We start from the raw sequence: 362,321 nt of genomic DNA, 5'->3' as shown, positions 1-362,321 counted from the left end.
TATGATTAAATATAATATATATATTTTATTTATAATCTTGCAAGTCGTATAGTGGAATTAAGAAATCCCAAACCCTTATCCGGAAAGGAACATGCTTAATGAAAAATGTGAATTCTTCTTCCTTACTACACACATGGACTCAAGTAGATCAATATCTGAATGATCGATTGATTCCCGCCGATCCACTGCTCGAGCAAGCCTTAAACCACAATGCCGCTGGTGGATTGCCTGCCCATGATGTCACACCAAATCAGGGTAAATTTCTTCAACTTCTGCTTCAGATTCATGGAGCAACGCGAGTCCTCGAAATTGGAACACTGGGCGGTTACAGTACGATCTGGATGGCTCGTGCGTTGCCTGATCAAGGTAGAATCGTAACTCTTGAAGCCGATCCACATCATGCAGAAATTGCTCGTCATAATCTTAGCCATGCAGGGCTTATGGATAAAGTTGACCTACGTGTTGGGGCAGCCCTGACGACTCTCCCGGACATACAAGAAGAGTACCGTGAACCCTTCGATTTCATCTTCATCGATGCTGACAAACCAAGCAATCCCGATTATCTCCGATGGGCTCTACGCTTAGCACGTCCTGGAAGTCTTATCGTTGGCGACAATATTGTACGAGATGGTGAAGTGGCCAATCCAAACAGCACAGATGAGAGAGTCCAAGGTGTACGTACCTTCCTAGATATGGTTGCAAACCATCCTAAACTTGAAGCAACTGCACTCCAAACGGTAGGCAGCAAAGGGTATGATGGATTCATGCTTGCACGTGTTTTGCCATAAACCAAAAAAATAAACAGTGGTCAATTGTTCCGAAATTTCCCCATTCCTGTTAAACTGGTAACACTGCACAGCATCGACTGGGGGAAACCACTTGAGAGTTCTAAGACAGATCGTTTCGGAAATTCGGGGCTGGTCCCGCAATATCCAACTTTTTTTTCTAGCTAGTATTCTATATCAGATCGGTAATGGCATGTTCTCTGTCCTGTATAATTTGTACATTCAAGGTCTTGGCTACAACGACACCATGAATGGTCAGATTGTCAGTATTCAATCGCTAGCAACCGCGATTATGTTCGTGCCTATAGGACTCGGCGGTGATCGTTTCAGTCGCAAACGGTTGCTCATCGTCGGAGCATTGTTCAGCGGAATGTTCCTCATAGGACGCTCGTTCGACTATTCCGCCAGTGGGTTAATCTGGTTTGCCGTGTTCTCTGGACTTTTTGCTGGGGTATTCCAAGTTCTCGCGATCCCTTTCCTGGCTGAAAATGTGAAGAAGAGTCAGCGCTTGAAAATGTTCAGTTACTATTCTTCTCTTGTTCTTGCATCTCAGGTGCTAGGAAGTCTGGGAGGCGGCGTATTTGCTGATCTGCTTCATTCAGCAGGATTCGCGGTGGTCACCGGTTTACAAACGGTGTTAATTATTGGAGGCGTGGCTACGCTAGCCGCATTTATTCCTTTATTATTTATCAACGATAAATCAACTACACCCCAAACAACTCACCCAACGCCTACAACCATTCAATCGAAGGAAAGCGTTGAAGGAGTTATCTCTGAATCCACTGGAGTAGTCCGTGAGTCTAATGTTCAGCTCAAAAAGAAGGATTCCCGACTGATCGGTCAGTTTGTTATCACTCAATTATTGATTGGACTCGGTTCTGGTCTTGTTGTACCTTATTTGAATCTATACTTCACGAATCGTTTTTCTGTTTCTCTCAGCGGGATGAGTCTACTTATCTCCTTAGGTCAGATCATGACCATTGTCTCCATGCTGATTGGGCCTACGCTTGCAGCAAAGGTAGGGAGCGTTCGAGCTGTCGTCATTTTCCAGATCATGTCCTTGCCTTTCCTATTGCTTACGGGATTCACGAATCTGCTGGTGATCGCCTCCATCAGCTTCCTGTTTAGGCAAGCACTAATGAATGCGGCTAATCCGATTCACTCCGCCATTCTGGTTGACAAAATCTCTGATAAGCGACGTGGGATTGCGAATTCATTAATGCAGACGGCCTTCATGATCGGCTGGGCTACCATGGGTCCTGTACAATCTTATCTGGTTACTACCTATGGAACGTACTGGGGTTATGCGATCACGTTCAGTATTACAGGCAGCCTGTATGTTATTTCGTCCCTGATGTATTATGTGATGTTTAGGGAAGCCAAACCTGCTGCACAGGTGACAACGCATTGATAAGCGAGTAAGGTAGAGTGAGATGAGTTGAAGGGTCGAAGATTCCTTGAAGTAAAATAAGCGCCTATTCATCAGGAGTGATCTTACATGAATCAAATTTGCAACTTAAACCTATATACCGGTTCACGTATAGGGCTCGTGCCAACTAATATGAGGAAATGGAACGGATGGGAATGATGCGTAAGCATAGTCCCTCCGTTGTTTTTCGTTTTTTGCTCAGTTTGAGCGTCTCCGTACTGGGAGGTATCGTATTCACTGCGATCCATACGCCAATCCCTTGGCTGCTAGGGCCAATGGTGTTCATGCTTCTTGGTGCACAAGTGCTTAAGCTTCCGTTAATGTGGCCTGCAAACGTACGCGATTACGGAATTCTGATTGTTGGTTATTCGATCGGCCTCACCCTTACAGAGGATGCATTACTAGGAATTATGCACCAGCTTCCCATGATGCTGCTCATGACCTTACTACTCATTGGATTCTGTACATTAACGGCCTATCTCGCTTCGAAGCTTACTCCATTTGACTTTCCGTCTTTGCTTGTTGGGAGTATTCCGGGCGGATTATCCCAGATGGTTTCTTTAGCTGAGGAGATGAAATCCATTAATCTAACCCTGGTTACCTTTTTGCAGGTGACTAGGTTAATCATGATTGTGTTCTGTGTTCCTTTTCTGCTGTTCAGTCCATGGGTCGGTGGAGCTACTGTTGTAGGAACAGACCTTGTGCTGGGAACAAGTGCCTTATGGACAGCGTTATTCCCAGAAATATGGATCTATGCCCCACTATGCGTCATTGGCGCTTGGATCGCACGTAAGCTGCGTTTTCCCACTGCCTTTATGCTTGGGCCAATGATTGTCATGTGTGTGATTCAATTAACCACTTCGATGCATACACCTGCACTGCCCTCTTCTGTACTCAATCTATCGCAGTTGATGATTGGTAGTCATGTCGGTTTGATGCTTCGACCAGAGCAGCTACAGCGCAAGACGCAAACCGTCACTCTTGCTCTACTTAGTAGCGTACTGCTCATTGCTGGCTCTCTGGGGCTAGGTTATATTCTCATGCATGTGTACTCCCTATCAGCCGCTACTTCCCTACTTAGTATGGCTCCAGGAGGCATGGATCAGATGAGTATTATGGCTCATGAGGTAAACGCCAATCTATCGGTCGTCTCAGGATATCAGCTGTTCCGAATTTTATTTATTTTCTTTATCGTCTCTTCTGTTCTGAAGATCGTTCTCACTCGACTATTGAGACAGAAAGAAGGCAATTCAGAAATATGTTCACGGCCATCCAATTAAATGAGAGAATTTATCTCACACAAAGAGTACCCCGGGATCAACCCGAGGTACTCTTCGTGATTCAAGCTTTTCTTATAAGCCAATAATTAATATCGGGATCTGTTATGAGTCATTCAGCTACGAGCTATTGACTATAATGTGTATCCCTTAGTTATGAGCATTCGGATTCGTTTCCTGTTCGAGCCAGCTAAGGATACGAAAAGCTTCTTGATCTGTACTACCGCACATATCGAATGAAGCCTGTAATCCACTACACACATCAGGACGGTCTGGATGTCCAAAAATACTACAACGATTATCTTCCGTAAGTTGTACACAGCGTACCCCTGCCGGCTTGCCACTCTTCATTCCTGGAATCGGTGAAGATATCGAAATGGCGATACAACACGCGGCACAACCTGTTCTGCATTCCAAAATAATGTCTCCTTCATTACGATGTCTTATGGTAACTCACGATTCACCCAGGTCCACATTCGAGCTAATCCCTGGGCTATTCTATGATTCATGGTTCTATTGTGAAAATAACCACCATGGCTGAGCGGATTCCAGCTCTGTACCCAGTTACCTGAGTTAATCTCGATATCTTCCTTCACGGCAACTCCATAGGCCGGATCAATCGGACGTAAGGGATAACCAAGTATATCATCCTTATCATAAAAGTTAACCCATTCCCCTTCTAACCCCGGGAAAAACTGATGAGCTCGTTTCGCTGGAACCTGAATGGGCTGACTAAAATCATGATAACGTAAACTCCACAGCGGCAGTGTCGTTCCGAACGAATAAAAGCTAGTTAAGGTATCTCCCCGCTCCAAAGCTGATGTTACATCTATTATACAAGGTGTTCGACTGGAGGGATATTGAAGATCATAGAAGAAATTACTCGCAATGACTGCACCCAAACTATGAGCCAGCACGCACAGAGGTGTCTCTGGCCCGTTACGGTAAGAGAGTCTGTGCATCGCTTCGCTTAGTGTACGGTGTACAGCATCATAATGGTGTCCCTGCTGTTCAACAGGCTGATAAGCAACAGCATCAGCGAGATAATGGATGACGAATCGGCGCAGTACCTGGTAATTCAATTGAGGCGAAACTACAAGCTGCTGGAATAGTTCTTCTTCCCTCTCTTCGAATACATCAGCCCAAAATACAGGCTCAATATCGAGATACTGCTTGGCTGCTCCCGGCATAACCATGACCTGATCGAATTCATACTGCAATCGTAAAATAAGCTGATCCGCATAGTCTTCTTTTTGCCTACCAAGCCCATGAATGATCATCACCGCAATACGTGCCATGGTTCCCCTCCTCATCCTTGACCAAATACCTATTTCTTCATCTCCTCAAGCTATTCTATAAATTGAAGGTATGCGGGAGTTCACATCTTATTCAATTCTCTCATATTACCTGAACTAAGACGAGTATAAAGGATAATAGAAACATCCGTATCACAAAATGTAACATAACCAAATAAATTGTATTAAACTACATTGTTTATTCTCTATGAGATAAATCCAAATAAAAAGGAAGCTCAATAAATTGAGCTTCCCTTCTAATCGGATCATCAAGTTATCCCTTCAGATATACCTTTAACACGCCGTTACGATTGGATGTAACGTCACCTGTTGTAACTTCAACTCGGTCTACCACATCCTGACCGTCAGGAACGATAATTGGCGTAATTAGTGGATGGCCTGCTGCTTCAATCGTCTGACGATCGAATTCAAGCAAGGTTTGCCCAGCTCGCACATGTTCTCCAGCTTCTACATGCATATTGAAACCTTCACCTTTCAGTGACACGGTATTAATACCGACGTGGATGAGGATCTGAACACCGCTCGCATGCTCCAAGATGACAGCATGTTTGCTCTTAATGACATGGGCAATCTGTGCATCAAAAGGAGCAACGACCTTGTTGCCAGAAGGTTCAATGGCAATCCCTTCACCCATTTGTTTTTCTGCAAAGGCAGGGTCTGGAACCTGATCCAACGATACGGCTTTACCCGTTAACGGAGCCATCACTTCAAGAATATTAATTGAGGCTTGCGCATCGGAAGTCACCGCAGGTGCACCGCTAGAATCTGTGTTTTTGTTTGCCGTAGTGCGGTTATCCTCGGAAGTAGAAGTTGACGTGGATACATGATCTTCTGTCACAGAACCACTGCCCGCCTCACGATCTTGCTTTCTCATTTTGGCTCTTCCGAAAATAACGGTTAACAGGAACGGTACAATCAATACAATAGCCATACCGATGAAGAAGACGCCCCATTTGTTCGGGAAAATGGATAAGAATCCAGGTACGCCCCCTACCCCGATTGAGGTAGCTTGAACATTATTCATTGTAAGCAATACACCGCCAATAGCCGAACCGATCATACCGAAGATAAACGGATAACGATAACGAATATTAACACCAAAGATTGCCGGCTCCGTTACCCCCAAGAAGGCGGATACCGAGGATGTTGCCGCGAGACCGCGCATCTTCTGTTCACGCAGTACAAGCATCATCGCAAGTGCCGCGGAACCTTGTGCGATGTTGGATAGCGCCAGCATCGGCCACAGGAATGTACCGCCCTGGCTACCAATTAATTGTACGTCTACTGCAAGGAAGGTATGGTGCATTCCCGTAATAACTAGCAATGCATATAGTCCACCATAGATTAATCCACCCAGTGCTGCATATGAATCATAGATATAGATCAGACCCGATGTAATGGCATTCGCAATTGCAAATGTAACTGGTCCAATGATTGTAAATGCCAAAAATCCAGTAATAAGTAATGTTACGGGTGCCACTACAAGTAATTTAACGGAATCATGCACTCTTTTGTTAAGGAAGATTTCCATCTTGGCAAGCAGATAAGCTGATACTAGTACCGGCAGAACCTGCCCTTGGTAACCGATCTTCTCAATATGCCAACCAAACAAATTCCACGTAGGTACCGTACCTTCATTCACTGCATCAGCATAGCCATAGGCACTCAGCAGATCAGGATGTACAAGGATTAGCCCGAGCACAATCCCGAGCAGCGGACTGCCGCCGAATCGTTTAACAGCTGCCCAACCAATCAGTGCAGGCAGGAATGTGAAGGCCGTGCTTGCAATCGTGTTAATAATAGAAGCTAAATCCTTCCAAGCCGGATACACATCCACTAACGATTCTTTATCAAAGAATATTCCCGGCCCTGTCAGGATGTTGTTGATCCCGAGCAATAGACCTGCTGTAATGATCGCTGGCAGAATCGGAATGAAAATATCCGAAAGGGTTTTGATGGCGCGTTGAATCGGATTTTGTTTCTTCCCTGCTGCCGCCTTCACATCATCCTTGGAAGAACGGTCACCACCTGTAATCTGGATCATCTCATCATAGACTTTATCTACTAGCCCTGGCCCGATGACGACCTGAAATTGACCCTGGGATGAGAATTGACCTTTAACCAAATCATTCTGGTCCAAAGCTGCCGCATCAACTTTGCTCTCATCAACCAAGGCAAACCGGAGACGTGTAACACAGTGCGTTGCAGCTTCAATATTCTCTTTGCCGCCAACTGCGCGTACTATCTCCTCTACCTGTTTTCTATCTATTGCCATAATGTCACTTCCCACTTAGTTAATGTGTATATACTCATGTTCCAAAAGCCCGGTTTTCCAATAAGAACCGTTGGAACAATGATTACTAATTCTTTTGTGGAACTAGCCACATATAAGATGCATAAGGGCTTAATGATAATTCCTGCTTCAGATCAGGTTCCTGCTCTGTATTGCCGATCAGCAATTCATGGGTTTTGCCGGCAATATGTTCCTTCCAGATCGCATCAGAGAATGTAAAATTCGTACTGAGCTGACTGAAGTTAGATACCACAATCAGCATATCGCTTCCATTCGTGCGTGCATAAGCGAATACTTCTGGATGGGCATCATCAAGACGTTCATACAATCCGTCGATCAATACAGGTACCTGCTTACGAAGAGCAATCAGTTTACGATAGTGATAGTAGACTGAATCCGGATTAGCCAGTTGCTCAGCCACATGAATGGAAGGATATCGCTCATCGACCTTGATCCATGGTGTGCCAGTTGTAAATCCTGCATTCTCACTTGCATCCCATTGCATCGGGGTTCTTGAGTTATCACGTGAGCGCTGCTTCACGATCTCAAAAGCTTCTTCAGCCGTTTTACCTCGTTCCTCCTGTAGCAATCGATACATGTTGGTTGATTCAATATCGCGGAACTCACTTACATCGTTCCATACGGGATTCGGCATCCCAATCTCTTCTCCTTGATACACATATGGCGTTCCCTGCATGCCATGAATCGTGGTTGCCAGCATTTTGGCACTTTCGGCACGATAATCACCATCATCCGCGAAACGGGACAATGCCCGAGGCTGATCATGGTTATTGAGGAACAAGGCGTTCCAGCCTCCACCTGCTTGCATGCCTGTCTGCCAATCACTGAACAATTGCTTCATTGCCTCGAAATCATACGGCATCAGTTCCCATTTCTGACCATTCGGATAGTCCACTTTCAAATGGTGAAAATTGAAGGTCATTGAGAATTCACGCGAATTCGGGTTGGAATATTGAATGCAGTGCTCTAACGTTGTGGAAGACATCTCTCCCACCGTGACCATATTGTAGGGACCGAACACCTCTTCATACATCTCGGTGATGTATTCGTGTACGCGTGGTCCATCGGTGTAAAACTTACGACCATCTCCCGGAGGTACACTGCCGTCATCGTTTGGAAAACGCTGATCCTTGGAGATCAGATTAATGACATCCATCCGGAAGCCGTCTACTCCTTTATCCGCCCAAAATTTAATCATATCGCGCACAGCTTTGCGTACTTGCTCATTCTCCCAATTCAGATCAGCCTGTGTTTTGTCGAACAAGGTTAGGAAGTATTGACCTGTATGCTCATCGTATTGCCATGCCGGCCCACCAAATTTAGACTGCCAATTGTTCGGCACACCGCCATCTGGAGCTGGATCTTTCCAAATATAATAATCCCGGTACGGATTATCTTTGGAAGACCTCGACTGCTGGAACCACTCATGATCCGTGGACGAGTGGTTCACCACGATATCAATCATTAATTTCATATCTCGTGCCTTGAGCCCCTTCAACAATTCGTCGAAGTCCTCCATTGTGCCATAGTCAGGGTTAATCTTGTAATAATCAGCCACATCATAGCCATTGTCATGTTGAGGAGAAACATAGACCGGCTGCAGCCATACGATATCAATGCCCAAATGCTGCAAATAGTCTAGTTTTTCCGTCAGGCCTCGAATATCCCCTGTGCCTGTTCCCGTCGTATCGTTGAAGCTCTTGGGATATACCTGATACACCGTGGACGTTTTCCACCACGATGAGGAAGTTGTGTCGGTTGAACTCATGTTAACGCCTCCAAAATTTTAATACGTATTGGTCTATCTCATCAGTTAACTTCATGTCTATATTACATAAGTAAACATGTATATACAAGTTGAAACTATATCTTTCTTATAAGTTCGTGTTAACGACTTCGAATTTGCTAACCTGAGCGAACTCTGATGAAGCTTGGTGAAAAACCGCTATACATACCCTTTCTACACATTCCCCATAAATGGTTGCTATGTAACATTTATTTTGAAACTAACGTTCGGAAACGCCATGATATCGGTGATTTGTCTAAAGTGAATAACCCACCTCGCCTCAACCTAAAGATATGCATATAGTTCGGTATCATGAACTTACACCCTGAACTCACACTTTAAATCTCAAAAAAAGAAGGTGAGTAACACGTCATCTAACTTAACGTGTTACTCACCTTCTTCATTGCTCGATCCAGAGTGGACGATTGAGAACAACCTCTATAAACTAAAGGAGTCCCCTGGCGCCATCACTCGACCTTCCAATCCTATGGAAGCTAGCTGCTGTACGAACTTTTCGGCATCCTGACGAATCACTGGGAATGTATCATAATGTACAGGGATGGTCAGTTTGGCATTAAACCACGCTGCGGCTTGAAGTGCGTCTTCAGGCCCCATGGTGAAGTGTCCACCAATCGGCAGGAAGGCAACATCAATCTTATGACGATCTCCAATCATTTTCATATCACCGAATAAGCTTGTATCACCCGCATGCAATATCGTTTTGCCACCGATGTTAATGATATATCCTGCAGGCAATCCTGCGTACATAATGCGTTGTTCCTCTTCCAGCACAATTCCTGATGTATGGAAGGCTTGAATCATTTTCGCCTGCGCAAAATCAAGATCCACAGTTCCGCCCATGTTCATACCCAGCGTATCAAGCCCTTTCCATGACATGTATGTAGCCAACTCCACGATAGCAACCACTTTGGCGTTATTCGCCTTCGCAATCGGTTCAGCATCCAAAATATGATCCATATGTGCATGAGTCAACAGCACGACGTCTGTCTTAATGTTCTCGGGTTTAGTAACAGCCAGCTCATTGCCACGTAGAAAAGGATCAATGATCAGCGATTTTTCTTCTGTGCCCAGTTGGACACTGGAATGTCCATGGTAAGTAATCTGCAGCATTTCGGCAGCCTCCTGACAAGTTAATATACAACAGTAATGTAGTTTACTTCACATCCATGATTTCACAACTTACGTTTATAAGTATAGTCCATAGCCAGCATACAAATCAAAATTAGAACAATTTAGAGCATTCGATAAACTCTTGCCTCATAAGGCTGCAATAAAATGGTGCCTTCATCTGTCGAGTAACGTTTGTTCACATTACAGATCATGAGTTTGGCTTGTTCTGCTGCCCATCCTTCGGGCCAATGCATTTCAGGTTCATTTGAACTAAAGTTTAGGATCACTAGCACTTTCTCGTCATCTAAAGTCCGTGTATATGCGTAGATATCGGGGTCATCGGCAAGAAGTAATTCATACGCCCCATAGATCAGCACCTTGTTTTTTTTGCGCAGTGAAATCAATTTCCGATAGTAATGTAAAATGGACTGTGGATCACTTTCAGCAGCAGCGACATTGATCTCTGTAAAGTTATCATTCACCTGAATCCAAGGTTCACCCTTCGTGAATCCAGCATGCTCACTGTCATCCCATTGCATGGGAGTTCGTGCATTGTCCCGACTCTTCAGCCAGATGGCCTCCATGACATCCTGTTTCGATCTTCCCTGACCGATATGATGTCTGTAATAGTTCATCGTTTCAATATCTCGATATTGTTCGATGTCCGGAAAAGCAATATTGGTCATGCCGATCTCTTCGCCTTGATAAATGTATGGTGTACCTTCAAGAGTCAACATCCAGGTCGCCAGCATCTGGGCTGAGCGCACTCTATATTTGCCATCATCTCCAAAACGGGATACCGGCCGAGGCTGATCATGGTTTCCCATGTAGTTCGCATTCCACCCGCGTCCATGCAGGACGGTCTGCCATTGACTCATAATTTCTTTCAACTCGGGTAACTTCCACTCTCGGTAGTTCCACTTCCCGATCCCTGAGGATTGCGCATCTACAAACATGTGCTCGAATTGAAACACCATATTAAGCTCATTACGATCCGTTCCTACATAAGCAAGAGCCTGCTCAGGGCCGAGACCCGATGTTTCACCTACTGTCATCGGTCCATATGGTTTCAGAATCATATCGTTCAGCTTGTTTAAGATGGAATGAACTTGTTGCAGGTTCGAGAATAGCTGATATGCAGGCACAACAGGTAGATTATCGGGATTATGCGCACTGGGCAGACCCTCTGCCTTCGCAATATGAGCAACTGCATCGAAACGGAAGCCATCGACCCCTTTTTCCAACCACCAATGAACCATTTCATACATCTCTTCCGCCATCTGTGGATTATCCCAGTTGAGATCAGGCTGATGTTCAGAATACAAATGTAAATAATACTCATTCGTCTCCGGATCAAGCTTCCACACTGAACCCCCAAAATAAGATTCCCAGTTGTTCGGAAGTTGACCGTGTTTACCGGATCGCCAGATATAATAGTCCCGTTTCGGATTGTCTTTCATTGAACGTGATTCTGCAAACCACGGATGTTCATCCGAAGTATGATTCAGCACGAGATCCATCATGATTTTAAGACCACGCTTATGTGCCTCTTCCAGCAATCGATCAAAGTCTTCCATCGTACCATATTTACGCATAATCGCGTAATAATCGCTAATGTCATAGCCATTATCATGACCCGGTGATTCATAGATCGGACAGATCCAGATTACATCGATTCCAAGATCCGTAAGATAATCGAGCTTATCATAGATTCCTCGCAGATCACCATGACCGTCTCCGTCCGAGTCCATGAAGCTGATCGGATAGATCTGATACACTACACTCTCTTTCCACCAAACGATGTCAGCCACCTCATTTCTCTAATATTCTAATTTATGAAGGTCGTTCAATATCCCGTTAATATGTTTTATCCGAAATGCACTCTTGATAAACACCCGCTACTCAATTACACGCAAAAAGGATCGGGATAGCGTGGCCCTATGGTAGGTATACGCTATCCCGATCCCGCTATTACACCTTGATTTACCTAAACTCTGAACTATGCCTACTATATAGATTGAACTATACATATTTACACTGACCACTCCGATGGCATAATAACCTTTCGATCGCTGTTCAATCTATATAGACGGTTGACGAAGTCTCTCAACATGCACTAAGATCCGCAAGCCTACATATCCGATCCATGCGCCTAATGTATTCAGTATAATGTCATCGACATCAAACGTCCCAACCCGGGTTACTAGCTGCGTTAGTTCTACCGCAAATAAAATTAGGATAACGGTTACTGTAAGCTTCAGGAAGGATCGACATTTGCGAATCAACACGGGAATGCATACGCCTAAGGGAATGAATAATACAATATTGCCAAATAGATTTTTTACCCAAGCTTCTGTGGTGTACTTTTCTCTCTCCAAGAGAAGGGGGCTGATCGTTTCAAAAGGTACCCAGTTATATTGATAGCTTAAGCCTACCGTTCTGCCTTTGAAAAATAATAAATTGCCCATAAACAGCACATAGATCACGGTGATCGCTGCCACAATGATCTTGCACTGTCTGGAGTTAATCCATGAATCTCCACTCATATTCCTGAAGCCCTCCGGCTTTTATTACCGCGGAGCGGTTCTGTTTATTTTAGCGGAATATAGATCTTCATGTCCAACTGCTCAGTGGATGACTTCCATACATCGGTCACCTCAAAGTCTGCTCCTTCCCCTCGCTCGTAATTGGATTGGGGTAACCAGCTACCATAGATCATTTTGCGAATATCCTGACCTGAACCATCAACCCTGAACTCCGCATACACGCCGCCGGGAATTTCAAACTCCACGTACCCTGGCTTCAACAATGGTGTTACACTAGCGCTCTCCTCACCTACGATAAAAGAAAATTGACCATCTTCCTGAAAGTGGCAGGCAATGCCATACGCTAGATCCGGGCGTGAACGGTCTGGTATATCCATGAATTTCTGCTCTGTTCCAAACTGATGATAAAAGCCCGGAATGTCTCCATAATGCTGATTGTCATTCAAATTCGTCTTGTACTCATACCCGATAATGCGAATTGCTTCAAGCGTTACGATGTGCGGTGAGTTCATATAAAATCCCCCTCCAAGCTGATTCCGATAATCGTTGAAATCAATCATCTGCTGGAGCTTCAAAGAATAGGAATTATCCTCCAACTTGCGAAATTTGGCAGGTGTCACGCCCCAGTACGTTGCAAACGCCCGTGTAAATGCTTCCTGTGATTGATACCCCCAGTTCAAGGCGATGTCGAGTATACCTTCGCTCGTATTCCTCACATGTTGAGCCGCCTCACTGAGCCTACGCCTGCGTACATACTCCAACACGGTGTACCCTGTTATAGCCTGAAATAAACGCTGGAAATGAAACGCAGAGAAGCCAGCGCATGCAGCTGTCTGCTTCACATTAAAATCATCTTGTAGATGTTCCTCTAGGTATGTAATCGCAAGTTGGATACGTGTGTAATGATCCATGTTGCACCCTTTCCTTTCTACGCTATGCTGCAGATATGAAATGAACGATTTCTCCATCATTATGACTGAGCTGACACGATTTTTTTTGATTTTCTGTGCGAACATTTCGTTCATGCCTACTCGTCGTTCATGTGTCTGCTCCCTATTGGCAAACATTCGTTCTACTGATAAGGTGTTACTAAAGCGATAATTTCTCATTAGGAGGTAATCATGACTCGCGAATCCCGTCCAACCGTGACCAACGAATTCAAGCTTGCGCTACCCAAGCTCCCACGTCAGCTTGAAGCAGTACCTGTAGAGGTATTACAGCTCCATGATGAGCAGACCATTGAACAAGGATTATACGAGAATGGGTCTTTATCTGGTTGTGAGGCGAATAAAGTTTTGATGGAGAAGGTGCATTTTAAACATGTTGTTTTTGAAGACATGGCTCTGCCCGGTGTAGAAATTACAGACGCGATCTTCGAGCATTGCGATCTATCCAACGCGAACTGGAGTGAGGCCATCATTCACCGAGCGACATTTCTTCATTGTAAAATGGTAGGTCTTGACCTGCTCGGTTCGACCTTACGCAACGTGCGGTTTAGTGAATGCTTGGCCGAATACGCTACCCTCCGTTTTGCTAATCTGAAGCAGGTTGAGATCGAGCTTAGCTCCTTCGCTCATGCAGATTTTTATAGTGCTACCCTTAGCAAAATTCGACTTGAGCAGAACAACATTGATAAAGCTCAATTCTCAAGCACACCGCTGAATGGCATTGATATCAGTACCTGTGAGTTTCACAATCTCGGCGTGACGATGGAGGATCTTCAAGGCTGTATAATCTCTGCTCCGCAGGCGATTTTGTTCACTAAAATTTTCGGACTTGTGGTAAAAGAGGAGTGATGTTTACTATATTATTAGATTACAGTAACCGTACACGAGTTTAACGACGTCAATTTACTACATATGTACACGGATGACAGCCCAAGCTTGAAGGTAGCTCGCAGGCTTCTATACATAAACAAATCCCCTCGATTGACCGAGGGGATTCTCCATTTCATTACCCTTTCCAATATCCAGATACCGGTTCAATGCCCCAGATATCTGTCGCATACTCGCTAATGGTACGATCACTCGAGAATATGCCAGATTGTGCAGTATTCAGCACAGCCTTGCGAGTCCAATCCGGTATATCACGGTATGCCACGTCAATTGCAGTATGTGCCTCAGCATACGCAGCAAAATCACGCAGTACAAAATATTCATCGCCATGGGCAACCAGTGAATCGTAAATATCCCAGAATTCCCCTTCCCGATGGCAAAATGCTCCCGGATGGATCAGTTGCTCAACCACTTCACGGATTCGGTTATCCTGACTGACCAGCTCACCAGGACGATAGGAACCGGAATGAACATAGTTTAACACCTCATCAGCGCGTAGTCCGAAGATAAACATATTATCCTCTCCAACCTGCTCTGCCATCTCGACATTGGCTCCGTCCATCGTTCCGATGGTCAAAGCTCCGTTCATCATGAATTTCATGTTGCCCGTGCCCGATGCTTCCTTACCCGCCGTCGAAATCTGTTCACTGACATCCGCAGCCGGAATAATTTTCTCTGCCAGGGAAACGGAGTAGTTCTCAAGGAAAAATACTTTTAGACGATCATTAACTGCCTTATCCTGATTGATCGTGCTTGCTACATTGTTAATGAGCTTAATGATTTTTTTGGCAAAATAATAACTTGGCGCAGCCTTGGCACCAAAGATGAATGTCCGCGGTACGATGTCGAACGTGGGATCATTCTTGAGCTTATTGTATAAATGCATAACGTGCAGAATGTTCAGCAATTGCCGCTTATACCCGTGCAATCGTTTCACCTGCACATCAAAAATAGAGTCTGGATTCACCGCTGTTCCCGTATGATCCAAAATATAAGACGCAAGCCGTTCCTTATTGCCTCGTTTAATGGCACGGAATTGCTCTTGGAAGGATGCATCTTGCGAAACGGTTGTCAGTTCATTTAACTTACCGGGTTCGGTTATCCAAGCATTCCCGATCGTCTCTGTAATGAGATGAGATAGTTTAGGATTGGCATGCATTAACCAGCGACGATGGGTTATTCCATTGGTTTTGTTATTGAAACGCTCTGGATAGAGTGCATAGAACGGAGCCATCTCACGTTCTTTAAGAATTTCGGTATGCAGCGCCGCTACACCATTGACGCTGTGGCTGCCCACGATAGCGAGATGTGCCATTCTAACTTGATCATGCGCAATAACCGCCAGATGTGTTATACGTTCTTGATCTCCGGGATATCGATCCAGAAGCATGCTGCAGAAGCGCTTGTTAATCTCTTCAATAATCATGTAGATCCGTGGCAACAGCTTGCTAATCATGGATACAGGCCATTTTTCAAGCGCCTCACTGAGTGTGGTATGGTTCGTGTACGAGACCGTGCGGGTCGTGATGTCCCACGCTTCATCCCATCCATACCCTTGATCGTCCATTAAGATGCGCATCAGCTCAGGAATGACGAGTGTTGGATGTGTATCGTTAATATGGAATGCAACCTTATCCGGCAACCGGTCATAGGACAGACCCAGCTTATTAAACGTCCGCAAGGCACTCTGTACTCCAGACGAACACATGAAATACTGTTGCTTCAAACGCAGCAGCTTACCTTCATACTGAGAATCGTCAGGATACAGGAACTCTGAGATCGACTCGACCGAACGACTGTAATCGAGGTATCCGTAATAGTTCGAAGGGGTATCCAGCGAACTTTCGCGCTTCGGCTCAGCACTCCACAGTCGCAACGTATTTACGTGAGGGTGACCATACCCGATGATCGGCACATCGTAGGGAACCGCCACAACGGATTCAGCATCCTTCGTTACGAACTGATAACGTCCATTCTCTTCCTGCGTTTCAACGCGACCCCAGAACTTTACTTCGACTTTCTTGTCTGGACGGCGGACTTCCCACTCATTGCCCTTCTCTAGCCAATTATCTGGCAGCTCAACCTGGTTACCGTTAATGATTTTTTGTTCAAACAGACCATATTTATAACGAATACCACAACCATGACCTGCATAACCGAGGGAAGCTAATGAATCCAGAAAACAGGCTGCGAGCCGTCCTAATCCACCGTTACCGAGTCCAGCATCCGCTTCCTGTTCCTCCACTTCCTCTAACGAGAAACCTAGATCAGCCAGGCTGTCACGGACGAGTTCTAATTCATTGACATTGAGTAAGTTATTACCGAGCAGACGTCCAATCAGGAATTCGAGCGAGAAGTAATAGACCTGTTTATCCTGCCGCTGCTTAAATCCTTGATTCGAGGTCGCCCAATCTTGCCCCGCGTATTCGCGAATCATACTTCCAAGTACGTGATAGACATCTTCCTGCGTTGCTTCTTCAAGCGGTTTGCCCAATTTGCTGACCAGATTCCGTTGAAATATGCTCTTGAACGTTTCTTTGTTGTCAAACAAAAGTAGGTTCCTCCCAGTGAAATCCTGTAGGACGGTGACGGTTCATACACTGAAGTGACTAGCGTTCTGCAAAATAGTCGTTACGGTGACGAATCCTTCTTTCGATCGCTGTTGTCTCCCAAATTTCTTGTTCAACCTATTTAATAGGTTGAACTTTGGAGACAAAGGCGAACGCTACGCTTCTTCAGAATTGATTTCGTCCCCTTCACTTACTGTTGAGCTCTTCTGCAAAATAACTTCTATCCATGAACGTGAATCCATCCTACAGGATTTTTATTTTATATATTTATAGAAACAATTTCATCTCTCATCGAATGAGGATGATGGTAGCTATAGCTAGTTAAATGATGAATTGTGGCGAATAATCCTTTTGATCTCATCTACTCCTGATTAATCAAGGATATCTAAACTGAAATAGATGTATTTATAGATGATATCGGTTATGCCATCCGATTAGATAATAGTGCTTTTTGCCAAAATATACGGGTTTGATGGGTCACCAATCAACGTCTGCCCACCCGTTAGCTTCACATCTTTATCGAGGATAACATTCTCCAGTACAGCTCCCTCACCAATGTAACACTTCTGCATAATAATGGAACCCTTAATTTTGGCACCTTTGGCTACATGCACTCCACGAAACAGAATACTATCCTCGACTTCTCCACCAACAATGCACCCATTCGCTAGTAAGGAATGTTTCACCTCGGCTGTATCGAGATATTTAGCAGGTGCCTCATATTTAATCTTCGTTTGAACAGGCTCTTCTTGGAACAGTTGTTCATATAGTCCTTTGTTCAACAGTTCCAGACTATTCCGATAATAACTTTCGATTGAATTGATCACGGCATGATATCCGTCGTACGCATAAGCAGCAATCTTCAAACCATCTGGATTTTTCTGGATCACATCACGGAAAAAGTGACTCTCGCCGTGATCGATGCAGCGCTGTACTTGGCGCAAGAACAGTTGTTTTTCCATGATAAAAATCTCTGTATATATATTCGGGTGATCGGCACTTTGGTGAATGTCTAACACATTACCGTACCCGTCATGTTCAACTTTGACACAAGCATTATGCTCAGGCAACAATTGATCTACTTTTTTGCAGACCAGCGTAACGTCCGCCCCTGTGCTTTTATGATACCTGTAGACATCCTGTAGATCCGCTTTGGTTACATGACGGGTACCGGCATGAACAACATATTCTCCTGACCCCCGGTGAAAGAAATCTAGGTTATTGTGAAAATGCTGTAAATCGCCCTGTGAGGTATCCGTCGGATCATTCCAATCCGGTGGCAAAATAAACATACCTCCATGTTTACGATCCAGATCCCATGGCTTCCCATCACCCAGATGATCTAAGAGTGAACGATATTTACGCCTTACAAATACACCAATGCTTTCAATGCCTGCATTCATCATGTTAGACAACACAAAATCAATTAGACGGTAACGTCCGGCATAGGGCACCGCAGCTCCGCAGCGAAAGTACGTCAATTCCTTCAATTCTTCAAGCTCATGGTCAAGGTTAATAACTCCGATCAATGGTTTCATCGCATGCACCGTCCTTTACCCTTAGATTAGGCTTTGCTTGTCATTCCCTCGCGGAGCTGACGCTCCAATTCTTCTTGATCGATGAGTACAATATCACTTTCGTCTCCGGGTAAGGGGGCAATGTGTGCACCGTCAGGAATGACGAGTCCTTCCGATATAATAGCGCGATGAATGCGCACATTGTGCCCAATCTTCACTTTTGGCATCACAACAGAGTCAATGACTTCACTGTTCTGACCAACCTCGACGCCATAAAATAACACCGAATGGTTCACCTCACCGTGGACAACTGTGCCTTCACTAATAATGCAATTGCGCACCTTCGCGGTTGGAGAAATATACTGTGCAGGCTGATTCGGATTGCGCGTATAGATACGCCAGTCTGGATCATTCAGATTAAAAGGTGCCTCGTCGTCCAGCAGATCCATATTGGATTCCCACAGACTACGAATCGTACCAACGTCTTTCCAATAGCCTTCAAATGGATACGCATAAAGTGACTTTTCATGTTCAAGCAATAAGGGGATGATGTCTTTGCCAAAATCATAAGAGGTGGATGCCTGTTGTTCGTCCTGGATCAGGAAACGTTTCAATACATCCCACTTGAAGAGATAGATGCCCATAGATGCGAGTGTACTCTTAGGCTGAGAAGGTTTTTCTTCGAATTCATAGATACGGTAGTCATCATGAGTGTTCAGTATTCCGAACCGACTTGCCTCTTCCAGGGATACATCAATGACTGAAATCGTGCAATCCGCGTCCTTTTCCTTATGATACTGAAGCATTTTCTCATAATTCATTTTATAAATATGATCCCCTGATAGAACGAGTACATGCTCAGGGTCAAATTGTTCAATAAAGTTGAGATTCCGATAGATGGCGTCTGCTGTTCCACGATACCAGTTGCTTCCATCCTCACGTTCATGTGGGGGCAGTACATATACACCACCATTTTTGCGATCCAAATCCCAATCGCTGCCGATTCCAATGTAGGAATGCAACACAAGAGGTTCGTATTGGGTTAACACACCAACCGTGTCAATGCCAGAGTTAGAGCAATTACTTAGAGGAAAATCAATGATTCGATACGTACCACCGAAATAGACGGCGGGTTTAGCCAGCGATTTGGTAAGTCCCTTCAACCGTTTGCCTTGGCCTCCGGCTAACAGCATTGCTACAACTTCTTTTTTCGCCATCATTACAGCCTCCTCCACTTGCTTTCATTCTCTCTTTCATTCAGTCGCCCAAGTTCTTATTCTGTGGATGAGTGGACACTGTTGTCATGATCAGGAGCATGCTGTATAAACCTTGTTCATGTGCATTACATATACAAAAGTGGTGAAAACTCACATTGTAATAAGCTGGCATCACTGCCATGTCGGAAATGAAATTAAAATGAAAAATAGAAAGTGAAGAGTCATTTAACTAGTTAAACCGAGGTGTATTATGCAGGGTGGCCATCGATATTGTTGCGTAGAAAATGAGTTTCTTGCCTAAGTAAACATTAAACACAAACAAGAAACACGAAACTTACTGAGTCATCGATCCTAAAAGTGCATGTTCAAAAGGTCGGTTTTCAGTGGACAACCTCTAAAAGCTCAACTACTTCTCTCTCGTGCACATTCACTCCCTCCAACCCACTTTGATGTTACCTAGGAATTGTATTCGCTAAGAAGGAATCAAACTCCTTTTGTTTTTGTAAGGAAATATAATATGGAAAATAAAGTAATTTTATTATAGGATTAAACGACAAATAAGCCGAGAACTTATATTCCCGGCTTGTGTGCACGATTCATTATATAATTTTACGGAACAGCTCCATCACTTCATCTTTGGAAGGTTGATAGGGGTTCCCAGGTGCACAGGCGTCCTTCATCGCATTGTCAGCGAGTAGTTCGATATCCAAGTCGTTAACGCCTAGTTCGGACAGTTTCTCCGGAATACCGACCTCTTTGGAAAGCTGGCGAATTGCTTCAATGACATATTCAGAGCACTGCTCATCACTTTTCTCTTGCACATTCATACCAATCGCTTTGGCGATATGACGGAATTTGCCTGGTACATGCTTTGCATTCATCTCTTCCACATAGGGGAGTAACATCGCGTTACATACACCGTGCGGAAGATCGTATACACCACCTAGTTGATGCGCCATCGCATGAACATATCCTAAACCAGCATTGTTAAAGGCTATTCCGCCTAGAAAACACGCATATGTCATATGTTCTCTTGCTTCTAGATCACTGCCGTCTCTTACAGCTCTCGGCAAATATTCGAAGATCAATTCAACAGCCGCCGCTGCTGTCGCACTTGTAACCGTGAACCCACCTGGTGTGACCATCGCTTCCACGGCATGGGTCAATGCGTCCATCCCTGTTGCCGCAGTCAAGCTAGAAGGTTTACTTAACATCAGTTCTGGATCATTTACTGAAAGGGAAACGAGACTGTTTTTGTCCACCATCACCATTTTCACTTTACGTTCCTCATCTGTAATCACGTAGTTAATAGTCACCTCACTTGACGTACCAGCCGTTGTATTAAACGCAACGAGGGGTACTGACTTATGTTGCGATTGATGAAGCCCTTCATAATCGCGGATATGGCCACCATTCGTAGCTACAATACCAATAGCCTTCGCAGCATCCTGTGGTGAACCACCACCAATCGAAATAATCGCATCACACCCATGTTCTTGATACACTTGAAGCCCATCATGTACGTTCTGACATGTCGGATTAGGCTGAACATCATCATATACGATATAGTCAAGCCCAGATTTTCTTAATATAGACAGCACCTGTTCCGTAACGCCTGAAGCAATTAGCGGACGGTCACTGACGACCAATGCTTTGCGAATCCCCATGTCTTGAATCATTTTACTCGCTTCTTGTATACAGCCTCTCCCCATCAAGTTCACGGGCGGAACATAATAAGCATGTGTTGCCATTTGAACCAGCCTCCTGTTACCCTGATTTGTAACTGACTTCATTGTAACTGAATCCGTTTTCAGATATAGTGAAATTAATCACAATAGAGCTAACAAATGTTACATTTAAAGATGATCTACAATAAAATGATAAAAAGAGCTAACCTCAAAAGGTTAACTCTTTCTTAATTATCGTTTAATGCTCACTCATTACTCCATATCTAATGATCCGTTCAGGTTCTTAACAGCTCTTGAATGGGTGCGTAATACACACGGTATGCCTTCCCCTTCTCAAAGCCCAGCTTTTGAGCGATAGCAATTGAATCTTTACGAAAATCTTCGGTTGTCCAATGAGGTAAATAACCACGTTCAAGACATAACCGTATATAAGAAGTTGCCATAGCTGTAGCCAAACCTTGACCTCGATGCAATGCGTCGTACGTATGAATGCCAATCTCATGATGCTCATCACTCACAAATACAGACAAACAGGTACCTACGACTTGACCATCCAGGATGACACAAGTTCCTAGCCCATATCGGATAAAGTCTTCGACCCTATACCAGAATTTCAAAATCTCTTCTTGGATTACACCGCTCGTGTCCTCTTCCAGCACTGTAGCATCGATCACGCTAACCTGATATTGGGGAGGTATATCCAAACAAGCGTGCTGCTGCAACCAATGATTAAATTTCATCTGATCAAAAGTGAATGGAATTCGATAACCTTTGCCTAATTTGCCTGCAAAAGTCACCTGTAAGGTAGAATCCCAACTGCCTCCATGAGTCGGAAGCAACTCAAGATTCAACATCTCTTCACCAACCCGCAGAGCTTCGGGCAGAAGATCCTCTCTCAATAGCTTTTTCACCTGTGTATGAAATAATGAACCGTCTGGATCACCAATCCAATAAAACATCTCGTGTCTCGCCCAGATCAACACGCCTCCCAGGATATCTGAATGATCGACATATACTCGTCCGGCTTGAAGTCCAGCAAGCACTCCACCCATAACGACATGCCCCTGTCGATCACCTACAAGATCCTGTACACGTTTCAATAAAGTTGAATCTTGAACTAAGTACAGCATGATATAATCCTCGCATTCTGTCTAAGAGTATTCGTAAGCTACAGACATTCGAATCTGTCCTACTAGCTCTACGCTCAGAATGCGATACCGATCAAGTGCGGATTATTCTTCGTACCATTTCACCTCATTTAAGCTACTCTTCGAATTCTCTTAGAGTGCTTTGTCGTCTACGCCATCCAGCCAAGCTTCAATATCTCCAATCACAGAAGAGACACAGCCGTCTTCAAACGGAGAATTAAGTCCCGCAAGCTCGACCAATCCAGTAAAGGACAGGCTTCCTCCGGCTTTGCACAGCGTCAAATAATCTGCCCAAGCAGACTTCATATCCTGATTGCTGCGTTTCCAGAACTGGAATGCGCAGATTTGAGCTAACGTATAGTCAATGTAATAGAACGGTGACGAGAAAATATGACCCTGTTTATGCCAGAATCCGCCCTGTTCCAAATACGCATTATCTTTGTAATTAATATGCGGCAAATACGTCTTCTCAATGTTGCGCCATGCTTGCTTGCGCTCCGCCGGAGTTGCATCAGGATTAGCATAGACAAAGTGTTGGAACTCATCCACAGATACGCCATAGGGAATAAACAGCAGCGCGGAGGACAGATGATCGAACTTGTATTTGTCTGTATCTTCCTTGAAGAACAACTCCATCCACGGCCAAGTGAAGAACTCCATACTCATGGAATGAATTTCCGCAGACTCAAAAGTCGGCCAGTTATATTCAGGCACAGCAAAGTTACGGCTCTCGTATACTTGGAAAGCATGTCCCGCTTCATGCGTCAACACATCAATATCACCCGACGTACCATTGAAGTTGGAGAAAATAAACGGCACTTTATAATCGTTCAGGAACGTACAATATCCACCGCCCTGTTTGCCTTTTTTGCTCTCCAGATCCATTAGTTCGTTGTCCGTCATCATCTGGAAGAACACATCTGTTTCTGGTGATAGTTCGGCATACATCCGTTTCCCGTTCTCTACAATCCAGTCTGGATCACCTTTTGGTGTTGGATTACCCGTTTTGAAACTAAAGCCTTGATCGTAAAAATAGAGTGTATCCACATCAATCCGGCTGCGTTGACGTTCTCTCAGCTTGGTTGCAACAGGTACGATATAATCTCGGACTTGTGCGCGGAAATTCGCTACCATCTCCGCGTTATAATCCGTACGATTCATACGGTCATAACCAAGTTCCACATAGCTTGGATACCCCAGCTTTTTCGCAATCTGTGTACGTACTTTCACCAGTTCATCGTAGATCCGGTCGAATTCTGCTTCATGCTCCGCCATAAACGTATACCGCGCTTCTGAAGCACGTTCCCGCATCGAGCGATCCGTGGACAGCTCAAATGGATGCAGTTGAGGCAGTGTACGCTCTTCTCCTTCAAACGGAATTTTGGCTGAAGCAATCAGCTGATTGTATTCCGTAGACAGTTTGTTTTCCTTTTGAAGATCCTCAATGATCTCCGGGCTGAATGTTTTCAAAGCTTGCTCAGCGAGCTGAAACAGTTGGATTCCCCACTTTTGCTCCAGTTCCGCACGGAACTTGGAATTCACCAGCGCACGGTAAAAATCGGTAATATACTCTTGAACAACAGGCTGACTTTCATCCAGGAACTCATTCTCTGCCTTGTAAAACTCATCATTGGTATCAATGGAGTGACGGATATAGACCAGTTGTGCCTGAGTTTCGAAATCACTGCGCAGGGCATTGATCTTGTCCATAAAATCACTTTGCTCTTCCACTGAAGCCGCCGCTTCGAATCCCTTCAGCAGTTCACCGAAAGAGGTCTTGATGTGTTCCAGATCGGGACGTGTATACGTGTATTCACTAAACTTCATTTATGTACACCCTTTCCTGTTTGGTAGATTCGGGAGATTCCCGTGTTAAACTAAACCTATTATACAAAAGAGCAGCCTAAAAATCCCAACTTTACGAAAAATATTTGTCCATTGGTCAAATTGAAGAACATGTAAGGTCATATATGTTACATAATCATGTCAGGTCTACTTAGATACATACGCAAACGCAAATAAGCCCGCGCCGCATTATCGCGAAGCCAGCTTATGAGCTTGTCTTACTTACATATGCTATTCAATAATTCAGACTAATTTTTGTCTTTGTCCACAACCATATAAAACCAGCCCATTCCGACCATTCCCACGACCATAATTGCAACCAAAATAATAATGTAAGTCATGAATGTAACCCCCCTGCTTCCGAATATTCTACACACTACTACCAGTTTACACGGTGAAACACCATTTGAATTGACCGAACATTGACAAAAATACGAAATCTTTAATTTTAATCAATGGATTTGTATACGGGATGATATGTTATTCATTATTCCACGTTCTAGGCATCTGCATCCCCACCTCATCAAACGATGCTGAACCTTATGTACTGATTTAATGACACCCCTTGCATGCAGATCAAATCATACCATATCACAAAATGCAATCCATGCCCAACGTTTCATCTGTTATACATCCGGTGTATACTATAAATCTATGAAATAGAAATAAGATTTTACATTGAAAGGTTGAACTAGATGTCGATTCGTATGCCTTTACGTTACTTATTTAGTGCTATCTTACTAACATTGATGTTATCCGTGTTAACGGCTTGCGCAGACGGGGAAGCTCATGTAACCGTCAATCTAGATGGATCATCCGAACTAGATCTGAATCTCAGTGTAACCGATGCTGCGCTAGGCAAAATCGGACAGGATAATCTGATGGCACTGCTGGCCGATACGTTGAAGAAGAACAATTTCGAAGCTGAAGTTACCAAGCAAGGAGACACGCAGCAGCTTACTGCCACCACTCACTATGAGAGAAGCAACACAACCGACTTTGATATGTCAAGCTTACCTCAAGGCATTAAGGTCGAGCAATCCAAAACACCAGGTTTGTTCTCGTCAACACTACACCTTACTGCAGAAGCGGATGTCATGGAATCCATGCCCGATGGTAACATCAAAGATCAGATTAACAAGGTACCGAATTTTCTTAAAAACCTATTATTAAAAGATGTTAATTTCGACTTCAAGTTATCTCTCCCAATCAAAGCGAAGGATTCAAACGCAGATGTTGTGGACGATGGGGGTAAAACACTAACGTGGCACATTTCCCCACTCAATCGGAATACACTGGATTTGACTGTACAGATTCCGAACATTCGAAATATTATTATCGCAGTTGTTATTGGCCTTATGTTAATCCTCGCATTGCTGATCTGGTTTTTCTTGCGTCGCAGACGTGTCAGACAGCGCCGAAATGGCTAAAATATATAGCGTAAGGATAATTAATTGTCGGTAATTTGAATCATGACTTGCCAAACGTTGTTAGGGATAGTAGAATACATCCGTACTGTGTGAACGGTTAAACTTATTACGGAAAAGCTAAAGAGGTGACAGCATTACATGAATATCCGGGAATGTCCTTTACCTGGTATTGGAGTTAAGTACCAGTTTGATACAAAAAGCGGCAACCAACTGGTTATTATTGTGCACGAAGATGGACGCCGTGAATTGTTCTCGGTTGACCCAACTGACCAAGAGGAACTTACGCTAATTGCAGAATTGGAAGATGATGAGTGTGTAACCCTCTCTGGGTTAATCGGAGGATGGTCTTAAGTTTTAAGCCCTTCTCGGATGGATAGTTCTCCACTACAAAAACGAAATGCAACCTGCCTCTAGCTTAGGGGCAGGTTGTTTCAATTCATGGGATACTCACTTAGGTTACTTCAAAATTTGATTCAACGTTTTTTTGATGAGCTCGGATAAAGGGAACCCATGTATTCATGACACGACGTATCTCCTGAGAACTGAACGGTTTGCTAATGAAATCCTGCATACCACACTTCAAACATGCTTCACGATCTGTAGCACCCACAAATGCGGTGATGGCAGCAATGACCGGAATTTCCGGATGTGTTTGCCTAATCTTGCAGGTGGCTTCGATGCCATCCATGATCGGCATTTTGATATCCATAAAGATCAGATCATAATGCTCCCGTTCCAGCGCCTTCACAGCTTCTTCACCATTCTCTACAATGTCACATACACCGCCGTGCTTACGCAGCATTTCCTCCATGAGGTGACTGTTCAACTGTTGATCCTCTGCCACTAAGATTTTAATCCCCGCAGCTTGACGTGACTGATCGGTGAGTTCACTCACTTCATTAGATTCCTCTATAAGATCCCCAGATTCGTCATTCCAGCGCTCTAGCGACAGCGTGAAGTAGAACTCTGCTCCCTCGCCAGCATCGCTCTGTACGCCAATCGCACCACCCATTAGCTCCACCAGCTTCCTACTGATCGCGAGCCCCAGACCTGTGCCTCCATACTTGCGATTAATGGAAGGATCCAGCTGAGAGAACGATTGGAATAGTTGATGCTGCTTCTCAAGAGGTATACCGATTCCAGTATCTTTCACTGTAAATGCCAGGGTGAGCCGCTCCTCATTCTCGCATTCTGCTGGATGTACATTCATATGGATCTGGATATTGCCCTTATCCGTGAATTTGACCGCATTGCCAACTAGGTTAATAAGCACTTGGCGGATACGCGTTTCGTCCCCTCTTATACGCTCAGGAACCCGATCCGATATTTCACAGTATAATTCAATATTTTTCTCGGATGCTCGTAGTGCAAACAGCTCCATGACACCCGCAGTCATCTCTCTTAGATCAACCGCTTCACGCGCAAGATCCATTTTACCAGCTTCAATCTTGCTAAAATCCAAAATCTCATTAAGGATATGCAGTAATGATTCCCCGCTATCAATAATGATCTCGGCAAATCCATGTTGTTCCTCATCGAGTTCTGTTTCCTTTAATAAATGTGCCATTCCCATAATACCATTCAGAGGTGTGCGCAGCTCATGACTCATGATCGCAAGGAATTCAGACTTGGCTTTGTCGGCATGCTCAGCTACTTCCTTCGCCCGAATGATCTCATTCACACTTGTCATGTCACGAAAGACCAGTACGGCTCCCCGCGTTTTCCCCTGATCCATAATAGGCTTCAGTTGAAATTCTGCAAGGAAGCTGGAGCCATCTTGTCTCCAGAAAACGGATTCTGACCTTGGCAGGCTACGCCCTTCACGAACAGCCTTCACAATGGGTGTTTCGTTTGTTGGATACGGAATTCCTTCACTTTGCATTTGCAAAATAATCTCCTCAAACGGCATGCCATTTGTAGCACTCGGGCAGAAGTCCATCATCTCTGTTGCAGCCGGATTGGCGAAGATGATATGTCCATCTCGATCCAGTCCAATAACCCCTTCGGACATTGCATTTAGTATGAGGGCACGTTCATAACTTAAATTTTCAATTTCCTCAACGTATCGTTTAGATTCTGTAATATCACTCGTAATTCCAAATACACCAACGACTTGTCCCTCAAGTATAATCGGAACATTAATTACATTCGTTTCAATACGCTGCCCATCTTTGTGAATTAATCCAATCTCGTAGCTCTGAGCTTTCCCCTTCACACTCTCTTCAAAATAGTAACGGGTCTTCTCCAGATCAACTGGATCAATGAGATGTTCAAACGAGCCACCTAACAGCTCCTCTTTGGTATGTCCAGTAAGCTGCTCCTGCCCGGAGTTCGCCTTAAGCAGTTTTCCATCTGGAGCAAGTGACGCTACGCCCAATGGATTGTAGTCGAATAGTGACTGATATTCCTGCTGACGAAGCTCTTCTTGCTGTCTAGCAGTCATATCTCTGGTTACAGCAATCATCTCCTGAAGATTACCCTGCTCATCATACACGTACTGTGTTAACGTATCCGCCCACACTGGCGATCCATCTTTATGCCGGAGACGATAACTGATTCGATCCGGAGCAAGGCCTTGAATCTGACCTGTAACATATGCCTTCACTAAAGGAATATCCTCTGGATATATGACAGATAAGCCGGAGTGACCTACTAATTCCTCCGGTTTATAACCAAGCATGATTTCGCAGGCAGGCGATATATATTTGAAAGTTCGCTCAACATCCGCATCATGGATAGCGATCATATCCAAGGATGATTCTGTGAGCATACGAGAGATTTGGCTGCTCTCCTCCAACTTTTGGCGTTGGATGATCAGACGCTCCTCCGCTTCCTTTTGCTTCGAAATATCGGCTGCTTGCACGAGTAAATATAAAGGCTCATCCGTCATCTCATCTTTGACGATACATGCCCGTACACATGCCCATAGGAGTGTATTGTTCTTGCGTTTCAAGCGGAACTCCGTTTCGTACATCATGGTAACACCATTGGTCATATCGTAAAACTCAGACCGGAAGCTATCCATATCCAGATCAGGCTCATAGATCATATGTATGATTGACTTATCAATTAATTCATCTTCACGATACCCCAACATCTCACAAAAGGCGGGATTGAGCTGGAGCCAACGACCATTCACATGTGAAGCAACAGCAATGCCGATCGGCGCATGAGTATATAATTGTTCGAACAGCAAACGGTTCTGTGTAATTGGATTCGACACCGCTTATCCTCCTTTTCAGTTATCCAACCATTTCGTAATGAAAGCTTACTTCAATACATAACTTCTTCTATAGAGTAGTACCCCAAATCCTATCATTGATAACGATTTTTTTGTACGAAATTTTGGCAAGTATCGACATCTTTTATCTTGTAACCCCATCAAGCCAATAAACTACTAATCCGACCCCTATAGGCTACACCATATTCTCAAACAAACCTAGGCGATTTTATCTAAATATGTTCTGTACATCCCAACGACATGGAGGTATCAATTATGATTATTGTTGCAAATCAACCTCTCCAATTAAGTCCCACAGATTGGACGCCCTTTGAATGGAACTGGCTCCAACAACTCCAAAATAGTTCGACAGTGTATACGTACCAATCCATGGAGCATCTTCGTTTTGAGTGGAAACTGCGTTCGTCTCTTGTCGAAGCAGCAGAGGGACTTAATGCGAGTGGTGTTAGCTTTGCCTCGTTCGAACAATCCAGATGTAATCCCGTTTACTGGAACCGGAATGCCCAAGGTGGTTTTGAGTTAAGACCCAACGTTACCCCCGCAGAGGGAATTCGTGATATTTGGAGAAACGGATCCTTGTACGCTTTTGAATGCGCAACAGCAACTGTCATTGTATTATATGGTGGCGTGCTGGGTAGCATCCGTGAAGATGCTTTTAATTCGTTATTCCGCAACCTGCTTCTCTTCGACTGGCACTATGACAGCGACCTGCGCTTAACAGAGAAGAACGGCAGTAACAGTGCGCTCCCTGGAGATGTACTCTATTTCAAAAATCCGGATGTATCTCCCGAAACGCCAGAGTGGCAAGGAGAGAATACGATTAAACTTCGTGAGGATTGGTATTACGGTCACGGAATCGGTATTGCTCGTGGCGAACAAATCATACGCACCTTGAACCAATTCCGCTTTCCAGGCAGCCGCACTTCCGCCTATCTGATGGATACTGTCATCTACCCTGATTTTTATTATCTGTCACGTTTTGCGAATAGCAATAATGCCAATCCAGGTGCTCCATCGACGCCAGTATTACCTGGACAATTATATGTTCGTGTAGGTGGTAGTCGTTATTTGCGTACCTGATGCTTCACGTGAAGGGTTACACCTTTGGATCCAACTGAACGACGACTTGTTTCCCGCTCACTTGTACCCCCGTCGTTTTGGTGCCGAATTCAGCCAAAGCTTGGCATAGCTGCTCTGCCCATTCCTTACCGGCTGCGCCTTCTTTACTTCCGTGAACCTGAATGACCAGCTTCACGGAATCTCCTTTTTTCAGGATACGCTCTGCTTGTGCTTGTTTCGTATCCCGATCATGATCTTCCATTTGCAAAGTTAGACGGATCTCCTTCACCTTACGTTTATCCGGGGATTTACCTGATTTCTTCTTATCCTGTTGCGCCTCTGCTTTGGCTGCACCAGCCCCAATAAGTTTGCACGGTGGTGGACTGGTCAAGAGAGAAGTACAGACCAGATCCACTTTGTATTGCTTCGCTAAGGCGAGTGCCTCACGCGTGGACATGATTCCCAGATCCTCTCCGTTTATTCCAGTGACATGGACTTCCGATGCTTTGATCTTTTCATTTTTGATCACACTTATGACCTCCTTCATAATAAAAGCCTGTCCTGACCCATGAGAGATCAGAACAGGCTTGATTGATGGATATGATACTCATGTACCAAACATCAGACGGTTATTACAGACTGTTAAATGCTTCTGTCAGAACCGGAACAATCTGTGATTTACGAGATACTACACCCTTCAGAAGAGCCTGACTATCAGCCAACGATACATTGTACGCTTTTTCCACTGCAATCGTAGAAGCGCCGTATGCAAGAGCAACAGAATCGTTGTTGAGGATATCTGTTACAACAAATACGAAGAGGTCAAGACCTTTACTAGAGATGATTGCTTCAATTGCAGCTTGCAATTCAGCTTTTTTCACAAGTACATCGTTAACGTCAACAGCGTTAACTTGTGCAATTTCAACTTTTGCTTGACCCATTACGAATTCTTTGGCATCCAAAGAAATCAATTCAGCAATCGTTTTTTGACTCAGATCAGCACCTGCTTTGAGCATGTCCAATCCGTAGCTGTCTGCATCTACACCAGCAATAGCAGCCAGTTCACGTGCAGCCGCTACATCTTGCTCCGTGCAAGTTGGCGATTTAAACAACAGGGAGTCAGAGATAATAGCAGACAGCATAAGTCCAGCAATTGGTGCGCTGATCTCTACACCGTTCTCTTTGTACATTTTATTTAGAATTGTAGCAGTACAGCCTACAGGCTCTGCACGGAAATACAATGGTTGGCTTGTCTCAAAGTTAGCAATACGGTGGTGGTCAATAACTTCTACCACAGTTACTTCTTCGATATCACTAACACTTTGCTGACGCTCATTGTGGTCAACCAGAATGACTTTGTTTACTTCATTCGCTGCCGTTTTGATCAAACGAGGCGCTTCTACTTTGAAATGATCCAGTGCAAACTGAGTTTCACCATTCACTTCTCCAAGACGAACCGCTTCAACCTCATGACCTAATTTTGCTTTGAGATCCGCATAAGCAATTGCTGAACAGATCGTGTCCGTGTCAGGATTTTTGTGTCCGAAGATTAACGCTTTTTCCATATTGATAGCCCTCCGTCAATTCTGATTTAGAATAATCAATGTCGTTTATAATTCATACCCTTACTGATTATAGCGTTAAAAGGGCTTAATTCCAATCCCCTTACACCGTATTCATTGCAAATGATTCTCAAGACAATCATTCAAGTCCCAATGATATAGATCATTAGTCTCTATTTTGCAGTTGTTGTCGCAACATTAGCGATAAGATGGCTCTCTAGACGCTCACCTTCACACAGAGCCTGAACAAGAGCTCTCCCTGAATCCGGTGTCATTTTGCCATACCAATCCCCTTGTGGGTACACAATCGTCACACATGCATCATCACAGCGTCCGTTGCAACGTGTCCGTGTCGTATGAATAAATTCACTCGCCCCAAGGTTCTTGATCTCATCTCGCACAGCCTGAGTAACTTCCTCCCCCTCGTTGCGCATACAGGTACCACCATTACAGAGTAAAATATGATGTTGCAATTGATCTAAATTATAAATAGCCAAAATGTATTTCATTCCCCTCAGCTTCGTTATCGTATGTATAATGACATGACATAAACTTATAAATTAGCATATGAAACCTAGATAAGCAATGCTCACACGTTAAAGATCCACGTCCTCTGGGTTCTCTGGGTTCTCCGCTTTTTTCACAAAGAACGTCTGTAGGCTGCCATCTTCCCTGATCATAAGCATATTCAATTGAGCACCATAAGCGCATCCACCGTCGATACCAATCTTATCTCCCGTTGAAGCGAACCAAATGCCCATCTCATCGTGCAGATATTTCACAGGCGTATGCCCAAAGACCACCGTTTCCTCAATTGCCGTAGGTCTGGAGTAGAAAGGTTCCCGAATCCACATAAAGTCACTCTCTGGCTGTTTGCGCCAATCCGGTACGTCAGGATTAATCCCAGCATGTACAAACACATAGCCCGGAATTTCATATACCAACGGAAGTTGATCCAGAAACTGAAGATGATGGCTATAGTGGTTGCGCACCCACACTTTGGCTTCATGATAGGCGCCCCAGGCCAATTCACTCTCGTCCCATGTTATGACATGGTCTACATAACTAGCAAGTGTCTGTAACCCACCATTGCGAATCCAGTGGCTATCATATTCCTTGATATCATTGGTCAATGCTTTGACCATCATCGCATCATGATTTCCCTTCAGCGCAATGATAGAATGACGTTCCTTAAGCTTCATGATCTGATCAACGACCTGTCTGCTCTGAGGCCCCCGATCTACATAGTCTCCAAGTAAAATTAATTCATCCTGAACCGAATCATAGCTCACATGGTGAAGTAGGGCATTGAATTCGTCGTAACAGCCATGAATATCACTTATAACACATCTACGAATGTGAATCCTTCCTCTCTTATAGAGGTTGTTACCAAAGCCCGATTGAGATTGTGATGAATATCTGACGATATCTCCGTATCAGGAGATGGAATTCAGCAGAAATAACCGGACTTTGGAAACACATACTTATACTATAACATTCCCGACATAATCGCTTAATCCTTCTTTAAGCCGAAGGCTTCTGCAATCAAGCTGAATGAGCGCAGGCGTGCTTCAAATGAATGAATTGCTGAGGCAATGATCACTTCATCCGCTTCATGACGCTCAGCCATTGCTGTAATTTTCTCTTTCACCTGATCCGGTGTCCCTACGATCGAGAATGAACGACGCTGGCGAATCTGCTCCATTTCCATAGCGGTATAAGGATAATTATGAACCGTTTCTAAGGATGGAAATGAGCTCTGTTCCAGCCCACGGCCTAAGCGTAAGAAGAAAAGTTCATTGCTTCGAGCAAGCTCAGCCGCTTCCTCTTCAGTCTCCGCACAGAACGCAGAGATAGCAATCATAGAATGAGGTCGATCATTAAGGATCGACGGTTTGAAATGTCGACGATAATGCTTCATGGCCTCTTCCCCGCCTGGTGTGCCAAAGAATTGAGCAAACGCATAAGCCGTTCCTTGCGCGGCTGCAATTCTTGCACCTTCGGAGCTAGAGCCAAGCAGCCATACCTCTGGCACTGTCGGCACGGATGGAGCAGCTACTAGAGAGGCAAAGCGATGATCCTCTGACAATTGCTCATGAAAGTAACCACCCAGATCTGCGATCTGTTGCGGAAAAAATTGCACGTTAGAGGATTTCCCCTCATTGAGAGCTCGACTTGCAATCGGCATCCCACCAGGTGCTCTACCAATCCCAAGATCAATACGACCAGGATGTAATGCCTCTAAGAGACGGAAATTCTCTGCAACCTTGTATGCACTATAATGTGGCAGCATTACGCCACCTGATCCTACCCGAATACGTTCGGTATGAGCAGCGACATGCGCAATCATGACTTCAGGACTTGAAAAGGAAAGTGCACCGCCACCATGATGTTCTGACATCCAGAAACGCGAAAAGCCAAGTTCATCAGCTTGCTTCGCAAGAGTAACCGTCTCTTGAAGCGTATCCTGCACCGTACGTCCTTCGTTGATATGTCCATGTTCAAGCACACTTAATTTCATATCTATTCATTCCTCTCACTGTGTCTATATGGGTCTCTAATTAGATCTAAACCAAGTATCGCCAAATTAATTCTTATACCATTGTAACATTAATAATTACAGTTTCAAAATAAAGCTCTTCCTTATCCGTTATTCGGATGAATGAAAGTAACCAAAAACGCCACCCATACGAATACAGGTGACGTTTTGCATGATACCGAACACTGCATATTAGGGTGCCCGTTTAGGCAATAGCTTCACATACTCATCCGACAGCTTCATTAAGCTGAGCACATGCTCATAATCGGCACGATACGGCTCCAGATCAGTGACAGGTTCATACGTTGTAATCGAATATGCCTTCCCATCATCGAAACCTGCACCAGGAACAAACATGATCTCATTATTAACAAATGAGCCTGTCGGCAAATAATAGCGAATGCCAAATGCATTATGATCCATATTAAGCAGATCATGCCCAAAGGCCGTAAACTGCTCTTCTTGCAACGATACGCCCATCAAATTCAGTACCGTTGGCATGATGTCCAACTGACCTCCAGGCTGTTCAACCACTTGCCCTTTAGACTGCTGCGGTGTATGGATGATTAGCGGGATATTAAAACGACTCACATTCCCATCATATGGCACATTCAGATTGTCTTGAATCTGTTTCGTGATTTCATCATTTGCCGGCAGACCGAAGTGATCGCCGTAAATGACTAACGTTGTGTTGTCCCACAGTCCACTAGCCTTTAATTCATTAATCAGTTGTCCAACCGCATAATCGGTATAATTGATAGCTTGCAAATAATCATGCAGCAATGTGTTCGTAATTGTCTCAGGGACAGTAATTCGTGCCCGATCAGCAGGGACTTTGAACGGTGAGTGGCTCGATGCTGTAATAAACTGTGCGTAGAACGGCTCGTTCGCAGCTTGATGTGCAGTCATTTTCTCCACACCGACACGATACAATTCTTCATCAGATGGACCAAAATCATTAAATCGATCATTCTTGAAGCTTGGTTTGTCAAAATACCGATCGAATCCAATCGCAGGGTACATCTTGTTCCGATTCCAGAACGTCACATCATTGCCATGAAACGTCTCCGACTGATATCCGCGCTCACGAAGCAGTTTCGGTAAGCTAGGTAAATCACGGTCACTATATCCGGCAGACATTGGAACTACGCCTGTAGGATAGATTGATGTGTTCGACATAAATTCAGCATCCGATGTATTACCTTGACCAATTTGTTGGAAGAAATGAGGGAAATAATAGCTTTCACTCGCTAATTCGTTCAACACGGGTGTTAACACCTGACCACCCAGTGAAGCGTGAATCGGAAAATTCTGAAAAGATTCTAGTTGTAACACAATCAGATTACTGCCTTTGGCTTCACCAAAATACTTAGCTTTAACTGGAGAACCGTGACTTGTTTTATCTTGATATGGATATTGACTCACTAACTGATTGATCTTCACAATGGTCTCATTAATGTTGCCATTAGCAATGGCTTCGTTTTCTTTGCTCGTCAGAATCGCTGAGGACACCTGGTAGTTAAGAAAACCAAGATTCTCCGCTCGAACCAGCTCATTATCAATCGTTTCACCTTTGACAATAAAGCTACCTGACAGAACGATGCTAAATGCAGCCGTAAGTGCGACTCCGACCTTACCCCAATATCTTCTACGACTTTTTCCAAAGCTTAGCCCACTGTTGCTATAACTTCCTTGACTACGGGAAGTACGTCTAGAGCGTAGGATAAACCAAAGTGGCAGTGCAAGCACGATATCCACAAAAAACATAAAATGCACAGGTCGAATGAGAGGTCCGATACTGCCTCGTACTTGAGCCACCTGACCTAATTCACTTAGTGCTGTGTACGTGGGTACTGAGCTAAAATGCACGTTATATAACGTTGCCGCAAACAGTACGAGCGAGAAAATCAGATTAAAGCCCCCGTACACCATACGTTTCCAGCGCTTAGGTACAATTAAATCAAGCACACAGACCACGGTTAGAGCACCAAGCGTATCGGTGAGCAATCCAATGCCAGAAAGGCCTTGGAAAAAGAAATACCGCAAAAGCGTGAGCTTCAGCAGCAAGAGGATAAATAACACGACAAATAATGTTCGTGATGATATCCGTTCGTATTTAGAATTATACATGGTCGTTTTCAACCCTTATCCGAAATTTTACGTTCTGTTTACAAAACGCATATTTCAGTATAACAGTTTCGCGGTATGTATTCCATGGTGGTTCGGGCGCAAAACTGCGGATAAGGCTGACAATGTCAATAGAATCTGCATTGATGTATACAAACGCAAGCTGTAATGCTCTATTTTGTTACTTATTCTTGCATAGGTTGAACTCTTCTCTGCATAATCCACTTTACCGCATCGTTAAAATCAGTGGCTACATAGTCTGCTTCCATGGTGTCCCATCGAAACCGGTCTTCTTCCAATGCACGCATACCTGCACCCGTCATAACGAGTATGCATAGACACCCTGCAACACGTGCCGCAACCATGTCTGACCAACGGTCGCCAATGACAATACACTGTTCGAGCTTCAGTTGATGATCTTCTGCTGCTTGGATCAACATATCAGGTCTCGGTTTGCGACATTTACACTGTTCATGAGCCGGATGAGGACACACATACGTATGCTCGATCCCGAAGTGCTTCATCTCTTGTTGAAAAGCTTCGACTGTGGAATGTCCTGCTGTTATACCAGGCTGGTTCGTAAAGCCAAATAATTTGAATCCATGCTGTGATAATGTGCTGATTGATTCCGCCACACCATCAAACAATTGCATCTCGCCAGGATATTCAATCTTGTCTGAACCTCCAATTGTGCCATCACGATCTATAAACACCGCTTGTGTTGGAACGTTTCGTATGTTCGGAGTGGTCATGTTACTGTCTCCCCTCTTATGTATAAATGACAAGTACAGCTTAATTCATTCTCCGATAAAAAAGAGATATGCGAACAGCCACATTATAACATGTAGTGTTAAGCATACCCCTCAATCGTTCATATTTGATATTTACGCTGTCGTTGAAATATCATGATTCTGTATGCTCTTGCCCTGCTTCTGTTCTCTAATCGCCGCTTGCGCAGCTGCAATTCGTGCAAACGGAACTTGCTCTGGGGAACAGCTCACATAATCTAATCCTATGCGATGGCAGTAAGCAATCGTATCTGCATTCGCAGCTTGTTCTCCACAGACCCCTGACCTGAGATACGGTTTACGGGCTTTACCCTTAACAACGCTCATTTCCACAAGATTTTTATTTTCTTGAACATCCAACGCTCTGAATGAGAAAAAGTCAGCATGGCGAGCCATTTGAGTTGCGATTGTGCCCGCTCTAGAAATTTCTATAGTTGTACCTACTTTATACAGACAATGCCTTTTTTCCTCGCCCAAAATCTGGTCAGCTATATGATCCACCAGCTCCCTCAATCGCTGCAATTCATTGGAATCGCTTACAGATGGAATCAAAATTTCGGGTCGTACCCATAGTCCCTGACGAATAGTTTTTAAGGCTGCGCGAAAAATCGCTTCAATCTGCATATCGAGCATATCAGCTTCGACATCAAGCAATCGTTCATCCCATGCCGGGTCTAGCAGATTAATCGTTACCGGATAACCATCCATCACTTCAAAAAAATGCTCAAAGTCTGCTTGCAGCATCGGGAGCAAACGTTCTACCCCACGTCTACGTTCGTATTCGTTGTCAGCTGTGATCATCTTCTGGACAAAATGGATTCGGGATGGTGATAACAGCATTGTCTCGATCTGACACTGTCCTATCCCTTCTGCTCCTAACGCTCGTGCGAGGACACCATCCCTTGGATGGTTTACATTGGCAAGCACCAATACAGACCTCACCTCATCAGCCCATTCAAGCAACTGTTGCACGGCCAATGATTGCTGTGAAGGCTGCTCTATGCATTCGATTAATTCCGTCACTTGTGATGGCTCTATTCGCAATAAAGCTTCTTCTTTTGTAATCAAACCTTCACTCACCATATCGACAGCCGTCTTGCATGCTGCTTCTGAACTCATATGCTCTCCATATTCCTCATTCACCATTACCTGTACCAGGACTGGACTGCAATGTGAATGGGAGAAGGCTCCCAGCGCTTCATGGAGTTGAGACTTCACATCTTGAGGAAATGGTGTCCTGCCATGAATTTCAATTATTATTTTGTGTTCGGTGATGATGCGTTCTAATTCAAGTTCGTCCTGTATCTCAGGCTCACTTATGAACTCGCCAAATAATTCATACGGAATTCCATGTACCAAATAACCAAAGTCCTGCAATAAGCTTCGATAACAATGAAGTGCATAACAGCGATCTTGCGTTTGGTCAGCGAGCCCTTCCACCGTCACATCGTTAAGGCCAACATAAAGGAACGACTCCCGTTCATTCGTTGTGGAACGAACTTCACTCGGCATAACGGAAAGTAGAAGCGGTGTCTTAGCATCACCGAAGAGCTTACCCGTGCGCTGTTCCAAATGATGGATCGCAATTTCCACCTCCTGAGCTGCATCAGTTGAAGAATGTCCAAGACGGGTACTGAACTCGCGACAGCATTCCGTTGTTACAGCGAACCCGGCTGGGATTGGCCAGCCAGCATGAAGTAACTCAGAAAGACCGGCTCCTTGACTGCCTATAAGCCCCTTCATCTCTGCCGTACCATCCTCCAACAGAACTACCCGTTTCGTCATTACAGCTCTCCCATCTGCCATGATATGGCTGTGCTTAAAGGCATTTGACCCTTGCGAATCGTCCTTCACTCTAAGATATGTCGCACTCCTGCAATCAAGGACATCTGCTTGAGTATTTTCTATGTAAGAGGTTGTTCAAAAAAGTACGCTTTTGATTACGAAGGATACCTGGCGGGATCTTAGCGTCGAATATAGGACTCAGCCGAGATAAGTGGATGCTTATGAAGGTTTGTATGCTGAAACTAAATAAAGCCGCCATCGGCGACTCCGTCATTCTTGATTTGCGATCTAATTTTTGCGACAAACACTAACAATGGATGAATCCAGCGGGGTAAAAGGCGTTTTATCCCAGTCCGCATATTGATGTTCAATAGTAAAGTTTTGACTCGCCAGCAGATCATGAAGTGTAGCATTGTCTGTAAAGCGACAAGCGATTCGTGAAGTTGTTTGCCTAGAACCCCAATCTCGAATTGTGACCCAATGCATGATCTGGTTGGCTGCATCATACGTTTGGGTTCCAGATACCTTAACTGTAACCCCATCGATATCGACGAATGTTCCCCAGCTCTCTTCCCCTTCATTACTTAGATCACTGCCCTCAGGATTACGTGTTTCAAAAACAAACAGACCACCCGGCTCCAAAAGTTCGTGAACGGTATGTAGTAATGCCTTCTGATCCTCACCGCTCAAAAATGCCTGAAACGCGTTCCCTGTCAAATAGATCATTGCATAACACTGATCGGATTCGAAAGTGCGAGCGTCCGCCTCAATAAACTCCACCGGCAGACCTTCAGCCTTTACACTTGCATATGCCAGCATTGAGGCAGCTATATCTACACCAGTGATATTGATCCCTGCACGAGCCAGATGAATCGTTGTCATGCCCGTACCACAAGCGAGATCTAGCACTTTCCCAGGATTAGATCTTGCCATCTCCAGATAAAAATCGTGTTTGTTCGTCTCACCGCCGAACTCAAGGTCATAATTCATCGGATCTCGGTACTCTTCAAGGTTGTTATGGTTGATCAATAAAGCTCATCCTTCCCCAAAAAAATGATTTACAAAATCAATTATACTGCATTACTATGGTTTACATATCGTAAAGGTTAACACTGTGTAAACAAAGGAGAAATATACGTTCATGGGTACATTGCCAAAATCTGTTCGTTTCCCGCTTTTGATTCTAATGTTAAATCTGTTTATCGCTTTATTAGGGCAGGGTATGCTTATCCCCATATTGCCAGAGTATTTGAAGTTATTTCATGCGGGAGGTACAGTCGCTGGATTTTTGGTAGCTGCCTTTGGGGCGGCTCAATTTTTATTTTCACCGCTTGGTGGACAATGGGCTGATCGCTTTGGTCGCAAAAAATTAATCATTGCCGGCATGTTTCTCTCCGTTGTTTCGGATATCATATTTGCCCTATCCACGTCGTTGCCGCTTCTATACATCGCACGTTTTATTGGTGGAATCAGCTTAGGCTTGATGGTTCCAGCCAACCTCGCATATGTCGCCGATATTACGACCCCAGAGACGCGTGCCAAAGGGATGGGCTATTTCGGTGCAGCCATGAATCTGGGTATGGTTCTCGGACCTGGTCTTGGCGGCTTCATCGCTGAGATGGGCATTCGTATGCCCTATTTCTTCGCGGCTGGTCTGGGGCTTGTCGCAGGTATGCTTACTCTACTTCTGCCAGAGACATTACCTCCGGAGAAAAGAACCCTTCCTCAGACGAAGGAGAAAGGTAATCATCTGGGCAAGCACATCTGGAGCTCATTTCAAGTTCCTTACTTCAAGTATTTGCTTCTGCTTCTCGTGATGACCTTTGGTCTGATGAGTTATGAGACTGTATTCTCTCTTTTTGCAGAGCAAAAATATGGCTTCGACGCTGCAACGATCTCCATTATTATTACCATGGGAGCCATCATTGGTATCGTCGTTCAGATCTGGCTGCTTGATTGGTCAGTGCGAAGAATCGGCGAAATCAAGCTTATTCGACTCTCTCTAATTATGGCGCCGATTGCACTACTACTTATGTTAATTAAGGTCAACTTAGTGTATCTCTTGTTCGCTTCTGCGTTATTTTTTGCTTTTAATGCATTTTTACGGCCGTCAGTCAGTACACTCATTTCCAAAAACGCCGGGGATCGACAAGGATACGCTTCGGGTTTAAATACGACGTATTCCAGTTTAGGTACTGTATTTGGGCCACTTGTTGCAGGACTATTGTTTGACAAAAACTTGAACTTCCCGTATATTTTTGGTGCAATTATGCTTCTTGCTGCACTATCGCTAACGCTCAATGCACGTCGGTCCAAGAAAGGATTACAAACTACTAGTGAATGAAAACTGGCATCAACAGATTAGAAATAAACATCGTGATGACCTGATCGCAGCAGGCAAAGAGCTCTTTTTGAAGCACGGACTGCTTCAGGTGAAGATTAAGGACGTTTGCTCCAAGGCAGAGCTAAGCCGCGTAACCTTTTATAAGCACTTTCAGTCGCTCGATGAGCTGCTTCTCACTATTCAAATGCAATTGGTTGTGAATTTAACGGATCATGTTAGTCTCTCAGGCAGTACAGAGTTAAATGGTCGTGAACAGCTCGAAGCCATGCTTCATGCCTGGATCAGCTTTGCGCGGAACCATCCGGATCATATCCGATTCATTCAACTATTTGACATCAACTATGAGGTGTATGATTTCACTCCTGAATTGAGAGAAACGTATGATCGATTCAATCAGATGGGTAAAGAAAATCACTTTCTGTTAGATGTGCTTAATGCAGGGGTCGCTGACGGCAGCATTAAGCATGCCTCTTCTCTACTTCAGCTTGCTCAGTTTATATTCACGGTGATGATGGGTGCACTTCAGAAGATGGTCACACGGCGTTCAACTGAACTTTCTCCACCGAATGAGCAAATGACGGAGCAATTGGTGGGCATGCTGTTGCGTTACGCTTGTAATGAGGACTAACTTAGAGGACTTACCGAATAAAGATATTTGAGTCTGAAAAGTTTAGTAAACAGACATACGGTTATTTAGGCTATCAGGTAGGTTCTGATAGCCTTTATTTTATTTAATCAAATCACTCTTATCAAGCAGATTGTCCTATCCAAAACTTGATAACAAACACGACTATAGATAGCAGGATCGGTATAATCCAAGCCAACGAACGGATTCCGGCAGTAGCACCAGCCCTCTTCGCTCTTACTCCCGTCTCAGGATGATCAAACCGAGTATATAACCATCTGCAGATCATGAAAGTAATGAATGAGGCAAAACCCGTCAACAGCAGAATGGATAGGCTCGGTCCTTCAGAAGTAGTAATCCCCTCCAGCATATCTCCTCCCTGGATGTATGAGCTAATTACATACGTGGAGTTCGTGATCATATGAACAATAATGCCTGGGATGATGGAGCCTGAGCGAATGACGATGATAGCTGAAACCAGGGCCGCTCCGAATAGTTCAATTAATCGGTAGGGGTTGTCGTGGAACAAAGCGAACAGAAAAGAACTAACCATTGCTGCGAACCACAACCCCCGTTTGCCATAACCGCTCAGCAAAACGCCCCGAAACAACAACTCTTCACAGATCGGAGGAATGATCCCGATGCTTAATAAGAGAATACCTAAGGAAAACAGAGAGTCCGCAATCGGATAATGCGATGTTGCATAAGAAACCCCTAACCATTGAGAGACAACCTCGGTAATCTGGTGGAAAAACAGCAAGATAATCTGACTTAGAGCAAATATCAACAAAGACAGGATGATATTCCGCAAAGAAACTTTATGTAGCCTAAATGCAGTTCGAAGAGATATTTTTCGGTATCGACACCAGATCACAGCTGGTATCACGTTGAGTACGATTTGACCAACTGCTACATATGCGAGAAATAACATTAGATTATCGTGATGTGGACTGCCTTTCGAACTAATCCACGCCGTGAACAAAATGCCCATGACATAGGACACAAAAAAGATCCATCCAGCACTTCTCATCGTCAGTTGGTTCATCACTTCAGTTCGTCCCCTAGTTATCATTCAGATACATCTCTGGTATGACAAATCTTTTCATTGAGCGAGCAGGATCGGCTGTAAATTCGTTCAAACCAAGCACCCGGTATTCTTCTAAAATACGTTCGAATATGAGTGCGATAATGGTACAATCTGCGAGTGCATCATGTCTCTGAATGCCTTCTGTATGCAAGCTATAGTATTGAATCAGGAAATCCGTAGAGATCACTTCCGTTATCTCAGGATGGATGTATGTAAACATAGCTTTGGTATCCAGCACATCATTGTTAAACATCGGCAGTCCATACAGCTCACAATGACGTCTTAAAATCGGCAAATCATATTCATATCCCGCTTGTGTTACAAGCACACGATCTCCGATGAAATCGGTAAAGGCATGAAAGGCTTCTATAAATGAGGGAGCCGTTATCATATCCTCATTGGTAATGCCCGTTAATTGCGCAACGGCTTGCGGAATCGGTTTTTCTGCACGTGATAATGTCGAGAATGTCTCATGTAGTTGGTCACGATTGTTGAATAACATCGCTCCAAATTGCGTCACACTTTCTCGATCAGGTAGAATACCAGTTCCTTCGAGATCAAATATGCAATAGGTTTGCCCCTGTAAAGGTGAAACGTCTATATCTTCGATGGTGTATGTATGATTAAGAAATGTAGTTTTCATTACTATCTCCTCTCTACTTCTAAGTATTAGGGCTCCCATAACCGACTTACGTACATGAGCTTATGATCTTTATTAAACTCCAGCTTATAAATATCTGGCATCGAGGTGCTTCCCCAGAAGCCATAATCATAGGATTCGTCATAATAATTGAAGATCAGGGTCATTACATCCCCATGTGTGCCGATCACAATCTTTTGCCCAGAATGCCGTTCCAAGATGTCTGATATTGCTTGAACTGCACGCTGCTGAGCTTGAATGCTGGATTCACCACCTGGAAAGGCGAATGAGCGATCTTCGTACAGCTTACGCTTAGCTGATTGAAAGTTGGTATGCCGCACATTGGAACTGGATAGCGCACGCTCACGCAAGTCTTCAATGGTTACGATCTCAGCTCCCACTTCGCCTGCCAGCCTTTGAACGGTATCCAGCGCGCGCTTATATGGACTTGAATAAAATAGATTAATACTCTCATGAAGAAGTAAGCATGAGACCGTCTCGGCATCATGCTTACCTTGTTCTGTCAATCCACGTTCACGTTCTAGCCCTTCCACATACTCGGATTCTGCGTGTCTTACAAAATACAACGTCGTCAAGACATCGTTGCTCATGCATGTGTCAATCCCTTCTCTTCTCGATCACGATTAGGCAGGTGCTATCTGGCAGTGAAGTCTCACGCCCTTGTTCATCCATGAATTCAATTCGTCCGCTAAGTGCTTCTGTGTATCCCTGTTGCAGGAAATGCTGCAATGTAATGATCTGCGCTTCATCGCCCAACGCCTCACGAATACATTGCTCGTAGGCAGATGGTGTAAATACGCCAAATTGCTCCTGAATCTCGTGCACATAGGCTTCCTCACCCCAAGTGTATGTGTACAGAAACTCCATCGCATCATTGATCGGAAGCAGCACCTCATCCTCAGACAATGCTTCATACGTTATCTTCCGTCCTTGGAAGTCCTGCGTATATCGTTCCAACCAACGTATCCCGTCAGGCTCAAGAAACCGAATGCGACGCATCTGATCTACAGGTTCGGACATGATGCCATCACGGATAAGGATGCGCCCACCAGGAGATAACACGTTAAACGAGCTTTGAAGAGCAGCAATCACCGTATCCTGATTGAATTTTCGACCATCCTGTTCAATATAGGAATACAATTCATGTAGAATCGATGAGAAAATTACAGTATCCACCGTCCCTGGCTGTACGTATTGATGCAACTGAAGTGCATCCCCTTTCATGACCTGCCAGCGATGACCTTCCAGCTGCTTCTTACGCTCTAACGCTTCAATTACATTTGTTGAGATATCAATTCCAATCGGCTCCAGCTCAGGCTTCTCCTGTTCAATCAAGTCCAGTAATACCCCACCACCTGGGCCGATATCTAACACCCGTTTGCCTACCATATAATCGAGCAGAACTTTTTTGTAGTCACCCGAGCTATTCATATCTGCAAGATACGTCTCTTCATTATGAAATCGATCATAAGCATCACGCCGTAATCCAAACAGATCAAATAACAGCAGCACAGCCTTGTCATACAAGGGTGATTTCTCTGCTTCAATACAGAAGGCAATTAACTTCTCGGCAGCCGGCGAAAATTCAAAATTCACAAATACGGTATCCGGTAATTCAGGATTGTGCTCTACCCGATGAGTCAAATGAGGATATACGATCTCTTGATCTGATTCAATCTGCGCCCATGACCACTGATCCAGATACTTTTCAATCATTCTTTTCTTATACACATTCAGTTTCTTAACGCCTTTGTAGTCGTAATACATGCTGTTCATCAAGGGTTCGAAGCTAATGTGTTGAACTAGCGAAACAGGACGTTCGTCGGTAGGCGTGGTAACATTAGGCGCTAGTGATTGGATCGGGACTCGATGTATGGTCAGCAGCAGAACCTTAATCATCTCCTGCAATGAAAAGTCCTGCAACGCGGACTCTACATACCACAAGGTTCGGTGTTCTAATGGCAATAGTGCCTGTTCTATATCCCACTCAGCTTGTATTGCTTGATAAGCGGAATATACATCCTCACCTCTGCGGATTGAAGCACTTCTCAAACGAGACAACCGCTCCTTCATTGCCCAATCCGGATGATCTGGCTCCGTCACAACCCAGCCTATAATTTCTTGCACTTCGCTACCCACCTGTTGCCACAATTCAGAATTAACGCCAGCAATAATGCATTCGTTCAATGTCATGAGTATGGTATGAAGCTCATTCTCTGACAGCCACCCTTTTGTAATAAACGCATGCAGCGGTGTGTTCTCAGCAAAAGGAATTTCCCCACGGATATACTGACCCACGAGTCCGTGGGTTGCAATTAGCGTTCGAATAATCTCATATCGTGTCGTGTGATGATTGGTGTTGTGACCCTTGCTGTGGTACAGATCGTACAATTGTGCAGAACCGATGTTATGCACGAATAGATTGATACCCGCTCTCTGCCAAGCACGGCGTTGGTTCATCGATCCCGCTTTAGCAATTTCTGACCAAGCCAGCACTTCCTCCACAATTTCACGCACCCAAAACGACACTTCAAGTCGATCCAGCACCTGAAGCGTGCGTTCCACATAATCCAAAACGAGATTCGTTTCTTCAAGCTCCGCTATCGAATGAATACGTTCAAGATTAATGTTCACTTGCTCTGCTTCCACAAGCAGTTTCAGCCAGGGCTGCTGCTCTGCCTCTATGATGTGTTCTGATCTGAATAATTGAATGGCTTCTAATGATTGCAGCATACAACTTTCACCTCGTTATGTAATGTCAATGAATCAGTCTAACAGAATCAGACGATCGTGTATAAAAGTAAGCACTCGCTCGGCCTCTCGTTCCGATAAGTGTTCATCCAGTCGAGCAGCTGCAACAGGTAAGACCCACGCGTCTATGTCCTCCCAACGTAAGCCGGAGATTTGTAAATAATGTTGGATATACCGATCTACCAACGTATTGCGAGATGCCTCGAAACCTAACTTCATCGTAGGGTCGACATCTTCAGGCAATGATCCGCTCATTAATATTACCCAACTCCGAGCGACATCACCCGCTGGATCGCCCGACATCCCTGTCATCCAGTCAATCAACCAAAGTTGATCTTTGGCTTCACTATACATGACATTATCATGGTGAAAGTCCCCATGACAAATCTGCTGGCGCTCAGGCAGGCTCGCTATATACATAATAATTCGTTCTTTATCTTGATCTGACAGGAGTGGAGCACGGTGAATTGAACCTATCAATATCTCTTTCTGTACTGGGAGCGTTCCCTCATGATCAGCTAGAGAATGTAGATCATAATGACAACGTGCCAAACGCGCTGACAGCTCCTCAATTAATTGAGCCTGCTGGATCATAAGCAACAACATTGTACTACCCTCAATCCGCTCGAATACGATGCCGTTACGTCCCTCACTTTCCACAAACGACTCAACTTGAGGTACATTTAATCCCTTTTCACGAACTAACTTTGTAATTCGAAACTCTCTTTGAACCGCATCCAATGGATAACCCATTTTGTACAGCTTCATAATTTGAGTAGGCGAATATTCATATACATCAGCGGTGTTACCTTGACCTAGTAGTCTCATGAGCGTCTCTCCCCAACTAACCGTGTTATGAACCGTTTACATTAAAATGTAAGACTACAGGCTTCAGCTAAGAATATGATTCGTCGCTTTCGTTAAGCTTTATTGCTCAACCTCAAAAATAGAATCAATAATCAAAGGCAAGTTATCTCTGACAGACACGGCTCCAAATACAGAACGAGCATGAACCCCGCGTTCTTCAAATACATCCATCATGAGATCCGAAAAGCCATTCAGCACTTTGTGATGTTCCTGATAAGAAGCAGTAGCGTTAATAAAACCTTGCACTTTGATGACACGTTTGACGCGATCAAGTGAGCCGAGCACGTCCTGAACGACAGCCAAAACCTCAATGCCTGCATTTCGAGCAAAATCATATCCTTGCTCTGTTGTAAAATCTGCTCCCAGCTTGCCGCGTTCTTCCGTGTTTGGCCCTTTGCCTGATACGTACATGATTCCATTCACAATGACTGCGTTTGCATACTTGGCTGCAGGTGCACTGGCTTGTGGCAATACAATACCTAATTGATTCAATCTCGTCTGAATCATTTTCATCTCTCCTATGACATCGTAATGATTGATAAACATCTACTCATTCCTAACTAAGATAAATATTAGCATATTTTTCCTTTCCATCGTACATGATGTTTTACTAAAAGAAAGTCAGGAGGACTACTACATAATATGTAATTTCGCTGTATCTTTAAATTAATATAAATATTATTTCTTACCAATTGGAGTATCCATATTGTAATTCCATTTATTTTCTAATAGGATAGATTGAAGACATGTCTTAGTTGATTGAAATTATTCTGCTTTTATTCGATAGGAGGCGTAATGATGAGTGCACCTTTATTTCGAGATCCCATTTATGACGGTGCTGCCGACCCCGTTGTTGTATGGAATCATGTGGAACAAGCGTGGTGGATGATCTACACCAATCGCAGAGCTACGGCAGGCGGCCCCAAGTTCGCTTGGGTTCACGGTACAGATCTAGGCGTAGCTTCTTCATTGGATGGAGGACAGTCTTGGACATATCGAGGTACCTTAACCGGCCTAGAGCATGAGTGGGGACATAATACGTTCTGGGCACCAGAGATTTTTTGGCATGATGGAATATATCATATGTATGTCAGCTACATCCAAGGCGTACCTCATGATTGGGCAGGTCATTCTCGCCACCTCTTGCATTACACTAGTCCTGATCTGTTGGCCTGGACATTCCATGGCACATTGAAGCTTAGCTCTGATCGTGTCATAGACGCTTGCATCTACCCACTTCCTGATGGACGCTTTCGCATGTGGTACAAAGACGAAGCCAATGGTGCTCATACCTATGCAGCTGACAGCTCTGATCTCTATCACTGGGATGTCATTGGCCCTGTAATAACAGGTTCAGCTCATGAAGGCCCTAATGTGTTTCGATTCCGCGATTCGTATTGGATGATTGTGGACGAGTGGCGCGGACAAGCCGTTTATCGCTCGGATGATCTAGAGCAGTGGGAGTGGAACAATCGGATTCTCTATCAACCCGGAGTTCGAATGGATGATGGTGTAATCGGTCTGCATGCTGATGTGGTTGTTCAGGATAACGAAGCCTATATTTTCTATTTTACTCATCCTGACCGTGTTGAAGGTGTCGACCATGCTAGTGAGCCGGCTCGTCGTTCTTCGATTCAAGCTGCCAGGCTTGATGTCGTTGATGGCAAGCTCATATGCCCAAGAGACGAGGAATTGAACATTCGTTTGAGGCCAGAAAATGAGCTGCGACACAGCCCCGTATAATTAACAACAAAAGCCTAAACGAACCTGACTACAGGCACGTTTAGGCTCTTCCTCTTTTATCCATTATCTCCGATAAGCTTCTTATGTTATGATCAATAACTCTATCCATCTACGAGAATACATATATATAAGGGAATTAACGATGCATAAGATAAGATCATCAAGATATATGATCGTGCTATTGTCTGCACTAAGCCTGATTATCCTGGCAAGCTACGTCTATGATTATCATGAGCTTCGAAACCATATCGAAGGATCTGCGAACCTTTCATATCATAACATCATCCTAACCATGACTGCTTATCATCAAGAGCTTGATCATTACATTCATAGTCATGATTCCACTAACGATACGAACCTCTACCTTCTCGAAAATAATATCAAAAACATCTTCTCTACTTATGGTGTAACGATTAATCTAATTGACGGCATGGATAAAAAGCTGTACCTAGAGCAGCATTCCTTGTTCAAATTGTTTTTACAATTGCTACCACTGAATTATGCGGATTGTTCCTTGCAGGAACTGAGGCATCTTAGTGGGCAAACATCAATCATTATTGGAGAGCTCCAGCGTCTGAAACAAGATACTCCATAATATATCATGCGGTGCAATCTAACTCTCCTCCATTGTAATCAGGGAAGCTAGCCTATGCTTTACGTTCCCATGCCGGATGACGATAAAATTCGATGGTATCGATAAAGTTCACCGTATAATGCTCTTCAACCTCCGCGAGATTCAGCAATTTACGGTCGATCTCCTTCATGCCCATCACGACATCATGTCGAAGGAGATCCATTGCAATTTTGCCAACAAAACCACCATCAAGTTCCTTATACTTTATACGAAATTCTTCATTGTAGATCAGTTCGGGTGTGAAGGATGCCTCTACAAAGGCATTCACAAGTGTAAGTACATTCTGTTCAATCTGCACAGCAATATAATAATTTCCACGGTCATCTCGAATGAGATCTTTGTACATTTCCACGATCATTTCAATCACTCCTTATGTCTGTTATCCAATTGGTTGTTAATGAACATGGGCTAACCTATACTCACCCCTTGCCCCCATCCATTCATATATTAGGTATAAATGGAGAACGGAGGACTACTTATGAACAGGAAACCGCTTCATACGGGTAAAAGCCTTCAGCAACGATTGTCTGAACTTCAAGGAAAGCTCGCAGAGCTTAATGCTCCCCTGTCTGGTCTAGAGCCAGGTCGCATCTCGCGTGTATACACACGACATTTTATTAAAGTCAATCGGCAGTTGTTCATTCCACTTAGTCTTTATTCCATTCGTGTATTTGATATTCCTCCAACTTGTCGAGGTGTTCGTGTAGGAATTCGTACGGTCTTTCCGTCAGGAAATGAATTCAACAATATCCGACTGGTAGGTATAGGCCGAGATTACCTAGAACTACAGGGCAAAGGAAAATTCCCTTCCCGCATCCTGTTTCCCCTGAGCCAAGTGGAGTCCATTTATCGGTCAACAACACACAGAAAAAAATAAATACCACTGGCTGATTGTGAGATCAAAATATCAGAGCAGAGCTGAAGTATAACTTTGAAATTTGGTTCAACTCATGATGTATTGCTTGGCGTTCATAGACCATAAAGAAAGCGGTGAGGAACAGAGCATTCTCTGACCCACCGCCTGTACATACATTATTACAACCTGCACGACTATAATTCGAGCCTAATTAAAGTGAGCGGTGTGGTTATGGACATTTAAATCCCCGTCCACACGTCCTTCGCGTAGCGCCCCTCTTGTTGTAAGCGATCGAGCCATGCATCAGCTTCTGCTGCTGTATGACCACCCACCTCAGCATATGCCTTCTTCAGCGTATCTTCCACATCCGGCGCCATCTTACTACCATCACCGCAAATGTACAAGTGTCCGCCTTGTTCCAACAGAGGTATTAACTGATGAGCGTCATCCCGCATTAAATGCTGTACGTAACACTTCTCTTGTCCATCGACGCGGGAAAAGGCTGTATGCAGCTGAACGAGTTGTTCCTGTTCCGCCTTTTCAAGTTCATTCTTGTACAAATAATCATGCGCTGGATTTCGACATCCAAAGTACAGATGACCCTCACCGACTTGTTGCCCTTGCTGCTTCATAACATGACGTGCTTGAAGGAAACCGCGGAATGGCGCAACTCCTGTACCTGGCCCAACCATGATCACAGGAACCTCCGCACGTTCTGGCAATCTGAATCCTGACTCAGGTGTTCTAACGAACATCACAACCTCTTCACCTGGCTGGAGGTTTGCAAGATAGTTTGAAGCAATGCCTTTATATTCTCCTTGTCCACTCCAAGCTGGCGCACGTACCACACTAACCGTAATACTTGCTTGTTCAGGCTGCACACGTGGTGAACTGGATATGGAATAATATCTGGCTTTCAAGGACGGTAATAGTTCCAAGAATCGTTCAAACGGTAATTCACAAGCTTCATATTTTAACAAATAATCCAGCATTGAAATCCGTTTATTCCGTACTTCTGTCATGTATACGGACTCGTCCAATAGTGCCTCAAGCTCCTTCTTATGAGGAGGACACACCGTATATGCGGCTAACTCTCGCAATTGTGCTCGCGTTGCTGCTTCCTGAAGCTCAACACTGTGGCTCAATAGATCATACAAGTTGACTGGCTGATGCAATGGCAGATGAGCCGCACTCCGACCTGATGCATCTAGAACGAGATGCTCTGTACCTGTGAAGCCGTATCGCTGAAGTACAAGCTCTACGAGCTCTGGAGGATTCTGTGGCAGAATACCCAGATGATCGCCTTCTTCATAAGTGATCCCTTCTGGTAGCTTAATCTCCAGATGGCGTGTACTCCGCTCGCTTCCAGCATCATGGAGCTCCCGATTCTCTAACACCTGAGCAACATGAGCATCATACGTTTCGGCAAGTGGCGTAACAGCGAGACCGCTGACGAACTGCACGGATAACGAGCTACGTTCGCTATTGGAGCTTATGTTGAGCTTCAGACCCATTGTGCGAGCAAGATCAGGCCACAACTGTTCTGTCCAATCACCTACCTGTTTCTCGAAGTCACCACTCGCATCACTTTCGCCAATTGGTGATACACGTTCTGCACCTTTCGAAGATAGTTGCTCATCGATTAAACGAGGGATCCGTTGATATGTGCTCGCCCAGTTATGGTCTCCGCAACCAAGCACAGTGAACTTCACACCTTGGAATTCACCTGCATCAGCATGCTCTATCCAATCAATGAAAGCTTTAGCATTGCTTGGCGGCTGTCCGTTATAGGATGCACTAATGATGACAACGACGCCTTCCTTGGGCAACTTGCCTACTCGATCATCTAGCGCAGCAACCTCACTTCGGAAGCCCTGATATCTAGCATTATCTGCAATCTCGCGTGCAATGCCTTCAGCAGTACCCAGATTAGAGCCATACAGCACAAGCATAGGTGTGTGATGGGCATTAACAGCATCTGGCTCTTTTTTCTTCGCTTGAGTCGTCGTTTCCTCCATAACCACGCCTGGCACAGCCATCACTGGTTGTCCTCCGCGGGCGCGAACACGAATCGTGAAGTTATCAGGCTTAAGTGTCAACGTCTCTTTTACTTTCAATTGATAGTCCGCATGATCGATCAGTTCAAAATGTTTCAAGACCATGCCCAGCACTAACGTAGCTTCTTGCAGCGCAAACTGCTGGCCGATACACGCACGTTGACCATTACCAAATGGTTTGTAGGCATCATGTGGTACCTTACTTGGATCTTCGAAACGTTCTGGTCGGAACTCCTCGACGTCTTCTCCCCACGCTTCCACATCCCGATGAAGCTTCGGAATTAGAACACTCACACTATCTCCTTTTTGTAGCGGATATTGCCCATCTAGAACGGTATCTTCCTTCGCATATAAGGAGAACGCTGGAGCCGTTGGCCACAGTCGCAGCGCTTCGTTCAACACCATACGTACATACTTCAGATTACGAACCTGATTGTACGTTGGAACTGGATCTTTCAATATTTGATCGGCTTCCGCTTGAGCCTTGGCCAGCTTATCCGGATTCTTCATCAGATAGTAGATTGCAAAGGATAACAAACCACTAGTTGTCTCATGACCAGCAATCAGGAACGTAATGATCTGGTACCGAATATTTTCGTCGTCCAGAGTCTCCCCAGTCTCGGGATCTTTGCCGCTGAGCATATGAGACAACAGATCGTCTGCCCCTTCTTGTGGCTGCTCTTTGCGCTCGGCAATGATATGATCCACCAGTGAGAACATGGAGCGTATGTCCTGCTCGAACTGCTTTTTCTTCGTAATCATTAATTTGTCTTGCAGACGTAGACGCTGGAGTGAACTCATGGATTCATCCAGCGCACGCACCATACTTGTAATGAACGGATGAGGCTCTTCCCGGTAAAAGCTATTAAACCGATAATTGAAGCCACACAATCCAATCGTGTCCAGCGTCAAGCGTGTCATATCATCAGGAACATTCACCGTCTCATCCGGATTCAGACGTGACCATTTCTGAACTAACTGCACCGCTAGATCAATCATTTTGTTGTGATACCCTTGCATTGCACGCTGGCTGAAGCTCGGAAGCAATACATTATGAGCCTTTTTCCAATTCGGCTCCTCCGTCCAGCTCGTGAATAAGCCATCTCCTGCAAAAGCACGCACCTTCGCCAGTGGTGCCCACACTCTTTTATCAAATTTGGATTCATCGGTTACCTCGGCTACGAGCTTATGGCCTGAAATATATAGCTCGCTTCGTCCGGGATAATCCATACGGAAGATTGGGCCGTACTCCTCTGCTATTTTGACTAAAGATTGTACCGGCTCATCAAAATTTAATTGCGGCAGATTCCCCAGTGGACCAAAGGTTTTGGGTTGTGGTACTGAAATTGATGACATCATGCTCACTCCTCTTTCCAAGTAATGAGTACTACAAGAAATAATGACTTCCTTAGACAAACCTAACTCACGATTCATACATTAGGTCTAGCCGCATAACTTCATTCTCTGCAAATATTCACATTTAATCCAAATTACCGAAAAACAGCAATCAGACTAACTGACCGAATTGGTATAACGGTCATTTTAGAGTAAAAAAAATGAGTCTCCACTCAGGGTATTTATGAAATGATTCGATAAATGCCCTTTCCTTCTCTCTTTTACCCTAACATTTCCAGCTCTAATCTTCAACAGTCTCAAAGTCATAGGACCATAGGTGCGTGTTCAAAAAGGGTGGTTTTCAGTACCGAGAAGATGGGATGAAGCTAGAAATGGAGAAGCGGAGCGTAGATTAAGCTACATGAGCAACTACATGTTTCCGAAGGAAACAAACTTCGTAAGCATCTACTTATTACTTATTGCGGATGAATTCCATATCGGGTGCTGAGAAGCCGTTAGGCATCACTCGTAATCAAAAGTAGACTTTTTGAACAACCTCTATAGAATAACAAAAACTGCCCTTAGCAGACGATTAGCCGCTTCCAGGCAGTTCCGAAATAACTTTATAAAGCTCGATATACTGGGGTCAATAGCAGTTAGCCCATAATAAGTCCATAGACAATACCCGGTCCGTGTACACCGATGGTCAGATCGTTTTCAATATCCGACGAACGGCTCGGGCCTGAAATAAAATGAATACCCGCGGGAAGATTTTCTCGTCCAACGTCATCAAATCGATTCAGCGTTTCACCTAGTCTTGTGTACAGGCGTTCCACCGGAATAATAATGATTAGAACCGTAGGAAGCAAACTAACCGATCTTCCTTTTTCGGGTGAAGACAGCACGGTAACAGATCCTGTATAAGCTGTCGCATAATCTGCCATAACTACGCCGATATCCGCTTCTGCAGCACGTGCTCGCCAGTTCTCATCCGATTTCGTATTCCAGACAGATATTTGCACATCGGGGAGAGCTTGTTCGAGTCCCAAATCGGTCATCGCTTGCTCATTTTGTCTAATGAGATATTTGGCACCAAGCTCATTCGCTTTTGTTGTAATAAACTGTGAGGCTTCCTCTAAATTCTGAACGCGAGCGATATGCGCTCCCACACTCACAAAGTTTTCAGTAAACGCCTGAATACGCTTCTCCTCATCCCACTCCAGCTCATTCCAGAACGAAGGCGCACCACGGAACGGCTGCGTTGGAGCATATCTCTGTCTGGGTCTTCTTAATTTGGAAGCAATGTCATTCATGAAATGCTCCTGCTGCTCACGAGACTTCTTCTCTAATTGATCCAACCACTGCTGGTGTTCACTACTCATGCTTACCGCCTCCTTCCGTACGTTCACGCAGGATCCGCTCCATGCGATTCTGGACGGATGCATCCATCTTCTTCGGCTCCAGATTCATTTCTTGATCCAGCTTGTTCCATTGTTGCCGGAAGGAACGTTTCGCTAGACTCGGTGCAACCCGGTAACTATTCCATCCTTTTAGCGGGCCGATCTTAAGTGATATACCGTCGTTACGTACAACTGCTTTCTGACCCAACTGTCCGAGACGTAAGGCCGCGCTGAATCGTTTGGAATTGGATACAACCGCGGCGAACCCTTTCATGCCTGCACTTTCAAGCTTGTTGCCATGACCTTCTTCCACCTTGCGTCTACGTAAATACACGAGCATATCATGGAGCGGAATTTTGACTGGGCACGCCTCATAACATGCTCCGCACAAACTTGAAGCACTTGCAATATCATTCCATTCATCAATGTTGCCATTCAATGCTGGTGTCAGCACAGCACCGATTGGCCCACTATATGTTCCCCCATAGGCGTGACCACCGATATGACGGTAGACCGGGCAAGCATTAAGACAAGCACCGCAGCGAATACAGTTCAGCAATTCCTGAAATTCTGGGTCACCGAGTTGAAGGGAACGACCGTTGTCTACTATAATAATGTGCATTTCATCTGGGCCATCCCCATCTTCACTACGACGAGGACCGGTTATACCAGACATATACATCGTAAGCTTCTGACCTGTTGCCGAACGTGGCAATAGCGTAGCCATCACTTCCAGGTCTGTCCACGAAGGGATAATCCGTTCCATTCCCATCAGTGTTATTTGTGTTTTGGGTACCGTGGATACCATCCGAGCATTACCTTCATTTTCGAATAGCACCATGGATCCTGTTTCTGCGATAGCAAAATTACAGCCTGTCATGCCAATCTCAGCTTCAAGGAACTTCTCACGCAGCTTTTTGCGAACAAAGCCAGCAAGCACGGTCGTGTCCGGCTCTAGAATTTCGCCTGCTTCTTTGGACAAGAGATCAGCAATCTGGTATCGGTTCTTATGAATGGCGGGAATAACGATATGAGATGGGGCTTCACCAGCCAATTGGATGATGTACTCACCTAGATCCGTCTCAATCGCCTCGATCCCTGCCGATTCCAAGGCATGATTCAAATGAACTTCTTCTGAGACCATGGACTTTGACTTCACAACAGACGCAGCATCATTATGAACCGCGATATCTAGGGCAATGGCAGCCGCCTGTGCAGAGGATTCTGCAAAATGAATATGAACCCCGTTTGCACGTGCATTATTTACGAACTCATTCAGATAATAATCCAAATAAGCGATTGTATGCAGACGAATCTGACGTCCACGCTCGCGCCATTCATCCCAGTTACCATGCTCCTCGGATGCCGACTTCTTCCCATTACGTAAACGTTCGGTCGTGAACCTTACGGCTTTACGTAAAAAATCATCGTTCAATGCTAGTTCAGCACGTTCCTTTACCGTAACATCCATTACACCTGGCTGGCTCATCCGGTCTGCACCCCCTCATACAGCAATTCGGCCAAGTGCATCACACGCACCGGTTCGTTGCGGTATCGTAGATTGCCTGCGATATTCATTAGACATGCCATATCAAGTCCAACTAATACCTCAGCATCTGTTTCTTTGATATGATCGACTTTCTCTGTAACCATCGCTCCAGAGATATCAGACATTTTGATAGCAAACGTGCCCCCGAACCCGCAGCAATCTTCACTGAACGGGAGCGGAACAAACTCCAATCCTTTTACCGCAGATAACAGAGCCATTGGTTCATCTTTTACCCCGAGCAGACGGCTACCGTGACAGGATGGATGATAAGTTACCTTATGTGGGAAATGTGCTCCGACATCGGTAATCCCTAACACTTGGACAAGGAATTGTGTAAATTCATATGCCTTCGCTTCAAGTCTTTTGGCCTTTTCCAGCCATTCTGGTTCATCGGCAAATAGTTCAGGATAATGATGAATCATATACGTACATGAGCCTGAAGGACACACAACAAAATCACTGTCATCAAACGCTTCCAAAATCGTTTTGGCTGCCACCCGTGTCTCATCCCAATAGCCACTATTATATGAAGGCTGACCACAACACGTTTGTACAGGTGGGAAATGCAATCGAACGCCATGAGCGGCAAGTAATCTAACCATCGCTTCTCCAACACGAGGATAGATGGCATCACTTAGACAGGTAATAAACAAGGAGACTTTCATGATTACGCCCTCCATCTCTTAAACAATCGTTAATTCTATGTTATATCCACTCATCCGATCCATGAGATCGTCTGCTAACGGCTGATCCGTGATGATTGCGTGAACATCGCTAAGCTCAGTTACACGAGCAAAGGCACGGACACCGAACTTGCTTGTGTCTGCAAGTAGAATAACTTGATCCGATATGGCAACCATCTTCTGCTTCAATCTAGCCTGAAGCTCATTGGACTCGCTAATACCTCCGCTCTCCAGATGAACGCCTTTGCAAGACAAGAATAATTTATCAACGTGATATGTCTCCAAGGAACGCTCCGCAAGCGGCCCTACAAAAGACAACGAACGTCCAGCCAACTGTCCTCCTGTGGAGATCACTTCGATTCGATCCTTGCTACTCAGCTCTGTAGCTACTTGAATCGAGTTAGTTAACACCGTAAGCGGGATATCTGGCATATTAGCGGCCATGTAACCTGCCGTTGTACTGGCATCTAGCAGAATGCGATCACCGGGGCGGATCATGGATACCGCCGCCAAGGCAATCCGTTTCTTTTCTTCCGCATGCGTCGTTTCTCTCACCCGATATGGAATCTCTGGTTGATCCTCCTTGATGCTAACCGCCCCGCCATGAGAACGTTTCAACCGTCCGGCTTGCTCTAATCGATCCAGATCGCGACGAATGGTTTCTTCCGTCACACGGCAATGTTCACTCAGTTCGGATACACGCATACTGCCGGTTGCATTAACCAACTCTACAATCCGGTCATACCGCTCTGCTGCTAGCATGTTACACCTCGCTCTCAGCTTGAGCCCGGAATGAATCTGTGATACGTATGAATCTGCAATACGCTTCTTCCCAAGTTGTCCTGTCATGTGGTTCATACGTTGTAATCGGGAATGAATCACGAATGGCTCTGCGAGCTTCCCAAATATCTTTAAAGGCACCACTTGCCATCCACTGCACCGCCATATTTCCGATTGCACTTCCCTCTGCGGGGCCAGCCCATACCGGTTTGCCAATTGAATTCGCTGTCCACTGACATAATAAACGATTCTGAATACCGCCACCCACCATATGCAATCCGTTAAAAGATTGTTTGGAGAGCTGTTCAGTCCATCCCAGAACTCTTCGATATTTCAGTGCAAGACTCTCCAAAATCGAACGAGCAATCGCGCCTTGATCTTGAGGTTGCGCCTGCCCCGTATCCCGGCAATATTTTTGTATGCGTGTCGTCATATCGCCAGCAGCAAGGAACAGATCATCATCCGGGTCAAAAAGACTCGCAAATGGCGTCGAGCGTTCTGCCTTCGCTAACAATTCAGCATAACTGATCGCTTGTCCTTGACGCTCCCACTCACGCATGCACTCCTGTAATATCCAAAGCCCCATAATGTTCTTGAGTAGTCGGAACGTACCTCCTGCCCCGCCTTCATTCGTGAAATTCAACGCCAAGCTCTCTGCGCTAATGGCAGGTTGATCAATCTCAGTGCCCATTAATGACCACGTTCCACAACTAAGGTAAGCAAATGATCGCTCCGTAGCAGGTACTGCTACAACAGCTGAACCTGTATCATGCTCTGCAACCGCAATCACCGGAATGGCGGAGATCCCCAGATCACTACATATACTGTTTCGAACCTGACCTATGTGCGTTCCCGGCATCACGACCTCACCGAATAACTTATCGGATATGCCAATATGCGCCAATAGCTCGCGATCCCATTGACCCTTTGTTGGGTTATATAGCTGAGTTGTTGTTGCGTTCGTAAATTCATTCACAGCTTCCCCTGTCAAAAAGTAACGAAGCAGATCAGGAATCATCAGAAAGCGTTCTGCTTCATTAAGCAACGGCGAATGATGGCGACGAAGTGTAGCTAACTGATATATCGTATTAAAACTAAGAAATTGAATTCCCGTACGCTCGAATATTGCCTCCGGTGTTAATTCTTCTTGCACCCGCTCCATCATGCCGCTAAACTGTGCATCACGGTAATGATACGGATTACCTAACAGTTCGCCATTACTACCTAGCAACCCATAATCCACAGCCCAAGAATCGATAGCCAAGCTCTCCGGCTGCTCTCCCGACTGCTTCACTAGATTCAATCCTGTCAGTAACTCATGATGTAACCGCAGGATATCCCAATGCATCCGCTCTCCGACCTTCACCGGTTCATTCTTGAATCGATGGATTTCGAGCGTCTCAATGCCTCGATCATTCAGATGCCCAAGAAGCGCCCTGCCACTGCTTGCGCCCAAATCATACGCCAGTACACTCACGGCTATATACCCACCTTTCTATATCATTGTATAATGAGGAATTTCTTTATCTGATGACTCTCTGTCAATCGCTGACTTCATTTTTCTGTACTTTGGCATGTATTTTGTTGTTTGTTTATTTTTGTTTTATACTGTTTAGCTTTATTTTACGAGTATATCATTGTTGTAAGCGTTTGAATACCCTGTGTTTCTTTCTTTTTGCTGAATACAAAAAGACTCCTTTCACCTAGAAGGAGCCACCATTCTCTTATTTACGTATAGAAACGTCCAGTACTGATCCCGGACTGCTGCTGTAGATCTCGTTCAAAATGCTTAAATCTACTTCCCTGATAGGTAAGCATTCCCTGATCTCTTTCGACCAAGGCTCCATAATCACTGCCTCCAACCAACAGTTCAATACGTTCTCCGTTATCCAGTTCAAAGGTCACGTAATAATGAGTTGAAGCTCTGCTATTTCCTCCTCCTCTTACCTGCGTCCGTTTCGCCACGATTGTGGAATGTAATGTGAGCAATGCAGCAGCATTGTTGGCAGACCAGGTGCGTAAGTTAGAAATGATCACATAAGCAATAATTCCCGCAATTCCCACAAACACCACACCAAACATGATTGGTATCCATGCGCTCAGCATCTCGAATGAGCCAAATCCTGAAAAGAAACCGCCTTGACTGCCCTCAAATCCTGGTACACCATTCATGTCGCCAAAGACACCGAACCCATCCATAGTTAATGCACCAGAGATGAACATTTACGTTGTAAACTCATTCATCATCGTTCCTTTCGCTAGAAATGAGATGCACCGCCTCCAATTTCAAGGAGACGGTGCATGTAATTAATCTACTTACCTTGTCCGTCCATATACTATATGACTCTAGTTAGGAATACAGACGTTCGAGTTCATCGACCAGACTGCCAACATAAGCTACAGCCGAGCGAATGGGTTCTGGCCCGGACATATCCACACCAGCAAGCTTCATTAATTCCTGCGGATCAAGGCTTCCACCCGACTTAAGTGCTTCGAGCCAGCGATCCACTGCCGGTTGTCCTTCTTCACGTATACGTACAGCGGCGGCAGTGGATGCAGTTAGGCCAGCCGCATAGGTGTATGGATATAATCCCATGTAATAATGAGGTTGTCTCATCCAGGTCAACTTCGCACCTTCGTCAATGACCAGTTCCGGCCCCCAGAACTCGGAGAGAATATCACCTTTGAGCTGGCTCAAGGTTTGGGCTGTAATCGGTTGATCCTTGGTTGCCAGAGCGTAGACACGACGCTGCAGTTCACCTTCTAATAGATGCGTAACAAAGTTATGATAATACGTATTGAGAAGCTGTAAAATAACCCAGCGCCGCATTCTCGGATTATCGGATTTTTGAAGTAGATGGTCTGCGAGCAACATTTCATTCATTGTTGAAGGCGCTTCTATGAAATATAACGAGGGTCTGGTATTGGTCAGACTCTGGTAACGTCCAGCAAGCATGAAATGTCCAGCATGTCCCACTTCATGAGCAAGTGTAAATGCTCCGCGCATGTTATTTGCCCAAGAGATGAGAATATACGAGTGTGCACCGTAGATCGAGGAACAGAACGCTCCGGTCGATTTACCTGCATTATCCGCATAGTCCACCCAGCGATCATTGAATGCCCGCTCTACAATCTCACCATATTCTGGTCCAAGCACAGCAAGTGCTTCTTGAATTAACTTACATGCTTCTTCATAGGTTATCGCTGGACTGAATTCTGGATCAAGAGGAGCCTTCAGATCACAGAACATTAACTTGTCCAAACCGAGTTCTCTTTTCTTAAGCGCAGCAAGTCTTCGCATATGTGGTGCAAGTTCCTTCTGGATAATATCCAGCACGTTATTGTACATTTCTTTGCTCACTTGTTGTGAATTAAGGAGCATGTCCGTCACATCGTCATAACCCCTTAACCGGGACATCACGACCTGTTTTTTCACTTCTGCGGCATAACCTTCAGCGAACGTATTTTTGTAATCGTTCAGTTTGGCACTGAATGCCGCATAGGCTGAGCGACGTAGCTTCGTATCCGAAGACATTTCATAATTATTCTCATAAAAAGACCAAGACAATGGACGTTTGTTGTCTTCCTCATCGAGCGCATCATCAAACTTCATATCTGCTAGTTTACCTCGCAGATAGATCCGGTACGGTGAATCCAATACCTCTCCAAGTGAAGCAAGTACCTTCTCGGTTTCGGGAGATAAGCGATGTTTTTTGTCTTTAATTAATCGATTCAAACTGCGAGCATAATTCCGGAGACCTGGAAGCTCCTCTATATATCGTTCCACTGTACCTTCAGGAAGATCTGTAATCTCAGAATGAACAAAGGACAACGACGATGACAAATGAGAGAGGATGTCCCCTGCTTTCGCAGAATTTTCAATATTTACAGAATTCGTACTGTCTTCAGACTGCTTCAGTCGAGCATACGAAGCGGTCTTTACGATCCGTTCCTGAAGCGCTTCTAAGGCATCGAGACAAGCCAATAACTGTTCTGCACCTTCACCTAAGCGACCTTTGAATGTTTCGACATGTGCAGCCGCTTCAGGGAGAGATCTAAGCTCTGCTTCCCATTCTGCGTCGGTGGCAAATAAATCTTGCAAATTCCAGGTTGTTTCCTCCGCGACTTCAGCGCGTGTACGTATTTTTTCCATCGTTATTGTTCATCCTCCTAACATTTACAATATCTCTCATCCTATCATATTGAGAGCAAGTATACCTGACATCTCCTAAATTGAGACTTTTGATTCAAATTTTGTTCAATTTATAAAAGCAACATCTCGTCTCAGGCTATGTTCAGAACGTTAAAAAAATCGCAGGTTATGGAGTGTGTCCTATACGAATCCTGCGATTGAAGTAATTTCTATACTATTTTCTAACATAAATATATTCGATGTAAGTATTAAGCGATCCCAGATGATATTGCTTACGGAGGCAATTATGCCTTCCAGATGACATTCTCACCATAGTTCTTACCCCAGTTATACATCGCATGTAGTACCGGCATCAGACTCTGTCCATGATCTGTCAGGGTGTACTCCACACGTGGAGGTACCTCAGCGTATACTTTACGCTCAATTAATTGATCTTCCTCTAGTTCACGCAGCTGGTTAGTCAGCATTTTCTGCGTAATATGAGGGATCAGTCGTTTCAACTCACTGAATCGTTTAGTACCTTCCAATCCTAAGTGCCATAGAATGATCAATTTCCATTTGCCGCCAATAACAGCTAGCGTTAGTTCCTTCTCACAATTGATCTCTTTCAGGTTAATCCGTTCCTTGACTTCGGATGCCATTCACCGAGCCCCCTATCTCCAAATCGTATATCGCGAACAACACCTATCATATGCACAATGCACACAAGTAAGCTCGTCGTTTCATACATCATAATAAGTACATTCTGTAAAATGAAGCTTGTTATTAATTCTACTACAGCAGGGGCAAGAAGCAAAGTCAGACGAAAAATTAGACTGCTGGTTCACTTCCATGGAAAAAGACCGGAGCCTTTGCATTCAAAGGTTTCCGGTCTTCCATCGATCTATTTATTGCATTTCATCGAACACGATGACAAATCTACTATTCAAGGTTAGCGTGGCGTCCAAACATGTCTGCTCCGGTCATACTCTTCATTTCCATCAACGTAAGAACCAGTGCATCCATGCCTAGTAACAATCCCTGTTCAAACAAGGAACCCATTGGCTGAATCGTAACTGCCGCTCCAGCAGTGGCGGTATCCTCTTTGGCTGAAGCCGGGATGCGTACTACTGAATCTGCAATTTGTCCAATTGTAGACTCTGGTTTAATGGTAATGAGACCGACAGGTGCTCCAGCTTTGTTAGCCTTTTGAGCCATCGCTGCTAGACTGCCTGTCTCCCCTGATCCTGAGCATAACAGCAGGAAATCCTTCGGACTAATACCCGGTGTAACGGTCTCGCCTACCACATAGACCCGAAGACCCATTTGCATCAATCTCATGGCAAAAGCTTTACCCATCAGACCAGATCTACCTGCACCTGCGACAAAGATCTGTTCAGCGGCCAGAATATGCTCAGCCATCGTCTGCATTTCTGCATCGTCGATCTGGCTCAGTGTACGCTCCAGCTCCTTCAAGATATCTGCTGCGTATTGGTTTGTGCTCATATGCTTAGCCTTGGCGTACAAGACGTTGCATTTCAGATGCAACTGCTGCTTTGTCATCCTGACCTGTAATTCCGCCGCCAACGATTACGAGATCCGGTTGTGCTTTGATTACTTCTGGAAGCGTGTCGAGCTTAATTCCACCCGCTACAGCTGTTTTTGCATTTTTTACAGCACGTTTGATCGTTTGCAGATCTTCAAATGGGCTTTGTCCTGCTGCTTGTTGGTCATAACCTGTGTGTACACAGATGTAGTCAACGCCAAGCGCATCAATTTCACGTGCACGTTTTTCAAGGTCAGGTACGTTAATCATATCTACCAGAACTTGTTTGTTTTGTTTTTTAGCTTCTTCAACAGCACCTTTGATCGTCATGTCGTTGGTTGCACCAAGGACAGTTACCAGATCTGCACCTGCTTCAGCAGCTTTCATAATTTCGTAACCACCTGCGTCCATAATTTTCAGGTCAGCAAGAACTTGCAGGTTAGGGAAAGCTTCTTTCATTGCTTTAACCGCGTGCAATCCTTCGTTAATTACGATTGGTGTACCAATCTCAACGATGTCAATATATTGTTCAACTTCTTTAACAAGTGCGATACCATCAGGGATATTAACGAGATCCAGTGCGAGTTGTAATTTCATAATTTATTTCTCCTTTGTTGTTCAAATATGAGTATGGCGTACTTCCTGTAAAGTGACTCTAAATGTTTAACTTGCACCATTCCATCTGCTTCGATGCATGCAAAGTTTGGTTGTTGCTACTCATTTATTGTAGACCCTGACTATCCATTCTGGAAGTACGCACTTTGAAGTGAGGTAGTTACTTGCACGATACTATTGATAAAGTTACGTTGTTATAAGAACTTCATTTGATATCTCTATTTAATGCTTAGGTCAAAAAAACACAAAAGAGATCACCCCTCTCTTAGAAAGGAAGTGATCTCTTAGACAATCCTTTAATAAGGCAATACGTTTGATCAATAGATCATACAATTACCTATTGCAGGATGAACAGCTTACAGATATACAGGCTTCACACATACCGGCTTGGATACACCTGTGCTGTGTCCTGTGTATTTCAAACGTCCGCTTTCTTGATCTACAGTGAACGTTACAATGTTGTTTGTGTCACGGTTAGCTGCAATCAGCAATTTGCCGTTTGGAGTCAACGCGAAATGACGTGGGTGTTCACCCTCTGCCGATACGTGCTCCACCAGTTTCAGATGTCCAGCATCAGCATCCACAGCATACACAACGATGCTGTCATGACCACGGTTGGAACCATAGACGAAACGTCCATCGTTAGAAACCGTAATCTCAGCTGTTGTATTCTCCTTACCGTCATAACCATCTGGAAGTGTAGACACCGTAGATACTTCTGTCAACGTACCCGCAGCAGCATCATAACGGAAAGAAGTAATTGAAGAATCCACCTCATTGATTACATAAGCGAATTGACCATTTGGATGAAACGCCAAATGACGTGGGCCTGCACCCGCGTGAGTTTTCGTTTCACTGTGCAGTACCAATTCATTCTTGTCTGCATCAATGGAATAGATTGCAATTTTATCTGCACCGAGATCTTGTACCATCATATATTTGCCATCAGGGCTGAAGAATGCGGAGTGTACATGTGGTTTGTCTTGACGTTCAGGGTGTGCGCCTTGACCTTCATGTTTCTTCTCATCCAATAGCTCACCGATTTCGCCGTTATCCGTAACAGCTTGCAGACCAACCAATCCACCGTGGTAACTCGACAGAATCAAGTATCGTCCGGATGGGTCGCGCTGGATATGACAAGGAGGAGCGGAAATGGAGTTTTTGCGGTTCAGCAAGGACAATTTGCCTGTTGCAGGATCGATACTCAGTGCTACCGCTTCAGACATTTTGTTGCCTTCAGCAGAAGTTGCTTCACCAATCGCATACAGCTTGTTGCCTTCTGCATCAACGTTAACAAACGTTGGGTTTTTCACCCCGGAGATGCCGTCTAGCTTCGCCAGACTTCCTGTATCCTCATTCAATTCATATGCATAAATGCCCTCGTTCTCAGCTTCGGCATAAGAGCCAGTCAGTACGATCAAGCGTTTAGATTCACTCATTATAGTTTCCTCCTCTATGTGTATGTAATCTTGTTGCACCTCTTCTATAATAAATCTGTCATATCAAAATAGCAATCCACCCTCTCTCCATACACTGGAGACAAGCCATATTACAGTACCCACATTCCATGGATTATAGCCAATCCATTCATCCTAAGATGCATTTCTGATATGATGAGTGAGGTTTGACATCTAGAAAGGACTGAACAACGTTGCTGCATTCATTTATGTTGACGCTATATCACGTATTTCTCCCGATCTCACTTCCTGTTATTGCAGGTCTTCTACTCAAACGATTCAAGAATTGGGACACAAGGCCACTATCCACCTTTTCCCTCTATATTTTGAGCCCAGCTCTTATCTTTGATACATTGCTTCACGCCGAAATTACATGGACAGACGTTACCAGCACCCTCTGGTTTTCAATTATTAATCTTATCGCACTCTGGCTCCTTGCCGAATTACTGAGCCGTGTCTTTAAGCTTGGGGCAAGCGAAAAAGCGGGACTTACCCTTGTCTCCACGTTTACGAACTGTGTGAATTACGGACTCCCGCTTGTACTGTTAGCCTTTGGCCAGCTTGGACTAGATAAGGCTTCGGTTTATGTGATTGGACAGATGATTATTGTAAATACGGTAGGTATCTTTTTTGCAGCACGATCTGAATTCACAGTCCAAAAGGCTATGTTGTCCGTCTTTCGTATGCCTTCGATCTATGCGGCAACCATCGCTATTTTCCTTCGTACATCCGATCTTCGATTGCCCGAAGCGTTAGATGGAGGCATCTCCCTGATTGCAACAGGATACGCTCCCGTTGTGCTCGCCATCCTTGGAGCCCAAATGCTGCGTCCACGTGGATCAACGGAACCATGGCCTTCGAACGTTCATCGCGCCTTTTGGACAGGTCTTGTTGTGCGCCTAGCCGCAGCACCCATACTGTCCTACTTCATCCTTCGTGCCCTTCAAGTTGAGGGAACATTATTCCGCGTTCTGCTGATCCTGTCATCTATGCCAACAGCAGTAAATGCAGTGATACTCGCAGAACAATTCAATGCCTCGCCTCAGTTTGTGTCGCGCTGCATTCTGTGGACAACCGTCGCTTCCATGGGCATACTGCCTATCATGATTGTGATGGTTTCCTAATTAGTACGGCAGTCGATGGAGATGACGCCGCTTGATGGCGTTTCTCCAATCGGCGTTCATACCGACGCTTTAGCGCCCTTACATAGAAGAACTTCACGACAAAATAAGAAATCAACCCCAGCGTTGCCCCAAAGATTGACATGCCTGCCAAAATATCAAGTCCACCTAACAATAGCTCGCTCAGAGCTGACCAATTCCCACGGAACAATTCCATCCATGCACTTTCATGCACAATCCCATTTCCCATGCTATGTGCCGGCAAGATCCAAGAACCAATCTGCTTCGCAAGCGGCATTAGAATGATAGGTAAGAATGTAAGCTTGCCAACAACATTCCCTACAATTGCGGCTGGTAAAGACCCACCTGATAGCCGAACAATCGGATAGAACACCAGATAAATTAGCGATGCAGTGGAAATAACGATCAGTTCCAATCCAAACCCTATGGCGAACCCCGTCGATACTTTGTGAGCACCACCTGGAGCACGTAACAATTTGAGAAAATTCAGCTTCATGGCACGTCCCAAACGTGCAAATCGGGTAGTCTTATTTTTCTGTATACTCATACTGAACTTCCCTTCATCTTACTCAAAATGACGGCTATTGCCGTCTATTCTTCTGTTGGTCACATCGGGCCAACACTTGCTTTAACAATTACGGGCTCCGTTTCAATGGTTACATTTCCTGCTACAGCTCTTGATATCATACAAGATTCCTCTGCCTTGTGAGCCAGACGCTCTGCCTTCACTTCATCAGACTCGCTGGCATCTGCTTGCAGTACAATTCTAGGTCGATGCACAATACGCTCATACGTAAAAATGTTATTCGTTACATCCACGGTTGCCTCTGATTCCAGAGTCAATTCATGAGGTGTAATATCAGAACGCTCTAACATCGCTGCCAGCGTAATAACGTAACAAGTAGCGGCCGCTCCGAGCAACATTTCATCTGGGTTCGTGCCTGTTCCCGGGCCACCCATCTCCTGTGGAATGGAGATAACGGATTTCAATCCGCCAGCATCAATATGTCCCTCACTGTTGCGTCCACCATTCCATACAGCCTTTAAGTGAAAAGGATGCTTCATTACACATTCATTCCTTTCATACTACGATAGTTATTGTCAACGATTAGACTCGTATTAATTCAATCATTTGTTCTTCTAGCATACTAACCTGCTCTGGATCCAAACCATGATCCGTGATTACTTTCGACACACTATCAATCTGTGCGACCCGAGTAAACGCCTGTACATTGAACTTGCTCGAATCTGCCAGCAAAATGACCTCATCCGCAATACTTATCATCTTTTGCTTCACCAGAGCCTGCAATTCATTCGATTCGCTAATTCCCTTGGTTAGATGCACACCTTTACATGATAAAAACACCTTGTCCACATGATATGCGTCCAAAGAACGCTCAGCCAGCGGCCCTACAAAGGACAGGGACTTTGAGGCTAATTGACCTCCTGTCGCAATCACGCGAATCTGTTCCTTATTGCTAAGCTCTGCCGCCACTTTAATCGAATTCGTAAGAACTGTAAGTGGGATATTCGGTAATCCTGCCGCCATATACCAAGCTGTCGTACTCGCATCGAGGGCAATTCGATCGCCAGACTCGACCAGTTTGACTGCTTCATCTGCGATTCTACGCTTCTCCTCGGCATGGGTTACAGCCCTCTCCGGATATGGAATCTCCGGCTGTCCCTCATCTTTGTATTTAATCGTGACCGCTCCACCGTGTGACCGCCTGAGTCTACCCGCCTGCTCCAGCTTGTCCAGATCTCGCCGTATCGTCTCTTCCGTTACACCGCAGCGCTCACTTAGCTCTGTAACGCGCATGCTCCCTTGTGCGTCCACCCATTCCACTATTTTCTCATACCGTTCCGCAACGAGCATATTCCTTCACTCCAAACCGTTGATTATCCAAGACTTTTCTGTTCATCCATCATACCACAGTGCCCTTCGAAGGAGAATTTCGAAACCATGTCAAAAAAGAGGGAGCCTCTGCTCCCCCTTAATCTTCATGTGTCCTGCATTACTGGACAGAATCAACTATGATCGATTCTAATGAAATCGGTCATTATTTGTCATCAGCCATTGGGAACCATCCCGGTGTATGAATAATAGCATTCCACAAGCCATCTGGAATGACTAGACGCTCCTGATCCGATTTGGTCAGAATGGTCTCAATATCTTCCTCACGACCACTTTCAATCTTCTCTACCCAATCCGGCTCGATAATCAGCTCACGTCCAATGGCAAGCAAAGGTACACCACTCTCGAGCGCTTCAGCTGCTTGATCTGCTGTATGGATTGAACCTACACCGATAACTGGCAATTTACCACCTACACGATCAAGGATAAACTCCATTCTAGAGCGTGTATCTGCTTCACCACGTCTTGGTTTAGACCAGAACTCGTTCAGGGATACGTGCAAATAATCTAAGTTTTTCTCTTTCAATGCATCGATCAGTGCATACGTCTCTTCCATTGTCAGACCCGGTGTTTCCGGTTCCTCTGGTGAGAAACGATAACCAACGATGAATGGTAGTTTGGTATGTTTTGCCACAACCTCTTGAACTTCATCAACCACCGCAAGTGGGAACGTCAGACGTTTTTCAACACTACCGCCCCAGCGGTCTTCACGGCGATTCGAATGTGGCGAGAAGAATTGTTGAATCAGATATCCGTTCGCACCATGAATTTCAACACCGTCGAATCCAGCTTCAATCGCGCGGCGTGTAGCTTCACCAAAATCCTTAATAATTGACGTAATCTCTTCATCGGATAGTTCTCTTGGTAATGGAGAGCCTGGACGCTCACTGGCAACTGCACTTGGAGCTACCACTTGACCTGCTGGAACAGCTTGTTCAGGAGTCAATCGACCTGCGTGGAAGATTTGCAATACGGCTTTGGAGCCTTGTTGTTTGATTGTATCTGCCAGACGTTTCAGTCCAGGAATGAAGCTGTCATCATAAGCTGCAAATTGTGCAGGGAAGCCGATACCGTTTGGTGTAACGTAGGTTACAGCTGTTACAGACATGCCGGCACCGCCGGTACGACGAGCATAATATTCAAGCTCCTCATCGGATACGGTGCCATCGGCGTTGGAAGACATATGTGTCATTGGTGCCAATACAATCCGGTTTTTGAGAGCAATGCCATTGGGTAGAGAGACTTGTTCAAACATTTTGTTGAATTTTGGATTCATTTTGGGTTTCCCTCCTGAATATAAATATCTCTTTTAATAGATATATGAATACGTATTTCTTTTTACTGTAATTATTATAGTTACTATTCGATTGCATTTCAACTTTTCTTTTCTCAGCAGAACGAGCACCCTCTCCATTAAACGGAAATTCAGTCTCTCAAACCCGAAAAAAGGCGGGAAGCATAGGACGTATCTCAAAACTCGCTGAAGCGCATCTTTCACCATATTTTGGCTCCCTGCTTCGTCATTTTCCCTTGACGCGCTCCGGCACGTCTTCAGAAAACTTCCTTGCTTGGAACGAAAATCCGGATAATTCTGCGTCCTTCGGAGTTATCAGGCACACCTTAGAGACTTTCCGCCTTTAATGGGCTCTATATTGGTTGAGTTGATTTAGTAGCTGCGCACATATGCTAGCTTCTGTTCTACCTCTTCTACGCATTCATAACAGTCATGTTCATCATTCGCAACCATTGGTGTCACTGGATACAGATGCATGTCTGAACTATTGTAAGATTTCAAGAGGGGTAGAAGCTGCGTTACACGAGTGTTCGCAGGATCTAGCCATGTATCAATCTCCGTTCCCGACAAGATCGCAGGCATCTTGCTGCCAAACTCCCGGGTAACCATGTTGGCTCCCGTCATTAGCATCGTGCAGGTACGAAGCGGTTGTTTTCGAGTGTCTTTCCAAATCTCATATAATCCGGCAATTCCGAACAAACCACGATCCGGCATAACTACACGAACAGCAAAGCTTTTTTTGCCTTCTTGACGCCAGTAATAGAGACCGTTGCATGGAATAACGCACCGCTTCGTTTCCACCAGTTTGTAATACGAAGGATTATCATGCACAGTCATCAGGTTCGCATTCACCGCATCACGTCCCCAAAATGGAATGAACCCCCAACGAAACTCATCCAATACACGCTCCCCATCCTGATGAAGAATGATTGGCGTATGCTGGGTAGGACTGATATTATAACGGTTTTTGTAATAATACATCACTCGCTGTATTTTGAAATGATCTCTAACCTCATCTAAATCTGCTGCCAACGAAAATCGGTTGCACATGCTCAAGGCACTTCCTTTCCCTCTCTAAGTTGTTTGTATTGTTTGTATTCGGAGGGAAATTATGCATGTATAACTGTACAAAATACTCGTCTTATTTCATACTTCTTCTTGAACTTCTAGCTTACATTGATTGTTAATAATCACGGATTCGGTGTCCCTCAACATGTTTGTGAGCCTGTTATGATTCGACAGTAATCCAGATACTTAGACGAAATAAGCTTAATTTTAATGAAAAAAGGAGAGATTTATCCTTTAAAACAATGACTTGAGACTCATTTCAATAGCTGAATTCCCTGTTACTCTAATAGAGTAAAATAATACATTTATTGGAGGTTTTAAGTATGAAAAGGAAAATTCTTATGAGCATCATGTTGTTCTCAGCCCTCGCGATGTTTGGCAGTACAATCTATGCCGCAACCTTCTTGAATTATGGCTATCCCAGCTCCACTATTCCTATTCGTCCTTATAATTACACCTCTACATGGCAAGCCCCGATGGACGCTTCTATCACCAACTGGAACAACGCAGGTGCCAAAGTGCAGTTCACCAAATCAAACAATTCCCCTAATACCATCACCGCTGGAAACTTCAATAACACTGCTTATGGTGTCAATTATGCTTCTGTATCAGGTAGTCAAGTCGTAAGCTTCCGCATTGAACTCAACGCTTCTACCATATCAGCAGACGCAACCAACTTATCTAACTTCATTCAGAGTGTGTTCGTGCACGAACTAGGTCACTCCGTTTGGCTTGGAGATAACCCCACTACGTCTAGCCCTTCCATCATGTCCTACACCCGTAATCGCAATTCTATGACCAAGCCGCAGACTTTTGATATCAACAATGTTAGATCCAGATACTAACGCCTCGTTCTAATACCTCTCTCTACTAAACCTATTCCAAGGAGGAACGATATCCATGAGAAAAATCCAAATATTAACCCTGTTTGCCTCTTCAATCTTCATTCTGTCCACACTAGGTTGCTCTTCTGTCACGACCCAAACGGCATCAACGCCTCAGGCTCCGATCACTCTAATTGCTTCTGAAGACTTTCCCAACTATTCAAGCATCAACGACCTCTCTGATCGAGCGGATACCATTATTAAGGGTAATGTGATCCAAACGCGTGTAGAAGCATTGAATGATAGGGTACAAGCTTCCGAAGCTGATCAGGAGAATACCCAAGAGGTTACGTTAGATGCTGGAAATGCAGAGCTTGCTTTTGACAAAATCTACACCATTCATACGATTCAAGTTGCCGAATCCTACAAAGGTGCATTCGTAGCAGGGGATACGCTTGAAGTTAAACAACTGGGAGGACAACTGAATAACACTGAGATTATCAATGATGACCACGTCTCACTGATTCCTACGAAGGATTATGTGCTCTTCCTTGAAACCTACGAAGACACACCCGCCAGTCTCCTCAACTCCATTCAAAGTCTGTATGTGATCAAACCGGCGAGCAAATCCAGCCAGTCTACAGAGCAACAAACGACATCTCCAGTGATTGTCAGTGCCAATCCCGAAAATGACCTTACATTAAGTCTCGATCAATTGAACCAAATTCAAAGTGAAGAACAGAGCAAATAACTGCAGGCTTGCAAGCGCTAAGTCCTGCCCAATGTTCTTTTACGGCGGATACTTTCTCTCGCACACACGATAAGTCTTACATATAACAAAAATGTGCTGCACCGGAGAAAACGGAGCAGCACGTTTTTTACATGGAATACGTAAGCTGAATAATTTATATTCATGTGATTATTATTGTGTATTGAGATCAATGATCCATTCAGCCAGATCTTGTGTCTGCTTCAGCAGAGCAATCGGATCACGGAACCAAGACTCTTCCTCAGTCCACAAATACACACGTCCATTCTGAACAGCAGGCAATGAGCCCCACACCGGATCTGCTTGAAGCTCCTCAAGCTGCGCTTTGCTAGTCAAAATGAGATAATCTCCTGCGTATTTAGAGAGCAATTCAATGGAGAATTCATGATATGCACCCTCCATTAACTCGGCAGGTACTACTGCAGGTGCTTGTAGGCCGAGCAACTCATAAATGTTACGTCCTCCACGTCCCGACTGATTACCAAATATAAATACCTGCCGATCATATTCCTGCATGACCGAGAACGTTGTATCGGCTGGTACAACATCATTGACCTTTTGCTTAATTTGAGCAATCTCTTCATCAAAGTTAGCCAGCCATTCCTGGGCTTCTGCCTCTTTGCCAAGCACTTCGCCGAAATAATTCACCTCATCCTTAAGTGCTGGGAAGGTAATCGACGCAATCGAGACAGTTGGTGCAATCTGACTGTATTTTTCATAAGCTGCTTTGTCGGGATTCAATGTGATAATGAGATCTGGCTCCAGTTCCATTAATTGCTCAACGGAGTCTCCAATGACTTCAATACCATCCAAATGGCTCTCTAGATACGGACTATTCATCAGAAATTGCCCTCCACCAACGGGCTTCACACCAAGAGCAAGTACTGTTCCCAAATAATCTATGGCGGCAACTCGCTGCGGATGTGCAGGAATTTCTACATCCCCAAATGCCGTTTTCACGGTTTTCATCTCTACAACAGCAGGCTGTTCGACATCTTCAGCCGCTGCATCAGACAATACGGCGCTCTGCGTGGCTGTGCCACAAGCACTCAATGTGAAGATCAGCACAAGTGACATCAGTGCTGCTTTAAGATTGTTAAACATTTCCGCTTCCTCATCTCCATTAAATTGATAATGATTATCATCATCAACTAAAGGATAACGTCCTAGCTGCCCGCTTACAATGGACTTATTTGCTGCGTTTTTTGTGTTTTTCGAAACCCAATTTGATTGTTTATGATGCTCAATACGAAACTTACCCGGTGTTGTTCCCATTTCCTTCTTGAAAGCTCTGTTGAAGTAAAAGGGATCTGGGTAGCCAACATAGGCAGCAATCTCATTTAAAGTCGCTTCTGTTGAGATAAGTAAGTTCCGCGCTTCGTTCATTCTCATCTGAATGATGTATTCCGTAGGTGTAACCCCTGTCTGTTCTTTGAACTTACGAGATAGATACTGCGGGCTATAATTCAATGACTCTGCCAGCGTATCCAGCGAGAGCTGTTCTCGAAAATGCCTCGAGATATAACGCAAAACCTGTTCAGTCAGTGAAGGAAGCTGTTCGTTGCCTTGTCTCTCTGCCTTCTGCCGGGACACAAGTTGAACCAATTGAAAAAAGTACCCTTTGATTTGCAGTTTGCCCAGGTGATCCTGTTCATTCCAGCAGCGATGAATATGTTGAGAGAGCTCCCGTAGCTCCAGTGGATGTTCCGGTTCCTCTGCCCAGTTCTGCTCAAAAGGATTACTGTTAAGCAGCATCATATGGTACTCTCGCAGCACATTAGATGGTAATGTTGCTTTGTAAAAAATGAAATAAACTTCAATGGCCTCTGTAGCCTCAATCGTCAAGTATCGGCCTTTGCCTCCATGTAATAGTAAAAATCGGTTCGAAGACCACACCTCATGGTTCAACCACAGTTGTCCCCGCCCACTTATAAATATAAACGTACTTGTAGGTAGTACATATCGTCGCATCTGTTCGTTCTTCTGGATCATCGTGAAACGTACATCTAGAACACGTACCTGAACTTGATCCCATAATTGAATATGATCATGCACACTCATGTTGTTTTCCTTTCCCCTATCTTTCTATAGATCACTCTAACCTAGCTACATCACATCCAAATGATAATAATTATCAATGATAACGAATTTGCACCACAAATTGAAGCACAAGTTGAACATTCGTTACTCCTTTGAGGAAGAAATAAATCTGATATAAAGTAAAAAAGACCGTTGCTCCCCCCCGCAAAGGGAGAGTCAACAGCCTTGTAATCATCAGGTCACTTCTTAATTCAGAACATGTGAATTATAACGTAATAAAATCAGCCATCGAACGAACCTGAATGGTACCCGCAGACGATACTGCACTTGAATCTTGTAGTCCGGCTCTTGATGTAAACTTCACCTTAACAGGGATACCTGGAATGAGATCGAAGAAATTATCCGAGAAAACGCCTTCTGCTTCTGTCGAGATCCATACTTGTTTAGCAAGAACATCACTTTCAAGTACGAGATACACTGTATCGTTCTCCTTAACTTCTTTTACCTGAATCTCAGCCTGCTTCAGGCCGATATCCTTCGACGGAGCAAAATAGTGCTCTTGCACAATATCCGCCTGTCCTTCTTGCTTCAGATCAAGTCGTAGTAACGTTGTCGCTGGACTATGCCCTTGTAACCATTCTGCTTGATTGAGCGAAAGCACCTGTTGGCCGGAATTCGGCGCAAGCGTTACCTCATGCTCTTCTTCACGATGCACAGTTCCATCAAATCCGATGAGCCGTAGTTGCAATGTTCCTTCCACAGCCTTTAATTGATCAGAGATTAGGTAGATATCCGTTGTATCTTCCTTGGTACCATCTACTGAAATCAGTACATCACTGAAGCTGCGTTTAGCGTAGTACTGCAATGCTTTCCAACGACCGAGATAGTCCATACCTGCCCATGAAGCTACAGGCCAACAATCATTCATTTGCCAGTAGAGCGTGCCCATACAGTACGGTTTGCGGCGACGATGCGCTTCAATAGCTGTCTTCATCGCTTCTGCTTGAAGAACTTGACTCATGTACAGGAAGGAAGGGAAATCCTTCGGTTCGTGCATGTACATATCCATGTATTGTTTGATCAGACGATTGCCTGCTCCGTTCTTCTGGTGAGCCAGCATCACTTCGGATTCAAGCGCCAGATCCTGTTCCTCGGCATAAGTACGCACTGATTTATATTCAGGGAAGGATTGGAATCCATATTCACTCATGAAGCGGCCAACGTGAACGTTATAGTTCTCAAATGGTTCAACACTATGCCATACGCCCCAGTAATGGATGTCTCCTTCGGATGTAGAAGGATGAGCATGTTGTTTCTCGTCATCTGTTAGAGATACAAGCGGTGAAGATGGCCAATAATCAATACCAGGTGCATAGGCTTCCACTACTTCTGGCAATAGATCATGGAAAACGGCTTTGTAATCTGCCCAGATGCTCTCGCGTTGCTCTGTATTGAAGTCTTTCTTCCAGCCCCAGCCACCATTCTCATTGAAGTGAGCCCACGCTGAATCTATCTCATTGTTACCACACCATAATGCGATACTAGGGTGATTACGCAGACGTTTAACGTTATCTATAGCTTCGTGTCTCACACTATTTAGGAACGCTTCATCTCCAGGGTACATACTGCACGCGAACATGAAGTCCTGCCATACCAACAGACCGTATTCATCACACAAATCGTAGAATACATCCTCTTCGTAGATGCCTCCGCCCCATACTCTTAACATATTCATATTGGACTCCGCAGCGGAGACAATTTCATGGCGATAACGCTCAGCCGTAATTTCGGTAATGAAACTGTCGTTCGGAATATGGTTAGCTCCTTTGGCAAAAACCGCCACGCCGTTCAACTCAAAATAAAAGGACGCTCCAACCTCATCTTTGTCACGAACCAAACGAATTGAACGAATACCCGTCTTAACCGTTGATTCCGCCAATACACGCTCTCCAGCAAGCACCTCTGTCACAAAAGAATACAAATGTGCTTCACCAAGTCCGCGGCTCCACCATAACTTCGGTTGATCCATCGTAACAGGAACTTCTACGGTCTGTAGGCCTGACTTTAACGTTACAGCCTGTTCCCAGACCTGACCATCTGTACTGATCCGAATGACGGTATCACCCGCATGGTCTGCATCAATCTCTACCACAGCGGTTAATGAAGCGACCGACGCGCTCACTTCCTGTTGCTGGATAAATACATCATTAATTCGCACCTCAGACCAGCCTTCCAACCGCGCCTCACGCCAGATGCCACTTGTTACGAACCGTGGACCCCAATCCCATCCATAGTGATATGGAGCCTTCCGGGCAAAAATACTCACCTTTTTGTCTCCGAGTTCGCCTACATCGGATTGATCATTTGCTGCAGGCAGTGCGTATCCAAGCTTCTCAAGCTTAGGCAGGTCTTCTTGAATCGGAGAACGGAAACGAATTCTAAGTACATTATCTTGCGCTTTGACAACCGCTTTCACATCAACGTTCCATACACGAAACATATTGTCAGCAGACAACACATGTTGATCATTCACATACACATCGGCATAGGTGTCTAGTCCATCGAATACAAGCTCCAGATGCTCCTGTGCAAATAACTTCTCTTGAACATCAAATTTCGTTTGGTATTCCCAATCTTTCTTATCAATCCATTGAACCTCTTTCTCATTCGTTCCATAGAACGGATCTGGAATCTTCCCCAGCTTCAGCAAATCCGTATGTACACAGCCCGGTACCTGTGCGGGTAACCATTCTTGATCCTCGCATGCCTTAAACGTCCAGTTCTGAAAAACCTGTGATTGTATCGTACTCATCATGGCCTCCGTTATGAATAAATTTTTTTTGCAAACATTAGAAAAAACATTTTGTTAGGTTTTGTTATTTTAAAATGAATAACTTACAAAACAAAAATAACATGACAACCTCAGAATAGTCAACAGTCGTTTTGTGATTGGTCTACATTAGGTTTATTCAGGCAAACAAAAAAAAGACATTAGGCTGCAACATGCCCATGTCTTTGTGGAAATTCTGGTCATTTATGCTGTGGAGCCTATGCGCTTATTCTACAGCAGTTTCGTCTGATGCATATCACGTACAACTAACTCTGAGTATATTAACTTGCGCTCAAAAGGCTGATCGGGGTGTTCAATTCGCCACAATAAATGATCAACCGCTCTCTTGCCAAGATGCTCTTTATCAATATGGATGGAAGCCATGATCGGCTCCTCAGCCCTTGTATTGTCGAAGCCAGTAACAGAGCATCGTTCTGGGACATCAATCCCTTTATTCTTAAGGGCACGTAGCACGACCACAGCTGTAAAATCATTGGCACAGACAAAGACCTCGGGAAGATCTTCAATCTCCATTTCTTCAATTGCTTTGCGAATATGTTCATTGTTTGGCCCAAGTAGTCCAGGCTGCTGATTGGATTGAATCTGCATCTCTTCCAGCACGGAACGATAGCCAAACCAGCGCTCTCTGAAACTCGCTGCATCAGGCAGCTCGCCGGCAAACTGAAAGTGTCTGTACCCTTTGCCAATCAGCATAAGCACAAGTTCCCTCATACATTTGACATTATCTGTGAACACAGTGTCTGCATGAACCGCCGGTTCCTCATGATCCACCATCACAAGCGGAATTCGCAACCGATAGATTTCCAGTAATACAGAAGTAGAAATTGCACCCACCGTGATAATTCCCCTGATCGCTTCTGGATTCAGTACAGAGAACATCCGATCTGATGAAGGTTCCGTTAGGGTTAATATGTCTAACCCCTTCTCATTCAAGCGCGCTGAAATACCCTCGAAAACGGGTCCCCAGTAGAGGGAAGAGCGATTCTGTGATCGAATATTAGGGAACAGCACCAAAATGGTTCCTGTGTTATCTGCAATATGATCCTGCTCCACTGCCTGTTCTGTCGGATAACGTTTCGGTTCAGCCTTGAAGTAACCTAACTGAGCTGCCGTCTTTATAATCATCTCCCGTGTATACTCACTTACCCCCGGCTTACCTGTTAGAGCACGAGAGACAGCAAACTTCGATACGCCGGCAGCATCGGCGATTTGCTGCATCGTTACCTTTTTAGCCATACGACTCACCCGTTTTCCCTTATTTTCATCCAGTGTAGCACAAAAACTAGGATTCAACAAAACAAGTTATTGTTTTGTTTGGTTGTTATGGCAATTTTTTTCCGAAATATCATATTTGATAATCCATTATTAGATTGAGAATGCAAAACAAAAAAGTGGGGCTCTCTTCATTTGAATGAACAGATTCCCCACTCTCTATATATCACCAAAGATACGATCGACTACACGCCAGGTGCTCCCCGTTCTCCAAGTTCTGTTGGTATACTAGGTTGCTTGCGACGCCAGAACATCATATCAACGGCTTTGATCTCGGTAATTAATACACCAACCAACATCAGTGCTGCCCCTGTGTATCCTTGTAGCGTTAAGGTTTCTCCTTGAAAACTAAAAGCAAACGCAGCAGCAAATAGCGGCTCTAAAGAGAATATTAGACTTGTCCGAGTCGGTGAAGCATGACGCTGCGCTAATGTCTGCAATATATAACCTATACCGCTGCACAACACACCCAACCCTAGAATCGCCGCCCAAGACTCAGGTGAATCCGGCAGTCGAGGACTTTCGAACAAAAAGGTGGCTACGATACCCCATATAGCAGCAACCCCTAATTGCACCGTTCCCAGCGTTAATGGGTCATGCTTCGGTGTGAATTTACCAGCGATCATAATGTATATCGCGTAGATCAATGCTGCAACAATACATAGGATATCTCCGGTATGTAAGCTGAGCTCGTGCTGAAGAGTCAACAATCCCAGCCCAGTAACGGCAACAATGATACTCATCATGAGACGTCGATCTGGCATACGTCTATGGATAGTGGTTGTTAGGATCGGTACAAAAATAACAGCTAAACTAATCAAAAAACCAGCCTGTGATGTCGTTGTTCGTTGTACGCCATATGTAATGAACACAAATGCTGCAAATAATGCTGTTCCCATTACCGCCCCAGCTACAAATGTGCGGACATCCATTCGGAATAACCTACGGTGAAAAATAACGGCGGCGGCAATAAATGCAATTGCAAACCGGAAAGCGACTAAGTTTAATTCCTGCATCGATTCCAGTCCAGATTTCATAAATAAATACGATGATCCCCAAATAACGGTTGCGAGCAACATCTGAATGTCAGCTCTTCTCGCTCCATTAATAGGTTTACTGCTTACTCTACTCATTCTACGTCTACCTTCATTCTGTATGATCTTATCTGCTTATATGTCAGCGCAAATGAATTCGCCTTGGCAAGTATAAACGATCTCTTTGCATTATTAAAATGAATAATTATAATAATATACATGAAATAAATTCATGCAATTTGAAACGAGAGGAATCATGCGCTCATGTCGTTAATTAAATACGAAATTTTCAATACCATCGTGGAATATGGCAGCCTCACCAAAGCTGCAGAAGCACTTAATATCACGCAATCGGCTGTTAGTCATGCGATCGCCAGTCTTGAGAAAGAGTGTGGATTCCCTCTACTGAGCCGAGGACGTTCAGGGGTTCGAATTACACTCGAGGGTGAACGAGTTCTAGGATATACACGCGAGATTCTGCGCTGGACAGAATTAATGAATCAAGAAATTTCTCTGATCCGAGGGGCTGAGGTGGGTACCGTTCGCATTGGAACATTCGCCAGCGTGTCAACGCAATGGCTACCTGGAATTCTTACGCAATTTCGGCTGCGTCATCCCGGAATCGAGATCAAGCTATGGGAGGGTGATTATGCAGAAATCGAGGGTTGGCTTGCCGGTGGGGCGATTGATCTTGGATTTTTGTCCCTTGGTGAAACTACACCATATGAAACGATTCTATTACAAAAAGACAGGATGATGTGCATCCTGCCTCTAGATCACCCCCTGGCTCACAACACATCTGTTAGTTTCGATGTATTACAGGAACAACCTTTCATTTTGCCGAAATGGGGCGGTGACAACGAAATTGAACGTTTAATTCGCATGCATGCCGTGAAACTTAACGTAATCTACGAAGTTGCCGAAGATCAAGCCATCATGGCGATGGTTCGAAATGGGCTAGGAATCAGCCTGTTGCCTGAAATGGTGGTACAGGGTCACACCGATGAGTTCGCTCTTGTCCCCATTACAGGTGAGCCTTATCGTACCATTGGCATCGCCTGTACCTCACTCGGTAATCTCGCACCCGCATCACGTCGATTTATTGAAAACGTACAGGAATGGTTGCCGCAATCCAACTAGGACATGCCCTAGTCCTCGAACAACTGTTTATAATACCGTTCTCGGTAATTAAGAAAGTCACGGGTCAGTTGAAAGTGCTCCGTATCTTCATATGCCACTTCCATAATCCCTTCTTCGCTGAACTCGTATATGCAAGCACCTGGATACGACATTAATATGGGGGAGTGCGTCGCGATGATGAATTGCGACCCACTACTCTCCATCTCATGGATCATCCGTAACAAGACAAGCTGGTTCTGAGGCGATAGAGCAGATTCGGGCTCATCCAGTAAATATAATCCTTTTGTACTCAGACGATTGGTCAGAAATTCAAGAAATCCCTGCCCATGTGATCGTACATTCAAAGACTTCCCTCCGTACGGTGCATACGCGCTCTTGCCAACGTCAGGATCATCTGCGAGTTCATCGATATACTTGGCAAATGTGTCAAAGGTTTCAGCACGAAAATAAAATCCCTGCTTAACTCTCGGCATCCATTGCAGGTTCATAATGGTTGATAATGAGGCATCGTCTTTTTCATTCGTAATAACCAGATCCTTGCCACCAACAATGCTAAAACCACAACTTACGCCGATTGCTTCGAGCAGTGTAGACTTGCCTGAACCATTCTCCCCCACCAAGAAAGTTACATTATGTCTGAATTCCAGTTCATCAAGATTACGTAATGCGGGAATTTGATAGGGAAACAGATCTTGTTGCTCCGGTGGACAATCGTGCCATCGAAGTACGACTTTTTTAAGAAAAGGCATGCGGATACCTCCCGAATTTAAGTATTACTCCCACACGCGATCAAGCTGATCTGCGTAATAACGAATGGCTTTCTGATAATCAACAATATTTGAATCGTTAGACGTATCTACCAATTGGATCAGCAGACGTTGCATTGCTTCGGTATGTTTACCCAGATTATATAAAACCATAGCATAAAACACTTCAAATTCACGCCGTTCAGGGAATAACTGGATCCCTTGAGCCAACCACTTCTCAGCTTGTGTGTACTCCCCTAATGTTCGATACGTGCTCCCCAAACCAAGAATAGCTCCAGCTTGATCTTCCTTGTCTAGTCCAAGCTCTATCGCCTTTTCGTAATATGGAACAGCATCTCGCTCCAATCCTAGATTGTCGTGTGCCCATGCGAGCTGATACCATGCCTGAGCATGAGTCGGCTCCTGATTCGTAATGTTTTTCAATAATACAATCGCCTCTTCGGCTTTTCCCTCTTGTCTTAACGCAATAGACTGCTGTAATTCATTCATCTCTATGCTCCGTTCTCCCATAAACATCCTTTTATGTACATCTTATGATTATATCATATACTAAAAAAGCACCCCAGGGAGGTTGTATAGACAACAAAGGTTGTCCATCTATTCTCCATAGAATGCTTTTAGAGGTTATTTACAGAGACTACTTGCTACGACCAAGTCGTATTAGCCACCATCACGATAAATACCACCATCAGGTAGTTGACCGAGATCAAAAAGTTAATTTTCGCCCATTTCTCTGTATCCTTCGTTTTGATACCACTCAACGTATGAATTAACCAGAGAAGTCCGCCGCCTAGAGCTACGATCAGAAATACCAACCCTACATAGTTGTAGTAGTACAGTAGAAACACCGAGGGTAGCAGCAGCAATACATAAGGAATCATCTGTAGTTTCGTGCGCTTTACCCCTTTGACAACAGGCAGCAAGGGGAATCCAGCCGCGCGATATTCCTCCACCCGCCGAATGCCAAGTGACCAGAAATGGGGCGGCTGCCAGAGAAATAACAGAGCGAAGAGCAACCATGCACCGATATCAATCTGATTCGTAACAGCACAGTATCCAATGACGGGTGGCATTGCACCTGCGATTCCCCCAAGGGATGTACTCCAGGTCGAGCTGCGTTTCAGCCAGATGGTATAGATCGCAATGTAAGCAAACCATCCACCCAGGCCGAGCCATGCCGACAACGGATTAACCATGATATACAATACAATGAACCCTGCGACACCAAGTACAATTCCGTACCAGAGAACAAACGCCGGCTTCAGATGATTGATGTACTCAATCCGCTTCTTCGTCCGTTCCATCTTCTGATCAAGTTCCCGATCCCAATAGTTATTAATAACACAAGCTGAGGCAATGACCAATGTAGATCCAATCACGACCATGAACAAGGATAACCAAGAAATATCCCACTTTGAAGCGACCCAGAAGCCTACGGCTACCGCAAATACATTTAACCGCAGCAATCCTGGTTTTGTTAAAGCAATCATGTCTTTAAGCATGACCATCCCCCTGAAGATATGTAAAAAAACCATTCTTCTAATGATACCTGTACCTACAATGAATTACAATCTTCTTCGATTATTTGTCATAACTGAATCCATTTTATTGCGTATTTATCATTGATTTTGTAACGACTTGGAAGTAGCTGAAGGTATTATAGAATGGTTCCAACCAAAAAAGCATTCCTAACCGCTCTTGTCGAACGGAAGGAATGCTTCAATCTTGTCCTTTACCTTTAAGGAATATACTGTTGAACAATTTTGACCACTTTGCCGTCTTGCACCGTCAGATGATATGGAAATACAGCAAGATCCAAAATATCTTTTTTGTCATACAGTGTTTCGAATGTACTGAGTTCAATTGGCTCATTCCATTGAATATCAGCACCCTGAATCGTTCCATCTCGGTCATACAGTTGCATCAACACCTCAGCATCTGCACTCACTTCAAACTTCTCCTGCTCCTCATTATCATTGACGATATAGTACCCATCCGGAGCACCGTCTAGACCAGAGTTCGGATTGCGTTGTTCAAACACTTTATCTGCTTCTTCACCTTGATACCAGCCAATTTTATCGACCACAAGATACAGCTTGCCGTTCTCCTGCTGTAGGTCGTCTACATAAGCTGTAAACATCTCAGAGTTGTTAGCCTGAACTTGCTTGGCAGCAGCTGGATTAACAGTTGCATTCTCTTCTGCATTAGCAGGTGTTAATACATATGTAGCAATCACAATCATGCCCAGCACCGCAACCGCAATACCCAGCATTCGTAGTTTCCATTGTTTCGCCGCGTTCTTCATAGGCAGCATCTCTCCTTATATGAACGTTACTATTCCTTAACCGTAAGCCTTCCATCTCAAACGCTACATGAGTTAATCGGTTGATTCTAACTTTCTATATCATACGTGAAGTCGATATTGTAAAAGTATCAGCCAGATGAAAAATAGTTACAATGAACGTTACCACTGCTCTCCTTAATTACGATAACGATCGGACTATACTGAGAACGGTAATGAAGTCAGAATAATGAAAGACCTTGGATGTTCTCATCCAAGGTCTCTATTGTTATCGACTATTGTGCACGCTGGGCTAACCGGACGAGCATATGAGCAAGCAAATGACGTTCTTCTTCCTTGCCCACATTCCATAGCTCCTGCAGCAATTTCTCTTCCCGGTTGCGCGGCTCTTCCTTCGCAGCCAGATAATCGGCTACTTTCTCAGCGATTTTGGCCATTTGTTCTTCACCCAGTCCGATGGACTCTCCAACGGCAATACGTTTTCCAAGGTATTCCTTAAAGGCATCAAAGTTTTCTAAAATGTTATCCCTCTGTTCGGAAGGAATTTTGTTGATTGCACCTTCTACTTGTTCTGTAGCGACCTGCCCATCTTTATGAATAACATGGTTGTTTTCAGTCATTCGGAATTCCTCCTTGAGTGTGATTAATATAACTACTTATAATATAAACCTCTGCTCAAAGATTAATCAGCCAGTGCTACATGCTACTTTTTACCATCACTTCGTTTCCACGGAAGATGTGGATCTCCCCACAGCCCATGCCCCACCTACGTATAATGCTGCGCTCAGATAAAATAGTACATCAATCGTGAGCCAATCAATCAGCACGCCTCCCAAAATAACAGCAAAGCCTGAAGCCGCCGATGTCCAAAAATGATAGTTCCCCATAGCCTTTCCACGCTGACCCGGTAAGGTATGATCAGCTAGTAGTGTACGTTCACTCATACGTTGCATGGCATTACACAAGCCCATGACCATCTGTAATATCAATACCCATATATACGACAAGACCCATGGAAAAGCGATCATGGCAACCGCCATGCCTAGTGAACTGACAATAAGCCATTGCTTCGCATGTTGATCTAAACGAGGTGCGAGCCATTGGGAAGCAGCTGCGGAGCTGATCGTAAAAACGGCAAAGGCTAGACCGTATTTCGAGAAGCTATTGCCTAGATTTTTGAGAAAAAGCAAATAATACGGGTAGATCATGCCTGATGCCAAGGTGACGATGCTCTGTGAGCGAACAAGCCATTGAATACTCATTTACGTCCCCCCCCCATACTGCTCCATAAAATAATTCATAAACCGATGCTCAGGATCATATCGTTCTTTGGCCGCAAAAAAAGCCTGCTTATGCTTATAGGCTTGTTCGAATTGTTCTGACGTGGCATAAGCCTCGTAAGGCAAATAATATGTACCGTTGTGCGCAATAGCTGCATCAATGATCCGCTGAAGACCAGATTTGAACGTAGTCTGTTCTTCCTCCGATAATGAAGCGTGAAAAAGACAGACCAGCCCAAACATATCCTGTGTCGCATACGAGAGCATAGCCTCTTCATCCTGTTTCACGTAACGTACCGTTATATTGAGCAAATCTAATTCTTGTTCGGTTACAATCTTCCCCATCTCTTGCACAAAGGCCGGAAATTCATCAATCGGGATAAAATATTCTTGAAGCAGGTCATTACTTCCAGGCTGATGATACTCCATAAATGCGGACGGAGATGCCATTGCATTATTGCGGCTGATCCGCTGACCATCCTGAGACTCAAAATAACGTTGCTGTAATTGCCAGAACCAGTCCTTTGCCCACGGAAATTCTCGGTTTAGATTAAACAGGACTTTGGCTGGTAATACACCCTGCTCTCGCTTGGCAAGATGATTGTAATCATTCAAGTCACCTTCAGAATCTAAAGCGTAATTGATGGCATACATATTCTGAAAATAGCCTTCACTCGGTATCAACGAAATGCGTGCCAGATGCATCCGCATACTCGAATCCCCTAAGATGTCTTTACGGAAATACGCCGGATAATCTTCAACGAGAACCTGATCCGTCGTCAAATGATACAATTCATCATCGGTTAACGTTAACGTGACGTCAAGTATTACACCAAACAAACCATATCCACCTAATGCCAAAGAAAACAGTTCGGCATTATGCGTACGACTGACTTCACGAATCTGCCCCTCTGCTGTTAGCAGCCGAAAGGATTCAACACTCTCCATTAATGTTCCATTACGGAGTTCACGTCCATGTGCATTTACACTAATCGAGCCACCCACCGTAAATATGTTTTGGGACTGCATACTTTTCACAGATAGTCCATAGGGATTAATCGCCCGTTGTACATCCGCCCAGGTAGCTCCCGCCTGTACTGTCATTTTCTTCGCATCAGGCTGAATCTCAAGTACCCGATTATACGATGTCATATCAATTACAATTCCATCCTCGTAGTAAGTATGACCACCCTGACTATGTCGCTGCCCAGCAATCGATACGGTCAGATTATGCCTTTTGGCGTCCTGTAGCAGCTTAATTAGCTGCTCTTCCTCTTGTCCTGGTACAATACGCTCCACCTTTACAGGATGTAGACGACTATAATCAGTAATTAGATAAGGGTCTTGATCACTTCCACTCGTTCTCCAGTAAGACCAAATACATAACATCGCCAGTAATAGGAGTATCACACCTTTTTTGACCACTTACACTCGATCCCTCCGTTTACCACGTTTCAAATGAAACGAATTGGTTAATCGTTTACATATAGATTACAACAATTGCAGATGTTAGGTATACCTTGTACTTCATATCAGAAGGAGGACTAAATGATGAGTGAGTCAAAAAAAGATAAAACGAATAAAAATCTCAAACCCGGTGTAAACACCATCTTACACCCAGACCAAGATAATCCGGGGCCAACGGACATGATTGAGAATGCTGTTGGGGACATTGTAGACAATATAGCTCACCCCAAAAAGAATTCCAAAAAAGAACAAATTGATAAAAAAGATTCATAACACTGGCTACAGAATCAAAAAAGTCCTTCTACCCTATCCAGGGTAAAAGGACTTTTTCTTCTTGATTATTTTGCGATATCGATTACAGATTTTTGAGATATCAATTACAGAAATTTTCACCTGATTAGAACTGGCTTACCTTTGATTCCTTAGCAATACGCTGCAATTCCTTGTGAATCCAGATCGCCGCAATGGCGCCTTCTCCCATCGCTACTGTCGCTTGTTCGGCGTGCAAACCGAGATCCCCTGCAATCCAAACATTCGGAGCTGCTATCATTGTACGTGGGTCAGCTTTCACATGTCTATTGTCAGCAATCTCTGCACCCAATTGCTCTGCTAATTCATAGTGTACCCGGTTGCCTCCAAAAGCGATAAAACCGCGCTCAGATTCAAACATCTGACCATCATCTGTTAGAATTCCTGTAATATAACCCTCTTCTGATTGCTGCACTTCCTGCACAGTGGCTTCCAGATAACGAATTCCCTCTTCCTTCATTCTACGATGAAGCTCAGCCGAGATTTGCTTATGTTCATGATTCACATATAACAGATCATTGGTTCGTTCAATTAATATTAGTGCCATATTCGCACCAGCTTCTCCAGAACCTAATAAGACGGTCTTACGATCTTGTATCTCATAGCCATCACAATCTGGGCACACATACACCGTCTTGCCAAGTGTTGGGTTTAACCCCTGAATGTCCGGTATTCGATCAGAAAGTCCAGTGGCTAGTAGAACGGTGCTCGTTTCGACAGTCATCCCATTATCACTGGTAAGCTGGATACGTTCCCCTTTCCGTTTAGCTTCGATCACACGACCCTTTTGAAATTCAACTCCGGTTCGTTCTGCCTGCGTTCTACCTTTGGCACGTAACTCTTCTCCAGAAACGCCGTCAGGATAACCAAGAATATTGTGATAGGTTCGGCACAGGGTGGATCGTCCTTCTCCCGCATCAATTACAAGCACACGATGTGAGCTATAACGTCCCAGCTGGATAGCCGCCTGAAGCCCTGCAATTCCTCCGCCTACAATAATGGAATCATAATTCTGCATGCTCTCTCTCCTCCAATGCTATCATCTTCTATTTTCTATGTGTAGTTTCATAAAACCCTTATATACATTAAACCAACTACACTAACTCAAACGCCTACCTATAGTTTGTTCCAAAGCAAACAACCCAAACCGTCCGCGAGCAACTCGGTTCATTTGGGTTGAATGTAGATATTCAAAATACATATGACTCAAAGCGATTAGCATTCGAAATGGCATTCCACACATCTGAGGTTTCTCCACCCATATACCAGTACGCTAAACCAGCAATATTCCTTGCAGTGCTCATCCTCACTTTGGCAGTTAAAGAACGGCTATCTTCTGCCCAGATATATCGTGGAATACCGCTACTTGAATAACCAATAACATACTGTGCCAAACTAGCATTCCATTGTCTCACAGAGCCTTGAGCCTTGGCTCGCATGCCTTGCTCCCCAAGCGTAATATCCCATGAACTTGTAGCCGGGTTCCGTGATGACCAATCCCGTGTGTAGAGCGGGAGTGCCAATATTACTTTGGAGCGTACAACGTCAGTAAGCATGGTCTCTAATCCTTGTTCTACCCATGGCAGCGATGCAACCGAACCAGCAATGGGGTCACCATTCCAATGCTCTTCATATCCCATCAGTACCATGTAATCAGATACTGCCCCTAACCTAGCGTAATCAAATGCCGCTGTCCAATCGGTTCCAAGATTAGGGGATACATCCACAGATATAACAGCACCTACAGCATGTAGAGATGTCGCCAGGGATGTGACAAATGAAGTCAACCCCTCTCGGTCAGCAGGCTGTACATTTTCAAAATCCACATTAATGCCATGTAAATCATACTTTTTCACATAAGCAACTACCTGGGATATCACATTGGCTCGATTTGTAGCACTAGATAACATCTGATGGGTTAGTGTCGGATTCGAACGGTTCCCCAGAAGAGGCCACACCTCCCGCCCCGTAGACCTTGCCCATGTTAACAATGTCGAATCGGTATGGTCAGTCACCTGCATACTGCTATTCAGGAAGAACCATCGAGGCACGAGTGTGTTCACTTCCGATTGTTGCACCTGTTGTTTAAATTCTGCTGTCGTTGAATCATATTGCCAACCGAGTTGAATCCCCAATTGATCTGGTGTTTGCAGCTGCTCAGACCATGCTTTATTCTGCAGAATCGCATCAAGCATAACCGCCGCTTCTTCTCTAGTCACCTGATCATGTGGTCGGAAGTATCCATCACTACCTCGCATTAAACCTAATTGATAGACTGCTTGTACATAAGGTTTGGCCCAACTTGATATAAGAGATGCATCTGCATAAGTATAAGGAAGAAGTCCTGTAGAACCTACCTGTTTTTTCAGCATTCTTACGAGTAGTGTTGCTGCTTCCTCTCTCGTAATGTTGGCATTAGGTTGAAATATCCCCTGACCCTTCCCTTCCATAATATTAAGGTTTGTCATCGCAGAGATATTGCCATAATACCAAGCATTTGAACTCGTATCCTGATAGGGATTCAGATTGTTTTTCACTGGTTTCAATCCCAGTACTCTAACCGCAAAAGTGGCAAACTCAGCTCGGGTCACTGCTTTCTTAGGCTCAAAAGTACGGTCGGTGGTACCCGCGGCGATTCCCTTATTTACTAGATTCATAATAGCAACACGAGCATAACTATTACTGATGTCTTGAAATTGCTGTGTAGCGCTCGCAGCTTGAGCTGCATTAGTGTTGTAACTCGTCACCCAGCCAAGTAGAACCACTCCACTCAATACCAGCTTTAATATCCGTTTATAGGTTAATTTCTTTCTTCCATTTATCACATTAAAAAGCCTCGCTTCATTGGAGTACGATCATAGATCATCGTACCAAATTGAAGCGAGGCCGTATGTGGTTAAATGTTGGGAATTGGATTGAAAGCAGCTAAAAGTAATGTAGCTTATTTGTGTACTTTTACACGCTCTTCAATCGGTTGGAATTCCTTCTCACCTGGTGTAGCTGTCGGTTTACCAAATGGCATCTGAGCAATCAGTCTCCAGTTTTCTGGAATGTTCCACTCTTGTTTAACTTTCTCATCAATCAGTGGATTGTAGTGTTGCAGAGAAGCGCCCAATCCTTCTTGTTCCAATGCTGTCCAGATCACCAGTTGCAACATACCATTGGATTGGTTAGCCCAGATTGGGAAGTTATCCGCATAAGCTGCAAAGTTCTGTTGAAGTTGTGCGATTACGTTGTTGTCTTCGAAGAACAGAACCGTACCATAACCGCTACGGAATCCTGCCATTTTCTCAGATGTAGATTTGAATGCTTCTTCGTTACCTACAACCTCACGCAAAATTTCTTCTGTGTGATTCCACAATTTATCATGTTGCTCGCCCAGCAATACCACTGCGCGGGATGTTTGTGAGTTGAATGAAGTTGGCGTGTATTTCACCGCTTCTTCTACGATCTCTTGGATTTTAGCATCCGAGATAGTGGATTCTTTACTGATTCCATAATAAGATCTTCTGTTTTTCAATGCGTCAAAGAAAGTTGTAGACATTACATATTCGCCTCCTAAATTTGTCATTCATCATACCAACATTAGTAACCATAATATAGTAACAAACATTAGTCAATAAACTATTTTATTTTCACTAAATATACAAACTCTGTTATCCCTCATTACAATACAATGCATACTCTCCGAGCTATGACATCCATCAAAACCTTACGATTTCCGATAATCTGCGCGATATTTTTCCTCTGTGGACGAATTGCTCTTCGTCTGATCCTTGCGTTTCTCTTCCTGCTTCTCCATATTCAGATCCTCCATCGGAATCGGATCTACCGTCTGTTCCTCTGCATATTTATCGAACAAACTTTCCTTCTCGGTGGCATACTGCTCTGGATGGTCTCTCGTGTATTTCTGTTTCGATGATGTAGTATCGCCCACTTTGTTGTTTTCCATTCTAAACGCCTCCTTCGAATTGAGATGCTGATCTTCTCTTTATCCTTTCTTTACCTTTTCTGCATGTCTTCTAAACAAAAAGAGTGGCGTATCTGCAGCTTAGTGAGCATCATCATGTATAACAAAAAAGCCGATCAGCATAAGCTGACCGACCATAATATGTCATTGATGTAAACGAGTCCGGTACAGATCCGGGCCACAACCTACACTTTGTTTGAAGATACGACTAAAATGAGACAAGCGCTTGAACCCTGACAGACGGGCAGCTTCGGTTACACTAATGCCGGGTTGAAATTGAAATAATACCTTCGCCTGGTTGATTCGCCGGTCGTACAGATATTTAAAGATCGTACTGCCTGTCGTTTCCTTGAACAACCCCGCCATATAAGGCTTCGATAAATGAAGCTCATTCGCCAGATCATCTAGACTAATATCATGCATATAATGCATGTCTACATATCGAATGATGTGTTGGACATGTCGTTCTTTATCTGAAGAAGGGCGATGCTCCTCCAGATTACCCTGACAGATGCCAGCAATAACATATAAGAGTTCGCATAAGCGAATGTTCAATCGTTCCTGTACGAAGGAGCTTGAATGCAATGAAAGTTGATGAAGCTGCAATAACAATTGTTCAAACTCTGCTCGGACTTCTCCTTTTAGATTAATACGGCAATTCCCTAATTCCTCAAAAGGCTGAAGCACTTCATCCATTCGATCTGGATGTAAATGGCTGCGAACTGCCGAGGGATCGAAGTGCAGCGTCGTTCGTTCATAGCGCTTACCCGCAATGGGGTGGGGTCTGTGGAGCGTCATGCCATGCATTAGAACTAAGTCTCCCGGCGCTAGCACATAGACACGATCTCCAATGATGTATGTGCACTCCCCAGCATGAAAATAATAGATCTCATACTGAGCGTGCGCATGGAATCCATCCGACTTCCCCACGTTAAATAAACTGGTGGAGCGATAACTATATTCAAGCGGGTTCGTAAAATGCATCATTCGTGGCATCAATAATACCTCCTGTTGGAGAGAGGTTTTGGTTCCTTACAGCGAACAGAAGCCATGAACACATATAATGAATACGTTACGTGTCATGGCCTCTATGGAACAGCATGTATTATAAACTAATGCTAACGCACTCTGCCCCTTGTCCAATTACAGAAGTTGCTCAATGCTAGTCTGGATATCAGCTATGGAATCAATCGGCTCAAAACGTTTAACAACACGTCCCTCGCTATCAATCAGAAATTTAGTGAAATTCCATTTGATCGCATCTCCATGTAGCCACTCTGGAGCCTTATCCGAAACCATTAGTTTCAGCAACTTCGCCTGCACATCTGTCTCATCAAAACCTGCAAATGGCCCCGACTTTTTGAGAAAGTCATACAATGGATGAGCCGCTTCACCATTCACGTCCATTTTGGAGAACATCGGGAACTTCACACCATAATTAATCTGACAGAAGGATTCTGCTTCTGCACTACTTCCCGGCTCTTGCTCTGCAAACTGATTGCAAGGAAAACCGATAATTTGTAAGCCCTGATCTTTATACTGATCAAACAGCTTCTGCATATCATCAAACTGATGAGTATACTTACATTTGCTTGCCGTATTTACGATCAACATAGGCTTACCCTCATATTGATAGAGCGGGAATCGTTCCCCACTCGTTTTGGTCACAGTAAAATCATAGATGGTTGGCATGTGTGTGGTGCTCCTCGCGATTGATAGTATATGTATATTGGAATACAGTTTCATTATATATGAAACCCATTCACTTGTGTTGGTTAAATATCGTATAGTACACCGTCAGCCATGGTCTGAAATTCGGTTAACACGTATTTGTATATGATCTGATTAAGTCCTTATCGAGCGGCTTCTATAATGTCCAACTGGATTCCTTGGCTCTGAGGTACCCGATAACAGTAAATTTAACAACCCATCGGGGACAAGTTTCGCTTGTGCATGTGACGTAAGTGATGAGAGTTCATGAATCGATTTCCATACAGCTTTGAACGAAGTAGCCCCTTCTATGCCTTGAATTTCGTTATTATCGTACAAACTTCGTTCAACTAATTCCGCTTCATATATAAAATCAACTTCATGACCTACGTCATCTAAGTATGCAAAAATATTTTCAATAACGAACAGCAACTTTGGCTCTTTGATCTCCGCATCTATTTCTTCCTTTACTTCTCGGATAATTGTATCTTTGCTGTTCTCACCATACTCTACGGTTCCGCCAATGGGTCTATAGAAGGTTTGCTTAACAACTGGATCAACGATTTCCTGAACTAAAATGTTATCCCCTTTACGAATTAGACATAGCGAAACTGTTCTAATCACCATGTCCATTCACCTCAAATGAATAGCTCAAAATGATGTCTCCATTGTCTTCAAACTCACCTGTTTCTTGAAATCCACACCGCTTGTATAAGCGATTAGCTACTGTATTGTGAGGCACATGTGACACTCTAATTTGTCTACAATCCGTTCTATCTTTCAATTGATTAATAAGTTGCTTGATCGCGCTTCTACCATAACCCTGCCCCTGATATTTTTCGTCAATCATCAGCCGCAAAATCCAGTAGTATCCATCTGAATACACTTCATTGTCAAATAGGACAAACCCAACCATAAGATCATCTGCATAGATTCCGTGAGGTATCGAAGTAACCTCTTTTACCGCATGTACAAGTGAATCAGCGTTAGTAGCAACGAGTGATAATTGATCTTCTCGCGGTTTGAGAGCTATACAAGCTAATTCATTTTCTTTTGTAATACGTCGTAATGTGATATTGGGCGAGTCCATAACATTCACCTGTTCCTTTTTTATTAGATTCGTGCGCTACTAAGTACCTGCTGCTTCTCTCTTGGTCAACGTATAATAGAGTAGCTTGTCAACAAGCTCATCATGTTTATAAAAATGCATCTTCTGCAGAAGTCTAATGGATCGAGCATTTTCTTGCTCCACCGTTGCCTCAATGTAATCAACTTTCATATGGTCAAACCCAATTTTCACGACCTCAGTCAGCGCTTCATGCATTAGACCTTGACCCCAATAGGATGCAGACAAATCGAAGCCAATTTCCGCTTTCGAAGGCTGTCCCTGATCCCAACAATGGAACCCACATGTGCCTACAAACTCATGGTTAAGCTTAAGAAACAGACCATATCTACAACCTGAATCTGCGATATGAAATTGGATGATCTCTTCTGCTTCAGTAAGGCTCACACAAGGCTCAATATCCATGAATTGAGTCACCGTTGCATCCGAGAAATGCTGGAACACCGCTTGAACGTCCAACATAGTCAGTTCTCGCAGTACTAATCGATCCGTTTCAATCATTGGAAAAGTGACGATCGTAATCACTCCTTTGCATTTCTCATTCGTATCATCGAAAATTGTACATTCGACTCCAGCACTTTTTGTTTCAAAGGCATCAGTGAAGGCATGACTCTGAACTCGATGTCCTCTTTTAAAATTGCACCGATTAAATCATCCATGCGTTCCACAGCGATTGGTCGAACAGCACATTTCGAAGTGTAATAACCTGCATCTTCGTTTTCTAACTCAAAACGCTCATCCTCGAAAGTATATCTATAGATGTGTCCTTCGCGCACCCGGTCATACCAATCCGATTCAATCGCAATCATACGTTGGGTAGAAGTGATGCCAAATTCCCGAGCTAAAATGAGTTCTTCTGCATCTTCCTTAGTCCATACGCACACTCTCGGACACTCTCTTGGGAAAAAATAATGTGCAGCATGATACGCATCAATTGTCCACACTTTGGCATCCGTCTGATTATAAATCGTTCTTGGTTCAAATAATGTAATATCAGATTCTTCACTAAAATGATAAAGCTTCATATTGATCTCCTTTCGGTCAGATACTCCTCTTGAAGTAGACCATAATATGCGAGATCCTCATACGTATCTCCCTTTGTAACATGTCGCCTTAAGCATCCTTCAAATTTCATGCCCAATTTCTCCATCACTTTACCTGAAGCTGGATTCTTACCTAGGTGACGAGCGTACACACGATTTAACTTTAATTCGTCAAACGCATATGCCATCATGCCTCTGGCCGCTTCTGTACAATAGCCATTATTCATAAATGGAACACCAATCCAATACGCCAGTTCACCGTGATTAAACTTAGTATGGAGCGCTATCGTTATTGCACCAATTAGATATGATTCCTCTTTGTGTACAATAGCTAATGTAACTGATTTTCCTTCAATAAATTGATCATGATGTGTGCGAATCCATTCCTCAGCCATACCATTCTCATACGGATGAGGGATATAGAGTGTCATTTCCGCGATATGAGGATCCCCTGCTAACTGTTGAACGGAATCTGCATCATGCAGCTGGAACGGACGTAATAAGAGTCGCTCAAGTGTCACTGTGGGTAAACCACGCATATCGGAACCTCCTAATCTATCATTTTTGCTTCATCAAATATTGTTCATACAACAACTTATAATGCTTGAAGCTTGCAAAGGTGTTGCTTAAATGATCAATCTGATTCCAAAAATTCTCTTCATTGAAATGAGCTAAATCATCAATTAATGCATCCGCTAAGTTGTGATAAGCATTGCTAATATGGAAAATTTCTTGTGCATGTTGAACTACATTTTCCGTTAATAATTGCTGTACTCCCTCTTTCGGTTCTGGTTGCCCGTCCCATACGATTCCTCCAGAAAGCTGTCTGATGTCCAGCAATGCTTGAAATAAAATACTCTTATATGCCTTTACTTTTAGATCATCCATGTATAACTCCTTCACTGTCTTCTAAGACTCTTTCATTCCGCAGTACCTTATCTAATGCCTCACTATTCGTGACTCTCGTAACTTTATGTCTGTAGAGATTCAACTTCGCTTCAAAAGCAGGCCTATTATGTTCAAAGTTACTTGTCCATGTATACATCATTTTTAGCATGGCTATATCCGGTTTATAATCGCAACGCTCCAGACCCAGGTTTTGTTTAATATACCGAGTCAAAATTCGAATCTTCCGCTTCCATAGAGGAGGATCGAGAAATATAATGGTGTCTGCCATATCCAATAAACAGTTATAAGACTCCCGGTGCACTCCTTCAAAAATCCAATCTCCGCTACGGTCGATATCATAAATAACTTCAACTTGTTCCTCTGGTGTACGCTTGTTTCTTCCCTCTAACGTGTGATGATGAACAATGTTGTCTAATTCATGCCAGGGAATACTAAGTTGATTCGATAACCGTTTCGCCAGAGTTGTTTTACCACTAGCCACAATGCCAATAATGAAGATTTTTCTCATAGCCGATCCCCCAACTTTCAGTCCAGTACAGTCCATTTTCCACCCATACGCCGCACACATATTTTTGGATCTACAAAATCATCACTCTTCATAAAAATCCATTCATTCCACCAAATATCCTTCCTAACACATTAAAATAGATAAAGATACTGGATAAGATTATAGTCAAAGTTAGGATTAAGATTCCTTTCTTTTTGTCCTTTGGAATGAGTAATAGTAATACAGCGATCATGATCAGATAGATTCCCATTAGAAATGGAATTAAGTAGTAGTGTGTGTGAATAGGGAGATAAGCGTAACGCAATTGATATCCCTCGGATAATATAACGGTGATCGAAAAAGAAGCGATGATTGTTGAAAATAAACCATGACCACGTGCATACCACATTAGATAGGCACAAAGCGGAGAGATCACCATGCATATTCCCCAGAATAGCATTTCCCTTGCTGGAAAAAAGTGTAGAATCCATACGGTATAAATATAATACACCGTAAGCATAGAGCCGAAGAATGCAAAGACTTTAACTGCTGCCACGCGAGGAGAATAACTGAACACCGATAACAGCGTTGCTACGAATATCCATATGCCAAGACGTCCACCGATATCGTCAAATATCGGATTAATTCCTGGTGCATCAACAAGCTTGGCTGCTAAACCCATAATAACGCCCAACAGGATTGTATACAGGATAGAAACCACTTTTTTCTTAGTTGTTGCTGGTTGCACCGATCTAATTGGATTCAACAGACTGTTAATGAGTACTTCACCGCCTTCTTCCAACTTATCTTATTTGGTTGTCGCCACTGTTAGTCATGGAAATGCTTGATTACATTAGCCAGTGCGTTGTAGATCCCATTGAAAGTTTCAACCTCTAGATCGTAATGTCCTGTGAATGCAACATCCGTCTCTTCACCTTCATAAACAATGATTCGATGAGCATATCCATCTAGCCATAAAGTTTGGAAAGTCATCTTGGCTGAAACTGCGAGACTGAGATTTACAAACCATTGGCGAATGGACAGGGATTGTTCAAACAATTGATCCACTTGCCATTTCTTTGGTGTAAAATGTACGACAATGTTCTCTCCATCCTCAGGTACGAGTTCTTGAGTACATTCAATTGGACTTAACTGCACTTGATGATTGGCATCGATGTATTTATAGACGAGTTCTTTGCGGAAACGGGGGATTACTCCTTGAGATATACCATATTCCCTTTCCCCATAACCATCTTCCAAATATTTAAGTATGGTAGAGTCTACATCTACCTTCAATCCAAGTTGATTCTGTTCCTGATGCCAATGGCCATGCTGCTCAATATATTGATACAATTGTTCAACATGATCTTTACTCATGACGATTGAATACTTCTTTTCAAACTTGTAATTGTTCTCTACATAAGAGCGGAGCATACCCGGGAGATGCATACTAAACTCATCCATAATGCTGAGGTAGTTCTCTTTTTTCATGTAAAAGAAACCTTCACCCTTAAATGCCAACCATGTTTCACTCCCATTCAGATAGAGAATTCTATGTCCCTCAGATTCCATATCTAAGTAAGCAATTCGAGCATCGAGATATTGACTTAAGGCGATAAACCATTTTTGTACTACCTTCGAATCTTCAAATAATAGACTCATATCCGATGTTGCTGCGGTGAAACTAACGATGAGCTCGTTGCAGTTCGTATCCATCTTCTCAATAGAATAATAGATACAACCTATTTGGGCTTGGTGATCACCATTGAAATAATGCTTAACCTCATCTTGATCATCCTTAGGCTTCCAACCGAACCCACCTTCTACATATTTCAGAACAGAAGAATCTACATCAACACATATGGATAAGCAATCTGTCCCATTAATAACTCCATGTTTACTGACATACTTCAGCAACTCTGCTTGCTGATTTTCTTGAATAACAAGCACATAACGATAGTCGAGTCCCATATTATACGTCGCCTTTCACTTGTTCTGCAGATGTGTTAAACACCATACCTTTACCTTCCCAATACTCTGTTCTCACATCCCCAACACGATAGTCACCATTCGTATATTCATGAATGACTCGTTTCCAGAAGTGCTGTGCAGCGTCATTATTTCCATGCTGAAGAACTTCCCAATTGCCCTTATGCGTATCAAAAACCAATCTAGCAACCTGTTGTCCTAATCCATTTCGACGGTACTTTCGCATAATAAAAAATTCAGCAATGGATCTAGCATTTTCCTGAACTAGATAGCAAAAATCATTGACCAGTACAAAGCCTGCATATTGTCCATCAGCTTTTACAAAGTACGCTTGTCGCTTCTCTTCCGTCCAATAATGATCCAGATAGCTATATCCATAGAAGCCTTGTGCGTTCACATCAGCTCCATTAAATTCACTGAAATCGTATTCATATAATTCGATAAGTTGCCTTAGTATGGACTTCTCATCCTCTGAAACTTTGACGATCTGGGCGTAGTCTTTCATTACTTACCTTCTCTCTACTAAACATTATTTATATTTATCCTGCCATTGTTCTAACCAGTCTCTATAAAATGTTCCCGTGTGCTGCTCAAGCGTTTGGCCATCTATCGTGTATACCCATCCGTCGTTCATCTCACTGTGCGTCAGATAGCTGTACCCACCAATGATCCCCGTGGCTGAACTCATAACATAAACAGTTGTTTGTGGATTATCATAATCACTATTCTCATCTAGCGGATGACCCGACACTATGAACTTACTTGTGCTAATCTTCTCACCAACATACATTAAGGGATCTACATCCTGAACGCTCCAATATTGTACATAAGGCATCTCCACCAGTTGTTTCTTATGTAACGTGTATTCATGAACAATGCCCTCATTATGAACAATCGTATACCCTCGATCAAGGACATATTGTTCAACCATGAGATCGTTCTCAATTTTTTTCGAGGTACTACATCCAATTAATGGTAAAAATAGAACGAGAATAAGCATCCTTTTGTTTATATTCATGGAGTCACCTCTCTTCGTAAAAAGATCAATTCTGGATAACGTTACGGAACCTTAGTAACTAACTTACTCGTTATGGTACCAATACATCGGTCTCTCATCGATTTTCTCAAAGCATAGTTTAGCAGCTAGATGATTAGATTCCACATTATCTGAATGACAGCACCAGTTAGGTGTCAATTGTTTGTGAAGACATTCTTTAATAAACTGAGTACCCATCCAAGTTGCAAGACCTCTTCTCTTGAAGCTTTCTATTGTAATGATATCAATCTCAGCAAATCCCCCTCCAATGTATGGAGATGTGCACACACTGACTAGGTCTTGTTTATATTTAAGAAAATGTCCTACTCCAAAATCACAGAATTGGGCATTGGAACTCCAGGCTAGCTTGTAATATGGATAGAAGTGCTCCCTGTATTCTTTTGAAATCTGTTCATTCAGAGGAATATAGTCGTAGTCTTTATTAAGTGGCATATCTGTATCTGGATATGTATGAAGAAATTTATCCCGATTAAAACTGAAGTAAGATCGTGAAATTCGAATCGAATGATGTATTGTATATTTGCTTATTTCAAATTCCCAAGCATCCGTAAACACACCTAATGCAAAAAATCCGTTGTGATGCACGGAATTGTTCATATAACAAATAACTGCTTGATTGAAAAGGGCATCATCTTCTCTACCAGCCAAACAATAAAAGCCACCTGAACTTGTTATAAAACAAGCTGTCGGATTGTCTAGATGATTCACAAACACCCTGCCCTCTTGGATCAGTTCAATAACCGAGAACGCATACACTGCTTTGTTTCGAATATCCTCCAGCCAGGGTAAAACGAGGGTGAATTGTTCTTTACGAAGTTCGTACATACTTCACCTACTTTCTGACCAACACACTTCATTGGAATTTATATTTTAGCAACTTATTCAATACCTTACGTTCTGCCCGCGTCAGATAAGCAATTAAACAACTCTGGTCTAAACTCATTACGGCAATTCTCTTATCTCGTTCTTCATTGGTAAGCTGATTGAAACGATGAAATATCTCAAGGTCAAGCCAATCATCCTCGAAGTTAAGTTTCCATTCAATCTGTTGGTTATTGTACTCAAATGAAACCATGGCTTCCTCTACATCTGGACGTATTGTATCTTTTACATTGCGAATATCTACTTTCGTCATTTTTTTTAATTTTTCAATTATCCATACATAATCCCCCTGATCCTCAATACACTCCGTATCAAAATACCAGACATGTTCAGAAGCTTCATACCATTTTTCATTCTTATGTATTTCACCACCCAGACAGATAAGTAATAATTGAAATGGATCTTCTTCAAATTCAGTTCGAGAGTGCGCCTCTAACAAGTCGCTTATATTGATTGCTGGATTCAAGCTAATACCTAATACAGATAACTTATCGATTTGATCTTCTAATGATATGGTTCGCTTTCTCCTAAACGAAAACATAGTCGCTCCCTCTCGTTCTCCTAATATCCAGCTCATTCATGATTCAATGTTTACCGTTCATATCTCATTCAATATCTCTTCTAGAGCAAACCAGTTATCACTCACCCACATTAACTCATGGGCAAATCTCCGTAAGGTTCGATGTTCCTCCGACCTAATACTTAACCAGGATGCTTCCTTCCACCACGTCAACTGGATAGATCGAATGAGTTTTGCAACAGTTAACGGACTGCTCTCACGATACCCCACTACAAATGCCTTTGTTGATTCTACATTGATGTTATTCTCTAATATAGCACCTGATAGAATAGCTCTCGAAATATCAAACTCCGGATAAATATAGTGCATTCGATCAAAATCCAAAATGGCAGAAACCTGATTGGAATGGAACAAAATATTATCTACAAATAGATCCCAAAGAACCCAACCCTCTTCACACGATTGAAACGTATTGAGGTTAAATCCATCTATAATTTTCTGCTGTGTCTCTAATGCAGAAATGTACTTATGTGATCCTACAGTATGTGCATCATTCCAGTTCTTCTTCCAAGTCGCTAACGTGGATGCCTTAGACTCTGGTTGCCAATGCAAAGGATAATTGGATGGAGCATTTAAACGGAGCCATTGATGCAGCCTACCTGTAATTTGACCTAAATCATACATTTGATCTACATTTACCTCTCCTGGGTTTACCATATAGCCATCACAATAATTTGTGACCATGAATCGTTCACAAGATGGAGTTCGCTGAATATAACGCCCTTGATCAGAGAAAATCTTAGGACACGGAATTCCGATTTGATGTAATCTATCTTGTAATCCTAATGCCGTTTCAACTGAATGCAACAATTGATCTGAATATCGTACTGCATTATATTGCTTCACAAAGCGTATTCCTGCATCCGTATGTAACTTCCATTTGAGATTGGCGTATCCAAAATGATTAGGTTCGGCACGATACGTAGTCCAGCCATAAACCTATTCAACCTGCGCTATTATCTCGTTTAATATTTCATCCGATGACTTTAGTTCCATGAACACTCCCTTACTTATCAAAGCAAAATTTCAAACGATTCAATCAGTTATTTATATGATTTAGCTTCTATAACAAGCGAAATAAGAGATTGTCTCAGTTCATGACCTAGTGAAGTACTATTTAGAAGATCTTCAATTAAACTATAGTTTATTTTGCAAGCATTATTTTGAAGATAATGTAACAGTAAATCAGCTTTGGATTGTCGCCCCATTAAATAATAAGCTACATACCACACCTCAGGACTTGCCATTTGGATTCCGTCCCATTCTCCCATACGCTCTAACGGTAAATGAAGTATTCCTTTCTCGGCATATAAGGCAAATCCACCAATAAAGTCTATATGATGTGTCTCAATACTCATCCTATATTGACTCGCAAAGGGATAATCCCCACTTTCTAACTCTAAACATTCATAACCATGAAGCACTTTCATTAATTCCTGTTTAGGGCAATTTACCGTGATGTCCCAATCATTAATGGATTCAACCAGGTTCAAATAGTACAATAATCCACTGCCACCAACTGAATACATGATATCGTGCTCTTCCAATCTCTGTATTATCGGAATGAGTTTATCAGGTTGCACTTCCATACCACCTACCAATCTACATATGTCTCAATTCGTCCGTAGTTCCTGACAGTTCTGACCATCGAGCTGCAAGAAATTTCGCATAATTTAACGAGCTGATCCCATATGATCCTAGAGAATGCCCATCGTTTATCTCGACCAGTTTCATATGTCCATACTGATCTATACCAAAATCCATTCCATAAGCAGCAGGTGCATCCACAAAATCTTTAACCGCACGTTGCACCTCACTTACATCTAATGTGGAATCCCATGCACCCTTGTAATGTCTAATATCAAGAATTTGTCCGTATCGGATAAAACAACGCCACTCTGTTTTGAAATCCACAATCTCCGAACACCAAATGGTCGTATCTTCGTTTTCTTCAACAAGTCCTATAAAATCTTTGTATTCTCTCACTACTTTTCCAGCAAACTTTTTCGTTGTATCCTTGGGTTTAATAAATACATTCCAATTCTGAGGATTGGCAAAAATGTCTTGGATGGTTGTGCTCCATATTTTTCGACCATAATACTTGGATAAGGACGGTGGATAATCAATTTCCCCTTTTCTTCTTTCCAACCCTAATAACTCAAGACGTTTTCTAACATTACCAATTCCACCTACAACGATATGTTCTGGATTCTTCTCATCAACTTCTTGGATATCATTGAACTTAACAATCTCCCATCCCAATGAAGCAAAGCCTTCATATGCAATAAATGCATTCACATTGTAGAACATGCCATCCTGATTCACCTGTATATATGCTCTCACCCTTGTCACGTCCTTCATGTTGTTCGTTTTCTTATTTCTTATGGAGCCTTTTTCCAACATGTTCTCTCAAACTAGTAACCGACACATTGGTTAAAATACCTATATGTTTTATATTCTGTATGCCTACTTCATAATTCATCAATTGGATTTGTTTTACGGGAATGCTGACTCCATCATCCTCTGAACTAATCAGGTTATCTCCAACCTTCAGTATCGAACTGTTGTTCAAAATTCTACCCGCAATCACTCCACCTTTACCTTGGGCTTCAAAAACATCTTCAACTTCGATTGTAAACATCATCTGCTCCAATCTTCTGCTCTGACCTGTTTAATCCATCACTCTCTTGTATAGGTCAGCGCTCCACCAGAACCCAGAATGACGAGCTTATTCCCAGAAGGGGAAAAACCACATTTAACCGGGCCATCCAGTCGATTCAAATCTATCATCGTGGCACTCTCTAGATAGTTATAGTTAGGCCGAAATACATTTTCTATAATGACTGATGCTAGAGGCCACCATGGATAGATCACTTCCACACTCCAACCATCATGAGTGACGCGATTCCCATCGCCGGAATCGAATCCAAAAATAGAAATGGATTCGTCATTATATGGGATACGGAATGCTAACTGATCTGGACTCATACTGTCATAGGTGTTGTTGGCATCTCGATCCCTATGGATGGTTAGACCTGTATCAGAATCATTCAAGCTGTAGCCTGAACTACTAATCAGCACAAGATTCTCATCTGAGTTCCAGCCACAAGCTATACAACCTGCCGCAGGGATCACCACTTCATGACGCCAAGGTTCTGGCGGTTTAGCAGGTATCATTTCTTGTGCTTGATGTAACAGATTCAATTGAGAATCACTGCGTTTTTCTTGATTGCTATTAGATGGAAGGTTCATAACTAACTCCTTCATTCAATTCTTTTCATCATTCTAAACTCATTACACCGTGCCAAACGAAATTTTCATATTTGGTGCATACATCAACCAAGAATCTGGATTGAAAACGGAGGAGAAGGCGAGTTCAGCCTCATATTGTCGCTTGGCTTCATCCGAACTTAATCCTCTAGCTATCAAGTTATCGATGTTCTGCTCTGCATCACCAGGGTTCTGACCTATGCCTTCTTCCTTCAGGGAATGATATAATTTATTTTTCTGCGCTACATCCATATTCTGATCCAAGAAGTTAACCTTGTCACTGATTCGACATTCCACATGTTTCAATCCCAATTGACTCATTAAGATAGGCAGCCGCATCCCGATATTGCCATCCTTGCCCGTACGTTTCAGATCCTCCTCGAACAGTTTCTGTAACTCTCCTAATCGAACGACATTGCTTTGTTGCATGTCTTCAACATAATAATTGGCCATGCCACCGATCCAATGAGGTTCAAAACATATCATTTTCCCGTGAGGTAGCACACTTTCCTTCATCTTCTGTAGGATGTCATTCGCATTGTGCATATGAAGTAAAAATGCATGGCTCACTGCTATGTCATATTTTCTTTCCATAACAGCCGTCTCCAGATCACACACATAGAACTGAGTATTATATTGGAGCTTTGAATATACGTGTTGAGCCTCTTTAATCAATGCTTCCCCTTTATCAATCCCCGTGTAGGTTGAGCCCTCAGGCAACAAAGGAAGAAGTTTAAGACCTAAATATCCGAACCCACAACCATAATCGATCATATTCACCGGCTTCGTTATTTTCCAGACAGACTGCACTAGAAATTGTAAATAATCATCGTTATAGTACAGCCCCCGTGTATTTCTGAGGTACTCTATTTGCTTGTCCCAATAATACTCAGTCAGCTCGTGTCAACTCCCTTTGTTATGCTCGGATCAATTAACTACTCGTTATCGCAATCAATTCTTTATTCATCTTTAGGATGGATTGATAATGCTCCTGAACTTCTTGGGACTTGAAGTATGCTGCGCTTTGAATTAAATAATCTGCTAATGCCTCTTTATCACTGCCCGTTTGGTTCTCATAGCTACGACTTCGGATCGATTCGAGTTGACCCGTAATTTCTTCTATAATCCGTACTCCACGATATAATTCATTACTCAGTCCTTCTAGGTCGATATACCGCCCACCAGTGTCCGATACAATCCATTCTTGCTGCACACCTAAGCACTCAAAAAATAATGAAAAATCGACATACATACTGTATATACTATTCTCCCTTAGACTACTAACATCAGTATAATTCGCGTAAGAACTGATCGGCCCGTACAATAACGTTAATTCTCTGTGCATCACACTTAAGTGTTGCAAATCCCTGGACACGATATTGCTAGATCCGCCCCGATCACCAATGTATAACCTGTTGTTAGATATTGCGTAAGCTAAATTTTCGTAAAGCGCTCCCACCCTATATTGTGAGTTAAAATAACTCAAGGCAATTTCGACAGCCGTTTCGTAATTCTCATGTTCTTTAGCTCGGTCATACTGAAATACGTTCAATGTGCCGGATAGTATGAATAGAAGTACAACGATGATGAAGAGTTTACCTTTTCTCATATTTTTCACCTCTATACTAGAACGCTTTAACAACTGCACTTGTCACCTATTTTTTATGAATTCAATTCTTTTTTCATATAATAATGTGTGTAGCCTCCTGCATTTTCAATCTTGCCATACACCTCGTAGCCTTCTTTTTCATAAAAATCCAAGGCTTGAAAGCTTAATGTGTCTACTTTGATGAAATCACATTTTTTCTTCAGAGCAATCTTCTCTACTTCTTGAATCAGTTTCCTCCCATACCTCTGGCCTCTTAGACTAGGCTCGACAAATAAATAATGAATCTCAAGCCAGTTCCAGCACGTCTCACCCAGGAGTCCACCATAAACTTGACCTTCTTCATCTTGAAGAAATAGGTGTATTTCTTGATATCTACCTTTGATCTCATCTGGAAAGTGCTGCATGTTATAATAGAACACATGGTCTCTCACATATTTTTTCATTTCATCATTGTTTACATTTGTTATATGTAACGTCATTGTTGTTCTCCTTTTCTCCCCTAGTGTAATAGACAGTTCGATAATCTTCATTCCCACTGGTTACTCCAGAGTGATTTCATTTTCTATCGTGAGGTAAATATCCTCAGAATGTAGCTTTCCGTCATTATCATTCCATGTGACCCTAAGAAACGTACTCGCATAATTCTGTCGATCCTTCTTCAGCTCATCATACGCATAATCACTAGTTACATAGCCTATATTCTTAAGATTATCATTATTAAGAATTGTAATAGGACCATCGTGAGAGGTGGCTACATGCGAAAGCATCTTACTATAATTACCTTCAGGATCTTTCTCCTGTATATCTAATTTATAGTAGTTGCTATCAGTGATACTTCTTGGGTCACCTTTAAACGTTAAGCTTGCATGACCTCGTTGGATCTGATTTGGTGTGATAATAATTTTATAGTCTGAAACGTCCCACAGATCTCCTGTTCCATTCAATTCATACATTTGTACAGCTTTGTTTGCTGTAGTACTTGAACCATGGTTGGGTTGCTCATTCACCTTATTTAAGTACAGCCAGCCCCAAACGACATTAGACGCAATAATTACACTGAGTAATCCAATGATTGTTCTTTTCATCTTCCACTCCTCGAATGCATTCATTTCTCCTTCCAAGCGCTACTTATCCCCGGATAAATTTTCATTGGTAGCTTTGATGAATTGATCTTCTTGTATTTCTACAGCTATATATTCGGTTGTCTCTACATCCTTGATCTTATATAACTTCGTGCCTACTGGATATTTGTTGGAGAAGCCATCTCTATATGACCCTTCTTTGTCAGAATAATGTTTTACTTGACCTATGTCATGATCGATCTCTTCTCTTGGTAGTGTTTCATTGGTAATGCTATACGTGTGATTGTTCCACACAACAAACGAATACGCCCAGCTAGAAATAGAACCGGTACTATCATCCATTGCTCGGCATCCAGAAATTACGATGATGGCGAGAAAAAGTGCAATACAGATACCCAGCGATCGTTTAATGGATCTCATCATCTTTTTCCCCCTTTCCAATTCGTGATCTATATGCCGTAAAATCCAAGAATGAGCTTGTATTTCTTCTTATCTTTCTTTGCTAACTTCATGCCTTCTCTCGTATCCATGATGAACACGCGTTTACCGAACCATACTCGGATATATATTGATTTTAGTTGGAAAGGCGAATAGATTCCCTTAATTTCCGTTTCTGTTCCATCTTCATGCTCCAACTCAGTTCGAATAAACCATGTATTGCCTACACCAATTTCAATGTATTTCTTCAACCTGGTTCTCCTTTACTTGCTCAGCTCTGTTGGCTAAACCACTTTCTAAGCTGGTTAATATGAGCTTGATGATATCGGCTATGATCAGCCATGTGCCACAATCCCCAACGTATCGTTGCTTGCTTTTCATTTTCATGTCCGAATAGGACAACTCGATCTAGATCATCATCTATTAATTGATCACATGAATCTTTAATCATTTGTAGTACATCTTCATATTGTGAGATCAGTAGATTCCACGGAATTTCGTTCACCATAGGAAGTTTATTGTGTTCATCAATCATAGGGCCGAACTGTTCTATAGACGTCTGCGGAAGTGGTTCACCCTTTATTCGATATACCCAATTCAGATCCACATATAGAATATGCCGAAGTAGCTGTGCAGTACTATTAAACGTACCATTGTATCCCTTATAATCGATCTCTTCTTGTGACATACCCTCGGTGATGCGTTGCAGTCGCTCGCTATTCTCCTTCACAACGGAATATAACACCCCTACCATGGGCGACATATTGTCTTCACCTTTAAGATCATATAACATTCGGTCACCTCTGTTCTTACATTTTAGGAGTAATATACAGGCTCAACTTGATATAAAGTACGTTCTATTATCGGGCAAAGCCCCCCATCGGTTTCATAAAATTTAATGCGGAAATACAAACTTTTCAGAAAGTTCTTTATATTATTTTTCTGCCTGAAGGCAGGAAGAAACTCCGGACTTTTTTCCACCGTACCAAAACGTTGAATCCACTCTTCTAGCTCCACTCGACTAAGGATTCTTCGATTTAAAATTTGAATGATGGGTCTGATCATACGTTCATCTTCCCCATCAGAGTAGACACGATCTGTTATCGTCATCTTTTCATAAATTAGATCAAGCATCGTGGACAGATCCTTCTTGTCCAATTCGGAGCACTGCGCCAAATCATCCAATGCATCCGCTGCATGAGCTATAGCGTGAGCCCAGCCTTTGTCTTCATCGTAACCACGATAGTCTCGCTCTTGTTGTACATTGTAGAACACGTTCTCCTTAATCTGATGGATCTGCTCACTTGAGAGAAACGGTGATTCATTGTGTCTCGCCAACAACAGTGGTATAACGAGAATGGAGAATGATCGAGTGAACACAGAATCTGTGTTCGATTCACCCAGCTTATATAGCAAATGGTTATGATCCAAAATAGTGGATAGTATATGCTCTAACTCGTTTACAGCTAGTATGTTGCCAGGGATCCAATGTGATAACGTTGTATAAATGAGCTCATCTCGTAATTCGGCATCTAATGAACCGATATGGCTGATCATTTCTTGTACCAATAGGAAGGCATCTGGAGGTGCTTCGTAATCATTTTTCTTAATCAAGATTAACTTTTCTTTTAAATTCATTGGCTATACTCCTACTGAAATTGTATTATCGACTCGACTGTTATTTAGAATCTGCTAACTTTAGAAATTCAAATATGTTGAGCTTGTATTCATCCCACTTATATCCTTTGTTCTGTATGATAAGTTTGGGAATATCCCAATGCTGAACGATATTACAAACGAAATCTTGATTTTTCGTCCAAAACTTTCCTGCTTCAACAAAATCATCATCGGAATAGAGCCCGCAACGACCTTGCGTAAACTCAGGTCCACGAACATCGCATATCCATCTCCAATGTTGCTCTACATTATCTTGATATACATAGATAAGTTCAGGGTTAAGAGCGCTAAGTATATTTTGAATCCTCCGGGTCAGATCCATTATTCGATCTTCGCTCATTTGCATGTTGTATGCGAAGCCAATTGTATTTTGAAAAGTGCTGCTCTCCACAATTGTCATCTGATTACGATGAATTGGATTATTGACAAAGTCAGTAAACAGCTGCTCCACTTTTGCAATAAACCATTCTGCCTCTTCTACAATAGAAAATGAAGTGAATTGCCGGTCGTAAATGCGAAGTGGGTGGTGATCATCTAATTCATGGTAGAATACATTGGCGATCTTTTGCTCATTCAATTGTTCATGTATAGCAAGTCCTGTTGTGGATTTACCCGAACCAGGCATCCCATCAATGAGAATCAATCTACTGTTCATTTCATTCCTCCTCATGTCAACGTTTCAAGAGATTACCCTTTCGTAGAGAGCATAATTGTACCTATGATTCAATCGCAGGTATGTACATCGTTTGTACCTCCAACTCGCCTTGAACAAAGCCGAGATTGTAGTACAAAGACTCCGCATCATTACCCTCCATCACATACAATCTCAGTACTGGATAATGATCTTTAATGACCATCAAGGCTCGTTGCAACATACGTGTAGCAATCCCTCTTCCTCGGTAAGCAGGAATGACACCTACACTGTAAACAGCCGCTTGATTATCTTGCAAACAAAGCCGACAATTCGCAATAAGCTGACCCGTTTCTTGATCGTACACAAGGGTAGACGCCTGATTTAATATCTCATTTGTATAATTAGGATCTTCATGAGGGACATAATCTTCAAGCAAGAACTTCTTTCTCCTTACTGCCTCTAGGCTCCCTACAAAGCTATTAAAATCACAATTTGCAATTTCGTCTTCTTTACTAAATTTCTTAGCCCCCTGCTGATGGTCAATAATCTGCGGGCTTTCAATACTAAAATTACGATCCCATACAATGTTGTACTGTTCCGTCGGACGCTGCATCCATCGACATCGGAATTCATCTGGCCAAAATCCAGCTCTAGCGTATAAATCAACCTGATCCGAAAGAATTTCATAGGTTTTAATAGGTTTAGTTCGATCAGACCAACTCATTAATAGTTGTTTAAGAAGACTCAATACTTTAAATGAATCGCGAAATGGGGGAATATAGAATAAATGATACATAACATTAGGCTCTATTCTTACTCCACCTACTCTTGACTCTCCTCTATAGATCCAGTAGGCATTTCGTTGAGAAGAGTTGAAGCCCTCTTCCCTAAAGAAACCGATATAACGCATGTTATAATAAACGGAGCAATACTTGCCCCACTCTTCCGGATCCGCTAATCGAATAGTGTATTCACTTGATAAAGCGTATTCAAGAATATCTATTGACCATCCTGTATATTGCATAAGTCATTCCTCCCTAGCATCCAAGCAAATGAATGAGTAAACTAAATCTTCTTCCACTTCCAGTCTCTTCATTTCACTTTGGCAAATATGCATGTATCTCGAAGTGTACTTCCATCTACACTTGTATCATCATTTTGCAATATACCTTCTAATGTGAAGCCTAGCCTCTCTGGGATCGCTCTACTCTTGTTATTCAATGTGTCACAACGTATAAGTACTCTTCTCGCCTTCAATTCATTGAATGCAAATTCTGTAATGCCTTCTACCGCCTCAGTCATGTAACCTTTCCCACTGTGACGACTATCGATCCAGTAACCTATTTCGAATTTGGGGACATCCCAATTTGGATGATGCAACCCAGATGATCCGATAAATTCATTAGTCTCTCTATGAAAAATAAGCAATCTAAGGTCTTCCCTCTTCAAATAGTTTAACCGAGCTTCTCTCAGATTTGCTTCCACCACTTCTTCTCGTTGCTCCTTATGGGCAAAAGGAAGCCATTCTCTCAACTCCTGAATAGACGAAATGATCGATTCATAGACAACCTTTCCATCCCCAGGTAGAGGGCATCTAATCAACAATCGCTCGGTGGTAAATTGGTCTGGGAACTCCATTAAGATTGGATTCATACGATTAGCTCCTTCATTTTAAATAGCAGTTGTATCATTATAGTTGTTTAAAAGACCTTCATGATTTCTTTCCTGTTGACAACACAATTACGCTACCTACCACTAAAGTCACCACAATTAAAGTAATATGAAATATAAACTCTTCCATCGAATGAACTCGCTGATTCAGTCCTGACATCAAGACTAACTCTATGATTAATGCAATAATCCAGATCCAAGTGATTGTAGATTTTTTATTGTACATTGTTCTCACTCCTTGCTTGTTTTACTAGAGTTATCTTTACTTGTTTTATTCATCCTTCTCCTAATACAAACAACATTGTAGAGGAGTTAGTCTGATATGAATTATCTTGTACGGGTGATTAAATTGGTGAATTTAACTCCAGTCATCAAAATGCTTTTCAAGAAATCGTACTTCTTCCTCATAATGAGCTAGATGGCCATCTTCAATGAGCTTAACAAAAGCTACATCTCCAGACGCTGCACGAGAAGTCAGTGTATTACACATTGTGCGGATGCGCTGTACAACCCAATTCTTAAGATCTGTTGGTATATCTATACCATAGGTATTAAAAAATAACATAATCCTTCTTTTCCGCATAATGGCATGCTCTGTTGGGGTATAGGGAACCACGATGTGATCAGCCTTACCTGGCGAGAACCCCGCAAGTGGAACAGAAGTGTAGAGAGTGTAAACAATATCCCATATCCGTGGCCCTTTGCCCACCATATCAAAATCAATGATTCCCACGGGAAGCTTGTCTTGAAACACCATATTATAAGGTGCAGCGTCGTTATGGCAGACAACCTCATGTTGGCTTGGATCAGGATAATCATTCTGAGAATTCAGTGATGTTGTAAATCCGACAGTTGCATCATGGTAGCTCCTCAGAAGCTTCGCTTGTTGTATTAAAACTTCGTCTGACCACATATACCTTTCCATCTCAGGATACTGGTTACCGGGAACTACTCCCTCAAGATAAGAAAAGATTTCTCTTCCCAGTTCATCTACACCTAGATATCTAGGTACAGTAGGCAACCCAACCTTTTCAAGATGCACCAGTAATGCATTCACGTATGCATTTTGTGAGTTACGGCGAACGGTGTCCCCAATTTTGATCACTTCGTTCACGTTACCACCCGCAAGCACCTCTTCATGATCCGTCAAGACTAACCCTCCTTGCCATTAATAGGGCTCTCATACATTCCAGTTTCATATTGATTTTTATATTTATGTTATTATAAACCTAATTTTTCCTATAGCACATATATTAATAGAATTACCGTCCATTTTGTTGAAAAAGCAAATAACGTCGTCAACACTGACGACGCTCCTTGGTACTTTATTATGATCCGCTCTATTCGCTACTTATGCGTTTTTGAAATTGGCTGTTACGTAGCAATCTCGTGCTGGATCTCCTTACTACTTCCTATAAAATCAACCCGCTCTACACGGTATAGATCATAGATCTTCTCCGTTCGATTAATCGTTTGATAGACATCCCGATATATCTCATTCGCCAGCTTCACGTAAGGTAATTTCTCTATTGCCTTTCTCGAACGAATATTTTGCTCACGAATCTTGATAAATACCGTCTCAATATGATGTTCAAGAAACAGTTCAACCAAAAAAGATTCTTTCGCTCTTTGGTTATATCCTTTTCCAAAATACGGACTACCAATCCATGTGGCCAAGAAGCCCGTTTTATTCACGATATGATATAGATCAATCGTACCAATAGGAGATCCCGTTTCATTCAGAATGGTTCTCGAAATAGATGTATTTTGTTCTTCTTCAGCAATCAATTGTTTCGTTACAAATAAGTATTCTTCATAGGTCTGACATGCATAACGAACGTAAGGAAACACCATAGGATCTGTCATCAAGCTATAAAGTGAATGGCATTCGTGTAAGTCACGTTTTTTCAACATTTTTTCTACCACCTAGTCCTTTTCATTCGCTATATTCAAGCAAACTAAGTATATCCAAGGTGGTGTAGAATTTAATGAAATCTGGATCATGCTTATGTAAAATTTATCATTAAAATGTTGTTCACTCTTCTGCTATAATAATATCCTCACAACGAATAATGCATTCTGGATCTCCTACACCAGAAAAAAGTACATGCACTTCATATCCACGATCTGTACGATACAATTCGTCATAAATCCAGTAACTGCCTACGATTTGTCCCTCGTGTTTAATGGTTTCCGCAGCAACAAGCGTAATTTTATTGAAATCGGTGAATCCACTCCGCGTTTCAAGTCGAATTATCATGTCCTCACCAAAGAGTATTTCAGTCACTTGGCAATCGTGAAAACCGAATCGACTCCGAATATCTTGGGGGATATCCTCCGACTGCTGTAACTGAACATACTCATTAGATATATGCTCCATTTGTCTTTTGTTTTCATTACTTAATTTCTTTAACTCTCGCATAACCTCTTTGGTACAGTAACCTAGCGCAAATACCCGAATATCTGCGATCTTAGCAAGAAGCTCGCCCGGCAATTGATTACCTTTATCTGCATAACTCCATTCTAGATTGTCTTTGAATTCTTGTTTACAGTTCACAACATCAAACGGAGGGCGTGCATCATATTCAGCAATTTTTTTCTGTATTTCCTCTTTTTCCTCGTCAGGCATATGATAAATCATCGTGTCTTCTTCACGGATATCCCCACTGACAAATTGTTCTACAGGAACCATAACCGCCCCATCACCTTCCAGCATAAAACGAGGGTCTACATTGTAAACATCACGCTGCCAATGTATAAATTCCTTTTCCTTTCTTTTGTAAAGTCGCAAATAAAGAGCTTCATCTCGAATCTGAGCTCCCCTATGTACTCTCATCCCAAAATGAAGGTGTGTCCGCTGGCACAGATCGTACCATTCTCTCGTTAAATATCTCATGTATTCTCCCTTCGTCAATATACTAGGTATTTTAGAAAATCCATTATTGATATAAAATCCGTTCTCCTCGTAAAAAAGGTTTGCAGCGTTCGGCACATAATATAGGCATTCGCTCACGCATCCAATCATGCATTTTCTCGTTCCCAATCTGAAAAACATAGAACCCGATGATCGCTGCGAGCATAAAACCTTCCAACTGCAACAACTCATTCTCCGAGCAACCCTTTCCACCATAATACGCCTCAAGAAAAGCATCACGGCGATCTGAAGGTAGCATCAAAGCCCCCATTGCCACATCTGTTTGTGCGTATCCCTTTCCATAGAACCCGAAGTCGATAAACCGTAAGTCGCCATTCGCCGTCAAAATCGCATTCCCCAAGCCTACATCGCCGTGAATAAGATCTGGCCCTTCATTCCCACCTTCATCCGACAAACGAGAGTTTATCAATCGTAACGTATCATCAATAATTACCGCATCCGCAAATGTAAAAAGACCTTGGGGAACACCTGAATAGATCACCTGTGCCATTCGTTCGTTGTAAGCTTTCCCTTGGCTCGGTCGTGCTTCCATGCCGACTGGATTGTACTGACTAAAAAAGGCATGCAGCTCTGACATATGCGTGCCCAGTTTCTTGATAACTTCTGCATCTTGTGTATCTTCCTTAGTCAGATCACGACCTTCCATCCAAGTAAGAAGCGATGCATTCAGTTTGTATCCATCTCCTTCAAAAGTCGTGACAAGTTGGCCGCTTTGGTTCCGCACTGGCTTCTGCACTTCATCCTGGTACCATTGACCCCATTGCTCCAACATATCCAGTTCTGCCAAAACACCTGCTTCAGTGTGCTGTAATCCCTTCATCTCCTGCACAAAGGGATCATGAATACGAAGTAGGTACTGTTTGCCAGCGCTGTCCTGAACCCGGTAAGTCCTATTTTCGTTATGTCTTAGAAACGTCAGTTCTGGCCGATCCACATCGTAATTATTTAGCAGAAGCATTAGCTGTTCATTGATCATCTCCATCACGCTCCTCTTTGATTCTCCACTATGGCATGTACTTCCTTCTCTCACAACAACTCATCTTGCGTTAAGTTATTCATTACGCACTAACGCACTAAATGTCTTTATTCACTTGATCATGACAATGAACTCATAATCTCCTTTACTAAATCGATCCACAGTAATGAATCCGAATTTCTCGTAAAGGTGAATTGCTCTTTGGTTAAATGCTGCGACTGTTAAGCGGTAAGAACTATGGTCAAATCTATCCACGATGAAATTCAATACACTTGAGAAAAATGAAGTTCCCTGCCCTTTTCCTGTTAATTCTGGATTCATGCCTATTCCAAGATCGATGTAATTTTCACCATAAACATAAGTTTCATTCGGAACCTGGGCTGAACTCCCCATACACATAAACCCAATCAGTTCATCATGAATATCTAAAAGAACGTAATAGGGGCTATTTAGTAATTCATCCAATGCCTTTAATGAAAGTTCATTATCATAGAAATCATACGGTTGTTCATATTTCCAATGCAGTATCTCTTCAGCAAATCCTACGGTCATTTCATGTATTGAATAAGACAATAGATGACCTCCTTTTGATGAATCTATAGTGTTCAGTCCAATCTATTAAAAACCCTAGTTCACAATCCCATACGCTTTAAGGGCGGAGAGCTTATTTCCAAAACAATTCAGTAGAACTCAGATTACTAGATAGCAACGCTATCTTGTTTGTAAGGATAAGATTTATCTTTCTTCATCTCATATTCATTCAGTTCTATAATTAATGAGTTCTCAAAGTAAACTATACTAGTGCCATCCCATTCATACGTTGTGCCCTTATACTTGCATTTGAACTTCCATTCAACAAAAGCTGTCATCTGCTCGTAATCGAAGCCGACATTATGAATATCCCAATACATAACCTCATTGTCGCTACCGTTCCACTGTTTAAACCATCGATTCAGTTCATCTCGACCTTGAATTACTTCTCCCGTGCACTCCCTTACAATTGCTTCTTCATGAATGCTTCCGACAAAGAGATTAAAATCCTTCTCAACCCATGATCTGAAATATTGATTAATAACTTCGACTGCCGTTTCTCGATCCAATGTTTATCTCCCCTTAAGCAACGGATACACATCATGGTGTTGCCTGCAGATTCTATGCGTTCAATCCAACCTAGCGTCGCTATTAATCATTTCGAGCTATATTTCGAATGATTAATTCAATGGAGGATTGGGTAGAATTCCAATCCATATGAGAATGTCCCGTAAATGAACTCGCAAGATAGGCGCATTGATGAAACAGAAGTTCCAATCCCAGTTGCGATGCATTGATGACCCCGATATCTTGATCAGTCTTAATCCTCAATTGTTCTTCGTATTTCCAATGCTCCCACGTGTCCCACATTGAATCATCATGACTATTTTCTAAAGTTAGACGGTATAATTCTGTTTTGGTGAATCGAGTAGAAGCCTTGATTTTTCTTAGATCCTTCATTGTGAGTGGGTGGATAGCTCCGTTGAAAATAAATACATCCATATTCGAATCCTTATCACGTTCTAAAAATATAACATCATGAGATTGCATACTATGCCTAAAAAGACTTGATAAGAGAAACATCTCTTGGCAGTCAGCAGCATCCATTAGCAATATTCGACCTAGCTCTTCTCTTATTTCAACATTTATATCTGTTTGCTGTAATACAACGACGGTTATTTCTTTCGATTTCATCCGTACTTTTGCTCGTTCTAGTTGATAGGACATTAACATCGTATACACTCCAAACATGTGGAACTATACTAAAGTTCTCTATTTAAATGCTGTTATCCTTATTGTATATCCGCAACAGTTGCTTCACATTTCGCTGAAACTCATAACCTGTATTTTGAATTTCGTAATTCCACCCAGCCTCTTCGATCAAGTTGATAATAGAATCCAAATGTGCTGATCTTTCACTTGCTAAATCCACAATAGGAAACACTCGAATTTCTTTGCGCGTTACTCTCATAAGTTCTCGTATGGTCGCTTGGTGAAAGCTCAGGTCTAATCGATCAGAATACATAAACAAGAAATGCGCCGACAACGTGATATCAAACTGGTTATCCTGAAATGGTAGTTGCGGCAAAGTTGCCGCAAGATAACGGTTAGAATTTACACACATGTCATCAGTGCAATCTGTCAAAGCTCTCATCCGACTTGATCTCAGCTCATCAACTGTTTTGAAATAATTCCAAACATAATTTTGTTGAACCTTTTGAATGTTCTCAATGCCATGTTCTACATCTAATAGCCCTTTGTTCTTAAGCTGCTGAACCGGATAAGAATATGCAATATCAGCAGCTGTCACATTTCCTCCTAACCGATTCGCTATAGAGGTAAAGGAACAAGCGCCAGCAGGGCAATCTAGTATTTTGTTATTGAGAATATCCTCGTTGGACAGATTAAATATATCCCTATATTCTTCAAAAGTTCTTCCAATGAAAATGATACGTTCTAGATCAAGTCCAATGCCAGAGGAAGCCATAGCTACTCAACTCACTTTCAAGGAATGATGGATTTTCATAATTACCAGTTACTTAAAACCCAATCTTTAATCTCTTTTGCTACTTCTTCAGGTGTCAGTTCACTTGTGTTGATTGTTGGCATTGGAGGCGTAAAGGCTACACTTGCATTCTGCACCAACCAATTGGCAAAATTCTTATGTTCTTGGACAGCTTCATTCCCCCAGCCTCGCGCTAACAATCTTGCTGCACGTGTTTCGTCATCGCAATGTAAGTTAATGTAGTGAATTGTCTCAAACTTATCCTTGTGGTCAGCAGATTCAATGTTTTCTGGAACCATCGTTCCACAGAGCACGGTGCCGCGACCACTTAATGAAATACTATAAGCAATTCTTAGCCAATTTGCTTTTGCAATTTGCCAATCGACATTATCAATAATGTCCATATCAAATACATCAAATTCAGGAAGGCTCTCACGCACCAGTGCACAAATCGTAGTTTTACCTGTTCCGCTGGCACCTGTCACAACAAATAAAGGCAATTTACTCATATAACTTCATCCTCTCAGTAAAAAATAATATGTCCTAATCTTTATATAACGCCTTCCCTATCAACGTAGCGCCTACTTCTTCTGTTATATCTGTTAGGAAACCAATTTGATTAAGATAAAAATTGCTTGAACCACAACTTCAAACATTACCCCATCTCCTCTTTCACCTTCGTTCAGACTGTATCCGCTGAGTATGGATTTGCGTAGAGATCAACGTCAATTTCAGCATGAATTGAATCAGCGAACTTAATGAGATAAGAGTCAAAATACAGAGCAGGTGTATAACCATTTTCCATCACGATTACAATAAAAAATTTAGATTTCAGTTGATTTTGTATCTGTATCGTATTGATTTCATCTACTTTATCTTTTAATACATTCATAACTTTATTCAACTGCTCATTAACATCTAGAGATTCTTCATATTCAGTGCTTAATGTCCAAGATGTTTCTGAATGACTATGTTTCGCATTAATGATATCCCCTTTTCTGGTAATACTTGTTGGAGTAATTTCAAGCTTCGAGGTCACTTCATCCGGATCAAAATGATCACCAAATAGGCTATAATAAGCCTTCACCTGTGTTTTATTCATCGTCTCTCCCTTTATATAAAATGTTAAGCACCGTCTAAATGAGATATACAGTTATAACGTTCACAATTCCATCTCACTTGCTCTTTATTTATTATGCTTACCGATGTGTTATGAAGATTTTCTGCCGTATCCACATGCCGAATGAGTTTTTTCAAGGTCAACCCAAGTATTGCGCCATGACTTACGATCAGTATTTTTTGATTCGGATGTCTCTGAGCTAGATCCGCGAGGCAGTCTACTCCTCTTGCAATAACATCAGCCTGTGGCTCTATACCTAAGTCTAGTTTCGACCAGCTATATCCCCACCGATTAACTCGCTCTTGTTCGGTTGTGCCTTCAATAAGTCCGCCATTCATTTCTCTCAAACGTAAGTCGGTTCTCACTTCAATGTTCTTCAGTTTGCCTACCATTTCTGCTGTTTCGAGTGCTCTAGATAAATCACTTGAATATATAACATCCCATTCTTCGTTCTCCATTCGTCTAGCAAGTAATTCTGCTTGCCTTCTTCCCTCGGCATTTAAAGGAATATCAGTATGTCCCTGCGCTCTAAATTCATAATTCCAATCCGTAACACCATGTCGTATAAGTCCAAATACCGTCATATGGGTTCCACCTCTTTTGAATATATAGCTTTCTATCGTTCTACCGTTAAAATGAATTGACTGATCTCTTTGTTAACGCGTTCAGCACGTTCATGATTTATCGCATGACTTGTGTTTGCTATGATTTTATATTGAATTTGGTTTTTATCTAGCTTTTGTATAGCCTTAGGATAGTTGGACAATAGATCATGCTCATAACTTCTATTTGAGTTGTGGGAATTCTTCCTGCTAAACAGACGGCACTATGTATGACATTTTTCTCTTAAGGGTGTAGTAATAGGATAAATAGGCACCGTAGGATACCCCACAAAATATCAGCCTTGTGTATATTAAGAGTGTTTAATAATTCATCAATTCACTGCACTTGATCAAAACTTTTATCGTATTCTTCATTAGGTTCACTCTTCCCTGAGCCTCCAATCGCATCTATAGCTACCATAAAAAAAAATTTTATATCTCATTCTACGACATCCTCTCTTGGTTAAATGCATACACTTAGCACTTAATATCTTCTCTAGTCCTTACCACATATGAATACGCGTTCCCGATCGGTTTAATCGCTAGGTATTGTTCCAACTTGTCTGATAGGAAATTAATGTCATCGGATCGTTCAATGATGCTCTCTGCATAGTTTTCTTCGATATCAAGAAACATATCCTTTTCGCTTTTGTACCAATCAAATCTCTCTAAAATATATATTTCCTTTAGCGAGAGATACAAGGAAAAGAAATCTCTAATATTTCTAGCCACAACCTTTACTGGGCAATCTAAAATCATCGGTTGTACAAATAGCACAGGCGCTTGGTCTAAATCATAAATCGTACCGTGCTGTGTACTAAATGCAAAATGGTCTCCACCCATCCCCGTATAAGCGAATACTTTGGCATCCTCAGGTGTACATTCATACATCATACCTTCCGACCGCAGAATTTGAATGCCTAAATAATTTTCAAGTGTTGTATTGTAGGTTATCTTTAATTCTTCATCAAGCTGAAGGAGACTAGTAATTATTTCTGATTTTAATTCATTTGTATTCAAAGCACACTACTCCTTTTTGCTCACGTTAATCTTTATTAGAACTGATATCCCATCCTTCACCGCCCAAAAAAGTCGTTTCTAATGTCCACTCTAATCTTCTAAGCCACTCCTTCTGAACGCTAACATCTGCATTCTTAATGCGATGTAATATATTGATTACTTTAGAAAGTGCAAAGGCCTTGATCAACTCCTCTGTGACTATTACGGGTGAATGTGCACAATACGCTTTTAAGAAAATGCCAGATAGTTCATCAGCTACATCCGGATAATGGAGGTGGACAAACCATACGACCCATGCGATATCTTGAAGCGGGTGACCCCATCCTCCCCACTCCCAATCGATAACTACCAGCGAATCCCCAGTTACGATCGTATTATGTGGACCAAAGTCTCCATGGATTATCGTTTTTTCATCGTTCACATGTATATTTACAATGCATTTTACTTCATTTTTCAGATCAATGGGTACAAAATCCAGTGAATCTAGACTGTCATCCACCAGCGCAATGATTGGTAATTCCGATGCCTGATCGTTCCAACGTATCGAATGAATTTCGGATGATAACTGAATGCCCAGCAACCTGTAGATTTCTCTAGCAGTATCCATGTCATTTGAATCTAAAAATCGCTGCCCATTGTCCCCCTGTATGTAGTCCATGATAATGTACAGCGATGTGTCCTCCTCAAAATAATCATGGATGCCGGGAGATACATCTGAACCGTTCAAGAGATGTAGAATACTCAATTCATTTCTAGCATCCCTATTATTTTTATGAAAGATTTTTGCAACCACAAGTGGATCAGAACCATCAAGTAATATTGTCTTATTGGTGTACCCACCTGTGAGTTCAGTTAGTTTAACATTTGGAAATTTACGTAACAGGATCTTATTCGCCATTACATAGCCCCTTCTTCCGTTTACCTACACGCCAAATTGCTTTAAATGATGGTCTAGATGTTTATAGAGCCCCTTACCCCATTCTTCAGGAGATAGCTTGCCAAAGAAAGGATGCGGTTTTTTTGTACATTTCTCAGGTCCATCATGTTGGAACGTAATGATCTTCTGGATTAACATTTTCTTTTCTAATTCAAACTCCCTCTCATCTACAATCATAATCTCAGGGATCGTGGACATATTCTGCGGCAGTGGCTTATCGTTGTAAAATACGGGTTTCACTAGTTTACCGATGACTAATCCTAGCCAGCTTCTTGCAGATGTAGAGTTCCCCATTGCTATCTCCTGAAAACCTGAGCAGTGAGCCAGCATTTGTGAAACATTCATCTTACCCCATCGGGGCTCCGCATCCGGACGTAATTGGTTGAGACGCTCCACAATCTCATTAGCATGAACTTGTTCAAATAGGCTGTTCATTTCAATCCTCCTAAGAACATCGTTATTACCATGTCTATTCGTGATAGCTTTTAAATTTCAAAAGTATTTAAAAACCATTTTATGGTTTAATCATAATTATAATCAAAATCTGAAAAATAACGAGACATAAAGCTAAGGGATTTTATCATCCTAGAGAAGATTTAACGAGTGATACTATAGTGGGGAAGTTATCTGAACTAACAATCATGAAGAACGGTATATATCAACCCTAAGTTTCAATACGCAGGCAAAGGCTATATCATTTAAAAAGGTGGGATGACTGGTGAAACACAAAATTCTTATTTCTATAATCTCAGTAGTCATTATTCTAACGGGAATTTATCTATATAAAGACAGGGAAATTATCGCTCTCAAAACAGGTACAACTCCGCCATTACAGTGGGATGATCCTTATGAGAATAAAGAGGAACCGATTCAGCTTACAGCGCAAAATCAAACGTTATCCAATCCGGATGTGCATCTCACAGAAGTTTACTACCTACCCAAGTCAAAAAAACTTCAGTTTGGACTATGGTACCGTAAAAAGGACTATCAACCTAATCAAACTGCAAACATTCCCGATCGGATTTTTCAAGTTACGATTCAAGATACACAAGGCCAAATATTTAACGATGATACCGTTGTGAAAACAGAGGGGATATGGGATGAATTTCAACGTAGGTCTATATCTATTGATTTAGACCATTTAGAAAATCAAGGCACTATTGAAGTCACTGTTTCTTTAATTGCACAGGATGGCACAACCATAACTCCTCTTGAGTCGGCAAGCTTTAAAGTAACTATTTCCTAATTGCATCTACAATTAGAGATGTAAAACCCAAATTGCCATTCTGATTTCGATGATCATATCGGCTAGATCTATAGATAAATCCGTTCTCTGGATTCCAATCTTGAAAATAAAAACGTCCATCCTCATTCCAGTATTCCAATAACTCAACTTCAAAGCCGGCTTCCTCAAACATACGGGTAAGTGTATTATGATTATGTACGATCTTATGACTTGCCGCTGGATGATCGAGAGGTCCTGGTCCGCCAATCTTAACTAGATTCTGATAATCTTCATTTGCAAAATAACCATCAGGAACCGCGCAGCGAATATACCCTTTCGTATGTAGATACTTATAGCATATCTTAGCGGCTTGAACTCCCTCTTCGTAGGTCATGTGCTCCCAGACGTGCTCTGATAAGATGGCTTCGATTCTTCGATCTTTGAAACTTTGCTCCCAATCTTCCAATCGTAGCAAATTCAATTCATTCTCTTGAGTTTGTATCCACCCTTCATAACTTTGTGAAGAAGCACCTATAATAATTTTAATTGGATCTGTTGGTGCAATATTAGAGATATCTATCATATGCTTCGCTCCTTTTATTTCTCATCATTCACATATACTTCCCTTGAGATCTTTCAATAATAACTTCACTGTGGGAAATAATGCTCGATAATCTTGTCCGCACACTCCTCTGGCGTGTTCAAGCTTGTATCTATGGAATAGCTATAATGAATGTTTTTAGCCATTATTTTGTGTTGCTCATCTGATTGCTTTTCACCACGATCACCACGCTCAATATTTCGCTTCCGACATAGATTTAATGGGCAATGCACCTCAACGATATCCAGAGGATACCCTGCAAAAATCTCTTGGACTTGTTCATAATGCGGTTGTAACTCTGGTCTTTCAACAAGTATTCCATCAATTAATACGTGCTTTCCATGATCTGAAAATAGTTTTGCTGTGTGATACATCATCATAATCGCTTCACTTAAGTACTTCCAGTAGTCTGTTTGGAGATGCTTATCCCCAATCGTATTTTCAAAAAGATCATTAGCTACAACATAAAAAAACGGCTCAGTGTATGATTGCATTGCTTCTACAATTGATGTTTTGCCTGAGCTGGTTACACCATTCAAAAATATAATTTTCCCTTTTTCCATTTCTCTTATCATCCTTTACTTGTAAGTAAGTCTATCTCTGAAATGTGCTTGGTCAGAAGGTCTAATTGAGGTGAAGCAAACCAATCTGGCTTGATCTCACGATTCCCACCAAATTTAATAACATGGGTAACCGCTAATGATGACATGTAGATGTTATGCGATCTTAATGGAGGAACCATGACGCTGTCGTCTTTCTCTAAGATTCTCAAAGAAAATTGATTCTGTTCATCAAGTTCTGCATAAGCAATCCAACCTTGTTGTACAACATATAATTCTTTTAATGTTTGGTGATAGTGGCTGTTCTGCCACGAGCCATTCTCGGAACCTTCGGTGCGGATATATGAGCTGCCATCGTTATTGATTAGTCTAAATCGCTTTTCACCGTTATCCATAAGGTGGTACGCCGTTTCTACACCTAAGCTTTTTGCCTCTTCGAAAGAGATCATTTTCATTTTTTTGCTCCTTGTTAATTTCCCTCAAGATTATAGATTCTCTTTGATCATTTCTCTTATAAGTATTGAAGCATTATCAATTTTAATTTTATTATTTCTTGTATTACTCTCCCAGCCGGTTGATTCTGCATATTGGATTAGTCTTGCAATCAACTTTGGCTCGTAAACACCAATATCCCAGTGATCACCCCAATGAATGAGATATTCAGCAAAGGTCGATTTAAACTGATTCGAATAGATCCGTATAACAATATTATAATCTTGTTCATCTATTACATATAAGTACAGAACGCCGTCTATAGTTATTTTTCGAACTTGCTTTCTAAATACTTTCAAACAATCACCTCTCTATTTCTATAAATCTAGCCCCTTAGATGATTATGATTTACTTTAAAATCGTTCTATGATGTTCTTTATCTCTACCAAGTCCTTTACGGACAAATAATCTGTTGAAGGTTTCCCAAAGTAATCATCTTCTTTCCAAATTCCTTTCATACCCGCGTTAATACTTGCATCTATATCATTTACTGGATGGTCTCCTACAAATATCGATTCTTGAGGCTCCAATCCTAAACGATCTAAGGCTCTTCTAAATATTTTAATGTCTGGTTTCCGCAAACCCTCAATTTCAGAAATGAATATTCCATCAAAATAATGATCAATGTCTAGTCCTTTAATATTATTCATCTGAAATCTACCGAATCCGTTCGTTATAATACCTAATTTCATTTGTTTGCCTTTCAAGTAGTCAAGAATCTCGATTAATCCTGGAAAACCAATACAATGATATTGAAATGATTGAATATAATCCTCCAATAATTCGTCCCAGTTCAGATCCAAATTAAATTCATTGATTAGCGTTTGATAAACTTTGTCTTTCCAGACATAACCCTTCTGATCTAATTCAATAAATCTCTGTACAAATATTTGTTCCTCAACATTTTGAAAAGCTTGGAATCGATAATATTGATTACGAACGAAGGCAATTAATGATTGCTCACGATCAAGCAATGTTCCATCCAAGTCAAACAAGATTCCTTTAATCATATATTCCACCCTCTGTTATTTGTCCTAATCTTGAGGAATTGAGCACTGGTACTTATAAAGTCTTTTCAAAAATATATAAGTCCCCTTCTTCTCTAACTTTGGTAAAGCCACACTTGGTATAGAAATGATGATTCTTGACACTCCAATTAGGAGTATCCAGCCACCATTTCACGCTTTCCGGAAATTTTCTTTCAACCTCTTGCATTACTTTCATCCCGATCCCTTGATGTTGAAAGTTTGGATCAATAAAAATCCTGCCAAGATTATGAACTTGATTGGTTTCAATGACGATTATAGCTCCACCTATTATCTCTCTATTAAGAAGTATCTTGAAGTATTCACATTGTTCGATCATCTCTTCTTGCCAACGTGCGGAGTCATACCCTACTGGGCCACCGGATTCACTATTATTAAAGCTCCTTGATTCATCATCAAAACTAGCCTTTTGTATTTCAGCAAGTTTATTTGCATCATATTTTATAGCTCGTTCTAATATCAGCACCATTAGATCCCTCCCATTAAAGTGACTAAATTAAAAATGATCTTTTGGTTGAAGGATTCGCTGTTTGTCTTCTGTGGTATAATTTCAACCTTACAAATCGAATTCTTTTTTAATCAGCTCGGCTGCCTGGTCTGCTTCCAGTCCAATGGTATTCATTCTCATGTAATTGGGTTTGATAATCTCCCCTGGCATTGAATTCAGCCTATGCTTTTCATAAGTTTTAATCAGTTCGGCCTCCGACCATTTCACATCTCGTTTGGTAGGTTTATGTGCCAATCTATTTTCAGTCGTATTACGTTTTTTGCGTTCTTCCAAATCGGCTTCTAGTTCAACTAAATATACCATTCCCCCTCTTGATTCGAATAAGCTTGAAACCTGCTCAATATAGTTCCAATCACTCTGAAGGTCAAATGCCCATACAAACGTAAATATGAGCCCTTCCAGTTCACTTTTGGATACTTCTTCAAAAATCTCTTGCCGAATCACACTTACCAAACGTTTTCCAGCAGGTGTCCCGTAATCGAAAAAAGGAGACACAAAATCAATAGACATGTGATTATGAAATAATTTTAAATCTGTTTTAGCTTCTAAACATTGACCCACCGTCATTTTCCCTACGGCTTGGGGTCCAAAGAGTATAACTAACTTCATTTAAATGTGCCTCCTTTAGACATCATTGCTAATTCATAAATTCGTTGTTTCTAAAACACTATTTTCTCGGCACATACCAATTTTATCAAATCTGCAGTACCTTTTTTCCTTCATTAAAATACATACTCTCATTTCCATGAATTAAATTTTTAAATCCACCTTTATAATAAGGCATTAATTCATCAGCTTGTTCTATGTCCAGCCATGCTATTTCAGAGATTACATCTGGTCTAATGATCTGTTCTTCGCCGCCTACAATCTCTGCCCTAAACGTATAAAAAATGACATGTTCATTGATATCTTCAAATTTGCACTCATTCATCGCAACAATCCCATGGACTTTAACTTCAAGTCCCGTCTCTTCTTTAACCTCGCGAATTGCAGCTTGATCTAATGTTTCATTTAACTCAACCGCTCCCCCAGGAGGAGACCAACTTGCTCGATCAGCATTTTTCACTGCAAGAACTTTAGTTTTAAACTGGTCTGTTATTAGTGAGTAAACGACGTCAACTCTTTTCACTAAATCATATCCCTTCTATATGCCTATGGATTAAGCGCTCTCATTTGATCGTATTATTAATCTTTATTTTCAAATACTTGAACAGACCCTTTCCATTTCTCATTATCTAAAATAAATTCTTCATAATCTCCATCCGTAAAATCATTAATTACTTTCTTCCAAAATAAATTAGCCGGTTTATTTTGTGGTGTCTGTCTTACTTCCCACGCACCTCTAAAAGTGTTGAAAATGAAATTCGCTGTTTGTTGTCCGTATCCCTTATTTCTAAATTTACGCATTATAAAAAAATCACTAATTATGTTTGTCTGAACTGCTGTGCTTACCTTTACATATTCTTTGGGAATATCTTTTAAAACAAGAACGAAACCTGCAAACTCTCCATCAACCTTTATATAAAATGGCTTTCGATATTCATCTGTCCACTGGTGATCTAAGTATTTGTAAAGATAGACTCCATGATTAGTCAGTTCATTTTGATCAAATTCACTCGAATCATACCGATAGAACTGGATCAAATTGCTTAGGAGACTTTTATCTTCATACGGAACTTGCAAAACTTCTAACATTTTAACTCTCCTTAATCTCTTTCGATATATTATTAATAATTACTTCCACGGGATCGTTATTCCTCAATGCTTCTTGTAATCTGCCTTCTCTATTCCACTTTATTCCTAGTTCAATGGCTTTAGGGTATTTAATTCTGTACTTATCCAAAAATTTACTTGCTTGTTCTTCACCTAAAGCCCTTATAACCTGATCAGTTCTTAGCACACGTTGTAGTTCTCCTAAATATGTCTCATCACACTTAATATCAAGGTTTCTTGACTTGATGAATGAATTTTCTGCATCATTTAGATTAGCGCCTCCTGCAATAGGATCAGTTGCAGCGAATCTTACTTTCCTAACTCCTGACATTATAATGGCACCAAAACAAAGTACACAGGGTTCTGTCGTTGTATAAAGTGTGTAGTTTTTGTGTTCTTCTGAATCTAACGTATCCAGTTGTAACAAAGCATTTATCTCTGCATGCGCTAATCTATTCAAGCATGTTTGCTTGCTTGGAGCAATTGTTTCGTTGATTCTATTTCTACCTCGACTCATAATTTTATTATTGGCATCAACTATAATTGCACCGATAGGGATTGAACCGTGAGCATATGCTTCCCAAGCTTCTTCAAAACTAGCTTTCCAACACTCTGATAGTTTCTCCCACACATTCAACACCTCAAATTTAGCATATTAGTTACTTTGATTATTCTTGTTTCCATTGATGTGTTTTAAGTAGTTTTCCAGCTTCATAATAATACTGTATTACTTCAAGCATGGGATTTAACTCTATACAAATGTTATCACAATAATTCCCTAACTGACCACCTATAACCAGATGAGTTTCACTTTTTCCCTGTTTGTCGTTCATAAGAGTATATATATTGCCATCGATTGTTATAGACACTATAAAATTCTCCGGCCCGCCTCCAACTAATGCTGAATCTGTGTCTGATATCTCAAAAAAGACTAATGTAAATTTATCTCCATCTAGTTTTCTTAACAAAGCCAAAGTCTCTAGCCATGTAGGATTCACAACAACTTCTTCATTAGAGGTGGATCCATTCCACACATCAATACTAATAGATTTTATCAATTTTTCTGTTCATCCTTTTTAGATGGTTAATTTATAGCGTTTATATGAGTTCAATATCATTAAATTTTTTAGAGTAACATAAGCTCTCCATTCTAAGGTGTGAGGTAAACGTTCTAAAAGACAAAATGCAGTCAAAATAGTATGGGCATCTTCATATATATTAGACGAAATGTTCTCCAAACAACTTTCTACTGCTTTTTCTAGCCACGGATTATCTATACTATACCTTGCCATTTTAATAGTCCGATAAGTCCGGTTAACCTACTGAATGATGGCTCTGTGGCAAATAAATTTTGCCAATGCTCTGCTCTTGGATATTGGGCTGATGAGGGTAAAATAGTTGGAATGCCTTTCTCTAAATCAGCGTGTTTAGCAATATACTTACATGCCTTTTGAGCAAGTTCTTCATTTTTAATATTGCAATCGTATAAGGTTCGTAACGCAAATTCCATATAAAGTGGTTGACTGCCTGGTGCCCGTAGATCTGGTTCAAGTTCATTGCCGAATCCACCATCTTCATTCTGGTATGCTTTAAGCGAGGGTAAGACGTTATTTGGGGATCCACCTTGATAAACATATTCAAATATTCTTCTTTCTGATAATCTTCCATGTGTCCAGATGAATTGAGCTGCTTTCTCATAATTCATTCATGTTCTCTCCATTACATGCTATTTATGATTATTGCTCTGACATCCAATTGCACATCATGTTCTTGTATTCACGAAATGCAAACCTTATGTGTCTTTACTGTTCTCGAAGTATCATCATTCAAAAATATTTGATCAAGATTCCAACTCTATTTTGTACCTTGGTATAAAAACTCAATTTCACCATCTAATAAATATCGATATTCAAATAATTGTATTGTTCTCTCCCTTAATCTCTCCTTTATAACTGTGCCTAAGCTTACCGGTCCTCTTGATCCAAGATAACCATTATAAATAAATGTATCTTCTACAAATATTGTTTCCTTTAAGTGATACTGTAACCATTCCTTCTGCGCTTCAATTAGGGCTTCCCTTGGTTCTCCATCCAACGTAGAAAGAAGCTTCTTATATATTTGGTTCAACTCTTTATCCCATATCTCTGTATATTTGCTTTGCAACGCACCCCATTCCATGGTTGTTACAATCTCTTTAGAATTTTGAAATTCATTAAATTCCACTTCATAATCATAATCTATAGGATTACGAAGCATTTCATTATAAAAATCTCCTTTCAAATCAAGGTTCCCGATATTCATGGGTAACACTTTATTGTTAGAAGTTTCAGATGGATTTTCCGTTATTTCTTTCGATTCTATTTCATTATCTGCACTCACTACATCAGGAGACGGTTCAGAGTTACTTATTGATTTATTTTCGCTGTTTAACGTAGTCGATTGAATATTCTGACAAGATGATAGCATTATTGTAATAAAAAATAATAAGAGTATCTTACCTTTCATAAATTATCTCCTTAGTTTAATGTGCCAGCCACGACAGTGGCTAGTGGTTTGCAGGGTTGTCCAACTGAAAAGCCTCTTGCAGTCTAGGGCAAAGCCCTCGGTGTAAATATGATGTTATATGCTGTTCCTGCCTATCCTGAACCCGCAGAGATCACCGTTAAACGTTTATATTATTTGTTGTAAATGCATTATCCCTACATTCACCGATGTTTCAATATACCCTTCAATCTGTATAAAATTAAAGACATTAAGCGGTTCATCAATGACCTCTTTATCATAATCCATGTCACTTAAAACATATGGCACAAATTCTTTAACATCTTTGGATTTAACCTCCTGCAGGTCAATAACCGTCGGTGAAGCGTAGAGTGCTTCTTTCATATCATCTGTGAAACCATAGTGTTCTAGTAACTTCCCATTGAGTAATCTAAAATCATTATGATATAAGGAATACAGTTCTGTATTAGCTTCCATTCGATTCTTCAACCATGGCATAAGGAATCCCTTCAGCCACTGGTCATCTGCAATTAAATGAGTAAAATATCCAAGTATATAATAGATATTAGATTGCGATTTATATTCATCAAGAAATCCATGATAGTCAATATATCTGGAGTAATTCTGGTGTTCGCCCTTGAAGAAATGAGATTCATCCTTTGTCTGAACAGCATCGGGTGCAACACTACCAAGTAAAAACGAAGTTCGATCTTTAATACTTAATCTCTCGGCAATTTTATAGCCTATAATCAAATGCATGATTCTAGATCCCATACAATGAATCACCTCAAAATTTCAGTCTATAATCCTCTATCTATATCATCTCCTCTAATTCTTTAGGTAACAAAAACGTCCCGCTTTCATTAGGCTCGAAATCAACAGTCTTTATTACTGAGTCTATATTCATCTCACCATATATATGTGGATACTCTCTTCCTTCATTGTACAAGTCTTCCCATCTAACTTGAGACTTTACTTTTGATTCATCAATGCAAAGTAATATTAATCCCTTTATTCCTCTGAAATTATAATTGGCGACAGATGCAATTTTCTCAATAGGGGAGCAATGAATAAATCCTTCCTTCTCTAGTGAATCTCCTTTATATACTCCTTTTGCTAATGCTGACTCCCATTCCGTTCTCAAAAGTGCATGCACAATAATCATGTCGACTCCTCCTTATAGTACTAAATGAGATTTTTATTAAAGTAGGTATTTCACCTAACCTTCTGGTTTCACGACTTTTCCCCTTAGATAGCTAGGATACATCAACCATGGCTGATCTAACGAAATCGTTCAATATACTTGTTACAGACTCGAAGCATAGATATAATCTTAAATGAAAGTGAAAATTCATGAATTACTTATATTTTTCCCCTAGTAGTATTTCAATAACTCTTTATCAATTTCATCGATATATCCAATGTCTTTAACTCCATCCCAAAAGATAATCTCTTGGGCTTCCTCATTCATTTCAAATGGTCTTTTTTCTTCTATGTCTGCGCTGAAGAGACCCCCATATTCAATTCTTCCATCCCTTAATGTAAACTTCATTAATCCTTTAAATTCAATCCTTTCAGGAGTTTGATTTGTTTCTTCAAGCATCTCTCTGATTGCACACTCTCTTAATGATTCTCCTGGCTCAAGCAAGCCTCCAGCTAACTCCCAATTGTTCTTCCAACCGTTAAACAATAGTAAAAATCCTTCATTGTTCTTGGCAACGACTAATGCATGCGTAATCGGGTAATCCAAGTTAATTTCTTCTATTTGCTCTTCGGCAATATCTAATAGTTCTTCAAAAACATCACCTTTTTGGTTTATACAAATTGGCTTCATTGTTCTCCCCTCCGATGCGTGAATACGATGTTATATATAGGTCCCAACTTCCTTGAAGTGCTTACACTTGGTCTAAGTCTTCACAATTCTATTTGAGCAATAATCTCTCCATCTTCATTAACGTCGCCTGTGTCAATAAAACCTATAGATTCATAGATCTTTTTTGACTTCGTATTATCTTTTGTGTATATAATCTTTATTGAAGTTGCCTTCCCACAAGGAAATGTTTTTAGAGTTTCGATAGCTTTTCTGAGTGCCTCTTTCCCATAACCCTTCCCCTGAAAACGTTTGTCTATCATAAATCTGTAAATATCATAAAAGTAGTCCTCGCCATTCTCCTCACGCTCATAAGACATCGCAATAAAACCCACCATTATGTCATTATGATATATTGAATAAAGAATAGGAACGAAATCCTTGTTAGTAAGTGCTACATATGCTCCCGCGATTGAGTATATATTGGTGGCTACATAATTCCATTGATCTTCGTAAAGATCAAGCGCGATACATTCCTGAAAATTATCTTTAGTTATTTCTTTTAGTTGTATCATATTACACCTCCTCGTGAATTTTTCAATGTACTTTCCGGAGCCTTCATCTAACGTTTCTTTATTTACGACTTAGCGTATGCTGGGTATCCTGCGTATGCCGGATCAAGGTCGTATGCAAGCAGCGTGAATATTATGTTATAGGATGTTCATGTCTTCTATGTATCATCCTAATAGGTTTTCTATTTGTTTCTTATGATGTTCATCATGATGCACGAATATTTTAAGATATCTTTCATAGGTATAAGGTCGTTTATCATTTCCAATAAAAAATCGAATTTCTGACTGATCCACCTTATGGAATTGGTTAACTAAATGAGTTCGAGTTTCGATAAAGGTTTTAACCATACTTTCTCTGTCTGTAAATTCCCTGGACTTCTCTATCGCTTTTAAATTATGAGTATCATGATCGACGAACTCTGGAAGTTTCACTTGATCTTTTATGTGTGGGAGCATCGTATTCAAAGTATATGTATCCCAATTCCATAGATGAGCCACAACTTCCTTCACCGTCCATTTTCCAGGAGAGATCTGCTTTTGCCAAATCACATCATCAATTGATTTTACAAAATCATTGAAATTCCCAAACTGTTCTAATAGTTTCTTATTCATCTTCTTTCATACCTCCTGAATTCACTTTATATGATGGATCGGGCATCTTGAGTAACTACCACCATTTTGATTTTATTCATTGTGTTAATCGGTAACCTCTATGCATAATATCCACCTTCTGATAAGTATTCTTTTGTCTCTTTATAGTGTTTGTGAATTTTACGAAATGCCCTATTTGCTTTGTGCTGATATTCTGTATCACTAATAAATAGTTTAATTACTTTCACTACTTCACTCATATCAGTATCAAATGAAGTTACCCCCGATATTAATTTCTCTAAATCTAATTCAAGTAGTCCTTCAAAATTTTCCGAACAATCCCCATACACATATAATGCTTTAGTGTCATTCATTCGAAGTAACTTGAATTTAATACAGAATGCCATGCAATTCATCCGATCTTTCATATAACGTTCCTGTATTCCTGAACCAGCGTATGGTGGGTGTCCGGCGATTGCCGGACCTTGGTTGTATGCCCGCAGCGTGAATATTATGTTAGATGATGGACCATTGAATTACCTTCAAATTCGATTTACTACTTCTCTTCTACATTGTTTTCAGCTTCAAATTTATTTAGGAAGTTTCCTCGATGGTAGAATGCTTTTTGCCCAATGATTTTTTCAATGTTTACGACATATTCTGAAATGACTTTCTTAATGACTAAATCATTTTTTTAACACTTTCAGGTTCACTCTTTAAAAGCAAAGATAAGCTAAAATTGCATCCAATAGGTGTGGAATCATCCCATTCTTGAAATTTACCGTCTTCAAAAGGTTTAGAAATATTTATTTCTATATTACTTTCATCATAGGTCCAGCTCCAATTATTTTCGTTCTCATAGTCGAACTGAAACCTCTTCAATGACATGTTTTTCCCTAGTCTCTTAGTGAACTCTTCTAACGACAGAGAAGATTGAAAAGAAATATGTTCATTTATCATCATAAATTCTACTCCCTATGGTCTTTCATCTAACGTTGTTGTATTCACGACCCGACGCATGTCGGGTGTCCGGCAGCCTCTGCTTCCCTGAAATGCTTCTGCCGGACCGAGGGCGTATGCCCGATGCGTGAATATATTGTTATCTGATTTCAGGATAATCTATGAACAACTTTCAACAATGTTTTAACTATGATCTTCAATCAGTATCAACTTCTTATCTTTCATTTGAAATATTGATTTCCCTTGAAGTTTTAATGTTTCTCCTGCCTTCATTCCATTAGGGAGATCACTGGACAATATTCCCTCATAATCAATGTCAACCTCTGCTTTATCTCCTGTGAAGGTAATGTTCTTTATTACTTGACGCCTTTGAGAAAATACCTGAATTGACTGCTCTGCTAATGTGCGAAATTCTTGAATCCCCTTTGTTTCCGAATTCACTTCACCTTTAGAAATGTTTCGAAAATGAATATTCTCATTCAAAACTCCTATCATTCCATCAATGTTAACGTGTTATATGCGCTCAGGTATTTTTCAATAAGATCTTTTAAATTTGAGTTCTCCAACTCGAATCACACTCCTAGATTTTGATATTACATATTTGTCCTGATTTCAGATAACGTTTCTGTACCCACGACGTCCCACCGGCTTAAGCCCTGCCAGGGGCGACCGCGGTGCGGATGTGTCGCTGTATTAACTTCCATACTGATTACTTCTCGCAAACCAAGGCGCCGCAAGGCTCCAAAGCGTGGATATGATGTTATACGAAAGTTCCTGTCTTTAATCACTGTTATTCCAAGTTAAGATCCCTTCAACTTCCTTAAATCCCTTTATATCAAAATTAGCATTTTGATAATTGATTAAAACATAAACCCATGCTTCCATTGAGTCTTCCAATTTGTTTCGATCTACAATTAAGCCTTTACTTCCTGTATTTGAATTTAAAATATCATCAATTTGATCTGCATCTTTATCAGTTAGTCTTGGTTTATTAATGGTTATAGATGATAATCCTTTTAAAATTGCTCTCATTTCATCATCTATTAATATTAAGATTCCTTCTGAAGAGGGCTTTAAACAAGCGTAACCACCAGCTTGATTATAGTACGCAACATCTGATTCAGATTTTATTATTAAGGCAAGTTGTTCGAGATTATATAGACAAACTTCTCTTTTTGTTTGCATTTGATCTCCTCATAAATTGGTCTTGGGACTTTCGTATAACGTTTCTGTATTCACGACCTCAGCGTATGCTGAGGTGTCCGGCGAATGCCGGATCAAGGGCGCATGCCCGCAGCGTGAATATTATGTTATACGGAGTAGACTGTAGGCTCAGATACTAAGAGCCTCCCTCATAAATTGGTTTGGGAATTTTTTTAGCTTTACTAATGGAGTGTCGTTGTTTATTTTATTTAATTCAATGATATTCATTTCTTGTACTGGTAAATAATCTTCAATCATGAATTCAGTCATTTTAACCATATCTGTCATTGATCCAAGGACGCTTCTATCATACGTCTTGATGAACTTCATACTGTTCGCATTACTAATGTAGTTGTTGATTAAAGGTTCAGAGATTCCTTCCGCCTTTAAGTTTTCTATAAGTGCATTGAGAAATAACTCTTTAAAGTTCTTATAGTGTTCCTTCCTTATTCCAAACAAAATAAAGCAATACCTTGTCTTATTATTCATAATAATTAAATTATTCTTTTTAGCCATTCGAAATACATTGGCATGCCATTTGTAGAGTTCATCCTCTGATTCATTGTCTTGTTCTTCGATAAAAGAGCTAGTATCAAATAGCTTCTTGGTACATGAGATTGTTATCATATATGTGTCCTTTCACAGTCTATTTCGTCTAACGTTCCTGTATTCACGACTCGACGTATATCGAGTGTCCGGCGAATGCTGGACCAAGGCCGAATGGCCGCAGCGTGAATATTATGTTATAAGATGTCCCTGCCTTTAATTTTTATAATATGGTTTTATTCAGTAATCTCTAAAATGACCCTCTTGTTTTTAAATGCCTTTCCCATATTACATTTCCTCCTTGAGATACTCTAATTGTAGAAATGGCTAGGGAATCCGAATGTTCGCTCCCTTCCGTCCTTCACAAAAATTCTGATGAAATCGCGGCTTGATTTCAACTATGTTTTAAGTCCGAAGATGAGGAAGTCGACATAAAATGCTCAATTTTGGAGGCCTCCATTATGCATCCAGCAGATCGAGCTATCGGGGAAGCGGCGGCGCATTTCGGACTGCCGGAATCCACTCTGCGATATGACAAAAAAAGGCTGCTGCCTCGTCTCACGCGGGACGAGGCCGGTATTCGGCAGCCTATTCATCTCCCGAAAGCCTCGTCCGGGCTGGACGAACATAAGTATCCAGAAACGCATTGCTGAATTTTCCGTTAGGGTCATACTTGTCGATCAACTTCCGAAACGGCGGCAGCTTGTCGAATTGTCCCTGCAGGACATCGGCCGGTACCGTAAACAGTTTGCCCCAATGCGGACGTGCGTGAAACGGCGCCAGCGCTGCTTCCAGCAGCGGAAGCACGCGCTCGACCGCCTGCCAGTCGTCCCGCCACGTGAAGTGAAACGCCACTGAAGATTGATCGCAAAAAGGGCTCAGCCATAAATCGTCCGCAGCGATCGTGCGCAATTCGCTAACGAACAAAATCGGCGCAAGATGCTCCCGCAGTCGGTGAACGGCAAGCGCCGCTTCATATACATGCTCCCGCGGCATCAAGTATTCGCTCTGCAGCTCTTTGCCGGCACTCGGCGTAAATTCCATACGGAAATGCGCGAGTCGCTCATGCCACATCCCCGGCTTACCGAGCTGCTCCGTGCAGTTTTCCGCATGCATGTTCGGCAGCGGATGCACAGGGGCCGTCGCAGGCAGCGCTCCGTAATAGTCCGCATGTCCGGCATAGCTTGCGCCACCATCTTCTTCCCGGCATTTTGTCCATACCTGATGAAATCTCGGCTGCTGCCAATCCGTGAACAAACTTACGCTGTAAGCGCCCGTAAAGATGCCCTCCGCGTTTTCTTCAAGCTGCGAAAGCGGCAGATTCTCATAAACGAACTGTCTGATGGAATAAGCCGGCACGACGTTCAGCGTCAGCTTCGTCACGATGCCGAGCGCGCCGAGGTTCACGACGACGCCGGCGAATTCCGCATCGCCGCGGCTGAATGTATGCAGCTCTCCGTTCGCGTCGACCAGTTCGATACCTTCCACCGCTGCCGCCAAGCTTCCGTTACGGCTGCCTGAACCATGGGTGGCCGTAGCGGCGGCGCCGGCAACCGTGATATGAGGAAGCGATGCCAGATTATGAAGCGCATAATCGGTCAGAGCGAGCTCCGCGCATAGTTCCCCGTACGTGATCCCTCCTTCGACCGTTACCGTGCCGCGTTCTTCGTTTAAGGCCAACATGCGGTTCCAATGCCGCAGCGAAACGAAGATCCCGTTCGTATCCGTGATCGCATTGAACGTATGGCCGCTGCCCGAAACCTTGATTTTCCGATGCTCTTTGACCAACTGCTGCAGATGCTCCACGCTTTCGGGACAGATCATTTCGGTCGCGCCGTAAGTAAAGTTGCCGGCCCAATTTTGATAACTCATTCGAGGTCCTCCCAAGTTTCAAATAATAAAGTGCTTCTTTAAAAATCCGAGCGTCATTTCTAACCTTACCCTTTTTAATGGCCTAGTCTTTACCTATTTAAGATAAACCGTTTCCACGCTTCAATTCGCTGCCGCAGAAATGGCGTCCTGCTTTAAAGCCAACACCGTCTTTAACATTTTTATCTTTACCTATTTCTTATCTGTTTTTTGATTCCCTCTTTTACTTATTCAATTCGTCTTCTTCGAGCCGATCGAAGGGCTCGTTATTTAAGAATGGCTCGTCATTCAAATGATTTTAATCAGCTCTTAGTAATTACGTATAACGTTCCTGTATTCGCGACTCGACGTATGTCGAGTGTCCGGCGCATGCCGAGCCAAGGACGAATGTCCGCAGCGTGAATATGAAGTTATAAGATGTCCCTCATTCTTTGAATGTCTATATCTTTTTATAGTTTTCTACTTTATATTCATACTGGATCAGTTGCCCTTCTCTTCCTATTTCTTTATACCTAGCTTTTCGAGCAGTCTTCTAGAGGCCATATTATACTCATTTGTTTCTGCATGAAATAAATTGATTCCAAATTCCTTCAATCCATATTCCATCATTTTTCTTCTCGCTTCAAACCCTATGCCTTTCCCCCAGTATTGGCTTACACCTATTGCAATCCCCAATTCTGCTCTCTGATCTTTTATGTAAGCCAGATCCGTATAGCCAATGAGTTCACCCTTATATTCAATTCCTTTTCGTACAAAACCATCTAAGGGCAGTCTCTATTTTGCTCTTCCTTCCTACTTGGTTTAATTGTTTGGTTTGTGGGATTTCTTATAACGTTCCTGTATTCATGAACCCCAAAGGGGTTGTCTGTTGAAATCCCTCCTCGAAATCCATCTTGCAGACCAAGGCTCCAAAGGAGCCGCAGCTTGAATATTATGTTAAGTGATTTTCAGTCTTCCTCGAATCACCACTCAATCCTCTTGCGTCTTTTATCTCTTATGAACGAAGTAATTTAAATTTCTTTAGATCAATATTAAATTTCCCTTCCATCAGTACGTCCAGTCCCAAAAGTCCGTTAATGTTGTGATATTTAAATGAAGTAAAGTCTATGTATACATCCTTTAAAATGAAATCCCCTACCTGTATACCGTCGATTCGCTTACTGAAGGCATGCTCTTTACCTCCGATTCCGTAGCTAGTTATAATTTCATCTTCCATACTCACTAGTATCCCAATCTCATCCACTTCATCTTGTGAAATCAAGCTATGACTGGCTCCTGTATCGATCACGATGTTTGATATCACTTTCTTCTGCTCATTGAAATGGACTGTTATTTCCGTAAATAACAGCCCATCTCTATATTCAATATTCATTTAAAGATTTCTCCTTAAACCTATATTTTTCCGTACCTTCACAACGATTCGATCTTTGGAAGTATGGTAAACCAGAGTCTTGTCCCTACTGTTCAATAGTTCGCGAGTCGCTTCTTCATCACTGATCGGGCCAATCACGGCCACATCATCAATGATCTCTTGATTGTCTGTTTCTTCAGAGTGAAGAACTTCAAATTTTACGAATTGATTTGGAAAAATCTGTTGAACTTCTTGCCATTTCATCATTGTCCCTCCTCTATTTTAATGGTTATATTATACCACTTCACAAGCCTATAGCTCTCACTGGAATTTCACTTAACGTTCCTGTATTCACGACCCAGCCCATGCTGGGTGTCCGGCGAATGCCGGACCAAGGACGTATGTCCGCAGCGTGAATATATTGTTAAGTGATGTTCCTCTGAATTACCTATCAAATACGTCTTGAAAATATTTATCCATTAATCCTTTATTCTTAAATCTGTCTTTAATATGTTCTTTTGCTCTTAAACAAGCATTTTTATAACCTTCACTTTTCATACTATCCGCAAGAAAAACCATTTCAATTATTGGATCACTTGGTTCCAACTCGTATGCTTTTGACAGCATGTTTTTCCCTATGCTTTCCCAATGCTCATAGTCTCCAAAATGTTGAGGAAACAACGTAATCATATAACCGAAAATCAATAAAAACTGCGTTTCTGTAGAGAAATTATGTATCCCTTTCTCTGTAACTTCGTTTAATGTCAATTCAATCATCTCATAATCGTTTTCATTAAGCCCCTCAGTAACAAACGTATTTCCAGATTCGACACTCAAATACCAGGATAAAAAACCTAAATTCAAGCATATACTCAAATCACGCTTCCCTTTGTCCCACTCTCTTTTCATCGACAGAAAGGCTTCTTGATAATTTTTTGCAGTCTCAAATTCATTGAATTGATCTCCATCAAACATCACTTACCTTCCTTTCAATTTAGCTTCGGAATTTCACTTAACGTTCCTGTATTCATGAACCCCAAAGGGTTGTCTGCCGAATTGCCACTTCGAAATCCATCCGCAGACCAAGGCTCCGGAAGGAACCGTTGCTTGAATATTATGTTAAGCGTTGCTTCTGTCTTCCTGAGTTAACTTCATTGACCCTGTACCGACTTTAATCTAATTTCTTAGTTCTTATTCTTGGCGTACCAATTTAAAATTTCATTATGTGTTCTATCAATCTTTTTATTAAATCGTTCTCTGTACTCTTCTTTAATATCGTTGGGATCATATCCATACCACATACTACAATTGATCAAAAGATCCCGTATCTCATCCATCGACTCTTGAAACAGTAACATTAATAATTCCGTAGTCAAACGATCGTGTTCATCATCTGGTGCACCATGTTCAACTAAATTCACAGGATCAAATTTGTTAACGATTTCTCTTAGTTCTAAAAATGTCTTTGAATCTTTAGCGATTTTTATTTTATGATTCTCTTTAGGATCGTCTTCAAAATCCATCTATCCCTCCACATATTTTAATCTACTTTAACGAGATGTAACGTCCGAATAACCGTATTCGAAATATGCTGCGTCAATTTTTTTGTAATTCCTCGACTTTCAATCATTTTTAAATGTGCTCTTTCAGAAGTTGCGCTTAACGTTCCTGTATTCATGAACCCCAACGGGGTTGTCTGCTGAAATTCTTCTCCGAAATCCCTCCCGCAGACCAAGGCTCCAACGGAGACGATGCTCGAATATGCTGTTATACGCTTCCCCTGACCTCTTTGAAACACCTCCAAAATATGCTTTGCCCTGTCCTTTCGATCTTCAATGTCTCTTCGATCTTTTAATGCCTCTTCGATCTTCAATGTTTCTTCGAGCTTTTGATGTCTCTTCGAGCTTTAATGTCTCTTCGATCTTAATGTCTCTTCGAGCTTTAATGTCTCTTCGATCTTAATGTCTCTTCGAGCTTTAATGTCTTTTCGATCTTAATGTCTCTTCGATCTTTAATGTCTTTTCGTTCTACATCTAGCTTTGCGGCTCGAAGCAATTAACAGAATTCAACGAATTAGCTCGCCAAGTAATTTATCATCAATCAAAATTTTGTCTCTCAGGGGTTGCGTATAACGTTGTTGTATTCATGAACCCCAAAGAGGTTGTCTGCCGAAATCCTTCCCGCAGACCAAGGCTCCATAGAGCCGCTGCTTGAATATTATGTTATGGGTAGTACCATTACTCCAGAGGATAATCACTCAATATAAATTGGTTTATCCTACTTGGATGTCTCCCTATACGCCCTTCATTATCAATGAATCCTTTAATTTCTATATTAGTTTTCTTTAATAGATTCCTTATGTATGCTTTTCTTTTGGTGTATTTTGATTTTTCAATTCCCCATCCAATAATAATCAAGTCAGTATCTGCTATAGAACTTTCAATATATTGATCATTTAATTCACCTACGGCCTCTGAATTGTTCGATAAAGGAGAAGGGTCTGTTGAAATAAATGCATATAAGTTTACTATCCTAAGTGTCCCAAAATCATTATCTATTAGAAAATTCATCAATTTACAAACACTCACATCTGTTTTTAATTCATCTGCAAAGCTCGGATTAATCATAATCACAGTCGCTTTTTTCTTCTCATTGTCCCAAACTCTCTCAAGCAAGTATCTGTGCCTTTTGTCTTTTGAAAAAATCACTTTTGATTGTATTTTAGCTTCTTGAATTATTGTCATATAATTTCGTTCCTTTCTATAAAACTTCTTTAGTGGTATTTCCCATAACGTTCCTGTATTCATGAACCCCAACGGGGTTGTCTGCTGAAATCCCTCTTCGAAATCCATCCCGCAGACCGAGGCTCCAACGGAGCAGATGCTTGAATATTATGTTATCGGACGGTCTTGTCCCCTTCGAATCTACTTCACATTTCTCTTCAATCTTCCAATCGTCTCTTCATATCTATTGATCTTATGTGTTTTTGACCCTCACGGTTCTTGGATCTTATGTCCCTTGAATTTCATTGGTTTTTGTTCTTTAATCTGTCCTTTGAACTGCAATGTCTTCTGATCTTTTCAATGTTACTTGATCTTGATTTTGTTTTTTAATCGCTTTAATTCCTTCATTTTCATTTCATCTCTTTTGGCTCTTTTCATGCTATTATCCGATTTGTTCAAGGTTCTTCAATTCTATTGCAAGTCTGTTCCGATAACGTTCCTGTATTCATGAACCCCAAAGGGGTTGTCTGCCGAAATGCCTCTCCGAAATCCATCTAGCAGACCAAGGCTCCAAAGGAGCCGCAGCTTGAATATTATGTTATGAGATGTCATTGACCTCTTCGAATTAACCCCAAAATAGTCCGTTATGCCCCTCTTCCACAATCTTTAACTGTGTTTCAAAATCTTCATTCGGTTCTATATCATCTATGAAATGCCATTTCCCTTTACTGTCTTGCCAATATATTTTCCATTCATTTTCACCTAATCTGAACTGAGCTACTGGCATCTGCACCCATTGATCACTTTTGTACCCTTGTCTTTCTTCTATCAATGTCACATAATTTCCTCTGATCTTATAACTGATTCTAATTTGGCTTTTCACATGTTCTGGTACTGCATTTTTAGTATATTTGTCCATGATCTTCATAATCCGCTTCTTCGTAAAGTCATCCATAGCTTGTGTCTCTCCTGCCTTGATCCGTTTTACTCTACTTATATCACAATGATGTCTCATAACTTCAAATTTATGAACTTCGTAAATACTACAATTTCTGATCTTTTTCCGAACTAAATCTAGTTTAAACCATATTGTTCCATTTAAAAGTTACAATTACATCTCAAAGAGCAGCCTTTACATCAGGCTGCCCTTCGATGCTAATTTTCCTATGAATTTAATTTACTAGATTCAAACGAATTACAGCTTTTACTTCGCTCCACCGCTCCATATGACTCGTTCGCTCATCGCTTTGTGCTGAGCAATCAGGCAGATCTCAGCCGCTTTGAAGGCATGCTCTTGGGTCATCGCATTCTCTGTCCGAGCCAAGCAATCACGGATCAGATCGCCGAAGAAGGGGTACCCTACCTGCCCTTTCACACCATAATGGTACTCACCTTCGTGATTGACTAGATAAACCTGATCCCCTTGAGTTTCTCGACCTACATCAATGTATTTACGCAACTCAATGTAACCATCTGTCCCTAAGATCACGGTACGACCATCGCCCCAAGTTCTCAGTCCATCCGGAGTGAACCAGTCTACACGGAAATAACCTGATGCTCCATTGTTACCAATCAGGGAAGCTTCTCCGAAATCCTCCAGTTCGGGGTATTGTGGATGATTGAAGTTATGAACACGGCTGAATGCCACTTCTGCATCCGTACATGAGGCAAACGTCAGGAATTGTTCGATCTGATGGCTACCGATGTCGCAGAGGATACCACCGTACTGTTCATGACGGAAGAACCAGTCTGGCCGAGCTGGCGCATTTAATCGATGAGGTCCGGTGCCCATTACCTGTACAACTTTTCCAATCGCACCCTCTTCAATTAATTGCCCTGCGTAGATGGCACTTTCAACATGCAGTCGCTCACTATAATAGACCATGTACTTTTTGCCGGTGCGCTTGACTTCTTCACGCGCGCGCGATAGTTGATCCAATGTTGTAAAGGGAGCCTTATCCGTAAAATAATCTTTGCCTGACGCCAAAACCCTCATGCCGAGCGGTGCACGTTCGGAAGTAATTGCCGCACTGGCTACCAGCTTCACTTCATCATCAGCAAACACCTGCTCTTCAGATTGAGCTACCTGAGCCTGAGGAAATTGTTTACGAAATGCTTCTACTTTGAGTGGATCCGGGTCATATACCCATTTAAGAGTCGCTCCCGCTTCAACTAATCCCCCTACCATGCCGTAGATATGCCCATGATCCAATGCTACAGCAGCGATTGTGAACTCACCTTCACCACATACGACCTCTTTTTTTACACTTTTGGGTGCATAGAACATTCCATCTTTAGCCATGTGATTCCCTTCTTCCCACTTCTATTTTGAATACAAGTACGTCGATTCTATCCATTCACTTGAACGTTTGTGTCAAGTCTGCAGGTTGATTCTTGTTATAGCCTTGATCCTTCTTCATGACGGATTGTGCGATACGCTCTTGTAAATGTTCGTAGAACAACTCTTCATCCATTGGTAAATCAACCCAATGATCTGTCCATGTTGAGAGAAGCATCGCATTAGACAATGTAAGTCCTTGAATGCCCTCTTCGCCTGGAGCGATAAGAGGTGCACCTGTACGGATTGCATCGACCCAGTTCCGGATTAATCCTGGGTGACCTGATTCTACCCCGGTAATCGGAACATCACATTTCCAGCATTCCGGCTGTCCAAACCCTCCAGTAAATCGTTGATTAAACTCAGGCTCGGATTCACGCAGACGCCAGAAGGTTAATTTTCCATCTTCAATTACAATTTTCCCGCGATCACCATTCACTTCAAATCGATTCGTACCCGGTGCTTCGCCCGTTGTAGTTACAAAAACCCCTGTTGCGCCGTTCGCATATTCCACATATGCGGTCACATCATCTTCGACTTCAATATTCCGGTACTTCCCAAAAGAACAGAACGCCCGCATACGAACAGGCATCATACCGATCGTCCATTGCCACAGATCCAATTGGTGAGGGTCTTGATTAATCAGAACGCCCCCACCTTCGCCCGCCCAAGTCGCACGCCAGCCACCAGAATCATAATAGCTCTGAGATCGATACCAATTGGTAATGATCCAATTTGTCCGTCTGATCTCGCCCAGTTCGCCTGAAGCAATAAGATCCTTAAGCTTGATATATAAAGGATTAGTTCGTTGATTGTACATGATTGAGAAACATTTTCCACTAGCACTTGCTGCCTCGTTCATCTCCCGTACCTGCTTCGTGTACACACCTGCCGGCTTCTCAATCATGACATGTAAGCCATGACGAAATGCCTGAATGGCCTGCTCCGGATGGTCATAATGGGGTGTTGCAATAATTACGGCATCAATGGTGCCTGACCCCATCATCTGCTCTGCATCCTGCCAATAAACCACCGAAGGAGGAAAATTATCCGATACCCACTTGGCCATCTCCTGTCTCACATCACACACCGCTACAAGTTCTGCACCGGGAACCTCTCCAGCGATTAACGTCCTCGCATGTGCTGCTCCCATGTTCCCGATTCCAATGACTGCGACCCGAACTAAACTCATACGCTGACCTCCTCTTCAAGTTGTTGTTTAATAGCCTGAAATACATCTGCAAAATGCTGTAACATCTTAGCGGAGCTAAACACACCACTGAAATCCTCAATGCCGTAATATCCATTGTATCCAACCGCTTGTAAATCTCGTACAACCTGCACCCAATCCACCACGCCTTCTGTTAAAGAAAGCCATGAACAATTCCATTTTGTAATTAATGAGGATCTCTGATCTTCACCCCGTCGTTCAGATGAAAACGTCGAAATAGCTTCCTCCTGAAACCATCCTGCATTTTTAACATGTACATGTGCGAGATAGGGACCTAGTAACTCTAATCCCATTCGATGATTTTCGTATCCCTCATGCACCAGGTTGCCTGGATCATATAACACACCTACATGCTCTGCATCCAATGATTGAACCAGTCGATAGGCCAAAGAAGCACTTGGTGCAATCGTCTGATGATGTGTCTCTACTAAGGCCTTTACCTTATATTGCTTAGCCATCTCCTGAACTTCACTCAGATAACGCACGGCCTCCCGATATAACTCAGGATAACTTGCAGTACGATTATATCCCGGTACACCTACACGCATCATGGATGCACCAAGCGAATTAGCCGCTTGAAATGCCTGTTCGGTTGCTGGCAAGTCACCACAGCTCAGATATGGTACAAGTGCAATGGATTTCCTTCCATGCTTGTGTGCTGCCTCACGGAATATCGGAGTTTGTTCCTCCCATGAGGCGGGATCTATGGAGCACCGGTTGTTCCGCCAATAGGACGGCTCTTCCTGCAGAGCATCTTCCGGTATTCCGCGAAATCTCCATTCAATCCCGTCTATTCCGGCTGAAGCTGCCGCTGCTGCTAACTCTTCCGCATTAAGATCAGGAGTTGCCACCGTAAATACTGACCATTTCAAACCCATCAGCTCCTTATGTAAACGTATTCATTTTAAGGTTGTAAGCGCATTGTATCACTCCCTGAACAGAGTCAACAGGTCTTTTCGTTAACAGATGAATGAGAGATAACAGTTAGACCATTTTCCCCATTCAGAGATAACACTTTGTTATCAAGAAAGAAGTGAGCGTGGATTTCTCATGCGAATCACATCACAAAAAACAAAAAAAGTGCTGACATTCTCTCAAGAGAAAATCAGCACTTTAATCTAAGCGTAGTTTAGAAAGTAAACTAGTTCATTTCACAGCCCACTTACTTCCGATCAAAAAACACATGCTCTGCCTGTAACTTGCCAAGATGTGTTTTCATAATGCCAAACGAATACTGTTTCTGAAAACGCCGATCCGTAGGTGAACCAGGGTTGAATACCAACACGTCATCTACCGTATTCATAACCGGGATATGCGAGTGTCCATATACGATAGCGTCAACTTGCTGTCCAGCAAAGGTCTGAATGGCATTTTGTTCTGTGGACTTTGAGCCCTGATGACCGTGCACGAGCCCAATCCGAAGACCATCGGCCTCAACAATACGAGAAAATCCAAGCTTATCCGCAACTTCAGGAGGATCCGTATTGCCTGTAACACCAGCTACTGGCGCATAGTTGCTTAGCAGTTTATACACGCTCCAGTCAGACCAATCGCCTGCATGCAAAATAAGATCAGCATCTGACAGCTCTTGTACTAGAAGCTCAGGCAATTCACGGGCTCTTCTGGGTAAGTGCGTATCCGAGACCACGATAATTTTCATGTTACTGCACACCTTTCTATCTCTGTACCTAGAATGGGTTTTCCATCACTGCGCCGGCGTTGAAACCTCGTCCATTTCCAAACAAGAGCGTTCCATATCTTCAAGGGTAATTGATGCAAAAAACTGCTGTACCTTCTCTTCAGCTACCTTATATAGATTGTTCAGCAATCCATCGATCCGTAAACCTACATTACAGTCTGGATTGCAATTGCCGTGAATCGGAAAGAGAGGCCCTTCATCCTTAGCCGCTTCGTAGATCATGGCTAACGTAATTTCACTGGAAGGTTTTGCTAGATAGAATCCTCTTGTTCCTGGAGATGAATCCACAAGACCTGCCTTTTTCAGCCCACCTAGAATCCGTCTAACAACGACAGGGTTCGTATTAATACTACCTGCAATCTCTGCAGAAGTGATTCGTTCAGGGGCATCCAAGGACAACAGTAACAAACAATGCACACTGACCGAAAAATGAGTACTCATGATTAACCACCTTTTAGAGGTTGTTCAAAAAAAACGCTTTTGATTACGAGGGATGCCTGTTGGCATCTCAGCGTCAAATATGGAACTCAGCCGAAATAAGTAGACGCTCACGAAGGTTGTTTCCTTCGGAAACAATGTAGTTGCTCACGTAGTTTATCCTACGCTCCGCTACTCCATTTCTGGCTTCATCCTATCTTCTCGGTACTGAAAACCGTCCTTTTTGAACACGCACTTTTATTATTAACATTTCCAAACAGTAATTTTAGATGCTTGTTCAATCCATCACAATTTAGAAGAGCAACTCGCTGTTTATTTATTCAGGAAATAGGTTCTGTTCAGGACGTGCCCTGGTTTTGAGCTGCCGTACACTATATTCAAGTTGCTTCACGATATCATCTAGTTGTTTACGGTCAATCTTCGTTGGATCATCTACGGGCTTGGCCGTCGACTTCAGATCCCGGATGACGATCTGCTGCTCCTGCCATTTATCCATCAGATCGGCTATGTTGGCATAGAACCGCTCATAATCCTTGATAACCAAGTCAAGGTAAGCATCTACCTCGTCAGGGTCATATCCGCGAAGTTTATAGTTAAATTGTTTCTCATGAATTGACAATGCATCGAGCTGCACGCCAAGTTGTTTGAACAATTGTCTTTGTTTATCCAATCTTCGTTTCATATGTTCATCCATAATGACAACCTCCATTATATCAAATGCGCAGCAACTTCCATATGAATTTTATGGGTCTGCGGCATTTCTCTCTCTATTTTTATAACACATTATCGTTCAGATATGAAACCAGCGTAGCCTCTATTTCAAGCAAAACATGATTGCTCCTCGTTAAAATCGGGTAAGGACTGACTACACACCCATTACGGGAAAGGAGCAAGTCGATATGAGTACATTAACGAAAGATCAACTTCACCAATTAAAGGATGCTCTTTTGGAGCAACGTGAAAATTTACAGCGCCATTTTGAATCCAGCATGGAAGATGGAGCTCCAGCAGAATCTCTCAAGGATTCAACCGGTGAGCTGTCATCATACGATAACCATCCAGCAGATGCAGGTACAGAAACGTTTGAGCGTAGCCGGGATCTTGCCGTAGATGATACCTTGAGCGATGAATTCGATCAGGTGAACGAGGCGTTGGAACGAATTGAAGATGGTTCTTATGGAACCTGTATCACCTGTGGTAAGGATATACCATTTGAACGACTGGAAGCCATCCCCTACACCGCCTACTGTATTGACGATACCCCGCAGCGTGATCTAAGCAACGATCGCCCTGTCGAGGAAGAAGTGATGACCATGCCTCCAACTGGTGCTGGTGAGGTCAGACAGCGCAATGCAGGTAAATTCGATCATGCAGACGCATGGGAAGCGGTCAGCGAGTATGGCACGTCCAACTCTCCAGCAACAGCAGCCAAACGCGAAGTAAGAGATTATGATGAGAACATGTAGTCTTCAATCATCATTCTCTACATCGAATTGGTTAACTGATCTGTTGGTCAGCGATACCTTCCTTGCGTTCAGCGATTGTTCTGAGCACGCATGAAAAAGCCGCCATTGGCGGCTTTTTTCTACGTTCACATCCACTTGTCTTATAATACCCCTTGCTCATCTTCAGATAACATTGCGGTTAGTTAATCAGGAGGTCTGCACGAATCCAATTTCTCTAAGACTGAACCTGATCATGACTTCGGCTTAGAACTGGACTTCCTTTTCTTAGACGGCTTTACGTCGGTCTTTGAATCCGGCTCATCCTCCAATTGTTTGGACAAACTGGAGAATAACCGAAACTCTTCTTGAGCATCTTGTTTCTTATCATTTGTAAAATAAGGCTCGCATAACTTCGTAATATCCTTAAAGAGCTGCTCTGCTTCTTCATTCGTTGCATATAAGGTCATGTCAGAGATGAACATACGATCACCTTGATTAGCCTGTTTCATGAACCTCTCACGACTCTGCTCATACATTTCATTTAATAACTTCAATGTTTCCGATTGAAAGACCTGCTTGAGCGGTGAATCCCCCTCGTCTTCATGCCGAAGATGAATCTCGCCTTCAAAGGGCTCATAGTATTTGGCAATAATCCCATTGATTTCGCGTGTGGAGACGAGGGTAAGCAATCCGATCTTCTCCAGCTTTTTCACATGATAGTGTACCTTGGCAGGCACCTCTCCCATCAAATCAGCTACTTCTTTCACCGTCGAGGGTCTTCCCTGTTTACGAAATGTGTTCATGATCTGTATACGGTACGGGTCAGAATACACTTTGATCTCTTCTATTGTTGAAAGTACAATGTGCTGCATCCCTTATATCCTCATTTCCGGGCTTATCTCTATATTATACCGTTCCAACAGGACTTTGGTCAAAATGCTCCGGAATATGAAAAGGTCAATGACTCATTAGTGTTGTTTAGTAGAACGAATGTTAACTTTCACAACTTAGACGTTGGGATTCCATGTCCTTCATTCACGACATCTGCCGAAAATTTTTGCTAAATAAAATCATAATAACAGACAACGCAAGCAGCAGACCAAATACGATGAACAGTACAGGCAATGCAATCCACTCCGCCAGCGCTCCAGCAGCCAAACTACCAAGCGGAACAACACTAAGACATAACATACTTTGAAGAGCTGATACTCTACCGAGCATCTCGGAAGGGGTAACCTCCATCAGATAAGAGGCCAGTGGTGTCGTCGCGAGTGGGATCCCGAATCCCATCAGCAAGCAGCAGGCGGCGGCAGCAGGCAATTGGAAGTCCGACATATAGGCAGGCAGTGCAGTTAATGCATAACTAAGACCGAGCATGACAATACCGCTAATGACCAGCATGCTTTTACGATAATTCGCTCCTGCATGTGACATCCATAGCCCACTAAGCACCATTCCCCCTACCATCAGTCCACTAAGCAGACTCAATCCGCCAGCTCCTGCCTGAAGTGTCTCCATGACATACGGCGTTCGTAGAACATTAAAGGGCATTAGACAGAAATTGACGAAGGCAAACAAGATGGAGACGATGAGCAGAAGGACATGTTTACGAACAAAAAGAAAGGCATCCATCATTTCGGAAAATATACTTTTGGCGTTAGCAGACTGATTCACCGAATCATCATGTATAGCTCGATTCTCATGCTTAGACGATGTATTGCTGGTTGGATACACCACACGACTCATGCATATTGCGCTTAAGGCGAACAATACAGCATCGATAAAAATGGTCCATGCAATGCCTACTGTTGCAATGAGCGCCCCTGCCAACGCAAGTCCTGCAAGCTCTGCCACTCTTGACGCTGAAGACGACATTGCATTACCGGAAAGCAACATGGATTGAGGTAATAACCGCGGTACACTGGATACCTCTGCAGGCGAAGTGAAGCACTCTAGAAGTGAGATCAGGATGGTTACAACGAACAGATGCCATACTTGCAATTGACCCAAACCAAACAACAAAGCTGTGATACCAACAAGTAATCCACGCCCCGCATTGGTGAGTACAATCACTTTTTTAGGCGACATTCGGTCAACCAGTGCTCCTGCGAACAGACCCAGCAGAATATTAGGCAAGAAATTAACCGCGAGCAGTGTCCCCATTAGCAACTTCGAACCCGTTAACATATACACCATCCAGCTATAAGCGATTGAATCAATCGAATCACCAAACCTAGCGATAACCTTGCCTAGCATAAACTGCACGTACGGTCTGATACGTAACAATTCTCCAATTCCCTGCTTGCGTACCACTATACCTTCACTCATTGTTAATCCGCCCTTCAACGTTAAAATATTTTTAATGTTAATATTATTTTAACGAATCTTTAAAGAAAAACAACCCCTTCGTGAAAATAATTTTATCGTTGTTTTTTAGAACGTTTGTTTACACTGCTTTTTACCAATAATAATTCCCTATTACTTGTCTACAACTAGTCGTTAATAAACATACAAAAAAGACCCTCATCCCGAAGGATGGAGCCTGTATTGAGCTATATGGTAGTGCCAAGTTAATAACGCAAAAGGTGGCAGGTGGTATGGAAATCTATGCTTTGTTAATCACTATCCGCTGACGTGTTCTTGCCGATTCCAGACAAGCATCAATGACACGCATATTATTCACTGTATTTTCAGGTTCAAAAGGTAAAGGCGTACCCTCAAGCACAGCCGAAGCAAACGTCTCTGCTTGCAGAACAAACGAATTAGAGACGGATACACGTTCTTCACGACTTATGGAATCAGTATGCACAATGATCTGTGGTGGAATATCACTGTTCTCCCAGCCAAACACCTTCGGTAGTTCAATACGCCCTTCTGTACCGAGAATCTCCATTTCAGCTCGACCAGAAGCCCACATTCCACAATCAAAGGTTAAGGCTACACCTCCAGGAAACTCAATTAAACCTGAGGCCATCATATCTACACCATCATGTTCGTCGGAAAATAGAGCATGCACCGTAACCGCCTCTGGTTCCTGCCCAAGATACATACGTGCTGCAGAGATTGGATATACACCTAGATCAAACAATGATCCGCCGCCCATTTCACGTTTGAATCTCACATTTTCCTTATCGTCTGCGGTATTGCACGTAAAATTACCATGAATGGCTCGAACGGTTCCAATCTCACCACTGGCAATGATCTCCTCTACCCGTCTGTGCTTAGGATGATAACGATACATAATCGCTTCAGCGAAGATAACGCCATACTCTTTGCATATTTGTATCATTTCGGAGCTTTCATCCGCATTCAATGCTGCAGGTTTCTCACATAGAACGTGCTTTCCAGCTTGGGCTGCTCGGATTGTCCATTCCTTATGCATATGATTTGGCAGAGGAATGTACACTGCTTCAATCTCAGGGTCCGCGATAAGCTCTTCGTAACTACCGTAGGATCTAGGAATGTCCAATTCATCTGCAATGGCCTCAGCCTTCTCCTTACTACGACTAGCAATGGCAAGCACTTCGCCACGCTCAGACTGCTGTATTGCCGGTATAACCGCATTTCTTGCAATCGTCGAGGTACCCAGAATGCCCCACTGTAATAGTCTGCTCATGCTTATCTTCCTTTCGTACCGTAGTTATCCTGCTCTGCCTTATGGAGCATGCCGAGACATCGATCCAAGTCTGTTTTGACCTGTTTTTTGTACAACTCGGCCTTTTCCGCTCCGTCATCTGTAAAGTGATACAAGACAATCTCTTGAAAGTCGACTTTGGGATCGTTGCCCTTGAGCTTTTTCGTTCGATAAAAGATTCCCTGCTGCACCAGCTCATGTAGTGCCCGGTATATCTCGCTCTGAGGCGGTACATAACCATAATCCTTGAATTCTTGCTTCATTTCCTCTAACATTTCATACCCATATCCTCTATGCTGCTCTACCATCGTTATTAGATAAAGTTTGATAAATGCTCGTTGTGCAATCATAAAAGCCACGTTGGTTCCCCCTCCTATCCATTAACCTTTCTCTGTGTATTATAAAACTTATGTTCGGTTTCTGCCATCTCGCTCCGTTTTTCTCGTCTCTTCTATCCTGTTGGACTTTATTCGATCCTCCTTTTGTCTAAGGATCGCTTGGAAGAACGAATCATGAAGAAATAGAGAGGGCAGCGGGTAGAAGGAAAGGTTTTATTGTTGTGAATTTTTCAGGTGTTGAATTTTTAAAGTTTTGATTTTAATATACCTGAAACCTGGATCTCCTAAACCGATGGTGGAAAATCCAAAAAACGCAAATAGGGTACAGAGCGCTCACTTGAATTCTCCACGGTTTAGTCTAATTGAAATTATTATGAATTTTTCATATGTTGCTTTATTCGGATATTCCTCTTACCACCTGGCACAGTGCCGACGATCCATTTCCCCCAACGGATCCGCGAAATAAGCCATGGCAGTACACAAGATAACGCCAGTGCGAGAATCCATGTAAGTATCATACGAATGGTCGAGTTGATCCCCCAAGCAACATATAGTAGTTCATCCGGAATGTAGCTGTATCGTAGCATAAGCATGTGCATCAGATAACCACCGTAGGAAACTCCCCCAATCCATCCAAGCCACCGAACAGCAAAAGGATTCCGCAGCTTGCCCGCCAGTTGATACATTACCATTATCGAAGCAATAAGGAATATTGCCATATCAGGTCTGATCAGACTCACGGTGTAAAAGGTGATACGGATGCCTTCCGGTTTTTGATATTCCAGCATTAATAGATATGTAAACCGCAATCCGAGTACAATAAACACGGTCCAGTACACCCAGCGTAACCGTGATATCCACATATTCCAGTGTTGCACTGAGATTCCAGCCACCGCACCTAGTACAAAATAGAAAAAGAAATATAAGAAATTTCGGTCTGCATAGGTCGTAAATGCTTCGGTCAATACAGGAATGTGCAGTCTCTCCATGAAGGCAGCTATGTTGCCAAGTTGATCAGTAAGGATAAGATATACCACGCCGGTAATAAGTAACACTATCCCCCGTCCCCTCGATCCAAAACGTTTGTATACATAACGAATGGCGCGCAGGAATAGTGGAAACAGCACATAGAATTGAATCAGCATAATAATGTACCAGAAATGAGAGGTCGTTTTTCCTGTTAGCAATTTCAACCCCAGCTCCGGTAGTTCCTGCCACCCGATTCCTCTAATTCCATTTGGCGTAAGGACAAAATAAATCAAGGTCCAAATGACGTATGGGATGATGACATCCGTTAATCGTTTATGCATAAAACGACCGTAATTCAGCTGATCGCCTGTGTTATAGAAGAGCACCATGCCTGTAATAAAAATAAATAAAGGCACTGCGAACTTCGTGAGCATTAATAGGATTGCTAATAATACGCCATCCTCAAGCTTGGTTTCTGGAACAATTGAAAAGTGTGCAATCGAATGTTGTAACACGACGGCCGCAAAAGCCATCCCCCGAAGGGATTCAATTTCCACAATTCGTTCTTTTCGAGGCATAACGTTCAGCCGCCTTTCTTGGTTTTACGTTAAATAATAAGTACAATATGACAGTACACATTTTGAGCCGATCGGGGTGATTCACATCATGGATTCTAAGGAAGAACAAACTACAATTGATTCGAAATATGTACAGCAGCATCTAGCAAATGAACGGACTTTTCTAGCTTGGGTGCGAACGGGGATTGCCCTAGTTGGTATTGGCTTTCTTGCTGCAGGATTTGGCTTCAGCTCATCTCTCTATGATCAGATTGCTCATATTGCCGCAATTATTACAGGAGTGACGTCTCTGGTGAGCGGTATTCTCATTATTCTCACTTCAGCAAGCTCCTATCATCGCAAACGCAAACAAATAAATCAACAAACGTTCCAAGCTACTACGCACTTAATTCAATTCTTAACTATTACCATACTCGTCATCGGACTTGCCTTGGCCGTTCTATTGTATGTATTGTTATTCCCTAGTGAATAGCGTTCACATCCTTCATTGCAGACACTACATCTCCTATATAAATGCAAATATAGATTCAAAAGCCGGCTTCCGTGAAGGAAACCGGCTAATGCCTATCTAATGATTCTTAGAAGTCATCAGGAATGATAGATTCAAAACAATCTCTTATAGGAATGTATTATTGCCGAAGCGTGCTGCCTTCGTCTGAGCTTCGAGTCTACGCTCTTCCATATCTAGATCTGCTCGTTCAGCAGGCACATCCGTTCGATCCGCACTGTATCTGTCGCGGTTCAACTGACTGTGGTTACTGAATACATCATAGACATGCTCGTCTCGGTCCGACGAGTCAACGAGAAGCAGGATTTTACCACCTTGCACATATTCCTCGTATTGCTTGGCGTCTTCTTCTGGAATACCCAGTCCGACAAGTCCACCTACAAGCCCGCCGGCTCCTGCACCAACAGCCGCACCCGTAAATGCCGCCGCTATTGGTCCCGCTGCCAGTATTGGTCCAATCCCTGGTATGGCGAGCGCTCCAATACCTGCGAGCAATCCAGCGACACCACCGAGTACACCACCTGTTGCAGCTCCTGCAGCTACACCTTCTGGCGCTTTAGTGCCCGTCTCTTCACGAATGGCTTTCAGATCATCTCGATCCTGTGTAACAACTGAGATATCATCTGAACTGAATCCTTGAGCTTTCAGACTCTCAATAGCCTGCGATGCCTCACGTTCTGTATCAAAAACACCTACGATTTTTTTCTGCATAGTGAATCCCTCCTCATTGGTTTGAGTGGTTCGCTATGTTATTACCCGTCTTCATTTCTTTCAAACGTTTCTGTCCGAAATAATATGTGTTCGTATGATAAAAATATAATCAACCGCTACCCATTGATGAGACATTGACGTTTAACTGCCGCGAGGTTTAGCTCGATTAGTTGCCATCGCTTGTAGCGGGTTATCTGGCCAATAATGTTTTGGGTAACGGCCTTTGAGATCCTTTTTCACTTCGAAATAGGTCTCACGCCAGAAATTCGCTAGATCCCGCGTCACTTGTACAGGACGCTGCGCTGGTGACAGCAAATGCACAGTAATAGGCACACGTCCACCACCGATTCGAGGTGTCTCCTGTTGCCCAAACATCTCTTGGAGTCTAACTGCCAACGTAGGGTCTTCAGGACGACTATAATCTATCGGAATCCGAGATCCACTTGGAACCTGAATATGTGTGGGAGCCTCTTGATCCAATTGCTGACGCTGCTCCCAACTGAGTTCACTTAGCAGTACATCTTGGAGCGACAATTTTTTGAGATCTGTGACAGATCGCATTCCACTCAAAAATGGTCGTAACCTTGCTTCAAAATCAGTCGTTAGTTCGTCAGCAGACAGATTAGGCCAACCTGATAAGTGGGTATGCAAAAAGCGTAATCGATCCGCAAGCTGCCGAGACGATTTATTCCAAGGGAGGCAAGCTAGGCCTTCCAGACGAATGCCACTGATCATCGCCTCCATGACCTGATCTTCCGCAGGATGAGCAATGCCACTCTCCTTCACAACAATTGCGCCAATACGGAGGGATCGGTGTGCTCTTACACTTCGTGTGCTGCGATCCCACACGATTCGATCTTCCTCATGCAACAAATGTGCAGCATGATCCAGCAAGAGCTGCTCCGGCACTGGCGCAGCTAACAGGATGCGTGCATCCGCACCCTGGTCGTCTGCCTCCGCCGCGACCAGCCAAGCTGAACGGCTCAGCGATTCTGTCGCTGCAAGCCGTACACCCCGGCCGCTGCTCAGCAGATAGCGGCCATCCTCCCGGCGCTGCCCTGTCCGGTCCGGGTAGGCAAAGGACAGTAGCAATCCGCAACTGTCCTCATCCGGCCGGAGCGAATGCTGCGCCGGGTCGAGCGCCGAGCGTAGCTGGCGGCTCTCTTGGAGCATGCGCCGCACGGCAGCCGCGTCTGCGACAGACGCTGCCGCCTGCGGCATACCGCTGCTGTCAGCTGTCAGCAGCGCTTCTACGCGCGGGCGCAGATCCGTGCCCGCGCTTGCACTACCGCTGCTGCGCAGGCCCGCGGGCTCCTGCAGCAGCGCCACCAGCATGCTGGCGTAGCTGGCCAGCCCAAGCTCCGCCGCGCGGAGCAGCATGCTGGCCAGTCGTGGATGAACAGCCAGCGTGTTCATCCGCCGCCCAAAGGGCGTGATGCGGCCTGCGTCATCCAGGCCGCCCAGCTGGCGCAGCAGCGCCTGTGCCTGGCCGTAGGCCGCGGCAGGCGGGATGTCCAGCCACTGCAGTTCTGCAGGGGACTGGACTCCCCAGGCGGCAAGCTCCAGCGCCAGCGGCGCAAGATCCGCAGAGGTAATCTCTGGGCGCGCTGCCTCAGGCAACGCACCATGAGCCTCCTCGCTCCATAGCCGGTAACACACTCCTGGGGCAGTTCGCCCTGCACGCCCCCGCCGTTGATCTGCCGATGCCTTAGATACCGGCATCGTCATAAGACGGCTCATTCCTGTGCGTGCCGAGAATACGGATGCCCGGCTAAGCCCGGCATCCACAACCACTTTAATGCCTGCAATCGTAAGACTTGATTCGGCTATGGAAGTGGATAACACAACTTTGCGCATGCCCTGCGGTGCAGGGCGTATCGCTTCATCCTGTCGTTCTAATGACATGCTGCCATATAACGATTGAACTAACACATTAGCAGGAAGCATCATACTTTCGAGTGCTCGCACAGTTCGATGAATTTCTCTCACACCTGGGAGAAATACCAGCATGTCACCTTCTTGGTCAGCAATAGCATTAGCTATCTCACGCGCAACGAATTCCTCAATCTGCGCAGAAGCTGGTCTATGGACGTATCGTGTTTCCACTGGAAAGGTACGGCCAGGACAATCTAACCAGCTCGTCCCTTCACCAAGCAATGTACAGATAGGAACCGGATCAAGCGTAGCCGACATCACAAGTAACTTCAGATCAGGACGCAGCATCGCTCTAGATTCCAATGCCAGGGCAAGACCCAGATCCCCATGTAAATGACGCTCATGGAACTCATCGAAAATAATCATCGCCGTATCCTCTAACCCCTGATCCTGCTGTAACATACGCGTTAATACACCTTCTGTTACAACCTCAATGCGGGTAGCCTGACTTACTCGTGTATCCATGCGCACCCGATATCCAACGGTCTCCCCCACGTTTTCCCCGAGAGAAGCCGCCATCCGAGCTGCCGCAGATCGAGCTGCCAGACGGCGAGGCTCCAGCATCAATATTTTCCGATCATTAACCCAGGGCTCACCCAAGAGTTCGAGCGGAACAACTGTTGTTTTACCCGCTCCCGGCTCTGCGATCAGAACAGCCGTATCCTGTTCCCGCAATTGCTGCTTCAGTTCAGGAATAATCTGTTGTATCGGTAATTCTATCTTCATATCATCGCTCCCACTTGATGTCCTGCTCTTTTGCTCCTATCAATCTGTCTGATATCACTTTAGTAAGTTCTCTTACTATTAATCTAAGAGATTAACTTATTTGTAGTAAGCTTCATGTCTCTTATTAAATTCTCTTGTTATATCCACTTAACTTAACTGGATATATAGATAATTTTATTTTCTAACATTAAAATATTCTTTAGAGTTGTCCCTCATAAATATCCTTGTAAATATGGTCTCACCTAAACATACATAGTCGCATTATAACAAAAAAAGCCGTTCCCAAGGAACGACCCTAATACAAACCGTATTTAACTATAACGATTGATTACATACATAGCTCATCTACAATGTTTCTTTGTTAGCTGAGCAGTGATTCCGCACCATCGATCACAATCTCTGCACCTGTAATATGCTTAGATTCCGATGAAGCTAAGAAAGCGACCAGATCGGCAACATGTTCCGGCTGCCCCGGTCCATCTGCAAGTGGCTGTTGTCCTTCTGGGAACTCAATAGGAATGACAATCTGTTGCAAATCATCGGTTTTGACCGTACTCTGATCAATATTGGTTGCAATTGCACCTGGGCAAATGACATTTACACGAATCTTAAATTTTGCAAGTTCCAAGGCAGCCATCTTGGCAAAAGCCACTTGTCCCGCTTTGGACGTACTATAAGCCGACATCCCAAAGCTTGAGAAACGCTGATTCCCATTAATGGAACTCGTAATAATAATGCTGCCTCCGCTACGTTTCTTCAGATGTGGTAATGCATATTTAATGGTGAAGAACGTGCCATCCAGATTCGTTGTAATGATCTGTTTCCAATCCTCAACCTGAATTTCTTCAATAGGTGCAGATACACCGTTAATGCCAGCGTTGGCAAATACGATATCCAGACCTCCAAATAATTCAACGGTCTCCAGAACAGCCTTTTCCACACGGGATGCGTCAGAGATATCGACATCGAATGCTCGCGCTGCACCTTTGTAGACTGAATTAATCTCATCTTCTGTCTTCGAAATGCGATCATTGACCAGATCAAATAAGGCAACGTGAGCCCCTTCGCTAGCAAGCTTAAGTGCTGTAGCTTTTCCAATCCCTGAACCTGCTCCCGTAATAATGGCGACCTTGCCTGCGAAGCGTGATTTACCGTTATGTTGTGTCATTATCTATTCCACTCCTTTTTCTCAGCAATTATGTAAGAATGTACGCGTTGCTTCATAATGATCATGAAGCATATTCTTCACAAGATTACCCAAAAAGAGCGTCTTTTAAATCAAGCATGACCTATTTTTTTACAGATCAACATGCAGAAGAAAATCGTGTTACACAGCGATCCTTCTTCATTCATTCATCTCGTTACCATTCTAGTTCTATGAAAGCGGCATCATCTTCAAGCCCTCCGGTATGCCTGGAATCAAGCAACACTTGAATATGCTCATCCGGAATATAGGCTTGTATCGCATCTAGATCGTTTAGACCGTCCGTATAGAGCTGTAGACGAACATTTTCACTCCCAGACATCTTGGCCTCGAAAATATGCGGTTTGCCACCAACTGTCCCTTCACGTGTAGACCACCGTTCATTGGTACGGCAGTATTTCTGAAAAGTAGCCGATTGCTCTTGTCCGTTTCGCCACAGACGAATACGCGAATCCCCTTGCCAGGCAATCCAGACACGACTCCTTCTGGAAGCACCAGACAGTGTGATTTGACCACACACATACATGGCCTGACTACCCCTGCTTCGTTTCTCCATTAACACTTCACGTAGAAGCAATGGCGAATTATCTAAGGGCTGCAGTTTCTCTAACTGCTCCGATGCAGGGATCGTGAGATCTTGAAGAAGCTTCTCGATCCCCTCTGCACTTGGCACGGATGTGGTTTCCAACCAATCGAGCAGCGAATTACCTAGAAACCTTGCAGCAAAATCACCTAAATAACTCATACCCACACCATCGCATAAAACAAAGTTACATACATTGCCGTTCATACGAACAGCAGCAAAATCTTGACCTGTATCTCCTTGATTCACGGTTTCAGCCGCTCTCCCATATCCATAACGGCATTGAAGAACACCTTGATATCGGGTTAACGGCTGTTCTCCCGTCTGAACACTCACATAACGAAAGTCGCCGCGCCTCTGCTTCGCTTGCACTCTCTGATCTCCTTCGGGCAGTGTTGCCAAACGCATCGTCCTCAAATGAAACCCCTCCTATCTAACAGGCGTAGCAGCGGACATCTGAAAGCCGATGGATACCAGTTCTGCACACGTACCTGGAAGCATCATCAACGCTCCAGGGGCAAGCAGGTAGTCGGCTTCAACTAGCATCTCACGGTAACTCTCTGGCAACACGGAAGACATATTCCGTAGCTTCTCCCCATGTTCATCCTGCAGCACCGTTTCTGAAGAGATCCCTTTCCAACGTCTTGGCTCCGAGATCGGAGTTTCCAGCAAGTGATCGGAAATGAAGATATTCTCCACCAGCACATTGCCATCTGGAACACTCATGCCCATGATTCGTTTAGCGATCGGCTCGGGATCTTCACCTGTCGCCACGCCATCTGTCATATGGCAAACGAGCGGCGCTGGACAGTCTTGCATATTAGGAATCTCAGCCTGAAGAATCTTCTCCGCTTGTAGAAAAGCTTTGGCCGAATCCGAGAACCGCTTAGGTGTAAGATCAGGCAACGAACCAACGGCAGCGATTTCGTCGATCCCTTTAATGCCGTTAAGCAAGTCATACACATCATCACTGTACGCAAGGATGGCAATACGGTAACGAGGTGTCAATCGATTGCCTTTGGTTGAACGAAAGACCATTTGGCGGATGGCCAGAGCCAGTGCATCATAGACCACATCAATCCGTCTACGATTTTCCAGAACCATGTTCATGGAGGCGCTAATATCAATTAAATAGATAATCAATGCAGGTGTGCGCTGGGATGCTTGAATTGTATAGTTCATCTGGGATGAGGTCACCTCCGTCGTTGTTCACATTTATAATTACAGGTTCGGTAGCTTATAATCGCTGTTGCTGAGGAACTTGTTAATCGCGCTCATTCGCGCTGCCACTTTACCTACCCCTTTGAAGTAGGCAGCATCGGTATTATAGAGATTTTTGAAATCCCGAGCATACGATAGAGCATTATCCGTCTTTTTACCAATTTGTGCGTTATACGCTTTGTTGTAGTGTGCAATCAGTGTGACTACGTTCTGAGCACGCTTTTTCTTAAGCGCAGCTTTTTGGGCAGCCTCCTGTTTGCGCTGAGCTTCAGCTGCGGCTTTACGTGCAGCTTCTTGCTTGGCGGCTAGAGCCTCCTGCTCTTTTTTCCATACTAGATAAGCTTCATACTTCGCTTGTTTATCATATTTCTCCTGCTGTGCCTTACGCTCAGCTTCTTTTTTCTGTTGCTCCTGCTTCGCAAGATACGCTTCGTACTTGGCCTGTTTATCATACTTGGCTTGGAGCGCCTTACGCTCTTCTTCCTTCTTCTTGGCCTCAGCAAGTTGCTTCTCTGCTTCCTCCTGCTTTTTCTTCTCATCAGCCGCTAGTTTTGCTGCAGCAGCCTCTTGTTGTTTTTTCTCTTCTTCCTGTTGCTTGAGCGCTGCAGCCTTTGCTGCCTCGGCATCTTCTGCCGCCTTAATCTCTGCGAGTCTAACTGCCTCCTGTTGCTCCTGCTGTTTTACCTCTGCTTGATCAGCCAATATTTTGACCGTTGGTACAGAGCCCGCCAGCAATACAATGAGCACAGCCGAAGAGATCATGAATTTTTTGGATCTATAAAAAGGGAGCCGAACAGGCTGTCCTTCGTCATCCTTGGGATTCATACGTTCATCCAACTCTTTGATTGCTGCCGCAACCTCGATCTGCATTGCACTGTTGTTCGGTATAAAGTGGTGCAATGAACGATACACCTCAAGCGCAGCCGCAGGCTTACCCTCTTCTTCCAATGCTCGTGCCTGAAGAAATAAACGTTGAACCACTGCTTCCTGACCAGGCGGCGGAGTCGATGCTTCAGAATTTTGGTCAGAGCCTCCGTTAGATGACAATGTGCCACTTATGCTACCTGCCACTGTTGTCTCTTGATCATTTGGCAAATGAGATTGATCAGCAGCGTCTTCCTCCGTAACGGTAGGTATAGCAGGTACTTGGTTTGCGTCTAGAGCAGCCAGTGCGACATACCATTCTCCGAATGTGGGACAACTGCTAAGATCATGACTTTCCCAGGCTCTAACGAATAGATCCGCCATTTTGGAGCCCCAGCGCTTATTCAATGAGTCTCGCATAGCGTAATAACGCTCACTGACTGTCTGCATCTCATGTTGATCAAAATAACTTTCGCCCCATGCCTTCTCGACGATCATCGGATCAGACCAGCTTAGCATCTCTGCAATAATAACAGCTCCAGCAAAACGATCCGCATATGAGCTCCACAATCCGCTATGCACTGTCCGATGTGCTGCATAACCAGGTGAACCTGCTAAGAGCGCATCCGGACGATCCATCTTGGAGCTGTACATCTGTTCTACGTCAACAAGTTCAACGGCTGATCCTCCCAGGTTCTCCACTTCGGAAAAAAACGGAATCATCACATTGGGTGCGGACAAATCACAATGAGCAAGCCCACGCTGCTCCATGGCCGAACCTGTTCCTGCTAGTGCTCTCGCTAACTTCAGACTCTCCTCTGCGGTTAGCTCTTTCTGATCACTGATCACATCAAACCAGGTCAGACCTTGCACCCACGGCATTAATACCGCATACAACAAATCAGGATGTTCTCCAATGAGCGCTCCGTTTCTTTCCGGAGTGAGCACATCACGCTTGCATACTTGCAAACCTGGCAGTTCACTATAAGGCTCCATATGCTCAGACTGATAGACCATAGCTGGAATACGGAATTTTGGAAAAAACACTTTTAGTGCTTTGGCCCCATGTAAGGAACCATTACGGGGAATCAATTGGTAGACAATCCCTTGCCTTCCGGCTTGTGCATAAGCCAGACCTGGCGCAGCAGGATGCTGTCCAATCGTATAGGCTATATCGTTGATTACAACTTCATCCCCGGGATTCGGTTGAAAAGACATGCTCATCCCTCTCTCTATCATTTCTGTCATAGTGCAACAAAAACCGGGTGTCGTAAAACGCCCGGTTTTTGTTGCAGTTTCACATCTTCAACTAGCTGCCTGCATATATTCAGGGCGAACTCAGACAACATTTCGGCCTGATCTATGTATAGCAGATTAGCGAGTTTGGTCAGCTGTACGGAATTTGTTAGCGATAGCTGTCAGTTCCGCACTAATGCTATTAAGTGTTTGAACGAAAGATTGCATTTGTTTGCTTGCTTCTTGGAATTCTTGGAAGAAGCGTTGCTTCGTCATACCTTCCCATTGTCCTTCCATGCTAGTGATGGATTGAGTCAATGTAGATACGATTTGCTGACTTTGCTCACCGCTTTGTTTAAATTGATTGGAAACCTGATCAAGCTGTTCTGGGGTAACTAAAATACGTCCTGCCATGTGTAAATTCCTCCTTGGTTTGTGCAATTAAATTTTTGCTTGTTCAAATTGTACTATACCAGGATCGATCGGACAAAAGCCGAAGGACCTACTCCTATTTACCCCATTTTCAGGCAATGAAACTTCCCCTAACAGACTATTTACATAAACAATTCACTTTCTACTGTGCTGTTCTCGGGACTCACTATCCTACAAGCCTAAGAAACAACAGGTTCGGTTCCTCTCCTTCCTCGAAAGGAAGGATCTGTGAATCTCCATGCTACAGGTTCAGGCTGCATAGCCTGAATTAATGTCGCTGGGGAACCAGCTGGTGGAGCGGCATCCTGTACACGATACACTGCCGCCACCGCGGAAAGGGGATCGGATACAATAGCAGTAGTTGCGGAATGATCGGGTAAGATCTCTCCTGCATGATTGTTCTCAAGCACATGGAGCATGTTAACCGCATTGCTGTAAGTTGTGTTCACATGACCCAGCACCGTGCGGTACTCCATATCAACCTGTTGGAATACCACGGCCTTGCGTCCCAATTGCACGCTCAAGTCCATGAAACGACGCACTGCATCTTCGCCGACCCGCTTACTGTGGTTCCATTCACTCATCACAGCAGCACGAGCTTCAACTTCCCAGTCTAACGAATGAATTGCCTGATCCAATACTGTCATCTTTTGCTGTATTTGCTCCGCCGCATACTGAATCTGCCTGCTCAGTGCCCGAAGCACATCCGGTTCCACACGAATGCGCATTTACCATCACCTTTCCTCTTCCCCTGCAGGCTGTTTAAGCCAGTCCAGCAGCATCTCGTGAAACTGTTCTCTAGTCGTCAGTGCTGCAACAAGCCAATCATCTGAAGCGGCTGTGCTCATACGGAATAACCAATTCGAAATCGAGCTAACGGTAAACGCCGCTGACTGTGAATTCCATTCATCTCCGTTCCACACAAGCAAACGCAGCTCTCCATCTGATTCCTTGTTTACCAAACAGCGTGCCAGGGCAAGTGATCCATCCGAATCATTCGTCTCCTGCGCTAGCTCATCTGCCACTGCTTGAACTTCCTTGCCATTTAACTCATTCAAGACTTCATAGAATTTTTTCTTAGAGCACATAAGAGCTGGCTTCTCATCAGGAGAATGGCCACTCCACTTCATTCTTTCGATCAGACAATCAATAGCTTCACGAACATTCCCCAGATCTGATAACCGGAAAGATTCCGGTTCGTCCACAACGCGTGAAACTTCGACGACGCGCTCGTCCGTGCAATGAATATAACTTTCACAGGACTTGCCCCTCGACGTGTAGCGAATCCAACAAGCTCTGTCAGACAATCCGGCAATGGCCACTCTGGAGAATACGGTCGGTGTCATGATCAGTTCATTGCTGTTCTGATCCTGTATTAGATATCCTTTGTCGAGCAAGGAAGTTTTGACGCGCTCCCACTCCAAAGCAATGTCTTCCGCCATATACCCGCGGAAAGGATCTTCAACGCCAAGCAATCGGTCTGAGCCTAGAATACCAGCCAGAAAAAAAAGTTCTTTTATTTGCAAAGTGACTACCTTTTGCTTGGAATCATGAACCGTCAACATTATGAGCCACCTCCCCTCAAACTACAACATGCCATCGGTCACGAATTTCAAAAATCCAATCATTCATTTTCCAGTTGTCATCACACGGAACTGCACCTTTAACCCTGGAATATTTACGTTTTACATAATAACCTTGACCTGGTGGCAGTACCTTCAGCCCAGCCGAACTGCCTCCAGACTCGGAATAAGGAATACGAAAGAACGAGAGATCGTTAGGGTCTAAAGTCCCGAACAATAATCCGCTTTGGGAAGCTTTTACATCACTTACCCAATCAGATCCAAAGGTCGGGAAGTCTGCAGGAACACCTGACAAGATAACATGAATTCCCCGATCCCTACCTTGACGAACAATTACACCTAATTGATCCTTCACGTTGAAATCATTTAATTGTTTGGATAATGTTTCTGCATCATCAATGGTGAGCACGATTTCCGGACCCCCGGCAATCTCGCCTCGCTTCAGTACTTCATCGTACAACTGTTGGATCACTGGCGCAAGCTGATCTTCCCGTGATACGTGTCCTCGGACATGGGGCAAACTGCTGATCTCACCCAGTCCGCCAGAACCATAGCGCATATCCACGGTGTATATTTGTACTACTTCTGGAGAAGCATGATACGCCAATGATAACATCCAAGTCAACAAAAATGTTGTTTTTCCGCCTTCCATCGGACTCGTTACCATAAAGTGTGGTCCCTCACGCAGGTTCAAAAGGAATGGCTCCAAATCATCTGTGAGCAACCCTACAGGAACCGTTACAGAAGACTCATTTACTTGACCATACGTACCTGTTCGGATAAGAACATCTTTCAGTTTCACTTCTTCCGGAAGTGGAGCAATCTGAGGCGCTTGCTCTCCTGTCCACGCATCTCTGATCTCAGCAATTGTGCGGCGCAACTCAGATGAACGTTTCCCTTCATCTGCACCTGACGACGGTAAGGCTGCCTGGAACATCAGTGGTGGAACTTGTCCCTTCACGAGCCCTCTTCCTGGCGGAAGCTGACTTGGCGCTTTAGAAGGTCTTCCGACTGCATAATAATAGTCACTCGGATCAGATAATTCAAAAGATACTGCATTCGGTATGTTACTTCTAAATTTCTCAAAAATATCAGTGACTCGATTAGCCGTGAGTACAAAAGTGATACCTAGACTTCCACCTTCACGAAGAATCGTCTCTAACAATTCATTTTCCTCTGGATAAGCATTTCGGAAAGAAAGATATCCGTCAATTACAACGATGACCTGAGGCACAGCTTCGTGAGCTGTCCGACGGTAAGCTGAGATCGTTTTGACACCAGCTTCTGAGATCATGTCTTTACGCTGTGCAGACAATTTCAATATATATCGGAACAAACGTTTGATCCGATCTTCCTCTTCGGCCATCATCACACCACCGACCTGTGGAAGACCAGCAAAGTCCTTCATCATGCGCCCCATATCAATAATGTATCCATGCCATGATTCTGTACGCTCAGATCTAGCAAGTGACATGAGCATGGTCTGTACAAATGTCGTTTTGCCCAGTCCAGGCATACCGTACACGACGAGATGGCCTTGATCAATTGGAAGCGCAAGAGGCTCTTGGCGTTGGTTTGGTAGATCATCGAGCAAGCCAACTAGTGGTTTCAGCCCGCTAGCACCACCGTCAAGCAGCACTTCCCTGTTCTTTTCTTCCTGCCAGTCGGTCAGGCTATCCCATTCCAGTGTTTCAGGCAAAGGTGGCAACCAAGGCCCTGGCAGACGATCAATTCCCGCTTCTTCCGCGGCTTGAGCAACATAATCGATAAAGACCTGAAGCTGTTTAGGGACATCGTCTCCTTTGAGCACAGCTCTGCGTTCACCAGTCAGCAGAGGCTCCCGCTTCCCGTTCAAACGTACTTCCATGACGGGCAATACGGAGGTTTTATCTTCCTGCTGATTATAGGGTGCACCGCTCCAAGCAAACTGCATCTCTTCGAATACTTCATCACTGCCGACTTGGAAATACCCTCGACCCGGCTTCGTAATCCATGCCGCATTCGGAATCTTAATCATATCTCGGCTGTCTCCTTCGCTTTGAACGCGAAGACAGATGCGGAAACGGGAGTTACTCCAGATTTTATCATCGACAACACCAGCCGGCTTCTGAGTTGCCAAGATCAGATGCACTCCGAGCGTCCGGCCAATAGCTGCTATACTAATCAATTCATCCATGAATTCCGGCTGATCCCGTTTCAACTGAGCAAATTCATCTATGATAATAACGAGATGGGGCAAAGGCTGTTCATGCCTTGAACGTAGAATTTTGTAATATTCATCGATATGCTGCAGATTGCCTGCATCATTTAATATCTTCTGTCTTCTAACCAGCTCGGCTCGAAGTGAAATATTCGCACGTTCAATCAGATTTCCATCTAGATTGGTAATTGTACCTACGACGTGTGGTAAGCCAACAAACGTATTGGACATCCCGCCACCCTTGTAGTCAATCAACATAAAAGCAAGGTCGTGCGGGTGAAATTCAGCCGCAAGCGATGCAACAATGGACTGAATGACTTCACTTTTCCCTGATCCGGTGGTTCCTGCAATTAGACCATGCGGCCCATGACCCTGACGTTCAATTTTGTCATGCAGGTTAATGGCTATTTTCTTGCCACCCGCACGCACACCCATAGGAACAGGTAGCGTATCTGGATATCGAGTTTGGCTCCAGCGTGATACAACATCCAGATCCTCCACGCGTGATGTACTTAACATATCGAACAATGGAAGCACCTGTGGAATATCCGAAGCGGAAGAGCGCTTCAAACGGATCGGAGACATGTAACGTGACAACGCCTCTGCAGATTCTTTAGAGATTACGTCTGGTGTGTACGTTTGCTGAACGACATCGGCATCCTCTGTTTTTTTGATATATACACCCTTGCCTTTGGAAGCTTCCATAATAAGCTGGCAGTGCATCGGAAGAGATTCCTTCCGATTGGCTAATATAATCGTGCACACATCGATCTCTTGAGCCGATTCCAACAGAAGCGGCAACAGTGGCTCTTCTTCAATTAATTGTGTTTCCGACAAAATGACCACATAACAAGGCGTTTGTACCGTTTTTTTGTAACGATCCTCCTTGTTGTTCCGCCGCCGGTTTAACACGGAAAACAAGCTGTCCGCCAATTGATGCGCACCGCTGTGCCTGTCGGCCATATACCGCTGTCCCTGATCTTCATCCCAAATATGGGGAAGCCAGCGCAACCATTCCCATTCCTTGCTTTCTTTTTCTTCATAAAAAGCAGCAATTTTGAGCTCATCTGGAGAATGGCGCACGGTAAGTTGTGAAACGATCACACGCAGTGAAGTCAGCACTTCCTCACGATTCCCTACCAACCCCATGACTTTCGATTGGAATAACGGTAGGGTGATTGATGCATCGGGTACAGTCTCAAATTCAGAAGCAAGCTCGTGAGCAGCCTCTATTAATTCATCCTTTTCATATCCATCTGGACGTGGTACCTGAAGCTTAATTCGAAAAGGAATTTCCCCTGTACCAATCCGCACCTGCATAAAGTCATCATCTTCTGGCGAACGTTCCCACAAGGAACTGTTTCTGTTCTTTACAACTTGTAGACAAACACCCGGATCGCCGTGAATTTCATACAAACTCTTCACTTGTTCCGCTTGAGCTTCCTTCAGCTCTTCACGATGCTTGTCCAACTGAGCACGGTACATCGCCTTACGCTCTTCAATCTTTTTTCGATAATTCTTCTTGTTACTTAAATATACAAAGAATGGAATCGTATACGATGTTAACATCATCATAACGGTCATCATCTGAAACATCATAAAGGTAGGGTTACTAAATTTACCTGTTAGATTAATATATACATAGAAGCCGATGCTCACCATCGTCATCATAATGGGAATAACGATGGATATGATTGAGAATGTAGGTTTGCTAGGTTCAGCAGGAGGCCTCAAAATTTCGAGCTTATCTTCCTTAAGAACCGGCGTCATTCTTGGAGAACGCTGATATAACACATTCACGAAGAGAAGACCTCCTTAATAGTACGTGTTCAAAATCAAAAGCGAACCTTTTGAACAACCTTTTTAATTGTTGATAATATGATATATACGTTCTGAATCGTCATTCGTTGCTGTCCTGTTGGAACAGTGAGCGTCTTCCGTATACCGGCGCTTCTTCTAACGTCGTTGAGAACGCACGTTGAATTCGCACACAGCTACCCTGTCTTAGCCCCGTTTCCATTAGTTGCTGACTATTCTGCGGTGAGAACCACAGCCCCTCTGGAAACTTAGCTTCAAGGATATATTGAATGCCATCCCCAGGCGCCTGTCCAAATATACGGACGCCAAGCAATGTTTTCAAATGTTCAATCGTACATTCATCCGGGACTTCAATGTCGAACCATTCGCCTTCCTCCCGGCCGGAATACACGGTAAGAATCATCAAATCCCTCCCATAGTCTCATATGTAAATTGTCCTAATGTCAGATTAAATCAAAAAAAAGCGGATGAAACACGGTTTCAACCCTTATTTTCTTACATAACCCCTTTGTTTGCAATGTACTATCTGTAATTTTGTTACATATGACCCACGTTTATATTAAAATATCGTCCCTTGGTCTCAGAACTTTGGAGGCAGACTTACGTTTTCAATTTGCGAGGATGCGAAAATCGTTTGTTTTCTACCATTTAAATGGGAATAAAACTTTATTACCTATCCGTTTATTCCTTCGCCCACAATTGAATTGTGAACACTTTTCAAACATTCATCACCTTTATGTTTTCATAAGCTGATTTTAAGGTAATTTTAAGCATTGGTATTTAATATTACCTGTATGAAATAACTCCGTGAGGTGATTTCAAGTGAGAACACTAATAACTTTTCAAAACAAATCAATCCCTGTATATTTTAATCAAGAAAACAAACAACCTGTGCAAAAGACATTAAGATTGCTTAGCAGTGCTCTAGAGCACAAAATTAGCAACGGTAAACGAGCTTTACAAAAATGTTTGCACTCTTTGATTAGTATTGAGATTGTTAATGGAGAAGCCATTCTCCACAGTCGCAGTGAAAATGACTCTCTGGCCTTGTCTTTATATTAAGTCGAGTCCACGTGAATTCATCTATAATGAAATGCTGCGTCACTCGTTCTATACGAACTATAAGAAAAAGGAAGCTGCCACTAAGGACATGCTTCCTTTTTTATGTTGAAGCACAATCTTATCTATTGGTTAATTTACTCGGCTCACGCTATAGCCGGTCTCACTACCTTCTGCAACCTCCGCTTTATGAATTCGAATGACAAACAATCGCACTAGGTTAGCCCGTGTATGTTCTTCTTGACATGAATTCAGTTTCCTCAGAATAAAACGGTCAATGGACATGAAATTCAAGCCCCTTTACCTTGGATTTTACGGATCTGTTCTTCCGTGTATCCATAAATAACCATATCCAGACTTCCCCAAACCCATTTTCACCGTTTTTTTTCACATGCTTTTTAGGGTATGTAAAAACGTGCAAAAGCCCGTCCTTAAAGGTAAAAACGGGCTTTTGCTTGTTATTGTCGATTTCAAGCGAACAAGGTCTCATCCTGCAATCGGTTTATGTCCTGTAGACCTTTAGTCGACATCACTCACACCAGGATACGTGCGATATTGATGCTGTAAACTAATCCAGCGGGTGCGCGTGAACTTCTCTATCGCCCAGTCGCCGCCGAATCGGCCAATGCCTGAAGATTTCTCTCCACCAAACATAACATGAGCCTCGTCGTTTACGGACTGGTCATTGACATGAACCATGCCTGATTCGATGCGTTTAGCAACTTGATAACCTCTCTCCAGATTCGTCGTAAATACCGAACCACTCAAGCCGTATGGCGTATCGTTGGCTAAACGAACAGCTTCAGCCTCATCCTTTGCTCGCATTAAGACAGCAACCGGGCCAAACAATTCCTGTTGCACAATCTCCTGCTCAGGCTTCACGTCAGCCAGCACTGTCGGCTGTAACACACTGCCTTTGCTTGATCCACCAAGCAACAACCGGGCTCCCGCCTCTTCTGCGTTCTTCACAAGTTCAAGCAGACGTTCTACTTCTTTTTCACGGATAAGCGGCCCTACAAGTGTATTGGAATCTGCTGGATCCCCCGCTTGAATTTGTTTTACTTTGGCAACAAATGCATCTACAAAAGAGTCATAAATATCGGTATGAACGATAATACGGTTCAGCGCCATACAAATCTGCCCTTGATGCAGAAACTTTCCAAATACTGCGGCCTCTGATGCTCGTTCAATATCCGCATCCTCCAGCACAACCATCGCATTGTTACCGCCTAATTCCAGCGCCGTTTCTTTCAGATGCTCGCCAGCTAATTTACCGATGCCTTGTCCGACTTCTGTTGATCCTGTAAATGAAATGACTTTTGGAATTGGATGAGCAACGAAGTGGTCTCCAATCTCACTTCCGCTTCCTGCAACGACATGCAGTACACCTTTTGGCAATCCGGCTTGATCAAATAAATCTGCGATTAGCCAGCCTGCAGTAATGGGTGTATCAGAAGCCGGCTTAATCACAACACCATTACCTAGTGCAATGGCAGGTGCAACTGAACGCAAGCATAGATGTAGCGGAAAATTCCACGGCCCGATCACCCCAATTACTCCTTTGGGTTCACGCACAACTCGGTTCTCTTTGCCAGCTGTATTAGAAGGTAGTATCTCCCCTTTCATTCGATAAGGGAAAGATGCAGATTCGTCTACGATGCGCTTGGCCGCAGCGAACTCCGCTTCAGCTTTGATCCGAGTACTTCCGGATTCAGTAATGAGCAACTGAATAATTTCATCTTTGCGCTCAACCATCAGCATGGATACCTTGCGCAGAATTTCTTCTTTTTGACTAGGTAATGTCTGACTCCATTCCACCGATCCCTTCTCGGCAGCTTCATATGAACGATCGATGTCTTCTTTATTAGATGACCGCCAAGTGGCGATAACTTCTCCTGTATACGGATTAATATTCTCCATGGTTTTCTCACCGGAGCCTTCGATCCATTCGCCATTAATATATTGTTTAGTCCATGTTTGCTTCGTGTCCATTAAAGTCATCTGAATACGCCTCCTAATCAAGAAATCATGTTTACTTATCATGCAGTGTAGTACATCATTAACCTTGTTAAGGATTACGCAAACGTTAATTTAGATCTCTCTGACCTATACAGGACAACTCGTGCGAGCGCATACCCGTCCGTTAAACCTCGTGATGATACGATCATTCCTGGCTTTGTGACCTCTTTCCAAAAAGCTGCAAGTCTTGCCACCCATAGGCAACTTCGAGCTGATTCTCACCACTGACAGATAACGTCTGGCTATGAACTAAGGTACCACCCATCTGCTCATAGAAACGACAAGCTGGATTCTTCTCCAACGCCCAGATCAGTAGGCTCCGCAGTTTTAGTGTATGAAGATATTGGACAACTTGATTAGCAAGCATTGTTCCAATTCTCTGTCCCTGTGCAGCTTGCAGTAAATAGATCGCATAAATCTCCCCATCATAAGGCAACTTGCCTTCTCGCTCTCTACCCCCACAGGCAAATCCGACAATTTTCCCATCCGCTTGTTCGGCTACCAACAGAATCTGCTCCTTTTCGCTAGAACGAATCATCTGCTCCCACTGAGGTACTCTTGCTTCTGTAGTCAAATGATCCAAAAATTCATCGGGTATGATCCCCCGGTAAGTGGTCTTCCAACTCTCGGTATGTACATAAGCGATAGCTTTTGCATCCCCTTCACGGGCTTGTCTAATCTGCATAATCATTTCCTCCTTCTCATTGAGGGTGAAGATACCATTAACGTTATAAAAAATCCGACCCTAGGGCCGGATCTTTACCTTGGTGCCTACAGATACTTTGGAAGAAAGATCCAACACATCTGAGTTATACATCCGGATGCAACCATGTGAAACAGATTTTCCTATAGACGAGGGTTCATTGGTTCCATGTATGCCGTAATGAGGTGCAGATAACCCCATCCACAGTACACCAAATGGTCCTCCAGGATTCGATTGTTTATTAATGATCGTAAACTCTCCACTTGGGGTTTGAGTGAGCATCTTCCCTGTCGCCACAGGATATCCTTTAACCACTTGGTTGCCATCCAGTAGATATAACATATGGTCTGATAGGTCAACAATGATGTTGTAATCCGGCATACTAACATCCCTCCTGACCTATCCTATGCCAATCTCATCACAGATGCCCGCCTGATTTCAAGCTTCATCCCACTCTCTGATGCTTCGGGCATGCTTCGGTTTGCGATTGTTCACTGGCTTGCTCGTTGCTGTTCGACGTTTCGAAGCCTGAAGCTCCTTACGCTGCTGAAATTGCAATTCCTTCTGCATTTTCAGATAATTATCAAGTCTTTTCCCCTCTAACGCGCGGTTCTGTATCGCCTCTCTTACAGCGCAGCCAGACTCACGAGAATGACTGCAGTTATGAAACTTGCACGAAGTAGCCAACTGCTCAATTTCACCAAATGCTAGTGCTAATCCCTGATCGCCTTCCTCCCACAAGTTAAGCTCCCGCATTCCTGGTGTGTCAATCAATACCGCTCCTTGAGGTAATACAAACATCTCACGATGTGTCGTTGTGTGTCTGCCTCGACTGTCTGCCTCCCTGACAGATTGAGTAAGCTGTACATTCTCGCCGAGTAACCAATTGACCAAGGTCGACTTACCGCTCCCTGAAGAACCCGTCAAAGCAACGGTCATGCCAGGTTGCAAATATCGTTCAAGCTGTTCTTTCCCCTGATCCTGCACTGCCGACAAGGCGATGACTTCAACACCTGGGGCAATGCCTTCCACGAGTGCCATCTGTTCTTCTATATTAGAGCAAAGATCGCTTTTACTCAGCACGATAACAGGTCTAACGCCTCCATTCCAAGCCATAATCATATAACGTTCCAGCCGTCGGAGATTAAAATCATAGTTAAGCGCTGCGACAATTAGCAATGTATCCACATTAGCCGCAATCAGTTGTTCTTTCGTTACGTTTCCCGCAGCCTGTCTAGATACTCTGCTTCGTCTCGGCAACATACTGTGAATCATCGCCTCATCACCCGCCTGACCCGAAACCTCAACCCAATCCCCTACAGTAAGACCTGTACCAGTCTCTACATGCTCGCGGCGTAATCGGCCTGTTGATCTTCCCCAGCCTTCACCATCCGCAGTCATTATTCGTAGTAAATGTCCATGATCTGCGATGATTCTGGCTGGTTTCCTCTCGGCATGATTCATGTCTAACGTTATCCATAGCTCTTGCCAATGTGTAGACCATCCATACTCTTCCAAATGTTTATTCAAATTCGTCTTTCCTCCCAAAAATGATAATGTGATTCGGACATAACGACAGATTGACCTATGTGCCCCGGTTCGGTATCCAAAATAAAAACCACGAGTCTCAAGCACCCGCGGCAAATCATTGTTGAATGAATTAGAGAATGACTTTCATAGGGTAAGATTCAGAGGCTCTTATGTTAAGACCCCCCACCCGCAATAAAAGAACATTCCTAATAGCAACAAAAAAAGCCACAGGTACGTCACCCGTGGCTTCATTGTTGCATGCAATAATACATACCCTCATAACAGACATAACTGTCCTGTGGTTGTATAATTATACGCTCTGATCCGTTCCGGAGACGCTGTTCATATTCAAATTAACGTATAGTGCCATTAAGTTTGTCATATTACATCGCCTCCCTTGTAGATTTATCCAACATATTACACACCTGACTGAATTGTTGTCAAGACCAATTATTTAACTTGATCCCAACGTGTCCACATTTCTTTTGGATTCAGTTCGTAAACTCCGTCTTCACGATACATGAACTGGTGCATGATGAACTCACGCCGGATCGTCGCGAAATCCTCATGATAATTTTGAATGAAAGCATTGATTTCCTTCTCCGTATACTTGCGTCCGAATTCAAGTTGCTCGGCCAAATGACCAAGAACAATCAGCTTTTTCTTATATTGCGCTGGAATTTGGCGAATTCGCCCATCCTTGGAGAAAAAATTCCGCATCACGGATGCTTTTAGCGTTTCGTTGACCTCACTCATCTCAGTAACCTCCTTACTTTTAAAAATAAAATCAACGGAAGCTTGTGCATGCTCACGAATGAAAGAAGGATTTAAGGAGAAATATACAATGTTCTTCTCTCTTCTTTCTTTAATGAGTGCAGCTTCTCGTAGTTTCGATGCGTGATGTGTCACCGTTGGCTGGGACAAGTTCAACCGCTCAGCGAGAGCCTGTCCGTGCAATTCTCCTTGGGATAACAACAACAGCATGCGAAGTCGGGTTGGATCAGCTAATGCTTTGTGATAAGCCACTATTTTCTCCAACTGCATGAATGATTCAGCTCCATTTCAATCTCAATAGATTAGATGATTATCTAATTTGATGTTAATCTTTTGTCCAATTAAAGTCAAATCCTTTATTTTTGCGTGGCAGTTCAGCCTATATACCTCCTTACGCTGGCATTAGAGTGTTATTTACGGTAGGATTATATTGCTGAATTTAAGGAGGAGTAAGAACATGGAAGATGTCATTATTATCGGTGGAGGACCCTGTGGTCTATCTGCTGCCATCGAATGTGAACGGTTGGGATTATCTGCTGTAATCGTAGAAAAGTACAACATTGTACAATCCATCTATTTGTATCCAACCCATATGCAATTTTTTAGCACGGCTGAGTTGCTTGAGATCGGAAATGTTCCGTTTAGCACGCCTAACGACAAGCCGTTTCGTTATGAGGCCCTTGCCTATTATCGCAAAGTCGCTGAACATTTTAACCTTCGTGTTCATAACTATGAGGAAGCTCACTCAATCAAGTGTAAGGACGATGGAACGTTCGAAGTACATACGATGAACCGACGTGGGCAGACTGTTATTCATGAGGGACGTAATATCGTTGTAGCTACAGGTTATTTCGATCATCCTAACTACCTCGGCATTCCGGGTGAAGACAAAGATAAGGTTACGCATTATTTCCGTGAAGCCCACCCTTACGCTCAGACCCGTGTTGCCATTATCGGAGGAAGCAATTCTGCCGTAGATGCCGCGATGGAACTCGTTCGTGTAGGTGCTCATATTGATATGGTCTACCGTGGAAGCGGATTGTCTGAACATATTAAATCTTGGGTACGTCCATTATTTGAGAGCATGGTTCAAAAAGGACGGATTACCTTACATCTCAATTCACGTGTTGATGAAATTTTGGATGATTCTGTTCGTCTATTGCATCATGACGGAACAACCAGCGAATTGGAAAATGATTTTGTATTAGCCATGACTGGTTTCCGTCCCGATCGTAAACTGCTCACTTCTGTAGGGGTGGAAATGTCCGAAGATATGGATAAACCCAAGTATGATCCCCAAACGATGGAAAGTAGTGTTCCCGGCATTTATGTGGGCGGTGTTATTGCATCAGGTCGTAATGCCAATGAAGTATTTATTGAATCTGGGCGCTGGCACGGAAAATACATTGCGGAACATATTGTGAGCAAGAATCGTAAACTTTCCGAAGGGAAATGAAATCAATGGATATAACTTCGCTGCTGTTACTCGGATTCGCCGCGCTTGGCATCATCAGCAGTAATACTCCAGTGGCTGTAGCTATGGTATTTCTATTATTGCTACGTGTATTGAATCTGCATCAAGCATTTCCTTGGCTTGAGAAGTATGGGCTGACCATTGGGATCATCATCCTAACCATTGGAGTAATGGCTCCACTTGCGAGCGGTAAAATAAGCTTGCAGACCATCGGGGAGTCCTTCCTGCACTGGAAGTCACTACTTGCCATTGGTGTTGGGTTGCTTGTTGCTTACCTCGGTGGTAGAGGTGCTACATTGATGAGTACGCAGCCCACTGTCGTCGCTGGACTTCTTATCGGTACTGTATTAGGAGTTGCCTTGTTCAAAGGTGTACCCGTAGGTCCACTTATTGCAGCAGGCATTTTATCCTTGCTTTTGGGCAAATCCTGATTGAATTTGGACTTGACTCCCTTCTGTCAACTGGCTGTAATTCCCACCGTTGTATGATATACTTCTATTCATATCACGAGTCCATAGCGGAGACATCAATTTGATTTTTGTTCGTCTAACATTCAACATTGATTCACCTCGCAACTATAATGGCCGCAGGAGGATTCAGGAATCATGTCACGTCAGTTTGTTACAGAAGCCGTGATGGTGGCTATTTATGGTCAATTGCTCGCATCACCCGCGTCTATTGAATATATTGTTCCATACACCACCATCCTTGAATTATACGAGTTTCAAGCCAGCAGCGATCCTCTGATGGGTAACCCTGCGGATGATCAACATGTGAAGACCAAAATTAACGAGATGATTTCTTATTTTGAGGAACCGTTAAATAAGAAAAAAATAGAACGTGCGCTACTTACTCCATGGGCCAAAAGTCCATCGATTCTGTTCGGTGATCAAGTCTCCATTGCTATTATTAACGCTGTTGATACGGCTCAGTATGGCGAGTATTTCGACCCAATCGAGACGGAATTAATACTCACTTCACAACGTTTGAGCATTCCTATCCTTACGGATCAAGTCGAATTGATTGCTCGCATCATTGAATCCTCAGCTCCGGTTCAAGTTTATGATATTGACGACTTTGACTTTGCAATGGATGAGGAGTCACTTGATCAGGTGTAAGCATTGTATATTGATTATTGTGGATGTGTACCCGCTGAGAACATTCTTAGTTGGCATTGCATGAATGATTATAAAACACAAAAGCCTCCCTGTCGGGAGGCTTTTATCATTATTCAGGTCTGTACTTCATTTGTACTTCATTTGTACTTCGTTCGCACTTGGTTTGTAATTATTTGAGCTCGGTTTGTACTCGGTTTTTGCTTTATTTGTACTTCGTATATGCCTGGGTCAATCTTTCTGGTAGGAGCGTGCCAACAACATTTGGGTAAACTCATTGAGGACAGGAAGAGATTCGGTGTGAAAAAACTTCAGACCTGCTTCACTATTCACACGAGACTCTACGAGGTCATCTTGGATGATTCGAGTTCGAAACAGGGCGATCACATAATAGTCTTCATCCCCGCTCGTATGAAGCTGTCTCAGCTCTGGCCCTGAATGGAGACCTTCTAACACCATATGATCTGTAGTCCAGCCAGTCTCCTCCCACAGCTCTCGATGAGCAGTCTCTTCAATCGATTCTCCCGGACGCATCTGTCCTGCCGGAATTCGCCAATGGCTGTGGTCTGCGTGCTGGATCAATAACACTTCACCATGTTCGTTCTCGGCCCATATAGCAGCCTTTACGACGATAAACGCTCGGTTAGCAATATACTGAGCCAAATCTCGGGCTGGCGGATTCAATATTTATCCCCTCCTGTTCCAAGCCGAAGAGACGGCTTAGATCTATAGTCAGATCAGTGCAACACAGTTCTCTCCAACTTACGGAACGTTCTAAAGGCGTGTATCTATGAGTAAGGGATTATACTTCAGTGTATCGGTATTCAATATCTTGACCTTCATCAACAACATCCACATGAAGCTCATGACCTTTTAGATACCAATAATCGTGATCCTCCATGAAAAAGTGAATACCGGATGCTTCTATTTGCTCGGCAGGATGTCTTGGTTCCTCAACAGCGATACCTAACGAAAAGCCGGGATGAAGACCTCCGCCTGAGCTATAACGGGCAAAAAAACGAATGCTATCGCCATCGTTCAAATTAAGCTCTTCCTTGTACCAGCGCGCAGCGCGGTCAGTTACATGTATGGTACTCATGTGGTGTCAGCTCCTTCTCTATATATATGTTACATCATATCGCTAGAATGGTCGGAATACAAACTGTACAACAGAACAAATTACCCAATAACGAACAATTTTCAGGAAATAAATTTACTTCATGGAACATAAAATGAAAAGGTGAGACCATAACTGTATTTTGCAATATAGGACAACAGTCGTATAAAGCCATATTACTTCACGACCCGTTACTCCATTCCTGGCTTCTCTAAACCAGACATTGCTCATTTGTGAAAAAAGTTTGACAGATTGCAAAATGCGGTGTTAAGATGCAAACATACGAGATTCACATTGAATTTATTCCCAAAAAAAGAAAGGGTGATTACGGTGTTTAATAGAGATATGTTTGTTCTAACTAACTTACAACTGAATACCGGAGCAGCCCCGAAATCATTATTTCGTTCATAATTTCTGCATCATAGCAATCTGTTGATCAGATATACTATGTTGTGAACTCACAATATAATTATGTACGGTGGTGGCTCTGCTCTCGGAGCCATGCTGCCGTATGAATGATACCTAAGACATACCGCCTGCGTGCGGTGTGTCTTTTTTTGTGGTCACAAGTAAGCATATGAACGATAATGTATTTCACAGATATGGAAAGGATGGGATAGCACTTGTTCTCAGTACTCAAAAACCTAGCCTGGTTTTTCCGGCTAGAGCGCAAAAGATACCTGATTGGTGTCATTTTGCTCATTCTTGTAGGTGTCGCAGAACTCCTGCCCCCTCGTCTTCTCGGTAATGCGATTGACGAGATTGTACGTGGGTCCATTACAGGAGCATCACTTACCACCTACATTTTACTTATTTTAGGAACCGTCGTTATTATCTATCTAATCACGTACATATGGATGCACAAATTATTTGGCGGAGCTAACTTGGTAGAACGTCTATTGCGTTCACGTTTCATGGATCATCTGTTACGGATGACACCCCCCTTTTTTGAAAAGAACAGAACAGGCGACCTTATGGCTCGTGCTACCAACGATCTTCGTTCGATTGCAACCACAGCAGGCTTCGGCATGCTTACGTTAACGGACTCGACTGCTTTCTTGGCAACGGTATTACTCGCTATGGGTTTTCTAGTTAGCTGGAAGCTGACTCTGGCAGCCATTCTGCCCCTTCCTTTTATTGCCATCGCTATGATGATCTACGGTAAAGCCGTGCATCAGCGCTATACACTCGCTCAAGATGCCTTCGGTGATATGAACGACCAAGTACTTGAATCCATTGCGGGAATTCGGGTAGTACGCGCGTATGTTCAGGAGCGTCTAGATGAGAAGCGTTTTGCCGATGTTACCGAAGACGTGTACCGCAAAAATCTAGCTGTCGCACGGATGGATGCATTGTTTGAACCTACAATCCGACTTTGCGTTGGACTTAGTTATGTCATTGCGCTTGCTTACGGCATATATCTTGTGTTCCACAATGAAATCACTCTGGGGGATCTCGTATCATTCAATATGTACCTGGGGATGATGATTTGGCCGATGTTCGCCATTGGGGAGTTAATTAATCTGATGCAGCGTGGTAGTGCCTCCCTTGATCGGGTCAACGAGACATTATCGGTGGAACCCGCTGTTCAAGATGTTGAACAACCCGCTCACATTTCGAACCCGGAAGAGATCGTCATGCAAGATGTTACGTTCCGTTATCCTAGTTCTACAGTAGACAATCTTAGCCATATTAACTTTTCACTACGCCGCGGTCAGACGCTTGGCATTGTCGGTCGCACAGGTAGTGGTAAGTCCACGCTGCTGAAGCAGTTGCTACACGAATACCCTGCTGGATCAGGTAAGCTAAGCATATCGGGTCACCCGATTCAGGAAATTGCCAAAGACGACTTGCATAGCTGGATTGGATACGTGCCGCAGGAACAAGTGCTATTCTCCAAATCGGTTCGTCAAAACATTCAGTTTGGTAAACCTGGTGCAAGTGATGATGTCATCATGGAAGCGATTCGTACAGCTGCTTTTGACGGAGATCTTGGAACATTGTCTGACGGACTCGATACACTCGTTGGAGAAAAAGGTATTGCTCTATCTGGTGGACAAAAGCAGCGGGTATCCCTCGCTCGTGCGTTCATCTCGGACCCGGATATTCTTATTCTGGATGATGCCCTTTCCGCAGTTGATGCCAGAACCGAAGCTAAAATCATTGAAAATATACGCAACAAACGCTCGGGTAAAACAACGTTGATCTCGACTCATCGCCTGTCCGCTATCGAACATGCTGACCGAATCATTGTACTTGAGCACGGGAAAATTACGGAAGAAGGAACCCATCAGGAACTACTTGCCATGAACGGTTGGTACCGTGAACAATATGAACGGCAACAGGTGGAGTCCAATCTGTCCACGTAGGAGGTCAATGCATTGAAATCGAATACAGGCAAACGGCTATTACAATACGCCTTAAAAGCCAAAGGCACTTTTATAGCCGCATTAATTATGCTTACGATCGGTGTTGCGGCAGAGCTCGCCGGCCCATTTATCGCCAAAAATATGATCGACAATCATTTGTTAGCCATTGAACAGCCCTTCTATGAGACATCTGCTTCAGAAGATGCGGCGGTTTATCAAGGAAAGAATTACAAACGCGAAGGATTATTCGAACCAGCGGAAAGTAAAGGCGCCGAGGTACGCATACTGCAAGCGGGACGTAGCTTTTATTTTGTAAATGAACCGGTGAGCACACCTGACGGAGACCGATCTTACGCCGATGGCACCCTGACGGTAACCCGTGCAGGTGAAGTCACCGGTCAATATGCGGCAGTGCCTCTGTCGGCTGGAGAACTGTTTGCTTTTTACAAACCCGAAATGCCAAGCATCTATCAATTGATCGTATATTACATGATTTTTCTTGTCATCTCGGTCATTATGGAATTTGGTAAAACCTACTGGCTGCAATCGTCCGCCAATAAGGTCATTCAACGACTTCGCAATGATGTGTATGCTCACATTCAGCGTCTGCCCGTCAATTTCTTTGACAATCTGCCTGCAGGTAAAGTCGTCTCACGAGTGACCAACGATACAGAGGCCGTTAAAGATCTGTTTGTTGCAGTACTGTCGAACTTCTTCTCGGGAATAATTACGATCGCAGGGGTGTATGTCGCGCTCTTCCTGCTCGATGTTCGTCTTGGTCTCATCTCCTTGTTCGTTGTTCCTATGCTTATTGCTTGGATTGTGCTATATCGTAAATTCGCTACTCGCTACAATACGATCATTCGTTCACGACTCAGCGAGATTAATGCGATCATTAACGAGTCCATTCAAGGGATGTCCATCATCCGCGTATTCCGCTATCAAAAACAAACCAAACAGGAATTCGAAGATCTGAATGATGACTATATGAAACATCAGAACAAAATGCTTAACCTGAACGCCTTTACCTCACACAATCTGGTTAACGTATTGCGGAATATCGCTTTTGCGGTTGTCCTGTGGTATTTCGGATCAAGTGTGCTGGATGGCACCAGTATCATCTCGTTAGGTGTATTGTACGCATTCGTGGATGTACTCGGTCGTCTGTTCCAGCCGATTACAGGTATGGTAAATCAGCTGGCGAACCTGGACTCCTCTCTCGTATCTGCTGGACGTGTATTCGAACTGATGGATGAGAAGGGAGAAGCCGTTACCGATGGTTCAATGCCAAGATACAAAGGAAATGTTGTCTTTGATGACGTATCCTTTGCCTACAACAAAGACTTTGTGTTAAACAATATCTCGTTCCAGGCTTCACAAGGTCAAACGGTTGCGTTGGTGGGTCATACCGGTTCAGGCAAAAGCTCCATTATCAATCTGCTATTCCGATTCTACGACCCGCAAAAAGGTAAGATTACCATCGATGGACAAAACGTGAAGGATCTGCCCAAACAGTGGATTCGTGAACATATGGGAATTGTATTACAGGATCCTTATCTATTCACCGGAACGATTGCCTCTAACGTCAGCCTCGGGGATCAGAAGATTACTCGTCAACAGATTGAAAAGGCACTTCGTGACGTAGGAGCAGAACGTATTCTAGCCCATTTGCCTCAAGGTTTCGATGAACCGGTTATTGAAAAAGGAAGCACGCTGTCTGCTGGGCAACGTCAACTGATTTCCTTTGCCCGTGCGCTGGCATTTGATCCAGCCATTCTTATTTTGGATGAAGCTACAGCCAATATTGATACCGAAACCGAAGCCTTGATTCAAAATGCGCTCGAAGTACTCAAAAAAGGACGTACAACCTTCATCATCGCCCATCGTCTCTCTACAATTCGCTCAGCAGATCAGATTCTGGTACTGCATCGTGGACGAATTGTTGAACAAGGAGCACATGATGAGTTAATGGCACTCCAAGGTCGATACTATCAGATGTATCAACTGCAACAAGGTGCTCAGTCTGTTCATGCTGATCAAGCTCACAGCACAGCCCCTGAAGCAATACGCACATCCTCCTTCGCTGGAGGCAATGCCTAAAGTAAAGGATCATGTTGGTTTACATCTAAGCTAAAATGATTCTACAATGTGTACGAAAATAAACCGATGTATCTCGCAGACACCCCATCTGTTGATATGCATCGGTTTTTTTAAAGCTTTTCTCTCTGTTACAATTTCCTCTTATTGACAATATCAGCTTCTTCTCGTATTATACATACCAACGGTCGGTATCAAAAGGAGGAGACAGTTATGGCTAGAAACAAATTCCCTGAACAGACGCTAGAACACATCCTTACCGTATCAGCACAATTATTCACCGAGAAAGGCTATGAGAAGTCGAGTATTCAGGACATTATTGATCATTTAGGCATGTCCAAAGGTGCGGTCTATCATCATTTCAAATCCAAAGAAGAGATCCTTGATGCGGTTATGGAGAGACAGTTTGCTTTTGCAGCTCAAATGTTGGATCAACTTGTGGAGAATGCTAACGCAATCTCAGCCAAGGACAAATTGGTCTATATACTAGAACGCATTGTCTCTAATCAACAGGTACACTCCTTAGATCGAGTGCTGTTAACCCAAATCAAAAATCCATTATTTATCGTCAAAGGCATTCAGCAAACGGTTCAAATTGATGCCCCGATCATAGCTGCAATCATGCGCGAAGGCGTTACAGACGGCTCGATCACTACAGGAAATCCTGAAGCCTGTGCGGAAATTTTTCTGATGTTGATCAATATTTGGATTAATCCAACCTTATTCAGCCGAACACCTGAGGAGACAAAGGAGCGTTTACACTTCTTGCAACATATGATGCACACCATCGGTGTTCCGATCGTTACTAACACGTTAATTGATCAGATTATCCACCAACATAACGAGATGGGGGCTTATAACTATTCCGTTAAGGGTACTCAGCAACATACAAGAGATGCATCCAATGAAAATTAACACACATATCATTCGCAAAGAATGGCTTGTTCAAGAGCCTGTTCTTTCCCTCTCGCTCGACTGGATGCAAGGTGAAGTACACTTATACCAGAGTACCGAACAGCATGTTCGAATTATTCAGCGAGCATCTGTGCATTTTCCAAGTAAGCGATGCTTCACAACCCGTTACCACCAAGGTTCACTTCATATTGGTGACGGACGTTCGAAGTCGTTTCCAATCGGAATTCACTTTCAGCGTACATCGTTAGCCATTGGACTCCCTCCATCTACACTGGAACAAGTATACATTCGAGGTGTAGGTACGCGGTTTATTGTAGAAGATGCTCAAATCAACCACTGCGAGTGTAGGTGTACATCCGGACAGCTGCATATCTCCGGTTATACACAACAGCTCAGTTTACGCATGGTGGGCAGCCATATAAAATCACAGAATTTAACTGCGGAAAACGTAGATATTAAGGGGACATCTTCACTCATTCAGCTAACAGGTCAGTTCTCCCATATTCAATCCAGTACGACGGGCAGAACACTCTCCATTCATTCAGCCACGATGCCACAATCGGTGAATAGCATAGCTACCGGATGTAGTGTGAATCTACGAATTCCTAACCCAAACGAAGGATTCCGATTGCAGTGTAAGCATGTCGGAGGCACATTACAGAGTGAGTTCCCCCTTCAATTGGATCGTGGAGAGCACATCTATGGGAATGCATCCGTCCCTATTCACGCACAAGTTCGAGGTGGACGATTCACCATAGGTACGTATTCACCCCATTCGCTATAGAAGGAGGAAACGGTTATGATCATCGGTTGGATTGTGGGTACTTCCTTAGCTATTATCGTATTGTTGTCTGGACTCGTAGGTTTAAACCAAGCTACTCGAAGACAACGTAAGGTTCGTTGGCCATGGTGGCTTATCGGGTTTAGCGTAGCAGCTCTGATCAGTGCGGCGATTAATTATCCAGGAACCTGAATGCCAATTGTACTTGTCCAAACAGTCATACTTATATGGGAAAATAAAAACAATCCGCAAAAGCCTTATGGCTGCTGCGGATTGTCTATCCAACCTTTGCATACATATCCCATGTATAGAATCGTCTCTCGCAATAGAAAAGGAAGCTTGCTGCGCCACGTCTGGTAAGCTGTCGTAAGTGTTGGAGAAGGCACAACATCCATGCCCAAACCGCTGGCAAGCATCATCGCTCGTTTCATATGTAAAGGATCAGTTACAATCGTATACGTGTGGAAGCCCGCTCGCTCTCCGACACCGATTGAATACTTAAAGTTCTCCTCTGTAATGCGTGATTGTGTCTCAAGCTGAATATCTGCTGGATTCACTCCATGTGCTATGGCATAATCACGTCCAACCTCAGCTTCCGAACGCTGCTCCACACTGCCTGCACCACCCGTGAACAGCAATTGACTTACTGCACCCTGATGATACAACAGTATGGCGTGTTCAATACGTTCGCGAAATACCGGTGAAGGTTCATTTCCTACCACTGCTGCGCCAAGTATAATAGCCGCATCCGAAATACGTGTTGATGCCTGCTCGCTATACGTCGTGATAAGCATAGCCGTGATAAAAGCCCATACGAATCCACCACCAACGATGGATGCCAAGAAGATTAGTATCATTCGCTTCGACTTTAGCTTCCTCTTGTCTGACATTCCTCTTGTCACAATGCCTCATCCTCTTCGGTTGAACGACAATGCACGCTCTCCTCATGCATACGTTCAAGCCGTTGCAATGCTGCGGCAGACTCCGCATCCAGACCAAGTTGGGCAATCCATGCAGCCGTGTAAATCTGCAGGGTCATTTCAAGTTCTTGCGCACGGTTCTTAAAATCCTCTAATTCACTTATCATCCTTGATCGCCCTTCAGGGCTAAATGTCTCATGGATTCGTTCCTTGAAATAATGATGCACGATACTATTGCGTTGTTGCCATAGTTCGTTTAATTGCCGGGTCTCGTCATCCGAGAACGTAAAGTGATGGCGAACTTCGTGGATAAGCTGCCCCAATGAACTGCTCATTTTCCGCTCGTATAGATCCTCCAGATCTTCATCTGTCATCACTTTACCCTGCGATAATTTCATTAATAAGATCAGATTAACCAACTGCTGTTCAAGGGACTGTCCATAATAAACCGCTAACCCGTAATAAGCAAACAATTCTCTGGAGTGTTCGCTGTCCAGCATGTCACCATTCTTCATGCCTGTGTTGTGCATAAGCGAGCGCCCCCTCATCTCCGTAAATGTTACTCCATTATCATGTCCCTCTATCGTAACCAAACCGGGACTAACATTCAAGTTAACGGTGAGGACGGCTTCTAACTCCGTAGATCCCTTCTACCAGATAGCCAAATATGAGTACTCAAGAGCAACATTGCATATACTGCCGACCATGTGCAGACCAGAACAATCTGACCTAAACCGCCCCCATCAAACAACATCATCTTTTGAACAAGGTAGAAAGCGGGTGGTAGTATGTACGATATCCATTGAAGTGATTCGGGTAATCGCTCCGATAACGATACTTGTACGAATGATGATAGTAATACAACGATGAAGATGGGTAAGCTCCAGCTGAGCCGAGATATGTATGCGTTCTGAAAGAAAACACTGATGCTAAGGCCAAGCAGTGCTAACACAAGATGTCCACACCAAGCAACGATCCATTCATAGGTGGTCGGCTGCCTCTCAAACATGCCAGTAATGATAGGATATACAATTGTAATCAAGGTCATGGCCAATTGCATAACCGCTGCACAGACCAATTGCCCAATAGCTACCTTTCGCCTACTTCCCGTATGGAGCACCAATAATTGGATCTGACCCGGGGGTTCGGCGTTCATAACAGTTAGACCTAACCAGGCTGATCCAAAAAAGAGCAGCATGGCTGTTACCCCATAACTATCCGCTACTGGATTAGGTTTATATGAGTATATAAGCAACATAACGATCGTATAAAACACGACAGGTGAGAGGTATTTCTGTGAACGAATGTTCTGTTGTAACAAGTACTTGATTAAATACTTCATTGCGCATCCTCCTTAACAACAGATGCAGCGGATGGAGCATCAAGAGATAAAGTATCCTTTTCATCTGCTATCGCTTGGGTAGGTGAGTCCCCTTCTAACAAACGTTCCATCTGAATTAAACTCTTATCCTGCTGAACAGATACGATGGAACCACCTGAAGCAACAATCTGTGCAATGATCTGGTCTGCAGAGCTGCGACTTACTCTCCAATCCCACACCCATTCGTTATGTACGATATCCTCATGTCGTTCTGCACGAGAGCTATGAACTGATCGAACATCTAGTTGTCCAGTAGCGTTCGCAATCTGATTTACTTGTCCCGAATCTACCGCATGGCTCATTAAACTCTGGATTCGCATGTCAGGTTGACCAATGCATTCCAAATCGGACTGTCTCCAATGACGAAGAATTTGTCCATGTTGCAGAACGATCACATGATCTGCCATACGTTCTATGATTAAGGGTTCATGACAAGCCGTTATAATCGTTGTCCCTTGTTCTTTCCATTGTTGTAACAGTGATACGATGGCTTCCTGTGCCGCATGATCCAGGCCGGACAACGGTTCATCCAGCAGGATAAGTCCACCTGGACCTGGCAGCAGCGATTGAATTAAGTTTACCTTCTGAAGCGTGCCCTTAGACAACAGGGGGAGCTGCTGATCAATCGCTGCACCCAGGTATAATCGTTCGCTCCATTGTTTGATGCGCTGTTCTAGCACAGCGGAGCGAATGCCATGAATCCTTCCCATTATCATGAGGTACTCTTTAGCCGTAAAGGGGAGCTTAGGAAGCCCATCAATGGCGAGCATTGTTCGACCCTTAAAGGAAGATTGCATGCTTCCCGAATTCGGCAGGATCATTCCTGCTAACATTCGTAGGAGTGAGCTTTTGCCTGAACCATTTCTACCAACTAACACAGCACACTCCCCTACAGCTACATGGAAACTAATCTCTCTCAACACCTGAACTGAGCCCAGACGTTTACTTACCTGTTGAAGCAAAACCCCTTCGGCTCCTGAATGATATGTCTGCTTTTCCTCTACGTTGGTTGTGTTCTTATAACGTGTATTTGTCCTCCAACCCACCAAATTATCACATCCGTTCTGGTGCTTTTACACCTAGCAAGTTCAAACTGTGTGCCAAACGTTCTGCCGTACGTTCGGTTAACGTTAACCGGAAAGCTCTTTCTTCCAGTGGTGCATCTGCGATCCGTTCTGCATGATAGAACCGGTTAAATGCCTGTGCAACATCAATTGCATATTTGGCAATGACGGAAGGCTCATTGCGTTGCACGGCTTTGCTCAAATATTCAGGATAATGAGCCAGCAGTTTTAACAACGCCCAAGTTGGTTCACTCGTGGTTACTTTCTGCTTCGTGCTGTTGTTCTCGCGATCAATCGTTGTTAGCTCCTCTTCAAGACCTTTCTCCACTTCGGCAACTTCTCTCGCCTTAGCCAGCACACTTTTAATTCGAGCATAGGCATATTGCACATAAGGACCCGTCTCACCTTCAAAGCTCACCGCATCTTCCAACGAAAAATCGATATCATTCAGACGATTGTTGCTTAGATCTCCAAATACGATTGCCCCTACACCCACTGCCTCCGCCACCTCCTGCGGATTAGGCAGGTTGGGGTTCTTCTCCTGTATGATCTGCATTGCACGGGAGACCGCTTCATCTAATACTTCTTGTAAAAAGACGACCTTACCACGACGAGTAGACATTTTCCGTCCTTCGAAACGCATGAGACCGAACGGAATATGCTCACAATTCACAGACCAGTCATGACCCATTCGGGATAACACCGCGAACACCTGATTGAAGTGCAGCTTCTGCTCACCTCCGACCACATACAACATCTTGTCTGCTTTCATTACATCATGCCGATATATTGCCGTGGCTAAGTCCCTTGTTGGATAGATCGTTGTTCCGTCTTTTTTGATAATTAAGCAAGGTGGCATATTCTCTTCTTCCAGGCGCACCACAAGTGCTCCATCACTCTCTTCCAGCAATCCTTTCGCTCGGAGTTCATCTACAACTGCACCCATCTTATCGTTGTAAAAGCTCTCACCAAGCGTGTGGTCAAATTGAACGTTTAACCGCTCATACATTCGATCGAATTCCTTCATGCTTACTTCAACGAAAAAAGCCCATAGCTGCTTAGCTTCTTCATCCCCTTGCTCAAGCTTGCGGAACCAATCTCTTGCCTCAATCTCCAAAGAGGGATCATGTTCAGCCTCATCGTGAAAACGAACATATAATTCAAGCGAAGTGCGGATTGGTTCTGCCTGTAATGCGGCATCGTTTCCCCACCGTTTGTAAGCCGCAATCTGTTTACCAAACTGGGTACCCCAGTCCCCCAAATGATTAACACTCACCGCGGTATAACCCGCTTCATTATACAGACGATATAACGCAGCGCCAATGACCGTTGAACGCAGGTGTCCGACGCCAAACGGTTTGGCAATATTGGGAGAGGACATATCAATCACAACACGAGCAGCATTACCTTCCTCAAGTTTGCCAAATCCAGGCTGCCCCAACTCCTGGAGCAGCTCCGCTGCCAGCTTTTCCCGTTTAAATCGGATGTTGACATACGGCCCTGCTGGAACAGCCTCCAGAATATCCGATTGCAATGCACTCGCAATCTCCGTTGCGATGGCTACGGGAGCCTTTTTCAACGACTTAGCTAACACAAAACACGGAAACGCAATATCCCCCATCTCCTGTTGCGGCGGTACTTCCAAAAGCTTGAATACCTCTGCTTCTTCGAGCCCTGCTAAGGGGGCAATATGTGAAGCGGCCTGCTTTTTCAACATATAAAACACTCCTTGATCATTAATAAATATACGTAAATTACAAAACAAAAAAAGCCCTCGTCTCCTATAACAAGAGACGAGAGCTATTATTCACAGTTCCCGCGGTACCACTCTAAGTGAACAGTATCTAGGTACACGAATGATTCGTCCTACTACTGTTCCGCTCGGTGCGATTAACGGTCGCAAGCCGGATTACCCTCACACTGATGAGTTACAATACTGCAGACATGTAAACATCACTTCGGACAACCATCTCACAGGTGCGTTTCACACAGATCATTTCATACCGGCTTCCACCCGCTCCGGCTCGCTGTCATGTATGGGTCTGGTTACTCTCCTGATCACAGATATTGGTAAGTTTCAATTCATTGCCATCATTATACAGACTGAGACCTGCTTTGGCAACTGGTAAACCTTACTTCCAATACTTTATCTTCGTTGTACAATCTCGTACGACTGATGCTCTAGATGCATAATGGGTCTACAAAATTTCAACGTTTCTCATCAAAAATCCCCTTAAGAGATTACACATCTACATAGATGCTCTGCAAACGTTATTTGCTTTAAGGGGACTAGGCTAATCTGCTATATATTCACGTACCATTATGCCACGACTACCGCCATCATGCGGCACGCCTCTGCGCATTTACGGCAAGCTTCCGCGCAGGCTTGGCAATGATCATGTCTATGCTTCTCACATTCCGCCGCGCAGGCTTCACATGCTTTTACACATAAATCGCAAATCTCAGCGATAAAATCACTTCCACGTGTCATCGCTTGTGCAGCAAACCCACAGATCTCTGCACATTCTCGACTCAAACGAATGCAATCACGCAACATGGCTAGATCATATTCTTTTAAGCTTGATATGTAACTTACGTTGCAAGCATTCATGGACTCCAAGCAAGCATCAATACATTGTTGAATTTGTTGTTGTGTCATTTAAAGTTACCTCCCAGGCAAAGTTTCCTATGCTTCTTAATACCCAGCCTGGAGGACCCTTGAATCATTACCCTGTTTTTACCGCTTCGAGTGCCAATAACTGGTTTCGGATAATGGTTTGATCAAAATGCTCACCGATGAACACCGCAACATTGGGCACATCGCCCTGAGGTGTGATTTTCATGTAGTCCGATTCACGATAAGCATACTGGAACCAAAATCGGCTGGCTGTATCGCTAAAATTCAAAATTCCCTTTGCACGATACACATCCCGAGGCAATTGTGACACAAAGGATTCAAATGCTTCACTATTCACCGGCGCACTGAAATAATGCGTGTACACCATCACATGTTCATGTGATGCATGCGGATGAGGCTGATCATTAATCCCATGCGTATGTTCATCATTATGATCATGGGGATGATCACCGTGAGAACCATCGGAATCCTCATGTGAGTGATCATGTCCTACCGGATTATCCGGCGATGATTTATGCTGTCCATGGGTACATCCATGTGCTGCACAGGCTTCCGTATGGACATGTTGTCCTTCACTGTGATGATGCTCTGATTCACTACGTGATGCACTTCCGTGGACAGCAGCGCCACTTTGAAGCAACATATCTAGATCGACCTCACATTTAACGGTTGGGATAACCGGGGCAAAGGCATTCCATTTCGCGAGTAATTGCTTTAAGCTGTCTAGTTCCTGCTCGTTCACACGATCTATTTTGTTCAATAGTAATACAGACGCACAGCGAATCTGTTCTTGCATCAGCTTGTATGTCTGACCCTTCTGCTCCAGATATAATCCAGACAAATGTGCAGCATCTACTACAGTGATCAAGCTCTTCAGCTCTATACGCATGTACAGTGACGTTTCCGTTACTGCATCGAGAATTTCCATCGGATTGGCTGCTCCCGTTGCCTCGATAATAATAACATCGGGAGATTCCGTCTGCACAAGTTCAGCAAGCTGCAATCCTAAGTCTCCACGCACCGTGCAGCATATACATCCACCCAGCATTTCGGTCATCGGAACGGAGGAATCTACAACTTGTCCATCTAAATTCACTTCACCTAACTCATTCATAACAACAGCAGGTCGTAATCCTTGTTGCTTCCAATGTTCAATCAATTGAACGAGCAGGGTTGTCTTACCGCTTCCCAAAAAGCCTGACAATATATATACAGGGATGGAATGATTCTTTACAACAGTTTCATTCATTGTTATACACCTCTTTAGCCTGACCATCGAATCTGATCAATTTCTACCCTAGGAGTGTACACCAAGTAGGATTCGCTTTGCAATATGTACGTACCCTGTACTCCTCGCATTGCCTGATTTCGCTGGATGGTCTATGCTATGGAGACATGAAATGAGGAGGATCGTTTAAGATGATTAATTCAGTGGAACAACATCGCCAGGAAGCCCCTAACACGGTTTCATGTATGATTATTACGGTCTCGGATACTCGGACGAAGGATACGGATACAAGTGGTCAGCTTATGCATCAGCTCTTGTCTGAAGCGGGCTACCAAGTTATCGACTACATCATCACACCTGATGAATCCGATCAGATTCGAGCAATCCTGCAGGATGCGGCTGTTCGCGATGATATAGAAGCAGTGCTGCTCAGCGGAGGAACTGGCATTGCACCTAGGGATACGACATTTGAGGCTGTATCTTCACTGTTAGATAAGGAGTTGCCAGGATTCGGTGAGATCTTCCGCTTCCTTAGTTATACGGAGGATATTGGATCTGCAGCTATTCTTAGCCGTGCCGTGGCAGGAACGATTGGACGTACAGCCGTGTTCTCTATGCCAGGTTCCAGAGGAGCTGTCAAGCTGGCTATGGAAAAGCTTATTTTGCCTGAGTTACGACATGTAATGCGAGAAATATACAAACCCGTCTGAGCGCTCAGACGGGTTTTCATTGTTTGGTTTTATTTTAAATACGTATCCGAGCTATCTGCGGTCAATCCAACGTAATGTTCACACGCAACGAAGAAAACAGTCATATTTTAGTCCAACTTATATAACATATGATCGAACACCTGCAACACTTCATCCTCGTAGACATCCTTTTGCCCACCTGAAGCAGTATAGACCATAGATACATACCCTTTACTACGAATCGATGTTTTGCCTAATACATTCTGCAGTACAGCCTGATTCTCAGCATTGCCATACATTTCTTTCATGCGAAGTGTCCGCGTATGATCATCGCCAAAAATATGAACTTTTACAACATGCCGTCCACTTCCGTTCAACAGATACATATACGTAATTCCACCCTCACCGTCATCAGCAGACATGTTATTCATCAGCTTTATGCCTTTTTCGTTGAACGCCCGATCCAACTCTTGAATAAAAACTCCGTTCAAACCATGCCCCTGCGATTGTGCACGGATATTCCCTTCGTTTGTAGCTTGCCCGGAATAGATTTTAACTTCCTGTGAAGTGGAGGATGATGAGCATCCTACGAGCAACAAAATGTTTAATGCTAACATGAGGCTTGTTCGTGCAAGTGCATATGGCTTCATTTTAGGTGATTGACCTTGAGTTGTAGTATCCACGCTACTCTTCCCTTCCGTCACGATGCTGTGACATCGTATGGTAGAGTTAGCATGTCTAAGAGAATCGAATCTTATTCGATTTTGATATTTAAATTGATGCCTCCATTGTATTTACAACCGTGCGCCCAACAGCTTCTCCTTGCAGAATTGCTCCCAATGTCTGAGGCAACTGATCCCATGTAATCTCTTGAATGCCTAGTTCAAGTGCACGATCTGGCTTCCACTCACCACCAAGCAGCTTCCATAACCGTTCCCGACGTTCCATAGGGCAATATACCGAATCAATACCTCTGAGCTGAATGCCTCGTAAAATAAATGGAAGCACCGTCGACTCAAATGCTGTCCCCCCGGTTAATCCCGAAACGGCAACCACTCCCCCGTACTGGATCTGTTTTAACCGTTCAGCCAGCGCTGAGCCTCCAACAGGATCAACTACGCCTGCCCACAATTGCTTGCCTAATGCGCCTTTGGCTGGCATGTCTGCTTCTTCTCGTGAAATGATATGTGAAGCACCTAGATCCCGAAGCAGCTGCTCTTGCTTATCCTTTTTGCCTGTGCTGGCAGTCACCTCATATCCTAGCTTTGCTAGGATGGCTACTGCCATGCTCCCCACACCACCCGTTGCACCTGTCACCAAAATTTTGCCCATCTCAGGGGTTACACCCGCTTGAACCAGGGCATCGACAGAAAGTGCTGCGGTAAAACCTGCTGTTCCAATCGCCATGGCTTCTTTTTCACTGAGACCTGGTGGCAGTGGAACCAGCCATTCACTACGGAGACGTGCATACCGGCTATAGCCACCAAAGTGAGATACTCCCGGCTCATACCCCGTACTGATTACACGGTCACCTGGGGCAAATCGTCCGCTCACAGATTCCTCCACAGTTCCCGCGAGGTCTATGCCCGGCACTATAGGATATTCACGCACAACGCCTCCTTTTTCAATCGTAGCAAGTCCATCCTTATAATTGACACTAGAATATTGAACCTGTAGTGTAACGTCTCCGTTAGGCAGATCCTCTTTTCTAAGCTGTTCTATTGCAGCCTTGACCTCCCCATCTTGTTCTTTTCGAACTACGTATGCTGGAAAAGTGTTCTCCATCGTTATCCTCTCCTATTGTTTTTTTTATTTTTTGAAGCAACTCATTTTGGAAGCAACTAAGGAAAACGAAATTCAATTCATGTAGTGAATTATTCATCACAATAATTCATAAGTTTCCTTTTCCCGGTTAGCGATGCCCTTTATACACTTTACTGCTTAAGTCTGTCTGCTACTCGTTAAAAGGTATACTAACGGCCCGAACAGTGGAACAAGACCGATCCAAGCCCAAGCCTGTGAACGTCTACTAATTACGGCATCTCTATATATGGCAAGCACAGATAGCAGGGACAGTATGACAAAATCAATAGTCATAATGTGTACAAATGAGGATTGGCTGAACGCCTCCAAATATGCTTCCATATTCCCTTGTGTCAGCCCATAAAAGAACGTCCCGAAGGTCAATAACAGCAAAACCCCATACGTTAACTTATTTCCTGCCAATCGACGAATACCTGACCTACGATCACTGCCGAAGGATAAGCTTGTGTATGCTGGAGTTAACTTATGTGTTGAGACCCATGCGAAATAAGGTAACAGCGCAAATGCTCCCAACCCAAACGATAGTATAACGAACGGCCATGCCGGAAAGCGTCTACCTCGCTCTTGAGGTGATGTCCGTAATAATAAGCAAGCATAGATCGCGGGGAATATCCCCAGCCACGAAAATACGACAAGTAGCCACGGTTCCTTGCTCTGCATCGTAATCAGTTCTCCAAATATGGGGTCCTCTCCAGGTGGCTGTCCTGGTGCCCATAACCAAGCATAGATGACAAAAACCACCCATATCAATCCTAAAACCCATCTCATATGTACACCTCCTCTATCTTTCATCCCCCACGAAAGTTTGCTTGAAACAGCTATCCATCGGCTGATCGGTGAAGTTATTTGGTAAAGAGAGGTACGATATGTCGAACTAAGAACCCAATCGATTGCAAGATTTGGCGTCTCCTGCGCTTTCCCGAGAAATAATGATGCCATTTCCGCTTACCATCAGTTTCAGTTACACGTAGTATATCGTAATCATCTGACTTCTTGTCCATGACGAATCACACAACTTCGATGAAAGTCATGACTACTGAGGTTCAATACTACGCTCTCCAAATTACCAGGGAAAGAACACGCAGATGAAAAAAAGGCATAAGCCGAGTAACTCCTCGGTTATGCCTTACTCTATGATTAGGCGCTACTCCTCTGTGAATTGAACATGCTCTGCAATCAGCTTCTGTTTCATATTCCAAGCTGCCGGGCTGATGTTCACACGATAAATCTCTGGATTGAGCTTCCGCTGATATTCTGGCCAGAAAAGATTCATCTGTTCCCGATGGTAGCTGCGGATCTCATTTAAGGTTGGTAATTCGTATACTTTGCGCCCATTCACGAAGATAGGTTCTAACATGTTAATTGCTTCGTAGCGGGTTACCGTCTTCTTCAGATAAGGGTGTAGCGGGTTGAACAGCTTGAGCGGCCCACCCTGCAATGGCTGCTCTTCACCTGGATAACAGATATAGTCCGCGATTGCTTTGCCATGTTTCGGATCAATGATCCGGAACACTTCCTTTTTACCTGGCGTAGATACTTTTTCAGGATTGGCTGATATTTTAAGCGTAGGTAGCATCTCACCACCATCAACTTCACGTTCTACCAGCTTATATACGCCGCCTAGAGAAGGCTGGTCAGAAGCCGTAATCAGCTGTGTACCGACGCCCCAAGTGTCAATGCGTGCTCCTTGAGCCTTAAGGTTGAAGATGGTGTTCTCATCCAGATCGTTGGAGGCTACAATTTTCACATAATCCAGACCTGCTTCATCCAGCATTTGACGTGCTTGAATCGATAGATATGCTAAGTCACCACTGTCCAGACGAATCGCATTCATTCTCTTGCCTTGACTCTCCAGCATCTTAGCAGTTTTGATGGCATGAGGCACACCGCTATTCAGCGTATCAAACGTATCTACCAGCAAGGTTACCTGATCTGGTAATACTTTGGCATACACGTCAAAGGCCTCCTGCTCGCTCATGAAGCTCTGTACCCAAGAGTGCGCATGTGTTCCCGCTGTTGGGATTCCAAAACGCTCTCCTGCCAGCATATTAGATGTGGCATGGAACCCAGCAACATAAGACGCACGTGCCCCCCAGATCGCCGCATCCGCTTCTTGTGCACGTCTTGTTCCAAATTCGAGCAAGGTATCTTGGCTTGCTACTTGCTTGATCCGCGATGCCTTTGTAGCAATCAACGTTTGATAATTCATGAAGTTAAGTATCGCCGTCTCCACAAGTTGCGTCTCCATAATAGAGCCTTCTACCCGAATAAGCGGTTCATCAGGGAATACGATTGCCCCTTCCTTCATCGAATGAATTGTGCCCTGAAATGAAAACTGGAGCAATTCTTCCAGAAAGACAGGATCGTAATTTTCCTCTTGTTTCGATAAATACTTGATGTCGTCCATGTTAAAGCGAAGTTGGCTGATGTAATTCACAATGCGTTCCAATCCGGCAAAAACAGCATATCCGTTTCCAAACGGAAGCTTGCGGAAATACGCTTCAAATACCGCTTTTCGCTTGTGAGTTCCATTCACCCAGTGGGCATACATCATATTGATCTGATATTTATCTGTATGTAAAGCCAGGCTAGTCGTCTGCATTTGTCTCATCCTCTCTGACTTCCGCTCATGTTCATAGGCATTACCTTTGAACACAGGTTAACATGTGGAGACTCTCTTCACGATTACATAACATTAACCATATCGTTGTGAATCCAAAAAAGTCTCCGGTTTATTTCATTCACCATATTTAACGCCAATCTAACATAATTACAGCTCGCAGGTTCATTAAGCTATTGGGCAAGAATAGTTTCTCTTGCTTTCACGACTTGAGCCCCTAGACTCGAACGGAAGTGTCCTAGTGCCCACTCATGTCCAGCAGCATTAAAACTGGCTACAGCATCCTCATACACCGTGATGTGAAAGCCTTTGTTGTAGGCATCCACCGCTGTATGTAATACACATATATCGGTACACACACCTATGAGTGCAATATCTGTAATTCCGCGTTCCCTGAGCCGAAGCTCCAGATCTGTTCCACAGAAGGCACTATATCTCGTCTTATCCATCCAACGAATATGCTCTTTCCGATCCTCCATCACTTGGGCTAAGCGTCCATATAGTAGCCTTCCCTCTGTATCCCTAATGTTATGAGGCGGAAAAAGTGTTGTTTCCGGATGGTACGGATCATTCTGTTCGTGCAAATCTACAGCCATAATGACTTCATGCTTATGATCACAGTAATTCTCAGTAATTGCAGCTACAGTCTCTTCAATCTCAACTGCCGGCCCACCAACAGGCAAAGCGCCTGTCACAAAATCTCGGGTAAAATCGATGACAATCAATGCTTTCATCGTCTGCACTCCCTTTATTTTGAGAATAGTCTGAGCCTGATTCAATCCTAAGTCAACTTGGCCAGTTAGGTATAAATGGATAAGCGTGGCACAAGTTCTGTGAAACGATAGAGCTGCGCCGGACGCTGTGAATATTGATTGGAACTGAGTAGGTTGCCCTCTTCATCTCTTACTTCTTCTACGATCCCTTTACGGCTACGCGTTGAAGTAATCTTACGGATGAAATTCGGTTCTTCAAAATCAGGGACAACACTTTGAATGACCTGGTATAATTCACTTAACGTAAAATCACGTGGAAGAAACTGACGTGCAATCGTCGTTTCCAGCATTTGTTGCTGAATCCGGCGATACGCATCTTCTATAATGGTTCGATGATCAAACGCAAGCTCAAGCTCCTCGAGCGCTTCTTGGATCGTAAAGAGTCCAACATCTTCTGCATCGTCTGCAGCCTGACGGTGTTCCAGCATCCATTCCTCCACCAGTGCAAAGAACGCATGTGAGATAATCCAACCCCGTGGATCACGCCCCGGTTGACTATATACATTCAGATATTCTAAATGTCCACCATCGACGCCTGTCTCCTCCATCAGTTCCCGCTTCGCAGCATCGTAGATAGACTCGTTCTCTTGACAAAATCCACCCGGCAGAGCCCATCTTCCCGCAAAAGGCCATCCTTTGCGTTTAATAAGCATAACCTTGAGTTCCCGAATAGGAAGGGTCTTCGTGACAGTCTTCCGCTCTCGTTTGGTCAAGGTGAACATGACGATATCCGCTGGCACGCCATCGGGAGTACGATATTTCTTGGAACTATAAGCACGAGCCGCTTGTTCATCGCTATCAGCATTTAAGTGTTCGTAGTTTTCGCTCATGGGCACCACCGACTATTTTCAATTTGATAATCTCATTATGACATAATAAAATCTTTTGTCAACCTTTGGATTCAGTAGTTTGCTTTCTAACCCCTGCAATACGGAATGTCGCTGTTGCCATACAACCGAGTGTACCGGTAGCATCGCGAACCTCAGATTGTGCTGTAACGCTGCGTCCAGCTTGATGCAGTACCGTCGAGGTCACCATTAATTCCCCTTGTTTCATCGGAGCTAGAAAATGTACATTCAGATTCGTAGTTACACAACTGTCCACTGCCATTGCAGCGGTTGCCACCATTCCCATCGCCTGATCCATCAGAGATGTCAGTACACCTCCGTGGATAATACCCATGGAATTGGTATGGTGCTCACCTGCGGTGAGTCCAATTTGTACTTCTTTTTCATCACCTTTAATATATCGGCAGCCCAGGAAGCCCCAGAATCGCTCCTCGCCCTCTTCAACCATTTTGTCCAAAATACTCATTATTGATTTCCCCTTTATTCTCTTTGGTGTATATCGCTCTTGATGTCCTGTGTTTTAATGAATCTTTTACAGCATGAACTCACACAAAATAACCCCACGAAGTGGAGCCTCTCAATATAATATCTAATTACATTCGAGTCTGTTCCCTGCTTCGTCCTATAAGAGGCTGTTCCGAAATTGAACACACATACTATACATCAAAAAGGCGCGGACTGCGTCCGCACCCTTCTACAACTTAACCGCAGCTCGTCGGAGGTGAATCCGTGCCAGCTTCTACATTTACTTTCTCTGAGACTGTATCTCGAATAACAGAAATTACAAGCTGAAGCAGATAGTTAATATCACTCTGGCTTTGCTGGAATTCAGTTACCAATGGAATGCTGTCCAGTTCATCCTGCAAATCGGTAATTTCTTGTTCGATCTTGTTTACCATATCAGCATTTTTGAAACTTTCGAAGGCAACAATCTCTTTTTGCTTCTTCTTAATTGTTGCAATCAATTGCTGAATGCGCTCATGGTCGCGAATTTTGGATTCTGCCTGTTGAAACTGCCTAACTTCCTCGCTAGTTCCAAGCATATCCGCCAATTCTTTGGCTTTTCCCATAATATCGTCGCGTATGACCAGATCGCGCGTATCGTAGGTCGGCATACCATAATGGTTGTACTGCACTTGCTCCTGCGCCACTGAAATCGCTCCATTCTATGAGATAATATAAGATGGAATACACGCCCTGCACCGAGCCACAATAACTGCTTATGTGACCGCTGCATACTCGGATCGTTCTTTCGATCGCTGTTGTCCCTGTATTTTTTTGATTAGATTATTCAATGGGTAAAATACAGGGACAAAGGCGAGCGTTTTGCTTCTACAGAATCGATTCCGTTCCCTCCGCTACTTTTGCTGTAGTCCGAAGCATACAAAAACCTAAACCATCTTATTGGTTGTGGGTACTGATATTGTTATATTACTGGTTGGCAGCTACTGGCTCGTTAAGCAGGTTGCCGCGAATATAGAATGTCATCGGATCTGTGATCTCCACATGTACGAATGTACCGATCAAATCCTTGGATCCTTCAAAATGAACCAATTTATTGCTGCGCGTCCGTCCTGCCAGAACATTCGAATTCCGTTTGCTTTCCCCTTCAACGAGAACTTCTACCACTTTGCCACGCTGTTTCTCATTGCTGCTCTGGCTATACTCGTTGATCGTTTCATTCAACCGTTTCAGACGTTCCTTTTTCACTTCCATCGGTACATTATCCTCCATCACCGCTGCAGGCGTACCCTCACGCGGAGAGTAGATAAAGGTATATGCGAAGTCATAACCGACTTCCCGAACGAGTGACAATGTATCTTCAAACTGCTCATCCGTTTCTCCCGGGAAACCAACGATAATGTCGGTAGTCAAAACGACATCCGGAATGGCTGTTTTAATTTTGTTTGCAAGCTGCAGATAGTGTTCCCGATTATACTTCCGACTCATACGTTTGAGCACTTCGGTACTTCCTGATTGTACTGGTAGATGAATATGCTCAACCAAGTTTCCACCTTTGGCTAACACCTCGATCAGGCGATCATCAAAGTCACGTGGATGACTGGTTGTGAAACGTACCCGTGGAATATCAATCTTGCGAATGTCATCCATCAAGTCACCGAAGCTGTATTTCAGATCCGTAAAGTCTTTACCATAAGCATTTACGTTCTGACCAAGTAATGTAATCTCTTTGAATCCCTGTCTTGCCAGCTCTCGAACTTCAGCGATCACATCTTCTGGTCGTCTGCTCCGCTCTTTTCCTCGCGTAAATGGAACGATACAATATGTACAGAACTTATCGCAGCCGTACATAATGTTCACCCACCCGCGCATACCTTCGCGTTTTTTCGGCAGATTCTCAATGATATCGCCCTCTTTGGACCATACTTCCACGACCATCTCTTTACTGAACAATGCTTCCTGAATCAGATGTGGCAATCGGTGTACATTATGCGTACCAAAGATCATATCGACGAAACCATGCTTCTGCATAATCCGATTAACGACGCCTTCTTCCTGAGACATACAGCCGCACACACCAAGCAATAGTCCTGGGCGTTCGAGTTTGAGCGTTTTCAGATGTCCTAGCTCGCCGAATACTTTATCTTCCGCGTTTTCCCGAATCGCACATGTATTCAGCAGAATAATGTCTGCCTCTTTGCGATCTTCTGTGGACTGGTATCCCATGGATTCCAGTAACCCTTTGATCGTTTCTGAATCATGCTCGTTCATCTGGCAGCCATACGTATATACAATATAGTGTTTGCCTTTCCCTATGTTTTTCAGTTCATCTGGGATGGCGTTATCGTATAGTACCTGTACGTCTTCCTTGCCCCGCTGTTTCTCCTGACGATGATTCGGCTCCGATTTGATATTGATGTCCCGGCCCCGAATTCGAATCTTTTTGCTGAATTCATCTTGCGAAATTACTTTGGCATCGGAGAAATCAAAATATTGGGAGTAATCCTTTTTTGAGTCTTTAGCCATTTCCTTCGGTCACTCCTTACAGCCTCTATTAATAAAAATTCGTTAGTTCATCTCTAGGTCGCATATAAGCTTTGCACTCCATAATTCAAAAGAGCATTACAGTAAATTATAACATGTATTGGGCTCTAGTTCCACATGCAAAGCGCACGCACCTTCTCCTCTAACAGATGACGAAAGAGTTTCCTGTCTGTGCTTCAAATGCAACAAAAAACCCGAGCCCCGCTGGATGATCCAGCTATAAGGTGTACTCGGGTTGTTGTATGAATGGAGCGCCAAGGCAACTCCACAATTGACACATTACAAATGACTAGTCGATGATTTCAGCAGTATCGCCGTTACGTGCGCCAGCTGCATTTGCTTCATCTGTGTCAATATGCATGTCCAAAGCAAAGGAATCAGATACACGAGCCAGTACATTTTCCAATACCAGACCACGATCTCCGCCCAGACGAACTTTCAGCATTTGCTTGTCCTCAATGCCCCATTTTGCAGCATCGGACGTATGGAAGTGAATGTGACGAGCGGCAACAATAACGCCTTTATCGATCGTTACTTCGCCAGCTGGTCCTTTAATTGTAATGCCTGGTGTACCTTCAATGCTTCCGGACTCGCGTACAGGTGCTTTAACACCAATAGCGAAGGAATCCGTCATCGAAATTTCCAGTTGTGTTTCAGGGCGAACTGGACCAAGGATACGCACTTTATCAAACTGTCCTTTGGAACCAATTACAGCTACTGTTTCGTTAGCAGCGTATTGTCCAGGTTGGGACAGAGGTTTAAACTCAGTCAATTCGTAACCTTTACCAAACAAAATTTCAACGTGCTCTTGGGATACATGAATGTGGCGGGCTGATACGCCCACAGGTACTGTTTTACTCATTGTGAATTTCACTCCTTGTTTATCTATGGCCTCATTAGGCTCTTAACAATTCAATGGTATTATACTCCTTTTTGCAGTGAAATGAAAATGAACTGATGAAAATTCATGAAATACACTTATTTCACCTGAATTTAAACCTGTTTTTGGGAAATCTGTCGTTGATAAAGCCCTACTCTATTCCATCAATGGTTATGATCTTGTAGCACGAGATAACATGTACCTTCTTTCTCAGACGCACACTTCTCTCAGATCATCATGCCCCTTACGACTTTGTTTAAACTTTAACGTTTTCCTACAGGTTCGATTTCAGGCAAATTTTTGCTCAGATAGCTCATACCGTTTCCCCAGATCCAGCCGCGAACCAAGGATTCATCGTAGTGCTTGCATAGTGTATTGATTAAGTTCGGGTAATGTCCTGCGTGTTCAAGCTGTTCGATATATGTAGGAATTCCGTCAAAATCAGACCCAAGCATCAAATGATGCTGACCACCCAGAGAGCAGATCTGTTCAATATGTGGCAATAAATGCTCGATCTGAACATCACCTTCCTGCTTCACAAACCAAGGAACAAACGTGAGTCCTATTCGGCCATCCCGTGTAATAATCGCACGAATCTGATCATCCTTCAGATTACGTACATTCGGACATACAGTAAAGCTGTTGGAGTGTGATGCAATAAAAGGACGTTCACTAAGATCGGCAAGTTCCCAAAATCCCTTTTCGCTTAAGTGTGACACATCTAGCAGCATGCCTATCTGATTACAACGTTGAACCAACTGTCTGCCTTTCTCGGTCAGACCCGCTCCCCGCTGTTCCATAATTCCGTCTGCCGCCCAATTGGCATAATTCCACGTTATACCCACAATGCGAACACCCATCCGATAACAGATCTCTAGATAGAAGAGGTTTCCCTCCAGCCCATCCACACCCTCCAACGTAAGCAACCCCCATGGATGAGGCTGTCCTGCCTCCTGAGTGAGCTGTTCACGCCATAACAACGTCTGTGTGCCTTCTGGACGCTCGTTATTACGTTCCACCTTAGTACGGTATATTTCCAACTGGCTCATGACATGTTCAAACTTACCTCTGCCCAACACTTCGGGTAAATACACAGCAAATGCTTGCAGTCCAATGTTGCCAGTCTGCAGTCGTTGCCAGTTCACATCAAGCTCTGGAGCATCTAGAAAGGAAATCCCCGGCTGTGTCAACATTTTGCTAAGCACATCACAATGATAGTCTGCTATGAGCCATTTTTTCATACGAATTCCCCCTTTTCCACGCTAATATAGTGAATAGAACGCAAAAAACCTGTCTACTTCGTAAACAGGTTTTTGCTAAGAATGCATGTATTATCTGGGCTCCACAATCAGCTTAATGGCCGTTCGGTCCTCACCGTCAATCACAATGTCTGTAAAAGCTGGAATACAAATCAAGTCAACTCCGCTTGGTGCTACAAATCCCCGGGCTATCGCTACCGCTTTAATGGCTTGGTTCAGTGCTCCCGCTCCAATGGCCTGCAGTTCAGCATTTCCACGTTCACGAAGAACTCCTGCAAGTGCGCCTGCTACGGAATTGGGATTGGACTTTGCTGAAACTTTTAATACTTCCATGGTAAGTACCTCCCTGGGAATGTTGAATGTTTGTTTCCACTTACTAGATGTTATTCGCGGGAGGCAAAAAAATTCCTTCTTTTTAGACGGGTTTCCTTGCAAAATGGGACATTGCCCCTATTCCATGCGCCACTCGTCTTCTGTCAGGCGGATTTTTTCAATTCGTGTTGCTGCACCTGTAGATTCGTCAATCTCGACCACTACGCCGTGAAAATGCCATTTGCCGTCGTCTACAACAAAGCGCACAGGCAGTTGTGTATAGAACTTACAGAGCACCGCTTCACGCTCCATACCAAGAATACCATCACGAGGTCCAACCATACCTGCATCTGTCAGGTAAGCTGTTCCACCTGGCAAAATGCGATCATCGTTACTCTGTACATGAGTATGTGTACCTACGACAAGAGACGCACGTCCGTCAAGATGCCATCCCATCGCGATTTTCTCCGAAGTTGCTTCAGCATGCATGTCCACGAGAATACATTTATAATCCTGACGTAGCTCATCTACAATTTCATCAGCTACACGGAACGGGCAGTCCAGTGCAGGTAGGAAAGTCCGCCCTTGCAAGTTTACGATGGCAAGTTCTTTCCCTTCGCCTTTGACCACAGTATACCCTCTTCCTGGTGTGCCAGGAGGGAAGTTCGCTGGGCGAATCATACGTGGTTCATCATCTATAAAATCAAAAATATCCTTGTTATCCCATGTATGGTTACCGAGGGTGATTCCATGCACACCCCAATTGAAAAATTCGTTAGCAATTGCACCTGTAATTCCTCGACCTGCGGCTGCATTTTCACCATTAACAATAATGACATGTGGTTTATATTTATTTTTCAGGTACGGAAGATTTTCTTTCAATGCTTTCCGTCCAACGTTGCCTACAATATCACCAATAAACAGAACTTTCATGGTACTGCCTCCTTCATTCACTACAAAGCTTCAGATTCCGACACTTGCAATACATGGTTATCAACAGGAAAAGTGGCCCATCACTGCGGCCACTTTTCCCAAAATACTCTATTTTGCGTATTCAACCGCACGGGTTTCCCGAATGACGGTGACTTTGATGTGACCTGGATAATCGAGTTCATTCTCGATCATCTTCGTAATGTCACGCGCGAGACGGAATGCTTCAGCATCGTCGATCTTCTCAGGCTGTACCATAACGCGAACTTCGCGTCCAGCTTGAATAGCGTACGATTTCTCGACACCTTCGAACGATTCTGAAATCTCTTCCAATTTCTCCAGTCGTTTGATATACGTTTCCAGTGTTTCGCGGCGTGCACCCGGTCTTGCTGCGGAGAGCGCATCTGCTGCGCCAACCAGCATCGCAATAACCGAAGTTGCTTCGCAATCCCCGTGATGGGACGCGATACTGTTAATTACTACAGGATGTTCTTTGTATTTCTTCGCCAGTTCCACGCCAATTTCGACGTGTGATCCTTCCACTTCGTGATCCAGCGCTTTACCGATGTCATGCAATAGACCTGCACGTCTTGCCAGCGTTACGTCTTCTCCGAGTTCGCCAGCCATCAGCCCAGTTAAGTAAGCCACTTCCATAGAATGTTTCAAGACATTTTGACCATAACTTGTACGGAACTTCAGTCGTCCCAAAATTTTGATCAAGTCTGGGTGCAATCCATGTACGCCAACTTCAAAGGTTGCCTGCTCACCGTACTCACGGATACGCTCGTCCACTTCTTTACGAGACTTCTCAACCATCTCTTCAATACGTGCCGGGTGGATTCGTCCATCTGCCACCAATTTCTCCAGGGCAGTACGAGCGATCTCACGACGGATCGGGTCAAAGCCCGACAGAATAACTGCTTCTGGCGTATCATCGATAATGAGGTCAATCCCCGTAAGGGTTTCAAGCGCACGGATGTTGCGTCCTTCACGACCGATAATCCGGCCTTTCATCTCTTCATTCGGCAATGTCACAACAGATACTGTAGTTTCGGCAACGTGATCAGCCGCACAACGTTGGATAGCAAGCGTAATAATCTCGCGAGATTTCTTGTCCGCCTCTTCTTTCGCCTGCTGTTCGATGTCCTTGATCATTTGAGCCGTCTCGTGACGAACTTCCTGTTCTACGTTGGACAGTATGATACTGCGTGCATCCTCCATAGTGAGATTGGATATACGCTCCAATTCAGTCACCTGGTTTTTGTAGATCATTTCAATTTGCTGCTGTGTCTCATCAATACGTTTCTCTTTGTTAGCCACTTGCTCTTCTTTACGTTCGAGTGATTCCATCTTTTTATCCAGCGACTCTTCTTTTTGCAACAATCGTCTTTCTTGTCGTTGAATTTCGTTCCGACGTTCACGAGTGTCTTTTTCAGCCTCGGCGCGAATGCGATGAATTTCATCCTTCGCTTCCAGCACCGTTTCTTTCTTCAGTGCCTCTGCCTCTTTTTTCGCGTTCTCCACGATTTGTACGGCAGCTTGTTCCGCACTAGAGATTTTAGCCTCTGCAAGAGATTTGCGAATAAAATATCCTACTCCGAACCCAATGAATAGCGCGGCTACAACGAGAGCGATCATGATTGCAGTGTACATACTGTTCACCTCCTCGTTGATTCCTCCAAGGCATTCCTTGGGTCAATTTCAGTTTTCAAGCCTTACATATGTTTGGGAATAAAGATTACCTACGGCGATCCCCCGCCGATTTTCATTTCAAGTGTACATGTTCACCACGTACTATTCGCTCTCAAGCGAACCCATAATCATGAATGGTTGAAATCTCAAGAACCGAAACCGCTTTTTTGGAAGGAAAAAGGGTCTCCATTTCAATAAGACTCATGTCCATTTTAGTATTTGACGAAAGAAATTGTCAAGAGAATGCGACATAGAGTGTCCTGTCTCCTAATCCCACAGTAAAGCGTCGTCATCATCAGGGTCTTTAGCCTCAGTTTCTTCAATTAAACAATTAACGACACGGCGCACCATATCCATCGGAAAACCACGCCGCATCAGAAAAGGAAGCGTTTTGCGTTTCTTCTCAGAAATGTCGCCTTTGACTTGATTCCACTTCTTACGTCCTGCGGTCAAAGCAGTCTCAAATTCTGTATCCCCGCTCACGGTTTCCAAAGCTTCAGCAATTAGATCATTGGCAATGCCCTTCTGGCGAAGTTCTTGCCTTATCCACAGTTTTCCCTTACGCTGACCCTCCATACGCTGACGTGTCCATTCCTTCGCAAATGCTTCATCGTCAATCAAACTCTCCTGCTCCAGCCGATCCAACACCTCTTCAATCAATGGAGGCGCAAACTGCTTCTGCCGCAAACGCTGGCTTAATTCATGCCGTGTACGCGGCTTAAATTCGAGATAACGCAAAGACTGAACATATGTCTGTTGGCGCTCATCAGCCACAACAATTTCCTCAAGATCCTTTTTTACAAATGTGTTGCCTCGCATCAACCGATATTTAATCATTACATCTTCCAGAACAGTAATTGAGTGCATACCGAACTCGATACGATATCTCGCCACTCGTCCCTTCAGCAACCGCTCAACCCGTGTAATGGTCAACTCCTCATGATCGGGAAATTGGGAGATTCCCGTTAACTCTGCTTCTTCAAATAAATCCTCATCATATTTGTCCATGCCTTAATCTCCTTTCATCGTTGCTAATTCTGCTCTCCACGGAAGATCAGACATTATGATAAAAGGCCGGGAGTTTAGCCCGGCCATATCTTATACAGTTAGCGTGCCAACAGCCCCTGTCCTATGGGACAGAGGCTGTTGGACAATGCGAGCCACAAACCTTATTTCCTGTGTATAGTCAAGTCACAATCAGACAAGCCTCAGGAGTTCAGTAAATTACTCGTTAATTTCAAACAATTCTTGTTCTTCTGCTTCTTCTTTTTTCTGATCATCAGTTGTTGGAGCAGGAACTAGCGTCGTTAAATTGCTTTCTTCACGAATTTTTTGCTCAATTACTTGGGCAATTTCTTTGTGCTCTTTCATGAATTGCTTCGCATTTTCGCGACCTTGTCCTAGACGCTCGCCCTCATAGGAATACCATGCACCACTTTTGTTAACGATATCCAGTTCTGTACCAATGTCAATGATACTACCTTCTCTAGAGATACCCTCACCGTACATGATATCAACTTCAGCTTGTTTAAACGGTGGTGCTACTTTATTCTTAACCACTTTTATACGTGTACGGTTCCCGATGATGTCATTGCCTGACTTGATACTTTCAATCCGACGAACGTCCAAGCGAACTGTGGAGTAGAATTTCAAGGCACGACCACCAGGTGTTGTTTCAGGGTTACCAAACATAACCCCAACTTTTTCACGAAGCTGGTTAATGAAGATTGCGATTGTTTTGGATTTGCTGATTGCACCCGACAATTTACGCAACGCCTGTGACATCAGACGTGCCTGCAAACCAACGTGGGAATCCCCCATTTCGCCTTCAATTTCAGCTTTAGGTACCAATGCAGCAACGGAGTCAATAACGACAATATCCACAGCACCACTGCGAACGAGTGCTTCTGCAATTTCAAGCCCTTGCTCACCCGTGTCTGGCTGAGACAGAAGCAATTCATCGATGTTAACACCAAGCTTACTTGCATATTGGGGGTCAAGAGCATGCTCGGCATCGATAAATGCAGCTTGTCCTCCTACTTTTTGCACTTCAGCAATCGCATGTAGTGCTACAGTTGTTTTACCAGAAGATTCAGGTCCATATATTTCAACAATCCGGCCTTTAGGCAAGCCGCCTGTTCCTAATGCAATATCCAGAGCCAAGGAACCGCTGGGAATAATTTCCACTTGCATGTGGGTCGACTCACCCAGTTTCATGATGGATCCTTTACCAAATTGCTTCTCTATTTGACGGAGCGCCATATCAAGCGCGGCACGACGGTCTGACAATATGCTCACACCCTTTACTGTTTATAAGATAATGATACCTTGTTTTAACACGTTTGCCAAGCTTTTTTTCGAACATACATTCGTTTTTTTTGTAAAGGCCGAGGCGCCTCTTCCTCAAGAAAACCTGGAATTAAACAGAAAAAAGAACCGTAAACAAGGCTAAAGTGCCTGATTCTACGGTTCTTCCGTCTGTTAAAATTATACCTGTTTTGCACTGTAAAAGCAAACCAAGCGGAAGAACTAATCTATTTCAACAAGCTTGCGCCACAATCGGTACAAGATAGATTTGGTCGAACGGATGCGAACCGTTTCCCGATTACCGTTAATACGTAATTCATGGATTTCCGTCTCTTTGCCGCGTTCAGCTAGAGCAATGAAGACAAGACCAGGGGGCTTACGCTCAGAATACCCCGGCCCTGCGACACCTGTAACAGCTAATCCAAAGTTAGCATCACCAATCATGCGCACCTGCTCTGCCAATACTTTAGCAACCTCAGGACTTACCGCTCCGGGCGCATCTTCACCCTCAAGATAATCATGAGGAACGTTCAGCAATTTTTCTTTCATCTCATTGGAATAACATACAATTCCGCCTTTAAGAATAGCCGCGCTGCCTGGAATTGATGTCAGGCTCTGCATGACAAGCCCGCCTGTGCAGCTCTCAGCAGCACTAAGAGTCAGACCCATATCAGCCATCATCGTAACGATCGTATACTCAATAGGCACATCCTCATTGGCGTACAGATGCTCTGGCAAACGCTCACGAATCTGAACTTCCATCGCATCCAGCTTAACCTGCGCCTCTCCCTCATTCGGTGCTTTGGTAGAGACACGCACGGTAACCTCCCCTTCGCTTGCATACGGAGCAATCGTAGGGTCTGTCTGTCCGTCGATCAGATCAAGCAGACGATCCTCCAAAGCCGACTCCCCTATACCTGCAAACTTCAGCATTCTGGAATAGATCGGCATCTCTTCTGTCAGAACATGTTGGAAGAGCCATGGCTTAACCTCCTGCTCAAACATAGGAATCAGCTCTTTAGGCGGCCCAGGCATAACTACATAGTGTTTTCCATTGTCCGAGATGGCATTTCCCGCTGCAAGCCCCGTCTCGTTAGCTAGAGGTGTTCCCCCTTCAATAACGATAGCCTGACGGCGATTATTCTCGGTCATCGTAACATTTCGATCCCTGAAAAAGCCTTCTATTTTGTCCATCGCTAGTCGATCTATATGCAGCTTACGACCTAACACTTCAGCCAATGCATCCTTGGTTAAATCATCCTGTGTTGGCCCAATGCCACCGGAAAATAAAATGACATCTGCACGACTCTGAGCAATGCGGATTGCTTCACTAAGGCGACTTAGATTGTCCCCAACAACTGTTTGGAAATACACATCAATTCCGATCGCGGCTAATTCGCGAGACAAATATCTCGCATTGGTATTCACAATCTGTCCAAGCAATAGCTCTGTGCCAACCGCAATGATTTCTGCCTTCATTCTATATCCTCCTGTGCACGCTGTGAGTATTCAAAGGGCAATAGGATGTTTTCCTATTGCCCTTAGTACAAATTGTTCCTTCTAAATTACCCGTTTTCCGGAACGATTACGCTTTTGATAAATTAAGCAAGTTTTTGTTTTTAATAAAATAATCAATTCCTGACCAGATTGTTATAATCGCTGCAGCCCACACTGCGATAACATCCACATGAACCCCTGTGTAAGAGAACGGGAAATTATTCAGCAGAAGCAGTACAATAGCTACAATTTGCACAACGGTTTTTAGCTTGCCCCAATTGCTTGCCGCTACAACAGATCCATCCAGCAATGCAATCTGGCGGAGACCTGTGACTGCAAATTCACGGCTAATGATCACGACAGCGATCCAGGAATCTAACTTGCCCATTTCTACGAGCGAAATGAGTACAGCAGTCACCAACAGCTTGTCTGCCAAAGGATCAAGCAGCTTGCCAAGATTAGTAACCATATTGTTCTTACGTGCCAAGTAACCATCGATTCCATCTGTACTTGCTGCAATGAGAAAAATTACAGCCGCAATCAATTGATTATAAGGAAGCGAAAAGCTTCCAAGCTGCAACGGCTCCGGATAAAATGGAAAATCCACAAGCAGAAACACCATCAAAAAAGGGATTAAGCAAATTCGTGCAAGCGTAATCCGGTTGGGTAAATTCACAAGACGCCCTCCCTCTTATCCTCCAATAACTCCAAACACTCATCTTTATCCCAGACGCATCATCAGAAACTTGTAATTTGTACAGGCCACTTCAGCAACATACCTCACTATGTAAAAAACGCAAAAAATAAAGTCCACCGTTCAAACGTAAAAGCGTTTAAAACGTTCCGGTGACTTCCAGAAAATGTACTGCATATCACAAAGTCAGCAAACGATGATGACTGGGCTAATATGATGGATTGCCAGCAATGCACACTTAGTATAATATACGCCCATTGCAGTGTCAAAAAACGCTTGTGAATTTCAAGCGCCCTGAACGCATGGCTTATTTAAAGTTGGTATACTGCAGATCTAGTGGCAGATTTGCACCGTTCAACAATTGCATTACCGCTTGCAAATCATTCTTACTTTTTCCAGTTACCCGTAGTTGATCACCCTGAATCTGACTCTTCACCTTCATCTTGGAATCACGGATCAAAATATTGATTTTTTTAGCAATATCCTGGTCAATTCCTTGTTTGAAGCTCAGACGTTGACGAACGGTTCCCGAAGAAGCTGGTTCAACCTTGCCATAATCAATGTTCTTCAGCGGCAGACCTCGTTTAGCCATCTTCGATTGTAACACATCAATGACAGACTTGAGCTTGGTCTCGTCATCAGACACAATTGTTAGAGCATCCTTGTCCAATTTCAAGCTACTCTTGCTCCCCTTGAAATCATAACGTGTGCCTATTTCCTTTTCCGTTTGTGTTACGGCATTAGTCAGTTCCTGCAAGTCCATCTTGGACACGATATCAAAAGAATTTTCTGAACTCAAACCGGTCACCCTTTCAGTTATCATATGTTCTGTGTAACATTATAGAGGATACCCTATTGAAAAGTCTAATTTTAGAGAAGATAAACAACAGAAAAAGCATTCTTGACCCTCCATGGTTGGCTGATCAAGAATGCTTTTTCTTACTGTTGTCTTATAGCTTAATACCTGCTGCGGTTTGGTTGTCTGAACATATCAAGCACACCCAAAATCACATGTGCAAGTCCAAAGCCCAAAATTCCGTAACCCCAAGCGCTCGGGGTTAAATAGTACCCCAGGAGGCTGACAATAATCCCTAAACCTGTTACGATCCAGCTGACTGTCATAGCCTTCCACCTCGCTTTACCGAAGATTAACTGCAAGTTAAGACAACGTTAGTGTCCCCCGCAGTGACTTCGGTTATTCGCCAGTGGCTGTGCCTTCGCTTCCGTCCGTTGATGTAGAGTCTACACTATCCGTTGTTGTGGTAGCAGCACTGTCATCCCCAAGCTGTAAACGGATCCGATTCGTGGCTTTACCATCTGTTACCACTTGTCCGCCTACCTCAATAGTCGTCGCTGAAGCACGACCGGATTTAATGTAAAGACCTGTGCTATCCAGATTAAACGTAAATGAGTTTCCATCAGCAGTCATACCGAACTGCAGTTTTTCGCCGCTGGAATTTTCACCTTTGTACACCTCAAGCCAGCTCTCACCTGAAGCATTAATCGTTACCGTCACAGGCTGTCCTGCACTTCCACTCACTTTAAAGTTTGTGATATTGCCTGATTTGCCATCTTCAGTCACAGCTACCCCTGTAGGCGGACTGGTAGGCTCCTCCTCTGTGTCCTCTGGCGTTTGGCCTTCAGAATCATCGGTTTGTTCACCTGTCTGTCCTGTATCTTCTTGACCTCCACCGTTACCACCTGCAATACCTTCATCTCCACCTGTTTCCGTAGATGGTGGATTAGCCGCCTGTCCGTTATCCGCAGGTTGATCTGGCTTATCATCTGGTTGTTGCTGGCTATCTGTAATCTTTGTATCATCCAGACTTGGAGTTTCATCTCCACCCTTGCCCGAAGACCAAAAGGCATAAAGCAACACTAGAATTAATAACGGGAATGTCCACATTAAAGCGACTGACATCCAACGAGTGTTCCGCTCGACCGGACGACTGGAACGCTTCTGAATAACAGGCTCCATAGTCGCTTCGGCTTCCTCTGCCGGTACATCCTTTTTGTGACCCTCTAACAGCTCATCAGGGTTCAGTCCAACCGTTTCCGCATAGGTTTTAATGAACGCACGCACATAGAAGCTACCTGGAAGCACCTTGTAATCCCCTGCTTCTATTGCCTCCAAGTACCTTTTGCGAATTTTAGTCATTTCCTGTACGTCGTCAAGACTCATCCCTTTTTGCAGCCGGGCCTCTCTCAACTGCTGACCCAGTTCAGACATGCCATCTCCTCCTTCAGTTTTTCTTTTTCTCTTTAGTCAGCATTTTGCATCATTCGATCCCACATGCTCAAGGGTACAAAATCTAGACGAAAAACGAAGTCTCGCCCAGACTCTATGGGTTTGATAGTTGATCTTTCGGATTGTGCAAAATGCTCTAGTTGGTGCTAATCTATTTCATGATCTTTCACGCAGCCTTACAGTTCATCGGTGTAGCTGGCCGTAAACGTATCATAAATAATTTCTTCGCCTGGATTGTTCCGAAGCTCGATGATAATGTCAAAATCATTATAATCATACTCAGATTCCTGTACAAAAATATCTGGATGCTCAATAACCTTAGTACTTGGCATCGTCATGATATCCTGTAACAAGTTATAGTGCCGTTCGCTCGAACGAATTGTACTAACAATACCATCGATGATAAATACATTGTTTGGATTCATTTCGTCCTCGGATAATTGACTCCTTATGGTCTGACGAAGGAGGGTGGACGACACAAAGGTCCAACGTTTCATCGCACACACACTACCCGCAATAATGGATTCGGTTTTCCCTACGCGCGGCATACCGCGTAACCCGATAACCTGATTACCTTCCCTTTTAAATACTTCACCCAAAAAGTCCACAAGTAACCCAAGTTCATCGCGTGTAAAACGAAATGTTTTACGATCATCAGAATCACGGTCGATATATCGACCATGACGAACAGCCAGTATATCAACTAGCTTCGGTTGGCGCAAAGCTGACACGGTAATGCTGTTAACCTTAGCAAGCATCTCGCCTAATAGACGAATCTTCTCATCATCATCCGATTCAAGAAGCATACCACGAGTTTTACCCTCAACACCATTGATAGTCAATATATTCACTTCAAGCATCCCCAGCATGGAGGCGATATCCCCCAAAAGGCCGGGTCTGTTCTTATGTATTTTGTATTCCATATACCATTGTTTAGATTCCATTTGAACACCCCGTAATGCATTATTCCACATTATTCGACAGCAACAGAACGCGTCCTTGAGACGGCAAACTGAGTCATCTTCTAAAAATGGGTCACGTTAATGATATATAAAATGAAAATGAATTACAAGAACAGGTCTGTAATCAGTCTGTAATCATTAGAGAAAAGCCCCCTTGCGGGAGCTCTCCATCTGTGAAACTTATGCGTTTTGTTTGGCCAGTTTGACCATCAGGCACGCGATCGTGCGACGCTCATCTGCATCGCCGACATCCCATAATTCCTTCAATGCGCGGTTGGAATGGTTCGCCGGATCGACTTTCTCATCCAGAAAGTCACCGATCTCGTAGGCAAGTTTGTTGATGGTATCTTCACTCATCCCCATCTTCTCTGCTTGCAGTACGCGACCACCTAAGAACTTCTTCCAAGTGTCAAAGTTAGAGACCACTGTTTTTTCTGTTGACATGATAAATCCTCCTTAGCTGTCGCATGAGATTTAAAATCAACAGTTGTAATATGTGCTTTCCGAACATTTTATATACAGGGTAAATCATCCAGCTATGCTCTAGTCTTATATCCAAGCGGATTACGTAAGCCAGCCTCCGTTAGGGCTAATGATCTGACCATTAATATATCCAGACTCTGGCAAGGCGAGGAAATAAACTAGTGACGAAATTTCATCAGGCTGAGCAAGTCTGCCAGCGGGAATCTCCTCTTCTAACATTTTCAACTCATTCTGATCTAGATGGTCTAACATCGATGTCTGAACCGCCCCGGGAGCGACCGCATTTACGGTCACCCCAGATGGTGCAAGCTCTTTGGCTAACGCCTTGGTAAAGGCATTTAAGCCTCCTTTAGTCGTGGAATACAAAACTTCACAGGAGGCACCTGACAACCCCCATATGGATGACACGTTAATAATTCGTCCATATCGTTGTGAGATCATATGTGGCATCATTTCCTGTGTACACATAAATGTACCTTTCAGATTGATTGCCATCACTTCATCCCATATTTCTTCCGTGACATCTGCGAGCATTCCATAATGGGATATCCCCGCGTTGTTGACCAGTATGTCAGGCATAAGCCCGTGACTTTCCAGCTTCTCTCGCATACGTCCAATCTGTTCCCGACTGCGAAGATCAGCAGATACCGTCATTACCTTGCCACTACCTTGCTCCATACATCTTCTAGCCGCTTCATTGGCTGCTTCATGTGATTTCATGTAGTGGATTACCACATTCATGCCAACTCTCGCAAAGCGCTCTGCAATGGCTGCTCCAATGCCTCCACTCGCACCAGTAACTAGCACCGTCATTTCTCCAATCGGCTTCAACATTTGTCCTGTTCCCCTCTCCATGTTAAGGACTCACGACAAGCGATACCGCTAGTTGATCCCAACGAATATGTTCTTTTAATCTGTCATTTACTTCTTCTAAGGTAAGGGATTCATACACCGGTAACATGTTGAAGAAGTCCCCTCCACGGAATTGTTGACGTGTAAATTCATGTGCAATGTTCTCTGGTGAATTCAGCATTCGTAAATATCCACCTATTTTCTTTTTGCGAGCCCGCTCAAAATCAGAGGCTTCAAATCCTTTTGCCACAATAGCATCGACCTCTTCACGGATTCGGGCGAGCAGCAGATCTGGATCCTTCGTGTCACCACCAATAGCCGAGAATGCATACTGCGGCGAGCTGTTGTATTCAAATCCGAAACTATCTGAGATCAGATCCTCATCATACAGCTTCTGGAACAGTGGTGTACTGGAGCCAAAGAGCAGATCCATCATTAATTGGGTAGCCATGTCACGCCGCAGCAATTCTTCACCTGTGAATCCGACCTCTGTTTCCTTGAAACCGAAGAGACACTTAGGCAAGGATACAGCGAGTTTGGCTTCCCGTCTGGCCTCCCCTACTTGCTCTGGTTCATCCTCGAACAGACGCTCAATCTGTCCTTGGGACTCAAAGCTTTTCTCCGCCTGGTTCCTACGAACCAGTTCCATCACTTCTTCCGGGTCTACTCCACCAACAACAAACAAGAGCATGTTACTCGGATGGTAGAAAGAATGGTAACAGTTGTATAACGTTTCCTTTGTGATCCCGCTTATGGATTCAACAGTACCCGCAATGTCGCTATGCACAGGATGTTTCTGATACATGGCTTCAATTAAGCCAAAGTAAACACGCCAATCGGGATTATCGGAGTACATATTAATTTCTTGGCCGATAATGCCTTTTTCCTTGTCCACATTTTGATCCGTAAAATAAGGATTTTGCACAAAATTGATTAATGTTTGTATATTTTCGTTAATATGCTCTGTGGCAGAAAACAAATAAACGGTCTGATCGAAGCTGGTAAATGCGTTCGCCGAAGCACCATTAGACGCAAAAGTTGCAAAAATATCGCCCGTCGGCTCTTCAAACATTTTGTGCTCCAAGAAGTGAGCAATGCCATCTGGCACTTTCACCTCTTCTTGTCCCTCAACCCGGAAATGATTATCGACCGATCCATATTTCGTAGCAAATGTAGCATACGTTTTCTGGAATCCCGGCTTAGGCAGTAAATAGACATGCAGTCCATTTTCCATGACTTCGTAATACAGCGTTTCCTGCAAATGTTCATATTTTATGCTCTCCACCGGTTATTCCTCCTTCTCATCACGCAAGAAATAAATCGTATCCAGACGGAACTTCTCTGCTACTTGTTGAACATCAACTTTGCTAATGGACTCCACTTGGTTCAGCAGCTCTTCAACTGTACGATCTTTACCTGATAATTGGCGATTAAAATCATAAGCGATCATCTCGTATGCCGAATCCTGCATTTCTTTCAAAAGGTTGCGAATCATCGCCTTGGTCTGCGACATTTCCAGATCCGTGATTGCTCCACTTTTCATTTCTTCTAGCTGCTGTTTAATAATGGTCACAGCCTTCTCATAATTGGGGATTTCAATCCCTGATTGAATGGTTGCAATCCCCTTATGACCGTCATAACGTGAAGAAGCGTAATAAGCTAAACTTTCTTTTTCACGAACATTAACGAACAATTTCGAATGTGGATACCCACCTAAAATACCATTGTACAGCAACGCCGATGCATATTCAGGGTCTCTGTACGTGATCGATGTTCGCAATCCCATATTAAGTTTACCTTGACTGACACTCATTCGTTCAACCACTGTATTGACTTCATTATCTCCGACATAAGCTTCTTGCGCATGATAGTCAGCAGACGTTACTCGCTCCACATTAAAATGTCGCTCGACCAGGTTCTCCACTTCTTCCAACGTTGTATCTCCGACCACATATAGATCCATACTTGCATCCTGCAACCATGATTGATATGAATTTGTCAAACCCTGAGGTTCAATAGTAGAAAGATCTTTGCGTTCACCCAATGGATGCAGACGGTAAGGCTCATGCTTACACATCTCCTCAATGCTTCGCTCTGCAGCGTAACGCATTTTATCATTTACGATGGATTCCAGCTTTTTGCGCACCGTTTCACGCTCGGCTTGTACATAAGATGATCTGAAATGTCCGTTCTCCTGAGCCGGGCGAGTGAGCACTTCACCTAGGAAAGCAAAAGAACGATCCAGCAGCTGCTCATCTCCACCTACAAACGAATCATTAATGGTATCCATCCGAAATTGTACAATCTGATAGTCTCCGCGTTTATATACGTCAAACCCAAATCCAGCACCATACAAATGCTCCAGTTGTTCACGGAACTGCGTTGTTTCAGGATATGATTCTGTTCCCCGTCGAAGTACAAAAGGGGTTAAAGCCACCTTTGTAACTGTATCTTCTTGTAAAGGAACCCCCGCGTAAAGCGATATAGCGAATGTCTTGAAACGTTTCGTAGGCAGTACATGTATACGGAATTGTTTCCGACTTCCTCGTTCAAAGCCTGATGTATTCAACTGTCAAAACCCCTTTACGGCGTCATTTGTCATGCACGATTGCGTTGTGATGCTAAGAGTAGCAAACCTTAAGTGTATCAACCATTTTAACCCATCCAAAAGCCAAGAAGCAACCAAAGACACGCCTTCTGGTTGCTTCTTGAGAACATTCAAAACGTCTGTATTCCCCTATTTCTAAATATTAAGAAATGGACTTCAAGACGCTCCTTCTAGATCATCACATACAGAAGATGTGCTGACCGATTGTTTTCACCTGAGGGCGAGTCCAGATCCATTTCGATGTTGCTGTCTTCGGATTAAAATAATATAAACATCCACCCGATGGATCCCAGCCATTCATCGCTTGTTCAACAGCCTTACGCGCTTGCGCATTAGGCTCTAAATAAATCTGACCATCCGCTACAGCGGTAAACGCACCAGGTTGGAAGATCACTCCTGACGGTGTACTTGGAAAGCTCGGTGAGTTGACACGATTCAATATTACTGCTGCTACAGCCACTTGACCTTCAAATGGTTCGCCTCGCGCTTCTCCATATACGGCATTCGCCATAATTTTGAGTTCATTCTCGGAAAGTCCCATCGTGTTGGCTGAACCCATATCACTCTGTTCTTGATTAGCCGAATCCGCATTTCCTTGTTTATTTCCAGCCGGCTGTTTATGCAAAGGAGGCTCAGTAGGTGACCACTGCTTGGTTGCATTGTACAGCTTCAATTTGGTCTTAGCACCAACGACTCCATCTGCTTTCATTCCGAATTCGGACTGAAACCACTTTACAGATTTTAACGTGCTACTGCCAAAATTACTGTCAATTTTACCATTGTAAAATCCGAGATACTTCAGTCTACCCTGTAACTCATAGACATCCTGACCATAGCTCCCATACTTGACAGCATTACTACTAAAGGTGGGCATAGCCGTCTCTTCCGTTTGCGGCTTGCTTGGGCTAGTACTTTCAGTTGCCGCATTGTGAGGGAGCAAATAACGAAGTCCCAATGCGGACATCAGCAAAATAGCAGTGAAAAGCCATATGTTCATTTTTCGCATCGATTGTGCTCTACCTTTCTCTTGTGGGATTAACAGAATCGCTAAGCTTATTATGACAAGCCTGCCTGTTTCCTATGCACCAATTCTCCCGAGGATTGGACAAGATGCCAATGCATCAAACAAATGAACACATAAAAAAACCCTTAATCAAATTGATTAAGGGTTTTGTCTGCCGTCTGTTATAACCTATAACATTACGAGCTTATTTTATTTTGCTGATATTGCTCTAGTGAGATTAATACTTCCCTCGGCTTACTACCTTCATAAGGGCCTATTACACCTCGGGCTTCCATGGAATCAATTAAACGTGCAGCCCGGGTATAGCCAACTCGCATCCGGCGCTGCAATAGTGATACTGAGGCTTGCTTAGCCTCCAATATAATCTGTACAGCCTGCTCATACAGCTCGTCCTGTACTTCGTCCGCCGCCTGAACCGAGTCATCCACCTCAGGCACGATCGATTCATCATATTGAGCCTCACCTTGGCCACGCACATAATTTACAATGTTCTCAACTTCCTCGTCGCTCATGAACGCTCCTTGTACCCGGACAGGCTTGGAAGCCCCCATAGGCATGAACAGCATGTCTCCACGTCCTAATAGCTTCTCCGCACCACCCATATCAAGGATTGTTCGTGAGTCGACTTGTGAAGAAACGCCGAAGGCAATTCGTGATGGGATGTTGGCTTTGATTACCCCTGTAATAACGTCAACGGAAGGCCTCTGGGTTGCGATGATCAAATGAATTCCTGCGGCACGCGCCATCTGAGCCAATCGAGCAATCGCATCCTCCACATCACCTGCCGCAACCATCATAAGGTCTGCAAGTTCATCTACAATAACTACGATGTAAGGTAAAAATGCTGCTGGATTATCCTTCATCAAGTTGTTGTAGCCTTCTACATTCCGAGTACCCGATTTGGAGAATAGCTCATATCGCTTCTCCATCTCAACTACAATTTTTTTCAAAGCAAGCGACGCCCGTTTAGGATCCGTTACAACAGGAGCCATCAGATGCGGGATGCCGTTATATACGTTCAGCTCGACCATTTTGGGATCGACCATCAAGAACTTCACTTCATCTGGCTTAGCTTTGTACAGTATGCTCGTGATAATCCCGTTAATACATACCGATTTACCCGAACCCGTGGCACCAGCAACAAGTAGATGGGGCATTCGAGCTAAATTACCAATGATGGTCTGACCGGAGATATCGCGTCCAAAAGCAATCGTCACCTTGGATTCAGCTTCTTGGAAGGTTGCAGTCTCCATAACTTCTCTCATGGTTACCATAGAAACTTCTCCATTAGGCACTTCAATACCTATGGCTGATTTACCTGGAATTGGTGCTTCCATACGAATGTCCTTAGCTGCCAGAGCCAATGCAATATCGTCTGTAAGACTTACAATTCTGCTGACCTTCACACCGATGTCAGGTTGAATCTCGTACCGCGTCACCGCAGGTCCTCGAACAACTTCAAGAACCTTAGCCCGAACTCCGAAGCTTTCCAAAGTAGCTTCTAGCTTCCGTGCTGTCTGCATATAATCCTTCTGATCCCCAGCCTTACCACCATTGTTTGGCTTAGAGAGAAGGCGGAACGAAGGTAATTTATAAGGTTTCGGTGGCGGTGGTGGTGGCTGAATAGGTTGTGCTTCTTCATTACCACTACTCGATGTAGGATCAAGCGGTGTGGAGCTGTTCTCTGTGGCTCCAGCAGTTAGAACGTTATCACCATTATGAACCTCACCAACACCTTCCTTAGGTGCAGACCATTCTTCATCAGAGCCAAGTGATTCATCTTTGATCTTAATCCCATGATCCCCTTCGTTACCAGGGTCACTTATATCCGCTGGAAATGGATATGCGTCATCCAGATCATCATCCTTGTTGTTATCCTCTGAACGAACATGTTCAAAGAAATCGCGAATGATCGGAGCAGAACTGGCTCTAGTTGGCACAGCTCCAGCTGGTGTAGGCGTTGACTCCGCAGTATAGCGGGACTCTTCACGCCATGTTTCCGCTACATCCTCTTGTGCCGCTCGATACAAAACCTGCTCTGAAGTAGATACATCATCTTGATGCTTGTTCGGTTCAGCATTCGTCTGTTCACGATCTGCCCCCCATTTTCCAAACAATTGGAGGAAGATTGGCGTCTTGCGTTTAGGAAGCTGTGCATCTTCTAAATCGTCATCTTCATCATCTTCATAAGTGTCTGCTGGGACAGGTACCACTTTACGTTTGTTGCCCGACTTCTTACCTGCCGTAGCAACCCGTGTAGGTCTGGATTCAAACTTCTTGTACATGGTAGTGCCCGCGTCCCACACTTTTGTTCTGAAGATTCGAACTAGGTCGACATAGGAAAGATTCGTAATCAGCATAAAGCTGATAATAAACATGACAATCATAATCAGACGAGCACCTAAACTGCCAAACAACCATAAGAAAAGAGCAAACTGACCTGCTCCAAGGTATCCGCCACTAATATCCTTGCCCAGCATCGATTCTCGTTCACCCGGTGCAGGCTGAAGCAACTCGGTCTGCATATCATTATGTACCTGCGTAATTACCGCACCTGGTTCAAGTGCTCCAACGGGAATTAGCTTCTGGTGCATCGCGGAAACTGTACTCATTAAGGTTAACGCGAACACGAGAAGGACTAGTCCCGTCTTGCGTGTAGTCCAACCACTCGGCCATTTCCGGTGAATCATTACCATTAATCCGTAATAAATTCCGATCAGCGGAATTATAAAATAAAATTTGCCCAGCATTAGTCCAAACATTTTGGACAGGGAACGTCCTACCGTTGCTTCACCCGAAAGTGCAATGACCGCAAGGGTAATCAGGACAATCCCGTAGATTTCATATTTTAAAACGCCACCAAACGCAGCAGCCTTTTTCTTCTTCTTTTTTCTTCTGGCCAAAATCAGGTCACCCCCAGAAGAATATTATACCATACAAATATAATCCGTACATATGTTCTTTTCTTGCTCTATTTGTCTTATTTCGTCGCGTCATATTAACTCCTAGTTACCGGAAAGTGGCACCCTGGATCCAGGTGTATTGGAAGCATCCAGATATGCTTCAAGCGGACAATCAAGCAAACGAATAATGACCGCCTCCGTCTCACTGACAGGTCTAACCTGCATCAACAAGCCGTTTACCTTAACCTCTCTCGTAGCCTCACCCTCTTGCCACATTCCAGACCAGAGCTGTTCAGGAGGCATTACGGTATACATGGTCATTGCGTATACCCTCCTACTTGCATCGTTTGTTTCTTGTCTCCAATCAACTGATTCAATTGAGCAATGGCCTGACCAATTCCGCCAACAGCATCCATTAATCCATATTTAACAGCATCTGCACTTCCTACCGCAGTTCCAATATCTCGATTTAGCTCACCTGTCTTAAACATTAGTTCCTTGAAAATCTCTTCTGAAATATTAGAGTGTGTGGTGACGAAGCGTACAACCCGTTCTTGCATCTTCTCCATGTATTCAAACGTCTGAGGCACTCCAATGACCAGTCCGTTCATACGGATCGGATGAATGGTCATGGTTGCACTTCCTGCAATTAGCGAATAAGTCGAGGCTACCGCAATTGGAACACCGATACTGTGTCCTCCTCCAATCACAACCGTAACTGTGGGTTTGCTCAGAGAAGCAATCATCTCAGCAATTGCCAGACCCGCTTCAACGTCCCCACCTACCGTATTCAAAATAATCAATATTCCCTCAATACGCGGGTTCTGCTCAGCTGCAACCAACTGAGGAATAAGATGTTCATATTTTGTCGTTTTGTTCTGGGGAGGCAAAATCAGATGGCCTTCCACCTGACCAATAATGGTCATACAAAAAATATTGAACTCCCCTGCAGGTGACTGTGTTTGTCCAAATTGCTGGATAGCCTCCGTGACAGGCGCCATGCCTTTGTCCTCTTTTTCGTGTGGTTCTGGTAGCTCTGTCTCGGGTTGATTCGATTTAGACATCTGTCTGTCATTCATTTCATTATTCATTAGGCTATTCCCCTTCTTCAATACATTTGATGTATGCCTTAGTATGGGGAATTTTCCAGCATCCTTATACCCACTTCATATTCAAATAGGAGTGTCACGTGGCAAAAAAGATGTATCAAACACAAAAAAAGCCCCTTCTCTACGAGGAACCGTCCAATATTACTCGTAGAGAAGAGGCGACTGTGTGCCTGAATATATGTTTGTTTATCGTACGTTTAAACTTCCATGATGATTGGCAAAATCATCGGTCTACGACGAGTTTGCTCATACAAGAAGCGTCCCAGTGCATCTTTAACATTCGTTTTGAGTGAAGCCCATTCGTTTACGTTCTCACTCATCAGCTTCTGCAATGTGCTACTTACAATGCGATTCGCTTCATCAAGCAGTCCTTCGGATTCCCGAACGTATACAAAACCACGAGAGATAATGTCCGGACCTGATACAATTTTGCCATCCTGTTTGCTGAGCGTTACTACAACAACCAGAATACCATCTTGAGATAACAGTTTGCGGTCACGAAGTACGATATTACCTACGTCGCCTACACCCAGGCCATCAATCAATACGTTACCTGCAGTAACTTTACCTGCTCTACGAGCAGAACCACCTTGGATTTCTATTACTTCACCGATGTCAGTGATAAAAATGTTATCCGGATCAATGCCAACCGATTCAGCAAGTACTGCATGGCGGCGTTGCATACGGAATTCACCGTGGATTGGCAAGAAGAATTTTGGTTTCATCAGGTTGAGCATCAATTTCAATTCTTCCTGACTACCATGACCGGATACGTGAACGCCACTGTTTGCACCGCTGTAATGCACGTTAGCACCCAGACGGAACAATTCATCAATTGTACGTCCTACATATTTTTCATTACCAGGAACCGGTGTTGCTGCAATGATCACAGTATCACCTGGCAGAATATCTACTTTACGATGCGTCGAACGAGCCATCCGAGTCAGAGCGGACATTGGCTCGCCTTGGCTTCCTGTGCAGAGAATTACAACACGGTCAGCAGCCATTTTGCCTACTTCTTCCGGTTCAATGATCATGCCATCTGGAATTTCAAGATAACCCAGCTCAGAAGCGATCCCCACTACGTTCACCATACTGCGTCCGATAACTGCAACTTTACGTCCAGTCACTTCCGCTGCATTGATGACCTGTTGAATCCGGTGTACGTTCGAAGCGAATGTTGCTACAACAACACGTTGACTCGCTTTACGGAAAATATCTTCCAGAACGATACCTACATTTTTCTCCGAAGGCGTGAATCCTGGCTTCTCTGCGTTTGTACTATCGGACAAGAGAGCAAGGACGCCATTCGTTCCGATCTGTGCCATACGTTGTAGATCCGCATATTGACCGTTGACTGGTGTGTGGTCAAATTTGAAGTCACCTGTATGAACAACAGCACCTTCTGGTGTTTCCACGCATACACCCACAGAATCCGGAATACTATGGTTAGTGGCGAAGAATGTGGCTTTCAGCACAGAACCCAGTTGAATCTCGGAATCAGCATCGATCAAAATCCGTTTTGTTTCACCCAGCAAATTTGCTTCTTTCAGTTTGTTTTCTACAAGACCGAGGGTAAGTTTTGTTCCGTATACCGGAACGTTCAAGTGTTTCAGAACATATGGCAAGCCGCCGATATGATCCTCGTGTCCGTGAGTCAAAATAATGCCTCTTACTTTGTCACGATTTTCAGTCAGATAAGAGATGTCAGGAATGACAATATCGATTCCAAGCATATCTTCTTCAGGGAATTTAAGACCAGCATCTACGACAACAATGTCGTTGGCATATTGGATGACGTACATATTTTTACCAATTTCACCTACGCCGCCCAGTGCAAAAATCATCAGTTTATCGTTATTATTTTTCTTAGACAAATGAATCTAAACCTCCTATGGTAGTTGGACGTCGTACCTTATTATTTATTGTAAGTTAAGAAAAGCAGTCCTCACATCTTCAACCTAAATATTAGGTATCAATGTATATGAACGCCTCTATTCACGATATTTGGAAGAAGTTCTTCGAAGTTATTCCCCTTCACCAACAAGTTGGATTTTTGAAATGATTCCTTCTTAGCCGTTCCTTCCCTTTTCACCGCAAAGCCACATCACCTAACGATGTCGCTTTCAATTTCAAAAAAATACCGCACCCAGTCACTTGACATCATTATACATGATTAAAAACAAAAAAAACAAGTCACTGTGTCGTTATACATAGGTTTCCCTCTGACATTGAATGTGAATCAGCCTAAAATAGGGGAATAAAAAAAGAACCGTCTTCTTATAGAGCAGAAGAACGGTCCTTGGTCGGTTTAATATTTTGGAAAATATTAATAAAATAATTATCCTAAGTATTGCTGATTCACTCTAGTTAAACAGCCCTCGAATATACACTTGCTCTTCCTCGGTTGGAGCAATGAGCGGAAGACGAACTGAACCTACGTTTAATCCACGCATTGTCAGCGCATATTTAACCGCTACCGGGTTAGGAAGAGGCTGTGGACACTCAAATAGCCCTTTGAATATTGGGAAAAGTTTCTGATGAATCTTAGCAGCTTGCAGAGGATCTCCTCCAACAAACGAATCAATCATCGTCTTCATTTCTGCCCCAATTACATGACTAGCTACACTAACGATGCCGTGGGCACCAACGGCAAGCGCCGGTAATCCAGAAGCATCGTCTCCTGTGTACACTCTGAAATGCTCAGGGGCATCCGCAGCGATTAACGTAACGTGCTCTAACGAGGCACACTCTTTCGTTGCAATGATGTTTGGAATCTGAGCAAGACGAAGCGTTGTAGCCGCAGTAAGGCTCGCTACCGTACGTCCAGGAACGTTATAGAGCATAACCGGAAGTTTAGTCGACGCTGCGATAGCCTCAAAATGTTTAAACATCCCTTCCTGACTTGGCTTGTTGTAATACGGAACCACTAACAATACACCATCAGCACCTACACGCTCGGCTTCTTGTGTTAGATGGATCGAATGAGCCGTGTTATTACTTCCCGTGCCAGCGATAATTTTGCAACGGCCAGCAGCATGTTTGACTGTAAACTCGAAAAGTTGTACCTTTTCCGAATCGCTAAGCGTGGGAGATTCCCCTGTCGTTCCAGAAACAACAAGTGTTTCAGACTTTTGTTCTACAATCAGATAGTCAATTAGTCGTGCTGTTTCCTCCCAATGAATCTCTCCTTGATCGTTAAACGGAGTGACCATTGCTGTAATCAATCTTCCAAAGTCCACTTCGATTCCTCCTCAAAACAGGTCTGCTCGGTTCAATTCAGCTTATAAATGAAGTTCGAATGAGGCGTGAAGCGCCCTCAATGCCTGAACCATATCTTCTTTTTTTACGAGTACCCAGATGGTCGTGTTGGAATCTGCGGATTGCAGAATCTGAATATCGGCTAGCGTTAATGACTCCACAATTCTAGCCATGATCCCTGGTACACCATTAATGCCCCCACCGATCACTGATACTTTGGCACAGCCAGACAAACTTTGGGGTTTAAGACCAATCTCCTGCAACACTTGAATCGCTTTCTCAGAATCACTGTCAAACACCGTATATACGACTCCCGATGGGGTCACATTAATAAAATCGACACTGATCGAATTCTCAGCCATCGTTTTAAACACCTTGAGCTGTAACCGATCCGTACCGCCAGGAACTTCAACCGCAATCTGAGTCACATTGCTTACATATGCTATACCTGTTACATAACGGTCAACAATGCCTGTCTGTACATCTTGAAATCCTTCAGGATGTGTTACCAGCGTACCTTCACTGTCCGCAAAAGTAGAGCGTACCCGCACCGGAATTTGAGCTTGCATGGCAATCTCTACCGCACGGGGATGGATGACCTTGGCACCATGATGCGCCATATTGCAGATTTCGGCATAACTCACAACAGTCAAAGGACGTGCATCCTCAACGATCCGCGGATCGGCAGTCAATATGCCATTGACATCGGTATAAATATCAACCATCTCCGCACGCAGCGCAGCGCCCAATGCTGTAGCCGATGTATCACTTCCACCACGACCAAGCGTAGTAAAGTCTCCATTCTCCGTCTGCCCTTGAAACCCTGTAACAATAACGACCCGTCCCTGCCCAAGCTGCTCCAGTACACGAACAGGACGGACATCCAAAATCCGGGCATTCCCGAAATTGTCGTCCGTCACAAACCCTGCTTGCGCTCCGGTCAGCACTGTCGTGGATATCCCTTCATGTTCCAGCAAACTGCTAAGTGTAGTTGCCGATATGATTTCACCACAGCACAGCAGTAAATCCTTCTCACGTGCAGATATGGCATTTCCGTTCTGGGCAGTCCAGTCCAGTAATGTATCTGTTGCGTAAGGCTCACCTCGGCGACCCATGGCGGAAACAACAACCACCAAATTTAGGCCTGCTTCAAGCTCACGTTTAATATGACGGAGCACGTGCTCTCTAGCCTGAACGGTAGATAGCGACGTGCCACCGAATTTCTGTACCATGATGCGCATCTTTATTCCTCCATTTGTGTACGCAAGAAGACTAGACACGGGCCAAATCAACAAATGGATCAACCTAGGGAGCGTCCCGATGCGATAACTTCACCCACTGTACGGCATACATGGCATGCCCGTTAGTAGAATGTTTGCACCTGACAATCTACACACAGGTCACGAATGTTACCGCCATGATACGCAAGACCTATGAACGCATCCCGCTTGCGGTGAGCTTAGCATCGCAAACAGGAATGCCCTTACACGACAGGAACGCGGACACAGGCTGGTGTTCACACCTGGTTTATCGTCCCCCATGATTTTCTTTGTCTATCGAACCTTATGCATCTCTTCAAGCGTATAACCGTTATCCTTGAACTTGTTCCTCTGCGAAACCGTATCTAACAACAGGCCAAGATTATATATTACATTAAGCTTGTGAAGAACGTTCAACAATCATTGGCTGTAGCTGTTTGCCATCCAATGCACTCCAGCAAGCTTCTGGAATCAGTTCCATCTTGGCTACTAACGAATTAGGCTTCTTCACCGGGTCATCCTGCCCGAACGGCACAAAATACATGTATTTCGCTACAAGCAGTTTGGCGATGTTGGCCGCATTCAGACCCAGACCATCATTCGTAGAAATAGCGAGTACGACAGGACGCTGATTGCGCATCTGCGCTTTGGCTGCCATCAGCACAGGACTATCGGTCATTGCATTAGCGAGCTTACTCGTCGTATTCCCTGTGCAAGGAGCGATAACGAGTACATCCAGCAATTTGGAAGGCCCTAACGGTTCCGCCTCAACAATTGTAGAAATAATATCATTACCCGTTATATCTTTCAACTGTTTCTGCCAATTCTGAGCCGTTCCAAAACGTGTATCCGTCGTTAAAACTGAATTGGAAATAATAGGGACCACATTTGCGCCTTCAGCTACGAACCGGCTAATGACCGGCATAACCTCTTCAAACGTACAATGAGACCCTGTAATTGCGTAACCTACCGTTTTTCCCTGCCAGTTCATTGTTCAACCTCCCGTGCGTTTTGTTCTTCCAAAAGCAAACGGATCAGCGCGTCGGCAATAATACCGCCAGCCGTTTTGGGAGCAACTATACCGGGGAGGCCAGGCGCTAGCAGCGCCTTCATACCGCGTTTCTCAGCATACCGAAAATCGCAGCCGCCAGGGGCAGATGCAAGGTCGATAATGACTGCTTTTTGCGGCATTCTGGACAGGATTTGTGCTGTGATTATCATAGTCGGTATCGTATTAAAAAGCAAGTCAACTTCCCCGGTTTGAGCAGCCAAATCCGTTGTCATAAAAGGCTTCCAGCCCATAATTGTCGCGCGAGCAACATCCTCTTCACGCCTGATTCCAACCCGCACATTTGCTCCAAGTCCCTGCAGTGTTTTGGCCATTGTGAATCCCGTACGACCCAAACCAAGCACAATACATTCCGATCCGTGGATCGTGAAGTCCGTCTCGCGAATCGCCATAGCGATAGCGCCCTCTGCTGTCGGAATAGAGTTATAGAGCGCAATATCATCACGATTTAACACTTCAACTAAGCGCAGCCCATTCTCTTGACACAGATTACGTAAGAATGGTTTAGCCATGCCTGTAAAGACAATGCAATGCTCCGGCAATGCCGCAACATGCTCCTTTTTTAGAAAAATCGGCAACTCACTGAATGACGTATTCACTTTACCCTGGTCATCACAACCTACGACGGGTAGAACCAATACATCTGCGGAAGCGAATACTTCATCATCCAATTCCTGAAGTTCAATTCCCGGAATAGAGCACTCCAGTTTGTCGAATCCAACCACGGTTACCGTAGCATCCAACTCTGCGCACTTTTGAATGACTTCAAGCTGCCGCGCATCTCCGCCCAGGACTACTATCCGGACACCGGTCAGCATCGGGACGTCACTCCTTTCACCACACGTATGCCTTATCGTATGCAGTTGCCTACATAGGGGTGAAAACACATTAAAAAAGAGCCATCCCACTGTCTAGGGATGACTCTTCCTTATCCGTTCATATGCGCATACCTGGTCATCGCGATCAACTCCACCAAGAATGCATATGTACTTCATTTATTTGCCTGTATGGCCGAATCCGCCTTCTCCACGAATCGTTTCCGAAAGCTCACTCACTTCAGATAACTCCACTGCAGGTACCGTTTGGAAAACGATTTGAGCAATTCGCTCACCTCGTACAATAGTAAATGGCTCTTGCCCAAGATTAATGAGCAGCACCTTTACTTCTCCACGATAGTCGGCATCAATGGTGCCAGGTGTGTTCAGACACGTAATCCCGTGTTTGAATGCAAGTCCACTACGTGGACGGATCTGTGCTTCAAGTCCTGCCGGCATAGCCATTGCGAGACCTGTTGGAATAAGTGTACGTTGACCCGGTTGCAATGTAACTTCTTCCTGTAATGCGGCTACTACATCAAAACCGGAAGCAAGCTCCGACATTTTTTGTGGCAGCTTAATATCTTCATTGCCCGGTAGCTTTTGAATTTGAACGTAATGCAACAAAATCATCCCTTCTGAGTCCAGCTATAGATCGATCCGAAGCCCCAACCATCGCAAGAGCAAAAGGCTCGGCGAACATCAGGTCTAGTACAGCATCGATATCATCCATGGTTACTTGTTCAATTTTGGCAATCATTTCATCTAACGTATGATGTCTGCCCAGCATAAGCTCGTTTTTACCAAGACGGTTCATACGACTGCCCGTGCTCTCCAAACTGAGAATCAGACTTCCTTTGAGCTGCTCTTTTCCTTTACGTAGTTCATCTTCGGACAAACCATGAACTGCCAGATCATTAAGCACCTCTTTTGTCAGATCCAATACTTCCTTCGTCTGTTTCGGTGCAGTACCTGCATAGATTGTGAAGAGCCCGCTGTCCGCATGAGAGCTATGATAGGAATAAACTGAGTAGGCCAAACCACGTTTCTCCCTAATTTCCTGGAATAGTCGAGAACTCATTCCCCCACCAATGGCGTTGTTCAACACAACCATAGCGAATTGAAGCGGATCACCAATTTTGCAGCCTGGGAAGGAGATACAAATATGATTCTGTTCGGTTTTTTTCTTGTGGAAAAGCTGTCCACTCTGGAACTTAGGCTCCGTAACTTGCTCGGCAACCCCATTCACATCGAATTCACCAAAATGCTTTTCCATTAATTCAATGACACTGTCATCAATATTACCAGCAATACTAATGACGGTATTTTCAATGGTATAGTGCTCTTTCATATATGCACGCAGATGGCTCGAATCCATCGTCTTGAGACGTTCTTCCGTACCTAAAATCGGATAAGCCAGCGGATGCTCGCCATAAGCAGCAAGTGCCATAAGATCATGCACCATATCATCTGGTGTATCTTCGTACATCGATATTTCTTCAAGGATGACATTCTTTTCCTTACTTAGTTCACCCTCATCCATTTTGGATCGGAAAAACATATCAGACAATACGTCTACTGCAATCGGCAGATGTTCGTCCAATACTTTTGCATAATAACAAGTGTATTCTTTGGAAGTAAAGGCATTAACATTACCACCAATAGCATCAAATTGCTCCGCAATCGCTTTTGCATCATAACGATCTGTTCCCTTGAACAACATATGCTCAATAAAATGAGAAACCCCGTTGCTCGCAAGCTGTTCGTTACGCGAACCTGTTTTGACCCATATACCAAAAGACACGGAACGACAGGTCGGAATCTGTTCCATGACAACCCTGAGGCCATTGCCCAGCTGAATTTTTTTCACGGTTGGCCCTCCTACATCTCTATAATTGTCCTCATCTCAATAAAACTAAAATTGAAATCGACATTTGGTTCCAACTGTTTGATATTAACAAAAAAACATCGTTCACTCAACCGCCTTAGCCTTCACCCGCTCCGAAGACAAGGTTTCTGTGACGGTACCTAAGATAAGTCCTTTGGCTCGAATAGAATCAATCATGCCTTTTAACGCACCTGAGGAAGCAGCCGTTGGGTGCATTAGGATTAAGGTTCCAGCATCCACGTTTTTCGCAATTTTGGCTACAACAGACGCTGAGCTTGGTTTACGCCAGTCCACGGTATCCAGTGTCCATAGCACCGTCTGTAAACCCATGCTGGAAGCAATATCTACCGTTTTTTGATTAAAGTCTCCAGATGGAGGTGCAAACCAACGATTTTCTACCCCCAACGTCTTTTGCAGTAAATCTTGAGTTTTGCTGATCTCCAGCCTTGCCCGTTCTGCACTCAATCGACTCATATTGGGGTGGGAATACGCATGGTTCGATAACTCATGTCCACGTTTTTGAATCTCTTTTGCAAGTTCCGCATTTTTGCTTAACCAACTACCATCCAAGAAAAAAGTCGCTTTGACATGCTCTGCATCGAGTGTATCGAGCATCGGGACAATATATTCATTCCCCCAAGCTACATTAATCATAAAAGATACCATAGGCTTCTCTGGGTTACCGCGGTATATCGGATGTGCTCCTAGATCCTTGAGACCAATTTCCGGTTCCGTTTGCCGATAAACATACGAAATTTTGGTGTTCAGATTTCCCCCAAGCGCCTTTCGATACGTAGCCTCCACATCAATCTCTGTTCCATTATATCCGGGAATTGCTTTCCATACCCGATCTACTCTGGCATTCATTGGAGCGATTTTGGTTTCAGCCGCTTTTTCCCGAATAGCTGTTAACAAAGCATCTTCACCCGTAGCCTCTTTAAACATGTCAAATGCATTTTGAGTTCCCGGTCCATCACGGATCTCCGTGATGTATGTACGAACACTGTCTACTTGTCCGACCAATATAACCGTGATTATACCCGCCAGAACTGCAGCCAGCTTTTTAGACTTTTTTCTCACAGCTCCATCCTCCCGCCGTCTTTGTCCCCATCATATGAGGACAAGGGCAAGAATATGAATAAAACACACTGCTTGCTATCGCTTTTCTTGCAGTTTTCCGTGGATGAAACCTATTTTGGGCGTTAAAAAAAGAGCCAGAAATACAACCTTCTGTCTCTTCATTCAATGAACCTTTATAACTTAAGCTGTAAACTTAAGATTGAGCCGGAGCTTCTGCCGTCAATACAGCTTTACGTGAAAGGTTGATGCGACCTTGTGGGTCAATTTCCGTTACTTTAACCGTAATGGAATCACCAATAGCTACAACATCTTCCACTTTGGCAACACGTTCTGTGGACAATTGCGAGATGTGTACCAGACCTTCTTTATTCGGAAGAACTTCAACAAATGCACCGAATTTTTCTACACGTTTTACTTTGCCGACGTAAATTTCGCCAACCAGTACTTCACGCACGATCCCTTCGATGATTGCTTTCGCTTTATCGTTCATTTCCTGATTAGAGGAAGCAATAAAGACACGTCCATCTTGTTCAATATCAATTTTAACACCGGTTTCCTCGATGATTTTATTGATAATTTTACCACCTGCACCGATAACATCACGGATTTTGTCCGGGTTAATGTGCATCGTAGTGATTTTAGGAGCATATTGTGACAACTGCTCACGTGGAGTTTTCATTACTTCAGTCATTTTGCCCAAGATGTGCATACGACCTTCTTTGGCTTGAGCCAATGCTTCAGACAAAATTTGACGATCAATACCATCAATTTTGATGTCCATTTGAATTGCAGTTACACCTTCAGGTGTTCCAGCCACTTTAAAGTCCATGTCGCCCAGGTGATCTTCCATACCTTGAATATCGCTCAAGATTGAAACATGATCGCCGTCTTTGATCAGACCCATAGCGACACCGGCTACTGGAGCTTTAATTGGTACACCAGCATCCATCATTGCGAGTGTGCTCGCACAGATACTTGCTTGTGAAGTGGAACCGTTGGATTCAAGTACTTCAGATACAAGACGAATTGTGTATGGGAAGTCTGTTTCGGAAGGAATCACTTTTGCCAAGGCACGTTCACCTAGTGCACCATGTCCGATTTCACGACGACCAGGCGCACGCAATGGACGAGCTTCACCTACGCTGAACGGTGGGAAGTTGTAATGGTGCATGAAACGTTTGGTTTCTTCCAGACTGATGCCATCCAAGATCTGAACATCACCCAACGCACCAAGCGTACAAATGCTAAGTGCTTGTGTTTGACCACGCGTAAACAGACCAGAGCCATGCGTACGTGGCAACAGGGATGTATCACATTCAATTGGACGAATTTCAGCCAGGCCACGACCATCCGGACGAACCTTATCATGTGTAATCAGGCGACGGACTTCTTCTTTTACAATATCGTGAAGCACTTCTTTTACATCTTTGAGCAGTTCAGGTGTTTCGATATATTTCTCTTCGAAGTAAGCAACCGTTTCGTCATTCACTACATCAATTGCATCCTGACGAGCATGTTTCTCCGCAATTTTAACTGCTTCAACGAGACGTGCACTCGCAAATTCACGAACACCGCTATTTACATCAGCGTTAACTGCATGCAGTTTCACAGCCATTTTTTCTTTGCCAGCTACTTCTACCAGTTGTTCAATCACAGCAACAATGTTTTTGATCTCATCGTGACCAAACATGATTGCTTCCAGCATGATTTCTTCTGGCACTTCGTTAGCTTCAGCTTCAACCATCATAATGGCATCTTTCGTTCCAGCTACCACAAGCTCGATCTCACTTACTTCAAGCTGTGCAATCGTTGGGTTAATGATGAATTCACCATTAATACGTCCCACTTTCACACCACCGATTGGCCCGCTGAATGGAACATCAGAAATGCTCAATGCAGCCGACGTACCGATCATCGCAGCAATTTGTGGTTCACAGTCCTGATCAACACTCATAACGATGTTGAGAACTTGAACATCATTACGGAAGCCTTCTGGGAACAATGGACGAATCGGACGGTCAGTCAGACGGCTGGCAAGGATCGCCTTTTCACTCGGTCTGCCTTCACGTTTGATGAATCCCCCAGGAATCTTACCTACAGCGTACAATCTCTCTTCATAGTTAACCGTCAATGGGAAAAAGTCTAAATCTTTTGGTTCGCTGGAAGCTGTAACGGTACACAATACAACGGTATCTCCGTACGTCACCTTAACCGCAGCGTTAGCTTGTTTAGCTAAACGACCTGTTTCAAGCACAAGCGTTCTTCCACCAAGTTGCATTTCAACACGCTTTTCCATGAAATCCCTCCTTTTAATCGTTCCTAACACAATGGATTCTGCATCTTCACAGTATTTCCTGCTTGTCCAACATTCATTAGCATCGGCAGGTTTCAACATCATTAACAGGACAACAAGCCCTCTAGCAAAACAAAAGCCCCTTGCGGAGCTCCCATCTACAAATATATGGCAACATGTTCATCTACAAAACAACCCGGCTGTAGGTTCCGCTTGTCCTTTTAGACAAAAGGAAGGCGGATAACAGCCAGGTTGGTTTTGAAAACATGTACGATAATTAACGACGCAATCCGAGTTTCTCGATCAATGCGCTGTAACGTTTAACATCTTTGTTTTTCACGTAAGCCAAAAGCTTACGACGTTGACCTACCATTTTCAAAAGTCCACGACGTGAGTGGTGGTCTTTCTTATGCGTACGCAAGTGGTCTGTCAAACTTCTGATGTTTTCCGTAAGGATAGCAACTTGCACCTCTGGAGATCCTGTATCGGACTCGTGAGTTTTGTGCTCGTCGATCAGTTGTTGTTTACGTTCTTGAGTCAATGCCATCCTATTCACCTCCTTCATATAATCGCCATTAGCCTCGTAACCGCCGGTGAGAGCATGCAACCAAGCTAAGGTTGTCTGTTGTCTCAATCGACAACGTAGTACATTGTATCATAGTTCGTAGGCTAAAGTAAATCTCAACCTACATTTTGTTTCATTTTTTAGGATAACAAACGAGCAGCCGTCAATGCATCCTCACGGATCTGGCTGATCAATGCATCAATTGAGGCAAATTTACGCTCTTCACGAATATAGTGAACAAGCTCTACCTTCAATTCCTGATCATACAACTGCCCTTCAAAATCAAGCAGATGCACTTCAAACGTAGGCTTCATGCCGCTTTCGTGGAAAGTCGGCTTCACACCTAAATTCATAACTCCACGCAGCATCTGTTCTCCATATTGCACTCGAACTGCATATACACCTTTGGCTGGAATTACATAACGATCCAACAGTTCAAGGTTAGCCGTTGGGAAACCAATGGTACGACCACGCTTTTCCCCATGAATCACGGTTCCTCGGATACTGTAAGGTCGACCCATCCACTGACTAGCTTCATCCATTTGCCCACGTTTGAGCAATCCTCGGATGAGGGAACTGCTTACCTTCTCCCCGTTTAACAAGAAAGGAGGTACTGTCTCAACCGTCATGTCGTTACCGCCTAACGACCGAAGCAGTTGTTCGTCGCCTGCTCCTTGATGTCCAAACCGGAAATCAAAACCGACAACAGCCGTACGCGTCTGAAGTGGCAACAACAGATCGTGAGCGAATTGCTTCGGAGTCAATTTGGAGAATTCGTCGTTAAATTCGACAACATATAGTATGTCTACGCCGAGCCCAGCCAGGATCTCTTCTTTGTCTCGCAGTGGAGTCAAATATCCTTCGTAATCGCCTTTGCGCATAACTTCCTTCGGATGAGGATGAAAGGTCATTACCGCCGCTTGCACACCAGTTTCACGCGCAATGCGGACAGCTGACAAAATGACGCTTGCATGTCCGAGATGCAGTCCGTCAAATTGACCAATAGCTAGCACTTGGGGCTGTGTATGCAGCTCATCGGAAGTCAATGTCTGCGGATATGTTAGCATTACGGTTTTCACAATCATTCACCTGCATTTCACTTGATAGACAGAGCTTATCATCTACACAGTCTAAACTCAAGATCCGTTATTCGGGCAAAAACACCTTGACTGCTCTGACTGTCGCTTTAAGTTCGTCTCGTTCAAAAATGCCCAGGAACGTCCCATCCTGGGTGTATAACCGCAGAAGGCCAGGTTGTTCTACAGGTGGCTCTAACAAACGCGCAGACAACTTCTGACCCTGAAGAGCTCCTTTGGCTAGTTCATCATTAACCGTGTGTGAAGGTATAAAGTCAATTGCTTCGTCTACTGGTATGAACGCTTCGGTTATTGTATTCTCTGCCATACGCTGCTCAACCTCTTCAATTGTCAAACAACGATCTGCGGGAATCCCTGCCGACATGGTGCGTTCGAGCTGTACCATCGTGGAAGGATAACCTAACTCACGCCCAATATCCACACATAACGTTCGAATATACGTACCTTTAGAACACAATGCACGGAATGAGATATCCGTTGTGTCTCCATGAGTCTCAATCCCGGTGAATTCAAGCTCATAGATCGTCACTTCGCGACTTTTGCGTTCGACAGTTTTTCCTTCACGTGCTAGTTCATATAGACGTTTTCCATCCACTTTGAGAGCTGAATACATCGGTGGAACCTGAGAGATCGTACCCTGAAACTTCTCTAGCGCCAGACGTACCTGCTCCTCCGTCACGTTGACAGCTTCTTCCGAACGCTCAATGACTTCACCTGTCATGTCCTCTGTATCTGTCGAAAGACCAAGACGTAGTGTAGCCACATACTCCTTAGGCAGTTCCTGCATATACTCAACCACCCGTGTTGCACGTCCAAGACAAAGCGGAAGAACCCCCGTAACCTGTGGATCTAATGTTCCTGTATGTCCGATACGCTTCATTTTCAGAATACGCCGTAGCTTCGCAACGACATCATGTGAAGTGTAACCTGCTGGTTTATATACCGCTAGTATTCCTTCAAACGGTTTTACCATTGTGCATTCACCTGCTTCAGTACCTTAGCTACGATGTCTTCCAGCATACCTTCCAGTCGGCAGCCTGCAGCAAGTACATGGCCACCCCCACCAAATGTTTGTGCAAGTTCAGCTACATCGACTTTACCTGCAGAGCGAAGCGATACTTTTACGGCTGAATCATTAATGACTTTGAAAAAGATCCCTACTTCCACACCTTGAATATTACGTGGGTAGTTCACAATACCTTCAAGATCTTCATTAGCCGCGCCACAAGTAATCATATCTTCAGGCGTGACAACAACCCAAGCAATCTTGCCATCATCCGTCATTTGCAGGCTATTTAGCGCCTGATTCAAAATACGAACTTGAGGAAGAGTAACTTGCTCTAGTAACGTCTGAGCTAGGTAAGGACCGTCTACACCATGTTCGAGCAACTTAGATGCTGTTGTCATTACATTTGGACTTGTGTTGGCATAACGAAAACCACCTGTATCGGTTAATAACCCCGTATAAATGGCAGTCGCTGCATCTTTATTCAACGTCACTGGAAACAGACTTACCAAATCAAACAAAATCTCTGCCGTTGCTGCAGCATCTGATTTAATAATATTCACAGTTCCGTATGCATTATTGGTTGGATGATGATCAATATTTAAAATGACTGCATCCTCTTCAAAATAATGACGAGTCAAGCCTACTCGTGCAAAATCAGCACAGTCCACACAAATGACTGCTTTAAATTTTCGCGCTGGTGGTTGTTCGGTCATGTTCACGATGTCATCTGCTCCCCATAAGAAGCGCATACGCCCGGGAATTTCGCCTTCATTAATCATCGTGAATGTCTTGCCCAGACATGACAGCAGCCAGCCCACCGTTACCGTCGAGCTGACTGCGTCACCGTCCGGCTGTACATGCGACACGACCAGGTAATCATCATGCTCCAGTAGAAATTTCTTTCCACTTTGAAGCGCCTGTTCATAAGTGTGCATTGCCGTCTCCTCTATTCTGTTACTGGGATTCGTTCTTGTCTGAACCAATATCGCCAAGTAGCTTCTCAATCCGGCTACCATAAGCGATGGATTCGTCGATCTTGAATATCAACTCAGGAACGTGGCGGAACCGGATACGCTTGCCCAGCTCAGAACGCAAAAATCCATTTGCTTTTTCCAGAGCTTTGAGCGAGTTATCCTTCTGTTCCTGTTCACCGAAGACACTCAGATAAACTTTGGCTTGCGACAAGTCGCCAGTTACTTCAACTCCCGTTACGGTAATAAAACCGATCCGTGGATCTTTCAGTTCTGACTGGATGAGCACACTGAGTTCTTTCTTGATCTGCTCGCCCACTCTACCTGTACGAATCTTAGCCATTGTTGTTCACCTCATGCTTCCTTGCTTATCGTTGTACGCTCTCCATAATGAAGGCTTCGATAACGTCGCCTTCTTTGAGATCATTGTATTTATCCAGCGTGATACCACATTCGTAGCCTTGAGCTACTTCTTTAGCATCATCTTTGTAACGCTTCAAGGAATCCAGTTTGCCTTCGTAAAGGACGATGCCATCACGAATCAAACGTGCCTCTGCGGAACGTGTAATTTTACCTGAAGTAACCATACATCCAGCAATTGTACCCACTTTACTGATCGAGAATGTGCTCCGAACTTCAGCATGACCGATTACTTTTTCTTTGTAAATCGGGTCAAGCATACCTTTCATTGCTTGTTCAATTTCTTCGATAACACTGTAGATAACACGATGCAGACGAATGTCTACTTGCTCTTGATCTGCTGTGGTCTTCGCTTGGTTATCTGGACGAACGTTGAAACCAATCACAATCGCATTAGATGCGGCTGCCAAAATGATATCGGATTCTGTAATCGCACCAGCACCACTGTGAATGATCTTCACGCGCACACCTTCAACCTCGATTTTAGCAAGGGAACCTTTCAATGCTTCAACCGAACCTTGTACGTCACCTTTGATGATTACGTTCAAGTCTTTGATTTCACCATCTTTGATGTGTTGGAACAGATCATCCAACGTTACGCGAGTGTTTGTACCCAGATCGGATTCACGTTGTGTAATCGCACGCTTATCAGCGATGGAACGAGCTTTACGCTCATCTTCAAACACCATAAACGGATCACCAGCACCTGGAACCTCAGTCAAACCTGTGATTTCTACAGGTGTGGAGGGTCCTGCTTCTTTCAATCTGCGACCTTTGTCATTCACCATCGCACGCACACGACCGAAGCAGTTACCAGCTACGAATGCATCTCCGACTTTCAATGTACCGTGCTGTACGAGGATACGTGCAACTGGTCCCCGTCCTTTATCCAGCTCGGCTTCGATCACTGTACCACGGGCACGTTTGTCCGGGTTCGCTTTGTATTCATTCACTTCCGCAACGAGCAAGATCATCTCAAGCAGACCTTCTAAACCGATTCTTTGTTTCGCAGAAACGTTAACAAAGATTGTGTCTCCGCCCCATTCTTCTGGAACGAGTTCATAGTTAGTCAACTCTTGCTTCACTTTATCCGCATCTGCACCTGGCTTATCGATTTTGTTAACAGCTACGATAATCGGTAGGCCTGCTGCTTTGGCATGGTTGATTGCCTCAACCGTTTGTGGCATAACACCATCATCAGCGGCTACGACGATAATTGTAATATCCGTAACTTGAGCTCCACGTGCACGCATCGCTGTGAACGCTTCGTGACCAGGAGTATCGAGGAACGTAATTTTTTTGTTGTTAATTTCAACTTGATAAGCACCGATATGCTGCGTGATTCCGCCAGCTTCGCCGCCCGTTACGTTAGTAGAACGAATCGCATCGAGCAATGTTGTTTTACCATGGTCAACGTGACCCATGATCGTTACAACTGGAGGACGGGATTGAAGATCTGCTGGATCATCATTCTCTTCTACCGTTTCGAAACGATCATCTTCAAGCACAATCTTCACTTCAACCTCAACGCCGAATTCGCCTGCAAGCAGAAGAATAGTGTCAATGTCGAGTTCTTGGTTGATTGTAGCCATGACGCCCATGCCGATGAGTTTTTTGATAACTTCAGAAGCATCTTTGTGAAGCAGCTTAGCAGTCTCACCTACAGTCATGTCACCGCGAACGATGATTTTCTTAGGCGTGTTATCAATTTTCTCACGTTGTTGGTACTGTTGTTGATTTCTGTTGCGATTGTTTTTTCCGCCACGGTTGCCACGGAAGTTACCACCACGATTGTCGTCATAACGACGACCGCCGCCACCGCTGTTAGAACGGTTGCCGCTGTTGTTATTATTACCTGAGTTGCCTTGTCCGCTTCTGCTGCGTTGGCCTTGGCCTTGCCCTTGGCTTTGACCTTGGCCGCCAGTGCGGTTGCCACCAGTGCTACCACTGCTTGGTCCTCCGCTTCTTGCTTGACCGCCACCGCTATTGTTTGGACGTTGTTGTCCTGAACCTTGCGGACGGGATGAAGTACTGCTTTGTCCGCCTTGAGCTGGTCTTGGACGGTTAGTCGATTGTCCTCCTTGGCTGGAGCCTTGGGAAGAGTTTGTTCTGTTGCGGCTATCTTGGCCGCTAGGTCTTTGGGAGCCATTGTTATTGTTGGAATTTGGTCTATTGTTCATACCTACCTGCTTTTCCTGTTGTATTTTTTTTAGTACGGGACTACCGGATGAATTACTGTCACTCGGCGTGTTCACTCCGCCGGCCGGCTTGCTGTTGTCCACTGTTTTGTTGCTACCCACTGCGGAAGTAGCAACTTGTTTTGCTTCGTTACTTTGTTTTGAGGCTGCAGTGGATTTTATATCTTTAAAAAATTGTTCCACCTTACCCACTGATCCATTCTCCATGACACTCATATGATTGTTTACGGGAATATCCAGCTTTTTAAGAATGGTTATAATTTCTTTACTGCTCATATTAAGGGACTTCGCATATTCATAAACCCGCAATTTATCCTTGTTTTCCTGTTTACTCAATATACTCCACCTCCGACATTATACCGACTTGCTTGGAGATCATTTTTGCAAACCCCCGGTCCGTTACTGCAAGGACAACCCGCGTTTCTTTACCGATACTTGAACCTAAACTATCCCGGTCAAATCCGATTACGAGCGGAACTTTATACGTTCCACATTTGTCGCGAAATTTCTTTTGTGTATTGGCCGAGGCGTCGCCCGCAACAATAACCATTTTAGCTTCGGAAGAACGGACTGCTTTGAGCACAATTTCTTCACCTGTTACGAGCTTACCTGCACGCATGGAAAGTCCTAGATAAGACAAAGCCTTATTATTCATCATCTTCACGCTCCTGTGCAGCTTTGAATGCATCCTCTACCTTAATAAAGTCAGCAGCCAATTGCTCATAAATTTCTGGTGAGACCTTGCCTTTCAGCGCCCGATCCAAAGATCGGTTTTTGAGTGCAAGCTTAAAACAGGATTCTTTACCGCATAAATAAGCACCACGTCCGGATTTTTTGCCAGTTAAATCAATTAGCACTTCATCCTCTGGCGTTTTAACGATTCGGATCAGTTGCTTTTTAGGCATCATTTCCTGGCACGCCACACATTTGCGCAGCGGTACTTTTTTGGTTTTCATACGTTAACGCCCCCCGTGCTTTACTTTAGTCGACGGAGACGGAATCTTGATGCATTTCCGAAGAAGAATCTTTTTCTCTGCCGAATTCCTGTTCCGCCTGGCTCTCGCTCTTAATGTCGATTTTCCAGCCGGTCAGCTTGGCTGCCAATCGGGCATTTTGACCTTTGATCCCGATAGCGAGGGAAAGTTGATAGTCAGGAACGATAACCCGAGCCATCTTTTCTTCCTCAAACACTTGAACTTCCAACACCTTGGAAGGACTCAGTGCATTAGCCACATATTCGTCCACCTGATCGGAGAAACGAACGATGTCAATTTTTTCACCGCGCAGCTCACCCACAATGGTCTGCACGCGCATCCCTCTAGGACCTACGCAAGATCCAACTGGATCTACTTCCTCATTACGGGAATGCACAGCAATTTTGGAGCGGAAGCCAGCTTCACGGGCAACGGATCTAATCTCAACTACACCGTCGAAAATTTCAGGAACTTCCAGTTCAAAGAGGCGTTTCAACAAGCCCGGGTGTGTACGGGACAAAATGATTTGTGGCCCTTTGGTCGTATTCTCGACCTTAGTGATGTAGGCTTTGATACGATCACCATGAACAAATTTCTCATTCGGCATCAATTCGGTCAGCGGTAAAGCCGCTTCGATTTTGCCCAGATCGATGTAGATATTGCGCAAATCCTGACGCTGCACTACTCCCGTAACGATATCCTCTTCCTTATCAACGAAAGCGTTGTAGATCAGGCCACGTTCAGCTTCACGAATCCGCTGGGTCACTACCTGTTTGGCAGTTTGTGCGGCGATACGGCCAAAATCGCGCGGCGTTACTTCGATCTCCGCAATATCTTCCAGCTGGAAGTGTGGGTTGATTTCTCGTGCAGCAGGCAATGAAATTTCAGTACGTGAATCCAGGACTTCCTCCACGATCAGTTTACGAGCATATACCAGGATAACCCCAGTATTGCGGTTCATATCAACACGCACGTTCTGAGCGGTGTTGAAATTCCGCTTGTAGCTGGAGATCAGGGCTGCCTCGATCGCTTCAAACAGCACATCCTTACTAATCCCTTTTTCACGCTCCAACTCATTCATTGCTTCAATAAAATCCATACTCATGACTGTTGATCCCCCTTTCAAACATGGCATCTCATACGTAAAACGGCGAAAGGCTCTGAACTCCTGAGCACCTTGCCGTTATCGTGAGATGTGTCTTTTTCATTAATAAAGTGAACAAGGCACTTAAAACAAAATAGCTAGGCGCGCACTGGCAACCTTTTCATAAGAAACGGTATGCTGTTTCTTGCCTGCTTCGATCACGAGTGTTCCGTCATCAAAGGAAAGTAACTTACCTTCAAATTCCTTCAATCCATTCACCGGCTCGTAGGTTGTTACAAACACATTTTTGCCTACGGATTTGGCAACATCCTCTGCTTTTTTCAGTGGACGTTCCGCACCGGGAGAAGACACTTCAAGGAAATAGACGGTAGGAATCGGATCGTTCTCATCCAGCTTGGCGCTCAACTTTTCGCTGATCAAGACGCAATCGTCGATGTCGATGCCACCTTCTTTGTCGACATACACCCGTAAAAACCAGTTGCTGCCTTCTTTGACGTATTCGATGTCAACCAGCTCGAAGCCTTGTTCATTCAAGTAGGGTTGGATCATTTCTTCCACGGTATCTTTAATGTTCGTTGTGCTCAAAACCGATAACCTCCAACTTAGGTTAAACCAGCATCATCGCTGGCAGATGATTAAATACCCAAGATTCTTGTATACCAAAGACTAAAGAGTGGGTTTCCCCACTCTTCAGAAATTCGTACTATCTCGTTCACTTCAGAAATTATAACATAGTCTGGTAATAGTGACAAGTAAGCGATCTTTAAGGCAATTTACACACTAATGAAGAAAAAATTACGAGTTGACTTCAACCATGCTTTCCCAGTAAGAGTTACATTAGAAAAGAGATAGTTGATTACTCTCGGGAAGCCCCCGGAAACACCCCATATTCGACAGTAGCTCTACAATCGTTTTAGACGCCTTAGACTTCTGCTGGAAGTCCTCAATCGACAGGAACTCACCATGTTCTCTGGCACCTGCGATATTACGCGCAGCATTGTCACCAATTCCAGCCAAAGCGGAAAATGGAGGAACCAATGAGGTTCCATCTACGATAAACTTAGTTGCTTCAGAACGATAAAGGTCGATCGGCTTCAGAGAGAATCCACGAGCCGTCATCTCCAGCGCCATTTCGAGGATTGGTAGCATGTTTTTTTCTTTTGGTGGTGCTTGGAAGCCTAATTGTTCGATTTCTACGATCTTCTTATAGATCGCTTCATACCCCTGACATACTAGTCCAATGTCAAACTCATCTGCACGTACTGTGAAGTATGTTGCATAATATTCGATTGGGTGATAAAGCTTGAAGAACGCAGTACGAACTGCGGAAATAACATAAGCAGCCGCGTGGGCTTTAGGGAACATGTACTGGATCTTAAGACAAGAATCAATATACCATTGCGGTACTTTGCAATTTTTCATCTCATCAATCCATTCTTGTGGCAAACCTCTACCCTTACGTACACTTTCCGTAATTTTAAATGCCAAACTTGCATCCATTCCAGCTTTATAAATAAGGAATAGCATGATATCATCCCGACAACCAATTACGGTTTTGATGTTACATGTTCCGTTTTTGATCAGATCCTGTGCGTTACCTAACCACACTCCTGTTCCGTGAGACAGACCAGAAATCTGCAGTAAATCGGCAAACGACGTTGGCTGGGATTCAATTAACATCTGACGCACAAATTTTGTTCCCATCTCCGGTACTCCAAATGTGGCAACAGGAGAACGAATCAGTTCAGGCGTTACACCAAGAGCTTCTGTAGAGTTGAACATACTCATGACTTTCGGATCATTCATAGGAATTGTCGTTGGATCGATTCCTGTCAAATCCTGCAGCATCCGCATCATTGTCGGATCATCGTGTCCTAAGATATCGAGTTTCAACAGATTTTCTTCAAAAGCATGATAGTCAAAGTGCGTCGTTTTCCACTCTGCGGTAACATCATCTGCCGGGTATTGTACTGGGGTTACATCTTCTACTTCAATGTAATCTGGTACGACGACGATCCCGCCGGGATGCTGTCCAGTACTCCGTTTTACGCCCGTACATCCTGAAGCTAACCGATTCAGTTCGGCTCCGCGCCACTTTTTATGATGCTCTTCCTCGTATTTCTTGGCAAATCCAAATGCAGTTTTCTCAGCTACGGTACCGATGGTTCCGGCACGGAATACACTCTTCTCACTAAATAGTACCTTGGTATAGTTATGGGCATGAGGCTGGTAATCACCTGAGAAGTTCAAATCGATATCGGGAACCTTATCCCCTTTAAATCCAAGGAAAGTCTCAAACGGGATATCTTGACCTTCACCCTTCAGGGTGTTTCCACAATCCGGACACTCCTTCGCAGGAAGGTCAAACCCGCTCCGAACACTACCGTCAAGGAACCATTCACTATGTTTACATTCGGAATTAACACAGATATAGTGCGCAGGTAATGGATTAACCTCAGAGATGCCAAGAAACGTAGCAACAACCGATGAACCGACCGAGCCCCGAGATCCTACAAGATAACCATCTTGGTTCGACTTTTTAACCAGCCGTTCGGATATGAGGTAGTTGGCAGAAAAACCGTATTTAATAATCGGAATCAGTTCTTTTTCCAATCGTGCGATAATGACCTCTGGTAGATCCTCTCCATAGATTGACTTGGCCGTATTATAGCAGGTGTTACGAATTTCTTCGTCTGCACCTTCCAGAATTGGAGTAAACAGCTTATCCGGGAACAACTTGATCTCCTCAAACCGGTCAGCAAGTTCAATGGTATTGGTCACAACAACCTCGTACGCCTTATCTTGACCTAAGAATTGGAACTCTTCCAGCATTTCATCCGTTGTTCTCAGATGGGCATCGGGCTTCCGCTGATCTTTCAACGGGCTAAAACCTGTAATACCGTGAATTGTAATATCCCGATATAGCTTGTCGCGTGGTTCCAAATAGTGAACATTGCCCGTCGCTACAACCGGTTTCTCCAGTTTCGCACCAATATTAATGACTTTCTGTATCGCTGTTTTGATCTCTTCTGGGGTCGCAACCAGCCCTTTATCAACCAAATGCATATACATCGTCAGTGGTTGAATCTCGAGAATGTCATAAAACTCTGCAATCTCCTCAGCTTCTTCGAGCGATTTATTCAGCACCGCTTCGAAGAACTCACCTTTTTCACAGCCAGACAAGATAATCAGACCTTCACGTAAATTGACTAGTTTCGATTTAGGAATGCAGGGCACTCGTTTAAAATGCTCCGTATGTGAAAGAGAAACCAATTTATAGAGATTTTTCTTACCAATATCATTCAGTGCATAGATTCCGCAATGGAATGGACGCGTATTCGATAGATCGACACCAACATAATCATTCAGACGATCAAGCATCGTTAGCCCTTTTAGCTGAGCTGCATCATGTACCAACCCATTGAGAATACCTGCGAGCGCAATCGTATCGTCAATCGCTCGGTGATGGCTCTCTAGAGCCACTTTATATTTGTCTGCGAGTGTATTAAGACGATGGTTTTTCATTTTTGGGTAGAGCAATCTTGCTAGTTCCAGCGTATCAAGCACAGGATTCGTTAACTCAGGCATACCTAATTGTTTTAACGAAGCTTGAATGAAGCCCATATCAAAACGTGCGTTATGAGCGACCAACACGCCATCCCCTGCAAATTTCACAAAGTCTTGAATGACAGGTTCAAGTTCTGGAGCGTCTTTCACCATATCATCATTGATGTTGGTCAATTGCTGAATGTTATATGGAATTCGTTCGTGTGGGTTCACAAACGTAGCAAAACGATCAATCTCTTTGCCATCCTCTATCTTTACTGCTGCAATCTCGATGATTTTATTCTGCGTTACAGACAGACCGGTGGTCTCAATATCAAAAACGATATACGTTGTGGCTTTGAGATCCAATGGCTGAGGATTCAAAACGACGGCCACGGAATCATTCACCACGTTGGCTTCTAGCCCATAGATCATCTTAATCCCGTTTTTCTTAGCTGCTTTTGCTGCCTCCGGGTATACTTGAACACCACCATGATCACTCACAGCAATGGCTTTATGTCCCCACTCTGCTGCAGTTTTTACATACTTATCAATAGAGGTCACTGCATCCATCGTACTCATGGTAGAGTGCAAATGGAATTCCACCCGTTTCTCGGTAGCTTTATCCTTGCGAGATGGCGGTGCCTTTACTTCAACCAAGTCTGAAGGAATCATAGCAAGTTCAGGGATCTGCATGAAGCGGTCATATTCAACACGACCACGCACTTTCACCCATTTCCCATTCGCTAGCAAACTAAGAATTCGGACATCTTCTTTTGTTTTCGCAAACATTTTCATCTGCATGGAATCCGTAAAGTCTGTAAGATAGAAGGTAAACAACGTGTTACCATTACGCAATTCCTTACGATCCAGTCCAAAAATCGTCCCTTGCAAGGTGACCTTCTTCTCTTCATCTTGAATTTCCTGCATCGGAACAGCGGGTTCCTTAATGTCATATCCCATCTGCAGACGGACATCCCCTTGCTCTTCTTCTTCAGGCATCTCAGGCTCTACCTCACTCATCATCTTCTCAATGACCTGACGCTCTTCTTCCTGTTTTTTAAGCTGGAACTGCTCTAATGCCTCTTTGTTGCTTTCCATCTGACCCACTTGCATTTTAACTTTCAGAGATGTATGGAAATACGTCTCATAAAAACGTGTAATCGCCTGATCAATTTGCTTCTTCTTTGCAAGCTCCATCGATGTTGCATCACTCATAGTTAATTGCAGTAAGTCCGCTTCACATTCAAATTTGGTGCGGCGCAACCAGCCATTAACCGATGGGATTTCACGAGCAACCCATTCATGGAACAAATTCCAGTACTCACTTACAATATCTGTAGACAAGACAGCATCACTATATTTAAAGACAAATGAAATTTTGGCAATATGGTTCATTTTCTCCTGAATATGCAGGCAGAATGTGCGGTAGATCGGAGCAGGCACCAAGGTATCCTTAGCAATTAAAATAGTCCAGTCTCGATTACTACGGCTTGTTTCCACCTGTTCAATCCAACCATCCATAAAATATGGCTCAACGAGCCCCGCTGGAAGATCCGTCTGTTTCATCAATAATTCAAATCTTTTTCTCTTCTCCTCGAATCCACTCATAATGTTCCTCCTCGTTGCCCTTCAAAGCATGAAAAGCCTCTGTAATCAAAAATGTCCCCGATCCGAACGGCACCGACTCATTTTATCCGACAGAAGCTTTTCATTCCTACCTTAACCAGCAAACATCCTTTTGCTAGATCGAAAGAAATTATGATTACATAATTTCAATGCAATATAACGAAGCCTGTGTTACTTAGTAGGCTCTTGCAAATACTACGGTATGTTGTGCTTTTTCTCCACAAGCCAGGCACGTATGTTTTTCTTCCGCAGGCTGGAACGGGATGTTCCGGCTTGTAGCGCCCGTTACTTCTCTTACTTTATCTTCGCACGCTTCTGAGCCGCACCATCCTGCTAGCGTGAAACCACGTTTATTTTCCATTAACTCTTTCATCTCATCCAATGTATCTACAGAATAGAAGTTGTCCGACATAAATGTACGTGCACGCTCCAACATATCGGACTGAACTTGTGCCAGCATCGTTTGAATTTCTTCAACCAGGTTAGCCTGCTCCACAACTTTCTTCTCACCTGTAATCCGAGATACAAGAACACAAACACCGTTTTCCATATCGCGTGGCCCGATTTCAAGACGAATCGGCACACCGCGCATCTCATACTCGTTAAACTTCCAACCAGGACGTACATCGCTACGGTCATCCATTTTGACACGAACCCCAGCTTGTTTCAACTCCGCAAATAATTCATCCGCACGGCCCACAACAGCATCACGAGTTTTTGGCGGTCCAATCGGAATCATAACCACTTGAGTAGGCGCTACTTTAGGCGGCAGCACCAGACCACGGTCATCACCATGCACCATAATCAGTGCACCAATGAGACGAGTACTTACCCCCCAAGACGTCGTGTAAGCAAGCTCCAACTCATTGTTGCGGCTAAGATATTGGATTTCAAAAGCTTTTGCAAAATTCGTTCCCATATAGTGAGATGTACCTGCTTGCACTGCACGTCCATCTTTCATCATTGCTTCAATTGAGAAGGTGTCTACCGCACCGGCAAACTTCTCCGATTTTGTTTTCTGTCCTGTTATGACCGGAATCGCAAGGTATTCTTCAACCACTTCACGATAAATCTCAAGCATTTTCATCGTTTCCTCGCGCGCTTCTTCTTCCGTCTCATGTGCAGTATGTCCTTCTTGCCACAAGAACTCGCTTGTCCGAAGGAAAGGCAACGTTCTTTTCTCCCAACGCACAACGTTAGCCCACTGGTTAATCAGAACTGGCAAGTCACGATATGATTGAATCCACTTGGAGTACATGTGACCAATAATTGTCTCAGATGTAGGGCGGATTGCAAGACGCTCTTCCAACTTCTCTCCACCAGCCTCGGTAACCCACGGCAATTCAGGGTTAAAGCCCTCTACGTGCTCTTTTTCCTTCTGGAAAAAGCTCTCTGGAATAAACATTGGGAAGTATGCATTCCGGTGACCCGTTTCACGGAAACGACGATCCAGCTCATCCTTAATATGTTCCCAAATTTCAAATCCATCAGGTTTAAAAACAATACATCCGCGAACTGGAGAGTAATCCATCAGATCTGCTTTTTTGATTACATCAATGTACCAACGAGAGAAATCTTCACTCTGTGGTGTAATTTCAGTTACAAACTGTTTTTCATTTTCCTTTGACATAAGACTCCAGCGTCCTCCCATTACGACTACCTTCGACTTACCAGAAGATAGTCAAACCATATTATCCGTTAATTAAACGTAGTATATCATTATATGTTACAGCCAGCATCAGTACAAACAACATCGCAAACCCAATAAAGTGAACCATGCCTTCTCGATTCGGGTCAACCGGTCTGCCTCGCAGAGCTTCAATTCCCAAAAACACAAGGCGGCTGCCATCCAATGCTGGAATTGGCAACAAGTTGAAAATCCCTAGATTAATACTGATCATTGCACTCCAGTATAATAAACGATCCAACCCGGATTTGGCGATCTCCCCCGTTAACTCGATGGTTCTGACTGGGCCACCAATATCATCAAGAGCGAAGTTTTGTATGAGCTGTTGAAGGCCTTTGAAAATTAATTTGGATGTTTCAATCGTATACTTACCAGATAACGTGAAGGTTTCTACAAAACCAGCTTGTCTCGTAGGAAACCCTAGTGAGATCCCTACTTTACCACCTTCCTGGCCAGGCAATGAAGTCGGAGTAACCGAAACGTCAAGTTCCTTCCCATCCCGAATCACTGTCCAGTTCATAGCCTTATCTTTCGACTCAGAGATGGAAGCAATGACTTGTTGTTGGTCAATTCCAACAGACGTACCATTAATACTCTTAATGATATCTCCCTCTTTGAATCCAGCCTTCTCCGCAGGCGTGTTTGCTGAAACATCAGCTATTTTTATGTAGGAGGGATTCTCGACAGGAACACCACTTACTTGAACAAATATTGCAAACAACACAAATGCTAGAATAAAGTTCATCATCGGGCCGGCAAAAATAGCTAAGGAGCGCTGTCCAACGGTTTTACTGCTAAACCAACGATCTTTAGGAGCGATTTGCATGCTAGCATTTTTGTTTACAATAACAGCCTGAGGATGAACATCATAGTTCATGCGCTCGCCGTCAACATCAAGTTCAATTTTAAGAGCTGTTTCCAGGTCTATTTGCAGAACTTCACCTTTGATTACATTCTTGTACTTTTCAAGATTGCTCGTGAAGATTTTCTCAACCTTATCGTCCTTAATTCTAACACATATCGTTTGTCCTACATCAATCCCCGTAGTATCCGGATCTTCACCTGCCATTCTTGCATACCCACCAAAAGGAAGCAGACGGAACGTGAACTGAGTTTCACCCTTCTTATATGAAAACATTTTAGGACCAAATCCAATTGCAAATTCACGAACCAAAATACCAGCGCGCTTTGCAAAATAATAGTGGCCCCATTCATGAATGGCTACAATAACAAAGAACATCATGAATATATAGAACGCGATTTTAAGAGTCTCCAACAAACACTACACCTCCTTAACTTATTATGCATGCTCTAGAATAACATTATTCTTAATTAAATACCAAGAAGTTTTTTAAGCCCCAGTAAACGCACCAAGTACTGGAATCTCCAATGATAGAACAGAAGGAATTTCAGGATTATTCAGTCGTAATAGTCCATAACCTAAGCCTGCCACTCCCGTCATCAGCCCTAATTGGAAGTCTCTCGCCGAAATACTATTATACTTCAAGCATATTTCAACGCCAAGTTCTTGTAGTGAAAATCTCGATCCCTTGGTGACCCATGACAACGATAGATCGATTCAATCCCCTTCATCTATTTAATCCGTTTATCACGGCAATGGTAGTCTTTGGATCTCTTCCTTGGTTGTGCACGCTTATTGGACTAATCCTTTGTCCACCACCTAAATAGAGTACGCATACAGTACGACCTTTAGAATGAGATTCGCCAACACTTGTAAAAATCCTCTCAGTACACGCGACTCTATGCTCGTTCCTTTTATAAGGTATCTATTTTCTTGGGCATGTGAATTAGGATTTCTGTATGATATTCGATGAATTTCTTCATTTTGTCGATCATTAATTGAGCTTACATAAGGTGCATGACTAAATCGGATCGACATATGCTCTATTCTATAATAATACAGCATAATGATCATGATAGCGATTTTCAGAGTTCTCGACGTTGGGCAAGCCGGTTAACTTTGAAATGTACAACTCATAATTAATATTTGGATGCTCATGTATAGCAATTTTGAATTTAACTCTTCATACCAATGATGCTTCAATACATCTTTATTTAAATTGATTGAACCAAACACTAATTTAATTAAATTTGACATAAAAAGGTCACCCCTTTAGATCAGCTATTGATCTTAAAAAGTGACCTTCTTTCGGTTGCTATTTTCTTAAGCTATAGTCTCTCAGTCTATCATCCGACACAGCCTATCGTTTTGCATGAAAGAACATACTAACAAAAGAGTTGTACAACTATAAAGTGTTTAGAAACGCAACTCATTGGCTAGCTTACGAGAAGTTTCATCAGCATCCAGAATTTCTTCCAAACTTGGATTTTGAATGTTACTATGCTTTTCCAGGATCTTCTCAATCGTATACTCTATTTGTAAAAAGGAGATCTCGCCTTTTAGAAATCTCGCTACAGCAATTTCATTGGCCGCATTGAAAGCAGTTGGTGCAGTTCCTCCAAGTTTACCAGATTCGTATGCCATTCTTAAACAAGGGAAGCGCTCCATATCCATCTCACGAAAATTCAACTTCCCCACTTGAGCTAAGGATAGACGTGTCGCCTGCGATGGTAAGCGATCAGGATAAGTTAACGCATATTGGATTGGCACACGCATATCTGGATTACCTAACTGAGCAATTATGCTAGTATCCTCAAACTCAACAAATGAGTGGATAATGCTCTCAGGGTGGAGCACTACATTAATCTGGTCGTATGGAAGTCCAAATAACCAATGTGCTTCAATAACTTCCAGTCCTTTATTCACCATTGTTGCGGAATCAATCGTAATTTTGGAACCCATCGACCAATTCGGGTGTTTCAGGGCATCCTCTACAGTAACCTCTTTGAGTTGTTCACGCGTTAAATCGCGGAAAGACCCTCCGGAAGCGGTAAGTGTAATCCCCAGCAATTGCTCCCGTTTCTCTCCATTCAAACATTGGAAGATAGCAGAGTGTTCACTATCCACGGGCAAGAGCGAAACTCCCTTTGCCGCTGCTTTTGACGTAACGATATGGCCTGCTGTAACTAAGGTCTCTTTGTTCGCTAAACCAATCTGTTTTCCAGCTTCAATGGCAGCTAAAGTAGACTCCAGTCCCAGACTTCCCACTACTGCTGTTACAACTGTGTCCGCTTCTGTAGCTGCAGCAATTTCGACTAATCCTTCTTTACCGTGAAAAACCTGCGTTCCTGCAGGAATTAGGGGTGCAATATAGTCTGCCAGTTCTTTGGAGCCAACAGAAACTTTCTTCGGTTTGTAACGCTTCGTTTGCTCAATGAGCAGCTCCGCATTCCCACCTGCAGCAAGCCCTTCCACTTGAAATAACTCAGGATGCATATCTACTACATCAAGTGTCTGAGTTCCAATTGAGCCCGTTGACCCAAGAATCGCAATTTTCTTCATGCTGCACCTCATCTTCATTTATCCAATGCACGTGTAGTGAAATGACGACTCATTACACCTGTCTTGTTTGCAAAATTAATAGGGCAGTAGCATCAGTATATGTATGAACGGAAAAACGACGATCCAACTGTCGCACCGATCCAAAATGCCACCATGCCCCGGTAGCAACGTACCGGAATCCTTAATATTATAAACCCGTTTGTACGCAGATTGAATGAGATCTCCCATCTGACCTACTACAGCACAAGCGACTCCAATTAATATCGCTCTTGGCCAGGTAAGCATACCGTCGGATACTCCTGCAAAAACGAGCGAGGTTATAATGGCAATGATGATACCACCTAGTGCACCCTCCACCGTTTTGTTAGGACTAATTGAAGGCCACAATTTGTTTTTGCCAATCAGCTTTCCGACAAAATAGGCTCCTGCGTCGCTTGCCCAAATAGAGCCCAGCAGTAGAAAAGTCCAAAACAACCCATGTTGAAGATGTCTTGACTCCGCAATGTAATAAAAGCCAATACCAATGTACAACACACCAAGAAAGAGCATCGCAACGGTATTAACCGGAATCTTATTTTTAGTAATGACCGATGCCGCCATGAATACCAACATCACGAGCCAGCCGATCTGAAATAGAGTCAGCGGTCTGGCTTCCCATACCATTTCCCAAGGAAATACAAGCGAAAAAACGCCTACGTATCCAATTAGAGCTACACCTGAAAAAGGCTGTACTCCCGTCATTTTCACAAATTCATAGTAACCGATGAGAGCCATCACTAATACCAAGCCATGATACCAGGGTCCGCCTAGCAAGCAAAAACCCAAAAACAAAACACCTGCTATTATTCCTGTCGTTAATCGCTGTTTCAACGGCTTCATCCTCCATCTATTTCAAACCGCCGTAACGCCTTGTTCTGCGCTGATATTCGGCTACTGCTTCAATCAAATGCTGCTTGCCAAATTCGGGCCAGTATATATCCGTAAACCATAGTTCGCTATAAGCAAGTTGCCAGAGCATGAAATTGCTGAGTCTGAGCTCTCCGCTTGTTCGAATCAACAGATCCGGGTCAGGCATATCACTCGTTAACATATGTCTGTCAATGAGCTCCGGTGTAATCTCCTCTGCAGACAGTTCCCCCGACTGAACCTGTAGAGCTATTTTTTTAACACAGTCTGTCATTTCCCTGCGGCTTCCATAATTCATTGCAAAGTTTAGCACAAGGCCCGTGTTATGTTCTGTAAGACGTATAGCTTCACGTAAAGCATTAATGGTATGAGAAGGTAAATGTTCCTCCTGACCCATCATCCGAATCTGCACGTTCTTTTCGATAAGCTCATCCAGCTCAATCGCCAAAAACTCTTGCGGAAGTCGCATCAGAAAATCCACTTCTTCTTTTGGACGCGTCCAGTTTTCTGTCGAAAAAGCATACATCGTCAGATATTTGATGCCCAGTTCATCCGCCGCGATGGTCGCACGTTTGACTGCCTTCATCCCATTCTGATGCCCAGCTATGCGCGGAAGGCCGAGACGTTTGGCCCATCGTCCATTTCCGTCCATAATAATAGCTACATGCTGCGGGATATTATCCTCGGATATAGTCAGCGTTTCCTGCTTTTCAGCCCCATTCCACCACGACCGAACCCGTTTGATCATTCCTGTTCCTCCAAAATCCCTGAAGTTTCTTCACCTGAAGCTTAAAAAAGAGACAAAACCCCACCGGATCGGAGGGGCTGCGCTTGTCTTACACTTCCATGATTTCTTTTTCTTTGGCAGCGAGTACCTTATCGACTTCAGCAATAAATTTATCTGTCGATTTTTGAATATCGTCTTGATGTCTCCGGGACTCGTCCTCAGAAATATCTGACTTCTCCATTTTTTTGATATCATCGTTAGCATCACGGCGGATGTTACGAATCGCCACTTTGCCCTCTTCACCAAACTTTTTAGTCAGCTTCACAAGCTCTGCTCTGCGCTCTTCCGTAAGTGGCGGAATAGACAGACGAATCATGTTGCCGTCGTTTGCTGGTGTAAGTCCAAGATCCGACTTCATGATCGCACGCTCGATATCACTCATGGATGACTTATCCCATGGTTGGATCATCAGTGTACGTGTATCCGGTGTACTGATATTAGCAAGCTGATTAAGTGGTGTCATTGCACCATAATACTCTACCTGAACCCGATCCAGAAGAGCTGGAGTAGCACGCCCTGCACGCAAAGTGGCAAGATCACGTCGTAACGCTTGAATTGCTTTTTCCATACGTTCTTCGGCATGTTTTTTAACCGCTTGTGGCATTAATCTACACTCCCTTTAACGATTGTTCCGATGCGTTCACCTAGAACAACACGCTTGATGTTACCTTGTTCTGTAATAGCAAAGACGATCAACGGAATGTTGTTATCCTTACACAGTGAGGATGCCGTCGAATCCATTACACCAAGGTCTTTGTTGAGAATATCCATATAAGTCAACTGATCAAATTTCACAGCTGTGCTGTCCTTAAACGGATCGGCTGAATAAACACCATCCACTTTATTCTTAGCCATCAAGATGACTTCTGCTTCGATCTCCGCTGCGCGCAGTGCTGCTGTTGTATCTGTGGAGAAGAACGGGTTACCTGTACCTGATGCAAAAATAACGACCCGGCCTTTCTCAAGATGACGAATAGCTCTACGACGAATGTAAGGCTCTGCAATTTGTTGCATAGCAATAGATGTTTGAACCCGTGTTGGGACTTCAATCTGTTCCAATGCATCTTGCAGTGCCAGCGAGTTCATTACAGTCGCCAGCATACCCATGTAATCTGCAGTTGCTCGATCGATGCCATTTTCACTACCAGCAATACCGCGCCAGATGTTTCCGCCGCCACATACAATAGCAACCTGCACACCTAGTTCAACGACTTCTTTTACTTGTTGCGCAATGGACGAAATCGTCTCTGCATCAATACCATAGCCATTTTGACCGGAGAGAGACTCTCCGCTGACTTTTAAGACAACACGTTTAAATACTGGCTGTTCCAATTGTTCACCCTCCACTTTAAATTGAACACCCTGCGGCATTCAACCAACAAAACTTCTCGCGCACGGCCTCCTGCTTAAAAAGAAAGGAACACAGTAGTGTTCCGCTCTTTTAGGAAAAACGATCGACCGGTAAGGCACTGTTTTCCTGAGATATAAGGGAGTTTGCGCTTCGAAGTTTCATCATTCTTATATCTTCGAAAATCAATCCTGCTTGCCGGTTTAAATAACCGTCTTATTTGTTTACTTGGGACATAACTTCTTCTACGAAGTTATCAACTTTTTTCTCAAGACCTTCACCCAGTTCGTAACGAACGAAACGACGGATGGAGATGTTTTCACCAATTTGGCTGATTTTTTCATTCAACAATTGGGAAATTGTTTTGTCTGGATCTTTAACAAAAGTTTGTTCCATCAGGCAATATTCTTCGTAGTATTTACCGATACGGCCTTCAACCATTTTTTCAATGATTTTTTCTGGTTTACCTTCGTTAAGAGCTTGAGCTTTCAAGATTTCTTTTTCTTTTTCCAGCTCATCTGTAGGAACTTCTTCGCGTGTAACATATTTAGGATTAGCTGCAGCGATTTGCATTGCTACGTCTCTAACGAAATCCTTAAATTGATCTGTTTTACCAACGAAGTCAGTTTCGCAGTTAACTTCAACCAAGACACCGATACGTCCGCCAGCGTGGATGTAAGATTCTACAGCGCCTTCAGTAGCTGCACGACCTGCTTTGCTTGCTGCTGCAGAAAGACCTTTTTCACGCAACAATTCAGCCGCTTTCGTTACATCACCGTTTGCTTCTTCCAGTGCTTTTTTACAATCGAGCATACCAGCGCCCGTTCTTTCGCGAAGTTCTTTTACTGCACTCGCATTAACTGCCATTATAAATTCCCTCCAGATTAAGTATTGTACGTACACTCTAAAAAAAGGGCAGTGAGAGGTTATCCACCTACCAACCACCCTTTTCATTTAATTCATGAATTATGTTCGAAACTATTAAGCGGAAGTTTCTTCGCCTTGGTTAGCTTCGATAACAGCGTCAGCCATTTTACCTGTCAGCAATTTAACAGCGCGAATCGCGTCGTCATTACCTGGGATAACATAATCGATCTCGTCTGGATCGCAGTTAGTATCAACGATACCAACGATTGGGATACCCAATTTGCGAGCTTCAGCAACAGCGATACGCTCTTTGCGTGGATCGATGATGAACAGGGCGCTTGGCAGGCCTTTCATATTTTTAATACCGCCCAAGAATTTCTCAAGACGATCTTTTTCTTTGCGAAGCAAGATAACTTCTTTTTTAGGCAATACAGCGAAAGTACCGTCTTCTTCCCAAGCTTCCAACTGTTTCAAACGATCAATACGTTTTTGAATAGTTGAGAAGTTAGTCAGGGTACCACCCAACCAACGTTGGTTAATGTAGAACTGACCAGCGCGTTCAGCTTCTTCTTTAACAGAATCTTGAGCTTGTTTTTTAGTACCAACGAAAAGAATAGTACCATTCTCGCCTGCGATTCCTTTAACAAAGTTGTAAGCCTCTTCGACTTTTTTCACTGTCTTTTGCAAGTCAATGATATAAATTCCGTTTCTTTCAGTGAAGATATAACGATCCATTTTTGGGTTCCAACGACGTGTTTGGTGACCGAAGTGTACCCCAGCTTCGAGAAGCTGCTTCATGGAGATTACTGCCATCTTCACACACCTCCTAGTATGGTTTTTATTGTGTCCTCCGCCGGCATCATTTTTCGCCAAGACTCTCCAATAAGGAAAGCACCCTTAACGAAATTAGCACATGCGTGTGTTTTAACACCGTTATCTAATATAGCACAATCGCCTAATCGTTGCAACTATCTTTCAAACAAAATACGATATTTTTAGCATATTATTCTGAACTATCCCAAGCCTTGATACAAGCAGAGATAGGAACAACGAATCGCAGTCAAATTAAAAATATAAAGAACCGTCCTGCCTGAGGGTCTCAGCGTGACGGTTCTTTGGTAATTTTGGCGATAATGGACTTAAAGCTTTCGCCCTTTTCCAGCGCATAAGTGCCAACTTGTATTTTCGTGTTAATTCGTTCCGCACGGCCTGCTTGAATGAATGCTTCTGCATCATCAACGATGCCCGATTTCTCCAGATTCTCTGCTACCATTGCCAAGCTGTTACCTGAACGGACTTTAAACGATACCGTAGCGCCTTTTGGCGTTACCGGAGTTGAGGGCTCTGTTGATTTGGGCTGATTAACCTGAGTCTGTTTGTCAGTAGATGCAGGCTTTTCAGGATTCGCAGGTATGCTTGGCGTCTCTACAGTCTCCGTGTCCTTGGGAGGCTCTGCTGTAGTACCTTGTAGTTCACTGCTCTCCTGTGTTTTCTTCTGTGCCCATTCTGTTTCCGTGAACAACTCTTCATCCGAATCTACGAGTCTCATATCCAAGTTTTTCGCAGCCACTTCCAATTGTTCTTTCGTTAGATCTGCAACGACTTGATCGGTATCCAAAGCGCTATCCGATAATGCATTTTGACCTACTGTAGCAAGCTGCAGCAAAACAGCTCCAACAATCATGCCACTTCCAAGTCCGATCCATAAGGAGCGCTTATCCATCCTCTAGCTCTCCTCCCGTTCTGCGAGTTGAAGTATTAATTGAACTTCCCCACGCTGTATACCTGTTTGCTTCGTAATTGCGTCGATTGACTTACCCTCTGCATACAAATTAAAGAGTTCTGCGTACCGAACTTTGATCGACTCTCCAACGGTTGACGTTGCTTGGTCGTGTGGCTGATTTTCCAGTTCAGCAATCGACTCAGCTGCCTCCACTCTTACGCTCTCTACCAGTCCTTGAGCCTGAAGTCCATTGGTACTGTGTACCGTAGACAGATGGGAGACTGAGTTCGGCTCAACCGCTTTGCTCTGTTCTAATTGCTCAAGACGTTGTTGCATCTCTTCCAGTTGCAACTGCATACGCTGATCTGCAGCTATAGCCTCCCCCTTCATTTCAGCAACACGCTGAATGAGGGCATCATTATCGTTTTCCATCTCAGTCATATAGTGTTCAAGCGTGGATTCCATCTCCTGCACCAGTTGATTCCCGTGCTCCTGTGACTTGTCTTTCTTAGGCATAATCAAGGCATATGCAATTGCACAGGCACCTAATATGACAATAATAATCCATGGTGACAAATTCGGTTCTCTCCTTTTGATGCAGCAGTCGATGCGCCAGACTTCTTCTCTATGCAAGTTTCCACTCATGTTTTACTTCGTTATCCAAAGCAAAACTATGGTGATTCTTCTCCTGAGCTACGTTATAAGGAAAAATCAATATGTTTTCCTTTGTACGGGTGTTCAGCCGGTTTAACATTCTCTTGATTCTCAGAAGATTCTGGTTCCTGTGAACCATTTTTCTGCTCTGAATCATGACTATAATTATCACGCAATGCAGCGTTAGATGTTTCATCCATCGCCTCACTTCGATGCCTGGCCGCCTCAGCTTCCTTGGCTGTTTGTTCTGCGAGCAAACTCTGGTCGATGACCGGCCGCTGTTGATATTCATTTTGATAACGACCGGCCTCACTCGTCCTTGGTACGGCAATCTGCAACTCAACCGCTTTGAAACTCATACGCTCACCTCACGGTTTCGAATGGATTCTTGATCTGCTTGAATGCTGTACTTACACGTAAGGAACCATCGAAATATCACCATCATGATAATAAAATGAAATTCTACTCACTGGATCTTTAATAAATTTGGTGTATCTGCCGATAACTATTTTAGAGCCACCATAAATCATCTTGAGAATGTCTACACGAGCCCTACTCGTATCCTCAAGTGCCTTTTCGATTTCAAAGATTCGTGTCTTTGTTTCTTCATTAAGACGCATGGATGATTTCTGTGTGGCTGTCAGTTTAATTCGCATAGACATTTTATCAGGACTTAGTTGTCCTGCTGCTGCCAGTTGGTCCAATAGAGTCAGAGCTTTCTTCGTTTTATCCAACGAATCCATCTGTTCTCGTATGACTTTGCGGAGATCGTTCAATTCATTACGTAGTCTAGGCAGAACACCAACTTCAATGGAAGTAACGGTAGACATGCTATTACCCACAATACGTGCTGATACCTTTTCACCAGCTTGAATAGAGCCACCAACAATAAGCCCTTTTGTCCCAGCACAGATTACTTCTCTGCCTGCACGAATAATAGAATGCATAATACTTTGTGAAACGAGGACATCTTCACCGGCATCCACGTTGCCTTCTTGAATAAAACTACATTTAACGTTATGCCCAGCATGTACAAGCCCTTTGTTATATCCGATTATCCCACCCGTGATTTCGACCGAGCCGCCTGCTTCTAACTCGGCACCTTCGACGCCACCAACAACCCGGATATCACCAGCAGCTTTCACCTTAAAGCCGGTTAGGACATTACCGCGTATAACCACTGTCCCGACAAAATCAATGTTTCCGATGTTATAGTCCACATCACCATTAATTTCATATACGGGGAATACATTTAGTTTATTGCCTTCTGTTTTGGTAACCAACCCATCCAGTGCAGCATACATTGCGGTTCCATCTGGATTAACAACTACATTTTTCCCAACTTTAAAACGCGCTTCCTTACCAGGGCGAAAAGGGATTTCAACATCCGTTACTGCCCTACCTACTATGCCATCCATAGGAGGAATTCGTTCTGCAATAATCTGACCTGCTCGAACATTATTAAGGCGTGTCACTTCTTTGTAATCCACCGTACCATCTTCCGATTCCTGTGGTCGACGCTCATTGGAATCGTCCATGCCTACGAGTACCTTGATGTATCCATCTTCGCCCGCTACAGCAGCAATGCCCTCGGCAATTTTACACTGATTATTGAGATAGGTTTCCGGATGACTTGCGAATGAAAGCAATGCCTCTCGTAAAATACCATACTTGATCCCTTTACTATCAATATATTGCTCGAGTTCATCTAAAGTGAAGGTAAAGCCCTCTTCCAATTTGGAAACTTCAAGGTAGGCCGTGCTTTTATCTTCCGATAAAATAATGCTCAAGCATTGTTCCAAAGCAATTCGCTGTGTCAATGCAGTTCTTCCTCCTTTTAGACTTTCCACTCCCTATAATCCAGCATAACTCTCTCTATTAATCTTTACGTAGTAATAGATCCTTCTGTTTATCTAACGTTCCTCTAAGTCTTAAAATTGCCTTAGAGTGAAGCTGGGAAATTCGTGATGGAGACAAGGACATAACCTCGGCAATCTCGCTAAGAGACAGATCTTCATAATACAAAAGGGAAACCACGGTGCGCTCTTTAACAGTCAGCTTCTCAAGACCCTGAACCAAGGCTTCTTTTAAATAAAACTCATTGACCTTATAATCAGGATTTTTCGCCTTTTCGTCAACCATTAAAGATAGACGTGTCTCGGATTCTTCTTCTCGAATAGGGTCTTCAAGTGAGCAAAGTGACATCACCGCAACCTCCTGAAGCATGTGTTGGAAATCCTTTGTAGACACATCCAGATACGCACTCATTTCTTCATCACTTACGGATCTTAGATACGATTGTTCCAGTTGCTGATACGCGTCTTCGATACGTTTGGCTTTCTCCCTCACGGAACGTGGGACCCAGTCCCCTTGTCTTAGTCCATCGAGTATCGCACCCCGAACACGCCAAGAAGCGTACGTTTCAAACTGAAGCCCTCGTTCATAATCGAACTTTTCCAACGCATCTATTAAACCCATAACACCATTGCTTTCCAAATCATCTTTGGGAACGTTTTTGGGCAATCCGACTGCTAGTCGTCCAGATACATAATTGACAATATGAAGATACTTCTCGATTAAGTTTTTCTTGGCTTCAAGATCTCCATGTTCCTTCCACTTTTCCCACAGATCTGCATGGTTCAAATGTGAAGCTTTACGCTCGTTCAATTGATTTCACCCTCCTTATTTGTCTGTCAGGTGACGAACGGCCTGCGCCAATTCTTCCGGCTCTTTGGTCCGAACGAGTTTAGGCGGATCCAATGGGGCAAAACCCGTTGGAGCTTTCGTCTCAGATGGCGGAAGATCTTCCCCGGAGGAGGCGTTCTGTCCGTTTTTGAGCAAATCGTTTAGCTCTTGACCATCGTCTTCGAGTTTAATGTCCACCTGCGAACCTCTTAATTCTTGACCGTTTAGGGGATCATAATCGAATCCCTTGCTATCTAAGGATGGAGTCAGCAGCAATCCCAATCCCCAGCGTAGTGCATAAGCAAGGGCAAACCAGGCTACAAATCCGATTAACCCGCGAATTAAACTGGTCATCAACACATTGCTGCTGTAAGCTACAAAAAAAGTCAGAATAAATCCGACTATGCCTGCTCCAAGATTAATGCGGTAGTTTCCTATCATATTGGTTATAGTTCCTTTACACCCATTTGTACACTTCTAATAGTTAAAAGTCCAGTCTCACAGTCCATTTCAATAGTTCGTCCATAGTTGCCGCCCGTATCTTCAGCCAGAAGAGGAATACCGAGCTTTTGTAACCATTCCCGACAAGAATCAGCATTTCGCGGTCCAATGCGCATAGTGTCACCAGCTCCCGAAAAAGCAAACATCTGTGACCCTCCCGCCATTTTGGACACGATACGTGATCGAGAAGCGCCGAGCTTAACCATCTTCTCCAATAACTCAGGCAATGCCGTATCCGCATATTTGGCTCTATTCAAATTCCCCTCACGGGCAATATCTGAAGTAGGGAGCATGACATGCGCCATTCCGGCCAGCTTCAATTGTGGGTCATACATTGTTAAGCCCACGCATGAACCAAGGCCAGTCGTACGGATTATGCCAGGAAGATGAGCAATATTCAAATCCGCCATACCGACTTTAACGACGCTTTTATCTTCAATCATGATCTAGCGGCACCCCTAATGATTCGAATATCTTTGCAAATGATGTCGGATCGGGAATGAGGAAGAACTGACCTTCCACTTCATCTTGTCCTTCAAAGAACGATGTGTCAATCAGCAATGCAGCATCGCCCATTTCACCAAATTGCAATAGACCATAACTGAGAATGGCACCTGCCATATCAATGGCAAGTCCTGGAACCGTTGGATACATGGACAGTTTCGTGAAATCCGCAAGTGAAGATAAATATGACCCAGCCAATATGTTTCCAATCTCGGACAGAGCAGATTGTTCCATATCTGTGAAGTCAAACCCTTCCCTGAAGTCAAAACCAGCAAGACGATTAAGCAACATCTTAGCTGCTTCAGGTGTCATCATGAAAAACAGATTACCTGGTGCTTCGCCTTCGACACGTAAGAAAACAGTAACGACAATTCGTTCATCTCCGCCTACTTTCTCAGAAACGTCTTCAAAAGGAAGCATTTGTACCGTTGGAACGCCCATGTCAATCGGTCTATTAAGGAGCTGGGACAACGCCGTTGCGGCGTTGCCTGCTCCTATGTTACCGACCTCTTTGAGCACATCCATCTGGAATCCCTCAAATCGGTTGAATAGTTCCACGGAGTTATCCCTCGACACTTTCCAGCTGAACGACTTCGCTTTTATTTAAGACTTCATGCAGGTTCAACATGATTAGTAAACGTTCATTTTCAAGCTTCGCTACACCACGGAGATATCTAGCCTTAACACCACCAACCACTTCAGGCGGGCTATCAATTGAACTGCTCTTAATATCAATAACATCATTAGCAGCGTCAACGATAAAGCCTACTTGCATATCGCCTACACCTACAATGACAATACGTGTTTGATCGGTATATTCCGTTTCTGGCAATGAGAAGCGACCACGCAAATCAATAACAGGGATAACAACCCCGCGTAGATTGATAACCCCTTTAACAAAAGAGAATGTTTTTGGGACACGTGTAATTGGCATCATGCGCTCAATCGTCTGAACTCTCTCAACTTCAATGCCGTATTCCTCTGATCCTAACTTAAAGACGATAACTTTCAACTCTTCTTCCATGTAAAAAACCTCCCTATTAGATGTAGAGCTTAAACATAATTGGTTTATTTGATGAATGCGTTAGGATCAACAATCAGAGCGACTTGTCCATCTCCAAGGATCGTTGCTCCTGAAATGCCTTCAATCGCAGGAAGATAAGTTCCCATCGATTTGAGGACAATCTCGCTTTGTCCAATGAATTCCTCAACAGAAACGGCTGCAAGTCGATCTCCTTTGCGGATTACAACAATTTCCGTTTCTTTCTCTGCTGCATCATTGAAGTCTGGTACAGAGAACACTTCATTTAATGAGAGATATGGAATCAATGACTCACGGAACGTAATCATTTTGTTGCCATGAATATTGCGAACTTGTTCACGTTGCACAATGGCTGTCTCTACAATGGAGGACAATGGAATAGCATATTTCTCTGAACCCACTCGTACAAGCATTGCTGCAATAATGGATAAGGTCAATGGAAGTTGAACAGAGAAGTTGGTTCCTTTTCCAGGTGTGGAGTGAATGGTTACATTTCCGCCAAGGGAAGTGATTTTTGATTTAACAACGTCCAATCCAACTCCACGTCCAGAAATATCGGAGATCACATCAGCCGTACTGAAACCAGGTGCGAACAACAGTTGATTGACTTCATCGTCACTCATTTTGGCACCTTGTTCTTCTGTAACAACACCTCTGGAAATGGCTGTTTTCAACAGTTTCTCACGATAGATCCCTTTACCGTCATCTTCAATCTCGATGAATACATGGTTACCGCTATGGAATGCACGCAGGTTTACGGTTCCCATCTCTGGTTTACCTGCCGCTACACGTTCTGCAATCGACTCAACACCATGGTCAACTGCGTTACGCAACAAGTGCACCAACGGGTCGCCAATCTCATCAATAACAGTACGATCCAATTCTGTTTCGGCACCCGTAATCACTAGATCGATTTTTTTATCTAGTGTTTTTGCTAGGTCACGAATCATACGAGGGAACCGGTTGAATACCGTATCCACAGGAACCATCCGCAGCTTCAGTACAATATTTTGCAAGTCTGTGCTGACTCTGCTCAGGTGAGCTACCGTATCCGACAGATCATTGTTTCCGGTCTCACTAGCCAACTGTTCTAGTCGTGAACGGTCGATCAACAACTCACTGAACAGATTCATAAGTACATCCAGTCGTTCAATATCTACACGAATTGTACGTGAAGGAGCTGCCGCTTGCTTCGGTGCCGCTGCTTTAGTTTCGGCAGGCTTCGCTTCTGCTTTAGGTGGAGCTTCTTTCACCTGGGATGCCGCAATTGCATCGTTTACAGCAACGACTTCAGCTTCGGCTGCAACGGCTGCCTGGTTCGTCATCTGCTCCAGTGTTTCTTGATCCAACTGAATCACTTTTGCACTTTCAATTTCAGATATACTTAAAATTCCTTGTTCAAGTTCCTGCGCTTCTTTGGTTGTTATGTAATATAACGAGAAATTGCGCTCAAACTTCTCTTGTTCGATATCCTGAACGGATGGGAATGCTTTTACAACCTCACCGGAGCGTTCTAACAGGTCAAATACCATGTAAGCACGTACGCCTTTTAACTGGCTATGTTCACTTACTAGCACCTCAATGTAGAATACACGATGTCCTTCAGCAATGGATTGATCCAGTACTGAATATTGGAACTCATCCAGTTGCACTGCAGCTAAGGTTTCAGGAACCGTCGTTTGATCTACGGCTGCTGCTGGCGTATCGCCTCCAGTCCATTCGCCACTTTCAATCGCTTGAAGTGAAGTAACGATTGCGGAGACATCCGCTTTACCTTCTCCACCATTTGTAATATCCTGAACCATTGTTTCGAGCGCATCTAAACTTTTAAATAGCGTGTCAAAGATAAAATCTTGCATTTTCAACTTCTCATTACGCACCATATCTAACACATTCTCCATCTTGTGTGTCAGTGATGCCAAATCTTCAAAGCCCATTGTTGCAGCCATACCCTTCAGGGTATGAGCTGAACGGAATATAACCTGAACGATTCCTAAATCCTCCGGGTTACCCTCGAGTTGTAGCATGTTTTCATTAAGCGACTGCAGATGATCATTAGACTCATCAATAAACATGGATAAATATTGGTTCATGTCCATTGTGAGGCACCTCCTCCATGAGTTTCACTCCATTTATTTCACAGCTTGAACAAGTTTTGGCGCAATCTCCTGCAAAGGCAGGAGATGCCGTACGCATTGCAGCTCTACAGCAGAACGCGGCATTCCATATACAACACATGTTTCTTCATTCTCTGCAAACGTTGAAGTGACACCTGATTCGTATAATTTCTTCATCATACGAGCCCCGTCACTTCCCATCCCAGTCAGTAAGACCAAATGACGCTGCAGCGATGTGTGCGGCAAAAGAGATTCAAACATCGTATCGACTGATGGTCTATGGCCATTAACCGGATGTTCCTCTGTAAGCTTCAGAATGAATTTGCCATCCGACGTTCTGTTTACTTTGATGTGATATCCGCCAGGAGCAATATACGCTGTTCCTTTTTTCAGAATCATTCCTTCTTCGGCTTCAACCACATGAAGTGGACTGAACGTATTTAATCGCTGGGCAAGTGATCTGGTGAAATTGGGTGGCATGTGCTGCACAATAATCACAGGAGCCGGAAGATCAGCAGGCAACTGCTCTAGCAACGTTTTGAGAGCCCTTGGCCCACCTGTTGAGCACCCAATCGCTACAAGCTTGTTAAATCCAACCTCTAAGGACGGTACACCTCGTTGCTTAGGAGCTACTCGACTTTCAGGTGTATTCCCCGAGATAGACGTAGCAGCCACTTGGTCGGCCGCCACACGTTGAATACGTGCGGATCGGATTTCCTTGGTCGGTGTAGCAGGCTTGTTCGGTCTCAACTCTTTAATTTCTTTAGGTTCAAGCTTGCGATCTGAACTCTTAGAAACCTCTGTCTTTTGTTCCACACGTGCTGGCTTTTGACTCAGTAGCGGTGTGTTCTTCGGTATAACTTTGGACTGAACAGAGGGAGTTTGTTCACTGCTCGCTCGTTTTTCAAGTTTTGCAGGTTCTATTTTTTTCTGGTCAAGTTCCCTACGCGACGGTACAGCGGCTACATCCCGCTGTATTCGCTGAGATTGATTCATCAGGTTACCCTGAGCCTCCTCTCGTTTCTGCAGGGACGCCTCACGGTTCGCTTTTCGTGCAACCTCATTCATTGCTGCTCTCATACGCTCAACCAATGCTTTCCCTACCTGGGCAATATCTTGATCATGCGATATAGATGGCTTACGAATAAAGTCAAATGCCCCGGCCTCCAGAGCCATAATGGTCTCTTTCATGCCTTGTTCATTAATACCCGATAACATAATAACTGGAACATACGATTGCTTCATGATACCCTGCAATGCATCAAGACCGTTCATCTCAGGCATCTCAACATCCATAGTTATAATATCGGGCTTTACATCCAATACTTTTTGAATAGCTTCTTTCCCGTTTGCTGCTGTTGCTGCCACCTTGAATTCCGAATCCGCTTCAATTAAATCTGAAACAATCTTACGCATAAAAGCGGAATCATCGACAACCAATACTTGATACACCGCCATGTTGTTCACCCCTGTTTCCTTTTTTCAGAAATCACGTTGTCTTCTTAAGCCACTTTCTCATAAATCCTCTGATTCCTGTCAAGGTTTCGGATCCGGTTGTAGTAGGTACAGCCAAATAACGAAGAGCAAGTCGCGTTATGTCTCTTGATGCCTTGGTATTTGGGAATGCTAGGCTAAAAGGCACCTGCCTTTTAACCGCCTTTACCACCTGGATATCTTCTGAGATGTACCCTAGAAGTGGGATATCCGTCTGCAAAAAACGCTTTGCTACTCCAGCTATCTTCTCTGCCACTCGCTGCGCCTCTTGTTCGTCTTCCACCCGGTTAACGATCATTCGAAAGGGTGTAGCATTTTCTTGGCCATGCATAACTTTAACTAAAGCATAAGCATCGGTTATTGAGGTCGGTTCAGGTGTGGTTACGATTAAGCATTCATCAGCAGCACCAATAAATTTCATATTTTCTCTTGAGAGTCCGGCTCCTGTATCAAAGATCACGTAATCCATTTCCTGGGCAATCTCTTCTACTTGTTGTGCAAAAAACTCAAGATCTCGGTCAGACAACGAAAACAACTCTTTCATTCCCGAACCACCTGCGATATATGGCAGACCACCTGCACCAAGCTGGATAATTTCCTGAATGGATTTCTGTCGATACAATAAATGATACAGATTATAGGGAGAAGAAGTTCCCATCAATATGTCAATATTAGCCATCCCTATATCTGCATCAAAAACGAGTACTTTCCTTCCTAAGGATTGCAAGGCCAGCGCGAAATTCAAAGTGAAATTTGATTTTCCAACTCCACCTTTTCCACTGGCAATGGTAATAATTTTGGAGGAACGTTTCGCTGGATCGACTCCGTTTATACCATCTCGGGAAGGAACCATGCTTCTGAGTGAGGCTGCCTGGTCTTTCATTATGCTCGCTCTCCCAACAATTGTTTCGTGAGCGCTCTCGCCTCAGGTTTCAGCAGATCATCAGGAACATTTTGTCCATTCGTGACATACGCGAGTTTTAGCGGGAACTGATATAACAGGTTAAACATGGATCCACAACTGCCTGTTTCGTCCATCTTCGTGAAAATTACCTTGTCCAGACCATACTTGCTAAAGTGTTCTGTGATCTGAACCATATCTGTACTTTTGGATGTCATGCTCATAACCAAAAAGGTTTCACTGTTCTCAACCGGAGCCAATAGGCTTTGTAACTCGGAAACTAGTAGCTCATTCCGATAATTTCTTCCGGCCGTGTCCATAAAGATCAGATCACATTCCTGTAGTCGAGATATGGCTCGCTGGGTATCACCGGGAGATTGTACCACTTCAAGCGGAACATTCAAGATAGAAGCATACGTTCTAAGTTGCTCCACTGCCGATATCCGGTAAGTGTCGGAAGTGATGAATCCAACTTTCCGATGGTTCTTAAACATCTGCTCTGCAGCCAACTTGGCAATGGTGGTTGTTTTCCCTACCCCCGTGGGTCCAGCTACATACACGATTCGAGTGGTAGAAAGAATACCCTCAGCGATTCGATCTTTCAAGAAATGAGCAATTTCTTGTTCAATGGCATCATGAATGTTACCTTCATTCAACTCGTTCTCCGTGATTTGTCGCTGTACAACTTCAATCCAAGATTCCGATACATCTGCCCAAACTTCTTGCGAGTTCAGACGATCTCTTACGAGGCGAAGTTGTTCTGGTAAATTGTCTTCCGCGACTCCTAGTTTGGATATCTTGGACATCATCTGTTTCAGATCTTGCAGTTCAGACATCAGTTGTTGTTGATCTAAGTTATTGCCCTGCTGTATAGAGGGAGAGCTTGAACCCGAAAAATCCGCCCCTTCCGGTCGCGGTTTATAATCGAGGTTCAAATCAGATTTGCTCTTATCTGTGTTTGAATCAAGCTGACTCGATTCAAACACAGGATTAGCATCCGCACGTTCTTCAGTTAACGAATGATCGGTTGGCTTAGAAGCTGGCGCATCTGAAGCCTTATCAAACGTACGAGCTGTTTGACGGTAGGCTTCAGGAACAAAAGCCCGTGGTACAGGTGCAAACTGAGGTTGAGTTTTCTTCTTCGCTTCTTTTTTCTCTTCCTTATCAACTGCAGCTACAACTTCTATCCTCTTTTTGCGAAACATACCGAGTACCCCGCCTACCTTAATCTCTTTGGTAGACAAGATAACGGCATCACTTCCCAAGTCTTTACGAATTTGAAGCATCGCTTCGGGCATGGTCTCAACAACGTATTGTTTTACTCTCATAAGTTCACCACCCCGACACTTTGGATTTCAACATTCGGTTCCAACTCGCTATAGGAAAGCACCGGTATGTCCTGCATAGTACGTTCAATCACTTGCCGCAAGTACATCCGAATCGTTGGAGATGTTAATACTACTGGTTGCTGACCTGACTGAATCAATCGATTCACCTGTTCTGTCAGCTTTTGATAGACACTCTGTGTAGAAACTGGATCTAACGCAAGATAGCTACCTTGATCCGATTGTTGTACAGACTCTGCAATCTTTTTCTCCAAGCCAGGCCCGACCGTGATGACTCTTAACGTCTCACCTTTTTGCGAGAACTGCTGCGTAATCTGACGTGAGAGCGATTGTCTTACATACTCAGTCAGAACGTCTGGATCTTTGGTATACGTACCATAATCAGCTAGTGTCTCAAAGATGGTAACCATGTCTCGTATGGATATTTTCTCGCGCAATAGTTTGGCAAGTACTTTTTGAACATCACCAATAGCTAGAACGGAAGGAATCAATTCATCCACAAGAGCAGCATAATTTTCTCTGAGATTATCCACAAGAGCTTTCGTTTCTTGTCTACCAAGCAATTCATGTGCGTGTTTCTTAATCAATTCAGTCAAATGTGTTGCTACTACCGAGGGAGGATCAACGACGGTATAACCAGCAAGCTCTGCTCTGTCTTTGGTCAGCTCGTCAATCCACAAAGCTGGAAGTCCAAAGGCAGGCTCTGTCGTCTCAATACCGGTTACAGATTCTTCTTCATACCCTGGGCTCATCGCCAAGTAATGATTCAGAAGCAGCTCACCACCACCCACAACATTACCTTTGATTTTGATCACATATTCGTTAGGTCTTAATTGAATGTTGTCTCGAATACGAATGACAGGAACCACTAAACCCAGTTCAAGCGCACACTGTCTACGAATCATAATAATCCGATCCAACAAATCTCCACCTTGCTGATTATCAGCAAGTGGAATCAATCCATACCCGAATTCGAACTCGATCGGATCCACTTGAAGAAGGTTAATCACACTCTCAGGGCTTCTAACTTCTTCGATCTGTTGCTCCTCCTCCAACTGCTCTTCAGCCACTTGCTTGGATTTCAGCGTATTCTGCATCTTCCAGGCGGTAAAAGCAAGTAAAGCGGCTAAAGGTAATGTAGTAATAACATGAATTGGTGTGAAGAAGCCCAACATGGCAATGACAAAAGCTACAATATAAATGAGCGTCGGGTATGTAAATAATTGCCCCGTAATATCATCCGCAAGATTTCCTTCTGATGACGCTCGTGTAACAATCAGACCGGCAGCCGTTGAGATAAGAAGCGCAGGAATTTGACTTACCAGACCATCCCCGATGGTCAACACGGAGTAAGTAGAAAGTGCATCGCCAAAGGCCATTCCGTGTACGGTCATTCCGATAATAAATCCGCCAATGAGATTGATAATGAGGATAATGATACTCGCAATCGCATCCCCTTTAACGAATTTACTTGCTCCATCCATAGCTCCGTAAAAGTCAGCTTCTCGTTCAATCTTAGTACGACGTTCACGGGCTTGCTGCTCGTTAATTAGACCTGCATTCAAATCCGCATCAATACTCATTTGTTTACCAGGCATCGCATCGAGAGTAAAACGAGCTGCAACCTCAGCTACACGCTCGGAACCCTTTGTGATAACGATAAACTGAACTACAACGAGGATCAGGAACACGATAAATCCTATTGCAATCTGTCCACCCGCAATCCAGCTACCGAAGGTCGCTACGACCGATCCCGCATCCCCTTCACCAAGGATCAATTTGGTTGTTGAGATGTTCAGCGCTAGTCGGAACAACGTTGTAATCAACAACATCGCCGGGAAGATCGAGAACTGGAGTGCTTCTTTGCTGTTCATCGCAACGAGCAAAATCATGAGCGCAATTGAAATGTTGATAACGAGTAGCATGTCCAACAACCAGGTTGGGATCGGGAGAATCATCATCAATACGATGCCGATGATACCCGCAAGGACAGCAATATCTTTAGTTTTCAATGAATGTACGGCCTCCGATCCCCTTTTATTTCGTTCTGCCCTTTAATTTATATACATAAGCCAGCACTTCGGCTACCGCTTGAAACAAATCAGCAGGTATGGCGTCTCCAATCTCAGCTCTCTGGAACAACGCCCGTGCCAGCGGCTTGTTTTCCATCGTAATGACGCCGTTTTCTTTGGCTATTTCTTTGATACGCAAGGCGACGTAGTCCTGACCTTTGGCAATGATCTGAGGTGCCTCCATCTCTGACCCCTCATACTTCAGCGCAACCGCAAAGTGAGTTGGGTTTGTGATGATTACATCAGCATTCGGAACTTCCTGCATCATGCGCTGCATAGCCATACGACGCTGGCGCTCTCGAATTTTACCCTTGATCAGTGGGTCACCTTCCATTTTTTTGTACTCATCCTTGATGTCCTGTTTGGACATCCGAATGTTTTTCTCATAATCATATTTCTGATACATGTAGTCGAAAATCGCAAGAATCATAAGCGCTACTGCAATTTTCACGCCTAAACTTAATGTTATTGAAGCTGCAAAGTGTAAAATAGCATCCACAGAAAAATGTGAAAGTGAAGCAATGTCTGACTGGTAACTGATAATAGTGCTGTACACGAGATAACCAATAATCGACATTTTTAATACGGACTTAGCGAATTCCACTACTGAACGCAATGAAAAAATATTTTTGAAGCCTTTGATTGGATCGAGCTTTTCAAGCTTTGGCTTAAGACCTTCTCCTACAAGTAGAAACCCAACCTGCATATAGTTTACAATCAGAGCAATAAGGGCAACCCCCAGCAACACAGGAGCAAGTAACAACATAACCTCGATGCCATAACGCATCATGAGCGCCATTACATTCTCACCAGTGATTTGCATGCTTAGCCGGTTAATGAAGATGTCCGTAAAAAGCCTAACCATACGTTCCTTATAAAAGTCACTAAAAAACATAAAGATCAAAAAGGTGAACAGGAGAATCGCAGCACCGGATAACTCCATACTTTTGACGACCTGTCCCTTTTTGCGTGTTTCCTGCCTCTTATTCGGCGTTGCCTTTTCAGTCTTTTCTCCTGCAAACAACTGGAGGTCGAGTTGATATTTCATTTGGGTCTTGTCCTCCATTTCACTCAGCCCGGCCTCTGTCCAATGGTCCCAAGCAATTTTTCCATGGATCTGAACATTACTTCGAACAATTGACTAAATACAAAGGAAAAACTCGGAACCAGTAAAAGCAAAATAGCAATCCCGACAAGTACCTTAAGCGGCATACCAACAGCAAACACGTTGAATTGAGGAGCTGTTTTGGCTAGAAAGCCTAAACCTACGTCTGTCAAGAACAAAGCAACGACAATCGGTGCAGACATCTGAAATGCAAGCATAAATGTCTCGCCCAACGTTCGTACTAAAAATTCTGCTATACTTCCATCTGCCAAACGAATAAAAAATGCATTGGATAACGGTATCCAACGATAACTGTATACGATCGCATCTAGCAAGTAGTGATGACCATTCATCGTCAGAAATAACAGCATGGCAAATGCGTACTTGAAGTTACCCGTAAGTGGTGCGGAAGCACCAGTCATTGGATCATAAACGTTCGCCATGGCAAATCCAATCTGAAAATCAATAAATGCTCCTGCTGTCTGTACAGCAGTCATAATAAGATACGCTACGAAACCCAGCAACAGGCCTATGAGAATTTCTCTAATGACCAGTAGAATGTAACTTAGATCTGTAGGAACCTCTTGATTAATGCCATACACCAAGTACACGGTTAACGTGACAAATGCCGAAATCCCAATTTTAAACGTATTAGGCACATTTCGAGCTGAAAAGACAGGTGCTGTTACAAAAAATGATGCAATTCGACAAAACATAAGCAGAGCGACAGGATAACTTTGCAACAATGTCTCCATCTGCAAAAGCCTAACCTATATATCTGTATAAATTATCGAGTATGTTGTACGTGAAGTCGACCAATATATTCAATATCCATGGTCCAAACAATAGTACTGCTAGTAATACGGCAACAATTTTTGGCACAAAAGCCAAGGTCTGTTCCTGAATCTGAGTTGTCGCTTGAAATATGCTGATCATTAGACCTACAACCAGAGCAAGTATAAGCATGGGTGCGCTGGCCAACAGTGCTGTATAAACTGCTTTCCCGGCCAGACCGATAATAAATTCCGAAGTCATGACCGTCCTCCTTTACTTTTCCGGCTCAAGTATTAAAACTCAGTAACAGTGACTTCACCACCAGATACCATCCATCCACGAGGACAAATAATAGTATTTTGAAAGGTAATGAGATCATAACCGGCGGAAGCATCATCATCCCCATAGCCATCAGTGTACTAGCTACAACAATGTCTATGACCAGAAACGGAATGAAAATCATAAATCCCATCTGGAATGCTGTCTTTAATTCACTGATTGCATATGCCGGCACCATAACAGTGAGCGGTATATCTTGATACGAACTAGGCTGTTCGGTTTGATTGTACTTCATAAAAAGCAATAGGTCCTTCTCCCTAGTGTGGGAGAACATAAATTTCTTTATCGGGTCTGCTGCCTTTTCTAGCGCCTCGGTTTGCGTAATTTCTCCTTCAAGATAGGGCTGAAGTGCTACCTGATTAATCGAAGACAATGTCGGTGACATGATGAATAATGTCAAGAAGAGCGCTAACCCGACAAGCACCTGATTGGGTGGCATTTGCTGTGTCCCCAAGGAAGTTCGCACAAAACCGAGAACGATAACAATTCGGGTAAAACTGGTCATCAGTACCAGTAATGCCGGTGCGATACTCAGTACCGTAATTAATAGGATGAGCGATAACGAGCTTGTACTTGGTGCTCCCCCATCCCCATTTCCGATTTGAATATCAATATTCGGTATCGGTTCGGCAAAGGCGACTGTTACGGACGCCAGGCTGATCAGCCCCATCAAACAACATGCTAGCCAAATCTTTTTCTTCATGAATCCCTCGACCGATCTGTAGTATTGTCTTCTTCTTTAAGTAGCTTCTCCATCTTCTCTTTTCGGTTAGGCATCTGCCGAAGTTTGGACTCAAACAATTCGTGAAAAGAGGTTGTATCTTCTAGCTCTATTTCCCGTGGTGGTTCTTCTTTGCGGAAACGAGCAGCTAGCTTGTTGATGAGAGGCGAGAGGCTTCCATTTGGTGAAGAAGCTTCTCGTTCAAACGAATCGATGATTCGCTGCGCCTCATCCAGATCAGAAATTTTATCTACAAGTTGAATATCATCACCTACACCAAGTAGATAAACGTTACCGCCAATTTCAATAATCTGTAGTGATTTGTTAGGCCCGAGCCCAACTCCGCCTAAAATCCGGACTGTGCCGTTACGAAACCACTGCTGATTCCGTTTATTGAGAAAACGAATCAAGTAGACGATAAGGGCTAGGATGACGGCCAGGACAACAATCACCCAAACAAGCTGCAAATAATAATTGGTACCCGCTAATGGACTTTCATCCTGAGCCATCATCATATCTCTTACACGCCCAGTGTTTTGCTGATCGCTTCAATAACGCGGTCGGACTGGAATGGCTTAACGATGAAATCTTTGGCTCCCGCTTGAATTGCATCGATTACCATTGCTTGTTGGCCCATCGCAGAGCACATAATCACTTTGGCATTGCCATCAATTTTTTTGATTTCTTTCAGAGCCGCGATTCCATCCATCTCAGGCATGGTGATATCCATCGTGATCAGATCAGGACGAAGTTCCTTAAATTTCTCAATTGCTTGTGATCCATCCTGAGCCTCGCCAACGACCTCATATCCGTTTTTGGACAAAATGTCCCGGATCATCATTCTCATAAATGCAGCGTCGTCCACGACTAAAATTCGGTTTGCCATCTTGATTCAAGTCCTCCCTAAATTGTGCTTATTGTAATTTCTGAATTCGGTCCCATTGGCTTACGATATCTATAACACGAACACCAAAGTTTTCGTCGATAACGACAACTTCTCCCTTGGCAATCAGCTTGTTATTAACCAAAATATCGACAGGTTCGCCGGCTAGTTTATCCAGCTCGACAATTGAACCTTGTGATAGTTCCAATATATCCTTAATTTGCTTTTGGGTCCTTCCTAATTCTACGGTGACTTTAAGGGGAATGTCCATCAATAAATTCAAATTGTTTTCATCAACCTGACTGTATGCGCCATTTTGCAAATTAGCAAACTGTACAGGCTGTACGTTTACATTCCTATTCGGTACACCGCCGTAATGCTGTGGTTCACCATAATGCGGCTGTGGTGGCATAGCATATGGTTGCTGTGGTGGCATTCCATATGGTTGCTGTGGTGGCATTCCATATGGTTGCTGTGGCGGCATTCCCTGAGGCATTCCTTGCGGCATCCCCATTGGTGCTTGTCCATAACTGTTATAATCCTGCGCTGGTGGCTGCGGTGCCGCCTGTGGTGGCATCTGCTGCTGTACCGGTGGTTGTGGTGGAGCTGCAGCCGGTGCAGGTGCCTGAGGCTCTGGCGTCTGTACAGGCTCTGGTGCTGCTGGAGCAGGTGTATTCGCTGTAGACTCCTGTGCACCACCAATCAACAATTCAACCATGTGCTTCGCGAAATGAACGGGAAGCAGTTGCATCAGATTGGAATCAATCAGATCACCAATCAACAACCGGAAGGATACTTGAATGAGTGTCTCATCTTCTGGAAGGTTGCTTACACCCTCGCCACTTTCCATGTTGAGAATATCAATCCCTGGAGGAGAAATATTTACGAAACGATTAAATATCGTAGACATGGATGTAGCAGAAGAGCCCATCATCTGATTCATAGCTTCCTGCACAGCACTGATATGAATTTCATTCAATTCCTCATCCGCTGGATTGCCCTCGCCCCCAAGCATCAAGTCAGCAATAACTTGTGCATCGCGTTTTTTGATAACGAGCGAGTTAATTCCTTCAAATCCATCGACATAATTGACATGTACGGCAACATGAGGTTTAGGGAACGCATCTTCAAACTGTGATCGGCTAATCGCCGAAACCTTAGGTGTGGTAATGTCCACTTTGAGTCCTAATAAAGTGGACAAAGCTGTTGCTGCACTACCAAATGTAATATTACCAATTTCACCCAGAGCATCTTGCTCCAGCTCAGTTAAGAAATCGTCAACCGTTTTCTCCGCTGGTTCAGAGCTGTTGATCGATTCAGATTGCCTGAGCAAAGCATCGATCTCGTCCTGGGATAAATAATCCTTACTCGTCAAATTCTTCAACTCCTTCGGTGACAATCTCGTCTATTTGTATAGCCACACGATCTTTAATCGTTCCCGGACTGCCCATATACTTCAGCCTGTCGCCAACTTTAATGGATAAGCCTTCATCAACCGGTTTGTTTAACGTAATGACGTCCCCAACCGATAAACCCAAAAACTCTGAAATGGAAATTTTGGACTCTCCGAGTTCGGCAACCACTGGCAATTTAGCCTTATTGACACGTTCCCTAAGAGCTTCATACTCTTCTGGAGCTCTGGTTTTTTTCTCGGAAACAAACCATTGGTGCGTAGACAGACGTGACATAATGGGTTCAAGAACGACATGCGGGATACACAAATTGATCATGCCTGTTGTGTCACCGATTTTAGTGCTCAGTGAGATCAGCGCAATCGTTTCGTTGGGTGATACAATTTGCATGAATTGTGGGTTAGTCTCCAACGCTTCCAATTTAGGTGAGATATCCAGCACCGTTTTCCATGCTTCCTGCAAGCTTTCAAACGCCCGGCTAAAAATCCGCTCCATAATGGTTGTCTCAATTTCAGTCATTGAGGCTATTTTGGCCGGTGCACTGCCCATTCCACCAAGCAGCCGATCCAGCATTGCATAACCAACGTTAGGATGTACCTCCATGACCATTCGACCTTGCAAAGGCTCGGCCTCAAAAATGTTTAATATGGTCATTTTTGGTATCGAACGGATAAATTCATCATAAGGCAATTGTTCAACCTGAACGACATTGATCTGAACGAACGTCCGCAGTTGGGCTGAAAAATAAGTGGTGAGAAAGCGTGCAAAGTTTTCGTGAATCCGGGTCAAACTTCGAATGTGATCCTTTGAAAAGCGCACTGCCCGCTTAAAATCGTAAGATCTAATTTTCTTCTGAGTTTCTTCCTTTTTCAATTCCTCAGCATCCATCTCACCTGAGGAAAGTGCTGCTAATAGGGCATCAATCTCATTTTGTGATAATACATCCACCATGTTCTCACCCCCTTACAGGTTTACAGCGTGTTCTGTTCATATTACATAGGTACCATTAAGAAATCAGTGAAGCTAGTACTGCTCAATTTCGGTTCTGGTAAGGCATTATTGATTAATTCTGTAAGCTTGGTGTTAAAATCAGAACGGCCTTTAGCTGTTTTTAATTCTTCTGGTTGTGTATCTGCTAGGGTCTGAATAATAATCGGTTTTACAGTGATTTCTTTGATCTTCTCAAATTCTTCCTTTGATTTAGCATCTGCTAGCTCAAAGGATAACTTCGCTTGTAAAATGTGGTTTGTATCTGCTAGATTCGTTTTTATGTCTGTAATTTCTGATGTTACTTCGACAATCTCATCTGCAGTCTTCTTCTTTTCTACTACAGCAGCAGACTTATGTGCATCAGCGTTGTTCCCGTTCTGAGTTTGCATAAATACAAACACAACCACCGCAATGAGTGTTATAGCAAGCAGGCTCATTGCAATCCAGGGCATCATCTTTTTCATCAGGATTCCTCCGTTTGTTGCACTTTGATGGTGGCCGCCTGAACCCCAATTTCACGGTTGTATTCTTTAATTTTGGAAATGACTTCATCCGCCTTTTCCAGCACAATGAGTCTCTTTCCTGTGACAAGAGTTATATACGTATCTGGCGTCTCTTCAACGATCTCCACCATCAGCGCATTCAACCACATGGGAGAACCATTTAACCGCGTCACCGAAATCATGCTAAGCCCCCTTATTCGGCGTGGGGGAACCCACTCCCCCACACAATTAAAAAACTGCTAAACCGTTATTAACGTTTCAGGTTAACAACTTCTTGAAGCACTTCATCCGATGTGGTAATGATTCTTGAGTTGGCCTGGAATCCACGTTGAGCTACAATCATCTCTGTAAATTCACCTGTCAAGTCCACGTTAGACATTTCAAGCTGACCTGCGATGATCGCACCAGTTCCATCTTCGGCACTGTTGGCTGTCAGGGGCTCAAGTGCACCATCTGGATTCGCATTGGCCGTCATACGGTACAAGTTGCCTCCAATTTTCTCCAAACCTTCTGGATTGACTACCTTACCAATACCAAGCTGTGCACCAGCCTCAATCGTGCCATCAGCCATCGTCTGATTGATCGTTCCATCCTGACCAATTGTGAAGGAAACAACATCATCTCCAAGGGTAATGTTACCGCCACCGTTGTCCAGTACAAACAATCCATCAGAAGTTAACAGGTTGCGTGCAGCATCAATGTGGAAATCACCAGCACGAGTCAAATAAGGAACCTCTTGATCCTCACTGAGGCGTACCAAGAAAAATCCATCCCCGTTAATCCGCAAATCTGTAGGATTGTTTGTTGTCATCGGGCTACCTGCCAAGTGCAATGTATCAATTGAACCAATCGATACTCCAAGTCCGATTTGTTTCGCGTTCACCCCACCAGTCGCATCTCCTGGAGCAGTTACCCCAGCCGTCGTTTGGCTCATAATATCTTTGAACATAACGCGGCTACCTTTAAAACCAACCGTATTCACGTTCGCAATATTATTACCGATAACATCTAGCTTTGTTTGAAAACCCCGCATCCCGGAAACGCCTGAGTACATTGATTTCAACATTTTAAAAAAGCCTCCCAGCCATAAATTGGTTTACCGCATCAATCGGTCAGCGGCATTCCGGCTCCCGAGAAGGGCCAGCCGGTTAAGATATAATGACAGCACTATCAATTTGAGTGAATACGTTGTTCTTCATACTTTCACTATCCATGGCAGTTACGACGGTGCGATTTTTGACGTTTACAATAAAAGCTAGATCCTGCATCAAAATAAGAGACTCTTTGGCTCCCTTTGCAGCAGCCTTATCTAGCGCAGTACCAATTTGCTGCATTTGCTCACTTTTCAGCTCGATGCCGCGTTGTTCCAATCTCTTTGCAGCGTGATTACTTAATTTCAGAAGATTATCTTCCAACACCTGGGCAAAGGGGCGCTCTGGCGTTGTGGATAAATCCCCTTGCTTAGATCGACTCAGCAAATTCGGTGTATTTATCCCTGTGTATAACTGCCCAACCGTTATGCGATCACTCATAACAAGTTCTCGCTGTCATCCGCCCGCTCGGTTGCTTCTGGATTAACTGGGCTTTCATTCGTGTCTGTCACGATATCCGTATTGTTTTGAACCTGAGGTTCACTTTGCTCCGGCTGGTTCAGATCACTTGATTCTGGTTCCTTCGGATTGGTTACCTGAATAATCTCATCCAGCTTGATTTCGTCATTGCCCACTTTAGCGTACTGTACACCATCTCGAACAACGATGGAATCTACAATGCCCTGACGAAGCGTTCCGTTATCTGCTTTATTAGAAGAAAGCCAACTGATCTCTCGACCAATCATGCCAGACACAGCACCTAGGGATTGGTTCAAAGTCTTGAGTTGTGATGAAATGTTAACCAATTGTTCAACCGAACTGAACTGTGCCATCTGAGCGATAAACTCTTTATCCTCCATTGGCTGCATCGGATCTTGGTTCTGAAGCTGAGTTATCAAAATTTTGAGAAACTGATCCTTCCCTAACTCCTTTGTTGCAGCACTTGTCGTTGCTTTATTCGCTGCCGAGTAGTTAGGCCAGGTATTGTTGGTTGAAACGATTTCATTAGCCATATATTCACCTCATTTCTATTAAGCTTCTGCTGTAAACGAATCCCGTTTAAGCTCCTGACCCTCTACTTGCTCGCTGCGCCAGTTACGCAATTCTTCCTGGATCCCTGCTGCCGTTACAGCATCATCGGATTGCTCTTCACGCTCACGCGAACGACGTTGCTGCTGGGAGTTACTTCCCGGCTGACGTCCACCATCCTGATACATTTGAGATCCCAGTGAGCTGTTCTGTGTTACTTCAAGCCGTTCTACTTGAATACCTTGGGCTTGAAGTGAACTACGCAGCTGCATCATCTGCTGTTCAAGCATATCTTTCGCCATGGTATGCTCCGTCATAAAACGAGCAACCAATTGTCCGTTCTGTAACGTGATCTGAACATCCAACTTACCTAAATGCTCCGGACGAAGTGAAATCGTCGCTTCAGAGAATCCATTCTTCTGAACAATATCCAACTTGTTCACAACGAATTGTGTCATTTCTTTAGCAAACTGTGATGCTTGCATAACAGGCTCCGCAGGTTTAGCTGCAGATGTACCCGAAGTACGCATAGATAACTCACCAGCTGTGATTACAGTCGAATGATCTAACTCTACATCTGCGCTCGCTGATACTGATGCATTCGTTCCTGTCTCCGTTGTCGCATGATTACCCTTACCTGCTACAGAAGCAATAAGAAGTTGAGAGATCACTGCATCTTGCTTATTCAGCGCTTGTCCTGTACTCGCTTGAGTAACTTGTACATTCTGTTCCTTCATGGCAACTAGCGTATCCACAATTGATTTCAGATCTGACCATCCCTTACTACCACTTAAATCCACGCCTGAGTTCTGTAAATGGTTCTGTAGATTCTGAAGGAGATTCTTAAACTCACTCGTGTTTTTATTAAGGGTACCATCTGGACTAACCAAATTTGTTGCCATTTGTGTAAGAGCATCCTGTAACACAAAACGAGCTGCTGCCGGGTGTTCCGTCAGGTTAATAGCTGGTACGACTTTCAATGCCTCTGGAGCCGCATCCGTATCCGCCGCAGTTCCCATCTCTTGCTCTGTACCATCAGCGATCTGTGCGTACATCTGCTGAATAAAGGTCTGGAGCTCTGCAAGGAGTGATGGATCTTGCTCAATTGCCTCATCTAAAGCTTCCAAGTCGCTGAACAAAGAATTAAGTATATCTGCTAACGAGGTTTGCTCTCCTTCTTCGCTAGATACCAAAGCTATACCAAGTGGATTAACACCCAACATCCCGGATCCTGCCACATTGCTTCCTTCTGTAGCTCCCCCGTTCAAGGATGCTGCGAGGGTTTGCATAAATTCTCCCCCTGGTGCCGCAGTAGCTCCCTTTGCTTGGGTTCCTGTCGTTGAAGTCGTTGCCGTTGCTTTCGATGAGGATGCTGTAGTCATCTGATATACGATCGACATATGTTCTCACCTCCTTTCAAATGTTCAAAAACATGTTAAAAAGATGATGCTCCGGCTACTTATTTCCCATCAGTCTGTTTAAAATTTTGGCCGTTTCCACTGAATTCTCGGTGGACATATTTTCAAGCAATTGCGAACGAGTGGCATCATCCACTGAATTCAAAATGGTTAACGTTTTATCCGGACTGAGTTTGTATGTTTCGAGCAGTAGTTTTGCACCACTTGAAGCTGACATACTTGCAAACGTTTGACTCAGTTGGTTTTTATCTAGATTCTTTGAGGTAGTTGTAGCCGCTGCCGTTGTTGTTGCTTCTTTATTCAATCTAGATTGCAGTGCATCAATGGCCAAATCACCAGATGGTTTGGCATCCTTCATCATCATGGTCACATCTGCAGCCGTTTTGGGATCCATCTTCTCAAGCACTCTAGTCCGAGATGTAGATTGCATTGCGCTCAGCAGAAGTACCATTTCTTCATTCGTCATGTTTTGCAAAATCGGTGCTGCTTTACTTGGACTCATGTCTGCGTACATTTTAGCCAAATCTTTGATTTGTTTTTGGTAATCAGACTCTGTCTCAGGAGTGGTCTGTACTGCCGTTTCTGCAGCTTGCTCAGCTTCGTCCAATTTCTTTTGCAAATTGCTAGCTTTCTGTGTTTCTGTAGCCGTAGCATCCTTAGCTGCTTGAAGCTCCGTTTCCTTCGCAGCAACTTGAGATTTAAGCTTTTCGATTGTCGCTTCAGCACTTTCCACTTGCTTCTCGCTCTTCTCAAGCTTTTCTTTCTCTGGATCTAACACGGGCTCAGGTACCCAGTCCTTGACGACTGGAATTTTATTGGCAAAATCAAGCAAGTTATTGCGAATGTCTACATTAAATAGGGTGAGTAGTACCCCAAGCAGTACAACGGTGAATACAATTGGAATGGAGATCATCAGAAACTTCTCCCAACCACCGCTCGACTCTTTTTCCATGTCCTCTGTGTCTTTTACAGCCATCGTTTATTCCTCCCTCACGAGGGCAACCTCGCTTCCAGACTTCTATTACATTGCCCGTCCGGCTTTTGCAGCGAAGCGTACAGTAGCCATCTCGTCCAGATCGTTCTGTTCACGGAGGAGCATCTCCTGCTGAAATTTGATCTTGGCCTTGTCTCTCGCTTCAAGCCATACTTTTTCGTCAACCATTTTGCCATTCAGAAACGTTTTATTCCGTTCTACATTGACCTGAGCATGCTTAACATCCGTATTCTTTCTACTAATACATTCATCTAGGTGATGAACATATCGTTGCATTTCTTGTAGGGAAGATACAGAAGCTGTGCTTTCCGTTGCCGTTTGGATCACTTGGATCAGCTCATTTTTATCATTCAAAAGTTGTAAAAGGTGCTCTTCTTCCGTCTGAAGTTTACCGATGGCTGTGGATAACATCCACTCCGCTTGTGTTTTCTCATTGCTCTTCAAGTCACAAACCTTCTGGAAATGATATCGAAATTTCATCGCTTACTCATTCATCTCCTTGCAAACTCAAGAATCAAACGTTCCTGTACTTCACTCAGTGTCACTTTTTCATCTACTTTTTGTTTGGTAAAATTCCAAATGTTATCAATCTGATCCATCGACTCGTCGATCGCAGCATTGGAACCTCTCTGATATGCTCCAATGTTAATCAAGTCTTCGGATTCTTTATAAACAGCCATTAATCGCTTCATATTATTTGTCGCTTCGATCTGCTCTTGAGGTGCAATATCCTTCATAACACGGCTGATGCTCGCAAGTACATCTATTGCTGGGAAGTGGCCTTTGTTCGCAATGGCACGATTCAGAACGATGTGACCATCCAGAATACCCCTTACTGCATCCGCAATCGGTTCATTCATATCATCACCGTCAACAAGAACCGTGTAGAAGGCGGTAATTGAACCTGTTGGACCAGTTCCTGCTCTCTCTAGCAATTTAGGAAGACTAGCAAATACAGAAGGTGTATACCCTCTCATTGCAGGAGGTTCACCAACAGCGAGTCCCACTTCCCTTTGTGCCATTGCATAGCGTGTCACAGAGTCCATCATCAGCATGACATTCATACCTCTATCTCTGAAATACTCTGCTATCGTCGTCGCAATGACCGCTCCCTTAATCCGAATTAGGGCAGGTTGATCGGAAGTCGCTACAATCACGACAGATCGTTCTAATCCTTCTGGCCCTAGATCCCGTTCGATAAAGTCTCGAACCTCACGTCCCCGTTCACCTACAAGCGCAATTACATTCACGTCAGCAGCTGTATTCCGAGCAATCATACCCATTAATGTACTCTTACCGACACCAGATCCTGCAAAAATCCCGACCCGCTGACCTTTACCAACGGTTAGCAGTCCATCAATGGCACGAACGACTACTCCCATTGTCTCCAGTACTCTCGGTCGATCCATCGGATTGACGGGTGTATTCGAGGTGGAATACGTAGGCATTCTTGACGGTAGAAGTGAACCATCGAGCGGCTGTCCCAAGCCATCAAGCACTTTGCCAAGCAGCTCAGAACCCACTTGTACGCCAAGCGGTTTGCCTGTTCCTACAACATCACAACCTGGCCCAATCGACTGCAATTCTCCTAAAGGCATTAACAGTACTTTGTTATCTCTGAAGCCAACAACCTCTGCCTGAAGCGGCTTAGCTGATTTTCCAGGGTAGATGTAACAAACATCACCGATGCTTGCATCTGGCCCCTCAGATTCAACCATTAATCCGATAACCTGAGTCACTTTTCCGTTAACCCGGACAGGGTCAAAACCTTTTAAATGTTCCATATAACGCTGTGAACTAAGAACCTTCATGTTGATTTTTTCGCCCCTCATCCTCAAGTGCTAAACGGATCAGTTCCTTTTTAATCTCAGTCAGTTGTGTATCAATACGGGCATCCACACTACCGAAGGAAGAACGGATGACACATCCCTTATCTTTGACGGTTGCATCAGGCAAGATCTGCAGTTCAGCTTGCGAGTCAATTGCGAGCGATAGCTCTTCCCGTGCTGCTTGCACAAAAGAAAACTGATCTGGTGCTACACATAACGTGATCATTCCTTGTTCCCGTTTACGCGACAGATTTTGACGAATTAATTCAAGCATTTGTTCTGGCTCCACAGTAAGTTGCATATCAATTACCTTCTCAGCAATACCGCAAGCTAGATCAACCAAAAATGGTTCTGCTTCTTGAATAATCTGATCTTTAGCAACATAAGCCTCTTCAAGAACTTCACGAGCTTCTCTCATCATCTCTTCGATCTGCACTTGGAGATCCAGTTCAGCCTGTACTTTGCCTTCTTCAAACCCTTGCTGAAAGCCTTGTGATCGCATCGCTTCAGTAAGATGTTCATCCTGCATGCGTTGTTCCTGCCACCAACTATCAATCTGCTCACGGGCTTCTTGAAGCAAACGTTCCGCCTCCTCAGAAGCTTCGCGCACCTGCTTTTCTGCAAACTCCTTCGCATCCTCCAGCATCTCTGCAGTGAGTCGTTGTGACTCCTCGTCTACACGTGCTTGCAGTTGTTCTGCCTCAGCACTTTCATCTCGTTCCACTTCGAATTCCGCTTCTGAATCTCCATAGTGATGATGATTCTCTAGTCGTTTGCGGTCATCTACCGGAACATACTGGAAAGATTTAATCAAATTAGACAATGATATCATCTCCTCCACCACGAGCGATAATGATCTCACCAGCTTCTTCCAACCTACGGATTGTACCTACGATACGAGTCTGTGCTTCCTCCACATCACGCAATCGAACAGGCCCCATAAATTCCATCTCTTCCTTGAACGTTTCGGACATCCGTTTCGACATATTCCGGAACACCGCATCGCGTACTTCCTCGCTGGCAACTTTGAGTGCCAACTGCAGATCTGCGTTGTCGATATCTCGAATAATTCGTTGAATTGAACGGTCGTCGACGTTGACGATATCCTCGAAGACAAACATCCGCTTTTTGATCTCTTCGGCAAGCTCTGGATCTTGTATTTCGAGTGAATCCAAAATCGTACGCTCTGTACCACGGTCTACACCGTTCAAAATCTGTACGATCGACTCGATACCACCAGCATTTGTGTAATCCTGTGTAACGGTTGAAGACAATTTTTGCTCCAATACCCGTTCCACTTGAGCGATAACTTCCGGAGAAGTACTATCCATGACCGCAACTCTTCTCGCCACATCAGCTTGCTTTTCCTGCGGTAAAGAGGAAAGGATTGCTGCAGCTTGCTCAAATTGCAGATAGGACAGCACCAAAGCAATGGTTTGTGGGCTCTCATTTTGAATAAAGTTCAAAATTTGATTCGGATCCGCTTTGCGAGCAAAGTCGAATGGTCTAACTTGCAGTGTAGCCGTTAAGCGATTAATGACTTCAAGAGCTTTGGAGGATCCCAGTGCCTTCTCGAGAATCTCTCTTGCATAGGTGATACCGCCTTGAGAAATGTATTCCTGAGCAAGGCAGATCTGGTGAAATTCAGCCATAATCATGTCTTTTTCCGCGGCATCCACTTTACGAACATTGGCAATTTCCAACGTCAGTTGTTCTATTTCCTCATCACGAAGATGTTTGAAGATTTGTGCCGATACCTCTGGACCAAGTGTGATGAGCAAAATTGCTGCTTTTTGTCTTCCGCTTAGTCCCTGATTGCTTGCCTTTGCCAATGCGTCCACCTCTATTCGTCAGCCAGCCATGTACGCAGCAGATTGACGAATTCGTCTGGCTTTTTCTTCGCCAAACTCTCCAATTGTTTGCGCACCTGACTTTCGTTCGTTACACTGTCCAACGTTATGGACGGGAACTCGGTTGCTACTGGAAGAGGGATTTCCTCTTCTTCTTCTTCGTTCTGTTTGCGGCGACGGCGTACGAGCAGGATCACAACGGCTGCGATCAATGCTGCAACCAGTCCACCTATGCCCCATAGCATCCCAGTTGAAAGTGGGAATCCTGTATCCGCTGTATCTGTAGTCTGGAAGCCTTGAGAGATGACAGATACTTTTTTAGCTAGATCCGCGTCAGTGATAACCGTGCCCGTGTCAGCAAGAGAAGCACGAACGATATTCACCAAGATATTTTCAATCGCATCTTGAACCGGTGCTTGCAATTCTGTCTGACCTGCTGGTGGTTCAACAGCCACATTAATGGTTAAGTCTTTTACAGAATATGGACTTGCCACGATATCTTTAACAATTCGGTTAACATCGTAATTTTTAGTACTTGATGATTCTTCAGAGGTTGAATTTCCTGTCGCATCAGCCGATGGGTAACCAGGAACTTCTTCCTGCCCCGTACCAGCTACACCACCTGTAGGTGTACTCGCTCCGGTATAACTCTTCTGAATCTCTTGTACGCTAATCTCAATACCTTTCATATTTTCCACATCGACAGGCTCTACTCTGTTTTCTGTTCTAGTTTCTTTGTCAAAATTCAATGTAGAAACGACAAGAACGTTAACTTTTTCTTCGCCTACGATTTGTGAAAGGAACTGCTTCACGTTGTTACGAACATCATTTTCAAACTTTTTCTGCAGTGCCATGTTCTCTTGAACTTCAGATGACAAGCCACCACTGCCACCGCGGGCTGATGGAATCAGCTCTGCTTCATCCGTATTCGTAATCGTAATATTCTCTATCGGTAGATTAGGAATAGCCGTTTTAACCAAATTAAAATACCCATCAACTGCTGCCTGATTTGGGTGATAACCCGGTTTGAATTGTAGGGCTACAGATGCAGATGCTTTGTCTTGCTCTTCTAAGCCAGCGAAGATGTTATCCTTTGGCATATTAACGAGCACCTTGGCATCCTGAATTCCTTGCATCCGTTGAAGTAACTGCTCCACTTCTCCGTTTAACGCACTATTGTATTTCACATCAAATTCTTTATCCGTCATCCCGATCGGAGACGAAGATTCTGAGAATGCTTTATAACCTAACGAACCGTTCTGTATGATACCTTGTGATCCAACATTTACTTTCGTAATTGCAACATCTGTGCTAGGAATCGAAATGGATTTGCCATCCGCACTTAGTTTGTAAGGAATATTGGCTGAATCTAGGTATGCAATAACTCCCGCCGAATCACTAGAGTTCAGATCTCTGAAGGCGACCTCATATTCCGTTTTGGAGAGTTGCATGGTTAGAACAACTGCAGCCATGATTAAAAATAAAAAGGTAGATACCAGTAATACCTTCTGTTTTTTGCTAAAACTATTCCAGTACTGAACTGTCTTGTCTTTGTACTGGGCGATTCTCTCATTCACTCTGTCACCCCATCCGAAACTTTGCTTAGTCTGTCCCGAAGCAACTTCTGTACGTCATTAGTTACAGAATAAACGTTGGCTTTTAGGAGCAGCATCACGCTGCTTGTTGTAATGATCAGCGCTGTTATCGAAGCGCAAGGCGTGCTATTTTACAATTGCGTACGCATAATTTCTTGGTATGCTTCGACTACTTTGTTTCGGACCTGAGTCGTCAGTTGCAAACCCAGTAGAGCTTGTTCTGATGCGATCATCACTTGATCGACGTTCACTTTTCCAACTAAAAACTGGTTAGACATCTCATGCGCTTGGGATTCCTGTGCAGCTACGGAGCCTAACGCTTCTTGTAAGTATGTACCGAAGCTCTCAATAGTTTCGGCTGGTGTTGAGGGTTTGCTAACGGAAGCATTTTGCATCTGGAGCGGCTGAATCCCCTGTGTGTTAAACATGTTGTTCTGAATCATTAATGTCCCTCCCCTTCATCTCTTTCTTCAACTTAAGAAGAATTTAATTTCATTCCTGTTTAACTAGGCTCTACCAATCTCCAATGCCTTAGATATCATGGCTTTAGTTGAATTCAAAGCAGTAACGTTAGCCTCGTATGACCGCGAAGCAGAGATCATATCAACCATCTCTTTCGCAATGTCGACGTTAGGCATAAATACATACCCGTCCGCATTTGCATCTGGATGTGTTGGATCGTATACAGGCTTGAGCGGAGATTGATCATCACGAATCTCAGAAACTCTAACACCCTCTCCCGTTCCACCGTCTCTCATTTGGCTTTGAAGCATGCTACTAAATGAGGATTTGTTGGGCTCAAGAACAACCATTTTCCTCTTATAAGGAACGGCTTCCCCATTAACTACACTGGTACGCGTTGTCTCTGCGTTAGCAATATTGGAAGAAATCACGTCCATTCGCAAACGTTGAGCTGTTAGAGCCGATGCACTAATCCCAAAGCTATTACTGATGTTCACCTTAGCTATCTCCCTTCAACGCCAACACGCATCATTTTAATCTGTTCATTTACTTGCTGGATGTAAGCACTGTAGCGCAATTGGTTGTCCGCCAGAAGACTCATTTCTCTGTCGATATCGACATTATTCTGGTTATTATTCATCGATGTAGAATGATCCAAATTGACTACTGGTGTAGGTACGGAAGAGGAAGGGCCTATGACAAAATGCCTTGAATCCGTTACTTTCCCTCTAAGAGCAGGCGTATCTCCATCCATTTGCTGCTGCAACATTTCTTCAAAAGCGACGTTAGAACGCTTAAAGTACGGGGTATCCGCATTTGCAACATTGTCTGCAATCGTACGTTGTCTCATGTTCGACGCATCAAGTGCACCTTGTAACCTCTGGAAACTAATATCATTCAAAAGATTCATATTTTCCCTCCTCTCCTTAGAAATTATGGAAAAAGATTGCATCTTCTTCCTTTTAATCGCTTATGTTTTTTCGACAAAAACATTCGCTTTTACACGTTTTTCTAGGACTTAAGTAGAATTAACTCTGATGTTGTCGTATATGATAAGTTTCTTCGAGATTGGGATTTATTACAATAAGAAAAAAGCCCTATCTTTTCTGTAATAGAGGGCTTTTTGTGTATTTTCTGCAAATTATGATTTTTTTCGTAAATGATGAGGCCCAAAACAAAAATTTTCTAATATCCCATCATCCTGCACTTAAACATTCTTAAAATAAAAAAAATGATTCTTCCCCTAGTTTCTTACACAACCTTTACAAAATAGCAGTATTATTGATCAGCTCATCCCTTTTGAGGATATAGATAATCGCCGATATAATAAGGTTTTTCCAATAATTCCACTTTTGGAGCAGCATTTCTGTGTAATAGAATTTTGACTTAAAAACGATCTTTGTTACTTCAATTCTTCTCTTAATCCACAACACTTTTTTAACAATTATCAACTTGTATGTAGATTGATTTCTTAGAAAGCAGTTTGTTATTCCCGAAATTCCTCCAAACCCACTTTTTGCACATTTGCGCAAATTTTCTCTCATTCTTCATAAAACCTATCGTCAGACTTGGTTAAAACAAAACCCTTATATTGGAAGAGGTTCCACACCTGAGCACGCTAAAACTTACTTTTGTCGAGCGAATTATGCCCGATCTGCGGCACAAGTCCTATATTGTACTTACCAAAAATCTACTCACACCTAATTATCGGTTCTTTACCTTCGTTTTATTAGCTGGATTTGTTAAACAGGATCTTTTGGTCAATACAAAAAGACGGTACACCTCCGGATAGACAGCACACTTACAAGTCAATGTAGGATTATCATACCCACTAATAACTTCAAATGTAATTGTTTATCCATGTATACCGTCATTGTCTCATCTATGTCGAAATTGCAATTCAGCTATAGCTAATCTATAGAATGTACTGGCTCAGATCACGATCCAGAGCGATGTCATTCAATTTCTCACGAACATACTCTGGAGTGATCACCATACGTTCTAATGTGAGTTCAGCTGCCTCAAAGGACAAGTCTTCAAGTAGTTTCTCCAGAATCGTGTGCAGACGACGTGCGCCAATATTCTCCGTATTCTGGTTCACGGACTCTGCAAGTTTAGCAATCTCTCGAATGGCTTCGTCCGAAAACTCAATTTCAATGTTCTCTGTACGCAATAAATCAACATATTGCTTCGTTAATGCATTTTTCGGCTCAGTTAAAATAGATACAAATTCATCCAGTGTGAGGCTATTCAATTCTACACGAATTGGGAATCGCCCCTGAAGCTCTGGGATCAGATCTGAGGGCTTAGCCACATGAAATGCTCCTGCAGCCATAAACAGAATATAATCGGTTTTGACAGGCCCGTATTTAGTCATCACAGTCGAACCTTCAACGATAGGCAGGATATCCCGCTGTACACCTTCACGTGACACGTCAGGACCACTTCCGCGTCCTTGGCTGGCTACCTTGTCGATTTCATCAATGAAGATAATTCCGGTTTGTTCTGCTCTGCGGATCGATTCCTGCGTTACGTCATCCATATCAATTAGTTTGCTTGCTTCTTCCTGAATGAGCACTTTACGCGCTTCTTTAATAGCCAATTTGCGTTTCTTGGTGCGACGAGGCAACAAGCTACCAAACATCTCCTGCATGTTCATTCCCATCTGATCATTGCCCTGACCAGCAAACATATCCATCATGTTAGGCGTTGTATCCTCAACATCAATCTCTATGACATCGTCCTCTAGCTTACCTGATAACAGATCAAATTTAATCTTACGGCGGCGCTCAGCCACATTTGTATCTGGCTCAGCTTCTTCTTGCTCTGGGACATGATTACCATTATTCCCGAAAATCATCTCAAATGGATTCCGCTGATTTTTGGTTTTGGATTGTGAAGGAGCCAAAATATGTACAATTCGCTCATTGGCAGCTTCTTCGGCTTTGTCTTTTACCTTTTCTGTCCGCTCCAATTTAACCATACGCAAGGACGTTTCGATGAGATCACGAACCATGGACTCAACATCACGACCTACATAACCCACTTCAGTAAATTTCGTTGCTTCTACTTTAACAAACGGAGCGCCCACGAGCTTAGCCAAACGACGGGCAATCTCTGTTTTACCTACACCTGTAGGTCCAATCATCAGGATATTTTTGGGTACAATATCATCCTGGGTTTGCTCGGGTAGCAAGCTACGACGATAACGGTTACGAAGAGCCACCGCTACGGATTTCTTAGCTTGTTTTTGACCAACGATGTATTTATCGAGCTCTGCAACAATTTGTCTAGGTGTTAGCGCTTGTGTTTGCATATAGCTTCCCTCCTACCGGTATACTTGATTTTCAAACCTCTCGATGACCCAAATTAGGGAGAACCCCGCAAAACATGAGGAAAAATGACCGGGGTCAGGCTCCATTTTGCGGGGTTAAATTACAACTCTTCTACAATGATATTCGTATTGGTGTACACGCACAATTCTGCTGCAATCTGGAGTGATTCACGCGCAATATCTTTGGCTTCCAAATTACCTGCATGTCGTTTCAAAGCACGCGCTGCGGACAGAGCGAAGTTCCCTCCAGATCCTATGGCAATAACATCATCATCCGGCTCGATGATCTCGCCACCACCAGAGATGAGCAACATACCTGTTTTATCCATAACGATTAAGAGTGCTTCAAGCTTACGGAGTATCCGATCCTGTCTCCAGTCTTTGGCAAGCTCTACAGCAGCCCGCTGTAAATTACCATGGTGCTCCTCTAACTTACCTTCAAATTTCTCAAAGAGTGTAATCGCGTCTGCCACGGAGCCGGCAAAACCAGCAACGACCTGTCCGCGATACAAACGTCTTACCTTTTTGGCGGTATTCTTCATAACAACACTTTGCCCCATGGTCACTTGACCATCTCCAGCAATCGCTGCCTTGCCATTATGGCGCACTGCACAGATCGTAGTGGCATGAAATGACATATCCATGATATTGCCTCCCCCACGAATAATTTATACGCGTTCAGGAATGGTTAGACCTTCTGAAGCAGCAAACCGAGCAATTCCATCCAATGCACGCTGAGCAAGAGCTTCATTCTTTTCCTTTTTGTTGCGTATCTTTGTTTCCAGTTTCGGTAACAAACCAAAGTTTGCATTCATAGGCTGGAAGTGTTTAAAATCAGCAGTCGTAATATATTGTGCCATACTGCCCAGTGTTGTTTCTACTGGCAGTACTACAAGTTCCTGACCAAGAGCCGCTTTTGCAGCATTCATACCTGCAATGAGACCTGATGCAGCCGATTCGACATATCCTTCAACACCTGTCATCTGTCCAGCGAAGAACAGGTTAGGACGGTCTTTAAATTGATACGTTGGACGCAACAATTTCGGAGAATTAATAAATGTATTGCGATGCATCACGCCGTAACGTACAAACTCTGCATTTTCAAGACCAGGAATCAATGAAAATACACGTTTTTGTTCTCCCCATTTCAGATGCGTCTGGAATCCAACCAGGTTATACAACGTTCCTGCAGCATTATCCTGTCTAAGTTGAACTACCGCATGTGGAAGTGTTCCTGTATGTGGGTTAACTAGACCTACGGGCTTCATCGGTCCAAACAACGCTGTTTGTTTACCACGCTTCATCATCACTTCGATTGGCATACAGCCTTCAAAGTAAATCTCTTTCTCAAACTCTTTTAATTGAGCGACCTCAGCGGTAATCAATGCATCGTAGAATACATCAAATTCCTCTTCTGTCATCGGACAGTTCAGATATGCCGCCTCTCCCTTATCATAACGGGAAGCTAGGTAGACCTTATTCATGTCGATGGAGTCTTTTTCGATAATTGGTGCAGCTGCATCATAGAAGTAGAAGTATTCCTCTCCCATGAGTGCTTTGATCTGCTCCGATAATGCCGGGGATGTCAAAGGTCCTGTTGCAACAACAACGATGCCATCTTCCGGAAGGGAAGTCAGTTCCTCATTGACAACCTCAATTAAAGGATGCTGTTGCAGTGTAGAAGTAATCTCGCCCGAGAATCCATCCCGGTCAACCGCAAGAGCTCCACCTGCTGGTACAGCATGCTTATCTGCCGCTCCAAGAACAAGAGAGTTAAGCATTCTCATTTCTTCCTTAAGAACACCTACTGCATTGGTCAGACCGTTAGCACGCAGTGAGTTACTGCATACTAGTTCTGCAAATTTATCTGTATGATGAGCCGGTGTTTTCACAACCGGTCTCATCTCGTATAGTTTTACACGTACACCGCGACTCGCAATCTGCCAAGCTGCTTCTGTTCCTGCCAGACCTGCTCCAATAACCGTTACTTGTTGTTCGTTAGTCAAAATCATTTACCCCCATATATGCTAATCCGCTGATTCCTCGTCTGCTTCTTCCACAGGCTCCTGATGGTCACAGGACGTACATTGTAATCGTGTTCCTTGCTTATTGCGCTTCTCAATCATTAAGGAACTACAGCTTGGACATGGCTTCGCTGATGGCTTATCCCACGAGACAAAGTCACATTCAGGATATTTGTCACATCCATAGAATACACGTCCCTTTTTGCTCCGTCGCTCTACAACATGCCCTTCCTTACATTTCGGGCAAGTCACACCGATATCCTTAATAATCGGTTTGGTATTCCGACATTCCGGGAAGCCAGAACAAGCCAGAAATTTACCAAAACGGCCGAGCTTGTAAACTAAATGTTTACCGCACTTCTCGCAGATTTCATCAGAAACTTCATCTTCAATCTCAATTTCCTTCATCTCTTCTTCTGCAAATTCAAGTCTTTTCTCGAAGGATTCGTAAAATTCCGCAAGAACCTTAACCCAATCCTCAGAGCCTTCTTCTACATGGTCAAGATCACCTTCCATGTTGGCAGTAAACTCTACATTAAGAATTTCTGGGAAAAACTCTTCCATTTGTTCTATGACAAGTTCACCTAACTCTGTAGGCATGAATTTCTTTTCTTCGATGGCAACATACCCGCGCTTCTGAATCGTTTCCAGTGTTGGCGCATATGTACTCGGACGGCCTATGCCCAGCTCTTCAAGAGTCTTAACCAGCCTAGCCTCGGTATAACGCGGTGGTGGCTGTGTGAAGTGCTGCTTCGGCTCAATCTCCTGTTTCTCCAGTACATCTCCATTTTTCAGTGGAGGTAGCAGGCGATCTTCTTCCGTTGTACCGTCATCGTTACCTTCCACATATACCTTCATGAAACCTTGGAAGCGAACTTTGGAGCCCGCAGCGCGGAAGATCGTATCTCCGACAGCAATATCAACAGAAAGTGTGTCTAGTATAGCCGATGACATCTGACTTGCGACAAAACGTTCCCAGATTAGTTTATATAAGCGAAATTGATCCCGGCTCATAAATGATTTAATCGAATCCGGATCACGCAAAATGGAAGTTGGACGAATAGCCTCATGCGCATCCTGTGCATTAGCTGCCTTTTTGGAATAGTTTCTAGGTGTTTCCGGCGCAAATGGTTCACCGTACTTGCCAATGATGTATTCCTTCGCTTCTTCCTGTGCAGATGCAGCAATTCGAGTGGAATCGGTTCTCATATACGTAATGAGACCCACTGTGCCTTCTTTTCCAAGGTCTACGCCCTCATACAGTTGTTGTGCAACGGACATCGTCTTAGAAGCTCTGAAATTCAATTTACGTGCGGCTTCCTGTTGCAAGGAACTCGTCGTAAACGGAGCGGAAGGATTGCGGCTACGTTCCTTCTCTTTCACTTCTTTGACCGTAAAGTCAGCGCCTTCGATCTGTTTCAAGATCGCCTGTACTTCAGCTTCGCTACCCAGTTCGGTCTTGGTGCCGTTCAATTGATGAAATTTAGCTTCAAATGGATTTCCGTCAGCTGTCAGCTTAGCGGTGATGCTCCAGTACTCTTCAGGTACAAAATCATCAATTTCATTTTCACGATCCAAAATGATTTTGACCGCTACCGATTGAACCCGACCAGCGGATAGTCCTTTTTTGACTTTCTTCCATAATAAAGGGCTAATCTTATATCCTACGAGCCGATCCAGAATACGTCTTGCCTGTTGCGCATTAACCAGATCCATATTGATTTTGCGCGGCGTTTTGAACGCATCCTTGACTGCTTGTTTAGTAATCTCATTAAATACAACGCGGCAATCCTCTGTATCATCAAGTTCCAAGGCATGAGCCAGATGCCATGCAATAGCCTCACCTTCGCGATCCGGGTCAGCTGCGAGGTACACTTTTTTCACTTTCTTACGTGCATCTTTCAGTTCTTTCAAAATTGAACCTTTGCCGCGGATCGTAATATATTTCGGATTAAAATCATTCTCAACCTCAACGCCGATCTGACTTTTCGGCAAATCACGCACATGTCCCATCGAAGCCTTAACGATGAACTTGCTGCCTAAATATTTGCCAATGGTCTTCGCCTTTGAGGGCGACTCCACGATTACGAGTGAATCCGCCATAGGTCCATCTCCTCTCAGTCATGAAACTGCTTGGTTCCAATTCATAGTAATGCTCATCATAGCCGTTAACTTCCGTTAATAATCTATATTCACACGCTGCATACGTCACAGCATCGTCATACCCTTGCATATCTAGTTCCAGGTAATTGGCTAATCTGCTTTTTTATGATTAAAGATAACAGAACTGAATGCAAATGTCCAAAATCCCAACTAAGCCGTTCAACAAGTTGATCTAAGGACTGTTCCTCCTGTTCCAGTATGGCGATTACTCTCTGCTCGTCCGAAGAGAGGGTTGCCGGAGGAAACATTCCCGCTGTAACAGACTGTTTATTTTGCGTCGAACGTCCTCTATTGTAAGGAACTTGTTCGGGATTTGGCAAGTCCATTTGATACTCTTCTAACAGATCGGCTGCAGAAGTGACCAATTTTGCGCCCTGTCGAATGAGATTATGTGACCCTCTGCTCTTAGGCGATGTAATAGGACCTGGCACTGCAAATACATCTCTACCCGCATCCAATGCTGCATCAGCCGTTATGAGTGAGCCACTACGAATGTCAGCTTCTACCACCAACGTCCCTAGACTTAAGCCAGCAATAATTCGGTTCCGTTCGGGAAACAATCCCTGGTGAGCTCGAGTACCTGGAGGGTATTCTGACAAAAGTAGACCCGTTTCGGCAATGCGTTCAGCCAAACTATTATTTTCAGGCGGATAGATCGAATCTATGCCTGTTCCGAATACTGCAATCGTTTTGCCACCTGCACGCAAAGCAGCATCATGACACACGCTATCAATACCTCTAGCCAGTCCACTGACAATGGTCAAGCCTGCCTTGCACAATTCCTCGGCCAGTCGCTCTCCAACTTTACGACCATATACAGTCGGCATACGGGTACCTACCATCGCGATGGACTTAGAATGCAGCAGCTGCATATCTCCACGACCATATAATACCCATGGAGGCTGAACGGTTTCCTTCATTAATATAGGGTAATTGGAATCCAGATAAGTTATAACCTCAATCCCCTGTTTGTAAACGTTCTCGCGTTTTTGCTCTATCCAGTCAAGGTCAAAATGCACCGAAAGGCGATGCGCCTGATCCTTCCTCAGACCCGCCTGCAACCAATCGGCTTCCGTATAATCTAATAGCTCTTGGAGCTTATGCTGTCCAGATAATAACTTCGCGATCGTTTTTTTACCGACCCCATCCATCTCATGCAAACCAAATAAAACCCATCTCTCCTCCATAAACAAAAACCTCCCGGTTCGGGAAGAAGTTCTTCCCTCATATTGTGTAGGCTGTGACAACGGATTGCAAGCGTTTACTCTAAAAAGAATCTCTCTCTTCTCACGAGTAAGCCGAGTAAAAAAACGCAAAAAAGCAACCCTTCGCCCTTAATTAGGACAAAAGGTTGCTTACCTTTTCCGTATTCACAAAGCCGGTTACCTGGAAAACGAGTTTCCTGTACCGTTTCTTCTATTATAACGGAAAAGAATTAATGTGTCGTGCACAAATTCAGGATACCACGTTCTTCAAGCACACTGACAAGTGTAGATCCCATCTCGGCTGGCGTAGGCGCAACCTTGATACCGCAAGATTCAAGCTTCGCAATTTTTTCCTTAGCCGTACCTTTACCACCAGAAATGATTGCGCCAGCGTGACCCATACGTTTGCCTGGAGGAGCTGTAACACCACCGATGAACCCTACAACAGGTTTGGTCATGTTAGCTGCCACCCATTCTGCTGCATCCTCTTCAGCAGTACCACCAATCTCACCAATCATAATGACTGCATGAGTCTGCGGATCTTCATTGAACCGTTTGAGAATATCAATAAACTCAGAGCCCTTAACAGGGTCTCCACCAATTCCGACAGCAGAGGATTGTCCAATGCCACGAGTGGTGAGTTGATGTACAGCTTCATACGTCAATGTTCCACTACGGGAAACGACACCAACATGTCCAGGCATATGGATGTATCCTGGCATAATTCCGATTTTACATTCGCCTGGTGTAATAACACCTGGACAGTTAGGGCCGATCAGGACGGTATTTTTACCTTCCATAAAACGATCTACCTTAACCATATCAAGCACAGGAATACCTTCTGTGATACAGATGACAAGATCCAGCTCTGCATCTACAGCTTCCATGATTGAATCTGCTGCGAAAGCTGGGGGAACATAAATGACGCTCGCTGTTGCGCCAGTCGCTTCCTTCGCTTCCTGCACTGTATTGAATACCGGGAGACTCACCACTTGGCCATCTTCCAGTGTGATATCAACATTGGTTCCGCCTTTACCCGGAGTAACACCGCCTACCATCTGGGTTCCGTAGTCCAATGCGCCCTTCGTGTGGAACATTCCCGTTGAACCCGTAATGCCTTGCGTAATGACTTTTGTATTTTTATCAATCAAAATACTCACGTTGCTTCACATCCTTACGGTTATTTTTCAAGTACCGGACAGCTCCGGTACTAAGGAAGTTTGTTGCACTACTTGGGTGCAACCTTCCCAGGAATGAGCTTACTTCACGAGGGCAACAATTTTCTGTGCACCATCGGCCATGGAGTCAGCTGGTACGATATTTAGGCCAGATTCACCCAAAATACGCTTACCAAGCTCCACATTCGTTCCTTCAAGACGGACAACCAGTGGTTTCGTAAGTCCAAGCTGCTTCGCAGCCTCAACCACACCATTGGCAATGACATCACAGCGCATGATGCCGCCGAAAATATTAACGAAGATACCTGCAACTTTAGCATCGGACAGAATGATCTTAAACGCTTCTGTCACTTTCTCCGTTGTCGCACCGCCCCCAACATCAAGGAAGTTGGCTGGGTCGCCTCCATAATATTTGATAATGTCCATCGTTGCCATCGCAAGTCCCGCACCATTAACCATACAGCCGATGTTTCCATCCAGCGCTATGTAGCTGAGGTCGTATTTCGAAGCTTCGATTTCTTTTTCGTCTTCTTCATCCAGATCACGAAGTTCCAAAATGTCTTTGTGACGGAACAGCGCATTGGAGTCAAAATTGAGTTTCGCATCCAGTGCGATAACGTTTCCATCTCCTGTAACAACAAGAGGGTTAATCTCAGCGATGGAGCAATCTTTTTCGACAAATGCTTTGTACAACGCTAACATGAACTTCACAGCTTTGTTAACCAATTCATTTGGAATATTAATGCTGTAAGCCAGTTTACGTGCTTGGAACACTTGCAATCCGATTGCAGGATCAACGATTTCTTTGAAAATTTTCTCAGGTGTAGCTTCAGCCACTTCTTCGATCTCCGTACCGCCCTCTTCGGAAGCCATCATAACGACACGTCCCGTAGCGCGATCCACAACAACACCCACATAGTACTCTTTGCGGATATCGCATCCTTCTTCAATCAGAAGACGCTTCACTTCTTTACCTTCAGGTCCAGTTTGGTGTGTAACCAACACTTTCCCCAAAATTTCAGATGCATACGCACGAACCTCATCCGTGCTCTTCGCCACTTTCACACCGCCGGCTTTACCCCGGCCACCTGCGTGAATTTGCGCTTTGACTACAGTCACCGGACTGCCCAGTGCCTCTGCGGCCGCGACCGCTTCATCGACTGTATAAGCAACCTTTCCATTAGGAACGGCAACTCCATACTGTTTCAGTACTTCTTTTCCTTGATATTCATGGATATTCATTCTCGAATCCTCCTATCAACATGACTGCAACAAGGCGGGTTGGTTGACTAACAAAAGACAAATGTTGACTATTTTTACTTAAACCCAATTCATTGTAACACGTTTTTAAAACGCTTTCCTTAAAAAATTAATGGTTAATAGACAGCATTTTGATATGGATATCATCCCATTTAGCGAATGCTTGGATATAAATGGAAAAACCTCCGACTAATATGTCGAAGGTTCGTCATCATTTTGGTGGTTATTTTCTGGACTCTTTCATATTGGTCTCATGCACCTTATGCAAAAGCCCTTTGAACTGTCCTAGCAAAGCCTCAAACTCGGTACTATTCAAACAAGCATCTCCTTGGATCGAGGACGGTATAGCCAAAGCTTTGTTCCGTAATTCCCTACCTGAGTCGGTTAATGTAATAAGCACTTTACGCTCATCCTGCGCTGAACGTTCACGATGGATGTGACCTGCAGATTGCAAGCGTTTCAGCAGAGGAGTCAATGTCCCCGAATCGAGATAAAGCGCCTCCCCGATTTCTTTCACCGTACATTCTTCACGCTCCCATAGCACCATCAGCACTAAATACTGTGAGTATGTTACACCCAGCACCTCTAGATAAGGCTGGTACATCTTGGTAATCTCCCGTGAACAAGCATATATGGCAAAGCATAATTGGTTATCCAACTTCAATGAATCATTCTGCATATCTTGATCTCACCTGCCTAATTGTGCATTCAATTCCTAATTAATCCGCATTTTCACGCCTAAGTTAGCTACTTGAAGTTGCAAATGATTAGAAACTCTAGATCTATCTTATCACAAATTAGAAAAAAAACAGAATAATTGAGCACAAATTATTTTACTTTTATATTTAATAGTGTTAAATTAAATTGTATAAAATATAATTGTTTGCAGAGGAGTGGAATGATATGTTGACGATTCAACAAAAAATGTATGAAACGACAGTTAGAGCCGTAGGCGGACGTAACGGTTATGTAGAATCCTCTAGTCCTGAACTTCGATTAGACGTACGTACCCCTAAAGAAATGGGTGGTGCTGGTGGTGAAGGTACGAATCCTGAGCAATTATTTGCAGCAGGTTACGCGGCTTGTTTTGACAGTGCACTCAACATGGTAGCTCGTATGCAGAAAATTAAACTTGAAGGTACTGAGGTAACGGCCACGGTCCACTTTGGTAAAGTTGAAGATGGCGGTTTCGGAATCGCGGCTACACTAGACGTTTTAGCTAAAGGTGTAGACAAAGAAACTGCTGCAAAATTAGTCGAAGCTGCTCACCAAGCATGCCCTTATTCCCGTGCAACCCGTGGAAACATTGTTGTTGAACTGAACGTACTTTAAAACATTAATATTTCATTTGCATGCCTTATATATAAGACGTTTGGTTTTCATTCGTAATTCTCTGAAGAATTTCTGGTTGATCTCATAACAATTCAGGAATCAGGAATCTCGTTCGATGTCATCATGACGAACACCTGAGTTGACGCCCTGATTTCTTTTATATAAAATGCATAATAGAAGATGAGGAAGCACCTTAATTCGAAGACTGGCCTGCGCTATGCAGAGTCAAGAACGAAGTGAGGTGTTTCTTTTATTATGTACGGTAAGATACATAGTGCTTGTTTGTACGGAATTGATGGCGTATTGATTGAGGTCGAAACCGATTTATCAAACGGGTTACCTCAGACAGCCATTATTGGGCTACCAGATTCAGCCATTCGTGAGGCTGTGGAGCGTGTCCGGGCAGCGATTAAAAATTGTGGTTTCCAGTACCCACTACAGCGAATTACGATTAACCTAGCTCCTGCTGATTTACGCAAAGAAGGCTCTTCCTTTGATCTGGCTATTGCATTGGGTCTGCTTGTCACTAGTGGACAACTCATGCTCCCTCCACAAGAACGAACGCTTATCCTTGGCGAGCTTGCTCTAGATGGCACCGTGCGTTCAGTACCTGGTATCCTTGCTATGGTTGATCTTGCTAAAAGGGGCGGCTTCACTTCTGTCCTGCTGCCAAAGGAGAATCTGGCAGAGGCTGCTCTAATCCGAGGCATTAAGGTGTATGGGATTCGACATCTGCAAGATGTTATACCGCAAATTGAATCTGGTAAAGGTAACGCTGTAGAAACAAAAGCAAATAATCATCCACTCATTTTGAAAGACTACAACCACTTGTTATCGTCTAAGGATGCAATAGAAGTGATCGATCCGGATAAAGGTGGACAACCAGAGGACTCCTCACTCGAGGACTATCACGACGTATTAGGGCAGCATCATGTGAAACGGGCACTGATGATTGCTGCTGCAGGCATGCATAATATTCTCCTTGTTGGCCCACCAGGCACAGGCAAAACGATGCTGATTAAAAGGCTACCTACCATTCTCCCTCCCCTTTCCGAAGAGGAAGCCCTTGAGGTAACCAAAATTTTAAGTGCTGCAGGTAAGTTAAAAGAAATATCACAAGGACTCGTCAGCCAAAGGCCATTCCGTTCTCCTCATCACACCATCTCAACTTCGGGATTGATTGGTGGCGGCAGTATTCCGAAGCCTGGTGAAGTAAGTCTGGCACATCGTGGCATTTTGTTTTTGGATGAACTACCTGAGTTCCAACGTCAAGTGCTGGAGGTATTGCGTCAGCCATTGGAGGATCGAACGGTGACGATTAGCCGAGCCAGGGCAGTATTCACGTTTCCCGCGCAGTTTATGCTCGCCTGTTCTATGAACCCGTGTCCTTGTGGATATTTATCCGCACAAACCGATGACCTTAGCTGTATCTGTAGTCCTTCCCGTGTTGCAGCATATCGTGCCAAAATATCAGGCCCCTTGCTTGATCGAATCGACCTTCAAGTCGAAGTTCCACCTCCAGGTGAATGGCGTAAGGCTGCCCCATCTCTTGGCTCTAATGAGATGCAAGCCAAAGTCATGCACGCTCATCGGCTTCAAGAGAAACGTTACGTACATACACGTGTTAACTGGAATAGCCAGCTTTCTGGAGCATTGCTACGCCGCATGATTGTTCTACCTCAGGAGGCAGAGCAATTGCTGCAAAATACATTACAGGCCATGAATCTAAGCATGCGTGCACATGATCGAATCATGAAGATGGCTCAGACGATAGCTGATCTTGAAAATGAGGGTAATGTGGTTACTGCGCATGTGGCTGAAGCCATTCAATATCGTCAGTTGGATCTTAAAATCTTTTAAAATGAATGCCGTAATCCACATGGTTAATAGGGGGCGGTTCAACTCAAACATTAACAAATAGCCCCATTTACGCCTGCTGATAGATTGAATGAACACACGTTTACGACCAAAACCCAAGAAAACAAACTGTCCATAGGGTCATTGTTTCTGCCATAAATGGATAAATTCAACCTATGTAGCATTCCCATGTAGAAGGGAAAACAGCGTAAATTGGGGCGATTTGTGTCACCTCATTCTTCACCAAACGTCGACAAAATATAAACAACTTTACATAACCTACGTTATGAAAATAGATTATTCAAATAGAGTCAGCTTATCTTTTGCCGGTGTACGTTCTTTAGCTGAAGGAATAACATCCGGGTATCCCATATAAATCATGCCAATAATCTTTTCGCCTGCTTCAATACCGAGCGGTTTACGAAATTTGGGAGCATATAAAAATGGTTTCGTTACCCAGAATGTGCCAATCTCTTCACTCCAGGCTGCAAGTAGAAAGTTCTGTACGAGCGCACTAACCGCAGCAAAATCTTCATCCCAAATATTTTGGCGTGGATCCTCTTCCAGTACAACCAACATCACCGCAGGAACCTGCTTAATATTAGCTGAGAATTTATTATCTTCTCCCATCTCAGCATCAATAGCCTGAGCTAGCTTATTGCGGCCATCCCCAGTAAACAAAAGGAACCGCCAAGGTTCGCGCAGTTTGTGATTCGGAGCCCATACGGCTGCATCTAATAATTCAATAATTTTGTCTGTTGGCACCGCGTCTTTTTTGAACTTTTTGACCGTCCGGCGATTTTTAATCGCCTCAATGACCGCGTTTTCTGTCTGAATTGATTTGCTCATAACATAACCTCCTAGGCTTTCTTGTTTAAATTATGGTGTAACAGCTTGTAAACCAAGCATATGATTTGATATAAAACTGCCAACCTGTTAAGTTGCTTCTTCATTATACATCGTTCTGTTCACCGGATTCAAAAAAGCTGACTGTTCTGAGTCTTCTCTTCATTTGTTACCTATAATCATAAAAAAAGATGCTCTCAATCCTGCCCCCTCGAGAGGAATGCAGAGATTAAAAGCATCGATCTACTCACACCTATTTAACTGGCAACGTTCCTACGGTTTCTAGTAAGAGCCACTTAGTACGAGCCGGCACCTTCAAAGATACCATTTACAAAGTCCATTTTATTCATTTTCTCCGCATTCCCTGCCACATCCGTGCTGTAGTATTCCACCAACTTTACGTCATTTGCATAAAATTTAACAGGACCATTATAGGTCATCCATTCTCCGCCATTGTAACGATATTGCGTTATCTTTACGCCTGATCCGTTAGCTTCATCCGTGGCTTGCAATCTAAACGTAAAGCCAACAATATATAGCTTTCCATTAATCGTTTCTGTTAATGGTACCAGACGATACTTGGTTACTGGAGGCTGAATATCTTGGTTTACGCGTAATACAAAATCGACGGTATTATGATCTCCCGGAGTTAAATTTGCTAGTTTACTATGTTTGGGGTAACCAGCTGCTTCCGCAACGATTGTAATCGATCCTGTTGGAATCCGTTTAAGTAAGTAATAGCCTTGAACATCGGTTGTGGCTCGTTCTGTGTACCCACTAACTTTGACGCCTGCTACCGGATTCCCACTAGCATCAACAATCTGTCCTCTGACATGAGCAGCATCTTCCAGTACTACATCGATACGTAACGTTTGACCAGCATCAATGCCTAGACGGTCTTGTAGATACGGAAGATGATCCGGACTATCGATCCAGATGGCGATGTTCGCGTTATAATCGTAATCGATGCCCGTAACCGTATATCTTCCATTTGCATCCGTCTGTATTACACGATCTGTTATACTTGTCACTTTAATTGCTGCACCAGGAATCGGCTGACCCGCTGGATCTGTTACCGTGCCCACAATGGTAGAAGGCTCATATAGACTTACATCGATGTTCACTTCATCCCCAGGACTTAACGTATAATTTTGATATTGCCTATAGGATGCATAGGTAATGAAGCCATCTGCTTCAACGTACAATGTCAGATCTGTATAATCTTCAACGACTGCTTCAAAGCGATAGTTTCCGTTTTCATCAGCGAACAGACTGTGTTTGGTCGTATCGCCCCGATAATAAAGCTCATAATCCACTTTGGCATGAGGGACGCTGTAACCTTCTCGATCCGTTATTTTCCCATGAATAATGGCTGGTTGTTGGGCATTATTTTCTTGTGCGGTGGAGGAGGCTCCTTCTTGCTCCAATGCGTAGGACGTTCCAGCGTACACAACACTAAGTAAGATCGAAAAGAAGCACAGCATGAACGATCGAGAGATCCATTTTGAACACTTACTCATAAACATGGGTTTCACCTCATTAGTCTATTTATGGGTCTTGTCATACAGCAGCCAGTCAGTGTTAGCTTGTAAGTAATTCAAGTTTCCAAAATTCTCCGTCCCATACATAATGCCAGATTCCCCCACCACCACTCAGGGTATGCTGCACCTCCAACACATCCATTTTGGGCGTTTGCCAACAACGCTTAACTTTGCTATCCATTCTGTTTGTTTCTTTTTCCATCTTCCTCTCCTCCTACCTTCAATCTTCTTTTCTGTTATTTCCCACGATATATGATACAATTTGTATCATTCAATTACAATATGGAATTCACTGCAAATATCCAAACTCTAACGAATAACTCAATCAGGATAGATGTTGGAATTAGAACGAGACAGATTGAAGTATTACGGATCTAAAAATTGACCCTATTGATTGGAACCCATAGAACGATGAGGTATTGTCTATCAACAAAAAAAGACTTCACTACCACGACGATGTTCGTGGCAATAAAGTCCGTTTTCAACCTCATTGATTTAGTTGTATCTTAGAACTCCGAGAGGAATAGATTTTGCCGAATTTACGTATCGGATCAGAATTTTTTCGCAAGCATCTTACTGAGGTTCTTCAAGAGAACGAAACACAGTTGAGTTGCAGCGAAAAGCCGGTGAGTGATGCCTTCAACTGAGATTGAAGCGGCTCTAAAACGCATTGACAATATGCTCTATGGAAATGGCTTCTCCAGTCGCATCTTGCATCACTGCAATAACATCGAAGCGGATTTGCCGATTGAGCTCTCCAGTCCTTTGCATATACACTGCCGCCGTTGAACGAACCTGTTGCACCTTACGGAAATCAACCGATTCCTGTGGTGTACCGTATCTCCCTACTCCGCTTCTACTTCGGACTTCAACAAAAATGACGAGTCCTTCAAACGTAGCAACAATATCGATCTCCCCACTACGACAACGCCAGTTCTGGACTACGATCTCGTAATCATGCTCTTGTAGCCATCGACAAGCTGCTCGCTCGCCTAATTTCCCTTTTTGCTGACGTGTAAGCTTAGGGGTGGATTGATGTTCTGGTATATGATCTACCAATCGTTTTGTTCCTCCCGTCCAGAAGCCATGCGATCAGCTTTATAAATGTAGGTTAATACCTCTGCTACTAACTGATATAATTCTGCCGGTATCTGTTCATCTAGATCCAGCTTAGAGAGCACCTCTACCAGAGCCGCATCTTCTTGAACAGGCACACCATTTTCCTTGGCTTTATCCAGAATGGCTTCTGCTACTTTGCCACGACCTTTGGCCACGACAACAGGCGCTTCTGTTTCCCCTGGTACATATTTTAAGGCAACAGCCTTTTTGGAAAGCAGATCCGGCTGCGGCTCATCTTTCATATTTTAAAGTCCACCCCTTTGTACCGTTCAGGGCTATAATCCGACGCATTAATTTTACGTTCTGCACCAGGTTCCTGGCCTACCGGCCAAGGTTCTGTCTTAAAGGTAAGCAGTTGGTAGCCTAGCTTATCAAGAGCCGTATGAATGACTTCACGCCCACTTTCGAGTAGTGGCCCCATGCCTTCCCGATCATTAAGCACACGCAGACTGACTATATTGTTGACGACATGCACATCCACTAACGTTGGCCCCAGACTCTTCATATCTAAGTCAAACCACAAACGACAGTTGGATGCATCCAGTTCGCCGCGCTGGCCTCTGCGAGATTGAATCTGAACTGAAGCCGTCTCCTCCCCATCAGGGCCGGTAATTGGAATGAACCAATGCATCTGGGCAAAGGTGGAGCTTCGATCGGTTGTCAGCAGTAATTGCTGACCCGTTAAATATTGCACAGCCTGCCCGGCGGCATCTTTGAGTGCCGCCGGGGCATTGTCGCTGCTGGCTAACTGCAGCAGCAATCCCTTCAGCGTGTCCGCGGTTCCCGGACTCGCCACGTCGCCCACGCGCGCTTGCGCAGCTGCGCCGTGCACTGCCTGCTGCTCGTGCTCTGCACCGAGCAGCTTCAACACACGCCCCACCCACGGGTCTCCCCCGTGGGTTACGGGCGCTGCCGCAGCACCTGCAGGAGCTGCGGCAGTTCCACCAGCCGGCGGCGTATCAGCGCTGGCTGGAACCTGCTGCGGCACGCCTCCGGCAGCCGCAGCGGCTTGGCCGCCCTGCGATGCAGGGGCGGCCTGGGCTGCCGCACCCGGCTGTGCCGGTGCGGCAGCGGATGCGCTGCGCAGCGCATCCAGCAGCGCCAGCAGCTTAGGCGCAAGCTCCGCTGCGCTTGCTGCTGCTGGCGCTGCCTGCGCGGCTGCGGGCGTTGCACTCGCAGCCGCAGGCATGGCCTCAGTGCTGCCGGCAGTTCGCCCGGCAGCACTTGCTTCTGGCTGTCCCGCGATTGCGCGGCCAGCCATAGGATCAGCCTCCCCTGGTGCACCTGGGCGGCCCTGACCCACAGAGCCCGCTTCAGCACCACGCGGGCTCTCCCCAGGTATTCCGGTTCCCGCCGGAATACCTGCTCCTTGCTTGCCAGCCGTCTCCACTTGGCTGGCTCCCGCCTTCACGCCAGCAGACTCCGTAGCGTTACCTGTGCCTGCTGCTGGCGGTTGTCCGGTCGCCTTTGATGGAGCTCCCGCCTCTCCTGCTTCGCCATCAGTCATAACAGGGGTTCCCCCAACTGCAACGGGTGCCTGTCCTGCTCCATTCGTTGCTGCTAAAGGGCGCCCTGCACCAGCAGGCAATGCAGCCTCTTCTGCTTGCAGACTTCCCGTCACGGGCATTGCCGCTCCCTGGTTAATCGCTGTCTTCGCCGCACCAGCTTGTTCTCCCGTGGCTGTAGCCGACTTGCCTGCCTGTTGCGTAAGAAAGGATTCTAGCTGGTCTGCAAGTCCATTCAACAATTGATGCAAGGGTGGACCAAACACTGCCTGGTGCAACCCTTTAACAGTCTCCGCAGTAATTGGAAGCCCCCGCTGGAAAGCAATTCCCGTCGATTGCACCCATTCCTCCACCGGAACCTGTGCAGGCTTAGCTGTCATCATATTTTGAATCATAGCTACATTATCCTTAGTCAGAGGTAATCCACTGCGCTGCATAGCCAGTAACAATCCACGATTCCCTTTCGTATCAGACAAACCTACTTCTTGAAGCAGATTGTTCAACGATGCTTGAGGCAGTTCCGCCAACGTATTAGCCAGCGGTTTCATCACAGTGATGCCATTCTCTCCCTGTGGCTGTACCTGAAGCAACGTGGTTTCCCCTGGGCGTAGAGGCGTCTCAAGCTTGGCTCTCACCTGTACTCCCTGTATTTGCAGAACGGCATCTCCGCCATCATCCGACACACTGAGAACAGATCCACGTACCACCTGTCCTTCTTTCAATTCAAGAGGTTTGGCTTCACCTGGTTTATTGTCCCCGAGTAGCCCTCGAATCATTGAGCTGATATTCACGACTTCCCCTCCTCTCGTCTAATCTATCTAAGTTCAACTCAAGTTAGTTGAACTTAGATAGATTAAAATAACGTTTGCTGCTCCCCTAACAAATTCCCTAGGAAACTACGGCGATGCATAGGGGTAGCTCCCAAAGCCATGATCTGTTCCCGATGGAATTTTGTGGCGTAGCCTTTATGTATCGACAGACCATAATCCGGATATAACGTCTCCCATTCTTCCTTGCACAGTCGATCCCGGGTCACCTTGGCAATAATGGATGCTGCAGCAATGGACTGACTATTGGCATCTCCTTTAATGATCGACATCTGAGGTATAATCACATCGACCTTTTCCGCGTCTACGAAGAGATAGTCAGGTCGGACCCCAAGCCCTTCCACTGCCCGCTTCATCGCGAGACGAGTCGCTTGTTTAATATTAAGATGGTCAATCTCTTTTGCATCCGCAAAACCAACACCGACGGATATCGCTTTTTCCATAATGAGTTCAAACAACATATCGCGTTTTTTCTCCGACAGCTTTTTGGAATCATTCACACCTTCTATAATCAGATCCCGAGGTAAAATGACCGCTGCCGCCACCACATCTCCAAACAAGCATCCCCGACCGACTTCATCAATGCCAGCAATATGTTCGAATCCACTCTCCCAATACTCTCGTTCATATCTCAGCAGATCTTCTGGTTCAGCGGCCACCTTTTCTTTTTTCTTCTTTGGTTTATCCAGGACTTCTAACTGAATAAGTTCAACTTCTTTATCGTTATGAGTCATCTTACCTTCATCTCCTCTACCCATGCTTGCAATAACATATTTATCAGATTCATTCAGATATACATTGGCTTATCCATTAAAATATTAGAGTTACTGAACCATACATGTTCACCAACAACATTTAATTTAGTAGACAACTTGTTACATATTAATGATATAGAAATAAGAATTAGATTTATTATTTTTATCGGCATTTGTTTATTTAAATTGAAGATACTTTGCATCCGTCCTTGTCCGTTTACTTCACCATTCATCATACCATGATTCGTTTTGTCCTCATATACATATGACACAATCTAAGCAATGCTTAAAATCTTCCAAATAACGCCCTTTGTAAGAAACTTGTGGGGGAAGTTACATCGTAGATCTAACTTTTTAAAATAAGTTATGCCTCTGTTTCCTATTAATTCGCCTCTCGCTATTCTCACGCAAATGGTTTAGTGAATTAGATATCTCGCCTATTGTATACAAAAAAACGGCCGCTCCCGGTAATCCGGTAACGGCCGCTTCTTTCGGCACTTGTTCCATATAAGAAGACTGAGTATACAGTTCATCTTCCTACAATATATTGATTAATATGGAGCTTCCATTGAGAAGCGTCCCATCTTGCCAGCACGCAGTTCACGCAAAAAGGCTCTTGATGCCTTTTCAAGGTCAACACGCCCTCCGCTTACAATACAACCACGAATGCGTCCAACCTTTTCCATAATTGCTATGACACTGTCTGAATCATCTGCATCCTTGGAAAAATCCTCAAGTCCGTAACGCTCTTCAAGAGCATTCCAGTAATAACGCATTAAATAACTAATCGCAAAATAGGCAATATCCTCGGCATTCAAAATTTCTTCTTTGATGGCACCTGTTACCGCAAGGCGATAACCTACGTTCTGATCTTCGAACTTCGGCCATAGAATACCAGGGGTATCTAGCAGTTCCATCTCTTTGCCTACCTTGATCCACTGTTGCCCCTTCGTCACACCCGGGCGATCCCCTGTCAGGGCAATACTTCGGCCTGCCAGTCGATTAATCAGCGTCGATTTACCAACGTTTGGAATACCTACAATCAATCCACGAACCGCACGAGGGTTAACCCCTTTAGCTAGCTGGCGATCAATTTTTTCTTTTAGAAGAAGCTTCGCTTGTACAGGAATATCTTTTACATTCGTGCCTGTTGAAGCATCTACAGGAAAAGCAGTTATTCCTTCTTTTTTGAAATAGTCAATCCATTCTTGCGTCACTTTGGCATCTGCCAAATCAGACTTATTTAACAGAATCATACGGGGTTTCCCCTGCAATATTTCGTCAATCATCGGATTACGGCTGGAGACAGGCAGACGGGCATCCAACAGTTCGATGACCACGTCAATGAGCTTCAACTTATCCTGAATCTGGCGTCTGGCTCGGGTCATATGACCTGGAAACCATTGTATCGTCACCTTGTCCTCACCTCTTTATCATTCTAATCTAAGACAGTCCTTCTTTCGAGAAGCTCTGCCTTAATATTCCCGTTATCATTCACATTACATAGTCTGCCATAAGTCCTGTATCACTATTAATGGTTAATCCATTTTATCTTACCGACCGGCCAGAAAATTACATCGGCACGACCGATAATATCCTCTAGAGATACATAACCAATCATACGGCTATCTGTACTGTTAGGACGATTGTCTCCCATTACAAACACATGTCCTGGTGGCACTTTACCATCCGGGAATTGATCATTCGGGAAATCCTTCACGTTATACGTTCCGCCATTTGCTTCAGCGGCATCAATCGCACCTTGAATATAAGTCTCATTGACTTTTTGACCATTGACTGTTACCGTATCATCATTTACCTCTACCGTGTCACCTTCGACTGCAATAACACGCTTAATGAAATCTCGACCTTCGGACGGTACATGGAAGACAATAACTTCGCCACGTTTCGGCTCGCGGATATCGTATAATATTTCATTAACAATGACACGTTCACCTGTTTCAAAATTCGGCTGCATAGACGGTCCGTCTACGACAAATGGTTTGAATAACAACCACCGAATCAAAATAACGAGCACTAATGCGATAACAATGGCTTTAAGCCACTCGACAATTTCATTTTTAGCTTTTTTGGATCGACTGTCTTTTTCATCGACAGCATTGCCTTGGTTTGGTTGAACTTCATGTTCCATCACTGATCTTCCTCTCTTCACGGTACATGTTTATAGCAGCTTGCAAATCCAGATTTTTGCATCATTCCATTCCCATCTAGATCGAAACAGATACAAAATAATCTCATCAGTTATGTAATCTATACGCCAGCATTTTGCATAATTCGATTCCACTTGCTCTCGGAAACGGTATTTCAGACGGGCATATACTCCCGTGTAAGCCAATGTGAAGACGAATGAATCTTTTTCACAACTCACTAAAAATGTAATCTTTGGTAATTATAAGTCGCTCATTGGATTTATGCAAAATGCTCACACAAGAACTCCGTACATTCAAACCACAATTAAATGACATCAATAACTGATTAATTCAAACCTCCCGGACTAACTCTTACGTGTGCCGCCATACCATTTTACTCGGAAGTGTACCTCCGGTTCAACTTTTCCCAGACAAAAACGAAAAGGGCTTGTCTCCAAGCCCTCCCCGGTATCCGTTATATTAACGAATTTCTTTAATTCTCGCTGCTTTACCGCGTAGTTCACGAAGATAATAAAGCTTCGCACGACGCACTTTACCACGGCGAGCCACTTCGATTCTATCGATTTTTGGGGAATGAAGCGGGAAAGCTCTTTCCACACCTACACCGTAAGAAATTTTACGAACTGTAAAAGTCTCACTGATTCCACCACCACGGCGTTTAATCACAACACCTTCGAACAATTGGATACGCTCACGAGTTCCCTCGATTACCTTAACGTGCACTTTCAAAGTGTCACCAGGACGAAAACTCGGAATATCTTTACGAAGTTGTTCTTGTGTAATCGCTTGAACGATATTCATCTATGACTCCCTCCTTCCGTACAGGCGTTCATACTTCTTCCAGAGATCACCTTGTCTCCTTCATTATCCATAGAGGACCGCCGTATTCCACACAACAGACTTATTGTATCATGTAGCATGTCAAAACACAAGACAAATGTAGCAGGTTATTTGTGTTCTGACTATGAACCAATAACTATTCCCAAATATATAACCAGGTATCCATTAATCACTTTATTTTAATAATTTTCATTGAAGAAACTTTCCTCTTATAAACATCTCATTCCGATATCTTGATTATTGCTGAATGACAATCTCACTTGCTCTAATGATATGATCATTTGGAAATTCATACGTGACATCAATTTTTTGCTCAGGCTTCAATTGAGATATTGTCACACCTTCCAGCTCGTGTCCTTTCGCCAAATACACCCTAGTCTGCTCATCAAATGTTACCTCCATCGGCCCTTCCTCTGTCAAGCTTTCCAGCGACAGGGTGAATTGCACCTTATAATCATCAACCTTCATCGGCTTGTCCTTCTTATCCACGAGTTTAATAATCCCCGCTGAGTGATACTGGTTCAATTGCTCTGATGTAGGTAATTGAAAACAAGTCACTCCAGTGACAACCAATAATAATATGCACACAACCGTAGTCATAACTTTTTGGCGACTTTTCATGATTCTCATGATCTCTCCTATTACAGCTCAGCTAAACCAATAGACACATTCTCAAGATTAGAATGCTTAACAATCAGATTCGCAGAACAAAGTCAACCCTACAACCGGCTAAGATACTGTAACTTCCACGCGGCCATGTTCGTCTATGATAAATAGGGCTAGTTATGCCATGGATTATACTGATATCTTTTTATAAGGAGAACCACGATCGTATGAAATGGAAAAAATGTTTGCTTGTTGCTCTAACTGTACTTACCTGTCTGACCACGGTGTATGTCTATGCCGTTAATCACCCCTCCAACGCATTAGCGCACAAAGCTTGCACATCATGGGATATGGTGAAACGTGAAGCATTCTCATTATCCCACTCCGAATATAACAGCACACCTACTCTTGATGCCACTACATTTCAAGTTGCGCCAGGTACTGCCACAGAAGTTCCTGTATTGATGTATCATTACATAGAACCTCATATGGATGCTCTGAAGAAACAAAACAAATCTATGATTAGTCTGCAAGACTTTGAAAAAAACATGAAATACTTACATGACGAAGGTTACCATACGGTCACACTTGAAGAGCTGGAAGACTACGTTAATGGACGAATTTCATTACCTTCCAAATCGATCGTAATCACCTTTGATGATGGTTACCAGAACAACTATACACTTGCCTATCCTATTCTCAAGAAGTATGATTTCCACGCTTCCATTTTTGTGATTGGAAACAAGATTCAGGCTCAGCCTTCTGTATTTGACTCAAGCAAAGATACGTTCTTATCCAAACCAGAGATGACAGCCGGTTCAGATGTATTTGAATATAACAGTCACACCTATAATCTGCATCATAAAGGTTTCATGCGATGTGGTCAGCTCGTGCCCGCTGGTCTGGATACTAGCCTACTTAGTGATGATATTCAGCAGATGAAGCAGACAGGCATTGATACACCTTATATTGCTTATCCTTTTGGATATACCAGCACACAGATGATCTACTATTTGCAGCAAAATGGCTACCGCATGGCCTTTACCATTGTTCAGGGAATGGTGAAGCCCGGTGCCGACTTAATGAGGCTTCCACGTCTTACTGTAACTACTGGCACGGATCTGCCTACATTACTGCAGTCGGATTCTAATCAAGATGCTGAATCGGTTACTGAGGCGAACTAAACTCAACACATTAAAGCAGCATGTGTATAAATAAAAGCCTAGCTATACCGCCATAACGGCTGTAGCTAGGCCTTTCGCCTGATATCTAATCATTCACAAAGTGGAGTCCATGGTGCTTAATCAACTTATGCATACAATGCTTATATGAACTTATCCGATCAACACTTCACTACATCTGTAATGCAATGTATCTAAAGTCAGTATAGAGAGCCTTTTTCTACTCTGATTTCTCTTTTTTCAAACGAAGCTCTTCTAACCAAATTCGTTCTTTATCCGTCAACTCCGCACTTTCCAGCATATCAGGTCTGCGTTCCAATGTACGTAGCAGAGACTGCTCCCGGCGCCATGCATCGATATTCAGATGATGACCTGATAACAGCACGTCTGGCACCTTCATACCTCTAAACTCCGGTGGACGTGTATAATGCGGATACTCCAGCAGTCCTGTACTGAACGAGTCAGTCACTGCGCTCGTTTCATTGCCGAGTACACCTGGAATCAAACGTACAACACTATCAATAGCAACCATGGCTGGTAACTCTCCACCCGTCAACACATAGTCGCCAATGGACAACTCGTCCGTAACCAGAAATTCGCGAATACGCTCATCATAACCTTCATAATGTCCACATATAAAAATAAGATGATCCTCTTGCACAAGCTCTTCTGCCTTTTGCTGTGTGAACGTCTCCCCTTGTGGACACATCAGAATAATACGTGGCGCCTTCATCGTAGGCACAGTAGCCTCTTCACGCTGACCAAGGATATCCTCCACAGCAGCAAAGATCGGATCAGGCTTCAACACCATACCGCCTCCGCCCCCATATGGCGTATCGTCTACTGTGTTATGTTTATTGGTAGCATAATTGCGGAAATTAACCGCATTCAGAGAAACAAGTCCTTTAGTCTGAGCTTTACCAAGAATACTCGTCCCGAATACACCATCGAACATTTCCGGGAACAAAGTTAATACATCTACTTTCATGCTACAGCAGCCCTTCCATAAGGTGGATCTTAACCAGTTTCTCCTTCACATCAACATGGAGCACGACATTATCAATTACTGGAATTAAAACTTCCTTACCTGCTGGCGTTTTGACTACCCATACGTCATTGGCACCCGGCGTTAGAATTTCGGAGATCGTTCCGAGTGTATCTCCCTCTTCCGTAATGACAGTACATCCTACAATCTGATGGAAGTAGTACTCATTCTCTTCGAGTTCGGCCAAATCTTCTTTGGATACTTTAGCCATCCCGCCTTTGAACTTTTCTACTTCATTAATGTTTCCGTACTCTTTCAAACGAACGATATACATATTTTTATGCAGACGTGCAGATTCTACATGCACCAAGATCGGATGATTATCCGCTGTAAAGAAATATAGTTCTGCATTATCAGCGAACCGTACTTCTGGGAAATCCGTCAACGGCATGATTTTCAACTCTCCACGAATGCCATGAGTGTTTACAATTTTACCTACATTCATAAATTCTGCCATACAATCCTCCTACGAAATTCAATCAAATTAAATAGGTACTTCGACTCTCGAATGGCCGTTCCAGCGACGGTTCGTTCTTCCGATCACTGTTATCCCCTCATTTTTTGAACTATTATAAAAGGTGAAAATGTGGTGATAAAGGTGAACGCTAACGCTTCTCCAGAATCGATTCCGTCTCCTACACTGCTCCCGATGTCACTCATACCAAAAAATATTTTTATTTAATATCCAATATACATTAAGTTCAGCATGCACGAAAAGGGGCTAGGACATGCATCCTAACCCCCTTTCGTATATCTTTAAGATATGATATCTACGGTAACCCGTTTATCCATCTTAACTGCTGCTGATGTGACGACTGTACGGAGAGACTTTGCGATACGTCCCTGTTTACCAATGACCTTCCCAACATCGTCAGGATGCACGGTTAACTCATACACGACAAGCCGGTCTTTCTCAACCGTCCGAACCGTCACATCTTCCGGATGATCGACCAAAGCCTTAGCAATTACACTTACTAATTCTTCCATAGATGACCCTCCGAATCAGCACCTTATTTAGATAGTTTAGACTCGTGGAACTTCTTCATCACGCCCGCTTTGCTCAGCAAGTTGCGGACAGTGTCGGATGCTTGCGCACCATTTTGAAGCCATTGCAATGCTTTATCTTCATCGATCTTAACAACAGCCGGTTGTTCAACCGGGTTGTAGTAACCGATCTCCTCGATAAAACGACCGTCACGTGGGGAACGGGAATCCGATACCACTACGCGGTAGAAAGGAGCTTTGTGAGCACCCATACGTTTCAGACGAATACGAACTGCCATTTGAAAATTCACCTCCTTCAATGAAATCTGATTATTACTTCAACTCAGCTAGTATCAACGGAAAGGAAACTTCATTCCTTTGCCTAATCCTTTGAGTTGCTTCATCGCTTTATTTTTGCCGCCTTTAGGCCCCATCATATCCGAGAACTGTTTCATCATGCGGCGCATTTCATCAAACTGTTTGATCAGTCGGTTAACTTCAGCCAGAGATGTTCCGCTCCCCGTAGCAATCCGTTTCCGGCGGCTATGATTAATCATTTCCGGGTTACGTTTCTCTTCTGTTGTCATCGAGTACACAATCGCCTCAATTCGACCCATCTGCTTGTCATCAACCTTCAGATCTTTAGCTTGTTTCATCTTGCCCATGCCAGGAATCATATCCATGATCTGATCAATTGGTCCAAGCTTTTTCACTTGATCCATCTGCTCAAGGAAATCCTCAAACGTAAATTCAGCATTACGCATCTTACGTTCCATTTCCTTGGCCTTCTCTGTGTCAATGTTCGACTGTGCTTTCTCAATTAGAGAGAGCATGTCGCCCATGCCGAGTATCCGTGAAGCCATCCGTTCCGGATGGAAAGGCTCAAGTGCGTCCAGCTTCTCACCAAGAGAAGCAAACTTGATTGGGCAACCCGTAACGGCTTTGACAGAAAGCGCCGCACCACCACGAGTATCTCCATCCAGTTTTGTCAGTACAACACCGGTTAAATCAAGCTGCTTGTTAAAGTGTTCTGCCACATTAACAGCATCTTGTCCTGTCATACTATCTACAACAAGCAGAACCTCATCTGGGTTAACTACAGTATGGATCTGACGAAGTTCTTCCATCAGTTCTTCATCTACGTGCAAACGACCTGCGGTATCAATGATAACATAATCATTACCGTTATCCTTTGCATGCTGCAATCCCTGACGTGCAATCTCTACAGGGCTTGTCTGATCTCCCAGTGTGAATACAGGCGCTTTGATTTGTTCACCAAGCACTTGCAACTGCTTAATCGCTGCAGGACGATAAATATCTCCCGCTACAAGCAATGGTCTGCTATTTTGCTTTTGCAGCATCTTAGCGAGTTTACCGGATGTGGTCGTTTTACCTGCACCCTGTAAACCAACCATCATCAGAACTGTTGGAGGCTTATTCGCTTTAGCCAGCTTCGACTGACTTCCACCCATCAAGTCCGTGAGTTCCTTGTTTACGATGTCGATAATCACCATTCCTGGTGTGAAGCTATCCATCACTTCTTTACCGACAGCCTTTTCTTTCACCTTGGCGATGAATTCCTTGACCACTTTGAAGTTTACATCCGCTTCAAGCAATGCCAGACGCACCTCGCGCATCGCTTCGGCAACATCTTCATCAGACACCTTGCCTTTGCCGCGCAGTTTACTGAACACATTCTGCAATCGGGTCGTTAATCCTTCAAATGCCATGATCCCACCTCCTTAAGCTGTAATACTGTTTGTAAGATCGTTACGTTTCGCTCAGTGCTCAAAACCGTTCTATTCTCTAAGCTGCTGAACAATATCGTTTATTGGTTTGTTGTTATCAATGGAGACACCAATGTCTTCCAATGCATTTTGCAAATCTTCAAGATTACGATTGCGACGCTCATACTTTTCTAACAAGCTAAGCTTGCTTTCGTAATTTTCAAGCACTTGTTCGGCACGCTTGATATGCTCGTATACCGCCTGGCGGCTGATCTCGAACTCGGATGCAATTTCACCGAGCGAGAAATCATCATGAAAGTAATACTTTAAAAAGGTCTGTTGCTTCTCTGTCAGTAAACGTTCATAAAAAGCAAACAGTAAGTTAATTCGGTTTGTCTTCTCAAGCCTATTTTCTTGACTCATATCGGGGCACTCCCTTCGTCAAGGAGAAACACTTTACACTCTTGCAACGTTCCTAATAATACCGAAAAGAAATCAGGATGTCAAGCAAAAATACTTGTCACAATAAAATCGCCTTTTTCAAGGCATAAAGCTACTCAAAAATAAGGTTAAATAATCAGTATTAATGCTCCTTATATCCTTCTTTCACTACGTTGCTATCCCAATAAAAAACGAACCCCCTCTAAAAAGAGCTGATTCGTTCATTTCGTTCATTGTTACTATCTTAGAGGTGTAAGATATAAAAGTACGGCGAAGAAATGAAGAATGCTGCCCGCCAGTACAAACAAATGCCAGATGGCATGATGATACGGGAATCCACGCCACACATAAAACAGCGTTCCGAGCGTGTACATCAGTCCACCCGTTACCAATAACACGATTCCTCCTGAAGGAATTGCAGCTACAAGTGGCTGCCAAGCAATGACGATGAGCCAGCCCATGGCAATATAGAAGATCGTGGACATAAACAGAAACTTTTTCGTAAAGAACGCCTTGAAGATCACGCCGAATAATGCGATGCCCCAAATGACTCCAAATAATGTCCACCCCAGTGTCCCGCGGACAGCAATTAATAAGAAGGGCGTATACGTTCCTGCAATAAACAAATAAATAGAAGAATGGTCAAAAAACTCAAATAAGTCTTTGGCTTTACCCTCTTTAAGTGCATGTACCAACGTTGAGTTGGTGTAGAGCATAAGCATCGTGATCCCATAGATCGTGAAACTGACCACATGCCATGCCGTACCTTTCATGCTGGAGAATACAATTAATAGTACCAATGCAGCCAAACTAAGCGCAGCACCGATCCCATGAGTTACTGCATTGGCGACTTCTTCACGGCGGGAATAGGTATAGGTATTGGCCATATCAACCGTCCTTTCTAACCCTTATTTTAAGTTCACTTTTATTCCATTATACACCTATTGCCGCAGATAAACATGTAGAGCATACGCTTATCAACGGCAATAGGGTCATGTATACGTTACGTTGTGTTCCAAAAATATTGTATCTGTGTAAACAAGTAGTTGAGGGTAAAATTACTCTTCCGTAGTATCCTGTTCTACCTGCTCCTGAATCAGTCCGGCAAACAGTGCGTGTACGAACTGTTCAGAGTCGAATGGCTGCAGATCCTCCATTTTCTCACCCAATCCTACCATTTTCACAGGCAAGTCCAACTCTTGGCGAATCGCAACCACGATCCCTCCCTTAGCTGTACCATCAAGCTTCGTTAGTACGAGTCCTGTCACGCCACTTTTCTCTCCAAAGAGTTTCGCTTGATTCAGGGCGTTTTGTCCTGTCGTTGCATCAAGCACCATCAGCACCTCATGTGGAGCATCCGGAATTTCACGCTGAATAACGCGATAAATTTTGTTCAGCTCTTCCATAAGATTGGATTTATTTTGCAGTCGACCAGCTGTATCGCAGAGCAAAATATCCGCGTTACGCTGTTTAGCCGCTTGCACAGCATCAAACATAACCGCTGCCGGATCAGAACCCGCTTGCTGTTTAATGACTTCCACTCCAGCACGTTGTCCCCAAACCTCTAACTGTTCGATTGCACCTGCACGGAATGTATCACCTGCTGCCATAATGACTTTTTTGCCCTGCTGTTTGTAACGATGTGCCAGTTTACCAATGGTCGTTGTTTTTCCAACACCGTTAACGCCGACAAATAAAATAACCGTAATCCCATTCGGATTTAGCTTTAATTCATTATTTTGTTCCCCACGCAGCAAATCGGTTAGTTTCTCAGAAAGCACCGGCTGCAGCTCAGCTGCATCCTCAATCTTACGCTTTTTCACCTCATCGCGTAATTCGTCAATGAGATTCATCACGGTGTTAACGCCAACGTCTGCTCCAATTAAAATTTCTTCCAATTCTTCGTAGAATTCTTCATCGATTTTTTTGCGTCTAACCATAAGGTCAGATACCTTCTCAACAAACTCTTTGCGTGTCTTTTCGAGTCCTTCCTTAAACTGCTTCGTAACCGACTCTGTTTTGCTAGCAATGCTATCTCTCAGCTTCTTAAAAAAACTCATAAAGCCCCTCCATCGTGTGCATAGTCATACTTCATTTATAATAAACCATCTGTAATATTCCCTATACTGTAGAGATCTTTTCTTGCTTCACCGTCTAAGCGATCTCAGCTTCCTCATCCTCCAGCTTAACGGAAACGAGCTTGGACACGCCGCCCTCTTCCATCGTAACGCCATAGAGAACGTCAGCCTCCTCCATGGTACCCTTGCGATGTGTCACCACGATAAATTGGGTCTGCTCGGAGAATTCACGTAGATATTGAGCAAAACGAACCACGTTCGCTTCATCCAGTGCAGCTTCAACCTCATCAAGAACACAGAACGGCACGGGTTTAACATGCAGGATAGCAAACAGCAATGCCATGGCTGTGAGCGCTCGCTCTCCCCCGGACAATAGTTGCAGATTTTGCAGCTTTTTGCCTGGCGGCTGAGCTACGATATCTATTCCCGTATCCAGCATTCGCTCAGGGTCCATCAGGACGAGATCCGCGCGTCCACCACCAAATAATTTGGAGAATACGGTGCCGAATTCACGGCGAATCGCATCAAACGTTGATTTGAAACGCTTAGCCATCTCGTCTTCCATCTCACGGATAACTTGATACAAGGTTGTTTTGGCCTCGACCAGGTCATTCTTCTGTTCACTGAGAAACTCGTATCGTTCATTGACACGCTGGAATTCTTCAATGGCTCCCAGATTGACCTCACCAAGCGCGGATATACTTCGTTTGAGCTTCTGTACCTCAGCCTGTGTGCTTTCTACATCCTCTGGTACAGGGTAACGCTCTTTAGCCAGTTCATATCCGAGCTCATACTCATCGGTCAATTTACGCAAAATATTTTCTAGCTCAACATCAAGCCTGTTCACGGAAATCTCGGTCTGACGCATCTGCTCTTCCACTGCTTTGAGCTGTGTACGCTGTTCCTTTGTTTCACTTTCCGCAAGCTCTAGCTTCTTCGACAACTGACTTCGAGCAGCTCGCTTGAAGTCTAGCTCCTGAGAAGCTTCCGTTTTCTTCAGCTTGTACTCATTCAGATTCTCAATCTGCGTAACACTCTCAAGCTGTGTTTTCTTCAAATCCGCTTCCATCGAAGCGAGCAAAGTACGATTCTGACGAAGTTCCTTCACGAGGGACTCGACCTCACGTTCCAGACGACGTAGCTGCTCTTCATTGGAATAACGCTCTTGATCCAGCTTACCTTCCCGCACTTTCAATTCAGTCAATTGGCTCTGCAATTCCTCTTTGGCAGATTCATTGGCCTTACGCGCGAATTCAGCAGCGTGGATAGCACGATGCGTCGCCTTCTCTTCCTCTTCAAGCTGCGCAAGCTTCTGGACAGCGACCGCACGAGCATTATCCATCTCATGAATCTCTTCTTTGAATCCACTCTTCTCTTGACCGGCTACAGCAACCTGCTCCAGTACATGACGAAGCTCATGCTCAACCTGCTTCATTTCCATTGATGCCTGCTGTTCCGCATTACGTGTATCATCACCAGACTGTCGCAGCTCATCCAGCTTGTCCTGGCACTGCTCCAACTGAGCTTTTACATCGTCCACACTGCGGTGCAATTTGACGATCTGGTTTTCGGTATCCACAATGTCTTGATCCAACTGATCCAGTTGCCGTTTACGGCTGAGCAAACTGCCGTTTTTCTTGTGCTGGCTTCCCCCTGTCATGGAACCGCCTGCGTTAACCACGTCACCTTCAAGGGTAACTACTCGGAAGCGATATTGACATCGTGCAGCAATCTTATTGGCAACCTCCAGCGTTTCCGCAATGATGACATTACCAAGCAGACTACCGATAATCGAGGCATACGTGGAATCATACTGAACCAGATCGGCACCAATACCCACAAATCCATCCATACCTTCAATCATCGAGCGCTCATTAGCACCAATGGTACGAGGACGAATGACATCAAGGGGTAGGAATGTAGCTCTACCTAGTTGACGTTGCTTCAGGAAAGAAATCGCCTGTCTGGAAACCGATTCATTCTCCATGACGATATGTTGCACAGACGCACCCATCGCCGTCTCTACCGCAAGTTCAATCTTTTCAGGCACTTTGATCAGCTCAGCCACCGCGCCATGAACCCCGCTCAGTGTACCTTTACGGGACGCCTTCAGCACTTCTTTAACGCCGAGCATAAATCCATCAAAATCATCCTGCATTTCTTTCATCGTATCACGTCTGGAAACTTGTGCTTCACGCTTTTGCTCCCATTTCCTAACGGTTCCCCTACTCTCTTCCAGCAGCTTCTGCAAGGATTGAAGTCGTTCACTCTCGGTAATGTATCCCCCGCGGAGTTCACTGATCTCCTTGCCCAGACGTACAACCTTTTTCTCGATTTCCGCCTTACGCTGCTCTAACGTTTCCTTTTGCCCTTCCCATTTGCCAGATTCCTCGGATGCACGACTCATGCGTCGCTCCAGCGTTTCTTTTTGCTGATCCACATAACGAATTTCGTTCCGTGTCTGCGCCATCTGATTCATTAATTCGAGCAAATTACCTTTGAGACTCTCCTCTTGCTGTTGACTGATACCTCCAGTCACCCCAATGAGTTTCGCCTCTTCCTCGGACAGGCTGTTTCTCACATCCGTAAGTTCTTTCTCCAGCTTAGCGAACTTCTCACGAAGAGAGAGCAACTCAGCCTCACGCTCGCGGTGCTTTTCTTCACTCGTTGCAACGGTCACGGTCAATTGCTCATGGTTCGTTTGCAGATTGCGAGCTCGTTCTTTTAATAATTCCCCGTGTCCCTCACTCTTCTCTGTTGCTTCACTGAATTGTAAGAGCTCCGATTGCAGTCGCTCCGTCTCAGTTTCGAGCGTGCGTAACGCATTCCGATCACTCTCTAGCTTCGCATCATGTGTTGAGACAATTGCAGAGAGACCAACCTCTTCCTGTTTTAACGATTGTAAACGTTCATTTGCTTTGCTCCAGGAAGCATGAATTTGTTCAATCTGATACACATACATCGAAATTTCTTGAGATTTCAACTGACTCCGTAATTCCTTGTAGTGAATTGCCTTCTCCGACTGTTCTCTGAGCGGGCCAATCTGATCTTCTAGTTCAGTAACGAGGTCATGAATCCGCAGCAAATTTTGCTCTGTTTCATCCAGCTTGCGTGTAGCATCCCGTTTACGAGATTTATATTTGACGATACCAGAAGCCTCTTCAAAGATTCCCCTGCGATCCTCTGACCGGGTACTCAGAATTTCTTCAATTCGTCCCTGTCCAATAATCGAGTAGGCTTCTTTACCGATCCCTGTATCCATAAACAATTCTGTAATATCTTTCAAACGACATGATTGCTTATTAATAAAATATTCACTATCTCCGCTACGATGCACACGACGTGTCACGGTCACCTCACCAAAATCTAAGGCAAGCGCATGATCCTCGTTATCGAGCGTTAATGAAACTTCACTAAAATTGACAGCTTTACGCGCATCACTACCGGCAAAAATAATATCTTCCATCTTGCCACCACGTAGTGATTTGGCACTTTGCTCCCCCAATACCCAGCGAATTCCGTCAGATATATTACTTTTCCCACTACCGTTCGGGCCCACAACCGCAGTTATGCCACGAACAAATTCCATCTCTGTTTTGTCGGCGAATGACTTGAATCCACCCAGTTCAATACGTTTAAGAAACATAGGGCTTCCCGTCACCTCCTCTTGCAAATTTCAGTTGTTGCAGCGCATATCCTTGAATTAGGGGAAACTGAACCCTAACCTCTCTTTACAAAAAAAAGAGCAAAAAGCAGTCCGGCTAATCATTCCGCCGGGGCGGACCCGCGGGGCTGCTCTTTGCTCTTCGTTTGTCTATGCGCTATCGGTAAAGCCTCAGGCTTCCGGAAGCTTCAATCGTTCCAGCGCTGCTGATGCAGCCTGCTGTTCAGCTTCTTTTTTGGAACGTCCTGTACCTCTGCCAAGCCGTTCTTGACCCATATGGACCTCGGAGACAAACTCCCTTTCATGGGCAGGACCCCGTTCTTCAACAATTCGATATTCCAAAGATCCCATGTTGTGATGCTGTGTGAGTTCCTGCAACTCCGTTTTGTAATCGCTCATTTGCAACTTGCCGCCCAAAACAATTAACGGAAATACATGCTGATCCAGAAACGTCCTAACCGGTTCCAGTCCCTGATCCAGATATAATGCACCGATGAAGGATTCAAACACATCAGCTAGCAGCGCTGGCCGCGTCCGTCCTCCAGTCAGTTCCTCACCTTTTCCAAGAAGTACATACTGTCCAAAACCCAATGCTTCAGCAAATTTGACAAGGGAAGGTTCACAGACAATAGATGCCCGCAGCTTCGTTAGTTCACCTTCCGGACGGTTAGGATACAAATGATACAAGTATTCCGAAACAGTCAACTCCAATACCGCATCGCCTAGAAACTCCAAACGTTCGTTATCCTGATGTTGACTGAAACGGTGTTCGTTTACATAAGAAGCATGGGTAAACGCTTGTTTTAAAAGCTGCCTGTTGTCAAATTTGATTTGAAGTTTGTGCTGTAATTGCTTCAGATCTTCACTCAAATTGAACTAGCCCCTTATGCTTCAAATTTTTTGAGAATAATGGTGGCATTGTGACCGCCGAATCCAAATGAATTGGACATTGCAATATTAACTTTCGTTTGACGTGGGACATTAGGTACATAGTCAAGATCACATTCTGGATCTTGGTTCTCTAGATTGATCGTTGGAGCAAGTGTCTGATGTGTCAATGACAATCCACAGATTACCGCTTCAACCCCACCAGCAGCACCGAGCATGTGACCAGTCATCGATTTAGTGGAACTCACAGCCAGCTTGTACGCATGATCTCCAAACGCTTTCTTGATTGCCAGCGTCTCTGAACGGTCACCTACAGGTGTGGATGTTCCGTGTGCATTGATGTAGTCCACTTCTTCAGGTTCAATGCCTGCATTGCGAAGTGCCATCTTCATACAACGAGCTGCTCCATCTGGATCTGGTTCTGTCATGTGATGTGCATCCCCAGTCAATCCGTAACCGATAACTTCACCATAGATACGTGCACCACGTTTTTGAGCGTGTTCCAGTGATTCCAAAATCAGAATACCTGCACCTTCACCCATAACGAATCCATCACGTCCCGTATCAAACGGGCGGCTAGAATGAGCTGGATCATCATTACGTGTAGACATCGCACGCATTGCACAGAAACCAGCAAGTCCAGTTGGACGGATCGTCGCTTCAGCTCCCCCACAGATCATTGCATCTGCATCACCGTTAGCAATCAACTTGAAGGAATCTCCAATGGAGTGTGTTCCTGTAGCACAAGCAGTTACTACGTTAATGTTCGGTCCTTTTGCACCAAGAGAGATCGACATTTGACCAGAAGCCATATTCGAAATCATCATTGGGATGAAGAACGGGCTAACACGTTTAGGGCCTTTTTGCAGCAATGCGTTATGCTGATCTTCCCAAGTACCCAATCCACCGATACCCGATCCGATCGATACCCCAAAACGTTCTGCCTCAATGTTCTCGTCAATTTTCAATCCGCTGTCTTCCACAGCTTTGAAGCCGGCAGCTACAGCAAACTGAACAAAACGATCCATTTTGCGTGCGTCCTTACGATCCATATATTCTTCCGGGTTGAAATCCTTGATTTCGGCAGCAATTTGAGTAGTATATTCACTTACATCAAATGCCTCAATCTGAGAGATTCCGGACTTACCTGCCATTAAACTTCCCCAGAACGTCTCTAAATCTTTTCCGAGCGATGTCATTACGCCCATTCCGGTAATTACTACTCTTTGTTTCAAACCGACTCACCTCTATATCGACTGCTTTACGCAAGTATTTTTGTGGAAAATCCGCAGGAGAGACGTAAGAAATCAAGAAGAAGTCCTGATTTAACCTACGCTACCTACGGAATGAGAAAAACCAATGAATGATGAGAAGTCCCGCCTGTTCGAAAACAGGTGCGGGACTGAATTGACTTTAGGTATGAGATTGTATGTAGTTTACAACTTCACCTACGGTCGTGATTTTTTCTGCATCTTCATCAGAGATTTCCAAATCGAATTCATCTTCCAATTCCATGACCAATTCCACTACATCCAAAGAATCAGCACCCAAATCTTCTTTGAAAGATGCTTCAAGTGTAACTTCAGCTTCGTCTGCGCCCAAGCGGTCGACGACGATGCGTTTTACACGCTCCAATACATCGGACATCCGGTTCACCTCCTCCTTGGTATTATACGAGAATCGCAGGCAAAATGCCATAGAAGACATATGCGGCTCCCGGCCGGGGAATCCGGCCTTTTTCCGGCATTTCGGATCGTCCAGCGCCTGTTCCCCGACTATTATTCACGTCAGGAAAGAATTACATGTACATGCCGCCATCGACATGAAGTGTCTGACCTGTCATATAAGATGAAGCTTCTGATGCCAAGAATGTTACGACACCAGCAATTTCATCCGGCTGCCCCAGACGGGACAATGGAATACCACTCAGCATGCCATCGACTAATTCCTGGGACAGTTCTTTCGTCATATCCGTTTCAATGAAACCTGGAGCAACACAGTTCACTGTGATGCCTCGTGAAGCGAGTTCACGAGCAGATGCTTTCGTCAAACCAATAACGCCTGCCTTAGCAGCAACATAGTTGGCTTGACCTGCATTACCGAGTACACCTACAACAGAGGAAATATTAATAATTCTTCCAGACCGTTGCTTCATCATCGGGCGCGTAACTGCCTTCAAACAGTTAAATACACCTTTTAGATTCGTCTCAATAACCTGATCAAACTCTTCTTCTTTCATACGCATAATCAGGTTATCACGAGTAATTCCAGCGTTGTTAACAAGAATATCGACATTACCCCACTCTTCAAGCGTGGCTTTGACCATCTGTTCAGCCTCGTCCATCAGACCCACATTAGCCTGAACGGTAATTGCTTTGACCCCTTTGGCACGGATCGCTTCCGCTACCTCCTCAGCCGCCGCTTGGCTGCCTGCATAGTTCACCGCAACGTTGGCACCCGCCTCCGCCAGAGCAAGCGCGATACTGCGTCCAATTCCACGGGATGCACCTGTAACCAATGCATTTTTTCCTTCTAACGGTTTAGTCATAACCTTTCCTCCTTTCCCAAATATAGAGTTACCACTTACCACTCGGTGATAGCGTATGCTTCCGATGTAGCTTTCTTAAAGAAAGCTTTCGGGCGAACGCTTCGCTTCTTCATGTTTTTTTTATTGCAAGGCAGCTACCGTTGCTTCAAGCGTTTCAAGACTGTTTACGTTGTACAATTTTACGGTTTTATCTGTCTTTTTAATTAAACCCGTTAGTACACTTCCCGAACCAATCTCGATAAACGTGTCTACGCCTTGCTCAATAAGCCATGTCACACTGTCTTCCCATAATACGGGAGAATAGACCTGTTCTGTCAACAATTGTTGAACTTGTCCATCTTCTACCGGCTGTGCAGTCACATTAGCTACAACAGGAATGTTAGCCGGTGCGAAAGAAACAGTTTTAAGTTTATCTGCTAGTTTCTCTGCCGCATCCTTCATCAAAGAAGAGTGGAACGGCCCACTGACTTCCAGTGCAATTGCACGTTTGCCGCCTGTTTCTTTCACACGTTCCGCTACTGCAGCAACGCCTTCTTTAACACCTGAAATAACAATTTGACCCGGGCAGTTCATGTTCGCCAGTTCTACGATATGTCCACTTTCAGATACGTCACGGCAAAGCACCCCCAGCGCTTCCCGATCCGCACCCAACACTGCAGCCATCGCTCCCTGTCCACCAGGCACAGCCTGCTCCATGTACTGGCCACGTGCCCGGACAATACTTACCGCATCAGCAAACGACAATACGCCTGCCGCCACTAGTGCACTGTATTCTCCCAAGCTATGTCCAGCCATGTAATCCGCTTGAATTCCTTTTTCCCTAAATGCCTCTAGCCAAGCAATACTTGCTGTCAACAGAGCCGGTTGTGTATTTGATGTCTGTTTCAACTCGGTCTCCGGACCTTCAAATATCAGGTTACTCAGCGAAAAGCCAAGTGTTTGATCGGCTACTTCAAAAATTTCTTTTGACGCTGGAACCGTCTCATACGCTTCCTTTGCCATACCTACCGCCTGTGATCCCTGACCGGGAAATACAAATGCTATTTTACTCATCAGATTCATCTCTCCAAGCTATCTAATTTACCAAACGAGTACAGATGCTCCCCATGTCAGTCCGCCGCCGAATCCAACCATCAGTACGGTATCTCCAGCTTTCATGCGTCCTTCTTCAGCAGCTTCAACCAAAGCTAGCGGGATAGAGGCCGCTGATGTGTTAGCATATTTATCTACATTCACAACTACTTTTTCTTCCGGAAGATCCAGTCGTTGCATTGCAGATTGAATGATACGAATATTAGCTTGATGAGGAACAAACAAATCTACGTCTGAGCGATCCAGACCTGCTTTGTTCAGCACTTCTAGCGTAGCCGTTCCCATAACACGTACCGCAAATTTGAATACTTCCCGACCATTCATGTAGATGTAATGCTTTTTGTTCTCAACGGTCTCTGCAGAAGCCGGTAAACGTGAACCTCCACCTTCCAGTTGAAGCAGGCTACCGCCCGCACCTTCAGCACCTAGATCAAATGATTTGAATCCACGGCCCTCAGGCACTTCTCCAACGATTACCGCGCCTGCGCCATCTCCGAACAGTACACAGGTGTTCCGATCCGTGTAATCCGTAATCCGGGACAGACAGTCTGCACCAATAACAAGCGCATTATTGTAAAGACCACTTTTGATAAAGCTTGTCGCTGTCGCAAGTCCATATACAAAACCAGAGCAAGCAGCAGACAGGTCAAACGCAGCCGCACCTTTAGCACCTAATTTATCTTGAAGAATACAAGCAGTAGAAGGGAAAGCAGAATCTGGTGTAATCGTTGCAACGATGATTAGATCCAAATCGCTACCTGTCATACCCGCAGATTCTAAAGCTTTGATCGCTGCTTCGTATGCCAAATCCGAAGTGGCTTGATCCGGTGCAGCGATGTGACGCTCTTTGATTCCTGTTCGACTGACGATCCACTCGTCATTTGTATCTACCATTTTTTCAAGATCGCTATTTGTCAAAATTTTCTCAGGCACATATTTCCCCGTACCAATAACCCCAACCGGGCGCAAATTATTCATGTCGTCACTCACTTCCCGCTAATTTCCTTAGATATGCTCTCCACTAGCTGATTCTGTACTGCGATCCTTGCTTGACGTACTGCATTTTTGATCGCATTCCCATCGGCCGATCCATGACTCTTAACAACCAGTCTGCTTAAACCGAGAAGCGGCGCGCCGCCATGCTCGGTATAATCCAGTTTCCGTTTCAGACCTCTCAGCTCAGGCATAAGCACAGCAGCAGCCAATTTGCTTTTGAGTGACGATGAGAACTGTTCTTTGAGCAGAGTAAAAATGGCACCTGCTGTGCCTTCCAGCGATTTCAACAATATATTTCCTGCAAACCCGTCGCAGACAAGCACATCACATGCACCTGTCAGTACGTCACGGGCTTCAACATTACCTACAAAGCGAATCGGTAACTGCTCCAGCAAAGGATAGGCATGCTTCGTGAGCTCGTTTCCTTTACCAGGCTCTGTACCAACATTCAACAAACCAACTCGCGGTGAGTCAATACCTTGAACCTTCTGTCTATACAAGCTCCCCATAAGTCCGTACTGCGCAAGATGCTCTGGCTTCGCATCCATGTTAGCGCCAAGATCCAATGCAAGCACACCTACATCATCAATCGTTGGAATCATCGGTGCGAGTGCCGGACGCTCGATGCCATCCATGCGACCTACAACTAGTAATCCGGTTGTCATGAGTGCTCCGGTATTGCCCGCAGAGATCATGGCATCTGCTTCACCTTCCTTCAGCATCCTTCCGGCAACGACCATGGAAGCATCCTTTTTACGGCGGACAGCTCTCACGGGTTCATCGTCCGAACCGATAACTTCAGAAGCATGACGAATGGACAGATTAGCAGGCTTAACCGCAGCTTGACTCAGAAGCGGTTCAATTTGGGCTTCGTCGCCAACCAGAACGATCTGTGTATCCGTCCATTCTGTGGCGGCTGCGATCGCCCCTTCGACCGTTGCCGCAGGGGCATTATCGCCTCCCATAGCATCAATGACAATCTTCATACCAGTTGACCTCCCTCTACGCTGTCTTCTCCACCCGAACGGTAGATAACAAAATTGCCTTGGAACACCATTTCTTCTCCCACATAAGTGAACACTTCAACTTTGGCTTTTCCCTTTTGACCTGAGATCGATCTGACATAGGCCTTGGCAATACATTTCTCAGCCAGATGAACAGAACGCACAAAACGAATGTCTGCCGATGCGGTCAACGCGATTTCATCATTAATCACCGCTACAGCAAGGGAGTTCGCCTGGGCAAAAACATAGTGACCCCGAGCAATACCCGTTCTGGAAAAGACATGCTCCTCCTTAATCTCAAACAAGGAGATTCCACTCTTGTCCAACTGCAAGTCTACAATATCACCGATAATCTCATGCAGAGGCAAAGAGCGAACCTGATCGTATGAGCGCTCTGCCATTAGTTTCATCCGTTCCCGAAGCTCAGGTATGCCAAGCTCCAGCCTGTCGAGACGGATCGTCTGAATACTCACTTTCAACTGTCGTGTAAGCTCCTGATCCGTCACAAACGGGTTGTCTTCGATCATTTTGGTCAACTGTTGCTGCCTCTGTCTTTTCGGTACACGTTCGATGCCTGACACCCCCCAGCTATATCGTTTACGGAACCGCCCATCCGGTCAGTTCTATCCTTAAGTGGTTGTTCAAAAAGTCCGCTTTTGATTACGAAGGATGCGCGAGCGGCATCTCAGCATCGAATATGGGATTCAGCCGAAATAAGTAGATGCTTACGAAGTTTGTTTCCTTCGGAAACAATGTAGTTGCTCACGTAGCTTAATCTACGCTCCGCTACTCCATTTCAATCTTCATCCCATCTTCTTGGTTCTGAAAACCGACCTTTTTGAACATGCACTTTAAGTACATATTACTCTATAATTACGCCCTAAATTCAGGGCACTTCTTCGTACAAGTTATAACTCATATCTATGTAACGTCAAATCTTAGAACCTGGTACTAAACTATAGTATATCTCATCCCGTGTCAAAAAGAAAGGCTGATCCACCAAAAACAATCCACCGTTCTCAACCTTCGCTCCACTCGCCCGTATTATACGAAATCCCGCGGCCTATACGGAAAAATATCTACATAGATTGAACTAGCATCTCATGAACGGAGAGAAAAGAAATAGCGTAAAGCAGCAAAACGTTTCAGTTCCATCCTTATAGAATAAAAAAGAAATTGAAAAAGAAAAAGTAGCACTCCACCGAAATGAAGTACTACTTATTAGCTAGCTATTATTGAGAGATGATCTCTCTTGCTTTGTACGTTCCGCACACTTTGCAAACGTGGTGACTCAGTTTCAGTTCGCCACATTGCTCACATTTCACCATGCCCGGTACAGCCAATTTAAAGTGAGTGCGACGTTTGTCGCGACGCGTCTTGGACGTTCTCCGTTGAGGTACTGCCATTATTCCCACCTCCTTATCAAAATCAACCTTTGCAGGTAGTTGTTACGTTCGATTTTCAATCATGCTCATTTAAAAAAATCCTTGAGCCCTGCAAGCCGCGGGTCGATAACTTCGTTATCACAACCGCAGTCACCTTCGTTCAACTCGTGGCCACACTTAGGGCATAACCCTTTGCATGTATCGCTACAGAGCGGTACAAACGGAAGATGTAGCAGAAAAGTTCCCTCGGCATAACCCTTCAGATCAACGTTATCTTCATCCACATAGAAAGTATCGTCGTCTTCGTGCAATTCCTCTGGTTGTTTTCCCTGCTTGAATTGCTCATGAAAATCAATATGAAAATGTTCATTAATCGGCTTAAGACATCTGGAGCATAACATGTACGCTCCTACTGTCAGTTTGCCATGAACATCCACAACGTTTCCCTCTTTCTGTTCTGCAGATAAATCCGCAGTCAGCGGGGTAACGGCTGTGATATCTTGTCGGTTAGAAACCAGTTCCTTAATATCCCACTGTTCATTGAACTGTACGGGACGATCACTGGTTGCCACTTTGCGAAATGGCATTAACATTTCCATCACTCCAAACGAAACCAATCTCATAATTGTTGTCAAACGCTTTACGACATGTATACAGATCAAGCTGAGGTATAACTACTTCATTTCCTGACTGTATGTATTCTGACGCTATATCATTAAAACTATTATGAAATTGACTTAACAAACAAAAATCATTATACCGATTTTTCAAGAGGTTTGTCAACACTTTTAACTTTACACCCTATTTTAAAATCAATGATCTCCAACCAAATACGCACATTGAAACATTATAGGCTTACTTCGCTCTAACTACAAGCATCTATTGCAGGAAGTATCGGTCACAATTCGTTGATAATTAGTGTGATCTATATCACACGCCCCTCCATGCTCCGTATCTATACTTGTTGTAAACCGAAGCACGTTAAGCATTCAAGACGAATTTATCTACTATTTAATTTAATGAATCTAGCGATCGGTACGAAAGAAAATGGAATGAAGCTATAATGAAGACTACGGATTATCTTGCAACTGCGTTAGAAATTGAACGAACGTTTTCTAATGGAGAAAAAGGGAATCTCCTTTGAGCACATCCACTTCCGCTTATTCCAACTAAAACCTTACCACGATGCTAGTGAAGCCGCTTGGCAGACTAGGTGACAAACTGTTTTTTTACTATCAGACTCTAATACTTTCATCTTATATCGGGAGGGAATTTCATGTTAAGTGAAAACACGATTAAGGTCATCAAATCCACAGTACCTGTACTCGAAGTGCACGGTGAAGCCATTACCCGCCATTTCTATAAAACGATGTTCACTGCACATCCAGAACTGCTGAATATATTCAACCATGCCAACCAGAAACAGGGACGTCAACAGGTAGCTCTTGCAAACATGGTATATACAGCTGCCCTGCATATCGACAATCTCGCCTCCATCTTACCTGCCGTACGTCAAGTCGCTCATAAACACCGTAGCCTTGGCATTGTTCCCGAGCAGTATGCCATTGTTGGCACGTATCTGCTCCAAGCTATTAAAGACGTGCTTGGTGATGCAGCAACCGATGAAATTATAACGGCATGGGGCGAAGCCTACCAAGTCATTGCAGACGCCTTTATCGGAATCGAGCAGGACATGTATGCTACAGCAGAGAAGCAAACGGGTGGTTGGGAAGGCTTCCGATCGTTCAAAGTGGCTAAGAAAGTGCAAGAGAGCGACATCATTACCTCCTTTTACCTGTACCCAGAGGATGGTCTGCCCATTTCTAGCCATGAACCGGGACAATATATCAGCATCAAAATTCATCCAGAGGGACATCCATTTACCCAGATACGTCAGTATAGCCTTTCTGATGCACCTGATAAACCTTATTACCGTATTTCCGTCAAAAGAGAACAGGGTTCCATGGATCGTCCAGATGGAGTAATCTCCACATATCTTCATGAACACATTACAGAAGGCTCTGTTGTTGAGTTATCAGCTCCGGCTGGCGACTTTACGCTTCACGCAGAAGATCCACGCCCAATTGTACTGCTTAGTGGTGGAGTGGGTATTACGCCAATGATTAGTATGCTGAACACCCTTGCGCAAAAGAGCGATAAACGTCCAATCACATTTATACATGCCAATGTAGATAGCGCCAACCATGCATTCCGTGAACACGTAAACTTACTAGCTGACAACAATGATAATGTTCGTGCTTATTATTGTTACACCCAGCCGAGCAGCTCTGATCGGGATATCTCATGTTATCACAAGGAAGGTTACATGGATGCCGACTGGCTTCGTCAGATCGTAGATAACTTGGATGCAACATTTTACATGTGTGGGTCTGTACCATTCATGCAGAGCGTTTATGCAGCACTAGATGAAATTGGCGTATCGCCTGACCAGATCCATTATGAATTCTTTGGTCCAAAGGCACAGCTCATCCCTTCTGCAGAAGGTGTATAACGTATAAACTTGAGCTTTCACAATAAAATGATGGGTTAACCCTCAAAAAGGCATGCTTAAGCATTTTACGATGCAAGAGTGATGCCTTTTTTGGGTACGTATGACTCCTGCAATTTGAACATCAGACCCACCTGACCTATTATGATAGAAGATAAATACCTCTAATTGTGATTGAGCCAAACGTTACATGCGCATGTTGAAAAGAGTTTCTGGAAAAGGAGCATACATATGAAGGCCGTTGGTGTCATTGTTGAATATAATCCGCTACATAACGGGCATGTATATCATCTAAGCGAAGCCCGGCGGCTTAGCGGGGCGGATGCTGTCGTTGCTGTGATGAGCGGCCCTTTCCTCCAACGCGGCGAACCCGCCATCGTAGGTAAAAGGGCACGCACCGAGATGGCGCTTCATGCTGGCGCCGATCTCGTGCTTGAACTGCCGGTTGCCTATGCGGTGCAACCGGCGGAGTGGTTTGCGTATGGTGCGGTGGCATTGCTGCACCATACTGGGGTTGTTGACTCGCTCTGCTTCGGCAGCGAGTCGGGGGACCTGGACAGCCTGCAGCGCATTGCGCGCGTGCTGGCTGTGGAGCCCGCAGGGCTGCGCGAGGATATCGCGCGCCGCCTGCGGGAGGGCGCCAGTTACCCCGCCGCGTACGCAGGCGCGGCGGCGGCACTGGCGCCTGGCGGCGTCGATGCACGCGACGCCGCTGCACTGCTGGAGCAGCCCAACAATTCGCTTGGGCTGCACTACCTGATCGCGCTGGAACGGTTAGGCAGCGCGATCCAGCCCTTTACCGCGGCGCGTACCGGTGCCGCGTATCACGAGGCGACGCCCGGGCCGGGGGCGATCGCCAGTGCAACAGCCGTCCGCCGCCTGCTGATGGCGGACGGGCCTGAAGCCGCCGCGCAATACGTGCCGGCGGCAACCCTTGCCATTCTCCAGCGCGAATGGCAAACTGGGCGCGCTCCCGTACATTGGGAGCGCTTTGTCCAGCCGCTGCTGCACATCGCGGCGACCCGCCGTGCCTCCGAGCTAGCCAGCATCGCTGAGGTCACGGAAGGACTAGAGCATCGGCTGATTCGTACCCTGTCTCAGCTCGCAGAGCCTTCAGTCGATGCCTTGCTTAATGCATTGAAGACCAAGCGGTATACGCGCACCAAGCTGCAACGGATGTTAACACATGTGCTGTTAAACCACTCCAAGACGGAGTTGTCTCCCAGCATCTTGGCTGAGGGGCCAGGTTACCTTCGAGTCCTTGGCTTCAGCTCGAAAGGTCAGAGCCTGCTCAAACAAATGAAACGTTCTGCATCTCTGCCCGTCGTGATCAAGCCAGCTACCTTCAATCATAGCCAGCTTGAACTGGATATACAGGCTCAGGCAGCATATGCCCTTGCTTACACTGACAAGGATACAAGAACGATGTACAGCGATTATTATGACCCACCGATACGATACTAAGTAGGAACATAAACATAAATACTGAATCTGCAGATGCTTATTACATTGGTGACATGTAACTCATTCGATTGAGCTACCAAACACATCCAGTTCCCTATATACCGTTATACTTTGGTTAGCTCTTTGTTGTTACACGAACTAACGGTGCGATAATCATGCCTGAAAACCCTTGGTCAAAATAAGAGTCATATTGTGCTTAACAGCCAAAAAAAACCTTCCACTGTAGCAGGTGAATTCTGCTCAATTGAAGGTTTTTTGATCAGGCATAGCCTGTTCATGAACGAGCCTCTCTCCCTACACCGTCTCATCGTTGTTAACGAATCTGAGAGACCTTATTCCGTCATTTCACAACGAATGGAAATGGTAACGAACCTGAGAAATGTTATATTGCAAAATACCACGGAATGAACCTAATTTTCGCGTCCAAAAGGTACATTAGCGTGTCTACGATTCGTTAGCATCTCCTGAATGCCATTTTTCCTTGAATAACGCCGACTGAGTTCGTTAGAACTAGTACATCATTGAGAGTCGCGACTTCAAAGCTCACACTCACTTACGAGCACGAGCACCGCCTATTACGCCCCACCCCGCCCGTACCCTATCGTGTCACTTTCCCTTGTTGACGTCCCCCTGAATGCCTACCTGTATACCCTTGCTTGGAACTAAACTCATCCGATACCGCTTTCTTCACTGATCCCCATCCCCAATACACCCTAATCAGTTTCTATTCACACCGTTCGAATCACAGCACCTCTTGCCTTTCTTGGCGCATCCAGATGCTCATTCGTACCATCAGATCTACTTACAAACTTGAGCATTGGTACGATATTCCGCCCAATCAAGGCACAAAAAGAACATGGTCTTTTGGAGGTCGTGGGAGAACAGTTTTTTTGTACGGGGGGGTTGATCCTCCTAAAAGAGCTACGTTCTCCCGGCTCCCACCATCGTAAAACGACTATTAAAAAAGGCCAACCAGCAATTACTGGCTAACCTGATAATACAAAAAGAGGCTATGCAATAGCCTCTCATGTAAACAACCCTCTATGCTTAATTAAGATTTTACAGATAACGTTTTTAGGTAAGCCAGTGCATCGTCAACATTGCTAACCGGAACCAGTTTCATTTTTGTATCAATCTGTTTTGCTTTTGCTTCGGCTTCCTTATAGTTATCTTTGGGTACGAAGAAGATCTCCGCGTCCTTCCGATCTGCAGCCACAATTTTGTGGATCACGCCCCCAATTGGACCAACCGTACCATCCTTCGTAATGGTGCCCGTACCTGCAATACGATGACCTTTGGTCAGATCACCAGACGTCAATTGGTTATAGATCTCCAATGTGAACATTAATCCGGCAGACGGTCCGCCTACTTGCGTACTTGTAAATGTGATCTGTTTATCGGGATCTTCCGGCTTCACTTTTTGAACCGTACCAATCATTACCCCTAAGCCTGGACGCTTTTCCCCCGTTTTGTTGTCCGTCACTTCTACAAGTTGAACTTCACGGCTAATTGTTTCCCCGCCGCGCTCTAATTGCATTTCAACCGTATCTCCTGGTTTTCTTCCCTTTAATTGCGCCGATAATATCGTATTATCAGGTGTTGCTGTTCCATCCACACCCAAAATGGTATCTCCAGGCTTAATGTCCCCTTGCGGTTTAGGATCCTGTGAAAGGCCAAATACGAAGATATGCTCAGGAACGATGGAATATTGGATACCGGCCTTCTCATATGCCGCTTCCATCGCAGAGGATTGGGAGTCACTCATGAACCATACTTGCTCTGCAGAGTATTCCGCTTCACTTTTGCCACGTAATCGATCTTCTTTTTTATCAATTTGAGCATTTCGATTAAACAAGGACGTTCCAAGTAGGAACACGTTGGCATATGTAGCTGACACCGTCGTCATCATAAATACGCCCTTTTCCTCCTTGTCTCCACCCTTGACCGTTACCATCGGTTTGATTTCATCCGCACTGCCAGGCAGATAAATGATATACGGCGTTGGCATGTAAACTGCAACATAGAGAATCAGAGCTACCACGATCACAAAGATCGACGCTTTGAAACCTCCAGATTTCCGAATCCGATTCATCGCATGAGCCCCCGTTCTTTACGTTTCTTAAATATTTATAAGTCTAACACTCTCATCAACTTGCATACAATGGTACAGGCCGGATAGGCCGCTGTGAGCAGCCGCTTATCCGGTCAAGGCCGAACCGTCTACGGACGCCATTCGGCCGTCCACATCCATCCAGCAGCCTGTGTGTAAACGCGGCGCTATATCCTATGAGGTGAATTGATGAATATGCAGACCGAGGTTACCCGTTCGGGCCTGTTACGAACCATTTTTCTAAGTAGTGGTGCAATGTTGCTCGTTGTTGCCGTTGTATTATCTCCCAAAGAAGCCTTCGATGCTTCCATTCAAGGGCTTGATATTTGGTGGAAAATTATTTTCCCCGCCATGCTGCCCTTTCTCATGCTTTCCCAGATGCTAACCGCATTTGGGTTTACCGATGCACTAGGCGTTCTGTTAGGACCACTCATGCAACGTTTGTTTCGGTTACCCGGTCAGGCTGGACTAGCCATAGCTGTTGGCATGTGTGGGGGCTTCCCTGCAGGAGCCGATACAGCCGCACGACTTGTACAAGATCGACAAATAACCGCCAAACAGGCGGGTGTCTTGGCAGCCATTGCTCATTTCTCCAATCCAATGATGATTATCATTGTCTTGGGTACAGCTTTTCTTCACCAGCCTGTAGCCGGATACTTTCTACTCGGTATACATTGGATTAGCGGATGGATCGCCGCCATGATCGGTATTCGCCTATTGCCAGTAGGGCGGGCAGCAAGCATTGGCACAAGGTCGGCCTCAGATTTATCGCCACATCCTTCAGAATCAGCACATACAGAAATACATTCCATGTTATCTTCCAAGGCTACCGTTCCCCGCCACACACTTTGGCTGCGTATGAATCTTGCAGCTCGCGAGGCTCGTAGCCGTGACGGACGAGGATTCGGTAAGCTACTTGGTGACACGGTCTCCCAAGCCGTTCAGACCTTGATGATGACCGGAGGATTTATGATTGTATTTGCGGTATTCATTCGACTGCTAAGCCTTTATCTCACACCCGGTTCTTCGGTTGCCTTATGGCCATCTCTGTTGGAAGTACATCTTGGAATCTACCATCTAAGTCAAGCCCCTTTGGCGTCTGTAACCATGATCGCTCTCATTGCAGCCGTATTAGGCTGGGGTGGGCTATGCTCCCATTTGCAGGTCTATGCCGTTCTAAAATCAGTCGGGCTTGCGACAAGGAGTATGATTGACTTTGTTTCTATACGGCTGATACATGGACTCATCGCTTTTGCCATGAGCCTTGTTCTATGGGCACCTTTTAGTCGATACAGTATAGAGGTCTGGACTACGTTTCAAACCAATACGAACATCGGGTTGCCGGCTGCACCGCCGTGGTTTCCCCTGTTCAGCAACAGTTCAAGCCTAGCGTTTATTGGTTACGCTATTCCGGTAGCCATGTTCAGTCTTGCTCTGCTGCTCGTCGTTATGATCAGTCTTTCGGGACTGATTCGCTTGTTCAACGGGCGTTTTTCTCGCTAATTTTCTGACGTAGCGCAGCTTCCACTTCAGGAGATACCAGATCCGTTACATCTCCATTGTAATGCGCAATTTCTTTTACAATACTGGAGCTGAGATACGAATACTTCGGATTCGTCATCATGAAAATCGTCTCTGCATCTGGATTCAATTTACTATTGGTGGAAGCCAGCTGCAATTCATATTCAAAATCAGTGACCGAGCGAATACCTCTCACGATAACTTGCGCTTCTTTTTGGCGTACATAATTGGCCGTTAGGTCGCGGAAGCTATCCACCTCAACATTAGGCAGATGACGAGTCACTTCCGTAATTAATTGCTTGCGCTCCTCCACCGTAAACAGTGGGTTTTTACTCATATTATTCAGCACCGCCACAATCACACGGTCAAACTGCTTCGATGCTCTTGCGATAATGTCCAGATGTCCCATCGTTACAGGATCGAAGCTACCTGGATAAACGGCAATCCGTTCTTGACGATGTATCATTTCACTCATGGAGATCCTCCTCTTCCGCTGTGCTAGATTCTCCATCTTCGGATGCATGAGGTGCATAATGATAAATGGAAACCGCAGTTTCCCCGTACAATGCCTTGCGCGTTTGTTCAAACGGGCCGAATTGTTCAGGGTATAGATGTTTAGATTCATATTCAAGCACGATGGTTGCACCATGTTCAAGCAGCTCCAGTTCATGCATCGTAAGCATAAGTTCATTCCCGTTCTTCATTCGATAAGGGGGATCAAGAAACACGAGATCAAATGTGGTGCTCCGCTTAGCAAGAGCCTTTAACGCACGCCCTGCATCATTTCGATATATAGCTGCCTGATTCTCCAGCTTCGTTGCTGTCAGATTCATACGAATGACTTCAATACTTTTTGGTTCCAAATCAACAAAAATAGCCTTGTCCATGCCACGGCTCAGCGCCTCAATTCCGAGACCACCACTGCCCGCAAACAGATCCAATGCCGTTCCACCCTCGAAATAAGGGCCTATCATACTAAATAACGCTTCCTTCACCTTGTCGGTGGTCGGCCGCGTTCCTGTGCCAGGAACCGCCTTCAACGGTCTACCTTTTGCACTTCCAGATACCACTCTCACGAATGAGTCACCTATTCTCTCTATGTAAGTTTATTGATACAGCTATCGTACCACAATCGGGATGAGTTTGAAAAATAGTGGCTTCAAGGAATATCTCCAATATCAAAAAATGAATTGATGATTATGTATAAAAAGGAAATCTCCTGGCTATTCTATAATTATCGACATCACAAGTGTCGTAGACAACCGCGGAGAAGACTTACGTTTCCCCATAAGCTCTTCGTCCGGTTTCTCCTCTCCCATGAAAGGAGACCTCGAAAGAGGTCTCCGAATAAAAGCCTATCAGAGCGATTTCTGGTAGGTTTTTATTTTGTTATTCGTCTGCGTTAACCTGATCAAAATTTGGACCACCCGAATACTGGCTTTAACACCCTACGGATCCAAAAAGCAACGATAGTGCCCGCATTCCATGAACTGCGATTCTGTAAGTAATCCATGTACTGATCGCTGATCATATAGGTATTAGTGGAGGTAGGACTCTGTAGACCGAACTGCTCCCATTTGGCTGGATCATTCGACCCATCGAGCCTTGTTAGCATATTTGCCGACTCCTTAGCTATTTTAGCCGGAAGTTGTTCAAATGCTTCGGTGATATGTCTGTGGAATTCATCCATTGGATTCTGGTTAGTTAGGCTCTCTAGGTGAATGCTTTCCCGCATATAAGATGCATATGCTAGATGGTCTGCCCAGAACTCATCGATATAAAAAAGGCGAACCCGCTGCTCCGAAGGACTCATCGGTAGATCCCCATTCAGTATGGAGAACCTTTCCTTATGTAGAATTCGTCTCTGATCTTCAATCATATCCGAATAACGGTTCAGTTCCTGCTGAAGATCGAAATTTTGCCCCATCATCACACGCTGAATATGCTCTAATTTGTTGTGTACTATCGGCGCATTGAGAACCCCATCTTGCTTAGGCACCCGAATCGCATCATGAATGCCGAATTGAACTAACAAATCATCCTCTAAACTTACATAAAAAACAGAATCTCCAGGGTCTCCTTGGCGACCTGAGCGTCCACGTAGCTGGTTATCTATCCGCACACTTTCGTTCATATGCGTCCCAATGACATACAACCCACCCAGTTTCAAAACTCGGTCTACTTGAGTAAGATCGCCTCCCCCAAGTCGAATATCAACACCACGTCCTGCCATATTGGTTGACACCGTTACAGCGCCAATTTCTCCGGCTCTGGCAATAATTTGAGCCTCTTTCGCATCATTCTTTGCATTTAAAATATGGCAATCTACGCCCGCAACAGTTAGCGCCTCCGCTAGCTTGTCAGACTCTTGAACGCTTGACGTACCTATAAGCATTGGACGCCCCGTTGCATGAACAGTCACAATTTCTTGCACCAGTGCTTTGAATTTGGCTTCTTGGTGAGTATAGATTCTATGTGGATGATCGATTCGTTTATTTGTTTGGTTGGGCGGGATCTCTACAACCTCAAGTTCATACATCCTTTTGAACTCCATGCTGGAAGCGAGCGCTGTAGCCGTCATTCCGCTAATTCTAGGATACAAACTAATAAAGTGTTGAATCGTAATCGTTCCAAGGATCTTCCCGCCAACTTTTGATTGCAGTCCTTCCTTTGCCATAAGTGCCGTTTGCAGTCCTTCAGGTAAGTATCGATTCTCTGCCACACGACCCGTAAATTCCTCAATCAGCTCTATTCCACCGTCTCTAACGATGTAATCGACGTCTCTTCTTAGCAACGTTTCGGCATGTAGCGCACAATTTAATGACGTTAACAAATGACTGTTATGGCTGTCGTATAAATTGCCACACTCGAGCAATGACTCTGCTCTTTCTGAGCCTGCTTCATTCAAATATACGTTACGTTGGAATTCGTCAAAATGATAATGCTCTAATGGCACGAGCTGTCGAACCACTTCAGCAAATCGAATAAAGTCATCGCTAGAAGTACCTGACGCGCCACTGATAACTAATGGAACCCTCGCTTCATCAAGTAGTAAGGAATCTGCCTCGTCGATAATAACGTAGTGGAAAGGACGATGAACCAGTTCGTCTTTGGATAATGCAATGGTATCCCGCAAGTAGTCAAATCCGGCTTCTTTAGCCGTAACATACGTTATATCCTTAGCATAGGCTTCACGTTTCTCGCTCAGACTCATACCCGCTTGAACCGAACTTACTGTTAAGCCTAGAAATCGATAGATTGGTCCCATCCACTCTGCATCGCGATGTGCTAAATAATCGTTAAACGTCAGCACATGAACCCCATGACCAGTCAATGCATTCAAACAAGCGGTCATCACAGCAGATAAGGTTTTGCCTTCCCCGGTTTGCTGCTCGATCAGTACGCTCTCATGTAGTGCGATGGCAGCTATTATCTGCACATCATATGGCTGCATTTCAAGCTGTCTCTCCGCGACCTCACAGACCAATGCATAGAGATCAACAAGCAATTTCTCTAAGGCTGTGCCCGAGTTAGCCTCTCTTTGCAATCGGAGAAATTCAGCTTGTAATTGTCCATCATCCCATTCTTCTAAGTCCTTTTTTCTAACCAAGTTAACGATGCTTCGGTAGCCTTCCAGCCTATGTCTGGAATCACGGTCTTTGAACTCCTGTACCAACTTGACGACGGTATTTAGCACACTCAGCCCCCCCTTGGCAAAACGACATGATTCGATGATGACTAAAAATTAGATCGCTGCAAACGCATTTATTTATCTACTCATCCTTTAACCGTCGCTCATATAGAATTACAGATACCATTGTTAATACAATCGTCCATAGCAAAATAATGATCAGTGGTTTCAATAGTTCTCCCATCGTATAGCCCGCAGGAGAGATACTTAATAAATGTACAAGCTGACTGCTTGGCATGTAATCCAGCACGTTGAACATAGCAAATCTCTCATCTAATAACACTCTGCCTGGGGCCGCTGTGAATACAATCGTGACAGGAATGACAGATAAAGATGCTTCAAGCAAGGTTTTGGAGAACAAACCACATATCGTTCCGACTGATGTGTACAAAATAATTGATAGAATGAGTGCCGCTAAAGATACCCATAGATTGGCTGGTTGATAACCAAATATCAATGTAGCTATAGTTAGAACAACAAAAGACATGACAAAAACGAGTACACTTTTGCCGATTAAAATATCCATAGTTGTTGACGGAGTCATCATTAATGAACGCAAGGTGTTACGTTCCTTTTCTTCCGCGATTAAGCATGCTTGTACAAAGCATGTAATTAATACAAACGAAATATTTAAAAGAAAACCGATCGCTTCAGGAGCCGATGAACCTATCTCTCGAAAAAGCAAAGCAAGCATAATGGGAACAATCAACGTGACGGAAATTGCAAAATTACGTGAGAATTCCTTGTAATCCTTTATAAATATCGCTCGAATACGCTTTAATGAGATACTCATAGTAACTCACTTCCTGTCAGTTTGATAAAGATCTCGCCAAGACTCGGCTCTTTTGTTTCTAATCGATCAATGAGTCCTTGTTTCATCCAATCTGCAATGAGGTTAGCTGTTTCTGCATTCATCGGAAGTTCGTACGATTCTCCATTTAATAGAACGACAGCTATGACGTTTTCTCGATGTTGTTTTTTTAGCTCCTTGGGCCTTCCAATGGTTTGAATTTTCCCTTCATACAAAATCGCTATACGATCACATAACAATTCAGCTTCTGCCATGTCATGCGTTGTTAGGAAAATCGTAGTTCCTTTCTCGTTTAAGTAACGCAGCCCTTTATAGATATGTAAAGAGTTCACTGGATCTAAGGCCGAGGTAGGTTCATCCAAAAATAATAACTCCGGCTCATGGATCACCGCGCATGCCAAAAGAACACGCTGACGCATTCCTTTCGACAAGAGATGAACCTTCTTTTTACGTTCTCCAACTAAATTCACGAATTGCAATACTTTATCAATCGAGGACGGAGAGAGATCATATAACTGACGATATAACTCTAGATTTTCTTCTACCGTTAACCTCTCATATAGTCCGCTGTTATCAGACAACATACCAAAACGCATCTTCTGAGCCGATTGATACATCATCGATGCCGACTGGTCAAACACCTTAGCCTTTCCACTCGTTGGAGTTAACTGCGCAGTTAATATCTTAATTAATGTTGTTTTTCCTGAACCACTCGGGCCAAGAAAACCAAAAATTTCACCTCGGGGAATCGAAAAAGAGACTTCTGATAATGCATCTTTATCACCAAATCTCTTTCGAATATGCTCGACTTGAATCATGTTCATTCAGATCACTTCCTTACCGTTGATGTTCTCAGCATATTAAGATTACATGCTATCAACCATCAAAACTCGCTGAAATGTAGCTGTGCGCATCTGAATGGTACCCCTATAAACTGAATAGATATCAGGGTGTGTCACAAAACTCGCTAAAGTGCATCTTTTACCGCCTTTTCGCCTCCTGCTACGTCACTTTCCCTTGACGTGCCCCGGCACGCCTGCGGAAAATTTCCTTGCTCGGAACGAAAATTTAATAAGATCTGCTCCCTTCGGAGTTTTCAGACACGCCCTAGATATTTCCCCGGAAATCAAATGTTGAGATGTACTTTTAATTCTTGTAATTTGGAACGCGATAATGGTACTACCGCATCTTTGCCTGTATTTAATCTCAAGCTATAGCTATTCTTCGTCCAGGTAATAATCTCTCTAACTTTTTGTAGGTTCACGATGTAAGAACGATGACATCTAAAAAATCCGAAATTCAACAATCGCTGTTCAAGCTCGGTTAACGTCAGAGCACAGGCAAAACTTTCTCCACCAACATGGACAAGAATCGAACCATTCAGACTTTCTATGTAATCAATTTCAGGCGGATTAAATAAAATTACTTTATCATTTTTTTTCGTATAAATTTTCTGCAGCTTTATATTCGCTTGATCTTGTTCCTGTACCCCCTGTTCATCCACTTCTGTATCCCGAATGTCCAGTGGATGAAATCCCGCTTCGTTCAGACGATAAATTGTATCGCATGATATCATCGCATCCTCTAAATTCGAAGTTAAAATCAAGATCTGTTTGCCTTTTGAAAGATCATCTAAAATCTGCTTGAAATGACGACGATCTTCTTCTTCCAGATAGAAATAAGGTTCCTCCAATACAAGCGTGGGCTGATATGCAAAAAATACGCGCAGCAATGTCACATACATTCTTCTCGACGGGCTTAGATGCTTCATTTTTACGTTCCGCTCACCTTGTAAAGCAAAATAATCGATTAAAGTAGCAACACGATCCGTCCTTTTCGTTACCCGGATTAGAAACGTAATTAGCTCTTCTACCCTCAGATTCATGTATTCGCCTTGTTGCACTCGAAACAAATGATATTGCGTATGATCGACCAATTGATCCATCAAAAGCTGCTTTCGTTTCAAGTCTGTTATAATGCCAACCAATGGATTGCTATCCAGATTGAGCTCGATCTTTGGTATCGTTAATTTCCCATGCGTGTAGATTGGTTCAAATTGCATATTACCCTCCAGATTAATATTCCATAGGTTATGTATGATTTTTTTTCAATTTTAAAAATATGTTTACTTTAGTTCCATATTAAAAAAGGCCGACTAATATAGGTATTTAGTCAACCTTCACTCGTTAATCTGCTGTGTGTCTTGTGCATACGGAGTCATATTTAGGTTTCCTCACCAAGGATCGCTCTTAGTTTCCGATTGGTACGTCGTAATTTGATCATCGTCATCATCAATAACACAATCGGTAAAAGTACAAACCATGATTGTTGTACAATCAACATCACTGACAAGAGGATCAACCCCGTCCACACCATGATCTCGATAATGTCATGTTTTTGCAGCACCCGCTTGAACCCTTTGCGTGAAACAAGGGATATGAAGAAGTATACTAGCACACTGCACAAGACCAACATCGCTATTCCACCTAACAATACAATGAATCCAGACAAAAAATACATTCTTTAGTTCCCCGCCTTACTCCGTATCTATTTTCCCTATCTTACCAATAAAATAAAAGTTCTACCATCTGCTTTATCGTTTATGTTTATTCCATATGTTTTTTTGCTTGTTTTCTCCTATACGTTGTCATCATACTAATCAAAGGCAGCAGAATACCTGTTATAGGTAATGCCAAAGTCCAACTTTGATATCGAATGGCTTGCACAATGACAAATACTATGGATAGAACGAGGAGAATCTGTATAATTTGATATCGATCTAAGGAGTGCCTCCATATTTTCCTAGCCATATATCCGATCAGGAAATATCCAATCAGACCGTAAAAGGCAATCATACCAAGCATCGTAAGCAGCACTATTCCCGTGTTCACACCAATGCCTCCTTTTCAGAAGAAGGTATTACATCAGCTACATTAATAATTACTTCACTTCTCCTCACTGATTACCGTCGCATTATAGATAACAATACGTTTACCGTCCAGATCAAATAATACTTTATTGCCATACTCCGTATCTTGTAGATCAATTTTGCCCTCGTACGTATGGATCAACTCACCCGAATCGCTGTACACTTTGACTACTCGTTCAAGACCACCCGCATTATTCGATCTCATCGTTTTGAGTGCACGTTCTCCAGAAGCGGTATTGAAATACCATATGAAGCACCCCACGATAATACCTAGTATAGCTAAAGAGGTAACCCATACTCCCGTTTTCGCTTTTCTACTCATCATGTAACCCCCCATTATGCGATGTCAACTATCTAATTTAATACGAGTTTGTCTGGATACGGTTTCAATGGAAAAATGTTCGCCCGCCTTAGCGTACACCAAAAAAAAGAGGCCTCCATCGGATGGAGACCTCTTTACGACTTATTTCTATTAAAGTGAACGAATTACGAATTCGAATTCCAATTCACCATTGGATGCAATACGGTACTCTGGATGAACTGGAGCTCCCCAGCTATCGTCACCGCCGACACCCATTTGTTTACCAGCAACAGTCACGACAGTATAGTGCACAGGAGGCAACTCATACGTGTGTTGTGCATTTTCCAACTCAAATGCCGTATATGGAGAAACGTTGAGTTCAACCGGAGCAGATGCTGCTTCGATCTTGAATCCACGTCCTGCATTATCCGTTACTTTTGTCCAGCGTACGCCTGTACGGTTACCAGACTCCTGTGGAACAAGGTAAGGAGCAACTGTATCTGCAACAGTGCTTGCATGGATGCCTAGACGCGCGCCGAAAGCACGGTCAGCATAGTTCTCTTCTGGTCCGAGTGCGAGCCACTCGACATTGCTGAATTCTGGTGATGTTTTGAAGGACAGTGCATGGATTGGAAGCTCAGGCAATCCTGCTGTTCCTTTGTATGCGTTATGAACATGTACACTTCCATCATTACGTACTGTATAAGCAACCTTCACTTGCACATCAGCGGAGATGTTTAGCTTATAAGTGAATTCAATACGGTACGCGTTGGATTGCTGTTCTGCTATCCACTCTACACATCTTGGCATCAAACTTGCTGCATACCATGCGCCAAGCTCGAAGCCCATTGCAGTTCCTTTATCATTGTCTGTCGTTGCACGCCAGAACAATGGCAGTGGAGGTTGGGCAATCGTTTCACGTCCTGAGAATTGAAGTGATACTAGTGTTCCAAAAGCTTTGGAGAACAAGACATGTGTCTGTCCAACACGTACCCCGATGTGAACATCGCCTTCTACCACACGAATCTCATGAACTTGATTTGCATCAACGGAAGCAGTCTCATTTGAACTATTCTCTTGTTGGAAAATAAATTGTCCGAATGCAACCTCTTCTCCTTGGTCTGCCCACAATGTAGCAGATTTCAGAACGAATGCTGTATTCACAGCATATTCAGCTGCGGACAGCCCTTCCACATCAATTGGAAGGTTCACCACTGTTTCGCTTTGCGGCTGAACGTTCACTTCGAGCGTACCGCGAACTACTTCATGGCCTTCGCGCTCCAAGCTGTAAACCAGTTCAAGTTCAGATGTATCTGCGAACAAATTATCATTAACAATTTTAACCGCATTACGATCCGGGAAGAGCTTAATATTTTGATACAGGAATTTAACCTCCTGCATTTTAGCAGTGACCTTACGGTCTGCGTGCACAATACCGTTACCACAGAAAGAATAATCCGAAGGGCGATCTCCGAAGTCTCCGCCGTAGGCAAGGAATTCTTTACCGTAACGGTCTTTCTTGTATACGGATTGGTCAATGTAATCCCAGATGAAGCCACCTTGATACATTGGATACTTGTCTTCAAGCTCTGTGTATTTATGCATACCACCAATGGAGTTACCCATAGCATGCATGTACTCACAGCTAATATATGGCTTGTCTGGGTTAGCGTTGAGGAACTCCTCAATGTCAGCCGGCTTCGCATACATGCGGGATTCCATATCACTGGTATCGTTGAAACGACGATCATGGAAGACACCTTCATAATGAACCAGACGTGTTGGATCAGCAGATTTAAAGTATTGGGATACTTTATAGATCACTTCACCACCATGGGATTCGTTACCACAAGACCAGATAATAATCGATGGATGGTTTTTATCTCGTTCAACCATGGAGATTGCGCGATCCATAACGATATCATGCCACTCTGGTTTGTCACCTGGAATAACCCAAGAAGGCTCAACCGCACCAAGCTTCTGCCAAGATCCGTGTGTCTCCAAGTTCATTTCGTCAATAACATACAGTCCGTATTCATCACACAGCTCATACCACAGACTTTGGTTCGGATAGTGTGATGTACGTACAGCATTCATATTGTTCTGTTTGATCGTACGAACATCCCATAACATATCTTCCTTCGTCACAGCACGTCCACGACGCGGGTTGAACTCATGGCGATTCACACCTTTGAACACGATGCGTTTACCATTGATGTGCATCACTTTGTCAATCATTTCAAATGTACGGAATCCAACAGCCTGAGGAACGACTTCAACCAACGCTCCATTGGCATCATATACACGAATATAGAGACGGTACAGGTACGGAATCTCTGCACTCCACAGGTTTACTTTACCGATCTCTTCACGAAGGCTAACCAGCCCATCTTGAACATCGGATGCGAACGTTTTGACTGTGTTTCCTTCTGCATCACGGAGTTCTGCTTCAATCTTAGCTCCTGCAGCCGCTTGACCTTCAAGCTTCAGATTAACCTGCAACGTACCATTCGTGTACGTTTTGTCCAGATCAGTGCGAACATGTACATCACGAACATGGGCAGTAGGTACTGTGTACAGATACACATCTCTGAAGATACCGGAGAAACGCCAGAAGTCTTGATCCTCTAACCAGCTACCTGTACTACGTTGATAAACTTCAACCGCCAACTTGTTCTCACCTTCCTGAAGGAATGGCGTGAGATCAAAGTCCGATGGAGTAAAGCTATCCTCACCGTATCCTACGAATTGCCCGTTAAGCCACACATAGAATGCAGACTCTACGCCTTGGAACGAAATATATACAGGGTTGTTCTGCCAGCCTGTTGGCAGGTGGAACGAACGAATATAACTTCCGACTGGATTTTTGTCCAGTGGCAATGCTGGTGGACGCAGTTCATTCAATCCATCCCATGGATACTGAGTATTTACATATTGCATCTGACCGTATCCTTGAAGCTGAATATGTCCTGGAACTTCAATATCATCCCAACCCTCACTGGAGAAGTCGGACTTGTAGAAAAACTCAGGACGGCTGTCTGGACGAACCGCATAGTTAAATTTCCAGGTTCCGTTCAGATCATAACGCATGTTCATTTGACCTGAAGTAACGGCTTCTTCCATTGTTCTATAGTATCGGTGATCAGAGTATGCATGAAGACGGTTCACCTCAAATACACTAACGTCTCCCAACCAATTGATATCTGCTTGTGTTGCTTTCATCGGCTCTCTCTCCCTTTAGAACGAAAATTTGCTTGTTTTATATACTCTTATCACAACTATTTCCATAAACAAACAGAAAGACAGAGGCACGCCATCTCTGGCGTCCTCTTCTCTCCTCTTGCACTCTGTCCATACTGGACAGTTTATGCTGTTTTCATTATTTAACGGAACCAACCATACCTGCAACAAAGTGTTTTTGCATGATGAAGAACACGACTGCTGTAGGCAGTGTTGCAATAACAATCGCTGTCATGATTACTCCGTAATCCGGAGCATAACCTGCACCGAGGTTCGAGATCAGCAATGGAATTGTCTGTTGGTCAGGCGTTTGTAATACAATGAGTGGCCACAGATAGTTATTCCAGCTGCTCATGAATGTAATGATTGCAGCTGCTGCATACGTTGTTTTCATTGTTGGCATGTAGATCTTCAGGAAGATCCCAAGTTCACTCAGACCATCAATACGACCAGCTTCCAGCAGATCTTTCGGGAACATTTTGGTGTTCTGACGGAAGAAGAAGATCAGGAACGCTGTTGCAATCGTTGGCAGGATAACGGCTGCCATCGTGTTAATTCCGATAACTGGAGTAACTCCAGAGATCGTTGCGAACATACGATATAGTGGTACCATGATCGCTGCAAATGGAATCATCATGGACAACAATAGAATATTAAACACGATATCACGGGACTTCGTGCGGTATACTTCGAAACCATAACCAGCCATGGAGCCGATTAACAATGCCAGCACAGTGGAGATGACCGAGATCAGAGCTGAGTTCCCCAGAGCCTGCACTAGATTTGTCGAATCAAGCAATTTGCTGAAGTTATCAAGGAAAGCTGAACCTGGCAGCAATCTACCCTTAGTTACATCAACTGATGCATTTGTTGCACTGACCAGCATCCAGAAAAATGGGAAAATGGATACAAAGGCGACGATGGATAAGAACACGTATGTGAAAATCCGTTTTGCTTTAGCTTTAGCCATTTTTATTATCACCTGCCACTTTAAACTGGATAATGGACAAAATAATGATCAAAATTACGATGGAATACGAAACTGTTGCTGCATAACCGAAGTCTGGTGAATATTTGAACGAAAGGTTGTAGATATATTGTGAGATCGACATGGTCGCGTTACCCGGACCACCTTTGGTAATATTCATAATCTCATCGAAGATTTGCAGTGTACCAATCGTTGATGTGATCGATGTGAAGAGAATAATCGGTTTAAGCAAAGGTACAGTAATTTTGAAGAATTGAGTGAATGCATTAGCTCCGTCAATTCTTGCTGCTTCATAGATCGATTGATCGATGTTTTGCAAAGATGACAGATAGAAAATCATATTATATCCGGTCCAACGCCAAGTAACGGCGATTATGATCGTAATTTTAGCCCAGAACGGGTCTGTAATCCATTGAATAGGATCGCCAATAATGTGCAAGCCCATTAATGCTTGGTTAACCATACCGTCTGGAGCAAACAAATATTTGAATACAACAGAGTAAGCTACAAGTGAAGTTACACAAGGCAAGAAAATCGCTGTACGGAAGAAGCTCCGGAAGCGCAATGTGCTGTCATTCAGCAATACGGAAATAAACAAACCGAGAATAATCATTACAGGAACTTGAATGATCAAGTAAATGAACGTATTGAATAATGCTGTACGGAACGTTGTATCAATGAACAATCTTTTGTAGTTAGAAAGGCCCGTAAATTCAAGATTGGCTCCTACACCAGACTTGAAAGATAAGAGCAGCGCTTGGACCATCGGATAGAAGTAAAATGCAACAATTCCGACAACAGCCAGCAAAACAAAAGCCCATCCAGTCAAATTATTTTTCTTTTGGAGACTGTCTCCTGTATTCATGGCTTTCACAGTATGGCTCCTCTCTCTCCATGGAACATGGGTAGAACCCACAGAGCCTCTCGCCGTGTCCGGTTCGGTTCAACTTGTGCCGGACATGGGAGATGGCTCCGATGTTTCATTGGGTTCTATAAGTTACCTTGGATATCTTAGTTAAATTGTGCTTCAGCTTGTTTTTGTGCATCAGCCAGAACGTCGTCAATTGATTTGCCGTTCAGGAAGTTTTGCATTTCAACAACCAGAATATCTTCGATTGCATATGTGTTGATACCATAGTTTACACTAGGGATTTCTGTAGTCCATTTAGCGAAATCAGTGAAGATTTTTTGTCCACCGAAGAATTCATCTTCTTTAGCATATGCTTCGCCATCAACTGCTGGTTTGTACGTACCGATTGCACCGATGTTGTTCAACAAATCTTGATACAATTGTTTGTCAGAACCAAATGTTTTTGCCACAAAGTCAGCTGCTTGATCTGCACCAGGAACGTCCATTACATACCATGAGCTACCACCCAAGTTCGTTGCGTGCACAGAGTTCGGTTGACCAGCCATTTTCGGCATAGGCGCTACAGCCCATTGGCCAGATTGGGAAGCTTCTTGACGAATAGATGGTGAAATCCAGTTACCAGTAGGTACTGTAGCTACGCTACCATTATTCATGTTTGCAATGAATTGGCTCCAGTCAGAGTGCAATTTAACAATATTTGCATCCATCATCGCTTTGTAAGTAGTGAAAGCTTCTTTCAGAGCAGCATTGTTTGCCAGGTCAGGTGTTTTACCATCTTCTGCTGAATACCATTTGCCTGCTGTTTGAATCATCATACGAATGATTCCGAGGTCATTTGGATCAAGAGAAAGAAGTTCTTTACCTGTTTTTTCTTTTACAGCTTTACCAATTTCGATGTAGTCATCCCAAGTGATGTCTTGCAAGTCAGCAGCTTTGTAACCTGCTTGCTCAAGCAAGTCTGTTCTGTAGTATAGACCTGCAACACCAGAGTCAAATGGAACTCCGTATTGTTTGCCATCAAAAGCTGTTGGTCCGAGTTTGTAATCTGCAAAATCGGAAGCTGTGATGTTGGAAGACAAATCTTTGAACGCATCAGGGTATGCATTCAGGAAGCTTTGCGCACGGTAGTCTTCAATCAGAACGATGTTTGGAAGACCGCTGCTTGTTCCGGAGTTAAGTCCAGTGTTCAGCTTTTGAATGATGTCCGCTTGCGCGTACTCAATGATGTTAACTTTCAGATCAGGATTCTCTTTTGCATATGCTTCTTTTGCTGTTTCCATTGCAGCAACGTTAAATGCTTTGTCCCAAGCCCAAATTGTGATTTCGTTCGTTTTCTCGTCACCACCAGCTGCAGAACCTCCGTCACCGCCGGATGAACATGCGGACAATAACAATACTGTAGCGAGCATCAATACCCACATTTTTTTCAAATCATTCAACTCCCCTTCGACCTCTTTGTGTGTAAATTTGTTTACGTTTTCTGAAAGCGGTTGCTTCCGATGTATTCATCTTATCATTCCCATATCTTCATTCGTTAGTAATAATTTTGTACGGATTTGTCATCTTATTGCCACAATGAAAACCTTTACAGAAACCGCTTGCACTAAATTTAGTTTTTTGTAATTTCTTTTGATTTTGTAATTTCTCCATCTAGATATATTACAAATGTGCATTTTCATTTTAAATTAAGCATACAAAAACCCCTCGTTCTCTGACACTTCCAGAACGAGGGGCTTCAGACAACACTGCGATATAGCAATGTTGTTATTGGTTGAACGTCATTTATTCAGTTCGTAATCAAAGGAAGTGTAACGGTAACTCGTGTTCCTTCTCCCACATTACTCATAATCGTGACACCATAGGGTGCACCATATAATAGCTCGATCCGGTCGTGTACATTACGAATGCCAATACCACTAAATAGTTGACGGTTGTTTTTTGGGTTAGGTAACGTCTCGCCCATATTAAGCCCTTCAATCCCGTCACCATTGTCCATGATTTCGCAGATAAGTGACTCGCCTGCTCTAGAGACCAAGACATGAATCGTACCTGTTTCCTTCTTGATAAATCCATGGAAAAAGGCATTCTCGATAAAAGGCTGAATGACGAGCTTAGGTACATGATAGTGATTACAATCAGGAGCCACATAGAAGGCTGCTTTGATCCGCCCTCCATATCTAACGTGATTGATGAAGACGTAGTTTCTCAGATTCTCCACTTCTTGTTCCACTGTAACCGTCTCACTTACATTGCTGATCGTATTCTGTAGCAGTCCAATAAGTGCATTAATCGTTTCTGCTGCGCGATCCTTGTTGCCCTGCTGCACCAGGACTTTGACAGAAGCGAGTGTGTTATACAAGAAGTGTGGGTTAATCTGGCTCTGTAATGCCGCAAGTTCTGCATTACGCTGATCTCGTTGTGTCTGTACTAACTGATCCACGTAATCATGGAGTTCATCAAGCATGTAGTTATACGCATGACCTAGTTGCTTGCTCTCGTAACTGCCACTTACCGGGATATAGTTGTCGAGGTCACTCTTCGTAATGTTGGACATCTGCTTCACCAATCTACGCAGTGACTTGGTAATCTGACTTGTAATCAGGAATACCAGGATTAAAGCACCTACTACAATAGCTGCACAGATTAGAGCTACGGTCTTCATATCAATGAGTTGACCCATAGCGAGCTCTTTGTCCACCACATTAACCAGGTAGAATCGATAGAAAGGCAAGTACTCGGACAAAATTATGCTATCCTGTCCCATTACACGTGCATTAATGTTTTTTGAGGGACTTCCGTTCATTTCCTGTGCGTAGGACAGCAATTCCTGCTGTGTTGTTCCGATCCAATCCTCCCGATTAGAAGACACGATCTCGCCTTTTTCGTTCATGATGACGACATCGTTACCTCGACTTGTAAAGCTGGTATAGAACTGCCGGAACGCATCTTCTCTCATGGTGACATACAACGTTCCGTATATTCGACTGCGCATTCGATCTGTCAGCGCTTTAGTTGCAGAGATCATCTGCAGTTTACCAGTGTCAGTCTCATTATGAAAATCATCAATGATAAGACGACTCGGCGACTCGGCCGCTTGAATAGTAATCGGCTCCTGCTTCAATTCATCCACTGACATCTGAAGATGAGCCCGATTGGTGGAATAGCTCCGTCCATTGATTCCAACGATCGTAATCCCTACTTCATATGATTCGGTTATGGTCTGAACGCGATTCATCGTTTCCCTCATATTATAGAAGGATTTTGCCATGGAGATGGAATCTGCATCGCCTTCCGACAGGAACCCACGAATGGCTCCACTCTGCGCTACATTGTTGGTAACAGCAGCAACTGCATCATTAAAGGATTCAAAATTCGTTTTAATCTGACTAAGCACCTTCGAGTTCGTTATGCTAAACGTATCTGTAAATAGGTTGGTTGACATATGAATGGTCGTCCACAGAATAAGCACAGAGACCAGGACGATGCTGACGACCATTACTAGAAATAATTTAGGGAATAATCCCAGGCTCGATAAACGGTTCATCCATTTCTTCATGATCTAATCCTTCTGACTTTAAGCCCAGAATTTGCGCCGGTATCGGCTTGGTGATAGTCCGGTGAATTTTTTGAACACTTTGCAAAAGTAACTATGATCCGAATATCCTACCATGCTGCTGATCTCAGAGATCGTCACATCATCCGATCGCAGGAGCTCCTCTGCCTTTTCAATTCGAATTTTGTTCAGATATTCGTTAAAGCCTTCTTTTTTGTGAGAAGAGAAATAACTGGATAAGTACGATGGATTAAAATGAAAATGCTTCGCTACGTCAGCAAGCCCAAGGGGCCGGTCAAAATGCTCATGCATATATTCCAACAACATCTTCATGTTGGGATCACTTCTACGACTACCTTCACCAGAAGTACAAGCTTGCACTTCTCTCATGAATGAATCCAATACATCAATCGCTTCACGAAGCGTGGTTGACCCGTCTACATTTTTGAAATACGTGTACTTGCTCTCTTCTAACGTACTGGACTGAACATCCATATCTGAGAGTGTGATCGTCACGTTGAAGATGAGATTACCGAGGAAAGACTTAATGCCAAACACATCTGCAATATAGTCTCTGCCAAGAGTCTTGGCATGATCCTGCAAATATTCTCTCGCTGCCTCTGTGCGGTTGCGTTTAATATGCTGCAAGAACATATTCACATTAAACTGATAACCAGCTGGATGCAGCGGTGGAAGTTCACTGTACACCAAGAGAGGACGATCCTCAAAATAAAAACGATACTCCCTCAGTTTGACTAGATGATTACGGTACACTTCACCCATCGCTTCAAAAGAAGTAAAGCTATCACTCAGCGCCCACGAAGAGCCAGGTTCCCCCGCCTCATGATCGACAGCTAGATGTTTGATCCGGTCAACCATCCAATCATCCTTCACAGGATCAACATTAAGCAATACAACAGGCAGTTCGCCTTCGGCTGGTACCAGTGCGTATTCTACATCTGGCAGATGTTTCTTAAGCGCCGATGCCATCTGTTCTTTGTCTATGTGCATATGCTGCTTCGTAGCCGAGTCTTTGAGTCGGAATACAAGCAGACGGAAGCATGTGTGCGGAAACGTCTCTTGGACGACATCCATCTCTTCATCCTCACTGAGGGTGAAACCTGAGAGCATTTTCTCCATTAATTGTCCAAGACGCCAACCATCATGCGAAGGTTCAAACTGCAATTCGGGAATTTTGCCCGCCGTGCGCTGAAGCACCTCTAACAATTCATTCGTATCCAATTTGGGTTTCAAAATATAATCTGCCGCTCCATGCTGAAGGGTCGAGCGAACATATTCAAATTCACTAAAGCTGCTAAGTACGATTACTTCGATCTGTGGATGACGTGCTTTTAATGTACGAACAAACATCTCACCATCCATGACAGGCATCACAATGTCGGTAATAACAATATCCGGATTCAGCATACGAACCTGCTCAAGTCCTTCTTCACCATTGGAGGCTTCGCCTACGATCTGAAAGCCTTCCGCCTCCCAATTCATATGATGCTTAATCCCTTGTCTTACAAGAAATTCATCGTCAACAATCAATACCTTACACAACCGGTTCATGATCGCGACCCCCTTATCTAGTGTTCCCTCTATATCTCTACAAATTATACCTTATTCATATCGTGTATGCCGCAGTTACGTGTTAGCGGTTACACAAAAATCAGTGTATTTACACCTTTTTTTATAAGATGGATTGTAATATGAAGTGCGACACCCGCTGGAAATAAATAAAAAATGGCCCATGGCCGGATTCGTGTAGAATGAAAGTTCTCACACAACCATTCACACAAGGAGAATCCACCATGAGCTACACACATCTTAGCATATTCGAACGTAGCAAGCTAGAAATCCTCCACAAGCAGGGAAAAAGTACCCGAGCGATTGCAAAAGAACTCGGCAGACATCATGCTACGATTGGCCGGGAACTCCGCCGAAAAGTAGCAGAACACACCTACGGCGCGGAGAACGCTCAAGAGGGCTATGTCCAGCGTCGTAAGGCCTCTGTTTCCGCAGGGAAGTGGAATCCAGAACTGGCGAGTCGCATCGAAGAAAAGCTTCAGGCGACCTGGTCTCCGGAACAGATCGTAGAGCGTTTGCGTCAGGAAGGTCAAGCGATGGTAGGTTTTAAAACGGTCTATCGTTGGCTTTATACAGGCCGCTTGGTGAAAGGCGTGCTTGCCGTCCTCAGACACAAAGGGAAGCGTCGGAAGCCGGCAGAAACACGCGGGCGGTTTGCTGTGGGCAAGCCCATCTCGCAGCGTCCGAAAGAGATTCGCAACCGAGAAACCTTCGGCCATTGGGAACTGGATACGGTGGTCTCGGGTCGTGGGAGAAGCAAGGGCTGTGTAGCGACATTCATCGAACGGAAAACCCGCTTGTACACAGCGATTCGCATGCCGGATCGTACTGCATTGTCCATGGAGATTGCCTTTGGGGTAGCGGCTTCGCAGTACCCTGTCCATGCATTTCAAACCGCTACCGCAGACCGTGGCAAGGAATTCGCCTGTTACACCAGCCTGGAAGCCGTTCATGGCGTGCAGGTGTATTTTGCAGATCCCTATTCCTCCTGGCAACGCGGCTCAAATGAAAATGCTAATGGCCTCCTGCGAGAGTTTTTCCCCAAAGGGACGGATTTCGCCCAAATTACGGATGAAGCTCTGGAAAACGCTCTGGACTTGATCAATAACAGACCACGTAAGTGCCTGAGTTGGAGAACCGCTCACGAATCCTTTTCAGAGGAACTGTCGCACTTGGCTTGACAATCCGTCATAACCTATGAAGCTTCCAGAATCTTCTGTTGGCTCTGAGGTCAAAAGTACCAGAGATCCCTATAGTATATACCTATATTACACTATTTTTCGACAAAAAAAGAAGCCCCGGCCAAGTTGAATCATTTTGGCGTCTCAGGACTTCTTATATTACCTTGATTACCTACTAAGGTTCAATCCCCCATTGCAGATTTCCAGCAATATAACCAGTTACTTTAGACCAATCCGCATATGTGGAGTGGCTACTAGCGAAGGAATAGTCATCGGTCTGCGTATAATTGGTCCAATTGTTTTTGGAGAAGCGTGTTTGGATTTCCGTACTTTGACCCGGGTCAAGCGTACCTGCTGTACTCGTAAATCCGATCTCAAGAACATGATCCGCTCCGGTTACCGGCGTTGGAAGGGCACTGAAGGTGCCAGTCACATTCGCGCCACCAACGGTTGCCCAATCACAGAAAAAGTTCTGTGGTTCATTACTATTCATGGTGTAATAATAACGGATCTTTACGTCTGCCAGATTGAGCGCTGTGGTACCTGTATTGGTCAACTTAAACTTAGGATTAATCGAACTGCCCGTTGCTGCTGTTGACGCATTATACATTTCGATTCGCACAGTACCTGTTGGCTCTGGATGAGGTGTAGTTGTATTTTTAACATTCAGATTTAAAATGGCATCGTTACCTGCACTAAACACAAAAAGGAGTGTGGCCTTGCCCACAGGTAAAGTGGCTAGATACGTTTTGCTTAAAATGACTTGGCTGCCTGAAATGGTATAGTCTGTACCTTCGGTTAGCGTGCTGTTGCCTGAACGGATTGAACTTAACGTATTTCCGTTTAGTGTCAAGTTAATCGAAATGTCAGCCTGTTGTTCTGTAGCCAGATCAAATTCAGCTGTCAACGGATTAATAGCTGAATTCAAGATAGGAGGATTCTCTCCTCCACCATTGTTCCCACCAACTGGATCAGCGTATAGAATGCCACGTCCATTCGTTCCCAAATACACCCTTCCGTAAATTCGAGGATCTCCAGTAATTGTGGTTACACGAGCATACTGGTGCTGGTCATCGTTAATGCGTACCCAGCTTGCACCGCCGTCATCTGAACGGAAGAAGCCACGTGTACCATCAATTTGGGCGATAGTGTATAGTGCAACGACATCCTGTCCGGGAGCTGCTTTACCGAAACCAATGCTATCGGCTTCTTCAACATTAGACAATTTGCTAAAGCTAGCTCCCGAATCTGTTGAACGCCATAGTCCATAAGGGCC

At 43.9% G+C, this 362,321-nt stretch carries 365 protein-coding genes, 1 pseudogene and 1 other annotated feature (1 of these 367 running past the window's edge); of the genes and pseudogenes, 37 read left to right on the top strand and 329 right to left on the bottom strand.

Translation table 11 applies throughout. From position 1 onward, the window contains the following. The first annotated feature begins 98 nt into the window (after positions 1–98). The 3 genes from ASD24_RS23570 to ASD24_RS23560 all read left to right on the top strand — a co-directional run bounded on the left by ASD24_RS23570 (position 99) and on the right by ASD24_RS23560 (position 3,494). Positions 99–788 carry an O-methyltransferase gene (locus tag ASD24_RS23570; RefSeq protein WP_056701116.1) on the top strand — a complete coding sequence of 230 codons (690 nt, stop codon included), beginning with the start codon at positions 99–101 and terminating at the stop codon, positions 786–788. Positions 789–879: 91 nt separating this feature from the next. Next, on the top strand, positions 880–2,196 hold the full coding sequence (locus tag ASD24_RS23565) for an MFS transporter (protein WP_056701113.1): 1,317 nt from the start codon (positions 880–882) through the stop codon (positions 2,194–2,196). 158 nt (positions 2,197–2,354) lie between these two features. Beyond that, a complete protein-coding gene (locus ASD24_RS23560; RefSeq protein WP_235540772.1) occupies positions 2,355–3,494 on the top strand; it encodes an AbrB family transcriptional regulator in 1,140 nt (379 codons plus the stop codon). Between the two features lie 147 nt (positions 3,495–3,641). On the opposite strand, the gene ASD24_RS23555 is transcribed toward ASD24_RS23560, so the two are convergent. From ASD24_RS23555 to ASD24_RS23520, 8 genes are all read right to left on the bottom strand, one after another. Then, positions 3,642–3,908: a YkgJ family cysteine cluster protein gene (locus ASD24_RS23555; RefSeq protein WP_056701112.1), complete on the bottom strand. Its 267-nt coding sequence runs from the start codon at positions 3,906–3,908 to the stop codon at positions 3,642–3,644. 26 nt (positions 3,909–3,934) lie between these two features. Then, the gene (locus ASD24_RS23550; protein ID WP_056701110.1) at positions 3,935–4,789 is read right to left on the bottom strand and encodes a hypothetical protein; all 855 of its coding nucleotides are present in this window, start codon (positions 4,787–4,789) and stop codon (positions 3,935–3,937) included. A gap of 271 nt (positions 4,790–5,060) precedes the next feature. Beyond that, complete coding sequence (gene treP / locus ASD24_RS23545) at positions 5,061–7,082, bottom strand: PTS system trehalose-specific EIIBC component (protein WP_056701109.1); 2,022 nt, start codon at positions 7,080–7,082, stop codon at positions 5,061–5,063. Between the two features lie 85 nt (positions 7,083–7,167). Then, positions 7,168–8,889, bottom strand: a complete 1,722-nt coding sequence (gene treC / locus ASD24_RS23540; protein WP_056701106.1) for an alpha,alpha-phosphotrehalase — start codon at positions 8,887–8,889, stop codon at positions 7,168–7,170. Between the two features lie 456 nt (positions 8,890–9,345). Continuing rightward, positions 9,346–10,038 carry a metal-dependent hydrolase gene (locus ASD24_RS23535; protein WP_056701104.1) on the bottom strand — a complete coding sequence of 231 codons (693 nt, stop codon included), beginning with the start codon at positions 10,036–10,038 and terminating at the stop codon, positions 9,346–9,348. A gap of 122 nt (positions 10,039–10,160) precedes the next feature. Further along, entirely contained in the window at positions 10,161–11,849 is a 1,689-nt protein-coding gene (locus ASD24_RS23530) for a glycoside hydrolase family 13 protein (RefSeq protein ID WP_156395531.1), read from the bottom strand. Positions 11,850–12,119: 270 nt separating this feature from the next. Next, on the bottom strand, positions 12,120–12,584 hold the full coding sequence (locus ASD24_RS23525) for a VanZ family protein (RefSeq protein ID WP_056701103.1): 465 nt from the start codon (positions 12,582–12,584) through the stop codon (positions 12,120–12,122). Between the two features lie 44 nt (positions 12,585–12,628). Further along, positions 12,629–13,495 (bottom strand): AraC family transcriptional regulator, encoded by an 867-nt coding sequence (locus ASD24_RS23520; RefSeq protein ID WP_056701101.1) that lies wholly within the window; start codon positions 13,493–13,495, stop codon positions 12,629–12,631. Between the two features lie 210 nt (positions 13,496–13,705). Here ASD24_RS23520 and ASD24_RS23515 point away from each other — a divergent pair, with 210 nt between their 5' ends. Next, positions 13,706–14,380, top strand: coding sequence for a pentapeptide repeat-containing protein (locus tag ASD24_RS23515; protein WP_056701099.1), 675 nt, complete (start codon positions 13,706–13,708; stop codon positions 14,378–14,380). A 157-nt stretch (positions 14,381–14,537) separates the two neighbouring features. Here ASD24_RS23515 and ASD24_RS23510 read toward each other — a convergent pair whose 3' ends face one another. From ASD24_RS23510 to ASD24_RS23485, 6 genes are all read right to left on the bottom strand, one after another. Beyond that, positions 14,538–16,970, bottom strand: a complete 2,433-nt coding sequence (locus ASD24_RS23510) for a glycogen/starch/alpha-glucan phosphorylase (RefSeq protein WP_056701097.1) — start codon at positions 16,968–16,970, stop codon at positions 14,538–14,540. A 453-nt stretch (positions 16,971–17,423) separates the two neighbouring features. Beyond that, on the bottom strand, positions 17,424–18,527 hold the full coding sequence (gene glgD, locus ASD24_RS23505; RefSeq protein WP_056701095.1) for a glucose-1-phosphate adenylyltransferase subunit GlgD: 1,104 nt from the start codon (positions 18,525–18,527) through the stop codon (positions 17,424–17,426). 26 nt (positions 18,528–18,553) lie between these two features. Next, complete coding sequence (locus ASD24_RS23500; RefSeq protein ID WP_056701092.1) at positions 18,554–19,723, bottom strand: glucose-1-phosphate adenylyltransferase; 1,170 nt, start codon at positions 19,721–19,723, stop codon at positions 18,554–18,556. 599 nt (positions 19,724–20,322) lie between these two features. Beyond that, complete coding sequence (locus tag ASD24_RS23495) at positions 20,323–21,474, bottom strand: iron-containing alcohol dehydrogenase (protein WP_056701089.1); 1,152 nt, start codon at positions 21,472–21,474, stop codon at positions 20,323–20,325. Between the two features lie 212 nt (positions 21,475–21,686). Next, on the bottom strand, positions 21,687–22,541 hold the full coding sequence (locus ASD24_RS23490) for a GNAT family N-acetyltransferase (protein WP_056701088.1): 855 nt from the start codon (positions 22,539–22,541) through the stop codon (positions 21,687–21,689). Positions 22,542–22,691: 150 nt separating this feature from the next. Beyond that, positions 22,692–24,386 carry a M3 family oligoendopeptidase gene (locus ASD24_RS23485; RefSeq protein ID WP_056701086.1) on the bottom strand — a complete coding sequence of 565 codons (1,695 nt, stop codon included), beginning with the start codon at positions 24,384–24,386 and terminating at the stop codon, positions 22,692–22,694. 776 nt (positions 24,387–25,162) lie between these two features. On the opposite strand from ASD24_RS23485, the gene ASD24_RS23480 reads away from it, so the two are divergent. Beyond that, positions 25,163–25,834: a hypothetical protein gene (locus ASD24_RS23480; RefSeq protein ID WP_235540770.1), complete on the top strand. Its 672-nt coding sequence runs from the start codon at positions 25,163–25,165 to the stop codon at positions 25,832–25,834. Between the two features lie 138 nt (positions 25,835–25,972). Further along, positions 25,973–26,185, top strand: a complete 213-nt coding sequence (locus ASD24_RS23475; protein WP_056701081.1) for a hypothetical protein — start codon at positions 25,973–25,975, stop codon at positions 26,183–26,185. 100 nt (positions 26,186–26,285) lie between these two features. Here the strand turns inward: ASD24_RS23475 and ASD24_RS23470 are convergent, their stop codons facing one another. Continuing rightward, positions 26,286–29,057, bottom strand: a complete 2,772-nt coding sequence (locus tag ASD24_RS23470; protein WP_056701078.1) for a PAS domain-containing hybrid sensor histidine kinase/response regulator — start codon at positions 29,055–29,057, stop codon at positions 26,286–26,288. A 273-nt stretch (positions 29,058–29,330) separates the two neighbouring features. Here ASD24_RS23470 and ASD24_RS23465 point away from each other — a divergent pair, with 273 nt between their 5' ends. Then, entirely contained in the window at positions 29,331–30,155 is an 825-nt protein-coding gene (locus ASD24_RS23465; protein ID WP_082560519.1) for a protein-glutamine gamma-glutamyltransferase, read from the top strand. A 16-nt stretch (positions 30,156–30,171) separates the two neighbouring features. On the opposite strand, the gene infC is transcribed toward ASD24_RS23465, so the two are convergent. From infC to ASD24_RS23420, 9 genes are all read right to left on the bottom strand, one after another. Further along, positions 30,172–30,663 carry a translation initiation factor IF-3 gene (infC, locus tag ASD24_RS23460; protein ID WP_056701075.1) on the bottom strand — a complete coding sequence of 164 codons (492 nt, stop codon included), beginning with the start codon at positions 30,661–30,663 and terminating at the stop codon, positions 30,172–30,174. A gap of 103 nt (positions 30,664–30,766) precedes the next feature. Continuing rightward, entirely contained in the window at positions 30,767–31,699 is a 933-nt protein-coding gene (locus tag ASD24_RS23455; RefSeq protein WP_056701073.1) for a manganese-dependent inorganic pyrophosphatase, read from the bottom strand. Positions 31,700–31,869: 170 nt separating this feature from the next. Further along, the gene (locus ASD24_RS23450; protein ID WP_056701071.1) at positions 31,870–32,193 is read right to left on the bottom strand and encodes a (2Fe-2S) ferredoxin domain-containing protein; all 324 of its coding nucleotides are present in this window, start codon (positions 32,191–32,193) and stop codon (positions 31,870–31,872) included. A 99-nt stretch (positions 32,194–32,292) separates the two neighbouring features. Continuing rightward, a complete protein-coding gene (locus ASD24_RS23445; protein ID WP_327205257.1) occupies positions 32,293–33,039 on the bottom strand; it encodes a metallophosphoesterase family protein in 747 nt (248 codons plus the stop codon). A gap of 170 nt (positions 33,040–33,209) precedes the next feature. Continuing rightward, positions 33,210–34,217 (bottom strand): LLM class flavin-dependent oxidoreductase, encoded by a 1,008-nt coding sequence (locus tag ASD24_RS23440; RefSeq protein ID WP_056701068.1) that lies wholly within the window; start codon positions 34,215–34,217, stop codon positions 33,210–33,212. A gap of 210 nt (positions 34,218–34,427) precedes the next feature. Beyond that, the gene (locus ASD24_RS23435) at positions 34,428–36,365 is read right to left on the bottom strand and encodes an LTA synthase family protein (protein ID WP_056701066.1); all 1,938 of its coding nucleotides are present in this window, start codon (positions 36,363–36,365) and stop codon (positions 34,428–34,430) included. A 182-nt stretch (positions 36,366–36,547) separates the two neighbouring features. Beyond that, entirely contained in the window at positions 36,548–37,114 is a 567-nt protein-coding gene (locus ASD24_RS23430; RefSeq protein ID WP_056701064.1) for an HAD-IIIA family hydrolase, read from the bottom strand. A 132-nt stretch (positions 37,115–37,246) separates the two neighbouring features. Next, entirely contained in the window at positions 37,247–38,935 is a 1,689-nt protein-coding gene (locus tag ASD24_RS23425) for a putative PEP-binding protein (RefSeq protein ID WP_056701063.1), read from the bottom strand. 288 nt (positions 38,936–39,223) lie between these two features. Continuing rightward, positions 39,224–39,964, bottom strand: coding sequence for a class I SAM-dependent methyltransferase (locus tag ASD24_RS23420; RefSeq protein WP_235540767.1), 741 nt, complete (start codon positions 39,962–39,964; stop codon positions 39,224–39,226). 112 nt (positions 39,965–40,076) lie between these two features. Between ASD24_RS23420 and ASD24_RS23415 the strand changes: the two genes are divergently transcribed. Then, on the top strand, positions 40,077–41,279 hold the full coding sequence (locus ASD24_RS23415; protein ID WP_056701061.1) for an MFS transporter: 1,203 nt from the start codon (positions 40,077–40,079) through the stop codon (positions 41,277–41,279). Continuing rightward, entirely contained in the window at positions 41,272–41,907 is a 636-nt protein-coding gene (locus tag ASD24_RS23410) for a TetR/AcrR family transcriptional regulator (protein ID WP_056701059.1), read from the top strand. The genes ASD24_RS23415 and ASD24_RS23410 overlap by 8 nt, the downstream gene beginning before the upstream one ends. 121 nt (positions 41,908–42,028) lie before the next feature. On the opposite strand, the gene ASD24_RS23405 is transcribed toward ASD24_RS23410, so the two are convergent. From ASD24_RS23405 to ASD24_RS23380, 6 genes are all read right to left on the bottom strand, one after another. Further along, positions 42,029–42,949, bottom strand: coding sequence for a type II CAAX endopeptidase family protein (locus ASD24_RS23405; RefSeq protein WP_235540784.1), 921 nt, complete (start codon positions 42,947–42,949; stop codon positions 42,029–42,031). A 16-nt stretch (positions 42,950–42,965) separates the two neighbouring features. Beyond that, positions 42,966–43,634 (bottom strand): 3'-5' exonuclease, encoded by a 669-nt coding sequence (locus ASD24_RS23400; protein WP_056701054.1) that lies wholly within the window; start codon positions 43,632–43,634, stop codon positions 42,966–42,968. 26 nt (positions 43,635–43,660) lie between these two features. Then, positions 43,661–44,242, bottom strand: coding sequence for a histidine phosphatase family protein (locus tag ASD24_RS23395; RefSeq protein WP_056701052.1), 582 nt, complete (start codon positions 44,240–44,242; stop codon positions 43,661–43,663). A 7-nt stretch (positions 44,243–44,249) separates the two neighbouring features. Continuing rightward, positions 44,250–46,385 (bottom strand): class I SAM-dependent methyltransferase, encoded by a 2,136-nt coding sequence (locus ASD24_RS23390; RefSeq protein WP_056701049.1) that lies wholly within the window; start codon positions 46,383–46,385, stop codon positions 44,250–44,252. A 33-nt stretch (positions 46,386–46,418) separates the two neighbouring features. Then, positions 46,419–47,231: a phosphotransferase family protein gene (locus ASD24_RS23385; RefSeq protein ID WP_056701047.1), complete on the bottom strand. Its 813-nt coding sequence runs from the start codon at positions 47,229–47,231 to the stop codon at positions 46,419–46,421. Positions 47,232–47,330: 99 nt separating this feature from the next. After that, positions 47,331–47,777, bottom strand: coding sequence for a RidA family protein (locus ASD24_RS23380; RefSeq protein WP_082560515.1), 447 nt, complete (start codon positions 47,775–47,777; stop codon positions 47,331–47,333). A 291-nt stretch (positions 47,778–48,068) separates the two neighbouring features. On the opposite strand from ASD24_RS23380, the gene ASD24_RS23375 reads away from it, so the two are divergent. After that, positions 48,069–49,013: a family 43 glycosylhydrolase gene (locus tag ASD24_RS23375; protein ID WP_056701045.1), complete on the top strand. Its 945-nt coding sequence runs from the start codon at positions 48,069–48,071 to the stop codon at positions 49,011–49,013. 142 nt (positions 49,014–49,155) lie between these two features. Beyond that, on the top strand, positions 49,156–49,608 hold the full coding sequence (locus ASD24_RS23370; protein WP_156395529.1) for a hypothetical protein: 453 nt from the start codon (positions 49,156–49,158) through the stop codon (positions 49,606–49,608). Positions 49,609–49,660: 52 nt separating this feature from the next. Here the strand turns inward: ASD24_RS23370 and ASD24_RS23365 are convergent, their stop codons facing one another. After that, positions 49,661–50,005, bottom strand: coding sequence for a hypothetical protein (locus tag ASD24_RS23365; RefSeq protein ID WP_056701042.1), 345 nt, complete (start codon positions 50,003–50,005; stop codon positions 49,661–49,663). A 120-nt stretch (positions 50,006–50,125) separates the two neighbouring features. Between ASD24_RS23365 and ASD24_RS23360 the strand changes: the two genes are divergently transcribed. Further along, positions 50,126–50,524, top strand: coding sequence for a hypothetical protein (locus tag ASD24_RS23360; RefSeq protein WP_056701040.1), 399 nt, complete (start codon positions 50,126–50,128; stop codon positions 50,522–50,524). A 218-nt stretch (positions 50,525–50,742) separates the two neighbouring features. Here the strand turns inward: ASD24_RS23360 and ASD24_RS23355 are convergent, their stop codons facing one another. The 12 genes from ASD24_RS23355 to ASD24_RS23300 form a co-directional block, all read right to left on the bottom strand. Then, entirely contained in the window at positions 50,743–53,919 is a 3,177-nt protein-coding gene (locus tag ASD24_RS23355) for a bifunctional cytochrome P450/NADPH--P450 reductase (protein WP_056701038.1), read from the bottom strand. A gap of 632 nt (positions 53,920–54,551) precedes the next feature. Beyond that, on the bottom strand, positions 54,552–55,277 hold the full coding sequence (locus ASD24_RS23350; protein WP_056701036.1) for a LutC/YkgG family protein: 726 nt from the start codon (positions 55,275–55,277) through the stop codon (positions 54,552–54,554). Then, positions 55,270–56,784 (bottom strand): LutB/LldF family L-lactate oxidation iron-sulfur protein, encoded by a 1,515-nt coding sequence (locus ASD24_RS23345; protein ID WP_056701034.1) that lies wholly within the window; start codon positions 56,782–56,784, stop codon positions 55,270–55,272. Before ASD24_RS23345 ends, ASD24_RS23350 begins: the two co-directional genes overlap by 8 nt. Beyond that, a complete protein-coding gene (locus ASD24_RS23340; protein ID WP_056701033.1) occupies positions 56,781–57,509 on the bottom strand; it encodes a (Fe-S)-binding protein in 729 nt (242 codons plus the stop codon). The genes ASD24_RS23345 and ASD24_RS23340 overlap by 4 nt, the downstream gene beginning before the upstream one ends. An 18-nt stretch (positions 57,510–57,527) precedes the next feature. After that, positions 57,528–58,289: a DeoR/GlpR family DNA-binding transcription regulator gene (locus ASD24_RS23335; RefSeq protein ID WP_056701031.1), complete on the bottom strand. Its 762-nt coding sequence runs from the start codon at positions 58,287–58,289 to the stop codon at positions 57,528–57,530. 1 nt (position 58,290) lies between these two features. Next, positions 58,291–59,784, bottom strand: a complete 1,494-nt coding sequence (locus ASD24_RS23330) for a rhamnulokinase (RefSeq protein ID WP_056701029.1) — start codon at positions 59,782–59,784, stop codon at positions 58,291–58,293. Between the two features lie 251 nt (positions 59,785–60,035). Next, on the bottom strand, positions 60,036–60,506 hold the full coding sequence (locus ASD24_RS23325; protein ID WP_235540765.1) for a DUF2500 domain-containing protein: 471 nt from the start codon (positions 60,504–60,506) through the stop codon (positions 60,036–60,038). Between the two features lie 151 nt (positions 60,507–60,657). Continuing rightward, positions 60,658–62,460, bottom strand: a complete 1,803-nt coding sequence (gene pepF / locus ASD24_RS23320) for an oligoendopeptidase F (protein WP_056701027.1) — start codon at positions 62,458–62,460, stop codon at positions 60,658–60,660. Between the two features lie 284 nt (positions 62,461–62,744). Continuing rightward, positions 62,745–63,101 (bottom strand): winged helix-turn-helix transcriptional regulator, encoded by a 357-nt coding sequence (locus tag ASD24_RS23315; protein WP_056701025.1) that lies wholly within the window; start codon positions 63,099–63,101, stop codon positions 62,745–62,747. Between the two features lie 280 nt (positions 63,102–63,381). Continuing rightward, entirely contained in the window at positions 63,382–63,945 is a 564-nt protein-coding gene (hxlB, locus tag ASD24_RS23310) for a 6-phospho-3-hexuloisomerase (protein ID WP_056701179.1), read from the bottom strand. Positions 63,946–63,949: 4 nt separating this feature from the next. Further along, the gene (gene hxlA, locus ASD24_RS23305; protein WP_056701023.1) at positions 63,950–64,582 is read right to left on the bottom strand and encodes a 3-hexulose-6-phosphate synthase; all 633 of its coding nucleotides are present in this window, start codon (positions 64,580–64,582) and stop codon (positions 63,950–63,952) included. Positions 64,583–64,956: 374 nt separating this feature from the next. Next, entirely contained in the window at positions 64,957–66,039 is a 1,083-nt protein-coding gene (locus ASD24_RS23300) for a lactonase family protein (protein WP_056701021.1), read from the bottom strand. 212 nt (positions 66,040–66,251) lie between these two features. On the opposite strand from ASD24_RS23300, the gene ASD24_RS23295 reads away from it, so the two are divergent. Continuing rightward, positions 66,252–67,181 carry an AEC family transporter gene (locus tag ASD24_RS23295; protein WP_056701020.1) on the top strand — a complete coding sequence of 310 codons (930 nt, stop codon included), beginning with the start codon at positions 66,252–66,254 and terminating at the stop codon, positions 67,179–67,181. Here the strand turns inward: ASD24_RS23295 and ASD24_RS23290 are convergent. The 5 genes from ASD24_RS23290 to ASD24_RS23270 form a co-directional block, all read right to left on the bottom strand. Next, positions 67,159–67,746 (bottom strand): DUF2062 domain-containing protein, encoded by a 588-nt coding sequence (locus ASD24_RS23290; RefSeq protein ID WP_056701018.1) that lies wholly within the window; start codon positions 67,744–67,746, stop codon positions 67,159–67,161. The genes ASD24_RS23295 and ASD24_RS23290 overlap by 23 nt on opposite strands. A 59-nt stretch (positions 67,747–67,805) precedes the next feature. After that, positions 67,806–68,264 carry an OsmC family protein gene (locus tag ASD24_RS23285; RefSeq protein WP_056701017.1) on the bottom strand — a complete coding sequence of 153 codons (459 nt, stop codon included), beginning with the start codon at positions 68,262–68,264 and terminating at the stop codon, positions 67,806–67,808. Between the two features lie 43 nt (positions 68,265–68,307). After that, on the bottom strand, positions 68,308–69,075 hold the full coding sequence (locus tag ASD24_RS23280; protein WP_056701015.1) for a DeoR/GlpR family DNA-binding transcription regulator: 768 nt from the start codon (positions 69,073–69,075) through the stop codon (positions 68,308–68,310). A 184-nt stretch (positions 69,076–69,259) separates the two neighbouring features. Beyond that, a complete protein-coding gene (locus ASD24_RS23275; RefSeq protein WP_056701013.1) occupies positions 69,260–70,390 on the bottom strand; it encodes an NADH-dependent flavin oxidoreductase in 1,131 nt (376 codons plus the stop codon). A 390-nt stretch (positions 70,391–70,780) separates the two neighbouring features. Next, positions 70,781–71,458 (bottom strand): SOS response-associated peptidase, encoded by a 678-nt coding sequence (locus tag ASD24_RS23270; RefSeq protein ID WP_056701012.1) that lies wholly within the window; start codon positions 71,456–71,458, stop codon positions 70,781–70,783. Between the two features lie 341 nt (positions 71,459–71,799). Here ASD24_RS23270 and ASD24_RS23265 point away from each other — a divergent pair, with 341 nt between their 5' ends. Both ASD24_RS23265 and ASD24_RS23260 read left to right on the top strand, forming a co-directional pair. Next, positions 71,800–72,321, top strand: a complete 522-nt coding sequence (locus ASD24_RS23265) for a hypothetical protein (RefSeq protein ID WP_056701010.1) — start codon at positions 71,800–71,802, stop codon at positions 72,319–72,321. A gap of 55 nt (positions 72,322–72,376) precedes the next feature. Beyond that, positions 72,377–73,051 carry a hypothetical protein gene (locus ASD24_RS23260; RefSeq protein WP_056701007.1) on the top strand — a complete coding sequence of 225 codons (675 nt, stop codon included), beginning with the start codon at positions 72,377–72,379 and terminating at the stop codon, positions 73,049–73,051. A gap of 171 nt (positions 73,052–73,222) precedes the next feature. Here the strand turns inward: ASD24_RS23260 and ASD24_RS23255 are convergent, their stop codons facing one another. From ASD24_RS23255 to ASD24_RS23240, 4 genes are all read right to left on the bottom strand, one after another. Continuing rightward, on the bottom strand, positions 73,223–75,130 hold the full coding sequence (locus tag ASD24_RS23255) for an AraC family transcriptional regulator (protein WP_056701005.1): 1,908 nt from the start codon (positions 75,128–75,130) through the stop codon (positions 73,223–73,225). A 244-nt stretch (positions 75,131–75,374) separates the two neighbouring features. After that, positions 75,375–77,921, bottom strand: coding sequence for a beta-mannosidase (locus tag ASD24_RS23250; protein ID WP_056701002.1), 2,547 nt, complete (start codon positions 77,919–77,921; stop codon positions 75,375–75,377). Positions 77,922–78,170: 249 nt separating this feature from the next. Continuing rightward, complete coding sequence (locus ASD24_RS23245) at positions 78,171–79,196, bottom strand: substrate-binding domain-containing protein (protein WP_056701000.1); 1,026 nt, start codon at positions 79,194–79,196, stop codon at positions 78,171–78,173. Between the two features lie 221 nt (positions 79,197–79,417). After that, entirely contained in the window at positions 79,418–80,365 is a 948-nt protein-coding gene (locus ASD24_RS23240; RefSeq protein ID WP_056700998.1) for a DMT family transporter, read from the bottom strand. 165 nt (positions 80,366–80,530) lie between these two features. Between ASD24_RS23240 and ASD24_RS23235 the strand changes: the two genes are divergently transcribed. Beyond that, a complete protein-coding gene (locus ASD24_RS23235; RefSeq protein ID WP_056700996.1) occupies positions 80,531–81,406 on the top strand; it encodes a LysR family transcriptional regulator in 876 nt (291 codons plus the stop codon). Positions 81,407–81,414: 8 nt separating this feature from the next. On the opposite strand, the gene ASD24_RS23230 is transcribed toward ASD24_RS23235, so the two are convergent. The 7 genes from ASD24_RS23230 to ASD24_RS23200 all read right to left on the bottom strand — a co-directional run bounded on the left by ASD24_RS23230 (position 81,415) and on the right by ASD24_RS23200 (position 87,180). After that, complete coding sequence (locus ASD24_RS23230; RefSeq protein ID WP_056700994.1) at positions 81,415–82,155, bottom strand: AAA family ATPase; 741 nt, start codon at positions 82,153–82,155, stop codon at positions 81,415–81,417. Positions 82,156–82,179: 24 nt separating this feature from the next. Next, on the bottom strand, positions 82,180–82,662 hold the full coding sequence (locus ASD24_RS23225; RefSeq protein ID WP_056700992.1) for a tetratricopeptide repeat protein: 483 nt from the start codon (positions 82,660–82,662) through the stop codon (positions 82,180–82,182). Between the two features lie 155 nt (positions 82,663–82,817). Continuing rightward, positions 82,818–83,675, bottom strand: a complete 858-nt coding sequence (gene cyoE / locus ASD24_RS23220) for a heme o synthase (RefSeq protein ID WP_056700989.1) — start codon at positions 83,673–83,675, stop codon at positions 82,818–82,820. 236 nt (positions 83,676–83,911) lie between these two features. Beyond that, positions 83,912–84,478, bottom strand: coding sequence for a hypothetical protein (locus tag ASD24_RS23215; RefSeq protein WP_056700987.1), 567 nt, complete (start codon positions 84,476–84,478; stop codon positions 83,912–83,914). 272 nt (positions 84,479–84,750) lie between these two features. Continuing rightward, positions 84,751–85,095 (bottom strand): DUF3243 domain-containing protein, encoded by a 345-nt coding sequence (locus ASD24_RS23210; protein WP_056700985.1) that lies wholly within the window; start codon positions 85,093–85,095, stop codon positions 84,751–84,753. Positions 85,096–85,191: 96 nt separating this feature from the next. After that, on the bottom strand, positions 85,192–85,737 hold the full coding sequence (locus ASD24_RS23205; protein ID WP_056700983.1) for an MFS transporter: 546 nt from the start codon (positions 85,735–85,737) through the stop codon (positions 85,192–85,194). Further along, positions 85,738–87,180: an FAD-binding oxidoreductase gene (locus ASD24_RS23200; RefSeq protein WP_235540763.1), complete on the bottom strand. Its 1,443-nt coding sequence runs from the start codon at positions 87,178–87,180 to the stop codon at positions 85,738–85,740. Between the two features lie 126 nt (positions 87,181–87,306). Here ASD24_RS23200 and ASD24_RS23195 point away from each other — a divergent pair, with 126 nt between their 5' ends. Then, positions 87,307–87,495 carry a hypothetical protein gene (locus tag ASD24_RS23195; RefSeq protein WP_056700982.1) on the top strand — a complete coding sequence of 63 codons (189 nt, stop codon included), beginning with the start codon at positions 87,307–87,309 and terminating at the stop codon, positions 87,493–87,495. Between the two features lie 124 nt (positions 87,496–87,619). On the opposite strand, the gene ASD24_RS23190 is transcribed toward ASD24_RS23195, so the two are convergent. The 49 genes and pseudogenes from ASD24_RS23190 to ASD24_RS22945 all read right to left on the bottom strand — a co-directional run bounded on the left by ASD24_RS23190 (position 87,620) and on the right by ASD24_RS22945 (position 122,226). After that, positions 87,620–88,549, bottom strand: coding sequence for an NAD(P)/FAD-dependent oxidoreductase (locus tag ASD24_RS23190; RefSeq protein WP_056700980.1), 930 nt, complete (start codon positions 88,547–88,549; stop codon positions 87,620–87,622). Between the two features lie 172 nt (positions 88,550–88,721). Further along, a complete protein-coding gene (locus ASD24_RS23185) occupies positions 88,722–90,356 on the bottom strand; it encodes an S-layer homology domain-containing protein (protein ID WP_235540761.1) in 1,635 nt (544 codons plus the stop codon). Between the two features lie 116 nt (positions 90,357–90,472). Beyond that, positions 90,473–91,075 (bottom strand): nitroreductase family protein, encoded by a 603-nt coding sequence (locus ASD24_RS23180; RefSeq protein ID WP_056700978.1) that lies wholly within the window; start codon positions 91,073–91,075, stop codon positions 90,473–90,475. A gap of 168 nt (positions 91,076–91,243) precedes the next feature. After that, positions 91,244–91,483 carry a hypothetical protein gene (locus ASD24_RS23175; RefSeq protein ID WP_056700976.1) on the bottom strand — a complete coding sequence of 80 codons (240 nt, stop codon included), beginning with the start codon at positions 91,481–91,483 and terminating at the stop codon, positions 91,244–91,246. A gap of 162 nt (positions 91,484–91,645) precedes the next feature. Then, the gene (locus ASD24_RS23170) at positions 91,646–92,497 is read right to left on the bottom strand and encodes an AraC family transcriptional regulator (RefSeq protein ID WP_056700974.1); all 852 of its coding nucleotides are present in this window, start codon (positions 92,495–92,497) and stop codon (positions 91,646–91,648) included. Between the two features lie 147 nt (positions 92,498–92,644). Further along, positions 92,645–93,193, bottom strand: coding sequence for a glutathione peroxidase (locus tag ASD24_RS23165; protein ID WP_056700972.1), 549 nt, complete (start codon positions 93,191–93,193; stop codon positions 92,645–92,647). Between the two features lie 153 nt (positions 93,194–93,346). Continuing rightward, complete coding sequence (locus tag ASD24_RS23160; RefSeq protein WP_056700970.1) at positions 93,347–93,838, bottom strand: NUDIX hydrolase; 492 nt, start codon at positions 93,836–93,838, stop codon at positions 93,347–93,349. Then, positions 93,828–94,301, bottom strand: a complete 474-nt coding sequence (locus ASD24_RS23155; RefSeq protein ID WP_056700968.1) for a GNAT family N-acetyltransferase — start codon at positions 94,299–94,301, stop codon at positions 93,828–93,830. Before ASD24_RS23155 ends, ASD24_RS23160 begins: the two co-directional genes overlap by 11 nt. Before the next feature lie 39 nt (positions 94,302–94,340). Then, positions 94,341–94,862, bottom strand: coding sequence for a GNAT family N-acetyltransferase (locus ASD24_RS23150; RefSeq protein WP_327205256.1), 522 nt, complete (start codon positions 94,860–94,862; stop codon positions 94,341–94,343). Continuing rightward, complete coding sequence (locus ASD24_RS23145) at positions 94,859–95,362, bottom strand: DUF6886 family protein (protein WP_056700965.1); 504 nt, start codon at positions 95,360–95,362, stop codon at positions 94,859–94,861. Before ASD24_RS23145 ends, ASD24_RS23150 begins: the two co-directional genes overlap by 4 nt. Continuing rightward, positions 95,359–95,919 carry a GNAT family N-acetyltransferase gene (locus ASD24_RS23140; protein ID WP_056700963.1) on the bottom strand — a complete coding sequence of 187 codons (561 nt, stop codon included), beginning with the start codon at positions 95,917–95,919 and terminating at the stop codon, positions 95,359–95,361. The genes ASD24_RS23145 and ASD24_RS23140 overlap by 4 nt, the downstream gene beginning before the upstream one ends. Before the next feature lie 19 nt (positions 95,920–95,938). Then, positions 95,939–96,268 (bottom strand): hypothetical protein, encoded by a 330-nt coding sequence (locus tag ASD24_RS23135; RefSeq protein ID WP_056700962.1) that lies wholly within the window; start codon positions 96,266–96,268, stop codon positions 95,939–95,941. Further along, the gene (locus tag ASD24_RS23130; protein WP_056700959.1) at positions 96,261–96,797 is read right to left on the bottom strand and encodes a hypothetical protein; all 537 of its coding nucleotides are present in this window, start codon (positions 96,795–96,797) and stop codon (positions 96,261–96,263) included. Before ASD24_RS23130 ends, ASD24_RS23135 begins: the two co-directional genes overlap by 8 nt. A gap of 88 nt (positions 96,798–96,885) precedes the next feature. Continuing rightward, positions 96,886–97,578, bottom strand: coding sequence for a hypothetical protein (locus ASD24_RS23125; protein ID WP_056700957.1), 693 nt, complete (start codon positions 97,576–97,578; stop codon positions 96,886–96,888). A 26-nt stretch (positions 97,579–97,604) separates the two neighbouring features. After that, positions 97,605–98,747, bottom strand: a complete 1,143-nt coding sequence (locus ASD24_RS23120; protein WP_056700955.1) for a hypothetical protein — start codon at positions 98,745–98,747, stop codon at positions 97,605–97,607. Between the two features lies 1 nt (position 98,748). Beyond that, on the bottom strand, positions 98,749–99,270 hold the full coding sequence (locus ASD24_RS23115) for a GNAT family N-acetyltransferase (protein WP_056700953.1): 522 nt from the start codon (positions 99,268–99,270) through the stop codon (positions 98,749–98,751). A 24-nt stretch (positions 99,271–99,294) separates the two neighbouring features. Continuing rightward, a complete protein-coding gene (locus tag ASD24_RS23110; RefSeq protein ID WP_056700952.1) occupies positions 99,295–99,783 on the bottom strand; it encodes a hypothetical protein in 489 nt (162 codons plus the stop codon). A gap of 63 nt (positions 99,784–99,846) precedes the next feature. Beyond that, positions 99,847–100,647, bottom strand: a complete 801-nt coding sequence (locus tag ASD24_RS23105; RefSeq protein WP_056700950.1) for a GNAT family N-acetyltransferase — start codon at positions 100,645–100,647, stop codon at positions 99,847–99,849. Between the two features lie 28 nt (positions 100,648–100,675). Further along, positions 100,676–101,281: a hypothetical protein gene (locus tag ASD24_RS23100; protein WP_156395527.1), complete on the bottom strand. Its 606-nt coding sequence runs from the start codon at positions 101,279–101,281 to the stop codon at positions 100,676–100,678. Between the two features lie 21 nt (positions 101,282–101,302). Continuing rightward, positions 101,303–102,184 (bottom strand): annotated as a pseudogene (locus ASD24_RS23095) (phosphotransferase); the annotation flags it as partial. A gap of 143 nt (positions 102,185–102,327) precedes the next feature. Beyond that, positions 102,328–102,867: a hypothetical protein gene (locus ASD24_RS23090; protein WP_056700945.1), complete on the bottom strand. Its 540-nt coding sequence runs from the start codon at positions 102,865–102,867 to the stop codon at positions 102,328–102,330. Between the two features lie 19 nt (positions 102,868–102,886). Then, entirely contained in the window at positions 102,887–103,627 is a 741-nt protein-coding gene (locus ASD24_RS23085) for an ATP-grasp domain-containing protein (protein WP_056700943.1), read from the bottom strand. A gap of 31 nt (positions 103,628–103,658) precedes the next feature. Then, positions 103,659–103,928 (bottom strand): hypothetical protein, encoded by a 270-nt coding sequence (locus ASD24_RS23080; RefSeq protein WP_056700940.1) that lies wholly within the window; start codon positions 103,926–103,928, stop codon positions 103,659–103,661. Between the two features lie 35 nt (positions 103,929–103,963). Continuing rightward, positions 103,964–104,536: a hypothetical protein gene (locus ASD24_RS23075; RefSeq protein ID WP_056700937.1), complete on the bottom strand. Its 573-nt coding sequence runs from the start codon at positions 104,534–104,536 to the stop codon at positions 103,964–103,966. Between the two features lie 42 nt (positions 104,537–104,578). After that, positions 104,579–105,451, bottom strand: a complete 873-nt coding sequence (locus ASD24_RS23070) for a class I SAM-dependent methyltransferase (protein ID WP_056700935.1) — start codon at positions 105,449–105,451, stop codon at positions 104,579–104,581. Between the two features lie 34 nt (positions 105,452–105,485). Then, positions 105,486–106,163 (bottom strand): hypothetical protein, encoded by a 678-nt coding sequence (locus tag ASD24_RS23065; protein ID WP_056700933.1) that lies wholly within the window; start codon positions 106,161–106,163, stop codon positions 105,486–105,488. 53 nt (positions 106,164–106,216) lie between these two features. Then, positions 106,217–106,642 carry a GNAT family N-acetyltransferase gene (locus ASD24_RS23060; RefSeq protein ID WP_056700931.1) on the bottom strand — a complete coding sequence of 142 codons (426 nt, stop codon included), beginning with the start codon at positions 106,640–106,642 and terminating at the stop codon, positions 106,217–106,219. A gap of 60 nt (positions 106,643–106,702) precedes the next feature. Further along, on the bottom strand, positions 106,703–107,248 hold the full coding sequence (locus tag ASD24_RS23055) for a hypothetical protein (RefSeq protein WP_156395525.1): 546 nt from the start codon (positions 107,246–107,248) through the stop codon (positions 106,703–106,705). Positions 107,249–107,287: 39 nt separating this feature from the next. Next, positions 107,288–107,668 carry a hypothetical protein gene (locus ASD24_RS23050; protein WP_162248969.1) on the bottom strand — a complete coding sequence of 127 codons (381 nt, stop codon included), beginning with the start codon at positions 107,666–107,668 and terminating at the stop codon, positions 107,288–107,290. Positions 107,669–107,694: 26 nt separating this feature from the next. Beyond that, on the bottom strand, positions 107,695–107,934 hold the full coding sequence (locus tag ASD24_RS23045; RefSeq protein ID WP_056700925.1) for a DUF3977 family protein: 240 nt from the start codon (positions 107,932–107,934) through the stop codon (positions 107,695–107,697). Between the two features lie 20 nt (positions 107,935–107,954). Next, complete coding sequence (locus ASD24_RS23040; protein WP_056700924.1) at positions 107,955–108,476, bottom strand: DinB family protein; 522 nt, start codon at positions 108,474–108,476, stop codon at positions 107,955–107,957. Between the two features lie 23 nt (positions 108,477–108,499). Continuing rightward, positions 108,500–109,321 (bottom strand): DUF2785 domain-containing protein, encoded by an 822-nt coding sequence (locus ASD24_RS23035; protein WP_056700921.1) that lies wholly within the window; start codon positions 109,319–109,321, stop codon positions 108,500–108,502. Between the two features lie 40 nt (positions 109,322–109,361). Continuing rightward, entirely contained in the window at positions 109,362–110,015 is a 654-nt protein-coding gene (locus ASD24_RS23030) for a hypothetical protein (RefSeq protein ID WP_056700920.1), read from the bottom strand. A 61-nt stretch (positions 110,016–110,076) separates the two neighbouring features. Further along, positions 110,077–111,018, bottom strand: coding sequence for a GNAT family N-acetyltransferase (locus ASD24_RS23025; RefSeq protein WP_056700918.1), 942 nt, complete (start codon positions 111,016–111,018; stop codon positions 110,077–110,079). 68 nt (positions 111,019–111,086) lie between these two features. After that, the gene (locus ASD24_RS23020) at positions 111,087–111,647 is read right to left on the bottom strand and encodes a GNAT family N-acetyltransferase (protein WP_056700916.1); all 561 of its coding nucleotides are present in this window, start codon (positions 111,645–111,647) and stop codon (positions 111,087–111,089) included. A 376-nt stretch (positions 111,648–112,023) separates the two neighbouring features. Further along, on the bottom strand, positions 112,024–112,815 hold the full coding sequence (locus ASD24_RS23010) for an aminoglycoside phosphotransferase family protein (protein WP_056700911.1): 792 nt from the start codon (positions 112,813–112,815) through the stop codon (positions 112,024–112,026). A 224-nt stretch (positions 112,816–113,039) separates the two neighbouring features. Then, positions 113,040–113,579: a GNAT family N-acetyltransferase gene (locus ASD24_RS23005; RefSeq protein WP_056700910.1), complete on the bottom strand. Its 540-nt coding sequence runs from the start codon at positions 113,577–113,579 to the stop codon at positions 113,040–113,042. A 121-nt stretch (positions 113,580–113,700) separates the two neighbouring features. Further along, on the bottom strand, positions 113,701–114,561 hold the full coding sequence (locus ASD24_RS23000) for a DUF4085 family protein (RefSeq protein ID WP_056700908.1): 861 nt from the start codon (positions 114,559–114,561) through the stop codon (positions 113,701–113,703). A gap of 43 nt (positions 114,562–114,604) precedes the next feature. Further along, positions 114,605–115,576, bottom strand: a complete 972-nt coding sequence (locus tag ASD24_RS22995; RefSeq protein ID WP_056701172.1) for a phosphotransferase enzyme family protein — start codon at positions 115,574–115,576, stop codon at positions 114,605–114,607. Between the two features lie 111 nt (positions 115,577–115,687). Next, complete coding sequence (locus ASD24_RS22990) at positions 115,688–116,149, bottom strand: GNAT family N-acetyltransferase (protein WP_235540759.1); 462 nt, start codon at positions 116,147–116,149, stop codon at positions 115,688–115,690. A 125-nt stretch (positions 116,150–116,274) separates the two neighbouring features. After that, on the bottom strand, positions 116,275–116,676 hold the full coding sequence (locus ASD24_RS22985) for a nuclear transport factor 2 family protein (protein WP_056700906.1): 402 nt from the start codon (positions 116,674–116,676) through the stop codon (positions 116,275–116,277). A gap of 82 nt (positions 116,677–116,758) precedes the next feature. Next, positions 116,759–117,301: a hypothetical protein gene (locus ASD24_RS22980; RefSeq protein WP_156395524.1), complete on the bottom strand. Its 543-nt coding sequence runs from the start codon at positions 117,299–117,301 to the stop codon at positions 116,759–116,761. An 82-nt stretch (positions 117,302–117,383) separates the two neighbouring features. Beyond that, entirely contained in the window at positions 117,384–117,917 is a 534-nt protein-coding gene (locus ASD24_RS22975) for a class I SAM-dependent methyltransferase (protein WP_235540757.1), read from the bottom strand. 218 nt (positions 117,918–118,135) lie between these two features. Continuing rightward, positions 118,136–118,621, bottom strand: coding sequence for an AAA family ATPase (locus tag ASD24_RS22970; protein WP_056700900.1), 486 nt, complete (start codon positions 118,619–118,621; stop codon positions 118,136–118,138). 173 nt (positions 118,622–118,794) lie between these two features. Further along, positions 118,795–119,214 carry a DUF4279 domain-containing protein gene (locus tag ASD24_RS22965; RefSeq protein ID WP_056700898.1) on the bottom strand — a complete coding sequence of 140 codons (420 nt, stop codon included), beginning with the start codon at positions 119,212–119,214 and terminating at the stop codon, positions 118,795–118,797. 23 nt (positions 119,215–119,237) lie between these two features. Next, positions 119,238–119,816 (bottom strand): histidine phosphatase family protein, encoded by a 579-nt coding sequence (locus ASD24_RS22960; RefSeq protein ID WP_056700896.1) that lies wholly within the window; start codon positions 119,814–119,816, stop codon positions 119,238–119,240. Between the two features lie 495 nt (positions 119,817–120,311). Continuing rightward, positions 120,312–120,854, bottom strand: a complete 543-nt coding sequence (locus ASD24_RS22955) for a hypothetical protein (RefSeq protein ID WP_056700894.1) — start codon at positions 120,852–120,854, stop codon at positions 120,312–120,314. A 25-nt stretch (positions 120,855–120,879) separates the two neighbouring features. After that, on the bottom strand, positions 120,880–121,752 hold the full coding sequence (locus ASD24_RS22950) for a phosphotransferase family protein (RefSeq protein ID WP_056700892.1): 873 nt from the start codon (positions 121,750–121,752) through the stop codon (positions 120,880–120,882). 24 nt (positions 121,753–121,776) lie between these two features. Further along, the gene (locus ASD24_RS22945) at positions 121,777–122,226 is read right to left on the bottom strand and encodes a DUF1569 domain-containing protein (RefSeq protein ID WP_056700889.1); all 450 of its coding nucleotides are present in this window, start codon (positions 122,224–122,226) and stop codon (positions 121,777–121,779) included. Between the two features lie 283 nt (positions 122,227–122,509). Here ASD24_RS22945 and ASD24_RS22940 point away from each other — a divergent pair, with 283 nt between their 5' ends. Then, entirely contained in the window at positions 122,510–123,037 is a 528-nt protein-coding gene (locus tag ASD24_RS22940) for a hypothetical protein (RefSeq protein ID WP_056700887.1), read from the top strand. Here ASD24_RS22940 and ASD24_RS22935 read toward each other — a convergent pair. The 38 genes from ASD24_RS22935 to ASD24_RS22755 all read right to left on the bottom strand — a co-directional run bounded on the left by ASD24_RS22935 (position 123,027) and on the right by ASD24_RS22755 (position 148,463). After that, positions 123,027–123,599: a class I SAM-dependent methyltransferase gene (locus tag ASD24_RS22935; RefSeq protein WP_056700885.1), complete on the bottom strand. Its 573-nt coding sequence runs from the start codon at positions 123,597–123,599 to the stop codon at positions 123,027–123,029. The genes ASD24_RS22940 and ASD24_RS22935 overlap by 11 nt on opposite strands. A gap of 65 nt (positions 123,600–123,664) precedes the next feature. After that, positions 123,665–124,180, bottom strand: coding sequence for a phosphotransferase-like protein (locus ASD24_RS22930; protein WP_056700883.1), 516 nt, complete (start codon positions 124,178–124,180; stop codon positions 123,665–123,667). 8 nt (positions 124,181–124,188) lie between these two features. Then, positions 124,189–124,632 (bottom strand): hypothetical protein, encoded by a 444-nt coding sequence (locus tag ASD24_RS22925; protein WP_056700881.1) that lies wholly within the window; start codon positions 124,630–124,632, stop codon positions 124,189–124,191. 30 nt (positions 124,633–124,662) lie between these two features. Next, positions 124,663–124,968: a hypothetical protein gene (locus ASD24_RS22920; protein WP_056700879.1), complete on the bottom strand. Its 306-nt coding sequence runs from the start codon at positions 124,966–124,968 to the stop codon at positions 124,663–124,665. 54 nt (positions 124,969–125,022) lie between these two features. After that, positions 125,023–125,679: an HAD family hydrolase gene (locus ASD24_RS22915; RefSeq protein WP_056700877.1), complete on the bottom strand. Its 657-nt coding sequence runs from the start codon at positions 125,677–125,679 to the stop codon at positions 125,023–125,025. Positions 125,680–125,731: 52 nt separating this feature from the next. Beyond that, on the bottom strand, positions 125,732–126,181 hold the full coding sequence (locus ASD24_RS22910; protein WP_056701169.1) for a GNAT family N-acetyltransferase: 450 nt from the start codon (positions 126,179–126,181) through the stop codon (positions 125,732–125,734). A 90-nt stretch (positions 126,182–126,271) separates the two neighbouring features. After that, positions 126,272–126,832 carry an AAA family ATPase gene (locus tag ASD24_RS22905; RefSeq protein WP_056700876.1) on the bottom strand — a complete coding sequence of 187 codons (561 nt, stop codon included), beginning with the start codon at positions 126,830–126,832 and terminating at the stop codon, positions 126,272–126,274. 85 nt (positions 126,833–126,917) lie between these two features. Further along, positions 126,918–127,352, bottom strand: a complete 435-nt coding sequence (locus ASD24_RS22900) for an NUDIX hydrolase (RefSeq protein ID WP_056700874.1) — start codon at positions 127,350–127,352, stop codon at positions 126,918–126,920. Between the two features lie 56 nt (positions 127,353–127,408). Continuing rightward, on the bottom strand, positions 127,409–127,918 hold the full coding sequence (locus ASD24_RS22895; RefSeq protein WP_056700871.1) for a GNAT family N-acetyltransferase: 510 nt from the start codon (positions 127,916–127,918) through the stop codon (positions 127,409–127,411). A 1-nt stretch (position 127,919) separates the two neighbouring features. Further along, entirely contained in the window at positions 127,920–128,567 is a 648-nt protein-coding gene (locus ASD24_RS22890) for a nucleoside deaminase (RefSeq protein WP_056700869.1), read from the bottom strand. 37 nt (positions 128,568–128,604) lie between these two features. Continuing rightward, positions 128,605–128,994: a hypothetical protein gene (locus ASD24_RS22885; protein ID WP_056700867.1), complete on the bottom strand. Its 390-nt coding sequence runs from the start codon at positions 128,992–128,994 to the stop codon at positions 128,605–128,607. Positions 128,995–129,209: 215 nt separating this feature from the next. After that, positions 129,210–129,641 carry a hypothetical protein gene (locus ASD24_RS22880; protein WP_056700865.1) on the bottom strand — a complete coding sequence of 144 codons (432 nt, stop codon included), beginning with the start codon at positions 129,639–129,641 and terminating at the stop codon, positions 129,210–129,212. A 149-nt stretch (positions 129,642–129,790) separates the two neighbouring features. Further along, on the bottom strand, positions 129,791–130,441 hold the full coding sequence (locus tag ASD24_RS22875) for a lysozyme inhibitor LprI family protein (RefSeq protein ID WP_056700863.1): 651 nt from the start codon (positions 130,439–130,441) through the stop codon (positions 129,791–129,793). A gap of 165 nt (positions 130,442–130,606) precedes the next feature. Continuing rightward, positions 130,607–131,212: a zinc dependent phospholipase C family protein gene (locus tag ASD24_RS22870; protein ID WP_056700861.1), complete on the bottom strand. Its 606-nt coding sequence runs from the start codon at positions 131,210–131,212 to the stop codon at positions 130,607–130,609. A gap of 40 nt (positions 131,213–131,252) precedes the next feature. Next, positions 131,253–131,603: a DUF952 domain-containing protein gene (locus ASD24_RS22865; protein ID WP_056700860.1), complete on the bottom strand. Its 351-nt coding sequence runs from the start codon at positions 131,601–131,603 to the stop codon at positions 131,253–131,255. Between the two features lie 210 nt (positions 131,604–131,813). Further along, the gene (locus ASD24_RS22860; protein WP_056700858.1) at positions 131,814–132,272 is read right to left on the bottom strand and encodes an NUDIX domain-containing protein; all 459 of its coding nucleotides are present in this window, start codon (positions 132,270–132,272) and stop codon (positions 131,814–131,816) included. Between the two features lie 80 nt (positions 132,273–132,352). After that, the gene (locus ASD24_RS22855; protein WP_056700856.1) at positions 132,353–132,823 is read right to left on the bottom strand and encodes a GNAT family N-acetyltransferase; all 471 of its coding nucleotides are present in this window, start codon (positions 132,821–132,823) and stop codon (positions 132,353–132,355) included. Positions 132,824–132,985: 162 nt separating this feature from the next. Beyond that, positions 132,986–133,432, bottom strand: coding sequence for a DinB family protein (locus tag ASD24_RS22850; protein ID WP_056700854.1), 447 nt, complete (start codon positions 133,430–133,432; stop codon positions 132,986–132,988). A 98-nt stretch (positions 133,433–133,530) separates the two neighbouring features. Next, the gene (locus tag ASD24_RS22845) at positions 133,531–133,785 is read right to left on the bottom strand and encodes a hypothetical protein (RefSeq protein ID WP_156395523.1); all 255 of its coding nucleotides are present in this window, start codon (positions 133,783–133,785) and stop codon (positions 133,531–133,533) included. A 307-nt stretch (positions 133,786–134,092) separates the two neighbouring features. After that, positions 134,093–134,374: a hypothetical protein gene (locus ASD24_RS22840; RefSeq protein ID WP_056700851.1), complete on the bottom strand. Its 282-nt coding sequence runs from the start codon at positions 134,372–134,374 to the stop codon at positions 134,093–134,095. 180 nt (positions 134,375–134,554) lie between these two features. After that, on the bottom strand, positions 134,555–134,866 hold the full coding sequence (locus ASD24_RS22835) for a nuclear transport factor 2 family protein (RefSeq protein ID WP_235540755.1): 312 nt from the start codon (positions 134,864–134,866) through the stop codon (positions 134,555–134,557). A 285-nt stretch (positions 134,867–135,151) separates the two neighbouring features. Then, entirely contained in the window at positions 135,152–135,556 is a 405-nt protein-coding gene (locus tag ASD24_RS22830) for a DUF6210 family protein (protein WP_056700849.1), read from the bottom strand. 147 nt (positions 135,557–135,703) lie between these two features. Then, positions 135,704–136,201, bottom strand: a complete 498-nt coding sequence (locus ASD24_RS22825; protein WP_056700846.1) for a DUF6933 domain-containing protein — start codon at positions 136,199–136,201, stop codon at positions 135,704–135,706. 507 nt (positions 136,202–136,708) lie between these two features. After that, positions 136,709–137,992 carry an FAD-binding protein gene (locus ASD24_RS22820; protein ID WP_056700844.1) on the bottom strand — a complete coding sequence of 428 codons (1,284 nt, stop codon included), beginning with the start codon at positions 137,990–137,992 and terminating at the stop codon, positions 136,709–136,711. A 495-nt stretch (positions 137,993–138,487) separates the two neighbouring features. After that, complete coding sequence (locus ASD24_RS31540) at positions 138,488–138,730, bottom strand: GNAT family N-acetyltransferase (RefSeq protein WP_442952603.1); 243 nt, start codon at positions 138,728–138,730, stop codon at positions 138,488–138,490. Positions 138,731–138,983: 253 nt separating this feature from the next. Beyond that, on the bottom strand, positions 138,984–139,361 hold the full coding sequence (locus tag ASD24_RS22815) for a retropepsin-like aspartic protease (protein ID WP_056700842.1): 378 nt from the start codon (positions 139,359–139,361) through the stop codon (positions 138,984–138,986). Beyond that, positions 139,362–139,604 (bottom strand): hypothetical protein, encoded by a 243-nt coding sequence (locus ASD24_RS22810; protein WP_056700840.1) that lies wholly within the window; start codon positions 139,602–139,604, stop codon positions 139,362–139,364. Between the two features lie 180 nt (positions 139,605–139,784). Then, a complete protein-coding gene (locus ASD24_RS22805; protein ID WP_056700838.1) occupies positions 139,785–140,315 on the bottom strand; it encodes a hypothetical protein in 531 nt (176 codons plus the stop codon). A 209-nt stretch (positions 140,316–140,524) separates the two neighbouring features. Beyond that, on the bottom strand, positions 140,525–140,863 hold the full coding sequence (locus ASD24_RS22800; protein ID WP_056700835.1) for a hypothetical protein: 339 nt from the start codon (positions 140,861–140,863) through the stop codon (positions 140,525–140,527). Positions 140,864–140,880: 17 nt separating this feature from the next. Continuing rightward, positions 140,881–141,213 (bottom strand): hypothetical protein, encoded by a 333-nt coding sequence (locus ASD24_RS31135; protein WP_056700832.1) that lies wholly within the window; start codon positions 141,211–141,213, stop codon positions 140,881–140,883. 364 nt (positions 141,214–141,577) lie between these two features. After that, positions 141,578–142,192 (bottom strand): DUF1643 domain-containing protein, encoded by a 615-nt coding sequence (locus tag ASD24_RS22790; protein ID WP_056700830.1) that lies wholly within the window; start codon positions 142,190–142,192, stop codon positions 141,578–141,580. A gap of 496 nt (positions 142,193–142,688) precedes the next feature. Continuing rightward, positions 142,689–143,018, bottom strand: coding sequence for a DUF3024 domain-containing protein (locus ASD24_RS31130; RefSeq protein ID WP_056700828.1), 330 nt, complete (start codon positions 143,016–143,018; stop codon positions 142,689–142,691). A 249-nt stretch (positions 143,019–143,267) separates the two neighbouring features. Continuing rightward, complete coding sequence (locus ASD24_RS22780) at positions 143,268–144,365, bottom strand: Gfo/Idh/MocA family protein (protein ID WP_056700826.1); 1,098 nt, start codon at positions 144,363–144,365, stop codon at positions 143,268–143,270. A gap of 55 nt (positions 144,366–144,420) precedes the next feature. Continuing rightward, on the bottom strand, positions 144,421–145,593 hold the full coding sequence (locus tag ASD24_RS22775; RefSeq protein WP_056700825.1) for a Gfo/Idh/MocA family protein: 1,173 nt from the start codon (positions 145,591–145,593) through the stop codon (positions 144,421–144,423). Further along, positions 145,590–146,504: a sugar phosphate isomerase/epimerase family protein gene (locus tag ASD24_RS22770; protein WP_056700823.1), complete on the bottom strand. Its 915-nt coding sequence runs from the start codon at positions 146,502–146,504 to the stop codon at positions 145,590–145,592. Before ASD24_RS22770 ends, ASD24_RS22775 begins: the two co-directional genes overlap by 4 nt. Positions 146,505–146,794: 290 nt before the next feature. Next, positions 146,795–147,292, bottom strand: a complete 498-nt coding sequence (locus ASD24_RS22765) for a metallophosphoesterase family protein (RefSeq protein ID WP_056700821.1) — start codon at positions 147,290–147,292, stop codon at positions 146,795–146,797. Positions 147,293–147,337: 45 nt separating this feature from the next. Continuing rightward, the gene (locus ASD24_RS22760; protein WP_056700820.1) at positions 147,338–147,772 is read right to left on the bottom strand and encodes an Rrf2 family transcriptional regulator; all 435 of its coding nucleotides are present in this window, start codon (positions 147,770–147,772) and stop codon (positions 147,338–147,340) included. Between the two features lie 313 nt (positions 147,773–148,085). Further along, the gene (locus tag ASD24_RS22755; protein ID WP_056700818.1) at positions 148,086–148,463 is read right to left on the bottom strand and encodes a DivIVA domain-containing protein; all 378 of its coding nucleotides are present in this window, start codon (positions 148,461–148,463) and stop codon (positions 148,086–148,088) included. A gap of 205 nt (positions 148,464–148,668) precedes the next feature. Here ASD24_RS22755 and ASD24_RS22750 point away from each other — a divergent pair, with 205 nt between their 5' ends. Then, the gene (locus tag ASD24_RS22750) at positions 148,669–149,235 is read left to right on the top strand and encodes a TraR/DksA C4-type zinc finger protein (RefSeq protein WP_056700816.1); all 567 of its coding nucleotides are present in this window, start codon (positions 148,669–148,671) and stop codon (positions 149,233–149,235) included. 230 nt (positions 149,236–149,465) lie between these two features. Here ASD24_RS22750 and ASD24_RS22745 read toward each other — a convergent pair whose 3' ends face one another. The 5 genes from ASD24_RS22745 to ASD24_RS22725 all read right to left on the bottom strand — a co-directional run bounded on the left by ASD24_RS22745 (position 149,466) and on the right by ASD24_RS22725 (position 154,733). Then, positions 149,466–150,086, bottom strand: coding sequence for an ArsR/SmtB family transcription factor (locus ASD24_RS22745; RefSeq protein ID WP_056700815.1), 621 nt, complete (start codon positions 150,084–150,086; stop codon positions 149,466–149,468). A gap of 163 nt (positions 150,087–150,249) precedes the next feature. Continuing rightward, a complete protein-coding gene (locus ASD24_RS22740) occupies positions 150,250–151,542 on the bottom strand; it encodes an MFS transporter (RefSeq protein ID WP_056700813.1) in 1,293 nt (430 codons plus the stop codon). A gap of 277 nt (positions 151,543–151,819) precedes the next feature. Then, complete coding sequence (locus ASD24_RS22735) at positions 151,820–152,830, bottom strand: Gfo/Idh/MocA family protein (protein ID WP_056700811.1); 1,011 nt, start codon at positions 152,828–152,830, stop codon at positions 151,820–151,822. Positions 152,831–152,832: 2 nt separating this feature from the next. Then, on the bottom strand, positions 152,833–153,207 hold the full coding sequence (locus tag ASD24_RS22730; protein WP_056700809.1) for a helix-turn-helix transcriptional regulator: 375 nt from the start codon (positions 153,205–153,207) through the stop codon (positions 152,833–152,835). 350 nt (positions 153,208–153,557) lie between these two features. Further along, entirely contained in the window at positions 153,558–154,733 is a 1,176-nt protein-coding gene (locus tag ASD24_RS22725) for an acyltransferase (protein ID WP_056700808.1), read from the bottom strand. Between the two features lie 88 nt (positions 154,734–154,821). On the opposite strand from ASD24_RS22725, the gene ASD24_RS22720 reads away from it, so the two are divergent. Then, positions 154,822–155,205 carry a YidH family protein gene (locus tag ASD24_RS22720; RefSeq protein WP_056700806.1) on the top strand — a complete coding sequence of 128 codons (384 nt, stop codon included), beginning with the start codon at positions 154,822–154,824 and terminating at the stop codon, positions 155,203–155,205. A gap of 144 nt (positions 155,206–155,349) precedes the next feature. Here ASD24_RS22720 and ASD24_RS22715 read toward each other — a convergent pair whose 3' ends face one another. From ASD24_RS22715 to ASD24_RS22665, 11 genes are all read right to left on the bottom strand, one after another. After that, entirely contained in the window at positions 155,350–155,952 is a 603-nt protein-coding gene (locus ASD24_RS22715) for a general stress protein (protein ID WP_056700804.1), read from the bottom strand. Positions 155,953–156,093: 141 nt separating this feature from the next. Next, the gene (gene hrpB / locus ASD24_RS22710) at positions 156,094–158,613 is read right to left on the bottom strand and encodes an ATP-dependent helicase HrpB (protein ID WP_056700801.1); all 2,520 of its coding nucleotides are present in this window, start codon (positions 158,611–158,613) and stop codon (positions 156,094–156,096) included. A 361-nt stretch (positions 158,614–158,974) separates the two neighbouring features. Next, a complete protein-coding gene (locus tag ASD24_RS22705) occupies positions 158,975–159,781 on the bottom strand; it encodes an SDR family oxidoreductase (protein WP_056700798.1) in 807 nt (268 codons plus the stop codon). A gap of 193 nt (positions 159,782–159,974) precedes the next feature. Continuing rightward, positions 159,975–160,808 carry a protein phosphatase 2C domain-containing protein gene (locus ASD24_RS22700; protein ID WP_056701167.1) on the bottom strand — a complete coding sequence of 278 codons (834 nt, stop codon included), beginning with the start codon at positions 160,806–160,808 and terminating at the stop codon, positions 159,975–159,977. Positions 160,809–160,829: 21 nt separating this feature from the next. Continuing rightward, positions 160,830–161,582 carry a vWA domain-containing protein gene (locus tag ASD24_RS22695; protein WP_056700796.1) on the bottom strand — a complete coding sequence of 251 codons (753 nt, stop codon included), beginning with the start codon at positions 161,580–161,582 and terminating at the stop codon, positions 160,830–160,832. A gap of 39 nt (positions 161,583–161,621) precedes the next feature. Further along, entirely contained in the window at positions 161,622–163,703 is a 2,082-nt protein-coding gene (locus tag ASD24_RS22690; protein ID WP_056700794.1) for a hypothetical protein, read from the bottom strand. 156 nt (positions 163,704–163,859) lie between these two features. Continuing rightward, a complete protein-coding gene (locus ASD24_RS22685; RefSeq protein WP_056700792.1) occupies positions 163,860–164,135 on the bottom strand; it encodes a WXG100 family type VII secretion target in 276 nt (91 codons plus the stop codon). A gap of 197 nt (positions 164,136–164,332) precedes the next feature. Then, positions 164,333–164,881, bottom strand: coding sequence for a WXG100 family type VII secretion target (locus ASD24_RS22680; protein ID WP_056700790.1), 549 nt, complete (start codon positions 164,879–164,881; stop codon positions 164,333–164,335). 6 nt (positions 164,882–164,887) lie between these two features. After that, positions 164,888–165,718: a hypothetical protein gene (locus tag ASD24_RS22675; protein ID WP_056700788.1), complete on the bottom strand. Its 831-nt coding sequence runs from the start codon at positions 165,716–165,718 to the stop codon at positions 164,888–164,890. Positions 165,719–165,734: 16 nt separating this feature from the next. Continuing rightward, the gene (essC, locus tag ASD24_RS22670) at positions 165,735–169,736 is read right to left on the bottom strand and encodes a type VII secretion protein EssC (protein WP_056700786.1); all 4,002 of its coding nucleotides are present in this window, start codon (positions 169,734–169,736) and stop codon (positions 165,735–165,737) included. 100 nt (positions 169,737–169,836) lie between these two features. Continuing rightward, positions 169,837–170,157, bottom strand: a complete 321-nt coding sequence (locus tag ASD24_RS22665; RefSeq protein WP_056700783.1) for a hypothetical protein — start codon at positions 170,155–170,157, stop codon at positions 169,837–169,839. Between the two features lie 419 nt (positions 170,158–170,576). Between ASD24_RS22665 and ASD24_RS31125 the strand changes: the two genes are divergently transcribed. Further along, positions 170,577–170,816, top strand: coding sequence for a hypothetical protein (locus ASD24_RS31125; protein ID WP_082560509.1), 240 nt, complete (start codon positions 170,577–170,579; stop codon positions 170,814–170,816). A 129-nt stretch (positions 170,817–170,945) separates the two neighbouring features. Here the strand turns inward: ASD24_RS31125 and ASD24_RS30800 are convergent, their stop codons facing one another. From ASD24_RS30800 to ASD24_RS22635, 6 genes are all read right to left on the bottom strand, one after another. Then, a complete protein-coding gene (locus ASD24_RS30800; RefSeq protein WP_186380865.1) occupies positions 170,946–171,098 on the bottom strand; it encodes a hypothetical protein in 153 nt (50 codons plus the stop codon). Between the two features lie 234 nt (positions 171,099–171,332). Continuing rightward, positions 171,333–172,814 carry an aldehyde dehydrogenase family protein gene (locus ASD24_RS22655; protein ID WP_056700780.1) on the bottom strand — a complete coding sequence of 494 codons (1,482 nt, stop codon included), beginning with the start codon at positions 172,812–172,814 and terminating at the stop codon, positions 171,333–171,335. A gap of 163 nt (positions 172,815–172,977) precedes the next feature. After that, positions 172,978–173,517, bottom strand: a complete 540-nt coding sequence (locus tag ASD24_RS22650) for a GNAT family N-acetyltransferase (protein ID WP_056700777.1) — start codon at positions 173,515–173,517, stop codon at positions 172,978–172,980. A 60-nt stretch (positions 173,518–173,577) separates the two neighbouring features. Then, on the bottom strand, positions 173,578–173,916 hold the full coding sequence (locus tag ASD24_RS22645) for a L,D-transpeptidase (RefSeq protein WP_056700775.1): 339 nt from the start codon (positions 173,914–173,916) through the stop codon (positions 173,578–173,580). Positions 173,917–173,973: 57 nt separating this feature from the next. Beyond that, on the bottom strand, positions 173,974–175,065 hold the full coding sequence (gene rsgA / locus ASD24_RS22640; RefSeq protein ID WP_235540753.1) for a ribosome small subunit-dependent GTPase A: 1,092 nt from the start codon (positions 175,063–175,065) through the stop codon (positions 173,974–173,976). A 450-nt stretch (positions 175,066–175,515) separates the two neighbouring features. Then, the gene (locus tag ASD24_RS22635) at positions 175,516–176,109 is read right to left on the bottom strand and encodes a DUF2087 domain-containing protein (RefSeq protein WP_056700772.1); all 594 of its coding nucleotides are present in this window, start codon (positions 176,107–176,109) and stop codon (positions 175,516–175,518) included. Between the two features lie 187 nt (positions 176,110–176,296). On the opposite strand from ASD24_RS22635, the gene ASD24_RS22630 reads away from it, so the two are divergent. The 3 genes from ASD24_RS22630 (at position 176,297) to ASD24_RS22620 (ending at position 178,431) form a co-directional block, all read left to right on the top strand. Continuing rightward, positions 176,297–177,295 carry a YpdA family putative bacillithiol disulfide reductase gene (locus ASD24_RS22630; protein ID WP_056700769.1) on the top strand — a complete coding sequence of 333 codons (999 nt, stop codon included), beginning with the start codon at positions 176,297–176,299 and terminating at the stop codon, positions 177,293–177,295. Between the two features lie 5 nt (positions 177,296–177,300). Then, positions 177,301–177,744 carry a DUF441 domain-containing protein gene (locus ASD24_RS22625; protein ID WP_056700767.1) on the top strand — a complete coding sequence of 148 codons (444 nt, stop codon included), beginning with the start codon at positions 177,301–177,303 and terminating at the stop codon, positions 177,742–177,744. 174 nt (positions 177,745–177,918) lie between these two features. Next, the gene (locus tag ASD24_RS22620; protein ID WP_056700766.1) at positions 177,919–178,431 is read left to right on the top strand and encodes a hypothetical protein; all 513 of its coding nucleotides are present in this window, start codon (positions 177,919–177,921) and stop codon (positions 178,429–178,431) included. A 228-nt stretch (positions 178,432–178,659) separates the two neighbouring features. Here the strand turns inward: ASD24_RS22620 and ASD24_RS22615 are convergent, their stop codons facing one another. Next, the gene (locus ASD24_RS22615; RefSeq protein ID WP_056700764.1) at positions 178,660–179,112 is read right to left on the bottom strand and encodes an NUDIX domain-containing protein; all 453 of its coding nucleotides are present in this window, start codon (positions 179,110–179,112) and stop codon (positions 178,660–178,662) included. Between the two features lie 118 nt (positions 179,113–179,230). After that, positions 179,231–179,527: a HesB/YadR/YfhF family protein gene (locus ASD24_RS22610; protein ID WP_056700762.1), complete on the bottom strand. Its 297-nt coding sequence runs from the start codon at positions 179,525–179,527 to the stop codon at positions 179,231–179,233. A gap of 641 nt (positions 179,528–180,168) precedes the next feature. Between ASD24_RS22610 and ASD24_RS22605 the strand changes: the two genes are divergently transcribed. The 5 genes from ASD24_RS22605 (at position 180,169) to ASD24_RS30795 (ending at position 185,899) form a co-directional block, all read left to right on the top strand. Continuing rightward, positions 180,169–181,914 carry an ABC transporter ATP-binding protein gene (locus ASD24_RS22605; RefSeq protein ID WP_056700759.1) on the top strand — a complete coding sequence of 582 codons (1,746 nt, stop codon included), beginning with the start codon at positions 180,169–180,171 and terminating at the stop codon, positions 181,912–181,914. A 12-nt stretch (positions 181,915–181,926) separates the two neighbouring features. Then, the gene (locus ASD24_RS22600) at positions 181,927–184,014 is read left to right on the top strand and encodes an ABC transporter ATP-binding protein (RefSeq protein ID WP_056700757.1); all 2,088 of its coding nucleotides are present in this window, start codon (positions 181,927–181,929) and stop codon (positions 184,012–184,014) included. 210 nt (positions 184,015–184,224) lie between these two features. Continuing rightward, positions 184,225–184,926 (top strand): TetR/AcrR family transcriptional regulator, encoded by a 702-nt coding sequence (locus tag ASD24_RS22595; RefSeq protein WP_056700755.1) that lies wholly within the window; start codon positions 184,225–184,227, stop codon positions 184,924–184,926. Beyond that, on the top strand, positions 184,916–185,710 hold the full coding sequence (locus ASD24_RS22590; RefSeq protein ID WP_056700753.1) for a DUF4097 family beta strand repeat-containing protein: 795 nt from the start codon (positions 184,916–184,918) through the stop codon (positions 185,708–185,710). The genes ASD24_RS22595 and ASD24_RS22590 overlap by 11 nt, the downstream gene beginning before the upstream one ends. A 15-nt stretch (positions 185,711–185,725) precedes the next feature. Then, positions 185,726–185,899 (top strand): hypothetical protein, encoded by a 174-nt coding sequence (locus tag ASD24_RS30795; RefSeq protein WP_200956186.1) that lies wholly within the window; start codon positions 185,726–185,728, stop codon positions 185,897–185,899. 65 nt (positions 185,900–185,964) lie between these two features. Here ASD24_RS30795 and ASD24_RS22585 read toward each other — a convergent pair whose 3' ends face one another. The 7 genes from ASD24_RS22585 to ASD24_RS22555 form a co-directional block, all read right to left on the bottom strand. Continuing rightward, a complete protein-coding gene (locus ASD24_RS22585; protein ID WP_082560506.1) occupies positions 185,965–186,609 on the bottom strand; it encodes a YdcF family protein in 645 nt (214 codons plus the stop codon). After that, positions 186,606–187,157 carry a hypothetical protein gene (locus tag ASD24_RS22580; RefSeq protein ID WP_056700750.1) on the bottom strand — a complete coding sequence of 184 codons (552 nt, stop codon included), beginning with the start codon at positions 187,155–187,157 and terminating at the stop codon, positions 186,606–186,608. Before ASD24_RS22580 ends, ASD24_RS22585 begins: the two co-directional genes overlap by 4 nt. A 101-nt stretch (positions 187,158–187,258) precedes the next feature. Beyond that, positions 187,259–187,969 carry a hypothetical protein gene (locus tag ASD24_RS22575; protein WP_056700748.1) on the bottom strand — a complete coding sequence of 237 codons (711 nt, stop codon included), beginning with the start codon at positions 187,967–187,969 and terminating at the stop codon, positions 187,259–187,261. Continuing rightward, positions 187,966–188,970 (bottom strand): ATP-binding cassette domain-containing protein, encoded by a 1,005-nt coding sequence (locus tag ASD24_RS22570; protein ID WP_162248968.1) that lies wholly within the window; start codon positions 188,968–188,970, stop codon positions 187,966–187,968. The genes ASD24_RS22575 and ASD24_RS22570 overlap by 4 nt, the downstream gene beginning before the upstream one ends. A gap of 91 nt (positions 188,971–189,061) precedes the next feature. Then, the gene (argS, locus tag ASD24_RS22565; protein WP_056700744.1) at positions 189,062–190,789 is read right to left on the bottom strand and encodes an arginine--tRNA ligase; all 1,728 of its coding nucleotides are present in this window, start codon (positions 190,787–190,789) and stop codon (positions 189,062–189,064) included. Between the two features lie 69 nt (positions 190,790–190,858). Then, positions 190,859–191,143, bottom strand: a binding site (T-box leader). 249 nt (positions 191,144–191,392) lie between these two features. Further along, a complete protein-coding gene (locus ASD24_RS22560) occupies positions 191,393–191,731 on the bottom strand; it encodes a four-helix bundle copper-binding protein (RefSeq protein ID WP_056700743.1) in 339 nt (112 codons plus the stop codon). A 67-nt stretch (positions 191,732–191,798) separates the two neighbouring features. Continuing rightward, positions 191,799–192,959 (bottom strand): CobW family GTP-binding protein, encoded by a 1,161-nt coding sequence (locus ASD24_RS22555; RefSeq protein WP_056700742.1) that lies wholly within the window; start codon positions 192,957–192,959, stop codon positions 191,799–191,801. Positions 192,960–193,129: 170 nt separating this feature from the next. Here ASD24_RS22555 and ASD24_RS22550 point away from each other — a divergent pair, with 170 nt between their 5' ends. Next, a complete protein-coding gene (locus tag ASD24_RS22550) occupies positions 193,130–193,648 on the top strand; it encodes a MogA/MoaB family molybdenum cofactor biosynthesis protein (protein WP_056700739.1) in 519 nt (172 codons plus the stop codon). 107 nt (positions 193,649–193,755) lie between these two features. Here ASD24_RS22550 and ASD24_RS22545 read toward each other — a convergent pair whose 3' ends face one another. The 105 genes from ASD24_RS22545 to ASD24_RS22030 all read right to left on the bottom strand — a co-directional run bounded on the left by ASD24_RS22545 (position 193,756) and on the right by ASD24_RS22030 (position 302,533). Beyond that, complete coding sequence (locus tag ASD24_RS22545; RefSeq protein WP_056700737.1) at positions 193,756–194,310, bottom strand: hypothetical protein; 555 nt, start codon at positions 194,308–194,310, stop codon at positions 193,756–193,758. 88 nt (positions 194,311–194,398) lie between these two features. After that, on the bottom strand, positions 194,399–195,412 hold the full coding sequence (locus ASD24_RS22540; RefSeq protein WP_056700736.1) for an acrylyl-CoA reductase family protein: 1,014 nt from the start codon (positions 195,410–195,412) through the stop codon (positions 194,399–194,401). Positions 195,413–195,568: 156 nt separating this feature from the next. Beyond that, positions 195,569–196,219, bottom strand: coding sequence for a hypothetical protein (locus ASD24_RS22535; RefSeq protein ID WP_056700734.1), 651 nt, complete (start codon positions 196,217–196,219; stop codon positions 195,569–195,571). 376 nt (positions 196,220–196,595) lie between these two features. Next, positions 196,596–198,053, bottom strand: a complete 1,458-nt coding sequence (locus ASD24_RS22530) for a nicotinate phosphoribosyltransferase (RefSeq protein WP_056700732.1) — start codon at positions 198,051–198,053, stop codon at positions 196,596–196,598. 191 nt (positions 198,054–198,244) lie between these two features. Next, positions 198,245–198,805: a cysteine hydrolase family protein gene (locus ASD24_RS22525; RefSeq protein WP_056700730.1), complete on the bottom strand. Its 561-nt coding sequence runs from the start codon at positions 198,803–198,805 to the stop codon at positions 198,245–198,247. Between the two features lie 65 nt (positions 198,806–198,870). Continuing rightward, positions 198,871–199,674 carry an NUDIX hydrolase gene (locus ASD24_RS22520; protein ID WP_056700728.1) on the bottom strand — a complete coding sequence of 268 codons (804 nt, stop codon included), beginning with the start codon at positions 199,672–199,674 and terminating at the stop codon, positions 198,871–198,873. Between the two features lie 58 nt (positions 199,675–199,732). Further along, on the bottom strand, positions 199,733–200,158 hold the full coding sequence (locus ASD24_RS22515) for a PaaI family thioesterase (RefSeq protein WP_056700726.1): 426 nt from the start codon (positions 200,156–200,158) through the stop codon (positions 199,733–199,735). 235 nt (positions 200,159–200,393) lie between these two features. Then, the gene (locus ASD24_RS22510) at positions 200,394–200,807 is read right to left on the bottom strand and encodes a RicAFT regulatory complex protein RicA family protein (RefSeq protein ID WP_397338498.1); all 414 of its coding nucleotides are present in this window, start codon (positions 200,805–200,807) and stop codon (positions 200,394–200,396) included. A gap of 316 nt (positions 200,808–201,123) precedes the next feature. Beyond that, positions 201,124–202,680: a tRNA (N6-isopentenyl adenosine(37)-C2)-methylthiotransferase MiaB gene (gene miaB / locus ASD24_RS22505; protein WP_056700721.1), complete on the bottom strand. Its 1,557-nt coding sequence runs from the start codon at positions 202,678–202,680 to the stop codon at positions 201,124–201,126. 307 nt (positions 202,681–202,987) lie between these two features. Next, entirely contained in the window at positions 202,988–203,560 is a 573-nt protein-coding gene (pduL, locus tag ASD24_RS22500; RefSeq protein ID WP_017689107.1) for a phosphate propanoyltransferase, read from the bottom strand. Between the two features lie 281 nt (positions 203,561–203,841). Next, the gene (locus ASD24_RS22495) at positions 203,842–204,819 is read right to left on the bottom strand and encodes a dipeptidase (protein ID WP_056700718.1); all 978 of its coding nucleotides are present in this window, start codon (positions 204,817–204,819) and stop codon (positions 203,842–203,844) included. 90 nt (positions 204,820–204,909) lie between these two features. Further along, complete coding sequence (locus ASD24_RS22490; protein ID WP_019005392.1) at positions 204,910–205,170, bottom strand: stage V sporulation protein S; 261 nt, start codon at positions 205,168–205,170, stop codon at positions 204,910–204,912. Positions 205,171–205,287: 117 nt separating this feature from the next. Continuing rightward, entirely contained in the window at positions 205,288–206,082 is a 795-nt protein-coding gene (locus ASD24_RS22485) for a TIGR00282 family metallophosphoesterase (RefSeq protein ID WP_056700716.1), read from the bottom strand. Positions 206,083–206,190: 108 nt separating this feature from the next. After that, positions 206,191–207,732, bottom strand: a complete 1,542-nt coding sequence (gene rny / locus ASD24_RS22480) for a ribonuclease Y (RefSeq protein WP_056700714.1) — start codon at positions 207,730–207,732, stop codon at positions 206,191–206,193. Between the two features lie 306 nt (positions 207,733–208,038). Then, positions 208,039–208,779 (bottom strand): regulatory protein RecX, encoded by a 741-nt coding sequence (locus tag ASD24_RS22475; protein ID WP_056700712.1) that lies wholly within the window; start codon positions 208,777–208,779, stop codon positions 208,039–208,041. 216 nt (positions 208,780–208,995) lie between these two features. Beyond that, positions 208,996–210,060, bottom strand: a complete 1,065-nt coding sequence (recA, locus tag ASD24_RS22470; protein ID WP_056700710.1) for a recombinase RecA — start codon at positions 210,058–210,060, stop codon at positions 208,996–208,998. A gap of 240 nt (positions 210,061–210,300) precedes the next feature. Beyond that, a complete protein-coding gene (locus tag ASD24_RS22465; protein WP_056700709.1) occupies positions 210,301–211,557 on the bottom strand; it encodes a competence/damage-inducible protein A in 1,257 nt (418 codons plus the stop codon). Between the two features lie 106 nt (positions 211,558–211,663). Further along, a complete protein-coding gene (gene pgsA / locus ASD24_RS22460; RefSeq protein WP_056700707.1) occupies positions 211,664–212,251 on the bottom strand; it encodes a CDP-diacylglycerol--glycerol-3-phosphate 3-phosphatidyltransferase in 588 nt (195 codons plus the stop codon). Between the two features lie 325 nt (positions 212,252–212,576). Continuing rightward, on the bottom strand, positions 212,577–213,068 hold the full coding sequence (locus ASD24_RS22455; protein ID WP_056700705.1) for a YajQ family cyclic di-GMP-binding protein: 492 nt from the start codon (positions 213,066–213,068) through the stop codon (positions 212,577–212,579). A gap of 158 nt (positions 213,069–213,226) precedes the next feature. After that, the gene (locus ASD24_RS30790; RefSeq protein WP_164848671.1) at positions 213,227–213,391 is read right to left on the bottom strand and encodes a hypothetical protein; all 165 of its coding nucleotides are present in this window, start codon (positions 213,389–213,391) and stop codon (positions 213,227–213,229) included. Positions 213,392–213,464: 73 nt separating this feature from the next. Beyond that, positions 213,465–214,499 carry a helix-turn-helix domain-containing protein gene (locus ASD24_RS22450; protein WP_056700703.1) on the bottom strand — a complete coding sequence of 345 codons (1,035 nt, stop codon included), beginning with the start codon at positions 214,497–214,499 and terminating at the stop codon, positions 213,465–213,467. 194 nt (positions 214,500–214,693) lie between these two features. After that, positions 214,694–215,461 carry a DUF3388 domain-containing protein gene (locus ASD24_RS22445; RefSeq protein ID WP_056700702.1) on the bottom strand — a complete coding sequence of 256 codons (768 nt, stop codon included), beginning with the start codon at positions 215,459–215,461 and terminating at the stop codon, positions 214,694–214,696. Positions 215,462–215,659: 198 nt separating this feature from the next. Beyond that, positions 215,660–215,923 carry a DUF3243 domain-containing protein gene (locus ASD24_RS22440; protein ID WP_056700701.1) on the bottom strand — a complete coding sequence of 88 codons (264 nt, stop codon included), beginning with the start codon at positions 215,921–215,923 and terminating at the stop codon, positions 215,660–215,662. A 120-nt stretch (positions 215,924–216,043) separates the two neighbouring features. Next, positions 216,044–216,817: an elongation factor P 5-aminopentanone reductase gene (gene ymfI / locus ASD24_RS22435; protein WP_056700700.1), complete on the bottom strand. Its 774-nt coding sequence runs from the start codon at positions 216,815–216,817 to the stop codon at positions 216,044–216,046. Position 216,818: 1 nt separating this feature from the next. Further along, a complete protein-coding gene (yfmH, locus tag ASD24_RS22430; protein ID WP_056700699.1) occupies positions 216,819–218,099 on the bottom strand; it encodes an EF-P 5-aminopentanol modification-associated protein YfmH in 1,281 nt (426 codons plus the stop codon). 3 nt (positions 218,100–218,102) lie between these two features. Next, positions 218,103–219,383 carry an EF-P 5-aminopentanol modification-associated protein YfmF gene (gene yfmF / locus ASD24_RS22425; protein WP_056700697.1) on the bottom strand — a complete coding sequence of 427 codons (1,281 nt, stop codon included), beginning with the start codon at positions 219,381–219,383 and terminating at the stop codon, positions 218,103–218,105. Between the two features lie 217 nt (positions 219,384–219,600). After that, complete coding sequence (gene sleB, locus ASD24_RS22420) at positions 219,601–220,428, bottom strand: spore cortex-lytic enzyme (RefSeq protein WP_056700695.1); 828 nt, start codon at positions 220,426–220,428, stop codon at positions 219,601–219,603. A 194-nt stretch (positions 220,429–220,622) separates the two neighbouring features. Further along, the gene (locus ASD24_RS22415; protein ID WP_056700694.1) at positions 220,623–223,349 is read right to left on the bottom strand and encodes an FtsK/SpoIIIE family DNA translocase; all 2,727 of its coding nucleotides are present in this window, start codon (positions 223,347–223,349) and stop codon (positions 220,623–220,625) included. A 102-nt stretch (positions 223,350–223,451) separates the two neighbouring features. After that, positions 223,452–223,670 carry a YlzJ-like family protein gene (locus ASD24_RS22410; RefSeq protein ID WP_056700692.1) on the bottom strand — a complete coding sequence of 73 codons (219 nt, stop codon included), beginning with the start codon at positions 223,668–223,670 and terminating at the stop codon, positions 223,452–223,454. Beyond that, positions 223,667–224,440 carry a ClpP family protease gene (locus ASD24_RS22405; RefSeq protein ID WP_327205255.1) on the bottom strand — a complete coding sequence of 258 codons (774 nt, stop codon included), beginning with the start codon at positions 224,438–224,440 and terminating at the stop codon, positions 223,667–223,669. The genes ASD24_RS22410 and ASD24_RS22405 overlap by 4 nt, the downstream gene beginning before the upstream one ends. 215 nt (positions 224,441–224,655) lie before the next feature. Further along, positions 224,656–226,335 carry a ribonuclease J gene (locus ASD24_RS22400; protein WP_056700691.1) on the bottom strand — a complete coding sequence of 560 codons (1,680 nt, stop codon included), beginning with the start codon at positions 226,333–226,335 and terminating at the stop codon, positions 224,656–224,658. A 489-nt stretch (positions 226,336–226,824) separates the two neighbouring features. Beyond that, a complete protein-coding gene (gene dapA / locus ASD24_RS22395; protein WP_056700689.1) occupies positions 226,825–227,700 on the bottom strand; it encodes a 4-hydroxy-tetrahydrodipicolinate synthase in 876 nt (291 codons plus the stop codon). A 42-nt stretch (positions 227,701–227,742) separates the two neighbouring features. Further along, positions 227,743–228,960, bottom strand: coding sequence for an aspartate kinase (gene dapG, locus ASD24_RS22390; protein WP_056700686.1), 1,218 nt, complete (start codon positions 228,958–228,960; stop codon positions 227,743–227,745). A gap of 412 nt (positions 228,961–229,372) precedes the next feature. Beyond that, positions 229,373–229,969 carry a dipicolinate synthase subunit B gene (locus tag ASD24_RS22385; protein ID WP_056700684.1) on the bottom strand — a complete coding sequence of 199 codons (597 nt, stop codon included), beginning with the start codon at positions 229,967–229,969 and terminating at the stop codon, positions 229,373–229,375. Beyond that, complete coding sequence (gene dpsA / locus ASD24_RS22380) at positions 229,966–230,865, bottom strand: dipicolinate synthase subunit DpsA (protein WP_056700682.1); 900 nt, start codon at positions 230,863–230,865, stop codon at positions 229,966–229,968. Before dpsA ends, ASD24_RS22385 begins: the two co-directional genes overlap by 4 nt. Positions 230,866–231,042: 177 nt before the next feature. Further along, entirely contained in the window at positions 231,043–231,489 is a 447-nt protein-coding gene (gene dut / locus ASD24_RS22375; protein WP_174715284.1) for a dUTP diphosphatase, read from the bottom strand. Then, the gene (locus ASD24_RS22370) at positions 231,449–232,732 is read right to left on the bottom strand and encodes a M16 family metallopeptidase (RefSeq protein WP_056700680.1); all 1,284 of its coding nucleotides are present in this window, start codon (positions 232,730–232,732) and stop codon (positions 231,449–231,451) included. Before ASD24_RS22370 ends, dut begins: the two co-directional genes overlap by 41 nt. Before the next feature lie 102 nt (positions 232,733–232,834). Further along, entirely contained in the window at positions 232,835–233,830 is a 996-nt protein-coding gene (locus tag ASD24_RS22365; protein ID WP_056700678.1) for a polysaccharide deacetylase family protein, read from the bottom strand. Between the two features lie 193 nt (positions 233,831–234,023). Beyond that, positions 234,024–236,126, bottom strand: a complete 2,103-nt coding sequence (gene pnp, locus ASD24_RS22360; RefSeq protein ID WP_056700675.1) for a polyribonucleotide nucleotidyltransferase — start codon at positions 236,124–236,126, stop codon at positions 234,024–234,026. A gap of 274 nt (positions 236,127–236,400) precedes the next feature. Continuing rightward, a complete protein-coding gene (rpsO, locus tag ASD24_RS22355; protein ID WP_056700672.1) occupies positions 236,401–236,670 on the bottom strand; it encodes a 30S ribosomal protein S15 in 270 nt (89 codons plus the stop codon). Positions 236,671–236,828: 158 nt separating this feature from the next. Then, complete coding sequence (locus ASD24_RS22350) at positions 236,829–237,767, bottom strand: bifunctional riboflavin kinase/FAD synthetase (protein ID WP_056700671.1); 939 nt, start codon at positions 237,765–237,767, stop codon at positions 236,829–236,831. A 67-nt stretch (positions 237,768–237,834) separates the two neighbouring features. Further along, complete coding sequence (gene truB, locus ASD24_RS22345) at positions 237,835–238,758, bottom strand: tRNA pseudouridine(55) synthase TruB (protein ID WP_056700669.1); 924 nt, start codon at positions 238,756–238,758, stop codon at positions 237,835–237,837. Then, positions 238,752–239,729: a DHH family phosphoesterase gene (locus ASD24_RS22340; RefSeq protein ID WP_056700666.1), complete on the bottom strand. Its 978-nt coding sequence runs from the start codon at positions 239,727–239,729 to the stop codon at positions 238,752–238,754. Before ASD24_RS22340 ends, truB begins: the two co-directional genes overlap by 7 nt. A gap of 19 nt (positions 239,730–239,748) precedes the next feature. After that, positions 239,749–240,108, bottom strand: a complete 360-nt coding sequence (gene rbfA / locus ASD24_RS22335) for a 30S ribosome-binding factor RbfA (protein ID WP_056700664.1) — start codon at positions 240,106–240,108, stop codon at positions 239,749–239,751. 25 nt (positions 240,109–240,133) lie between these two features. Next, entirely contained in the window at positions 240,134–242,719 is a 2,586-nt protein-coding gene (infB, locus tag ASD24_RS22330; protein ID WP_056700662.1) for a translation initiation factor IF-2, read from the bottom strand. Continuing rightward, positions 242,712–243,041, bottom strand: a complete 330-nt coding sequence (locus tag ASD24_RS22325) for a YlxQ family RNA-binding protein (protein ID WP_145046357.1) — start codon at positions 243,039–243,041, stop codon at positions 242,712–242,714. The genes infB and ASD24_RS22325 overlap by 8 nt, the downstream gene beginning before the upstream one ends. Further along, positions 243,031–243,339, bottom strand: a complete 309-nt coding sequence (rnpM, locus tag ASD24_RS22320; protein WP_056700658.1) for an RNase P modulator RnpM — start codon at positions 243,337–243,339, stop codon at positions 243,031–243,033. Before rnpM ends, ASD24_RS22325 begins: the two co-directional genes overlap by 11 nt. Before the next feature lie 25 nt (positions 243,340–243,364). Then, positions 243,365–244,462 carry a transcription termination factor NusA gene (nusA, locus tag ASD24_RS22315; protein WP_056700656.1) on the bottom strand — a complete coding sequence of 366 codons (1,098 nt, stop codon included), beginning with the start codon at positions 244,460–244,462 and terminating at the stop codon, positions 243,365–243,367. Between the two features lie 123 nt (positions 244,463–244,585). After that, a complete protein-coding gene (rimP, locus tag ASD24_RS22310) occupies positions 244,586–245,047 on the bottom strand; it encodes a ribosome maturation factor RimP (RefSeq protein WP_056700654.1) in 462 nt (153 codons plus the stop codon). A 252-nt stretch (positions 245,048–245,299) separates the two neighbouring features. Next, positions 245,300–249,619, bottom strand: coding sequence for a PolC-type DNA polymerase III (locus ASD24_RS22305; RefSeq protein ID WP_056700652.1), 4,320 nt, complete (start codon positions 249,617–249,619; stop codon positions 245,300–245,302). A gap of 193 nt (positions 249,620–249,812) precedes the next feature. After that, positions 249,813–251,267 (bottom strand): proline--tRNA ligase, encoded by a 1,455-nt coding sequence (gene proS, locus ASD24_RS22300; protein WP_056700651.1) that lies wholly within the window; start codon positions 251,265–251,267, stop codon positions 249,813–249,815. A gap of 61 nt (positions 251,268–251,328) precedes the next feature. After that, a complete protein-coding gene (gene rseP, locus ASD24_RS22295; protein ID WP_056701163.1) occupies positions 251,329–252,600 on the bottom strand; it encodes an RIP metalloprotease RseP in 1,272 nt (423 codons plus the stop codon). A 75-nt stretch (positions 252,601–252,675) separates the two neighbouring features. Beyond that, positions 252,676–252,831 (bottom strand): lanthionine synthetase LanC family protein, encoded by a 156-nt coding sequence (locus ASD24_RS30420; RefSeq protein ID WP_162248967.1) that lies wholly within the window; start codon positions 252,829–252,831, stop codon positions 252,676–252,678. A gap of 771 nt (positions 252,832–253,602) precedes the next feature. Beyond that, positions 253,603–254,748, bottom strand: a complete 1,146-nt coding sequence (locus ASD24_RS22290; protein WP_056700648.1) for a 1-deoxy-D-xylulose-5-phosphate reductoisomerase — start codon at positions 254,746–254,748, stop codon at positions 253,603–253,605. Between the two features lie 75 nt (positions 254,749–254,823). Further along, entirely contained in the window at positions 254,824–255,618 is a 795-nt protein-coding gene (locus tag ASD24_RS22285) for a phosphatidate cytidylyltransferase (protein ID WP_056700647.1), read from the bottom strand. A 16-nt stretch (positions 255,619–255,634) separates the two neighbouring features. Next, entirely contained in the window at positions 255,635–256,402 is a 768-nt protein-coding gene (locus ASD24_RS22280) for an isoprenyl transferase (RefSeq protein WP_056700645.1), read from the bottom strand. An 88-nt stretch (positions 256,403–256,490) separates the two neighbouring features. Then, complete coding sequence (frr, locus tag ASD24_RS22275) at positions 256,491–257,045, bottom strand: ribosome recycling factor (RefSeq protein ID WP_056700643.1); 555 nt, start codon at positions 257,043–257,045, stop codon at positions 256,491–256,493. Then, positions 257,045–257,773 (bottom strand): UMP kinase, encoded by a 729-nt coding sequence (gene pyrH, locus ASD24_RS22270; RefSeq protein WP_056701161.1) that lies wholly within the window; start codon positions 257,771–257,773, stop codon positions 257,045–257,047. The genes frr and pyrH overlap by 1 nt, the downstream gene beginning before the upstream one ends. Before the next feature lie 232 nt (positions 257,774–258,005). After that, on the bottom strand, positions 258,006–258,656 hold the full coding sequence (tsf, locus tag ASD24_RS22265; protein ID WP_056700641.1) for a translation elongation factor Ts: 651 nt from the start codon (positions 258,654–258,656) through the stop codon (positions 258,006–258,008). A gap of 114 nt (positions 258,657–258,770) precedes the next feature. Continuing rightward, positions 258,771–259,469, bottom strand: a complete 699-nt coding sequence (gene rpsB, locus ASD24_RS22260; RefSeq protein ID WP_024630243.1) for a 30S ribosomal protein S2 — start codon at positions 259,467–259,469, stop codon at positions 258,771–258,773. Between the two features lie 286 nt (positions 259,470–259,755). Further along, positions 259,756–260,379, bottom strand: a complete 624-nt coding sequence (locus ASD24_RS22255) for an endolytic transglycosylase MltG (RefSeq protein ID WP_056700639.1) — start codon at positions 260,377–260,379, stop codon at positions 259,756–259,758. Positions 260,380–260,382: 3 nt separating this feature from the next. Then, entirely contained in the window at positions 260,383–260,955 is a 573-nt protein-coding gene (locus ASD24_RS22250) for a hypothetical protein (protein ID WP_056700638.1), read from the bottom strand. A 122-nt stretch (positions 260,956–261,077) separates the two neighbouring features. Further along, on the bottom strand, positions 261,078–261,392 hold the full coding sequence (locus ASD24_RS22245) for a hypothetical protein (RefSeq protein ID WP_056700637.1): 315 nt from the start codon (positions 261,390–261,392) through the stop codon (positions 261,078–261,080). Positions 261,393–261,443: 51 nt separating this feature from the next. After that, complete coding sequence (locus ASD24_RS22240; protein WP_056700635.1) at positions 261,444–262,853, bottom strand: DUF342 domain-containing protein; 1,410 nt, start codon at positions 262,851–262,853, stop codon at positions 261,444–261,446. A 58-nt stretch (positions 262,854–262,911) separates the two neighbouring features. Beyond that, a complete protein-coding gene (locus ASD24_RS22235) occupies positions 262,912–263,700 on the bottom strand; it encodes a FliA/WhiG family RNA polymerase sigma factor (RefSeq protein WP_056700634.1) in 789 nt (262 codons plus the stop codon). A gap of 15 nt (positions 263,701–263,715) precedes the next feature. After that, positions 263,716–264,159: a hypothetical protein gene (locus tag ASD24_RS22230; RefSeq protein WP_056700631.1), complete on the bottom strand. Its 444-nt coding sequence runs from the start codon at positions 264,157–264,159 to the stop codon at positions 263,716–263,718. A 5-nt stretch (positions 264,160–264,164) separates the two neighbouring features. Then, positions 264,165–264,662, bottom strand: a complete 498-nt coding sequence (locus ASD24_RS22225; protein ID WP_056700629.1) for a chemotaxis protein CheD — start codon at positions 264,660–264,662, stop codon at positions 264,165–264,167. Next, on the bottom strand, positions 264,655–265,248 hold the full coding sequence (locus ASD24_RS22220) for a chemotaxis protein CheC (RefSeq protein ID WP_156395532.1): 594 nt from the start codon (positions 265,246–265,248) through the stop codon (positions 264,655–264,657). The genes ASD24_RS22225 and ASD24_RS22220 overlap by 8 nt, the downstream gene beginning before the upstream one ends. Positions 265,249–265,285: 37 nt before the next feature. Beyond that, positions 265,286–265,747: a chemotaxis protein CheW gene (locus ASD24_RS22215; RefSeq protein WP_056700626.1), complete on the bottom strand. Its 462-nt coding sequence runs from the start codon at positions 265,745–265,747 to the stop codon at positions 265,286–265,288. A 44-nt stretch (positions 265,748–265,791) separates the two neighbouring features. Beyond that, a complete protein-coding gene (locus ASD24_RS22210) occupies positions 265,792–267,864 on the bottom strand; it encodes a chemotaxis protein CheA (RefSeq protein ID WP_056700624.1) in 2,073 nt (690 codons plus the stop codon). A gap of 33 nt (positions 267,865–267,897) precedes the next feature. Next, positions 267,898–269,340, bottom strand: coding sequence for a chemotaxis-specific protein-glutamate methyltransferase CheB (gene cheB, locus ASD24_RS22205; RefSeq protein WP_056700622.1), 1,443 nt, complete (start codon positions 269,338–269,340; stop codon positions 267,898–267,900). A gap of 31 nt (positions 269,341–269,371) precedes the next feature. Next, complete coding sequence (locus ASD24_RS22200; RefSeq protein ID WP_056700621.1) at positions 269,372–270,259, bottom strand: MinD/ParA family protein; 888 nt, start codon at positions 270,257–270,259, stop codon at positions 269,372–269,374. Further along, positions 270,259–271,605: a flagellar biosynthesis protein FlhF gene (gene flhF / locus ASD24_RS22195; protein ID WP_056700619.1), complete on the bottom strand. Its 1,347-nt coding sequence runs from the start codon at positions 271,603–271,605 to the stop codon at positions 270,259–270,261. The genes ASD24_RS22200 and flhF overlap by 1 nt, the downstream gene beginning before the upstream one ends. Beyond that, the gene (gene flhA, locus ASD24_RS22190) at positions 271,602–273,635 is read right to left on the bottom strand and encodes a flagellar biosynthesis protein FlhA (protein ID WP_056700617.1); all 2,034 of its coding nucleotides are present in this window, start codon (positions 273,633–273,635) and stop codon (positions 271,602–271,604) included. The genes flhF and flhA overlap by 4 nt, the downstream gene beginning before the upstream one ends. A gap of 25 nt (positions 273,636–273,660) precedes the next feature. Next, positions 273,661–274,743, bottom strand: a complete 1,083-nt coding sequence (flhB, locus tag ASD24_RS22185) for a flagellar biosynthesis protein FlhB (protein ID WP_200956181.1) — start codon at positions 274,741–274,743, stop codon at positions 273,661–273,663. 23 nt (positions 274,744–274,766) lie between these two features. Continuing rightward, complete coding sequence (gene fliR, locus ASD24_RS22180; RefSeq protein WP_056700612.1) at positions 274,767–275,555, bottom strand: flagellar biosynthetic protein FliR; 789 nt, start codon at positions 275,553–275,555, stop codon at positions 274,767–274,769. A 10-nt stretch (positions 275,556–275,565) separates the two neighbouring features. After that, entirely contained in the window at positions 275,566–275,835 is a 270-nt protein-coding gene (gene fliQ / locus ASD24_RS22175) for a flagellar biosynthesis protein FliQ (protein WP_056700610.1), read from the bottom strand. A 25-nt stretch (positions 275,836–275,860) separates the two neighbouring features. Further along, positions 275,861–276,616 carry a flagellar type III secretion system pore protein FliP gene (gene fliP, locus ASD24_RS22170; protein ID WP_056700608.1) on the bottom strand — a complete coding sequence of 252 codons (756 nt, stop codon included), beginning with the start codon at positions 276,614–276,616 and terminating at the stop codon, positions 275,861–275,863. Then, positions 276,613–277,149, bottom strand: a complete 537-nt coding sequence (locus ASD24_RS22165) for a flagellar biosynthetic protein FliO (protein ID WP_056700606.1) — start codon at positions 277,147–277,149, stop codon at positions 276,613–276,615. Before ASD24_RS22165 ends, fliP begins: the two co-directional genes overlap by 4 nt. A gap of 5 nt (positions 277,150–277,154) precedes the next feature. Beyond that, positions 277,155–277,520 carry a response regulator gene (locus tag ASD24_RS22160; protein WP_056700604.1) on the bottom strand — a complete coding sequence of 122 codons (366 nt, stop codon included), beginning with the start codon at positions 277,518–277,520 and terminating at the stop codon, positions 277,155–277,157. 28 nt (positions 277,521–277,548) lie between these two features. After that, positions 277,549–278,892, bottom strand: coding sequence for a flagellar motor switch phosphatase FliY (gene fliY / locus ASD24_RS22155; RefSeq protein ID WP_056700602.1), 1,344 nt, complete (start codon positions 278,890–278,892; stop codon positions 277,549–277,551). Beyond that, positions 278,882–279,880 (bottom strand): flagellar motor switch protein FliM, encoded by a 999-nt coding sequence (gene fliM / locus ASD24_RS22150; protein WP_056700600.1) that lies wholly within the window; start codon positions 279,878–279,880, stop codon positions 278,882–278,884. Before fliM ends, fliY begins: the two co-directional genes overlap by 11 nt. 41 nt (positions 279,881–279,921) lie before the next feature. After that, positions 279,922–280,383, bottom strand: a complete 462-nt coding sequence (locus tag ASD24_RS22145; protein ID WP_056700598.1) for a flagellar basal body-associated FliL family protein — start codon at positions 280,381–280,383, stop codon at positions 279,922–279,924. Beyond that, positions 280,383–280,604 (bottom strand): flagellar FlbD family protein, encoded by a 222-nt coding sequence (locus ASD24_RS22140; RefSeq protein ID WP_056700597.1) that lies wholly within the window; start codon positions 280,602–280,604, stop codon positions 280,383–280,385. The genes ASD24_RS22145 and ASD24_RS22140 overlap by 1 nt, the downstream gene beginning before the upstream one ends. A gap of 68 nt (positions 280,605–280,672) precedes the next feature. Further along, entirely contained in the window at positions 280,673–281,488 is an 816-nt protein-coding gene (gene flgG / locus ASD24_RS22135) for a flagellar basal body rod protein FlgG (protein ID WP_056700595.1), read from the bottom strand. 82 nt (positions 281,489–281,570) lie between these two features. After that, on the bottom strand, positions 281,571–281,954 hold the full coding sequence (locus ASD24_RS22130; protein WP_056700593.1) for a TIGR02530 family flagellar biosynthesis protein: 384 nt from the start codon (positions 281,952–281,954) through the stop codon (positions 281,571–281,573). Further along, positions 281,951–282,526 (bottom strand): flagellar hook capping FlgD N-terminal domain-containing protein, encoded by a 576-nt coding sequence (locus ASD24_RS22125; RefSeq protein ID WP_056700591.1) that lies wholly within the window; start codon positions 282,524–282,526, stop codon positions 281,951–281,953. The genes ASD24_RS22130 and ASD24_RS22125 overlap by 4 nt, the downstream gene beginning before the upstream one ends. An 18-nt stretch (positions 282,527–282,544) precedes the next feature. Continuing rightward, positions 282,545–283,942, bottom strand: a complete 1,398-nt coding sequence (locus ASD24_RS22120) for a flagellar hook-length control protein FliK (RefSeq protein ID WP_056700589.1) — start codon at positions 283,940–283,942, stop codon at positions 282,545–282,547. Between the two features lie 55 nt (positions 283,943–283,997). Further along, positions 283,998–284,936: a MotE family protein gene (locus ASD24_RS22115; RefSeq protein ID WP_056700587.1), complete on the bottom strand. Its 939-nt coding sequence runs from the start codon at positions 284,934–284,936 to the stop codon at positions 283,998–284,000. Positions 284,937–284,981: 45 nt separating this feature from the next. Continuing rightward, positions 284,982–285,434, bottom strand: a complete 453-nt coding sequence (fliJ, locus tag ASD24_RS22110; RefSeq protein WP_056700584.1) for a flagellar export protein FliJ — start codon at positions 285,432–285,434, stop codon at positions 284,982–284,984. Positions 285,435–285,445: 11 nt separating this feature from the next. Further along, the gene (fliI, locus tag ASD24_RS22105) at positions 285,446–286,765 is read right to left on the bottom strand and encodes a flagellar protein export ATPase FliI (protein WP_056700583.1); all 1,320 of its coding nucleotides are present in this window, start codon (positions 286,763–286,765) and stop codon (positions 285,446–285,448) included. Continuing rightward, positions 286,752–287,606, bottom strand: a complete 855-nt coding sequence (locus tag ASD24_RS22100) for a FliH/SctL family protein (RefSeq protein ID WP_056700581.1) — start codon at positions 287,604–287,606, stop codon at positions 286,752–286,754. The genes fliI and ASD24_RS22100 overlap by 14 nt, the downstream gene beginning before the upstream one ends. Beyond that, the gene (gene fliG / locus ASD24_RS22095) at positions 287,599–288,615 is read right to left on the bottom strand and encodes a flagellar motor switch protein FliG (protein ID WP_056700579.1); all 1,017 of its coding nucleotides are present in this window, start codon (positions 288,613–288,615) and stop codon (positions 287,599–287,601) included. Before fliG ends, ASD24_RS22100 begins: the two co-directional genes overlap by 8 nt. A gap of 11 nt (positions 288,616–288,626) precedes the next feature. Further along, complete coding sequence (gene fliF, locus ASD24_RS22090; RefSeq protein ID WP_056700577.1) at positions 288,627–290,210, bottom strand: flagellar basal-body MS-ring/collar protein FliF; 1,584 nt, start codon at positions 290,208–290,210, stop codon at positions 288,627–288,629. Between the two features lie 149 nt (positions 290,211–290,359). Next, positions 290,360–290,671 (bottom strand): flagellar hook-basal body complex protein FliE, encoded by a 312-nt coding sequence (gene fliE / locus ASD24_RS22085; RefSeq protein WP_056700575.1) that lies wholly within the window; start codon positions 290,669–290,671, stop codon positions 290,360–290,362. Between the two features lie 63 nt (positions 290,672–290,734). Next, positions 290,735–291,187, bottom strand: a complete 453-nt coding sequence (gene flgC / locus ASD24_RS22080) for a flagellar basal body rod protein FlgC (protein WP_056700573.1) — start codon at positions 291,185–291,187, stop codon at positions 290,735–290,737. A 5-nt stretch (positions 291,188–291,192) separates the two neighbouring features. After that, complete coding sequence (flgB, locus tag ASD24_RS22075) at positions 291,193–291,600, bottom strand: flagellar basal body rod protein FlgB (protein WP_056700570.1); 408 nt, start codon at positions 291,598–291,600, stop codon at positions 291,193–291,195. A gap of 1,005 nt (positions 291,601–292,605) precedes the next feature. Further along, complete coding sequence (hslU, locus tag ASD24_RS22065; protein ID WP_056700567.1) at positions 292,606–294,006, bottom strand: ATP-dependent protease ATPase subunit HslU; 1,401 nt, start codon at positions 294,004–294,006, stop codon at positions 292,606–292,608. A 119-nt stretch (positions 294,007–294,125) separates the two neighbouring features. Next, positions 294,126–294,668 carry an ATP-dependent protease subunit HslV gene (hslV, locus tag ASD24_RS22060; RefSeq protein WP_056700565.1) on the bottom strand — a complete coding sequence of 181 codons (543 nt, stop codon included), beginning with the start codon at positions 294,666–294,668 and terminating at the stop codon, positions 294,126–294,128. Between the two features lie 24 nt (positions 294,669–294,692). Continuing rightward, positions 294,693–296,036 (bottom strand): FADH(2)-oxidizing methylenetetrahydrofolate--tRNA-(uracil(54)-C(5))-methyltransferase TrmFO, encoded by a 1,344-nt coding sequence (gene trmFO / locus ASD24_RS22055; protein ID WP_397338391.1) that lies wholly within the window; start codon positions 296,034–296,036, stop codon positions 294,693–294,695. 15 nt (positions 296,037–296,051) lie between these two features. Next, positions 296,052–298,151, bottom strand: a complete 2,100-nt coding sequence (gene topA / locus ASD24_RS22050) for a type I DNA topoisomerase (protein ID WP_056700561.1) — start codon at positions 298,149–298,151, stop codon at positions 296,052–296,054. Positions 298,152–298,267: 116 nt separating this feature from the next. Next, a complete protein-coding gene (dprA, locus tag ASD24_RS22045; RefSeq protein ID WP_056700560.1) occupies positions 298,268–299,398 on the bottom strand; it encodes a DNA-processing protein DprA in 1,131 nt (376 codons plus the stop codon). 248 nt (positions 299,399–299,646) lie between these two features. Further along, positions 299,647–300,576 carry a succinate--CoA ligase subunit alpha gene (gene sucD / locus ASD24_RS22040; RefSeq protein WP_056700558.1) on the bottom strand — a complete coding sequence of 310 codons (930 nt, stop codon included), beginning with the start codon at positions 300,574–300,576 and terminating at the stop codon, positions 299,647–299,649. 99 nt (positions 300,577–300,675) lie between these two features. Further along, positions 300,676–301,836 carry an ADP-forming succinate--CoA ligase subunit beta gene (gene sucC, locus ASD24_RS22035; protein WP_056700556.1) on the bottom strand — a complete coding sequence of 387 codons (1,161 nt, stop codon included), beginning with the start codon at positions 301,834–301,836 and terminating at the stop codon, positions 300,676–300,678. A gap of 241 nt (positions 301,837–302,077) precedes the next feature. Further along, a complete protein-coding gene (locus ASD24_RS22030) occupies positions 302,078–302,533 on the bottom strand; it encodes a MarR family winged helix-turn-helix transcriptional regulator (protein WP_056700555.1) in 456 nt (151 codons plus the stop codon). Positions 302,534–302,757: 224 nt separating this feature from the next. Here ASD24_RS22030 and ASD24_RS22025 point away from each other — a divergent pair, with 224 nt between their 5' ends. Continuing rightward, positions 302,758–303,186 carry an organic hydroperoxide resistance protein gene (locus ASD24_RS22025; protein WP_056700552.1) on the top strand — a complete coding sequence of 143 codons (429 nt, stop codon included), beginning with the start codon at positions 302,758–302,760 and terminating at the stop codon, positions 303,184–303,186. A gap of 255 nt (positions 303,187–303,441) precedes the next feature. Further along, positions 303,442–305,046, top strand: a complete 1,605-nt coding sequence (locus ASD24_RS22020) for a YifB family Mg chelatase-like AAA ATPase (RefSeq protein ID WP_056700551.1) — start codon at positions 303,442–303,444, stop codon at positions 305,044–305,046. 294 nt (positions 305,047–305,340) lie between these two features. On the opposite strand, the gene ASD24_RS22015 is transcribed toward ASD24_RS22020, so the two are convergent. From ASD24_RS22015 to ASD24_RS21970, 11 genes are all read right to left on the bottom strand, one after another. Then, positions 305,341–305,892 carry a nitroreductase family protein gene (locus tag ASD24_RS22015; RefSeq protein WP_056700549.1) on the bottom strand — a complete coding sequence of 184 codons (552 nt, stop codon included), beginning with the start codon at positions 305,890–305,892 and terminating at the stop codon, positions 305,341–305,343. 293 nt (positions 305,893–306,185) lie between these two features. Then, complete coding sequence (locus ASD24_RS22010) at positions 306,186–307,409, bottom strand: carboxypeptidase-like regulatory domain-containing protein (RefSeq protein ID WP_162248966.1); 1,224 nt, start codon at positions 307,407–307,409, stop codon at positions 306,186–306,188. Between the two features lie 61 nt (positions 307,410–307,470). Continuing rightward, entirely contained in the window at positions 307,471–307,632 is a 162-nt protein-coding gene (locus ASD24_RS30415) for a hypothetical protein (RefSeq protein ID WP_156395520.1), read from the bottom strand. 458 nt (positions 307,633–308,090) lie between these two features. Further along, the gene (locus ASD24_RS22005) at positions 308,091–308,489 is read right to left on the bottom strand and encodes a YraN family protein (RefSeq protein ID WP_082560505.1); all 399 of its coding nucleotides are present in this window, start codon (positions 308,487–308,489) and stop codon (positions 308,091–308,093) included. After that, positions 308,483–308,791, bottom strand: a complete 309-nt coding sequence (locus ASD24_RS22000) for an EscU/YscU/HrcU family type III secretion system export apparatus switch protein (RefSeq protein WP_056700545.1) — start codon at positions 308,789–308,791, stop codon at positions 308,483–308,485. The genes ASD24_RS22005 and ASD24_RS22000 overlap by 7 nt, the downstream gene beginning before the upstream one ends. Next, positions 308,788–310,845 carry a hypothetical protein gene (locus ASD24_RS21995; protein ID WP_056700543.1) on the bottom strand — a complete coding sequence of 686 codons (2,058 nt, stop codon included), beginning with the start codon at positions 310,843–310,845 and terminating at the stop codon, positions 308,788–308,790. Before ASD24_RS21995 ends, ASD24_RS22000 begins: the two co-directional genes overlap by 4 nt. A gap of 62 nt (positions 310,846–310,907) precedes the next feature. Beyond that, entirely contained in the window at positions 310,908–311,639 is a 732-nt protein-coding gene (locus tag ASD24_RS21990) for a ribonuclease HII (RefSeq protein ID WP_235540751.1), read from the bottom strand. Between the two features lie 548 nt (positions 311,640–312,187). Continuing rightward, on the bottom strand, positions 312,188–313,051 hold the full coding sequence (gene ylqF / locus ASD24_RS21985) for a ribosome biogenesis GTPase YlqF (RefSeq protein WP_056700541.1): 864 nt from the start codon (positions 313,049–313,051) through the stop codon (positions 312,188–312,190). A 116-nt stretch (positions 313,052–313,167) separates the two neighbouring features. Beyond that, positions 313,168–313,788 (bottom strand): signal peptidase I, encoded by a 621-nt coding sequence (gene lepB / locus ASD24_RS21980; RefSeq protein WP_056700538.1) that lies wholly within the window; start codon positions 313,786–313,788, stop codon positions 313,168–313,170. 478 nt (positions 313,789–314,266) lie between these two features. After that, positions 314,267–314,608 carry a 50S ribosomal protein L19 gene (rplS, locus tag ASD24_RS21975; RefSeq protein WP_024630190.1) on the bottom strand — a complete coding sequence of 114 codons (342 nt, stop codon included), beginning with the start codon at positions 314,606–314,608 and terminating at the stop codon, positions 314,267–314,269. Positions 314,609–314,884: 276 nt separating this feature from the next. Continuing rightward, positions 314,885–315,277: a hypothetical protein gene (locus ASD24_RS21970; protein ID WP_056700536.1), complete on the bottom strand. Its 393-nt coding sequence runs from the start codon at positions 315,275–315,277 to the stop codon at positions 314,885–314,887. A gap of 203 nt (positions 315,278–315,480) precedes the next feature. Between ASD24_RS21970 and ASD24_RS21965 the strand changes: the two genes are divergently transcribed. Continuing rightward, positions 315,481–316,437 carry a polysaccharide deacetylase family protein gene (locus ASD24_RS21965; protein ID WP_056700535.1) on the top strand — a complete coding sequence of 319 codons (957 nt, stop codon included), beginning with the start codon at positions 315,481–315,483 and terminating at the stop codon, positions 316,435–316,437. 217 nt (positions 316,438–316,654) lie between these two features. Here ASD24_RS21965 and trmD read toward each other — a convergent pair whose 3' ends face one another. From trmD to ASD24_RS21870, 19 genes are all read right to left on the bottom strand, one after another. Continuing rightward, complete coding sequence (gene trmD / locus ASD24_RS21960) at positions 316,655–317,422, bottom strand: tRNA (guanosine(37)-N1)-methyltransferase TrmD (protein WP_056700533.1); 768 nt, start codon at positions 317,420–317,422, stop codon at positions 316,655–316,657. A gap of 1 nt (position 317,423) precedes the next feature. Further along, positions 317,424–317,936 (bottom strand): ribosome maturation factor RimM, encoded by a 513-nt coding sequence (gene rimM / locus ASD24_RS21955; RefSeq protein ID WP_056700531.1) that lies wholly within the window; start codon positions 317,934–317,936, stop codon positions 317,424–317,426. Positions 317,937–318,235: 299 nt separating this feature from the next. Then, positions 318,236–318,466 carry a KH domain-containing protein gene (locus ASD24_RS21950; protein WP_056700529.1) on the bottom strand — a complete coding sequence of 77 codons (231 nt, stop codon included), beginning with the start codon at positions 318,464–318,466 and terminating at the stop codon, positions 318,236–318,238. Between the two features lie 23 nt (positions 318,467–318,489). After that, positions 318,490–318,762: a 30S ribosomal protein S16 gene (rpsP, locus tag ASD24_RS21945; RefSeq protein WP_056700527.1), complete on the bottom strand. Its 273-nt coding sequence runs from the start codon at positions 318,760–318,762 to the stop codon at positions 318,490–318,492. 54 nt (positions 318,763–318,816) lie between these two features. After that, a complete protein-coding gene (gene ffh / locus ASD24_RS21940) occupies positions 318,817–320,193 on the bottom strand; it encodes a signal recognition particle protein (protein ID WP_056700526.1) in 1,377 nt (458 codons plus the stop codon). Between the two features lie 69 nt (positions 320,194–320,262). Next, positions 320,263–320,613, bottom strand: coding sequence for a putative DNA-binding protein (locus ASD24_RS21935; protein WP_056700524.1), 351 nt, complete (start codon positions 320,611–320,613; stop codon positions 320,263–320,265). Positions 320,614–320,870: 257 nt separating this feature from the next. Further along, on the bottom strand, positions 320,871–321,518 hold the full coding sequence (trhA, locus tag ASD24_RS21930) for a PAQR family membrane homeostasis protein TrhA (protein WP_056700522.1): 648 nt from the start codon (positions 321,516–321,518) through the stop codon (positions 320,871–320,873). Positions 321,519–321,689: 171 nt separating this feature from the next. Next, positions 321,690–322,691 (bottom strand): signal recognition particle-docking protein FtsY, encoded by a 1,002-nt coding sequence (gene ftsY, locus ASD24_RS21925; protein ID WP_056700520.1) that lies wholly within the window; start codon positions 322,689–322,691, stop codon positions 321,690–321,692. Positions 322,692–322,785: 94 nt separating this feature from the next. After that, on the bottom strand, positions 322,786–326,355 hold the full coding sequence (smc, locus tag ASD24_RS21920; protein ID WP_056700518.1) for a chromosome segregation protein SMC: 3,570 nt from the start codon (positions 326,353–326,355) through the stop codon (positions 322,786–322,788). 189 nt (positions 326,356–326,544) lie between these two features. After that, complete coding sequence (gene rnc / locus ASD24_RS21915) at positions 326,545–327,243, bottom strand: ribonuclease III (RefSeq protein WP_056700517.1); 699 nt, start codon at positions 327,241–327,243, stop codon at positions 326,545–326,547. A gap of 14 nt (positions 327,244–327,257) precedes the next feature. Next, entirely contained in the window at positions 327,258–328,496 is a 1,239-nt protein-coding gene (gene fabF, locus ASD24_RS21910; protein WP_056700515.1) for a beta-ketoacyl-ACP synthase II, read from the bottom strand. A gap of 178 nt (positions 328,497–328,674) precedes the next feature. After that, positions 328,675–328,908 (bottom strand): acyl carrier protein, encoded by a 234-nt coding sequence (gene acpP / locus ASD24_RS21905; RefSeq protein ID WP_024630176.1) that lies wholly within the window; start codon positions 328,906–328,908, stop codon positions 328,675–328,677. Positions 328,909–329,059: 151 nt separating this feature from the next. Beyond that, the gene (gene fabG / locus ASD24_RS21900; RefSeq protein ID WP_056700513.1) at positions 329,060–329,809 is read right to left on the bottom strand and encodes a 3-oxoacyl-[acyl-carrier-protein] reductase; all 750 of its coding nucleotides are present in this window, start codon (positions 329,807–329,809) and stop codon (positions 329,060–329,062) included. Between the two features lie 120 nt (positions 329,810–329,929). Beyond that, a complete protein-coding gene (gene fabD / locus ASD24_RS21895; protein ID WP_056700511.1) occupies positions 329,930–330,862 on the bottom strand; it encodes an ACP S-malonyltransferase in 933 nt (310 codons plus the stop codon). Positions 330,863–330,889: 27 nt separating this feature from the next. Further along, on the bottom strand, positions 330,890–331,879 hold the full coding sequence (locus ASD24_RS21890) for a beta-ketoacyl-ACP synthase III (RefSeq protein WP_056701155.1): 990 nt from the start codon (positions 331,877–331,879) through the stop codon (positions 330,890–330,892). Between the two features lie 8 nt (positions 331,880–331,887). Beyond that, positions 331,888–332,883, bottom strand: a complete 996-nt coding sequence (gene plsX / locus ASD24_RS21885) for a phosphate acyltransferase PlsX (protein ID WP_056700508.1) — start codon at positions 332,881–332,883, stop codon at positions 331,888–331,890. After that, on the bottom strand, positions 332,880–333,473 hold the full coding sequence (gene fapR, locus ASD24_RS21880; RefSeq protein ID WP_174715340.1) for a transcription factor FapR: 594 nt from the start codon (positions 333,471–333,473) through the stop codon (positions 332,880–332,882). Before fapR ends, plsX begins: the two co-directional genes overlap by 4 nt. 660 nt (positions 333,474–334,133) lie before the next feature. Beyond that, a complete protein-coding gene (gene rpmF, locus ASD24_RS21875; protein ID WP_017689233.1) occupies positions 334,134–334,307 on the bottom strand; it encodes a 50S ribosomal protein L32 in 174 nt (57 codons plus the stop codon). Between the two features lie 65 nt (positions 334,308–334,372). Then, positions 334,373–334,909 carry a YceD family protein gene (locus ASD24_RS21870; RefSeq protein WP_235540749.1) on the bottom strand — a complete coding sequence of 179 codons (537 nt, stop codon included), beginning with the start codon at positions 334,907–334,909 and terminating at the stop codon, positions 334,373–334,375. 653 nt (positions 334,910–335,562) lie between these two features. On the opposite strand from ASD24_RS21870, the gene hmpA reads away from it, so the two are divergent. After that, positions 335,563–336,798 carry an NO-inducible flavohemoprotein gene (hmpA, locus tag ASD24_RS21865; RefSeq protein WP_056700505.1) on the top strand — a complete coding sequence of 412 codons (1,236 nt, stop codon included), beginning with the start codon at positions 335,563–335,565 and terminating at the stop codon, positions 336,796–336,798. Positions 336,799–337,026: 228 nt separating this feature from the next. Further along, positions 337,027–338,259: a nucleotidyltransferase gene (locus ASD24_RS21860; protein ID WP_056700503.1), complete on the top strand. Its 1,233-nt coding sequence runs from the start codon at positions 337,027–337,029 to the stop codon at positions 338,257–338,259. A gap of 1,051 nt (positions 338,260–339,310) precedes the next feature. On the opposite strand, the gene ASD24_RS21855 is transcribed toward ASD24_RS21860, so the two are convergent. After that, entirely contained in the window at positions 339,311–340,351 is a 1,041-nt protein-coding gene (locus ASD24_RS21855; protein WP_056700501.1) for a SepM family pheromone-processing serine protease, read from the bottom strand. Between the two features lie 207 nt (positions 340,352–340,558). Between ASD24_RS21855 and ASD24_RS21850 the strand changes: the two genes are divergently transcribed. Then, positions 340,559–341,872, top strand: a complete 1,314-nt coding sequence (locus tag ASD24_RS21850; RefSeq protein ID WP_056700499.1) for a nucleoside recognition domain-containing protein — start codon at positions 340,559–340,561, stop codon at positions 341,870–341,872. Here ASD24_RS21850 and coaD read toward each other — a convergent pair. The 15 genes from coaD to ASD24_RS21775 form a co-directional block, all read right to left on the bottom strand. Continuing rightward, positions 341,850–342,356: a pantetheine-phosphate adenylyltransferase gene (gene coaD, locus ASD24_RS21845; protein WP_056701152.1), complete on the bottom strand. Its 507-nt coding sequence runs from the start codon at positions 342,354–342,356 to the stop codon at positions 341,850–341,852. The two genes, ASD24_RS21850 and coaD, sit on opposite strands and share 23 nt — an antisense overlap. Position 342,357: 1 nt before the next feature. After that, positions 342,358–342,966 carry a 16S rRNA (guanine(966)-N(2))-methyltransferase RsmD gene (gene rsmD, locus ASD24_RS21840; protein WP_056700498.1) on the bottom strand — a complete coding sequence of 203 codons (609 nt, stop codon included), beginning with the start codon at positions 342,964–342,966 and terminating at the stop codon, positions 342,358–342,360. Positions 342,967–343,301: 335 nt separating this feature from the next. Then, positions 343,302–345,587: a preprotein translocase subunit SecA gene (locus tag ASD24_RS21835; protein ID WP_056700495.1), complete on the bottom strand. Its 2,286-nt coding sequence runs from the start codon at positions 345,585–345,587 to the stop codon at positions 343,302–343,304. Between the two features lie 76 nt (positions 345,588–345,663). Beyond that, positions 345,664–346,374 carry an ABC transporter permease gene (locus tag ASD24_RS21830; protein ID WP_056700493.1) on the bottom strand — a complete coding sequence of 237 codons (711 nt, stop codon included), beginning with the start codon at positions 346,372–346,374 and terminating at the stop codon, positions 345,664–345,666. Next, on the bottom strand, positions 346,371–347,216 hold the full coding sequence (locus ASD24_RS21825) for an ABC transporter ATP-binding protein (protein ID WP_056700491.1): 846 nt from the start codon (positions 347,214–347,216) through the stop codon (positions 346,371–346,373). The genes ASD24_RS21830 and ASD24_RS21825 overlap by 4 nt, the downstream gene beginning before the upstream one ends. Positions 347,217–347,518: 302 nt before the next feature. Further along, positions 347,519–348,454, bottom strand: a complete 936-nt coding sequence (locus ASD24_RS21820) for a LytTR family transcriptional regulator DNA-binding domain-containing protein (RefSeq protein WP_056700490.1) — start codon at positions 348,452–348,454, stop codon at positions 347,519–347,521. A 161-nt stretch (positions 348,455–348,615) separates the two neighbouring features. Further along, the gene (locus ASD24_RS21815; protein ID WP_056700487.1) at positions 348,616–348,912 is read right to left on the bottom strand and encodes a hypothetical protein; all 297 of its coding nucleotides are present in this window, start codon (positions 348,910–348,912) and stop codon (positions 348,616–348,618) included. Positions 348,913–348,998: 86 nt separating this feature from the next. Beyond that, entirely contained in the window at positions 348,999–349,283 is a 285-nt protein-coding gene (locus ASD24_RS21810; RefSeq protein ID WP_056700485.1) for a hypothetical protein, read from the bottom strand. Between the two features lie 54 nt (positions 349,284–349,337). After that, positions 349,338–349,643, bottom strand: a complete 306-nt coding sequence (locus tag ASD24_RS21805) for a hypothetical protein (RefSeq protein WP_056700483.1) — start codon at positions 349,641–349,643, stop codon at positions 349,338–349,340. 150 nt (positions 349,644–349,793) lie between these two features. After that, positions 349,794–352,844 (bottom strand): glycoside hydrolase family 2 TIM barrel-domain containing protein, encoded by a 3,051-nt coding sequence (locus ASD24_RS21800; RefSeq protein WP_056700480.1) that lies wholly within the window; start codon positions 352,842–352,844, stop codon positions 349,794–349,796. Between the two features lie 157 nt (positions 352,845–353,001). Next, positions 353,002–353,832: a carbohydrate ABC transporter permease gene (locus ASD24_RS21795; protein WP_056700478.1), complete on the bottom strand. Its 831-nt coding sequence runs from the start codon at positions 353,830–353,832 to the stop codon at positions 353,002–353,004. After that, positions 353,825–354,715: a carbohydrate ABC transporter permease gene (locus ASD24_RS21790; RefSeq protein WP_056701149.1), complete on the bottom strand. Its 891-nt coding sequence runs from the start codon at positions 354,713–354,715 to the stop codon at positions 353,825–353,827. The genes ASD24_RS21795 and ASD24_RS21790 overlap by 8 nt, the downstream gene beginning before the upstream one ends. Positions 354,716–354,861: 146 nt before the next feature. After that, on the bottom strand, positions 354,862–356,151 hold the full coding sequence (locus ASD24_RS21785; RefSeq protein WP_056701147.1) for an ABC transporter substrate-binding protein: 1,290 nt from the start codon (positions 356,149–356,151) through the stop codon (positions 354,862–354,864). 356 nt (positions 356,152–356,507) lie between these two features. Further along, entirely contained in the window at positions 356,508–358,277 is a 1,770-nt protein-coding gene (locus ASD24_RS21780; RefSeq protein WP_056700476.1) for a sensor histidine kinase, read from the bottom strand. Between the two features lie 18 nt (positions 358,278–358,295). After that, complete coding sequence (locus tag ASD24_RS21775; protein WP_056700473.1) at positions 358,296–359,846, bottom strand: response regulator transcription factor; 1,551 nt, start codon at positions 359,844–359,846, stop codon at positions 358,296–358,298. 242 nt (positions 359,847–360,088) lie between these two features. Between ASD24_RS21775 and ASD24_RS21770 the strand changes: the two genes are divergently transcribed. Beyond that, the gene (locus ASD24_RS21770; protein WP_056700471.1) at positions 360,089–361,045 is read left to right on the top strand and encodes an IS30 family transposase; all 957 of its coding nucleotides are present in this window, start codon (positions 360,089–360,091) and stop codon (positions 361,043–361,045) included. 175 nt (positions 361,046–361,220) lie between these two features. Here the strand turns inward: ASD24_RS21770 and ASD24_RS21765 are convergent, their stop codons facing one another. Continuing rightward, positions 361,221–362,321, bottom strand: the final stretch of a protein-coding gene (locus tag ASD24_RS21765) for a X2-like carbohydrate binding domain-containing protein (RefSeq protein WP_056700469.1). It continues 1,986 nt past the right edge of the window; the window shows 1,101 of its 3,087 coding nt (coding positions 1,987–3,087); the start codon falls outside the window, past its right edge — the gene reads right to left on this strand; it ends in the stop codon at positions 361,221–361,223.

The sequence above is a fragment of the Paenibacillus sp. Root52 genome (genome assembly GCF_001426865.1).
Lineage (GTDB): Bacteria > Bacillota > Bacilli > Paenibacillales > Paenibacillaceae > Paenibacillus.
This window is presented reverse-complemented; position numbering and strand designations above follow the sequence as displayed.

Bases quoted from the DNA above. Each gene is read 5' to 3' on its own strand.
- cheB (WP_056700622.1), bottom strand. From the start codon at position 269,340: ATGGCGGTGTATCAAGTATTGGTTGTCGATGATTCCGCTTTTATGCGT.
- ASD24_RS23535 (WP_056701104.1), bottom strand. From the start codon at position 10,038: ATGCTGCAGATTACTTACCATGGACATTCCAGTGTCCAACTGGGCACA.
- ymfI (WP_056700700.1), bottom strand. From the start codon at position 216,817: ATGGAGAGGGGAACAGGACAAATGTTGAAGCCGATTGGAGAAATGACG.
- ASD24_RS22840 (WP_056700851.1), bottom strand. From the start codon at position 134,374: ATGATGATAAATGAACATATTTCTTTTCAATCTTCTCTGTCGTTAGAA.
- ASD24_RS23355 (WP_056701038.1), bottom strand. From the start codon at position 53,919: ATGATGTCATCAATTTCAGTACCACAACCCAAAACCTTTGGTCCACTG.
- ASD24_RS22690 (WP_056700794.1), bottom strand. From the start codon at position 163,703: ATGTCTTTTCAACCGAATCCCGGGGATGAAGTTGTAATCAACGATATA.
- ASD24_RS22590 (WP_056700753.1), top strand. From the start codon at position 184,916: ATGAAAATTAACACACATATCATTCGCAAAGAATGGCTTGTTCAAGAG.
- ASD24_RS23365 (WP_056701042.1), bottom strand. From the start codon at position 50,005: ATGATCGTGGAAATGTACAAAGATCTCATTCGAGATGACCGTGGAAAT.
- fabD (WP_056700511.1), bottom strand. From the start codon at position 330,862: ATGAGTAAAATAGCATTTGTATTTCCCGGTCAGGGATCACAGGCGGTA.
- ASD24_RS23280 (WP_056701015.1), bottom strand. From the start codon at position 69,075: ATGCTCGTTGCGGAACGGTATGAGAAAATAGTGGAATGGGTGGACGCA.
- ASD24_RS23170 (WP_056700974.1), bottom strand. From the start codon at position 92,497: ATGCCACGAATGATGCATTTTACGAACCCGCTTGAATATAGTTATCGC.
- hrpB (WP_056700801.1), bottom strand. From the start codon at position 158,613: ATGAAGATAGAATTACCGATACAACAGATTATTCCTGAACTGAAGCAG.
- ASD24_RS22915 (WP_056700877.1), bottom strand. From the start codon at position 125,679: ATGATTAAAGGAATCTTGTTTGACTTGGATGGAACATTGCTTGATCGT.
- ASD24_RS22340 (WP_056700666.1), bottom strand. From the start codon at position 239,729: ATGCACACTTATGAACAGGCGCTTCAAAGTGGAAAGAAATTTCTACTG.
- ASD24_RS22405 (WP_327205255.1), bottom strand. From the start codon at position 224,440: ATGAATAATGAAATGAATGACAGACAGATGTCTAAATCGAATCAACCC.
- ASD24_RS23025 (WP_056700918.1), bottom strand. From the start codon at position 111,018: ATGCAATATACAGGATGGTCAATAGATATTCTTGAATACGCTTTATCA.
- ASD24_RS23215 (WP_056700987.1), bottom strand. From the start codon at position 84,478: ATGAAGAACGCGGCGAAACAATGGAAACTACGAATGCTGGGTATTGCG.
- ASD24_RS30795 (WP_200956186.1), top strand. From the start codon at position 185,726: ATGATCATCGGTTGGATTGTGGGTACTTCCTTAGCTATTATCGTATTG.
- hslU (WP_056700567.1), bottom strand. From the start codon at position 294,006: ATGCAAACACAAGCGCTAACACCTAGACAAATTGTTGCAGAGCTCGAT.
- ASD24_RS22560 (WP_056700743.1), bottom strand. From the start codon at position 191,731: ATGACACAACAACAAATTCAACAATGTATTGATGCTTGCTTGGAGTCC.
- ASD24_RS22625 (WP_056700767.1), top strand. From the start codon at position 177,301: ATGGATATAACTTCGCTGCTGTTACTCGGATTCGCCGCGCTTGGCATC.
- dapG (WP_056700686.1), bottom strand. From the start codon at position 228,960: ATGCGCATCATGGTACAGAAATTCGGTGGCACGTCGCTATCTACCGTT.
- ASD24_RS22145 (WP_056700598.1), bottom strand. From the start codon at position 280,383: ATGAAAAAGATGATGCCCTGGATTGCAATGAGCCTGCTTGCTATAACA.
- ASD24_RS22740 (WP_056700813.1), bottom strand. From the start codon at position 151,542: ATGAGTGAAGGTATAGTGGTACGCAAGCAGGGAATTGGAGAATTGTTA.
- ASD24_RS22815 (WP_056700842.1), bottom strand. From the start codon at position 139,361: ATGAATATTGAATATAGAGATGGGCTGTTATTTACGGAAATAACAGTC.
- rpsP (WP_056700527.1), bottom strand. From the start codon at position 318,762: ATGGCAGTTCGTATTCGTCTGAAACGTATGGGTGCTCACAAAGCTCCT.
- ASD24_RS23440 (WP_056701068.1), bottom strand. From the start codon at position 34,217: ATGAAATTAAGTGTGCTTGAACATGGACATATCAACGAAGGACGTACG.
- ASD24_RS21820 (WP_056700490.1), bottom strand. From the start codon at position 348,454: ATGCAATTTGAACCAATCTACACGCATGGGAAATTAACGATACCAAAG.
- sucC (WP_056700556.1), bottom strand. From the start codon at position 301,836: ATGAATATCCATGAATATCAAGGAAAAGAAGTACTGAAACAGTATGGA.
- ASD24_RS22535 (WP_056700734.1), bottom strand. From the start codon at position 196,219: ATGAGATGGGTTTTAGGATTGATATGGGTGGTTTTTGTCATCTATGCT.
- ASD24_RS22645 (WP_056700775.1), bottom strand. From the start codon at position 173,916: ATGCCGGATTACAACATCATTGTTGACCTATCAGACCATATGTTATAT.
- ASD24_RS23225 (WP_056700992.1), bottom strand. From the start codon at position 82,662: ATGAATGAATTACAGCAGTCTATTGCGTTAAGACAAGAGGGAAAAGCC.
- rpmF (WP_017689233.1), bottom strand. From the start codon at position 334,307: ATGGCAGTACCTCAACGGAGAACGTCCAAGACGCGTCGCGACAAACGT.
- ASD24_RS23110 (WP_056700952.1), bottom strand. From the start codon at position 99,783: ATGAATATAAACAAAAGGATGCTTATTCTCGTTCTATTTTTACCATTA.
- ASD24_RS23265 (WP_056701010.1), top strand. From the start codon at position 71,800: ATGAAAAGGAAAATTCTTATGAGCATCATGTTGTTCTCAGCCCTCGCG.
- ASD24_RS23115 (WP_056700953.1), bottom strand. From the start codon at position 99,270: ATGAAAGACTACGCCCAGATCGTCAAAGTTTCAGAGGATGAGAAGTCC.
- ASD24_RS23105 (WP_056700950.1), bottom strand. From the start codon at position 100,647: ATGTACGAACTTCGTAAAGAACAATTCACCCTCGTTTTACCCTGGCTG.
- flhF (WP_056700619.1), bottom strand. From the start codon at position 271,605: ATGAGAGTAAAACAATACGTTGTTGAGACCATGCCCGAAGCGATGCTT.
- ASD24_RS23190 (WP_056700980.1), bottom strand. From the start codon at position 88,549: ATGCAGAATTATGATTCCATTATTGTAGGCGGAGGAATTGCAGGGCTT.
- ASD24_RS23245 (WP_056701000.1), bottom strand. From the start codon at position 79,196: ATGGCTAAAAAGGTAACGATGCAGCAAATCGCCGATGCTGCCGGCGTA.
- ASD24_RS23175 (WP_056700976.1), bottom strand. From the start codon at position 91,483: ATGGAAAACAACAAAGTGGGCGATACTACATCATCGAAACAGAAATAC.
- ASD24_RS22325 (WP_145046357.1), bottom strand. From the start codon at position 243,041: ATGATGAATAATAAGGCTTTGTCTTATCTAGGACTTTCCATGCGTGCA.
- ASD24_RS23520 (WP_056701101.1), bottom strand. From the start codon at position 13,495: ATGGATCATTACACACGTATCCAACTTGCGATTACATACCTAGAGGAA.
- rny (WP_056700714.1), bottom strand. From the start codon at position 207,732: ATGTACACTGCAATCATGATCGCTCTCGTTGTAGCCGCGCTATTCATT.
- ASD24_RS22620 (WP_056700766.1), top strand. From the start codon at position 177,919: ATGTCACGTCAGTTTGTTACAGAAGCCGTGATGGTGGCTATTTATGGT.
- fliP (WP_056700608.1), bottom strand. From the start codon at position 276,616: ATGAAGAAAAAGATTTGGCTAGCATGTTGTTTGATGGGGCTGATCAGC.
- ASD24_RS21825 (WP_056700491.1), bottom strand. From the start codon at position 347,216: ATGAACATGATTCAAGTCGAGCATATTCGAAAGAGATTTGGTGATAAA.
- flhB (WP_200956181.1), bottom strand. From the start codon at position 274,743: ATGAAATATCAACTCGACCTCCAGTTGTTTGCAGGAGAAAAGACTGAA.
- ASD24_RS22525 (WP_056700730.1), bottom strand. From the start codon at position 198,805: ATGAAAGCATTGATTGTCATCGATTTTACCCGAGATTTTGTGACAGGC.
- ASD24_RS23350 (WP_056701036.1), bottom strand. From the start codon at position 55,277: ATGAGTAGTGAACACCAGCAGTGGTTGGATCAATTAGAGAAGAAGTCT.
- ASD24_RS22775 (WP_056700825.1), bottom strand. From the start codon at position 145,593: ATGAGTTTAGTTCGGGTCGCAGTCATTGGAATCGGGAACATGGGAGCA.
- ASD24_RS22925 (WP_056700881.1), bottom strand. From the start codon at position 124,632: ATGAAAATGATCTCTTTCGAAGAGGCAAAAAGCTTAGGTGTAGAAACG.
- ASD24_RS22490 (WP_019005392.1), bottom strand. From the start codon at position 205,170: ATGGAAGTATTAAAAGTTTCAGCAAAGTCCAATCCCAATTCCGTAGCA.
- ASD24_RS23475 (WP_056701081.1), top strand. From the start codon at position 25,973: ATGAATATCCGGGAATGTCCTTTACCTGGTATTGGAGTTAAGTACCAG.
- ASD24_RS23210 (WP_056700985.1), bottom strand. From the start codon at position 85,095: ATGACTGAAAACAACCATGTTATTCATAAAGATGGGCAGGTCGCTACA.
- ASD24_RS31130 (WP_056700828.1), bottom strand. From the start codon at position 143,018: ATGGATGACTTTACGAAGAAGCGGATTATGAAGATCATGGACAAATAT.
- ASD24_RS22855 (WP_056700856.1), bottom strand. From the start codon at position 132,823: ATGATACAACTAAAAGAAATAACTAAAGATAATTTTCAGGAATGTATC.
- ASD24_RS23050 (WP_162248969.1), bottom strand. From the start codon at position 107,668: ATGATGAGATCCATTAAACGATCGCTGGGTATCTGTATTGCACTTTTT.
- ASD24_RS22000 (WP_056700545.1), bottom strand. From the start codon at position 308,791: ATGAAAGATGAGCCGCAGCCGGATCTGCTTTCCAAAAAGGCTGTTGCC.
- ffh (WP_056700526.1), bottom strand. From the start codon at position 320,193: ATGGCATTTGAAGGATTAACGACCCGATTGCAGAATGTGTTCAGTAAA.
- ASD24_RS23390 (WP_056701049.1), bottom strand. From the start codon at position 46,385: ATGCTGCAATCATTAGAAGCCATTCAATTATTCAGATCAGAACACATC.
- ftsY (WP_056700520.1), bottom strand. From the start codon at position 322,691: ATGAGTTTTTTTAAGAAGCTGAGAGATAGCATTGCTAGCAAAACAGAG.
- ASD24_RS23060 (WP_056700931.1), bottom strand. From the start codon at position 106,642: ATGACGTTACATATAACAAATGTAAACAATGATGAAATGAAAAAATAT.
- fliE (WP_056700575.1), bottom strand. From the start codon at position 290,671: ATGATTCAGAACAACATGTTTAACACACAGGGGATTCAGCCGCTCCAG.
- ASD24_RS23180 (WP_056700978.1), bottom strand. From the start codon at position 91,075: ATGTCTACAACTTTCTTTGACGCATTGAAAAACAGAAGATCTTATTAT.
- ASD24_RS23570 (WP_056701116.1), top strand. From the start codon at position 99: ATGAAAAATGTGAATTCTTCTTCCTTACTACACACATGGACTCAAGTA.
- ASD24_RS22765 (WP_056700821.1), bottom strand. From the start codon at position 147,292: ATGAAAATTATCGTGGTCTCGGATACGCACTTACCCAGAAGAGCCCGT.
- ASD24_RS23425 (WP_056701063.1), bottom strand. From the start codon at position 38,935: ATGACGAAACGGGTAGTTCTGTTGGAGGATGGTACGGCAGAGATGAAG.
- ASD24_RS22445 (WP_056700702.1), bottom strand. From the start codon at position 215,461: ATGGAATCTAAACAATGGTATATGGAATACAAAATACATAAGAACAGA.
- ASD24_RS22650 (WP_056700777.1), bottom strand. From the start codon at position 173,517: ATGCAGATTAGACAAGCCCGTGAAGGGGATGCAAAAGCTATCGCTTAT.
- ASD24_RS23005 (WP_056700910.1), bottom strand. From the start codon at position 113,579: ATGTTGAAAAAACGTGACTTACACGAATGCCATTCACTTTATAGCTTG.
- rpsO (WP_056700672.1), bottom strand. From the start codon at position 236,670: ATGGCATTGACTCAAGAACGTAAACAACAACTGATCGACGAGCACAAA.
- ASD24_RS23360 (WP_056701040.1), top strand. From the start codon at position 50,126: ATGAACAGGAAACCGCTTCATACGGGTAAAAGCCTTCAGCAACGATTG.
- ASD24_RS23375 (WP_056701045.1), top strand. From the start codon at position 48,069: ATGAGTGCACCTTTATTTCGAGATCCCATTTATGACGGTGCTGCCGAC.
- ASD24_RS23370 (WP_156395529.1), top strand. From the start codon at position 49,156: ATGCATAAGATAAGATCATCAAGATATATGATCGTGCTATTGTCTGCA.
- ASD24_RS23195 (WP_056700982.1), top strand. From the start codon at position 87,307: ATGAGTGAGTCAAAAAAAGATAAAACGAATAAAAATCTCAAACCCGGT.
- ASD24_RS22280 (WP_056700645.1), bottom strand. From the start codon at position 256,402: ATGATCAAACGGGTTCGGTCGTGGTGGAATGGGGCTGAAAAGCAGGAA.
- flgB (WP_056700570.1), bottom strand. From the start codon at position 291,600: ATGAATCTTTTGAATGATATTAGTTTCCAGAGGTTACAAGGTGCACTT.
- ASD24_RS23515 (WP_056701099.1), top strand. From the start codon at position 13,706: ATGACTCGCGAATCCCGTCCAACCGTGACCAACGAATTCAAGCTTGCG.
- topA (WP_056700561.1), bottom strand. From the start codon at position 298,151: ATGGCGGATTCACTCGTAATCGTGGAGTCGCCCTCAAAGGCGAAGACC.
- fabG (WP_056700513.1), bottom strand. From the start codon at position 329,809: ATGACTAAACCGTTAGAAGGAAAAAATGCATTGGTTACAGGTGCATCC.
- ASD24_RS22725 (WP_056700808.1), bottom strand. From the start codon at position 154,733: ATGCCTCGAAAAGAACGAATTGTGGAAATTGAATCCCTTCGGGGGATG.
- tsf (WP_056700641.1), bottom strand. From the start codon at position 258,656: ATGGCAGTTAATGCGAGTGCAGTAAAAGAACTTCGCGAAAGAACGGGC.
- hmpA (WP_056700505.1), top strand. From the start codon at position 335,563: ATGTTAAGTGAAAACACGATTAAGGTCATCAAATCCACAGTACCTGTA.
- ASD24_RS21805 (WP_056700483.1), bottom strand. From the start codon at position 349,643: ATGAGTAGAAAAGCGAAAACGGGAGTATGGGTTACCTCTTTAGCTATA.
- ASD24_RS22610 (WP_056700762.1), bottom strand. From the start codon at position 179,527: ATGAGTACCATACATGTAACTGACCGCGCTGCGCGCTGGTACAAGGAA.
- ASD24_RS23300 (WP_056701021.1), bottom strand. From the start codon at position 66,039: ATGAGTGAATCTAAACGCTTGATCGTACTGACTGGCTCTTATGCCGAA.
- ASD24_RS22290 (WP_056700648.1), bottom strand. From the start codon at position 254,748: ATGAAGAAAATTGCGATTCTTGGGTCAACGGGCTCAATTGGAACTCAG.
- ASD24_RS23165 (WP_056700972.1), bottom strand. From the start codon at position 93,193: ATGCCAACCATCTATGATTTTACTGTGACCAAAACGAGTGGGGAACGA.
- ASD24_RS22755 (WP_056700818.1), bottom strand. From the start codon at position 148,463: ATGGATGAACATATGAAACGAAGATTGGATAAACAAAGACAATTGTTC.
- ASD24_RS23270 (WP_056701012.1), bottom strand. From the start codon at position 71,458: ATGTGCAACCGATTTTCGTTGGCAGCAGATTTAGATGAGGTTAGAGAT.
- ASD24_RS23550 (WP_056701110.1), bottom strand. From the start codon at position 4,789: ATGGCACGTATTGCGGTGATGATCATTCATGGGCTTGGTAGGCAAAAA.
- ASD24_RS22140 (WP_056700597.1), bottom strand. From the start codon at position 280,604: ATGATTTCGGTGACGCGGTTAAATGGTTCTCCCATGTGGTTGAATGCG.
- ASD24_RS22305 (WP_056700652.1), bottom strand. From the start codon at position 249,619: ATGAGTGGATTCGAGGAGAAGAGAAAAAGATTTGAATTATTGATGAAA.
- ASD24_RS22790 (WP_056700830.1), bottom strand. From the start codon at position 142,192: ATGGATTTCGAAGAGGGATTTCAGCAGACAACCCCGTTGGGGTTCATG.
- ASD24_RS22995 (WP_056701172.1), bottom strand. From the start codon at position 115,576: ATGATCAATGAACAGCTAATGCTTCTGCTAAATAATTACGATGTGGAT.
- pnp (WP_056700675.1), bottom strand. From the start codon at position 236,126: ATGGAAAAGCGTGTTGAAATGCAACTTGGTGGAAGAACGCTTGTGCTT.
- ASD24_RS23065 (WP_056700933.1), bottom strand. From the start codon at position 106,163: ATGAGAAAAGGTAAACTCTTCATCATCGTTGTACTTCTATTCATACTA.
- ASD24_RS22230 (WP_056700631.1), bottom strand. From the start codon at position 264,159: ATGATAGGAAACTACCGCATTAATCTTGGAGCAGGCATAGTCGGATTT.
- ASD24_RS23235 (WP_056700996.1), top strand. From the start codon at position 80,531: ATGTCGTTAATTAAATACGAAATTTTCAATACCATCGTGGAATATGGC.
- ASD24_RS23055 (WP_156395525.1), bottom strand. From the start codon at position 107,248: ATGAAAAGAACAATCATTGGATTACTCAGTGTAATTATTGCGTCTAAT.
- flgG (WP_056700595.1), bottom strand. From the start codon at position 281,488: ATGTTGAAATCAATGTACTCAGGCGTTTCCGGGATGCGGGGTTTTCAA.
- ASD24_RS22245 (WP_056700637.1), bottom strand. From the start codon at position 261,392: ATGAGTTTCAAAGCGGTTGAGTTGCAGATTGCCGTACCAAGGACGAGT.
- ASD24_RS23290 (WP_056701018.1), bottom strand. From the start codon at position 67,746: ATGAGTATACAGAAAAATAAGACTACCCGATTTGCACGTTTGGGACGT.
- ASD24_RS22410 (WP_056700692.1), bottom strand. From the start codon at position 223,670: ATGACCATGTATACCGTAATGCCTCCTGAACAGCTCTGGTCTGGAATG.
- ASD24_RS23380 (WP_082560515.1), bottom strand. From the start codon at position 47,777: ATGATTCAGACGAGATTGAATCAATTAGGTATTGTATTGCCACAAGCC.
- ASD24_RS22530 (WP_056700732.1), bottom strand. From the start codon at position 198,053: ATGCAGACGACTAGCCTGGCTTTACATACAGATAAATATCAGATCAAT.
- hslV (WP_056700565.1), bottom strand. From the start codon at position 294,668: ATGGATATGTCATTTCATGCCACTACGATCTGTGCAGTGCGCCATAAT.
- ASD24_RS22950 (WP_056700892.1), bottom strand. From the start codon at position 121,752: ATGGCGAATAAGATCCTGTTACGTAAATTTCCAAATGTTAAACTAACT.
- ASD24_RS23415 (WP_056701061.1), top strand. From the start codon at position 40,077: ATGGGTACATTGCCAAAATCTGTTCGTTTCCCGCTTTTGATTCTAATG.
- ASD24_RS22630 (WP_056700769.1), top strand. From the start codon at position 176,297: ATGGAAGATGTCATTATTATCGGTGGAGGACCCTGTGGTCTATCTGCT.
- ASD24_RS22680 (WP_056700790.1), bottom strand. From the start codon at position 164,881: ATGCGCATTCGTGTGGAACCGGATGTGCTTCGGGCACTGAGCAGGCAG.
- truB (WP_056700669.1), bottom strand. From the start codon at position 238,758: ATGGTAAAACCGTTTGAAGGAATACTAGCGGTATATAAACCAGCAGGT.
- fliM (WP_056700600.1), bottom strand. From the start codon at position 279,880: ATGGTGGATGTATTATCACAAAATGAGATTGATGCCCTATTAGCAGCA.
- fliQ (WP_056700610.1), bottom strand. From the start codon at position 275,835: ATGACTTCGGAATTTATTATCGGTCTGGCCGGGAAAGCAGTTTATACA.
- plsX (WP_056700508.1), bottom strand. From the start codon at position 332,883: ATGAAGATTGTCATTGATGCTATGGGAGGCGATAATGCCCCTGCGGCA.
- rimM (WP_056700531.1), bottom strand. From the start codon at position 317,936: ATGGCAGAATTTATGAATGTAGGTAAAATTGTAAACACTCATGGCATT.
- ASD24_RS22870 (WP_056700861.1), bottom strand. From the start codon at position 131,212: ATGGGATCTAGAATCATGCATTTGATTATAGGCTATAAAATTGCCGAG.
- pepF (WP_056701027.1), bottom strand. From the start codon at position 62,460: ATGGAAAAAATACGTACACGCGCTGAAGTCGCGGAGGAAACAACCTGG.
- ASD24_RS23340 (WP_056701033.1), bottom strand. From the start codon at position 57,509: ATGAAAGTCTCCTTGTTTATTACCTGTCTAAGTGATGCCATCTATCCT.
- ASD24_RS23385 (WP_056701047.1), bottom strand. From the start codon at position 47,231: ATGAGACTACTAGGTCAAGGTAACACCGCTGATGTATATGAATATTCG.
- ASD24_RS21800 (WP_056700480.1), bottom strand. From the start codon at position 352,844: ATGAAAGCAACACAAGCAGATATCAATTGGTTGGGAGACGTTAGTGTA.
- ASD24_RS21860 (WP_056700503.1), top strand. From the start codon at position 337,027: ATGAAGGCCGTTGGTGTCATTGTTGAATATAATCCGCTACATAACGGG.
- ASD24_RS23035 (WP_056700921.1), bottom strand. From the start codon at position 109,321: ATGAATTTAAAAGAAAAGTTAATCTTGATTAAGAAAAATGATTACGAA.
- ASD24_RS22485 (WP_056700716.1), bottom strand. From the start codon at position 206,082: ATGAAAGTTCTGTTTATTGGTGATATTGTAGGCAACGTTGGACGGAAA.
- ASD24_RS22745 (WP_056700815.1), bottom strand. From the start codon at position 150,086: ATGCAGCACATTGTACTTTCAACAATAGAAGAGATCAAAGTGTATTCT.
- ASD24_RS21890 (WP_056701155.1), bottom strand. From the start codon at position 331,879: ATGAATAATTTGCGCCCGGTTGGGGTTATTGGTACGGGGAAATATGTG.
- ASD24_RS21790 (WP_056701149.1), bottom strand. From the start codon at position 354,715: ATGAATACAGGAGACAGTCTCCAAAAGAAAAATAATTTGACTGGATGG.
- ASD24_RS21780 (WP_056700476.1), bottom strand. From the start codon at position 358,277: ATGAAGAAATGGATGAACCGTTTATCGAGCCTGGGATTATTCCCTAAA.
- ASD24_RS21970 (WP_056700536.1), bottom strand. From the start codon at position 315,277: ATGAGAATCATGAAAAGTCGCCAAAAAGTTATGACTACGGTTGTGTGC.
- ASD24_RS23490 (WP_056701088.1), bottom strand. From the start codon at position 22,541: ATGCTGTACTTAGTTCAAGATTCAACTTTATTGAAACGTGTACAGGAT.
- ASD24_RS22115 (WP_056700587.1), bottom strand. From the start codon at position 284,936: ATGGCTGTAAAAGACACAGAGGACATGGAAAAAGAGTCGAGCGGTGGT.
- ASD24_RS22845 (WP_156395523.1), bottom strand. From the start codon at position 133,785: ATGAATGACACTAAAGCATTATATGTGTATGGGGATTGTTCGGAAAAT.
- ASD24_RS23430 (WP_056701064.1), bottom strand. From the start codon at position 37,114: ATGACCACTCCGAACATACGAAACGTTCCAACACAAGCGGTGTTTATA.
- ASD24_RS23080 (WP_056700940.1), bottom strand. From the start codon at position 103,928: ATGATGTTTACAATCGAAGTTGAAGATGTTTTTGAAGCCCAAGGTAAA.
- ASD24_RS22540 (WP_056700736.1), bottom strand. From the start codon at position 195,412: ATGGAGAACACTTTTCCAGCATACGTAGTTCGAAAAGAACAAGATGGG.
- ASD24_RS30800 (WP_186380865.1), bottom strand. From the start codon at position 171,098: ATGTCCATTGACCGTTTTATTCTGAGGAAACTGAATTCATGTCAAGAA.
- ASD24_RS22665 (WP_056700783.1), bottom strand. From the start codon at position 170,157: ATGATTCTTACCGTGTATTCCGGCCGGGAGGAAGGCGAATGGTTCGAC.
- ASD24_RS22450 (WP_056700703.1), bottom strand. From the start codon at position 214,499: ATGTCTGAACTGGGTCAGCAGTTGAGAGAGGCCCGGCTGCAAAAAGGG.
- ASD24_RS22160 (WP_056700604.1), bottom strand. From the start codon at position 277,520: ATGGCAAACCGAATTTTAGTCGTGGACGACGCTGCATTTATGAGAATG.
- ASD24_RS21770 (WP_056700471.1), top strand. From the start codon at position 360,089: ATGAGCTACACACATCTTAGCATATTCGAACGTAGCAAGCTAGAAATC.
- pduL (WP_017689107.1), bottom strand. From the start codon at position 203,560: ATGAGTAAAACAGTACCTGTGGGCGTATCAGCCCGCCACATTCATGTA.
- trmFO (WP_397338391.1), bottom strand. From the start codon at position 296,036: ATGATTTTGACTAACGAACAACAAGTAACGGTTATTGGAGCAGGTCTG.
- hxlA (WP_056701023.1), bottom strand. From the start codon at position 64,582: ATGAAATTACAACTCGCACTGGATCTCGTTAATATCCCTGATGGTATC.
- ASD24_RS23260 (WP_056701007.1), top strand. From the start codon at position 72,377: ATGAGAAAAATCCAAATATTAACCCTGTTTGCCTCTTCAATCTTCATT.
- ASD24_RS23500 (WP_056701092.1), bottom strand. From the start codon at position 19,723: ATGGCGAAAAAAGAAGTTGTAGCAATGCTGTTAGCCGGAGGCCAAGGC.
- ASD24_RS22905 (WP_056700876.1), bottom strand. From the start codon at position 126,832: ATGAAGTTAGTTATACTCTTTGGACCCCAAGCCGTAGGGAAAATGACG.
- ASD24_RS23560 (WP_235540772.1), top strand. From the start codon at position 2,355: ATGGAACGGATGGGAATGATGCGTAAGCATAGTCCCTCCGTTGTTTTT.
- argS (WP_056700744.1), bottom strand. From the start codon at position 190,789: ATGTTGAAAAAGCAGGCCGCTTCACATATTGCCCCCTTAGCAGGGCTC.
- ASD24_RS23405 (WP_235540784.1), bottom strand. From the start codon at position 42,949: ATGAACCAACTGACGATGAGAAGTGCTGGATGGATCTTTTTTGTGTCC.
- ASD24_RS22550 (WP_056700739.1), top strand. From the start codon at position 193,130: ATGATTAATTCAGTGGAACAACATCGCCAGGAAGCCCCTAACACGGTT.
- nusA (WP_056700656.1), bottom strand. From the start codon at position 244,462: ATGAGTATGGATTTTATTGAAGCAATGAATGAGTTGGAGCGTGAAAAA.
- ASD24_RS22685 (WP_056700792.1), bottom strand. From the start codon at position 164,135: ATGGCAGGACGTATTTTAGTTACCCCAGAACAGCTTGATCAGGTTTCC.
- smc (WP_056700518.1), bottom strand. From the start codon at position 326,355: ATGTTTCTTAAACGTATTGAACTGGGTGGATTCAAGTCATTCGCCGAC.
- ASD24_RS22200 (WP_056700621.1), bottom strand. From the start codon at position 270,259: ATGAAAGACCAGGCAGCCTCACTCAGAAGCATGGTTCCTTCCCGAGAT.
- ASD24_RS22130 (WP_056700593.1), bottom strand. From the start codon at position 281,954: ATGAGTGATCGCATAACGGTTGGGCAGTTATACACAGGGATAAATACA.
- ASD24_RS22970 (WP_056700900.1), bottom strand. From the start codon at position 118,621: ATGAGTAAATTGCCTTTATTTGTTGTGACAGGTGCCAGCGGAACAGGT.
- ASD24_RS23130 (WP_056700959.1), bottom strand. From the start codon at position 96,797: ATGAGAAAAATCTTCATTATTGGCATTGTGGCTAGTGGTAAAACAACT.
- ASD24_RS22215 (WP_056700626.1), bottom strand. From the start codon at position 265,747: ATGGAAGAAGAGTTGAAAGTTATCGTCTTTAAGTTAGGATCAGAGGAA.
- ASD24_RS22715 (WP_056700804.1), bottom strand. From the start codon at position 155,952: ATGCAGAAAAAAATCGTAGGTGTTTTTGATACAGAACGTGAGGCATCG.
- ASD24_RS22580 (WP_056700750.1), bottom strand. From the start codon at position 187,157: ATGCACAACACAGGCATGAAGAATGGTGACATGCTGGACAGCGAACAC.
- ASD24_RS23315 (WP_056701025.1), bottom strand. From the start codon at position 63,101: ATGGCATCCGAAGTCAAGGAACGGATTAACCTGAAAGAGATCAATTGT.
- ASD24_RS23145 (WP_056700965.1), bottom strand. From the start codon at position 95,362: ATGAAGCTTTATCATTTTAGTGAAGAATCTGATATTACATTATTTGAA.
- ASD24_RS22825 (WP_056700846.1), bottom strand. From the start codon at position 136,201: ATGATAACAATCTCATGTACCAAGAAGCTATTTGATACTAGCTCTTTT.
- ASD24_RS22695 (WP_056700796.1), bottom strand. From the start codon at position 161,582: ATGAACTATACAATTCAAGCATCCCAGCGCACACCTGCATTGATTATC.
- ASD24_RS22015 (WP_056700549.1), bottom strand. From the start codon at position 305,892: ATGAGCAAATCAATTCAGACAGAAAACGCGGTCATTGAGGCGATTAAA.
- ASD24_RS22705 (WP_056700798.1), bottom strand. From the start codon at position 159,781: ATGACACAACATAACGGTAAATCACGCTTCGCAGGCAAGGTCGCCATT.
- ASD24_RS23020 (WP_056700916.1), bottom strand. From the start codon at position 111,647: ATGAATCCAATCTTAATGGAGTTCCCAGACCAATTTACCACCGAGCGA.
- fliR (WP_056700612.1), bottom strand. From the start codon at position 275,555: ATGGAGACATTGTTGCAAAGTTATCCTGTCGCTCTGCTTATGTTTTGT.
- ASD24_RS21870 (WP_235540749.1), bottom strand. From the start codon at position 334,909: ATGAGATTGGTTTCGTTTGGAGTGATGGAAATGTTAATGCCATTTCGC.
- ASD24_RS22800 (WP_056700835.1), bottom strand. From the start codon at position 140,863: ATGGATTTTGAAGACGATCCTAAAGAGAATCATAAAATAAAAATCGCT.
- hxlB (WP_056701179.1), bottom strand. From the start codon at position 63,945: ATGAGCACAAACCAATACGCAGCAGATATCTTGAAGGAGCTGGAGCGT.
- ASD24_RS23240 (WP_056700998.1), bottom strand. From the start codon at position 80,365: ATGAGTAGAGTAAGCAGTAAACCTATTAATGGAGCGAGAAGAGCTGAC.
- ASD24_RS23135 (WP_056700962.1), bottom strand. From the start codon at position 96,268: ATGGATGATCTAAAAGTAAAGGCATATAAGAGTATTTTATTTCAAGCA.
- rplS (WP_024630190.1), bottom strand. From the start codon at position 314,608: ATGAATATCGTTCAAGCGATTACACAAGAACAACTTCGTAAAGATATT.
- ASD24_RS22255 (WP_056700639.1), bottom strand. From the start codon at position 260,379: ATGGATAAGCGCTCCTTATGGATCGGACTTGGAAGTGGCATGATTGTT.
- ASD24_RS22810 (WP_056700840.1), bottom strand. From the start codon at position 139,604: ATGAAATGGCAAGAAGTTCAACAGATTTTTCCAAATCAATTCGTAAAA.
- ASD24_RS21935 (WP_056700524.1), bottom strand. From the start codon at position 320,613: ATGAGTCAAGAAAATAGGCTTGAGAAGACAAACCGAATTAACTTACTG.
- ASD24_RS22805 (WP_056700838.1), bottom strand. From the start codon at position 140,315: ATGTTTGATGGAGATCAATTCAATGAATTTGAGACTGCAAAAAATTAT.
- ASD24_RS23250 (WP_056701002.1), bottom strand. From the start codon at position 77,921: ATGAGTACGATACAATCACAGGTTTTTCAGAACTGGACGTTTAAGGCA.
- ASD24_RS22515 (WP_056700726.1), bottom strand. From the start codon at position 200,158: ATGAGTATTTTGGACAAAATGGTTGAAGAGGGCGAGGAGCGATTCTGG.
- ASD24_RS22030 (WP_056700555.1), bottom strand. From the start codon at position 302,533: ATGCAGAATGATTCATTGAAGTTGGATAACCAATTATGCTTTGCCATA.
- ASD24_RS23400 (WP_056701054.1), bottom strand. From the start codon at position 43,634: ATGAAAACTACATTTCTTAATCATACATACACCATCGAAGATATAGAC.
- ASD24_RS30790 (WP_164848671.1), bottom strand. From the start codon at position 213,391: ATGACAGTCAGCTGGATCGTAACAGGTTTAGGGATTATTGTCAGCCTC.
- ASD24_RS22865 (WP_056700860.1), bottom strand. From the start codon at position 131,603: ATGATTATTGTGCATGCACTTTTGAGAACGGAATGGGAGTCAGCATTA.
- ASD24_RS22875 (WP_056700863.1), bottom strand. From the start codon at position 130,441: ATGAAAGGTAAGATACTCTTATTATTTTTTATTACAATAATGCTATCA.
- ASD24_RS22465 (WP_056700709.1), bottom strand. From the start codon at position 211,557: ATGAAGGCAGAAATCATTGCGGTTGGCACAGAGCTATTGCTTGGACAG.
- lepB (WP_056700538.1), bottom strand. From the start codon at position 313,788: ATGGAACATGAAGTTCAACCAAACCAAGGCAATGCTGTCGATGAAAAA.
- ASD24_RS22760 (WP_056700820.1), bottom strand. From the start codon at position 147,772: ATGAGTACTCATTTTTCGGTCAGTGTGCATTGTTTGTTACTGTTGTCC.
- cyoE (WP_056700989.1), bottom strand. From the start codon at position 83,675: ATGCTTAAAGACATGATTGCTTTAACAAAACCAGGATTGCTGCGGTTA.
- ASD24_RS22880 (WP_056700865.1), bottom strand. From the start codon at position 129,641: ATGAATTATGAGAAAGCAGCTCAATTCATCTGGACACATGGAAGATTA.
- ASD24_RS21950 (WP_056700529.1), bottom strand. From the start codon at position 318,466: ATGGAAGAATTAGTAAGTGTAATTGCTAAGGCTTTGGTCGATCATCCG.
- ASD24_RS23255 (WP_056701005.1), bottom strand. From the start codon at position 75,130: ATGAGTGTGCATGATCATATTCAATTATGGGATCAAGTTCAGGTACGT.
- treP (WP_056701109.1), bottom strand. From the start codon at position 7,082: ATGGCAATAGATAGAAAACAGGTAGAGGAGATAGTACGCGCAGTTGGC.
- ASD24_RS21990 (WP_235540751.1), bottom strand. From the start codon at position 311,639: ATGGGTAGAGGAGATGAAGGTAAGATGACTCATAACGATAAAGAAGTT.
- dpsA (WP_056700682.1), bottom strand. From the start codon at position 230,865: ATGCTGACCGGTGTCCGGATAGTAGTCCTGGGCGGAGATGCGCGGCAG.
- ASD24_RS22220 (WP_156395532.1), bottom strand. From the start codon at position 265,248: ATGGATGTGCTCAAAGAGGTCGGTAACATAGGAGCAGGCAACGCCGCA.
- ASD24_RS23120 (WP_056700955.1), bottom strand. From the start codon at position 98,747: ATGGGACTCGACTATCGTTATGTGCTTGTTATTCAAGAAAATCAGCAA.
- trhA (WP_056700522.1), bottom strand. From the start codon at position 321,518: ATGGCCAATACCTATACCTATTCCCGCCGTGAAGAAGTCGCCAATGCA.
- ASD24_RS23335 (WP_056701031.1), bottom strand. From the start codon at position 58,289: ATGCTAGCAGCAGAGCGGTATGACCGGATTGTAGAGTTGGTTAATGCA.
- ASD24_RS22965 (WP_056700898.1), bottom strand. From the start codon at position 119,214: ATGAATAAAACACAGGTGAAGGCTTATTATAGCCTATTTGGTGATCAT.
- coaD (WP_056701152.1), bottom strand. From the start codon at position 342,356: ATGATACATCGTCAAGAACGGATTGCCGTTTATCCAGGTAGCTTCGAT.
- ASD24_RS23205 (WP_056700983.1), bottom strand. From the start codon at position 85,737: ATGAGTATTCAATGGCTTGTTCGCTCACAGAGCATCGTCACCTTGGCA.
- ASD24_RS22125 (WP_056700591.1), bottom strand. From the start codon at position 282,526: ATGGCTAATGAAATCGTTTCAACCAACAATACCTGGCCTAACTACTCG.
- ASD24_RS23455 (WP_056701073.1), bottom strand. From the start codon at position 31,699: ATGGAAAAAGCGTTAATCTTCGGACACAAAAATCCTGACACGGACACG.
- ASD24_RS23030 (WP_056700920.1), bottom strand. From the start codon at position 110,015: ATGAACAGTAGATTGATTCTCATTGATGGGATGCCTGGTTCGGGTAAA.
- glgD (WP_056701095.1), bottom strand. From the start codon at position 18,527: ATGAAACCATTGATCGGAGTTATTAACCTTGACCATGAGCTTGAAGAA.
- rnpM (WP_056700658.1), bottom strand. From the start codon at position 243,339: ATGAAAACCAAAAAAGTACCGCTGCGCAAATGTGTGGCGTGCCAGGAA.
- frr (WP_056700643.1), bottom strand. From the start codon at position 257,045: ATGCCACAAGCGGTTAAAAAACATGCCGAAGAACGTATGGAAAAAGCA.
- ASD24_RS23465 (WP_082560519.1), top strand. From the start codon at position 29,331: ATGATTATTGTTGCAAATCAACCTCTCCAATTAAGTCCCACAGATTGG.
- rpsB (WP_024630243.1), bottom strand. From the start codon at position 259,469: ATGGCAGTAATCTCCATGAAGCAGCTTCTCGAAGCTGGGGTACACTTC.
- rbfA (WP_056700664.1), bottom strand. From the start codon at position 240,108: ATGGCTAAGATTCGTACAGGTAGAGTGGGCGAGCAGATCAAGAAAGAA.
- ASD24_RS22595 (WP_056700755.1), top strand. From the start codon at position 184,225: ATGGCTAGAAACAAATTCCCTGAACAGACGCTAGAACACATCCTTACC.
- ASD24_RS22120 (WP_056700589.1), bottom strand. From the start codon at position 283,942: ATGTCGATCGTATATCAGATGACTACAGCATCCTCATCGAAAGCAACG.
- ASD24_RS22520 (WP_056700728.1), bottom strand. From the start codon at position 199,674: ATGAGCGAAAACTACGAACACTTAAATGCTGATAGCGATGAACAAGCG.
- ASD24_RS22010 (WP_162248966.1), bottom strand. From the start codon at position 307,409: ATGAGTAAGTGTTCAAAATGGATCTCTCGATCGTTCATGCTGTGCTTC.
- ASD24_RS22750 (WP_056700816.1), top strand. From the start codon at position 148,669: ATGAGTACATTAACGAAAGATCAACTTCACCAATTAAAGGATGCTCTT.
- ASD24_RS22735 (WP_056700811.1), bottom strand. From the start codon at position 152,830: ATGAGCAGACTATTACAGTGGGGCATTCTGGGTACCTCGACGATTGCA.
- ASD24_RS22780 (WP_056700826.1), bottom strand. From the start codon at position 144,365: ATGGCTAAAGATGGAATGTTCTATGCACCCAAAAGTGTAAAAAAAGAG.
- ASD24_RS22960 (WP_056700896.1), bottom strand. From the start codon at position 119,816: ATGACGGTATTTGGACTTATACGACATGGTGTTACGGATTGGAATTAT.
- ASD24_RS22655 (WP_056700780.1), bottom strand. From the start codon at position 172,814: ATGACTTTAATGGACACGAAGCAAACATGGACTAAACAATATATTAAT.
- ASD24_RS22700 (WP_056701167.1), bottom strand. From the start codon at position 160,808: ATGCGTTTGGCAACACTGCCCGAAGGAGATCAGAGAGTGCAAGCGAAG.
- ASD24_RS22225 (WP_056700629.1), bottom strand. From the start codon at position 264,662: ATGATTGAAGATAAAAGCGTCGTTAAAGTCGGTATGGCGGATTTGAAT.
- ASD24_RS22475 (WP_056700712.1), bottom strand. From the start codon at position 208,779: ATGGACAAATATGATGAGGATTTATTTGAAGAAGCAGAGTTAACGGGA.
- ASD24_RS22575 (WP_056700748.1), bottom strand. From the start codon at position 187,969: ATGAAGTATTTAATCAAGTACTTGTTACAACAGAACATTCGTTCACAG.
- ASD24_RS21775 (WP_056700473.1), bottom strand. From the start codon at position 359,846: ATGAACCGGTTGTGTAAGGTATTGATTGTTGACGATGAATTTCTTGTA.
- sleB (WP_056700695.1), bottom strand. From the start codon at position 220,428: ATGCGAAAAATGAACATATGGCTTTTCACTGCTATTTTGCTGATGTCC.
- dprA (WP_056700560.1), bottom strand. From the start codon at position 299,398: ATGGAGGAGAGATGGGTTTTATTTGGTTTGCATGAGATGGATGGGGTC.
- ASD24_RS22980 (WP_156395524.1), bottom strand. From the start codon at position 117,301: ATGAAATCGAAAGAAATAACCGTCGTTGTATTACAGCAAACAGATATA.
- ASD24_RS22510 (WP_397338498.1), bottom strand. From the start codon at position 200,807: ATGCCGACCTACGATACGCGCGATCTGGTCATACGCGACGATATTATG.
- ASD24_RS22025 (WP_056700552.1), top strand. From the start codon at position 302,758: ATGTTGACGATTCAACAAAAAATGTATGAAACGACAGTTAGAGCCGTA.
- ASD24_RS22675 (WP_056700788.1), bottom strand. From the start codon at position 165,718: ATGTTGACGGTTCATGATTCCAAGCAAAAGGTAGTCACTTTGCAAATA.
- proS (WP_056700651.1), bottom strand. From the start codon at position 251,267: ATGTCAAAGGAAAATGAAAAACAGTTTGTAACTGAAATTACACCACAG.
- ASD24_RS21830 (WP_056700493.1), bottom strand. From the start codon at position 346,374: ATGAGTATCTCATTAAAGCGTATTCGAGCGATATTTATAAAGGATTAC.
- ASD24_RS22635 (WP_056700772.1), bottom strand. From the start codon at position 176,109: ATGCAGTTGGAGAAAATAGTGGCTTATCACAAAGCATTAGCTGATCCA.
- ASD24_RS22020 (WP_056700551.1), top strand. From the start codon at position 303,442: ATGTACGGTAAGATACATAGTGCTTGTTTGTACGGAATTGATGGCGTA.
- ASD24_RS22555 (WP_056700742.1), bottom strand. From the start codon at position 192,959: ATGAATGAAACTGTTGTAAAGAATCATTCCATCCCTGTATATATATTG.
- ASD24_RS21795 (WP_056700478.1), bottom strand. From the start codon at position 353,832: ATGGCTAAAGCTAAAGCAAAACGGATTTTCACATACGTGTTCTTATCC.
- ASD24_RS22935 (WP_056700885.1), bottom strand. From the start codon at position 123,599: ATGATAGATATCTCTAATATTGCACCAACAGATCCAATTAAAATTATT.
- miaB (WP_056700721.1), bottom strand. From the start codon at position 202,680: ATGGCTAAAGACTCAAAAAAGGATTACTCCCAATATTTTGATTTCTCC.
- ASD24_RS22895 (WP_056700871.1), bottom strand. From the start codon at position 127,918: ATGTTAGAAGTTTTGCAAGTTCCGTATGAAGATAAAAGTCTCCTAAGC.
- ASD24_RS22945 (WP_056700889.1), bottom strand. From the start codon at position 122,226: ATGAACAGCCTATTTGAACAAGTTCATGCTAATGAGATTGTGGAGCGT.
- ASD24_RS23140 (WP_056700963.1), bottom strand. From the start codon at position 95,919: ATGCGTGGTTTACCCACAGTGACACTTGAGCGACTCTTATTACGTCCG.
- ASD24_RS23485 (WP_056701086.1), bottom strand. From the start codon at position 24,386: ATGAAGTTTAGTGAATACACGTATACACGTCCCGATCTGGAACACATC.
- acpP (WP_024630176.1), bottom strand. From the start codon at position 328,908: ATGTCCGATGTATTGGAGCGTGTAAAACGCATCGTCGTCGACCGCTTG.
- ASD24_RS23435 (WP_056701066.1), bottom strand. From the start codon at position 36,365: ATGTATAATTCTAAATACGAACGGATATCATCACGAACATTATTTGTC.
- ASD24_RS22835 (WP_235540755.1), bottom strand. From the start codon at position 134,866: ATGATAGGAGTTTTGAATGAGAATATTCATTTTCGAAACATTTCTAAA.
- ASD24_RS21965 (WP_056700535.1), top strand. From the start codon at position 315,481: ATGAAATGGAAAAAATGTTTGCTTGTTGCTCTAACTGTACTTACCTGT.
- ASD24_RS22440 (WP_056700701.1), bottom strand. From the start codon at position 215,923: ATGTCAACAGAAAAAACAGTGGTCTCTAACTTTGACACTTGGAAGAAG.
- ASD24_RS23155 (WP_056700968.1), bottom strand. From the start codon at position 94,301: ATGGACTCGCCCAATATCACATTACGACGTATTACAAAAGAAAATGAA.
- ASD24_RS22830 (WP_056700849.1), bottom strand. From the start codon at position 135,556: ATGCAAACAAAAAGAGAAGTTTGTCTATATAATCTCGAACAACTTGCC.
- ASD24_RS22495 (WP_056700718.1), bottom strand. From the start codon at position 204,819: ATGAAAAAATGGCTCATAGCAGACTATCATTGTGATGTGCTTAGCAAA.
- ASD24_RS23100 (WP_156395527.1), bottom strand. From the start codon at position 101,281: ATGAGCTGGATATTAGGAGAACGAGAGGGAGCGACTATGTTTTCGTTT.
- ASD24_RS21815 (WP_056700487.1), bottom strand. From the start codon at position 348,912: ATGTATTTTTTGTCTGGATTCATTGTATTGTTAGGTGGAATAGCGATG.
- ASD24_RS23000 (WP_056700908.1), bottom strand. From the start codon at position 114,561: ATGAGATATTTAACGAGAGAATGGTACGATCTGTGCCAGCGGACACAC.
- ASD24_RS22860 (WP_056700858.1), bottom strand. From the start codon at position 132,272: ATGAAGCCAATTTGTATAAACCAAAAAGGTGATGTTTTTGAAGAACTA.
- ASD24_RS23285 (WP_056701017.1), bottom strand. From the start codon at position 68,264: ATGAAGCATCCTTTTCACTTAAAGGCTGTATGGAATGGTGGACGCAAC.
- treC (WP_056701106.1), bottom strand. From the start codon at position 8,889: ATGAGTTCAACCGACACAACTTCCTCATCGTGGTGGAAAACGTCCACG.
- ASD24_RS21855 (WP_056700501.1), bottom strand. From the start codon at position 340,351: ATGAATCGGATTCGGAAATCTGGAGGTTTCAAAGCGTCGATCTTTGTG.
- ASD24_RS22930 (WP_056700883.1), bottom strand. From the start codon at position 124,180: ATGGAAAAAGGGAAAATTATATTTTTGAATGGTGTAACCAGCTCAGGC.
- ASD24_RS22820 (WP_056700844.1), bottom strand. From the start codon at position 137,992: ATGAGTTATCAAAATTGGGCCGGCAACTTTACTTACGGCGCGACCGAA.
- ASD24_RS23160 (WP_056700970.1), bottom strand. From the start codon at position 93,838: ATGGTGATTAGAACAGTTTCGCTATGTCTAATTCGTAAAGGGGATAAC.
- ASD24_RS22385 (WP_056700684.1), bottom strand. From the start codon at position 229,969: ATGAACTGGCAGGGAAAAACGGTAGGTTACGCAATTACAGGGTCTCAT.
- ASD24_RS30415 (WP_156395520.1), bottom strand. From the start codon at position 307,632: ATGGAAAAAGAAACAAACAGAATGGATAGCAAAGTTAAGCGTTGTTGG.
- ASD24_RS23395 (WP_056701052.1), bottom strand. From the start codon at position 44,242: ATGAGCAACGATGTCTTGACGACGTTGTATTTTGTAAGACACGCAGAA.
- ASD24_RS23345 (WP_056701034.1), bottom strand. From the start codon at position 56,784: ATGAGCCAGCCAGGTGTAATGGATGTTACGGTAAAGGAACGTGCTGAA.
- ASD24_RS23230 (WP_056700994.1), bottom strand. From the start codon at position 82,155: ATGCCTTTTCTTAAAAAAGTCGTACTTCGATGGCACGATTGTCCACCG.
- trmD (WP_056700533.1), bottom strand. From the start codon at position 317,422: ATGAAAGTAGATGTATTAACTTTGTTCCCGGAAATGTTCGATGGTGTA.
- ASD24_RS23275 (WP_056701013.1), bottom strand. From the start codon at position 70,390: ATGAATCCAAAATTCAACAAAATGTTTGAACAAGTCTCTCTACCCAAT.
- ASD24_RS22210 (WP_056700624.1), bottom strand. From the start codon at position 267,864: ATGGACATGAACCAATATTTATCCATGTTTATTGATGAGTCTAATGAT.
- ASD24_RS22850 (WP_056700854.1), bottom strand. From the start codon at position 133,432: ATGAATAAGAAACTATTAGAACAGTTTGGGAATTTCAATGATTTTGTA.
- fliJ (WP_056700584.1), bottom strand. From the start codon at position 285,434: ATGAAATTTCGATATCATTTCCAGAAGGTTTGTGACTTGAAGAGCAAT.
- ASD24_RS23040 (WP_056700924.1), bottom strand. From the start codon at position 108,476: ATGTTATATGATCTTAAAGGTGAAGACAATATGTCGCCCATGGTAGGG.
- ASD24_RS23525 (WP_056701103.1), bottom strand. From the start codon at position 12,584: ATGAGTGGAGATTCATGGATTAACTCCAGACAGTGCAAGATCATTGTG.
- ASD24_RS22720 (WP_056700806.1), top strand. From the start codon at position 154,822: ATGGATTCTAAGGAAGAACAAACTACAATTGATTCGAAATATGTACAG.
- ASD24_RS23495 (WP_056701089.1), bottom strand. From the start codon at position 21,474: ATGGCAACACATGCTTATTATGTTCCGCCCGTGAACTTGATGGGGAGA.
- ASD24_RS23075 (WP_056700937.1), bottom strand. From the start codon at position 104,536: ATGAACCTTCCATCTAATAGCAATCAAGAAAAACGCAGTGATTCTCAA.
- fliI (WP_056700583.1), bottom strand. From the start codon at position 286,765: ATGAAGGTTCTTAGTTCACAGCGTTATATGGAACATTTAAAAGGTTTT.
- ASD24_RS21850 (WP_056700499.1), top strand. From the start codon at position 340,559: ATGAATATGCAGACCGAGGTTACCCGTTCGGGCCTGTTACGAACCATT.
- ASD24_RS22165 (WP_056700606.1), bottom strand. From the start codon at position 277,149: ATGATGATGGCTCAGGATGAAAGTCCATTAGCGGGTACCAATTATTAT.
- ASD24_RS23325 (WP_235540765.1), bottom strand. From the start codon at position 60,506: ATGGATGGGTTCGGTGTCTTTGGCGACATGAATGGTGTACCAGGATTT.